The sequence below is a fragment of the Pseudofrankia inefficax genome, assembly GCF_000166135.1.
In the GTDB taxonomy this organism is placed as follows: Bacteria; Actinomycetota; Actinomycetes; order Frankiales; family Frankiaceae; genus Pseudofrankia; species Pseudofrankia inefficax.
Genome location: NC_014666.1, coordinates 8,256,213 through 8,717,585 on the forward strand (window position 1 = coordinate 8,256,213; position 461,373 = coordinate 8,717,585).

381 protein-coding genes, 6 tRNA genes, 1 other RNA gene, 4 pseudogenes and 1 riboswitch (1 of these 393 cut by a window edge) are annotated in these 461,373 nt (G+C 72.3%); of the genes and pseudogenes, 204 read left to right on the top strand and 188 right to left on the bottom strand.

Annotated elements, in window-relative coordinates; all coding sequences use genetic code 11:
- The 6 genes from FRAEUI1C_RS41435 to FRAEUI1C_RS33540 form a co-directional block, all read left to right on the top strand.
- Window positions 1-139, top strand: partial view of an OmpA family protein gene (locus FRAEUI1C_RS41435; RefSeq protein WP_232425215.1) — the end only. 371 nt of this gene lie to the left of the window's left edge; 139 of the gene's 510 nt are visible here — the last part of the coding sequence; its start codon lies off the left edge, out of view; it ends in the stop codon at window positions 137-139.
- Window positions 136-939, top strand: coding sequence for a hypothetical protein (locus FRAEUI1C_RS33520; RefSeq protein ID WP_013427830.1), 804 nt, complete (start codon window positions 136-138; stop codon window positions 937-939). Before FRAEUI1C_RS41435 ends, FRAEUI1C_RS33520 begins: the two co-directional genes overlap by 4 nt.
- A gap of 198 nt (window positions 940-1,137) precedes the next feature.
- Window positions 1,138-1,728 (top strand): hypothetical protein, encoded by a 591-nt coding sequence (locus FRAEUI1C_RS33525; RefSeq protein WP_013427831.1) that lies wholly within the window; start codon window positions 1,138-1,140, stop codon window positions 1,726-1,728.
- Window positions 1,729-1,857: 129 nt separating this feature from the next.
- Window positions 1,858-2,937 carry a hypothetical protein gene (locus FRAEUI1C_RS33530; protein WP_013427832.1) on the top strand — a complete coding sequence of 360 codons (1,080 nt, stop codon included), beginning with the start codon at window positions 1,858-1,860 and terminating at the stop codon, window positions 2,935-2,937.
- Window positions 2,938-3,079: 142 nt separating this feature from the next.
- A complete protein-coding gene (locus tag FRAEUI1C_RS33535) occupies window positions 3,080-5,182 on the top strand; it encodes a sensor histidine kinase (RefSeq protein WP_013427833.1) in 2,103 nt (700 codons plus the stop codon).
- Between the two features lie 5 nt (window positions 5,183-5,187).
- Window positions 5,188-5,832 (top strand): response regulator, encoded by a 645-nt coding sequence (locus FRAEUI1C_RS33540; protein ID WP_013427834.1) that lies wholly within the window; start codon window positions 5,188-5,190, stop codon window positions 5,830-5,832.
- Between the two features lie 18 nt (window positions 5,833-5,850).
- Here FRAEUI1C_RS33540 and FRAEUI1C_RS33545 read toward each other — a convergent pair whose 3' ends face one another.
- Window positions 5,851-6,258, bottom strand: coding sequence for a hypothetical protein (locus FRAEUI1C_RS33545; protein WP_013427835.1), 408 nt, complete (start codon window positions 6,256-6,258; stop codon window positions 5,851-5,853).
- A gap of 226 nt (window positions 6,259-6,484) precedes the next feature.
- Between FRAEUI1C_RS33545 and FRAEUI1C_RS33550 the strand changes: the two genes are divergently transcribed.
- The 4 genes from FRAEUI1C_RS33550 (at window position 6,485) to FRAEUI1C_RS33565 (ending at window position 10,453) form a co-directional block, all read left to right on the top strand.
- Complete coding sequence (locus tag FRAEUI1C_RS33550) at window positions 6,485-7,174, top strand: hypothetical protein (RefSeq protein ID WP_013427836.1); 690 nt, start codon at window positions 6,485-6,487, stop codon at window positions 7,172-7,174.
- 91 nt (window positions 7,175-7,265) lie between these two features.
- Entirely contained in the window at window positions 7,266-7,829 is a 564-nt protein-coding gene (locus tag FRAEUI1C_RS33555) for a tetratricopeptide repeat protein (RefSeq protein WP_013427837.1), read from the top strand.
- Window positions 7,830-8,100: 271 nt separating this feature from the next.
- The gene (locus FRAEUI1C_RS33560) at window positions 8,101-9,273 is read left to right on the top strand and encodes an alpha/beta hydrolase (RefSeq protein ID WP_013427838.1); all 1,173 of its coding nucleotides are present in this window, start codon (window positions 8,101-8,103) and stop codon (window positions 9,271-9,273) included.
- A gap of 79 nt (window positions 9,274-9,352) precedes the next feature.
- Window positions 9,353-10,453 carry an LLM class flavin-dependent oxidoreductase gene (locus FRAEUI1C_RS33565; RefSeq protein WP_232425216.1) on the top strand — a complete coding sequence of 367 codons (1,101 nt, stop codon included), beginning with the start codon at window positions 9,353-9,355 and terminating at the stop codon, window positions 10,451-10,453.
- A 96-nt stretch (window positions 10,454-10,549) separates the two neighbouring features.
- Here FRAEUI1C_RS33565 and FRAEUI1C_RS33570 read toward each other — a convergent pair whose 3' ends face one another.
- From FRAEUI1C_RS33570 to FRAEUI1C_RS33580, 3 genes are all read right to left on the bottom strand, one after another.
- Complete coding sequence (locus tag FRAEUI1C_RS33570; RefSeq protein WP_157735148.1) at window positions 10,550-11,401, bottom strand: SDR family NAD(P)-dependent oxidoreductase; 852 nt, start codon at window positions 11,399-11,401, stop codon at window positions 10,550-10,552.
- Between the two features lie 300 nt (window positions 11,402-11,701).
- Entirely contained in the window at window positions 11,702-13,300 is a 1,599-nt protein-coding gene (locus tag FRAEUI1C_RS33575; RefSeq protein WP_013427841.1) for a class I adenylate-forming enzyme family protein, read from the bottom strand.
- A gap of 153 nt (window positions 13,301-13,453) precedes the next feature.
- Window positions 13,454-14,797 (bottom strand): amino acid deaminase/aldolase, encoded by a 1,344-nt coding sequence (locus FRAEUI1C_RS33580; protein ID WP_232425217.1) that lies wholly within the window; start codon window positions 14,795-14,797, stop codon window positions 13,454-13,456.
- Between the two features lie 227 nt (window positions 14,798-15,024).
- Between FRAEUI1C_RS33580 and FRAEUI1C_RS33585 the strand changes: the two genes are divergently transcribed.
- Window positions 15,025-16,395, top strand: coding sequence for a D-arabinono-1,4-lactone oxidase (locus FRAEUI1C_RS33585; RefSeq protein ID WP_013427843.1), 1,371 nt, complete (start codon window positions 15,025-15,027; stop codon window positions 16,393-16,395).
- 26 nt (window positions 16,396-16,421) lie between these two features.
- On the opposite strand, the gene FRAEUI1C_RS39955 is transcribed toward FRAEUI1C_RS33585, so the two are convergent.
- The 3 genes from FRAEUI1C_RS39955 to FRAEUI1C_RS33595 form a co-directional block, all read right to left on the bottom strand.
- Window positions 16,422-16,586 (bottom strand): hypothetical protein, encoded by a 165-nt coding sequence (locus FRAEUI1C_RS39955; protein ID WP_013427844.1) that lies wholly within the window; start codon window positions 16,584-16,586, stop codon window positions 16,422-16,424.
- A 276-nt stretch (window positions 16,587-16,862) separates the two neighbouring features.
- Window positions 16,863-17,333, bottom strand: coding sequence for a YbaK/EbsC family protein (locus FRAEUI1C_RS33590; RefSeq protein WP_013427845.1), 471 nt, complete (start codon window positions 17,331-17,333; stop codon window positions 16,863-16,865).
- A 326-nt stretch (window positions 17,334-17,659) separates the two neighbouring features.
- The gene (locus tag FRAEUI1C_RS33595) at window positions 17,660-18,646 is read right to left on the bottom strand and encodes a LysR family transcriptional regulator (RefSeq protein WP_013427846.1); all 987 of its coding nucleotides are present in this window, start codon (window positions 18,644-18,646) and stop codon (window positions 17,660-17,662) included.
- Window positions 18,647-18,719: 73 nt separating this feature from the next.
- Here FRAEUI1C_RS33595 and FRAEUI1C_RS33600 point away from each other — a divergent pair, with 73 nt between their 5' ends.
- On the top strand, window positions 18,720-18,947 hold the full coding sequence (locus FRAEUI1C_RS33600) for a hypothetical protein (RefSeq protein WP_013427847.1): 228 nt from the start codon (window positions 18,720-18,722) through the stop codon (window positions 18,945-18,947).
- Between the two features lie 111 nt (window positions 18,948-19,058).
- On the opposite strand, the gene FRAEUI1C_RS33605 is transcribed toward FRAEUI1C_RS33600, so the two are convergent.
- From FRAEUI1C_RS33605 to FRAEUI1C_RS33635, 7 genes are all read right to left on the bottom strand, one after another.
- Window positions 19,059-19,802, bottom strand: a complete 744-nt coding sequence (locus tag FRAEUI1C_RS33605) for an ABC transporter ATP-binding protein (protein ID WP_013427848.1) — start codon at window positions 19,800-19,802, stop codon at window positions 19,059-19,061.
- Window positions 19,802-20,716: an ABC transporter ATP-binding protein gene (locus FRAEUI1C_RS33610; protein ID WP_013427849.1), complete on the bottom strand. Its 915-nt coding sequence runs from the start codon at window positions 20,714-20,716 to the stop codon at window positions 19,802-19,804. Before FRAEUI1C_RS33610 ends, FRAEUI1C_RS33605 begins: the two co-directional genes overlap by 1 nt.
- The gene (locus tag FRAEUI1C_RS33615; RefSeq protein WP_013427850.1) at window positions 20,713-22,119 is read right to left on the bottom strand and encodes a branched-chain amino acid ABC transporter permease; all 1,407 of its coding nucleotides are present in this window, start codon (window positions 22,117-22,119) and stop codon (window positions 20,713-20,715) included. The genes FRAEUI1C_RS33610 and FRAEUI1C_RS33615 overlap by 4 nt, the downstream gene beginning before the upstream one ends.
- On the bottom strand, window positions 22,116-23,048 hold the full coding sequence (locus tag FRAEUI1C_RS33620; RefSeq protein WP_013427851.1) for a branched-chain amino acid ABC transporter permease: 933 nt from the start codon (window positions 23,046-23,048) through the stop codon (window positions 22,116-22,118). The genes FRAEUI1C_RS33615 and FRAEUI1C_RS33620 overlap by 4 nt, the downstream gene beginning before the upstream one ends.
- A 216-nt stretch (window positions 23,049-23,264) precedes the next feature.
- Complete coding sequence (locus tag FRAEUI1C_RS33625; RefSeq protein ID WP_013427852.1) at window positions 23,265-24,440, bottom strand: branched-chain amino acid ABC transporter substrate-binding protein; 1,176 nt, start codon at window positions 24,438-24,440, stop codon at window positions 23,265-23,267.
- A gap of 540 nt (window positions 24,441-24,980) precedes the next feature.
- Window positions 24,981-25,214, bottom strand: a complete 234-nt coding sequence (locus FRAEUI1C_RS33630) for an FmdB family zinc ribbon protein (RefSeq protein ID WP_013427853.1) — start codon at window positions 25,212-25,214, stop codon at window positions 24,981-24,983.
- Window positions 25,215-25,263: 49 nt separating this feature from the next.
- Window positions 25,264-25,770, bottom strand: coding sequence for a J domain-containing protein (locus FRAEUI1C_RS33635; protein WP_013427854.1), 507 nt, complete (start codon window positions 25,768-25,770; stop codon window positions 25,264-25,266).
- 597 nt (window positions 25,771-26,367) lie between these two features.
- On the opposite strand from FRAEUI1C_RS33635, the gene FRAEUI1C_RS33640 reads away from it, so the two are divergent.
- Window positions 26,368-27,768 (top strand): CoA transferase, encoded by a 1,401-nt coding sequence (locus tag FRAEUI1C_RS33640; protein ID WP_368411146.1) that lies wholly within the window; start codon window positions 26,368-26,370, stop codon window positions 27,766-27,768.
- A gap of 562 nt (window positions 27,769-28,330) precedes the next feature.
- On the opposite strand, the gene FRAEUI1C_RS36945 is transcribed toward FRAEUI1C_RS33640, so the two are convergent.
- Entirely contained in the window at window positions 28,331-29,008 is a 678-nt protein-coding gene (locus tag FRAEUI1C_RS36945; protein ID WP_049807062.1) for a hypothetical protein, read from the bottom strand.
- A gap of 309 nt (window positions 29,009-29,317) precedes the next feature.
- On the bottom strand, window positions 29,318-29,734 hold the full coding sequence (locus tag FRAEUI1C_RS33650) for a DUF2795 domain-containing protein (RefSeq protein ID WP_013427857.1): 417 nt from the start codon (window positions 29,732-29,734) through the stop codon (window positions 29,318-29,320).
- A gap of 781 nt (window positions 29,735-30,515) precedes the next feature.
- Here FRAEUI1C_RS33650 and FRAEUI1C_RS33655 point away from each other — a divergent pair.
- Entirely contained in the window at window positions 30,516-31,004 is a 489-nt protein-coding gene (locus FRAEUI1C_RS33655) for a MarR family winged helix-turn-helix transcriptional regulator (protein WP_013427858.1), read from the top strand.
- Window positions 31,005-31,139: 135 nt separating this feature from the next.
- Here the strand turns inward: FRAEUI1C_RS33655 and FRAEUI1C_RS33660 are convergent, their stop codons facing one another.
- The 5 genes from FRAEUI1C_RS33660 to FRAEUI1C_RS41440 form a co-directional block, all read right to left on the bottom strand.
- Window positions 31,140-31,691 (bottom strand): DoxX family protein, encoded by a 552-nt coding sequence (locus FRAEUI1C_RS33660; RefSeq protein WP_013427859.1) that lies wholly within the window; start codon window positions 31,689-31,691, stop codon window positions 31,140-31,142.
- 270 nt (window positions 31,692-31,961) lie between these two features.
- Window positions 31,962-32,660 carry a phosphoribosyltransferase gene (locus tag FRAEUI1C_RS33665; RefSeq protein ID WP_198318674.1) on the bottom strand — a complete coding sequence of 233 codons (699 nt, stop codon included), beginning with the start codon at window positions 32,658-32,660 and terminating at the stop codon, window positions 31,962-31,964.
- A gap of 83 nt (window positions 32,661-32,743) precedes the next feature.
- Entirely contained in the window at window positions 32,744-33,943 is a 1,200-nt protein-coding gene (locus FRAEUI1C_RS33670) for a DUF3089 domain-containing protein (protein ID WP_232425218.1), read from the bottom strand.
- Window positions 33,944-34,484: 541 nt separating this feature from the next.
- On the bottom strand, window positions 34,485-38,045 hold the full coding sequence (locus FRAEUI1C_RS42095; RefSeq protein WP_049807063.1) for a glycosyltransferase family 39 protein: 3,561 nt from the start codon (window positions 38,043-38,045) through the stop codon (window positions 34,485-34,487).
- 466 nt (window positions 38,046-38,511) lie between these two features.
- Window positions 38,512-39,804, bottom strand: coding sequence for an XdhC family protein (locus FRAEUI1C_RS41440; RefSeq protein ID WP_013427863.1), 1,293 nt, complete (start codon window positions 39,802-39,804; stop codon window positions 38,512-38,514).
- A 203-nt stretch (window positions 39,805-40,007) separates the two neighbouring features.
- Between FRAEUI1C_RS41440 and FRAEUI1C_RS33690 the strand changes: the two genes are divergently transcribed.
- Entirely contained in the window at window positions 40,008-40,673 is a 666-nt protein-coding gene (locus tag FRAEUI1C_RS33690; RefSeq protein ID WP_013427864.1) for a nucleotidyltransferase family protein, read from the top strand.
- 81 nt (window positions 40,674-40,754) lie between these two features.
- On the opposite strand, the gene FRAEUI1C_RS33695 is transcribed toward FRAEUI1C_RS33690, so the two are convergent.
- Together FRAEUI1C_RS33695 and FRAEUI1C_RS37875 are read right to left on the bottom strand one after the other, a co-directional pair.
- A complete protein-coding gene (locus FRAEUI1C_RS33695; protein WP_013427865.1) occupies window positions 40,755-41,003 on the bottom strand; it encodes a DUF6158 family protein in 249 nt (82 codons plus the stop codon).
- 97 nt (window positions 41,004-41,100) lie between these two features.
- Window positions 41,101-41,358 carry a hypothetical protein gene (locus FRAEUI1C_RS37875; protein WP_013427866.1) on the bottom strand — a complete coding sequence of 86 codons (258 nt, stop codon included), beginning with the start codon at window positions 41,356-41,358 and terminating at the stop codon, window positions 41,101-41,103.
- Between the two features lie 488 nt (window positions 41,359-41,846).
- On the opposite strand from FRAEUI1C_RS37875, the gene FRAEUI1C_RS33700 reads away from it, so the two are divergent.
- Both FRAEUI1C_RS33700 and FRAEUI1C_RS33705 read left to right on the top strand, forming a co-directional pair.
- A complete protein-coding gene (locus FRAEUI1C_RS33700) occupies window positions 41,847-44,210 on the top strand; it encodes an Hsp70 family protein (protein WP_013427867.1) in 2,364 nt (787 codons plus the stop codon).
- A gap of 218 nt (window positions 44,211-44,428) precedes the next feature.
- The gene (locus FRAEUI1C_RS33705) at window positions 44,429-47,809 is read left to right on the top strand and encodes a pyruvate carboxylase (protein ID WP_013427868.1); all 3,381 of its coding nucleotides are present in this window, start codon (window positions 44,429-44,431) and stop codon (window positions 47,807-47,809) included.
- Between the two features lie 122 nt (window positions 47,810-47,931).
- Here FRAEUI1C_RS33705 and FRAEUI1C_RS33710 read toward each other — a convergent pair whose 3' ends face one another.
- The 14 genes from FRAEUI1C_RS33710 to FRAEUI1C_RS33775 all read right to left on the bottom strand — a co-directional run bounded on the left by FRAEUI1C_RS33710 (window position 47,932) and on the right by FRAEUI1C_RS33775 (window position 70,198).
- Window positions 47,932-48,363 carry a hypothetical protein gene (locus FRAEUI1C_RS33710; RefSeq protein WP_157735150.1) on the bottom strand — a complete coding sequence of 144 codons (432 nt, stop codon included), beginning with the start codon at window positions 48,361-48,363 and terminating at the stop codon, window positions 47,932-47,934.
- Window positions 48,364-48,545: 182 nt separating this feature from the next.
- Window positions 48,546-50,972, bottom strand: coding sequence for a PKD domain-containing protein (locus FRAEUI1C_RS33715; protein ID WP_013427870.1), 2,427 nt, complete (start codon window positions 50,970-50,972; stop codon window positions 48,546-48,548).
- A 38-nt stretch (window positions 50,973-51,010) separates the two neighbouring features.
- Entirely contained in the window at window positions 51,011-53,755 is a 2,745-nt protein-coding gene (locus tag FRAEUI1C_RS33720; protein ID WP_013427871.1) for a transglutaminase domain-containing protein, read from the bottom strand.
- Window positions 53,752-54,897 carry a DUF58 domain-containing protein gene (locus FRAEUI1C_RS33725; protein WP_013427872.1) on the bottom strand — a complete coding sequence of 382 codons (1,146 nt, stop codon included), beginning with the start codon at window positions 54,895-54,897 and terminating at the stop codon, window positions 53,752-53,754. Before FRAEUI1C_RS33725 ends, FRAEUI1C_RS33720 begins: the two co-directional genes overlap by 4 nt.
- 61 nt (window positions 54,898-54,958) lie before the next feature.
- Window positions 54,959-55,948: an AAA family ATPase gene (locus FRAEUI1C_RS33730; protein WP_013427873.1), complete on the bottom strand. Its 990-nt coding sequence runs from the start codon at window positions 55,946-55,948 to the stop codon at window positions 54,959-54,961.
- 162 nt (window positions 55,949-56,110) lie between these two features.
- Window positions 56,111-57,463 (bottom strand): serine/threonine-protein kinase, encoded by a 1,353-nt coding sequence (locus FRAEUI1C_RS36950; protein ID WP_013427874.1) that lies wholly within the window; start codon window positions 57,461-57,463, stop codon window positions 56,111-56,113.
- A 174-nt stretch (window positions 57,464-57,637) separates the two neighbouring features.
- Window positions 57,638-59,050 carry a serine/threonine-protein kinase gene (locus tag FRAEUI1C_RS36955; RefSeq protein WP_157735152.1) on the bottom strand — a complete coding sequence of 471 codons (1,413 nt, stop codon included), beginning with the start codon at window positions 59,048-59,050 and terminating at the stop codon, window positions 57,638-57,640.
- 117 nt (window positions 59,051-59,167) lie between these two features.
- Window positions 59,168-61,804: a transglutaminase TgpA family protein gene (locus tag FRAEUI1C_RS33745; protein WP_013427876.1), complete on the bottom strand. Its 2,637-nt coding sequence runs from the start codon at window positions 61,802-61,804 to the stop codon at window positions 59,168-59,170.
- Window positions 61,805-61,880: 76 nt separating this feature from the next.
- The gene (locus tag FRAEUI1C_RS33750; protein WP_013427877.1) at window positions 61,881-63,026 is read right to left on the bottom strand and encodes a DUF58 domain-containing protein; all 1,146 of its coding nucleotides are present in this window, start codon (window positions 63,024-63,026) and stop codon (window positions 61,881-61,883) included.
- Window positions 63,023-64,006, bottom strand: a complete 984-nt coding sequence (locus tag FRAEUI1C_RS33755; protein ID WP_041259815.1) for an AAA family ATPase — start codon at window positions 64,004-64,006, stop codon at window positions 63,023-63,025. Before FRAEUI1C_RS33755 ends, FRAEUI1C_RS33750 begins: the two co-directional genes overlap by 4 nt.
- Before the next feature lie 116 nt (window positions 64,007-64,122).
- Complete coding sequence (locus FRAEUI1C_RS36960) at window positions 64,123-66,072, bottom strand: serine/threonine-protein kinase (RefSeq protein ID WP_013427879.1); 1,950 nt, start codon at window positions 66,070-66,072, stop codon at window positions 64,123-64,125.
- 278 nt (window positions 66,073-66,350) lie between these two features.
- Entirely contained in the window at window positions 66,351-68,900 is a 2,550-nt protein-coding gene (locus tag FRAEUI1C_RS33765) for a glycosyltransferase family 39 protein (protein WP_013427880.1), read from the bottom strand.
- An 85-nt stretch (window positions 68,901-68,985) separates the two neighbouring features.
- Window positions 68,986-69,375 carry a response regulator transcription factor gene (locus tag FRAEUI1C_RS33770; RefSeq protein ID WP_041262117.1) on the bottom strand — a complete coding sequence of 130 codons (390 nt, stop codon included), beginning with the start codon at window positions 69,373-69,375 and terminating at the stop codon, window positions 68,986-68,988.
- A 106-nt stretch (window positions 69,376-69,481) separates the two neighbouring features.
- Complete coding sequence (locus FRAEUI1C_RS33775; RefSeq protein WP_049807065.1) at window positions 69,482-70,198, bottom strand: response regulator transcription factor; 717 nt, start codon at window positions 70,196-70,198, stop codon at window positions 69,482-69,484.
- 306 nt (window positions 70,199-70,504) lie between these two features.
- On the opposite strand from FRAEUI1C_RS33775, the gene FRAEUI1C_RS33780 reads away from it, so the two are divergent.
- On the top strand, window positions 70,505-71,077 hold the full coding sequence (locus FRAEUI1C_RS33780) for a DinB family protein (protein WP_013427883.1): 573 nt from the start codon (window positions 70,505-70,507) through the stop codon (window positions 71,075-71,077).
- A gap of 33 nt (window positions 71,078-71,110) precedes the next feature.
- On the opposite strand, the gene FRAEUI1C_RS33785 is transcribed toward FRAEUI1C_RS33780, so the two are convergent.
- The 4 genes from FRAEUI1C_RS33785 to FRAEUI1C_RS41445 all read right to left on the bottom strand — a co-directional run bounded on the left by FRAEUI1C_RS33785 (window position 71,111) and on the right by FRAEUI1C_RS41445 (window position 76,878).
- A complete protein-coding gene (locus FRAEUI1C_RS33785; protein ID WP_013427884.1) occupies window positions 71,111-73,795 on the bottom strand; it encodes an FtsX-like permease family protein in 2,685 nt (894 codons plus the stop codon).
- A 3-nt stretch (window positions 73,796-73,798) separates the two neighbouring features.
- Window positions 73,799-75,460, bottom strand: coding sequence for a GAF domain-containing sensor histidine kinase (locus FRAEUI1C_RS33790; RefSeq protein ID WP_013427885.1), 1,662 nt, complete (start codon window positions 75,458-75,460; stop codon window positions 73,799-73,801).
- A complete protein-coding gene (locus tag FRAEUI1C_RS33795) occupies window positions 75,457-76,176 on the bottom strand; it encodes an ABC transporter ATP-binding protein (RefSeq protein WP_013427886.1) in 720 nt (239 codons plus the stop codon). Before FRAEUI1C_RS33795 ends, FRAEUI1C_RS33790 begins: the two co-directional genes overlap by 4 nt.
- Window positions 76,177-76,536: 360 nt before the next feature.
- The gene (locus FRAEUI1C_RS41445; RefSeq protein ID WP_232425219.1) at window positions 76,537-76,878 is read right to left on the bottom strand and encodes a hypothetical protein; all 342 of its coding nucleotides are present in this window, start codon (window positions 76,876-76,878) and stop codon (window positions 76,537-76,539) included.
- On the opposite strand from FRAEUI1C_RS41445, the gene FRAEUI1C_RS41450 reads away from it, so the two are divergent.
- Complete coding sequence (locus FRAEUI1C_RS41450) at window positions 76,871-77,203, top strand: hypothetical protein (protein ID WP_232425220.1); 333 nt, start codon at window positions 76,871-76,873, stop codon at window positions 77,201-77,203. The two genes, FRAEUI1C_RS41445 and FRAEUI1C_RS41450, sit on opposite strands and share 8 nt — an antisense overlap.
- A gap of 81 nt (window positions 77,204-77,284) precedes the next feature.
- Window positions 77,285-77,974, top strand: a complete 690-nt coding sequence (locus FRAEUI1C_RS33805) for a TetR/AcrR family transcriptional regulator (protein ID WP_013427888.1) — start codon at window positions 77,285-77,287, stop codon at window positions 77,972-77,974.
- Here FRAEUI1C_RS33805 and FRAEUI1C_RS33810 read toward each other — a convergent pair.
- Entirely contained in the window at window positions 77,971-79,584 is a 1,614-nt protein-coding gene (locus FRAEUI1C_RS33810; RefSeq protein ID WP_013427889.1) for an amidohydrolase family protein, read from the bottom strand. The two genes, FRAEUI1C_RS33805 and FRAEUI1C_RS33810, sit on opposite strands and share 4 nt — an antisense overlap.
- 530 nt (window positions 79,585-80,114) lie before the next feature.
- Between FRAEUI1C_RS33810 and FRAEUI1C_RS33815 the strand changes: the two genes are divergently transcribed.
- Complete coding sequence (locus FRAEUI1C_RS33815; RefSeq protein WP_013427891.1) at window positions 80,115-81,038, top strand: acyl-ACP desaturase; 924 nt, start codon at window positions 80,115-80,117, stop codon at window positions 81,036-81,038.
- 192 nt (window positions 81,039-81,230) lie between these two features.
- Entirely contained in the window at window positions 81,231-81,641 is a 411-nt protein-coding gene (locus FRAEUI1C_RS33820; protein ID WP_041259817.1) for a hypothetical protein, read from the top strand.
- A gap of 27 nt (window positions 81,642-81,668) precedes the next feature.
- On the opposite strand, the gene FRAEUI1C_RS33825 is transcribed toward FRAEUI1C_RS33820, so the two are convergent.
- Window positions 81,669-83,153 carry a glutamine synthetase family protein gene (locus FRAEUI1C_RS33825; RefSeq protein WP_013427893.1) on the bottom strand — a complete coding sequence of 495 codons (1,485 nt, stop codon included), beginning with the start codon at window positions 83,151-83,153 and terminating at the stop codon, window positions 81,669-81,671.
- Window positions 83,154-83,170: 17 nt separating this feature from the next.
- A complete protein-coding gene (locus FRAEUI1C_RS33830; protein WP_013427894.1) occupies window positions 83,171-83,842 on the bottom strand; it encodes a dTMP kinase in 672 nt (223 codons plus the stop codon).
- A 177-nt stretch (window positions 83,843-84,019) separates the two neighbouring features.
- Between FRAEUI1C_RS33830 and FRAEUI1C_RS42260 the strand changes: the two genes are divergently transcribed.
- The gene (locus FRAEUI1C_RS42260; protein ID WP_013427895.1) at window positions 84,020-85,459 is read left to right on the top strand and encodes a sensor histidine kinase; all 1,440 of its coding nucleotides are present in this window, start codon (window positions 84,020-84,022) and stop codon (window positions 85,457-85,459) included.
- Complete coding sequence (locus FRAEUI1C_RS33840; protein WP_013427896.1) at window positions 85,456-86,100, top strand: response regulator; 645 nt, start codon at window positions 85,456-85,458, stop codon at window positions 86,098-86,100. Before FRAEUI1C_RS42260 ends, FRAEUI1C_RS33840 begins: the two co-directional genes overlap by 4 nt.
- Window positions 86,101-86,165: 65 nt before the next feature.
- Here the strand turns inward: FRAEUI1C_RS33840 and FRAEUI1C_RS39960 are convergent, their stop codons facing one another.
- Window positions 86,166-86,312, bottom strand: a complete 147-nt coding sequence (locus FRAEUI1C_RS39960) for a hypothetical protein (protein WP_157735154.1) — start codon at window positions 86,310-86,312, stop codon at window positions 86,166-86,168.
- Here FRAEUI1C_RS39960 and FRAEUI1C_RS33845 point away from each other — a divergent pair.
- From FRAEUI1C_RS33845 to FRAEUI1C_RS33865, 5 genes are all read left to right on the top strand, one after another.
- The gene (locus FRAEUI1C_RS33845) at window positions 86,311-86,730 is read left to right on the top strand and encodes a nitroreductase/quinone reductase family protein (protein ID WP_013427897.1); all 420 of its coding nucleotides are present in this window, start codon (window positions 86,311-86,313) and stop codon (window positions 86,728-86,730) included. The two genes, FRAEUI1C_RS39960 and FRAEUI1C_RS33845, sit on opposite strands and share 2 nt — an antisense overlap.
- On the top strand, window positions 86,727-88,001 hold the full coding sequence (locus tag FRAEUI1C_RS38780; RefSeq protein ID WP_013427898.1) for an ABC transporter ATP-binding protein: 1,275 nt from the start codon (window positions 86,727-86,729) through the stop codon (window positions 87,999-88,001). Before FRAEUI1C_RS33845 ends, FRAEUI1C_RS38780 begins: the two co-directional genes overlap by 4 nt.
- Before the next feature lie 113 nt (window positions 88,002-88,114).
- Window positions 88,115-88,918, top strand: a complete 804-nt coding sequence (locus FRAEUI1C_RS33855; RefSeq protein WP_232425221.1) for a DUF2705 family protein — start codon at window positions 88,115-88,117, stop codon at window positions 88,916-88,918.
- Between the two features lie 728 nt (window positions 88,919-89,646).
- Entirely contained in the window at window positions 89,647-90,363 is a 717-nt protein-coding gene (locus tag FRAEUI1C_RS33860) for a molybdopterin-dependent oxidoreductase (protein ID WP_013427900.1), read from the top strand.
- Window positions 90,364-90,365: 2 nt separating this feature from the next.
- On the top strand, window positions 90,366-91,172 hold the full coding sequence (locus FRAEUI1C_RS33865) for a cytochrome b/b6 domain-containing protein (protein ID WP_013427901.1): 807 nt from the start codon (window positions 90,366-90,368) through the stop codon (window positions 91,170-91,172).
- Here the strand turns inward: FRAEUI1C_RS33865 and FRAEUI1C_RS33870 are convergent.
- The gene (locus tag FRAEUI1C_RS33870; protein ID WP_013427902.1) at window positions 91,169-91,693 is read right to left on the bottom strand and encodes a GNAT family N-acetyltransferase; all 525 of its coding nucleotides are present in this window, start codon (window positions 91,691-91,693) and stop codon (window positions 91,169-91,171) included. The two genes, FRAEUI1C_RS33865 and FRAEUI1C_RS33870, sit on opposite strands and share 4 nt — an antisense overlap.
- A gap of 423 nt (window positions 91,694-92,116) precedes the next feature.
- Here FRAEUI1C_RS33870 and FRAEUI1C_RS36965 point away from each other — a divergent pair, with 423 nt between their 5' ends.
- From FRAEUI1C_RS36965 to FRAEUI1C_RS33885, 3 genes are read left to right on the top strand one after another with little or no spacing between them, the layout of a single operon-like run.
- Entirely contained in the window at window positions 92,117-92,731 is a 615-nt protein-coding gene (locus FRAEUI1C_RS36965; RefSeq protein ID WP_013427903.1) for a PadR family transcriptional regulator, read from the top strand.
- A gap of 3 nt (window positions 92,732-92,734) precedes the next feature.
- Complete coding sequence (locus tag FRAEUI1C_RS33880; RefSeq protein ID WP_013427904.1) at window positions 92,735-93,628, top strand: ABC transporter ATP-binding protein; 894 nt, start codon at window positions 92,735-92,737, stop codon at window positions 93,626-93,628.
- Window positions 93,628-95,970 (top strand): ABC transporter permease, encoded by a 2,343-nt coding sequence (locus FRAEUI1C_RS33885; protein WP_013427905.1) that lies wholly within the window; start codon window positions 93,628-93,630, stop codon window positions 95,968-95,970. Before FRAEUI1C_RS33880 ends, FRAEUI1C_RS33885 begins: the two co-directional genes overlap by 1 nt.
- A gap of 84 nt (window positions 95,971-96,054) precedes the next feature.
- Here the strand turns inward: FRAEUI1C_RS33885 and FRAEUI1C_RS33890 are convergent, their stop codons facing one another.
- Together FRAEUI1C_RS33890 and FRAEUI1C_RS33895 are read right to left on the bottom strand one after the other, a co-directional pair.
- Window positions 96,055-96,516, bottom strand: a complete 462-nt coding sequence (locus FRAEUI1C_RS33890; RefSeq protein WP_013427906.1) for a CD225/dispanin family protein — start codon at window positions 96,514-96,516, stop codon at window positions 96,055-96,057.
- A 239-nt stretch (window positions 96,517-96,755) separates the two neighbouring features.
- Window positions 96,756-97,244: a CD225/dispanin family protein gene (locus FRAEUI1C_RS33895; protein ID WP_013427907.1), complete on the bottom strand. Its 489-nt coding sequence runs from the start codon at window positions 97,242-97,244 to the stop codon at window positions 96,756-96,758.
- 563 nt (window positions 97,245-97,807) lie between these two features.
- On the opposite strand from FRAEUI1C_RS33895, the gene FRAEUI1C_RS33900 reads away from it, so the two are divergent.
- Window positions 97,808-98,491: a TIGR03085 family metal-binding protein gene (locus FRAEUI1C_RS33900; RefSeq protein WP_041259818.1), complete on the top strand. Its 684-nt coding sequence runs from the start codon at window positions 97,808-97,810 to the stop codon at window positions 98,489-98,491.
- Window positions 98,492-98,508: 17 nt separating this feature from the next.
- The gene (locus tag FRAEUI1C_RS33905) at window positions 98,509-99,102 is read left to right on the top strand and encodes an NUDIX hydrolase (protein WP_013427909.1); all 594 of its coding nucleotides are present in this window, start codon (window positions 98,509-98,511) and stop codon (window positions 99,100-99,102) included.
- A 53-nt stretch (window positions 99,103-99,155) separates the two neighbouring features.
- Here FRAEUI1C_RS33905 and FRAEUI1C_RS33910 read toward each other — a convergent pair whose 3' ends face one another.
- The gene (locus FRAEUI1C_RS33910) at window positions 99,156-100,085 is read right to left on the bottom strand and encodes a hemerythrin domain-containing protein (protein ID WP_013427910.1); all 930 of its coding nucleotides are present in this window, start codon (window positions 100,083-100,085) and stop codon (window positions 99,156-99,158) included.
- 317 nt (window positions 100,086-100,402) lie between these two features.
- Between FRAEUI1C_RS33910 and FRAEUI1C_RS40575 the strand changes: the two genes are divergently transcribed.
- The 3 genes from FRAEUI1C_RS40575 to FRAEUI1C_RS33925 all read left to right on the top strand — a co-directional run bounded on the left by FRAEUI1C_RS40575 (window position 100,403) and on the right by FRAEUI1C_RS33925 (window position 104,034).
- Entirely contained in the window at window positions 100,403-101,131 is a 729-nt protein-coding gene (locus tag FRAEUI1C_RS40575; protein ID WP_013427911.1) for a hypothetical protein, read from the top strand.
- Between the two features lie 54 nt (window positions 101,132-101,185).
- Window positions 101,186-102,256: a hypothetical protein gene (locus FRAEUI1C_RS42105; RefSeq protein ID WP_013427912.1), complete on the top strand. Its 1,071-nt coding sequence runs from the start codon at window positions 101,186-101,188 to the stop codon at window positions 102,254-102,256.
- Window positions 102,257-102,787: 531 nt separating this feature from the next.
- Window positions 102,788-102,962, top strand: a riboswitch (cyclic di-AMP (ydaO/yuaA leader).
- A gap of 79 nt (window positions 102,963-103,041) precedes the next feature.
- Window positions 103,042-104,034, top strand: coding sequence for a C40 family peptidase (locus FRAEUI1C_RS33925; protein WP_232425222.1), 993 nt, complete (start codon window positions 103,042-103,044; stop codon window positions 104,032-104,034).
- Window positions 104,035-104,697: 663 nt separating this feature from the next.
- On the opposite strand, the gene FRAEUI1C_RS33930 is transcribed toward FRAEUI1C_RS33925, so the two are convergent.
- The 3 genes from FRAEUI1C_RS33930 to FRAEUI1C_RS33940 all read right to left on the bottom strand — a co-directional run bounded on the left by FRAEUI1C_RS33930 (window position 104,698) and on the right by FRAEUI1C_RS33940 (window position 108,163).
- On the bottom strand, window positions 104,698-105,336 hold the full coding sequence (locus FRAEUI1C_RS33930) for a PHB depolymerase family esterase (RefSeq protein ID WP_013427914.1): 639 nt from the start codon (window positions 105,334-105,336) through the stop codon (window positions 104,698-104,700).
- A gap of 122 nt (window positions 105,337-105,458) precedes the next feature.
- Window positions 105,459-106,226 (bottom strand): type 1 glutamine amidotransferase, encoded by a 768-nt coding sequence (locus FRAEUI1C_RS39965; protein WP_041262131.1) that lies wholly within the window; start codon window positions 106,224-106,226, stop codon window positions 105,459-105,461.
- A gap of 635 nt (window positions 106,227-106,861) precedes the next feature.
- Window positions 106,862-108,163, bottom strand: a complete 1,302-nt coding sequence (locus tag FRAEUI1C_RS33940; protein WP_013427916.1) for a MurT ligase domain-containing protein — start codon at window positions 108,161-108,163, stop codon at window positions 106,862-106,864.
- A gap of 528 nt (window positions 108,164-108,691) precedes the next feature.
- Between FRAEUI1C_RS33940 and FRAEUI1C_RS33945 the strand changes: the two genes are divergently transcribed.
- Both FRAEUI1C_RS33945 and tadA read left to right on the top strand, forming a co-directional pair.
- Complete coding sequence (locus tag FRAEUI1C_RS33945) at window positions 108,692-109,189, top strand: tRNA adenosine deaminase-associated protein (protein WP_013427917.1); 498 nt, start codon at window positions 108,692-108,694, stop codon at window positions 109,187-109,189.
- A 108-nt stretch (window positions 109,190-109,297) separates the two neighbouring features.
- On the top strand, window positions 109,298-109,894 hold the full coding sequence (gene tadA / locus FRAEUI1C_RS33950) for a tRNA adenosine(34) deaminase TadA (protein ID WP_013427918.1): 597 nt from the start codon (window positions 109,298-109,300) through the stop codon (window positions 109,892-109,894).
- A 500-nt stretch (window positions 109,895-110,394) separates the two neighbouring features.
- On the opposite strand, the gene FRAEUI1C_RS33955 is transcribed toward tadA, so the two are convergent.
- The 4 genes from FRAEUI1C_RS33955 to FRAEUI1C_RS33970 all read right to left on the bottom strand — a co-directional run bounded on the left by FRAEUI1C_RS33955 (window position 110,395) and on the right by FRAEUI1C_RS33970 (window position 113,497).
- Window positions 110,395-110,481, bottom strand: a tRNA-Ser gene (locus FRAEUI1C_RS33955).
- Window positions 110,482-110,590: 109 nt separating this feature from the next.
- Complete coding sequence (locus FRAEUI1C_RS33960) at window positions 110,591-111,946, bottom strand: NAD(P)/FAD-dependent oxidoreductase (protein ID WP_013427919.1); 1,356 nt, start codon at window positions 111,944-111,946, stop codon at window positions 110,591-110,593.
- The gene (locus FRAEUI1C_RS40580; RefSeq protein WP_071587974.1) at window positions 111,943-112,572 is read right to left on the bottom strand and encodes a ferredoxin; all 630 of its coding nucleotides are present in this window, start codon (window positions 112,570-112,572) and stop codon (window positions 111,943-111,945) included. Before FRAEUI1C_RS40580 ends, FRAEUI1C_RS33960 begins: the two co-directional genes overlap by 4 nt.
- Window positions 112,573-112,843: 271 nt before the next feature.
- Window positions 112,844-113,497, bottom strand: coding sequence for a ferric reductase-like transmembrane domain-containing protein (locus FRAEUI1C_RS33970; RefSeq protein WP_013427921.1), 654 nt, complete (start codon window positions 113,495-113,497; stop codon window positions 112,844-112,846).
- A 780-nt stretch (window positions 113,498-114,277) separates the two neighbouring features.
- Between FRAEUI1C_RS33970 and FRAEUI1C_RS33975 the strand changes: the two genes are divergently transcribed.
- A complete protein-coding gene (locus FRAEUI1C_RS33975; protein WP_013427922.1) occupies window positions 114,278-114,919 on the top strand; it encodes an NAD(P)-dependent oxidoreductase in 642 nt (213 codons plus the stop codon).
- Between the two features lie 373 nt (window positions 114,920-115,292).
- Here FRAEUI1C_RS33975 and FRAEUI1C_RS33980 read toward each other — a convergent pair whose 3' ends face one another.
- Complete coding sequence (locus FRAEUI1C_RS33980) at window positions 115,293-116,717, bottom strand: pyridoxal phosphate-dependent decarboxylase family protein (protein ID WP_049807066.1); 1,425 nt, start codon at window positions 116,715-116,717, stop codon at window positions 115,293-115,295.
- 1,110 nt (window positions 116,718-117,827) lie between these two features.
- On the opposite strand from FRAEUI1C_RS33980, the gene FRAEUI1C_RS41765 reads away from it, so the two are divergent.
- From FRAEUI1C_RS41765 to FRAEUI1C_RS33995, 5 genes and pseudogenes are all read left to right on the top strand, one after another.
- Window positions 117,828-118,364 carry a hypothetical protein gene (locus tag FRAEUI1C_RS41765; protein WP_013427925.1) on the top strand — a complete coding sequence of 179 codons (537 nt, stop codon included), beginning with the start codon at window positions 117,828-117,830 and terminating at the stop codon, window positions 118,362-118,364.
- 458 nt (window positions 118,365-118,822) lie between these two features.
- A pseudogene (locus tag FRAEUI1C_RS41465) lies at window positions 118,823-119,314 on the top strand (DNA cytosine methyltransferase); the annotation flags it as partial.
- Complete coding sequence (locus FRAEUI1C_RS41470) at window positions 119,220-119,810, top strand: hypothetical protein (RefSeq protein WP_232425592.1); 591 nt, start codon at window positions 119,220-119,222, stop codon at window positions 119,808-119,810. The pseudogene FRAEUI1C_RS41465 and the gene FRAEUI1C_RS41470, both read left to right, overlap by 95 nt.
- Window positions 119,792-119,998, top strand: coding sequence for a hypothetical protein (locus tag FRAEUI1C_RS41475; protein WP_049807069.1), 207 nt, complete (start codon window positions 119,792-119,794; stop codon window positions 119,996-119,998). The genes FRAEUI1C_RS41470 and FRAEUI1C_RS41475 overlap by 19 nt, the downstream gene beginning before the upstream one ends.
- 63 nt (window positions 119,999-120,061) lie before the next feature.
- On the top strand, window positions 120,062-120,256 hold the full coding sequence (locus tag FRAEUI1C_RS33995) for a hypothetical protein (RefSeq protein ID WP_041259819.1): 195 nt from the start codon (window positions 120,062-120,064) through the stop codon (window positions 120,254-120,256).
- 782 nt (window positions 120,257-121,038) lie between these two features.
- On the opposite strand, the gene cutA is transcribed toward FRAEUI1C_RS33995, so the two are convergent.
- Window positions 121,039-121,521 (bottom strand): divalent-cation tolerance protein CutA, encoded by a 483-nt coding sequence (gene cutA / locus FRAEUI1C_RS42110; RefSeq protein WP_157735157.1) that lies wholly within the window; start codon window positions 121,519-121,521, stop codon window positions 121,039-121,041.
- A complete protein-coding gene (locus tag FRAEUI1C_RS34000) occupies window positions 121,404-122,012 on the bottom strand; it encodes a helix-turn-helix transcriptional regulator (RefSeq protein WP_013427930.1) in 609 nt (202 codons plus the stop codon). The genes cutA and FRAEUI1C_RS34000 overlap by 118 nt, the downstream gene beginning before the upstream one ends.
- Here FRAEUI1C_RS34000 and FRAEUI1C_RS39225 point away from each other — a divergent pair.
- The 13 genes and pseudogenes from FRAEUI1C_RS39225 (at window position 122,011) to FRAEUI1C_RS34055 (ending at window position 132,353) form a co-directional block, all read left to right on the top strand.
- The gene (locus FRAEUI1C_RS39225) at window positions 122,011-122,799 is read left to right on the top strand and encodes a WhiB family transcriptional regulator (RefSeq protein WP_157735159.1); all 789 of its coding nucleotides are present in this window, start codon (window positions 122,011-122,013) and stop codon (window positions 122,797-122,799) included. The genes FRAEUI1C_RS34000 and FRAEUI1C_RS39225 overlap by 2 nt on opposite strands.
- Window positions 122,796-123,308 carry a hypothetical protein gene (locus tag FRAEUI1C_RS39230; protein WP_013427932.1) on the top strand — a complete coding sequence of 171 codons (513 nt, stop codon included), beginning with the start codon at window positions 122,796-122,798 and terminating at the stop codon, window positions 123,306-123,308. Before FRAEUI1C_RS39225 ends, FRAEUI1C_RS39230 begins: the two co-directional genes overlap by 4 nt.
- Window positions 123,305-124,468, top strand: a complete 1,164-nt coding sequence (locus FRAEUI1C_RS34015) for a hypothetical protein (RefSeq protein WP_013427933.1) — start codon at window positions 123,305-123,307, stop codon at window positions 124,466-124,468. The genes FRAEUI1C_RS39230 and FRAEUI1C_RS34015 overlap by 4 nt, the downstream gene beginning before the upstream one ends.
- On the top strand, window positions 124,465-126,777 hold the full coding sequence (locus FRAEUI1C_RS34020; protein WP_013427934.1) for a zonular occludens toxin domain-containing protein: 2,313 nt from the start codon (window positions 124,465-124,467) through the stop codon (window positions 126,775-126,777). Before FRAEUI1C_RS34015 ends, FRAEUI1C_RS34020 begins: the two co-directional genes overlap by 4 nt.
- Before the next feature lie 277 nt (window positions 126,778-127,054).
- Window positions 127,055-127,237, top strand: coding sequence for a hypothetical protein (locus FRAEUI1C_RS34025; RefSeq protein ID WP_013427935.1), 183 nt, complete (start codon window positions 127,055-127,057; stop codon window positions 127,235-127,237).
- Window positions 127,238-127,282: 45 nt separating this feature from the next.
- A complete protein-coding gene (locus FRAEUI1C_RS39975; protein WP_013427936.1) occupies window positions 127,283-127,453 on the top strand; it encodes a hypothetical protein in 171 nt (56 codons plus the stop codon).
- Window positions 127,450-127,881, top strand: a complete 432-nt coding sequence (locus tag FRAEUI1C_RS34030) for a hypothetical protein (protein ID WP_013427937.1) — start codon at window positions 127,450-127,452, stop codon at window positions 127,879-127,881. Before FRAEUI1C_RS39975 ends, FRAEUI1C_RS34030 begins: the two co-directional genes overlap by 4 nt.
- Window positions 127,882-127,920: 39 nt before the next feature.
- Window positions 127,921-128,079: a hypothetical protein gene (locus FRAEUI1C_RS39980; RefSeq protein WP_013427938.1), complete on the top strand. Its 159-nt coding sequence runs from the start codon at window positions 127,921-127,923 to the stop codon at window positions 128,077-128,079.
- Window positions 128,080-128,473: 394 nt separating this feature from the next.
- A pseudogene (locus tag FRAEUI1C_RS34035) lies at window positions 128,474-128,845 on the top strand (single-stranded DNA-binding protein); the annotation flags it as partial.
- Between the two features lie 89 nt (window positions 128,846-128,934).
- Window positions 128,935-129,204 (top strand): hypothetical protein, encoded by a 270-nt coding sequence (locus tag FRAEUI1C_RS34040; RefSeq protein ID WP_198318677.1) that lies wholly within the window; start codon window positions 128,935-128,937, stop codon window positions 129,202-129,204.
- Window positions 129,201-130,733 (top strand): replication initiator, encoded by a 1,533-nt coding sequence (locus FRAEUI1C_RS34045; protein ID WP_013427941.1) that lies wholly within the window; start codon window positions 129,201-129,203, stop codon window positions 130,731-130,733. The genes FRAEUI1C_RS34040 and FRAEUI1C_RS34045 overlap by 4 nt, the downstream gene beginning before the upstream one ends.
- A gap of 44 nt (window positions 130,734-130,777) precedes the next feature.
- Window positions 130,778-131,122, top strand: coding sequence for a helix-turn-helix domain-containing protein (locus FRAEUI1C_RS38805; protein WP_013427942.1), 345 nt, complete (start codon window positions 130,778-130,780; stop codon window positions 131,120-131,122).
- Entirely contained in the window at window positions 131,112-132,353 is a 1,242-nt protein-coding gene (locus FRAEUI1C_RS34055; protein WP_013427943.1) for a tyrosine-type recombinase/integrase, read from the top strand. Before FRAEUI1C_RS38805 ends, FRAEUI1C_RS34055 begins: the two co-directional genes overlap by 11 nt.
- Window positions 132,354-132,433: 80 nt before the next feature.
- Here FRAEUI1C_RS34055 and FRAEUI1C_RS34060 read toward each other — a convergent pair.
- Window positions 132,434-132,518: transfer RNA gene (locus FRAEUI1C_RS34060), tRNA-Ser, on the bottom strand.
- Window positions 132,519-133,050: 532 nt separating this feature from the next.
- Here FRAEUI1C_RS34060 and ffs point away from each other — a divergent pair.
- From ffs to recR, 5 genes are all read left to right on the top strand, one after another.
- An RNA gene (gene ffs, locus FRAEUI1C_RS37065) (signal recognition particle sRNA small type) lies at window positions 133,051-133,147 on the top strand.
- Window positions 133,148-133,204: 57 nt separating this feature from the next.
- Window positions 133,205-133,753: a hypothetical protein gene (locus tag FRAEUI1C_RS34065; protein ID WP_157735164.1), complete on the top strand. Its 549-nt coding sequence runs from the start codon at window positions 133,205-133,207 to the stop codon at window positions 133,751-133,753.
- A gap of 161 nt (window positions 133,754-133,914) precedes the next feature.
- Window positions 133,915-136,416: a DNA polymerase III subunit gamma and tau gene (locus FRAEUI1C_RS34070; RefSeq protein WP_013427945.1), complete on the top strand. Its 2,502-nt coding sequence runs from the start codon at window positions 133,915-133,917 to the stop codon at window positions 136,414-136,416.
- Between the two features lie 26 nt (window positions 136,417-136,442).
- Window positions 136,443-136,898, top strand: coding sequence for a YbaB/EbfC family nucleoid-associated protein (locus FRAEUI1C_RS34075; protein WP_013427946.1), 456 nt, complete (start codon window positions 136,443-136,445; stop codon window positions 136,896-136,898).
- Window positions 136,899-136,953: 55 nt separating this feature from the next.
- Window positions 136,954-137,553 (top strand): recombination mediator RecR, encoded by a 600-nt coding sequence (gene recR, locus FRAEUI1C_RS34080; RefSeq protein WP_013427947.1) that lies wholly within the window; start codon window positions 136,954-136,956, stop codon window positions 137,551-137,553.
- A gap of 153 nt (window positions 137,554-137,706) precedes the next feature.
- Here the strand turns inward: recR and FRAEUI1C_RS34085 are convergent, their stop codons facing one another.
- Entirely contained in the window at window positions 137,707-138,459 is a 753-nt protein-coding gene (locus tag FRAEUI1C_RS34085) for a hypothetical protein (protein ID WP_232425223.1), read from the bottom strand.
- Between the two features lie 321 nt (window positions 138,460-138,780).
- On the opposite strand from FRAEUI1C_RS34085, the gene FRAEUI1C_RS34090 reads away from it, so the two are divergent.
- On the top strand, window positions 138,781-139,281 hold the full coding sequence (locus tag FRAEUI1C_RS34090; protein ID WP_013427949.1) for a hypothetical protein: 501 nt from the start codon (window positions 138,781-138,783) through the stop codon (window positions 139,279-139,281).
- 7 nt (window positions 139,282-139,288) lie between these two features.
- Here the strand turns inward: FRAEUI1C_RS34090 and FRAEUI1C_RS34095 are convergent, their stop codons facing one another.
- Together FRAEUI1C_RS34095 and FRAEUI1C_RS34100 are read right to left on the bottom strand one after the other, a co-directional pair.
- Window positions 139,289-140,317 (bottom strand): zinc-dependent alcohol dehydrogenase family protein, encoded by a 1,029-nt coding sequence (locus tag FRAEUI1C_RS34095; RefSeq protein WP_041259820.1) that lies wholly within the window; start codon window positions 140,315-140,317, stop codon window positions 139,289-139,291.
- Window positions 140,318-140,412: 95 nt separating this feature from the next.
- Window positions 140,413-140,997 (bottom strand): TerD family protein, encoded by a 585-nt coding sequence (locus FRAEUI1C_RS34100; protein ID WP_013427951.1) that lies wholly within the window; start codon window positions 140,995-140,997, stop codon window positions 140,413-140,415.
- Window positions 140,998-141,395: 398 nt separating this feature from the next.
- On the opposite strand from FRAEUI1C_RS34100, the gene FRAEUI1C_RS34105 reads away from it, so the two are divergent.
- The 6 genes from FRAEUI1C_RS34105 to FRAEUI1C_RS34130 all read left to right on the top strand — a co-directional run bounded on the left by FRAEUI1C_RS34105 (window position 141,396) and on the right by FRAEUI1C_RS34130 (window position 147,895).
- Window positions 141,396-142,433, top strand: a complete 1,038-nt coding sequence (locus tag FRAEUI1C_RS34105) for an ABC transporter ATP-binding protein (protein ID WP_013427952.1) — start codon at window positions 141,396-141,398, stop codon at window positions 142,431-142,433.
- Window positions 142,430-143,176, top strand: a complete 747-nt coding sequence (locus FRAEUI1C_RS34110) for an ABC transporter permease (RefSeq protein WP_013427953.1) — start codon at window positions 142,430-142,432, stop codon at window positions 143,174-143,176. The genes FRAEUI1C_RS34105 and FRAEUI1C_RS34110 overlap by 4 nt, the downstream gene beginning before the upstream one ends.
- 26 nt (window positions 143,177-143,202) lie before the next feature.
- A complete protein-coding gene (locus FRAEUI1C_RS34115) occupies window positions 143,203-144,519 on the top strand; it encodes a sensor histidine kinase (RefSeq protein ID WP_013427954.1) in 1,317 nt (438 codons plus the stop codon).
- A gap of 31 nt (window positions 144,520-144,550) precedes the next feature.
- Complete coding sequence (locus tag FRAEUI1C_RS34120; protein WP_013427955.1) at window positions 144,551-145,162, top strand: response regulator transcription factor; 612 nt, start codon at window positions 144,551-144,553, stop codon at window positions 145,160-145,162.
- Between the two features lie 256 nt (window positions 145,163-145,418).
- Entirely contained in the window at window positions 145,419-146,687 is a 1,269-nt protein-coding gene (locus FRAEUI1C_RS34125) for an aspartate kinase (RefSeq protein ID WP_013427956.1), read from the top strand.
- A gap of 170 nt (window positions 146,688-146,857) precedes the next feature.
- Window positions 146,858-147,895: an aspartate-semialdehyde dehydrogenase gene (locus FRAEUI1C_RS34130; RefSeq protein ID WP_041262149.1), complete on the top strand. Its 1,038-nt coding sequence runs from the start codon at window positions 146,858-146,860 to the stop codon at window positions 147,893-147,895.
- 375 nt (window positions 147,896-148,270) lie between these two features.
- Here FRAEUI1C_RS34130 and FRAEUI1C_RS34135 read toward each other — a convergent pair whose 3' ends face one another.
- The 3 genes from FRAEUI1C_RS34135 to FRAEUI1C_RS38810 form a co-directional block, all read right to left on the bottom strand.
- A complete protein-coding gene (locus FRAEUI1C_RS34135; RefSeq protein WP_013427958.1) occupies window positions 148,271-148,474 on the bottom strand; it encodes a cold-shock protein in 204 nt (67 codons plus the stop codon).
- A 524-nt stretch (window positions 148,475-148,998) separates the two neighbouring features.
- Window positions 148,999-151,005: a CYTH and CHAD domain-containing protein gene (locus FRAEUI1C_RS41480; RefSeq protein WP_232425224.1), complete on the bottom strand. Its 2,007-nt coding sequence runs from the start codon at window positions 151,003-151,005 to the stop codon at window positions 148,999-149,001.
- 182 nt (window positions 151,006-151,187) lie between these two features.
- Window positions 151,188-152,144, bottom strand: coding sequence for a CPBP family intramembrane glutamic endopeptidase (locus FRAEUI1C_RS38810; protein ID WP_232425225.1), 957 nt, complete (start codon window positions 152,142-152,144; stop codon window positions 151,188-151,190).
- A gap of 351 nt (window positions 152,145-152,495) precedes the next feature.
- On the opposite strand from FRAEUI1C_RS38810, the gene FRAEUI1C_RS34150 reads away from it, so the two are divergent.
- The 3 genes from FRAEUI1C_RS34150 to FRAEUI1C_RS34160 all read left to right on the top strand — a co-directional run bounded on the left by FRAEUI1C_RS34150 (window position 152,496) and on the right by FRAEUI1C_RS34160 (window position 155,248).
- Window positions 152,496-152,963 carry a BlaI/MecI/CopY family transcriptional regulator gene (locus FRAEUI1C_RS34150; RefSeq protein ID WP_049807314.1) on the top strand — a complete coding sequence of 156 codons (468 nt, stop codon included), beginning with the start codon at window positions 152,496-152,498 and terminating at the stop codon, window positions 152,961-152,963.
- Between the two features lie 72 nt (window positions 152,964-153,035).
- Window positions 153,036-154,157 carry a M56 family metallopeptidase gene (locus tag FRAEUI1C_RS34155; RefSeq protein ID WP_013427962.1) on the top strand — a complete coding sequence of 374 codons (1,122 nt, stop codon included), beginning with the start codon at window positions 153,036-153,038 and terminating at the stop codon, window positions 154,155-154,157.
- Window positions 154,158-154,423: 266 nt separating this feature from the next.
- On the top strand, window positions 154,424-155,248 hold the full coding sequence (locus tag FRAEUI1C_RS34160) for a type 1 glutamine amidotransferase (RefSeq protein ID WP_013427963.1): 825 nt from the start codon (window positions 154,424-154,426) through the stop codon (window positions 155,246-155,248).
- Window positions 155,249-155,329: 81 nt separating this feature from the next.
- On the opposite strand, the gene FRAEUI1C_RS34165 is transcribed toward FRAEUI1C_RS34160, so the two are convergent.
- The 4 genes from FRAEUI1C_RS34165 to FRAEUI1C_RS34180 all read right to left on the bottom strand — a co-directional run bounded on the left by FRAEUI1C_RS34165 (window position 155,330) and on the right by FRAEUI1C_RS34180 (window position 159,542).
- Window positions 155,330-155,791 carry a MarR family winged helix-turn-helix transcriptional regulator gene (locus tag FRAEUI1C_RS34165; protein WP_232425226.1) on the bottom strand — a complete coding sequence of 154 codons (462 nt, stop codon included), beginning with the start codon at window positions 155,789-155,791 and terminating at the stop codon, window positions 155,330-155,332.
- An 86-nt stretch (window positions 155,792-155,877) separates the two neighbouring features.
- Window positions 155,878-157,320, bottom strand: a complete 1,443-nt coding sequence (locus tag FRAEUI1C_RS34170; protein WP_013427965.1) for a DHA2 family efflux MFS transporter permease subunit — start codon at window positions 157,318-157,320, stop codon at window positions 155,878-155,880.
- A gap of 643 nt (window positions 157,321-157,963) precedes the next feature.
- Complete coding sequence (locus tag FRAEUI1C_RS34175) at window positions 157,964-158,563, bottom strand: methylated-DNA--[protein]-cysteine S-methyltransferase (RefSeq protein WP_041259823.1); 600 nt, start codon at window positions 158,561-158,563, stop codon at window positions 157,964-157,966.
- 331 nt (window positions 158,564-158,894) lie between these two features.
- Window positions 158,895-159,542 (bottom strand): DUF2599 domain-containing protein, encoded by a 648-nt coding sequence (locus tag FRAEUI1C_RS34180; RefSeq protein WP_013427967.1) that lies wholly within the window; start codon window positions 159,540-159,542, stop codon window positions 158,895-158,897.
- A 124-nt stretch (window positions 159,543-159,666) separates the two neighbouring features.
- Here FRAEUI1C_RS34180 and FRAEUI1C_RS40600 point away from each other — a divergent pair, with 124 nt between their 5' ends.
- On the top strand, window positions 159,667-159,813 hold the full coding sequence (locus FRAEUI1C_RS40600; RefSeq protein ID WP_013427968.1) for a hypothetical protein: 147 nt from the start codon (window positions 159,667-159,669) through the stop codon (window positions 159,811-159,813).
- Between the two features lie 474 nt (window positions 159,814-160,287).
- Here the strand turns inward: FRAEUI1C_RS40600 and FRAEUI1C_RS34185 are convergent, their stop codons facing one another.
- Window positions 160,288-160,851: an HhH-GPD-type base excision DNA repair protein gene (locus FRAEUI1C_RS34185; RefSeq protein WP_013427969.1), complete on the bottom strand. Its 564-nt coding sequence runs from the start codon at window positions 160,849-160,851 to the stop codon at window positions 160,288-160,290.
- Between the two features lie 586 nt (window positions 160,852-161,437).
- On the opposite strand from FRAEUI1C_RS34185, the gene FRAEUI1C_RS34190 reads away from it, so the two are divergent.
- From FRAEUI1C_RS34190 to FRAEUI1C_RS34205, 4 genes are all read left to right on the top strand, one after another.
- Window positions 161,438-162,100 carry a carbon-nitrogen hydrolase family protein gene (locus FRAEUI1C_RS34190; RefSeq protein ID WP_198318678.1) on the top strand — a complete coding sequence of 221 codons (663 nt, stop codon included), beginning with the start codon at window positions 161,438-161,440 and terminating at the stop codon, window positions 162,098-162,100.
- A gap of 523 nt (window positions 162,101-162,623) precedes the next feature.
- Entirely contained in the window at window positions 162,624-163,634 is a 1,011-nt protein-coding gene (locus FRAEUI1C_RS34195; RefSeq protein WP_013427970.1) for a nuclease-related domain-containing protein, read from the top strand.
- Between the two features lie 294 nt (window positions 163,635-163,928).
- Window positions 163,929-164,867, top strand: a complete 939-nt coding sequence (locus FRAEUI1C_RS34200; RefSeq protein WP_013427971.1) for a LysR family transcriptional regulator — start codon at window positions 163,929-163,931, stop codon at window positions 164,865-164,867.
- Between the two features lie 195 nt (window positions 164,868-165,062).
- On the top strand, window positions 165,063-165,575 hold the full coding sequence (locus tag FRAEUI1C_RS34205) for a GNAT family N-acetyltransferase (protein WP_013427972.1): 513 nt from the start codon (window positions 165,063-165,065) through the stop codon (window positions 165,573-165,575).
- Window positions 165,576-165,630: 55 nt separating this feature from the next.
- Here the strand turns inward: FRAEUI1C_RS34205 and FRAEUI1C_RS34210 are convergent, their stop codons facing one another.
- From FRAEUI1C_RS34210 to FRAEUI1C_RS41485, 3 genes are all read right to left on the bottom strand, one after another.
- Complete coding sequence (locus tag FRAEUI1C_RS34210; protein WP_013427973.1) at window positions 165,631-166,101, bottom strand: hypothetical protein; 471 nt, start codon at window positions 166,099-166,101, stop codon at window positions 165,631-165,633.
- 319 nt (window positions 166,102-166,420) lie between these two features.
- On the bottom strand, window positions 166,421-166,696 hold the full coding sequence (locus FRAEUI1C_RS34215; protein ID WP_013427974.1) for a hypothetical protein: 276 nt from the start codon (window positions 166,694-166,696) through the stop codon (window positions 166,421-166,423).
- Window positions 166,697-166,907: 211 nt separating this feature from the next.
- Complete coding sequence (locus FRAEUI1C_RS41485) at window positions 166,908-167,213, bottom strand: hypothetical protein (RefSeq protein ID WP_013427975.1); 306 nt, start codon at window positions 167,211-167,213, stop codon at window positions 166,908-166,910.
- A gap of 917 nt (window positions 167,214-168,130) precedes the next feature.
- Here FRAEUI1C_RS41485 and FRAEUI1C_RS34225 point away from each other — a divergent pair.
- The 3 genes from FRAEUI1C_RS34225 to FRAEUI1C_RS40605 all read left to right on the top strand — a co-directional run bounded on the left by FRAEUI1C_RS34225 (window position 168,131) and on the right by FRAEUI1C_RS40605 (window position 170,455).
- Window positions 168,131-168,991: a helix-turn-helix domain-containing protein gene (locus FRAEUI1C_RS34225; protein WP_013427976.1), complete on the top strand. Its 861-nt coding sequence runs from the start codon at window positions 168,131-168,133 to the stop codon at window positions 168,989-168,991.
- On the top strand, window positions 168,988-169,233 hold the full coding sequence (locus FRAEUI1C_RS34230) for a DUF397 domain-containing protein (RefSeq protein WP_013427977.1): 246 nt from the start codon (window positions 168,988-168,990) through the stop codon (window positions 169,231-169,233). The genes FRAEUI1C_RS34225 and FRAEUI1C_RS34230 overlap by 4 nt, the downstream gene beginning before the upstream one ends.
- A gap of 1,063 nt (window positions 169,234-170,296) precedes the next feature.
- Entirely contained in the window at window positions 170,297-170,455 is a 159-nt protein-coding gene (locus tag FRAEUI1C_RS40605; protein ID WP_013427978.1) for a hypothetical protein, read from the top strand.
- A 21-nt stretch (window positions 170,456-170,476) separates the two neighbouring features.
- Here the strand turns inward: FRAEUI1C_RS40605 and FRAEUI1C_RS34235 are convergent, their stop codons facing one another.
- Window positions 170,477-171,424: a hypothetical protein gene (locus FRAEUI1C_RS34235; protein ID WP_013427979.1), complete on the bottom strand. Its 948-nt coding sequence runs from the start codon at window positions 171,422-171,424 to the stop codon at window positions 170,477-170,479.
- On the bottom strand, window positions 171,421-172,473 hold the full coding sequence (locus tag FRAEUI1C_RS34240; RefSeq protein ID WP_013427980.1) for an SPFH domain-containing protein: 1,053 nt from the start codon (window positions 172,471-172,473) through the stop codon (window positions 171,421-171,423). Before FRAEUI1C_RS34240 ends, FRAEUI1C_RS34235 begins: the two co-directional genes overlap by 4 nt.
- A gap of 86 nt (window positions 172,474-172,559) precedes the next feature.
- Between FRAEUI1C_RS34240 and FRAEUI1C_RS34245 the strand changes: the two genes are divergently transcribed.
- Complete coding sequence (locus tag FRAEUI1C_RS34245; RefSeq protein ID WP_013427981.1) at window positions 172,560-173,294, top strand: NUDIX hydrolase; 735 nt, start codon at window positions 172,560-172,562, stop codon at window positions 173,292-173,294.
- Between the two features lie 116 nt (window positions 173,295-173,410).
- Here the strand turns inward: FRAEUI1C_RS34245 and FRAEUI1C_RS34250 are convergent, their stop codons facing one another.
- From FRAEUI1C_RS34250 to FRAEUI1C_RS34265, 4 genes are all read right to left on the bottom strand, one after another.
- Window positions 173,411-174,391: a DMT family transporter gene (locus tag FRAEUI1C_RS34250; protein ID WP_013427982.1), complete on the bottom strand. Its 981-nt coding sequence runs from the start codon at window positions 174,389-174,391 to the stop codon at window positions 173,411-173,413.
- Between the two features lie 34 nt (window positions 174,392-174,425).
- Complete coding sequence (locus FRAEUI1C_RS34255) at window positions 174,426-175,727, bottom strand: MGDG synthase family glycosyltransferase (protein ID WP_013427983.1); 1,302 nt, start codon at window positions 175,725-175,727, stop codon at window positions 174,426-174,428.
- Window positions 175,727-176,860 (bottom strand): NAD-dependent epimerase/dehydratase family protein, encoded by a 1,134-nt coding sequence (locus FRAEUI1C_RS34260; protein ID WP_013427984.1) that lies wholly within the window; start codon window positions 176,858-176,860, stop codon window positions 175,727-175,729. Before FRAEUI1C_RS34260 ends, FRAEUI1C_RS34255 begins: the two co-directional genes overlap by 1 nt.
- A gap of 166 nt (window positions 176,861-177,026) precedes the next feature.
- Window positions 177,027-178,157 carry a DegT/DnrJ/EryC1/StrS family aminotransferase gene (locus FRAEUI1C_RS34265; protein WP_013427985.1) on the bottom strand — a complete coding sequence of 377 codons (1,131 nt, stop codon included), beginning with the start codon at window positions 178,155-178,157 and terminating at the stop codon, window positions 177,027-177,029.
- 765 nt (window positions 178,158-178,922) lie between these two features.
- On the opposite strand from FRAEUI1C_RS34265, the gene FRAEUI1C_RS34270 reads away from it, so the two are divergent.
- The 8 genes from FRAEUI1C_RS34270 (at window position 178,923) to FRAEUI1C_RS34305 (ending at window position 188,112) form a co-directional block, all read left to right on the top strand.
- Complete coding sequence (locus tag FRAEUI1C_RS34270) at window positions 178,923-179,762, top strand: amidohydrolase family protein (protein ID WP_013427986.1); 840 nt, start codon at window positions 178,923-178,925, stop codon at window positions 179,760-179,762.
- A 171-nt stretch (window positions 179,763-179,933) separates the two neighbouring features.
- The gene (locus FRAEUI1C_RS34275) at window positions 179,934-180,443 is read left to right on the top strand and encodes an MSMEG_0572/Sll0783 family nitrogen starvation response protein (RefSeq protein WP_013427987.1); all 510 of its coding nucleotides are present in this window, start codon (window positions 179,934-179,936) and stop codon (window positions 180,441-180,443) included.
- The gene (locus tag FRAEUI1C_RS34280) at window positions 180,443-181,711 is read left to right on the top strand and encodes an MSMEG_0568 family radical SAM protein (protein ID WP_013427988.1); all 1,269 of its coding nucleotides are present in this window, start codon (window positions 180,443-180,445) and stop codon (window positions 181,709-181,711) included. Before FRAEUI1C_RS34275 ends, FRAEUI1C_RS34280 begins: the two co-directional genes overlap by 1 nt.
- 6 nt (window positions 181,712-181,717) lie before the next feature.
- A complete protein-coding gene (locus FRAEUI1C_RS34285) occupies window positions 181,718-183,217 on the top strand; it encodes an MSMEG_0567/sll0787 family protein (protein ID WP_013427989.1) in 1,500 nt (499 codons plus the stop codon).
- A gap of 105 nt (window positions 183,218-183,322) precedes the next feature.
- Window positions 183,323-184,228 carry a carbon-nitrogen hydrolase family protein gene (locus tag FRAEUI1C_RS34290; RefSeq protein WP_013427990.1) on the top strand — a complete coding sequence of 302 codons (906 nt, stop codon included), beginning with the start codon at window positions 183,323-183,325 and terminating at the stop codon, window positions 184,226-184,228.
- A 62-nt stretch (window positions 184,229-184,290) separates the two neighbouring features.
- The gene (locus FRAEUI1C_RS34295) at window positions 184,291-185,895 is read left to right on the top strand and encodes an FAD-dependent oxidoreductase (RefSeq protein ID WP_041259825.1); all 1,605 of its coding nucleotides are present in this window, start codon (window positions 184,291-184,293) and stop codon (window positions 185,893-185,895) included.
- Window positions 185,892-187,085, top strand: coding sequence for an MSMEG_0565 family glycosyltransferase (locus FRAEUI1C_RS34300; protein ID WP_013427992.1), 1,194 nt, complete (start codon window positions 185,892-185,894; stop codon window positions 187,083-187,085). The genes FRAEUI1C_RS34295 and FRAEUI1C_RS34300 overlap by 4 nt, the downstream gene beginning before the upstream one ends.
- A 139-nt stretch (window positions 187,086-187,224) precedes the next feature.
- The gene (locus FRAEUI1C_RS34305; RefSeq protein ID WP_013427993.1) at window positions 187,225-188,112 is read left to right on the top strand and encodes an alpha/beta fold hydrolase; all 888 of its coding nucleotides are present in this window, start codon (window positions 187,225-187,227) and stop codon (window positions 188,110-188,112) included.
- Between the two features lie 10 nt (window positions 188,113-188,122).
- Here FRAEUI1C_RS34305 and FRAEUI1C_RS34310 read toward each other — a convergent pair whose 3' ends face one another.
- From FRAEUI1C_RS34310 to FRAEUI1C_RS34340, 7 genes are all read right to left on the bottom strand, one after another.
- A complete protein-coding gene (locus tag FRAEUI1C_RS34310) occupies window positions 188,123-188,992 on the bottom strand; it encodes an alpha/beta fold hydrolase (protein ID WP_013427994.1) in 870 nt (289 codons plus the stop codon).
- On the bottom strand, window positions 188,992-190,323 hold the full coding sequence (locus FRAEUI1C_RS34315) for a DUF427 domain-containing protein (protein ID WP_232425227.1): 1,332 nt from the start codon (window positions 190,321-190,323) through the stop codon (window positions 188,992-188,994). Before FRAEUI1C_RS34315 ends, FRAEUI1C_RS34310 begins: the two co-directional genes overlap by 1 nt.
- Window positions 190,324-190,491: 168 nt before the next feature.
- Window positions 190,492-191,571 (bottom strand): LacI family DNA-binding transcriptional regulator, encoded by a 1,080-nt coding sequence (locus tag FRAEUI1C_RS34320; RefSeq protein WP_013427996.1) that lies wholly within the window; start codon window positions 191,569-191,571, stop codon window positions 190,492-190,494.
- 190 nt (window positions 191,572-191,761) lie between these two features.
- Window positions 191,762-193,204 (bottom strand): GH1 family beta-glucosidase, encoded by a 1,443-nt coding sequence (locus FRAEUI1C_RS34325; RefSeq protein WP_013427997.1) that lies wholly within the window; start codon window positions 193,202-193,204, stop codon window positions 191,762-191,764.
- On the bottom strand, window positions 193,201-194,121 hold the full coding sequence (locus FRAEUI1C_RS34330; protein WP_013427998.1) for a carbohydrate ABC transporter permease: 921 nt from the start codon (window positions 194,119-194,121) through the stop codon (window positions 193,201-193,203). The genes FRAEUI1C_RS34325 and FRAEUI1C_RS34330 overlap by 4 nt, the downstream gene beginning before the upstream one ends.
- On the bottom strand, window positions 194,118-195,164 hold the full coding sequence (locus FRAEUI1C_RS34335) for a carbohydrate ABC transporter permease (protein WP_013427999.1): 1,047 nt from the start codon (window positions 195,162-195,164) through the stop codon (window positions 194,118-194,120). The genes FRAEUI1C_RS34330 and FRAEUI1C_RS34335 overlap by 4 nt, the downstream gene beginning before the upstream one ends.
- 169 nt (window positions 195,165-195,333) lie before the next feature.
- Window positions 195,334-196,596, bottom strand: a complete 1,263-nt coding sequence (locus FRAEUI1C_RS34340) for an ABC transporter substrate-binding protein (protein ID WP_041259826.1) — start codon at window positions 196,594-196,596, stop codon at window positions 195,334-195,336.
- Between the two features lie 393 nt (window positions 196,597-196,989).
- Between FRAEUI1C_RS34340 and FRAEUI1C_RS34345 the strand changes: the two genes are divergently transcribed.
- A complete protein-coding gene (locus FRAEUI1C_RS34345) occupies window positions 196,990-198,189 on the top strand; it encodes an ABC transporter ATP-binding protein (RefSeq protein ID WP_013428001.1) in 1,200 nt (399 codons plus the stop codon).
- Window positions 198,190-198,301: 112 nt separating this feature from the next.
- Here the strand turns inward: FRAEUI1C_RS34345 and FRAEUI1C_RS34350 are convergent, their stop codons facing one another.
- From FRAEUI1C_RS34350 to FRAEUI1C_RS34360, 3 genes are all read right to left on the bottom strand, one after another.
- A complete protein-coding gene (locus tag FRAEUI1C_RS34350) occupies window positions 198,302-199,303 on the bottom strand; it encodes a DUF3618 domain-containing protein (protein ID WP_013428002.1) in 1,002 nt (333 codons plus the stop codon).
- A complete protein-coding gene (locus tag FRAEUI1C_RS42120) occupies window positions 199,279-200,328 on the bottom strand; it encodes a phage holin family protein (protein WP_013428003.1) in 1,050 nt (349 codons plus the stop codon). The genes FRAEUI1C_RS34350 and FRAEUI1C_RS42120 overlap by 25 nt, the downstream gene beginning before the upstream one ends.
- Before the next feature lie 65 nt (window positions 200,329-200,393).
- Entirely contained in the window at window positions 200,394-201,935 is a 1,542-nt protein-coding gene (locus FRAEUI1C_RS34360) for a DUF4407 domain-containing protein (protein ID WP_013428004.1), read from the bottom strand.
- Between the two features lie 168 nt (window positions 201,936-202,103).
- Here FRAEUI1C_RS34360 and FRAEUI1C_RS34365 point away from each other — a divergent pair, with 168 nt between their 5' ends.
- Window positions 202,104-202,538, top strand: a complete 435-nt coding sequence (locus FRAEUI1C_RS34365; protein ID WP_013428005.1) for an SRPBCC family protein — start codon at window positions 202,104-202,106, stop codon at window positions 202,536-202,538.
- Window positions 202,539-202,559: 21 nt separating this feature from the next.
- On the opposite strand, the gene FRAEUI1C_RS34370 is transcribed toward FRAEUI1C_RS34365, so the two are convergent.
- Together FRAEUI1C_RS34370 and FRAEUI1C_RS36995 are read right to left on the bottom strand one after the other, a co-directional pair.
- Window positions 202,560-203,330, bottom strand: a complete 771-nt coding sequence (locus FRAEUI1C_RS34370; RefSeq protein ID WP_041262164.1) for a peptidoglycan-binding protein — start codon at window positions 203,328-203,330, stop codon at window positions 202,560-202,562.
- Window positions 203,331-203,511: 181 nt separating this feature from the next.
- Window positions 203,512-204,522 carry an acyltransferase family protein gene (locus tag FRAEUI1C_RS36995; protein ID WP_157735177.1) on the bottom strand — a complete coding sequence of 337 codons (1,011 nt, stop codon included), beginning with the start codon at window positions 204,520-204,522 and terminating at the stop codon, window positions 203,512-203,514.
- Between the two features lie 219 nt (window positions 204,523-204,741).
- Here FRAEUI1C_RS36995 and FRAEUI1C_RS34380 point away from each other — a divergent pair.
- Together FRAEUI1C_RS34380 and FRAEUI1C_RS34385 are read left to right on the top strand one after the other, a co-directional pair.
- Window positions 204,742-204,814, top strand: a tRNA-Lys gene (locus FRAEUI1C_RS34380).
- An 806-nt stretch (window positions 204,815-205,620) separates the two neighbouring features.
- Window positions 205,621-205,857: a hypothetical protein gene (locus FRAEUI1C_RS34385; RefSeq protein ID WP_013428008.1), complete on the top strand. Its 237-nt coding sequence runs from the start codon at window positions 205,621-205,623 to the stop codon at window positions 205,855-205,857.
- A 103-nt stretch (window positions 205,858-205,960) separates the two neighbouring features.
- On the opposite strand, the gene FRAEUI1C_RS34390 is transcribed toward FRAEUI1C_RS34385, so the two are convergent.
- From FRAEUI1C_RS34390 to FRAEUI1C_RS34415, 6 genes are all read right to left on the bottom strand, one after another.
- Window positions 205,961-207,463, bottom strand: a complete 1,503-nt coding sequence (locus tag FRAEUI1C_RS34390) for a site-specific integrase (protein ID WP_013428009.1) — start codon at window positions 207,461-207,463, stop codon at window positions 205,961-205,963.
- Window positions 207,464-207,537: 74 nt separating this feature from the next.
- Window positions 207,538-208,533 (bottom strand): DUF2637 domain-containing protein, encoded by a 996-nt coding sequence (locus tag FRAEUI1C_RS37000; protein WP_013428010.1) that lies wholly within the window; start codon window positions 208,531-208,533, stop codon window positions 207,538-207,540.
- Window positions 208,534-208,934: 401 nt separating this feature from the next.
- Window positions 208,935-209,837 (bottom strand): hypothetical protein, encoded by a 903-nt coding sequence (locus FRAEUI1C_RS34400; RefSeq protein ID WP_013428011.1) that lies wholly within the window; start codon window positions 209,835-209,837, stop codon window positions 208,935-208,937.
- A 247-nt stretch (window positions 209,838-210,084) separates the two neighbouring features.
- Window positions 210,085-210,843, bottom strand: coding sequence for a GntR family transcriptional regulator (locus FRAEUI1C_RS34405; protein ID WP_013428012.1), 759 nt, complete (start codon window positions 210,841-210,843; stop codon window positions 210,085-210,087).
- An 828-nt stretch (window positions 210,844-211,671) separates the two neighbouring features.
- Window positions 211,672-214,239: a S8 family peptidase gene (locus FRAEUI1C_RS34410; protein ID WP_013428013.1), complete on the bottom strand. Its 2,568-nt coding sequence runs from the start codon at window positions 214,237-214,239 to the stop codon at window positions 211,672-211,674.
- Complete coding sequence (locus FRAEUI1C_RS34415; protein WP_013428014.1) at window positions 214,232-215,200, bottom strand: AAA family ATPase; 969 nt, start codon at window positions 215,198-215,200, stop codon at window positions 214,232-214,234. The genes FRAEUI1C_RS34410 and FRAEUI1C_RS34415 overlap by 8 nt, the downstream gene beginning before the upstream one ends.
- A gap of 1,284 nt (window positions 215,201-216,484) precedes the next feature.
- On the opposite strand from FRAEUI1C_RS34415, the gene ybiA reads away from it, so the two are divergent.
- The 4 genes from ybiA (at window position 216,485) to FRAEUI1C_RS37895 (ending at window position 225,880) form a co-directional block, all read left to right on the top strand.
- The gene (ybiA, locus tag FRAEUI1C_RS34425; protein ID WP_013428015.1) at window positions 216,485-217,078 is read left to right on the top strand and encodes a riboflavin biosynthesis intermediates N-glycosidase; all 594 of its coding nucleotides are present in this window, start codon (window positions 216,485-216,487) and stop codon (window positions 217,076-217,078) included.
- 473 nt (window positions 217,079-217,551) lie between these two features.
- Window positions 217,552-222,291: a MobF family relaxase gene (mobF, locus tag FRAEUI1C_RS41770; protein WP_013428016.1), complete on the top strand. Its 4,740-nt coding sequence runs from the start codon at window positions 217,552-217,554 to the stop codon at window positions 222,289-222,291.
- Between the two features lie 1,030 nt (window positions 222,292-223,321).
- A complete protein-coding gene (locus FRAEUI1C_RS40000) occupies window positions 223,322-224,572 on the top strand; it encodes a phosphoribosyltransferase-like protein (protein WP_157735183.1) in 1,251 nt (416 codons plus the stop codon).
- 186 nt (window positions 224,573-224,758) lie between these two features.
- Entirely contained in the window at window positions 224,759-225,880 is a 1,122-nt protein-coding gene (locus FRAEUI1C_RS37895) for a reverse transcriptase family protein (protein WP_083819688.1), read from the top strand.
- Between the two features lie 451 nt (window positions 225,881-226,331).
- Here FRAEUI1C_RS37895 and FRAEUI1C_RS34435 read toward each other — a convergent pair whose 3' ends face one another.
- The 8 genes from FRAEUI1C_RS34435 to FRAEUI1C_RS34475 form a co-directional block, all read right to left on the bottom strand.
- Entirely contained in the window at window positions 226,332-227,417 is a 1,086-nt protein-coding gene (locus FRAEUI1C_RS34435) for a coiled-coil domain-containing protein (protein WP_013428021.1), read from the bottom strand.
- Between the two features lie 347 nt (window positions 227,418-227,764).
- Entirely contained in the window at window positions 227,765-229,810 is a 2,046-nt protein-coding gene (locus FRAEUI1C_RS34445) for an ABC transporter ATP-binding protein (protein WP_013428022.1), read from the bottom strand.
- 342 nt (window positions 229,811-230,152) lie between these two features.
- Window positions 230,153-231,130 (bottom strand): thiopeptide-type bacteriocin biosynthesis protein, encoded by a 978-nt coding sequence (locus tag FRAEUI1C_RS34450; RefSeq protein ID WP_013428023.1) that lies wholly within the window; start codon window positions 231,128-231,130, stop codon window positions 230,153-230,155.
- Window positions 231,112-232,368, bottom strand: a complete 1,257-nt coding sequence (locus FRAEUI1C_RS34455) for a lanthionine synthetase C family protein (protein ID WP_013428024.1) — start codon at window positions 232,366-232,368, stop codon at window positions 231,112-231,114. Before FRAEUI1C_RS34455 ends, FRAEUI1C_RS34450 begins: the two co-directional genes overlap by 19 nt.
- Window positions 232,355-235,417: a lantibiotic dehydratase gene (locus FRAEUI1C_RS34460; RefSeq protein ID WP_013428025.1), complete on the bottom strand. Its 3,063-nt coding sequence runs from the start codon at window positions 235,415-235,417 to the stop codon at window positions 232,355-232,357. Before FRAEUI1C_RS34460 ends, FRAEUI1C_RS34455 begins: the two co-directional genes overlap by 14 nt.
- A 59-nt stretch (window positions 235,418-235,476) precedes the next feature.
- Entirely contained in the window at window positions 235,477-235,674 is a 198-nt protein-coding gene (locus tag FRAEUI1C_RS34465) for an FxLD family lanthipeptide (RefSeq protein WP_013428026.1), read from the bottom strand.
- Window positions 235,675-235,687: 13 nt separating this feature from the next.
- Window positions 235,688-236,959: a methyltransferase, FxLD system gene (fxlM, locus tag FRAEUI1C_RS34470; RefSeq protein WP_013428027.1), complete on the bottom strand. Its 1,272-nt coding sequence runs from the start codon at window positions 236,957-236,959 to the stop codon at window positions 235,688-235,690.
- The gene (locus FRAEUI1C_RS34475) at window positions 236,956-237,270 is read right to left on the bottom strand and encodes a DUF397 domain-containing protein (protein WP_368411149.1); all 315 of its coding nucleotides are present in this window, start codon (window positions 237,268-237,270) and stop codon (window positions 236,956-236,958) included. The genes fxlM and FRAEUI1C_RS34475 overlap by 4 nt, the downstream gene beginning before the upstream one ends.
- Before the next feature lie 186 nt (window positions 237,271-237,456).
- Between FRAEUI1C_RS34475 and FRAEUI1C_RS34480 the strand changes: the two genes are divergently transcribed.
- Window positions 237,457-238,644: a helix-turn-helix domain-containing protein gene (locus FRAEUI1C_RS34480; protein WP_198318679.1), complete on the top strand. Its 1,188-nt coding sequence runs from the start codon at window positions 237,457-237,459 to the stop codon at window positions 238,642-238,644.
- Window positions 238,641-239,192 carry a flavoprotein gene (locus FRAEUI1C_RS34485; protein WP_013428030.1) on the top strand — a complete coding sequence of 184 codons (552 nt, stop codon included), beginning with the start codon at window positions 238,641-238,643 and terminating at the stop codon, window positions 239,190-239,192. Before FRAEUI1C_RS34480 ends, FRAEUI1C_RS34485 begins: the two co-directional genes overlap by 4 nt.
- A gap of 258 nt (window positions 239,193-239,450) precedes the next feature.
- Here FRAEUI1C_RS34485 and FRAEUI1C_RS34490 read toward each other — a convergent pair whose 3' ends face one another.
- On the bottom strand, window positions 239,451-239,891 hold the full coding sequence (locus tag FRAEUI1C_RS34490; protein WP_013428031.1) for a very short patch repair endonuclease: 441 nt from the start codon (window positions 239,889-239,891) through the stop codon (window positions 239,451-239,453).
- A gap of 143 nt (window positions 239,892-240,034) precedes the next feature.
- Window positions 240,035-241,357 (bottom strand): DNA cytosine methyltransferase, encoded by a 1,323-nt coding sequence (locus FRAEUI1C_RS34495; protein WP_157735188.1) that lies wholly within the window; start codon window positions 241,355-241,357, stop codon window positions 240,035-240,037.
- 325 nt (window positions 241,358-241,682) lie between these two features.
- Between FRAEUI1C_RS34495 and FRAEUI1C_RS38815 the strand changes: the two genes are divergently transcribed.
- From FRAEUI1C_RS38815 to FRAEUI1C_RS34525, 6 genes are read left to right on the top strand one after another with little or no spacing between them, the layout of a single operon-like run.
- Window positions 241,683-242,603, top strand: coding sequence for a hypothetical protein (locus tag FRAEUI1C_RS38815; RefSeq protein ID WP_157735192.1), 921 nt, complete (start codon window positions 241,683-241,685; stop codon window positions 242,601-242,603).
- Window positions 242,600-244,123, top strand: coding sequence for a hypothetical protein (locus FRAEUI1C_RS34505; RefSeq protein ID WP_013428034.1), 1,524 nt, complete (start codon window positions 242,600-242,602; stop codon window positions 244,121-244,123). The genes FRAEUI1C_RS38815 and FRAEUI1C_RS34505 overlap by 4 nt, the downstream gene beginning before the upstream one ends.
- The gene (locus FRAEUI1C_RS34510) at window positions 244,123-245,820 is read left to right on the top strand and encodes a nuclease-related domain-containing DEAD/DEAH box helicase (RefSeq protein WP_232425578.1); all 1,698 of its coding nucleotides are present in this window, start codon (window positions 244,123-244,125) and stop codon (window positions 245,818-245,820) included. Before FRAEUI1C_RS34505 ends, FRAEUI1C_RS34510 begins: the two co-directional genes overlap by 1 nt.
- Window positions 245,817-249,308 carry a helicase-related protein gene (locus tag FRAEUI1C_RS34515; protein WP_013428036.1) on the top strand — a complete coding sequence of 1,164 codons (3,492 nt, stop codon included), beginning with the start codon at window positions 245,817-245,819 and terminating at the stop codon, window positions 249,306-249,308. The genes FRAEUI1C_RS34510 and FRAEUI1C_RS34515 overlap by 4 nt, the downstream gene beginning before the upstream one ends.
- A complete protein-coding gene (drmB, locus tag FRAEUI1C_RS34520) occupies window positions 249,305-251,281 on the top strand; it encodes a DUF1998 domain-containing protein (RefSeq protein WP_013428037.1) in 1,977 nt (658 codons plus the stop codon). The genes FRAEUI1C_RS34515 and drmB overlap by 4 nt, the downstream gene beginning before the upstream one ends.
- A 25-nt stretch (window positions 251,282-251,306) precedes the next feature.
- Window positions 251,307-251,996 (top strand): hypothetical protein, encoded by a 690-nt coding sequence (locus FRAEUI1C_RS34525; RefSeq protein ID WP_013428038.1) that lies wholly within the window; start codon window positions 251,307-251,309, stop codon window positions 251,994-251,996.
- A gap of 248 nt (window positions 251,997-252,244) precedes the next feature.
- Here the strand turns inward: FRAEUI1C_RS34525 and FRAEUI1C_RS34530 are convergent, their stop codons facing one another.
- The 7 genes from FRAEUI1C_RS34530 to FRAEUI1C_RS34560 all read right to left on the bottom strand — a co-directional run bounded on the left by FRAEUI1C_RS34530 (window position 252,245) and on the right by FRAEUI1C_RS34560 (window position 257,046).
- Entirely contained in the window at window positions 252,245-252,535 is a 291-nt protein-coding gene (locus FRAEUI1C_RS34530; protein ID WP_041259834.1) for a hypothetical protein, read from the bottom strand.
- A gap of 630 nt (window positions 252,536-253,165) precedes the next feature.
- Entirely contained in the window at window positions 253,166-253,387 is a 222-nt protein-coding gene (locus FRAEUI1C_RS34535; protein ID WP_013428040.1) for a helix-turn-helix domain-containing protein, read from the bottom strand.
- Window positions 253,387-253,878: a DUF2975 domain-containing protein gene (locus FRAEUI1C_RS34540; RefSeq protein WP_013428041.1), complete on the bottom strand. Its 492-nt coding sequence runs from the start codon at window positions 253,876-253,878 to the stop codon at window positions 253,387-253,389. Before FRAEUI1C_RS34540 ends, FRAEUI1C_RS34535 begins: the two co-directional genes overlap by 1 nt.
- Before the next feature lie 756 nt (window positions 253,879-254,634).
- Window positions 254,635-255,303: a hypothetical protein gene (locus FRAEUI1C_RS34545; RefSeq protein ID WP_157735201.1), complete on the bottom strand. Its 669-nt coding sequence runs from the start codon at window positions 255,301-255,303 to the stop codon at window positions 254,635-254,637.
- A 127-nt stretch (window positions 255,304-255,430) separates the two neighbouring features.
- Complete coding sequence (locus FRAEUI1C_RS40005; RefSeq protein WP_157735206.1) at window positions 255,431-255,973, bottom strand: hypothetical protein; 543 nt, start codon at window positions 255,971-255,973, stop codon at window positions 255,431-255,433.
- A gap of 3 nt (window positions 255,974-255,976) precedes the next feature.
- The gene (locus tag FRAEUI1C_RS34555; RefSeq protein ID WP_013428044.1) at window positions 255,977-256,498 is read right to left on the bottom strand and encodes a hypothetical protein; all 522 of its coding nucleotides are present in this window, start codon (window positions 256,496-256,498) and stop codon (window positions 255,977-255,979) included.
- A 191-nt stretch (window positions 256,499-256,689) separates the two neighbouring features.
- A complete protein-coding gene (locus FRAEUI1C_RS34560; protein ID WP_013428045.1) occupies window positions 256,690-257,046 on the bottom strand; it encodes a hypothetical protein in 357 nt (118 codons plus the stop codon).
- A 208-nt stretch (window positions 257,047-257,254) separates the two neighbouring features.
- On the opposite strand from FRAEUI1C_RS34560, the gene FRAEUI1C_RS34565 reads away from it, so the two are divergent.
- From FRAEUI1C_RS34565 to FRAEUI1C_RS34590, 6 genes are all read left to right on the top strand, one after another.
- A complete protein-coding gene (locus FRAEUI1C_RS34565; RefSeq protein WP_013428046.1) occupies window positions 257,255-257,797 on the top strand; it encodes an RNA polymerase sigma factor in 543 nt (180 codons plus the stop codon).
- Window positions 257,794-258,648, top strand: coding sequence for a hypothetical protein (locus FRAEUI1C_RS37010; RefSeq protein WP_013428047.1), 855 nt, complete (start codon window positions 257,794-257,796; stop codon window positions 258,646-258,648). Before FRAEUI1C_RS34565 ends, FRAEUI1C_RS37010 begins: the two co-directional genes overlap by 4 nt.
- On the top strand, window positions 258,645-259,511 hold the full coding sequence (locus FRAEUI1C_RS34575; RefSeq protein WP_013428048.1) for an ATP-binding cassette domain-containing protein: 867 nt from the start codon (window positions 258,645-258,647) through the stop codon (window positions 259,509-259,511). Before FRAEUI1C_RS37010 ends, FRAEUI1C_RS34575 begins: the two co-directional genes overlap by 4 nt.
- Window positions 259,508-260,467 (top strand): hypothetical protein, encoded by a 960-nt coding sequence (locus tag FRAEUI1C_RS34580; protein WP_013428049.1) that lies wholly within the window; start codon window positions 259,508-259,510, stop codon window positions 260,465-260,467. Before FRAEUI1C_RS34575 ends, FRAEUI1C_RS34580 begins: the two co-directional genes overlap by 4 nt.
- Window positions 260,464-261,147: a hypothetical protein gene (locus tag FRAEUI1C_RS34585; RefSeq protein ID WP_013428050.1), complete on the top strand. Its 684-nt coding sequence runs from the start codon at window positions 260,464-260,466 to the stop codon at window positions 261,145-261,147. The genes FRAEUI1C_RS34580 and FRAEUI1C_RS34585 overlap by 4 nt, the downstream gene beginning before the upstream one ends.
- 148 nt (window positions 261,148-261,295) lie before the next feature.
- A complete protein-coding gene (locus FRAEUI1C_RS34590; RefSeq protein WP_013428051.1) occupies window positions 261,296-261,727 on the top strand; it encodes a PPOX class F420-dependent oxidoreductase in 432 nt (143 codons plus the stop codon).
- A 52-nt stretch (window positions 261,728-261,779) separates the two neighbouring features.
- Here FRAEUI1C_RS34590 and FRAEUI1C_RS34595 read toward each other — a convergent pair whose 3' ends face one another.
- From FRAEUI1C_RS34595 to FRAEUI1C_RS37015, 4 genes are all read right to left on the bottom strand, one after another.
- Window positions 261,780-262,892: an epoxide hydrolase family protein gene (locus FRAEUI1C_RS34595; protein ID WP_041262174.1), complete on the bottom strand. Its 1,113-nt coding sequence runs from the start codon at window positions 262,890-262,892 to the stop codon at window positions 261,780-261,782.
- A gap of 431 nt (window positions 262,893-263,323) precedes the next feature.
- A complete protein-coding gene (locus tag FRAEUI1C_RS40610) occupies window positions 263,324-265,570 on the bottom strand; it encodes a DUF11 domain-containing protein (protein ID WP_013428053.1) in 2,247 nt (748 codons plus the stop codon).
- A 207-nt stretch (window positions 265,571-265,777) separates the two neighbouring features.
- Window positions 265,778-267,049: an ABC transporter substrate-binding protein gene (locus tag FRAEUI1C_RS34615; RefSeq protein WP_013428054.1), complete on the bottom strand. Its 1,272-nt coding sequence runs from the start codon at window positions 267,047-267,049 to the stop codon at window positions 265,778-265,780.
- Window positions 267,050-267,357: 308 nt separating this feature from the next.
- Window positions 267,358-267,987 (bottom strand): TetR/AcrR family transcriptional regulator, encoded by a 630-nt coding sequence (locus FRAEUI1C_RS37015; protein WP_013428055.1) that lies wholly within the window; start codon window positions 267,985-267,987, stop codon window positions 267,358-267,360.
- 104 nt (window positions 267,988-268,091) lie between these two features.
- Here FRAEUI1C_RS37015 and FRAEUI1C_RS34625 point away from each other — a divergent pair, with 104 nt between their 5' ends.
- The 3 genes from FRAEUI1C_RS34625 (at window position 268,092) to FRAEUI1C_RS34635 (ending at window position 271,769) form a co-directional block, all read left to right on the top strand.
- A complete protein-coding gene (locus FRAEUI1C_RS34625; protein ID WP_013428056.1) occupies window positions 268,092-269,279 on the top strand; it encodes an amidohydrolase family protein in 1,188 nt (395 codons plus the stop codon).
- A 67-nt stretch (window positions 269,280-269,346) separates the two neighbouring features.
- Entirely contained in the window at window positions 269,347-270,504 is a 1,158-nt protein-coding gene (locus tag FRAEUI1C_RS34630; RefSeq protein WP_013428057.1) for an acyl-CoA dehydrogenase family protein, read from the top strand.
- On the top strand, window positions 270,501-271,769 hold the full coding sequence (locus FRAEUI1C_RS34635; RefSeq protein WP_013428058.1) for an acyl-CoA dehydrogenase family protein: 1,269 nt from the start codon (window positions 270,501-270,503) through the stop codon (window positions 271,767-271,769). The genes FRAEUI1C_RS34630 and FRAEUI1C_RS34635 overlap by 4 nt, the downstream gene beginning before the upstream one ends.
- Before the next feature lie 57 nt (window positions 271,770-271,826).
- On the opposite strand, the gene FRAEUI1C_RS41775 is transcribed toward FRAEUI1C_RS34635, so the two are convergent.
- The 5 genes from FRAEUI1C_RS41775 to FRAEUI1C_RS34660 form a co-directional block, all read right to left on the bottom strand.
- Window positions 271,827-275,534, bottom strand: coding sequence for a peptidoglycan-binding protein (locus tag FRAEUI1C_RS41775; protein ID WP_041259837.1), 3,708 nt, complete (start codon window positions 275,532-275,534; stop codon window positions 271,827-271,829).
- A 110-nt stretch (window positions 275,535-275,644) separates the two neighbouring features.
- Window positions 275,645-276,259 carry a class I SAM-dependent methyltransferase gene (locus FRAEUI1C_RS34645; RefSeq protein ID WP_013428060.1) on the bottom strand — a complete coding sequence of 205 codons (615 nt, stop codon included), beginning with the start codon at window positions 276,257-276,259 and terminating at the stop codon, window positions 275,645-275,647.
- Window positions 276,259-277,311, bottom strand: a complete 1,053-nt coding sequence (locus tag FRAEUI1C_RS34650; protein WP_013428061.1) for an LLM class flavin-dependent oxidoreductase — start codon at window positions 277,309-277,311, stop codon at window positions 276,259-276,261. The genes FRAEUI1C_RS34645 and FRAEUI1C_RS34650 overlap by 1 nt, the downstream gene beginning before the upstream one ends.
- A 182-nt stretch (window positions 277,312-277,493) precedes the next feature.
- Window positions 277,494-278,453 (bottom strand): alpha/beta fold hydrolase, encoded by a 960-nt coding sequence (locus tag FRAEUI1C_RS34655; protein WP_269724380.1) that lies wholly within the window; start codon window positions 278,451-278,453, stop codon window positions 277,494-277,496.
- A gap of 323 nt (window positions 278,454-278,776) precedes the next feature.
- Window positions 278,777-279,415 (bottom strand): TetR/AcrR family transcriptional regulator, encoded by a 639-nt coding sequence (locus tag FRAEUI1C_RS34660; protein ID WP_013428063.1) that lies wholly within the window; start codon window positions 279,413-279,415, stop codon window positions 278,777-278,779.
- A gap of 198 nt (window positions 279,416-279,613) precedes the next feature.
- Between FRAEUI1C_RS34660 and FRAEUI1C_RS34665 the strand changes: the two genes are divergently transcribed.
- Genes FRAEUI1C_RS34665 through FRAEUI1C_RS34675 form a run of 3 tightly spaced genes read left to right on the top strand, consistent with a single transcriptional unit; the run spans window position 279,614 to window position 283,273 of the window.
- Complete coding sequence (locus tag FRAEUI1C_RS34665) at window positions 279,614-280,480, top strand: LLM class flavin-dependent oxidoreductase (RefSeq protein ID WP_013428064.1); 867 nt, start codon at window positions 279,614-279,616, stop codon at window positions 280,478-280,480.
- A complete protein-coding gene (locus FRAEUI1C_RS34670) occupies window positions 280,477-282,048 on the top strand; it encodes a class I adenylate-forming enzyme family protein (protein ID WP_013428065.1) in 1,572 nt (523 codons plus the stop codon). The genes FRAEUI1C_RS34665 and FRAEUI1C_RS34670 overlap by 4 nt, the downstream gene beginning before the upstream one ends.
- A 31-nt stretch (window positions 282,049-282,079) precedes the next feature.
- Window positions 282,080-283,273 (top strand): amidohydrolase family protein, encoded by a 1,194-nt coding sequence (locus tag FRAEUI1C_RS34675; protein WP_013428066.1) that lies wholly within the window; start codon window positions 282,080-282,082, stop codon window positions 283,271-283,273.
- Between the two features lie 103 nt (window positions 283,274-283,376).
- Here the strand turns inward: FRAEUI1C_RS34675 and FRAEUI1C_RS34680 are convergent, their stop codons facing one another.
- Entirely contained in the window at window positions 283,377-283,745 is a 369-nt protein-coding gene (locus tag FRAEUI1C_RS34680; RefSeq protein WP_041259838.1) for a VOC family protein, read from the bottom strand.
- Window positions 283,746-283,837: 92 nt separating this feature from the next.
- Here FRAEUI1C_RS34680 and FRAEUI1C_RS34685 point away from each other — a divergent pair, with 92 nt between their 5' ends.
- The 5 genes from FRAEUI1C_RS34685 to FRAEUI1C_RS34705 all read left to right on the top strand — a co-directional run bounded on the left by FRAEUI1C_RS34685 (window position 283,838) and on the right by FRAEUI1C_RS34705 (window position 288,803).
- Window positions 283,838-284,665, top strand: a complete 828-nt coding sequence (locus tag FRAEUI1C_RS34685) for an alpha/beta fold hydrolase (protein WP_013428068.1) — start codon at window positions 283,838-283,840, stop codon at window positions 284,663-284,665.
- Window positions 284,666-284,758: 93 nt separating this feature from the next.
- Window positions 284,759-285,262: a toxin-antitoxin system HicB family antitoxin gene (locus FRAEUI1C_RS34690; protein ID WP_013428069.1), complete on the top strand. Its 504-nt coding sequence runs from the start codon at window positions 284,759-284,761 to the stop codon at window positions 285,260-285,262.
- 72 nt (window positions 285,263-285,334) lie between these two features.
- A complete protein-coding gene (locus FRAEUI1C_RS34695; protein WP_013428070.1) occupies window positions 285,335-286,183 on the top strand; it encodes a DUF4097 family beta strand repeat-containing protein in 849 nt (282 codons plus the stop codon).
- 197 nt (window positions 286,184-286,380) lie between these two features.
- Window positions 286,381-286,827, top strand: a complete 447-nt coding sequence (locus FRAEUI1C_RS34700) for an NUDIX hydrolase (protein ID WP_013428071.1) — start codon at window positions 286,381-286,383, stop codon at window positions 286,825-286,827.
- Between the two features lie 179 nt (window positions 286,828-287,006).
- Window positions 287,007-288,803: a hypothetical protein gene (locus FRAEUI1C_RS34705; RefSeq protein ID WP_232425230.1), complete on the top strand. Its 1,797-nt coding sequence runs from the start codon at window positions 287,007-287,009 to the stop codon at window positions 288,801-288,803.
- Between the two features lie 424 nt (window positions 288,804-289,227).
- Here the strand turns inward: FRAEUI1C_RS34705 and FRAEUI1C_RS34710 are convergent, their stop codons facing one another.
- Window positions 289,228-290,292: an HNH endonuclease signature motif containing protein gene (locus FRAEUI1C_RS34710; protein WP_438270006.1), complete on the bottom strand. Its 1,065-nt coding sequence runs from the start codon at window positions 290,290-290,292 to the stop codon at window positions 289,228-289,230.
- 563 nt (window positions 290,293-290,855) lie between these two features.
- A complete protein-coding gene (locus FRAEUI1C_RS40010) occupies window positions 290,856-291,131 on the bottom strand; it encodes a hypothetical protein (protein WP_157735208.1) in 276 nt (91 codons plus the stop codon).
- Window positions 291,132-292,066: 935 nt separating this feature from the next.
- Here FRAEUI1C_RS40010 and FRAEUI1C_RS34720 point away from each other — a divergent pair.
- Window positions 292,067-292,984 carry a helix-turn-helix domain-containing protein gene (locus FRAEUI1C_RS34720; protein ID WP_232425580.1) on the top strand — a complete coding sequence of 306 codons (918 nt, stop codon included), beginning with the start codon at window positions 292,067-292,069 and terminating at the stop codon, window positions 292,982-292,984.
- Window positions 292,985-293,352: 368 nt separating this feature from the next.
- Here the strand turns inward: FRAEUI1C_RS34720 and FRAEUI1C_RS34725 are convergent, their stop codons facing one another.
- Window positions 293,353-294,012: a peroxiredoxin gene (locus FRAEUI1C_RS34725; RefSeq protein ID WP_013428076.1), complete on the bottom strand. Its 660-nt coding sequence runs from the start codon at window positions 294,010-294,012 to the stop codon at window positions 293,353-293,355.
- A gap of 410 nt (window positions 294,013-294,422) precedes the next feature.
- Between FRAEUI1C_RS34725 and FRAEUI1C_RS34730 the strand changes: the two genes are divergently transcribed.
- Window positions 294,423-296,582 (top strand): DUF7846 domain-containing protein, encoded by a 2,160-nt coding sequence (locus FRAEUI1C_RS34730; protein ID WP_013428077.1) that lies wholly within the window; start codon window positions 294,423-294,425, stop codon window positions 296,580-296,582.
- A gap of 95 nt (window positions 296,583-296,677) precedes the next feature.
- Complete coding sequence (locus tag FRAEUI1C_RS34735; protein ID WP_013428078.1) at window positions 296,678-297,763, top strand: protein kinase family protein; 1,086 nt, start codon at window positions 296,678-296,680, stop codon at window positions 297,761-297,763.
- Window positions 297,764-297,811: 48 nt separating this feature from the next.
- Here FRAEUI1C_RS34735 and FRAEUI1C_RS34740 read toward each other — a convergent pair whose 3' ends face one another.
- Both FRAEUI1C_RS34740 and FRAEUI1C_RS34745 read right to left on the bottom strand, forming a co-directional pair.
- Window positions 297,812-298,489 (bottom strand): response regulator, encoded by a 678-nt coding sequence (locus tag FRAEUI1C_RS34740; protein ID WP_013428079.1) that lies wholly within the window; start codon window positions 298,487-298,489, stop codon window positions 297,812-297,814.
- Complete coding sequence (locus tag FRAEUI1C_RS34745; RefSeq protein ID WP_013428080.1) at window positions 298,486-299,742, bottom strand: sensor histidine kinase; 1,257 nt, start codon at window positions 299,740-299,742, stop codon at window positions 298,486-298,488. Before FRAEUI1C_RS34745 ends, FRAEUI1C_RS34740 begins: the two co-directional genes overlap by 4 nt.
- 400 nt (window positions 299,743-300,142) lie before the next feature.
- On the opposite strand from FRAEUI1C_RS34745, the gene FRAEUI1C_RS34750 reads away from it, so the two are divergent.
- The 5 genes from FRAEUI1C_RS34750 (at window position 300,143) to FRAEUI1C_RS34770 (ending at window position 304,728) form a co-directional block, all read left to right on the top strand.
- Window positions 300,143-300,736: a DUF6529 family protein gene (locus FRAEUI1C_RS34750; protein WP_013428081.1), complete on the top strand. Its 594-nt coding sequence runs from the start codon at window positions 300,143-300,145 to the stop codon at window positions 300,734-300,736.
- 24 nt (window positions 300,737-300,760) lie between these two features.
- Entirely contained in the window at window positions 300,761-301,228 is a 468-nt protein-coding gene (locus tag FRAEUI1C_RS34755) for a Rieske (2Fe-2S) protein (RefSeq protein ID WP_013428082.1), read from the top strand.
- A gap of 14 nt (window positions 301,229-301,242) precedes the next feature.
- On the top strand, window positions 301,243-301,788 hold the full coding sequence (locus tag FRAEUI1C_RS34760; protein ID WP_013428083.1) for an FHA domain-containing protein: 546 nt from the start codon (window positions 301,243-301,245) through the stop codon (window positions 301,786-301,788).
- Between the two features lie 222 nt (window positions 301,789-302,010).
- Window positions 302,011-302,553, top strand: a complete 543-nt coding sequence (locus FRAEUI1C_RS34765; protein WP_013428084.1) for a Rieske (2Fe-2S) protein — start codon at window positions 302,011-302,013, stop codon at window positions 302,551-302,553.
- Between the two features lie 522 nt (window positions 302,554-303,075).
- Window positions 303,076-304,728, top strand: coding sequence for a glycosyltransferase family 2 protein (locus FRAEUI1C_RS34770; protein ID WP_013428085.1), 1,653 nt, complete (start codon window positions 303,076-303,078; stop codon window positions 304,726-304,728).
- Here the strand turns inward: FRAEUI1C_RS34770 and FRAEUI1C_RS34775 are convergent.
- From FRAEUI1C_RS34775 to FRAEUI1C_RS37020, 7 genes are all read right to left on the bottom strand, one after another.
- Window positions 304,695-306,266 carry a DHA2 family efflux MFS transporter permease subunit gene (locus FRAEUI1C_RS34775; RefSeq protein ID WP_013428086.1) on the bottom strand — a complete coding sequence of 524 codons (1,572 nt, stop codon included), beginning with the start codon at window positions 306,264-306,266 and terminating at the stop codon, window positions 304,695-304,697. The genes FRAEUI1C_RS34770 and FRAEUI1C_RS34775 overlap by 34 nt on opposite strands.
- A gap of 10 nt (window positions 306,267-306,276) precedes the next feature.
- Window positions 306,277-306,438 (bottom strand): hypothetical protein, encoded by a 162-nt coding sequence (locus FRAEUI1C_RS40615; RefSeq protein WP_013428087.1) that lies wholly within the window; start codon window positions 306,436-306,438, stop codon window positions 306,277-306,279.
- Between the two features lie 89 nt (window positions 306,439-306,527).
- Window positions 306,528-307,964 (bottom strand): adenylosuccinate synthetase, encoded by a 1,437-nt coding sequence (locus FRAEUI1C_RS34780; protein ID WP_013428088.1) that lies wholly within the window; start codon window positions 307,962-307,964, stop codon window positions 306,528-306,530.
- Between the two features lie 66 nt (window positions 307,965-308,030).
- Entirely contained in the window at window positions 308,031-309,029 is a 999-nt protein-coding gene (locus FRAEUI1C_RS34785; RefSeq protein WP_013428089.1) for a hypothetical protein, read from the bottom strand.
- 67 nt (window positions 309,030-309,096) lie between these two features.
- On the bottom strand, window positions 309,097-310,350 hold the full coding sequence (locus FRAEUI1C_RS34790) for a protein kinase family protein (protein ID WP_013428090.1): 1,254 nt from the start codon (window positions 310,348-310,350) through the stop codon (window positions 309,097-309,099).
- Window positions 310,347-311,207, bottom strand: a complete 861-nt coding sequence (locus tag FRAEUI1C_RS34795; protein WP_013428091.1) for an NUDIX hydrolase — start codon at window positions 311,205-311,207, stop codon at window positions 310,347-310,349. The genes FRAEUI1C_RS34790 and FRAEUI1C_RS34795 overlap by 4 nt, the downstream gene beginning before the upstream one ends.
- 274 nt (window positions 311,208-311,481) lie before the next feature.
- Window positions 311,482-312,327 carry a hypothetical protein gene (locus tag FRAEUI1C_RS37020; RefSeq protein ID WP_013428092.1) on the bottom strand — a complete coding sequence of 282 codons (846 nt, stop codon included), beginning with the start codon at window positions 312,325-312,327 and terminating at the stop codon, window positions 311,482-311,484.
- Window positions 312,328-312,731: 404 nt separating this feature from the next.
- Between FRAEUI1C_RS37020 and FRAEUI1C_RS34805 the strand changes: the two genes are divergently transcribed.
- From FRAEUI1C_RS34805 to FRAEUI1C_RS42270, 9 genes and pseudogenes are all read left to right on the top strand, one after another.
- Window positions 312,732-314,156: an amidase gene (locus FRAEUI1C_RS34805; RefSeq protein WP_013428093.1), complete on the top strand. Its 1,425-nt coding sequence runs from the start codon at window positions 312,732-312,734 to the stop codon at window positions 314,154-314,156.
- Window positions 314,157-314,275: 119 nt separating this feature from the next.
- On the top strand, window positions 314,276-315,634 hold the full coding sequence (locus FRAEUI1C_RS34810) for a PP2C family protein-serine/threonine phosphatase (protein ID WP_013428094.1): 1,359 nt from the start codon (window positions 314,276-314,278) through the stop codon (window positions 315,632-315,634).
- 221 nt (window positions 315,635-315,855) lie between these two features.
- The gene (locus tag FRAEUI1C_RS34815) at window positions 315,856-317,493 is read left to right on the top strand and encodes a carboxylesterase/lipase family protein (RefSeq protein WP_013428095.1); all 1,638 of its coding nucleotides are present in this window, start codon (window positions 315,856-315,858) and stop codon (window positions 317,491-317,493) included.
- Between the two features lie 2 nt (window positions 317,494-317,495).
- Window positions 317,496-318,272 (top strand): hypothetical protein, encoded by a 777-nt coding sequence (locus tag FRAEUI1C_RS34820; protein ID WP_013428096.1) that lies wholly within the window; start codon window positions 317,496-317,498, stop codon window positions 318,270-318,272.
- Window positions 318,273-318,385: 113 nt separating this feature from the next.
- Window positions 318,386-318,802, top strand: a complete 417-nt coding sequence (locus FRAEUI1C_RS34825; RefSeq protein ID WP_013428097.1) for a TOBE domain-containing protein — start codon at window positions 318,386-318,388, stop codon at window positions 318,800-318,802.
- Window positions 318,803-318,911: 109 nt separating this feature from the next.
- A complete protein-coding gene (gene modA / locus FRAEUI1C_RS34830; RefSeq protein WP_013428098.1) occupies window positions 318,912-319,718 on the top strand; it encodes a molybdate ABC transporter substrate-binding protein in 807 nt (268 codons plus the stop codon).
- On the top strand, window positions 319,715-320,599 hold the full coding sequence (locus tag FRAEUI1C_RS34835; RefSeq protein ID WP_013428099.1) for an ABC transporter permease: 885 nt from the start codon (window positions 319,715-319,717) through the stop codon (window positions 320,597-320,599). The genes modA and FRAEUI1C_RS34835 overlap by 4 nt, the downstream gene beginning before the upstream one ends.
- 113 nt (window positions 320,600-320,712) lie before the next feature.
- Window positions 320,713-321,144 (top strand): annotated as a pseudogene (locus tag FRAEUI1C_RS42265) (ATP-binding cassette domain-containing protein); the annotation flags it as partial.
- Window positions 321,145-321,261: 117 nt separating this feature from the next.
- Window positions 321,262-321,744, top strand: a complete 483-nt coding sequence (locus tag FRAEUI1C_RS42270) for a TOBE domain-containing protein (RefSeq protein WP_438270036.1) — start codon at window positions 321,262-321,264, stop codon at window positions 321,742-321,744.
- Window positions 321,745-321,778: 34 nt separating this feature from the next.
- Here the strand turns inward: FRAEUI1C_RS42270 and FRAEUI1C_RS34845 are convergent, their stop codons facing one another.
- The 3 genes from FRAEUI1C_RS34845 to FRAEUI1C_RS34855 all read right to left on the bottom strand — a co-directional run bounded on the left by FRAEUI1C_RS34845 (window position 321,779) and on the right by FRAEUI1C_RS34855 (window position 324,661).
- A complete protein-coding gene (locus tag FRAEUI1C_RS34845; protein WP_013428101.1) occupies window positions 321,779-322,360 on the bottom strand; it encodes a TetR/AcrR family transcriptional regulator in 582 nt (193 codons plus the stop codon).
- Window positions 322,361-322,637: 277 nt separating this feature from the next.
- Complete coding sequence (locus FRAEUI1C_RS34850) at window positions 322,638-323,378, bottom strand: SDR family NAD(P)-dependent oxidoreductase (RefSeq protein ID WP_013428102.1); 741 nt, start codon at window positions 323,376-323,378, stop codon at window positions 322,638-322,640.
- The gene (locus FRAEUI1C_RS34855; protein WP_013428103.1) at window positions 323,375-324,661 is read right to left on the bottom strand and encodes a cytochrome P450; all 1,287 of its coding nucleotides are present in this window, start codon (window positions 324,659-324,661) and stop codon (window positions 323,375-323,377) included. Before FRAEUI1C_RS34855 ends, FRAEUI1C_RS34850 begins: the two co-directional genes overlap by 4 nt.
- 350 nt (window positions 324,662-325,011) lie before the next feature.
- Between FRAEUI1C_RS34855 and FRAEUI1C_RS34860 the strand changes: the two genes are divergently transcribed.
- Window positions 325,012-326,481 carry a tetratricopeptide repeat protein gene (locus tag FRAEUI1C_RS34860; protein WP_013428104.1) on the top strand — a complete coding sequence of 490 codons (1,470 nt, stop codon included), beginning with the start codon at window positions 325,012-325,014 and terminating at the stop codon, window positions 326,479-326,481.
- A 50-nt stretch (window positions 326,482-326,531) separates the two neighbouring features.
- Here the strand turns inward: FRAEUI1C_RS34860 and FRAEUI1C_RS34865 are convergent, their stop codons facing one another.
- The 3 genes from FRAEUI1C_RS34865 to FRAEUI1C_RS34875 all read right to left on the bottom strand — a co-directional run bounded on the left by FRAEUI1C_RS34865 (window position 326,532) and on the right by FRAEUI1C_RS34875 (window position 331,168).
- Window positions 326,532-328,139 carry a toll/interleukin-1 receptor domain-containing protein gene (locus FRAEUI1C_RS34865; RefSeq protein ID WP_013428105.1) on the bottom strand — a complete coding sequence of 536 codons (1,608 nt, stop codon included), beginning with the start codon at window positions 328,137-328,139 and terminating at the stop codon, window positions 326,532-326,534.
- A gap of 123 nt (window positions 328,140-328,262) precedes the next feature.
- Entirely contained in the window at window positions 328,263-330,290 is a 2,028-nt protein-coding gene (locus tag FRAEUI1C_RS34870) for an nSTAND1 domain-containing NTPase (protein WP_013428106.1), read from the bottom strand.
- Window positions 330,287-331,168, bottom strand: a complete 882-nt coding sequence (locus FRAEUI1C_RS34875; protein ID WP_013428107.1) for an SIR2 family NAD-dependent protein deacylase — start codon at window positions 331,166-331,168, stop codon at window positions 330,287-330,289. Before FRAEUI1C_RS34875 ends, FRAEUI1C_RS34870 begins: the two co-directional genes overlap by 4 nt.
- A gap of 946 nt (window positions 331,169-332,114) precedes the next feature.
- On the opposite strand from FRAEUI1C_RS34875, the gene fxsT reads away from it, so the two are divergent.
- The gene (gene fxsT / locus FRAEUI1C_RS34880; protein ID WP_232425581.1) at window positions 332,115-334,613 is read left to right on the top strand and encodes an FxSxx-COOH system tetratricopeptide repeat protein; all 2,499 of its coding nucleotides are present in this window, start codon (window positions 332,115-332,117) and stop codon (window positions 334,611-334,613) included.
- Window positions 334,614-334,636: 23 nt separating this feature from the next.
- Here fxsT and FRAEUI1C_RS34885 read toward each other — a convergent pair whose 3' ends face one another.
- The 10 genes from FRAEUI1C_RS34885 to xylA form a co-directional block, all read right to left on the bottom strand.
- Complete coding sequence (locus FRAEUI1C_RS34885) at window positions 334,637-336,514, bottom strand: HEXXH motif domain-containing protein (RefSeq protein ID WP_013428109.1); 1,878 nt, start codon at window positions 336,512-336,514, stop codon at window positions 334,637-334,639.
- Between the two features lie 8 nt (window positions 336,515-336,522).
- Entirely contained in the window at window positions 336,523-337,755 is a 1,233-nt protein-coding gene (locus FRAEUI1C_RS34890) for an FxsB family cyclophane-forming radical SAM/SPASM peptide maturase (protein ID WP_013428110.1), read from the bottom strand.
- A gap of 42 nt (window positions 337,756-337,797) precedes the next feature.
- Entirely contained in the window at window positions 337,798-338,052 is a 255-nt protein-coding gene (locus FRAEUI1C_RS40015; protein ID WP_013428111.1) for a hypothetical protein, read from the bottom strand.
- Window positions 338,053-338,883: 831 nt separating this feature from the next.
- A complete protein-coding gene (locus FRAEUI1C_RS34895) occupies window positions 338,884-339,897 on the bottom strand; it encodes a ketopantoate reductase family protein (protein WP_013428112.1) in 1,014 nt (337 codons plus the stop codon).
- Window positions 339,898-340,515: 618 nt separating this feature from the next.
- Complete coding sequence (locus FRAEUI1C_RS34900; RefSeq protein WP_232425231.1) at window positions 340,516-340,752, bottom strand: hypothetical protein; 237 nt, start codon at window positions 340,750-340,752, stop codon at window positions 340,516-340,518.
- Window positions 340,753-340,813: 61 nt separating this feature from the next.
- Window positions 340,814-341,170 (bottom strand): site-specific integrase, encoded by a 357-nt coding sequence (locus FRAEUI1C_RS40020; protein WP_198318910.1) that lies wholly within the window; start codon window positions 341,168-341,170, stop codon window positions 340,814-340,816.
- Window positions 341,171-341,401: 231 nt separating this feature from the next.
- A complete protein-coding gene (locus tag FRAEUI1C_RS41780; RefSeq protein WP_269724381.1) occupies window positions 341,402-341,524 on the bottom strand; it encodes a hypothetical protein in 123 nt (40 codons plus the stop codon).
- Between the two features lie 138 nt (window positions 341,525-341,662).
- Window positions 341,663-341,736 (bottom strand) — tRNA-Phe (locus FRAEUI1C_RS34910).
- A gap of 50 nt (window positions 341,737-341,786) precedes the next feature.
- A tRNA-Asp gene (locus tag FRAEUI1C_RS34915) sits at window positions 341,787-341,861 on the bottom strand.
- A gap of 439 nt (window positions 341,862-342,300) precedes the next feature.
- Window positions 342,301-343,536: a xylose isomerase gene (gene xylA / locus FRAEUI1C_RS34920; RefSeq protein WP_013428114.1), complete on the bottom strand. Its 1,236-nt coding sequence runs from the start codon at window positions 343,534-343,536 to the stop codon at window positions 342,301-342,303.
- A 367-nt stretch (window positions 343,537-343,903) separates the two neighbouring features.
- On the opposite strand from xylA, the gene xylB reads away from it, so the two are divergent.
- Window positions 343,904-345,346 (top strand): xylulokinase, encoded by a 1,443-nt coding sequence (gene xylB / locus FRAEUI1C_RS34925; protein WP_013428115.1) that lies wholly within the window; start codon window positions 343,904-343,906, stop codon window positions 345,344-345,346.
- Window positions 345,347-345,408: 62 nt separating this feature from the next.
- On the opposite strand, the gene FRAEUI1C_RS34930 is transcribed toward xylB, so the two are convergent.
- Window positions 345,409-346,680, bottom strand: coding sequence for an ROK family protein (locus tag FRAEUI1C_RS34930; RefSeq protein WP_013428116.1), 1,272 nt, complete (start codon window positions 346,678-346,680; stop codon window positions 345,409-345,411).
- Between the two features lie 181 nt (window positions 346,681-346,861).
- Here FRAEUI1C_RS34930 and FRAEUI1C_RS34935 point away from each other — a divergent pair, with 181 nt between their 5' ends.
- The 22 genes from FRAEUI1C_RS34935 (at window position 346,862) to FRAEUI1C_RS35040 (ending at window position 369,357) form a co-directional block, all read left to right on the top strand.
- A complete protein-coding gene (locus FRAEUI1C_RS34935) occupies window positions 346,862-347,965 on the top strand; it encodes a sugar ABC transporter substrate-binding protein (RefSeq protein ID WP_013428117.1) in 1,104 nt (367 codons plus the stop codon).
- Between the two features lie 247 nt (window positions 347,966-348,212).
- Window positions 348,213-349,055, top strand: coding sequence for an ATP-binding cassette domain-containing protein (locus FRAEUI1C_RS34940; RefSeq protein ID WP_013428118.1), 843 nt, complete (start codon window positions 348,213-348,215; stop codon window positions 349,053-349,055).
- The gene (locus tag FRAEUI1C_RS34945) at window positions 349,052-350,344 is read left to right on the top strand and encodes a sugar ABC transporter permease (RefSeq protein ID WP_013428119.1); all 1,293 of its coding nucleotides are present in this window, start codon (window positions 349,052-349,054) and stop codon (window positions 350,342-350,344) included. Before FRAEUI1C_RS34940 ends, FRAEUI1C_RS34945 begins: the two co-directional genes overlap by 4 nt.
- A 188-nt stretch (window positions 350,345-350,532) precedes the next feature.
- Window positions 350,533-350,605 (top strand) — tRNA-Glu (locus FRAEUI1C_RS34950).
- A gap of 722 nt (window positions 350,606-351,327) precedes the next feature.
- Window positions 351,328-352,002, top strand: coding sequence for a Pvc16 family protein (locus tag FRAEUI1C_RS34960; protein WP_013428121.1), 675 nt, complete (start codon window positions 351,328-351,330; stop codon window positions 352,000-352,002).
- Window positions 352,003-352,035: 33 nt separating this feature from the next.
- A complete protein-coding gene (locus FRAEUI1C_RS34965; protein ID WP_013428122.1) occupies window positions 352,036-353,457 on the top strand; it encodes a phage tail sheath family protein in 1,422 nt (473 codons plus the stop codon).
- An 8-nt stretch (window positions 353,458-353,465) separates the two neighbouring features.
- Complete coding sequence (locus FRAEUI1C_RS34970) at window positions 353,466-354,656, top strand: phage tail sheath family protein (RefSeq protein ID WP_157735214.1); 1,191 nt, start codon at window positions 353,466-353,468, stop codon at window positions 354,654-354,656.
- Window positions 354,657-354,680: 24 nt separating this feature from the next.
- Window positions 354,681-355,121 (top strand): phage tail protein, encoded by a 441-nt coding sequence (locus FRAEUI1C_RS34975; RefSeq protein WP_013428124.1) that lies wholly within the window; start codon window positions 354,681-354,683, stop codon window positions 355,119-355,121.
- Window positions 355,112-355,579 (top strand): hypothetical protein, encoded by a 468-nt coding sequence (locus FRAEUI1C_RS34980; RefSeq protein WP_013428125.1) that lies wholly within the window; start codon window positions 355,112-355,114, stop codon window positions 355,577-355,579. Before FRAEUI1C_RS34975 ends, FRAEUI1C_RS34980 begins: the two co-directional genes overlap by 10 nt.
- Entirely contained in the window at window positions 355,576-355,743 is a 168-nt protein-coding gene (locus FRAEUI1C_RS41785; RefSeq protein WP_013428126.1) for a DUF6760 family protein, read from the top strand. The genes FRAEUI1C_RS34980 and FRAEUI1C_RS41785 overlap by 4 nt, the downstream gene beginning before the upstream one ends.
- 230 nt (window positions 355,744-355,973) lie before the next feature.
- Window positions 355,974-356,507, top strand: coding sequence for a phage tail protein (locus tag FRAEUI1C_RS34985; RefSeq protein ID WP_013428127.1), 534 nt, complete (start codon window positions 355,974-355,976; stop codon window positions 356,505-356,507).
- Window positions 356,504-357,799: a hypothetical protein gene (locus tag FRAEUI1C_RS34990; RefSeq protein ID WP_013428128.1), complete on the top strand. Its 1,296-nt coding sequence runs from the start codon at window positions 356,504-356,506 to the stop codon at window positions 357,797-357,799. Before FRAEUI1C_RS34985 ends, FRAEUI1C_RS34990 begins: the two co-directional genes overlap by 4 nt.
- Entirely contained in the window at window positions 357,796-358,560 is a 765-nt protein-coding gene (locus FRAEUI1C_RS34995) for a CIS tube protein (RefSeq protein ID WP_013428129.1), read from the top strand. The genes FRAEUI1C_RS34990 and FRAEUI1C_RS34995 overlap by 4 nt, the downstream gene beginning before the upstream one ends.
- A gap of 9 nt (window positions 358,561-358,569) precedes the next feature.
- On the top strand, window positions 358,570-359,637 hold the full coding sequence (locus tag FRAEUI1C_RS35000; RefSeq protein ID WP_013428130.1) for a phage late control D family protein: 1,068 nt from the start codon (window positions 358,570-358,572) through the stop codon (window positions 359,635-359,637).
- Window positions 359,634-360,278: a phage baseplate assembly protein V gene (locus FRAEUI1C_RS35005; RefSeq protein WP_013428131.1), complete on the top strand. Its 645-nt coding sequence runs from the start codon at window positions 359,634-359,636 to the stop codon at window positions 360,276-360,278. Before FRAEUI1C_RS35000 ends, FRAEUI1C_RS35005 begins: the two co-directional genes overlap by 4 nt.
- A gap of 30 nt (window positions 360,279-360,308) precedes the next feature.
- Window positions 360,309-360,695, top strand: coding sequence for a PAAR domain-containing protein (locus FRAEUI1C_RS35010; protein WP_013428132.1), 387 nt, complete (start codon window positions 360,309-360,311; stop codon window positions 360,693-360,695).
- Window positions 360,696-360,709: 14 nt separating this feature from the next.
- Window positions 360,710-361,117 (top strand): GPW/gp25 family protein, encoded by a 408-nt coding sequence (locus tag FRAEUI1C_RS35015; protein WP_041259842.1) that lies wholly within the window; start codon window positions 360,710-360,712, stop codon window positions 361,115-361,117.
- Window positions 361,118-361,194: 77 nt separating this feature from the next.
- Window positions 361,195-364,878 carry a putative baseplate assembly protein gene (locus FRAEUI1C_RS35020; RefSeq protein WP_013428134.1) on the top strand — a complete coding sequence of 1,228 codons (3,684 nt, stop codon included), beginning with the start codon at window positions 361,195-361,197 and terminating at the stop codon, window positions 364,876-364,878.
- Window positions 364,879-364,887: 9 nt separating this feature from the next.
- Window positions 364,888-366,003, top strand: a complete 1,116-nt coding sequence (locus tag FRAEUI1C_RS35025; RefSeq protein ID WP_013428135.1) for a baseplate J/gp47 family protein — start codon at window positions 364,888-364,890, stop codon at window positions 366,001-366,003.
- The gene (locus FRAEUI1C_RS35030; protein WP_013428136.1) at window positions 366,000-366,626 is read left to right on the top strand and encodes a phage tail protein; all 627 of its coding nucleotides are present in this window, start codon (window positions 366,000-366,002) and stop codon (window positions 366,624-366,626) included. Before FRAEUI1C_RS35025 ends, FRAEUI1C_RS35030 begins: the two co-directional genes overlap by 4 nt.
- 18 nt (window positions 366,627-366,644) lie before the next feature.
- Window positions 366,645-369,116, top strand: coding sequence for a tail fiber domain-containing protein (locus tag FRAEUI1C_RS35035; protein ID WP_013428137.1), 2,472 nt, complete (start codon window positions 366,645-366,647; stop codon window positions 369,114-369,116).
- Window positions 369,109-369,357 carry a hypothetical protein gene (locus FRAEUI1C_RS35040; protein WP_013428138.1) on the top strand — a complete coding sequence of 83 codons (249 nt, stop codon included), beginning with the start codon at window positions 369,109-369,111 and terminating at the stop codon, window positions 369,355-369,357. The genes FRAEUI1C_RS35035 and FRAEUI1C_RS35040 overlap by 8 nt, the downstream gene beginning before the upstream one ends.
- Window positions 369,358-369,368: 11 nt before the next feature.
- On the opposite strand, the gene FRAEUI1C_RS35045 is transcribed toward FRAEUI1C_RS35040, so the two are convergent.
- Window positions 369,369-370,016 (bottom strand): response regulator, encoded by a 648-nt coding sequence (locus FRAEUI1C_RS35045; RefSeq protein ID WP_013428139.1) that lies wholly within the window; start codon window positions 370,014-370,016, stop codon window positions 369,369-369,371.
- A gap of 254 nt (window positions 370,017-370,270) precedes the next feature.
- Between FRAEUI1C_RS35045 and FRAEUI1C_RS37025 the strand changes: the two genes are divergently transcribed.
- The 3 genes from FRAEUI1C_RS37025 to FRAEUI1C_RS35060 are packed head-to-tail and all read left to right on the top strand — an operon-like array spanning window position 370,271 to window position 375,895.
- Window positions 370,271-371,227: an AfsR/SARP family transcriptional regulator gene (locus tag FRAEUI1C_RS37025; protein WP_198318682.1), complete on the top strand. Its 957-nt coding sequence runs from the start codon at window positions 370,271-370,273 to the stop codon at window positions 371,225-371,227.
- Complete coding sequence (locus FRAEUI1C_RS35055) at window positions 371,224-373,374, top strand: ATP-binding protein (RefSeq protein ID WP_013428141.1); 2,151 nt, start codon at window positions 371,224-371,226, stop codon at window positions 373,372-373,374. Before FRAEUI1C_RS37025 ends, FRAEUI1C_RS35055 begins: the two co-directional genes overlap by 4 nt.
- On the top strand, window positions 373,355-375,895 hold the full coding sequence (locus tag FRAEUI1C_RS35060; RefSeq protein ID WP_157735216.1) for an eCIS core domain-containing protein: 2,541 nt from the start codon (window positions 373,355-373,357) through the stop codon (window positions 375,893-375,895). Before FRAEUI1C_RS35055 ends, FRAEUI1C_RS35060 begins: the two co-directional genes overlap by 20 nt.
- A gap of 32 nt (window positions 375,896-375,927) precedes the next feature.
- On the opposite strand, the gene FRAEUI1C_RS35065 is transcribed toward FRAEUI1C_RS35060, so the two are convergent.
- The 4 genes from FRAEUI1C_RS35065 to FRAEUI1C_RS35080 all read right to left on the bottom strand — a co-directional run bounded on the left by FRAEUI1C_RS35065 (window position 375,928) and on the right by FRAEUI1C_RS35080 (window position 379,285).
- Window positions 375,928-376,398, bottom strand: coding sequence for a hypothetical protein (locus FRAEUI1C_RS35065; RefSeq protein ID WP_013428143.1), 471 nt, complete (start codon window positions 376,396-376,398; stop codon window positions 375,928-375,930).
- A gap of 133 nt (window positions 376,399-376,531) precedes the next feature.
- Window positions 376,532-377,347: an SDR family NAD(P)-dependent oxidoreductase gene (locus FRAEUI1C_RS35070; RefSeq protein ID WP_013428144.1), complete on the bottom strand. Its 816-nt coding sequence runs from the start codon at window positions 377,345-377,347 to the stop codon at window positions 376,532-376,534.
- Window positions 377,348-377,360: 13 nt separating this feature from the next.
- Complete coding sequence (locus tag FRAEUI1C_RS35075) at window positions 377,361-378,413, bottom strand: zinc-binding dehydrogenase (protein ID WP_013428145.1); 1,053 nt, start codon at window positions 378,411-378,413, stop codon at window positions 377,361-377,363.
- Between the two features lie 32 nt (window positions 378,414-378,445).
- On the bottom strand, window positions 378,446-379,285 hold the full coding sequence (locus FRAEUI1C_RS35080) for a sugar phosphate isomerase/epimerase family protein (RefSeq protein ID WP_013428146.1): 840 nt from the start codon (window positions 379,283-379,285) through the stop codon (window positions 378,446-378,448).
- Between the two features lie 243 nt (window positions 379,286-379,528).
- Here FRAEUI1C_RS35080 and FRAEUI1C_RS35085 point away from each other — a divergent pair, with 243 nt between their 5' ends.
- Window positions 379,529-380,431 carry a DNA adenine methylase gene (locus FRAEUI1C_RS35085; RefSeq protein ID WP_013428147.1) on the top strand — a complete coding sequence of 301 codons (903 nt, stop codon included), beginning with the start codon at window positions 379,529-379,531 and terminating at the stop codon, window positions 380,429-380,431.
- Window positions 380,428-380,883, top strand: a complete 456-nt coding sequence (locus FRAEUI1C_RS35090) for a GNAT family N-acetyltransferase (RefSeq protein ID WP_013428148.1) — start codon at window positions 380,428-380,430, stop codon at window positions 380,881-380,883. The genes FRAEUI1C_RS35085 and FRAEUI1C_RS35090 overlap by 4 nt, the downstream gene beginning before the upstream one ends.
- Here the strand turns inward: FRAEUI1C_RS35090 and FRAEUI1C_RS35095 are convergent.
- The 4 genes from FRAEUI1C_RS35095 to FRAEUI1C_RS37030 form a co-directional block, all read right to left on the bottom strand.
- Entirely contained in the window at window positions 380,864-382,243 is a 1,380-nt protein-coding gene (locus FRAEUI1C_RS35095) for an FtsX-like permease family protein (protein ID WP_013428149.1), read from the bottom strand. The two genes, FRAEUI1C_RS35090 and FRAEUI1C_RS35095, sit on opposite strands and share 20 nt — an antisense overlap.
- Window positions 382,240-382,992 carry an ABC transporter ATP-binding protein gene (locus FRAEUI1C_RS35100; protein WP_013428150.1) on the bottom strand — a complete coding sequence of 251 codons (753 nt, stop codon included), beginning with the start codon at window positions 382,990-382,992 and terminating at the stop codon, window positions 382,240-382,242. The genes FRAEUI1C_RS35095 and FRAEUI1C_RS35100 overlap by 4 nt, the downstream gene beginning before the upstream one ends.
- Window positions 382,993-383,121: 129 nt before the next feature.
- On the bottom strand, window positions 383,122-383,736 hold the full coding sequence (locus tag FRAEUI1C_RS35105; RefSeq protein WP_013428151.1) for a class I SAM-dependent methyltransferase: 615 nt from the start codon (window positions 383,734-383,736) through the stop codon (window positions 383,122-383,124).
- 138 nt (window positions 383,737-383,874) lie between these two features.
- On the bottom strand, window positions 383,875-387,969 hold the full coding sequence (locus FRAEUI1C_RS37030; protein WP_013428152.1) for a protein kinase domain-containing protein: 4,095 nt from the start codon (window positions 387,967-387,969) through the stop codon (window positions 383,875-383,877).
- 549 nt (window positions 387,970-388,518) lie between these two features.
- Between FRAEUI1C_RS37030 and FRAEUI1C_RS35115 the strand changes: the two genes are divergently transcribed.
- Complete coding sequence (locus tag FRAEUI1C_RS35115) at window positions 388,519-389,091, top strand: hypothetical protein (RefSeq protein ID WP_232425232.1); 573 nt, start codon at window positions 388,519-388,521, stop codon at window positions 389,089-389,091.
- A 21-nt stretch (window positions 389,092-389,112) separates the two neighbouring features.
- Here FRAEUI1C_RS35115 and FRAEUI1C_RS35120 read toward each other — a convergent pair whose 3' ends face one another.
- The 3 genes from FRAEUI1C_RS35120 to FRAEUI1C_RS35130 all read right to left on the bottom strand — a co-directional run bounded on the left by FRAEUI1C_RS35120 (window position 389,113) and on the right by FRAEUI1C_RS35130 (window position 392,221).
- Window positions 389,113-390,513 (bottom strand): sensor domain-containing phosphodiesterase, encoded by a 1,401-nt coding sequence (locus FRAEUI1C_RS35120; RefSeq protein WP_013428154.1) that lies wholly within the window; start codon window positions 390,511-390,513, stop codon window positions 389,113-389,115.
- A gap of 518 nt (window positions 390,514-391,031) precedes the next feature.
- Window positions 391,032-391,238, bottom strand: a complete 207-nt coding sequence (gene bldC, locus FRAEUI1C_RS35125) for a developmental transcriptional regulator BldC (protein ID WP_013428155.1) — start codon at window positions 391,236-391,238, stop codon at window positions 391,032-391,034.
- A 152-nt stretch (window positions 391,239-391,390) separates the two neighbouring features.
- Window positions 391,391-392,221 (bottom strand): DUF8083 family protein, encoded by an 831-nt coding sequence (locus FRAEUI1C_RS35130; RefSeq protein ID WP_013428156.1) that lies wholly within the window; start codon window positions 392,219-392,221, stop codon window positions 391,391-391,393.
- Window positions 392,222-392,432: 211 nt separating this feature from the next.
- Between FRAEUI1C_RS35130 and FRAEUI1C_RS35135 the strand changes: the two genes are divergently transcribed.
- Window positions 392,433-393,542 (top strand): Glu/Leu/Phe/Val family dehydrogenase, encoded by a 1,110-nt coding sequence (locus FRAEUI1C_RS35135; protein ID WP_013428157.1) that lies wholly within the window; start codon window positions 392,433-392,435, stop codon window positions 393,540-393,542.
- A gap of 216 nt (window positions 393,543-393,758) precedes the next feature.
- Window positions 393,759-393,971 (top strand): DUF3073 domain-containing protein, encoded by a 213-nt coding sequence (locus FRAEUI1C_RS35140; protein WP_013428158.1) that lies wholly within the window; start codon window positions 393,759-393,761, stop codon window positions 393,969-393,971.
- A gap of 223 nt (window positions 393,972-394,194) precedes the next feature.
- Here the strand turns inward: FRAEUI1C_RS35140 and purM are convergent, their stop codons facing one another.
- The 3 genes from purM to FRAEUI1C_RS35155 form a co-directional block, all read right to left on the bottom strand.
- Window positions 394,195-395,313 (bottom strand): phosphoribosylformylglycinamidine cyclo-ligase, encoded by a 1,119-nt coding sequence (purM, locus tag FRAEUI1C_RS35145; protein WP_013428159.1) that lies wholly within the window; start codon window positions 395,311-395,313, stop codon window positions 394,195-394,197.
- Window positions 395,310-397,091 carry an amidophosphoribosyltransferase gene (gene purF, locus FRAEUI1C_RS35150; RefSeq protein ID WP_013428160.1) on the bottom strand — a complete coding sequence of 594 codons (1,782 nt, stop codon included), beginning with the start codon at window positions 397,089-397,091 and terminating at the stop codon, window positions 395,310-395,312. Before purF ends, purM begins: the two co-directional genes overlap by 4 nt.
- A 399-nt stretch (window positions 397,092-397,490) precedes the next feature.
- A complete protein-coding gene (locus FRAEUI1C_RS35155) occupies window positions 397,491-398,318 on the bottom strand; it encodes a sterol carrier family protein (protein WP_013428161.1) in 828 nt (275 codons plus the stop codon).
- Between the two features lie 167 nt (window positions 398,319-398,485).
- On the opposite strand from FRAEUI1C_RS35155, the gene FRAEUI1C_RS35160 reads away from it, so the two are divergent.
- Both FRAEUI1C_RS35160 and FRAEUI1C_RS38825 read left to right on the top strand, forming a co-directional pair.
- Window positions 398,486-402,337, top strand: a complete 3,852-nt coding sequence (locus FRAEUI1C_RS35160; RefSeq protein ID WP_013428162.1) for a sacsin N-terminal ATP-binding-like domain-containing protein — start codon at window positions 398,486-398,488, stop codon at window positions 402,335-402,337.
- Window positions 402,338-402,353: 16 nt separating this feature from the next.
- Window positions 402,354-402,719, top strand: a complete 366-nt coding sequence (locus FRAEUI1C_RS38825) for a DUF2530 domain-containing protein (RefSeq protein ID WP_013428163.1) — start codon at window positions 402,354-402,356, stop codon at window positions 402,717-402,719.
- A gap of 21 nt (window positions 402,720-402,740) precedes the next feature.
- On the opposite strand, the gene FRAEUI1C_RS35170 is transcribed toward FRAEUI1C_RS38825, so the two are convergent.
- From FRAEUI1C_RS35170 to thpR, 4 genes are all read right to left on the bottom strand, one after another.
- On the bottom strand, window positions 402,741-403,313 hold the full coding sequence (locus FRAEUI1C_RS35170; protein ID WP_013428164.1) for a flavin reductase family protein: 573 nt from the start codon (window positions 403,311-403,313) through the stop codon (window positions 402,741-402,743).
- A gap of 119 nt (window positions 403,314-403,432) precedes the next feature.
- The gene (locus FRAEUI1C_RS37040) at window positions 403,433-404,023 is read right to left on the bottom strand and encodes a winged helix-turn-helix domain-containing protein (protein ID WP_013428165.1); all 591 of its coding nucleotides are present in this window, start codon (window positions 404,021-404,023) and stop codon (window positions 403,433-403,435) included.
- A gap of 331 nt (window positions 404,024-404,354) precedes the next feature.
- A complete protein-coding gene (locus FRAEUI1C_RS42125; protein ID WP_368411151.1) occupies window positions 404,355-404,453 on the bottom strand; it encodes a putative leader peptide in 99 nt (32 codons plus the stop codon).
- Window positions 404,454-404,536: 83 nt separating this feature from the next.
- Entirely contained in the window at window positions 404,537-405,082 is a 546-nt protein-coding gene (gene thpR, locus FRAEUI1C_RS35180; protein ID WP_013428166.1) for an RNA 2',3'-cyclic phosphodiesterase, read from the bottom strand.
- Window positions 405,083-405,203: 121 nt separating this feature from the next.
- Here thpR and FRAEUI1C_RS35185 point away from each other — a divergent pair, with 121 nt between their 5' ends.
- The 3 genes from FRAEUI1C_RS35185 (at window position 405,204) to FRAEUI1C_RS35195 (ending at window position 408,563) form a co-directional block, all read left to right on the top strand.
- Entirely contained in the window at window positions 405,204-406,217 is a 1,014-nt protein-coding gene (locus tag FRAEUI1C_RS35185; protein WP_013428167.1) for a Gfo/Idh/MocA family oxidoreductase, read from the top strand.
- Window positions 406,218-406,314: 97 nt separating this feature from the next.
- The gene (locus tag FRAEUI1C_RS35190; protein ID WP_013428168.1) at window positions 406,315-406,743 is read left to right on the top strand and encodes a MarR family transcriptional regulator; all 429 of its coding nucleotides are present in this window, start codon (window positions 406,315-406,317) and stop codon (window positions 406,741-406,743) included.
- A gap of 452 nt (window positions 406,744-407,195) precedes the next feature.
- Window positions 407,196-408,563 carry a citrate synthase gene (locus FRAEUI1C_RS35195; protein WP_013428169.1) on the top strand — a complete coding sequence of 456 codons (1,368 nt, stop codon included), beginning with the start codon at window positions 407,196-407,198 and terminating at the stop codon, window positions 408,561-408,563.
- A 213-nt stretch (window positions 408,564-408,776) separates the two neighbouring features.
- Here the strand turns inward: FRAEUI1C_RS35195 and pdxH are convergent, their stop codons facing one another.
- Complete coding sequence (pdxH, locus tag FRAEUI1C_RS35200) at window positions 408,777-409,538, bottom strand: pyridoxamine 5'-phosphate oxidase (protein ID WP_013428170.1); 762 nt, start codon at window positions 409,536-409,538, stop codon at window positions 408,777-408,779.
- Between the two features lie 374 nt (window positions 409,539-409,912).
- Between pdxH and FRAEUI1C_RS35205 the strand changes: the two genes are divergently transcribed.
- The 4 genes from FRAEUI1C_RS35205 (at window position 409,913) to FRAEUI1C_RS35220 (ending at window position 414,031) form a co-directional block, all read left to right on the top strand.
- The gene (locus FRAEUI1C_RS35205; RefSeq protein ID WP_013428171.1) at window positions 409,913-411,010 is read left to right on the top strand and encodes a citrate synthase 2; all 1,098 of its coding nucleotides are present in this window, start codon (window positions 409,913-409,915) and stop codon (window positions 411,008-411,010) included.
- Window positions 410,994-412,139 carry a phosphoserine transaminase gene (gene serC, locus FRAEUI1C_RS35210; protein ID WP_013428172.1) on the top strand — a complete coding sequence of 382 codons (1,146 nt, stop codon included), beginning with the start codon at window positions 410,994-410,996 and terminating at the stop codon, window positions 412,137-412,139. Before FRAEUI1C_RS35205 ends, serC begins: the two co-directional genes overlap by 17 nt.
- A 312-nt stretch (window positions 412,140-412,451) precedes the next feature.
- A complete protein-coding gene (locus FRAEUI1C_RS35215; RefSeq protein ID WP_013428173.1) occupies window positions 412,452-413,264 on the top strand; it encodes a hypothetical protein in 813 nt (270 codons plus the stop codon).
- A 2-nt stretch (window positions 413,265-413,266) separates the two neighbouring features.
- On the top strand, window positions 413,267-414,031 hold the full coding sequence (locus FRAEUI1C_RS35220; protein WP_013428174.1) for a L,D-transpeptidase: 765 nt from the start codon (window positions 413,267-413,269) through the stop codon (window positions 414,029-414,031).
- Between the two features lie 415 nt (window positions 414,032-414,446).
- On the opposite strand, the gene FRAEUI1C_RS35225 is transcribed toward FRAEUI1C_RS35220, so the two are convergent.
- On the bottom strand, window positions 414,447-414,692 hold the full coding sequence (locus tag FRAEUI1C_RS35225) for a hypothetical protein (RefSeq protein ID WP_232425234.1): 246 nt from the start codon (window positions 414,690-414,692) through the stop codon (window positions 414,447-414,449).
- A 483-nt stretch (window positions 414,693-415,175) separates the two neighbouring features.
- Here FRAEUI1C_RS35225 and FRAEUI1C_RS35230 point away from each other — a divergent pair, with 483 nt between their 5' ends.
- Window positions 415,176-416,324, top strand: a complete 1,149-nt coding sequence (locus tag FRAEUI1C_RS35230) for an alpha/beta hydrolase-fold protein (protein WP_013428176.1) — start codon at window positions 415,176-415,178, stop codon at window positions 416,322-416,324.
- Between the two features lie 15 nt (window positions 416,325-416,339).
- Here FRAEUI1C_RS35230 and FRAEUI1C_RS35235 read toward each other — a convergent pair whose 3' ends face one another.
- The gene (locus tag FRAEUI1C_RS35235) at window positions 416,340-417,308 is read right to left on the bottom strand and encodes a hypothetical protein (protein ID WP_157735220.1); all 969 of its coding nucleotides are present in this window, start codon (window positions 417,306-417,308) and stop codon (window positions 416,340-416,342) included.
- A 1,533-nt stretch (window positions 417,309-418,841) separates the two neighbouring features.
- Between FRAEUI1C_RS35235 and mscL the strand changes: the two genes are divergently transcribed.
- From mscL to FRAEUI1C_RS41510, 3 genes are all read left to right on the top strand, one after another.
- Window positions 418,842-419,276 (top strand): large conductance mechanosensitive channel protein MscL, encoded by a 435-nt coding sequence (gene mscL, locus FRAEUI1C_RS35240; RefSeq protein ID WP_013428178.1) that lies wholly within the window; start codon window positions 418,842-418,844, stop codon window positions 419,274-419,276.
- Window positions 419,277-419,469: 193 nt separating this feature from the next.
- Window positions 419,470-421,083 (top strand): S1C family serine protease, encoded by a 1,614-nt coding sequence (locus FRAEUI1C_RS35245; RefSeq protein ID WP_013428179.1) that lies wholly within the window; start codon window positions 419,470-419,472, stop codon window positions 421,081-421,083.
- 718 nt (window positions 421,084-421,801) lie between these two features.
- The gene (locus tag FRAEUI1C_RS41510; protein WP_049807076.1) at window positions 421,802-423,526 is read left to right on the top strand and encodes a hypothetical protein; all 1,725 of its coding nucleotides are present in this window, start codon (window positions 421,802-421,804) and stop codon (window positions 423,524-423,526) included.
- Window positions 423,527-423,550: 24 nt separating this feature from the next.
- On the opposite strand, the gene FRAEUI1C_RS35255 is transcribed toward FRAEUI1C_RS41510, so the two are convergent.
- Together FRAEUI1C_RS35255 and FRAEUI1C_RS35260 are read right to left on the bottom strand one after the other, a co-directional pair.
- Window positions 423,551-424,198, bottom strand: coding sequence for a response regulator transcription factor (locus tag FRAEUI1C_RS35255; RefSeq protein WP_013428181.1), 648 nt, complete (start codon window positions 424,196-424,198; stop codon window positions 423,551-423,553).
- Between the two features lie 46 nt (window positions 424,199-424,244).
- A complete protein-coding gene (locus FRAEUI1C_RS35260) occupies window positions 424,245-425,060 on the bottom strand; it encodes an MOSC domain-containing protein (protein ID WP_013428182.1) in 816 nt (271 codons plus the stop codon).
- Window positions 425,061-425,349: 289 nt separating this feature from the next.
- Here FRAEUI1C_RS35260 and FRAEUI1C_RS40025 point away from each other — a divergent pair, with 289 nt between their 5' ends.
- From FRAEUI1C_RS40025 to FRAEUI1C_RS35275, 3 genes are all read left to right on the top strand, one after another.
- A complete protein-coding gene (locus FRAEUI1C_RS40025; protein WP_013428183.1) occupies window positions 425,350-426,042 on the top strand; it encodes a hypothetical protein in 693 nt (230 codons plus the stop codon).
- A 255-nt stretch (window positions 426,043-426,297) separates the two neighbouring features.
- The gene (locus FRAEUI1C_RS35270; RefSeq protein ID WP_013428184.1) at window positions 426,298-427,041 is read left to right on the top strand and encodes a YcnI family copper-binding membrane protein; all 744 of its coding nucleotides are present in this window, start codon (window positions 426,298-426,300) and stop codon (window positions 427,039-427,041) included.
- 104 nt (window positions 427,042-427,145) lie between these two features.
- Window positions 427,146-429,137: a copper resistance CopC/CopD family protein gene (locus FRAEUI1C_RS35275; RefSeq protein ID WP_013428185.1), complete on the top strand. Its 1,992-nt coding sequence runs from the start codon at window positions 427,146-427,148 to the stop codon at window positions 429,135-429,137.
- Between the two features lie 33 nt (window positions 429,138-429,170).
- Here FRAEUI1C_RS35275 and FRAEUI1C_RS35280 read toward each other — a convergent pair whose 3' ends face one another.
- On the bottom strand, window positions 429,171-430,058 hold the full coding sequence (locus FRAEUI1C_RS35280) for a DUF2470 domain-containing protein (protein ID WP_013428186.1): 888 nt from the start codon (window positions 430,056-430,058) through the stop codon (window positions 429,171-429,173).
- A 417-nt stretch (window positions 430,059-430,475) separates the two neighbouring features.
- Here FRAEUI1C_RS35280 and FRAEUI1C_RS35285 point away from each other — a divergent pair, with 417 nt between their 5' ends.
- Window positions 430,476-430,826 carry a type II toxin-antitoxin system VapB family antitoxin gene (locus tag FRAEUI1C_RS35285; RefSeq protein WP_013428187.1) on the top strand — a complete coding sequence of 117 codons (351 nt, stop codon included), beginning with the start codon at window positions 430,476-430,478 and terminating at the stop codon, window positions 430,824-430,826.
- A gap of 7 nt (window positions 430,827-430,833) precedes the next feature.
- Here FRAEUI1C_RS35285 and FRAEUI1C_RS35290 read toward each other — a convergent pair whose 3' ends face one another.
- A complete protein-coding gene (locus FRAEUI1C_RS35290) occupies window positions 430,834-431,193 on the bottom strand; it encodes a hypothetical protein (RefSeq protein ID WP_013428188.1) in 360 nt (119 codons plus the stop codon).
- Window positions 431,194-431,477: 284 nt separating this feature from the next.
- On the opposite strand from FRAEUI1C_RS35290, the gene FRAEUI1C_RS35295 reads away from it, so the two are divergent.
- The 4 genes from FRAEUI1C_RS35295 (at window position 431,478) to FRAEUI1C_RS35310 (ending at window position 435,242) form a co-directional block, all read left to right on the top strand.
- Complete coding sequence (locus FRAEUI1C_RS35295) at window positions 431,478-432,386, top strand: metal ABC transporter substrate-binding protein (protein WP_013428189.1); 909 nt, start codon at window positions 431,478-431,480, stop codon at window positions 432,384-432,386.
- Between the two features lie 92 nt (window positions 432,387-432,478).
- On the top strand, window positions 432,479-433,306 hold the full coding sequence (locus tag FRAEUI1C_RS35300; RefSeq protein ID WP_013428190.1) for a metal ABC transporter ATP-binding protein: 828 nt from the start codon (window positions 432,479-432,481) through the stop codon (window positions 433,304-433,306).
- Window positions 433,303-434,334, top strand: coding sequence for a metal ABC transporter permease (locus tag FRAEUI1C_RS35305; protein WP_013428191.1), 1,032 nt, complete (start codon window positions 433,303-433,305; stop codon window positions 434,332-434,334). Before FRAEUI1C_RS35300 ends, FRAEUI1C_RS35305 begins: the two co-directional genes overlap by 4 nt.
- Window positions 434,334-435,242 (top strand): metal ABC transporter permease, encoded by a 909-nt coding sequence (locus FRAEUI1C_RS35310; protein ID WP_013428192.1) that lies wholly within the window; start codon window positions 434,334-434,336, stop codon window positions 435,240-435,242. The genes FRAEUI1C_RS35305 and FRAEUI1C_RS35310 overlap by 1 nt, the downstream gene beginning before the upstream one ends.
- Here the strand turns inward: FRAEUI1C_RS35310 and FRAEUI1C_RS35315 are convergent.
- Window positions 435,203-435,679, bottom strand: a complete 477-nt coding sequence (locus tag FRAEUI1C_RS35315) for a Fur family transcriptional regulator (RefSeq protein WP_232425235.1) — start codon at window positions 435,677-435,679, stop codon at window positions 435,203-435,205. The two genes, FRAEUI1C_RS35310 and FRAEUI1C_RS35315, sit on opposite strands and share 40 nt — an antisense overlap.
- Before the next feature lie 232 nt (window positions 435,680-435,911).
- Between FRAEUI1C_RS35315 and FRAEUI1C_RS39240 the strand changes: the two genes are divergently transcribed.
- The 3 genes from FRAEUI1C_RS39240 (at window position 435,912) to FRAEUI1C_RS35330 (ending at window position 440,291) form a co-directional block, all read left to right on the top strand.
- Window positions 435,912-436,718, top strand: a complete 807-nt coding sequence (locus FRAEUI1C_RS39240) for a hypothetical protein (RefSeq protein ID WP_013428194.1) — start codon at window positions 435,912-435,914, stop codon at window positions 436,716-436,718.
- Between the two features lie 275 nt (window positions 436,719-436,993).
- Window positions 436,994-438,208, top strand: coding sequence for a pyridoxal phosphate-dependent aminotransferase (locus FRAEUI1C_RS35325; RefSeq protein WP_013428195.1), 1,215 nt, complete (start codon window positions 436,994-436,996; stop codon window positions 438,206-438,208).
- A gap of 271 nt (window positions 438,209-438,479) precedes the next feature.
- Window positions 438,480-440,291: a hypothetical protein gene (locus FRAEUI1C_RS35330; RefSeq protein WP_013428196.1), complete on the top strand. Its 1,812-nt coding sequence runs from the start codon at window positions 438,480-438,482 to the stop codon at window positions 440,289-440,291.
- A gap of 58 nt (window positions 440,292-440,349) precedes the next feature.
- Here FRAEUI1C_RS35330 and FRAEUI1C_RS35335 read toward each other — a convergent pair whose 3' ends face one another.
- Together FRAEUI1C_RS35335 and FRAEUI1C_RS35340 are read right to left on the bottom strand one after the other, a co-directional pair.
- A complete protein-coding gene (locus FRAEUI1C_RS35335) occupies window positions 440,350-441,549 on the bottom strand; it encodes a CapA family protein (RefSeq protein ID WP_232425236.1) in 1,200 nt (399 codons plus the stop codon).
- Window positions 441,550-441,776: 227 nt separating this feature from the next.
- Window positions 441,777-442,733: an LLM class F420-dependent oxidoreductase gene (locus tag FRAEUI1C_RS35340; protein WP_438270007.1), complete on the bottom strand. Its 957-nt coding sequence runs from the start codon at window positions 442,731-442,733 to the stop codon at window positions 441,777-441,779.
- Between the two features lie 178 nt (window positions 442,734-442,911).
- Between FRAEUI1C_RS35340 and pdhA the strand changes: the two genes are divergently transcribed.
- From pdhA to FRAEUI1C_RS35360, 4 genes are all read left to right on the top strand, one after another.
- On the top strand, window positions 442,912-444,339 hold the full coding sequence (gene pdhA, locus FRAEUI1C_RS35345) for a pyruvate dehydrogenase (acetyl-transferring) E1 component subunit alpha (protein ID WP_083819693.1): 1,428 nt from the start codon (window positions 442,912-442,914) through the stop codon (window positions 444,337-444,339).
- Window positions 444,327-445,370, top strand: coding sequence for an alpha-ketoacid dehydrogenase subunit beta (locus tag FRAEUI1C_RS35350; RefSeq protein WP_013428200.1), 1,044 nt, complete (start codon window positions 444,327-444,329; stop codon window positions 445,368-445,370). The genes pdhA and FRAEUI1C_RS35350 overlap by 13 nt, the downstream gene beginning before the upstream one ends.
- A gap of 82 nt (window positions 445,371-445,452) precedes the next feature.
- On the top strand, window positions 445,453-447,240 hold the full coding sequence (locus FRAEUI1C_RS35355) for a dihydrolipoamide acetyltransferase family protein (protein ID WP_013428201.1): 1,788 nt from the start codon (window positions 445,453-445,455) through the stop codon (window positions 447,238-447,240).
- A 1,011-nt stretch (window positions 447,241-448,251) separates the two neighbouring features.
- Window positions 448,252-448,500 carry a hypothetical protein gene (locus FRAEUI1C_RS35360; RefSeq protein ID WP_013428202.1) on the top strand — a complete coding sequence of 83 codons (249 nt, stop codon included), beginning with the start codon at window positions 448,252-448,254 and terminating at the stop codon, window positions 448,498-448,500.
- Between the two features lie 208 nt (window positions 448,501-448,708).
- Here the strand turns inward: FRAEUI1C_RS35360 and FRAEUI1C_RS35365 are convergent, their stop codons facing one another.
- Together FRAEUI1C_RS35365 and FRAEUI1C_RS35370 are read right to left on the bottom strand one after the other, a co-directional pair.
- Window positions 448,709-449,005 carry a hypothetical protein gene (locus FRAEUI1C_RS35365; RefSeq protein WP_157735226.1) on the bottom strand — a complete coding sequence of 99 codons (297 nt, stop codon included), beginning with the start codon at window positions 449,003-449,005 and terminating at the stop codon, window positions 448,709-448,711.
- 156 nt (window positions 449,006-449,161) lie between these two features.
- A complete protein-coding gene (locus tag FRAEUI1C_RS35370) occupies window positions 449,162-451,030 on the bottom strand; it encodes an acyl-CoA dehydrogenase (protein ID WP_013428204.1) in 1,869 nt (622 codons plus the stop codon).
- A gap of 494 nt (window positions 451,031-451,524) precedes the next feature.
- On the opposite strand from FRAEUI1C_RS35370, the gene FRAEUI1C_RS35375 reads away from it, so the two are divergent.
- Complete coding sequence (locus tag FRAEUI1C_RS35375) at window positions 451,525-452,154, top strand: hypothetical protein (RefSeq protein WP_013428205.1); 630 nt, start codon at window positions 451,525-451,527, stop codon at window positions 452,152-452,154.
- A gap of 259 nt (window positions 452,155-452,413) precedes the next feature.
- The gene (locus tag FRAEUI1C_RS35380) at window positions 452,414-455,644 is read left to right on the top strand and encodes an ATP-binding protein (RefSeq protein WP_041259847.1); all 3,231 of its coding nucleotides are present in this window, start codon (window positions 452,414-452,416) and stop codon (window positions 455,642-455,644) included.
- Between the two features lie 349 nt (window positions 455,645-455,993).
- On the opposite strand, the gene FRAEUI1C_RS41515 is transcribed toward FRAEUI1C_RS35380, so the two are convergent.
- Window positions 455,994-457,586: a hypothetical protein gene (locus FRAEUI1C_RS41515; RefSeq protein WP_013428207.1), complete on the bottom strand. Its 1,593-nt coding sequence runs from the start codon at window positions 457,584-457,586 to the stop codon at window positions 455,994-455,996.
- A 649-nt stretch (window positions 457,587-458,235) separates the two neighbouring features.
- On the opposite strand from FRAEUI1C_RS41515, the gene FRAEUI1C_RS35390 reads away from it, so the two are divergent.
- On the top strand, window positions 458,236-458,586 hold the full coding sequence (locus FRAEUI1C_RS35390; protein ID WP_013428208.1) for a hypothetical protein: 351 nt from the start codon (window positions 458,236-458,238) through the stop codon (window positions 458,584-458,586).
- A 183-nt stretch (window positions 458,587-458,769) separates the two neighbouring features.
- On the opposite strand, the pseudogene FRAEUI1C_RS39245 reads toward FRAEUI1C_RS35390, so the two are convergent.
- Together FRAEUI1C_RS39245 and pgi are read right to left on the bottom strand one after the other, a co-directional pair.
- Window positions 458,770-459,105 (bottom strand): annotated as a pseudogene (locus FRAEUI1C_RS39245) (STAS domain-containing protein); the annotation flags it as partial.
- A 169-nt stretch (window positions 459,106-459,274) separates the two neighbouring features.
- Window positions 459,275-460,987 carry a glucose-6-phosphate isomerase gene (gene pgi, locus FRAEUI1C_RS35400; protein WP_013428210.1) on the bottom strand — a complete coding sequence of 571 codons (1,713 nt, stop codon included), beginning with the start codon at window positions 460,985-460,987 and terminating at the stop codon, window positions 459,275-459,277.
- Between the last annotated feature and the right edge of the window lie 386 nt (window positions 460,988-461,373).

Here is a 461,373-nt window from a genome sequence, read left to right on the forward strand (position 1 = left end):
CGCGGACGCGGTGAAGGCCATCCTCGTGGGGGCCGGCGTCAAGGCGTCGCTCCTGCAGGCCATCGGGAAGGGCTCGGACGGCGCGCCCGCTGGCGTGCCCGACTCGACCCGTCGCAAGGTGGAGATCGTCCTCAAGTGAGCACTCTGACCGCCGCGCGCCCGATCCGCCGCCTCGCGCTCGCCCTGGCCGGCGTGCTGATTCTCGTCCCCGTGCTGGCCGGCTGCGACCTGAACAGCGTCCTGGGCAAGAAGGCCGACTGTTCGCTCTACCAGGCCAAGTCGAAGAGCAAGAACGCCACTCCGCTGCTGCTCGTGCTCCTCGACCTGTCGAACAACTCGGCCGACACGGGGCAGCAGGTCGCGTCCGCGCTGAAGCCCTACCTGGACAACGCCCTGTCCGACGGCGCCTACGTCAAGCTCATCGCCAGCGGCGGGACGACGGCGGGGCTCAAGACCTTCTCCTGCTTCTCCGCGTCGACGCCCTACCTCGTCAAGCGGAACAACACCAACCGCCAGAACAAGGACAGGGCCGCCGGCTCCGTGGAGCTCCAGACCCAGATCACGAACGACGTCCAGGAGACGCCGATCAGCCAGACCGGCAGCGTCACCAGCCTGCTCGGCGGCGTCCCGGACGACATCCAGGCGGTCAAGGCGGTCCCCGGAGTGAAGATCGGCTCCGTCACGGTGCTGGTGTGGAGTGACCTGCTCGGCAACGGCGGCGACCAGGACTGCATGAACGTCGAGAGCAAGCAGGCCTCCGTACAGGTGGCCGAGGCCGTGGTGTCCCGCTGCTTCGCCGCCCAGCAGCTCAGCCCCGTGAAGGACGCGAAGATCCGCTTCATCGACGTCAGCCAGGGGAACCTGACACCTCCCCAGCAGAACCTCTCCCGGTATCTGCGCGGCGAGCTATGCCGGCGGCTGAGCAGTGACTGCAGCTAGCCGCGCCGCGGCCACCGTGCGCCGCGTGGAGTCGCCCACCCGGGTGACACCACGCGGCCTTGCCGTCAACGGGATCAACCCGGTCACCACCGGAAGCGCACCAATCAGGGCCACCCAGCCAGAAGTCGGCGCGACGCCACGCCACCTTCGCGCCACCGGCGGCCTCATCACCGAGGGTCATCGACCGGAGGCAGCGGCATGAGCATCTACGATCAGAACGCCCGACCTACGGAAGTGGCGACCGCTCCACAGGAGTCCTTCGTCGCGTCCACGCAGACGATGGCGCGAGCGAAGAAGCGCCCCGGCGGCTCCTTCAGCGAGCACCGGGACCAGCACTACGCCCCGGCGCTGATGCGCTCCGGAGCCGTGATCTCCGTCTGCGTCCTCGCGATGCTGGTCGTCGTCGGCTTCCTGTGGCTCACGCTGCCACCCAAGTCGTCCGTGCGGGTCTCCGTGAGCGGCTCGATCTTCGTCACGGCGATCGGCTTCTTCCTGTCCGGCAACACGTTCCGGCTGCGCGACGTGCGGCGCCGGGTCGGGAACCGGGCGAGGGCCGGGCTGATCGCGCCGATCGACGCCCTGTCCGAGCTGCCGCCGCGGGACACCATCCACCGCCGGTTCATCATCGGCGCGGTGTCTGCGGGCGTCGGCCTGACCGCGCTCGTCATCGTCGCGGTGCTCGCCCGCGGCGAGGACGACAACAACGCGACGATCATCGCGCCGATCATCGGCGCGATCTTCGCGATGCTCTGCTTCCTCGCCGGCAGCTACTCCCGCCCGATCGACTGACGGCGACCGCTCTGATGGCTCCACCCAGGCCGATGCCCCCCGCCGGCCCAGCACACCGGCCACGAACAATCGCCGTGGCCCTGTACACCACCGAAACAGGAACGAAGAGATACGGAAAGCGAGACCCAGGTGCTGCGCAGGGGTAACCAGCCAGGGAAACTGGCCAAGCAGCTGATCCGCCGGGTCGGGGACGCCGACGTGGCCCTGGCGGGCGCCGAGACGCGCCCCAAGGTGCTGAAAACACTCGAGGACGCCGAGGTGCAGGAGATCCGGGCTGCCACCCGGGCCGATGCGCGCTCCCTCGAAGAAGAGATCGCCGAGCTTCGCACCGAGATCGACGCCCGGGCGGAGCGGCGCGAGCGGCAGACCGAGCTGATGCGGCACAAGGTCGAGCAGGCCCGGCTGTGGCGCAGCGTCGGCGTGCAGGAGCGCATTCCCCAACTGCACCTGGGGAAGGCCGCCCGAAGCGCCGTGCTCATCGTCCTGGCCGCGTTGGACTTCTACGTCTTCGCGAGCGCGTACGCGAGCGTGGACGACGTCGGCCAGTTCACCGTGAGCTGGTGGCTGGGCGGTCTGCTGGGTATCGCCGTCTTCTTCGCGGGCTTCGCGCTGTCGCACGCCATCAAGGGCTCGATCCTCGCCCGGGCCCAGCGGCAGTTCCTGCACGCGGCCGACAACGGCCGGCTCAACATCGACCAGGACGTCCGCCCGCAGCTGGTCGACTCGAAGTCCTCGCCGCTCGCGCTGTGGCTGACCGCGATCATCTTCTTCATCCTGATGATCGCCGGCGTCCTGGTCCGGGTCCAGGGCAGCGCGGCCAACGCGTCCCTGGCCCTGATCCTCTTCCAGGGCCTGATCCCGCTGGTCGCCGTCGTCGTCGAGCTCTACCTGCACGACCCGATGGAGCGCGACGACCCCCTGCCGACGTGGCGGGACCGGCGCCTGGAGCGCAAGCTGGCCCGGGCCGAGCGGCGGCTGCGGGTCGTGGCGGCCCAGGTCGAGGCCCGCGTCGCCAAGATCGAGAAGCTGTACCGGGTCGAGGAGGCCATCCTCGACGTCGAGCAGAAGGACATGGGCCTGCGGCACACCACGGACCTCGTCCTCAACGGCGGCCACATCCCGACGGTCTCGTCCAACGGGCGAGTGGCCGAGGTCGACCGGGACCAGCTCGAGAAGACCATCAAGATGGCCCGCAGCAGTCGTTCGTAGCGTCACCGGATCCCAGCGAGGGCTGGGGTGGCAGGCCCGGTTCCCGGGCTCGCCGCCCCGGCCCTCGTCGTTTCCGCCCCGGCGGAGGATCGGGACATGTCGTCCCGTGACAAGGCGCGGGCGGCTCGGCCACGATCGTCGCGTGACGAGCGGTTTGGCGGTCGGCCGGCGGGCGGCCCTCGCATGTGCCCTGGCCGGCACCGGACTGACCGTGGCGCTCGTCGGGGCCGGTGTGGCGCTGACCCTCACCACGGGCCGAACCACGGCGGCGGACGAGGTCATGGCCTGGTGGCTGTCCAGCGCGGTCGCCGCGCTGGGCTACGGCCTGCTCGGTGGCTGGCTGGCGGCGCGGCGGCCGAGGCTGTCCATCGGCTGGCTGCTGCTGGCGATCGGGCTGGGCCACGGGCTCGCCCTCGCCGGGCCCGGCTGGCTGGTCCACGAGCTCGCGGCATCGCCCGCCCGGCCCCGCCCGCTCGCCACGGCCGCGATGTGGGTCGGCAACGCCACCTGGATGGCCGCCGTGACCGGGACTGCCACGGTTCTGCCGCTGCTGCTGCCGGACGGCCGTCCGGCGTCCCGGCGCTGGCGCCCGGTGCTCCTGGTGGCCGTCGCGGTGGTCGTCTGCTCGACCGCGCAGGCCGCCACCGTCCCCTACGGCTCGTTCGCCCCGGCGCTGGAGCGACGCGGGATCCACAATCCGGCCGGCGTCAGCTGGGCGTCGTCGGCCGCGGTGACCGCGCCACTGGCGCTGCTCACCGCCGTGACCGCGCTGGTCGCGCTGTGGTCGCTGTGGCGCCGGGCCCGCGCCCGCCCGGCGGCCGACGAGCGGGAGCGCCGGCAGGTGCGGTGGATTCTGCTGGGGCTCGGGGTGTCCGTGGTCCTCTTCGCGGCCGGGTTCTGGCTCGGGCCGGTCCTCACCGCGCTCGCGATGCTGCCCCTGCCGGCCGCCTGCGTCGTGGCGGCGCATCGCTACCAGCTGTGGGACGTCGACCTGGTGGTGAGCCGCGCCCTCGCCTACGGCGCACTCACCGTCGTCATCGGTGTCTGCTACGCCGCCTGCGTCGGGCTCGTCGGCGGCCTACTGGGCCGGACCACCGGAGCACCGCTGTTGGCCACCGCGCTGGTCGCCGTGTTCGTCGAACCGCTGGCCAGGCGGCTGCGGGCCCAGGCGAACCGGCTGGTGTTCGGCGCCGCGCAGGACCCGCACACCGTGTTGAGCCTGGTCGGCGCCCGGCTGCGGGCCACCGAGGACGCCCACACCGTCAGCCACCGCGTGCTGCCCGAGCTGGCTGCCGCCGTCGCCGGGGCGCTGCGGCTGCGGTACACGGCGATCGAGGTCGCCGGCGGCGAGACCATCGAGTACGGCCCGCCCTCGGCCGCCGCGCCGGGTCGCTCGACGCCGGCCGGCCCGGCCCCACGACCGGAGCTCGAACGGATTCCCCTGGAGTACGCCGGCCTGCCGGTCGGCACACTGCTGCTCGCGCCACGGCCGGGCGGGCTGCGCCGGACCGAGCGCCGGCTGCTCGGCGACGTCGCGCGCAACGCCGGCGTCGCGCTGCACACCGTCATCCTCGCCCGCGACGTGCGCCGCTCCCGCGAGCAGCTCGTCAACGCCCGGGAGGAGGAGCGCCGCCGGCTCCATCGCGAGCTGCACGACGGGTTCGGCCCGGTGCTCGCCGCCGCCGCGCTGCAGGCCGAGACCGCGCGGGACCTGCTTCCCGGCGACCCGGCGGCGGCGGGCAAGATCCTCGACCGGGTCGTCCCCAGGCTGCGCGGGACCGTCGACGACGTGCGGGCGCTCGTCCACGGGCTGCGCCCGCCCGCGCTCGACGATCTGGGCCTGGGCCCGGCCGTGCGCGAGCTCGCCAGCCGTTTCGCCGCGCCTGGCCTGCGGGTCCGGGTGGCCACGGCCGACGACCTGGGCGCGCTGCCCGCCGCGGCGGAGGTGGCCGTCTACCGCATCGTCGCGGAGGCGCTGACCAACGCGGCCAAACACGCCGCCGCCGCCGAGATCACCGTCACCCTCGCCCGCTCGGCGGCCGGCCTGGCCGTCGAGATCGACGACGACGGTCGAGGCCTGCCGGCCGCCGCGCGGCCCGACGGCTCGGCCCCCAGGGCCGGGCTCGGACTGGCGTCCATGCGGGAGCGGGTCGACGAGCTGCGCGGGACGTTCACGATCGGCCCTGGCCGCGACGGCCGCGGTACCCGGGTCAGCGCCCTGCTTCCGACACCGGCCGAGGGGTGAGCTACGTGCGCGTGCTCGTGGTCGACGACCATCCGCTGTTCCGGGAAGGGCTGACCATCGCGATCGAGACGATGCCGGACGTCGAGGTGGTCGGGGAGGCCGGCGACGGCGAAGCGGCCGTCGAGGCGGCCGGCCGCCTCGCGCCGGACATCGTCGTGATGGATCTGCACATGCCCGGCACCAATGGCATCGACGCGACCAGACGGATCGTGGCCGAGCATCCCGGCATCGCCGTGCTCGTCCTGACCATGCTGGACGGCGACGACTCGGTGTTCGCCGCGATGCGCGCCGGAGCGCGTGGCTACCTCCTCAAGGGCGCCGAGCGCCAGGAGATCGCCCGTTCCCTGCGGGCCGTCGCCGCCGGCGAGGTGGTCTTCAGCGCGGCGATCGCCAGCCGGGTGCTGGCCTGGTTCGCCACCGGCGGCCGGTCCGCGCTGGCGCCGTTCCCGGAGCTGACCGACCGGGAGCGCGAGATCCTCGACCTGGTGGCCCGCGGCCTGACGAACCCGGCGATCGCCCGCCGGCTGTTCCTGTCCGACAAGACGGTGCGCAACCACGTGTCGAACGTGTTCGCCAAGCTCCAGGTGGCCGACCGGGCCGAGGCCGTCGCCCGCGCCCGCGACGCCGGCCTCGGCACCGGCCCGCTCTAGGGCCGGTCGCGTTCGGGCCTACCGGTCGAAGTGGCGGCGGCTGGCCGGCGACGCGAGCAGCGCGGCGCAGGCGGCGGTGAACGCGAAGAAGACGAACGAGGCCGACTCGTGGAAGACGGCCAGCTTCACCGCACTGAAGCCGACCTCGGCGACGAGCAGCCCGAGCACGGCGCGCAGCCTCCGACGCCCACCGCGGCCCAGCCGCAGCCCGGCCGCGAAGCAGGCGGACGACATCGCGTAGACCCAGCCGGCGACGGCGTACTCCCCGACGCCATGCAGGCCGAGGCTGATCGAGAAGGTGATCGACGCGACAAGCTGGAACGCGCCGAGCGGGACCAGCAGCAGCCCCTGCGCGGCGCGGACCGTGCGCGGGACGGGCGGGCGGACGATCGCGGCCGGCGCGCCGGCGTCGATGGTGATGGTCATCGAGGACTCCAGGGTTGCGGGGGATGCTCTCCCACTGCGTGATGGGCCGAAGGGTGCGGCCGGCGGCGTCCTGCCGGCACGGGTCACCGGTCCGCGGCCGATGGCGGACCGTAGGCCCCGGCGCCCGGGACCTCAGGTCCCGAGCCGTGTCGTGACGGCGGGACCGGGCGCCCGGGACGGGTACCGGCGCACCGTCGACGCCAACACCCGATCCTCAGGAGGCGTCATGTCCACCCTCACCGGTCCGGCCACCGAGACCGCCCACGCCCACCCCCGCGGTTTGACCGCGAGCCCGGCGGGCCTCCGGGAGCCACGGCGGGCCGCGCTCCCGGCCGAGGCCACCGTCCGGCGCACCGCCCTGCTCGGCGCGGCGGCCGGGTTCGTGTGCGCGGTCGGCTTCGGCTACCTCTCGATCGACTCGCTCCTGCATCCCGGAGCGAGGTACTACCGCGACGTCGTGTTCCTGTGGCCCTGGTTGTCCGGGGCGGCGGCGCTGGTGGCCGTGCACCTGGTCCAGCGCGGGCCCGGCCGGCGCGCCGAGCGCGTCGGTGCCTGGCTGACCTTCGGCGGCATGGCGCTCTCGGTGCTCGGCATGGCGCCCCGGATGGCCGGCGGCGACGAGCCCTGGACGGCATTGCTCGGGCCGGCCATGGGTGCCTGGGTCCTCGGCATGGTGGTCCTGGGCGTCGGCACCTGGCGGGCCGGCGTCGTCCCCGCCTGGGCCGGCGTCGCCATCGCGCTGGCCGAGCCGGCGACGGTGGGCCTCGCCGGCGTGCTGCGGCCGATCTCACCGCTGACCGACGTCGGCAGCTACAGCGGCGCGCTCGGCAACGCCGTCGCCTGGCTCCTCGTCGCCTGCGCCCTGCTGACGACCGCCAGCCTCCACCGCGAGCCGGCTACCAGCCACGCCGCGTGAAGACGGTGCCCGCCGCGGCTGGCCACCCGTTGGTCAGCCGCCCGTGGGGAGCCGGTTACGGCGGGCACCGAAGCGGTCGCAAGAATGGGGCATGCTCACCGAGGACGACGTGGACGACATCGTGATCAGGGCGGCCGGGGACGGGCGGCACGATGCCGCGGCGGCCCGGTTCGAAGCGCTTGCCGGACAGCCGGAGCTGCACGGCCAGGAGATCAACCGGGCGTCGCTGCTGGTCGACGCGGGTGGGCAGCATGGCCTCGCCGGCGACTGGGACGCGGCGATCCGCTGCTACCGGGAGGCCGTCGCCGACGGCGGAGCCCAGACGATCGACCCCCGGGTCTGGCTGCACGACGCGCTGCTGCGCCGTGGCCAGTTGGAGGAGGCGGCGGCCCTGCTCAAGGAGCTGAGGGCCGCCCGCAGCCAGGACCCGGACTTCTACGCCGCGGTCGCCGAGTCGCTGGAGGCGCAGGGCCTGCTGGCCGACGCGCACACCTGGTTCACCATGGGCTACCACCGCTGCGAGAACGCGGACGTGCCGGAGTTCCTGCTGGACCTGCTGCTGGTCGGCCGTCGCCGGGTCCGCGCCAGCCTCGGCTACCCCGTCGACGACCTCGACGAGCTCGCCGAGGACTACCTGGCCGCCGCCGGCGACTAGCGCCGCGCCAGTGCGGGGCCGGCGCGTCCCGCCCGCCGACAGGCCCGCCGGCAAGATTGCCGTTTCAGCCCTCGAATGGTCGCAAAACCGTCGCAGTTACAACCACGCGAGGGCCCAAACAGTGATCTTGCCGGTCTCGAGACGAGGCCAGCCTTCTCAGATGCGGCATCTGTGCCGATTTACGCGTTCCCAGCCTCGATAGACCGCTGTGACCTCGCGGACTCGCCGAGAAGCCACGTTTGCGGCCTGGCCGGAATGGGAGCATGCGGGCATGAGGTCGGGGGAAGCGCCGGAGCGGGGGGCCGCGCCGCGCGCCGCCGACGGCGACGCGGCCAGAGCTGACGCGGCCCGAGGCGGCGCGGCGCGGAACAACGCGGCCGGCGACGATGGGGGCAGGTACGACGAGATCAGTGACCGCGAGGGCGGCGCCCGCGTCAGGGCCCCGTTTCCCGAGCGGCTGCCGAGCCTGGAGGAGCGGCGGCGCGCGGCGGGTGGCGGGCCAAGCAGGCGGCGGGTGCTCGTCGCCGGCGCCGGGGTGGTGGTCGGCGCAGGCCTCGTGGCGGCCGCCGGAGGCGCGGTGTACGAGGGCTGGCTCCCGGGCCGGCCCCGGCTGATCAGGGCGGTCGAGGGCTGCGGAACCCCCGGCACTCCGCCGGCCGGCGTCATCGCCGGCCCGGTCACCACCACGACCTTCCGCAGCGCCGCCCGCCGCCGCGACGTGAGCCTGGTCGTCGCCTACCCACCGGGCTACGCCCCGCGGCCGGCCTCCGGCGGCGGCACCAGCGGGTCCTCCACCAGCCGCACCACGACCGGCACCGGGCAGCTGCCCGCGCTGCCGCTGTGCCTGGTGCTGCACGGCCGGGGCGACGACGCCCGCTCGCTCGTCTCCGGGCTGGCGGGGCCTTCCTACCTGGCAGCGGCGACGGCCTCCGGAGTGGCACCGTTCGCGCTGGCCGCGGTCGACGGCGGCGAGACGTACTGGCATCGGCGGGCGAACGGCGACGACCCCGAGAAGATGCTGCTCGACGAGGTCCTGCCCCGGCTCGCCGCGCAGGGGATCGGGGTCGACCGGTTCGGGGTGCTCGGCTGGTCGATGGGCGGCTACGGCGGGCTGCTGCTGGCCCGGCGTCAGCCGGCCCGGGTTGTCGCCGTCGCCGCGAGCAGCCCAGCGGTCTGGGGCAGCTATCCGGACGCGGCGCCCGGCGCGTTCGACTCGGCCGCCGACTTCGCGGCCAACCGGGTCCTCGGCGCCGGCCCCGCCGGTGAGGTCAGCTATCGGATCGACTGCGGCAACGCGGATCCGTTCAGCCGGCAGGCCCACAGGCTCGCCACCGAGCTGGGCGCGGCCGAGCGCGGGTTCACGGTGGGCTGCCACGACTTCGGCTTCTGGCGCCGTCAGCTTCCCGCCCAGCTGGCCTTCCTCGGCGGTGCCCTCTCCGGCTGACGGCGAGCTGGCCGGCTGATGGCGAGACAAGGACCCGGGCCGGGAAGACGGCGGGGGCGGTCCGGAGTTGTGCCAGGACGTGACGTCGCAGCCTGGCGGGCTCGCGCCCGTGCCGTTTCCCTTGCCGTTGTCGGTGCTCGACCTCGTGCCGGTCGGGACGGGGGTGACGCCGGGGGACGCCATCCGCAACTCGCTCGACCTGGCTCGACGGACCGAACAGCTCGGCTTCACCCGCTACTGGCTGGCCGAGCACCACGGCATGCCGGGCATCGCGAGCGCGGCGACGGCCCTGCTGATCGGCCAGGTCGCGGCGGCGACCGAGACGATCCGCGTCGGTTCCGGCGGCGTCATGCTGCCCAACCACGCGCCGCTGGTGGTGGCCGAGCAGTTCGGCACGCTCGGCGCGATGTTCCCCGGCCGGATCGACCTCGGCCTCGGCCGCGCGCCCGGCACCGACCAGGCGACGGCCCGGGCGCTGCGCCGCATCACGGGCCGAGTGCTCACCGAGGACGAGTTCCCCGACCAGCTCGCCGAGCTGACGACCTTCCTGGCCGGCGCCGAGTTCCCCCGGGGCCACCGGCTGCACGGCGTGACGGCCTTCCCGCGGGCCGAGATGCCGCCGATCTGGCTGCTCGGGTCCAGCGGCTACAGCGCCCAGGTCGCCGGCATCCTGTCGCTGCCGTTCGCGTTCGCCCACCACTTCAGCGCGCAGAACACGCTGCCCGCCCTGGAGCTGTACCGCTCCTCGTTCCGGCCGTCGGCCGGCCGCGAGCGGCCGTACGCGATGGTCGCCGCCGCCGTGCTGGTGGCCGACACCGACGAGCACGCGCAGTGGCTCGCCGGCCCGATCCGGCTGACCATGATGCGCCTGCGCACCGGCCGGCCGGGAACGTACCCGACGCCGGAGGAAGCCGAGGCCTACCCCTGGACCGACCAGGAACGCGAGGTCGCGCGCCAGGCGACCGCCTCGCACGTCGTCGGCTCACCGGAGACGGTCCGCCGCGGGCTGCGCGACCTGCTCGACGCGACCGGCGCCGACGAGCTGATGGTCACCACGAACGTTCACGGCCACGCCGACCGCGTCCACTCCTACGAACTGCTGGCCGATCTCGGCAAGGACCTCGGGTCGACCCGGACGCCGGCCGGCGCCGTCAGCGAAGCCGCGCGCCCGACCAGCTGACCGCCAGCGCGGACGTCGGCGGCCACGGTCCGTCAGGCGCCAGCCGGGCCCGGCCTCGGGCGTCGGACAGCCAGCGCAGCCGGGCGGGCGGCGCTGTCAGGCGGCCGGGCGGGCGGCGTCGGCCGCGGTGGCGAGGTCGCGGGCGGGCTTCGCGGGCCGCGTCATCTTCGACGGGTGCAGCACCTTCTCGGTGATGCGGGCGACCAGGCCCCGGGGCAGGAAGCGCGGCGCGTTCGCCGTCAGGCGGTACTGCCAGCCGTCGATGGCGTACGGCGCGCCGCGCCTGAGGCCGCGGAAGGCGGTGGCGACGACCTCGTCCGGGGTCCGCAGCCGGCCTCCGGTCGCGACCTCATAGCCGAGGCCCTCGAAGAAGTCGGTGTCGGTCTGGGCCGGACAGAGCGCCATGATCTGCACACCGCGGCCGCGGTACTCGGCCCACAGCGCGGTGGTGAACGACAGGACGAACGCCTTCGCCGCGCCGTAGACGGCCATGTGCGGCACGGCCTGGAACGCCTGCACCGAGCTGAGGTTGATCAGCGTGCCCTGGTCGCGTTCAAGCATGCCGGGCAGGAACAACCGGGTCATCCGCTCGACGGCGGCGCACAGCAGCATCACCTCGCGGTGGTGCAGGTCCTGGTCGAGATCGTGGTAATAGCCGTGCTGGCCGAAACCGGCGTTGTTGACCAGGATGTCGATCGTGAGCCCCAGCTCGGCCACCCGCGCGGCGAGCCGGTCCGGGCCGTCCTCGAGGGCGAGGTCGACGCCGATCTCGTGCACCGTCACGGGATGGCGCCGGCGCAGCCAGGCCGCCGCCGCCGGGAGCTTCTCGTTCGGCAGCGCGGCGATCACCACGTCCGCGCCGCGGCTCGCGAACCCGTCCGCCAGAGCCAGACCGATGCCTGACGAGGCGCCTGTGACCAGGGCGGTCTGCCCGCTGTAGTCGCTCACCTTGATCACGCTCTCCCCGCCGCGGACACATGCCGCCGCTCGCCGGCAACCCGGTACATCTTCCGGATTGTGGCGAAGCGGCCAGAGCCATCTTCGGCCATGCGCAGGGGTAGATCTTCACGTGGTGGTTACATCCGTACCCTTACGGGAGTGTCGAGTACCCGTCTGAACACGTTTGGGGCGCTACTAGTCGTCGACAGTGACCGCCCGCCGCACCCGACGAAACGACAAATAACCGAACGTTTTAGATTGACGACGGACCGGAGCCAGGAAGTCAGAAAGGCGACATGACTCGCGACGTCAGCGGTCCAGCATCGCGCGCAGCGCCTTGCGGTCGGTCTTCAGCACACTGGTGATCGGGATCGTGTCGACGACCAGTACCTCGCGCGGGTACTTCACCGCCGAGATCCGCTCCCGGGAGAAGGCGATGAGCTCCGCCGGCGTCACCGTCGCCCCCGGCGCGAGCTGGACGAAGGCGACGATCTCCTCGCCGCGCGTCGCGTCCGGCCGGCCGACCACCCCGCAGGCGACCACGTCGGGGTGCGTGAGCAGCACGTCCTCGACATCGCGCGGGTAGACGTTGAAGCCGTTGCGGATGATGACGTCCTTGATCCGGTCGACGACGTAGAGGTAGCCGTCCTCGTCGCACTTCCCGACGTCGCCGGTGTGCAGCCAGCCGCCGCGCAGCACCTTGGCGGTCTCCTCGGGCGCGTTCCAGTAGCCGCTCATCAGGGACGGCCCGCGCAGGCAGATCTCGCCGTCCTCGCCGACGACCGCCTCGGTACCGTCGCGCCGCTCGATCCGCACCTCCACGCCCCCGACGGGCTTCCCGACGCTGCCGATGCGGATGGCGCGGCGCGGCGCGGACGAGACGATCGCGGCCGCCTCCGTGCAGCCGTAGCCCTCCGCCAGGGCGATGTGCGGCAGCCGGCGCTGCCATTCCAGTGCGGTCTCCCGCGGCAGCGCGGCGCTGCCGCTGACCACCCTGCGCAGGCTGGACGTGTCGTGACTCTCGACCGGCGTGTCCAGCAGCATCCGGATCATCATCGGGACGAGGGCGCTGATCCGCACCCGGTGGCGGGCGACCAGCGTCAGGAACTCGCCCGGGTCGAACCAGCGCATCAGCACGGAGGTGCCGGGACGCGTCGAGTGCAGGCCCATCACGTTGATGGCGAGCCCGTAGACGTGGGACAGCGGCAGCGGGGACAGGCCGGCCAGCCGGCTGCCGTCCTCGGGCGTCTCCTCCTCGTGCGAGACGTTGGCCGCCCACGCGGCGGACGACAGCGCGTCATGGGTGAGCACGACGCCCTTGGAGCGGCCGGTCGTGCCGCCGGTGTAGAGCAGCGCGGCCATCTCGGTGGACGAGGTGTCGACCAGCCCGGCCGCCTCGACGGCCTCCAGCTCGGCGAAGTCGACCACCGGTGGGACCGCGCCGCGCCCGGCGCCCGCGAGGTCGGTACCGCCGGAAACGCCGGGGGCATCGCCGGCGACCACGACGGCGGCCACCGTCGGCACGCCGATCGCGGCGCCCAGCACCTTGGGCAGGAAGTCCGGCGTGGTGACGACGAACCGGGCGCCGCTGTCGGTGAGCACGTGCCGCAGCTCCGGCTCGCTGAGCAGGAACAGCACCGGTGTGACGACCGCGCCGGCTCGCCAGACCGCCGTGTAGGTGATCCCGACCTCGGGGCAGTTGGCCATGCAGACGACGACCCGGTCACCCGGCAGCAGCCCGGCGGCCCGCAGCCCGCCGGACAGCCGGGCGCCTCGTTCGATCAGCTGGGTGCCGGTCCAACGCTGGTCCTCGAAGTAGAGCAGCGTCTCGTCGCCCACCCGTTCCTTCGCCAGCTCGGCCAGCAGGCCGAGGCTGCTGCCGGTTGCCATCGTCCCGGTCACCGTCATCGCGTCACGTTCCCTTCGCGCCCGGACGGCCAGCAGTCGGTCCGGCGGGCCAGGTCGGATACTCGTGAGGTACGACACACGTCCGCGATTGGCATGCTGCACCCATCGCGGCGTCGACACCAGAGATCCATTCCGGCGCGCCGGACCGGCTGGTCAGAAGGCCTGGCCCTCGCCTCGGTAGGTCGGGACCGGGCGGACCGAGCCGTCGGCGTCGACGAGGTGCAGCAGGTTGACGTGCTCGCACAGCTCCCCCGCCTTGGCGTGCCGGAACCAGACCCGGTCGCCGATCCGCAGCCGGTCCGCCGCCGGGCCCCGCAGCGGGGTCTGCACCTCACCGGCCCCCTCGGTGCCGACGAACCGGAGGCCGGCGGGGTGCACGGGCCGGGGCACCCGGTCCGGGCCGGGCGGCCCGGAGGCGATCCAGCCGCCACCGGCCACCGTCACGATCCCGGGCGCCGGGCGGCGCACGACCGACAGCGCGAACAGCGCGGCCGGCGCGGGCGTGAAGGCCTGGTACCGGTCGAACAGCGTCGGGGCGTAGAGCCCGGAGCCGGCGGCGATCTCGGTGACGGCCGGCTCCACCGTGGTCCAGTGCACGCTGCCGGTGCCGCCGCCGTTGACGAACTCCAGCCCGCCTCCCGCCGCGGCGGCGACCTCGCCCACGGCGGCCACCACGGCGGCCCGCCGCTCGGCGAGCTCTGCCATCGAACGGGCCTGCATCCGGCGCACGACCTCGGCCCGCGCCCGGGCGCCGGCCCGCGCGGTCCTGCCGAGCGGGCTGGCGCCGTCGCCCAGGTCCGCGGGGACGTCACCGAGGCCGGCGACCTGGGCCTCGTACGCCATCACACCGACGAGCGTGAACCCCGGCCGCTCGACGACCGCCCTGGCGAGCTCGCCGGCCTGGGTGACCGAGTGCACCGGCGAGCGCCGCACGCCGACGTGTACCCGGCCCCCGGCCAGCCGCAGGGAGGCGTCCAGGTCGAGACAGACCCGCAGCGCCGGGCGGTCCGGGCCGACGACCTCGTCGATCAGGTCGAGGTGGCCGACCGAGTCCACCATGAGCGTCACCCGGGCCGCGGCCACCGGGCTGCCGGCCAGGGCACGCAGCGCCGCCTGGTCCGTCGTGGGGTAGCCGACGACGACGTCCGGGAACTCCTCGGCGAGCCAGACCGCCTCGGCGAGGGTGTAGGCGAGGATCCCGGCGAACCCGTCGGTCGCGAGCACCTCCCGCAGCAAGGCCCGGCAGCGCACCGACTTGCTCGCCACCCGGATCGGCTTCCCGGCCGCCCGGCGGACCAGGTCGGCGGCGTTGGCCCAGAACGCCGGCAGGTCGACCACCGCGAACGGCGAGCTCAGCGCCGAGGTGGCGGCCTCCAGGCGGTCCCAGTCCGGCTCGGGCGCGACCGGCGCCCCGCCAGACCCCGCGGACCCGCCGGGGGCCGTCGAGCTGGAGGCCGTCGGCCCCGTTGGCATCTCCGCGCGCATCTTGGCCACCACCCGCCCATCGTGTCGGTTGCGGTCACGCCTGGCCAGCGTTCTTTGATCGATTCCAGGCTCGACCACCGGCTCCGGTCCGCCCCGATCGTTCCCGCGAGACCGCCGCAAGATCACAGCCGGGTCCGGCCCGCGTAGGGCAAGATGAGACGGCGAACGCCAGTCACCTCACCGGTGCCCCGGACCTGGGCTGCGCGGGGACGCTGGGCGCGGACGCTCGGAGGTAATCAGTGGGCTCTTCCGCCGGCTGGCGGCAAAGGCGGTCGGAGACCCCGACGGCGTGGACGAACTGGGCGGGCAACCAGACGGCGACGCCGGCCGAGGTCGCGCACCCGGCCGGCCCCGACGAGGTCGCGACCCTGGTGCGCAAGGCCGTCGACGGCGGTTCGCGGCTGCGCCCGATCGGGACCGGCCACTCGTTCACCGCGATCGGGCGGCCCGACGGCCCGGACACGACCCAGCTGGTGCTGGACCGATGCGCCGACCTGCTCGCGTTGGACGCCGCCAGCGGGCTGGTGACCGTGGGCGCCGGGATGACGCTGAGCCGGCTCAACCGGCTCCTCGCCGAGGCGGGGCTGGCGTTGACCAACCTCGGCGACATCGAGCGACAGACGATCGCCGGGGCGTTGGCGACCGGCACCCACGGCACCGGCGCCCGGTTCGGCGGGCTCGCGACCCAGGTACGGGCCTTCGAGCTCGTCCGGGGCGACGGGGAGATCGTGCTGTGCTCCGCGCACGACCACGCCGACCTGTTCGCCGCCGCCCGGGTGGGGCTGGGCGCCGTCGGGGTCGTCACGTCGGTGACGCTTCAGGCGGTCCCGCTGTTCGCGCTGCGGGCCGAGGAGGGCTCGGCCCGGCTGCCGGAGCTGCTGGACGGTTTCGACGAGTTCGCCGACGGTGTCGACCACGCCGAGTTCTACTGGTTCCCACACACCGACCGCACACTGACGAAGCGCAACACCCGGATTTCCCTGTCCGCCGGGCAGAGCGAGCTCGACCCGCTGGGCCGGCTGCGGGGATGGTTCTCCGACGAATTCCTGTCGAACCGGGTCTTCGGCCTGGTCGTCGCCACCGGCCGGCACGCTCCGCGCACCATTTCGCCGGCGGCCAGGGTCAGCTCCCGGGCACTCGGCGCCCGCACCTTCACCGACCTTTCCTACAAGGTGTTCACCTCGGAGCGCCGGGTGCGTTTCAAGGAGATGGAGTACGCGCTCCCGAGGGCCGAGCTGGTCGGCGCGATCCGCGAGCTGACGGCCGCGGTGGAACGCTCCGACCTGCGGATCTCCTTCCCGGTCGAGGTCCGGGTCTCGGCGCCCGACGAGATCTGGCTGTCGACGGCGCACGGCCGGGAGACCGGCTACGTCGCGGTGCACGTCGACCACGGCACCCCGCACGAGGAGTACTTCGGGATGGTCGAGGCCATCATGACCGCGGCCGGCGGTCGGCCACACTGGGGAAAGCTGCACACCCAGACCGCGGAGACCCTCCGGCCGCGTTACCCGAAGTTCGACGACTTCCGAGCCGTCCGTGCCCAGAGCGACCCAGCCGGAGTCTTCACCAACGACTATCTCGACCAGGTCCTCGGGCCCGTCGCCAGATAGCGACTATGGCATTCTCGACCAGCGGGCTACTCGGGTAGCGCGGTGTCGGCGAGGTCCCAGGAGTCGGCGGCCCAGTCGTCCAGCTGCCAGGGCGCGGACGGGTCGGTACGTTCCAGCTCGACGCGCAGGGTGTAGCTGGACTCGCTCAGCCAGCCGCGGGGGTAGCCGATTCGATCCTGCACATAAGCCACGCCGTCGCCTCCTTCACGCGCGCCGCCGTCGTGCCCGGTCTTTCGACCGGCCCGCCACGGCTACCGGAACGGGCGGAAGCGTACCGTCGCCGACTGGTTGCGTAGGCCCGCTGTCGAGTGCGAGACAAACGGCTGGTAGGCCGAGCGCGTCCGCCCATCGCCTTGATCGCTGTTTTCGCCCTCCGGTGGCTACGAAACAGCGCCGGATACGACCACTGGAGGGCCGAAACGACGATCATGGGAGCCGGAACGGGCTGAACCTCGCCGGAGGTGGGTCTAGAACTCGTGGCGGACGTCGGCCCATTCGCCGTGGGTGATGGCGTGAAGCTCGTCGGGATTGGTCGGGAAGACCGCGTTGGGAGTTCCGGCGGCGGCCCACAGTTCGGCGTGGGCGAGCAGGTCGCGGTCGAGAAGAATGCGCATCTCGGTGGCGTGCGCGACCGGTGGAACGCCCCCGATGGCGTAGCCGGTCGCCTCGCGGACGGTCTTCGCGCCGGCGCGGCCCACCGGGCTGCCGAGCAGCGCCGAGACCTTGTCGGTGTCGACCTGGTTCAGGCCCGACGCGAGCACCATGACGGGCTGGTCACCGGCCAGGAAGACGAGGCTCTTCACGATCTGCCCGACCGAGGTGCCGAGCGCCTCGGCGGCCTCGTTCGCGGTGTGTGAGCTGTTCGGCAGCTCGCGGGCTTCGCCAGTGGCGCCCAGCTCACGCAGGCGCTCCTGAAAACGCTCCACCGTCGGATGCATGACGTTCCCTGCTTCTTGATCGAATGTTCAGTACATGTGCTGTGCTGGTCTATCAGGACCCGGCTGCCCGCGCACACGCATCGGCGCCGGACACTCCGTTCGCTGAGCGTCCGTCAGCCATCCGTTGGCCCACAACGTCGTACGGCGGGAGACGCGCCCCGTGCGCTAACCCGCTGGTCCGCGATGGCGGACGCGCGGTAACCACCCCGATTCCGGCCCCGTATTCAAGCCCCGCGAGGATGGCACGCTCGCCGGGGAGGACAAAGATTAGCCGGCCGCTCCCGGCACCCGGACGCCGGCCGTCACCAGCCCGAACACGGCACCGGTCAGGCCAGCACGCCCGGCTGGGCGCCGACCGGCTGGACCGCGACAGGCCGGACGGCGACCGGCGGGCAGATACCCGGCAGCAGCGGGGCCGCGGTTTCGGCAAGCCGCGCCGCGTCCACGAGCGCCCGCACCACGGCGGCCAGGTGCGGCGCGCCGCCGGAGCCCCGCCGCAGCGCCACCGCGAGCCGGCGCACCGGCGGGTCGACGAGCGGGCGCAGCACCACCCGGTCGGTCGAGCAAAGCCCGGCCAGGCGCGGGATGAGCGCGATCCCGCAGCCGGCGGCGATCAGGCTGAGCACGGCTGGGAAGTCGTCGCTGCGGTGGCGAATCCGCGGCGCGAACCCGGCCACCGCGCAGCCTGCCAGCATGATCTGCAGGCAGGCCGTCCCGGCCCGGCTCGCGATGTAGTCCTCGTCGGCGAGCTGCGCGAGCGAGACCCGGTCGAGGCCGGCCAGCGGGTGGTCGCGCGGCAGCGCCACATCGAACACGTCGTCCAGCAGCCCGATCGTCTCGAACCGGCCGTCGTCGGGGTGGGTCGAGACGAAGTCACACGCGAGGTCGAGCTCGCCGCCGATCAGCATGTCGTAGCAGTCGGGCGGCATCACGTCGACGATCGTGATGTCGATGCCGGGGTGGGTCTCGCGCAGCCGCTCTATCGCGGGGGCGACAATTCCGACGATCGCCGTCGGGAAGGCGGAGATCGTCACCGGGCCGATCCGGCCCGCGTCGAACGCCGCGAGGTCGGCCTCGGCCCGCTCCAGCTGGGCGAAGATCTCGTCAGCGTGCCGCAGCAGCACCCGGGCCGCCGGCGTCAGCCGGACGTTGCGTCCGACCTGGTCAAGCAGGGGGACGCCGGACTCGCGGGCGAGCGCCGCGAGCTGCTGGCTGACGGCGGACGGGGTGAGATGCAGCGCGGCGGCCGTCGCGGCCACGGTGCCCCGGCAGTCCAGCTCACGCAGCAGCCGGAGGCGTCGAACGTCGATCACGTAGAAGAGCTTAACGGTGTCGGCAAGAAAAATTAGATGGACCGGAGGATCGACCGCGCGTCACTCTCAACGCATGGTCATCGTTGCTCTCATCACCCTGGCGGTCCTGCTGATCGTGGCGGGCGTCCGGCGCTTCGGCGCCGACTCCCGTGACGGCCGGGACTGGCGCCGGCCCCCGCCCTCCACTCTCGACGACAGCCATCCCTGGACCGCCGGCTACCGCGACGGTCCCCGACTCCATGACGTCCAGGCCCGCCAGGAGACGCTGGCCGGCTCGCGCCAGCGCGGCCTGTTCGGATGACCCCGGCAGCCACCAACCTGGCAACCGGCGACCCGGCAACCAGCGCATGGCGCCGCGGGTGATCCGAAAACGGCGGCACCCGTCACCCGCGGGTGCCGCCGTCCAGGTCGGTCAGGAGCTGGCGGCTGCCTCGGCGCCGGTCGGCGTCCCGACATCCTCGCCGAGGTAGGCCTGCCGGACGCGGTCGTCGGCGAGCAGTACGTCGGCCGGGCCGTCGAGCACGACCCGACCGGTCTCCAGCACGTAGCCCCGGTTGGCGATCCGCAGGGCCTGGGCGGCGTTCTGCTCGACGAGCAGCACGGCGACGCCGGTGGCGTTGATCTGCGCGATGACCTCGAAGATGGTCTGGACGATCAGCGGCGCCAGCCCCATCGACGGCTCGTCGAGCAGCAGCAGCCGCGGCCTGCTCATCAGGGCACGACCGATCGCCAGCATCTGCTGCTCACCGCCGGACAGCGTGCCGCCGGCCTGGCCGATCCGCTCCTTGAGCCGCGGGAACATCCCGAAGACCATCTCCAGGTCGGTCGAGACGTGCTTGCGGTCGTGGAACGCGCCCATCAGCAGGTTCTCGCGGACCGACATCGACGGGAAGATCCGCCGGCCCTCCGGTGAGTGCGCGACCCCGCGCCGGATCAGCTGATGCGCCGGAATCCGCGACAGCGGCTCGCCGTCGAGGAGCACCTGCCCGGCCCGTGGCCGCAGCAGTCCCGAGACGGTGCGCAGCGTCGTCGTCTTGCCCGCGCCGTTCGCGCCGAGCAGCGTGACGATCTCCCCGGCGTCGACCGTGAGCCGCACCCCGCGCAGCGCGGTGACGGCGCCGTACGCGACCTCGACGTCGACGAGCTCCAGCAGCATCAGGACCGGTCCTTCCCCGTGGTGTTCCCGGAGGCGGGCTCGTCGCTCTGGGCTCCCAGATACGCCTCGATGACCGCCGGGTCGCGCTGCACCTCGGCTGGGGTGCCATGCGCGATGACCTGTCCGAAGTTCAGCACGACGACGCTCGCCGCGACCGACATGACCAGCCGCATGTCGTGCTCGATGAGCAGAACCGAGACACCGGTGTCGGCGATGGCGCGGATCAGGTTGGCCAGTTCCAGCTTCTCGGACGGGTTCGTGCCGGCCGCCGGTTCGTCGAGCAACAGCAGCTTCGGCTCGGTCGCCAGCGCCCGGGCGATCTCCAGCCGGCGCTGCTCGCCGTACGGCAGCGACGACGAAAGCTCGTGCAGCCGGTGCTCCAGGCCGACCAGCCGCATCAGCTCGACCGACCGCGCCACCCCGTCGCGGTCCTCCCGCCGGGCCCGCGGCGTTCCGAAGATCGCGCCGAGCGCGCCGTGGCGCTGACGCATCTCGGCGCCGATCTGCACGTTCTCCAGGGCGGTCAGCGCGGGGAACAGCCGGATGTTCTGGAACGTGCGGGCGACGCCGAGCTTGGTGATGGAGTGCGGCGTCCGGCCGACGATCGAGTAAGCCTTCTGGGACGTCGGCGCGAAGCGCACCGAGCCTTCCTGCGGCTTGTACGCCCCGGTCAGGCAGTTGAACAGCGACGTCTTGCCGGCGCCGTTCGGGCCGATGACGGCGAGGATCTCGCCACGCCGGTGCCGCAGCGAGACGCCGTTGAGGCTGGTCACGCCGCCGAACCGCAGGGTGAGCGCCTGCGCGTCGACGACCACGTCGCCGGTCGGGTCGCCTGCGCTCGGGCTACCGGTCGTGGCGGTCGACGTCGCCACGGCCGCGGCCCCGGCGGGGCCGGATGCGCGGTGCTTGCTCATGAGGCCAGGTCCTCCGAGATCGGCGCGGAACCGAGCGAGTCCGCGTGGCCGACGCCCTGCTCGGCCAGCTTGATCTCCCGCCCGCGCCGCCGCGACGGGACGACACCCTGCGGCCGGAAGATCATCATCACGATGACCACCGCGCCGAACCAGATATAGCGGTCCGTCGCCGGCACCTTGTCCCGCAGATAGAACGCCAGGCCCTGCAGGACCACCGATCCGACGACGACGCCCAGCCGGTTGCCCATGCCGCCGAAGATGACGATCGTCACCACCAGGAACGACGCCTGCAGGCTGAAGACGCCGGGGTTGAAGAACTGCTTGCTGGCGAACAGCACCCCGGCGAAGCCGGAGACCGAGGCGCCGATCGCGAAGGCCAGCAGCTTCATCCGCAGCGTCGGCACACCGGTCGCCTCGGCCGCGATCTCGTCCTCCCGGATCGCCGCCCAGGCCCGGCCGATTCTCGACCGTTCCAGCCGGCCGAGCGCGAGCATGACGATGACGATGATGACGAGCAGCAGGTAGTAGTACGGCCTCGGATCCAGCTTCCAGGCGTAGTTGAAGCCGCCGATGTGAACCGAGAGGTGCGGTACGCCGAACGCGCCCCGCGGCCCGTTCGTCCACGACGAGTTGTTCGCGATCAGCTGGATGATCTCGCCGAACCCGAGCGTCACGATCGCCAGGTAGTCACCGCGCAGCCGCAGCGTCGGCGCACCCAGGATGATGCCGGCCAGCGCCGCGAGCACAAACGCGATCGGGAACACGAAGAACGGGTTCAGGCTGAACGGCGCGTGCACCGGCAGCGGCGGCGAGGTGTGCTTGTAGGAGAAGTACGCCGTCGCGTAGGCGCCGATCGCGAAGAAGGCGATGTAGCCGAGGTCGAGCATGCCGGCGTAGCCGATGACGACGTTGAGGCCGAGCGCGAGCAGCGCGTAGATACCGATGTCGTTGACCATCGACTGCTGCGCGGCCGTCGAGAAGAACATCGGCGCGAGGATCGCGAGGACCAGGAGCACCAGGTTCGCCCCGATCGGGGCGAACCTGTTCTGCGTCACGACGGTGGCCGGACCGCGCGCCTGGTCGACCGCCCCCTGCAGCAGCGACCGCAGCAGCGGCCAGAGCGCGACCACCACCCACATCACCACCGCGATGATCAGGAAGGTGAGGATCCGCGGGTGGAGGAGGTCCTGCGCCACGGCGTGAAACGGCTTGTCCGGCGAGCCGTCCTTGCCGGTCATCAACGCGAGCACGAGGCTCAGCAGCACCCAGGTGCCGAGCAGTCGCAACCCCTTGGCGCCGAAGAGCGCCGTGGTGACCAGGGAACCCACCCCGGACCCGCTGACCGGTTCCGGCGGCGACGCGGGAGCCGGCGTCGGGTCCGACACGGTCGGAGCGGCGCTCATGCGGCCCTCCCCAGTCGCTCGCCGAGCAGGCCGGTCGGCCTGACCATCAGGATCAGCACCAGCACCAGGAACGCGATGACGTCCTTGTAGGACGCCTGGAAGATGAAGCCGCCGTAGCTCTCGATCAGGCCGAGAGTCAGGCCGCCGAGCACCGCGCCACGCACGTTGCCGATACCGCCGAGCACGGCGGCGGTGAACGCCTTGACGCCGGGCAGGAAGCCCATGTTGTTCGCGGCGCTGAACGTCATCGCCTGCAGGAAGCCGCCGGCGCCCGCCAGCGCTCCGCCGATGACGAAGGTCAGCACGATGACCCGCTCGACGTTGACGCCCATCATGATCGCGGTGTCGGCGTCCTGCGCGACCGCGCGGATGCTCTGACCGAGCCGGGTGCGGGCGACCAGCGTGTCGAGAACGATGAGCATGAACGCGGCGACCGCGATGATGACCAGCGTCTGGGTGTTCACCTTGCCGGTGAAGATGTGGAACACGACGCCGTTGGTGAACGCCGGCGGCAGCGGCACGTTCTGGTGCCCCCACAGCTTGCCGGCCATGTTGACGGCGAACCCGGACGCCCCGATGGCGCTGATCAGATACGCCAGCCGGGGCGCGTTCCGCTTCCGCAGCGGGCGGTAGGCCACCCGTTCAAGCACGAAGGCGGCGAGCGCGCCGGACGCCGCGCCGGCAATGAGGCCGACCATCACGATCCCGACCGAGGCCATCCCCGACGGGGTGTGGTCGAACATGTGGATGATCGGCCGGGCCGCGAACAGGCCGCCGAACGCGCCCAGCATGAAGACCTCGCTGTGCGCAAAGTTGATCAGCTGCAGGACGCCATACACCAGGGTGTAGCCGAGCGCGATGACGGCATACAACGAGCCCGACATCAGCCCGTCGATGGTTAGCTGCCAGAACTGGTGGACGAAGCCCATGCATCCGCCTTGTCGAAGGTCTTCCACTGCCGCGGGCGCGACGGAACAGGGTCGCCAGCTCCCGCAGCCCCCGGAGAATCGGAACGGGCGGCGGACAAAGCGCGCCCGCCGCCCGATCGATGAAGTTGCGTGCCGAGCCGCGATGCGCAGGCACCACGGCCCGGCTCCCGTCGCGTACGGCGCGGTGGCCGCACGCGACGGGTCCGGGCGGCTAGGTCAGCCGCCGATCAGCTTCGACGTCTGGCCGAGGACGGTCAGCTGGCCGCCCTTCACCTGGTAGATGTAGAACGACGCGTCGGTGACCTCACCGGTGGGCGTGAACTTGATCTGCTTGGTCAGGCCCTTGATGTCGAGCTTGCCGAACGCGGCGGACACGGACTCCCGGGTCGCCCCGGTGCCCAGCTGCTTGAGCACCGCGATGATGCCGTTGGTCGCGTCGTACGCCTCGGCCGAGTAGGTGCCCGGCTCGGCGCCAGCGTTGGTGCCCTTGTACGACGTCACGAACGCGGAGGCGTTCGGGTCAGCGCCGGCCAGGAGGCACGGGCAGCTGATCAGGGCGCCCTCGGCGTTGGCCGCGCCAGCCTGCTTGATGTACTCGGGGTCGAGCGAGCCGTCACCGGACATGATCTTGCCGGTGAAGCCGGCGCTCTTGAGCGCCTTGCTCAGCAGCGCGAACTCGGCGTAGTAGCCCGAGTAGTACAGGACGTCCGGCTTCGCCGCGATGATCTTCGTCGCCTGAGCCGTGTAGTCCTTGGTCGGGTTGATGCTGTCGTGGGTGAACTTCGTCCCGTTCGTCGTCAGCGTCGACTCGATGACCTTGGAAAGGCCGGTGCCGTACTCGGAGGCGTCGTCCAGCGAGTACACGCTGGCCGGCTTGAGGACCTTGGAGATGTAGTCGGCTGCGGCCTTGCCCTGGCCGGCGTCGGTCGCGATGACCCGGTAGAAGGTCTTGAAGCCCAGGGTGGTCAGGGTCGGGTTGGTGGCCGACGGGCTGACCGACAGCAGGTTCGCGTCCGTGAAGAGCTGCTCGCTGGCCTTGGTCGCGCCGGAGAACATCGGGCCGACCAGCGCGATGACGTCCGAGTTGTCGACCAGCTTCTGGGCGGCGGTCGGCGCGACGGCCGGGTCACCCTGGTCGTCGGACTGGACGAGCTTCAAGGTGAAGGGCAGCGACGAGTCCGCGTTCGCCTCGGCGATCGCGGTCTTCACGCCGTCCAGGCCGTTGATGCCCAGCTGCTGGTTGTCACCGGACAGCGGGCCCTGGAAGCCGATCGTGAAGGTCTTCTTGCCACTGCCGGACGAGCCGCCGCTGCCGCTGCTGCCACAGGCGGCAGCGGTCAGCGCGACCGCCGACGCGAGCGCCAGCGCCCCAACGAGCCTGCGCCTTTCCATCAACTTCCTCCTACGTGTGCCGGGCATGACCCCCAGCCCGAACGCCGCCGTTCTCGCGTCCTACGCCCGGCCGTCAGGCCAGCCACCCCAAGGACGCGAGGAGGCGCGCGCCCGGCCGTGGTGGTCGGAACCGGTGCGGTCTCCCCTGCTCCCAACGCCCGTGACCAGCGGTACCGGAAGATCTCCGACTCCGTGGTGCAGTCCGCGCCGAGTTGGCGGAAACCTAGCCAACCCGAGCGCGGGCGGGTAGGGCAGTTGAGCTCTTGTTACACGTAGGACACATTCCAGGCGCTTTCGCTACGCATCCGTTCACATTGCGCTGCCTGCGGCCCCCGGCCGGCAACACCAGGCGAACGGCCCGCGGGGGCCAGGCCACTTCCTCAGGAGCACAGGCGGACCAAGCGATCGCCTAGAGCGATGGGCGCGCGGCGGCGAGGCTCGCCGCGCGGCGGCGGCCAGGCAGGGGACGCACGACGGCGCGTCCCGGCGGGCGCGACCGAGAGATGAGTGACAGCTGGATGACGCGACGCTGTCGGCGGATCAGCCGCAGCCGCAGGCGCCACCGCAGCAGCCGCCACCGCCGCCGCCAGCCATGGGAGCCGCGGCGCCCATGGACACCGACGCACCGCGGCTGACCGCCACCGCCGAGAAGACCCGCGAGGTCTCGACATGACCGGCGGGGCAGGGCACCGCAGCGGCGGCGTCCTCGGTGATGCCGCGGCGCACCTCGAACGAGGAGTCGCAGACCCGGCAGCGGTAGTCGTAACGAGCCATGAGTCTGAGGATAGGGAACGCGGGCTCCCGGTGTCCGCCGGTCGTCGCGTCAGGACGACCGGCGCCCGGCCGACCGGTGTCTGCGCCGCGTGCCATGGGTGGGCGGCGGGCGGTTTGCCATGATCGCGGCAACCGGCGGGATCACCATCGCCACCACGGCCATCGCGATCGCGGCCGGCACGGACACCGGCCGGACGACCGTCCCGGCCAGGATGAACAGCCCCAGCGCGACGGTCATCATCACGAGGTAGCCCCGCTTCACCTCGCGGCTGACCCCGGGGAAGGCGGCGGGAGCCGGTGGGCCGCCGGGCACCCCGTCTTCGGCGTCCGTCGCCGGAGGGGCGCCGCTGGTGGCGAGGTACTCGTCGTAGCCGGCGCGACCGGCTGGGTCGCCAAGGATGTGGTACGCGGTCGTGAGCCGTTGGAAGGCGGCGGCATTGCCACCGGCGTCCGGGTGCAGTGCCCGAGCGGCGTGACGGTAGGCGGCCCTGATCTCCTCCGCCGTGGCGGACGGCGGGACGCCCAGGAGGTCGTACAGCGTCGTCCGCCTGGCCATGGCGGCCTCCTCTCCCGACCTCGGCCTCCCGTTGATCGAGGATCACAGAACGGGACGCGGGATGTGGCCGAATCACGGCGACAAAGAAGGCCGTCTCCGCCCAGGAGAGGGCGAAAGTGGCCGGCTTGTCGCACTTTGTTGGCACGAGTCGCCGACGGCATGCAGCTCGTCGCCTTCTGCGATGAGACACCAGGTTGGGCCGTTGTGTCGGACGCCAATGCGCAAATGCGATGCTGAGAGTTGCCGAATGCCCACGGTATGCATCAGCAGTGACCGTGGGCAGTGAGCCGGACAGGCCTCAAAGCGGACGGAGCCATGGCGGATCAGCTGCATGACCTACCGCGACCGGGCCAACGCCCCACGGCGTCGGACCCACCCGACCCACCCGCGCCCTCGACGCCACCGGTGCCCTCGACGCCGGAAGAAACACCAGAGCCGACAGAAACACCCGTCTCCGCGGAAACTCCTGTAACGCCACCAACACCGGAATCCGGAGGTAGCGGCGAGCCCTCCGAGGACGAGGCACGGGAGCTCGCGGGGGTCGTCACTGAGTTCGCCCGGCTGATCGGGGACGCGCGCGCCGCGGCCAGGCTCACGGTGACCGGGCCCGCCGACGTGCTGCCAAGCCTGTACCGGGTCACCCTCGCGGCCACCGTCGCCATCGCGGCCGCCGCGCACGGCGCCGCCGAGCTGTGGGCCGCGCGGTCGGGGGACGACTGCCCGCCGGTCTCCGTCGACACCCGGCACGCGGCGGCGGCGTTCCGCGGCGAGCGGCTGCTGCGGATCGGCGGGCGGGCGGCACCGAACCCGTCGGACCCGCTGACCGGCTACTACGCGACCCGGGACGGCCGGTGGCTGCACGTGCACTGCAACCTGCCGCACCACCGGGTCGGCGTGCTGGAGCTGCTCGGCGCCCGGGCCGAGCCGGCCGCCGTCGCCCAGGCCGTCGCCCGCCACGACGCGGCCAGCCTGGAGGCCGAGCTCCAGTCGATGGGGATGTGCGCCACGATGGCCCGCGCCGAACGGGAGTGGTGGGCCCATCCGGCCGGGCGCGCCGTCGCCGGGCTGCCGCTGATCGAGATCGAACGGCTCGACGAGGCCGCGCCGCTGGCCGGCCCGGCCGCGATGGCCCGGTTCCGCGGGACCACGATGCCGCCGGCACCGGCGCAGGCACTGTCGACCCAGGCCCAGGCGGTCGCGTCCCCCGGCCGCCCGGCCGCAGGGCTGCGGGTGCTCGACATGACCCGCGCCATCGCCGGCCCGGTCTGCGGCCGGGCGCTCGCCTCGTTCGGCGCGGACGTGCTGCGGGTGGGCGCGGCCCACCTGCCCGACAGCCGGACGCTCCTGATCGACACCGGCTTCGGCAAGCGCGGCACCTTTCTCAACCTGCGGGTCGCCACGGACGCCCGCCGGCTGCGCGAACTCGTCGCGGCCGCGGACGTCGTCATCCAGGCGTACCGACCGAAGGCGCTGGACCGGCTCGGGTTCGGGCCGGAGGACCTGGCCAGGATCCGGCCGGGCATCGTCTGCGCGACGATCAGCGCCTACGGCCGGCTCGGGCCGTGGAGCGGACTGCGCGGCTTCGACGGGCTGGTACAGACGGCATCCGGGGCCGCGGTCGAGGCCGCGCGCGCGACCGGCTCGCACCAGCCGGAGCCGCTGCCCGCCGCCGCGTTGAGCCACGCCACCGGGCACCTCGCCGCCTACGGCGTGCTGGCCGCGCTCGCCCGGCGGGAAGGCGTCGGCGGCAGCTGGCACGTCCGGCTCTCGCTCGCCCAGACGGGCCGCTGGCTGATGGGCCTGGGCCAGCGGGACACGCTGGCTGTGCCGGGCCTGAGTGACGCCGACGTCGAGCCGTTCCGGCGCACGATGCGCAGCGAGTTCGGCGAGCTTTCCTACATCGCCGCGCCCGGGGCCGTCGGCGGCGCCACGCGCGGCTACGACCGGCCACCAAGTTCGCTCGGCGCGCACTCCCCGGGCTGGGCGCCCATCCGCTGAGCGCGATCGCCGGACCGCGCGGCGTGTCCGGACGGAACCAAATCGTTCCCGCGACTGGCCGGCGCCGGATCGCGACATTCGCGCCTTACGCCGTATCCGCCGGGCGCCTCAGCCGCCTTACTTCTTGTCTGCCGTCGCCGGATTCCGCACGCCCGATTGGGTCGGAATTCCCCAGCTGAAAGCGGCTTCCCCATGCACCGGTTCCGGCTGGTCCCGGCCCGGAGTTAAGTGCGAGAACCGTGCTCGGGGCGGCCGGCCCGGCTGCGCTCGGGAGCCGAACCAGCATCATTGCGGGACGAGACCGAGTCGTCCGAGTTGCCACGGCGACGGCGCGCGCGTGTGCGGGTACCGACGTCAACCTGCCGCTCACGCTGTCCGGCCGCCGCCGCGGCGCGGTCGGCGAAAAGACGCTGCCTGATCAGGTTCAGGGTCTGCTCGCGTTCTGTCTGATCCAGTCCGGCCGCGAGGGTGTGAAACAAACCACCAGAAGCGGGTCGCCGGCCGTTTTCACTCGTCGCACCCATGCCTGGATGCGTACCCGGTCATTCGACGGCTATTCCTGTTACCTTCCGTGCCCGCCCTGGTCGGGCCCGCTTCCGCCCGTTGGCCCGACGACAGGCCCGTCGTGCGATTCGGTCCCGGCCGAGCGGGCCATGGCCGCCGCCGCGGCCGCGCTCCGGCCGGACGGCACCGCCGGCTCGGGCCGCCCCACGGCCGGCTCAGCCGAGCGGGGCCACCAACCCCGCGGCCGGCGCTGCCCCGCGGGCGATCGACGCGCCTCGGGCCCGTCCAGCCCCGCCGCGACGACCTGGTCGAACGTCGGCACCGTCCAGTCGGTGCCCGGCCGGCCCAGGATCACCCGGGCGGCCACGCACAGCGCCCAGACGGCGAGCACCGCGCCGACCGCCATCACGTCCAGGCCACCGACCAGCCATGACAGCCCGAGGATCACCGTCGCCAGCACGAGGCACAGCGTGATGAGGCCGAGCAGGTTGCTGACCTGCGGCAGTCGTCCCGCGTCGGTCGAGTTCGCGCGGCCCGCCGGGCGACCCGGCCGGCCGGCGGGGCGGCCCGAGCGCGGCGGCACGGGTCCGGGCTGGACACCGGTCGCGGCGCCCGCGCGGCGGGAGCCGGAGCGGCGATCGTCGGAGCGGCGATCGTCAGGGCGCTGTCGCCGAGGCTGGCTCGACGGCGCGGGGCCGTTGGTCGCGGGGCCGTCGGTCACAGGGCCGTCGGTCACAGGGCCGTCGGTCGCTGAGCCACTGGTTGTGGGGCCACTGGTTACGGAGCCATTGGTTGCGGGGGCTTCGGGAGAGCTCGGCTGGCGGGTCGGAAGCAGTCCGCGGACCAGCCGTCGGTCGCCCGCACCCGAGTCGCGGCGTTCCATGCCGCGCTCCTGCCCACCGCCGCCGCCGTAAGACGGGGCAGGGACCTTCAGCCCGGCCAACCTGGCCTGGTCGTGCCAGGGGCGCGGAGCCCGGCGCTCGATCCGCGCCGGTCTCCGCGCCCCAGGGCACGATCATGATTTCGACGGCACCGGTACGACCGCTCAGTACCGGGTCTTCTCCACGTGTGCGCCGCTGTGGACGGCGCGCCAGAGCTCGCCGACGGAACCGAACTGGCCGTGCTTCGGCGCCTGTCGGATCTCCTCGACCACGTGATCGGGTGCGTTGTGATCGCGCAGGTGGCCCATGACCTCGTCACGGTCGGCCGGGAACACGGCCCGGCTGAGCCAGCGGGCCAGCTCGGAGCGTTCCTCGACGTCGCTGAGGCTCATCCCGCGCGGGGCGCTACCCCGGCCTATCCCGTCCGGGCGGTCCAACGCCACTGGAACCTCGTCGGTCGACGGCTCGGGCGACCTCCACTCGGCGGCGTGGGTCTGCCTGCGGGCTCGGACGTAGTCGCGCACCTCGTCGGCCATCGCCTCATCGAGCTGCGGGCCGTGCTTGGCGCTGCCTCGGTCCATCGGCTGCTCCCGTCACGTGATGCCTGGCCTTATGCCTCGGCGTCGAGGGTGCCTGGGGCTACGTGGCCGCTGGGCCGTCCTGGACTCCTCTCGGGAATCGGCCCCGAGCCCGGACCGGGACCTACCCGGACGGGTGTCGGCAAAGCACGGGCCGCCGGGGCTCGGATCCACCGAGCCGACTAGCCAAGGACGGCGATCCGGACGCGGCGCTCTGAGCACCGAGACCGATCGAGCAGTGGCCCATCAGACCGGTTCGACCCCGTCCGGCAAGGACAGTCGGGCATCAACGACCGTGTCGGCCAGAAGACAGTTCGTTCGGGTTCTTCCGACGCAAGGAAGACGGCACTCGGTGTCAAATTAGCCGCACGCATGTCAGCTCGGGGGTGAAAGCGGAATTGTCGGTACTTTTTCGGCCCGCTGACCCCGTTCTCGACGGACTTGGCACCGCTTCTCCGGCGATTCCGCCACAGCATGGCCTGATGCGGATGATTATGATCTCATCCCATCAAGACCGCGGGCTGGCAGCCACCGACCTAGACCACGGACCGACGACCACGGACGACCGAGCCGCACCGGCGCCACCGCCAGCCTTCGGATCCTCGAATCCATCCGAGCGGCTCCGATCCCCTGTTGCCTTCGACATCCCCGGCCCCTTCGCGGTCCTGGTCCTTCGATGTCCTCGGCTCGAGACGCGCCATCCGGTGCCCGACGTGAACGGACACAGACCCTGAACACGCACACACTTCCCGACCATTCGGCAGGGAATGGTGGACGGACCACCGTGTCGGTACCGTCCGGAACTGCCGTCGACGGCGCCGCGGACCTGTCGGCCAACCCAGGCCACCTGGCCCGCCGGCTGCAGCAGGTCATTCACCAGCTGTGGACGGCCTCGGTCTCCACCGACACCACGCCGCCCCAGTTCGTCGTCCTGAACAGCCTGCGGGCGGCACCCGACATCGACCAGCGCACCCTCGGCGAGCGTGCCTGCCTGGACCGCTCGACCGTCGCGGACGTGGTCGCGCGCCTCGTCCAGCGCGGCCTGATCCGGCGGGTCCGCGACCCACACGACGGCCGGCGCAACGTGCTGCGGCTGACCACGCGTGGGGAGGGCACCCACACCGAGGTGGCGCACCGCGCGCAGACGATGAACGAGCAGCTGCTCGCGCCGCTGTCCGGGGACGAGCAGCTCACGCTCGTCGCCCTGCTCAACCGGGTCGTCGACGCGCACCCGGCCGGCCGTTCCGGCGGCGCCGAGGCCGACCCGGACTGACCGGCCGCGGGGCGGGCTGCGTCGGGCTGACCTGTCAGCCCGACGGCGGCGGCTCGCCCACGGCGCCCTGGCGCCCGCCAGACCCGGGGGACGCGGGACGCGGCCGGGTTCGACCGCGTCCCAGAGCCCTGGCGCCTAGGCGTCCTGCGTCGTGGCTTCCTGCGTGGCCGGGGTGGCCGGCTTCGGCGGCTCCGGGCGCCACGAGCTGCCCAGCAGAGCGGCCGAGCCGAGCACGCCCATGGCGACGGCGATCAGCCCGCCGAGCCAGCCGTCCAGGTTGTCGTCAATCGTGGCCAGGTGGTCGATCGAGGCGTACCCGGGGCCGAAGGTCGCGATCGCCGCGCAGACAACCGCGATCATGAGCACGTACTCGTAGCCCTGGCCGGGCTTGAAGATGAAGAAGCCGTTCTTGCGGTGCGCCGTCATGCCAGCGACGATCATGATGCCGACGATCGCGCCCGCGCTGAACGGCGTCAGGAAGCCGGCGGCCAGGCCTGCGCCAGCGGCGAGCTCCATCAGACCGCTCGCCCAGGCGTGCACGATGCCCGGCTTGAGACCCATGCTCGCGAACCACCCCGCGGTACCGTTGATCCCACCCGGACCGAAGATGTGGTTGTAGCCGTGCGCGACGATCGTCAGACCCACGACGATCCGAAGCACCAGGTCCGCGGTGTCCGCTGCGGTCACGAGAACTCCCCTCTACTGCCATCCGCGCGTGAACGCGACACACGAGCCCATCTGCGGGGAATCTATAGTTTGTGGGCACTCACTCGCTCGCGGTACCGCTCGGGGTAACACCGCCGCGACAATTCGAGGCGCCCTGGTCACCGGCCGGTTCCGGCCCGTGAGCTGACGCCGCTCAGCACACCCCCGACTCAGCGCAACGCGTGAGCAGACCCGGGCTCGGCGCACCCTCAGAGCACACCCGGCTCGGTGCATCCCTCGAGCACACCCGGCTCAGCGCACCGGTGGAGCCACTCGAAGCAAAGCATGAACCTCGTCGTCGGTGGGCGGGGCGAAGTCACGGTAATAGTTGCCGACAGCCATGAAGTCCGGCGGCATCAGGGGGCACACCAGCTCGTCCACCTCGGCACGCACCGCCAGCGCTCCGTCAGGAGACGCCACCGGCAGCGCCGCGATCACCCGCCGTGGGCCGGCTCGGCGCACGGCCCGGGCGGCGACGACCATGGTCGCCCCCGTGGCGAGGCCGTCATCGACGAGCACGACCGTCCGGCCGGCGAGCGGCGGCGGCGCGCGGCCCTCCCGGTAGACGCGCTCGCGGCGCGCCAGCTCCGTCGCCTCCCGGGCGGCGACCGCCTCGATCGCCTCGGCGGCCAGGCCGAGCCGCTCGACGGCTCGGGTGTTCAGCACCCGGACGCCACCCGTCGCGATTGCGCCGAGGGCGAACTCGGGCTGCCCCGGCGCGCCCAGCTTGCGGACCCCGATGGCATCGAGCGTCGCGCCAAGCCGACGCGCGACCTCGGCCGCGACCGGCACTCCACCCCTGGGCAGGCCCAGCACCGTCACCGGCCCCTCGTCGCCGACGGCGTGTCGAGGCCGGGCGCCCCGGCGGGAGCCGGGCGCCCCGGCGATCACCTCGGCTACCAGGTCACCGAGGATCCGCCCCGCTTCCCGCCGATCCGTGTAGCCGGCCATGCGCACGGCGTACCCGGGGCTGGTCCGAGCACGCCCGCCAACCGGGCCGCGCACCGGTTCGATCTCCGCCGCGGCGCCGGCCATCAGCTTGGGCCGGCGGAAGCGCCGTGCGCGGCGAGGTAGGCCACCGACTGACGGCTGACGAGCTGGACCAGGTCACCGAGGGTGAGGTCGAACTCGTCGAAGTGCAGGCCCCAGGTCGGCAGGGTGTCGAGCGTGGGAAGGGCGCGCTGGTCGACGAACGCGGGCCGGACGGAGATGTCGAGCCAGGCCCTGTTCCCGGACTGTTGACAGTTCGCGGACAGGAAGTCCGGATAGGTCACGAATCCGGTCGACGCGACCGGCAGGTCGGTCGACGACAGCCCCGGAAGCAGGTCACCGCCATCCGGCGCCCCGTCCGGCAGCAGCCCGGCCGTCGGCAGGTAGGGCGCCAGGGTGGCCGCACCGCCGCCGAGGGCCGCCGGGTTGGTACAGAGCGTCTGCAGGTTCAGCGTGCCGGCCGGAGCGGCGACCCCACGCGACGGCGCGTTGGGCTGGCCGAACCAGGCGTCCGCGGGGGGCGCTCCCTCGTACGCCGAGTACGCCACGACGCAGCCGAACTCGTCGTGACGCTGGCAGGCCGGGATCTGGGCGAGGTCACCGCCGACGAGCGAGCCGTGGCGGACCCGCACGTCGGCGCCGACCAGCAGCGCGGAGACGAGCAGCGCCCGCTGGCCCTCGTTCGGCTCGATCTCGTCGTGCAGCAGGCGCAGCAGCATCTCGGCGCCCTGATCGTCGCCGATCAGCACCACCGGCCGGCCATGGTTGTCATTCACCAGGTAGTCGTTCCACGCGGACTGGACGTCCCCGAAGGCGAGCTGGCGCGCGCTGTCGGACGGGCCGCCATGCTGCAGCCGGGACACGACCGAGTACTGCTCGTAGACCGGGGCGAACACCCGGCAGTCGGCGCCGAATCGGGCTGCCTGCGCCCGGACGACCGCGATCTCGGTGTCGGTCGCCTTCAGAGGGGCGTTGGCCAGCGCGACCTGCGAGACGGTCGGATAGACGTAGAAGCAGTCAACCGGTGGGTTCGCGGCGGCCTGGAAGGTGTCCGTTCCGGTCGGTCCAGCGGGACCGACGACGGTCGCGTCCAGGTTGGTCGCACAGTTGTCGTCGATCGTCCCGGGTCGGCAGACCCAGACCGTGGGATGGGCGACGACGAGGTTCGATCCCGTGGTCAGCGCGCCCGGTGCCGTCGCCGGCCCGTGCGGCTGCGCGCACGCGGAACCCAGCAGTACGGTCACGACCGCGAGCAGGCCGAAGCCCTCCCGCCGCCTTGATCGAGGACCGCGTGTCCTCGACGCCGTCAGGCCAACGGGAAAGGGCTCATCAGCCGGGCAGCGGCGCATTGAGACCTCAGATCATCCGAGCATGCCGACGCGGACCCCCAACACGCCCACGAGCCGTTTGTCCGACCGTGGCCGCCCGTCGATCACCGCGTTGCGGCACAGTATGCACCGTTACGTCCCGAGGCGCATTCGTGGGTATTGCCACAATCAGGCCAGTACGTCCGCCGGGCCACCGGATTGATGCCTTTGCGCCGCTAGACCCCACCAAACGCCACCAAAACGCCCCGGGCGGTTCCTGTCGATCTCCCCCGGGCCAGCCGGCGCTCTGGACGATCCCACCGGACGGACCGCGGCCCCGAAGCCGCCATCCACCGCGTCATGATCGCCGTCTTAGCCCTCGGGTGGTCGTGGTCGGGGGTGATCCACGACCACCCGAGGGCGGAAGCAGCGATCATTGGGGGCCCGGGCCCGGGTCGGGGTCGGGGTCGGGGTCGGCCTAGGCGGCGGCTCCGGGCTTCGTGGGCTTGGTCAGGTCGTAGAGGGTCTGGCCGCCGATGGTGACGGAGGTGAAGTTCTTCTGCACCCAGGACGAGATCTCGCTGTCGGAGCCGCCGCCACCACGCAGGCCGCCACCGAAGCCGCCCCCGCCCAGGAAGTAGTGGATCTTCCTGGTGGCGACGTCCCGTTGGAACTCGGCGAGGGTGATCGCCGGATCCCCGCCGGAGAAGCCGCCGATGGCCATGACCGGCTTGCCACCGGTCGAGAGTTCCAGGGTCGCCGCGGACTGGGAGTTGGCCACCGCGGCGACCCAGCGGTACCCCGCGGCGCCTTCGGTGAGCAGGGTCGTGACCGCCGCGTTCGACGAACCGCCGTCCGGCCCGCCGAATCCGCCGCCGAACGGCCCACCGTTCTGACGGGTGCCGCCACCGAGACGGTCGCCGCCCGGATTCGAGCCGTCGGCTGAGCCACCGCCCGGGATCAAGCCGCGGCCCTGATTGGTGCCGCCACCCTGATTCGCCCCCCCGCCGGGGAGCGCACCGCCGCCGGGAGCCTGCCCGCCGAAGCCACCGGGGAGGCCGCCCTGACCGAAGCCCTGACCGCCGAAGCCCTGACCGCCGAAGCGGTTCTCGTCGCGGCCGGTGCCGCCGGCCGCCCCGCCCGCCCGCGCGCCGATCGCGAACGGCGCCCCACCACCGCGGTTGCCGGGCCCGGCCAGCGGAGTCGCGCCCGTGTGCGCCGTCCCGGCGGTGTCGAGGGCATACGCGGTCGGCCCGGCGAGCAGGCCGACCCCCGCCAGCGCCGCGATCCCGACGGTCGCGGCCGAGGTCCGCCCGCGCGTGGCGAACCTGTCCAGCACCGGCAGGGAGCCACGGCGCGCGGGCGGGCTGGCCGACCCGTGCAGCACCGGCGACGAGCCGTCAGCCGGGTCCGGCACCTCGACGGTCGCGGCGGCCGGGCGCCCAGCCGCGACCAGCGTCAGCAACGCCGCCAGCACCCCCGCGACCAGCACCGGCACGCGCAGCCAGCTCTCCCAGTCGATCCGGCCGAGCAGGCGGTAGGCCCACCAGCCGCTCACCCCGAAGCTGGCCGCCAGGAAGAGCCGGGAGATCAGATCTTCCCGGTCCCGCCACAGGACGAGGGCCCCGATCGCGACCGTCGCTCCGACCGACGGCGCGAGCGCGATCGAGTAGTACTCGTGGATCGTCCCCTTCATGTAGCTGAACACCAGTCCGGAGCCGACCAGCCAGCCGCCCCACAGCACCAGCCCGGCCCGGGCCAGGTCGGTGCGGGCCGCCCGGCGGGTCGCCCACAGGCCGCCGACCAGCAGGATCAGCGCGGCGGGCAGCAACCAGGAGATCTGGGCGCCGAAGTTCTGGGAGAACAGCCGGCCGATGCCGGCCGAGCCACCAAATCCGCCGAACCCGCCACCACCGCGACCTGGGGCCCCGTTCCCGCCGGGAAATCCGGGGAGGTCGCCCGTCGCGGCGCGGCGGGTCAACGCGTCACGCAACGCACTGGTCGCGGCGCCGCCGCGCGGCGCGCCGCCGCGGTTCCCGTCGCCGCCGAAGATCCGTCCGAAGCCGTTGTAGCCGAAGGCCAGGCCGAGCTCGCTGTCGTTCTGCGAGCCGCCGACGAACGGCCGGGACCCCGAAGGCCACAGCTCGACGGTGGCCACCCACCAGCCGGCGCCGACCACGACGCCAACCCCGCCCAGCAGCACGTGCCCGACCCGGCGCAGGAACGCCGGCGGCGCCGCGATCAGGTAGACGAGCGCGAACGCCGGGAGCACGAGAAAGGCCTGCAGCATCTTGGTCAGGAACCCGAACCCGACGGCGACCCCGGCCAGCAGGATCCACCGCCATGAACCACGCTCGACGGCCCTGGTCACGCAGTAGCCGCCGACCACCATGGTCAGGACGAGCAGCGCGTCCGGGTTGTTGAACCGGAACATCAGTGCCGCGACCGGGGTCAGCGCGCAGAGCAGCCCGGCGAGCAGGCCGGCGCGCGGGCCGGCCACCCGGCGCACCGCCGCGAACAGCACCCCGACGCTCGCGACCCCGCACAGCGCGTCCGGCACGAGCATGCTCCAGCTGGAGAAGCCGAAGATCCGCCCGGACAGTGCCATCAGCCACAGCGAGGCCGGTGGCTTGTCGACGGTGATGTAGTTCGACGAGTCCAGCGAGCCGAAGAACATGGCCTTCCAGCTCAGCGTTCCGGCCTGGACAGCCGCGGCATAGAAGGTGTTGCCGTAGCCGGACGCACCGAGGTCCCACAGGTAGAGGGCAGCCGTCGCGGCGAGCAGCACGAGCAGCGCCGGCTGGACCCAGCTCGGATCGCCCGGCCGCCCGCGCACGAGCCGCCCGGGCCAGCTCCGCCAGCCGGCGGGCCCCGGACCGGGCGGCGGCGGGGTCGTCGTGGCACCGGCTGCGAGCACCGGCTCCCCGGGCGCGAGCACACCGGAGGCTGTGGGCGCGGGCATCTCGACGGCCGGCTCCGCCGCGGCCCGGCCGTCGCCGTGTGGCTGTGACGGGATCGCCGGGACGGCCGGGACGGCCTGGACGGCCGCGGCCGCCGGGTCGGCGTCCGCCGGGTCGGGGCGGTCGCCACTGTCGGCGGCGGGGACGGTGGTCATGGGCCGATCTCCAGTGATCGAGGGCGAAGGGACGAGAACGGCGCCGTCGTCGGCGCCGCGCGGCCGGCCTGGCAGCGGCGGTCGCGCGAGCTCGGCGCGCAGCACCCGCACCGGCAGCCGGCGGGTCAGCAGGCCCCGGGCCACCCGGGCGATCCCGCGCAGGTCGGCGAGGGCGGTGGGGACGATGGCCACCCGGCTGTCCGGGTCGTCCACCCAGTCGACCGGAACCTCGTGAATCCGCAGCCCGGACCGTTCGGCCAGCACGAGCAGTTCGGTGTCAAAGAACCAGGCGGTGTCCTCGACGTACGGGAGCAGCCGGTGCGCCACGTCGGCGCGAACCGCCTTGAACCCACACTGGGCGTCCGAGAAGCGGGTCCGCAGCGTGGCGCGGAGCAGCAGGTTGTAGCACCGGGAGATCAGCTCACGCTTGGGCCCGCGCACCACCCGGGCTCCCGGCGCGAGCCGCGAGCCGATGGCGACGTCCGAATGCCCGGAGATCAGCGGCGCGACCAGCGGCAGCAGCGCGCCCAGGTCGGTGGACAGGTCGACGTCCATGTACGCGACGACGGTCGCGCGGCTGGTGGACCAGGCCGCCCGCAGCGCCCGGCCACGGCCCTTCGCCGGCAGCCGGGTGGCGCCGACGCCGGGCAGCCGTGTGGCGAGCTCCTCGGCGAGCGCCCAGGTCCGGTCGGTGCTGGCGTTGTCGACGATCGTGATCTGAAAGCTGAAGGGGAAGCCGTCGAGCAGGAACGCGTGCAGCCGTCGCACGCTCGGGCCGACGTCTGCTTCCTCGTTGTGGACCGGGATCACGATCTCGACCGCCGGGCGGTCACTCAGCCGCGCGGTCACCAGCTGGGGTTCGACCGGCCGGGGCTCGGCCGGGTCGGGCTCGACCGGTGTGAGCCGGGTCGGCTGGGCCGGCACGGGCTCCGGCGGGCCGGGCGTCCGTGCCGGTGCCGACGATGCCGCCGAGGGGAGAGCGGCGGACGTCGGCACCGGCGTCCCGGGGACGACCGACAGGGACCAGGCCGGCACTGGGATGGGAACGACGCCCGGGGTGCCTGACATGCGTGGCGCCACCCCCGGCCGCCGTTCCCATCCCATGCTCGACAGCTTGGCCGCGCCGGTTAGGACGAGCCTTGCCGCAGGCTTGGAATCTCCTGAACTCCAGCTATCACAGAGCGTCCATCAATGGCATAGCCGGGCTTTTCCGACTGCGACACCGGTGTAAAAGAAATTCATCGGACAACACCGGCGACCACCCGGCAGAGCCGAACAGCCCGAGCGGATCTGGGCCGGACGCCCGGACCGGCCGAAGCCGCTCCAGCCCTGGTGACGCCGCCTGCCCGCACGCCTCGGCCGAAATCAGCCGGGCACGTCCGAGCGGACGTCAGAATAGGGCCCCGGTCGGCACGCCGGATGGCTCGTGAATGCGACCGGCTGTGGCCGTCAGTGGCGCCCCGGTGCCACCCCACCTCGCCTGGACGATCTCGGCGGCGATCGCGACCGCCGTCTCCTCCGGGGTGCGGCCGCCGAGGTCGAGCCCGATCGGCGAACGCAGCCGGGCCAGCTCGGCCTCGGTGAGGCCATCCGCGCGCAGTCGCTCCAGCCGGTCGGCGTGGGTGCGCCGCGAGCCCATCGCGCCGACGTAGGCAGCGGGCGACCGCAGCGCCACCCGCAGCAGCGGAAGGTCGAACTTCGGGTCGTGGGTCAGTACGCAGATCACCGTGCGCGCATCGATCGCGACCCGCTCCAGGTAGCGGGACGGCCATTCGCAGACCACCTCATCGGCGTCCGGGAACCGCCTGGCGGTCGCGAAGACCGGCCTCGCGTCGCAGACCGTCACCCGGTAGCCCAGGAACCGGCCGATCGAGACGACGGCCGCCGCGTAGTCGATGGCGCCGAAAACGAGCATCCGAGGTGGCGGAGCGAAGGCCTGCACGAAGACCGTCACGGCGTCGGCGGGCAGCCCGGCCGCGTCCGCCAGGCTGTCGGCCGCCCGGCCCGACCACGCCTGAGCCGGCTGGGGATCCGGGGCGCGGCTGCCGGAGGGGCCATCCCCGGGTGCGTCTCGGTTGGCCGCGTCGACCGGGGAGCGCTCGCCACAGGGGCCGTAGTGGCGGACGCCCGTGCGGCCGGCCGCGAGCATGCCCCTGGCGTCGTCGATGACGGCATGGTCGAGGCCGGGCGACCCCAGCGTGCCGACCACCCGGTCGGCCCAGACGGCGAGCTGTCGGCCGAGACCGCCGGGCCCGCCGGCCGGGCCGCCCTCGCCTCGGCCGGGACCGGCATCCGGGGCAGGGCCGGCCAGGATCGTGACGAGGGCGACCGGGACGTCGGCCGCGAGGGAATCCAACGTCTCGAACATCGGCTCACTGGTCGGCGCGACGAGGATGTCGATGATCCCGCCGCAGGTCAGGCCGACGGCGAACGCGTCATCGTCCGAGATCCCATAGGTCGTCAGGACCGGCGCACCGGTCGCGAGCACCTCGGTCGCGACGTCGTAGACGGCACCCTCGACGCATCCACCGGACACGCTGCCCAGCGCTTCGCCGGTCGCGTCGACGGCCATCACCGCGCCCGGCTGCCGCGGCGCGCTCCCGCGCACCCCGACCACGGTCGCGACGGCGAACGGGGTCCCGGAGCGCCGCCATCCGCGCAGTTGCTCGGTCAGCTCACGCATCGCGCGCCACCCCCTGTCGTTCGCCCACCCGACCCCGCAAGCCGGGCGCCCGGCCCAGATCACTTGGCCCGTATGTCCAGATTCGCGCGCCGAGCCGCCAGGTGCACTGACTTGGCGATCGCCGCCACGGGAGCTGGGCTCAGGCCGGCGCCCCGGACGACCGCGGCGGCGCGGTGAAACCCGTTCCAGGATAGAAACGATGCGTGGAGGTCGCTGGGCTGCTGCTGGCGGCGGGCGCCGGGCGACGCCTCGGCAGGCCCAAGGCGCTGGTCGGCTGGGACGGCGCTCCGCTCGTCGTGCGCGGGCTGCGGCTGCTCGACGCGGCCGGGTGCTCCCCGCTGCTGGTCACCGTCGGCGCCGCCGCCGACCAGGTCGTCGACGTCGTCCGCTCGGCCGAACCCATGGGTGGCGTCGAGATCGTCCGGGTGGACGACTGGCCCGAGGGGATGGGCGCCTCGCTGCGCGCGGGCCTCGCGGCCCTCGCGGCAACCACCGCCGAGGCGGTCGTGATCGCCCTCGTCGACCAGCCGTTCGTCGAGCCGGACCTGGTCAGACGGTTGATCGCCACCGCCGCGGGCAGCCCTGAGCCGGTGCCGGGCACGGCGACGGCACCGGCGGCCGTCGTCGCCGGCTTCGGCGGCCGGCCACGCAACCCGGTGCTGCTACACAGAGCCATCTGGCCGGACGTCGCCCGGCTGGCCCAGGGCGACGTCGGCGCCCGGGCGTGGCTGCGCTCTCACCCCGACGACGTCATCGTCGTACCGTGCGACGACCTGGGCACGCCCGAGGACATCGACACCCAGGCCGACCTCGCCCGCCTCGCCAGACCGCCGGAGACGGGCTCTCAGCGTTCGGTGGCCCCTGAGTAACGCGCGTCGCCGCCGGACCCGGCGCGGGCCGCTGCCAGGACGGCGCAAGGCCTGGCAGGCGCGCCGCTGGGCCGCCTTGGGTCAGCCAGTGAGGCCGGCGGCTCGTCGCCGGCCCGCGCGGGTGCGCTGGGGGTCGGGGCTCACGGCGTCCGGGAACCGACGCAGGTATTCGCGTTCCAGCTCCAGCATTCGGCGGGTGTGCGTCTCGAAGGCGTCTTCGCTGCCCTCAAGGAAGGTCGCGTGCCGGGTCCGGTGCAGTTGACGCACCTCTCGAACGAGAGCGGCGTCGGACAGGTCACGGCCGGGGATGCCGTCGGGACGGTGGCTCATGACGACGCTCTACCCAGCCCCCTCAGCCACGAACCGGACCTGGTGCTCACGCACAGGACAATTTTCTACACTCTAAGTGACGAGGCACGGGCGGTCGTCAGAGCGGCTCCGGGGCGGGGATCGGTGGCATCGGAATGTCGGGGCCGGGCACGGGAGCGGGGTACGGGTCGGGCACCGGGCTCGGCGGGACCGGGTCCGGTACCGGGGCTGGGGGGGTGGGATCAGGGTCCGGCGCCGGCGGCACCGGGTCCGGCGGTCGCAGCGGGTCTCCCGGGCGCGGGCCGGGGCCGGGCGGCGGCAACACAGCGCGGTTCCCCGGGTACGCCTGGCGCTGGGCGAGCATGGTGGAGCTCATAGCGGCCTCCTTCATCGCACCTTCCCAGCGTGCACCGCTCCCGCCGGTCCCCAAACCTCCGCGACGGAAACGAGCGAATTCCCGGAAACCGGCGAACCGCCCGAAACCCGGAGCGATCGCCGCGCCACCGGCGGCCCGACCTCCGGGCCGCCACGACGGCACCACGCGACGTTGGCGGACGACCGGCACCCGTGGCGGCCACGTAGGGCCTCCGTACCCGCGCGAAGAGGGCAACGATGTGCTCGGCTAGGATCGGTCGGACAAGTCGACCTCCAGGCGACGATGCCGGCCGACGACAGGCAATCCAGTACAGCCAACCCAGTGCGGATGTTGGGCCGAGCTTGGGCCAACCGGCAGGGTTGGAGGGCAGACAGCAGCCCGACGCGGCTGACCGGCCGATAGCGGACGGCGGTCACGACGGACTGACAGAGGTTCGTTCACCGGCGGCTCGTACGCGAGGCCCGGCGACACAGACGACGGAGGGCGCGGTGGCTGAGCCGATCCTCGCGATCGACTACGGCACCTTCCGGGCGTCCGCGGCGTACGTGGCCGACGGCCAGGTGGAGCTCGTCCGCGAGACCGCCAGTGGCGCGGTGTCCTGGCCGTCGTCGGTGTTCGCGGACGGGGACACGCTGATCGTCGGAACGCTCGCGGAACGCCGCAAGCGGATCTGGCCGGCCGCCTACCGCGGCGAGGTCAAGCGCGACCTGCGCCGCGAGTCGCCGGTCACGCTCGACGGGCGGACCTATCCGCCGGCCCGGCTGGTCACGGCCACGATGGCCGCCCTCAAGGCCGAGGCCGAGGCGCAGTTCGGCGACTCCCTGCCGCGCGCCGTCGTCACCATCCCCGCGGTCTACGACCCGTCCGGCCCACTGCGCCGGCTCATGCTCACCGCGGCCGAGGCGGCCGGGTTCGTCGACGTCGACCTGCTCGCCGAGCCGGTCGCGGCGGCCTGGGCGCCGCTGGGCGCGCACCGCCCCCGCCCCGGTGACCTCGTACTCGTCTACGACCTCGGCGGCGGCACCTTCGACGCGGCCCTGATCGCCGTCGGCTCCGGGGGCCGGCACGAGGTGATCGGCCACTCGTCACTGCACGACTGCGGCGGCCGCGACCTCGACCAACTGCTGTTCGACGAGATCCTCAGCCAGCACGGCCGCAGCCTGGAGCCGCTGCTCAACCCGACCGGCAGCGGCGAGGTCTTCCAGACCGCGGCCCGCCGGACCCGGCTCGAGCTGGCCGACTTCGCCCGGACGCTCAAGCACCAGCTCACCGACGTCCCACTGGTCGAGGACGTGTTCGGCCCGGCCGGGCTGCTCGTCGGCATCGACCGGGAGCGGTTCGTCCAGCTCGCCTCGCCGACGCTGGCCCGCACGATGGCCTGCTGCCAGCACCTGCTCGACGCCGCCGACATCCCGGCGGACAAGCTCGGCGGGGTGCTGCTCGTCGGCGGCGGCTCGCGGATGCCGGTAGTCCAGGACATCCTCACCGGCAAGCTGGGCGTGGCGACCGACTGGCCCGGCCAGCAGCTGTTCGTTCCGCCGGAGCCGGAGCTCGCCGTCGTCCGCGGCGCCGCCGCCTGGGCCGCCTCGGTCTCCACCCGGCGCACCGTCGCCGCCCGGCCGAGCCCGGTCGTGCAGCCGGCGCGCTGGGAGATCCCCGGCGGCACGGCGACCATGGTCCGGTGGCTCACCGAACCAGGCGCCAGGTTCGAGGCCGGCTCGGTGCTCGCCCGGGTCCGGCTGTCCGACGGCTCGCTGTTCGACCTGGCCGCCGAGGCCTCCGGCAGCCTGCTGCACACGCACGCCAAGCCGGGCACGTCGATCACGGAGCACGACTGGATCGCCACCACGCTGCCGGCGTCGCCGGCGCCGCTCGGCCAGCGGGCCGGCAACGGCTCGGCCGGGGGCAACGCGGACCTGCGTGGCGGCAGTATGGAGCGGTCGGCCCGGCCGGCCCACCACGTCGACGTCTCACTGCGCGCGACGCTGACCGGCCACGACCGCGACGTGACCAGCTGTGCCTTCTCCCCCGACGGCCGGCTGCTGGCCACCACGAGCAAGGACGGCATCCAGCTCTGGGACGTCGCCACGGGCAGGGTCGAGGGCGAGCTGTCCGGCCCCGGACGCAAGGGCTCGGTGCCGAACAGCTGCGCCTTCTCGCCGGACGGCAAGCTGCTCGCCATCACCGGCAGCGACAAGTCGACCCGGCTGTTCGACATGGCGACCCGGGCGGAGACGACGGTCTTCTCCGGGCACAAGGGCCCCGTCTACGGCGTCGCGTTCTCGCCAGACGGGACGCTGATCGCGACCACCAGCACTGACCGGACGGTCAAGCTGTGGGGCGTCTCGACGGGCAAGCAGATCGCCACCCTCTCCGGTGAGCACCGGGGCTCGGTCTACGGCTGTGCCTTCTCCCCGGACGGGCGGCTGCTGGTCTCGGCCGGCGCCGACTCGATCCTGCTGTGGGACGTGGCGATCGGCGAAAGCATCATGAAGGTCCCCGGGCACACGAACTTCGCCAACGGCTGTGCGTTCTCGCCCGACGGGCTGGTCCTGGCGACGACCGCCAACGACGGCACCCGGGTCACCGACGTCCCGACCGGCACGACCACGATGACCCTCGGCGGGTCGGCGCAGAGCTGCGCGTTCTCTCCCGACGGCCAGCTGCTGGCGACGGCGAGCACCGACGACGTGGCCCGGCTCTGGGACGTCTCCACCGGCGTCGAGGTCGCCACCCTCTCCGGCCACAGCAGCACCGTCATGAGCTGCGCGTTCGCGCCCTACGGCCTGCTGCTGGCCACCACCAGTACCGACACGACCGCCCGCCTGTGGGAGATCATCTACACCCGTTGACCCTAGCGGTTGACCGGTACGGGCGGATGTCTGATCGTTGACGGGGCGATGCCCCTGTTCTGGCGAGTGGATGGCCGGGGCGTGGCCGTTTGGCGGTCCCCGGGGCGTAGGCCGGGTGGTGAGCCGTCGCACGTTGGCCTGGTCTCTCCTGTTGCCGGCGGTCAGAATGGGCGGGCCCGGCCTGCTCGACCGTTCCAGCCACCTGGTGAGGAGCACGCGTGCACAAGGTCCTGGTCGCCAACCGGAGTGAGATCGCGGTCCGGGTGTTCCGTGCCGCCCACGAGCTCGGGCTGCGCACCGTCGCGGTCTACACCCCCGAGGACGTCTCCTCGCTGCACCGGACCAAGGGCAGCGAGGCCTACGAGCTCGGCGGCCCGGGGCATCCGGTGCGCGGCTACCTGGACATCGACGAGCTGCTGCGGGTCGCGAAGCACGCCGAGGTGGACGCGCTGCACCCCGGGTACGGCTTCCTGTCCGAGTCCGCGGCGCTGGCCGAGGCGTGCGGCGCCGCCGGGATCACCTTCGTCGGCCCACCGCCCGCGGTGCTGCGGCTGACCGGCGACAAGGTCGCCGCCCGCGACGCGGCGATCGCGGCCGGTCTGCCGGTGCTGCGGGCGTCGGCGCCGCTGCCGAACGGCGACGGCGCGGTCGCGGCGGCCGAGGAGGTCGGTTTCCCGCTGTTCGTGAAGGCGTCGGCCGGCGGTGGCGGGCGCGGGCTGCGCCGAGTGGCGCGTGCCGCGGACCTGCCGGACGCGGTCGGGTCGGCGGTCCGCGAGGCGGCGGCCGCGTTCGGCGACGGGACGGTGTTCCTGGAGCAGGCGGTCGACCGGCCGCGCCACATCGAGGTCCAGGTGCTCGGCGACAGCACGGGCGCGGTGGTCCACCTGTTCGAGCGGGACTGCTCGGTGCAGCGGCGCCACCAGAAGGTCGTCGAGATCGCGCCGGCACCGGCGTTGGACCCGGAGGTCCGGGACGGGCTGTGCGACGCGGCGGTCCGGTTCGCGAAGCACGTCGGCTACGTCAACGCGGGCACGGTGGAGTTCCTGGTCGGCGCGGACGGCCGGTACACGTTCATGGAGATGAACCCGCGTATCCAGGTGGAGCACACGGTGACCGAGGAGGTCACCGGCGTCGACCTCGTCGGCGCCCAGCTGCGGATCGCGGCCGGCGAGACCCTCGCCGACCTCAATCTGAGCCAGGACACGATCAGCCTGCGCGGGATGGCGATCCAGTGCCGGGTGACCACCGAGGACCCGGCCCAGGACTTCCGCCCCGACACGGGGACGATCTCGTACTACCAGTCGCCCGGCGGTCCTGGGGTCCGCCTCGACGGCGCGACCTACGCCGGCGCCGAGATCAGCCCGTACTTCGACTCGCTGCTGGTCAAGCTCACCTGCCGGGGCGTGTCGCTGGAGAAGGCCTCCCGGCGGGCCCGGCGGGCGCTGCGGGAGTTCCGGATCCGCGGCGTGCGGACCAACATCGAGTTCCTGGCCCGGCTGCTGGCCGACGAGTCGTTCCTCGCCGGGGGCGTGACCACGTCGTTCATCGACGAGCGGCCGTGGCTGCTGGCCGGCGACGGCGGCGCCGACAAGACCAGCCGGATGCTGGCCCGCCTGGCGCACGCGACCGTCAACGGCTACAAGCGGCCGGCGACAGCGGCGTTCACCGACCCGCGCAAGCTGCTGCCCGCGCTCCCGACGGCGGACGCGCCGGCCGCCGGCTCACGTCAGCTGCTCGTCGAGGTCGGCCCGACGGAGTGGGCCCGGCGACTGCGCGCCCAGGAGCGGCTCGCCGTCACCGACACCACGCTGCGCGACGCGCACCAGTCGCTGCTGGCGACCCGGCTGCGCAGCTTCGACATCCTCGCCGCGGCACCCTCGTTCGCCCGGCTGACGCCGAACCTGCTCAGCCTGGAGTGCTGGGGCGGGGCCACCTACGACGTGGCGCTGCGGTTCCTGTCCGAGGACCCGTGGGAGCGGCTCGCCGCGCTGCGGGAGGCCGCGCCGAACATCTGCCTGCAGATGCTGCTGCGGGGCAAGAACGCCGTCGGCTACACGCCGTACCCGGACGAGGTCGTGCGGGCCTTCGTCTCCGAGGCGGCCGCGACCGGCATCGACCTGTTCCGGATCTTCGACGCGCTCAACGACATGGAGCAGATGCGCCCGGCGATCGAGGCCGTCGTCAACACGACGGGCGCGCTCGCCGAGGGAACCCTCTGCTACACCGGCGACCTCACCGACCCCGCCGAGCAGATCTACACCCTGGACTACTACCTGCGGCTGGCCGACCAGCTCGTCGAGGCCGGCTCCCACCTGCTCGCGATCAAGGACATGGCCGGGCTGCTGCGCCCCGCGGCCGCGACGAAGCTGGTGACGGCGCTGCGCGAACGGTTCGACGTCCCCGTCCACCTGCACACCCACGACACCGCCGGCGGCCAGCTCGCGACCCTGCTCGCGGCGGTGAACGCCGGCGTCGACGCGGTCGACACGGCGGCGGCGGCCATGTCGGGCGGGACCAGCCAGCCGAACATGTCCGCGCTCGTCGCGGCCACCGACCACACCGACCGCGCCACCGGCATCTCGCTGGCCGCGCTGTCGTCGCTGGAGGCGTACTGGGAGGCCGTCCGCGACCTCTACGCCCCGTTCGAGGCCGGGCTACGGGCGCCGACGGGCGCCGTCTACCGGCACGAGATCCCCGGCGGCCAGCTGACCAACCTGCGCCAGCAGGCGATCTCGCTCGGCCTCGGCGACCGCTGGGCGGACGTCACCGAGTGCTACGCGATCGCCAACGAGCTGCTCGGCAAGCCCATCAAGGTCACCCCGACCAGCAAGGTCGTCGGCGACCTGGCCCTCTTCATCGCGTCGGGCAACATCGACCCGGCGGTGCTGCGGGCCGAGCCGGAGAAGTTCGACCTGCCGGCGAGCGTCCTCGGCTACCTGGCCGGCGAGCTCGGCACCCCGCCGGCCGGGTTCGCCGAACCGTTCCGCGAGCGCGCGCTGGCCGGCCGGCGCCCGGCCCCGCCGAAGGCCGAGCTGGAGGCCGACGACCGAGCGGCGCTGGCCGGCGACGGCCGCCGGGCCGCCCTGTCCCGGCTGCTGTTCCCCGGGCCCTGGCGCGACTACGAGAAGGCCGTCGAGCTGTACGGCGACAGCTCGGTCATCCCGACGGAGGCGTTCCTCTACGGCCTGCGCCCCGGCGAGCAGGTCAGCGTCTTCCTGGAGCCCGGCGTCGAGATCATCGTCGAGCTGGAGACGATCGGCGACGCCGACCGCTCCGGGGTCCGCACCCTGTACCTGCGGGTGAACGGCCAGCCCCGGCCGATCCGCGTCCGGGACGAGTCGATCACCTCGGTCTCGGCGGCGGCGCGGCGGGCCGACCCGAACGACCCCACCCAGATCGGCGCCTCGCTGCCGGGCATCGTCACCTTCTCCATCAAGGTCGGCGACACCATCGACAAGGGCACCAAGCTCGCCGTCGTCGAGGCCATGAAGATGGAGGCTGCCGTCACCAGCCCGGTCGCCGGCACCGTCGCCGAACTCGCCCACGAGTCCGGCGACTCGGTCGAGGTAGGCGACCTCCTAGCCATCATCAAGCCCTGACCGGCACGCCGTACCGCTCCCGCTGCCGCCAGCGTCGACCCTGGCCCGCATGATCGTCGTTTCGGCCCTCAGGTGGTCGTAGTCCGAGCTCGATCGCAACCACCAGAGGGCCAAAACAGCGATCACGCACGAGGGAGGGCGGGGGGCGGGCAGGGCTTCGCGGTGCTTAGGGGGATCGTGACGGTCTTTGGTTCCTTGGTGTCGGCGTTGATGGTCAGGCAGCGGCGGCCCCGGGGGGACGTCGCGATCTTGAAGCCATAGCTGACGCCCGGGTTCCAGTACTCGTTCTGGGTGACCGACTCGCCTGGCGCCAGCGGGATCCAGGCGCTGCGGGTGTTGATCTGGGTGCAGGGAGCGTCCAGGCACAGGTAGACGATGACCCGGGTCTTCGCGTCGTTGACGAGGGCGTACGTGTTGAAGTTGCCGTCGTCGCTCGGGTCGGTCGCGTGCGCACCCGAGGTCGAGCCGCCCGTCAGCCCGAGCCCCAGCGCCATCACCCCGGCGAGCACGACCGCGCCGAGCACCAGCAGCAGCCGATTTCCCTTCCGACCCATGACCGCCATCATGCTCCGCCGACCGCCGTGGCCGCCGCGAGCGTGATGCTCCCGACCCGCCGGCCCGGATTGGCCCGCCGAAGCCGTCGCACCCGAGACGCCGTCGCACCCGAGGGCCTGGGAACAGCCCGGCTCGCCGGATCGGAGCCCGACGACGCCTCAGCGGCGGGTCGGGCACCGGGTCAGCAGCCGGGGACGGCCGCGTCGACGAAGACGGCGTTGTCGGGGCCCGAGGTCGCGCCGTTGTTGTAGAAGTTGTCGGCCGGGGCGTAGTAGTTGCCGTTCCAGGGCGAGGACGCGATCTTGTACCACCAGGTGTCCCCGCTCTCCACCTTGAAGCCCTGCACCCGGCACGAGACCTCGACGGCCTGGTGGACGGCGATCCGGGGGCCGTCCCCGCTCGCGTTGGAGTAGTTCGTGAAGGTTCCGCTCCCGGTGTTGGTGGCGACCTCGGTGTGGGTCGAAGGCGGTGGGGGCGGCGACGTGGCCGGCGGGGTCGTGGCTGGTGGGGTCGTCGCGGGCGGGGTCGTGGCCGGGGGTGTCGTCGGCGGCGCGGTCGTCGCGGGGGGCGTGGTGGCCGGCGGGGTCGTGGCCGGCGGTGGGGTCGTCGGAGCCGGGGAGGGCGTCTCGCGCTCGGTCCCGCTGTAGATCGTCACCCCGTCGCCCGGTCCGTCGTCGTGGATCTGGACCGAGTTCGTCGGGTCCGGGGTGTGGCCGATCTCGAACAGGCAGCTCGAACCGGGCGCCAGGGTGCGGCCGGTGCACTGGTCGGTCGCGAGGTTCACGTTGCCGGTCACCGTGATGCCGCTGATCTTCAGCGCGGCCGTGCCGGTGCTGGAGACCTGGTAGACGGTGCAGTGCGCGCTGGTGCAGCCGAGCCCGTTGACGATCGCGACCGACCGGTTGGGCTGGCCGACCGGCTCCGTCGCCGGCGCGGTGGTCGGCGGGGGTGTGGACGGGGCGCTGGTCGGGGGCTGCTGGGTCGCCGTGCTGGGGGGCGACGGCGGTGGGGTGGGCGCGGACTGGGCCGGCCGGACGGTGACGTTGGTCCGGGTCTGGGCGTAGCCGCCGCCGGCGAGCACAGCGGTCACGCCGACGGTGTAGCTGCCGGGCGCGGCCCAGACGTGGCCGACGTCGACGCCGCCGCCGGTCGCGCCGTCGCCGAAGTCCCACTGGGCGCCGGTCACCTTGACGTTCGAGCCCGGTGCCGGCTCCACCCGTAGCCGCAGCGCGCTGCCGACGTACGCCACGTTGCTGGAGACCGCGATCTGGACGGTCGAGAGCTGCTCGGCCGTCGCGGACGGCTGCGGGCGCGGCGAGGGCGTCCGGCCCGGCGCCGACGACCGTGCCGTCGCGGGCGGGCTCACCGGCTGGTTCGCGGGCGGGTTTCCCGGCGGGTTCGCGGGCGGTGACCCCGGTCCGACCTGGCCGGAGGAGACCTGGCCACCAGGCTGGGTTCGGCTGTCCTTGTGCACCGTCCGGGTCACCCCGTCGGGGCCGATGACGCCGGCGATGTCGCTGCCCGGGTCGTTGTAGAACATCAGCGAGCCGGCCGCGACGAGCTCCAGCAGGCCGCTCGGGTTGTCGAGCACCTTGGCCTGGCTGACGACCCGCCGGCCGGCGACGTCGACGACGATCACCTCGCCGGTCGACCGGTCGGGGATGAAGACCCGGCCGCCGGCCGCCCGCGGCGGGCCGAGGTCGTCTCCGGGCCTCGTCACCGCGACCGCGTCCGTGCACGTCCCGGCGTTGAGATCGCTGATCAGCAGCAGGCCGGTGCGGGCGTCGACGACGTACACCTGCCGGCTGTCCGGCGCGCCGACGACGTGGACGGCGCTGACGTCGGCCTGGCGCTGGACGCACTGGCCCCGACCGCCGAGGCCGTCGGGGCCGATCGGCCGGATCTCGCCGGCGGCCAGGTCGACGGCGACGGGCTGCCCGCCGGCGTCGACGAGCCGGGTCCGTCCCGGGTCGGCGAACGCGCGCGGCCAGGTCCTGGCTCCGTCGGCGTCGATCCGGACGAGCCCGCCGGTGCCGTCGACGGCCCACATCCGGGCGAGCCCGTCGGCGGCCGCGCCCTCGTCGACGACGGCGCCCGCGTCGGGCATCGTCGCGGGGGCCGCGAGCGGGACCGCGCGGTCGGGGCGCAGGGTGCTCGGGTCCGCGCCGCTGTCGAGCCCGGTCGCCCGGTTCAGGACGAAGACCCGGCTCGGCGTCGGATAGATCTCCAGTCGTTCGTCGCCCCCCGCTGCCCGGCCGGCGGGGACGAAGGGCACCCGCGGGCCGGTCTCGAACGTGGCGCCGTCGACCCGTTGCACGAGCCCGCCGGCCAGGGTGGCGTAGGCGTCGGCGCCCGACTGGACGACGGCCGTGAGCCCCGTGAGGTCGACCCGGTGGATCACGGCGACGGAGGCGCCGTCGACCAGGTCGGCCTGCTGGTGGCGCAGGTCCAGCAGCCAGGCCGAGCCGTCCTGGAGGTCCTCGGCGCGGCCGGACAGCGTCGCGTCCGACCGCCAGACGGCGACCGTGACGGCGGTCCCGGCGAGCAGCAGGGCCAGCAGCGCGCCGGACAGCAGCCGGCGCCGGGCCGTCGTCGGGTGGGCGGCCATCGCGCTCCTCGGTCCCCGCGAGCGTCGGTCGGTCGACATCATCGGCCGCCCGACGGCGTGGTGGTCAGGCCCGCGTCCGGGTCCGGCATGCGGGTGGTGCCCGGCCAGGGCGGCTGGCCGGTTCGCGGCCTCGGTGGCTGGCCCGTGGCGGGCCGGGCGGTCAGGCCCGCGTCCGGCCTGGTCGGCGCCGGGGCGGGCGCACGGTCCCGCCCGCGCGGTGGGGGCAGCAGCGGGCGCGGGTCGAGCCGGGCCCGGGCCGACCGCGCCCAGCCGTTGCGGCGGCGCAGCTCACGGCTGATCTCGTCGGCCAGCAGCCAGGCCTGAGCCGCGTCGGCGGCGACCTCGCCGGCCGGACCGCCGTAGCGGGCGCGGTCGGCGAGCACGGCGAGCCGGCGCAGCGGCCCGCTCGGGGCCGCGGTCGAGGCGGTGGCCGGAAGTTCCAGCGCGAGCCAGACGATCTCCCGGTGGGTCAGCGCGGCCGAGCGCGGCACGCCGAGCTCGGCGAGCCGGTCGCGTGCCTCCCGCCAGGCCCCGCGGACCCGGGCCGCCGGCGCGCCACGGCGGCGGGTGAGCCGCCGCCGCGCCTTCTCCGCGACGATCGCCAGCAGCGCGAGCAGGAGCAGCACGACCGGCGCCAGCGCCAGGGCGAGCACCGGGACCAGCACGGAATGGTGGCCGCCGCCGGTGCTCAGGTGGCCCGTGTCGTCGAGGCCCGGGTCGACCCGGGGCAGCTCGGGCAGCTTCGTATCGGGCAGCGGGCCGGTGCTCCCGCCGCCGACCGGGGTGGTCTCCGGCTCGGGCGCGAGGCGGCGCAGGTCGTGGACGTCGGTGGGCTCGAACGCCACCCAGCCGAGGCCGGCGAGCAGCACCTCGGGCCAGGCATGCGCCTGCCAGCTGGTCACCGTGAACGTGCCGTCCGCCGCCTCGGTCCGGGCGTCGAGCAGGTAGCCGACGGCCACCCGGGTCGGGAAGCCCAGCTCGCGGGCGAGCACCGCGAACGCGGCGGCGTGCTGCTCGGCGTAGCCGTGGCCGTCGCCGGGCTGCTGACGGCTCAGGAATAGGTCGAGGACGCCGTAGGAGTGGCCGGGGCTCGCCGACAGGTCGTAGGGGTAGTCGTCACGCAGGGCCGTCGCGAGGGCGGTGAGCCGGGCGTAGGGCGTCCCGGCGGTGCCAGCGAGCCTCCTGGCCTCGGCGTCGAGCCAGGACGGCTTGCCCGGCAACTGGCGGTACCGGTCGGCGAGCGGCCCGGTCCCGGGCGCGGCGGTCCGCAGCTGGGCGGCCGTCGGCGCTGGCACCTGGGTGGTCAGCTGGACCCGGTCGCCGGTGGCAGAGCCGCTGAGGCCGGCCAGGGCGCCGGAGCCCGGCTGGTACACGAGGCCGCCCGCGCCGCCGGCGAGGGCGGCCCGGTAGCCGACGGAGGTCGGCTGGCCGAAGGTCGGCAGCAGTCCTCCGTCGAGCGCGGTGACGGTGATGTCGGCGCGGACGCTCGCCCGCGGGACCGCGTCCGCCAACGGCTCGTCGGCGGCCGGGAGCGCGCGGTCGACGCGGACGTACCGGTCGTCGTCGCGCCAGGTCGCGCCGTCGAAGTCGCCGAGCGCCGCGATCCGGACCCGGTCGACGGGGGCGGCCGGCTTGCCGGTCGCCGGGTCCGCGCGCGGGGTGGCCCCGGCGTTCGTCATGCGGACGGTGAACAGATCGCGCGGCTCGGTCTCGGTCAGCTGCGCGCGGACGCGGACCAGCGGGTTGAGGCTCGTCGCGGACTGGGGCGCCGGATACCAGTGGTCTCGCGGGTCGAACCGGGAGGCCACCGGGACGAAACGACCGATCACCGTCGCGAGCAGCGCGACGGCCACGACGATGACGAGCCCGACCGAGACCGGCCCGGTGCGGACGCGGCGCGGCCGGCCCGCGCCGGCGGGCGGGCGCTGGGCCGTCCCGGCCGTGTCGCCGGCCGGGCTCGCGAGGCCGGCGGAGGCCTCGGCGACCGCCATCGAACGGCGAGCCGCTCGGGGCGCCGCCGCAGCCATCCCGAGCGCGACGAACGCGCCCGTGAGCAGCACCGGCGACGGCCGCCAGCCGACGGCGGGGGCATCCCGGCCGGCGGAGCCGACCAGGACCAGCACCCCGACGAGGCCCAGCAGCGGTCCGAGCAGCGGCAGGAGCGGATTGTCGCCGCGCACCACCAGGACGACGGCCAGGAACGCGGACACCCAGAGCAGGGCACCGAGCGGCACCAGCAGCAGCGCCCGAGGCTGGGCCGGGACCGCGACGGCGAGCAGCCCCGGCCAGCCGTCCCGCAGCCCGTGGACGATCGGTCCGACGTGGCCCCCGGTCGTCGCCAGGCCGTAGGCGAGGCCACCGACCAGCCCGGCGACGCCGACCAGCTCGGCATTCGCCAACCGGCGACCGGCGGTCGCGCCGACCAGCGCGGCGAGGGCTACGGCCCCGAGCAGGGGCGGCAGGTAGCCGGCCGCGTCGAACAGCCGGCCCGCGACCAGCACGGCGGGCAGGCAGGCGAGCGAGATCAGGACCGTCTGGCCGATCCGGCGGGGCCGCCGCGTCGCCCGCCGACGCGCCGCGTGGCCACCGACTCCCCGCGGGCCGAGACCACTGGGCCGGCCTGGGCCGGCATCGGGCACCAAACGCGCCGGACGGGTCGGCAGCGCGCGGCGGGGGCGCGGGGCGCGCGGCCGCCACCGTCGGGGCGCCGGCCGGTCACCCGGGGCGTCATACGGCCGGTTCAGGGCCGGCTCGGACCGGTAGCTCTGGGCGCGGCCGCTCATCGGGCCGCCCTCGCGGTCCAGGCAGCGGCGAAGTCGTCGCTGGTACGGACGTTGACCACGAGCGCGCCGTTGATCCGCGGCCCCCGGCCGCCCAGCGGGTCACCCACCATGATCAGCGTGGCCATCGTGAACCGGGCGCGCGCCGCGGTGACCGCGGCCAGCTGGCTGCCCACGGGCTGGCCGGTGACGGCGCCGAGGGCGACGCCGGTCTGGTCCGGGGCCATCCCGAGCAGCGCCGGCAGCCCGGGGTCGGTGCTGCTCGGGGTGACGCCGGCGAGCAGGTCGAGTGCCTGGTCGACCGAGTCGGTGCCCTGGCCGGCCGCGACCCGGTCCCCGCCGGTGGTCCGCAGCTGGACCGGGAAGCGGTGGGTGTGGCTCGCGACCACGAGCGAGGCGGCGACCCGCACGGCATCCTCGAACGAGTCGTCGGCGTAGGGCCCGGCGCTGGTGTCCAGCACGACGAGCATGGTCGGCTCGTTCGGCACCACGTTGTGCCGGACCATCCGCGTGCGGGTGCGCGCGGTCGACGGCCAGTGGATGAGCCTCGGGTCGTCGCCCCGGACGTACTCGCGCAGGGAGTGGAACGCGACGCCGCCGCGCGGGGCCGTGTCCGAGGTCGCGCCCTCCAGGTCCGGCGAGCCACCGGTTGGCAGCGGGGGCACCGGGTGCACCCGCGGCCGGACCCGCAACGTGGACCGTTCGGGCAGCGCCCGGCCCGTGTACACCAGCCGCAGCGGGTCGCTGTGCGCGATCACCAGCGGGCCGATCTCGTAGACGCCACGGCGTGGCGTCGGGATCGGGTAGGTCCGCTGGGTCGTCCCGCCGGCGGCGAGCGCCGGCAGCGCGACGCCGACCTCGGTGCCGGCCACCCGCTCGGCAGCCTGGATCGGCGGGCAGCGGCGCCCGGAGACGTTCGTGACGGTCAGCAGCGCGTAGGCCTCCTCACCCTCGACGACCCGCTCGGGGTGGATCTCCCGCGAGATCGCCACGTCCGGGGCGGCCAGCAGCCACGCGCCGGCGACCAGCAGGGCGAGCGCCGCGGCGGCGGCCACGACGACGAGCTCCGGGTAGCCCAGCAGGATCCCGGCGATGCCGAAGACCACCGCGATCGCCGCGACCGCCACCCCGGATCTGGTGATCACGTTTCCTCGCCGCCGACGACGGGCCGGGCACCGGACGACCTCTCGGCCGCCCGTGGCTCGGTCAAGGCACCCGCGCCGAGGCGAGGATCCGGCCGAGGATCGACTCCGCCGTCGCGCCGTTCAGCTCGGCCTCGGGCCGCAGCAGCAGCCGGTGGCCGAGCACGTACGGGGCGAGCGCCTTGACGTCGTCCGGGGTGACGAACGTCCGGCCGTCGGTCGCGGCGTAGGCCTGCGCGGCGCTCGCGAGTGCCAGGCAGCCGCGGGGGCTCACCCCCAGCCGGAGCTCCGGGCTCACCCCCAGCCTCGACTCGGACCGCGGCCGGGTGGCGCGGGCGATCTCGATGATGTACTCGACGACCGGGCGCTCCAGGTGCACCCGACGGGCGATGGTGATCATCCGCCAGACGTCGGCGGCGGTGATCACGGGCCGCAGGTCCTGGACGGAGTGGCCGGACGCCCGGCTCAGCACCATGTCCACCTCGGCGTCCCGGTCCGGGAAGCCCATCTCCAGCCGGGCCATGAACCGGTCGATCTGCGCCTCGGGCAGGTCGTAGGTGCCGCCGTGCTCGACCGGGTTCTGGGTGGCGATCACCAGGAACGGCCTCGGCACCGGATGGGTCTGCCCGTCGATGGTGACCTGGCGTTCCTCCATGACCTCCAGCAGCGCGGACTGGGTCTTCGGCGACGCGCGGTTCACCTCGTCGGCGAGCAGCACGTTCGCGAACGCCGGGCCCGGCCGGAACTCGAACAGGTTCGTCTGCTCGTTCCAGATCGAGACCCCGGTGATGTCGGTCGGCAGCAGGTCCGGGGTGCACTGGATGCGGCGCATCGCGCCGCCGTGGATCGAGCCGGCGATCGCCTTGGCCAGCGAGGTCTTGCCCACGCCGGGGACGTCGTTGATGAGCAGGTGGCCCTCGGCGGCCAGGCAGGTCACCGCCAGCTGGACGACGCCGCGCTTGCCTCGGATGAGCCGCTCGACGTTGCGGACGATCGACTCGGTCTGCGCGGCGAACCACGCCACGTCCTCGTAGCTCGCGGGAAGCTCGGGCACGTCTCCTACTTCTGGTCCATGGGGGAAGGGGGATGGATCCGGCGACCGGCTCGGGATCGCCTCGCGTCACGAGGCCTTTCGATCGCCGATCCGGTCGGGCCTCGGGCCGTGTGGGGGCACCGTCCGAGGACCGGGCGCGACGTGGCCGCGCCGGGCAGCCGGCTAGTGGACCATGACCACCGCCAGCACCACGACGGCGACGATCAGCGCGACGGCGGCGAACACCCGCAGGGCCCCACGGCGCGCGGCCAGCCGGAAGCCGGGATCCTCGCCCGTCCGCGCCCGCACCGCGCCGGTGTCGGCCGACGGCGCGGGCCGCGGTCCGGTGGACGAGGCGCGCTGCGGCGGGAGCCACGCTGGTCCCGGCCCGACGGCCGGCAGCGGTGGGCGAACCTGAAGCCTCCGGCCGGCCGCGGCGGCCACACCGGCGACGTCTGCGGTCGGCTCGGCCGGGCGCCCGGGCGCGTCCCGCGGCACCGCGTCCCGCGGGCCCGCGACGGACGGCACCGCGACGGGCGGCACCGCCACGGACGGCACCGCCACGGACGGCAAGGTGACGGGCTGGGTCGCGGGCGCGCCCGCGGCACCGCCAGCGCCGGCCCGCGGAGCCGGCGGACTGGCCGGCGCCTGGCCGGGCGGCCGCAGCGCGGCGGCGAGGTCATCGGCGAGCTCAAGCCGGACGTCGGCGCGGGCCAGCCAGTCCGGGCCGAGCGCGGCAGCCGCGGCGGCTGCCAGCTCGAAGAAGAAGGCCCGCGCGTCCTGCGGCCGGTCGGCCGGATCCTTGCGCAGGGCACGCAGCACCACCCGCGCGATCGGGTTCGCGACACCGATCAGCGCAGGTGGCTGCACGTTCTCATGGCACTGCCGGTGCGACTCCCAGGTGGCGTCGGCCCAGTGAAAGGGCGGCCGACCGGTGAGCAGCTCATACGCGACCAGGCCGAGCGCATAGATATCCGTGGTGTTCCGCAATGCGTCGGCCCGGAACTGTTCGGGCGCCATGTAGCGCCAGGTGCCGACCGGCCAGGTGGAGTTCACCACCGAGCCCTCGAAGGCACGCGCAATCCCGAAATCCGCGAGTTTTGGCTGGTCATCGGCGGTGAACAGGATGTTCTCCGGCTTGACGTCTCGATGCAGAAGCACGTGGTGGGCCGAGTCGAGTGCGGCGGCCACCGCAAGCACGACCGCGCAGGCCCACTCGGGCGTCACCCTCCCCTGGCGCAGCCGCGTCCGCAGGCTTCCGCCGGGCAGCAGCTCCATCACGATCGCCGCGATCTCATTGGTGGCGCTGCCGTAGAGAACCTTGACTATGTGCGGATGATCGAGCTTCGTCGCGAGGATGCTCGCCTCGTGCCTGGCGTCCCCGACCGCCTCGGGCGGCAGTACCTTGACCGCGACCGCGCCGTACACCCAGTCCTCACCGCGTAACACCACACTGGAGGCGCCGCGGCCCAGCGGCTCGTCAAGCAGCCGCACGCTGGGCAACGCCGTGCGGACCGCGGCCCAATCAAAAAGCATCACGCACCCGTCTCGCGCACGGATGCCCCCTGACTCTGACAAAGGCAAAACCACAGCCTGGCGCACCCGCTCCACGCCCGCGGGCGTGGTTCACGCGACGATTATGGCGCGCATCCCAGCGCACGGGCCCACCGACCTACAGAATCACGCTCGCCCGAAGAACACGCCTCGTGATTAGCCGAGGATCTCCAGGGCGAGGACCGCGGCCAACGCCACCAACAGCACGAACGCCAGCACGCTGACGAGGACGAGGTTGCGCCGGTCGTTGTTCGTCGCCGGCAGGGCGGTGCCGCCGACGTGGCCGGCCTGGTCAGGCAGGCGGCCGGCCGCCGGCCCACCATAGCCGGCCGGCGGCTGCCGCGGTGGCTGGTAGCCGGCCGGCGCCCAGTCCGGCTCAGGGGCGCGCGTCGGCGCCCAGTCCGGCTCAGGGCCGCGCGGCGCCGCCCAGTCCGACTCAGGGGCGCGCGTCGGCGCCCAGTCAGGTCCCGCCAGGGCGCGCTCCGGTGCGGCCGGCAGACCCGCGCGCACGGTCTCGTCGTCGGGATGCCAGACGTGGCGCGGCACCGGAGCCGGTGCCGGATTCGGATGGGGGCCCAGGTCCGGCGGCGCCGTCGCTCCGGCATCTGGCGGGGCCGTGGCCGCCACGACCGGCTCGCTGACAGGACTCTCGGGCGGCCTGCGGCTGGAGCGGGCGGCGACGCTCACCTCGTCGTCCAGGTCCACCCGGGTACCGGCGCGGGCGAGCCAGTCACGACCGAAGACGGTCCGCGCGGCACGGGCCAGGTCGAGCGCGAAGGCCTTGGCCGACTGCGGCCGGTCCGCCGGGTCGCGGGCGAGCGCCGTCAGCAGCACCCGGCCGATCGGCTCCGGGATCCGAGGCGGGATCACCGGCACCAGGTATTCGTGCGCCTCCCGCATGGAGGCGTAGTTCAGGCCGGGAAGCACGCCGAAGGGGGTCCGGCCGCCGAGCAGCTCGTAGCCGAGGACCCCGAGCGCGTAGACGTCGACCGTCGGGCGTGGCTTGCCGCCGACGAGCTGCTCGGGCGGCATGTAGTGCGGCGTTCCGACGATCGTGCTGCTGGTCGGCGACGCGCCCGCCACGATCTTCGCCACCCCGAAGTCGGTCAGCTTCGCCCGGCCGTCGGCGGCGAACAGCACGTTCTCCGGCTTCACGTCGCGGTGCAGCAGGCCCCGTTCGTGCGCCACCTGGAGGGCCGCGGCGACCGCCAGCACCACCGCGCACGACCATTCCGGCGCGAGGACCTCCTGCGCGATCCGCGAGCGCAGGTCCCCGCCGGACAGCAGCTCCATGACGATCAGGTCGATGCCGCCGGCCCGGACGAAGTCGACGACGCGCACCACGTGCGGATGCTGCAGCTCGGCGAGGATCCTCGCCTCACTGCTCAGACCGGCCGGGCCCAGGCTGGGCAGCACCTTGATGGCGAACTGGCGGCCGACCGCGTTCTCCCCGGCCAGCACCATGCCGTAACCACCGCGCCCAAGCTGCCGCCCCAGCCGGTAGCCAGGCAGTGCGGCCTCGATCGCCGCCCGGTCGACGATCACGCCTGCCCCACCCCCACGAGCCACCCTGCCCACCCTGCCGGCGGGCGCCTCCGCTCATGCTCTCGCGGAGATCCTTCACCTGCTACACCGAGGTCGCCAACGCCCCGGGGGCGGCCGCCGGTTGGTGGCCGCCCCCGGGCGTCATCGCGTCGGCCGGTCAGGGTCGCGCCGGTCCGGGGGCGGCGGCCACCCGGTCACGTCCGGCCCCGGCTGGCGTCGCACGACCGTCTGTTCGTCGGCCCGGTCCGCGGGCCCACGTTCCGGGGAGCCACCCGGTCCAGATGTCGGGCCCTGCTGCCCGGCCACGGCGGCTGGCCTGCGCAGCCCACCCGACACCCCGACAGGGACCGGCTGCTCCGTCGCGTCCCCACCGGTCCGCCCCGGCCACTCGGACCGGGGCCGGGGCGCGGCGAACGACATCGGGCCGCGCATCCCGCGCGCCGCCAGCGGGACCGCCGGAACCGGCCCACCCGGGCCCCACCCGACCGGGAGCAGCGGGCGGGGGTCGAGCAGCGCGCCGAGCCGACCGCGCGGTGGCACACCGTCCCGCAGCGCCGCTCGCAGCTCGTCGACACACAGCCAGGCGGCCACCGCGTCGTCCTCGGCGGCACCCAACGGCGAGTACAACGCCGCGTCGGCGAGCACCACGAACCGCTCCAGCGGACGGACGGCCGCGGCGAGGGCGGGCCGCTCGGCGAGCGCCCAGACCACCTCCCGCCGGGTCCAGGCCCTGGCCCTCGGCACGCCGTGCTCGCTGAGCCGGTCACGTACCTCCCGCCAGGCGCCCTCGACCCGTTCACCCGCATCGCCGCCGGACCGCCGGCGCCACCGGCGGCGCGCCTTCTCCACGGCGATCAGCAGCGGCACTCCGAGGATCACCGCGAGGGCCAGGACGGCGGCCAGGATCGGCCAGGCGAGCGCCAGACCGCCGCGCCCGCCGGAACCACCCTGGTCGGAGCCGTCGTCGATCGCCGGCGCGACCAGCGGCGGGGTGAGCGCGGAGCCGGCGGCCGGGGCGTTCTGCGTCCCGCCCGACGGGTTCGCCGGCGGCGGGGGCAGCACCCTGCTCAGCTGGGTGGTGTCGGTCGGCTCGAACGGGACCCAGCCGATCCCGGCCAGCAGTACCTCCGGCCAGGCGTGGGCCTGCCCGGTCGTCACCTCGAAGGCGCCGTCCTTCGTCACCCGCTTGCTGTCGAGCAGGTAGCCGACGGCGACCCGGGTCGGGAGGCCCAGCGAACGGGCGAGCACGGCGAACGCGGTGGCGTGCTGCTCGGAGTAGCCGCGGCTGTCCCCCGGGTCCGTGCCGGCCAGCAGCCGGTCCAGCACGCCGTAGGAGTGGCCGGGGCTCGCGGACAGGTCGTAGGGGAAGCTCGCCTCGTCCCGCAGGAAGGCCTGCAGCGCGAGCAGCTTGTCGTACGGCCTGGCCGCGGTGGCGGTCGACCGGGCGGCGGTGTCCGGCAGGCTGCCGGGCAGGCCGGCCGGCAGCGTGAGGTAGCGGGCGGCCAGCGGCCCCGTGGCGGGCAGCGCCTTCTCGAGCTGGTCCCGGGTCGGGGCTGGGACCTGCGCGGTCAGCGCGTAACGGTCGCCGGCCCGGGGCCTCGTGAGCGCGACGAGCGCCCCGGACACCGGGTCGTACGCCGTCCCGGCCCAGCCGGCACCGGTCACGCTGGCCGGCGCGCCGAGCGTCGGCAACAGGTCACCATCGAGGCTGCCGAGCGTCACGTCGGCGCGGACGTCGACCTGCCCGACCGTCGAGACGACAGCGTTGCCGGCCGTCGGCGTCGGCAGCGTGCGGTCGACGAGAACGAAACGGCCGTCGTCGCCCCACGTCGCCCCGTCGAAGTCCCCCAGCTCGGCGACCCGCAGCCGGTCGGCCGGCGGCTTGCCGGACGCGGTCACGAGCCGGACCGTGAAGACGGCCCGCGCCGGGTTCTCCTCCAGCTGGTTGCGCACCCGTCCAAGCGGGTTGAGCAGGGCGACGTCCTGGACCGGCGGGTGGTAGTGATCGCGCGGGTCGAAACGGCCCCCGCCCGACGGGACGAGCGCGCCGGCGACCGTGGCGACGGCGGCGACGACGAGGACCGCGAGCAGGCCGAACGCCGTTCCACCGGTGAGCCGGCGCGCCCCGGTCGAGCCAGCCCCGTCGGAGCCGGCCGGTGGCAGGACCGCGTCGGTCGCGCCGGGCAGGACGGGCCGCGCGGCCCGCAGCGCGGCCGCGGCCAGCACCAGCAGCGCGGCCGCGCCGGTGAGCAGGACCCGCGGGCCGCGAGCGCCGCCGCCGGCCTGCCCGACCAGGACGGTCAGACCGGCGAGCCCGAGCAGCGGCGCCAGGCCCGGCGCGAGTGGTTGCTCCGTGCGGACGGCCAGCGCCACGGCCGCGTAGGTCGTCACCCAGATGACCGCGGCCAGCGGGACCAGCAGGAGCGTGCTCGGCCGCGCCGGCAGCGCGACGCTCAGCAGCCGCGGCCAGCCCTCCCGCAACGCCCGCGTCGCCAGCCACGGCGAGTCGCCGGCAACGAGCGCGGCGACCGTCCCGAAGGCGAGCCCGGCGACGACTCCGACGACGCAGATCAGTGACCCGCTCGCGACCCGGCGCGCGACGAACCACCCGGCGACCGCCGCGACGACGAGCGTGCCAGCCAGCGGCCCGAGGTACCCGGACCCGTCGAACAGCGGCTTCGCCACGAACAGACTCGGCAGCCCGGCCAGGCTGACCAGCGCCGCCTGAGCCGCCTGCGCCCTCGGTGCCGGCGCGGGCCGGGCGGACGGACTCGTCATCGCGTGGACCTCCGGAGGAAGCCGACGGGCCCGGCGCCGCTCGCCCGCCGATGCCGGGCCGGCGACCGGGGCGCGTTCACCGGTGCGCCCTCGCGGCCCAGACGGCGGCGAACTCGTCGCTGGTACGCACGTTCACGACCATCGCCCCGCCCACCGGGCGGCCCGGCCGGCCGTAGATCTCGCCGACCTGTACGACGCTGACCATGGAGAACCGCTGCCGGACCGTCGACACCGCGGCCAGCTTCTCGGCCGGCGGCTGGCCGGTCACCACCCCGAGCACGCTGCCCGGCTGTCGCGGCGCCAGCCCCGGCAGGGCGGCCAGGCCCGGGTCGTCCGGGCTCGGCGCCACACCGGCGAGCAGGTCGAGCGCCGCGTCGACGGACTCGGCGCCCCGGCCGGCGGCGACCCGCTGGCCGCTGGAGGTGACCAGCTCGACCGGGAAGCCGTGGGTGCGACCGGACACGGCGAGCGAGGCGGCCACCCGGACCGCGTCCTCGAAGAAGTCCTCGGTGTAGGGCGCCGCCGAGGTGTCCAGCAGCACCATCATGGTCGGCTCGTTCGGCACCACGTTGTGCCGGACCATCAACGTTCTGGTCTTCGCGGTCGACGGCCAGTGCACCAGCCGCAGGTCGTCGCCGCGGGCGTACTCGCGCAGCGAGTGGAACGCGATGCCGCCCTGCGGGGCCGCGTTGGAGGTCGGCCCGTCCAGGTCGGGCGATCCGCCGGTCGGCAGCGGCGGGACGACGTGGACCCGCGGGCGCACCCGCAGGACCGAACGCTCCGGCCGGGTCTGGCCGACGTAGACCAGCCGCAGCGGGTCGCTGTGGCCGACGGTCAGCGGGCCCACCTCGAAGATCCCGCGTCGCCCGGTCGGGATCGGGTAGCCGCGCTCGGCCTGGCCGCCCGGCGCGAGGCTCGGGATCGCGACGCTCAGGGACTGCCCGGCGACCCGCTCGTCCGCGAGGATCGGCGGGCAGCGCCGCCGGGACACGTTGGTCACCGTGACGTAGCCGAACGCCGGCTCACCCTGGACGACCCGGGCCGGGCGCACCTCGCGGGCGATGGTGACGTCCGGGCTGAACAGCAGCCAGCCGCCGGCGACCAGCAGCGCGCAGAACGCCGCCGCCGCGATGACGATCAGCTCCGGGTAGTGCAGCGTCAGCCCGGCCGCCACGAAGGCGACCCCGACCACCGCGACGGCGATCCCGGACCTTGTGATCATCGATAGGCTCGCTCACGGCCCGGCACGGGAACCGACGCGAGAATGCTGTCCAGGAGGCCGGCCGCGGTCACCCCGTTCAGCTCGGCCTCCGGACGCAGCAGCAGCCGGTGAGCCAGGACGAACGGGGCGAGCGCCTTCACGTCGTCCGGTGTGACGAAGGTGCGGCCGTCCGCGGCGGCGTGCGCCTGCGCGGCGGCGGCCAGCGCGATCCCGGCGCGCGGGCTCGCGCCCAGCCGCAGCTCGGCCAGCCGACGGGTGGCCGCGGTGATCGTCACGATGTAGTCGACGACGGCCGGCGTCAGGTGCACCCGACGGACCAGCGAGGTCATCCGCAGCACGTCCGCGCTGGACACCACCGGCTGTAGGTCGAGCACCGACTGGCCGGCGGACCGGTTGGCGACGATCTCGACCTCGGCGGCGTGGTCCGGGTAGCCGACCGACATCTTCATCATGAATCGGTCGATCTGCGCCTCGGGCAGGTCGTAGGTGCCGCCGTGCTCGACCGGGTTCTGGGTGGCGATCACCAGGAACGGCCTCGGCACCGCGAACGTCGTCCCCTCGACCGTGACCTGCCGCTCCTCCATGACCTCCAGCAGCGCCGACTGGGTCTTCGGCGAGGCCCGGTTCACCTCGTCGGCGAGCACGACGTTGCCGAAGATGGCACCCGGCTGGAACTCGAAGTTCCGGGTGTCCTGGTTCCAGATCTGCACGCCGGTGATGTCGGTGGGCAGCAGGTCCGGGGTGCACTGGATGCGGCGCATGCTGCCCTCGATCGAGCTGGCCAGCGCCTTGGCGATCGATGTCTTGCCGACGCCGGGCACGTCGTCGACGAGGACGTGCCCCTCCGCCGCCAGGCAGAGCACCGCGAGCCGCACTACATCCGTCTTGCCTCGGATGAGCCGCTCGATGTTGCGCACGATCCGGTCGCACTGCTCGGCGAACCAGCTGACGTCCTGCGCGGACGCGGATTCCTCCACCATGCCCCCTGTTTGATGCCATGAGGTGAATCGCAAATTGCAGTGTTACCTATGGACATCCGGTTCTGTCCACCGGATGGCTTGATTCGGCGCGCCGCCGGGCCGCCGGGCGCGGGCCGTCATCCGAGCAGGACCGCCGCCGCGATGGCCAGCAGAACCAGCACCGACACCCCGACCAGCACGGTCGTCGCGCGGCGCCGGCTGGCCCGGCGGTAGTCCTCGTCCTGGCTCGGGTTGAGGAAGAGCACCTCGCTGCCCGCCGTGGCCGGCCCTGGCGCCGGCGGCCTGGCGTGCACCGGGCCCGTGCCGCTCGGGCGGTCGCCGTCGCTCGGCCCGGCGGGCGGCGGCGTGGCTGGACCGCCCGCCGCGTAGCCAGGACTCGCCGCCTGGCGTGGCGGCTCCGTGCGATCGGTCGCGGCGCCGGGCGGCTGGGTGGGCAGGCCGGACTGGGTCCCGAGGTCCGGCGGCGGCGGCGCGGCCGCGGACGGGTCCGTGGCCAGCGTCGGCAGCCCCGCCATCGGAGGCGCCGCTCGCGACCAGTCGACGGCCGGCCGAGCGGACGGGACCAGCGGCGGCTGGGCCGGTACCCCGGCCGGAGGCACCACGGTCGAGGGTGCTGGCGGCACCGGGCCGGCGCCCCCGGCCGGCCGCCTGCGCTCCACCGGCACGGGCGCCATCCGACCGACGGCGGCACCGGGCACGGGCGGGGCGGGCATCGGTCGCAGGCCACCCGGGGGTGCCACCACCGGCGCGGGCTCGCGGGCCCGTGCCGGCGGCGCGAGGGGCACCTGCCGTCCGGCCGGAGTCGCCGGGCGGCGTGCCGCGTCCACCGGCGGGTCCTGGGCGGGCGGCACCCGAGCCCGGTCCGGGATCGGCCCGGCTTCCGCCGGAACCCGGCCGGCGACCGGCCCCGCTTCGGCCGCGGCCTCGTCGGCGACCGGCCCGGCTTCGGCGGGAGCCCAGCCGGAGATCGGCGCGGCTTCGGCCGGGGGCACGGCGGTATCCGGTGCCGCGCGGGGTGGCTCGGGCGAGCCCGGCGGCGGCAGTGGGACCAGGCGCGCCGAGGCGGGCACGGCCACGGGCACGGGCGAGGAGGAGCCGGCCGGGGGCACCGGAATGGACGCGGCCGGCCTGACGGGGACCCGGGAGGACGCGGGCCGGATCGGGACGGCCGCGCCGAGCTTGGGCCGCGCGGCGGCGTCCCGGACCTCGAGGTCGAGTGCGACCTCGATCCCCGCCCGGCCGAGCCAGCCGGGCCCGAGCGCGCTCGCGGCCGCGCTGGCGAGCTCCAGGGCGAACTGGCGGGCCGTCTGCTGGCGGCGTGCCGGCTCCTTCGCCAGCGCCCTGAGCACGACCTGGCCGACCTGCGGCGCGACTCCGTCCAACGGCCGAGGCGGGGTGTAAAGGTGGAACTCGCGCAGCGTCTCGTAGGTGTTGGAACGGCCGCCCGACGGAGCCTTCCCGGTCAGGACCTCGTAGGTGACGATGCCGAGCGCGTACACGTCGACCGTCCGGCGCAGCTCACCGGCGAGAAACTGCTCCGGGGCCATATAGCGCGGCGTGCCGGTGACCGTGCTCGTGAAGGCGGCGGTGTCCTGGAACGCCTTCGCGATTCCGAAGTCGGTGAGCTTCAATCGGCCGTCGGCGGCGAACAGCACGTTCTCCGGCTTCACGTCCCGGTGCAGCAGGCCACAGCCATGGGCGAACTCCAGGGCGCTGGCCACCGCCAAAGCGACAGCGCAGGCCCACTCCGGCCCCGCCCCTCCGGCATCGATCCGGGACCGCAGGCTGCCACCCGAGAGGAGCTCCATCACGATGAGCGCCATCTCGCCGGCAGGCACGAAATCGTGCACCTTCACGACGTGCGGATGGTCCAGCTCGGCGAGCATGAGCGCCTCGTTCTCGGCGTGCGCCCCACGCACCGAGACACCTGGCATCACCTTGACGGCGACGTCCCGTCGCAGCCGGTTCTTCGCGGCCAGGACCATGCCGAACGCGCCCTGGCCGACCTGGGCGCCCAGCTCGTAGCCAGGAAGCGCGGCGGCTACCAGAGCCCGATCGACGATCACGCCGATTACCGCTTCCTACGTCCTGCGCGGTCACGACCGCGACAACGCCCCCGTGCGTCGCGGTGGTTATTGTCGCAGACCCGCGGCCCCCGGCCGAGCCGGACGCACCGGGTTCATACCACCAGCGGGCAATCCATGGGCTTCACGTCAGAAAACGAGCCCGAAACCAACGCCCCACCTGTCCGCCCCGGAGCCCTCCCTGTACTGGCCCGGCGAACGCGCGGCCCGGCGGTCGCCTCGCTGGGGCGAGGAACATCGCCGGGCCGCGCGAACCCAGGTCAGGTGGCTCTGGCCGTGGTCGTAGTCGCGGAGGTCGTGGCCGTCGCCGTGGCGGTGAGGTCGTAGACGGTGACGCCGTCGACCGTGGTCGCGGTGAAGTTCTGCTGCACCCAGGCGGCGATCGCCGCAGCCGATTGGCTCCCACCGTTTCCGGACCCGGAAAGTCCTCCGCCGATGAAGTAGTGGATCTTTCCGGCGGCGACGTACTGCTGGAACTGGGCCAGCGTCGGCGACGGGTCGGTGCCGTTGAAGCCACCGATCGCCATGACCGGCTCGCGGGTGGCCAGCTGGTAGCCCGCCGCGTTCTCCGACCCGACCGTCGCGGCCGCCCAGCGGTAGGCGGAGGCGTTCTTCTTGAGCGTCGCCGTCAGATCCGCGCCCGGCGTGGTGCCGCCGAGCAGACCACCCATGCCGCCTCCCATGCCGCCCGCGAGTCCGCCGAAACGGCCGCCGCCCTGACCGGTACCGCCCTGGCCGCCAGTGCCGCCTTGGCCCGTACCGCCGCCGGGAAGCGTCGGCGCGCCACCCGGCGCGCCGAAGCCGGGGAAGCCGTTCGTGCCGCCCTGGCCGAAGCCGCGCCCCTGGCCCAGCCCGCGTCCCTGCCCGAAGCCGCCGAAGCCGCCCGGTCCGCCGCCGGGCCGGGTCGCCGCGGCCGTCGGGCCGGCGCTCGGGATGGCGCCCGTGTGCGGGGAGTCGGCCGTCGCGAGCGCGTAGCTGGTCGGGCCGGCCAGTCCCACGACGAGCGCGAGGCCGGCCACGGCGAGCCCGGCCCGGGCGGTCAGCCGGGGCAGCCCGATGAGCAGCACCGCCGCCGCGAACCCGACGACGAGCACCGTCGGCCGCAGCCAGGTGTGCCAGCCGGACGTACGGCCGAGCAGGCGGGCGCACCACCACGTCGTCCCCGCCGTCACCGCCGCCAGCGTCAGTGACGCGGCCGGGTGCGACCGGTGCTCCCACAACATCACGGCCCCCATCCCGACCAGCGCGCCGATCGCCGGGGCGAGCGCGACGGTGTAGTACGGGTGGAAGATCCCCTGCATCTGGCTGAAGACAGCGCCGGTCACCACGAGCCAGCCGCCCCAGACCAGGAAAGCGGCCCTGGCCCGGTCGGTTCGCCCACGGCGGGCCGTCACGACCAGGCCCGCGATCAGCAGCGCGAGCGCCGCCGGCAGCAGCCAGGCGACCTGGCCGCCGATCTCGGAGTTGAACATCCGGCCCCAGCCGGTCTGGCCCCAGCCGCCGCCCTGCGACGGCGGCCCGAAGGTCCGACCACCCGCCGCCGCGCCAGCGCGGGCCCCGCCGCCGCCGACGCTGCCGGTCTCGTTGCCGGTCAGCCGGCCGAGGCCGTTGTAGCCGAAGGTCAGCTCCCACAGGCTGTTGTGCTGCGAGCCGCCGATGTACGGGCGGTCGGACGCCGGCACCAGCGCGACGACCGCGACGAACCAGCCGCCGGACACCACCAGCGCGAGACCCGACGCGAGGACGTGACGAACCCGCCGCCACCAGGTGGTCGGCGCCGCGACCAGATACACCAGCGCGAGCACCGGCACGATCAGGAAGGCCTGCAGCATCTTGGTCAGGAACCCGAAGCCGACCAGCACCCCGGCCAGCACCAGCCACCGGGCACTGGCCCGTTCGACGGCGCGCAGGGTCGCGTAGGCGGCGCCGACGAGCAGCAGCACGAGCAGCGCGTCCGGGTTGTTGAAGCGGAACATCAGGACCGCGACCGGTGTCGTCGCGAGCACCGCTCCGGCGATCAGCCCCGCCGCCGGGTTGAACGCCCGCCGCACCGTCGCGTAAAGCAGCCCGACGGAGGCCACCCCGCACAGCGCCTCCGGCACCAGGATCGACCACGAGCTCAGCCCGAAGATCCGGACCGAGAGGCTCATCAGCCACATGGCCACCGGGGGCTTGTCGACGGTGATCGCGTTGCCGGCGTCCGAGGAGCCGTAGAACATCGCCTTCCAGCTCGCGGACCCGGCCTGCGCCGCCGCCGAGTAGAAGTCGTTCGCCCAGCCCGAGCGGCCCAGCCCCCACAGGTACAGCAGCGCCGTGGCCGCGAGCAGCAGCCAGAGCCCGGGCCGGGCCCAGCGGGGATCGTCCTGGTGGCCCCAGGCCAGCCGGGCCAGGAACCCACGCCGTCCCGGGCCACCGCCGTCGGCCCCGCCCGCCGCGTCGTCGGTGCCGGCCGGGTCGGGCCAGCGGCCGGCGTCGTCCTGGCGCTGGCCGTCCGCCGGCTCCAGCGGCCCATCGGGCGCGAGCACGACGACGCCCTGACCCGCTACGGCGCCGGTCGCCAGACCATCCACCGCGGCCCAGCTCCCGCCTACGCCGTCGCGGCCGGCCGGGGCCGCCCAGGCCGACGTGTCCGCGTGGGGCGCCTGGCTCCCGACCACGTCGAGGCCGGTGGCAGCCGAGGCCCCGGCACTGGGCGTTTCCGCGGTGGCGGCCAGGTCACCGGTGGCGGTCGGCGTCGCCTCGTCCGGGTCGGTGCGCTGGTCCGGCACGCTCCCGTCGACGGCCTGTGACGCCGGCTCGTGCGTAGTCATGTCATCAAGGTTCACGTAGCCGGCTGTGGTTTTCCTGAACGGCTCCCTAAACCGACGCGGGGCACGGCAACGGCCCGCCGTCCCGTCAGACCGGAGCCTCGGGACCGCGTCGGTGCCACAGCTCGCGCAGGACGTCGGGAGCGAGGTCGGCCTTGTGCAGGTAGTCCATGCCGCTCTCGGCGACGGTCGCGGGCAGGTCCGTCTGGCCGTAGGTCGAGCAGAGGACGACGACGGTGCTCGGCGCCGCGGCGCGGATCTGGCTGCCGGCGGCGACGCCGTCGATGCCGGGAAGGTTGATGTCCATCAGGACGAGATCGGGGCGCAGTGTCTCGGCTGCCTCGACGCCGGCCTCGCCCGATTCCGCCTCGCCGGCCAGGACGAATCCTGGTGCGCGTCGGACCACCGCGCGGACCGCGGCCCGGAAGGGTCGCTGGTCATCGACGACGAGCACCGAGACGGAGGCGGAGGAGGTCATGCGGTCCAGTCTGGCCGCCAGCGGCGCCAGAACCCAGGATGCGACCATCCAGGTCAGGGGGTGTGGCTACCCTCCCTGTCGCGTGAGCGCGGCTTGCCGGGAGCGCTCAGCGGCTGGGGCGCTGCTGGCGGGCGGGGGCAGGGGTTGGGACGCCTGGCTCGGGGCCGGAGTGCAGGTAGAGCAGGACGGCCTTGACGCGGCGGTTCAGGTCCGGCTCGTCGGTCAGGCCGAGCTTGGCGAAGATCGAGTTGCTGTGCTTCTCCACCGCTCGCTCGGACAGCACCAGGCTGGCCGCGATCGCCGCGTTGCTCCAGCCCTGCGCCATGTGGCTGAGCACCTCCCGCTCCCGCGGGGTCAGCCGGTCGAGCTCGGAGTGGCTGCGCCGGGAGTTGGCGGCCACCAGCCCCTCGACGACGGCGGGGTCGATCACCGACTCCCCGGCCGCCACGGCCCGGATCGCGCGCAACAGTTCCTCCAGGCCGGCGACCCGCTCCTTGAGCAGGTAGGCCCGCCCAGACGAGCCGCCCTCCAGCAGCGCCAGCGCGTAGGTGGCCTCGGCGAACTGGCTGAGCACGACGACGCCGACCCGCGGGTGGTCCCGGCGCAGCCACGCCGCGACCTGGATGCCCTCGTCGGTCCGGGTCGGCGGCATCCGGATGTCGGTGACGACCACGTCCGGGGACAGGTCACGAACGGCCTGCTCCAGCAACGGACGGTCGGTGACGGCGCCGACAAGCTCGACCCCGTCCGCCCGTTCGATCAGCGTCGCGAGGCCGTGGCGCAGCAACGCATCGTCCTCAGCGAGGAGCACCCGGATAACCACCTTTCAACCCTAAAGGTTGATCGGTCAGAACGGGCGCGGAGCGCCCGCTGACCGATCAACCGGGCTCGGGCGCTGAGCGCCCTCCCCAACGTGATTCGGGGGTGGGGTACGAGTGCGGAGGCGGGCGCTTGTCCAGGGTCGGGATCTGGGGTGCGTTTCGCTTTGGGTTGCTCGCCTTCGGCTTCGGCAGGGTCCTCGCCTTCGGCTTCGGAGAGCTTGCAATTGAGGACAGGATCTGGCCGTTATCGCTTCTAGCGTGGGTGTCGTTGGTCGGCGTGAGGACGAAGGGCAGGAGCTATGACGACGATGAGCGACACCGGTGCCGTGAGGACCGTCGAGACGGCCGAGGCGGGCGACGCGGCGGCGGTCGAGAGGTCGGATGTGGCCGTGCTGGGTGGGGAGCATGGTGATCTGCTGGCCACGTTGAGCCAGACGCGGTTCTTTCTGCGGTTCACGACGCGGGAGCTGAGTGACGAGCAGGCGGCCGGGCGTCCGACCGTGAGCGCGCTGTGTCTGGGTGGGCTGATCAAGCACGTCGCGAGGGTCGAGGAGCAGTGGCTGGAGTTCGTGCGCTCCGGGCCCGAGGCGCTCTCGCAGGACCCGGAGCAGCGGGACGCCGACTTCCGGCTCGGCCCCGACGAGACGCTCGACGACGCCCTGGCGCGTTACGACCAGGTCGCCCAGCGCACCGACGACTTCCTGCGCGGCCGCCCGGATCTCGACGCCGACCAGCCGCTGCCGGTGGCTCCGTGGTTCCCACCCGGCGAGCGCTGGTCGGCCCGCAAGGTGATGCTGCACGTGATCGCCGAGACCGCCCACCACGCCGGCCACGCCGACGTGATCCGCGAGTCGATCGACGGCGCGAAGACCATGGGATAGCCGCGCCGAGCCGGCGCCGGCACCCCAGCCGGCTCAGCCGACCCGGTTGCGCGGGTTGGGGAGCCGCCAGCGCCGACGGACGGTGGGGACCCCCGCGACGAGCACGGCCAGGGCCACGGCCGTCACGGGCAGGGCGAGCAGCAGCCCGGTCGGGAAGGCCACGTCGGTGCCGACTCCGACCGCGTTCGCGATCTCCCACCAGATCAGCCGGCCGACGCCCAGGCCCACCGGTACGCCGATCAGCACAGCGACCAGCGCGGCGACGGCGGCGGCGGTCACCGCGATGGCCCCGATGCTCGGCGGGGTCGCGCCGAGGACGCGCAGCACCGCGACGTCCGCGGCCCGCCGCCGCCAGTCGCGCAGCACGGTGTGGGCGACCGCGCCGGCCGCGAGCAGCCCGAGCACCACCTGGAGCAGCCCGGGCAGCCCACCGATCCCGCCGAGGTTGGTGACCTCCTCGGGCGGCTCGCGGCCGCCGACCTCGTAGTGCGCGCCGAGGTCGGCGACCAGCCGGCTGACGGGGACGCCGTCGGCCGCCCGGACGAACGCCTCGTGCAGCGGCGCGGTCTGCTGGACGCTGGTGAGGGCATTCGGGTCGAGCAGCAGGTTGGCGCCGAGCCGCTCGCCGCTGATCGCCGGGCCGAGCCCGACGCCGACGACCTTCAGCCGCAGCGGCTGGCCAGCACCGGACGGTCCGGCCGCGAGGTCGACGGTGTCGCCGACGCCGACGCGCAGCGTGCTCGCGGCCCTGGTCCCGACGACCACCTCGCCCGGCCCGGCGACCAGCCGCCCGGCCAGCATCGTCCAGCCGACGTGGCCGCTGGCCGCCGTGAACGCGTACGCCGGGAACTGGTCGCACCCGGCCGGCCCGGCCGGCCTGGAACCCGCCGCGGCCGAGCTGGCCGCCTGGAGGGAAGGGTCAGCCGACGCGCGCCGTCGCGGCACCGCCGGCGCCGCGGTGGGAGCCATCGGAGTGCCGCCACCGGTCAGGTCCGGCGGCGCGGTCTGCGGCACCGGCCCGGTCGGCACGACCGCCTCGGGGGAGCTTTCCTGCGCGGAGCCCACCGTGCTCACCGAGCAGCCCGCGCCGACCTGCACGGTCGAGACGGCGGCCTCGCTGACGGCCGAGATCCACGGGTCGGCCCGCAGCGCGGTGACGATCTCCGGCCGGACGTCGTTCACGTACAGGTCGAACGACCACCCGTACCGGTCGGGCTCGTGGACGAGCCGGGTGACGCCCTGCCCGACGGTCGCGGCGGCGACCAGAGTGGCGACCGCGGCGGCGGCGGTGAACAGCGCCGGGCGCCGGACCAGCGGCGAGACCCGCGAGCCGACGGCGAACCGGACCCCGACCCACAACCAGGCAGGCCCGGGCCAGGCCGGACCGGGACCGCCCCACGCCGCCCGGCGCGCGTCGCCCAGCACCCAGCCGTCGGCGACCGCCGAGCCGCCCGACGACCCGGCCCGACGCTCGCGGCCACCCCGCGGTGCGGCACCGCGCGTGGCCACGCCGACCCGCCCGGCACGCGCCGCGGACCAACCGGCGAGCAGCACCACCATGGCGCCCGTCACCAGTCCGGTGACCACCGACGCCGCGACGTCCGGCGCGTAGCCAGGATGCGGCTCGTACGCCGCCAGCGGGCCGATCGGACCGAGCCCACCGGTGACCAGCGGCCCGGCCGTCGCGACCAGACCGGCCAACAGCGCGGCCGGGAGCGCCGCGAGGACCCGGGCGGCGACCCTGGCGGCCGGTGGCATCCCGAGCACCGCCTCGATCCGCTGCTCGGCCCAGCGCAGGTCGTGATGGCGGGCGAACGCGGCGGCACCCGTCGCGAGCCCGGTTATCGCGACGGCCACGACGAACACGACCAGACCGGTGACCAGGACCCGGCGGGTCGCCGCGACCCTCGGGTCCGAGTCGGTCGCCGGGTGGGTCACGTCGAGGACCGGGAACTCGGCGGCGTCAGGATCGCGCCGGTCCCGCCCCGCGACGGCCGCGGCCCGCGCCACCGCCGCGTCGGCGCGGCTCACCGCGTGCGGTGCGGGCACCAGGCGGATCGCGACGAGCATGCCGACCGATGGCAGGGCCGCCGCCGCGGCCGGTGCGAGCAGCAGCGGCGTCTGGTTCAGGGCGAGGCCGGCCATCCGGACCAGCCCCGTGATCCGGATCGAGACCGCCGGTCCGCCCGGCGCGTCGAAACCGGTGTCGAAGTGCTGGTAGTCGCTCTGGGTCAGCATCCGCAGCGGCATCAGGTCGCCGACGTGGACGCCGTAGCGGCTCGCGGCGCGCTCGTCGAGGACGGCCTCCAACGCGGCCGGGTCATAGAACCGGCCGGCGACGAGCACCGGCGTGTAGGCACCCGGATCCGAGCCGACCGGATGGCCCTCGAGGGCCCCGATGTACCGGACGTCCGGCCGGTTCTCCACCCGCGCGACCAGCGCCCTCGTCACCCAGACACCGCTGACCCCCGGCACGACGGCCGCCGCCCGGAAGGCCAGGTCCGGGTTGGAGGTCATCGTGATCTGCAGGTCCGGCACCAGGGTGGCCCTCTCCAGCCGGTCGTAGGAGGTCGCCGTGCGCCGGATCAGCGCGGCGCCACTGCCCACGGCCGCCCCGGCCAGCCCGATGAGCAGGCCGGTCGCGACGAGCACGACCCACCGGCGCCGCAGCTGCCCGCGGGCCACCATGCCGACGGCGCCGAGCAGTGGCCTGGCCATCGGTCAGCCTCCGGCCGGCGCGCTGGGCACGGACGCGTGGATGCGCACGCCGGCGCCCGGCGCGGACTCGACGGTGATCGTGCCGCCGATGGCGCCGATGCGGTCGCGCATGTTCGTCTGCCCGGCGCCGGCGGCGACCAGCCTCGGATCGAAGCCCGGCCCGTTGTCGGTGACGCTGAGGACCAGCGTGTTCTCGCGCTCGGCCAGGACGATCTCGACCTCGCTGCCGGCGGCGTGCTTGGCCGCGTTCTGCAGCGCCTCCAGGCAGCAGAAGTACACGGCGGACTCGACGTCCGCGGCGTGCCGGCCGACGCCGTCCGTCCGCAGCCGCACCCCCAGCGGGGAGCGGGTGGCCGCGGCGCGCAGGGCCTCGGTGAGCCCGGTCGAGCGCAGCAGCGGCGGGTAGATGCCCTGCGCCAGGCTGCGCACCTCGGAGATCGCGGCCTGCACCTGCTCGGCCATCTCGTCGACCAGCTCCTCGGCCGCCGCGGTGTCCTCGGTGACCAGGTCGCGCACCAGCCGCAGACCGATCGCCAGCGACACGAGCTGCTGCTGGGCGCCATCGTGCAGGTCGCGCTCGATCCGGCGGCGTTCCGCGTCGGCCGCCGCGACGAGCCTGGCCCGGGAGACCCGCAGCTCGTCGTTGACCCGGCGCAGGTCGACCAGCGCCTCCCGCAGGTTCGCGTCGAGCTGCCGGTTGTGCAGGACGGTGCCGAGCCGGGTTCCGAGCTCGGCGAGCAGCCGGTCCTCGGCCTCGCTGAACCGTGGGTCCTCCGTCGACCGCTCGACGACCAGCAGCCCGAGCAGCGCTCCGCTGGCCCGGGCCGGCACGACGCGCAGCTGGGCCCCCGGCCGTCCCCAGACCAGCAACGGCACCCACAGCGCCAGCCAGCCCGGCCCGGCGACCCGGGCCCGGGCGAGCGCCACCAGGTCCGCGGCGGTCAAGGTCAGTGAGCTGCCCTGGCGCGCCTGGCTGGGGCCGTCCGCCACGTCGAGACCGGGCACCCCGGCCAGTCCGCTCGGGCCGGACCGGGACGGCGGGGAGTCCGGCAGGACGACGGCGGCGGTGAGCCGGCCGCCGGCACCGGTCCAGATCTCGACGCGGCGCAGCGCCAGGCTGCGTCGCAGCGCGTCGGCGAGCTGGTCGAGCGTCGTCTCCAGCGGCACGTCCCGGCTGGTCTGCTCGCCGAAGGTCGCGAGGATGTCGTCCGGCCGGAACCGGGCCCCGCGCACGGCCCGGCGGGCCGCCCGGCGGGCGGGGACCCGCAGCGCGACGCTGAGCGCCGCGGCGGTCCCGGCGCTGGCCAGCGCCGGCCACAGGAAGCCGGCCCCGCCGTCGGCGGGCAGCCGCCCCAGGGTGAGGACCGCGGCCATCAGCGCGCCGACGCCGACCAGCGCGAAGGCGGCCACGTCGGCGGCGAGCAGCAGCGCCTGTTCGGCCTTGCGGCGCAGCACGCCGACCTGGCCGGCCACGACGCCCGCGAGCAGCAGCGCCGCGGTCGCGGCAATCAGCACGGCCCAGGGCGGGTAGGCCGCGCCGAGCGCCCGGGGCAGCGCGCACACCGCCGCCACCCCGGCGGCGGCCAACGCGCCGGCGGCGACGAGAAGGCCACCGGGGCGCGGGCCCACCTCCCGCGCCCGTGGCGCGCCGTCCGGCAGGCTCACCCGGTCTCCTCTGCCGGCACCGGCTGCTCGATCTGCCCGTCGCGCATGGCGACGATGCGCTGCGCGCCGGCGGCGACGGCGGCGTCGTGGGTGACCACGACGATGGTCTGGCCGCGGGCGTGCAGCCGGGTGAACAGGTCGAGCACCTCGGCCGCGCCGGCCGAGTCGAGCGCGCCGGTCGGTTCGTCGGCGAGCAACAGGGTCGGGCCGCCCGCGAGCGCCCGGGCGATCGCGAGCCGTTGCCGCTGGCCGCCGGACAGCGTGGCCGGCAACGCCTCGGCCCGCTCCAGCAGGCCCAGCACGTCGAGCAGCTCGCGCGCGCGGTCCACGGCGGCCCGCCGGCCCAGGCCCGCGAGCCGGGCGGCCAGCACCACGTTGTCGGCCGCCGTCATGCTCTCCAGCAGGTGGAAGAACTGGAAGACCATGCCGACGTGGCGGCGGCGCAGCCGGGCGAGCCGGGTCTCGGACAGCTCGGCGAGTGACTGCCCGGCGACCACGACGGAGCCGCCGTCGGCCCGCTCCAGGCCCGCGATGATGTTGAGGAGAGTCGACTTCCCGCTGCCCGAGGGCCCGGTGACGGCGACGAACTCGCCCGGCCAGACCGTCAGCGAGGCGCCACGCAGCGCGCGGACCGGCGCGGCCTCGGCGTTGAAGGTCCGGTACGCGCCCACCACGGCCACGACCGGCTCGGCGGCCCGCTCCTGCGCCGGTTCCATGCCCTCCCCCGTTCGGCTCCCCCCAGCATTGCACCGAGTGCTGACAACTGGGAGAAGCCGGCTAGCCAGCCCGGTCTCGGTGGTGCTGCCATCCCCGTCCGTGCGGCAGGCGATCGATCAGGCCGCGGCAACCGGCGCAATGGCACATCCGGGCCAGGAAATCCGCCCTCGTCGTGCTGGTGGTGGGAACGCCACGGTGGGACACCGCTGGACTATTGCCCGGCGCAATCGCCGTGCACGACGCTTCTTGTACAGAGATACGGCAAATACGCACCGTGACCTGTCCGCAGCCTGACTCGCTTCTCGCAGAGTTTGTTGGAATGAGCCGAGCACACTTGGGGATGTGCAAACCATGGCCCGTCACCGCGTCGCCCCCCGGTCCGTCCCGCGAGCTGTTCCCGCCGGCACCGGGGCATCCACGCGCGCACAGGGCCGGCACGCGCTCTCAGCGCCGACGAGCACCCGGGCGTTGTCCCGCCGGGTGGTCACCCGGCGGATCGTGCTGCCGGCGGCGTCCGTCGCTGTCGCCAGCGTCGTGACGGTCGGCGGAGCGGTCGCCTTCGCCAGCGACGGATCCGCTTCGGCGGTCCCCATCCAGCGGACGGCGAGCACCGCGCCGGCCACCCACCCGTCGGCGAGCACCGACTCGACCGGCGGCGTCACGGCGTCCACCGGGGCGGCGACCGCCACGCCGGTGGGCACGGCCGCGACCGGCTCCGTCGCCGCGTCGCCGACCGACGCCGCGGCGATCGCCGCGGCCATCCGGCACAGCGATCTGACCAGCCAGGTCCCGCCGGCCGCCTACCAGGTCGTCGGCGCGAAGCTCTCCCGGAGCGACCCGAACTGGGCCTGGGCACAGCTGCTGCCGGTCACCGACACGATCGACCGGGCCCAGGGCGTGCTGCATCGCACCGCGTCCGGCTGGAGCCTCGTCCAGCTCGGCAGCTTCGAGGTCGGCTGCTCCGCCGCGCCGCCCCAGGTCCGGGCCGATCTGGCCCTCGACTGCCCGCCCGGCGGCGCCGGCTGAGGCAGCCAGGCCTGCCAGATCCTTACTCATGCCGGGCTCGGGCACGGCCAAAATCGGCTCGGCTCCAGGCAGACTGGTGCGATGGCCCTGCGCAGCCCGGCGAGCGGAAGAACCCCCGGGGGGCGTCGTCGCCAGCCGGAGGCGACTCGTGAGCGCCTGCTCGCCGCCGCCGTCGACCTCTTCGCCGAACGCGGTTACGACCGTGTCCGGGTTCGCGACATCGCCGACCGGGCCGGCGTGACGACCGGCGCGATCTACGCGCACTACCCGGACATGGCCTCGTTGCTCGCCGACGCGGCCGGCCGGGCCGTCGACCACGCGGTCGAGGCGGTCGCGCACGTCGGCCACGGCGAGGTCGGGGCCGCCCTGCTGGCGACGATGACCACCACGGCGGCCGGCGGGCGGCGGCTGTCCCGCGAGCAGGCGCTGCTGCTGGAGGCGATGGTCGCGGCCAGGCGGGAGCCGACGCTGCGCCAGGCACTCGGTGAGGTGCTGCGTGACCGGCTCGAAGTGCTGCGCGGCGCCGTCGTACAGGCGCGCGAGGACGGCGAGCTACGCCCCGACCTCGCCCCGGACGCGGTCGCCTGGTTCCTCTACCTGGCCCCCATCGGGTTTCTCACCGGCCGAGCCGCCGGGATACCCGGCCCGGATCTGCATGAGCTGCGCACGGTTCTCGAAGCCGCCGTCGCGGGTCTGACCCCAACCGGGACCGACACGGGCGCCGGCACCGAGGCCTGTCACGAGACGCTCGCCGAGTCTGACGGGACCTAGCCCGTGTCGCCGGTCTTGGGGTGAGACGCGGTCCCGTGCGTCCTGGACCGGGGCGGCTTGGGCGAGCCGTGGTGCTCCTTGCCGCGCGGCTCCTTGATCAGCGAGATCGGCCCCGGCACCCGCTTGCGTGACCGCGCCGCGCCGCGCTTGGTCGCCGCGGGCTTGGTGGCGGCCGACGGCGCTTCCTGCGCGGGCGCCGACGGCTGCCGCGCCGTGGCCTTCGCCGGCTTCGACGCCGCCTTCGACGCGGTCGTCTTCGACGCGGTCGCCTTCGCGGTGGTCGCCTTCGCGGTCGTCGCCTTCGGGGTCGTGGCCTTCGGGGCGGCCCGCGGCTTGGCGGCCCGAGGCTTGCCCGCGGGCGACGGAGTCGGTGGCGCCTCGGCGGCGGCGGCCGGCTCGGCGAGGCCGTAGACCCGACGGGCGTTGCCGGCGCCGATCATCACGGCGATCCGCGCCGCGTCCTGGGCCGTCCAGTCGTCGGCCTCGACGCCCGCGGCGAGGAAGGCGCCGAGCCCCCGGCGGAACAGCTCCGCCCCCAGCAGGTACAGCTCGGCGAGCGCGAAGGCGTCGGTGGAGAACAGCATCTTGCCGAACGGCGCGAGCTCCAGCGTCTCGGCCAGCACCGTGGCGCTCCCCCGGCCGAGGTTGTGGGTGGCCAGACCGACATCCACGTAGACGTGCGGGAACACCTGCGCCAGGTAGCCCGCCTCCCGGTGGTACGGGTAGCAGTGCAGCAGCAGCACCGGCGCGCCCGTGGGGACCAGCTCGCGCAGCAGGTCGGTCAGCAGCAGCGGGTTGGCCCGGGCCAGGTGCAGGTCGGTGTCGCCGAAGCCGGTGTGGATCTGGACCGGCAGGCCGAGGTCCGCGCCGGTCCAGATCAGGAAGCTGTGCAGCACGGGGTCGGCCAGCCGGATCGGCGCGCCGGCCCGCAGCTGGCTGACCCAGCCACGCACCGAGGCGATCACCGCCCGGTCGGTGGGCCGCTCGGACGGCAGGTCAAGCCCGACCCGGTAGGCGGCCACCGACTTGACGCCGACGACGTCGACGCCGCCCGGGCCGGCGGCCTTCCTGGCCTGGTCGGCCGGCCGCTTGGCGCGACCGGCGGTCGGCTCGTCGCGGCCGGTACGGGCGGCAAGCCGGGAGCGGACCAGGTCGGGAAAGTGGGCCACGCCGACCTGACCGGTCACGATGTCGAGCGCCACCTGCTCCGCGAGCGGCTCAAGCCGGACGACGTCATGGGCGCGGGCGCCCGCCGCCCCGGCCAGGTCCGCGGCGCCGGTCAGCCGCTCCGGGGCGAAGCCGGTGTCGACGCAGAGCTCCTCGATACCCGCCGCGCGCAGCATCCGGGTGGCCACCTCGTCCGGGCCGAGCTCTGCCCGGCGGGCCAGATAGTCGTCCGGCTGGGCGTGCGGGGCGAGGTCGAGCACCGGTGCGCACCAGCGCCGCAACGCGAGCCCGAGCTGGCTGTCGAAGAAGGACGTGCCCACCGGAGCGGGGTGGTCCGCCTCCGTCATGGCTCGCTCGAAGTCGGCCCGGTCTAGCTCGCGGCGCACCAGCCCGTGGCAGTGGTGGTCGACGAGCGGGAGCGTCTCGATCCTGGGCAGCCGCACTCGGAGTGCTTCCCCCGGATCCCCCGTCAACATGCGTGGGGCGCCAGCGGGGTGGTGCCGGCCAGCCGGCCTTCCGGGGCGTCGACGGGCCCCGGGAGGCCGGTGGACGGACGGTAAACGGCTCCCAAAGTCTGGCCCGCGGCCCCGACGGCATCATCGGTTATCCACAGGTATCCACAGGCTCTGTGCAGCCGATGGGCGCTGAAACCGCTGCACAGCCGGCACATAGTCCGGATGCCTAGCAGTCAACCTGTCCATCGGCCCGGCTATACACAGCCCACCCCGGGTTCTCCACAAGTTATCCACAGGCAATGCGGTGCTGTGTGGAGCAGCCAGGCCGGTAGCGTGGCCCGGGCACCGGGGCCCCGCGGCACCGCCCGGTCCGGCCGTCGCGCCCGGGTTCGGCGGCGACCCGCCACCGCGGGCGCACCCACCGCCACGCTCGGCTGTTCCGGGGGAACAGTTCGCCCACGGAAAGTCCACTCCGCCGGGACATGGTCCGGCTCGGGTTCTGCTGCGAGGGTCAGTCCATGACCTCGTACACGGATTCCGACCTGCTGCGCGAGCTGGAGCCCGTCGCCGCGGCGAACCTCGACCGGCACCTGGGCCTGGCCGCCGAGTGGATGCCGCACGAGTACGTCCCGTGGAGCCTCGGGCGCGACTTCGACTCCCTGCCGTGGGAGCCGGGGCAGTCCACGCTGTCGGACATCGCGCAGCTGGCGTTCGAGGTCAACCTGCTCACCGAGGACAACCTGCCGAGCTACCACCGGGAGATCGCGGTCGGCTTCGGCCTCGACAGCGCCTGGGGCGCCTGGGTCGGCCGGTGGACGGCCGAGGAGGGCCGGCACGCGATCGCCATGCGCGACTACCTGCTGGTCACCCGGGGCGTCGACCCGGTCGCCCTGGAGCGCGGCCGGATGCACCAGATGCAGGTCGGCTACAGCAGTGGCGGCAAGACCCCGCTGCGCGTCATCGCGTACGTGACGTTCCAGGAGCTGGCCACCCGGATCGCGCACCGCAACACCGGCCGGTACGCCGAGGACCCGGTGGCCGAGAAGCTGATGGCGCGGATCGCCGCCGACGAGAACCTGCACATGATCTTCTATCGGAACCTGATGGCAGCCGCGCTGGACTTCGACCCGAATGGGACCGTTCAGGCGATCCGCGACGAGGTTCTCGGCTTCGAGATGCCCGGCACCGGCATCCTGGACTTCGCCGAGAAGGCCCGCCGCATCGCCGAGGCCGGCATCTACGACCTGCGCATCCACCACGACGAGGTGCTGACGCCGGTCCTGCGGCAGGTGAAGTTCTTCCAGCTCGAGGGCCTCGACGCCGCGGCCTCGCAGGCGAGGGACGAGGTGGCTGCCTTCCTGGAGGGCCTCGACTCCTTCGCCACCCGTCAGGCCGAGAAGAAGGCGAACCGCGACGCCCGCAAGGCCGCCGCCCAGGCCTGACCCCGATCGAGGCCCGGCTGTCCCGGCAGCCGCCGTCACCTTCGCGCGTTGATCGCCGTCTCAGCCCCGCCCTCAAGTGGTTGCGGAAATCGCCCGACCACGACCCCGCGAGGGCCAAAAGGCGATCAACGGCCGGCGGACGAGGCCACCCATTGCTGACACCCTGGGCGTTATGCCCCATAGTGTTCCCCCGTGGGCGTCCATCGTCGCCGATCGTGGCATGTCACGACGTTCCCGGTCATCGTGGCCGGGTTCGGCCTGCTGGCCCTCGCCATCGGCCTGATGTTCGGCGGGATGCACTCCGGTGACCCGAAGCCGGCCGACGCCCAGGTCGGGCAGCCGGCGGCAACGTCCGCACTCCCCAGCGCCACGACCGTCGACGACTCACTGACGGCAGCGGATCTCCCGTCGTCGGCCGACGCGTCCCATGGCACGGCGACGACGACACGAGCCCCCACCGCGTCCGCCCGGTCCACGCCCCATCCGACCGCCGGCGCGACTCCGAGGCGCAGCCCCACCCCGACACCCTCCGACGACGGCTCGGGCGACGGATCCGGCGGCGGCATCCAGCTGCCCAAGGTGAGGCTGCCGACGTTCGGCTAGCCCGCGCTCGATCGTGGAGCTGGCGGCTCAGTGCCGCCAGAGGGACTGGGCGACGACCTCGTCGGCGTCGGCGGTCGCGAAGAGCTCGATCTCGGCCCGCCGGACCGTGACGATCGTGTCGTGCAGCTCGGCCCCGAAGGCGGCACGCAGGACGGGATCGGCCTCGAACGCGGCGACCGCGTCGCCGAGCCGGCCGGGCAGGGCCTCGAGGCCGCGCCGGGCCCGCTCAGCGGCCGGCAGTGCCGCCGGGTCGACGTCGACCGGTTCCGGCAGCCGGGCACCGTCCTCGATCCCCGACCGGCCGCAGGCGAGCACGCTGGCGAGCATCAGGTACGGGTTGGCCGTCAGGTCGAAGCACTTGATCTCAAGGTGGGGCGACGCGTGGAGCCACTGCTCGGCGCTTGCCTTCAGGGCGGAGTCCGGAGCCTGCGCCGCCTGGCCGCCGACCGCCAGGCCGGTCACCAGCCGCAGCGCGGCCTCCCGGTTTTCCACGCCCCAGCAGGCGAACGCCCCGGCCCAGCGGGATGGCTTGAGCCGCAGGTAGGAGGCGACGCTGGGGGCGCCGACGGCGAGAAGCGCCGGCAGGTGAGCCAGGATGCCGGCGGCGAAGTGCTCTCCGAGGGCGCTCAGCCCGGCCGGCCCGGTCCCGTCGATGAGCACCTCGCGGCCGCCGCCCTGACCCGCGCCCGCGGCGCCACCCTGGCCCGCGCGCACGGCGCCGCCCCGATCTGCGACCGCGCCGCGACGCAGGCTCACGTGGGCGTGCCCGCCGTTGCCGACGCCGGCCGCGACGACCGCCGGCGAGAACGAGGTACGCAGCCCGTGCCGGGCGCCGACGGCCCGGATCGTCTGGCGGACCAGCACGCTGCTGTCGGCCGCGCCGAGCGGATCCTCGGGAGCGGTCGAGACCTCGAACTGGCCGGGCGCGTACTCGGGATGGATCTGCTCGACGGTGAGCCCCTGCTCGGTGAGCGCGCGGACGATGTCCCGCAGGTAGTCCGCCTGCTCGATCACCCGCTCCAGGCCGTAGGCCGGCCCGGCCGCCGCCGGCCGGGGCACGGCATCACCCGGCCGGTCCGGGTAGATCGTCCACTCGATCTCGATCCCGGCCAACGCGGGCAGGTGACGCTCGGCGAACCCCTCGGCCTCGCGGCGCAGGATCGCGCGGGTGTCCTGCGGATGCGGGCGGCCAAGCTGGTCGAACCGGTCGGCCGGCGCCCAGGCCCAGCCCGGCTGCGCCGCCAGCGGGACGACCCGGTCGAGGTCCGGGCGCAGCCGCAGGTCGCCGACCGGGCCACCCGCGTAGCGTCCGGCGGCGAGGTCGTCGTTCAGCAGGAACGCGTCGAAGGACGGCGAAGCGCCGACCCCCACGACCGCCGCCCGTTCCAGCCCGCCGACCGGCACGCATTTCGCGCGGGTGATCCCACTGTTGTCGACGAAGGTCAGCGCGACCGCGTCCACACCCCGCGCTCGGAGCTCCGCGGTGACCGACGACGCCCTCTCCCCGTCCATGCTCCCAGCGTCCCGGCTCAGCGCAGGTCGCGCAGGACTTCCTCGACAGCCGCGCTGACGGACCCGGCCCTCGCGTCGTCACCGGCCGCGGCGGCGCGGTCGACCGTGAGCCAGCGACCGATCCAGCCGGAGCGGGCCAGCTCGTCGTACTCGGTGGCGACCCTGGCCTGCAACGCGTCGTCAGCCTCATAACGATCAGGGGCGCGGCTCGCGTCCAGCGCCGCGCGGGCGCGGGCCCGCGCCCGGGCCACCTCGACCGGGACCCGCAGCAGGATCTGCAGGTCGGGCCTGGGCAGCGCCAGGTCGGTCAGCTCGATCGAGGCCACCCAGTCGCGGAAACCGGGCCTCTCCGGCGCGGACAGCCGAGCCGCGCCGTAGGCCGCGTTCGAGGCCACGTACCGGTCGACCAGCACGACGGCGTCGCCAGCCGCGGCGGCCGCCAGCTCCGGGCCGGCGTTCGCCCGGTCCAGCGCGAACAGGAGCGCACTCGCCCGGACCGACGCGGCGACCGGCGCGAGCGCCTGATCGCCGGTGAGCATCGCGCGCACCGCCGGCCCGAGCGGCTCGACGTCGTACCGGGGGAACGCCAGCCGGCTCACGGGCCGCCCGGTCGCCGTGAGGGCCGCCACCAGCGCCTGGGTCAGTGTGTTCTTGCCCGCCCCGTCGATCCCCTCGATCGCGACGATCACCGCGCGCAGGCCCCCTCGTCCGCTCCGGAATGGCCGCCCACGCTACCGGCAGCTCACCACGGCACCGGCGTGTGGCCTCGTCCGAGGGTCCGGCGGCCCTGGGTACGGTCGGCTGCGTACCTGGGGATACGCGTCGAAGGGGATGCCACCGGTACTGGACGGCGCTACCGTCGGCTGGTGGACGGACCGTGGTTTCGACGGAACCTTCGGTATCTGCTGATCGATCTGCTGACAGCCGCCGCGTTCACCACCGTGTTCCTGGTCAGCGCGACCAAATGGGGCGGAACACAGCCCGCGCCGCACCAGCCCGTCGACGCTTTCGCGTACGGACTGCTGATCGGGATCGCGGCAATCCTGCTGATCCGCCGCTGGGCCCCGCGTCCGGCCCTGGTCGTCGAGGCCGCGCTCGTCGGGATCTTCCTCGGGGTCGGGTATCCGGAAGGGCCGTACTTCATCGCGATGGCGATCGTCGGCCTCACCGTCGGGCGGACCAGCGGGCGCCGCGAGGCCGCCTGGGCCGCCATCTGCGCCACCTGCCTCGTCGCCGCGGGCAACGTGGCGAGCTTCGATCGCGGGCATGCCGGCGGAGGCTGGGACCTGTTCGCCGGGTTCGCCGCGTCGCTGCTGGTCGGGGCCGCCCCCGTCGTCGTGGGGGCACTCATCCAGGAGCACCGGAGCTGGCGGGTGACTGCCGAGGGCGAGGCGCACGCCCGCCTGATCGACGCCGAGCGGCTCCGGATGGCCCGGGAGGTGCACGACGTCGTCGGACACAGTCTTTCGATCATCTCGCTGCAGGCCGGCGTCGCGTTGCACGTCCTGGACCGGCGGCCCGAGCAGGCGCAGCTCTCGCTGGAGGCGATCCGCCGGACCTCCATCGAGGCGCTCGACGAGCTGCGCGCCACCCTCGCCCTGACCCGCGCCGGCCAGTCCGAGGCGGTCCCGCCGGTCGGCGAGTCGAGCACCGACGCGCCGGTGGCCGGCGAACTGGTGGCTCGGGAGCCGGTCGCCGGTGCTGCCGGTACTGCCGGTGACGCGGCGACGGCGGCCGGCAAGGCTGGCTGGCACCTCGACCGTGTGGCGCCGCCCGACTCCCGGCCGCCGGTCGTAGCGACAGGGGCACCATCGGCAGAGCGGACCCCGTTGACGGGGCTCGGCCGGCTGCCAGGGCTGCTCTCGGAGGTGCGGCTGTGCGGTGTGCTCGTCGACGCCGCGACCAGCGGGCCGCTGGACCGGCTCCCGGCCGACGTCGACCTCGCCGCGTACAGGATCGTGCAGGAGTCGCTGACCAACGTGCTGCGGCACGCGCGCGGAGCCCGGGTCGCGGTCCGGGTGTGCGCCGAGGACGCCCGAGTGACGATCGACGTCACCAACCTCCCGGAACGGCCGCTGGCGGACACCGCGCCGGTCAGCCCGACCCCCTACGGCCACGGGCTGACCGGGCTGCGGGAGCGGGCCATGGAGCTGGGCGGCGAGCTGGCCGCCGGTCCGCACGGCGCGGGCGGCTGGCAGGTGAGCGCCCGGCTGCCTCTGCCACGCGGCGGGCCCGGCGGCAGAACGGGCACCATGAGCCAGGCAGGCAACTACGGCCGAAACGCGGCCAGCGGAGGGTCTCGTTGATCAGAGTCGTGGTGGCCGACGACCAGCCGTTGATCAGGCTGGGGCTGCGCGTGCTGGTCGAGACGGAGGAGGACCTGGAGCTCGTCGGCGAGGCGGAGGACGGCCGGACCGCCGTCGAGCTGGTCCGCCGGACCCGGCCCGACGTCGTCCTGCTCGACATCCGGATGCCCGTGCTGGATGGTCTCGCCGCCCTGCGGGAGATCACCGCAGACCCGGCGCTGCACGGCACCCGGGTAGTCATGGTCACCACGTTCGAGCTGGACGAGTACGTTTTCGAAGCACTACGCGGCGGTGCCTCCGGGTTCGTGCTCAAGGACAGCGAGCCGGCCGACCTGCTGCGCGCGATCCGGGTCGTCGCGGCCGGCGAGTCGCTGCTGTCGCCAGCCGTCACCCGGCGGGTCATCGAGGCGTTCGCCCGCCGCCCGGTCGGGCCTGGCGCGCCGGACCTCGACGGCCTCACCGACCGCGAACGCGAGGTGATGGGCCTCGTCGGTCACGGCCTGTCCAACGACGAGATCGCCGCCCGCCTCGTGATCAGCCCGGCGACCGCCCGCACCCACGTCAGCCGCGTCATGGTCAAGCTCGGCGCCCGCGACCGCGCCCAACTGGCCGTGCTGGCCAACCAGGCCGGGCTCGTTTAGGGCGGGAACGGCCGGCCCCCGATCTCCCAGACCGGCTTCGCCGCTCCGGCAGGGACCCTGGGCCGCTACCGCAGGGCCGGGCCGGGGCCCGGGGCGTAGGGGGCTACGGCGGGCGGCGTACCGAAGGTGCCGTCGGTGGGGGGACGACGCGACGGGTCGGCGGCCAGCAGGCTGATCGTCATGAGGTCACCGAGGAACGGAGACGGACTCATGACGTCGTCGACGAGGCCCTACGTACGCCGGCCCTGGATCGCGCGGGCGGTCGGCGACCGGCTGGCGCCGCGGTTCCGCCCGGCGCTGGTGCGCCGGCTGTCGGTACCTGGCCGGGTCACCGGGAGGTGGCGCACGACCCCGGTCGCGGTGCTCGACCACGGGGGCGCGTCCTACCTGGTGGCGGCGTTCGGCGTGACGGACTGGGCCCTGGACCTGCGCGCCTCCGGCCGGGGCCGGCTGACCCGTGCGGACGGTCGCGCCAGCTTCGAGATCATCGCCACTGAGGTGCCCGTGACGGAACGCGGCCCGGTGCTGGCGGCCTACCGGACGTCCTTCGGCTCGGCGCCCGGCGTCGCCGGCGCCTTCCGCGCGCTGCCCGACCCGGCCGACCACCCGACCTTCCGGATCACTCCGTGACGGCGGTCCGCGGCGCGAGGCCTGTGCTGGAGCAGTTCGCCGACCGTGACGAGCAACCGCGTGACGAGCAAGCGCCTGACGGGCCGGTGGCCGTCGACGTGCGGGGACTGTCGAAGAGGTACGGGCGCCGGACCGTCGTCCGCGATCTCGATCTTCGGATTCCGGCCGGAGCGGTCGCCGGGTTCATCGGCCCGAACGGCGCAGGCAAGACGACGACGCTGCGGATGCTGCTCGGCCTGGTACGGCCGACCGCCGGGGCCGGTACGGTGCTCGGCCAGCCCCTCGGCGAGCCGGCGCGTTACCTGCCCCGGATCGGCGCGCTGATCGAGAGCCCGGCGCTGTACCCACGGCTGTCGGCCCGCCGCAATCTGGAGGCGATGGCGATCCTGGCGGGGCTCGACCGGGCCCAGGTGGAGCCGGTGCTGGCCGAGGTGGGCCTCGCCGAGCGGGCCGGCGACGAGGTGCGGGCCTACTCGCTGGGCATGAAACAGCGGCTGGCGATCGCTGCCGCGCTGCTCGGCGACCCGGAGCTGCTGGTGCTCGACGAGCCGACGAACGGCCTGGACCCGATGGGCATCCGGCTGATGCGCGACCTGATCCGAGGGCTCGCGGTCCGCGGCGGCGAGGGCAGGGCCGGAGAGGCCGGAGCCGGAGCCCGGGGCGAAGCCGGTGCTGGAGCAGGGGTCGGGGCCGGAGCTGGGATCGGAGCCGGGGTCGAGGTCGCGACCGGAGCCGGGACCGCGGCCGGGAGCGGCGGCGGGGTCGGCGCCGCGACCCGAGCCGCGGCGACGGGCGCCGACCGCGTGCCCGCGCGGCGGCGGACGATCGTCGTCTCCTCGCACCTGCTCGCCGAGGTGGAGCAGATCTGCGACTGGATCATCGTCGTCGACCGGGGCGCACTGGCCTACCAGGGGCCGCCCGACGGGTTGTTGGCCACCGGTCGGCAGCGGGTGGCGCTGCGACCCGAGCGGCCGGCGGACGTCGGCATGCTCGCGGACCTCGCCGCCGGGCTCGGCTTCGCCGTCGAGCGGGACGGAGATCGCGTGCTCGCCACCCTGGTCGCGCGGCCGGTCGGGGGAGGCGCGGGCGGCGCCGCCGATCGCGCGGAGCCGTCACGGGCACCGCTCGCCGAGCTGAACCGCGCCGCGCACGCACGGGGCATCGCCCTTGTGGAGATCGCGCCGGCCCGAGTGACGTTGGAAGAGCGCTACACGGGCCTGGTCGCGGCCGGCGCCTCCGCTAGCCAGGCCATTACGGGAGATCGAGCATGAAGTCTCAGGAAGACGCCCTACCCATCGGGGAACGAGACGCGCTCGGGACCAGGCGGCCAGCCCGGGACGGGCGGCCAGCCCGAGACAGAGAGCCGGCCCGGGACGGGCGGCTGGTGGCCATTGGGCGTAGCTATCGGTCCGAGGCCCGCAAGCTGCGGCGGCCGGGGACCTTTCTGGCCATGGGCGGCCTCGCGGCGCTGGCGGTGCTGTCCAGCGTGCTCAGCTTCGCGCTCGCCAAGAACGGCGGGTTGGGAGCCGCGCGGATGCCCGAGGTCAGCGTGCCGACGTTGCAGGCACTCGCGACTCCCGGCGGGATACTGCTTGGGTTCCGGGTCGGTTCGACGTTCACCGGCCTGTTGCTGATGGTGCTGTGCGCGGCGACCATGGCGACCGAGTACGGCCAGGGCACGATCAGGATGATCTTCATGCGCGAGCCACGCCGGCTGTCCTGGCTCGCGGGCCGGATGGGCGCGGTGCTGTCGCTGCTCGCCGTGGCGCTTGTTGGGGCCTTCGTCCTCAGCGCGGCCACGGCCGTCCTGATGGCGCAGATCCGGGGCGTGCCGACCGGCCAGTGGTGGACGGCCGTGGCACTGCGCGAGGCCGGCAAGAACTACCTGAACGTCCTCGTCGCCACCACATTCTTCGCCATCACGGGGACAGCGCTCGGCCTGTTGATCCGATCGACGACCGCGGCCGTGCTGATCGGCGTCGCCTGGATGTTCCCGTTGGAGCACATCATCCAGCAGGCCTGGCTGAACGGCGTCAAATGGCTACCGGGCCTGGTGTTCAGCGACATCGGCACGGGAGGCAACCTCATCTCCGGCTACCGGGGACCGCTGCTGCTCGGCGCCGCCTACGCCGTGGCATTCGCCGCCATCGCCGCCATCAGCCTCGCCCGACGCGACGTCACAGCCTGAGCGGCGCGACGCCATGGTCTGAGGCTCGACGCCACGGCTAAACGACGCGGCGCGACGGCCTGAACGACGCGACGCCACAGCCTGAGCGGCTCGGCGCGACGGCCTGAGCGGCTCGACGGGACGCCGCTGCCGCCTGGTGGACCACGTTGACCACGCTGCGACTCGACCCCGGCGCGGTCCCTCCTGATCCGAGGCGCCGACTTGCCTGCGCAGACGCCGATCATTCGGCCAGCCGGCCAAGCCGCCGCAGCTTGATCGAAAACCGCGAAGGAATAAAGAGGACAAATTCGGGCGCCGAACGCCGCTTTGCCTGCGCCACGAGTGATCAAGGCGTCCCCCTACCCCGCGAGACGTCCTTGATCATTGGATGCGCAGGGGGAACTGGCGTGCCGGCCACCAGGTGGTTATCAGGTCGCCGTCGATCCCCGCGCCGTCCCGGGCGATGCCACGGGCCAAGCAACCCTACGGACCGGGCGGCGCCATGAGCCGGGCGGCGCTACGGACCGCGCGACCGTAGGGACCGGGCGACGCCACGGGCCCGGCGGCGCTGCGTCGCGGGCTGAACACGCGACGCCAGGGGCGCTGAGGCCCGAGGCGGCCGAGTCCAGCGCGACGCCGCCCGGGCAGCGTCGGACAGCAGGGAAGCGTGAGACAGCGCTGGCCAGCGCCGTCAGATCTTAAGAAGCGGAGAAAACCCTGCCGCGCCGGTTCGCCGGCGTGGAAGGCGGGTGTTCACTGAGAACGTGGTCGAAGGCTCGCCGGTGGGGCGCCGGGTGGTGCTCGCGGTGGCCGCACTCGGCGCGGCCGGGGTCGCCGTCGGCTCCGTCGTCCAGCGGGCACTGGACAACGCCGTCGCGCCGCTGCGGGCCCGCGACACGACCGGCCTCACCAACCTGATCCCCGGCGACGGATTCCAGATCTACACGGTGACCTCGTCGGTGCCGCATCTGTCCGCGGCCACCTACCAGCTCAAGGTCCACGGCCTGGTGAACGAGCCGGCCACGCTGACGCTCGCGGACCTGGAGGCGATGAAGCAGACGGAGCTCACCCGTGACTTCCAGTGCGTGACCGGCTGGCGGGTCGGTGGCGTGCACTGGTCCGGCGTGAAGCTCGCCGATCTGCTCGAACGGGTCGGCGTGCATTCGACGGCCCGAGCGGTGACGTTCCGCTCGTTCGACGGGTTCTACGACGAGAGCCTGACGCTGGAGGAGGCCCGCCGGCCGGACGTCCTGGTTGCCCTGCGCATGCTGAACGGCCCGGTCAGCTACGACCATGGTGGTCCGGTCCGGCTGTATGTGGCGCCGATGTACGGCTACAAGTCGATCAAATGGCTGGGCGAGATCGAGGTCGTCGACCAGGTCGCTCCCGGCTGGTGGGAGCGGCGCGGCTACGACGTCGAGGCCTGGATCGGCCAGTCCAACGGCCGCAGCGACAGGCCGGTCTGACCGTGTCCATCGGCGAGTACCTGCGAAACCCCCCGGCAAGCCGCGGCGGCGACATTCGGCGCTTCGGGCCCGCGACCCGCTGGGTGCACCGGACGACCGGGTTGTTGTTCGGTGTCTGCCTGGCCACGGCCGCGATCCTCTATCTGCCGGCGTTGGCGCTCCTCTTCGGCCGTCGCCCGCTGATCATGTCGATTCACCTGTACTGCGGCCTGGCGCTGCCGGTTCCGGCGCTGCTCGGCTGGCTCACCCGGGGCTTCCGCCGCGACACCACCGAGCTCAACCGCTTCACCGCCCCCGATGGCGCGTGGCTGCGGGCCCGGCTGCTGCCCTTCAGCGAGGAGCGCCGGGCGCGCCAGGCGGGGCCGGCTTGGGCCAGGTCGGGCACTCCATCGTCAACCGCTCGGCGAGGCGCGGGTGGTCACGACCAGGGCCCGCTCACGGTCGGCGGGAAGTTCAACGCGGGCCAGAAGCTGTACGCGGCCGTCGTCGCCGGATCGATCCTGGTGTTTCTCGGGACCGGCCTGGTGATGTACCTCGGCCAGGATCTCCACATCCCGGACCGGTACCGCACCGGGGCCTCCTTCGTGCACGACCTTCTCGCCTTCGGCATCTTCTTCACCGTCTGCGGCCACCTCTGGATGGCTTCCCGCGACCCGGTCGCCCGCGCCGGCATGCGCACCGGCTACGTCCCCCGCTGGTGGGCCAGGACCGAACACCCGCACTGGGCCGCCCTCGCGCCCGAGGACCTGGATGACGACGTCCCACTGGCCTCGAACGGCGCCGATCAGGATTCGACCGCGCTGCCCTAGTCCCGGCGGGGCCGGTACGTCTTGTACGGGAGGAAACGGTGCATGACGTACAGGTCGACGTCGCCGTTCCAGGGGTGGCGGAAGGCTGACGGCAGCGTGCCGATCACCCGGAAGGCGAGCACCCGCCAGATCGCGACCATCCGGGTGTTGCCGGCGACCACCGCGGTGGACTGCATCGCCCGGTAGCCGAGCTCTGTCGCGTACTCGATCGCGGCCTCGGCCATCGCCCGGTCGGCTCCTTCGGCGGTCCGGTCCGGGTGGGCCATGAAGATCAGCTGCGCGACGTGGTCACCGAGCCCGGCGAGCGCCGGGGTGATCTGCGCGGTCGCGACGATCCGCCCGTCACCCGCGTCGTCCTCCATCACCAGGACGACGGCGGGCTTCGGCAGCATCCACAGTTCCCGGGCGTCCGACTCCTGGGTGTCCGGGTGCCAGGTGTACAGCTCCCCGGCCGCGACCTGTGCGTGCCAGATAGGCCAGATTCCAGGCCAGTCATCGTCAGATGCCAGCCGTGTCTGCACCCACCCGATCCTGCCCGTCCGTCAACCCCCCGGGGGAAAAATCCGGGCACGGGTACTCCTGCACCCCACCAATCTCGCCCGTCAAGGCCCACCAACCACACCAGGCGACGGCTGCGCCACCTACCGTAGTCAACGGGCGGACGAAATCCGCGCCGCGGCCGATCGGCCCGACCCCTCCGTGCGGCCATCCTCTTGATCGCCGCTTCGGCCCTTCAGTGGTCGCGTTCCGCGCGCCATCACGACCACACGAGGGTCAAACCCGGCGATCAAGGCGGCACTGCGGCGCAGGCGGTGATGCGGTCCGCGATGGGGTGTTGACGGGACTAGCTAACGGATGTACATAACCGTTATGCAGATCTACCTAACCGTTATGCAGGCGGCCCGCCCCGCCGTCCCGAACCACAAGGCGCCGTGAGGTACCTGATGCTCGCCCTGTTGGACCGGGGACCGGCCCATGGCTACGAGCTCAAGCGCGCACACGACGACCTGTTCGGCGACGTCGCTCCGCCGATCAACGTCGGGCAGATCTACGTGACCCTCACCCGGCTGGAGCGGGACGGCGCCGTCACGCACCACGTCGCGGAGGGCAGCGGGGGCCCGGACCGCAAGGTCTACGAGCTGACCGACACCGGCCGCAAGTCGCTGCGCGGCTGGCTGGAGGAGCCCAGCGATCTTCCGGTCGGCAAGAGCGACGTCGTGCAGCGGCTGGTCGCCGGGCTGATCTACGACGCCCACGCCGCCCGCGACGGTGAGCCGGCGAAGGCCGGGCCGGGCAGCGCCGCCCGCACGCTCGCCGCGCACCGGTCCCGCTGCCTGCGGGCGCTGCGGGCCCTCGCCGAGGCGGCACCCGTCCGGGACTCGCCCGCCGAGGACGACCTGATTCCCCAGCCGGCCGACCCCGCGGCCCCGGCTGCCGCTCATTTCAGCGTCGCCGGCATTGGCGACCTGCTTCGCGACGCCTCCGTGCTGCACCTGGAGGCCGAGCTGCGCTGGCTCGACATCGTCGAGGCCCGCCTCGCCCAGTACGGGAGGACCTGATCCATGACTACGACGGACCCGAAGACCACAATCGAACCGATTCTCGTCATCACCGCGCTGAAAAGGTCCTTTGGCCGCGGCGAGCGAGCCAGGCCGGCGCTGTGCGGGGTATCCCTGAGCGTCACGCCGGGCGAGTGGGTCGCCGTCGTCGGCCCGAGTGGCTGTGGCAAGTCGACGCTGCTGCACCTGGTCGGCGGCCTGGACACCCCGGACGCCGGCTCGATCCGGATCGGCGGCGACGAGGTGACCACCCTCTCGGCGGCCCGGCGGGCCCTGCTGCGCCGGCGCAGGGTCGGCTTCGTCTTCCAGGCCTACAACCTGGTGCCGCACCTGAACGCGGCCGCGAACGTCGAGCTCGGCCTGCGGGTGGCCGGCGTCGGCCGGCGGGCCGCGAAGGCCCGCGCCGCCGAGGTGCTCGACGCCGTCGGTCTGGGCGACCTCCTGCACGCGCTGCCCGCGACGCTGTCCGGCGGCCAGCAGCAGCGGGTGGCGATCGCCCGCGCGATCGCCACCAGACCCGACCTGGTGCTGGCCGACGAGCCCACCGGCGCGCTGGACACGGCCGCCTCCCGCCGCGTCGTCGAGCTGCTTCGTGAGGAGCACCGGCGTGGCCAGACCCTGATCATGGTGACCCACGACTACGCCGTCGCCGCCGCCGCCGACCGGGTCATCTTCCTGCGCGACGGCCAGATCATCGACGAGCGCCGGCCCGCCGGCCGCCGCACCAGCGACGCTTCTCCCACCGGCCCGAGCGGCGCGCTCGACGAGGCCGACGCCGACGAGACCGCGCTCCACGAGACGGCCGACGAGCTCGCCGACGAGGACGGCGGCCACGGGACGCGACGGGCGCCAGGCGGCAGCGACCTCAACGACCTGCTCGGGCTGGGGAGCTGGTGATGCGCACCGTCCTGCTGCTCGCACTCGCCGGCCTGCGCGGCCGCAGCCGCGCCGGCATCGCGGTCACCGTGCTGGTCCTCGCCTTCTCGGCGCTGGGATTGTCCATCGGCCTCGTGGTCAGCGGCCAGGGCACCAAGGCGATCGACCGTCTCGCGGAGCGCACCAACGTCGCCGACGTCGTCGTCTGGGCGCATGACTCGACCATCGACAAGCCCGGCCCGGCCGCTACCGGGAACGCGACGCCGTCGCCAAGCGCCGTGGCCGCCGAGCTGCGCCAGATACCGGGGGTCCGCACGGTCGTCGGGCCGCTGCGCTTCCTGGACACCACGCTCGTGGTCCCGGCCTCGCCGGCTGGCACCGCGGGCACGAGCGGCGAGTACCACAGCGAGGTCACCTCGCTGGCCGACCCGGCGGTCGCCGTGAACCATCCGGCCCTGGTGGCCGGGCACTGGCTGCGCGGGGCGAACGAGATCGTGCTGGAGCGCAGCGCTGCCGCGGATCTGGGCCTGCGTCCCGGTGACCGGATCGCGCTACGCGGGCCGAGCGGCGACGTTCCCTTCACCCTCGCCGGCACCGCGAACGAGTTGACCGACTGCGGCTTCCCGCAGTGTGGCCAGGCCCGGCTGTGGATCTCGGACGCCGGCCTGTCGCGGGTCGGGCCCGCGGACGGCGTCACCTACTGGGTCGAGGACGCCCCGGGTGTCTCGGCCGAGGCCGTCTCCAGCACGGTCATCGCCCGGTTGGGCCCCGCGGTCATCGGGACGAACACCTGGCCGAGCACCCGGGGCGACCTGGTCCGGATGGAACAGATCTTCGGAAAGATCGTTTCGGCGTTCGGCCTCTTCCTGCTCGTGGCGGTGGGCGTGATCGTCGCCGGCTCGATGACCAGCCGGATGGTGACGAGGCGTCGCGAGATGGCCCTGTTCGCCGCCGTGGGAGTCCGACCGGCCCAGCTCATCGCGGCGTTGCTGGTCGAGCATCTGGTGCTCGGAGCGGTGGCCGCGGTGCTCGGCTGGGTCGCCGCGGCGGAACTGGCGCCGAACGTCGACATCGGCGCGACCGTGACCGGCCGGCCGGCGCCGCACTGGGCGGTGAGTGACCTGCTGGTCAGCGGCGGAGCGCTGCTCCTGCTGCTCACGCTCGCCACGGTGGTGGGCGCGGTGCGCGCCGGCCGGGCGTCGATCGTCGACGCCCTGCGGGACGCGCCGGCGGCCGGCCGGCGCGGCGGCCCACTCGCTCGGCTGACCGCGCTGGTCCCCGGCCGGCTGGCCTTCCTCGGCGTGGGTCGCCTCGCCGCCCGGCCGGTCCGCGGCGCACTCACCGCGCTGACGCTGCTGGTCGCGGTGACCGGGGCCGTCGTCAGCGGCGGGTGGCATCTCACCGTGTCGCACGCGCTCACCAACCCGGCCGCCACCGGTGACCCCTGGCAGGTCATGGTCAGCCGCGGCGACGTCGCGCCCGGCACGGTCGAGGCGGCGCTGAACCAGACGCCCGGGATCTCCGGCTGGTGGTCGGAGACCGAGCGACGTGGCAGCGACCAGGACCTCACCTTCCGGGTCCGCGCGTTCGGCGGGCCACGCGCGCCGGGCTACCGGGTCGGGGCCGGCCGGCTACCGGCAGCCGCGGGCGAGGCCGCCGTCGGCTACGGGCTGCTCGACGAGCTGGGGCTGCGGGTCGGCGAGACGACGACCGTCAACATCGGCGGCGTGGACCACCCCGTCCACATCGTCGGCTGGTACCGGACCACCGAGGACAGCGGGCAGATCCTGGTCATGCCGGTGGCGGGTCTCGGGCCGCTGGCGGCGCCAAGCCAGTACCGGATGACGCTGACGCCGGGCACATCCCCCGCGACCGTGCAGGCCGCCCTGGCGAAGCGACTCGGCGACGGGGTCGAGATCTCCACCCAGAGCTCCAGCATCACCGGCCGGACGGTCATCGAGTCGGTGACGACGACGATCATTCTGATGCTCGCGCTGGTCGCGCTGACCAACATGCTGTACTCGCTGATCGCGTCGAACCGGGAGAACGCCCGGGATATCGCGGTCACCGGCGCGCTCGGGCTCACGCCACGACAGATCGTCGGCCAGGGCGCGGTCGCGGCCCTGGGGCTCGCGGCGCTCGCGTTGGTCGTCGGCATCCCGGTGGGGTTGCTGGTCTTCAGGCTCCAGGTCGACGCCGTGTCCGACAGCATCGGCCTTGGCCCCGGAATAGGGCAGCTGCCGTCCGCGTGGTTCCTGGTCGGCATCTGCCTGGCGACGCTGGCCCTCGCCTGCGCCACCGGCGCCGCCGCCGCGCGCGGCCTGGTCCGCCGTCCGGTCAGCGACCTGCTCCGCTGGGAGTAGCCGGTCAACAGGCGCGTCCGATGGTCCCCGGTCAATGGGGAGCCATCGGACGCGCCTGCCAGGCCCGGGTGCCGCGGTGAATCGCTAGCTGCTACTGCTGCTGATCGAGCCAATGATGATGACGAAAACAACGATGTAAAGAATCCAGAACGCGACTGCGGAAACGGCCGACACGATGCACCAGGTCCGCGCCCGCTTGGAGCAGTCAAGCGCACCCTGGATGTCGCCCAGCTGCTGCTTGGGCTGCACGCGGGTGGCGTTCACGATCGCCACGATGCCGGCCGGAAGGCAACAGAGCAGGGTGACGACGATCGACTGCCACAGGTAGTTCGGGATCGGCGCGCCACCAGGCGGCGGCGTCCCGAAGCCTCCAGGGGCCGGGTAGCCCGGCGGAGGCGTGCCATAGGCCGGCTGGCCATAGCCGGGCTGCTGGCCGTAACCAGGCTGCTGGCCATAGGGCTGCTGACCATAACCCGGCTGCTGGCCGTAACCGGGCTGCTGGCCATAAGGGTCGCCTGGGTTGCCGTAGGGCGGAGGAGTCGTCACGGTCGCGGGCCGCGCCTTTCGGTGAATTCCTGATCGCTCCCGTTACGGGAGCGCCGTCGGTTTCGGTACCGATCGAGATCGTGAAGCAGTCGGAGGGTCGGCGCCGAGGCGCGTCCGACAGGTCAGCCGAAGTTACGAGATACCGGGCTAGGCGCGCACACCGGGTGCCCAAGCCCGCGCGTCCACCGCACCGGACGACCAGCCAGCGACAGCCGCCTCGACAACCCGGGCCGCACGGGTCAGGCGTTGTAGGAGCTGTGGGTGGAGAAACTGGTGCTCATCGCACCGGTGGCGACGAGGATGATGTCGAGAACGATCAGCACCAGCCCGACGACCAGCGAGACGATGCACCAGGTCCGCGCCCGCCGGGACGCGTCCAGCGCCCCCTGGATGTCGCCCAGCTGCTGGCGGCTCTGGACGCGGGAGGCGTTCACGATCGCCACGACTCCGGCCGGCAGGCAGCAGAGGATCGTGACGACGATCGACTGCCACAGGTAGTTCGGGATCGGCGTGCCGCCGTACGGCTGCTGGGGCGGCCCACCGGCCGGGTAGCCGGGCAGTCCGCCGCTGTACACCGGCGGCTGCTGGCCATAGCCGTAACCCGGCTCCTGGGGCGCTCCGTAGCCACCCGGCGGGGGCCCCGGTTGCTGACCGTACGGGTTCGGGGAGCCGTACGGGTTCGGGGAGCCGTAGGGGTTCGGGGAGCCGTAGGGAGGTGGTGTCGTCACGGTCGGGACCGCGCCTTTCGATTCGTCGCGCTAGCCGCGCCCGGTTCTTTTGGACATCCGTGTCGACTGGTACCGGCTCGCCCCGCGACTCGGTGCGGGATGTCCGAAAGTCGACATCGCGCCCGGCCGACCCGCCGGCGGTTCCGGCCCAACCGGGTCGACGTCACGTTCTCCTCCTGCTCACCGCCAGACCACCACCCGAGCAGGTCCGTCCGCCCAGGCAGCGCGGCACATTGTGGCACAACCGGCCCACGCCACACGGGCCCCGCGCAGCCACAATGCCCAATGGCCGCACATATTCGCCCATGTCGGCCGGCCCACCCGGCCCGCGCGCCCAGACCGCCCGGCGACGTACCGGCGCGGCCCCGTGACCGGGGCCACCAGGCCCGTGGCCGGCCCTGGAACAGCCCACCGACGCGGCCGCACAGGCCGGGGCGATACAGCCGGCGACCGTCCCGCGAAAAATACGGGCGGAATACGACCGGACCCGGCTCTGGTAAAGCCCCGGCAAAGGGAATCCGTAGGCGATGCACGTCACGGCGCGGCGGACCTACAGTGCCCGCATGGGAAGCGCGCGCGACGAACGGGCACTGCTCGCGGACGTCATCGAAGCCGCCGGGCCGGATCACCCGACGCTGTGCGAGGGATGGGACACCTACGACCTCGTGGCACACCTGGTAACCCGGGAGCGGGTACCCAAGGCCAGCCCGGGACTGATCATTCCGAGGCTGCACGGGATCACGGAGCGCGCCGAGAAGGCGACCCGGACGGCCCGGCCGTTCCCCGAGCTGCTGACGGTCTTCCGGTCCGGGCCGCCGGCCTGGCAGCCGTCCCGGATCCGCGCGTTCGACGACGCCACGAACCTGGTCGAGTTCTTCGTGCACGGGGAGGACGTCCGCCGCGGCGGTGCTCCCGGCGCGGTGCCGGCCCGGGAGCTCAGCCCCGAGCTGCGCGAGAAGCTGTGGGCGTCGGTCCGCCGAATGGCGCGCCTGTCCTACCGCAGGGTGCCCTTCGGCCTGGTTCTCGAGCGGACCGACAGCCTCGAGCGGACCGACGGCACCGCGTCTTCTGTGTCCTCCGGCCCGAGCCGCGTCGTCGCCCGCAAGGGCGAGCCGGCCGTGACGCTGCGGGGCCCGGCCGCGGAGCTGCTGCTCTACGGGTTCGGCCGGCGGGCCGCCGCCCAGATCGAGGTCACGGGTGACCCAGGCCTCATCGCGACCCTGGAGAAGACGCCGCTCGGCCTGTAGCTGGCAGGCTGGGTGCCGTGGACGCGCCGCGCGAGGACCTGCCGACGACGCCGGAACCGCCGCCGGCCGCCCCCGCGGCGCTCGACCTGGCCACGGCTTCTCCCCCGGCCGAGGATCCGAACGGACCGGCGGACGCGACCGCGCGGGTGGCCGGCCGGGTGGTGCTGCTCGACCCGTCCGACGCGTTCCTGCTGATCCGGGCGCACGACCCGTTCCTGGCCGACTCGCCGACCTGGTGGCACGTGCCCGGCGGCGGTCTCGACCCAGGCGAGAGCCCCCAGCAGGGCGCGATCCGGGAGATCTCCGAAGAGGTCGGCATCCGGCTCACCGACGTCGGCCCCGTCGCCGCCACCCGGGTCTCCCGCTTCCAGTTCGCCGGCCGGCACTACGTCCAGCAGGAGTCCTTCTTCGTGGTGCGGCTGCCCGAGCGGGTCGACGTCGACGCCGCGGCGTGGACCGACCTGGAGCGCAAATCGACCCTCGACTGGCGCTGGTGGACCGTCGACGAGGTGCGCGCCACGGCCGAGACCGTCTACCCCCGCCGGCTCGCGTCCCTGGTCAGCGGCTGGCTCGCGCATGGCACCGACGAAGGGCCCGTGGACCTGAGCTGAGCGGCCGGCTGTGGTCCGCCGGTGGCGCCCGCCTCCAGACGGCCCGAGCGCGCTCAGCCGGGCCGCTTGCCCTCCCGCTCTCGGCCCGCCGGCGCCGCGACGGAGTCGGCCTCGGCCTTGCCCTTGCTGGGAAGGCCGCCCGTGCGCGGCGGCTGGCCCAGCAGCCAGGCTCCCCACGGGCCGACCCGGCCCGGCTCCCGCACCGGCGCCCAGGGCAGCTCGCGGGCGTCCATGGTGTCCAGCAGGACGTCGAACCGGCCCAGCACGCCGAATCTCAGCGTGCTGGCGAACGGCCCGCGGGCGAACAGGTACGGGTGCGGGCGGCTGGGCGCGCGCGGCAGCAGCCGCTCGTACTCGGCGACCAGCCGGTCCCGGCGCCAGGCGGGCGCCGCCTCGTCGTACTCGCGCAGCAGTTCCTCTTCGATCACGCCGTGGTCGGCGATCGCGGCCAGGAAGCCGCGGCGGAGCTCGGCGGTCGCCGCCCCCCGGCCGTGCGTGTCGCCCTGCGCGACCTGCTGGAGGCCGCGCATCGTCAGCACCATCTCGTGCGCGTCCGCGCGCAGCCGGGCGATCGTGCCCTCGGTATGCGGCAGCACCTGAGCCACGTCGGGATAGACCAGCCGGTCCATGGTCGCGAGGTGCTGGCACATCGCCGCGACGGCCGCGTCGCCGGCATGGTGAATCTGGCGAGGATCTGCGTCGCTCGGCGCCCCGTCGGCGACCCAGGCGGCGAGCCGGGTCGCGTCCCGGTGGACCGGGCCGACCATGCTGGCCAGTCCGCCCTGAGCCAGCGGCCGGCCCGCGGCCCGCGGCCCCGGCGCCGCGGCGCCGTCGTCCGCCCAGGCCCCACTGCCGATCCCGCCGGCCGCGGCCGGATCCAGCCGCGGCGGGGTGGCCTGAGACCGACGGTTCGCCCGCTTCGCCAGCCTGCTCGTCAGCCGCTTCGTGGCCGTCGCCGGCTTCGTCAGCGTCCTGTAGCGCATGTGCACCTCCTGGGCGCGGCGCCCGCTCCACCTGGGGCGGGAGCGCGGCCATGACAGCCTGGACGGGCACGCCCTGGCTCGGTCGGCCGCGAACCGACCAACCACCGAACACGGGATTCCTGCCCGCTCACGGCGTCGGTATGGCCGCCCGGGCCACGTCGACGCGATGAGACGGAAAGTAACCATCAGCGGCACCTTCTCGGTTACCGCCGCTAGCCGATCCACGTCCCGTTGTAGGTGGTGTTCAGCGAGCGCCATGGGCGTCAGAGCGGCAGCCCATTTTCTACGCTGCGGAAGATATCGACTACCCTTACGACATGGTTGGCACCGCTGCCCCGGGGTCCCCGCCGGCCTCCAGGAGCCGATCCGATCGGTTCGCGCTGCCGGACGGCGCGACCGTCATGGTGCGGCCGACCAGCCGGTCCGCCGACGCGCCGGCCAGCACCGGGGACGCGCCCGGCGCCCGATCCGCCGACCCCGACAGCACGACCGCGGCCGCGGTGGTGCGCGCCCGTGGGCAACTGGGGCAACTGCGTCTGCGGTTCCTCCAGGGGGAACTGCCGCCGCTCGGGCACGTCATCGTCCGGCACCGGCTGGCGATCCCGGGTGGGTCGGAGGCGCCCTGGGTGCTCGCCCGGTCCTGGCGGACCAGGGCCCGGCTGGAGGGCCGCTGCCTCAACGACGCGGTCCACCCGTCGCTCGCCCACATCCGGATGGGCCGGGCGGTCGTCGTCGACGTCGACCAGGTCGTCGACTGGGCGATCGTCGACGCGTGCGGCTCGGTCATCGACGGCGGCTGGAGCCGGGACCTGCGCTGGGCGCCACCGGCTCCCGAGCAGCCACCGCCGGCACCCAGGCCACCGCTGCCCACCGGCGCACCGCCGCGCACCCGGCTGACCACCGGCGCACCGGCGCCGAACCCCCCGGGCCGCCAAGCCGTCACCCGCCGAACCGCGGGCCACGGACCCGTCGCCGCACCGACGCTGAGCGAGCCCCAACCAGTGATGAGGCCATCGCTTTCCGTCGTGGATACGTCTACGGACTAGCGAGACGGGGTATCTTGCCGCGCTTCCTCGCGGTCTGGGCTACCGTTACGAACCGTGTCGGATGTGACCGGCCCGCACAGCCTCACTGGACCGGAACGGGCGATCGACAGCGCCTACATTCACGTCACCGTGCCCGACGGCACCGTCGACGGGCCGTCCGGCTCCGGCCCGGACGTCCTCCCCGCCGACGGCCTGGCTCCAGGTGGCGTGGACCCGTCGGCCGGGCCTCGCCACGCGACGACCGGAAACGGCCTCGGCGCCGGCGAAGCCGTGCCGCCCGCCGGGTTCGCGGTCCACGATGGGGCCGGGTTCGCGGCCCAGGATGGGGTCGGGCTCGCGGCGTCTGACGGGGCGGGGTTCGCGGTCGGACCAGGGCTCGCCGCCGGACCCGCGTTCGCGGTCGAGCGCGGGTTCACGGTCGGGGATGGCTTCGCGGTCGAGCACGGCCTCGGTTCCAGGGCCGCGTACGCGGGGCCGGACGGCTTGGAGCCCGAAGGCACGGCAGCCCCCGCCGGGTACGACACCGGCGGCCCACCGGCGGCCGCCGACCCGACGCCGCCGTCCTTCGCGGACTACTTCGGCGCCCTGGTTCCGACCAGACCACAGCCGCTCGCTTCAGCCCCGGCGACGCCGCCCCCTGGGACCGAGCCGCCCTCCCCGCCTGGCCCGTACATCCCGGCGGTGCTGCAGTCCTCCACGGGGCCGCAGGACCAGCTGGACCAGCAGACCCCGCCAGGCGGATGGGAGGACCAGCGGTTCCCCGGGATCGGCCGCGGCGACATGCTGGAGCTCGCCGGCCGCCTCGAACAGCTCGACCAGCTGCTGGACCGGCTGGAGGAGGCCAAGCGGCAGGCCGCCGACGCGAGCGAGCACCTGGTGCTCACCCGGCGCTGGCAAGAGGAGACGGTGCGCACCATTCAGGAGGAACGCGCCCGGATGCGCCAGCGCCAGCACGCGCTCGACGAGCTCGCCGAGCGAGCCAGGGCCGCGGTCGAGGCGATGCAGGCGATGCACCGGACCGTCCCGCGCGAGGTGCTGGAGCTGGCGATCGAGCTGCAGGTGCTCGACCGGGCCGGCTTCATCACTCGGCGCGCCCCGCGCCAGCAGCCGGGCGAACTGCCCTAACGGCAGGGGAAGCGGCCGCGACGGGGCCCGCACTCGGGCAGTCGACTCTCGGTCACCGGCTCGGTTGCCACGGGCGACCGAGCCCGGCTCCCCGTAGCGATTTGGGACCTTGGTCCTTACCTTTGAGTCCTATTACCTTGTACGGCAACCACATTTAGGGTGATGCGCGTCTAGCCCGATAGGCCCACTCGGCATAGGGGGTGTGCCCGTTACCACACCCCCGGGGCCCGCCACGGAAAGTGTTCGCTCCGTGGTCTTCCGGGGCGATCATGACATCTTCGCGTAGTGTCAAGATTACCGGTAGTACCGACCGGGGCGGTCGCAACCCCCGCCACCCCAGACAGACGGCACCACCGATAGCCGTCCGCGACCGGGGCCGTGACAGAGCGACACACCGTCTGTGAACCGACGTTTCGTGAAAGACCAGACGTTTCGGCGGTACCTGCGTTTACCGTCATCATCCACGTGGACTAGTCTTCTCCACGACGTCAGCCCAACCACCGGACCGAACGCCGAATCCTGCCCGCGGTCCCGGTGTCCCCTCCGAGTCGTCACCACGGGCAGGAGCGGGGGAACCACCCGTGCAAGACCGGCCGGCGCGAAAGCGCTGGCCTTGGGGTGAAGCCCCTCGCGCGCCAGTCGCGCGGGGGCCGGGCAGCCCAGCCCGAACCCGACAGCTCACCTCGTAGGCGTACGGGAAGGACCAGCGAGACTTGTCTGCGCCCTCCGTTTGGGATACCGACGCCCGGCTCAGTACCAGCCGGGGCCGTCACCGCGGCCTTTCCGTGGTCGCCAAGGCGAAAGGCCGGACCGCGGTCGCCGCGGCCACGACCGGCGCCATCGCCGTATCCGGTATCGCTCTTGCCGGCTGTTCCCCAGCCGCGGACCACACAAACGACGCCTTCACCGGTGACGGCACCACCACGACCGGTCTGAACCTCGCGAGCGCCCTCGGCGCCGGGGGGAGCAGCGGCAGCACCATGGTCCACCCGGTGAGCCTCGCCTCGACCCTCGCGTCCGCGGACAGCGGCACGGCGTCCGACCTGGCCGCCCCGGCGCTCGCCTCGAAGGCCGACGTCGACCTGCACATCACGAACCCGAATGTGAACGTCTACGCCGACCAGGCGGTCGAGGTCGGCTTCCAGCTGACCAACAAGGACACCAACCAGCCGCTGGCCAACCAGCTGGTCAAGGTCCAGGTGAAGCTGCCGACCGGGTTCGCCACCTTCCTGCACCTGACGACGAACGGCAGCGGATACACGTCGTACACCGCGCGGGTGCTCACCACCACCCAGATCACCGCGGTATTCGACGGCACCGACGCGCTGCAGTCCGCGGTCTCGGACAACGTGGGCACGCTGAACGTCCTGGCCAAGCCGGCCGTGTCGGCCTCCCGGGGCATCACGATCAACGCCCCGACGAACGGCGACCTCGGTTCGAAGGCCGTCTACCTGGCCTCGCTGCAGGCCGGCAAGCCCTACGTCTACGGGGCCAACGGACCGGACTCGTTCGACTGCTCCAGCCTCGTCCAGTACGTCTACAAGCAGCTGGGCCGCAACCTGCCCCGGACGGCGGAAGCCCAGTACGAGGCGACCCTCCACGTCGACTCGGCGCACAAGCAGGTCGGTGACCTGATCTTCTTCGGCTCGCCGGGCAGCATCTACCACGTCGGCATCTACGCCGGCGACGGGCAGATGTGGGCCGCGCCGCACAGCGGCGACGTGGTCAAGCTCGAGTCCATCTACAGCACGACCTACTACGTCGGGCGCGTCCTGTAAGGACCTGGCCGCCTCCGGGCGGCCGGCCGGTCCCTCGGACCGGCGGCGCGGAAACCGGCGAGGTAGCCCGGCCCGATCGGCGACGGCCGATCGGGCTTGGCGAACCGGCTGACGAAACACCCGTCGTGGTGGCCGGCCAAGCGGAAATCCGCGCGGCCGCCCCGGCGGGCGGCTGGCGGTCCTTCACCGAGCCCGTCCCGGCGAACTCACCCTCGGACCAGCGCGACGCGGCCTGACTCCGCGCGAAGCGCTCCCTGACGGATCTCCCGCTGTCGCGGGCCGGATCGGTCATGGGCCCTGTCCTGGCGCCCCGTCCGACCTCGGCGACGCCGCGATCCTCCGTGCTGGCCGCGTGACCACCGGCTCGCCGGTGCCATCGTGGCCGGTTCCCGCACACCTCCAACCGGCGCGGCCCCTGGTCGCGCCCCCACGCTCGTCCGTCGGCGCCGCCTAGGGCTTCCCCCTCCCGCCCTCGAACTGACGCCTCCGGACGAACCGCCGGCCGATCCCCCTCGGCCCGGCGGCGGCCCGACCGGTCCCCCCCGGATCCGGGCCGGCCAGGCGGCGCCGCTCTTGCCGGGTCTTCCCCCCACCCGGCGAGGGCGGCGCCAGCCGACCCCAGACCTGCCGTCCCGTCGCCTTGAGGGCGGCGCTAGCTCGGTTTCAGGTCTTCTTGTTGGAGGAGAAGGTCCACAGCCGGGCCGCCGCGTTCTTGTCCAGGGTGGCGACGCGTTCCCGGTCGGTCGGGACCTCGGTGTCGCAGTTCGGGCCCGGGTCGGGGTCGAACTGGCCAACGACGCCGATCGCCGCGAACTGGGACGGGTTGGCACAGGCGAGGGCGAGAGCCAACCGGGCTCCCTCGCCGAGGCCCCAGATGTAGACGCGGCTCCCGTCGACCGATGTCCAGTCCTTGGACATGTAGGTGACGACGTCCTTCAGGTACTGGGCGTCGGCGCCGTTGGGGTCGACCTGCCACTGGCTCGCGACCGGCTCCGGATAGACGAGCGCGAAGTGCTTGCGGTCCGCCAGGGTCGAGGCACCGCTGTCCGTCTCGAAAATCTTGGTCTTGGTGTTGTCATCCGACAGCACGAGGACCAGTGGGACCTTGCTCTTCGACTTCTCCTTGGCGTGGATCAGCACCAGGCGCCCCTTGGACGCGTACTGGTCCGGGAGCGCCTTCTCCTTCGTCTTCGCCGATCCGTTGCCGTGGGCGACGGTCCAGAGCACAGCGATCACGACGACAGCGATGACGGCTGTCTTGCTGTTCTTCTTCCACCACGCGGAGATCGGGTTCGCGGCCACGCCACCAAAGGAATCACACTAGGCACCGCCGTGGCGCCGGTTTGCGCCACCAACGTGGCCTCAGCCGTGCCTCCGTGGCATGACGGCGCCCACATCGCCCCTGGCCGAGCCAAGGTCCTTGCTCAGGCGATCTCCAGGGCCCGTAGCCGCGCCGCGCGCAGGGCATCGACCTCGGGCGGTCCAGGCAGCGGCGGCAGTTCACCGTGTACCCAGGACAGCAGCAGATCGGCGACGGCGGGATTCTGCGCCAGCAGCGGGCCGTGCAGATAGGTCCCGAGCACCGTGCCGTGGACCATCCCGTCGGTGCCGTCCTGAATGCCGTTACCCAGGCCGAGCCGAACCTTGCCGAACGGAACCCCACGCGCCTCCGGCAACGGCCTGGTTCGGCCACCGTGGTTCTCGTAGCCGAGCACGGTCGGCAGCCGCAGCGACGGGTCCGGGTCCAGCACGATGTCGCCGACGACCCGGGGCGGCAGCGGCGCCTCCGGCGGGTCGAACGAGCGGCGGGTCTCGACGCCGATCAGCCCGAGACCGTCGTAGATCTTTCCCCCGGCCGGGAAGGTCGCACCGATCACCTGGTAGCCGGCACAGACCGCGAGCACCGCCGCGCCGCTGTCGACGGCGCGGGTGATCGCGTTGTTGCGCAGCAGGCCCTCGGCGGCGAGGGTCTGCGGTTCGTCCTCGCCGCCGCCGAGCAGGTAGATGTCGCAGCTCGCCGGCACCGGCTCTCCCGCCGGCACGCTGACGACCTCGGCCGCCATCCCGCGCCAGCGCAGCCGCTGGGCCAGCACGATCGCGTTGCCGCCGTCGCCGTACGTCCCGAGCAGCTCCGGGTAGATGAGCGCGATCCGGGTGGTCGACTCGCGGCTGCGCCGCGCCCTGGCCGGCACGGAGAACTGCCGGGACGACCCGTCGGCGAACGCGTCGTCGCGCCGAGCCGGCAGCCGCGAATCATCCGGCCGTGGCCGGGCCGGCGCGGGTTCGAACAGGTGCGCGGCCGGGACCTGAGGCGCCGCGTAACGACGTGGCGGCAGCGCCGGCGGGCCGCCGTGATCCGCCGGGTGGGTCGCGGCCGGGTTCGCCTGAGCCTGGTAGGGCGGCTGGGGCGGGTACGCCTGGCCGGGTGGATCCGCCCGGGACGGTAGCTGCCCGGCCGCGGGCGGAAGCTCGGGCCGCCCGGGCGGAAGCTCGGGCCGCGCCGGGCCGCGCCGCACCGGCAGACCCCGCGCGGGGTACGGCCCCGGCGGCAGTTCGTCCGGGTGCTGGTAGATCGGACGAGTGTGCTCGTACGGGTCGGCGGCCGGCGGAGCCTGGCGCTGACCAGCTGGAGCGCCGCCGTACGGGCCGCCACCGTACGGCGCCCCGCCGTACGGGCCGCCGCCGGCCGGATCTCCCCCGGGCGGTCCGAATCCCGGCTCGGGCTCGAAGCCAGGCTGCTCACGCGGGGGCCACTCGCGGCCGGGCTCGCGGGGGTCGTCGTCCTGGCGGCGGTTGCGGGAGCCGCGCGGCTCCGGCTGGAAGAGGCTCACCAGGCACCGCCGGGGGCGGGCGCCAGCGGCGCGGCGGGCGGGCGCGGCGCGGGCGTGGTCCGCACGAGCAGGTCACGGAACGCGGTGTAGTTCGCGACGACGTCCAACCTGCTGTCACCGGCCGCGTCGGCCGCCTCCTCCGCGCTCGGGTGCACGGTGTGCCGAACGCCGGCGTAGGCCAGCCGCACGCTCATGTCTTCCTTCCGATCCCCGGTGACGAGAACCGGACGGCCCGCCAGCCGCTCGAACGGCACGTCCCAGATCCAGGACGGATCACGCCCGTCCGCGGTCTGCGAGTTGAAGTCGACGATCAGGCTGCGCGGCGGCGTGGAGTTGATCAGTTCCATCATCTCGACCCAGCCCGCTGGGTTCTTCGCCAGCAGCATCCGGGCCCGCGTTCCGGACGACCCAAGCAGCACGTCCTGGTAGCGGCCCTGGACATCCCCGAGGTCGGTCATCGCGGCCAGCGCGTCCTCGACGGGTACCCCGAACTCGCGGGCCGCCGCGGCCGCCATCGCCGCGTTGCCGAGGTTGACCCGGCCGGGCAGGCCGATCGACGCCCTGATCGTGTGACCGAACCACATGATCTCGTTGGGCCCGGTCACCGCGACGATCGGCTCCGGGCGCGCCAGCCCGCACTCCGACCACCAGCCGGACTCGTTGCGGTGCAGCAGCCGCGCGCACTGCGGGCAGACCATCGCGTCCGCGGTCCAGTTCTGCCCGACCGAGACCCAGACCTGCTTCGACCAGGTCATCGCCGCCCAGGTGACGAGCGGGTCGTCGACGTTGGCGACGACCGTGCAGTCCCCCAGCTCGGTGCCGAGCTCACGCCAGATGGCGGCGATCCGGCGGGTCTCGTTGGAGCGGTCGAGCTGGTCGCGGCTGATGTTGAGCAGCGCCACCACCCGTGGCCGGACCTGGCGCGCCACCTTGGGCAGCCAGATCTCGTCCACCTCGAGGGCGGCCGCCGCGTCATAGGGCGGCCGGGCCAGCGCCGCGAGCACGCCGGGAGCCATGTTCGCCCCGCCGCTGTTCGACTTCACCGGGCCAAGCGTGCCCAGAGCCCTGGCCAGCAGCCGGGTGGTGGTCGTCTTACCGTTGGTGGCGGAGACGCAGGCGATCGGCCTGCCGCTGCCGACCTCTTCGAGGGCGTGCGGCGAGACCCTGAGGGCGAGCTTGCCGCCGATCATCTCGCCGGAACCCTTGCCCAGCCGGCGAGACGCCTCGGACGCCAGTCGCTCGACGGCAAGCGCCGTCTTCGTCCTCGTGGAGAGGCGGCGCGGCAACGGAGTCATCATGGCGATTTCTACAGTGCCACGCCGCCGTGGCGCTGTGGCGGCGACCCCGCGACCTGTCCCCGCTTGCCCCGCTCGTCCCCGCCCACCGCGGGCGACCGGGCCAGCGATCACCCCCGGGGCAAGGTCGCCTCCCCGGCCGACTCCCGTCCGCGGGCCTCCTCTCGACCCACCCAGGCCACCGCAAATATGACCGAATGGGATAAATGCGAGCCGACAGGGCTTCGGCGAGCATTCAGACGCCTCGGTCCCCGGGGGATTGCCACCATCGCCCTCCGCGGAGTATTCGGATGGTGTCGAACCAGGCCCTCGACCACCGTCAGCACCGGTCCGCGCAGTCCTCTCCGGCCGCAAGGCCCGGGGTGGGCGGGGCGGGCGGCCCCCGCGAGGGTGGCCTGGAGCGACGCGGTGCGCCGGGCGAACGGGACGGCGCGAGAATCACGGTACGGAGGCATCGACCCCTCCGAACCGAACGGCGTTGCGAGCAAAAGACTGACGATCCACCAGCTTTGACGATGTGAGGACACCACGGTGAGCACCAAGGCCGTCGCGATCGCGCGAGAGGACGACCGGTGGAGGGCATACGACCTCGACCCCGCCGAGCTCGAGGACCTCGACGCGTTGATCGACGCGATGCGTGATCTCGGCGACGGCCTCGTCGTCGCCTTCGTCGAGGAGGACGACGAGTACCTGGCGATCATCAGGATCGACGAGGACACGTCCGACCCCCGGGTCTTCCTCTCCGACCGGCGCGTCCTCGGGACCTCCGGCCTGGCCGAGGCCCTGCTGGCCGACGCGCTGCCGCTGCCGGCGCCGCGTGGCGGGGACGACGATGACGAGGACGAGGACCAGGCCGTCATGCTGCACGCCCAGCCGATCGGGGATCTCGATCTGCTCGACGACCTCGGTACGACGGCAGAGGCACTCGTCGCGTTGATCGCCGAGGAGGGCATGCTGCCCGGCGACGTCGTCGCCGCGATCAGCGAACGGGCGGGCGCCGGCGAGATCCTCGACGAGGTCCGCGGCTGACCGGGAGCGCGGCGAGCCGGCGGCCGTCGGGGCCTCGCGTCGTGACCGGCGCCGGCCTGCGTGACCGCGGGCTCGCAGCCTCGCGACGTCTGACCGGGTTCAGCCGCCATGTCTGACCCGGCCCCCGGGCACCCCGCCGAGCCGGTGTCGCCGGTCCGGCTCACTGAACAGGCAGAGCCGACCCAGCCTGCTGGGCCGATTCGGCTCGCCGAGCCGGCAGGGCCCGGCCGTGACCTCGCGGCGATGCGGCTTGCACTCGCCGAGGCGGCGCTCGCCGCCGCCGGCGGGGATGTGCCCATCGGTGCCGTCGTGATCGGCGCCGATGGCACCGTCCTCGGCCGCGGTCACAACATCAGGGAAGTCGCCGCCGACCCGACCGGGCACGCCGAGATCGTGGCCCTCAGGGCCGCGGCGACCGCTGTCGGCGAGTGGCGCCTCACCGGGGCGACCCTGGTCGTCACCCTCGAACCGTGCACCATGTGTGCCGGCGCCCTCGTGCTCGCCCGGGTCGACCGCCTCGTCTACGGCGCCATCGACGAAAAGGCCGGCGCGGTCGGCTCGCTGTGGGACGTCGTCCGCGACCGCCGCCTCAACCACCGCCCAGAGGTCATCACCGGCGTAGCCGCGCCCGACTGCACGGCACTCCTGGACACGTTCTTCGCCAGTCGGCGAACCCCCCGAAGGCCCCACTCCGACGACCGCTAGGCACTCGCCTCAAAGCCTTCACGCCAGCCGCGAAGATCGGGATCAACGCCGTCTCCGGCAGGGTTCGCCGGGTTTCGAATCTCCACGATTCGCCGTCTTGGCCGTCCGGTGATCGGGAAGCCGACGCACGGAGTCCAGTCCCCACAACGCGGCAACCGCACCCACCATGATCGCCATTCGAGCCCTGGAATGGCCGTAGAAACGCCCTCGCCACGACCACCCCAGGGCCAAGACACCGATCAAGCCAACGGGCCTGCCTTAGCTGGCCGCGGCGCTGGCCCCGGCATCCGGAAAGATCTCAGATCCGCAGCCGTCACCATTCCAAGGCCGCAGACCACCCCAGCTAGCCACGACCGAGACCGGATGATCAGGGAGGGGAACCCGACCCGTCGGAGGCGAAGCCTCCGACCCGGGGGTTCCAGGGGGTCGCCCCCCTGGGCAGACATTGCGAGCCCCCGGTGAAGCTGCCCCGAAGGGCAGCGAACAGGGCAGGCCGCCGGCGGTGGAGGTGGGATTTGAACCCACGGAGGGGTTGCCCCCTCACACGCTTTCGAGGCGTGCGCCCTCGGCCACTAGGCGACTCCACCGCAGGTGAGCTTACTAGACGGAGATGGTCAGATGGCGCGGGGCCAGCGCCGATCTAGCCCGGCCCGCGAATCAGGCAGTGGATCAGCCAGTGGATCAGTCCGTGGCGGATCAGACCGTGGTCAGCCGGTCTCCGATCGCTGGGGTGGCGGCAGGGAAGGGCGCGTCGAGGGGCCAACCGATGAGGTCGGTGTACTCCAGCAGGCGGGCGCCCGCGTTGGCGCTGACCGCGCCGACCACGATGCCCTTGCGGGTGTAGACGGCCACGAACTCGAGGGCCTTCGGCGAGCCCTCGGCCAGCCGGCAGGTGTCGGCGAGGCCGGGGCGCCCGACGCCCTGCAGCCGGACGCCGAACTGCTCGGTCCAGAAACGTGGCACCGGGGTGAACGGCGGCGCCACCTCGGGGCCGAGCAGGAGTGCGTCGGCGGCCGCCTGGCCGTGTTCGGAGGCGGTGATCCAGTGCTCGACCCGTCGGGGGATCCGGTCGAAGAGCAGGTTGGGCCAGCGGGCGACGTCTCCGGCGGCCACGATCGAGGGGACGACCGCGGGGCTACCGCCGTCCATGTGGACCGCGTGGGTGGTTGGCCCGGTCAGCACTCCGTCGCTGATGTCCAGGCCGGAACCCTGCAGCCACCGCACCGCGGGCAGGGCACCGACGGCGACCACCGCGACGTCCGCGTCGACGCGGCAGCCGTCGTCGAGCCAGATGCTGACGCCCACGCCGGGCCGGGACCGGTCGGTCTTCGAGTCTGCGGTCGCCCAGCGGACGGGGTTGGCGCCGAGCAGCAGGCCGACGCGGTTGCGCCGGTGCAGCCGGGTCATCAGGCCGCCGACCCTGGCCCCCACCGCGCCCGACATCAGCGCGTTGCCGCGGCCGATCAGGGTCACGTCCAGGCCGCGGCCGCGCAGGCTGGACGCGATCTCGCAGCCGATGAAGCCGGTGCCGATCACCGCGATGTGCCGCGTCCCGTCGGCCAGCCGGCGGCCCAGGCCACGGCCGTCGGCCATGTCGCGCAGCGACCAGACGTAGTCGGACCACAGCGGGGCGCCGGGCAGGTGGCGGGACTCGACGCCCGTCGCGATCACCAGGCCGTCGTACTCGACCTCCTCGCCGCGCGCGAGCAGCAGCCGGCTGCGTTGGACGTCCAGGCCGAGGGCTCGGGTACCCAGTCGCCAGGTCGCGTCGAGCTCGCGGTAGACGGGCAGCTTCAGGTCGCCGAGGCGGCCCGTCCTGGCCAGCAGCTGCTTGGACAGCGGGGTGCGGTTGTACGGCTTGTGCGGTTCCTCCCCGACGAACACGATCGATCCGTCGAAGCCACGCTCCCTCAGACGCTCGGCCGCGCGCAGCCCGGCGATGCCGGCGCCCGCGACCACGACGGTGCGCGGCCGCGGCCGGTGCTCGAGGCGAGCCCGGCCGACCTTCGCCAGCGCGTGCGCGATGTCCGGACTGGGACGGTGCCTGATCATCTCGAGTCGTTCCCCAACGTGATCGCCTGCATGGGGCACAGGCGGGCCGCCTGCCGAACGCTTGCCATCAGGTGCTCCGGCGGCGCCGCGTCGTAGTAGAGCCGGCCGTCCCGGGAGACCAGGAAGCTCGCGGGAGCCTCCTGCTGGCAGATCGCGTAGAGGTGGCAGCGGTTGTTGTCGACGCTCACCACGGCCGGCTCGGAGCGCCGGCGCACGCCGCCGCCCGACCTGCGCCGGGCGTTCGGCCGGAAGGCGGGCGGCGCGGCGCGGCGGCCCACGGCCGAGCCGCCGAGGTGGGTGAGCGGCACGACGTCCAGCGGGCCGGTCTCGACGATGCCCGGCAGCGGGCCGGTCGACGCCGGCAACGGGAGCGGGACGCTCGGCTCGATCACCTGCGGTCCCGTGTCCGGCACCGCGGGCAGCCGATCGCTGGTCTGGTCCGGCCGAGGCGACAGGTCGACGCGCGGAGCGTGGCCGTAGGGGGGCGTGTGCCGGCCCGCGAACTGCCTGGGCACCGGAACCGCCGCGGCCTCATACGGCGGATCGGTGAAGGGGGCCGAGGCGGCCCCGTTGGACGGCCAGAACGGATGCGCCCACTCGCCCGGGGGCGGCGGAGGCGGCAGCACGCGCGACGCCCCCGGCGGCGGGGTGCAGGGAGCCTGTGGCGCCGGCGGCCACGGAGCGGACGGCGGTGGTACCGGCGGCCACGGCCGCAAGGACGACGGCCGAGGTTCCGGCGGAGGCTGCCGCGGCGGCTGCCAGGGCCAACCATCCGGCGGCGGGCTGGCCCAGCCCGTCATCCCGGCCTCCGGCCCGGCGGGCGGCGGCCCCTGCATCCAGCGTGACTCCCAGCCGGCCTCGTGGACGGAATCGACGTGGATACCCGGCTCGCCCTCGTCACCGACGGTAGATGCCATCTTCGAATGCCTCCACTACGTCGAACCAGGTGTCGTTCTCGTCCTGGCGCCCAGCGGGTGAGAGCACGCGCAGCACAAGCAGTGCCGTCGGGACGAACAGGGCGGCCGTCATCGCGGCCCAGATGATGCCGAAATGGTGCTCCCGGGACGCCCAGGCGCTGTGCACCGCGATCAGGATGAATCCGGGGTATGCGAGCCAGTGGAAACGGTGCCATCGGCGATAACCGGCGCGGTGCTGGAACCAGATCGACAGCGCGACCAGCACCACGATCTCGAGGCCGAGGATTCCTGGTATCACGTCGGCCTTGGCGCCGCCCCACGGCAGCCAGATCCGGCTCTCCGTGTAGTACGCGTCGTGCCGGAAGAAGTGCACCTGTGCGTGCACGACCGACGCGGCCAGCGCGAGGATCGCCAACGTCATGTGGGCGCCGTACAACGTCTGTCGACGGATATGCCGCTCCGGCAGCCTGGTAATGAGCAGCAGGCCCCAGATGACGGTTGCCGCCATCAAAAAGAACGCGGTGTAGCCGAGTATCCCGGCGATATGACCCAGCGTAGCGTCGGTGGTGACGCCGGGTCGAACCGCTGGTCCCGCAGCGGTTCGTATGATCGTTCCGGACGCGGTGTGCGCCATCGTCGCATCGCGCGGAACGGTCGTATGTGCCAAAGCTGGTTGCGCCAAAGCTAGTTGTGCCAAGGTATCCTCCGGGCTTTCCCCCCCGGTAGTACCTCGGCACGAACCGTAGCAGAGTCGTCCGATCCGAGCCAGACCGGACACTCGGCGGCCACGGGGGCGAAAGGCACGGGCGCCGGATCCGGCCGACCGGGGAGTGCCTCGCCTGGGCATGCCCCAGGCCTCTTCGTCCGGCCTCGCACCGGCCCGCGCCCTTGATCGCGGCGACGGCCCAACGCCGGTGCCGGGCGGCGAGAGCTCCCGACCGGCCGGTACCGAGGCCCGGCGGGTCGCCACCGCCGCGACACGAACCGGCGCCGCGTCATCTCCGGCTCGTCCGGCACGTCCGACGCGTCAGTTCCCGCGATATTTTCCGGTCGCGGAAGCCTGCGCCCACATCCTTTCCAGGCCACTCCAACCGGGCGTCACAGGAGGATAGAATTCGCCGGATTTTCCGCAGAAAGACCGGCCAGCCTGCTCGATGTTCTGGCGGCGTTGCCGGTGGCGGGCAGAATCTGGGTGCGTGCGGGCGCAAGGGCGGGTATATCCACGGGTCGGGTTGCGGCGGCCGGCCGGCATGCAATAGTCATGGCGAAGGAAAAAGAATGCGGATCATGACTCCACTGGAAGGTCGCCGCGCGGCCCGGAGAATGATTTTCCAAATGTGATGGGCAGCGCTTGTCTATAGATTCTTTGGTGGAGCGTGACGCGCAACCTATCCCCGCCAGGAGGTAACGAAGAATGGCAAGGGTTGTGGTGTTCGGCGCGTGCGGCAAGGTTGGCCAGTCCGTCGTCAACGAGGCGATCCGGCGCGGCCACAAGGTCACCGCGGTCGCTCGCGACGAGGCGAAGCTCAGCAAGCTGTCCAGGAAGGCCAATGCCGCTGTCGGTGACGCCACTTCGCGCGACTCGGTGCACAGCCTCGCGGACGGTGCCGACGCGGTCGTCGTGGCCGTCGCCGGCAACGACAAGAAGATCTGGGCGAACGCCGCCCGGACGATGATCGACGCGCTGAACAAGCAGGGCGACAGCGCGCCGCGCCTCATCCACGTCGGCCACGGCGGCACCCTCGAGGACGGGCAGGGTGCCCGCATCCTCGACGACCCCGAGTTCGCGAACAACATGCGCAAGGACGCGCTCGGCCAGGCGGAGGCCCTCGACGTGCTGCGCGCCTCCAAGGGCGTGCGGTGGACCGTGATCTGCCCGCCGCCGGTGCAGCTGGTGCAGGGCAAGCGCCGGGACACCTACCGCACCGGCACCGACCAGCCGGTCCAGGACGGCCGCGGCAACATGGCGATGTCGACCGACGACCTCGCGGTGGCCATCATCGACGAGATCGACAAGGCCAAGCACGTCAACCAGCGCTTCACCATCGGCTACTGACCCACCAGATCGGCCATTGACCCACCAAGCCGGCGGATGAACGGCGGCCAGCGGGGACGGGGTTTCGCGGAGTTTCTCCGTCCACCGCCGGCCGTCGACCTCCCCGAAGGTCCGCGCGGCGCGCGCCGTTGACACGCGCGCCGCGCGGATACCTTTTCTCGTCGTTCCTCGGCGTCATCCCGAATCACGGACAGCGACGTCCGTAAATCCAGCGATGACCCGAAATTCCCACGCGGCGTCCGGACGCCGCCGCGGCTCGGTACGCGCACACGCCAGCGCCGACGTCAGTGTCGACCACGGACGCGGACGTGCGCCCGCCACCGCCGCCGCCCCCGGAAGTCCGCTCAATGCCGAGCGGCTTCCGGGGGCTTCCTCACGTCACCGGTCCGGGATCGGCGAGCATTGTGTCGAGGATCAGCTCGGTGTCCTTCGGAGTCGTGCGCGGCGACACTATGGCGAACCGTGCGAGCGTCTCCCCGTCATGCACGGTGGGCGTGACGAAGGCCAGCCCGTCGCGCAGCAGCCGGTCGGACCAGGCGTGATACTGCGCCGGCGTCCAGCCGAGCCGCCGGAAGACCACGACGGAGAGTTCCGGCGCACCGACAAGCTCCAGACAGGGCCTGGCTCTGATCTGGTCGACGCACGCGGCCGTGGTACGCAGCGCGCTCTCGACCGCCTCGGCATAGGCACGCGTGCCGTGCACCGCGAGCGAGAACCAGAAGGGCAGCCCACGGGCCCGCCGGGACAGCCCGACCGCGAAATCCGACGGGTTCCAGTCGCCCGACCCCAGAACGTCCAGGTAGCCGGCCTGCTGCGTGTGCGCGGCCCGGGCCAGTACGGGGTCGCGGTAGATCAGCGCGCAGGCGTCGAACGGAGCGAACAGCCACTTGTGCGGGTCGACGATCAACGAGTCGGCCAGCTCGAGGCCGTCGAACCGGGCCCTCGCCGACGGCGCCGCGATCGCCGCCAACCCGTACGCGCCATCGACGTGCAGCCAGAGCCCGCGCTCGCCGGCGGCCTCGGCCAGCCCGCGCAGATCGTCGACCAGGCCGAACTGGGTGCTTCCGGCCGTCGCGACGACGGCGAAGACGCCGGCCCGCTGGTCGCCCGTCAGACCGTCGAAGGCCGCGGCGAGTGCCGCGCCGGTGAACCGCCCGCTGGTGCCGGAGGGAGCGACGACGACGTCGACGTCCATCACCCGGGCCGCCTCGGCCAGCGAGGAGTGCGCCTCCTCGCCACAGACGAAGCTCCAGCGAGCGGGCGGGACCGACGTGCTGTCCGCCGCCTCGGCTGCCCGCGCCGAGCGGCGGGCGCGCGCAGTGTGCCGGGCCGCGACCAGCGCGGAGAGGTTCCCGACGGTGCCGCCCGGGACGAAGACACCGCCGGCCGACCGCGGCAGACCGGCGAGGTCCGCGAGCCAGCGCAGCGCCTGGTTCTCCGCGTAGACCGCTCCGGCGCCTTCCAGCCAGCTGCCGCCGTAGATGGACGAGGCGCCGACGACCAGGTCGAACAGCACCGCGGCCCTGGTCGGCGCCGCCGGGATGAACGACAGGTAGCGCGGATGATCGGTGGAGATGCAGGCACGAGCCAGCACCTCGTCGAACAGCCGCAGCGCCTCGGCGCCACCGAGGCCATCAGGGGTGACCGTCTCGCCCGCGCGGGCGGCGAGCTCCGCCGGTGACAGCGGCGCGTCCAGCGGTGCCGGATCGAGCCGCAGGCGTTCCTGCGCGTAGGCGATGACCGCGCTGGCCAGCTCGGCCGTCTGGTCGTCGTACCGGTGCACGGTGCGCCTTTTCATCCAACCGACGTCGGGCAGGCACGCGAGGTTCCGGCGGACGCTGAAAGGTCCGTCGTCTCGCGCCTTCTCCCGAGCGCTGGCCGACCGTCAGCTGGCCAAACGGCCCCGATCGGTCATCCACTCACCCAGTTGAGTTCTGCTCCAGCGAAACCGTCCGGGAAACCGATCCCGGACGGTTCTCGCTCAGGCCTCCTGCTTGCCCTTGCGCTGACGAAGGAAGAACCCGCCGGTGGCGAGGGCGACCAGCAGCACGACGATGCCGACACGCTTCATGACAACCTCCGAAGAAGTACCTGTCGAAGACTCAGAACGGCGACAGTGAGCCGCCGTCGGCCGAACCGGGCGACGTCGTGACAGTTGTCGGTGGGAGGAACGTTCGACCGCGCGCCTCGCGGCACGTGGCCGGCGTCCTCGGCAGGGCTCCGACTGATTGTCACGGCGAGGTTTCCAACCGGCTGGGCCAGAGCATGCCACGCGTCGCCCGGCGACGGTGCGGCGGCACCGGCACGTGCCCGGCTTGCCCCAAACATCCGGCGAGCCGCCACGCCCACGACCAGCGCCGATTCGCGCCACCCGGGCGACGGTACGACCCGATGTCACCACCATCACACCGCTACGGGACCTGGTTGGGCCGCCCGTTGCCTGGTTGTTCGACGCCCTTCGCCGGTTTGGGACCTGGCGGGCGCAGGCTCCGCGGCCGTCGCCTCGAAGCGAGTCCAACCGCCCCCTCAGACGCGTTTCTCGGTCAGATTCGCCCGAACAGCGGGGCCGGTCGGCGACCCACGCCAGGCTTCCACGATCGAAGATCGCGACCCGCGGCTCAGTCCAACTCACAGCGGCGGCTATTTCCCGCCGATCTGCGCATTCACGCGTCGCGATCGTCGTATTCGCGCTGGCCACGTTCGATGTCGCCCGAGAGCTCCGGTCCGGGTCCGTCTCACGGTCCGGGTGCGCCTCACGGTCCGGGTGCGTCTCACGGTCCGCGTGCGCCTGCCGTCCCACGGTCATATCTGGATCCCAGCCACGCCACAGCCTCAGCACAGCCAGCCTCGCCATGGTGGCCGCCACGGATGGATCTCGACCATCCGACGACGCCCGCCTAGGAGGATCATGGACGGCCGCAGGATTGCCAGCCTGACGCGACGATGGCGCGCCCCTCGCGCGAAGGGCGGCCGCTGGCTGGCCGTCCCGGCCCTGGTGCTGGCTCTCGGTGCGTGCGGCACCAGCGGAACCAGCGCCGCGCAGTCAGGCAACGCGACCACCGCCGGCTCTGGCGCCTCCGCCGGTACCGCCAGCAGCGCCATGAGCGCCTACACCTCCTGCCTGGCCCAGAACGGCGTGACCCTGCCGACCCCGTCCGCCGGGCCGGGTGGCGGGGCCGGACAGGGTGGCACACCACCATCGGCGCAGGGCGGCACACGACCGCAGGGCGCTCGCCCATCGGGGTCGCCGCCCTCGGGGATGCCGAACGGCGGCCAGGACGCGGGCGCGCCGGGCGGAGGCGCGCCGGGCGGTGCCCTGTCGACCGCGGCGCCGGCCGGAGTCGACGCACAGACCTGGGCGAAGGCCCGCACCGCCTGCGCCTCACTCGCTCCGACACCACCAGCGGGCCAGACCGCGGCACCCAGCGCGCAGCCGACATCCTGATCGGTGTGCCCACGGCCTGGACCCACCCGCGGGACAGTCCTGGACATGCCACGGGCCGCGCCTGGCGGTGACAGCCAGGTCAGCGGCCCGTTAGAGATCTTCCATCGCGGATGATCAGAGCGGAGGACGGGGGATTCGAACCCCCGAGGGTGTGAACCCAACACGCTTTCCAAGTCGGCGCGCAGTGGTCCGGCGTGGTCCCACCCCGCTCGGATCGTGGTACCCGTGTGGTCTCGTCAGGCCGTCGGACGGGGCTTGATCGCGAGGAATGAGACCGGATCTGAGACCGGTCCACTGGGTGCGGCGTTCCGACGGGCGCGGGCGGGTGGCGGTCCGACGCGCCCGCCGAGCACGGCGCGCCAGCGCCGCGCGCAGGCGGCAGCGCGGCGGGCCGCCGGGTCCTGGCCGCGCACGGCGCGTGCGGCGCACCCTGCCCCCGACTCGGCCGGCGGTGCGGCATGAGGGTGCTGTCGCTGTGCTCGGGTATCGGCGCGCTCGACCTCGGGTTGGAGCGCGCCGGCCTGACGACGGTTGGTCAGGTCGAACGTGATCCCTTCTGCCAGCGGGTGCTGGCCCGACACTGGCCGGAGGTCCCGCGCCATGACGACGTCCTCACCACCACCGAATGGTGGACCGCCCAGCCTGACCGGCCCACGGTCGACGTCGTCGCGGGAGGCTTCCCCTGCCAGCCCGCCAGCGTCGCCGGCGCCCGACGCGGGTCCGCTGACGAACGCTGGCTGTGGCCCGGCGTCCACCACGTCATCGACACCCTCCGCCCCCGGTTCGTCGTCCTGGAGAACGTCCCCGGGCTGCTGTCCCTGCGTCCCGGTCGCCCGGCTGGAGGCGGGGAGCTGGGTGACGCCCCAGGCGTCCCTGTGGGGCTCGGAGCCGTTCTCGGCGACCTGGCCGCGAGCGGGTATGACGCTCGCTGGGACTGCATACCGGCTGCGGCCGTCGGCGCCCCTCACCGCCGAGACCGCTTCTGGCTCATCGCCGTCCTGGCCGATCCCAACGGCCAGCGCCGGGGAACGCGGTGGGCGGGGCGACCTGCACGCCCAGGCGACCACCGGGAAGACGTCGCGCCGGCGGGACTGGCCGACCCCGACCGCGAGCGACGCCACGTCCGGCCCGGGACACGCGGCCACCTCGCAGGGCAGCCCGAACCTGCGGACCGCCGTGACCCATTGGCCGACCCCGACGGCGAGTCTCGGGGACGCCCGCCGTGGGATGCCCTCGCCGGACGTGGCCCGGCGTCGGCTGGAGTCGGGCCGGCGCAACCTGGACGACGCGGTGATGTGGCCGACCCCGACGGCGCGGGACTCGACCCGCGGGGCTGGCTGGGACGGGCCTGGCCGACCCCTGTCCGAGACGGCTGGTGGACGCCTGAACCCCGAATGGGTGGAACTGATGATGGGCCTGCCCCCGGGGTGGACCCAGGTCGACTGACCCCGGAGCCGTGGGAGCGCGGAACGCCCCGGCTCGCGACCGGCATCCCCCACCAGACCGAACGCCTGCGCGGCCTCGGGAACGCGGTCGTCCCGCAGGTCGCCGAGCACGTCGGCCGCATCCTGCTCGACCTCGCCACCCGGGTCGACGTGCCGGGTGGTCCAGTGATGGCGGCAGCGACCACATGACCGTCACCGACGCGCCGAGCGTCCTGCCCGGCAGGCCCACGCGCAGGCGCGAGAATGCTCGCCATGCCCCTGCTGCCCGGCCCGCGCCTTCGAGGCGCGGTCCTCGCCGCATTGGCGACCACGGCCGGAGCATGCGCCGGATACGACTCGACGCCGACGCGGTTCGAGCTGGTCATGCTGTCGATCTGCATCGCGCTGACAGCGATCATCGCCTTCGACGCGGCAACACCCAAAAAAATCATGAACCTCACGTACTAAGTCCCTCGCCCTCATGGCTGGGGCAGAGCGTGATCCCTCCGGAGAGCTGGCGGGCTTGCCCCTACCGCCGGGTTCTCGACCGTGCAAGATCCGCCAACGCTCCCCTCACCCGAACCTCAACCGTGCGGATCTTGCGCGGTCGGGGTTCCGGTGGTAGCCCTCGGGCGCCAGATCTGCGGAGTGATCACGCGGACATGTACCCGTTCTTCCCTCCCCCTCTGGATCTGGCCGGGGGGTTCGGGGGGCAGCGCCCCCTGAGGTCTTCACCAGACGACAACCGCCCCGTGCCGATCATCCGGCCCGGGGCGGTTCTGCTTGTCCGGCCGAAGGCCGGTCTTGAACAAGCAAGGAAAGTTGGCACACGCCACCTGATAGACGGACAGGGCCGCACTAGTCCGACGGAGGGGGCATGTCCCGCACTTCTTGAACTCGCCGCTGGCGCTGCAGCTCGGCCTCTAGCGCGCCCCCGCCCTGCCTGGCTGCCGCGGCGAGATTCTCTTCGTCCCGCTTCCTCTCCACGAACTCTGTGGTGTGCCGAGCCATTTCCCGCTCGAAATCCTCGCCCATAATTCCTCCCGTTGCAGCGGTTCACGATTGATGCACCCGAGGTCCACGAGAATAGGGTAGGTGCATGCGTGGGTAGCTGCGGAGCAGGAGCCGGAAATATACAGGAAGGTGGACACGGTTCTTTTCTGTTACGAATTGCATGGAAAGTCCGGGTGCATCCCGCTCCGCTCCGATATGGGTCACAGCCCGGACCTCAGACACGCGCGTGGTCGTCGCTAGCTAGGTTGCGGACCTGCGAAATCGGCGCCCACGACGGGCGAGCGGGTCGCACGGTAGATCCATTCCAGGTAGTCGGGAGGCCCATCCATGATTGGGAGGACGATCACGCCCGGCACCTCGAATGGGTGGCTCTCCCGGACGCGGTCGAGAATAGTGGACACTAGAGACCTGCGAGTGTGGAACGCTGCACGAGTTTCCTGTTCCTCGTGAACAACGTCGTCCCACCTGTAGATCGACGTGACAGGCACAAACAGATGTGCCGCAGCGACAAGACGCTCTGCGACTAGGTGCCGGGCGAATTCACGCATCCATTCGATGCTGGGTGCAGTGATGACGACTTCGCAGACATCTGGGGCGCCATTCACACTGGCGTCCCGCGCTGCTTCAAGGACTCGATTAGGGCGCGGGCCTCGGACTCGGTTTTCGCCGTTGCTGCCCAGCCGGTGACGATCGGTCCGTCGTAGCTGAGGCCTACCCATCTGCCTTGCAGGTTGATGCCGTGGGGGTGGAGGGCGAAGTACATGGTGCCCTTCGAGGTGACCGAGCCGTCATCGGCCGCGTACCAGCCCATGAGGATGTGGTTGTCCCAGATCCGCAGTTCGCCGCGCCACAGGTAGCCGCCCTCTTCGAGGGTGACGTTCCCTCGACTCAGGGCGTCCATGGTCATGTGATCGCCCAGGCGCTCGCCGATGCGGACCTCTTGGGACGTGATGACCTCCGCGCCGTCCTTGAAGGTCTGCCAGGCGGACCACCAGATCCCGGCCAGCCCGACGCTGGGAGACGGCCGCCCCGCCAGCTCGGCGGCCGACACACCGAGCGCCTCCGCGAGGGCCAGGCCGACGGACAGCAGCGGCTGTTGCTCATCGGCTTCGTACCGGCGGATCTGCCGGCGGTCGACACCGACCCGCTCCGCCAACTGCTGCTGAGACAGGCCCAGCTCTGCGCGTCGGCGCTTCATGACCTCGGACATGCCCACCCGCCAATCCTTGGGGACGAGGACGCCCCTTGACAACGGACGTCTTAGTCCTCACCGTAGGGGACGAACTAGTCCTCTCCGGTGTCACGGCACCGCGGGTGACGGAAGACGGAAGCGGCCCCCGGCCGGTGCGTCAACACCGGACCGAGGGCCTGGGCACCAGACCGTTGGGGGTCAAGCGCCTGTGTTGGATTCTCTCTCGTCTGTTGGCTGGCGTGGGCGTGCTGCCTGCGTGGATGCCGATCCTGAGCTGTGGTTCCCGGTGGACGGTGCGCCGGCTGCCGTCGCGGTGCGGATCTGTCGTACCTGCCCGGTGCGCCGTGAGTGCATCGCCGACGATCTGGCGTTCCCGTTCCCGGCCGGGGTCCGTGCCGGTCTGGACGCGGACGTCCGGGAGCCGCTGAACGCCGCCTACGTCGACTACCGGACTGTCGTCGCGACCCGGTACGAGGTGCTGCGCCGCGCCGCGACTCGTGCCAACGGTCTCGCGGTGCGGGTCCTCGCGGACGCGCTGGCGGCTGAGGCCGACGCGGTGGCCGGGTACGCCGTGGCGCTTGCGCTCACGGTTCCGCCCGCCGAGTGGACCGCAGCCCGTGACGCCTACACCGCGGCGATCGCCGCCCGCCGGTCCGCCGAGGCGGCTGCTGGTAGGTCGGCGGGTACGGCGCGGATCGACCGGGCGTGGGTGCGGCTGCTCGCCGCCGCGCACCGCCTGGCCCTCATCACCACCGCGGCCCCGGCCGCGCTCGCTGTCCCGTCGTCGCTGGCAGGTGCGGCGTGATCCACGACCTGACGGCGGACGAGCTGGACGCGGCCCGCGTCGAACTGTTCCGCGTTGCCGGCGAGACCCCGGGCGGCGCCGACGATTTCCGCTGGGCCCGCCGCTACCGCGCGGCCCTGTCGAGGCTCGCCCACGCAGTGAACCTGCAACGGTCCTTCCCGGGCGACGACTGGCCCGAAGACCGGGTCCGTGAGGGCCTGGCCATGCACGCCGCGATCGACGCCGACGAACCCGGCCGGGTGTCACTGGCGATCTGGAGCTTCACCACCGAGCACACCGGCTACGGCACCCCGGCCCAACGCCGCGCCCGCCTCGCCGAGCTGCGCGCCGCGAAGGCCGCCGACCTCGCCCGCGCCGAACACCACACCACCACCGCCCCCGACGACGACGTCGCCAGCTTCTGGGCCGCCCGAGTCACGACCCTGGCCGGCGAGCTGGCCCGCATCGACACCACCCTGGCCACCGTCCCCAACTCGTCTGTCCCGTCGTTGCTGGAAGGTGCGGCATGAGCTGGACCGAGGACCGCCGCGCCGACCGCAACGCGGCCCGCGAGCAGGACCGCGCCGACCGCCGGGCGCACGATGAGCAGGCCCTCGCGCTGCGCCGGCTCGCCGGTGAGCAGGCCCTCGCCGCCGCCCGCCAGGCCGGCGACCTCGCCGCCCACAAGCAGGCCACCCGCGCGGCCGGTCGTCAGGCTCGCCGCGCCGAGGCCCGCAAGACCCGAGCCGCGGCCGCCGGCTGGCTCGCCGGTCATCTCGCCGAGCTGCTCGTCTACCCGCTCGCGCTGGTGTCCGCCGTGCTGGCGGTCCCGGCGATGGCCGCCTACGGCCGGACCCTTTACGGGCCGACCGGGTTCGCGCTCTCGATCCTCTCGGAGCTGGGCGGGTGGGCGTTCGCGTTCGCGGTCCAGGCGTCGCGGCATCGTCACCCCGACCGGCCGACCGGCATGCTGACCGCCGGTATCGGGGTCTTCGCGCTGGTGGGTGCGGCGCTGAACTTCGCCCACGGCTCGACCGTCCCGGGCGGGTCGCCCGTGCATGGCGTGGTGATGGCGGTCGTCTCGGTCGCCGGGATCGTGGCTCACCAGCTTGTCGTCGCCGCGCCGCCGCGGTCGCGCGCCGAGCGGGCCGCCGCCCGCCGGACCCGCCGTGAGGCCGATCGGATCGAGCGGGCGCAGCGCCTCGCGGCCCGCGCGTCGGTCATCGAGATCGACCCCGACGGCACCGCCCGGCTCGTCTACCCGGCCGGCGCCTACACCCTGCGCCGCCGGCTCACCCCCATCAGCACCCCGACCGCCCCGGCCGACCGGTCCCGGCGCCGTGGCTCCCGTACCAACCCGCCGGCCGCCGAGACCGTGGCTCCGGAGCCAGTCGCGGACGTGGCTCCGGTGCCGGCGGTCCCGTCCGCGCGCCGCCCGGCCGGGGCCACCCGGCCGGGCGGCTCCGGAGCCACCCGCCCCGACCGTGGCGCCGGTCGCCGTGAGATCGCCCGTCTCTACGCCGCCGTGCCCGCCGACGACACCCGCTCGGGCCGTCAGCTCGCCGCCGACCTCGCCGCCCAGGCGGGCCTGTCGACCGCGACCGCGCGCCGCTACATCGCCGACCTCCACAAGCCCACCCCCACCCCCGCCGAATCGTCTGTTCCCGCGACCGTGGGAGGTGCCTCATGACCGACCCCAACCAGACCCGCCACACCGACCCCACGACCCCGCCGACCGGCGTCGTCCTGCCCGGCCCCTGGACCCCCGAAGTCCCGACCGGCACCGACCCGACCACCCGTGACCGTGACACCGCCGCCCCGCCGGCCGCCGAGCTTGACGACGACGCGGCACCGGGCGAGGTGCTGGAAGGCGACGTCCTCGGTTCGGCGGGGATGGAGGTCTACCGCCCCCGCGCGGTGGCGGTGTCCCGAGACGTGGCGTCGCGGACGTGGATCGTGGTGACCGGGGTGCGTACGGTCGCCACGCACCCGCAGACCAGGACCGGCGCGAAGCTGGTCGCCCGCAATCTGTGGTACCCGGTCGCCGGGGCCGGTGTGGCCTACGGCAGGTGGCGCGACACGCACGGGGCGTCGCGGTATGAGCGGCAGATGCGCCGCGCGGAGATCGCGGGCGATCAGGAGAGCCTGCGCGAGTGGGAGGCCCGCGACGTCGCCGAGAAGCAGCGCCGCCACGACCGGGTGATGGACTGGGTCCGTTCGCCCGTCGACCTGCTGCGGGCCGCCGCGGCGGGCCTGGCCGGGTTCGCCGCGCTGTTGCTCGTGCTCGGTGTGGTTCTCGCGCTGGGCCACCACGATCCCGGCTACGTGCTGGCCCCGATCGTCGGGGTGATCGCCCTGGTGACGTTCGTGTGCTGGTTCCTCGCCGCCTACGGCGCGCTCCTGCTGCTCGCCGCGACCGGCGGTGTCGGCGCGTGGCTGTGGCATCTGGGCCGTTCCCGTTCCGAGCTGCCCGCCTGGGTGTCGGCCACCACGCCCGACGGCGGTGGCGGCCGGGACGTGATCCCGGACGAGCGGGCGATCACGAACGCGCTGCGCAACCTCAACCTGCCGGCGCTGAACAAGAAGTTCCGCGAGGGCTGGACCCCGCGGTGGCTCGACGCGCCGGCCCACGACGGGAAGGGCTGGCACTCCCGGCTCCTGCTGCCCGAGGGCGTCACCGTGGAGATGATCGTCAACAGCAAGCGGGTGCTCGCGCACAACCTGCTGCGCCTGCCGGTGGAGGTGTGGCCGACCGAGCCCCGCGACAAGCCCGGCGTCCTGGACCTGTGGGTCGCCGACCAAGGCAGCCTGACCAAGCCCGTCGCGCCCTGGCCGCTGCTCACCACCGGCACCGCGGACTACTTCAAGGGCGTGCCGGTCGGGGTCGACCCGCGCGGGAACGTCGTGCTCGGCCGGCTGTTCCAGGCCAACTGGGGCGTCGCCGGGATGATGGGCTCCGGCAAATCCACCCTGATCATCACCGCCCTGTTGGGGGCGATCCTCGACCCGCTCGTCGAGATCGACGTCTACTGCATGGCCGTCAACGCCGACTACGACCCGCTGCGACCCCGGCTACGGACCCTGTTCGTCTCGGACGACCCGGACGAGATCCCGACCGTCCTCGCCGCTTTGAAGCAGCTCATGTCCGAGCTGTCCGACCGCGGCCGCAAGCTCTCCGCGGCCGGGGAGCCGAAGCTCACCCGGCGTCTGGCCGAGGCCGATCCGAGCATGCGGCCCCGGGTCGTGGTGATCGACGAGTGCCAGGAACTGTTCGTCTCCGACGTCGGCGAGGAAGCCGCCGAACTCGTCGAGAAGATCGTCGCCAAGGCCCGCAAGTACGGCGTCACCCTGATCTTCGCCACACCCGTCCCGTCGGCGGACTCGCTGCCCCGCAAGGTCGCCAAGGTGCTGTCCAACCGGGCGTGCTTCGCGATCGGTGACCACCAGGGCAACGACGCGATCCTGGGCACCGGCAAGCACCGCGCCGGGATCTCCGCGACGACGCTGCGCCCGATGACCGTCGAGGCTGACGGCACCGTCGACCTCGGTGACCTCGGCACCGCGATGACCTCCGGGTTCACCCCCGCCGACGGCCTGTTGCGCTGCTTCTACGTCCGCCGCGGCGACGGCATCGACGACGTCACCCCCGTCGTGGAGCGGGCCCTGGCCATGGTCGACAACCCACCAGCCCCCGCCGACGACGGGCCGGAGCAGGTCGAGCACGTCGACCCGCTCGCCGACATCGTCGCCGTGATCCGCGCCGCCGGACCGGACCCGATCATGCCCACCCTGGAAGTCCTCGCCGGCCTGGCCGCGCTGCGCCCGCAGCTCTACCGAGGGTGGACGTTCGAACGGCTCCGCGAGGAACTCCCCGACTCCGCCCGGCCCTACAAGACCCGCGGCCGGATGTCCGTCAACGCCGAGCGGGTCGCCGCCGCCATGGCCGACCGCGACACCGACCCCGCCGACGAAACAGCCGACGAGTTCGACACAGCGTGACCAGCGGCGTGAGGGAACCCGCGAGGGAGGACCGAGGGACCGAGGGAGTTCTCCCTCGCCGAGTCCCTCGCCGCCTCCCCCGGCCTGGCACCGCCGTCTAGCAGCGCGAACAGCCCCAGGCCACACCCCCAGGGGAGCCAAGGGACCCGAGGGACCCGACCCCACAACCGGCCCACTCACACCCCGAAACCGGGATCGAGACGCCCTCCCGCGCCTCCCTCCCCTCCCCACCCACACCCACCCACCATCACACAGCGTGACAGAACGGAGAACCTCCATGCGCCACCAGACCCGACTACGGCCCCGCGCCCGCTGGCCCTGGGCCCTCGCCGCCGCGGTCGGCCTGTTCCTCTGGGCCGCCGCGACCGCCCCGACGACGACAGCCGCCGACCTCGCCGTCGCCGGCCACGTCCTGACCCAGATCACCGCCGGCCTCGGCGAGTTCATCGCCGCCCTCTGAGCGCCGCCGACAGGACCCGACCGCAACCCCCGAAAGGTCAAGACCATGCAGTGCATCAACTGCGGCGCCGACGTCGTGGCCGGCACGTGCACCAACACGGCGTGTCCGCTGTCCCGGACCAACCCGAGGAACCGTCCGCAGAGCGCCTTCCAGGCAACGGCGCGGAGCGTGCTCGGCTTCGTCCTCGCGGGCAACGCCTGGCACGGCCATCGGTGAGCGCCGACCCGGCCACCTTCGCCACGCTCGCGGCGACCGCCTACGCCGCGCACACCCTGGCCGATCACGTCCTCGGTCAGACCGACCGGCAGGCCGCGCTCAAAGCCACCGCCGGCCCCGCCGGCTGGGCCGCGCTCGCCCGCCACATCGGCGGCTACCACCTGATCCTGACCGCCATGTCCGCCGCCGCCGTCGCCGCGTTCGGCCTGCCGATCAGCCCGACCGGCGCCGCTGCCGGCCTCGCGCTCTCCGCCGCGACACACGCGCTGTGGGACCGGCGGACCCCGGTCCGCTGGGTCCTGGAACACACCGGCGCCCGCCAGTTCGCCCAGCTCGCCGACCACGGACTCAACGGCCTCTACCTGTCAGACCAGGCGCTGCACACCGCCTGCCTGTGGGCCGCGGCCCTCGCCACCGTCGCCCTCTGACCCCCGCGCCCCGCCCAACCCACCTCGAAGGGAAGCCACATGCCCCCGCCGACGACCGACACCCCGGCCTACGCCTGCGTGCCCTGCCGCACCTCGTTCACCACCCCAGCCCAGCTCGTGGCGCACGTGAAGGCCGTCCACGCCGCCACGCTCCAGCGTCCCCGGCCGACAACCCGCCGACCCGCCCGCCACCGCTAGATCCGCCCGGGGCGCGACGCCACTCCGCCAAGAACGTCGCCGCGCCCCGGCCCCCACCACCCACACAAGGACAGCAAGGGAGTCCCCATCATGGCGCACTACACGTGCCCCGACTGCCGCGTCACCTCCCAGAACGTCGCCACCCAGGCCGAGGCTGACCAGCTCCTCGCGACCCACCAGACCCACTTCTGCCGTCCCGCCCGCAAGACCACTGCCCGCCGAGACGGTCACCCGGCCGTGCCGGGCCTGCCGCGGCCCCGTCCCCATTCCGGCCGCCGACGCCGGCCTGGTCGCCGCGGACGGCGGGCCGCTGTGCGAGTCCTGCACCCACCAGACCTCCCTGTTCGACGACATCCCACCCGCCGCCACCCACACCCCAAGGAGCTGACCTGCCATGGCCGGTGAAACCACGATCACCGTCGTCGGGAACCTGACCGCCGACCCCGACTTCCGAGTGACCCCCAGCGGCGCCGCCGTCACCTCGTTCACCGTCGCGTCCACCCCCCGCACGCTCGACCGGGCGACGAACGAGTGGAAGGACGGGGAGCCGCTGTTCCTGCGCTGCTCGATCTGGCGCCAGCCCGCCGAGCACGTCGCCGACTCCCTGGCCAAGGGCATGCGCGTCATCGTCACCGGCCGGCTGCGCCAGCGCTCCTACGAGAAGGACGGCGTGAAGCGCACCGCCTTCGAGCTTGACGTCGACGAGATCGGCCCGTCGCTGCGCTACGCCACCACGAAGGTCACCCGCGCCGCCCGGGGCACCGGCCGCCCCACCACCGCCGAGGACGTGTTCGACATCGACCCGGCCGCCGCCGCGTGAGCGCCCGGCCCTGTCAGATCTGCCGCGTCCCCGCCGTGGTCGTGCTCGCCGACTCGACCGGAGACCAGCTCGACGTGTGCGCCACCCACCACCAGGACGCGCTACGCGCCTCCGACGGCGCGGTCCGCGGGATCGGCCTGACCACCACCATCCCCGCCCGCCTGCCTGCCTGCCACCGAGGCTGCCGCCCGCTGGCGCCGCACCTTCCGCACCGCCCGCTAACCGACCGCCCGCCCGCCGGCCCTGCCCCGCCGGCCCCACGCAACCACCGACCCGACGTGCAGGAGGTGACCGCCGCCCTATGACCACCGCCACGGCACCGCCTCCCGCCCTCACGCCCGAAACCGCCGCACGTCGCGCCGACGGCACCCTGGAAGCGTTCCGCGCCCAGCTCGACCGGGTCGCCGGCTGCACGCGACCCATCCGCCTGTCCGGCTGGAGCGGCCAGGCCGACACCCGCACCGGCGAGATCCGCCGCACCTTCGACTCGGCCACCCAACCCGACGGGACGATCCTGATCCCGTGCGGCAACCGCCGCGCGTCGGTCTGTCCGTCGTGCTCCTACACCTACGCGGGCGACGCCTGGCAGATCGTCCACAGCGGTCTGACCGGCGGCCGGGGCGTCCCCGCTGAGGTCGCCGAGCATCCGGGGCTGTTCGTCACGGTCACCGCGCCGAGCTTCGGCATGGTCCACACCCGCAACGCGGGCAAGGGCCGTCCCGCGCGGACCTGCCACCGCCTGAGCGGGACCTGCCCGCACGGCCAACCGGTCGGCTGCTGGCGCACCCACGACGACCCCGCCGACCCGCTACTGGGCCAGGCGCTGTGTCTGGCCTGCTACGACCTGACCGGCGCCGTGCTGTGGAACGCGACCGCGGCCCGGCTGTGGAAGCGGACCGTGGATCTCGCCTACCGGCGGATGGCCGCCCAGGTCGGCATGCCTGCGCTCGGCTACACCCGCCGCGACGGCACCCGCCGTGTCGGCCTGCGCGACCTGATCCGGATCTCGTATGTGAAGGTCGCCGAGGGCCAGCAACGCGCGCTGATCCATTACCACGCCGTCATGCGCCTCGACGGCTTCGACCGCGACAACCCCGACGCCTGGCCCCCACCGCCCGCTTGGGCGACCGGGAAACTCCTCGCCGCCTGCTGGCGATGGGCCGTCGAGCGCGCCCGCGAGCCGTGCCCGTCGCCGACCGGGGCCGGTGCGCATGACGCCCGGTGGGGCGAACAGCACGATGAGCAGCACATCGCCGTGGACGGCGGCGCCGAACTCGACGGCGACACCACGATGACGGGCCGCCGCCTGAGCCCGCAGGCCGTGGGGAACTACCTCGCGAAGTACACGACCAAGAGCGTCGCGGACGGCGGGGCCCTCGACCGGCCCATCCGCAAGACCGCCGACCTGTTCGCGGTCCTGCCGTTCCTCAACCCTCACCAGGCCGCGATGGTCAAGACCGCCTGGACGCTCGGCGGCCGGCGCCACCTCGAAGCGCTGCGGCTGCGCGCGAACGCCCACCAGTACGGCTACCGCGGGCACTGGCTGACGAAGTCGCGCCGCTACTCGACCACGTTCGGCGCGTGCCGGCAGGAACGCCGCGACTGGAACCGCACCCACGACAGCGCCGGCAACCCGCGCACGCCGCTCGACGCCTGGAACCGCCCACTCGAGAACGACACCGGCGACGAAGTCATCGCACTCGGCTCCTGGCGCTTCGAGGGCGCCGGCTACCGGCTCGCTGGTGACGCCCAGTTGGCCGCGATGGCGGCCGACCTCGCCCGGTCGCGGCGGGAGGCAGCCCGCGACGCCCGCGACACCGCCCGCCCTTCCTAGCCGCCGGGGCCACACCCCCCACCCGCCAAGCCGAAGGAGACCCCATGACCGTGGTGGCGTTCAGTCCGGACCGGCCGCCGGTATCCGTGTCCGAGTCCGAGTTCGACGCGATACGCGCGGCCCTGCACGCCGCGCTGGCCCGCCTGGACGACCTCGCCGCGAACGCGCGGCCAGTCCCGCCGCCGAGCCCGGCCGGCGCGCCGGTCCTGCTGACCGTGGAGGAAGCCGCGCGCCTGCTGCGGATCAGCCGGACCGTGCTCTACGACCTGATCGGCGACGGCGAGATCCCCGCCGTCCGGATCGGTCGGCTGCGCCGGCTGCGCCTGGCCGACGTCGAGACGTTCGCCGAGCGCCGCGTCGAACCGGGTGGAGGCAACCGTGCCGCGTAGGCGCCCTGAGGGCACCCGCGCGCCCAACGGCGCGTCCACGATCTACCTCGGCGCCGACGGGTCCTGGCACGGCCGGGTCACCGTCGGCGTCAAGGACAACGGCAAGCCCGACCGCCGCCACGTCCGCGGCAAGACCGAGACTGAGGCAATCGCGAAGGTCCGCAAGCTGGAGCGGGAGCGCGACAACGGCACCGTCCGCAAGCCCGGTCGACCCTGGACGGTCGCGCGCTGGCTGGAGCACTGGGTCGAGAACATCGCCGCCCCGTCGGTCAGCGAGAACACCATCGACGGCTACCGGGTCGCGGTCCGTGTCCACCTGGTGCCCGGCCTCGGCGCGCACCGGCTGGAGCGGCTGGAGCCTGAGCACGTCGAGTCGCTGATGGCCCGGATGCAGACCTCGGGCAGCGCGCCGGCCACCGCACACCAGGCGCTGCGGACGCTGCGGACGGCGCTCGGCGAGGCGGTCCGCCGGGGCCACGTCGGGCGCAACGTGGCCTCGCTGGCCAAGCCACCGCGGCTGACCGAGGCGGAGGTCGAGCCGTACTCGGTCGCGGAGGTGCAGCAGCTGCTGATGGAGGCCGCGAAGCGGCGCAACAGCGCGCGGTGGGTGCTCGCGCTCGCGCTCGGTCTGCGCCAGGGCGAGGCGCTCGGCCTGCGCTGGGCGGACGTCGATCTCGACGCCGGGGTCATCCGGGTGCGGCGCGGCCGGCTGCGCCCGAAGTACCGCCACGGCTGCGCGACCCCGTGCGGGCGCAAGGCCGGGTACTGCCGGGACCGCGTGCAGATCCGGAAGGACACCAAGGACACGAAGTCGCGCGCCGGTACCCGCTCGATCGGGCTACCCGACGAGCTGATCGAGATCCTGCGGCGACACAAGGACCGGCAGGACAAGGAGCGCGCCGAGGCCGGGAACCTGTGGCAGGACGGCGGGTGGCTGTTCGCGTCCGAGACGGGCCGGTTGCTCAACCCGAACACGGACTACCACGAGTGGAAGGCGCTGATCGCCGTCGCCGGCCTGCGCGACGCCCGGCTGCACGACGCGCGGCACACCGCGGCGACGGTGCTCCTACTGCTGGGCGTGCCCGACCGGACCGTGATGGGGATCATGGGCTGGTCGACGGACATGCGCCGCCGCTATCAGCACCTGACCGACCCCGTGCTGAAGGACGCGGCGGGGCGGCTCAACCGACTGCTGTGGGAAGGCCCGACGTCCGAGGAAACGGCCCAATGAGACCGGAACTGAGACCAGATGATCCACGGGCAGGTTCCGTGCTGCGGGCCTGCCCGTGGGATCAGCCTGGTACGCAAGGGCGGAGGACGGGGGATTCGAACCCCCGAGGGTGTGAACCCAACACGCTTTCCAAGCGTGCGCCCTAGGCCACTAGGCGAGTCCTCCGCCGACGAGACTACCGGATCGCGGGAGTAACGGGGCCAGCGGGCGACCACAGTCCAGCGGGGCCTCTCCCGGCAGATCTCGCGCGAGCCAAGCGAGGTCCGAGCGCCACCGACGGCGGGCTGGCGAGATCAGCGCCAGGCCGTGCGCGACGCGCGGCGCCCGCTCCCCGTCTCGCTGGCCACCGCACCGACCATGATCGCGGTTCGAGCCCTGGGACGGTCGCGGAAACGCCCTCGTCACGACCATCCCAGGGCCAGAACCGCGATCATGACCACACGAGAGCGCCGACCCACGGGCGAGCACAGGTCTAGGCCAGCCAGGCCCGCCGAATAGGCCAGCAGGGTCCGCTGGAGGGCGAAAAGGACGATCTAGGGACGACTGGCCCACCGGAGGGCGGGGCGTTCGCCGGGCTACGGCCGGCCGGAGGGCCCTGGAGCCCAGACGCCGAGATCAGCGCTGGCGGATCTCCCGCGTACCAGCCGAGGGCCTGGGCCCCGGCGTCAAGATCGGCGCTGGCGGGCTATGCTGCGTGGCAGACCCCTCGTGCGGCGTCATCCTCGTGAACCTCCCCAGGGCCGGAAGGCAGCAAGGATAAGCGGGCTCTGGCGGGTGTGCGGGGGGTCCTCTCGTTGACCGGCCGCCGGCCGGAAGGCCGGGCGAGTCCAGGCCTGCCTAGACTCGGCGCGGTGTTCGATTCGCCCGCTTCGTCCACCACGGCTGCTGGTGGCATCCAGTTGATGTTCCTGCTCAGCCCCGACGAGCTCGCGACGGCCGCCGCCTCGCGGATCCGGTCCCAGGTGCGGCGGATTCGCATCATCGCGGCAGTGGTCGTGCCCGTGGTTGTGCTGCTGGTCGGGGTATCGACGTCGCTTCCGGCCGCGATCGCCGTCGCCTTCGTGGGGGCGTTCTACTACTGCCTGATCTTCTGGCGGTTGTCGCCGCGGCGGGCCGGGCGGGCGGCGGTGCGCCGCCAGCTGGCCGACAACCCTTTCCTCACCGGCTCGTTCACGGTCGACGTCGAGCCTGCCGGAGTGCGGGTGCAGACCGCGACAAGCTCCGCGGCGTTCGCGTGGGCGCACTTCCCCTATCGGGCTCAGGCTGATGGCCTCATCCTGCTGCTGACCGGCCCCGGCCGGGGCGCCACGGGCCAGCCACTGCCGCTGCGGGCGGTCGCGGAGGCCCACCGGCCGCACCTGCTCGGCCTCCTGGCCGGACATACCCAGCTGATCAGCTGACCGGGGCCGCGGGGGACCCAGGGTCGGACGCCGGGAGACCTCGGCGGCAGGGCTCGTAGTGGCCCGGACGGACGCCCGCGGCAGGAGGGGACAATGGGCACCGCTCGCGACGTAGGCGAGCTGGTTGGGCCAGCCGGGGAGACGGGCGGGGAGACGGGCCAGTGAGCACAGCGCTGTACAACCGGTACCGGCCCGCGACATTCAGCCAGGTCGTGGGCCAGGAGCACGTGACCTCCGCCCTCATGCAGGCGCTGCGGACCGGGCGGCTACACCACGCCTACCTGTTCAGCGGCCCGCGTGGCTGTGGGAAGACGTCGTCGGCCCGGATCCTCGCCGCGTCGCTGAACTGCGAGAAGGGGCCGACCCCGGATCCGTGCGGGGTCTGCGACCAGTGCGTGTCGATCCGCACCGGCTCGTCGATGGACGTCACCGAGATCGACGCCGCCTCGCACGGTCTCGTCGACGACGCCCGTGACCTGCGCGAGAGGGCCTTCTTCGCGCCCGCGTCGGCCCGTTTCAAGATCTTCGTGGTGGACGAGGCGCACATGGTCACGGCAGCCGCGTTCAACGCGCTGCTCAAGGTCGTCGAGGAGCCGCCGTCCTACCTGAAGTTCGTCTTCGCCACCACCGAGCCAGACAAGGTGATCGCCACCATCCGGTCCCGCACGCACCACTACGCGTTCCGGCTGGTGCCGCCGGGGGTGCTACGCGACCACCTGGCCTCGGTGGCCGCGCAGGAGGGCGTCGACGTCGACCCGGCGGTGCTGCCGCTGGTGGTCCGGGCCGGCGCCGGCTCGGTGCGCGACTCGCTGTCGGTGCTCGATCAGCTGCTCGCCGGCGCCGGCTCGGACGGGCTGCGTTACGACCGCGCGGTGGCCCTGCTCGGCATGACCGACGGCGTGCTGTTGGACGAGACCGTCGACGCGCTGGCGGCTCGGGACGGCGCGACCCTGTTCACCGTCGTCGACAAGGTCGTCGGCTCGGGGCACGACCCGCGTCGGTTCACCGCCGACCTGCTCGACCGGATGCGCGACCTGATCATGATCAAGGCGGTGCCGGACGCGGTCGAGCGGGGGCTGCTGGATGCATTCTCCGCCGACCAGATCGAGCGGATGAAGGCGCAGGCCGGCCGGGTCGGCCCGGCCGAGCTGTCCCGGACCGCGGACGTGCTGCACGCCGGCCTCGCGGAGATGCGAGGGACGGCCAGCCCGCGGCTGTTGCTCGAGCTGGTCGTGGCGCGGGCCCTCCTTCCCGCCGCCGCGGCAGGAGATCCGGCCGCCCTGCTGACCCGGCTGGAACGGCTGGAGCGCGGCCTCGCCGCCGGCCCGCCGCCGGCAGCCGCCGCGGCGCGGGCCGGGGGCCCGCTCACCCCCGCCGGGCCAGGTGCCCCGGACGTGCCGCCCGCCCCCGCGAGACCGCCCGCCCCCGCCGCCGAGCCTGCCGGGTCGCCCCGGCAGGACACGTCATGGGCGCAGCCCCCGGCGGCCCCGGCCGGACCGATGCCCGCGCCCGCGGCCCAGCCGTCCGCCGCCCAGCAGGCCGGCGGCTGGAGCGGCGGCCCGAGCACGTCACCCGGCCGGCCAGGTGGCCCGCCTCCCCCAGCCCCACAGACACCACCAGCCCCACAGGCGCCAGCCCCTCAGGCGCCAGCCGCCCAGCCGGCGGTCGCCCAGCCGGCCCCTGCCGCGGCCGGTGGCGAGGGCGCCGAGGCGGCCACCGTGCGGGCCGTGTGGGACCAGGTGCTCGCGGCGACCCGGCGGCGTAAGCAGACGACGTTCGCCCTGCTCACCGAGTACGCCAGCGTCCTTGACGCCCGCGGCGGCGAGCTGTTCCTCGCCTTCTCGGCGCCGCGGATCGCGCAGATGTTCGGCCAGGGCAGCCATATCGACGTGCTCTGCGAGGCGCTCGCCGAGCAGCTCGGCGGTGGCTGGCGCGTGACGATCGGGGAGCCCGGCGGCGGCCGCCCGGCCGGCGGCTCCCGTGGCGGGCCGAACCGACCGCCGGTCGCACCATCCGGCGGTGGCTTCCCGTCGGCGTCCGGGGGCCGGCCCAACCCGACCCCGCCGCCGAACTCCACCCCCCGACCGCCGGCCGGATTCACTCCAGCCACGCCCGGCGGCGGTCTTGCCTCCCAGACCTCAGGCGGCTTCGACACGGCCGCCTCGCTGGGCGGCGGTGCGCCGTCGGGGCTGGGCACCGGTGGGGCGGCGGCGCTGGGCGGGTACGGCAGCGGCGGGGGCCCGGGCGGCGGTCCGGTCTCGTCGGCTTCCGGCCCCGCCGTCGCCACCGCTGTCCGGGGGCCGCTCGGTCCAGGCCTGGACGCGTCCGCCGGCAGCCCGCACCAGGCCCAGGTCGCGCCTGGTGCTGGCCACCCGGGGATCGGGACGTCCGCCTATGCCCACCAGGCCGGCGCCAGCCTGGCGGGCGCGCCCTCCGGCGGCGGCATCGTCCCGCTCGGCGGCCACCTGGGCGGCGCAGCACCGGCCGCCGCCGACCTGGCCACCGCGGGGGTCGCCGCGCCGAGCACAGCCGACGAGCCCTCCCTGGACGACGACGACGCTCCCGCCCACGCGGGCTCGACGCTCTCGGGTGAGGCCGCCGCCATGGAGCTCCTGCGGGTCGGGCTAGGCGCCACCGTCATGGAGCAGCGCGGCGCCAGCTGAACGTGTCGTACCCGGGACGTAGGCTCATGGTCATGTCGAGCCCAGGCGAGCCGTTCGGAAACACGTGGCCTGCTGGAAATTCGGGCCCTGCTGGAAATCCAGGGCCGGCCGGCGGGCTGGGCGACGGGATCGGCGGCTTCGGTGCGATCTTCGAGCAGGCGCAGAAGATGCAGGCCGCGATGGTCGCCGCGCAGCGCGAGCTGGCCGAGGCCCGGGTCGACGGCAGCGCCGGCGGCGGCCTCGTGACGGCGACGGTCAACGGCGGCGGCGAGCTGGTCGCGTTGACGATCAGTCCGAAGGCGGTAGACCCCGAGGACACCGAGACGCTGGCCGACCTGGTGCTGGCCGCCGTCCGGGACGCGACGACGAACGCCCACAAGCTGGCCGAGGAGAAGATGGCCGGCGTGACCGGCGGCCTCGGCGGCATGCTCGGCGGGGGGCTGCCGGGCCTGCCCGGTGGGATCCCCGGGCTCGGCGGCTGAGTGACGACCAGGCGTTGGACGACGGCGCCGACGGCGCGGGAACGGTAAGGCACACGTGTACGAAGGCGTCGTCCAGGACCTGATCGACGAGCTCGGGGCGCTGCCCGGGATCGGCCCGAAGAGCGCGCAGCGCATCGCGTTCCACATCCTCGCGGCGGATCCGGCCGACGTCCGGCGGCTGGCCAAGGCGCTGCTCGAGGTGAAGGAGAAGGTCCAGTTCTGCCGGATCTGCTTCAACGTGGCCCAGGCCGAGCTGTGCCGGATCTGCGCTGACCCGCGTCGCGACACCACGGTGATCTGCGTCGTCGAGGAGTCGAAGGACGTCGTCGCGGTCGAGCGCACCCGGGAGTTCCGCGGCAGGTATCACGTGCTCGGTGGGGCGATCAACCCGATCGGCGGGGTCGGCCCGGACGACCTGCACATCCGTGAACTGATCGCGCGGCTGGCGGATGGCACCGTCACGGAGCTGATCCTCGCGACCGACCCGAACACCGAGGGCGAGGTCACCGCGAGCTACCTGGCTCGTCAGATCGGCCCGATGGGCCTGACAGTGAGCCGGCTGGCCAGCGGTCTGCCGATGGGCGGCGACCTGGAGTGGGCCGACGAGGTCACCCTTGGCCGCGCCTTCGAGGGCCGCCGCGTCGTCGCCGGCTAGCCAGCCCGCCTCCGCCGCCAGTCCTGATCGCCGTTTCGGCCCTCGGGTGGTCATGACCGGGCCCGTTCTGCAGCCATCAGAGGGCGAAAACGGCGATCTTGGCGACGGGCCGATCTTGCGGCCGGCCGTACTGGAGAATCCGGCGCGGCCGGGTCAGAAGCCGAGGATGGGCGCGTACGTCGAGCTGGGCAGGGACGCCAGGGTCGCGAGGACGACGCTGACGTCGAGCTCGTCGGCGCCAGGCTCGAAGTGGCCGAGCATGCCACGGGTCAGGTAGACCGGGCGGTCGCCGCGGCTGACCCGGACGCCGAAGACGCCGGTCGCCCGCAGCCACCAGACCCGGTCGCCGGCGCGGATGCGGACCTGCCGGTTACCCCGGCGCAGGCCGGTCGTCGCCCTGGTCAGCCGGCCCGCGTCGGCCGGCGGGCGGGCCGGCTGGTCGAGACTTCCGACGATGTCCCGGTCCGGGGCGCGTACGACCAGCCGGGCCGGGGTGTCCGCCAGCTCGATCAGTGGGCTCTCCCGAGAGACCTCCGAGCCGGCCGGCCACACCGTCGCCGGCCACACCCCCTCGCCGGCCAGCACGCGGGCACCGAGCCGGCCGGCCGCCGGGTGGCCCGGCGGCAGGAGCGCCCCGACCACGGCGCCGACCCCGTCGAGCTGCCAGGCGACCGAGACGACCGCGCCGGCGGGCAGGCCCGTCGGCCCGTGCTCGCCGCGGGCCAGACCGTCGGCGCAGCGCAGGGGCAACATCCGCACCAGCCGGGCCGGGGACGCCTCGTCGCCGGACAGCGCGGGAGCGAGGCACGCACCGCGCGGGCCCGGCGCGCCGGCGAGCCGCCGTAACCCGGCGGAGAACTGGCCCAGCGTCAGGGGGCGGGGTTCCCCGCCGGTCAGACTGACCATGTCGCTGGCGCCTCCTTCGGCCGTCACCGGCGCGGGCATGGGGGCCCTCCCCCCAGTGGTCCGGCCGAACGGTCCTAGCCGACGCACGCTCCGTCGGACCGGGTCGACAGTCTGCCATCCGCCCCTTACAGAATGCAATACCTCCTATGTCGGCGGCAGGTTCTGGCCGGAGACGGACATCGGAGCTCCTCGATCCGCGAACTCGGAATGACGATCTCGGCCCGCGGGGGCCAGCCCCACCCCGGTGGTCGTCCGCGAAGGGACGAGTGGCAGCGTGGAGTGCGCGGCCACGCGGAGCCGTCACGTCAGGAGCTGGACCAGATGATCATCAGTTCGCACGTCGGGGCGGGCGCCTTCGTCGGCATGGCCGTCCGCCGGCCGGGAGCGGCGCTCGCCGCCGGCTTCCTGTCGCACCTCGTGATGGACGCGCTGCCGCACTGGGGCCTCGGGCCGAACACCGAGGACGAGTGGATGCCGATCGCGAAGGTGGACGGCATCGCGGGGCTGTCCGCGATGGCGCTGCTCACGGCGTCGGCGCCGGCCGAGGTCCGGCTGGCCGTGCTGGCCGGGATGACCGGCGCCTGCCTGCCGGACACGGACAAGGTCGGCCGGTTCTTCTTCGGCCAGAGCCCGTGGCCGGCCAAGTTCGACCGGTTCCACGAGCTGATCCAGAACGAGGCCCGTCACCGTCTGCCCCGCGAGGTCGTCACCGCCGCGGCGCTGACCGCCCTCGGCACGGCGGCCCTGCGGGCCTGGAAGGCGCGTGCCGCGCGGCTGGCGCCCAGCGAGCTGGAGCCCACCGAGGCGCTGGCCACGGCCTGACCGCCGGTCAGCTGGCCGGATCGGGGAAGAGAACGGCGGCGCCGGTGACCCGGTCGGCCGCGAGGTCGGTCAGCGCCTGGTCGGCGGCCGCCAGCGGGTAGGCCGCGACCGTGACCGCCAGTCGGTGCCGGGCCGCGATCTCGAGGAACTCCCGGCCGTCGGCCCTGGTGTTGGCCGTCGTGCTGCGCACCGAGCGCTCCTGGAACAGCTGCCGCTGATAGTTGAGCGTCGGGACGTCCGAGAGGTGGATCCCGGCGATGGAGAGCGTTCCGCCCCGGTCGAGCGCCTCCAGCGCGACCGGCACCAGCTCCCCCACCGGGGCGAACAGCACGGCCGCGTCCAGTGGCTCCGGCGGGGCGTCGTAGGCGCCGGTCACCGACGCGGCGCCCAGCTCGGTCGCGAGCCGCTGGGCGTCCGCGGACCGGGTCATCACATGCACGGTCGCGCCCTCGGCGAGCGCCACCTGCGCGGCGAGGTGAGCGGACGCGCCGAAGCCGTAGATCCCCAGCCTGCCGCCCGGCGGCAACTGGGCCCGGCGAAGCGCGCGGTAGCCGACGATCCCGGCGCACAGCAGCGGGGCCAACTCGCCGTCGCCGTAGCCGCTGGGCAACCGGTAGGCGTAGCCGGCGCTCACGACGGCGTACTCGGCGTAACCACCATCGACGTCCCACCCGGTGTAGGTGGACGCCGGGCAGAGATTCTCGTGGCCCCGACGGCAGTACCGGCAGCTCCCATCGGTCCCGGCCAGCCAGGCGATGCCGAGCCGGCCGTCCGGGCCGAGGCCGGGCCACAGCGCTGCCGCGTCCACCCCCGGCCCGACGGCGTCGAGCCGGCCGACGACCTCGTGCCCCGGGATCGTGAACGGCCGGTGCGGCGCCAGATCCCCCTCGGCCAGATGCAGGTCGGTCCGGCACACCCCGCAGGCCAACACCCGCACCCGCACCTGGCCCGGCCCCGGCTCGGGCACAGGCACCTCAACCCGCCGCAGCGGCCCGCCCGCCGCCGGCCCCGGAGCCGCCACCTGCCACCCGCTCATCACGGGCCCCGCCGTCATGCCTTCAGGCTCCCACCACAAGCAAAGGGGTGCCCGCCATCAGGCAGACACCCCCGCTCAGAAAGACCTTCGTGGTGCTAGACGTTCACGCCGTAGTCGCGGGCGAGGCCGGCGAGGTCGTTGTGGCCCTGGCCGACGGCCCGGAACTTCCACTCGGCGCCGTTGCGGTAGACCTCGCCGAAGATGACGACGGTCTCGGTCGAGTAGTCCTCGGACAGGTCGTAACGGACCAGCTCGGTGCCGGTCTGGTCGGCGACCCGGATGTAGGCGTTGCGGACCTGGCCGAAGTTCTGGGCCCGGTTCACGGCGTCGTAGATGGACACCGGAATCACAATCTTGGTGATGTCCGCCGGAACGCTGCCCAGGGTGATGACGATCGACTCGTCGTCGCCCTCGCCCTCGCCGGTCCGGTTGTCGCCGGACAGCACGATCGCGTCCTCCGGCGACTTCAGGTTGTTGAAGAAGATGAAGTGCCCGTCGGAGAACACCTTGTCGCTCGCGTTGACGCCGATCGCCGAGGCGTCGAGGTCGAACTCGGTTCCGGTGGTCGTGCGGGCATCCCAGCCCAGACCGACGGTCAGCGAGGTGAGTGCCCCGGTGCCGGCCTCCGCCGCGGTCTTCGTCAGGCTGACGTTGCCGCCCTTGGCGAGACTGATGGCCATGTTGACGTCCTTCCTGGCCGATCCCCACAAACGTCGCCGGCCATGACGAGAAGCAGCTACTGGGCAGTAGATGAGTACTAGGCAGTGGCGAACACTCTGGCACAGGCGGTCGGGCGACCCGTGTGCTCGTCGCCCGCCAGACACGCGCCGCCAGGCCGCCTGGGCCGTCTCAACCCAGAACCGCGAGATATCACGAAAGCAGCCAAACGCAACCGTACCGAAAGAGCAACGAAACATCTCCCATGGCCCACCGACACGCCGCATCCCGTTCCGACTCCGCGCCCAGGGCGGTCGGCCACCGGCCCGAGCGGATCAGTCGGCACCAATGACGGATGTCATCCCGAGGTCGTGACGGTCATGACTGACCTTGGTACGGGTCGAAACGGCACTCTGCTGACATGCCCAGCGACCACCTGTCACCACAGCCCGACCGCCGCCGGCGGGCCCCGTCCGCCACGACCTTGACCGCCGCGCCCGCACCGATCGCCCTGAGCGGCGTGCGGCGCAGCTACGGCGCCACGAAGGCGGTGGACGGCGTCAGCCTGACGGTCCCGGCCGGCCAGGTCATCGCCCTCCTCGGGCCGAACGGCGCCGGCAAGTCCACCACGATCGACATGCTGCTCGGCCTGACCCGCCCGGACGCCGGCACGGTCAGCCTCTTCGGGCGCTCGCCCCGGCAGGCCTGCGCGGACGGCCTCGTCGCGGCGATGCTGCAGAACGGCGGCCTGCTGCCGTTCGTCACCGTCCGGACGATGCTCGACGCGCTGCGCGGGCTGTACCCCCGCCCGCTGACCGTCGCCGAGGCACTGCGCCGGGCCGGCGCGACCGAGCTCGCCGAGTCGCGTACCGAGAAACTGTCCGGCGGCCAGCGCCAGCGGGTGCGGTTCGCCGTCGCGCTGCTGCCCGACCCGGCCCTCCTGGTGCTCGACGAGCCGACCGCCGCGATGGACGTCTCGGCTCGCCAGGCGTTCTGGGCCTCGACACGGGCCTGGGCCGCCGAGGGGCGCACGGTGCTGTTCGCGACGCACTACCTGGCCGAGGCGGATGACTTCGCCGACCGGATCGTGCTGCTGCGCTCCGGCCGGGTCGTCGCCGACGGGCCGACGACCGAGGTCAAGGCGCTGGTCGGCGGCCGGACGATCCGGGCCACCCTGCCAGGCGTCGACGACGGCGGGATCGCCACGCTCGGCGGCCTGCCGGGCGTCACCCGGGCCGCCCGCCGCGGCGACACGATCGAGCTGCGCTGTTCCGACAGTGACGTGGCCCTGCGGGCGCTGCTCGACGCGGCCCCCACGGTCCGCGACCTGGAGATCTCCGGCGCCGGCCTGGAGGACGCGTTCCTCGCCCTGACCTCTGACCAGCCGACGGCGCTGCCCACCCCCGCTTCACCGACCGGCGCGGACACCGACGCCGCCGCGAAGGAGACCGCCCGATGAACGGCGCGCTGCTGATCGCCCGCTACACCCGGTTCGAGATGGGCCGCATCCTGCGCAACCCCCGGTTCCTCATCTTCAGCATGGCCCTACCGGTGATCATGTTCGCCGCGTTCACGGCGACGGACCCGACCGACACGCTCGGCCCGATCACCGTCGGGCCCTACATCATGATCAGCATGGCCAGCTTCGGCGCCATGATGGCCGTCGTCGCCATCGGCACCCGGATCGCGCTGGAGCGGGCCGGCGGCTGGAGCCGCCAGCTGCGGCTGACCGCGCTCACCGGCCCGCAGTACCTGGTCTGCAAGGTGCTCGGCGGCTTCACCCTCGCGCTGCCCGCGCTGATCGCGGTGTTCATCGAGGCGGTCGTCCTCGGCCGGGCGCACCTCTCGGTCGGCACGTACGTCGAGGCCGGGATCTGGGTGATGATCGGCATGGTGCCGCTCGCGGCACTCGGCATCCTGCTCGGCTACCTGGTCCGGGCCGACAACGCGGGCCAGCTCATCGGCGGCATGACCTCGCTGATGGCGTTGGCCGGCGGCATCTGGGTGCCGGTGGAGCAGTTCCCGCGCTGGCTCGCCGACGTCGTCAAGATGCTGCCGATCTACTGGTCGGCGGACGCCGGCCGGGCCGTCATCGCCGGCTCCTGGATCGGCTGGCACGGGCTGCTGGTGCTGGCTCTCTGGACCGCGCTGCTGAGCCGGCTGGCGGTCCGCTTCTACTCCCGCGACCAGCTGCGCGCCTAGTCTGGAACCCGATGGTGGCGACGACGATGACAACGAACGAGAGCACGCAGGACGAGAGCACACAGAACGAGAGCACGCAGGACAGCCCCGACGGGCTGGCCCGGTTCCGCAAGTACATGTTCGAGCCGATCCGGGGCGAGAACGCGCTCGGCCGCCAGGCCGGCATCACCCGCTGGCGGCGCACCGCCGGGATCTGGCTGGTCTACCTCTGGTACGCGGCGGCCGACCTGGTCGGCGACAGTCCGCGGCGCATCGTGCTCGGGACCCTGCTGCTCGCCGCGTTCTGCTGGCTGTACATCGTCCCGTTGCCTCGCGGCATGTTCTCGGGGCCGCTCAAGGACCGGGTGACGGTGCTGGTCGGCGGCCCACTCATCGCCGTGCTGTACCTGACCCTCGTCGGGCGCGGCGGGCTGGTCTTCCCGACCTTCCTTTCGGTCGCCTTCGCGCTGCTGCTCGTCCCCGCGGTGAGCCTGCCGATCATCGCGACGATGGCCGCCACGGTGATCTGGCTGCCGCAGTTCATCCCGTCCTGGCACGTGCACGGACCGCAGTGGTCGACGGCCGCCCCCATCGCCCTCGTGGTCTTCGCGCTCTACGCCATGCGGGCCGGCGCCCGCAACCAGATCGAGCTGCACCGGGCCCGTCAGGAGATCGAGCGGCTGGCCCAGGAGCAGGAGCGGCTGCGGATCAGCCGTGACCTGCACGACCTGCTCGGCCACGCGCTGACGACGATCACCGTCAAGGCCGAGCTCGCGTCCCGGCTCGCGACCCGCGACCCGGAGCGGGCGGCGGCTGAGATGGCCGAGGTCGCGGCGCTCGGCCGAGAGGGACTGGCGGACGTGCGCGCGACGGTCGCCGGCTACCGAAGCGTCAGCCTGGTCACGGAGCTCGCGACCGCCCGCGAGGTGCTGTCCGCCGCGGGCATCCGGGCCGAGCTGCCGGCCGCCGTCGAGGACGTCCCGGTCGAGCTGCGCGAGCTGTTCGGCTGGGTGCTGCGCGAGGCGGTGACGAACGTGGTCCGGCACAGCGGGGCGTCGTCCGTCCGGGTACTCGTCACGAAACGGTCGATCGAGATCGTCGACGACGGGACCGGCGGCCCGGCCGGCGACGGCGAGCCGGCGCACTCCCGCTGGCGACCGGGAGCGACGACGCGGCCCGGTGCCGGCGGTGGCAACGGGCTCGTGGGCCTCGCCGAACGGGTCGCGGCTGCCGGCGGCCGGTTGGAGGCCGGCCCGGCCCACTCGCCTCGAACCGGCGACGAAGCCCTCGCGCCGTCGCGCAGGCCGGGCCCGGCGCCTGCCTCGGGTCTCGGCTTCCGGTTGCGGGCGGCCGTCCCGGCCTAGCCACGCACCGGGCCGGTGGGATCATGGCCGGGTGCCGTCGATCCGTGTGCTGCTCGCCGACGATCAGCATCTCGTGCGTGGGGCGCTTGCCGCGTTGCTGTCCCTGGAGGACGACATCGAGGTCGTCGGCCAGGTCAGCCGGGGCGACGAGGTGGTCGCGGCGGTCGTGACGGCCACGCCCGACGTGGTGCTGATGGACGTCGAGATGCCCGGGATCGACGGGCTGGCCGCGGCGGCGGCGGTCCAGGCCACCCGTCCGGCGACGAAGGTGCTCATCCTCACCACCTTCGGCCGCGCCGGCTACCTGCGCCGGGCGATGGAGGCGGGAGCGCTCGGCTTCGTCGTCAAGGACGCCCCGGCCGACGCGCTCGCGGACGCCGTCCGTCGGGTCTCCCGCGGCGAGCGCGTCGTCGACCCGACCCTGGCCGCGAGCACCCTGGCCAGCGGGCCGAGCCCACTCACCGGCCGGGAGCGCGACGTCCTGGTCGCCGCCCGGGACGGCGCCACCGTCGCCGACATCGCCGGGCGCCTGTTCCTGTCCGAGGGCACCGTGCGCAACTACCTCTCCGCCGCCATCGCCAAGACCGGCGCCCGCAACCGCCTGGAAGCCCTGCGCACAGCGGAGGAGTCCGGCTGGCTGTAAGGCGATCGGCCGGAACCGGGCGCGGAGCGCCCTTCGCGGACCTCCCAGATCGACTTCGTCGATCCGGCAGGAACCCCGGCTCCGCCTGTCGGGTGCTGAGCGCCCTCCCGGCCCCTGATGTCTCGAGGCGTGGATGTCGAGGGCTGCGCCATCAGTGGTCGGAATCTTGGCTAGGTTGCGCTGTGACGTGGACGCCGCCCGCGTGCGGGCCCAATAACGAATCGGCTCCTGGGCCCTGGCTCGGTAGCCTGTGAGCATGGCGTTGGTCGTGGCGAAGTTCGGCGGCTCCTCCGTAGCGGACGCGGACAAGATCAAAAGGGTTGCCGAGCGGATCGTCGAGACGCGCCGCGCCGGCAACGAGGTGTGCGTGGTCGTCAGCGCGATGGGTGACACGACCGACGAGCTGCTCGAACTCGCCGAGCAGGTGTCCCCGCTGCCGCCGGCCCGCGAGCTGGACATGCTGCTCACCTCGGGCGAGCGCATCTCGATGGCGCTGCTGGCGATGGCGATCTCGAACCTCGGCGCGGAGGCACGTTCGTTCACCGGCTCGCAGGCTGGCGTCATCACGGACTCCACCCACGGCAAGGCGCGGATCATCGACGTGACGCCGGGCCGCATCCGTACGGCGCTCGACGAGGGCGCGATCGCGATCGTCGCCGGCTTCCAGGGCGTCAGCCAGGACACGAAGGACATCACGACGCTCGGCCGGGGCGGCTCCGACACGACGGCGGTCGCGCTGGCGGCGGCGCTGCACGCCGACGTCTGCGAGATCTACACCGACGTGGACGGCGTGTTCAGCGCCGACCCGCGGATCGTCCCGAGCGCGCGGAAGATCGACACGATCTCCTACGAGGAGATGATGGAGCTCGCCGCCAGCGGCGCCAAGGTGCTCATGCTGCGCTGTGTCGAGTACGCCCGCAACTACAGCGTGCCCGTGCACGTCCGCTCGTCGTTCTCGACGAAGCCGGGCACCTGGGTCACCGACATTCCGGAGGCTGAACTCGTGGAACAGGCCATCATCCGCGGCGTCGCGCACGACAGCAGCGAGGCGAAGGTGACGGTCGTGGGCTGCCCGGACAAGCCCGGCGTCGCCGCGGCGGTGTTCCGCGCGGTCGCCGACGCGGACGTCAACCTCGACATGATCGTCCAGGTGGGCTCGGTGGCGGGCACCGGCCGGACCGACATCTCGTTCACGCTGCCCAAGACCGACGGCCGCACGGCGCTGGCCGCGCTGGAGAAGGTGCGCGGCGAGATCGGCTTCGAGAAGACCCTCTACGACGACCACATCGGCAAGGTGTCCCTCGTCGGCGCCGGGATGAAGTCGCACCCGGGCGTCTCGGCCCGGTTCTTCGGCGCGCTCGCGGACGCCGGGGTCAACGTGGAGATCATTTCCACTTCGGAGATCCGGATCTCGGTGGTCGTCCGCGACACGGACCTGTCCGGCGCCGTCAAGGCCGTCCACGACGCCTTCGAGCTGGGCGACGAGGGCAACCAGGCCATCGTCTACGCCGGCACCGGCCGCTAGCCCGCCGCTCGACCCGCACGACACCGTCCCCGAGGCGGTGGTTATGGAGAGGAACTTCGGCCGTGGCCGACCATCCGCATGTCCCCAATGACCCGTCGCGGCCGGCCGGTGGCCAGGCCGCCGCTGCCCAGTCCGCCGCCGCTTCCGCGCCGGGCCGACCCACCCTCGCCATCGTCGGCGCGACCGGCGCCGTCGGCACGGTCATGCTGTCGTTGCTCGACGAGCGCCCGGACGTCTGGGGCGAGATCCGGCTGATCGCGTCGGCCCGCTCGGCCGGCCGGACACTGCGCGTACGTGGCGAGGACGTCGTCGTCCAGGCGCTCGCGCCGGAGGTGTTCGACGGCGTCGACATCGCCATGTTCGACGTGCCGGACGAGATCTCCGCGATCTGGGCACCGGTCGCCGCCGAGCACGGCGCGATCGCCGTGGACAACTCGGGCGCGTTCCGGCTGGACCCGGACGTCCCGCTGGTCGTCCCCGAGGTGAACCCGGACGCGCTGGCCGACATCCCGCGCGGCATCATCGCGAACCCCAACTGCACGACGCTGTCGATGATCGTCGCGGTCGGCGCGCTGCACCGCGAGTTCGGCCTCGAGTCGTTGTTCGCCACGTCCTACCAGGCGGCGAGCGGCGCCGGGCAGGTCGGCATCGACACCCTGTACGACCAGTTGGCCGCGGTCGGCGGACGCCGCGACCTCGGACAGACCGCGGGCGACGTGCGCAAGACGATCGGCGACGACGGCTTCGGGCCGTTCCCAGCGCCGCTCGCGCTCAACGTGGTGCCCTGGGCCGGCTCGCTGAAGGACGGCGGCTGGTCGAGCGAGGAACTAAAGATCCGCAACGAGTCCCGCAAGATCCTTGGGCTGCCGTCGCTGCGGATCTCGGCGACCTGCGTGCGGGTCCCGGTCATCACGACGCACGCCGTCGCGGTGCACGCACGGTTCGGCCGGCCCGTGACCGGGGCCGAGGCCCGCGCGGTGCTGACCAACGCGCCGGGGGTGGCGGTCCTGGACGACCCGGCGAACGGCGAGTTCCCGACGCCGGCTGACGTCGTCGGCACCGACCCGACCTGGGTCGGGCGGATCCGCCAGTCCCCGGACGACCCGCACGAGGTGGCACTTTTTGTTTGCGGCGACAACCTTCGCAAGGGCGCCGCACTGAACACGTTGCAGATCGCCGAGACACTCGTCGCGCGCGGTCTGCGCTAGTCGATCTAAAAGAGTTCACCGAACAGTAGGCACAATACAAATACCGGCCGCGATCGCGGGAGCCTCGAACAAGCCAGGGATCGAACCCGGTTGCTCAATCGGCGATCAGTGAAACAGACGGCGGACGTCGGGCCCACGGCTGACTGCGTTAGCGGCAGCCGGGCGCTCGACATTCCGCGCGCCCGGCGATAGTCCGGTCCCGGCCCTGCCAGGGCGGCAGCACCGACAGAACAACGATCAACACCGCGTCGCCACGGCGGGCGTCGGGTCGTCGGGGAGCCAGCCTCGTCGAGGACGGAGAGAACGCAGGACGGGCCACTCGGGAGCCGCTCGAAGAGCGGCCGGCCCGAGTGGCCCGTGAGGTCTGCTGGTGGCTCAGATGGCGCGGACGCCGTCGGCCTGCGGCCCCTTCTGACCCTGGGTCACCTGGAACTCGACCCGCTGGCCCTCCTCGAGGGACTTGTAGCCGTCCATATCGATAGCGCTGTAGTGGACGAAGACGTCGGAGCCGCCGCCATCCACGGAGATGAAGCCGAAGCCCTTCTCCGAGTTGAACCACTTGACCGTGCCCTGAGCCACGTGCCGTTCTCCCTGCTGGTGCAGTCAGGGCCCGCACCGCGCGGACCCCGGGCCTAATGCCGGTGCCGCATTTCCATCACCGGCTCAGTTCCACAGCGTCCCGGTTGAGACACGGATCGAACTGCAGCCAGGCACGACGGTACACGGCGAGGGGCGCAGACGGGAGTCCTCGCGGTAACGAAGTCCACTTCATCCGGCGTTAACAGCGGGAGACGCGCCCACGCATCGGTTGCCTATATCTCATCCGACCCAATCGGTCGAGACCGTCCCGCGGACATGCCGAAACGACACCGCTCGCCGCAAACCAGCCACACTCCGAAAGGTGAGACAAGTCACGGACGATAGCCATCCATCACCCAATGCGCGCGAGAACTCGCGGCCCGTCGCGAGCCCTCGACGGCCAGGGCCAGCTCGGGCCGGGCCGGTCGGCCGGCTCCGGCGCCGCGGCCGGATGGCGCAACAGGCATCGGCCAGCCGGCCCGACGGTGCCAGCCGGGGCCAGGACCAACGCTGGCCAACCAGCGCTAGACCTTGAGCCAGCGGCGGTGCTCGGGGGCGGACAGGGCCGGCCAGGCGTCGAAGAAGTCCCGCTCGGCGGTGCGCGCCCGCAGCTCCTCCAGACCCAGCAACAGACCGTAGGTGAACGCCGTCGCGTCCCCCGCCTGCTGCGCCGCCACCCCCCACGACCTCAGCAGCCCCGCCGCCACCGTCGCGTCCTGGTGAGTGCCGAGCAGCTCCTGCGCCTCACCCGACAGTTTGGCGAGCGTGCGGGCGTCCGCCCCGAAGATCGGTGTCAGCGCCTCGCCGGCGTACCGCAGCCGCTTCGCCTGCTTGCGCGCCGAATGCAGCAGCTCGTCGCGGTCATGGCCGGCCGGTGTCGCCGCCGCGGTCGCCACCTTGCGGGCGAATCGGCGGTCGGCCTCCCGCACCAGCCGGGGCAGCTCGGTCGCCGCGGGACGCCGCGCCCGCGCGGACAGCGGGGCCCGGGACAGCTCGGCGAGGTCCACCACCAGGACGAGGTAACGCTCACCCCGCAGCGCCGCGAGGGCCGTGTCCCGGCCCGCCGCCATGCCTGCGCTCAGATGGCCGCTGAGGCTCTCCTCGATCGGTCCGCGGACCAGGTCCGACGGCAGCGCCGCGAGCCGGCTGTCGAAGTAGGCCAGCTGCACCTCGCTGTCCCTGGCGCCGGACAGCGCGCCCGCGAGGTCGCCGAGCTCCACGTCCAGGTGGGCGACGAGATCGGCCGGGAAGAGCGCGGCGAACGTGCGCAGCGTGCTGCGCATCCGCCGGGTCGCCACCCGCATCTTGTGCACGGCGTCCGGCTCGTCCATCCGCACCCGCGGGTCGACGGCGAGCAGCGCCGCCACCTGCTCGGCCAGGTAGGCGCGCAGCACCTCGCCGGCCGTGTCCCCACGGCCGGGACGCCGCGGCCGCTCGGCCGGCTCGGCGGCCGGCTCCGGCGGCGCGGTGTGCGCCAGGCTGAGCAGGTGCGCGAGCTTGGAGCCGTGCGGGGCGTCCGACGCCCCGGCCGCTCGCAGGACCGCCTCCACGGCGTCCAGCAGCCGGGTGCCAACCGGACCCGCCTGGGCACCGTCAGGACCCGCGTCCGCGCCCTTGGCGGCTCGCCGCTCGGTCGCCTTGGCATCGGTCGCCTTGCCGCCGGACGTCTTGCCCGCGGAGGCCTTGCCGGCGTCCGCCGCCGTCTTTCCAGGGGCCGCCGCCTTGCCGAGGGTCGAGCCCTTGCCGCCGGCGGCCTTGCCGCTCGCGGTTGCCTTGCCGCCCGCGGCGGCCGCCGTCTTGTCGGTGGCCCCACTCTTGGCACCCGCGGTCGCCTTGCCGTCGCCAGCCGCCTTACCCCCCGCCGCGGCCTTGCCATCGGCCACCGCTTTGCCGGTGCCCACCACCTTGCCGTTGGCCGCCGCCTTGCCGTTGGCCGCCGCCTTGCCGCTTACCGCCTCGCCGCCGGCCTTGGCCGCGGTCCCGGCCGGTCCGGCGACGGCCGCGTCGAGCAGCTCGACCTCCACCTCGCGCCACTGGGTCAGGACGGTCTGCTCACCCAGCGTCTGCGCGTGCACGTGGTCGTCGACGATCTCCACGAGGCCCGCACCCGCCGCGTCCAGCAGCCGGGTGGCCGTCCGAGTGGTGACCAGCCGAGCGACCGGGCTGACCCGGGCGCCGCGCAGCACCAGGAAGACGATGTCCAGCAGGTCAGCGGGCGGCGCGCAGTTGGCCACGCCGCGCTCGTCGGGCTCGCCGGCGTCCAGCGCACGGTGGATCTCCTCGCGGGCGCCCGTGCCGGCCGGCAGCTTCAGGTGCCAGCCGTCGTCGGTCCCACCGGTCCGGCGGCGCAGTGTGATCTTGGCGCGAGCCAGCCGCAGGTCCTCGGAGTCGTAGTACACGGCCTCCTGGGTGAACGTCTCCGGCGTGCCGACCGCGGCGACACCCACGTCCCGGCCGGCGTCAACCAGGCTGGGCAGCGCGAACCCCGGCTCAACCGCGAACTTGCGCTCGATCTCCACCCGGCCGCCCACTACGTCCCCTTTCGGAGCTTCCGCTCCAGGTCGCCGCCTCCGACCCCCACCGCACGCGGCCGAGGGGCCCGAGGGCCGACCGACGCGCGACGCTCGACCCCACCGGGGGCCGACGGGGAACCGCCCATACCGGGCCAACCCTCCGGGACGACACCCCCGGTTCGCCTTCTGTTCCCCTATTGTTATCCGGAAGTTGGCAGCCAGGAAACCGATCCAGCCAACGCCACATAACCGACGAACGCAACCGAGTCGATCAGGGTGTGCGCCACGATCATCGGCACTACCCGGCCGCGCCGCTGGAAGAGCCAGCCGAACAGCACGCCCATCGCCAGGTTCCCGAAAAAGCCGCCCAGACCCTGGTAGAGGTGGTAGGAGCCACGAAGCACGGCGCTCGCGGCGAGCGCCCGCCGGTCTCCCCAGCCGAGCTCGCGCAGCCGGGCCAGCAGGTAGCCCCCGACAATGACCTCCTCGGTCACCGCGTTCTGCAGCGCCGAGAGCAGGAGCACCGGGATTCGCCACCACACGGCCGGCAGTCCGGATGGCGCCACGGTCAGGCTCGCGCCGCTGTGCCAGGCCAGCAGGTACAGGCCAAGACCGATACCGCCGACGCCGGCCGCGATCGCGGCACCCATCCCCAGGTCAGCCCCGAGGGCGCGGCCATCGAACCCGATCATCGCGCGGCCACGCCGCAGCCCGTAAGAGATCTCGGGGACCTCCTCGGGACGACGCCCGAAGGCCCCGGAACCGGGCCACCTCGCCCAGCGCAGGACGGACCGCGAACTCGCGGCGGTGGATTGCCCCAGGACCGGCGACCGAAGGCGGGCCGGCCGCGAAGCCAGGAAAGGCGCGCAGTGCCGGGCCAGCAGGTGAATCGCCAGGAAGGCGGGCGCCACGTCTGCCAAAAGCCCGGCGAGCTGCAACGAAAGATCCAGCCACGGGCGTCCCGGCGCGGCCGAGCCGTTGAGCAGGGCCACCTGGCCGCGCAGCGGGCCGCGGGTGACGGCTCCGATATAGCGGATAAGCGCGAACAGCCCGGACATGCCCAGCGATACCGCGAGCAGCAGCCAGATCTCGGTGGTCAGATCCCGCCGCCCGAGCGCCTCGCCCGCCGCCGGCACGGGGCCGCGTGCCGGCGTCACCACGCGTACCGCCGGCCCGGCCAAATCGGCACCCGACGGCTGTGCGAGCACTGGCCCGACCACGTCACCACCAGCTGTCCCCGTGCTACCGGACGTTCCCGCGCTGTCGGTCGTCGCGCTGTCCGTCATCGCGGCGACGTCCCTCGCTCCGGGGCTGTCGACCGTTCCGGCGCCGTCGATCGTCCGAGGACGCGTGCCTGCCGCATGCCCGGACGGTAGCCCAGACTCCTGAGCCGGGAGTTAACGATCCTCGCGCCCGCCAGGCCGGCGCGCAGGACGGTGGCCGGCTCAGCCCGGTCAAGTAATTGGTTCGCCAGCGCACGATCTTCTACGCGGCGTAAAATTATGATCATGGCGCGGCTGGGAGACCTTGAACGCTCGGTTATGGACGTGTTGTGGGACTCCGTCGGCTGGCTGACCGCGCGCGAGGTCGCCGCCCGGCTTCACCATGAGCGCGACCTCGCCTACACGACCGTGCTAACCGTGCTCGAACGGCTGGAGCGCAAGGGCTTCGTGCAGCGCCAGCGGGCAGCCCGGGCGCACCGGTACAAGGCGGCCGACGCCCGTGAGGCGGTCGTCGCCGACGCGATGCTGGAGGCGCTGGGCACCGCCGACGACCGTGGTTCCGCCCTGGTCCGCTTCGTCGGCGCCGTTTCGGCCGAGGAGGCCGAGATCCTGCGCCGGGCGCTCGCGTTGCCCTCCGGGGTCGAGCCCACAGAGCCTGGCGCGGCCGAGGTCATCGCGACCGCTGGCCTGGCCGACGCCGCCGACGACGCAGCCCCGTCGGCGGCCACCACTGACAGTGACGACCTGGGCTGACGCCGTGCGACCTCACCGACGCGATTCCGCATCGTCGCCCGATAAGGCTGATGGCGGTAGCGTTGCGTCGACATGACGACGGCGGCCGCTCTCACGCTGTTCGCCGCGGTGCTGGCGTGGCCGGTGCCGCGGCTACTGGCCGGTGCTCGCTGGACGCATGGCTGTCCCCGCGCGGCGATCGTGCTGTGGCAGGCGATCGGGCTCGCCGGAGGGGTCTGCGCGCTGCTGGCAGCGGTGGCGTTCACGGTCGCCCCGCTGTCCGGCTCGACGCCGCGGGGAATCACCCACCACGTTCATAACCTCGCCAAGGGCCAGCCGCTCTCGGGGCTGGACTGGCTGAGCGTCGTCGGCCTCGGTCTGGTCGCGGCCCTGGCCAGCCGGCTGTTCGGCGTGCTCGCCTCGTCGACCTTCGCCACGCTGCGCCGCCGCAGCCACCACCGCAATCTCGTCGACCTGACCGGCGACGACCACACGGACGACTGCCGAGCAGCCGCCGATCTTCCTGCCAGCGCACCCCGGCCCCGCCATCACCGCATCCAGGACTGGACACCGCTCGCCTCGATCCGGCACGGCTACCACGCCCGCGGCGCGGACGGCTGCGAGCTGTGCGGGCACGTCGGGCTGCGGATCCTCGACCATCCGGTGGCCGTCGCCTACTGCGTCCCCGGAGTCCGGCACGCCCGGGTGGTCGTGTCCCGCGGCCTGCTGACCACGCTCGGGCCGCGTGAGCTGCGGGCTGTCCTCGCGCACGAGGACGCGCACGTCACCGGCCGCCACGACCTGGTGATCCAGCCGTTCATCGCCTGGCAGCAGACCTTCCCGTTCCTGCGGCCGGCCTGGGAGGCGACCGCGGCGGTGTCGCTGCTGGTGGAGATGCTCGCCGACGACGCGGCGGCCCGCCGGACCAGCGGCAGCACGCTCGCACGGGCCCTCGCCCAGCTGGGCGTCACCCGCTCCCTCATCCCCGCGGGCACGCTCGGCGTCACCGGGAGCCCAGACGCCCCCGGAGCGGGCTCGCCGACGACGGGCGCCTGCGCCGAGCCGGGAGGCGCCGAGCCGCCGTCCCGCTCCCCGGTGATCGCCCGTATCGTCCGGCTGCTCGACCCGCCCGCCGTCCCGTGGTGGCAGCCCGCCGCCGCCTACGCCGCCGCGGCCGTCATCCTCGCCGCGCCGTTCCTGCTGCTCGCCGTATAGCGCCACGGTCGCGGCGAGGCAACGGTCTTCGGCGAGGCTCACGTCCGCGCCGACGTCACCGGGCGGTACCAGGGTCTTCAGACGTTCGAGGCGTCACGTTTCCTGGTCGGGACACCGAACCGGGAGGACGATCCGGGCAGACGGACCGCCGAGCACGTCGCGTGTACGTCTGAACCGATGAGCCCATCTCCGCCCCTGGGTCCGTGCCGGACGCCCGGCCCGCGGCGACGATGGCAAGGCAGGCTCACGGCCGTGGACGGAGGACGATGACAACGGCGATCGGCCCGGACACGGCCGAGCACGGCGACTACGACGACCATCGCCGCGGACGGCCGGGTGACGGCCAGGACGACGAAGCCCCCGGCCACCACCGCCGCCGGGACGGTGCCGAGGCGATCATCGTCGTCCACGACGTGAGCGGCGTCGCGGCGGCGGGCGAACTCGGCACGATCGCGGACCGCATGACCCAGCACGGCATCCGCTTCGACCTGGTGACCGCGGGCGAGCGGCCGTTCCCGGATCCGGCCCCGCTCGACCTCATCGTGATCATGGGTTCGGAACGGTCGGCGTTCGACGACACGATCCCGTGGCTGGCCGGTGAGCTGGCGTTCCTGCGGGAGGCGGTCCGCGTCGGCACGCCCGTGCTGGGGATCTGCTTCGGCGGCCAGTTGCTGGCCCGGGCGCTGGGCGGCTCGGTGCGCCGGGCCGAGCGACCCGAGCTGGGCTGGTACTCGGCGACGACCACCGACCAGGCGGAGCTGCCGACCGGCCCGTGGATGGAGGCCCACTGGGACACGTTCACGGTGCCGCCGGGGGCCCAGCGGCTTGCCTGGACGCCGGACGCCGAGCAGGCGTTTCGTTTCGGCCCGCATCTCGGGGTCCAGTTCCACCCCGAGATCACCCCGACCGTGTTCGAGACCTGGGCCGGTGTCTGGCAGGCGACCGGATTCGACCGCGAGCTGGCCCGCAGCGGTGTGCGGCTGTCCACGTTGCGCGAGGAGATCGTCCGGCACTCCGACACGTCGCGGGCGGCGTCCTACACCCTGTTCGACGCCTTCTGGGCCCGCGCCCGCGCCGTCACACGGGCCTGAGCTCCGCTACCCGAGCCGGGCAACTCGGAGCCAGGCCAGCGCTCCCCGTCCTCTCGCTGGCCGGGACCGCGCCAACCGCCATCACCAGGACTCCAGCGCCGCCGTCAGGCGATCGAGCGTCGCGAGGTCGGCGGGAGGCAGCGCGGCCAGGGCCGGCGGCGGGTCGCTGAGAATCCGGTCCGCCTCGCGGGCCGCGTCCTCACCGGCGGCCGTGAGCGAGACCTGCCGGCAGCGGCGGTCGTTCGGGTGGACGGTACGAGCGACCAGCCCGCGCCGTTCCAGCTCGTCGATGACGACGGTGGCGTACGGACGGTCGATCGCGAGCTCGGTGGCCAGGTCACGCATGGTGCGCGGCCCCGGGCGCAGCTTGAGCAGCGCCTTCACCCGGATGAAGCTGAGGTCCAGCGCCTCGCAGACCTCGCGCCGGCGCTCGTTGCGACCCAGCACCAGCTCCCGCATCCGCCGCCAGACCCGCGCCGCGGCGTCGTCGGCGGCAGGACGCGGTTCGGCGCCTGGCACCTCGGGGCCCGCGGTACCCAACACCTCCGCGGCCTGCGGCGCAGGTGGCCCAGCGGCCGGCGTGGTAGTCCCCATGACCGTCGCGGCCTGAGACGCGGGCGTTCCGGCGGTCATGACGCCCGTCGGTCCGCGACGGCGAGCGCCGCGCTCGGCTCGGTCCGCGCCGGTTGGGCGCTGAACAGCGCCGCGGTCCGCTCGGCGGTCCCGCGAGCCCACGCGCCGGTCGTCAGGACGCCCAGCACCCCGATGGCCGCGCCGCAGCCAACCATGATCCACCAGGCGGGGGCGCTGGTGGGGTCGATGGCGGCCCGGCCGACCTGGCCGGCCGCACTGTGCGCGGCCACCGAGCCGAGGATGGCCACGCCGAGCGCGGACCCGATCTGCCGGCTGGTCGAGGCCACCGCCGCCGCCACTCCGGCCTGGGTCACCGGCATCCCGGAGACCGCCGTGTTGGTGATCGGCGCGTTGACCATCCCGAACCCGATGCCGAACAGCACGTAGGCAGAGATCAGCAGGACCAGACTGGTGTGCGGCCCGAGGAACGTCAGCAGCAGCCCGCTGGCGGGCAGCGCGATCCCGGCGACGATCAGCGACGGCCGCGGCCCACGGCTACCGACGAGCCGGCCGGAGATCGGCGGCATGATCGCGGCGAACGCCGCCATCGGGAGCGTCAGGAGGCCGGCGTGCAGCGCCGAGTAGCCCCGCACGTTCTGCAGGTACAGCGTGTTCAGGAACAGGAAGCCGCCCAGGGCCGCGAACGCGCAGACAGCGATCCCGGTCGCGCCCGAGAACGGCACACTGCGGAAGAACCGCATGTCCAGCAAGGCTTCCTCGCGACGTGTCTCGACGATGACGAGGCCGACGAGCGCGACGGCGGCGATCACGAACATCACGATCGTCTGAGTGGACGCCCAGCCGGCCGACGGCGCCTCGATGATCCCATAGGTGAGCGTGCCGAGCGTCGCGGCGACCAGCAACTGGCCCGCGGGGTCGAAGCGGCGCGCCCGTGGCGCCTTCGACTCCGGCACGAACAGCCCGGTCAGCACCATCGCGGCCAGCCCGATCGGAACGTTGATCCAGAAGATGGACCGCCAGCCGATGCCATCCACCAGCACGCCGCCGAGTACCGGGCCAAGCGCCATGCTCAGACCGATCACCGCGCCCCAGACACCGATGGCGCGGGCCCGCTCACGTCGCTCGGTGAAGGTGTTCGTGATGATGGCCATGGCGACCGGGTTGAGCATCGAGCCGCCGACCGCCTGGATCATCCGGAACGCGATCAACCAGCCGAGGCCCGGCGCGAGGCTGCACAGCAGGGAGCCCGCGGAGAACAGGATCAGCCCGGTCCGGAACACCCGCTTGCGCCCGAAGCGGTCCCCCATCGAGCCGGAGAAGAGGAGCAGGCTCGCGATCACCAGCCCGTAGGCGTCGATCGTCCACTGCAGGCCGGAGTCGGGCGCGTGCAGGTCATGCTTCAGTGACGGCAGACCGACGTTGAGGATCGTCGTGTCCAGCCCGACGATGAACAGGCTCGAGCAGCAGATCGCCAGCACCAGATAACGCCGGCCCCTGCTCAGCGACTCACCCGCCGGCCCCCCTCCCGGCCGCGATCCCGCCTGCCCCGGCCGCCCAACCGCCGAGGCGCCGGCATCCGCTGCCTGGTCCGCGCTCCCGCCTGGCGGATCCGCGCTCGCTGACGAACCAGTGCCCGCCTCGGGACCGGTGAGTGAGGAACTTGTGGTCACAGGGCCCCCGAGATCGTTATAGATCATTAATAGTTACCAGACTACAACTAATTCGAGCCCCAGCGATTCCCCCGCCTTGATGTGACGACCGCCGCGCACCGACCCCGAGGGCCGCAGAGCCGACGGCGGATGGCGGATGGCGGATGGCGGATGGCGGATGGCGGACGGCTACGGCGGTGACGGGCGGATCGCAAGTGGCGGACGGCGGGCGGCGGAAGCACCCGGCAGCCGCGGCTCGAGCCCTCTACTGGCGACAGAAAGGCCGCCGGGACGTCCGCACGCCGGCCAAGGAAGTGCCGCCTCCGACAACGGCTGCCCGCTCCGAACCCCAAACATGATCGCCGTCTTGGCCCTCGGCTGGTTGCGAGACGACCCGATTCACGACCACTTGAGGGCGAAAGCGGCGATCACTCCGCCAGGCCTGCCGTCGCGGCGACGGCGCCAGGCCGTTTCAGCTGTCGGCGAACAGGTCGTCGAAGAGAGTTGGGGCCGGCGCGGGCAGCGCGCCTTCGATGCGAAGGATCCGCTGTTTCGTCGCGGCACCGCCGGGGGCGGAGAACCCGCCGAGCGCGCCACCGGCGGCCAGCACCCGATGGCACGGAACGATGATCGGCACCGGGTTGCGGCCCAGCGCCTGGCCGACCGCCTGCGCCGCGCCCGGCATGCCGAGCCGGGCCGCGACCTCGCCGTAGGTCAGGGTCGACCCGGGCGGAATCGCCCGCGTCACCTCGTACACCCGCCGGTGGAAGTCAGGCATACCGTCAAGATCGACGCGGATGTCGGCCAGGTCGATCGGCTCACCGGCGAGGAGCGCGATCATGCCGTCGATCGCCGCCGCCACCGCGGGCGGGGGTTCACCTTCCACGAAGTCCGGATGCTCGGCCGCCAGCGAGGCCCGGGTGGCCGCGTGACCCGCGATCTCGTCGGCTCCGTCGGGCCGGGCCGGCAACGCCACGCCGACGATTACCTCGTCACGCCAGGCGACGCCGCAGCAGCCGACCGCCGTGCCGAACAGTGCGAACCCGACTCCCGCGAACCCGGTCCCAACCATGAGACCCATCGTGCCCGCCGGCACCGACAAATTCGGCACTGGCCACGGTCGCCCCGGGGCGCCACCCGTAGGCGTGGACCCGGCCGACTGTCGCAGGCGCGGGCCCGGCCACCCATTCGAAGAGGCGATCGACGGGCCGGCGAGACCGGTGGGCAGCAGGCGCAATGCCGCGGGCTGGCCGGCAAGGAGGGGGCCGTCGGTGGCGGCGTGCCAGCCGGGTGGCGGCGTCGAACGCGGCCGCGGGGTCGAGGCGGGCAGTGTGGGTGTGGTGGGTGTGGTGGCCGGTGTGGCGCCGATCGCCGGCGGCCCCTGGGGTCCGGACCGGGTCCGGCTACTCGTGCTCGCCGCCGGCCGTGTACTGGGGTTTGACGCCGTCCGGGCGGTAGGTCTTGACGGGCGCCCCGGACGGGTCGGTGCCGAGCGTGTTGCCGCATTTCGTCGAGAACCAGTGCGTCGGGCCGGCGGTCGGCCGCCAGCTCTCGATATCGAAGGTGTCGCCGGTGGCGTAGCCCTTGCCGCCGCCGAGCGCTGGAACGAGCGCGAGCGACTCGTGGCAGCGCAACTGGTCCTGCAGGCTGGCCCCGACGGCGCCGTCCAAACCGGTGAAGCCGGCGGACGGAGTCAGGCAGCGCCGGATCGCCTGCCACATCACGTTGGTGGCCGCATCCCTGTCGCTCGCGTGCCGGCCGTCCGAGGTGGGCCGCAACGAGACCCGGAAGTCCCCGTTCGACCACTTCTCAACGGTGATCTCCGCGACGTACTGGCTCGCACCGCAGTAAGGCGCGCCATCGGCACGCGCGGCGGAGCCCGGACTGGCCAGGGGTGCCGCCGAGGGCGTCGGCGACGGGGTGTGCGAGCGGTCGGCGGCGGTGGACTCGGTCGAGGTGGCCGGCCCACAGGCCGTGGCGACCGCGGCGGTCAGCGCCAGCAATGCAACCGTCCGGATGCTGACCAGTCTGCCCGTCGACAAGCACCGCACGGCCCCGAGCCTATGGCGAGGCCACCGGTTGCGCCGCCAGGTGCCACGCGTGACCTGCGCCCGCCTCGACCCGATCCACCGGAGTCGCCGGATTTGTCGGACGATCAGCGGGTAGGGCGGGATCATGCTTGCACTCGCCGCCGCCCTTTGTTTCCTACTCGCCGCCTTCGGGGTCGACTCCTCCGATGTCAACCTCGTCTGGCTCGGACTCGCCTTCCTCGCCGCCGACTTCGCGTTCCCGTATCGCTTCAGCCAGTTCAGACGCCGGTAGTCAGGACGGTCCCAACTCCCTGCCTCATGAGGCCGCCGTGCGACCTGGCCTTACCGGCGGGTCGCACGGCGCCTCAGCGCCAGGCTTTCTGGCTCCCTCGGCCCAGCGGACCAATCGCCTTTTGCCCTCCAATGCCGCCTCCGACAAGCCTCGCCCGTTCCGGGCATCCCCTTCATCGCCGTTTCGGCCCTCCGGCGGCCGCTACCGGGTCTGTCTCATGGCCACCAGCGGGCGAAAACCACGATCAAGGCGACGTGCGGACCGTGCCGGTCACAGCGCTAATGGTCGCGAATCGAGCCTGATCGCGGCCATTGGAGGGTCAGATTCGCGGTCATGATCTGGCCACCGAGGCAGGGCTTGGCGATGGGATCGAAACCCGACCAAACGCCGAGCCGTGGCTGCGCATGCCGAGTCGGGGTCGAGGCCCCGACCCGGAACCCCCTACCGCGATCCGCGGGAGGCGTCAGCCGTTCCTTACTTGGCGGCGGCCTTCATGGCCTTTTTGAAGTCTCGGACCTGGCTGCGGGTCTCGGGGCTGGTGATGTCGGCGACCGAGCGGAGGCTGCCTACCTCGCCAAAGGGAGCGCTTGCCTCGCGCCAGCCGGCCGGCGTGACCCCAAGCTGCTTACCGAGCAGAGCAACGAAAATCTTGGCCTTCTGCTCGCCGAAGCCGGGCAGCTTGCCGATCCGGCGCAGCAGGTCCTTTCCATCGGCAGCCGTCGTCCACACCGAAGCTGCGTCACCGCCGTACTGGTCGACGAGGAGTTGGCACAGCGCCTGGACCCGCTTGGCCATCGAACCGGGGAACCGGTGCAACGCCGGCACCTGCGCGAAGACCGCGCCCAGCTCGTCCGGATCGAACGAGGCCAGCTCCGCGACGTCCAGCGACCGGCCAAGCCGCTTGGTCAGCTCCAGCGGGGCCGCGAATGCTCGCTCCAGCGGGATCTGCTGGTCGAGCACCATCCCGATCAGCAGCGCCAACGGGTCGTTCGTCAGCAGTTCGTCAGCTTCGTCTATCTGGCTCAGGTGCAGTCCCACATCGTTACGGTAGCCGACCGTCTCGCGACCACCGCTCGACCTTCGATCAGGTCACCGTGTCGTCGGTGTACTCCCGACGGGAGCCGAGGCCGGATCCCTGGGCTACCCTGACGGTAGGGCGTGATCCACGCCTAACCTCGGAGGGTCGTCCCAGCGCGACCACGGTGAGAGGCAAAGGGGCTCCGGCCTCGGATCGTCGTCATAGGTCCGCTCGTCTCGAACGTCGACGGCCGCTGGGTGCTCGACGTCGGGACGCGGGAGAGCCGATGACGGCGAACAAGGCGTTCAAGCAGCGCGTGCGCGAACGAGCGCGCAGGACGGGCGAGTCCTACACCGCCGCGCTTCGGCACTTCCGGCAGCCCTCCGAAGGAATCGCCGTGCCGAACACCAATCCCTTCCGGATTTCGGTCGCCCAGCTCGACGCACCCACGGATCCTCGTGATGCCGCCGCGTTTCACCGGGTGGGCCACGATGTGCGCCGCCTGATGACCGAGGCCCGCGATCAAGGCGCTCGCCTCATTCATTTCTGCGAGGGGGCACTCTTTGCTCGCCGAACAAGCGGATCCTGTCCAGCGATCCGACCACCATGGCGGACGCCGACTGGAGCCGCTTCGACTGGGCGGCTCAGCGCGACCAGCTTGCGGCGATCAGGAAACACGCCGCGGCATTGCGTCTGTGGACAGTCGTGGGAGCAGTTCACCAACTCACCGAGCCGCATCGTCCGCACAACAGCCTTTACGTGATCGACGACCACGGCCGTATCATCACCCGCTACGACGAACGGATGCTGTCCAACACCAAGGTTAGCTATTTGTACACTCCCGGCACCACGCCGGTCACCTTCGACGTCGACGAGGTGCGGTTCGGGTGCGCGCTCGGGATGGAAAGCCAGTATCCGGAGCTGTTCGCCGAGTACGAGCGAGCTGACGTTCACTGCGTGCTGCTCTCCACCATGGACAATGGCACCGTCTTCGGCCTGCAGACACAGGCGCACGCCAGCACCAACAGCTACTGGGTCAGCTATGCCACGGTCGCCGCCGACGCTGCCGCCGCGCCATCCGGAGTCGCCGGGCCTGACGGCCGCTGGGCGACCCGATGCGGACCGGACGCCACCACGGCCCTCGCCACCGTCGACATGGACCGCGAACATGAAGGCCTCGCGCGTCCCTGGCGGCGGACGGCCCGCGCCGGCAGGTACGCCAGCGCGGTCGTCGACGACGATCCTCGAGCACAACGAAGCTCGCTCTGACGCCAAGGACGCTACGGGCGCCCGGAGCGTTCGCCCATCCCGGGTAGACGCTCCGGAGCATCCACCCGCGCTACCGGTTAGATCAGCAGGTAGTCAGTGTCGTCGCGGTAGGCCTCGTAGGCGTCGCCATCCAGGTAGTGGCACCACGGAAGCTGCGAATCAGAGAAGCCCGCCGATAACTAGTGCCGCCTCGGACAACGTCTACTCGCTCCGATCCCCAAACATGATCGCCGCTTCAGCCCTAAGACGGTTGTGACCAGGGCCGATACACGACCACCTGAGAGCGAAAACGGCGATCGCTCCGCCAGGCCGGCCTTCGCCGTCACGGCACTGGACGCCTTACCGGCGGCGGGCCTCTCGACCTTCGCGAGATCGCTGAAAGTTCCCACCCCTTGGGGATACAGTAGCGTCGTCGCACCGGATACCGGCCGTCTGTCCAGGACGGGCGGTCGACTCGGCGCGCGACAAAGGCGATTGATCGGCCGTGATCCGTCATCTTCGTCGGCAGGAACAGGCAACAGACGTGGGCGAGTTACTGGTGACGCCGTGGCGCCGGTTTGGGCACGACCGGCTTTACGTGAATCTTCCGGACGGACAGAGTGCCGCGTGGTTCGACCTGCGCACCGGTCAGACCACCATCCTGCTGGACGCATATCGGGACGCGGCGCACGACGCGCTTGCCTCCTACCTGGAAAAATCTTCGGAGCCCGCGGGCTACCCACTGCCGCCGCCACCCACGCGGTCGTCACCACCACCCGTGTCTCCGCCGGCACCGCTAACGGGATGGACACCGGAGGTACCGGAGCCAACAGGCTCCTGGCCCGTGCCGGAGCAGCCTGCGTCGCAGCCCGGTTCGCCGCCCGCGCGGCCCCCAGCCGCCCGCAGCCCGGTCCGTGCGGCAGGCGGTCCCACGGACGACCTCGCCGCCAATCTGCCCGGCGCCGCGCTCCGCGCGAAGATCGAGGAGTTGACGCCGGGTTTCTGGCGGGCCCTGCTCAACCGTTTACTCCACCGGCCGGCGGAGACCGACGGATGGAGCAAGGGGCTGATCGGAGAGGAGATGGCGGGTGCCGAACTGGCCCGGCTCACCACATGGGGCTGGCTGGTGCTGCATTCGATACCGCTGCCCCGGGACGTGGACATCGATCACCTGCTGATCGGCCCCGGCGGTGTGTTCACCATCAACACGAAGCACCACGTCGGCGCCAGAGTCTGGGTGGGTGACCACGCGGTGAAAGTCGGTGGCCAGTCGCATCAATACCCGCGCAAGGCCCGCGCCGAGGCCAGTCGAGCGTCAGCCGCGCTGAGCCGGGCCTGCGGATTTGATGTGCCGGTGGAGGCAGTGCTGGCGTTCGTCGCACCGGAGAAGCTGACTTCATCTCCTCCGCGCGCGGAGGGTGATCTCATCCGTCTACATGCCATCCGTCACAGCCAGTTCATCACCTTCAAGGATTTCCCCACGGTATGGGACCGGCACCAGGTCGAACAGATCCACGCCGCGGCGCGCGACCGTCAGAACTGGCTGGACGCCTGAGCTGGACCTGCCGGTCACCCAGTTCCCGACGGCGACCGGCAGGACGGGGCCCAGGCTCACCCGGATGCCTTCCGCTGACGCGACACATCGGCCGGGCATCCAGCCATCCGGGCGGTGGCGCTCACCCGAGGCACGCCGCGAACACGCGAATCTCCCGGGCGACGGCGACCGGACGCTCCTGATGCACCATGTGGCCGGCCTTCTCGATGATCACGGGCCCGGCGGGTATAGGGCCGGCGGGCGCCAGGGCAGCGAGCGTCTCGGCGACGTGGACTGGTACAACGGAGGAATCGCGTGGAGCTGCGCCAGCTGCGGTACTTCGTCGCGGTCGCCGAGCATCGTCATTTCGGGCGGGCGGCGCAGCAACTGCACATCGTGCAACCGGCGGTAAGCCAGCAGGTCCAGCGGCTGGAACGCGAGCTGGGCCTGCCGCTGCTGGACCGGACGACCCGCCGCGTCGCGCTGACCAGCGCGGGTGAACGCTTCCTGGACCACGCCCGCGAGGTGATCGATGCCGCCGACCGGGCCCAGGCGGCGATGCGGCTGCTGCGCGCCGAGGCGCCGGCGGAGCTGCGCCTTGGCACCACGACCGGCCTCGGCGGACACCTCGCCCGCGCCCTCGACGAGTTCGCGCGACGCCGGCCCGGCGTCCGGGTGGAGCTGTCGCGGCTGCCCGAGGAGGAACGTCTGGCCCGGGTGTCCGACGGAGACCTGCATGCCGCGTTCGTCCGGCGGCGAGCCGACGCGGCGGTCCCTCGCGGGCTCGTGATGGCCGATGTGCTGACAGACCCGCTGGTGGCCGCTCTCCCGCAGGACGCCACGACTCCCCGTCGCCGGACGGTCCGGCTCGCGGAGCTCGCGCCGTTGTCGATCCGGCTGCCCGAGCGGCAGGCGAACCCCCTGCTCGTCGACGCCGTCACGCAGGCGTGCCGGCAGGCCGGCTTCGAGCCGAGGTTCGCCCCGGCCGGTGACGATCAGGACACGCTGGCGCTGATCGCGGCGGGCCGGTCGAGCTGGACGGTGTTCTTCTCCCCCAAGGCCGAGCTGCTGGAGCGCCAGGGCCTGCCCGGTGTCGCGTTCCGACGGATCGCCGCGCCGCGCATCACGATCGTCACCGCCCTCGTCTATCGCCGCGCGGGCGGGCATCCCGCGGTCGGCGACCTCGCCGACGCCGTGCGCGCCACCTGCCCGCCGCTCACGTCCTCGGACCTGGCCCGCCCCGCGTTGAGCTAGGGCCGGGCCCGCGAAGGTCGGCCCGCGCCGCACCTCGGACCATGATCGCGAGTTTGGCCCCGAAATGGTTGCGACCAGTGCCGATTCACGACCACCAGAGGGCCAAAACGGCGATCAAGTCCGCTGTTCCAGGTCGAGCTGGCGGTCCGTATTCCCGTCTATGTTCCCCCGGCCGGTGCTGCGACGATCAGGCGCATGACGAGCCTGGATCTGGTCACCGCCCGTCTGATCCTGCGTCCGGTCACGGCCGCCGACGTGGCGGATGTGGTCGCCACCTCCTGGGCGGCCGGCCGGCCGGACCACTGGGCCGACGACTACCCGGAAGACGGCGACCAGGGCATCGCCGAGCTGCTCAACCAGCGGCCGGAACTGCTCGGCCCCCGTGGCCACCGCCAGATCATCGAACAAGGCCGCGGCCTTGTCGTCGGAGGCATCGGGCTGTTCTGGCCGCCGGTCGACGGGCGGATCGAGATCGGCTACGGCGTGGTGCCATCCCGGCGAGGCCTCGGCTACGCCACCGAAGCCACCCTCGCGCTGGTCGAGTTCGCGTTCACGCTCCCGGGCGTGCGCACGATCTACGCCGACGTCGACCGGCTGAACCGACCGTCGATCCGGGTCCTGGTCAAGGCCGACTTCCTGCACGGCGAGACCAACGGCGACATGGCCCGCTTCCACCGCGACGCCCCGGCCGCCGAAACCACCGGCTGACCGGGACGCGCGGCAGGACCGGCCGCGGTGGAACGGGCCGCGCGGCGGGACGGGCTTAGGCCGCGGTCACCTCCCAACGGGCGGCGAGCTCGTCGAACAGCGCGTCGTCCTCGTCGGGCGCCGCCGAACCGAGCCCCAGGCACAGAACTGCCTCGCCGGTGTGCACGAGGTACTCACGGACGGCCCAGACCCGGCCCGCGTCCCGACGGACGCAGTCAATCCGCGCGCCGGGCCGGCTGGCCACGGTCGTCTCGGTGAGCTCGAACTCGGCGAAGCCGGCGCTGGTCAGCGACTCACGGATCGACTCCGCATGCTCCAGCGGCGTCTGGCTCCGAAACACAGGGTTGCGGAAGACGATGACGCTGTGACGCCGATCGTCTGGCTCGGCGAACCGGGCCGTCTCCCACGGGCTGTTCTTCAGATTCGGCGGCCGCTCGGCCCAGTGCGAGGGAACCCAGACGGAGTACCCGTACTCAGGCTTCTCGACCTGCCGCCACGGGGTCTCGGGGACGTTCGGATCTGTCATCGCATGCTCCTCGGCGGGGCTGCGTCGCAGCTGCCGGAGGGCGGCGGTATAGGACTCGCCGGTACGCGACATCCGTGCTCGAACGAGTCGCTTGAGATTCTTGTTCGCCGTCATCCGACCTCTGCCACCGCGGGCACCGCCCCCCAGCGACACCGCCCACGGCGGGCGGATGGACAGCGATCCGAGGACAGAGTCCCCTTTGCCTCCGCCGAGTGGCGCTGCTGGGGCGAGCCAAGGGAGGTTGGGCGGTAGATCAACGCCGAGACCTATTTTCCCCAGGCCCGCGAGTGGCCGTCAAGCGGCCTGGGCCCCGCCGCGGTCAGGAGGCCCAGGCGTGGGTGCGCAGCGCCACGATGCGGGGGTGGCGTTCCTCGACGCAGTAGCCGTACTCGACGCGGCGGCGCCAGACCGTGAGCCGGCAGGAGCCGCCCTCGACCGTCCAGGTGCGCCGGCCGACGCGGTCCTCGATCTGCACCGGCTGCGGAGTGAGCGGCTCGGCGGAGCGCCGGTGCGCCCAGGTGTGCGCGGCCTCCCATTCCGGGAAGCTGCCAACCAGTTCGCCGTCGCCGTCGAACACGAGGTAGGGGCGGGTCATCGTCGTCACGCCTTTCCAGGAGGCGGCGCGGGTTTCCCGATCGTCCTGGCGCTGGCGCCGTGTTCGGATCCCGGTCGCACGAGGCGGTCGGGGCTTTCCGGCCACGGACGTCCCGCCGACCGCCACGCTGCGGTCGGCACCCGGACGACGAAAGCGGCGCCGAAACGGACGCGGCCGGCGGCACTGACCGGTCGCGCGTCGAAGGTGGCCGTCAGGCCCGCGGCAACCCGGTGGGCGCCAGGAATGACAGTGGCGCGATCAGGTAGTCCACGAACGCGTTGTCGGCCGCGTAGGCCGCGGCCTCCAGCGGGGTGTCGAACGCCAGCACGACGCGGCGGGCCCGCCACGGGCCGCCCTCGAAGACGATCACGCCGAACTTCTCGGTCGCGTCGTCCGGCATCGGGCGCCGGGGCGGCGCAGGATCGGCGGGCGCGACGGCGGCCGGGCGATCGGCCGGCCGGATGCGCGCCCGCGGGGCGAAACCACCGCAGGTGCGCGTACGTAGCTGGGAAGCCATGGGTACTCCAGGAGACGTCGTGCGCCGGAACGGCGGCCACCGCGGGTGTCCGCGTTTCCGTCAGCCCAATGCACCGGCCGGCTCGGCACGCGGGCCGCGGCCGCGTCGACGAGCGGGGCCGGGCCGGATCGGCGAGCGGGGAGGCCGGCGTTCCGGGAGACCAGCGGCCTGGGAAGCCGGCAGCGAGGCCTGCTGGGATGTCGCAGCTCGCGCTCATCGCCCGCACTCCCCCCTGCATCGCTGCGGCCAACCTCTCACGCTGAGATGCGGACCTGCCACTCAAGGTGAGGACAGACCGGAAGCATGGCGCCCGCCGGACGCATATGCAAGAGCTTCTGTAAGGGTTTTGCTACGGGATGCTTCGACGCATGCGAGGACGGTGGCGGACCGGTGGCGAGATGGAACTACGAGTCGGACTCGACCGACTCAGTACGGACGAACCCGCGACCTGCGCGGCGACGCGTTCCGGCGCGTCCGGACCCGAGTCAGCGGGACTTGGGCGACGGCTCGGCCGGCCCCGCCGCCCGTATTTCGGAGACCACCCATGGACCCACCACCACCGGCGAGCCAGCACGGTGTCTCTGCGTAGCCGCGGTCACGATGCCACCCAAGGCCGGAGGTCGCGTGACATTTGCGCCACCGGAATCGGGCTGGCCGGCCGAGACCAACCACTCTTGGCCCCTTACGTCGATGGCACGATCAGCGGCACCATTGACCGCGAAAACATCGACAACGGCGGCTAACGCGCCAAAGCGGGTGGCGAGCCGACGGGGGTGGCGGCCGTGACGGCACCGAAGGCTCGCCCGTCGGCGGCCGGCCGCCGGGCGGAACCGGGCCGGCCCGAAGGTGGGTCCGCGACCGCGCCGGGCGGTGGGCCCGAGCGCCAGCCCGGCGCGCCCGACGGAGGGGAGACGATCATGGCGACCAGCGGCGGTCCGACGGTGCGCAGGCGCCGCCTCGGCTCCGAGCTGCGCCGGCTGCGGGAGGCCGCGGGCGTCTCCGTCGACCAGGTGTGTGACCTGCTGCGCTGCTCGGTCTCGAAGGTGAGCCGGCTGGAGAACGGCCGGGTCCCGGTGCGGACCCGGGACGTGCAGGACCTGCTGAGCCTGTACGGCGTGCACGACGACGAACGCCGGGAGGCCCTGCTGGCGCTGGCCCGCGAGTCCCGCCGGCACGGGTGGTGGCACGACTACCACGACGTCGTCCCGGCCTGGTTCGAGATCTACATCGGGCTGGAGGAGGACGCCGCCTCGATCAGCGTCTACGAGTCCCAGCTGGTGCACGGACTGCTGCAGACGGCCGACTACGCCCGGCACGTGATCCGCGCCGAGGCGCCGGAGAGCCCGGACGACGAGGTGGAGCGAAAGGTCGCGCTGCGGCTGGACCGCCAGGGCCGGCTGACCGGGGAGAACCCCCCGCGGCTGTGGGTGATCCTCGACGAGGCGGTGCTGCGCCGCCCGGTCGGCGGCCCCGTCGTCATGCGTGGTCAACTGGAATGGCTACGCAAACAGGCGGAGCTCCCCAACGTGACGATCCAGGCCCTCCCGTTCGCGGTCGGCGCACACGCCGGACTAGGTAGCACATTCTCCATTTTGGGCTTTCCGGACTCCGGCGACCACGACGTGGTCTATATCGAAGAGGCGGCCGGAAGCCTCTACCTGGAACGCGCTTCGGAAATCCGACGCTATAGAGTGAAGCTCGACTACCTGATGGCCTCTGCGCTGAGTCCGGAGGAGTCGATTCAGATGATTTCATCCATAGCGGAGGAAATGAAGTGAACAAATACGAGAAGCCGTCTCTCGCCGGTGTGGAGACCGCCCGGCTGGGCTGGCGGACCAGCAGCTACAGCAATGGTGCCGGCGGCATGTGCGTCGAGGTGGCACCGCTCGGCCACGGCATGGTGGTGCGGGACTCGAAGAACCCAGCGGGCGCGGTCCTGGCGTTCTCGGCCGCCGAGTGGGACGCGTTCCTCGCCGGCGCTCGCGACGGCGAGTTCGACCTGCGTTCGGTGACCGCCTGACGCGACGCCTCCCCGCACGCGGGTGTGGCCCGCGCAGAGGAAGCCCCGTACCAGGAAGGCCGACGACGCTCCCGGTGAGAACACCGCCGTGGCCGCCGTCTCCTTCCCGCCCGCACGAGTGATCCAGCCGGCATGGACCCGCCAGCGCGGCCGGCTGAAGAGGCGCCCGGCCTGGCCGGCCAGCCGTTCCCGGCTGCCGGCCAGGGCACGGCCGCCGACCACCGCGACCCGCCGCGGCACCGAACGCGCGGTCCGGCCCCGGACGAGTTGGCCGTGAGACGCCTGAACGTACGCCCGCGGCCCCACCCAGAAGCCGGTCAACCCGCCCGCGCCGCGCAATTCCACGCAGCGGAGCAGCAGGGCGTCGAGAAGGCGCAAAGCGCCTGACGGCCGGCCGCCAGCGTTCGCCGCATCCGTCCTTCCTCGACCGACTGGTCCCGATCCCGTCGGCCCCGATGTCCCTGCGTGACGGGGTGTTGTCGGAACGGCGTGGTAGGGCGGGGAACGAAGCCGCCGTGTCGAACGTCCCAACACGGCCGTTTTGGCTCTTGCATGACCGGCAAACGTCACGCACTCTTGTAGAGGTTCGGTCGGGCTGCGTTGATCTGACGTTCACCCGGTTGCGCCAGTCGGTGTGTCTGTGTCAGTCGGCGTGTCACGGAGCGGTCAGCCGCCCCCGTCGGCGGCGGCACACCGCCCTGGCGGCCCACCGGACCGGCACGGGCGTGAGAAGGCGGGACCCCCGCCGGCAGATGACAGGAGCAGGCAGCCGTGATCGCCATCCGGACCCACCCGGCCGCGGGGCCGCGGCTGGCTCCGGCGCGCGGTCGGGTAGCCGCGGCGTTGGGCCAGGCTCGGTCCGCCGCACCGATCATCGGTCCGCAGGCCGCGCCCCCCTCATAGCGGCGCCCCGGACCTCCTCGCACCCGCACCCCCGCGGCGGCCCCGGTGCCGCCACCCCGCTCGCAGCGTCGCGACGGCCCCCGTCCACCTTTGCCAGCTCCGCGACCTGTCAGCTCTCCTGAAGTTCCCCACTTGTCCCCGGTACCGGGAGGTGATCGCCGTGGCCACTGCCACGACAAACCTGCTCAACACCCCGCTCGAGGACCCGCGCGCCGAGCGCGTCCGACGGGCCGCGCTGTCCGCGTACGTGGATGGAAAGATCACCTACGCCCAGGCGAACTCCCGCGTCCGCAAGGCCATCGAGCGGTTCCACGCCTGATCGGGCGGCGCCGGCCCGGCGCTAGAGCAGCAGCAGGCCGCGGCCGGCGACGCCGACCGACAGACGCTGACCCCAGGACAGCCGGATCGCGTCACTTTCGATCCCGTCGCCGAACACGACCATGCGCTCGGACTCGACGGTGAGCTCCAGCCGGGCCGCGCCGGCCAGGAAGCCGTCCGTATAGGCGGTGCCCGTCATCGGTGACGGCCACGCCTCGCGGACGAACCAGAGCAGCTGCCCGGACGCGGGTCCCGGAGGCGGAGGCGGGTCACGCCGCTCCCGTCGAAGGGATCCGCACCAGCCGGTGGCGCCGGTCCCGGTGCCGACCAGCACCCCGGACGACGCCTGCCGCTCGGCCGTCGGCGCCCGGCCGCGATCCGGCGGGACGGTCTGGCTCTCGGCCGGAACCGTCAGCACATACCGGGCCGTCTGGTGGCTGACGTCGCCGACGAAGACCTCGTTGAGCGCGACGAGCCGCTGCCCGTCGTCCGCCACGGCCTCGACCATGGTCAACGGCGCCGGCCCGGCCCGCCCGGCGCCGGGCGGGAGCAGCCGGGCCGCGTCCGCGAGCAGACCCGCTGCCTGCCCCGGTTCGTGGCGGACCAGCACCCCCGGGTTGCGGCCCGGCTCCGGGTTGATCCCGACGACCGGCTGATGCTCGACGTACTTCGCGACGTTGGCGACCAGGCCGTCCTGGCCGACGCAGACGACGATGTCCTCCGGGCCGAACAGGAAACGGTCCAGGTCGACCCGTTCGACCTCGCCGCGCCGCCAGGCCGGCGGGACCGCCGCCGCGACGGCCCGCCGGGCGGCGAGCTGCGCCTCGTGCCTGCTCACGACGTCGGCGAGGTCCCGGCCGCGGCCGGCGAGGAAGAACGCTGCCTGGCCCGCGGTGCCGTGCCGGTCGAGCAGCTCGTCGTACTCGGACCGGCGGTGGACGACCACCACCCGCGGCGGCAGCGTGCTCACGCGGCGCCGCCGCCCGGCCCGGCGGCGCCGGCGAGCTTGCCGATCGCCTGGGTCAGCAGGTCCGGGGTGATGGTCAGCGCGCCGATCTCGGGAAGGTTCGCGGCGAGCTCCCGGACCGCCAGCACGACCAGCGTCGCCTGGTCCAGGCCACGCAGCGCCTCGACCCGGGCGGCCTCGGCCGCGCCCTCGGCGGCACCGACGACGCGCAGAGCGTCCGCGCGCGCTGCGGCATCGGTGCGCACCCGTTCCGCGTCGAGGGTCGCCGTGAGCCGCTTGCGCTCACCCTCCGCGTCGGCGCTGATCCGCGCGACGGCGGCCTCCTCGGTCATCCGCCGCTGGTCGTTCGCGCCGCGCTGGATGACGAGCTGCTCCTCGCGCTTGGCCAGCTCGATCTGGTTCTGCAGCTCGTTCTCGGCGATCCGGCGTTCCTGTTCGACGGCCAGGGCGCGGCGGCTGTAGGTCGCGCGGTCGGCGTCGGTCTGGACCTGCTCCCGGGTCGGGGTGCGCAGCGCCTTCTCCAGCTCCGGCTCGGGCCGGATCGCGACCACCCGCACGCCGACGACGGCGAGCCCGGTCTGGGCCAGCCGCGGGTCCCCGACGAGCCCGGCGCCGACCCGCTCGCGGACCGCGCCGACACCGTCGACCAGCGCCCAGGTCAGCGGCTCGCGGGCGAGCAGCTCGGCGGCATACTGCTGGGCGGTCTCGGTGATCATGCCGGCTACCTGCTCCAGCACACCGGTACGCCAGCCGCCGCGGTCGGGGTCGATGTCGAACGGCAGCCGGGTGGCGGCCAGGCCTGGGTCGGCGACCCGGTAGGTGATCGTCGCCTGGACGGCGACGTCCTGGAAGTCGGCGGTGCGGGCGTGGAACAGCAGCGGCAGCTCCCGGTCGTCGACCGGCACCTCCGACAGGACAGCGGTGCGCGGCCGGTACCAGAACGACTGCCCGACGCCCTCCCGACGCACGGAGCCGCCGCGCACGAAGCGCACATAGGTGGTCGGCGTGCCCCGCAGGTGGTTCAGAAACGGTCGCCGGCTGATGTCGGCCATCTGGTCACCCCTTTTCGTCATGACGACGATAACCAGGTTTGTCCGTTATCGTCAAGGTGACGAGATGAGGCGGTAGGGTCGGTTCCATGACAGTGCAGCCTCCGGCACCGGTGGTGTTGGCGGTCGACCTCGTCGTGCTGACCCTGCGGGACGACGAGCTGTGCACCCTGCTCGTCCGGCGCGCGTACCCGCCCTTCGCGGGTCGGCTGGCCCTGCCCGGCGGGTTCGTCGGCCCGGACGAGCAGCTGCGCGAGGCCGCGACCCGGGAGCTCGCCGAGGAGACCGGGGTCCGTCAGCAGCCCGGCCATCTGGAGCAGCTCGCGACCTACGCCGACCCGGGCCGCGACCCGCGCGGCCGGGTGGTGTCGGTGGCGTTCCTGGCGCTCGCGCCCGACCTGCCCGACCCGGTGGCCGGCACGGACGCGGCCGCGAGCCACTGGGCCCCGGTCCGCCCGCTGCTCGCGGGCGGCCCGCTCGCCGGCGACCAGCCCGACGCGCTGGCGTTCGACCATCTGGAGATCCTGCGGGACGGGGTGGAGCGAGCCCGCGCCAAGATCGAGTACAGCCCGGTGGCCACCGCGTTCTGCCCGCCGGAGTTCACCGTCGCCCAGCTGCGCCGGGTCTACGAGCTGGTCTGGGACACCCGCCTGGACCCACGCAACTTCCACCGCAAGGTGACGTCGTCGGCCGGGTTTCTCGTCCCCACCGGCCAGACCAGCCGGGTGGACGGCGGCCGGCCAGCCGAGCTGTTCCGCCCCGGCGCCGCGCCGCTGCTACATCCGGCGATGCTGCGCCCGGCACCGCACCGGCAGCGGGGGTAAGAGACGGTGGGGTAACAGACGGCGGGGCAGCAGCTGGACGGCCGGGCGCCCGGGCGATCGGGGGGTGAACCCGGGCGGCCGGCCTGAACCATTGATAACAGTAAGCACACGGGCGGTCACGCTTTGGTGGCCGGCGTGCCATCTGCGCGACGGGTGCCCCCAGGGCGCGGCATACCGGCCGATTGTCCGTCACCCTCGGCCACGGCGGCCACCCTGTCCCGCGCGAGGCCCGCGATCCCGGCGGCGATGAGCACCAGCGCGGCGACGAAGGCGACGAGGTGCGGGCCGGTCGGGACCGGCTCGTCGAACAGCGTCAGGCCCAGCACCACCGGCAGGAAGGCGGAGATGCCGCTGGTCACCGGGAAGGCGATCACCGCGGCCTGCCCCTGCAGGCCGCGCTGCTCCAGGCCGATCGCCAGCACGGAGAACACGATCAGCAGGTAGAAGGCCGGCCCGCTCAGCAGATCGAACACGTAGGAGGCGATGGGATCCCCGCTGGAACGACGCTCGTCGAGGGCCAGTCCGAACTGGCGGGTCGCGAGCGTCGCGATCGCGTAGGCGACCCCGGCCGCGACGCCGAACAGGAACGCGGCGGTCGCCACCCGTCCCCCGAGGGCGGCGCGGTTCGCGCCGAGCGCGGCCAGCAGCGCGAAGACCAGCCCGGTGGACAGGAACAGCAACAGGACCTTCGTGCTGGCCATCGACCCGACCCCGCCGTGGCGCGCGAACGCGTAGGCGAGGAGCGCGACCCCCGCGACCATCAGGCAGATCGCCGCCGCCCCTGCGTGGCTGAGGTGCTCGCGCAGCGCGTGACCGGCCAGCAGGGTGAAGACGATCATGTCGAGCGCCATCACCGGGCCGACGAGCGCCACCGGCGCGACCGACAGTGCGTACACCTCCAGCAGGAAGGCCGCCGTCTCCACCGCGAGGCCGGCCAGCCACAGCGGCCGACGGACGAGCCGGGCCAGCAGGCCGAGCCCGAGGCCGCGGCCGGCGTCCTCGCGGCGAGCCGCCTTCGCCTGCACCAACGGCGCGACCCCGTACAACGCCGCCGAACCGATCGTCGCCGGCAGCCCGTACCCGATTGCCGCGCTCACCGACCTCCCCCGCCGAGCCTTCGAGAAGCGTCGGTCACCGACCAGGGGTCAGGCCGACGAGGGCCAACGCCTTGCCAAAGGCGTCTTCCCACTCCCGGGGACCGCGGGTGACCCGAGTGGTCGGCGGCCGCACCCCGTCGAGCGCGGCCAGCACCGAGCGGGTGAGCGCGCGCGGGTCGCGGCCGGCGATCTCGGCACCGCCCTTCTCCAGCTCCCCCTGCAGGTTGTCCCGGCCGTGGCCCGGCACGACGTCCAGCAGCAGCAGGTCGCGACCGACGACCCGCGCCTCGCTGCACGTGTCGCCGGACGAGGTCACGACCAGGTCGGCGGCGGCCATGAGCTGGGGAATCCGGTCGGTGAAGCCAAACGGGATCACCCGGTGCTCGCGCTCGGCCAGCGCCGCGAGCCGGCGGGCCAGCTTGGCGTTGTGCCCGGCGACGGCGAAGACCCACACGCCTGCCGCCGCCATCGCCTCGGCCGCCGCGACCAGCGGGCCGAGGCCCCAGGCACCGGACATCAACAGCACGCAGCGCGCCTCCAGCGGGATGCCGAAGGCGAGCCGGGCGTCCCGCTGCGTCGGCGCCTCGTAGAACGGGGCCCGCACCGGCGTCGGGACGACAGCGATCTCGGCACGCGGGTGGAACCGGCGGACGTAGCGCATCGCGGTCGGCGAGGTGACCAGGTAGAGGTCGGTGTTCTGATGCACCCACAGCCGGTGCGGGCAGACGTCCGTGCAGAACACCACCGTGACCAGGCCGGGGAAGTCGGCCTTGACCCGGCTGGCGGCGGCCGCGCCGGTGGCGAAGACGGAGATGACCACGCTCACCGGTTCCCGGGTCAGCTCGTCGCGCATCCGCGGCACCAGGAAGCGGCTGGACAGGGCGTCGATCGCGGTCGCGATCCGGCCGCCGGTCCGCAGCTGGTTGAAGTGGAACGCGTCGTAGAGGCCGGGGACCTCCAGCATCCCGCGGAACACCGCCTCGCCGAGGCGCCCACCGGGCCCGCCGAGCATCCGCAGGCTGTCCAGCGTGCGGACCCGCATCTGCCGGGCCTCCAGCGAGGAGGCACAGGCCTGGGCCATCACGTGGTGCCCCATGCCGAGCGAGCCGGTCAGCAGCAGGGCACCCCCGCTCGGGCGCGGGCGCGCGAACGGGACGTCGAACCCGCGCATCCCTGGGTACGGGCCGCCGGCCGACCGGGCCTGTCTCGCCTGCCCGGGTGAGGTTCCCGAGTCGGGCAGGGTCGGCACGTCCTCGGGCCGGAACGGGACCGTCGGGACCTGAGCCGGATCCCCGATCCGGGCGCCACGGGCGGGCCAGGCGGACTCGGCCGCCATCACCGCTCCACCGGGCTCGCCGCCAGGCCGGCGCGGCGCGCCGACGGCGTGGCCGGCGCGCCGTCCTGCCGGCTGGGCTCGCGGGCGGTCGCGTCGTCGGCCGGCGCTGCCGGGACAGCCGGCCTGCGCGGCCGCCCGGCCGGCGACCCGTCGACGCCCGCCTGATCCGCCCGCTTGCCACTCTTCCCGTCGGCCCTGTTGGCGCGGTACCACTCGACGTACTGGCGCACCCCGTCGTGGAACGTCGTCGTCGGCCGCCAGTCGAGCAGCCGGGCGGCCCGCTCGGCGGACACCTCACGGCCGCGGTAGTCGCCGGGCCGGGCCGGCACGTGCTCGATCTCCACGCCAGGGAAGTGGGCCCGCACGGCCTCGGCCATGTCGAGGACGCTGATGCGCTCGGCGCCCTCCAGCGCGATCGTCTCGTTCTCGGCGGCGGGCGCGGTCAACGCGCGGACATGCGCGTCGGCCAGGTCACGGACGTACACGTACCGGCGGAACTGGCGACCGTCACCGGCGACCGTGAGCGGCTCGCCGGCGACCGCGCGGGCGACGAAGCGGGCCAGCACCAGCTCGTCGCGCATCCCGGGACCGTACGGGATCCCGTAGCGCAGGATCGTGAACGGCAGGCCGTAGGTCTCCCGGTAGCTGTGCAGCAGCAGCTCGGCCGCCAGCTTGGTGGACGTGTAGATATGACCGGCCCGGCCGAGCTCGATGACGGAGTCCTCCGTCAGGCTCTCGCCGCCCGCCGCCCCGACCTCGGGCCTCCCGTCGGCGTCGGGCACGGCGCCATAGACCCAGACGGTGCTGGCGAACAGCACCCGGCGCACGCCGGTCCGGCGGGCGGCCTCGCAGACGTTGCCGGTGCCCTCGACGTTGAGCCGCACGGTGCCGACCGGGTCGGCGAAGGCCAGGTCGACGTTCGACATGCCGGCGATGTGGAAGACCGCGTCGCAGCCGTCGAACGCGCCGGCCACGGCCTCGAGGTCGAGGACGTCGACCACCCGGTGATCGGCCCGCGTGTCGGCGCCGTTCACGGCCAGGTCCAGCGCGCGGACCTCGTGGCCCGCGTCGAGCAGCCGGTCGACCACGTGCGCGCCGATGAAGCCGGAACCGCCAGTAACAGCAACTCGCATGTCAGTGCTCCAAACGGGGGAACCTCCGCCGGGACGGCCGGACGAGAACGACCGCGACGGCGACGGCTCGCGGATCTGCGCGGGAGACGGGAGAAGTCCGGCTCGCGACGGCCGAGGACGTGCGTCACGCGTCGAGCCGCCGGTCGGCAGTCTGCCCGGACTTTCCTCAGCCGGTCAGCAACTGCGCTCTCAGCGCCCCGGAGAGGCCGGTCAGAACGTGGTCGGCCTCGGCGTCCGTCATATCCGAATGGATGGGCAGGCAGATATGCCGGGCGCAGACGTCCTCGGCGACGGGAAGCGTCCCCGCGGCGAGGCTCTCGAAGACCGGCTGCTGGTGCAGCGGGGCCTCGTAGACCTCGCCGGCAAGACCCACCCCATGCTTTTCCTTGAGCTCCTTGCGCAGAGATGTCCGGTCGACACCGGAACTCGGCAGCACTATGTACTTGTAGTAGTTGTTCACGTCGGCGGGCGGCGTCCGCGGCCGTTCCAGACCGGGGTTGGCGTCGATCGCCGCGTCGTAGCGCGCGGCGATCCGAGCCCGGACCGCGAGAAACTCCGGCAATCGGCGCAGATGTACGAGCCCGGTGACGGCATGGATCTCACTCATCCGCCACGCGTAACCCTGCCGAATGTGGACGTTGCCCAGGAAACCTGCTTTCCCCTGGTCCCGGTAAAGAAGCGCCTCATCCCGGATCCGGTCGTCGGAGGTGACGATCATGCCGCCCTCGCCGCTGGTGATGACCTTCGTCGGGTAGAAGGAGAAGGCCGCGGCGACGCCGAACTGGCCGGCGTACCGGCCGGCGCGCTGGGAGCCGTGCGCGTGCGCTGCGTCCTCGACGAGGGCCAGTCCACGCTTGTCACACAGCGCCCGCAGCGCGCTGACGCCGGCCGGGATGAGCCCGCCGACATGGACGACGACGACGGCCTTCGTCCGCTCGGTCAGCACCTCGGCCACCGTCTCGGCCGACAGCGCGAAGGTGTTCGGGTCTACGTCCGCGAACACCGGTCGCCCACCGGCCCGCTGCACGGCGAAGGCGGTCGCCGCGAAGGTGTTCGTCGGCAGCACGACGTCGGCCCCCGCCACGTCCACGGCCCGCAGGATGATCTCCAACGCGGCCGTCCCGCTGTTCACCGCGATCGCGAACGGAGCGGCGTGCGCCCGCGCGAAGGCGTTCTCGAACTCACGGGTGTACGGGCCGAGGGTGAGCTGACCGGTGGCCAGGATTTCGGCCGTCGCCGCCGCGATCTCGGCACGGTCCGCCTCGGAGAAGACGATTCTCGCCGCTGGCACCTGCACCGGTTCCCCCAGTCTTCCCGATCGCTGTCTCCCCGATCGCGCCTCGCACCGATTTCGGGTGCTCGCGGCCGGCCAGGTTCCTAAGCTCCCGGACCGCCGACCGCCCGGATCGCCGACGGCGCGGCACCGCTCGGAGGATCCTCGATCCGCCCCCGTTCGACACCGGCGCCGTCAGCAGACGTTAACCGCTCTCGGCCACTGCGGCCCGTCGTATCCGTCGCGCGAGATCCGGAAGCCCCGACTTTGCCGGACCGTTTGGCTTGCTCCGGCCCTTTCCCGGCACCTCGGCCGAAAAAGGGCTGACGAGAACAAAAAGAACCGCCGTCAGGAAAGACGAGAGCGAGACGCGGCCCGGCCGGTCCAACTTAGCCCGGCGGCAATAGCGCGCAGAAGTTCGAGAACACGCGGAAGCGAACAAAAGGTCCGCAAACATATGGACGCCCCGACAGTCCATTGACTCCTGACGTACGGGGGGAACGCAGGAGATCCGGTCCATCGGGGCGTGGGTTCACACTACGTCCCCCGAACGTCCAGGTGGATGGGACCAAAGTCTCTACTTTTACCTCTAGGCGGACAGACCACTTCTACGCTCCGAATTGGTTTGACAACTTTCCGCAACGCAAGTTCCATCCTCACCAACCGCATCTGGAATTCCAGCAGGTAGACGCGCCCGATCAGATCGGCGATGGCACCTTTGGGTCACCATCTGGTAACTGTGTTCGCTCAGCTGCCTCACGGAAACGATTGTCTGCTTCACTGTCAGGTGTGCCGCTGCGAGAGGTGCGCGACGCGCACCGACATCTCGGAGTACTCCCCGCCTTCGGCTTCTACGGCGGGCCGCCGGTGACGCCGGATGTCTCGGCGCGTGGCACCCTCGCCGAGCTGCGCGCCGACCTGGACCGCGAAGGCACCGCCAGGGCACTGGTCATCCCGAACTACGGGGTCCCGGACGTGGCGGTCACCTTCGGCTTCAACGAGCTGTGCGTCGAGGCCGCGCAGGCCGACGACCGGATCCGGGCCGGCCTGTGGGTGTCGCCGCGACCGGCGGACGCGGCGCTGACCGAGCAGGCGCTCCAGCTCGCCGGTGAACGGGGCGTCGCGGCGCTGAAACTGAGCTTCCTGCTCGGCGGCCGCGCCGACGCCCCGGACTGCGCACCCCAGCTGGACGCGATCTTCGCCACGGCGGCGGCGCGCGACCTGGTGGTGCACGTCCACACCTCACCAGGAGCCGCCTCCGACATCGACGTCGTCGGGCATCTCGTCGACCGGTACGCCGACGACGTGCGCATTCACCTCGTGCACCTCGGTGGCGGCGTGAGCGGGCACATCAAGCTGATCGGCGGCCGGTTCTTCGACTGGGTCGCCGCCGGCAAGCGGGTCTACACCGATACCAGCTGGGCGGTCGGCTTCGCGCCCCGCTGGCTGGCCACCGAGATCGAACGGCGCGGCCTCGGCCACGACCGGCTGCTGTTCGCCAGCGACGAGCCCTGGGGCGACCACCCGGGCGAACTCGCCCGGCTGGCGGCGGCCGTCGGCGACGGGGAGCTGGCCCGGCACGTCTTCACCGACAACTTCGACACCCTCTACGGCTGCCACTCGCCCTGACCGGCCCGTCACCGAGGCTCGCCACCGGCGATCGCCGACCGAGGGCCGGCCGGCCCGCCCTCAGGCCCACAGCGGGATCACAGACCGGTGGGCGATCTCCACTTCACAGTTGAACCGTGCCAGAAGGATCAGAACTACCCAGGCCGCTGAGTAGAAGGGAAGTCGCCCCCGATGGAGCTGACCGAGCTGGAGCAGCAGAGCATCGCCGAGGTCCCGCACCCGTCACTGCCGCCCGGCAGCAACCTTTACGGCTCAACCAAGATCTTTCCTGACTACCAGGCCGAGAACGGCGAGAGCTACCTGACCCTCATCCACGGCATCGCGCACGAGTCGTCCGTGAGCTTCGTGGCGATCCTGCAGGCGACCCGGGCCCTGCGGAAGGGCTTCGAGTCGGTCATCTACTTCTACGGGCCGGGCGCGATGAACGCGATGGCGACCCGGGGCTTCCCACACACCGGCGACTCCGCGTTCGCCGGCGAGCACAACATCAACAATCAGCTGGAGACCTTCATCAAGGAGGGCGGGAAGGTCTACGTCTGCCGGTTCGGCCTGTCCCTGCACGGGCTGCGCGAGGAAGACCTGATCGAGGGCGTCATCCCGGCGCATCCGCTGGACATCCAGGACTGCGTGATCCATTACGCCCGCAAGGGCGCCGTCATCAACTCGACCTACATGTTCTGATGACGCTGCCGCCCACCCCCTCCGCGGCGAGCGTCAACGCAGACGGCGGCCCCGCGGCCGCGACCACCCGCCCCGCGACGGCCGGCCAGGCCCGTCCCCCCGACCTCACGACCGACCACCTCACGACCGACCACCTCATGACGGACAAGGCCAGCGCGGCCCTCACCGCGTCGGCCGACCTCGACACCGGCTCGCGGCTCGCGGCTGCCCGACCGGCGAGCCTGGAGACCCGGGTCGGCCTCGCGGTCCACGGCGTGCGGCTCACCGCCCCGGTGAGCCGGCGGGCCGGAGCCGGCCCGAGCGACGACGGGCACGTCGTGCTCGGCGGCCGCGGCGTCGCGCTGCCGATCGTGGCGACGAGCCGGTACGAGGTCAGCGGCGACCGGCTGCTGTTCGAGGGCACCGACCTCGGCATCCCCGTCGAGCCGGTCCGCCGGCCCCGGTTCTACGACCTCACGACGGCCGACGGCATCCGCTACGAACAGCTGGCCCGGCTGCACGGCGCCGACGTGCTGGCGACCACCGTGCTGCAGACCTGCGTCCGCTACCAGGAGGCGGACCGCTGCCGCTTCTGCGCGATCGAGGAGTCGCTGCGCGCCGGGGCCACCACCGCGCGCAAGACCCCGGCCCAGCTGGCCGAGGTCGCCGAGGCCGCGGTACGCCTCGACGGCGTGCGGCAGCTGGTGATGACGACCGGCAGCACCGCCGCGCCCGACCGCGGCGCCCGGCTGCTGGCCGAGGCGGTCCGAGCCGTGCTCGCGGCGGTTCCGGGCCTGCCGATCCAGGTCCAGTGCGAGCCCCCGGCGGATCTCGGGGCGATCCGGGAGCTGCGCGAGGCAGGCGCGAGCGCGATCGGGATCCACGTCGAGTCCCTGGACGACGCCGTCCGCGCCCGCTGGATGCCAGGAAAGGCGACCGTCCCGTTGGCCGCCTACGAGGCCGCGTGGACGGAGGCGGTCCGCGTCTTCGGCCGCAACCGGGTCTCCACCTACCTGCTCATCGGCCTCGGTGAGGACCCGGATGAGCTCGTCGCCGGCGCCGAGCGGCTCATCGGCCTGGGCGTCTACCCGTTCGTCGTCCCGTTCCGGCCGATCGCCGGCACCCTCGCCGCCCGCGACGGCGCCAGAGCGCCGGACCAGGCGGTCGTGGCGGACGTGACCCGCCGGGTCGCGGCCGCCCTGCGGGCCGCCGGGATGCGCGGGGCCGACCAGACCGCGGGCTGCGCCGCCTGCGGTGCGTGCTCGGCGCTGCCCGAGGCGGGGGGCTGAGGACCGATGGTGGGCGCACTGCTCGCCGGTGACCCGGTCGCGGCCGGCCCGGTCGCCCCGGCCGGCCTGTCCGGGCGACCGGGACCGGTGGACACGCTCGCCGTCTGGGGTGATCCCGGGACGCTGCGCCGCCGCCCGCCCTACCGGATCGAGCGGGCGCACGACGCCGCCACCATCGCCGCCTACCACCGCCTGCGCCGGGCGGTGTTCGTTGACGAGCAGGGCCTGTTCGCCGACGGGCCGGCCGGTGACCTGGACGAGACCGACGAGGATCCGCGCACGACCGTGCTGGTCGCCCGGGCAGTCGGCGGGCCCCAGGAGGGCCAGGTGATCGGCGGCGTCCGGCTCGGCCCGACGGCGGCCTGGCCGGGACCGGACATCGGCTGGTGGCAGGGCGGCCGGCTCGCCGTCCGGGCAGCCGCCCGCCAGCGCTACGCCGGCGTCGGCGGCGCGCTGGTCAGGGCCGCGTGCGCGCACGCGGAGGCGGCCGGCGCACTGCGGTTCGACGCGACCGTCCAGCAGAGCCGGGAACGGTTCTTCGGCCGGCTCGGCTGGATGACGGTCGGGCCGACGACGGTCAACGGCGCCCCGCACGCGCTGATGCGCTGGCCGATCCACCGGGTCGCCATGCTCGCCGCGATCACCAAGGCGCCGCTGGGGGCGCTGCTCGGCGGGCTGCGCCCGGGCGGCACCGGCTTCGTCGGCGACGACGGCGCCCCGGTGCCGGGAACCGACATGGTGGCCGCCTGCGACGCCATCCTGCCGGCGATGGTCGACCGGGACCCGTTCTGGGCCGGCTGGTGCGGGGTGCTGGTCAACCTGAACGACCTGGCCGCGATGGGCGCCCAGCCGCTCGGGCTGCTCGACGCGGTCGCGGGGCCGACGGAGTCCCGGGTCAGCCGGGTGCTGGCCGGGCTGCGGGCGGCTTCCGACGCGTTCGCGGTGCCGATCCTCGGCGGGCACAGCCAGCTCGGCGTGGCGTCGTCACTCGCCGTCACCGCCGTGGGACGGGCCGAGGAACCGATCCGGGCCGGTGCCGGCCTGCCGGGGCACGTCATCACCGTCACCGCCGACCTGGCCGGCGGCTGGCGCCCCGGCTACACCGGCCGACAGTGGGACTCGACCTCGACCCGGCGGACCGCGGAGCTGCGCGGCATGCTCTCGCTCACCGTCCGCCACCGGCCGGTCGCGGCCAAGGACGTCAGCATGGCCGGGATCGTCGGCACCCTCGGCATGCTCGCCGAGTCCAGTGGCTGCTCGGCCGAGATCGACGTGGCGCGGGTGCCACGGCCGGCCGGAGTACCGGCCGGCGACTGGCTGACCTGCTTTCCCGGCTTCGCCATGGTCACGGCGGACGTCCCGGAGCGGCCGATGCCCGCGATGTCGCAGGCCGTCTCGGCCTGCTGCGGGCGGCTGGTGCCCGGCTCCGGCGTCTCGCTGCTGTGGCCGGACGGCCTGCGGACCCCCGTTCTCGGCGGCCACGTCACCGGGATGGGGCCCGCATGATCCAAAGCCAGAGCCCGGACGGTACCCGGGTTCGGGAACGAGACGGCCGACCTTCGACGGCTTGTGGTCGGCTGAGGACAGCGGTGGGGGGCAGGGGACCTGCGGATGAGCGTCATGACCATCGGGGTGGTGTCCGATTCGTTCGGGCGGGACCTGGCCACGTGCTTCGAACAGGTGGCCCGTTACATCGAGAAGGCGAGGGCGCAGGGCGTCCAGCTGCTCGCCCTGCCGGAGGCGGCGCTCGGCGGCTACCTGCCGGAGCTCGGCTCGACCGACGACCCAGGGGTCGGCGAGCCCGCACCGTTGCTCGCGGCCGACGGGCCGCAGATCGCCCGCCTGGTCGAGCTGGCCGGCGACATGATCGTCTGCATCGGCTACTCGGAACGGGCCGGAGCGCGCCGCTACAACAGCGCCGTCTGCGTCGGCGGCGGCGAAGTGCTCGGGCGTTACCGCAAGGTGCACCTGCCCCTGTCCGAGGGTGCTTCGTACGACGCGGGCACCGGATTCCACGCGTTCGACACGCCGCTCGGGCGGATCGGCATGATGATCTGCTACGACAAGGTCTTCCCCGAGGCGGCCCGTGGCCTGGCGCTCGACGGGGCGGAGATCATCGTCTGCCTGTCAGCCTGGCCGATGGCGCGCACCAAGCCGGCCGACACGCCGGCCGGCGATCGCTGGCGCTTCCGATTCGACACCTTCGATGTGGCCCGCGCGTTGGAGAACCAGGTGGTCTTCGTGTCGGCGAACCAGGTCGGCCGGTTCGGGACGCTGACGTTCGTCGGCAACTCGAAGATCCTGCACGCGGACGGCACGGAGCTCGCCGCGACCGGCGAGGAGCCAGGGATGGCCGTCGCCCGCCTGGACGTCGACGAGGCGCTGTTCGTCGCCCGGCGCGGCCTGAACCACCTGCGCGCCCGGCGCCCGGACGCCTACGACACCCAGTGCCTGCTGGCCGGCGAGCCGCTGCTGCGCCAGCCACCCCGGCTCATCCCGCCGGCACGCACCGGCTGACCCGTTCGCCGGCTGACCCACGTGCCGGCTGACCCACTGTCTGCAGGGAGACGATGCCCGCCATGACCCTCGCGGCCACCGAACGTGTCGTGATCGTCGGCGCCGGCGCCGCTGGTCTGCTGGCCGCGGTGTTCCTCGCCCGTGCCGGCCGCCAGGTGCTGGTCGTCGACCGGGACGCCGCCACGCCGCCCGGGGCGGGCGAGCCCCGGCCGGGGGTGCCACAGGCGCGCCATTCGCACGCCTACCTGGCCCGGTTCCGGGCGCTGCTCACGCAGCGGGCGCCGGACCTGCTGGCCCGGCTGCTGGCCGCGGGGGCGCGCGAGATCTCGCTCGCGCGGACCGCTCCCGCCGAGATCCGCCGGTCCCTGGCGGCCGCCCCGGCCGGGCCGGGTGCCGGCGTCCCGGGGCTGCCCGCCGATGCGGGCGAGCTGGTGGTGCTCGGCGCCCGGCGCTCCCTGCTCGACGACGTGCTGCGCACCGCGGCGCTGGCCGAGCCTGGGGTCACGATCCGGGACGGCTGCCGGGTCACCGGCCTGGTGACCGCCCCGGCCTCCGCTGGCGGGGTGCCCTGGGTACGCGGCGTGCGCCTCGCCGACGGGACCAGCATCGCGGCCGACCTGGTCGTCGACGCGGGCGGGCGGCGCTCGCCACTGCGGGACCTGCTCGCGGCGACCGGCGCGCCGCTGCCGGCCGGGCTGGAGGCGCCGTGCGGCATCACCTACTACTCGCGGTTCTACGCCCGGGGTGGCGACCGCTCGCTCGCCACCGAGCTCAACCGCGGCCACACCGCGGGCGCGTCCTTCGACCGCTACTCCTGCCTGGTCTTTCCGGCCGACAACGACGTCTTCTCGGTGACCTTCGGCGTGCTGCCAGAGGACGCGGAGCTGCGGGTGCTGCGCCACGGCGCCGCGTTCGACGCGGCGGTCCGGGCGATCGGCCCGGTCGCGCCCTGGCTGGACGTGAAGCCGGCCCTCGCTCCCAGGGAACTCGACCCCACGGAACTCGACCCCGCGGAACCGGCCGCCGAACCGCTGGGCCCGGTCGCCGCGATGGCCGGGCTGCACAACCGGTTCCACCCCTGGGTCGCCGACGGCCAGCCGGCGGTGCTGGGCCTGCTGCCCATCGGCGACGCCGCGATGATCACCAATCCGGCCCACACCCGGGGCACCACGCTCGCCGCGCTCACCGCCGCGTGGCTGACGGACGTCGTCACCGGCACGCCCGACCCGGCCGAGCGCGCGCTTCGCCTCGACGCCACCATGCGGGCCGAGGCACTGCCCTGGTACCACGACTCCCTCGCCCAGGACGCCGCGCGCCTCTCCCGCTGGCGCCCGTCGACCGCCGTCGCCCCTGCTCCCCGCAGCCCGGACGAGGCCGGTACCTACGAGGCCGGCGCGGGCCCGCAGGCGGTGACGAACGGGGAGGCCTTCCTCGCCTCCGCCCGCGACCCGGTCGTCTGGCACGCGTTCACCCGGCTGCAGAACCTGCTGGCCCTGCCCTCGGACGTGCTCGCCGACCCGGGGATCGTCGCCAGGGTCCGCGCGGTCCAGGCGTCCGGCTGGCGCCCCGTGCCGGCACCCGGGCCCAGCCATGCCGACCTCGTCGCGACGGCGGGGGCCGCGCTCGCCCGCGCGGGCGGCAGCCAGGCCCCGGACGGGTCACCGTGAGCTGGACCCCCGGCGACGGCCCGCTGCGGATCGCGTTGCTGACCTACTCGACGAAGGCGCGCGGCGGGGTCGTCGCCACTCTCTGCCTGGCCGAGGCACTGGCCCGCGCCGGCCACCGTGTCGACGTGTGGACCCTCGCCCGCGGCGGTGATGGCGCCTTCTTCCGGCCGGTCGACGCCGGGGTGACGGTCCGCGCGGTGCCGTTCCCTGACCGGGCGGGCGAGTCCGTCGGAGACCGGGTGCTGCGCTCGATCGAGGTCCTCGGCGCCGCTTTCGGAGATCATCACTCGGCGGCCGGCGGTGACGACGCGACCGGCGGGTATGACGTCATCCACGCGCAGGACTGCATCAGCGCGAACGCGGTGCCGGACTGCGTACGGACCGTCCACCACCTCGACGCGTTCACCACGCCGGAGCTGGTCACCTGCCACGAACGGGCGCTGCGCCGGCCGTTCGCGCATGTCTGCGTGTCGGCGGCGGTCGCGGTGGAACTCGCGGCCGGCTGGGGCATCGAGGCACACGTGATCCCCAACGGAGTCGAGTCGGCCCGGTTCGCCGCCGCGGCCGGCCCGGCGGCGGCCGGGGCCCGGGCCAGGTGGCGCGGGCGGCTCGGCCGGTACGTGCTGGCGGTCGGTGGAATCGAGCCGCGCAAGGGCACCGTGGACCTCGTCGAGGCGATGTCCCTGCTGCGTGACCGCCTCCCGGCCGGTGAGCCGGCGCCAGCGCTGGTCGTCGCGGGCGGCGAGACGCTGTTCGACTACCGGGACTACCGCGCCCGGGTGCTGGCCCGGGCCGCCGAGCTGGGCGTCGAACCCGTGCTGCTCGGCCCGGTGGACCACGCGGAACTCCCGTCGCTGGTCGCGGCGGCCGCCGTGTTCGCGTTCCCGTCCGTCAAGGAGGGCTTCGGCCTGGCCGCGCTGGAGGCGCTGGCGGCCGGCGTGCCGGTGGTGGCCAGCGACCTGCCAGTGCTGCGGGAGGTCTTCGCCGGTGCCGTCAGCTTCGCCGACGGGCCGGCGGAGCTCGCCGCGGCGCTCGCCGCGTCCCTCACGGCCCCGGACCCGGGGCGTCGCGCGGCCGGCGACTCGCTCGCCGCCCGGCACAGCTGGGACGCGGCCGCGGCCGCCCATGCCGAGCTGTACCGCGGTCTCCTCGCGCAGCGGCGGCCGGCCGTCTCTCCCACAGGTCCCTGAGGCGACTGTCCACGAAGGTGTTGACCATGCCTTGGCGGCGTTAGGCTCACCAGGCAGGATGGTTCGGTCCGACCCGGACCTTCCAGCAGACCTAGCAGCGCGCGGGCAGTCGACAAGCCGAAGAGGCGGATAGCGGGAGATGAACGAGGAAGCGCCGCCCTGGTACGACCACGCGTTGGACGACCGGCCCGAGCACTTCGAGGTCGAGGTCCAGGGCGCGCGGATCACCTACCGATGCTGGGGCGGGCCACCCGAGCTGCCGGCCATCGTGCTCGTGCACGGTGGTGCCGCGCACGCCGGCTGGTGGGACCACATCGCCCCGCTGATCCCGGACGAGTACCGGGTCGTCGCGCTGGACCTCTCCGGGCACGGTGACAGCGACCGGCGCGACGACTACACGCTGTCCATGTGGGCGGCCGAGGTCATCGGCGTGATCGACGACGCGGGCATCAGCTCACCGCCGATCGTCATCGGGCACAGCATGGGCGGCTGGGTCACGATCACCACCGCGGCGGAGCACCCGGACCGGGTCGCCGGCATCGTGCTCATCGACTCGCCGGTCACCGAGTTCACGCCGGAGGAAGCCGCGGCGCGCGACCGGACGGCGTTCGGGCCGCTGCGGGTGTACACGACCGCCGCCGACGCGCTCGCCCGGTTCCGCACGGTCCCGCAGCAGACGCACACCCTGCCCTACGTGATCGAGCACATCGCGCGCGGCTCGATCGGCTCGGTCGAGGGCGGCTGGACCTGGAAGTTCGACCCGAACGTGTTCGGCAACCGGACCCCGGCGCCCGAGGCGCTGCACAAGGTCCACTGCCGCGTGGCGCTGTTCCGGGCCGAGAACGGGCTGGTCACCTCGGACATCGGCGACCAGATGTACAACCTGCTCGGCCGGGTCGCCCCGGTGATCGAGATCCCGCTCGCCGGCCACCACGTCATGCTCGACCAGCCGCTCCTGCTGGTCACCGGCATCCGTACGATCCTGGCCGACTGGGAGCACTCCTCCCCCCAGGAACGCACCGACTGAGCCTCGGCGCTTAGGCGAGTGCTTCCTGGGCCCACTTGCGCAGGGTTGGGGCCAGGAGGGGCCAGCGGGTGAAGGCGCTGCCGGCGGTCGCGGCCTCGGCCTGGCGTTCCAGGTACTCGCGGTCGCCCCACGGCGGCTCGACCAGCCGGGCGTTCGGGAGCAGGTCGGCGACGGCCTCGGAGGTCGCCCTCGGGTGGAACGGGTCGCTGGCCCCACCGCGAAAGATCAGCGCGGGCGCGGTCACCGCGCGGGCCTCGGCGTCGGTGAGGCCGGGCACCCGCTCGTCGGACCTGGGGGCGTAGGCCGTGATCCAGCGCTGCAGGGTCTCCAGGAACTCGGCCCGGTCCGTGTCGAGGATCCGCTGGCGGTTGCCGGGGTTGGCCGCGATCGTCCCGGCCCACTCGGGCAGGTCGGCGACGGCGGCCAGGTCCCGCGTCCAGGCCGTGGTGATGCTCGCGGTGTAGTAGGCGTTTCCCAGCAGCATGAGGCCCATCGGCCCGCCGCTGATCCACCAGAGCGCCAGGCCCGCGGCCACCTCGGGGTGCCGGGCCGCGGTCAGCAGCGAGACGCGGGTGCCGACGGTCGCGCCGGCCAGCACCGCGGGCCCGAGGTCGAGGTGGGTGAGCAGCCCGGCGAGTGTGTCGGCGTGCAGCTCGGGCTCACTCGCCCCGGCGAAGCACACGTCGGACGCACCCGAGTTGGGCTTGTCCCAGACGAGAGCCCGGTCGCCGTCCGCGACCAGCGCCGCGGCCAGCTCGGCCACCCCAGGGGTCTCCCTGGTGAACCGCCCGCCCGTCGTGATCACCCACAACGGCCCGTCGTTCTCGGCGCCGACCAGCTCGTAGGCGACCCGCAGCCCGTCGACCGTCGCGAACGCCATCAGATGGCGGTCTTGTCACTGTGGTGGAACCTGGCCTCCAGGCCACGCAGGGTCGCGTCGACGGTGAACGACGCGACCAGCGCACCCGCCTCGGTGTAGACCCGGCATTCCGCGTGCGCCATCCCGTCGCCGACGAACGTCGAGTGGTGGTGGTAGCGCATCCACTGGTCGGCCCGGATGTCGGCGTGCAGCGAGATCCCGATCGCGCTGATGCCCATCGACAGGGTGCGGTGGGCCTGGTCCTGGCCGAAGCCGGCGTGCGGGCGCATCGCGGCGGCGAGCGACATGTGCCCGGTGAACTGGGCGAGCAGGCCGGCGTGCAGGGCCGGGTCGGCCGGTACCTCGCGGAACCTCACCCAGGCGTCGAGGGTCGGCGGGCCGACCGGCGCGTTCGAGTCGTTGTTGTACGCCGCGTCCACGACCCGCAGATCACGACCGGTGACCGACATGTCGTAGGGAACCGCGTCGTACGGTCCGGCGACCGGCGGCGTCGCGTCCTCGTGCCGGAAGACGTCGGCCGCGGTGACGTCGAGCAGCATGTTGACGCTGGCCCGGCGCCTGCCGTCCTGGCTGACATGGACCAGCACCGCGCTGAACGTCCGGCCGGAGCTGAGGTCCTCAAGGTCGAACTCAAGGGGAAGCCTGGTGTCGGCGACGCGGTACATCGTCAGCTGCGCCGACACGACGCGACGGCCGCCGGTGTGCCGCATCGCGGCGACGATCGCCTGGCCGAGGATCTGGCTCGCCTCGACGACCGACCGGGCCGCGAACGGCCGGATGGCGCTCACCTGGCGGCGCTCGCCGACGGCCCGCAGGTCCATCATGTCGATGAGGTCGGCGGCGTCCCCCCAGTTCGGGAACTGCTTCACGGACGCCTCGCGGGGGTCCTCGCCCGCGACGAGGTCGACGATCTCGACGCGCACCCGGTCGTGGTCGAAGGCGACCAGCTCCGCGAGCCAGTCCAGGCCGGGCGCCGGTTCGGTGAAGCTCCACACCGCGTCCTGGCCGTCGACCAGGCCGTCGCCGCCGGCGTGCTCCGGGTCCTCCCACTCGGGCCGCGGCGCCGGCGACTTCCCGTCGAGCGTCCAGAGCCGGGCGGTGCCCTTGACCGGGCAGACGGCCTGGCCACCCGCCGCGCCGACCAGCTCGAACCGGACATCCGCGGTCGGGAAGTACAGCTCGGGCGACCGTCCGGGCTCGGTCACCCGGACGGCGGCCGTCGACTCGGCGACCAGCCGTCCATCCCACCAGGCCCGAGCCCGATATCGACACGGAACGTGGTCAATCGCCTGCGCCGAGTCCGGTCCCGCGTCGTTCGTCACTGGCAGCACGTCCCGAAAGGCTAGTACCCACCACCCCCACACGCCCGTTCTGCGCCGCCCTCTACCGCGGCCACCCGAAACCACGCAAGGTAACCAATCACGTACGGCTGTACGGCCCGTAGAACCCCGAACGCGCCCCTCCCGGTAGCCGGGGAACCCCGTTCGGGACGACCCGCCTCAAGCGGAAGCGCGGATGACCAGCTCGGTGGGCAGGATCAGCTCTCGGGGTTCGCCGTCCGGATCCGCGATGCGGGCCAGCAGCAGCTGGACCATCTCCTGGCCCATCAGCTCGACCTGCTGGCGGACGGTGGTCAGCGGCGGGTCGGCGTAGGCGGCCAGCGCCGCGTCGTCGAAGCCGACTACGGCCACGTCGTCCGGCACCCGCCGCCCGGCCGCCCGCAGTGCGCGCAGCGCGCCCAGCGCCATCAGGTCCGACGCCGCGAACACGGCGTCCAGGTCCGGGTGCTCGGCCAGCAGCCGCTCGGTCGCGGCCTGCCCGCTGGCCTCGGTGAAGTCGCCGACGACCACCCACCCCGCCGCCGCGTCGCCGCCGGCGGCGCGCACCGCCTCGGTGTAGCCGCGCAGCCGGTCGACGCCGACGCTCATGTCCGGTGGGCCGGCGACGGTCGCGATCCGGCGGCGGCCGGTGGCGAGCAGATGGCCGACGGCGTCGCGGGCGCCCCCGACGTTGTCCGCGTCGACGTAGTCGACCATCCGGCCGGTCAGCAGCCGCCCGGCCATCACGAGCGGCACACCGGCCGCGGCGATCGCGTTGGGCATGATGTCGTCGCCGTGCAGCGAGATGAGCAGCACGCCGTCGACGTGGCCGTTGCCGACGTAGCGCAGCGCCCGGTCCCGCTGGGCCTCCCCCTGGGCCTGCAGCAGGACGAGCTGCAGATCGGTGGGGCTCAGCGCCCGGTTGACGCCGCGCAGCACGCTCGCGAAGAACGGGTCGGAGAACACGGTGTCCGGTCGTTCGTGGACGATCAGCACGAGGGTGTCGGTCCGGCGGGTGACCAGGCTGCGAGCGGCCCGGTTCGGCACGTAGCCGAGCTGCGCGATCGCCGCGGTGACCGAGGCCAGGGCCTCCGGAGACACCCGAGACGACCCGTTGACCACCCGCGAGACGGTCGCCCGCGAGACCCCGGCGAGCTCCGCGACCTCCTCCAGCGTCGGCGCCCGGCGCGGAGCCGGGCCGGGGCCGCGCGACTCGCCGGAGGTCCCGCTCGGATCGGCCAGGCCGACCGCCCCGCTCATCGCTCCCCCCTTCGTCGCGGCCGCCCCGACCTCAGCCAAGCCCCCGCCCGCTCGCTTGCTCCTGCGCTCACGGCGTCCCGGGTTCGCTCCGTCGCCGCACTCCCTACGGCCTCGTCCTCGTCCCTCGGACGAGACCTCCGCTCGCTTGCTCCTGCGCTCACGGCATCCCGGGTTCGCTCCGTCGCCGCACTCACGCTGTCCCGTTTGCGGCGCGGTGGTCGCGGATCAGCCGGGAGTACCACAGCGCGCTCGACTTCGGAGTGCGGACCAGGGTCTCGAAGTCGACGTGGATCACGCCGAACCGCATTTTGTATCCCTCAGACCACTCGTAGTTGTCCAGCAGCGACCACACGAAGTATCCCCGGACATCCACCCCGTCTCCGACGACTTCCCGCACGACGTCCAGGTGCTGGGCGACGTAGCGCAGCCGCCCCGGGTCGGGCACATCACCGTCGGCCGCCGGCTCGTCGAGGAAGGCGGCGCCGTTCTCGTGTATGTACCAGGAGGTGCCCGGATAGTCGGCGTCGAGCCGCCGCAGCAGCGCGGCGTAGCTTCGTGGCCGGATCGGCCAGCCCAGCGCGGTCACGTCGTCGGTCGACTTCACCCGGGTCAGGTCGGCGCCGCCGACGAACGGCATCGGTGCCGGGTCGGGATCCGGGCCGGGGACGACGATGTGCGGGGCGTAGTAGTTGACCCCGATCCAGTCGAGCGGCGCGCCGATGCGCAGCAGGTCGCCGGGCTCGACCGGCAGTTCGGCGCCCACCTTGGCGAAGTCCGCGACGACGTCCTCGGGGTAGCTGCCGCGCAGCAGCGGGTCGAGCCAGAGCCTGATCGTCTGGCCGTCGACCAGCCGGACCAGGTCCCGCGCCGCCGGCGAGTCCTCGGGCGACTCCGCCGGGATGAGGTTCAGGGTGATGCCGACGTCGCCGACCCCGCGGGCACGCAGCGCCTCGACGCCGAGGGCGTGGCCGAGCAGCAGATGGTGTACCGACCGGACGGCCGCATGTGTGCTCTGGACGCCGGGCGCGTGCCGGCCGGTCAGATGCCCCTCGAATGCGGAGCACCACGGCTCGTTGAGGGTGGACCAGTGCTTCACCCGGTCGCCCAGCGCGGTCGCCACCTGGTCGGTGTAGTCGGCGAACCGGTGGGCCGTCTCCCGGCTGGCCCAGCCGCCCAGATCCTGCAACGACTGCGGCAGGTCCCAGTGGTAGAGGGTCAGCCAGGGATCGAGGCCGGCGGCGAGCAGTTCGTCAACCAGCCGGTCGTAGAAGCCGAGCCCAGCCCGGTTGACAGCCCCGGACCCGGTCGGCATGACCCGCGGCCAGGCCACCGAGAACCGGTAGGCCTCGAGGCCGAGGCCGGCCATCAGCGCGATGTCCTCGCGATACCGGTGGTAGTGGTCAACCGCGACCGCGCCGCTCTCCCCGTTGCGGGTCTTGCCCGGGGTCCGGGCGAAGGTGTCCCAGATGCTCGGGCCGCGCCCGTCCTCCGTGGTGGCGCCCTCGATCTGGTAGGCCGAGGTGGCCGCGCCCCAGACGAAGCCCCCGGGCAGGCCGGTCGCGATCCGGGCGGCAAGCTCGTCGGTCTCGGGCGTACCCGCCGCCCCGATCGCCGAGGCAGTACTGATCGTCATCCCTTGACCGCGCCTTCCATGATTCCACTGATGATCTGACGGCCGAACACGATGAAGACGACGATCACGGGAAGAGTCCCGATCGCGGTGCCCGCGAGGACGAGCGTGTTGTCGCGGTAGTAGCCAGCGGACAGGCTGCTGAGCGCGACCTGGACCGTGGGGTTCTGCGGGCTCAGCGCGATCAGCGGCCACATGAAGTCGTTCCACGCCTGCATGAAGGTGAGCAGGCCGAGCACGGCCATCGCCGGGCGCAGTCCCGGCAGGACGACGTGCCAGTAGAGGCCGAGCGTCGAGCAGCCATCCATCCGGCCGGCCTCGAGCAGCTCGTCCGGAATCGCCTGCTCGGTGTACTGACGCATGAAGACCACGCCGAACGCGGTCACCGCGGTCGGGACGATCACGGAGATCAGGTGATTGGTCCAGCCGAACTTGTGCATCTCGATGTAGAGCGGGATGACCCCGAGCTGAACCGGCACCATCATCGTTCCGATCACGATGAGCAGCAGCGCGTTACGGCCGCGGAACCGCAGCTTCGCGAAGGCGAACCCGGCCAGCGAGCAGAACAGCAGCGTGCACAGCGTGATGGACGACGCGACCAGGAGCGAGTTGGTCAGGGCCTTCCCGAACCCGACCGTGTCGAAGACCCGGCGCAGGTTCTCGAAGAAGTGCGGGCCCGGGGTCAACGGCGGGGGGACCTTCGCGACGTCCGCGTTCGTCCGGGACGGGACCAGGAACGTCCAGTAGACCGGGAAGATCGAGATCAGCAGGATGACGATCAGGAACGGGTAGCGCAGCAGGCCAGGGCGCCGCGCGCTCGGGTCGATGTCGCGGCGGCGGCGCGCGCCGCGGGCGGCAGGCCCCGGCGGGCCGGTCGGGGGTACCGAGGCCCCGACGGGCTCCTGGGTCGCGACGCTCATCGGGTCCCTCCCGGGGTGTCGTCCGCCCGTAGGCGCCGGACGCGGCGGGCGCGGCCGGCCTGCCGGGCGCCGCCGACCAGCGCTCCGCCACGGGTGATCAGGTACGCGCCGCCGGCGAGCAGCACCGTCAGCAGGAACATCAGCCACGCGACCGCCGAGGCGTAGCCGAAGTGGTAGAGGTGGAAACCCTCCTCGTACATGAAGAGCGCCAGTGTCTGGAACTGCCGGCTGGTGCCGCCGGTGACGCTGCCGGGCGTCGTCTCGAACAGCAGCGGCTCGGTGAACAGTTGGATCTGGCCGATGATCGAGACCAGGCCGGTGAAGGCGATCGTCGGGCGCAGCGCCGGCAGCGTGACGTGCCACAGCTGGCGCCAGGTACCGGCGCCGTCGATCGCGGCCGCCTCGAACTGCTCCTTCGGGATCGCCTGCATCGCCGCCAGGTAGATCAGCGCGTTGTAGCCGGTCCAGCGCCAGATCACCATCGAGGAGATCGCGATCTTCGAGCTCCAGGTGCCGGCCTCCCAGTTGATCCGCGGCAGGCCGACCGTGTGCAGCGCCCAGTTGAAAAGGCCGTAATGGAAGCTGAAGAGCTGCCCGAACACGAGCGTGACCGCGACGATCGAGGTGACGTTCGGCAGCAGGACACCCATCCGGAACAGCGTCCGGCCCCGGATCCGGGAGTTCAGCGTGTGCGCCAGGACCAGCGCGAGCACCAGCTGGGGAATCGTGCACATGAACATCAGCAGGAACGTGTTGCGGACCGCGTGCCAGAAGTACGGGTCGGCCATCAGTTCGCTGTAGTTGCGCAGCCCGATCATCTTTCCGCTGTGCGAGCTGAGCATGCTGCGGTCGTGCAGCGAGACCCAGAACGTGTAGAGCATCGGGAAGAGGCCGAACACCGCGAAGAGCAGGAAGAAGGGGGCGACGAATCCGTACGGGGCCGTCACGCCGGTCACTCGCCGGATTCCGGAGCGGACCGCGCTCGGGCGGCGCCGGGGTGGCGCGGCGTCCGCGGTGGACGCCGGGGTTACGAGGGTGGTCACCGGGATTCCTCCGGTCCGGGGGCTCCGCGCGGCGGGCTTTCCCGCGATGTGTCGACAGTGCGGAAATCGGGTCGGGCTGGCGCCCCGCGCCGGGGGCCGCGCGCACCAGGGGCGGGGTGCGCGCGGCCGGCCGGCGGGGATCGACGGCCCGGGTCAGGCGGTCAGCGGGTCAGCGTGCGGCCCGTTCGGCGTCCGAGACGGCGGCTGTCCAGGCGGCCGCCGGATCGGTGTGCTTCTGCTCCATGTTCTGGATCTGCGCCTCGATCGCCGCCCGGATGGCGCCGTGCTTGGGTCCCTGGTACTGCGGGGTCAGGGAGAGCGCGGACTCGCCGAAGATCTTGCCGGTCGGCGCGTTGAGGAAGTACGGGTTGGTGAAGCTCTGAACGGTCGGGTCGTTGACGCCCCCGACGGTCGACGGCACGTTGCCGACCGACTTGAAGACCTTGACCTGGTTCTCCGGCTCGGTCAGGAAGTCGACCAGCTCGGCGGCGAGCTTCTTGTTCTTGCTCTGCGCCGGGACCGTCAGCCACGAGCCGCCCCAGTTACCGCCCTTGCCCGGGACCGCTGCGACGTTCCAGATGCCCTCGCCGGGCTTGGCCTGCTGGATGTTCGCCATCATCCAGGCGGGGCAGGTCAGGGTGGCGAACGCGCCGTTCGCGATCGCCTTGGTCCAGTCGTCCGAGAAGGAGACCAGGCCGCCGGACAGGCCGCCCTGGATCGCCGCCGCGGTCGAGTCGAACGCGGCCTTCACGCCCGGGTTGGTGCCGACCTCGACGTCGTCGGTTCCCGGCTTGTAGTAGCTCTCCTTGAGCTGGAAGACCTGGGCGTTGTAGACGTTGGTCCCGGTGTCGAACCAGGTCGCGCCGGTGTTGGCGGCCTTGAACTTCTGGCCGGTCTGGAAGTATGCGTCCCAGGTCGGCCACAGCGCGGCGACCGCGGCCGGGTCGGTGGGCAGGCCGGCCTTCTGGAAGAGCTGGGTGTTGTAGCACATGGCCAGGCCGCCGACATCGGTGCCGAGGCCGAACAGCGACTTGCCGTCGGTCGACTCGCCCATGGTCCACTTGTAGCTGCCGTAGTCGGCCTTGCGGCTGGCGAGGCCGTAGTCGTTCAGGTTCGCGAACAGGTCCGGGGTCGCCTTGAACTGGGCCATGAAGCCCTCGTCCACGGCCTCGACGTCGCCCGCGCCCGACCCGGCGGCGAGGTGCTTGACCAGGTTGTTGTGGTGGGTGTTGTACTCGCTGATGTTTTCGACGATCTTGACGCCCGGATGGCTGGCCTCGAACGCCGCGTACAGGCCGGCGTCCTTGTAGCCGAACGTGCTGAAGTCGTTGACGACGAGCGTCGTGCTCTTGTTGCCGCCTCCTGCTCCGTTGTCGCTGCTGCCGCCACAGGCCGTCGCCACCAGCGCCGTGACCAGGAATGCCCCGGTCATGGCCGCTAAGCGACCGCGTTGTGCCCTCATGAAGCCCTCCCTCTGGCTTCACGCCCACCGCACTGATCGCGTGTGAGCGCTCTCATGGCTTCGGAACTGTGATGCGTGGTTGCGCTGGTGTCAAGGGCCAGTTGCCCAGAGATGTCTCGCGCACTTTCAGGCGTCGATCGACTACCCAAAGCACATCCGGCCATCGTCTGGACGCGGCCGGACCCGCCGTGTCACCCTTTGCGGCACGCCGTCAGACCGGGACGACTGGGGACTCCCTCCCTCACCGTCCAGCCATCGGTCTGACCAGCGCGGCCCGCTGACGGGCCGCGCTGGACACCGGCGCACCGTTCGCATGCGCGCCCGGCGCCGAGCCCGCCGGGGGTGGAAGGGAAGAGGGAGCCCATGTCCACGATCGAGCTTCGCGATGTCTCGCTGACCTACGGCGTCGGCCCGGTCCTCGACAACATCAGCCTGTCCGTCGAGGACGGCGAGTTTCTGGTGCTCGTCGGGCCTTCCGGCAGCGGCAAGACCACCGCGCTGCGGATCGTCGCCGGCCTGCTGAGCCCGACCTCCGGCCAGGTTTTCGTCGGCGGCGAGGACGTCACCAGGGTGCCGCCGGCGGAGCGTGACCTGGCGATGGTCTTCCAGAGCTACGCGCTGTACCCGCACATGACCGTGCGCAACAACATGGCGTTCGGGCTACGGCTGGCCGGCGTCTCCCGCAAGGAGCGTGACGAGCGGGTCGAGCGCGCCGCGAAGATTCTCGGCCTCACCGAGCTGCTCGACCGCCGGCCGAAGGCGCTGTCCGGCGGGCAGCGTCAGCGCGTCGCGATGGGGCGGGCGATCGTGCGGGAACCCCGGGCCTTCCTGATGGACGAACCCCTGTCGAACCTGGACGCCAAGCTGCGCACCCAGGTCCGCGCGCAGATCGGCCGTATCCAACGCAACCTCGGGATTACGACGCTCTACGTCACCCACGACCAGATCGAGGCCATGACGATGGCCGATCGGATCGCGGTGCTGCACGAGGGCCGGCTCCAGCAGCTCGGCACACCCGACGAGCTGTTCTCCCAGCCGGCGAACGTCTTCGTCGCCGCGTTCATCGGCAGCCCGGCCACCAACCTGATCCCCGGCACGCTGACCACGGCGGACGGGCAGACGGCGCTGCGGGTCGGCGGCCAGACGCTGGTGCTGCCGGCCGAGCTCGCGGCCGCGGTCACCGCCGCCAGTACGCCGGAGGTGCTGGTCGGCGTCCGGCCCCACGACGTGGAGACCCGGCCACCGGACGCCGCGGCGCTCACCCTGGAGGTCGACGTCGACCTGGTCGAACGGCTCGGGACCGAGACGCTCGTGCATGGGGAGATGGTCACCGGCTCGGTGAGCGGGGCCGCCGCCCAGGCCGCGCACGCGCTGACCGCGGCGGATGACGGACTGCCCACGGACCCGGACCGGCACCGGTTCACGGCGGCGCTCGACGCACGAACCGAGGTCAGCGCCGGCAGTCGGCTGCCGTTCTACGTCGCCGCCGCCCGCCTGCACCTTTTCGACGCCGAAACCGGCGTGACGCTGCGGGCTGACCGCAAATCCCTGGCGGCGGTCTGACGGCGCTTCGCCCGGCAGAGACGAACTCGCCGCCGGTTCCGTTTCGCGGAGCCGGCGGCGAGTGGGTCGCCTGGTCGAATCGTGGCCGTCCGCCTGAGGACGTGATCTCGTCTCAGGACGCTGTCTCGGAATGCTCCTTCTTCGCGGCCGTCGCCTTCTTCGAGGCCGGCTTCCTCTTCAGGGCCGCCCGCGCCGCCGCCGACGTCAGCCCGGACATCGCGCCGGCCCGCGAGCCGCCGTCCGCCTCACTGTCGGCCGGACCGGACGACGCGTACGGCCGCTTCCGGTTCGCCGCCTCCAGCAGGTCCTTCTCGCGGCGGCCCGGGTGACGCACCGTCCGGGCGCCGAGCGCACCGATCACGATCGAGGCTCCCGCGAGGCCGAGGTCACGCTTGCGCCCGCGTCCGCTTCGGTCGCCGGGCCGCGGCCCGCCGGCCTGCTGTGACCCGCCGGCCGCGACGCTCGACCGCTGCTGGTCAGTTCGCTGCTCGTCCGATCGCTGCTCGTCGGCCTGCCGGTGGCCATGGCCGTGATGTCCGCGGGGGAACGATGACAGGTGCTTGCGCACCCGGGCGTACGTCACGTGGTCGTCGGCCCGGTAGGTGGATGGATCATGCGACGGGACCCCGGCCTCGGCCTGGCGTCTCGGTGGCCGGAAGTCGGCCGAGCCGGGTCCCGAAGCGGGGTCGTACGAGGAGTCGACTCGCCGCACGTCGGCCGGATAGGGGGCGGGCGGCTGGTCCTCATGCTGCCGGTGTCGGCGCAACCGGCCGCCGCGCTCCCGGCGCTGCGCCTCGCCACGCCGCTCGGCCGCGGCCTGGCTTACGCCGACGTCGAGTGCTTGGCCGGTACCGGTCTGCCCCTCGCCGAGATGGCCGCAGGTGCTGGAATGCTCGTGATGGCTGCTGGAGCGCAGGGCCAGACGCTGCTTCATGCCCGCCGCGCCGGAGCCGACCTTCGCCCGCATCGAGGTCGCCGCGTCCCGCGCACCATTCGCCTTTCGACTGGCGACCCGGCCCGGGCTGTACCGCGCGGTCAGCTCGTCGATCTCGGCAGTGATCCGGTCGCGGGTCTCCTCGATTTCTGACCTTATTTCCTCAGGCCGTGCGCCCACTGCATGTCCTCCTTCAGCGTCTCGACGGTCTGTTCCGGCTTGGCATGCGCCTTTTTCACGTTCGCCCGGCCCATAAGCGCGAAGACCGCGGCCGCCGCGATGAGGAGCGCAGCGACGATCAGTGCGGCCCAACCGAGCGCCATTACCTCCGCAAGGCCGAACATAGCCGCGAGCAGCAGGAAGAGAACCGCGAAAATGCCCGCACCGGCGGCGCCACCGAACATTCCGGCGCCCTTGCCGGCCCGGACCGCCGACTGGCGGACCTCCGCCTTGGCGAGGTCGATCTCCTGGCGCACCAGCATCGACATGTCACTCGCGACCTCGGACACCAGCGCCCCGGCGCCTCGGCGGCCCTTCCGGCCGCCAGCCCCCTGCCGGTCGAGGGTGCCTGGACCAGCGGTGGCCGTCCGGTCGGCGGTCATCGTGCCCGAGGCGGCTGTCGGCGCGGTGGAGCGAGCGTGGGCCGGCGGCGCCGCGGCCGCGCGGACGCTGGCGGGGGTCTCACCGGCCCGCGTGATGATCGGTTCGTCGGACCAGTTGCCACCGGTGGAGCCCGTCGCCACGGACGGCCGGACCGAGCGCGAGGTTTCCGGGAAGGTCTCGACGGAGCCGACACCACGGGAATCCCGGCCGCCGGGTGCCTCGTGGCGGTCGTCCCGGAAGGTGTCATGCCCGGACCTCGTCGAGCGGGAAGAGCCTTCCGGATAGACGTCCAGGCCGTCGTCGAACTGGCCGTCCGGGTGCGCCGCTGTCGCGACGGTCCGCTTGCCGACGGACGACGGCTCGTCGTCATGAAGTCCATGGCGGTTCGTGGCTCCCGCGAAATGGCGCCGTTTCGCGGCGCCCATCGCGGCGACGTCCGACCGGTTCTCCCCGGCATTTCCGACATCGCCGGAGGCGGGACGCGCCGACGTCTTGTCGGTTACCGCCGTCGTCGTGCCGTCGAGACGATCGTCCGGGAACGTGCGCTCCGCGCCGTCTGGAGGCATTCTGCCGGTCGTCGTCGACCGTTGCGACCTCGTCATGTTGCCTCCCTGTCTGGTGTGGCCTCAGGAGACGACCGCGAGGTCGATGCCCGGCATGCCGGTGATTAACCCGGGGTATGCGAGCCAGTACCATCTGTGGCCGCACCGCGGGGCGGTGGCGTGGCCAGCGGCGCGGGCAGCCGGTAGGCCCGGCGCAGGTCGGCGGCCTGCCGGTCGTTGCCGAGCCGGCGCTCGTCGCGCCGCAGCGCGGCGGCCCCCTCGTCCTCGTCCAGCGAGGCGGCCAGCCTCAGCTCCTCGCGGGCGACGGCGTACTCCTCGTACCGCGCGGCCATGCGCTCGGCGACCTCACCGGCCTTGCCTCGCCGGGCCCGCGCATTGCGGTCGAGCTGGAAGGCGTCGACCTCCTCGTTGGTCTCACCCTCCCAGAGCGCGCCGCGCTCCAGCCGGGCATACGCGGTGCGGTCGAGGTTGCGCTTGAACAGCAGCGGCGCCAGATCGATACCGAGAATCAGCAGGCTGATCAGTATTCGCCACACCTTGACGGAGTTGTCCGCCGCGGTGAGCCGCCAGAATCCCTTCTCGCGCATCAGGAGGTCGTTGGCGTTCCCGATCGAGCGCCATTCCGTGTCGGCGTACTGCGCGCGGCGCTGGTCCCTGGTAACCCGGAACGAGTCCAGCCGGTTCTGCGCGGCGTCACGCGCGGCGCGCAGGCCCGGGATCTGCGCGGCCGCGGCCCGCAGTTCGCCGAGCTTGACCTGGTAGATCGGCCCGCGGCCGCCCAGGCAGCCGTCGCCGCCGGTCAGCTGGCAGTCGACCTCGCCGGTCTTCGCGGTCACCAGGTTCTCGGCGGAGGCCAGCTGGGCCCGCTGGTCGTCGAGGGCGGCGACCAGCCCCGCCTCGGTGGTTCGCTGGCCGGCGTCCCAGGACGACATCACGCCCGCGAGTTCCTGCTGGCGCAGCTCGGCGACCCGCGGCTCGATCGAGGCGTCGAAGAAGCGCAGCAGCAGCGACTCACCGACCAGGATCGCGCCGACGATCGCGATCAGGATCCGGATGACGCCGGTCGGCAGCAGCCGGCGCGGTCGAATGCGCTCCTTGTCGCCCTTCCCAGCGAGCCGCAGCGGCCGGATCGTCAGCAGCACCGATCGATCGATGAAGAAGATGAAGGCCGCGTAGAACAACCCATACGGCAGTGCGGCCAGCGTCGAGGTGCCGAAGCCGAACGCCGCGACCGACGCCCCCGCGTAGGCGGCGAGGCTCGCGGTCAACAGCATCAGCGCGCCCGCGCTGGCGTATCTCGACCGGTCCCGTTCGGTGACCGCCCGATGGTCGGCCCCGGTGCAGCCGATCAGCAGGTTCACCGCGGTCCGGCGGGCGCCGACCCCCGACCGCCGAGGGCGCCGGCGTGGCACCCGGCGCCGGGTCCTGCCCGGTTCGGCCGTGTCGACGCCGCGGTCATACCCGGCGGGGGTGTCTTCGTAATCGGCGGTGTCGTCGCAGTCGGCGGTGTAGTCGTAGTCGGCCTGGTCGTGACCGGCGTCGGCGTACTCGGCCTGGGCGTAGTCGGCCTGGTCGGGTGGTTCGGGGCCGTAGCCTGGATCTTCCTCGGCGTCGCTGTCGATCAGCCGCTCGCCGCCGGAGTCCATGCCGGCACCATAGCCGTCTCAATCACTATCCGCATTCGCTCAATCACGTTGCGGCGGCGGGGCGAGCCGTCGACCACCGCCGTCCGCGCGCTCTGCGTGGCCGCTGACTAACGTCTGCCAAGAGCCGGAGGAACCGATCAAAGGCCCGACGAACAGAGGACGGGACCAATGGGGCAGATCAACGTAGTGACCCAGCGATCGCTGCCAGCGCCACCCGACCGGGTGCTCGACCTGGCCGCCGACTACGCCGGAACCCGGGCGCAGCTGTGGCCGGAGAACATCACCGACTACCAGGTGCTCGCCGGCGGCAAGGGTCCCGGCACCCGGATCAGCTACCGGCTGCACGCGACGAAGAAGCGCATCCGCGACGTCGCGGCGGAGGTGTCGGCGCCCGACGCCCAGTCCCTCGTCGAGGCCGACCAGAACTCGACGCTGCGGACGGTCTGGCGGGTGCGGCCCGAAGGCGACGGCAGCCACGTCACGGTGATGACGACCTGGACCGGCGCGGGCGGCGTCGGCGGCTTCTTCGAGCGCATCTTCGCCCCGATTGGCGTCCGCAAGCTCTGGACCGCCGTGCTCGACAACCTCAGCGCCCGCCTCTGACGCCAGCCGCGGTCGCCCGCTCTACCAGGTGCGGGCTAGCACGTTGGTGACGTAGCCGGTCATACGGTCGAGCTTGGGCTGGTCGTCGGCGCTGCCGGGGACGAGCTTGCCCTGTGCCCACTGCAGCGCCCACGTCGGCACGTTGTGCGCGGCGATCACGTAGATCCAGTTCTTGCCCCAGTCGGTCGCGTCGATCCGAGTGCGCATCATGTGCGCGGTCGAGTCGAGCGCCCAGAAGGGGTCGAGGGCGTTGTCCTTGGTGATGTCGGGCAACGTGGTGTTCCACTGGCATAGCCCGAAGTCGGAGTTCGTGTAGTACCCGATCGCGCCCGGGTCCCAGTTGCTCTCGATCGTCGTGATGCCGCGCAGGAGGCCACGTGGAACGGTGTACTTGAGAGCGTAACGGTCGGCGATCGGCATGAACAGCGCGTAGGACGTCTCCTTGTGCACCAGCCCGAGCGGGCTGCGCTCGTTCGCCGGGATGTACATGTCCCGGTTGATGGTGGGCTGTTTCTGCTGCTGGAAGGCGATCAGCGCGCTGCGGGTCGTCTGGGAGAAGACGCCGTCGGTCGGGATGGGCTTGCTCGTGGCCTGGTGCCAGTTCAACGCCCGTTGGATCGCCTTGACGCCGCCCTTCACCGCCGCGATGTCATCGGCCGCACTGCCGTCCGGAGCCCGCTGCCCCGCGCCAACGCCGTAGTAAGGGCCGAATCCGGTGCCGTCTGCGCTGATCGTGCCGCCGCGACCGTCCGAGGGCCAGCCGCCCCGCCCTTCCCGCACGGGTGTGGTCACGTCGCCCCATTTCGCCCCGGCCACCCCCGCCGGCGACCACTTGGGCAACGTTAAGGGCGTCCTCGGACCTCCGCGTCCAAATCAGCCAAATCGGCCTGCCGCTGACCAGGGATGGCGGCGGCCAGGGGACGAACCCCTGGCCGCCGCCGACGATGCGGTTCCGCGGCTCAACCGGCTGAAGCTACCGGCGGTCCTGCTTGTTGCCACCAATGCCGTGCTTGGCCAGCGTGCGGCCGATCGCGTTCTCGAAGTGCCCGATCTTCTCGCTGAACCCCTCATGCCCGGCCTCATGCCGACCGCGCTGGGTCTCCGTCGTGCTCGACCGCACGCTCTCGGTCTCGCTCGGGTAGACGGTGGTCGTCGTCTCCCCACGCCGGGCGGCACTCTCGTCCCGAACGCCCTGCTCCGACGCCTGGACGTCCCGCCGGCTCCGGCTGTCGACCGGCAGCGCGGTCGGGCCGCCTGCACGGTCCGCGTGGGCGGTATCGGTCGGGTATGGCGCATGGTCCCGGGAGTCGCGGTCCTGGAGGTCGCGGTCCCGGGAGTCGCGCTCGGCGCGGTCCATGCGGTCATCCCGGCCGGAGTTGTGCCGCGCCGGCTCCCGTTCCCGGTCGCCACGACCGCGGCCATGTCCGACGCCGCCGAACAGCCCACCGCCGTGGCGCGCCAGCTGCTTGCTGCGCGCATGCATCGTGGCGTGCTCGACGTCCCGCAGGCTTCGCACACTGAGCCGGCCGTGCGCTATCGAGGCTACGGAGAGGATCACCGCCCCGAGCCCGTAGAAGAACAGCAGCCAGGTCCAGGTGACCCGGGCGGTCCCACCCATCGGGATACCCAGGTCTCCCAGGTGCAGCGGCCCGGCCACGGTCGGGCCGATGATGAACCAGGCCCCCGCCGCCATGGCCAGCCATGCGCCGAGCATCGTCGCGCCACGGTTGGCACTGAACGTCAGCATGAGCCCACCGACGAAGCAGGCGATGCCAGGCAGTACCTCGAGCCAGAACCGGGCGGCCGTCCACGACCACGTCTGGCTACCGCCGAACCCGAAGTGGAACGCGGGTCCGATGAACGGGATGAGCGCACCCCAGGCGCCCAGCACCATCAACAGCAGGCCGGCCATCGCGCCGCGGCTGCGAGGTATCCGCCAGGTCCCTCTGGCTAGGTTGTATCCGGTATCTCCGGTCGCGGTCATGGGTCGCTCCCTCCGCATCAGTTCACCCCCGTCGGTGCCCCCGACGCCGTGTACTAACCGGATCCGCCCCACGCGGGTGACCCACCGGGCACAGATCGTGGTGTCAACCCCGCCCCGGCCGGGCACGACCCGGCTCCCGGTCTTGATCGGCATCGCGCCAAGTCCAGGCACACGGTGAAGCCACCGGCAGGCCGGCGTGCCCGGGTACGATCAGCCAGCGGGCCGTTAGCTCAATTGGCAGAGCAGCCGGCTTTTAACCGGCGAGTTCAGGGTTCGAGTCCCTGACGGCCCACCCGCCTTCTGGTCCGTGACCTGCGTGTTCCTTCATCATCTTCTCGTGTTGGGGCTCTAAAATAGACCTCAAGATCGTTGTGGTCGGTATGTGGTCGGTGGAGCGCCCACGTGGTGGGCCGCCGCGCCGCCCTCTCGCCTGCCCCGGCCTGCCCGCCGCGACGTAGCAGGCGGGGAGCGCAGGGCGGCGACGATATACGGAGAGCGACGACCCGACCGTCCGAACGACGTGGCTGGCACTTTGATCACCGCGCCCGGGGCGGCGCTATTCCCGGGTGTGGAACCACAGGCCGGAACCATCGTCGACCACTCGATGCCCCCGGTCACGTACGCAGCGAGAGCGGCAGCCGCTGAGCGGATAGCCCGTTGGTGTGGGCGTCCCCACGTCATCCAATGCGAGTCGATACGAGTTGGTACGAGCTTGTACGAGTACGGATGACCTCACATGACCTCAGATGTCAGGTGCGCCGCCTGCACATCCCTGCGATTCCCTGGACAACCATGCACAACGATGCACAAGAAATCGGTCTAGGTAGACCTAGATAAGTCCAGGTAGGCCGCCTGCCACCCGCTCTGACCTGCTGTTTTGAGCGCGGCGGCTTCGGCAGGCTTTGCCTCGCTAGATAGATACTTGTGCGTACTAGAACGCATGGATTAGCACGGCTAGCACCCGTGTTGCCGGAGTTGCCGGGATCGTGTAGACCGGACTCCGTGCGGGAGATCTCCCGGACGCAACGTGAATGGCCGCTGGCGGACGCTTTGGTAGAGGGACCGCCAGCGGCACCCGTCCCTATGGAGGACATCTAGGTGTCTACCTCACCTGACGTGCCTGGACCACCCCCGAACAGGCTCATGCTCGGGGTCGTCGGCCTCGCGATCCTCGTCGGTGTCGCGGTGTGCGTCCGCGCGGGCTGGCTCCGGGAACTGATCCCGCCGCTGATCGTCGCCGCGATCATCTGGCTTGTGGCGGTAGTCGTCCGGCGCCTCGACTTTGGCGATCGGCGCGGCAAAGAGGACGACACCGAGCCGGACGCCACGCACTAACGGCGAGCCGCCGACAGCGGGCCGCCGCGCGCCTGGACGGGCGCGACGGCCCGCCCGATGAGCACAGGGCGGGCGCACAGTGCGTAGGCAACCACCGAGACGATCACCGGTTTCTATCGTCGGAGGAGCGCCTCACGTTGCGCGGCACCGCGGCGGCCACCTTCTCGGCCGCGGCCTGCCCGGCCGGTCGCAGCAGGTGGGCGTACAGGGTGCCGGTGATAGACGGAGAGCTATGACCGAGCCGCTTGGACACGAGCGTCAGGTCGACCCCTTCGGCGAGCTGGATGCTCGCGCTCGAATGGCGCAGATCGTGTAGCCGTCGGCGGGACAGCAGATCGCGGCCGAGCTCGTCGCCCGTCTGCAGGGGGAACGACAGCGGGCGGTCGAGGGTGAGCACTGCCCCGGCGCCGCGACGGCGGGCGCAGGCGGTGACGGTCACCTTGCCGACGGGTTCGCGACCCCGGTAGATCGTCCACGTTCCTTCTGGCGCGATGTACCGCTTGCCGACGATCACGACGGTGTCACCCGGTTCGGCGGCGCGCGTCAGCCGGCAGAGCAGTCCCACTCGCTTTGCGATGTGCCACATGTGCGAGGTGATGTACTCGGGGTGCAGGTAGCGGCCGTCCGTCCGGGTGAAGATCAGCCCGTCGAGCTTCACTGACCGTCCATGCTGATCGGGCAGGGTGCCGTTGTCCCATGCCGTTCCGAGCGACTCCCGCTCCGCGTCCTGGGCCAGCCGATGCGCCGCCAACGACCCGAGCGTGTAGACGTCCAGGTCGACTTTTCGCCTGCCGGACCTCGTCTTCGGCGGCCACACACCGATCTTGCCGCCGGAGTCGGTGATCTGCTGCCGGATGGTGAGCACCCCGGTCTCGCCGTCCAGGCCGTCCCAGGTCCCGCCGCAGGCCTCGCCCCGACGCAGCCCGTGCAGGGCGATCAGTTCAAACAGCGCGGACAAACGGTCACCCGCGGCCTCGTCGAGGAACCGTCCGATCTCCTTGGCTTCCCACGGCTCAACCTCGGCCCGGTCGTTCTCCGGTAGCTCGACGCCGTTGCAGGGGTTGAAGGAGATCAGCCGGTTGTCGACCGCGTCGTTCAGCGCGGCCCGCAGGGTGCCGAAGATCTCCGCGATCGTCTTGGGCCCGATCTTCCGGCGCCGAGTCGCGTTGCTGTCCTCGAGCCGCCTGATCAGAGCGTCAATGTGGGCCTTGCGCAGGCCGGACAGGGGCACGGTCCCGATCAGCGGCTTGAGGTGCAAGCGGATGTTGGTCTCGTAGCCGCGCCGCGTGGTTGGTCGCAGCCGCCGCTTGCCCGCGAGCCATTCGTCCAGGTACTGGCTGACGGTGAGCGTTCCGACGTGCTGCTGGCCGGCCCGCACGATCGCCAGTTTGTCTTCGGCGTCCTTCTCGGCCGAGTCCTTGGTCGCGAAGCCGGAGCCGCGGAGACCGGTCCTGCCGACCAGCAGTACCAGCTCGTCGGGCACATCGATGCGCCACGACCATTTTCCGTGCGGCTTCTTCCCCTTCAGCTTCGGGCAGCGCCTGCTCAGCTGCTTGCCCGTCTGTGGGTCCCGGCAGCCGCATCGCCTTTCCGTCCGAATTTCCACGTGAACACTCCCGCCAGCTCCAAGCGAGGGGACAAGTCACCGTCAGAGACGGGGTGAAGGGGTGCGCCGACCGCTCAGGCGGCGGTGGGTTGGGTGGTGACTTGGCGACGCCATTCGGCCAGGTAGCGGCGGGCGGTGCCGGTGTGGAGGTTGAGGGTGGGTGCGAGGTCGCGGGCGAGGGCGTAGTCGGTGCGAGGGTCGTCCTGGGCGATGTCGCGCAGCAGGACGGCGGCGAGTTGGGCTCGTTTGCTCCCTCGGCGCGAGGTGCGCAGGACTCGGGCGAGGACGGCTCGCGGGATCGGCTCCGGCGCCTCGCCCCATCCGCTCTCGTCGTCCGGCCAGGGCGTCTCGCACTCAGGCCGCCAGTGGGCGCTTTTGGAGGCGGGCGAGGCAGACGTCGAGCGGGGTTGGCCCGGGACGGTCGGATCACCGGTGGCTTCGGCCGCTGCGGTTGGCCGCGCTTCCCAGCGCCCGGGAAGATCGTTCTGGCCGTCGGAGCCGTGCGTTCCGGTGTTTCTGGAGTGCCTGGCGCGAGTGGGGCCGGTCAACTGGACGCGTGCAGGCGCGGGGTATCGGGTGTCGTCCGGGCCGGGGCTGCGGGGGCTGCCGGCGATTTCTGGTCGCGGGCGGCCTTTGCGGATCTGACTCATGAGCAGTTCGTAAGACCCGATCAACGCAGCTGAAGGCCAAGCGGCAATCACCCTGGCCGCGAGATCAGGCTGGGCGTGCATGACGTTCGCGGCGATGCTCGCGGCGGAGGCGAGGGTGAGTAGGGCATAGGGCAGTGGGGAACGGCGGCGGCCGGCGCGGCTGTCGGCGAGCAGGGTGAGGCTGGCCGCGACGATCAGTCCGTCGACGGAGATCGGCACGATGGCCGCGGTGGTGTGGTCTTCGCCGTGTTCACGGGCGACCCCGGCCATGTGGCGGTAGGACACGATGCCGGCGATGATCGCGACGATGACGACGGCGGCAACGGTCGCCAGGCGGATCCACAGCTCCCCGCTCCCCCAGCGCGACCCGCGCCGCCGGCCTACGGCCGGAGCGACGACTTCATCGCGCGGGCACGCCATGGGCGCAGCGCGGCCACCGGACGTCGCGGCCGGTTCTGCCTTGCCTGCCAGACGGGCCGCAAGGCCAGCGGCGGCGCGCGCGTCATCTCCGGGCCGGCCGGCGTGGTGCCGGACGACGTTCGGCGTACCTGGGTCGGCGGGTTCGGCGGTGTGCGTGGGAGAGGTCACGGCGGCCTACCAACCTTGTAGGGGTTCTACTTCCGCAGTGCGAATCTGGGTGCCGGTTCCGGAAGCCAGCGGCGGAACCTGGGCCGAACGTCCCGACAGGTCACCGCGGATGTCACCGTCGATGTCACCGCCGACGACATCGCGCCGGGTCGGGGCTGTCCTTGCCGGGATCACCTGCAAGGACATCGCGCGTCCAGGCAGATCGTCCGCGGCCGGTGGGGCTGGTGGCCGGATCAGGCCGCGCGGACGCGCCGTAGAAGACTGCTGACGGCGTGGGCGCATTCAGTCGTCTGGGTCGACAACCAGGCGAGGACCCGCTCGTCCTCCGGGCCGAGCGGCACGCCGGCCAACACGGTGTGAAGCTCTGCGACGAGGTCCTCAGCGGTGAAGCCGACGAACTCCCGGCCAAGCGTCCCGGTCGCCTTCACTTGACCGAACCGCTCCTGGCCCGTCGGAAGCCCCGCGATATGGATCGGTACGAAGACCAGCGTCGTTTCGACGTCTCCGTAGGACTCAAGGAACCGCGCCTCGGCCGGCAGCTGACGCAGCACGGCGATCACACCGGCGACGTCATCGTCGGGCTGAACCCACACCTCGAACTGACCCCGCGCCGTCAGCTTCGCCCGCCCCACCTCGACCGGCCGGGCCTCGCCGCCACGCCGCCGAAGCGTGGTATCTGGCCGGGGGCAGGAGGCCCGTCCGGGGACGGCGACCGCGTCGAGGGTGTGGATCTCGGTCACCACGCTGGTGAATCGCTCCTCCCACGCCGCCCAGCCCTCTCGACTCGTCGGCAAGTGCGACAGGTCCGGCACAAGCAGCACCGCGTCCGGCTGTCGGCCGATCTCCTCGACGGCGAGAACCAGCCCCGGCCTGAACGGCTCGTCGTCTAGGGTCTGCCGGTCAACGAACACCTCGACAAGATCCAGACCCGCATACCGGGCCTCGACATCCAGACGATGGTGCAGGCCGTTGATCTGGTCCTCATCGCCCGCGACGCAGACGTACCCAACTGCCGGCCGGGGCCTGGACTGCGGGTCGGCTGGCAGGTCGGGTGCCGTCCCAGACTCGACCCGGTCGCTGGGATAGTCCGCCGGGTCGTGCATACCGGAGTCTCGGCCTGGCGGGCGCTCGGTCATCGCGTCACCTAGACCGGAGACGGGATCACGAGGCAAAGGGTTCTCAGCGGCAGTACCGATCCCGTCGACCAATCCCCGACGAGGTTCACGGGCAGCTGATCATGCGTAACAACATCCGCGTAGATCATCATGGCCGTCACAAGACCTCCCATCGCGCCGACGGGCGGGCTCCCGTTCCGCGCACGGGAGCAAGATTAAGAGCTAGCCGGCTAGCCGTCAATTTCGGCTAGCCGATCCACTCTGGAGATCAGAACCGCCACGCCTGCCGTAGCCGGGCGCCGTCTGAGACCATCCGCTCCACAAGGACGACCGTCGCCGCCTCGTCCCGCGCGACCCGAAACGCCTCTGTGACCGGCGCGCCGACATCAGTGCCAAGTGCGGCGGCCTCGTCTTCGGTTGCGGCACGAGCGAACACCGTGTCGAGCCCGCCGCGGGCGATGACAAAGCCGGCCCGCGCCATCAGTTCCATGGCGCTCGACGGCAGCCGTTCTGCCACCAAGAGTTCCGGCACTGCGGCCACCACGGCATCCGGGTAGTACGACGTGCAGACCTGCGCGACCTCGTCGTCAACCAGCAAGAGCCGCTGCCGCCACGCCACCAGAGCGTCAGCGTCAAGCCCGAAAGCATCCGCGACGTCCACTGGTGCAGCGGCATGTCCGGCGCCAGTCACCCGCTGCGTCCCAACCCTCCCGGACTCTTCGACGATCTCCCGCCAGGTCCGGCGGCTACCGTCCTGCCCAGGAAGGGTCATCTCGGTCATGAGATGGACGACCGGGCGCACCTCGCGCACGAACGTTCCCAAGTCTGGCCGACCCTCGACCAGACCCCACGACTTCAACAGCCGTACCGCCGCCTGCGCCGTCGGGTTGGAGATCCCCCGGTCCCGCCGCAACGCCGGCAGGCTCGGGATCGGGTCGCCAGCGCGCAGAACACCCTGCGCGATCTGCTCTCGGATCTCCCACGCGATCGCCTGATACGTATGCCGACCACCACCACGATCAGTCATGCTGCCCTCCACCGATCGGCTAGCCGCTTAGCCAGCTAGCCTAGCGTTCCCGGCGAAGGACGCGCCCAACCCGACCAAGCGTCAGCATGCGGTCCACTCGACCAGGGCGGTCGGAAGCAGTCCGATCAACTGACCGCCTGCTGGCCCCGTCCCGCCCTCGCAGCTGCCGGACGCACCGGCCATCTCAGCGGCAGCCTCGCTCGCTGGCAGCCGCCAGACCAGTCCGGAGGCGGAGGTGGAACGCCCGCCAGGACGGCCGCGGAGTGCCGCTGTGTACTTCGCCCTTCGTCGACAACTGCGCCATGATCGCGACCGCGTCGGTCCCGAAACCTCCAGAGTCCGGGACAGGGCATCGCGTCGACCATCGCCGGGGACATCGCAATGGCGAGATCGCGGGCGGTGACGAGGTCGCCGCGCTGGGCATCCTCCGGCGCGAATCTTGCGCTCGTGGCCGGTAGCGCCTTGACGCGTCTACATAGCGGTTTTCAAGTCGGAAAACCGCTGATCAGCGGGGGTGTCATGCTATGCCGAGGGGTGCCGCTGGGTGCCACGAAGTCCATACGCTCCAGCATGATCGCATTCGGGGCCAACCGTCGAGTGGCGGCCAGTCCCGCGTCGTACCGGCGCTTCCACACCCACCTCACGCCCACAATGATCTCGCGCAGGGGGCGCAAAACTCGCTGTCGAGGCGTCTGCGACGGCAGCCTTAGAGGCGGACGCCTCGACGAAGGCCGGAGCCACCGGGCCTCTACTCGTCGCTCGGTTCGCCCACCCGAGTTCACAGAACCTTCAGATCCGTAGCCTGATCATGGCAATGGCGGCCGGAGGCTATGCCGAATGGACGGGGGTCGGCACCTGGAGTTCGGTGGCAATAGGAGTGTAGAGATCGACACCCTGTTCTTGGGTCTTGAGTGAGACGATGAGCGAATAGCGGATGGGTAGATCGAGACGATCTTTGCGACGATTCCGCTTCCACCAGCCGCCCACCGGATAGACGCCGACTACGCCGCAGGCCGCGAGGTCTTGTCCCGAACCCTCCCATATGTCTTGGTGGAGCGAACCAAGGTTGCGCTGGTTGGGACCGATCATCCAGCGATGGTCCCACCCTGAGAATCGTGAGGTGCGAGACGAGTCTTCGTCGTTCTCAGCCTCACGGTTGAGGCGTGCAATGAACTCGCCTTCCGTGAGGTCCGTCGGGGCCTTCAGGTCGAACCGGAGCAGGTGGGACGGGTACGCGTAGCGCTGGCGCCATCCACGTCGTGACGCGGAAGGTTCGACAAAGTAGGAGAGAGTGACTTTCAAAGTGACATCGCCTGCGCCGATAGCCTCCAGCACTTCTGTCGGCCATGGGAGCGTGTGGAGTCTGAACCTGCGCATTTTATAGTCGGGTCCCTCGAAGGGAACGAAGGTGTCCTGGGTGATGAGTGTGACCGATTGGCGCGAGGAACGCAGGACCGCATCCTCGGTGGGCACGCCCCATCCGTACCGTCGGAGCAGATCGAGTTTGGGTTCCTTCTTTGGGCCGGTGGCGTCGAAATCGGCACGCATCGCCGGCGTCCATTCGGCTGCGTGTACGAGAAGCCCGCGAACCGTCTCGGGCCAATATTCTGGGTAGTGCGCGATTGTGAGCGCGGCGATTCTCGAGGCTTGCGCCGTGGCTGCGCTGGTAGCGTTGGCGGACGTCAACGCGAGATCGTTGTGGAGCCCCGTGGAGCGCAGCGACAGCAGCGGGTGACGGTCATGAAAACCAGTCGCCCCGTCAGTGAGGACGTTGCCCCCCTCAAAACAGATATCCGGCTTGATGGGCCACTTGCGCTTGCCAAACAGCAGAGAGGTCCGACTGTGGGGCGAGAGTTCGCCCTTGCCCGCCAGGGGCGTCCAGCCGGCAAGGTCGGGATCGGTCGGCGTGTCTACGAGGTCGGTGTGAGCGCCAACGGTCAGAACGTTCCATGCCTGGGCGGGGTCTTCTACGGCGGATGTCTCGGACTCGGTGCGGTGATCGGCGGTGTAGGTGTCGACGTTCCCGGCGGCAACGATGATGAGTCGGCTCGCCTCCGGATCGGGTGTTGTCAGGAGTTGCAGTTCATCGCCGTCGCGGACGATGTCGGTTCCGACAGCGAGTGCGTCGACTGTCGATGACCACAAGGTCGGTGCACCGGGTCGGTCCGGGTCTGCTGAGATCGGCATGCAGAACACGCGCCGGCGCTGTGTCGCGGTCTCTATCTGAGCGACGGCATCGACGGTGACCGTGCCGTAGTCGCGGGGATCAGTGTCGGGTTCACCGGGATCGGGGAGTACACGCACGGACTCAAGCCGATGATGTAGTTGCACGGCGCCTGTCCCGCTAAGCAGGTCGTCGAGCGGTCCGTACAGCGCCAGACCGGCCATCGCCGTACCGTGTCCTCGGGTGTCGAAGCCCGAGGTCCCGATGACCGTGTGCAGGTCGGTGGGGTCGAGGGAGGCAGCCAGGAGTCTGTGGGAGCGCGCCACGCCGGTATCGAGATGACACACCGCCGGAGCTTCCGCAGGGGCGGCGCTGACACGATCGGCCAGGTCGTCGACGTACTCGTCCTGTTCATCTGGGAGGAGGTCTTCGATCGTGTCGATGAACTCGGGCTTGCGGATCTCCGCGATCGGGACACTGGTGAAAGGCAGCACCTCCAACTGCTGCCACGTCGCATTAATCCAGAAGACCACGCGATCGTTGAGGGCCAGCGAACGATCCAAGAGGCGCAAGTTTAGCGCGGTCGCGAACCCGCGAAGGCTGTCGGTGCTCTGCCGCGCGGCATCCAGCCACAGCTCCCACCAGTGTGTTCCGTTCTTAGGTGGCTCGCCTTCGGACTGCCAGAGGTCATCAAGAATGGCCTGACGGATGCGGGAGATGTTGGCCACGAGGGCACGATTCTTTGGATTCCCCTCCGGGGTCTCCCACTGGTACTCAGCCGCTCTGGTGATCTTCTTGTTCAGGTAGTCCTCGAAAATCTTCAAGAACTGTGCTCGGTACGCATCGGCGACCCACACCACGGCCCGTTCGGGCAGACTACTGGTGGCCGGCTGCACCGACAGCAGCAGCCACTGGGGCAACCTCGGCTTCGTCGCGCTTCCCCGGGCGAATTTCTCCAGCGACTCAATCTTAAGCGGGTAGGCAGCATCGTCTCCCTCCAGGGTGATGACGCTCCCCAGGGATCGCAGCTCGTCAGCGCTCAGACTGACACCCGCGCGCGCCGTTTCGGCCTCAGAGAACGCGTCCTGCAGTTGGCCCCTCAGCGCGAGCCCATGGGCGCGATACTCGACAGGTCTAACCTTTGGGTTGCCGTTACCGCCGCGGGAGAAGTCCTCACTATGGACGCGATCGAGGACCTGCAGATGGGTGAGGTGGCGAAGCTCGTCAGCCACCGCTCGCCGTTCGACGAGAATCCAACGCGGACACGAGATCCTCGCCGCCGATCGTGGTGTCGCCGCGCATCAAAACAGCCTTGGCGGCCGCCTCTGCTGCTTTAACCAAGTCGGCATGACTAAGACCTTCGGTTCGTGCATCGACAATGTCCCAGCGCATGCCCTTCATCAACGGGCCGAGCCGCCCTTTGATGACCGCACGCGCCTGCGTCGTGTCGGGTAGATCGTAGGTGAGAACCATGTCAAAACGACGGAACAAGGCCTTGTCGAGAATTGCCCGATGATTGGTGGCAGCGATCACGATACTCTCGGGGCTGGCTTGTTCCAGAAACACCAGGAAAGAGTTCAGAATGCGTCGCGCTTCTCCGACATCATTTCCGGATCGGTCGGCTCCGAGGGCGTCAAACTCGTCGAATAGATAGATGCCGCGCCGTTGCGCCACGGCATCGAACACCAAACGCAACTTTCCCGCCGTCTCACCCATGTACTTGCTCAGCAAGCTGTCGAGTCGCACGGTAAACATCGGCAACGACAACTCGCGTGCCAATACCGCCGCCGTCATGGTTTTGCCGGTACCCGGAGGTCCTTCCAGGAGAAGACGATGGGTCGGATCGAATCCGTGGTCAAGAAGCCTCTTGCGCTGGCGCTGCTCAGCGATAACTTGTATGAGCCGCTCCATCAACTCGCTCGGCCCCACCAAATTCCGCAAGGTGACCTCGGGATGACTGACCTCGACAAGGTTTGCCAGGTCACCGCGCGGCTGGGCGAGCTTGGTGACGTTGCTACGCGGCGTCGCGCTTCGGGACGCATCGACCGCCTTCTTGATGTCGTCAGCCAACACATGGTGGCCTTGACGTGCCTCCCGAGCGGCGATCTGCAAAGCCACCGAGTAGAATGCTGAGTCGTCGCCGGAGGCATGGCTGCGAACCATGGCGGTGATGTGTTCACCGAGCCCAGCCATCATCCCTCCTCACAGCATCGCCCCCAGATCAAGGTAGAACCGCTCGCATCACCTTACGGGCGGCCCCCGCTCCGACCCTGATCGACCCGACCCCTGCGAAGCAGCGAGTCCCCCGACCATTGGACCTCGCGACCGACCAGAGTGTCTCAGGATCGTCCAGCGCCACGCCACTCACACGAACGCGCAGCGGCTGGCGATCAGCCGGCGCGGACCCTCTTGGGCGAGGCGCCGATGTTCGTGGCGTGTACGAGCCGAAAGTGGCAGGCCCTGATCCCGTGCCGTCAGACGCTCCTCGCGCAACGCGCGACGCACGGCGAGCTTCTCCTAGGCACTGACGATCGGCAGCTTGATGTGGCGAACAGGCTGTGGCCGGCGAGCTTGCGCGCCCAACACCAGCACACGGCCATCCCGCGGCACCGCCAGCGGGAACCGCCGGTCTGCCCCATGCCCGCGCAGACGACCCCGACGGCGACGTGACGACGCCGAGCAAGGCCAGCGAGACGCCCCAGCGAGATCCGGCGCAAGCGGACGCGGCGGACGAGGACGTTGCTCGGCAGTGACCGCTGGCAACCACACTGGACGGCCTCCAGGCTTCCGTCGGTCGAAGTCATAGTCATCGCGCGGTGTGATCGCGTTGATGCGGTACCTGGGAGGTGCCAACTGGGGGTGTCGCGGCGGCCATCGACCGAAAACATATGGACCCACGCAGGACGGCAGTGCGCTAAATGCCCGACCCTGGCTTGATCCACGCACGCGACGCACGACGAGCACGGCCCGGCAGGGCCGCGCTCAGCCGTCGCGCGCGCAGCCCCGTCTGCGCAGTCTTGATCTCGTATCGAAGAATTCGGTAGACCACGGGCATTGCGGCGGCCCTCGCGCCGGACACGGCACCGTTCATTCGTACCGTTTCGGCCTGGGCCAGCAAGGTCTGTCGAGCTGAACAGTTCGGGCCTGGGCGCTTGTGGCGGAGCCACAAGCGCCATCTGTGCCGGAGCAGATGGGCTTGGCTCGTGATCTTGGATGCGAAAGTTTGGTTCCGGGATGACGTCCTGTCGCCACGTGACGCGAGGCCGTCGTCGAGCCGTGGGGACCTCGGTCGTGCCGAACTGGAGATGACGGTCTCGCAACATCTCAAGATCTTCAACATGGCGGTCGATCGTCTTCTGCTCTGGTGACGCTGGGCTCGGGTTGGCGGCCGCCGATAGGGACCGCCGGCACGGAGGCTCTGCGGTGGTCGTGAAAAGCGGGTGAGGCCGGGCGTGGTGTCGTGGAAGGATCGCGCTCGTGATCGGTGAGCCGCGCGAGCCGGCACTGGTGAGATCGCTCGGGCACCCGCGGTCCGTGGAGGATCTGGTCCAGGCGGAACTGGCCGGCGAGGCCCTGTCGTTCCGGTTCTTCTGGGGCCATCGACCGCCGGCCGGTGGCGGGGTCGGGGCGAGCTGTCTGAGCCAGTGGTACCCCTCGCCGTTCACCGCCGAGGGGCAGCGATACGCCACCGCGGAGCACTTCATGATGGCGGGCAAGGCCCGACTGTTCGGCGACGACAAGACCGTGGATGCCATTCTCGGCGCCCCGGACCCGGGCCGCGTGAAGGCGCTCGGGCGCCGCGTGGCTGGTTTCGACGAGGCGACCTGGGAACGGCACCGCTACGACATCGTCGTGGCAGGCAACCTCGCGAAGTTCGGACAGCACGACCGGCTCCGCGGCTTCCTGCTCGCGACCGGCGACGACGTACTCGTCGAGGCCAGCCCACTGGACACGGTCTGGGGCATCGGCATCGCAGCTGGCGATCCACGGGCCGAGCATCCGATCGACTGGCCAGGGCTGAATCTTCTCGGCTTCGCGCTCATGGATGTCCGCGCGGCACTGCGGTCCTAACGGCACACGACCGAAGCCAGACGGCACGCCAACGTCACGCCGGCGTCACAGGTCGATCGACCAGACGGTGGCGGCGCGCCGGGCCGGTCGTGATCTTGCCGTCGGGAGATGACCGTCACGCTCGGCGGGCGGACTGCGGTCCGTCGGGGGCGTCCAGCTGGTCTGAGTTTCCCTGCCGGTCGACCGGCAGGGTCCCTGCTGTTAGCTGCGCGGATGTCGTTCGCGATGACAGTCACTGTGACCTCGTGGTGACGGTCGTGGTGACCGGGTTCGGCGCGGTGACCTTGCGGTGATGTGCGTGGTGTCGTTCGCGGTGAGGTCGGTCTTCAGGGTCAGTGGTGGTCCGCGGTCTCCGGTGGTGCCGGGGCCGTCGTCGCCACTGATCGGAGCGTCCTCATGTCGTCGTGTCGCGCTCACTGCTCTTCCGGTCGTCGTCCGTCTCGTCGTCAGCCCGCCCAGACCGGTGGTGCTGGGTGATCGCGACTGCGCGGATCTTGCGGCTACGGCCCGCGTCGCCCGGGGATCTTCGGCGGGCGGTGCGGGCGGTCGTCGCCTACGTCGAGGGCGGCCAGCCTGGGACGGCGGCTGGGCTGGCGGGCTACTACGACCGGGCGTCCGGCCGGGCCCGGGGTCAGCTCGCGGAGCTGGTCGGGCTGCGCGGGGAGGTCTCGTCCGAGGCGCTGAGCCGGCTATTGGAGGGCCGGCACGCGGTGTCAGGGCGGCCCTTGCTAGCCGCGGCCGGCTCGGCGGCGCGGGCGCACTCCGCCCGGGACGCGTGCGCGACCAGGGCGACGAGCGGCGCTGGGCCGTATGAGGCGGGCGAGCTGTTGACGTTGACGCAGGCGTCGGCGCTGGCCGGGGTGAGCGCGACCTACCTGCGTTCCCTCGTCGCGAAGACGGCGCGCGCCCACGCCGGGCAGGCCGCGGACGACGTCTCGGACTCGCCCGCACGCGCCGAGGATGGCAATCCGACCAGGGAACCGCCAGCAGGCCAGAACGGTCACGCCGCTGTCGGTGGGCTGGTGGGGGTCAAGGGCGTGGATGGGCGTTGGCGAGTTCGCCGGGACGAGGTGGAGCGGTGGGTCGCGGCGCGGGTGGCGTCGGCGGCGGTGCTGGGTTTCGACGTGGTCTGCGCGGCGCCGAAGTCGGTCAGTCTGCTGTGGGCGTTCGGGGACGAGGTGCTGCGGGCGGATGTGGCGGCCGCGCTGGACGCGGCGGTCGACGCGACGATCGGCTACCTGGAGCGGCATGCCGCGTTCGGGAAGATCGGCGGGCACAACCGGCCGTCGCGGGGCCTGGCGGTGGCGTCGTATCTGCACGACGTCTCGCGCAGCGTCGAGGCACACCTGCACGTCCACAACATCGTGATCAACGCCGTGGTCGTGGCCGCCGGCGACGACGAGCCAGGCGCGTCGGGCTGGGAGTGGCGGGCGGTGGACGGTGAGGTGTTGCTGTCCCATGTTCGGACGGCGGGTTTCGTCGGCGCGGCGGTGCTGCGCCGCGAGCTCGCCGTGCGCCGCGGCCTGGAGTGGGGGCCGGTCCGTAACGGAGTGGCGGAGCTGGCGGCTTTCCCCGCCGATCTTTTGGCGGCGTTCTCGACCCGCCACAGGGAGGTGGCGGAGGAGTTCGCGCAGATCGTCGCTGCTGGCCTCGAGCCGTCGGGGGCGACGATGACCGCCGCGCAGCGCGGCTCTCGGGCGCCGAAGACCGTGCTGGCCGACGAGACGGTCCGCCGGCTGCAGGTCGAGCGGCTGGAAGAAGCCGGCTGGACCGTCGGCCAGGTCCGCCAGCTTGCCGCCGGCGGCGAGCACCGGCCGCCAGCGATCGGCGACGACGACGTCGCCGAGCTGTTCACGCTACTGGCGGGGCCGAAGGGGTTGACGGAGAAGGCGACGACGTTCGGCCGCCGCGAGATCGTCCGCCAGATCGCCGCGTGGGGCGGGGATCGACTCGATGCTGAGGCGATCGACCGGCTCGCCGACCGGTTCCCCGCCGACTCCCGCGTCGTGCACCTGCAGGCTGCGGCCCCCGGTCAGCGGCGCCGCGCCCAACCGGAGCCGCTCTACACCGTCGAAGACATGCTCGACACCGAGCAGCGGCTCCGCGCGGTGGTCCGCGAAGGTCGGGTCGTCGCCGGCGCGGCGCCCCGCGTCCTGGCAAGCCCTCGGGTGGTTGACGCGTTCTTGGCCGCCGCCGACGGCTTTGCCGGCTCGACCCGGCCGGCGGCGGCGGGCCGGCGCGGCGCGTTCGGCGCGCACACCATCGGCGCGAACGGCGCGGGGAGCGCCGACGTGGTGCTGTCCGCGGAGCAGGCGGAGCTGGTGCGCCGGCTGCTCGCCGACCAGGACCTGGTCCGCGTCGCCGTCGGCGCCGCCGGAACCGGCAAAACCGAAGCGATGCGCGTCCTGACCGCGATCGTCCGCGCCGAAGGCCACCCGGTGTTCGCGACCGCACACGGTGGCCGCCAAGCCGAACAGCTGGCTGACCGGATCGGTGTTCCGGCGCGGGTAGTCGCGAGCTGGCTGACCCTCCTGGACGCCATCGATGCCGACCCCGCCCGTCAGCTCGCCGATGTCTGGCCGGCGGGTTCGGTGCTGATCGTGGATGAGGCGACCCAGGTAGGGACCCGCGACGCCGAGCGCCTCCTCGACTACGCGGCCCGGACCGGGACGGTGGTGATCCTGCTCGGTGACCCGGCGCAGCTTGGGTCGGTCGCGGCCGGCGGCTGGTTCCTCCACCTCATCGAGACGACCCCCGACGTCCCGACCCTGACGACGGTGCACCGCCAGGCCGGCGCAGACATGGCGCCGATCCGCGCCGCGCTCGACGCGCTGCGCGCCGAAACCGGCACCCCGATCGCCGCCCTCGACCGGCTCGCCACCGCCGGGAAGATCCACCTCGTCGACGACCCCGACACGCTGTTCACCCAGGCCGTCACCGACTGGTACGCCGAACGCCGCCGCCACCTCGGCACCACCGCACCACAGACCCAGACTGCCGATGGCAGCTCAGGCCCGGACGGCGCCCGTCCACCGCCAGCCCGGCCACCGAAGCCGATCAAGACGCACCTGATGGCCGAACGCCACCGCGATGTCGAAGCACTCAACCGCGCCGCCCGCACACTGCTGACCGCCGACGGCACCCTCACCGGCCCGGCCCTCACGGTCGCAGGCCGAGACTTCCAGGTCGGCGACGAGGTCGTGACCCTCACCCAGGCCGGCCACACCCTCATCCCCGCCGGCCGGCCCGGCTCGGCATACATCCGTACCGGCACCATCGGCGTCATCACCGACCTCCACCTCGACGCCGACAACCCTCCGGCCCAGACAGTGACGGTCTACTTCCCGTCCAAAGGCACCGTCGTCGTGCCGTGGACCTACCTGACCCACCAGTTCGACGACGGCCGCGACGGCGGCCTCGCCCACGCCTACGCCCTCACCGCGGCCAAAGCGCAGGGCTCGATGATGGACACCGCCCGCGCGCTCGTCACCGACGACACCTCACGGGCCGGCCTCTACGTCATGCTGTCGCGGGCCCGCACAGACCTAGCCGCCTACCTCATCCGCCGTGACGATCTCGCCGCCCGTGACGACGACGAGAACTGGCTTCCAGCGACCGCGGGGCCGCTTGACGCGATCAGCCGGCTCGCCGGCCACCTCGAACGCTCCGAACCCGAACACACCGCCGCCGCCCGCGACCCGATCGCCACCGCCGCCCACCAACTCCGTGCCACCCACACCCTCGCCGAACTCACCGCCCTACGCCTCTCCCGCCGAATCCCGCAGCCGCGCCCCGGCCCGCGCCGGCCGGCGGCGCCCGCGCCGACGACAGCGCGCCGTGCCGGGTCCGGTTCGGCGCGCACTCCTGGCTCGTCGCGCCAGACCGCGCCGAACGCGCCGTTCGAGCCGAGCCACACCGCGCCGTCCGCGCCGTTCGAGCCGAGCCGGGCCACGCCGGTCGAGCCGCAGCCGCGAGCCACCCCGAGCCGCTCGGCGCGCTCCGCGCCGAACAAGCCAGCCGACACCGAGACCGGCACGGCCGGGCCAAAGGCGGGACCGGCCGCGACCGCCGGCCACCCATACCGCGGCGGCTCGGCGCGCAGCCGGCCGCCGTGGCAGGTGGTGCTCCGCCGCGCCGAACTCGCCGCCGAAGCCGCCATCCGCACCGCCGCCCTCGCCGACCCGCCGGACGGACTCGTCGACCGGATCGGCACCCGGCCTGCAGCCGGGCCGCAGCGCGCTATCTGGGACGCCGCAGTCGGCGGACTCGCCGTCTACCACGCTCGCCACACCCCCGCCGCCCCCACCTGGACAGCCGGCCCACCACCCGGCGCCACCCCCCACGACCGGGCACACGACCCCTGGCTCCAGCTCCACGACCAAGCCGTCCACCTCGCGGAAGCCTGGGCCGCAGCCTTTTCCGACCCCGTCCGGGCAGGGTTCATCGGCCCCGGCCAGACCGTGCCCCGCCAGCGGGCCATCGCCGGTCTACACGCCCTCCTCGACACCGGCCACCCACCGTCTGAACTCGCCGCCGCCCTCCGCCAAGGGCCGATCCACGACGTCCAGACCGCGGCAGCGCTCCTCGACCACCGCGTCGCCGACCTGTGCCACCAGAGCGGGACCGACCCGACGCTCTACGACCTACCGGCCCCCACCACCGCACAGCACGAATGGAACAGCACCTTCGACCTGCTCACCCGCGCCGAAACCACCCACCTCGCCACCCGCCCCACCCACGAACTCGCCACCCAACACCGCACCCTCACCAAAGCACTCACCCGCACCACCGACCAGGCCGTCGCCGGCTTGGCTATGGCGGCCGATAGCAGCACGGCCCAACGATTGCGCCAAGGGGAAAAGACGGAGTTGGAAAACAGGCTGCGCCGCGTCGAGGCCGCGCTTGACCGCCAAGTCACCGACGCCCTCCTCCACGCGCAGTCCGAACCCGCCGGCTACCTGACGGCGCTACTCGGCCCCCGGCCGCACGACAGCGGCGCCGACGCGATGGGCTGGGATCAGGCGGCCGGACGCGTCGAGCACTACCGCCACCACGCCCTCGGCCTGCCCTACGGCACCCCCGCCCAGCCGGACACGGCCGACCCCACCCGCCACGCACTGGACGACCGCCCTACCAACCCCGCCGACGCAGCCCACTACGACCAGGCCCACGACATCGCGGACCTCCACGGCGGGCAACTGACCCTGGATTAGCGCCAAGGCACCCCCTCCCGGAATCCCGGTGATCAGACTGCGGGGTGGTCGCACCATCCCCGCCAGGGGGCGCGGGAACAACACATCGATGCTGTGCGCCTCCGCGCCGACGGTGGCGCCGCGCTCTCCGTCCCGCCCGTCGGCGACGGCCGACTACGTGCTGGCAGGCGCCAGCGACTTGGCTCAACCGTGTTTGCCCGGTCCGGCCAGTAGAAGCGCGTCCCGAACGGCGTCGCCGGACAGCGCATCCTCGCCGTCGTGTTCACTGCGTATCGTCCAGCGCGGTGGAGGCGAGCACGCCTTGGATGATGATCGGGATCGGCCAGCCAGACGGATCTCCGAGCACCACAGCATTCGGCCGGGTCCCGGACTACACCGTCTGCCTGTCGTCGCGGGCAGACTGGCGGACACCGCCGTGGGTGTCGCTCGACGTGTGTAGCGATCGGCGGCCGGCTGGGCCACCTCGGCCCCGCCTGCCTCCGGACTGAGCCGGCTGGGACGGGTGGTCCGCTTAGCCGCGGGCTGGTCACCGGGGGCCGGCTGGCCAATGGGGCCTCCCGTGTGCCTGGTCTTCGACGGGCGCGCCCTGGAGTGACGCCGCAGCGCGGCGAGAATGCCGCCGGTGTGCACGCGGTAGGCCCCGCTGCGGCGGTGGTCGGTCACCGGGAACTGTCCGGTGCCGGCACGGCGGCAGACGCGGGTCCGGCCGAGGTCAAACGCGCGGCCACACGTGACCTGATCAACCACCGCTGGCAGCGCCTCGATCTTCGCAAGTACTCTGGCGAAGCCGCCGGACCCCCGTGACCATCTGCATGATGTTGGAGTTGATGATGGTTCGACCGAAGGAGCGCAGGGGACTGGTCGGCAGCGCGGCCGAGCTCGTTGTAGACGGGCAGCACGGCTACCGGAGCCGGCGGGGTGCAAATGTCATGATGCTAGACCGCCCACTAAGGTACGTAGTCGGAAGCTGCGATGCAGCAGCGAGCCCTCCGGTACGAAGCCCTTACCATGCACCATGGCTACTCGCGTGATGGCCACGCAGGCGCAATCGTTTCGCAAGCCGAGCGAGACGGCGCGCGGAAAAGCCTGGATCGAAAACTTCGCGATGGAAGACCGCCCAACCGCCCAGATTCTAATCGATGCGCTTCGTATCGCGTCGGAAACCGAGGTCAGGGCTGGGACTCTCGCCCTGCTCGACGGCGTATTGCCGGAACTGCCGAAGCCAGCGCTAGTCCTTCCCGTTCGGAGCCTAGATGACTTTGGTGATGCGAGAGAACATAAGCCGATGGTCTACCGAGATTTTACTCCGTATGGAGATTACAACGCCGAGCCGGGTAGCGAGGTGCTCGCGGCCAGCCTGATACGTGAAATAATCAGAGACAACGGCCTGCACCAAGGTATTCTTCCGCCGGCTTCAAATCTTGAAGATCTCCGGTCGAACAAGTGTAGGTCACTGGTCTTGGTCGATGACTATTCGGGCAGCGGCAGTCAAGTAATATCGTATGTAAAAAGTTGGCTTCGACATCCCTCCATCAGAAGTTGGAGGTCATACGGTCTCCTGCAAGTGTACGTTATCCTCTACGCAGCGTCCCCTCTCGCCATCAAGGCACTCGGAAGAAGCGGGCTGATTAAAGACGTTTACATCTACGAGATGGCAGCAAGTTTCGCAGAGGCACAATGGGAGAAAGGCGAGCTAGAGCGTGTTACCAAACTGTGCATACAGTACGCAAGCAAGAGACGCAAACGGGACGCCCTAGGGTACAAAGGAAGCGCGGGGCTCTTCTTAATTCAGCACACCGTGCCTAATAATCTCCCTGCAGTGATGCTGCAAGAACGACGCGTGCCCAGCCAGCCCTGGAGTCCGCTCTTTCCGAGACGCCAGTTTCCTCGCGACTTCCCGATGGAGCTGATTGGCTACCGCCAAGGCGCAGAATTTGAAATAGCACCCGGGAAAATCTCGGATCGGCGCCTTGAAAATGGTCTGCGGCGCGCCGACAAATCGACCGTCAAACGATACTTGAATTTGCTCGGTCTGATGGCTGGTGGACATACGTCCAACGAAGAGCTTGCCGCTTTCCTGTCTACGTCAATCATCGAAATTACACAGGCGATCACCACCATCGAAAGTTGGGGTTTGATCGATGGCCGTAGGCACCTGACCGACGAGGGTAGGGCCGAGCTGGCTCGGGTACGGATGAAACCGCGTCGCGTAACGTTCGCCTTGCAAGGTAGTATGGATCCGTACTACCCTCAACAGTTGAGGGGAGTTGGTGGCATCTAGTTGCTCCGAGGTACGTTCTCGGGCCGATCGGTTCCGTAGAGCTACGCTCTACGAGTTCCAAGGCGGATGGCGTCGCCATCCGTTTCGATCAAGCTCTCGCCTACGCCTCCTACTGCTGAACGAGCGCTATCCTACGACGTCTGGGCACTCGTTCAGCACCAGCCCGGCGGGATTCACCAAAGGTAGATGGTCATCGACTCCCCTCACGCCTACCGGCTACGCGGGCTCCAGCAGGGACATGATCCGGAACTCCTCCGGCGGGCCGTCGCCGAGGCGGATCGAGTCGAAGGCCGGGGCTTGACATCCGTATTGACGCTCAAGCATCTCGCCCACCAGACTGGCGCGACGTATATTTATCTACGCGAGATAGTTCAAAGGAAGCGCGATCCCTATACGGAAATCTTGCGGTCACGCGCCAACGGACGCCCGATGCGCCTGATATCGGCTCCAGATCCGGTCCTGATGTCTGTTCAGCGTTGGATTTTGGAAAATATCGTCGGTCGTCTGACTGTTCACCCGGCCAGCGCGGCATACGGCAAAGGGAATTCAGTCGCCGCCTGCGCGCGACGGCATGTCGGCGCTTCGTGGCTTGTTAAAATGGACGTCCACAATTTTTTCCATTCTATCGATGAACGCGCGATCTATAAGATCTTCCAGAATGTAGGTTACAGCAGCCTCGTTGCGTTCGAACTGTCGAGGATATGTACTCGACCGGTCCCGGGATCTCCTCATATTCATCCGGTCCGACGCGATCGCGTCATAGAGTCCTACAGTACGGCAAATCTAGGAATTCTTCCTCAAGGTGCGCCAACAAGCGGCGTACTCGCAAACATCTCCTTCTTTGCCTGCGATGAAATTCTGTCGTCCTTGGCTGAGAGCTGTGGTCTGGTATACACGCGCTACGCCGATGACATCGTCTTTTCGGCTGGAGAAAGTTTCACCAGACGGGACGCAGACGCTCTCATAGAGATTGCGAGGGACGCTCTATTGGCCCACGGATTGACGCCGCATCGTGGCAAGACACAAGTCGTCCCACCCGGAGGGCGACATATCGTTCTCGGCCTTCTGGTTGACGGTGACAGGGTACGTCTAACGCGCGAGTTTCGGCAACGTGTCCAAACGCACATACGCGGCGTCGAGAATTTCGGGCTCGCGACGCATCGGAGGCATCGCAAGTTTGCGTCGACGGCGGGCCTTATTAACCATGTGAATGGCCTTCTCGCGTTTGCATTCGATGTGGATCCAGCTTGGGCGGGGGAGATTCGAGCGCATTGGGCCTCGATCCTCGCCGCTCAAATGAACCGCTAATGCCTGCCGCGAAAATCGCGCGCCCGATGCTAGAATTCGCATACTTACCCGGATTTCGCGCATTATATTGACGACCGAGGGAATATGCCCACCTATCATTTTGGCGATGCCTTTAGACCCCAGCCGATAAATATCTTCGATTCCCCGCACGAGCCAGATGGGTGGTCGTCGCCTAGCGCGAGCGCGCGCTGTGCGAGCTGCCGTGGGTCGTCGGTGACGGCCAGCCCGTAAGTGTAGCCGGCAGCTAAAAGGTCCGTACTGTATAGGCAGCCAGATCGGCATCCGCCGGATAGATGAGCCGGACCTACTTCGCCGACGAATCCCCTGCCGAGACCGTCACCATCGTCATGGCCGGCCACTGCGACCTCCTCGCCTACCGCCTCGCCGTGAACTAAAAGGAGACGCGGTTAGGAACTCGGCACGCCTGGCGGCTCATCGACGCCCTCCGGATTCACCTGCTGGTTGATCGTGGCGAGTTGGTCGAGGGCGTCGTCCCGTGCCTGTTCGGCGGTCTGGCGGGCGGCGTCGGCACGAGCGGCGCGGCGGCGCGGTCGATGGCGTCGCGGACTTCGGTGCGGGCGGCTTCCAGGTGGGTGACGGCTTGGTCTGCGCGGGCCTGCTGGGCGGCGGCGGTTTCGCGGGCGGCGGCCAGGAGCTGCTCGGTCGTGGTGGCGCGTAGCTGGGCGATCTCGGCGGTCTGGCGGGCGGCGGACTCGTCCGCGCGGGCGGAGAGGAGTTGTCGGTCGGCGTCCGTGCGTGCCTGGTAGGCCTTGTCGCGGCCGGTCTCGGCGGCGGTGACGCGTTGCATGGCGCGGTCGAGGCTGGTCCGTAGGTGCGCGGCCTCGGTCTCGGCGATCTCGGCGCGGTGGATGGCCGCCTCGGCCGCGCGTTGCGCCTGGTCACGTCCGGCCTCGGCGGCCGTGCGGGCGGCGTCCGCGACCTGCGCCCGTCGGACGGCGTCGGCGGCGCGTTCGGCGGCTTCCTGCGCCCGCCGTGCCTGTTCCGCCGCGTGGGTCGCGGCCCCGGCCGCTTCCTGGCGAGCCTGGGTGGCGTCAGCGCGGGCGCGTTCCAGCTCGGTCTGCATTTCGGTCGCGGCGTCCTCGGCGGTCAGCCGGGCCTGCTGCTCGCCAGCGAGGCTGACCTCCGCGTCCGCAACCGTCTTCAGCGCCTCGGCCCGCACCGCGGTGAGTTCGGCGGCGACGGCTTCCGGGTCGGTCGCGGTCCCCAGCAGCTCCCGTGCCATACCGGCGGTGGCTTCGAACTCTCCGAGCAGTTCGGCGAGCCGGTCGACCGTGGCCCGCAGGGACGCACCCGCGAGACTCGCCGGCCGGTGACCGGTCTCGGCCGACTCGGGCTGCGCGCCGACGGGCGCCTTGCGGGCCCGGCGGGCGCGGAACGCCGTCTGCGCGGTGTGGTCCGGTCGGGCGCAGTACCGCGGCGCCGGTCCGCCGGTCGCGGGCGGCGGCGCGGCCGGCTCGTCGCAGCCGGGGTAGGCGCAGACCGTCCGTCGATCCACCACATCCGTTCGTTCGTTCATTACATCAGGATATGTACGAATGCGGCCGGCCGCGCCCGGTTGTTCACAGGCGTTGCAACCCGCGCACCTGTCGTCAAGGGACCGTTCTCGCGCGACGTGGCACAGCCACCACGGCAAGCGGTACGACGGCGACCCAAGCGAGGCCGGGATAGCCGGCCAATCACCCGCCGCCTGTCGGCAGGGTTCGGTTGAGCAGCTGCGCTGCGGCACGGGTGGCCTCGTGCAGCCTGCCGCCGAGATCTTCGGGAATCGCTCCGGCGCGCAGTCCCCGCGGGTGACGAGGAGGTGAAGCGCGGCGGCTTGAGCTGGCAGAAGAAGTGCGGCACACCTTGAGTGGTCGGCCGCGATCAGTCGACCGGGATGGTGTCGACGAACTGGCGGGCCTGCAGGGTGAACAGGTCCGGATAGATGCCGGGTCGGTTCATCAGCTCGGCGTGGGTGCCCTCGTCGGCGACCAGCCCGTCGTCGAGAACGTAGATGCGGTCGGCGGTGCGGACGCTGGCGAGGCGGTGCGTGATCAGCAGGACGATACGATCCTTACCGAGGCTTTGGATCAGGTCGAACAATGCCTGCTCGGCCCGGGCGTCGAGGGCCGCCGACGGTTCGTCGGCGATGAGAATGGGTGCGTCCCGGTAGACAGCCCGCGCGCAGGCGATGCGCTGCCACTGGCCGCCGGAGAGGTCATGGCCCGAGTTGTACTGGCGGGCCAGCGAGGTGTCGTAGCCGTGCGGCAGCTTGTCGATGACCTCGTCGGCCCCGGTGGCGGCGGCCGCCGCGATGACACTGTCCGGGCCGTCGGTCGCCAGCCGGGCCACCCGGCCGACGGCGATGTTCAACCGGGCCGACATCGGCCACCGGGTGTAGGCCTGCGGAATGAGGCCGACTCGGTCGCGGACGCTGTCCGGGTCGACGCCGGCGAGATCGACGCCGTCCCAGCGCACAGTGCCACTGTCGGGCACGTAGAGGCCGGCGAGAACCTTGGCCAGGGTGGATTTCCCGCTGCCGTTGGCGCCGACGAAAGCGACGACCTGGCCCCGGCGCAGCTCGACGGAGACACCCCGCAACGCGGTCGTCTCCGTGTGCGGATAGGTGTAGGTGACGCCGTCGACGCGAATGACGTCCGGGCTGACCGGGGCAGCCAGCGACCGCGGCGGCGGAATCCGGCGGGTCGCCTCCAGAATCCATGCCTGGTACTCGTCGAAGTAAAGGAAGTTCTCGTACGCGTCGTTCAGGCTGGTCAGCGCCGTCGACAGGGCGCCGCGTCCGTTGCGAATCGCGAGCACTGCCGCGCCGGCGGCGGCGAGTGGCATCACCCCGGTATCGAGCAGCACGACCAGCGTGCCGTAGACGGCGCCTAACGCGAGCCCGGCGACGCTCTCGCCGACTAGCCGGTAGCGTGCCTGGCCACGCCCGACCCGCAGCGCCTCGGCCTCGTTTCCGCGGGCGATCACGGAATACTCGTCGAGCAGGAAGCGACCGAGCCCGAACGAGCGAATCTCGGCCGCCGAGTCCCGGTCGATCATGTAGTAGCGCAACATGAACTGGCGGCGCACGAGGCGGATACGGCCCAGCCAGGACGCGTAGGCCAGCCGGGCCGAGCGGGCAGTCGCCCAACCGTCCGGGAGAATCGAGAGGATCAACAGCGGCACCAGCAGCGGGTGCAGGACGCCGAGGACGCCCGCCGCGGCCACGAGCCGGACCACCGAGGTGAAGACGGTGGTGGCATTGTCGACGAGCTGGCGGCCGCTGACGGCGCCCCGCTCGGCGGCTTCCAGGTCGTCCACGAAGCGGGGATCGTCGAATGCCATGACCGACGTCGTGGTGGCAAGGTCGAGCAACCGGACCACGCACACCCGGTCGATCCGGGGCCCGAACCTGGCGCGCAGCAGGTTCTCCACCAACGACAGCGCGGTCCGGACGAGCCCTGCGGCGAGGATCAGGGCGAGCGCTGGCAGTGCGTGGCGGACCCGGTCCGGCGTCGGGCCGGCGGTGAGCAGCCCGCCAAGCGCGCCGGCCACCGCGAGCAGGCCGGCGGCCTCGACGAGTCCCGCGACAACGCGGACCGTCACCAACGCGATCAGACCGTTCCGATCAGCCTCCCAGGCGAGCGACCAGGCCAGCCGGAGCAGGCCCGGGAGCCGTTTGACCATGGTGCGTACCCCGGTACGTTCCATCGTTTTCTCGTGCTTGCGCCAGGCACTGCTGGTGTCGTCGTCCTCCTTCCCGTAGGTAAGGACAGGATCATGCGGGATCGTCGCTCGGACCTCCGGGTCCGGTGCGCTGCCGCTGGGCTGGTCTTCCAGGCTCTCGGCTGGGGTGGTGGCCGGGGTGGGATCGCGCTGCGCCGGTACCTGGTTCGTGTCTGAGGTGTCGGGTACGTCAGATGTCGCCACCTACCCAGGGTGGGCGACCCGGCATTGGCGATCCCTCCAATCCGGCGCTCAGGCCGGATTCCGCGTACGGATACCCAGATTTAGCCTGTTTCCTCAAAGGGAAATTCGACGCGCGAGGGCGCGGCGCCCGATCCGAGACCAAGCCACCTGACCAGTCAGAAGGCGCTGGTGGCGGTGGGCTAGTCGTACAGCGTGGACAGGAGCATGTCTTCCCTGCTTTCGAGGCGAGAGACGGCGGCCTGGCGACTCCGAGCTTCTTGGCGACCTCGGACTAGGTCATCTCCGCCGCTTTGCGGATCATCGCAAGGTCAATGGCGTAGATCCAGTCCGGTCCATCTCCAGTCACATGCCCCTCGGGCCGAGGATGGCTTGGCGGGCGGCGTGCGCCAGGAGCGCCTGGGTTCGGGTAGGTAGGCCGAGTCGGTTCCAGTGGAAGATGGCGTGGTAGCTGAGGACGTCGCGCAGTCCGCGGTGTAGGAGTCCGCTCCGGTTAGCGTCCGCGAGTGCCCGGCCGGCCGTAGCGCATGCCTCGGCCCAGCGGGCTTGGGAGGCGACAGGCCCGCCGGGGCCGAACAGTGGCCCGTCGGGTCTGGTGTCGGCGCGCAGCAGGGTGGCCAGGGTTTCGCTGAGATCGGCGATCTTCTCAGCGGGCACCTCGCGAGGTAGGGCTCGTTCGGTGCAGACGCGGTCGAACAGGTCTCCGCGCTCATACCACTCCAGGCCGGCGCCGCGCAGTAGCGCGCTGAGGAGCAGGAGCGACAACTCGCGTCGCCCGACGCCAGGGCCGTCCGTGATGGCTAGATCGAGCGCGCCCCGGCTGTCGGCGGCGAAGAGGGCATGCGCGATGTCCATGGCTATGCCGCCACCGAACGCGGCGGTTTCCGGTTCGTAGACCCCAGGCCGCCAGGCGTCCAAATGTCCGTCCGCGACGAGTTGGTCGAGGGCCGCCTCGATCGTGGCGGGCGGGCCCGGCCGGGTCGGGTGGAGCCGTAGGCGCCAGCAGGGGTGTTTCCGCATGAACCACCAGGTGCTGATCTGGCCGTGCCGTTCGGCGTCGTCCAGGATCCGGACCAGGTGGGCTGCCGCGACCTGGTCGGCGTGCTGCCAGTCAGAGAACCGCAGGTAGATCTGGCGCCAGGCGGTGTCGCGGTGCGCGGCGAGGGCCCGGCGGCCGGCTGTGCGGTAGATCTCGGTCGCGGCGGCCAGGTCGTCGGGGTCTAGGCCCGACCTGGTGGCTGTGGCCAGGATTGCGTCGCCGCTGAGGACCCGGAGGATCGCGTGCTCGGTGGTGGCCGGATGGGCTAGTTGATCAGAAGGCATGTGTCCCATCCCGACAGCGGGGCTGTGTTCGTGGCTGCGGTGTGCAGCGCCAGCGCGATGCCGGCGCCGCCGGTCAGGAACCCCGGGTCGGTCTGGTCCGCGGTTCGAGCGGTTCGCAGGAGACGGGCGGCGTGTGCCGGTAGTCGGGCGCGCAAATCGCCGGTCGTGGCATCGGTGGCGGCTCGCCAGACGGTTTGGAAGAGGCCGGCCTGGCCGTGGCAGAGGCCGGGGTCTACGAGGCGGGCCTGTTGGGTGGGGTCGTCGAGGCAGGCGAGCAGGGCCTGTTCGTAGGCCGCTTGGCGGTGGCGGTCGCCAAGGGCGAGGGCGGCGAGCTGGCCGGCGCGGGTGATGCCGGGCGTGCCGTAGCACCAGCTGGGGCGGGCCGGGCGAGGTTGGGCGCAGCGCCCGGTGCGGAGCTCGTCGAGGGCGAGATGTTCGGGCCACCATGGACCGGCGGAGTCGTCTTGCTGCCAGCCGTCGAGCCAATCGCAGACGGTGGCGATCGCGTCGAGCTGTCCGTCGACGACGGTGCCGTTGCGGGCGGCGAGGCTGAGCAGGGCAAGCGGACCGGTGATCCCGTGGGCGGCGCCGAGGTTGCCGTGGCCGCCGCGGAACGCTGGGGTGTGTCGGCGGTGGGGGTCGTGGTCGACCCACCAGCCGGGCAGCGTTTCGCCGTCTACGGTCAGCGGTCTGGTCAGTGCGACGAGGGCGGTCAGGGCCTGTTCGGTCGCGCTGTGGGTTGGGGCTCGGCGTAGGAGAAGGGCACCGAGCCCGGTCAGACCGCCGAAGACGTCGTACTCGGCGAACGACGCGAGCCGGCCGGACTGGATGCGGGCGAGGGCTTGGGCGGCACGGCGGTGCGCGAGCCGGGTGACGGCGGCGTCGAGGTCTGCGAGCCCTGCCTGGTAGCGGTCGGTAGGACCGGCTGCGGCATTGAGGATGAACGTCAGGGCCGGCGCTCCGAAGTAGAGCCCGGCGGTGTCGTGGTCGCTGGCGGGCTCGGCGGCAACGGCACAAATCCACTGGTGGGCTCGGTGCCAGCTTTCGAGGCCGGCGCGGGCGCGTTCGATGTGTGCCAGCGCGATGCCGGCGGTGCCGTTAGCCAACGCCGCTCCGGTGGCCAGGGCGTCCGCGGTTCGCGGCGGCACGGCGCCGATCTCGTGGAGGTGACGTTCAGCCTCGGACGCGAGGTCGGCCGGGGACGGGAGCCCAGAGGCCGTGGTGTCAGCCGTTCGCATGGATGGCCTGGGCGTGCAGTGCCAGCGCTCGGGCGAGGCGGCCCGTGACGCGCTCGGCGTCGGGGTCGGCGCCGACCGTCCGCAGGTGGTGCAGGTGCAGCAGCGGCCCGAGCACGCCAGCGGGCTCACGCTGGGACACCAGCTCTCTGGCGTAGGTGGTAAGCGCGGCGGCGCGGTCCTGCCAGGCGGCGGTCACCGCACGGCCCGCGGGCATCTCAGCGAGTGGTCCGGGTCCCTCGGCGAGCGCGATGACCTGGCAGCGAAGAGCTCGATCGAGAGGGCCGTGGCTCTGGGGCACCGTGTCCAACAGCCACTCCCGCCCGGTGGCCGCGTCGCCGGCGAACGCCGAGGCGAGGTCGAGGAAGCTCAGCGCCGTCAGCGCCTGGGGATCTGTCCCGGTGCGGGCGGCGCGGATCTGGGCGAGCGCGGCGGCCGAGTCGGCCCTGAATGCGCCCAGGGCGGCATCGAGCGCGGCGCCGTGACCGTAACGGCCAGTGGGTGGCTGCCAGCTGGCGAAGGTCAGCTGCGCGGCCAGCCTCTCACGGTCCAGTTCTTCGGCCCAGTCCGCGAGCTGGCCTGCGGCTGCCGCATAGGCGCCTGGTTCACCGACGTCCACGAACAGCGCCAGGTACTGGTCACCCTGATGGTCTTGCAGGTTGCGATACCGATGGAACCACCACGCCGGGTCGCCAGAGAGCCGGCGAAGCAGGCGGGGGAGATGATCGGCGAGTATGTCGTCGAACCGTTCCGGATGGGCGTACAGCCGGGCCGCGACGACCGATGAGGCCGCCGGAAGGCGAAGGGCGGCAGCCAGTACGGGCCGCGACGATGGACGCTTGCGCGAGACTGGAACGACGTCCCGTTCGACGCGGGTCAGGGGTAAGAGGAGTTCGTGGGCGCGCCCGATCCAGCCGAGTTGCTCGGGCGGCGCGGTCTCGCGCAGTTCCAGCCGTCGAGCGCTTTGGAGACGACTGCGCAATAGGTGCCGGTGGGCCGGGTGTCGCAAGTCGACGGGCTGGCGCCGATCGTGCTCGACAAGTGCGACGTGGTCCGGGACCTGCCAGTGCGCGCGCCAGCCGGCCAGGGCCTGCTCCCACTCGGCGGGAGCGGCGCGGCGCCCGGGGAGCTGGGCGGCGTCGAGCAGCCAGCGGGCCGGGGACAGGATCGTGCGCCGGTAGCGGACCCGCGGCAGGTACGGCAGGCGGGACGCGGCTCCGAAGGAGAACGACCCGTACATCGCACACGTAGCGATCGACACCTCGGCGAGGAACCGGGCTAGAGGCGGCGTATGGACGCTGGCCTCCAGCGCGTTCGGCACCAGGGGCGCGACCCGATCGCCGGTCGAGAGCTGGATCAGGTCGAAGCCCTGGTCATCGGCTGTGACTGCCAGGTCCGACAGGTCGATCACATCTGCGCCAGGCCGCCGATGCTCAGCGAGGGAAATCAGTTTCGGGCTCCACCGACCATTGCGGGTGACGTTCTCGCTGCGCTGGCGACGCGGTGCGAACGACAACTGCGCCGCCACCAGCCCCGGCTCGCCCGGCTCGAACGTCCGACGAACCGCCGCGAACTCTTCCGGTGGCAGCAGGTAAGCGTGTCGTGCGGCCATGCTGCTCGCCGGGCGGGGGGTGCCAGTGACCTCCAGCGTGAACCGGCCGGCCTGGAGCTGCGCGACGGTCCACGCGTGGATCTCGAAGGCCACCTCAGTACGCGGCGGCAGCACCGGACCAGCACCACTGTCCGCGCACAGCCCGGCAATCACCGCGTCGGTCACGAGCAGTTCACCGCCGCTGGCCATCGCCTCCTGGACGAGCGCCATCACCTTTTCGTCACGTTCACTCAGCTGGCGTGGCGGCGTCTCACGCGCCGAGCCGAGGAACCCGGCCGGCAACCCCAAGCCGCTGTCCGCGACCAGGTCGAGGACCGGGACCAGGGCGCCCGTGCCGTAGCGGGCGCGGAACGCGTTGTGGTACTCCCGCCAGGCCGGATGCCCGAACGGGTGGGGCGAAAGGCGATAGAGCACGGTCACGGCGTCCCGGATCTCGCGAGCGACCGCGGGCGGGATCTCGGCCTCACAGTCGGCGACCGTGTCGATCAGCAGCGGTGACCGCGCCGCCGGGGCCTGGGCGATCATTCGTGCACTGACCCCGGCCGGGACGGTGTCGACCGGGTCCGCGGGCAAGGCGTCGCGGATCGCGTACAGCTCGCCGACCAGGTCCGCGACCTCGGCGATGGCCGCCGCATCAACGTCCTGGAGGACCTGGCAGACGGCGCGCAGCGCGTCCGGTTCGCTAATCGGAACCCGCAGCGCGCTGATCAGAAACCGGTTGCCGACCAGGCCGCGAAGGACCCCATCTAGCTGGTCAGCGCTGGCGGCCGGGAACCGGGACGCGAGCAGCTCGCGAAGCTCGTCGAGCGGAACCGGGGCGGTCGCCGCGTCAAGAGCGAAGACCACGGGGCCGGTCGCCCGGACAGAAACCTCCAGCGCCGCCTCCCCGGGCGGGCCTGCGTCCGGCGCGGTTCCGGGAGCGACCAGGCGGCCACCTCGCCGGACGATGGCATTGCAGGCCACGACCGGTATCCGGGCAGCCAGCTCGGGGCACGGCCCGAGCCGAGCGGTCACCTCACCGAGCCAGCCAGCATCCGCCCGGACCGCGTACCGGTGGCCAGTGCCGCAGCGAACCTTCGCCGCCGCGCTCTCGAACCGCGCGGGGCCGACCCCGGCGAACAGGCCGAACGGCGTCTGCCGACGCTGCCAGCGAAGCAGGTACGACGCCAGCGACGCCGCCACCCGCCGGACGCGGGCGGGAGCCGCTCCGCTGTCGGCGAGGACCGTCTCGATCTGCGCGCACAGCGCGGGACTCGCGGAGACCAAAGCCTCACGGATCTCCGCGCGCTTCCAGGTCGTCGTCAGCCACACGAGAAGCGGGCCGACGGGAGCAGTGGGGGACAGATCCAGGGATTCCGGGAGATCAAGCCCTCCTGGTTCGGTCGTGATCCGCAACAGCCCGACCGGGCTCCAGGACAGCTCTGCCGCCCCCGTCGCCATCACTTCGCCTTTCGCCGAGGCCCGGCCGCCGGCGTGCCAGCGGCCGGGAACCTCACCGGTCAGAACACGTTGTTGGCCACCGACTGACAGGCGCTCGCGCCGTCCTTGCAGGTCTCACCGCAACCGTCATTGGTCGGGCAGTCGCCGCTCAGCGGCGACCGGGCGGAGAGGATGACCCGGACGTCGAGGGTGAACTCGTCCTCGTCCACGGGCCGGTCGAGCAGCGCGGTGGCGCCGCCGGAGGGCTGGAAGGTCATGAAGATCAGCTCCTTACAGTGGGAGGGGTTGGTGAGCGGTGTCCTGGCCCGTAAGGGAGTCCGCCGGACGGGGCCAGGACAGGACGATCCGGCTGTGGATCTTGTCGATGACGCGGTCCCCCGCCGGAAGCTCGGCGTCCGGGGTCGCGGCCGAAACGACGAGGTAGCGCGGTCCCGGGCCGCCACGATGGTCCCGGTCCCAGATACGCACCTGCTCGGCGACGGTCACGGCGAGACCCGCGGCGTTCGGCCCGTGGGCGTAGACATCGAGGGTGAAGTCGCCGCCGTCGAGCCGGCGGGTCACGACGTAGGCGGCGCTGCCGGCTTGGACGACCGCGAACCCAATGGCCCGGCTGGGCAAAGGCCGCGTCGCGGCCTCGTTCCGCTCGCCGTCAACGCTCAGCCGGCAGAAGCCCGGCAGCGCTGTGGCCAGCCACATCTGCATCGTCGCCCACGGCTCGCCCATCCGAAGGCCCGCGCCGCTGTCGACCACCAGCGGCTCCGAATCGAGCACGCAGGCCAGCGCCGCCGGATCCGCCGGCGCGCCTTCGTCGAAGATCAGCGTCACCGCTCCCCCGGCCAAGGGCAGCTCGAAGCTGTGATGCGCGCCAGCTCCCTGCATCGGGACGAACCCGAACTGCTTCGCCGAGTCGGAGACCAGCAGGTCGCTGGCCTTCTCGAACGCCACGGTGCGCATGAGACCCATGACCTGCAACGGCACGACCAGCCGCCCGCCCTCGACCAGCTGATCCCGCCAGGCCGGCGGGATATCCCACGCCCCGACCGTGACCAGCACCCGGTCAAAGGGGGCGAACTCCGCCACACCGGCCTCGGCGTCGGCAAGCACCACGTGCACGTCCGGGTAGCCGGCCTGAGCGAGGAACCGCGCGGCCCGACCGGTGACGAACTCGTCGATATCGACGGTCACGACCCGGCCAGACGGCCCGACCAGCTCGGCCAGGTAGGCGGCGTTCATCCCACCGGAGCCAACTTCCAGGACGTTCATCCCCGGCTCGATCCGGGCCTGCTCCAACATGTGCGCCTGCGCCTGCGGCGCCGACAGCGAACTCAACGACCGGCCACCCACGTCCCGCTTCGTCACCAGCCCGTTCCACGGGTGATAGACCGCGCTCAGCTCAGCCCCCGGCGCGAACAGCTCCCGGGGTACCCGTCGCATCGCTGCCTCGACAGCCGGCGAGGCGATCGTCCCGTCGGCCACGAGATCATCGACGACCTTGTTGCGAAGACGAGCAGCCTGCTCGTCTGTCGCCCCGGCATCAGTCACGAGCCATCCCCTTCTACGTGATCGTTGGCTGGCTGCGTTTGCCGTCCCTCGGCGGATGGCAGCTGGTCGTACTCACCGCGCTTGACCGCCGCGAGAAACGACCGCCACGCACCGGAGGAAATGACGGTCGCCCCGCTGAGCGAACCCCTGAGCACGACCGCGACGTCTGGCAGCTCCCAGGCCGCCTCGACGCAGTCCACCACCTTCGGATCCCCCAAAGACGGACGCCGCCACCCCGGCGAGCCGGTACGGCCGTCGGCGAGCCTGGACGTAGGCGCAGCGGTCACGGCACCTCCCACTTCTCCATGCACGACAGGCCTGGGACCAGCGACAACGGGCCCGCTCCCGTGCGCAGCGGCGGATCAGATGCGAGATCCACCCTCGCCTCCATCGCCCGGCTGCATCACGGTAAGCGCAAGACCGGAGACGGTAGGTAGACACTTTGGGTACCTTGCTGACGAAAGCTCGACCGGGGAAAGCGAGCCACGTCCATGGACATGGGCACGATCGCGGCGCAGGTCCGGACCTGGCGCGTCCGCCGAGGCCTCACCCAACAGCAGTTCGCCGACGCCCTCGGACGCCACGTCACCTGGGTGAAGAAGTTCGAGGCCGGCGACCGACAAGCCGACCCACGCCTGAGCCTCCTGGTCCAGATAGCCCAGGTACTCGACGTCACCCTCGACGTCCTGCTCGGACAGTCCGACACTGCAGCCGGCTCGCGGGCCTCGGCCATGTCGTCCGGCGACCTCCGGGCCGCACTGCTCAGCCCGGTCGCGCATGACCGTCCGCAGAACAACCAGGCCCTGAATCGACGGGTTGCCCACGGCTACCTCGCCTATCAGGCGTCCAACTACCAAGACCTTCAGCGCCTCCTGCCCGGCCTGCTCGCGGACGCACGCTCGACCGCGGCCACCAACCCCGGCGAACCTTCGACGACGCACGTCCTGGCCGAGACCTACCACCTCATCTCGATCACGCTGATGAAGCTCGGGGACCCCGACGCGGCCTGGCACGCGGCCGACCAGGCCCTGGCCACCGCCGAGACCCTGGACGACCCGGTCACCGCAGCCCTCTGCGGGCAGGCACTCACCTGGGCAGCAACCGGAATCGGCCACGGCGCCACCGGCGCGGCCATCGCCCAGGCCGTTCTCGACCGCCACGCCGCCACCCTCGCCACCCGCGATGAGGAAGGCTGGACGGCCATAGGAATGACCCAGCTCAAGGCCGCCGTCGCCGCGGCCGACACCGGCAACCTCACGCTGACCCGCCACATGCTCGCCGAAGCCCGCGTGTCAGCCGACCACGTCCGTCCCGACGCGAACATCCGCCTCACCGGATTCAACGCGACCAACGTGCTGCTCTACGAAGCCTCCGTACTCGCGCAACTCGGCGAACACCTCGCCGCGCTGAACGCGGCCGAGCGCATCCACCCCGCAGCGCTCACAGCGCTCCCCAGAGAACGACGCACCCACCACCTCGTCGACACCGCCGGCTCAGCCCAGGCAGCCGGACGCACCGACCAGGCCCTGCGCATGCTCCTGGACGCCGAACAGATCAGCCCACAGGAGGTACACACGCTCCCCGCCGCCCGCACCGTCATCAAGGCTCTCGTCCACGCTCGACGCGGGCCATCCGGCGGAAGCGGGTTGCGTGAACTCGCGCGACGCGCTGGAGTTCCCGCGTGACCACGACCCCCACCAGCCCCGGCAGCGTCCTCTACGCAGTCGTCTGCGCCGCGCCGCCAGCACTCCATATCCGCACCCTGATCAGCCAAGCCCAGGAACGCGGCTGGGACACCTGCCTCATCCTGACCCCCACCGCCGCCCGCTGGCTCGACGACGACCTCCCCGCCCTGGAGAAAATCACCGGCCACCCGACCCGCTCCACCTACAAACTGCCCGGCGAACCCGACGTCCTACCCCCACCCGACGCCATCCTCGTCGCCCCCGCCACCAACAACACCATCAACAAATGGGCCCTCGGCATCAGCGACACCCTCGCCCTCGGCCTCATCACCGAAGCCATCGGGAAGCGGCTACCCATCGCCGCATTGCCCTTCTTGAACAAGGCGCAGGCCGCCCATCCCGCGTTCCCACGCAGCGTCGACGTCCTGAACGAGGCCGGAGTGCGTGTCCTACTCGGCGCCAGCGGATACGCACCCCACGGCCCTGGTGAATCACGACCAGACCAATTCCCATGGCATCACGGTCTGGACGCATTGGTGATCTATTGATCACCCATCGGGCAGGTTTCTTTGAAACTCGATGCTGCTAGCACTTTGGCACCAGTCGGTCGGCTGCGTCTCCTCGGAAGCCGCGACGGCAGTTCATTTCTGGTGATCAGTCGTCCTGGGTGTCACCCCGATTCGGCGTCGCGCGTCAGCCGGCAGACCAGTCCCGCCCGCTTGGCGATGTGCCACACGTGCGACATCTGGCCGAGTGCGGCAGGCACGCTGGCCGAAAGCAGGAGAGGCTCGTTGCCAGGTTTGTCCTTACGTGCGATCCGCTTCCGAGGTCGAGGGCGCCGCGGCCGGCAAGCGCTGGCCCCGGCGCAGGGTCCTCCGGGAGGCAACGAGTTCTGCGACCTGGCCGGCGACGGTTTTCGGGTCGTCATGTTCCCACACGCGGACCACTGCCCAGCCTGCTTCCTGGAGCCTGCGGTCGGTGTCGGTGTCGCGAGCTTTGTTGCCGGCAATCTTGTCGGGCCAGTACCAGGTGTTCGCGGCAGGGCGGGGGTTTCCGTGGACTGGGCAGCCGTGCCAGAAGCAACCGTCGACGAAGACGGCGACCTTCGACGGACCGAAGACCAGATCGGCGCGGCGGCGCAGATCGCGGAGAGGCTGGACGTCGACGCGGTAGCGCAGGCCCATCCCGTGGAGGCGGCGGCGGAGGGCGAGTTCGGGCGCGGTGTCGCGGGTTCGCTGGAGTTGCATCCGCCTGCGCACGCCCCCCGACGACGCGTAGGACGCGGCGAGCGACGTGTCCCGGGCAGTGCGGCGCCGGGTAGGTGCTCGGCCGGTGGCGGTCGCCGGCCGACCTTGCGTCCGACCGTCGTCGGCCGCTGGCGAGGTGTCAATCACGGGGTACGCAGTACTCCCAGCTCCGCGAAGACGTTGTGGTCAATCAGCGCCTTGGCTGCGGCTTGGGCGAGGAGCGGCGGCACCGCGTTCCCGACCTGCCGATAGCGCGAATGCGTCGCGCCGCCTGGCAGGCGACCCGGCAGACCGTCCCCCCGCCGCTTGTCGGTAGTGAACTCGAAGTAGTCGGGGAAGCTCTGGAGGCGGGCGAACTCCCGCACGCTGAGGCTCCGGGACTCGCGGTAGTGGTATGCACAGTCAGCCTTAGTATTGATCGTCCAGGCCCACAAGTCGGGGTGAAGGCGGCGGTAGGCGCTGTAGTGCCGCCGTTCGAGCCGGCCGGTGCCGCTGTGCTGGCCCCACTTGGCGTCGGTCAGGTAACGCGCTCGGAACTCGTCCGGGAGGTCGCGGTGGTTCCCGCCGGCGGGAATCTCGTTGAGGCGGAGGACTGTGTCCTCCCTGATCCGCGGCACGCTCACATTCGTCAGCGACGGAGCTACGAGCCCGCGCCGCATGAGTCTTTGGTAGGCGCTGCCGGGCGAGCCCAACTCCGTGCGCTCTATGGCGTCGTCGCGCCGTCCCGAAGCCAGCCCCTCAAGATCACTGATCGCCTGTGCGACCGTTACTGCCTGCAGGCTTGACCAGTCCGCGAGCTGAGCTGCGAGCTCGTCGGCCTCGGCTCCGCCAGCAACGCCGACCTTGTAGGCAAGCGCCCTCTCCTCCTTCGCTCGCTCAAGGCGAACGAGGCCCGTGGCACCCGATCCGTCGAGCACGGGTACAGATATCCCCCGCCGGCGGCGGACGCCCAGGAAGAGAAGCCGCTCGCGGGTCTGGGGGACGCCGAAGTTGGCTGCGTCAACGAGCTGGGCCGTCACGTCGTATTCGCCGTCGAGGGAAAGGTCTGCCACAACCTGATCCTGCACGCCCATCTGCGCAAGGCCCGGGACGTTCTCCATGAGGAATGCAACGGGCCTGACCTCGCGGACTGTTCGCACGAACTCGCGGTACAGCGAGTTTCGCGGGTCGTCGATCAGGCGGGCGTGGTTCCGCACCTGTGAGTACGCCTGACACGGCGGTCCGCCGACGATCATGTCCGCGCCGGCCGCCAAGTCCACCAGCCGCTCGCGCAGGGCCGGCAGCCTGAGGTCCCCACAGAGAACCTCCGCCCTCGCGAAGTTACGCTCATAGGTCGCGCAGGCATCAGGATCGTGGTCGGCGGCAGCGACAACCTCAAAGCCGACCCGGCGAAATCCCTCCGACAGCCCACCGGCGCCACAAAAAAGATCAACAAGCTTCGGTTTCCGGGGACCTGCCGATCCCATCCGTGGCAGGGGCGGCTGCGGAGCGGCGAGCCATTGCTTCTGGCGGGGAAGCGAGCTCGCCGTCGCCGTCACCGCAGCCGTCGCCTCCCCCTCGCCGTGACCTGCGCATACGCGGCCCCGGGAGGGCGCTACTGGACAGTACCGGCCGGGCCAATCAAGGTCAACAGGGGTATCGGGCAGCGACCCCCGGGCACCAGGGCGCCACTATCGCGGCAGAAAGCTGTTTGCGTGCGCAAGTTGCTGGCCGCCATCCCGTTCTGTCGCACACCCTCGTTAGCATTGACTCGGCGGGCAGGTGCGCGTGAGGTGTATCCGGGGGGATGCCGTGCCCACGGGAGAACGGGCAACACTATCGCTGGCCGAAGACACCTTCGGGCCAGCGGTTCCCGCGCTATGGATCAGCTGGCTTGTCGCGCTCGGCACGACCGCGGCTCGCTGGTCCCAGCGGCACCCCGAGCGGCGGCTCGTCGTCGCCGTGTCGGTGCCAGCGCGTGATTTCGCCGCAGTGTTGATCGGGTGTGGGTGGATGCGCGGAGCCCCGGAAAACCGGCTGCCCGAGGTCAGGCAGACGGTCGCGTCACTGGCGCGCGACACCGACGTTCGCATGATCACCCCGGATAAGATCGTGACCAGGACCTTCCTGGGATTCGACGCGAAGCTGGACAGGCTCATGCTGAAGGGCACCCAGTGGATGCTGCCGTGGGTGCAGGCCATCGCGCCGATCGAGGCGGTGAATGAACAGTGCGAGCAGCCGATACCAAAACCGGGAGTCTTCAGCCGGACGTCACGCTTCGGGGCGCGCTGGATTGACCACCTGTGCAGGCCGCCCAGCGACCTCGCTCTCGTCGGAACCCTCGCCTGGCTCCGGGCGGACCTGGACGCCTATATCTGCTGGGACGGTGAGCGTGAGCAGGTGTCAAACATCCTCCTGCCGGAGCGGCCGAAGGCCGCGACCTGGTCGACTCGGCTGGTAGCCACGGCACGGGTCGGCGACGAGCTGCAGCTGCCGCCCGGAATACGGGCCGCCGTTCTCGACGGTGCCGCAGCCACAAGGTGGATAGGCGCGATCGAGGCCCCGGTGGTCGTCGCGGTCCTCGACCGCAGCGTCATCGACGAGTCGGCGGACGAGGTGGCCATGGAATACCGCGCCAATCGTGGCAAGAAGACGCTGGACCTCCATCGTGACTTCGGCCTACTCAGCCCGCCCGCCGGCATTGAGGCGCTGGCGTTCACGGTGACGCCATGAGCCGGGTCGCCGCCGTGAACGGCCGTTATCAGCGCGCGGCGGCCTTGGCCAAGGGGTCGGCGGAGTTGATTGCCATCGTGGACCCAGCCGGCGCGCGCGTCGATGCCGCCGTGCGGTCCGTTACTCTGCTCAGCCACGAGGACCGTTCTGGCCTGTGGGATGACCTGGTGGGCCCCGCCCGAGCATTGCGCTGGCGCGCCCTGACTCAGCCGCAGCCGATTGCGCTGAACTCCGCCGTGCGGGACGCGGCCGAAGCCGTCATCGGCGAGGCGGGCAAGCTGACCTTCGCCGTAGGAGGTAATGATCAGCGGCTGCTCGGCCTGCTGACGCAGGCCGCTCGCGATCTCGCGGGTCAGGACCCAGCCGTCGGTGAGGTGCTGCTCGCCTCGATCGCGGAGGTCGGTGCGGACGCCTGCGTGGTGATCGCGGCGAGCAACGGGGCGGCGTCAGGCCTCGGACGCTGGCTCGGCCCGTTCGGGATCGCGGTGCATACGGTCAGCGAGATGATCCGCGGTGGAAGCTCGTTTGAGCAGGCATACGCCATCGGACCGCCGCGGTTCATCCCTCGCCCACTCCTCACGGCGCCGATGACCGACGAGGTCGCCTTCCTGATTCCCGACTGGTTTAAGGACCAGTCAGTCCCGCTCTCCCCGCTGGCGGAGCACGCCGCGGGCGCTCTCAACATCAAAATTCGGCGGCGCCTTGTGGGCGTCAACCCCACGGATCCAGACCCACCGGCCGCGCCGGAAGTCGCCGAGGAACTGCTCCTGCCTCAGCCTGTCTGGTCGCGTACCACCGGCCCTCGACGGCAGCCCGGTCTCGACGAGGTTGAGGCTCGGAAGGTGCTGCTCAGCGGCGGATATTCGATCATGTTAGACGACGGCGACCGGATCCGGGCCGTCGACCCGGAGAAGCCCGGCGGCGAGCGGGTCGTCATGGTGGACGTCAACGCCGTCAAGGAGGGCACCTACCTCCTGCTCCGGGCCGGTCTCACCGAGCGCCAGACTCTGTACGACGCGGCCCTCGGGCTCATGGGCAGCCGGGCTTCCTCGGCGCGTACCTCCCAGGCGAGGTGGAAGGGTGCGCTGCAGGCGAGGCTCGACCAGCACGGCGTGGCGGCCGTCGAGCGTGACCTCGCGGCCATCGGCGTCAGCGCGCGGTCGCGGGTACGAGCCTGGCCCGACCCGCTGCTCATCCGGCCCATGTATGACCACGATTTCGAGCTGCTCCTGCAATGGCTCCGCCTGCCCGTGCACCCGACATTCGACCTCGCGACGGACCTGAGCCGGCGGCGCGCACAGGCTAGCGCCGACGTTGGAAGCGAGCTGGAGGCAGCCGTTGGAAGAGCCGACATGGCCGTACTCCACCGCGAGGGCCACCTCCGGCTCGACGCCGCCGCACACGGCTTCCGCGGCGTCGTCGCGACCCGGGTCCTGGCCGCCTCTCCCGAAGTGGAGATTGTGCACCGAAATAATGCCCGGCTGCTGACTAGGGACCGGGGGGTCCAGTGGCTCGAATGATGCCGCCGTACTGTCCAGGTGAGGCACCTCCGGGCGAGCGCGAGCTCTTCATCGCGCTGGCAAGCGCCCCCGGAACCGACGGCTGGACTGCGCTCCACTCCCTAGCGATCGCCGCTCACGTGCGCCAGGTCGAGGGCGAGGCGGACTTCGTCGTGATCGTGCCGAACCACGGTGTTCTCGTGATCGAGGTGAAGTCGCACACCACAGTCAGCCGCCTGCCGGACGGCCGCTGGAAGCTCGGGAGCCAGCCGCCGACGGGGCGCAGCCCGTTCACGCAGGCCAGCGAGGCGAAGTACAGCATCCGCGACTACCTCATCCGACAGCGGATCGACCTGCGGCCCGTCCCGCTCATCCACGCGGTCTGGTTCACCCACGCCCGCGCCCGGAGTGCCCTCCCGCCGAGCCCGGAATGGCATGATTGGCAGCTGCTCGACTCCGAGGACCTAACCGCGGATGCCGCGAAAGCCGTTCTCCGTACCCTCCAAGCGGGCAGCAATCATCTCCGCACCAAGATCAAGGGATTCGCGCCGGGCCTCGTCGGGCCAAACGACGCGACCAGCGCGGCGATCGCGTCGTCATTGCGCAGAAAGTTCGAGCTGGCGATCGTCCCTGGGAACCTCCGCCGTGCCCGACAAACACAGCTGACAGCGTTCATCGACGAGCAGTACGACGCCCTCGACAACATGCAGCAGAACCGCGCCGTTCTGTTCACCGGGCCGGCCGGTACCGGCAAGACCTGGCTTGCGATGGAAGCCGCGCGCCGGGAGGCCGCGCTCGGCCGCACCGGCAGACTCCTCTGTTTCAACCGGCTCCTCGGCCGCCGGCTGAGCCTGGACATGGCTGGCGTCAGCGGGCTGCGGACCTCAACCTTCCACCAGGAGATACTGCGCCTCACCGGCAAGCAGGCGCCCCGTGATGCCAGCGCGGGGTTCTGGGACCGAGAGCTGCCCGACCACGCGGTTGACATGCTTCTTGAGCGGGGCGAGACCGAGGCCGCCGATTTCCTGATCGTCGACGAGGTGCAGGACCTAGCGCGGGAGCCGTTCCTTGACATCCTGGACCTGCTGGTCAAGGGCGGCTTGCGCGACGGGCGCGTCCTTCTGTTCGGCGACTTCGAGCGGCAGGCCATTTATGACGGCGCCGACGGGCAGGAGCGCCTGCGCCGCCAGATACCGCACCTCGCGACCTACGATCTGACCTTCAACTGCCGAAACCTGCGACGCATAGGCACCGTGGTGAAGCTGCTCAGTCACCTGACGCCGGGCTACCGCCACTACCGCCGCCCTGACGACGGCGTCGATCCCAGCTTCCTCAAATACCTGCGCGGCTCCGACCAGTCCGCAGCGCTCGCCGACGCGATCCGAGTCCTGCGGGACGACGACTGCGACCTCGACGAAATCGTCGTCCTGAGCCCCCTGCGAGGCAGGTCCACAGCCGAGACGACCACCGACCCCTGGCTGCGGCAGATCCTCCGCCCCGCCGACGGCGTCACCGCGCCCCGCGGCCGGGTGCGGTACAGCACCATCCACGCCTTCAAGGGACTCGACGCGCCCGCAGTGATCCTGACCGACCTCGACCGGGCAGAGGCGCCAAACTTCGAGGCGCTCCTGTACGTGGGCCTGACCCGCGCTACCGACCGCCTGGCGGTCCTCATGGAGGAGCAGACCCTGCTCGCCGCATTCGGAGGGAACGCATGAGTGGGTCCACCGCCCGCGCCACCATGGAGGCGGCTGTACGGCGCGAGCTGTTCGGACCAGCAGCAGGCGAGGAACCGCGCGGCAAGCCGCTCGGCTGCTCGTCGGGCAGGGTCTCCTTCGAGTCGCCCGAGGCCAGCCGGGGGGTTTGGCACGACGAAGAAACCCGCCAGGAGATCCTCACGACCCTGGACCCGCTGAGGCGCTACGGCGTCGGCGTCCTGTACAGCGGCCCGGCCGCACACGGAACGGACATCAGCGAACAGCCTGGTCACGATGGCGCACCGGCGGACGGCGAAGACGAACTGCCGCTGCCCCAGGGACTCAGCATCAATGAGGGCGACGTCGACGCACCGCCGCTCGTCCACGAGCTGGACTTCACCGACACGACCGCCCCGATTGGCGATGAAGGCGACGACCTAGACCTCACGACGGCCAACGCCTACAAGCCGTCGGCGATGGCCATCTCTTTCCAGTGTGATGCGGCCCGCACCGGCAGCCTGGCGCTCACGGTGACCGGCGCCTACTACGACCAACTCGCCGCCGAGTGGCCCGGCCGCAAACCGCAGACCTGGTGGGTGCGCCGGCCATTCGAGCTGGCCGGGACCATCCCAGCCGACGACCTGCTCCACAGCACGAACAAACTGGTCAAGCCCAAGATGACCCCGGGCGACAGCGTCCCGGAAGGTGGCTACCGCGTCACGCCGACCGTGCAGATCTTTAGCCGCCGTCTGCCCGGCGAAGCCGCTGCCTCCACCCTGCGGCTGGTCACGATCGCCGCGAGCAATGGCACGGCAGGGACGGGACCTTCGGCGGCGCTTTTCCAAATGGGACTGCGGGCGACGGCTCAGGGCGCGCTGCGGATCACCCCGTATCCGGACATCACGCAGAACAGATCGGACCCCGAGGAGCAGTCGATAGCGCTCCTCTACCGCAAGCACCTGACTTACGCGATCGGTCACGGTTGTGCTGCCGGCTGGCGGATCACGGGCGAGCCGGGCGACGCCGTCTGGGCAGAGCCCATGCCTGCGCACGAAGTGGTCAGCCTGACCCCGGACGTCTACACCACGGCTCCCGACGGAAGTCTCCGACGCGTGACAGTGAGCATGATGGAACTTGCGAACGGCACCGACGCCGGCCGCGACCAGGTCGAGACGGTCCTCCGGCTCTATGCGGAGTGGATCGGGGAGCGCGAGGCCGAGGCCGCCACGCTGCCGCAGTTCGCGGAGGCGGCAGCCCGGCACCTGACGCTTTGCCGAGAAGCGCTCAAGCGGATGCGAGCAGGCTGGCGCCTGGTAGGCACCGACCCGGTCGCAACTCGTGCCTTCCAGCTCGCCAACCTGGCGATGTACATCCAGCAGCTGCGCACTGGCTTCCCGACGCGCAAGGTCACCCGGACGAGGGACGGGATGCTGCGGGTCGAGGGAACGCACCCGGTCCCGAAGCCGGACGGGCGCAAAGGCAACTGGCGCCCGTTCCAGATCGCGTTCTTGCTCGCGGCGCTGCCTGAACTCGTCGACCGTGCCGCGCCTAGCCGCTCGATCGTAGATCTGATCTTCTTCCCGACCGGCGGAGGGAAGACGGAGGCCTACCTCGGTGCCTCGGCGGTCAGCCTGCTCGCCCGGCGAAAGCGCGACCCCCTGGATACAGGCACCGACACGGTGATGCGCTACACGCTCCGCCTGCTCACCACCCAGCAGTTCCTCCGCGCGGCGGCACTGATGTGCGTTCTGGATGATATCCGCTCCAAGAACGAGACCGAGTTCGGCGCGGCGAAGTTCGGGATCGGTATCTGGCTCGGGGGTGACTCGACCCCCAACACCTGGCGGCAGGCCGTCGACGCCCTCCGCGACCTCGCGCGGAACGTCCACACGCAGAACAAGTTCCTGCTGCTGCGCTGCCCCTGGTGCGGCACCGAAATGGGGCCGAAGCCCAAGCCGAGATCGGGCCAGGACCTGCTGGGCTACCAGCAGCTCGGTCCCAGGAAGGTCATCTTCCGCTGCGTGGACGACCAATGCAGGTTCGGCGGCCAGGACGGCCTGCCGATCCACGTGATTGACGAGGACATCTACACGGCCCGGCCGTCACTCGTCATCGGCACCGTCGACAAGTTCGCGATGATGGCCTGGCGGCCGGAGGCCCGCGCACTGTTCGGCATCGGTGAACACGGCGAGCGGGAGGTGTCCCCCCCTGGCCTGATCATCCAGGACGAGCTCCACCTCATCTCCGGGCCGCTCGGCTCGATGGTCGGCCTGTACGAACCGGTCGTCGAGGACCTCTGCACCGACAAGCGCGGCCCGAGTCCTGTCCCACCCAAGATCATCGCTTCGACGGCGACCATCCGCCGTTACGAAGACCAAATCAAGGCACTCTACGGCCGCCCGCAGGTCGCGCTGTTCCCCCCGCACGGCTTGGAGGAGGGACGGTCGTTCTTCGCCGAACGGGCGGAAGGCGAGCCAGGACGCCGCTATCTCGGCGTCATGAGTGCCTCGCTCGGGTCCACCCAGACCGTCCAGGTCCGGGTAGCCTCAGCCACCCTGCTGGCCGCTGCGAGCCTGCCCGAGGACGACCGGGACGGCTACTGGACCAACCTGAACTTCTTCAACAGCCTCCGCGAGCTCGGCAACACCGTCTCCCTGATCCAGTCCGACATCCCCGACTTCATCACCGGGCTCAGGCGGCGAGACAACCTGGAGTCGCCCCGATGGCCTCGCATCCCAATGGAACTCACCAGCCGCCGCCGCAGCGACGACATCCCCAAAGCGATCGTGCAGCTCCAGACCAAGTACGGCGAGGCCGAGTGCGTCGACATCTGTCTGGCGTCGAACATCATCGAGGTAGGCGTCGACATCGACCGGCTAGGGCTCATGACGATCGTGGGCCAGCCCAAGACCACGTCCCAGTACATCCAGGTCTCCGGCCGCGTCGGCCGCGACCCGGAGAAGCCCGGCCTGGTGATCACGATCTACGGCGCCGCCAAGCCTCGCGACCGCAGCCACTACGAGCGGTTCCGGACCTACCACGAGCGGCTCTACGCCCAAGTCGAGCCGACGTCGCTGACCCCCTTCGCCGCACCGGTACTGCGCCGGGCCCTTCATGGCGCCGCTGTCTCACACATGCGCCAGACGTGGGATGCCAGCCTTCAGCCGCACCCGTTCCCGCAAGAAGGGTACGAGCAGGCAATCGGGCTGCTCCGGGCCCGGGCCTTGATCGCGGACGCCGACGAGATCGGAGAACTTGAGCGCATGCAGCGCGACCGTGCACATGAGTGGCTCGGCTGGGCACGCACAGAGTGGAGCGCCAATGCGATCGGCGGCGACCCGAAGCAGGGCCTGATGCGCTTCGCAGGCACGCTCCCCGAGCTGAGCGCCCAGGCTCTCATGTGGGACGTCCCGAGCAGCATGCGCAACGTGGACGCCGAGTGCCGCCTGAAAATCTCGCACTTCTACACGCGCGAGGACGTCGCCCAGAGCCGGGAGGCGGCGCAGTGAGTTCCGGGAACATCCGCCGGGCCCAGCTGGTCTCACCGTTCGGTGTCGGCGCCCTCAGCATCCTCGTGGATGGCACGTCCGTTATCACCGCGGGCCTGGACGCCTGGTACGACGTCGAGACGAAGAATCAGTTGCGGCTCAGCGAGTACCAGGCCCAGGATTGGCGCCTGCAGGCCCGTCTCAAGGTCGGCGAGTTCCGCCTCCCGCCGGACTACCGGCCGGGCAACGAGGCGAACGCCAGGCTGACAGTCCCTGTCCTTCGGTTCCCAGGCTGGTCGTTCTGTATCTACTGCAAGCGCCTTGAGCACCACCCGCTCACGTTCGCGCAGCCGGTCTACTGTGACGATCCCAAGCACAAGCAGGACATCGGCAGGAAGAAGAAACGCGGACCCCGGATGTCACAGGTCCCATTCGTCGCGATCTGTACCCTCGGCCACCTCGACGACTTTCCCTTCCGGCAGTGGGTCCACAGGCGCCACCAGCCAAGCTGCAACGGCGTGCTCCGGCTGCAGTCCCGCGGCGGCGGTGGCCTCGACGGCCAAGTCGTCATATGCGACGAACAGGGGTTGCCGAAGGGCTGCGGGGCCGAGCGCTCCCTCGCAGGCATTCTCATCGGCGCCACAGGCAGAACCGGCGAGGAGCGGACCAACCTCACGGATCAGCTCGCTGGGAAGGACGACCCGTTCTACTGCACCGGCGCGCGGCCCTGGCTGGGCGAGGACGGGGGTTCTTGCGACCGGCCAGTGAGAGGCGCTCTGCGTGCGGCCGGCAACATCTATTTCCCGAAAGTCGAGTCGTCGCTCTACCTCCCGCAAAAGATCGGAGCAGTCAGCGCCACTCTGCATGAACTGCTCATCCACCCGGACGTCAGCCCAGCGCTGCGGGCTCTCCACCAGGCGCTCGGCGCCAGGTTGACGGTCGAAATACTCCGCGGCGCGCTGCCCGTAGAACTGTTCAAGCCGATCACCGACGAAGAATTGATGGCCGGCTACAGGGACCACTTCGGCATCGCCGACCCGGGAGATGCTCCCGACGGTCCTCCTCCCGGCAGCGGCACTGGCGAAGATGGCGACGACGACAGTCTGACTAGAACCGACGAATGGCGGCACGACGAGTACCGCCTGCTCCGCGAGACGCCCGACGATCCCTACCTGACGGCCAAGGACCCCGGCGTCGCTCCCGAACTCGAAGGAATCCTCAATCGGGTGCGGCGCGTCGATGTCCTCCGAGAGACCCGTGCCATGCGTGGTTTCACCCGGGTGCGTGACAGCGGCCTGAAACTGACCGCGGGCAAGCGCATGCTCCGCCGAGGGTTCCTTGAACCCAGTCATGACTGGCTCCCAGCCTACGTGGTGAAAGGCGAAGGGATCTATCTTGAGCTCGATCGTCAGCGACTCAAAGACTGGGAGCAGCGAGAGGCCGTTCTCGCCCGCGCCGGGCAGATCACCCAGCGGTTCGGAGATGTGGCTCGGCTCCGCGGACTCCGAGAGCGCACCATAAGCCCGCGCTTCGTCCTGCTTCACACCCTTGGCCACCTGCTCATCAACGAACTGATCTACGCCTGCGGCTACAGCTCCGCCTCGCTACGGGAACGCCTGTACGTGTCTGAGTCACCCGAGCGGAGCATGGCAGGCATCCTCATCTACACCGCCGCCGGCGACTCCGAGGGCACCATGGGCGGACTTGTCCGGATGGCCAAGCCTGGCCAGCTCTGGCCGGTCATGGCCAACGCACTAAGCGACGCCCGCTGGTGCTCCACCGATCCGGTCTGTATGGAAGCCGGCGAGGCCGGCCAGGGCCCGGACTCCTGCAACCTCGCCGCCTGCCACGGCTGCGCGCTGCTCCCCGAGACCAGTTGCGAGGAGTTCAACCGCTTCCTCGACCGCGGCCTCGTCGTCGGCACCTTCACCAACCCCGATCTGGGCTACTTCTCCGACCTCGCGTCGAACACCTTGCAGATCGCTACCGTCTGACCCAAGAACGAAAGCCGTCACAGACATGCCGACGCCCCCAGAAAATCCCGACGGAGTGGTACCGCGCGCCGAGATCCACCTCGACATCAATCCGCCCGACGACTTCACCTACCAGGTTCCCATCCCGGATGACCTCGACACGGACGAATGGGACGAGGGCGGCACTGGCTATTTTCACCACACCTGGAGAATATCCGGGGTAACCCGCGAGCAGGCCGCTCAGGTCATTCGCGCAGAGTCGGCGCTCGTGCGCCTCCTGGCCACCACAGCGACCAGTCCCGCAGAATTCGACGACCTCGCGCGCGAACTCGAGGAAAGCACGGCGGACGATTCCACCTGGCTAGACGAGGAAAGCAATCCCGACGCCGCCAACGTGGACATCACGGAACTCGCGGGCTTGGAGATCGGCGTGAGTGGCCTGGTTCACGTGATCGCGGCCATCGGAGGATGGCCCGCTGCGAGCTGCCGAGGACACATCAACGAACCGATATGGGCAGACTGGCCGGTCGTCTACTTCGCGGCAACCGAAGATCTGGTCCGGGAGATGGGGCCCAGCGTCGCCGAGTCCGGATGCGGATTCTCAAACGACCCGGACAGGCCCGAGCTTCTAATCCTTGAGGGACCATCGATACTTGAGATCATGATGCTGGCCGAACGCCTGCTCGAAGCGGAGCGGTCGTCAGGCCTCGCGCAAGGTCGACCCGGCGACCGATGAGCTGATCTCGCAGGCCGCACTTTCTGGGCGTGTCGAAGAAGGACTTCGTGGCCGATGCCGTCCGGGTCTACCTTGACCAGCGCCGCGATGAGATCCGCCGAGGCAAGCCGCCTCGATGAAGGTCCTCAACGACCCCGCGACCCGGCTCGCTGACACACAGCTGCGGCACCTCATCGGAGGTCAGATCGAAGAATCCGAGATAGCGGAGCCGACCCCACTGCAGGTACAGGTCGAGGAGTTATTCGCCGCTACGCCGCGGACCAGTGCCCGCTGGCCAACTCGGGGAACCGCGCCTCCCAGCGGCTCCGCACCTGGGGCGGCAGCACCAGCTCACGCCACAGTCGCACCAGCGTGCGCCCATCCAGCCACCACGACAGGTCCGCCTTCTTCGACGCCTCACGCAAAACGGTCTCGTACATCCGGGCCAGCCGACCCTGGCTGGCCAGGTCATAACGGCCCGAACCTGACCAGTCCAGCCACCGGTCCAGGACGACCACTCCAGCGGTCGGGCCATGAAGATCGTCGAGGGAGTCAGCCACGGCGTATGGACGCACGTCGGCGTACCGCGACCCAGGCGGCGGGCCTCCGGACGACGAGCCACTCATCTCCGACACCGCCTTCCCTGCCTAATTCCTGACGCACAGTGCACCATCCCGTCCTTACGGTAGACCAGGCCTCGCCGGCCCCCAAGTGCGGAAGGCGACTTGGTCATCGCGCGCTGAACGGCAGATCCACCGCAGGGGGTCAGGAGCGACCTGAGCCGATCTCGCGGCTGCGGTGACGACGATCTTGCCATCCTTCCGGTCGAACTCGATCCAGGTCGCACAGACAACGGCGCGGCTCAGAGCAGCCCCCGCCGAGCAGCAAGATCATTGTGGGCGTGGTGTGGGCGTGGACACTCCGGCATCGCTCGGCACGGCCCGGCACCTGACGACGCGACGCGCTCCCAAAACCGCTGGAAACACAGGAAAACTCGACACCTACCGACACCGTTTGAGACAGCACGACACCTATTTAGGTTCGCTTTTAACCGGCGAGTTCAGGGTTCGAGTCCCTGACGGCCCACCCGTTCACAGGTCCGCCGGCTGGACCGTACCGCCCCGCCGGCACCTGATGATCTAGACAATCGAAGGCCAGCATCGTCGATGGGCACAGGATGGGCAGGCAGGTCATCCGCCCGCGTCGTCCTCGGCCTCCCAGCGCAGCAGGTCGCCCGGCTGGCACTTGAGTACCTCGCAGAGCGCGGCGAGCGTCGCGAAGCGCACCGCCTTGGCGCGGCCGTTCTTGAGCACCGCCAGGTTGGCGGGCGTGATCCCTACGCGGTCCGCGAGCTCCCCCACGGACATCTTCCGCCTGGCCAGCATCACGTCGATGTCGACGGCGATCGGCATCAGATCACCTCGTCCAGCTCGGCCTGCAGCTCCGCCGCTTCGGCGTCGCGCGCGACGGCCTGGGCGAGCAGCGTCCGCAGCACGAGCACGAGGAGCGCGACCCCCAGAATGGCCACGCCGACCCCGCCCATGATGAGGGTGACACCCGGGTCTGCCCGCTGGCCCGGCGCGTTGATGACCGTGACCGCGAACCACACGAGGGCGGCCGCCACGATCGCGCCGATCACGACGTCCACGTACCGGAAGGCGTCGTGGGAGAACACGGTTCCGCGCCGCACCATCGTCACCAGGCGCCATACGCAGACCAGGGCAACCTGAACCGACACCATGCCCAGGATCGTGATCACACGCAGCGGGGTCAGCGGGAGCGATCCGTCCTCCGGGTCGCTCCCGCTGACCAACGCCCAGACCATCCCTGTCTGGACGAACACGGTCCCGGCGAGGACCACCACGAGCACGGTGCGCAGCGCGCGTACGGTCAGCTGTCCCACGGCCCATCCTCCCATCGATTCGCGATGGGAATCTATCGAGATTCGATAGGTGAGGCAAGAGTCGGACCTGCCATTCCCACCGACGCACCCTCACCTCGGGCAGGTCGACCACCGACTTCAACGAAAGCCACGAACAGTTCGCTGGCCTGGACACCCCACGCGAGCCGATCCGCGCCGTCCCGTCGCGACATCAAGCACGACAGACGCACCGGACCCGAGCCCACCGCCGACGGCTGCCACGCCCACGCGAGTCCCGGACGCACCGCGGACAGCGACGCAGAACCCCGGGACACCGACGCCGTCTCCCACTCAGACGCCGTTCGTTGATCCCACCGCCGGGGCGCCCTGTGACCCTTGGGCCGGTGAGGGAACGCTTTACACCGGCTCAGACGGACGCACCGCCGTCAATTGGCGGCTCGTCTGCCACAACGGCGTCTGGGACGACGTACCGCCCACTCCCACCCCGAGCGCCACCTCGATCCTGGGGCCGGAATGCGACGGAGGAGTCAAGCTCGTCTCCTTCGCGGGCGACCAATGGGTCGAACGTTGCGACGACGGCAGGTGGACGCTCGACCACCGGTACAGGCCCTGATCTTGACGGTGTGGTCGAAGACGCCCATCCACGTCGTGCTCTCGCCCCAGACGGCTGTCCCACGAGATTCCCTTGACCCCCGCGCCACCCGTGATCAGACAGGCTCAGACCCCGAACATTCAAGATCTGTAGCTGCCGTAACCGATAGACCCGCAGGTCCACCCTTACTGGAGGGCCACGAGCACAGGGATCAGGCCCCGGCCCGCCTGAAGCGCACCGAGCGCCTTGCCGATCACCGACCCGAAGGAAAGCTCACGGTCGGTGGCTCGCATCGCGTGTCCGGGCGTCGACGACGTGGTCAGCAGGTCGCCCACGTCCAGCGCTCCGCAATCGGCATCGACCTTGCACCAGACCTTGCCGCTGAGCGCGAGCGGACGGCGGTCAGAACCAGACTTCCTGTCGAGGATCAAGGCCGGTCTCAGGTCTCCGGCGCCGGAGACCACACCAGCCACGCGCCGGTCATAGGGCCGATCGCTGACCTGGACCGTGTCACCGCCGGCCAGCACCACGACGGTTCCCGGGTCGGCATCGATGCCGCCTACGACGTCGAACTCCTCGGCCAGGTCAGCACCACCGACCAGCTTGATGTCGCCCAGGACGTTGATGTCGAAGTTGACGTTGAGGTCTCCGTTCACGCCGACCTTGCCCTGAAAGAATCCGGCGAATCCCGGGCCGGAGTTCGTGGCCCGCAGCGCGGTGGTCTCCGGGGGCGGGAGCCCCTTGAGCGGAATTCCAACAACGTCGAGCGTGGCATCGGGTTTCGATGTGTTTATGCCGACCCGCCCGAAGGGCGCGATCCGCATGGCCTCATGGCCGCGCGTCCCGATGATCAACGGCTGATTGTCGGTCGTACCCAGGAACGTGCTGGACGGGTCCGTACCACCGTTCCCGTTGAGTTCCCATGACATCTTGTTCGCTTTCCTTTCTCGATCCGAGCCGTGGTGCGTGATGCCAGCGGGCTCAGAGATGGAATATGACTTCTCCGGCCGCCGCGCCGGCCAGCACCGCCCCGAACAGAGATGACACGACCTCGAACGCACCCGTACTCGCGCCGAAGTCGGTCCTGGCGTGTTCTGTCGCGGCTCGGAACGACCACCAGTCACTGGCCGCCTCGGACGAGAATCCTTGTAAATCCCAGTCATCGCGACGCTTGTCGAGTCCGACCGTGCCGCCTGCGCTGGACTGATGTGCGATCAGCACGGGCACGGTCAAAGTCGGTATACTGGTGATGACCATGTAACGGGCATCCAGCACGCCGCCATTATGTACGTGGCCGCTGTAGCTGACCCTGCCGTCATGAGATATGACTATGCTGCAGGAACCTTCACAGCTGGCATCATGGAAAGAAGACTGTAAGTTGATCGGTTCCAGCCCCGCTACGACGTCCTGAATCCTTATCGGCCGCGGAATACGAAAGGCCTCGAGGACGACGTTCACAGATAGGTTCGCCGACGGTTCTGACTTCACCGCCGTGGCCAGTGTCTCTCGAAGGCGAATGTCCACGACTCACCCGGTTATCGTCGACGACCCGGGATCGCCTTCCGAGACATGTCGAAACTGCAGGCATTGACCGTGATCGCCTGGAAGCTGGTTCGCACAGGGGCCTACCACCGTTTTCCCATCCGACGAAACAAACTTGCCGGCGGCGATTACGGACCCAATCGCCAAGATCCCGACAAAGATCCCGACGACGAGAGTCATGATGTCGGGAGAGACGAACAGCTTTGCCGTCAGCGGGGTGTCACGGATGGCCGGCCAATGCTCACGGATGAATGGGTCCAGGCCATCGTCGTTCATCCGGAGGGTATCGCCGGCGCCCAGCGCCGAAGTCCCGTGGTCGAGCCGGATTCCCCGACCACCGGCCACCGGGAACTCCAGCACGAAGGCATCGCCGAGGATGCCACCATTGTCATGGAAGTCCGCGGTGACGAACCACCTGCCCGAGTTGTAGAGCGTCACCATGTAGGAGCAGTCCACATCCCCGGACGAGATCTGGCCGTCGAATTCCCGACTCTCGGCGCTGGCCATTTCTCGAACGCTCACAGGGAATGGGCGATGTTCCAGACGAGCCACCGCGACCAGACTGAACGGTGACGCTCCCGTGAATCGACGGGACGCCCTGACCGAGATCACCACAACGTCACCTTTCTATGGGTCGAATGGCGCGGACAATAGTCCTCGGGGGCACGAGCGGGTCGCCGGGCGGAGGCGGGATGGGGCTAGGCCGCAGCGGGCTTCGTCCGGCGCAAACCTGGGGTCGTCAGCCAGATACCGGCGATCGTCAGCGCGAACATGGCCGCGACGACGGTCAAGTACCAGGCCGGGGTGTCCACGAACCAGCACGGGATGCCGAGCGCGGTATCGATGACGCGGACGGCAACCGCGACCTGTAGGCCCGTCCGACTGCCGCGGGACGCGGCCGCGGCGGCGACAACCGTCGCCAGGCCGAGGCCGGCGGTAAGGAAGATGATGCCGACCGGACCCCCAGTGGCGAGGCCGATGAGCGCGGAAAGGTCCAGCACCCCGGCCGAGCCGAGGGCCGCGAGGCCGAGCGTTCGGCGTCGAGAAGTCGTCATCGCAGTTCCTCTCCCGCAGGGGTTACCGGTAGGCCCCGGTGGGGGCTTGGGCGCACGCGGCGCGGGGTCGTTTGTCGGGTCACTGTTCGCTCCTAATCACTCGGGCGGGTGACTTGCGCCGGCTACAGTCCCCTTGTCGCATGGGCATGGCGGAAAGGATTCAGCGGCGGGTGAGTCTTTTTCAGGCCGTCGGCGCGACAGTCAGGTCATGACGGACGTCGGGAGCGATGCGGCCCTGCTGGCCGCGGTCGGCGCCGGCGATCTGGACGCGCTCCGGGAGCTGTACGACCGGCACGCGCCGTGGTTGTCGGTGCGGCTGGCCCGGCGCTGCAACGACGGTGAGGTCGTCGCCGACGCGCTACAGGACACGTTCGTCGCGATCTGGCGCAAGCCCGCCGGGTTCCACGGTGACGGGGAGGTCGCCGCCTGGATCTGGGGCATCGCGGTCCGACGGCTGGTCAGCCGGCTGCGCAGCCGGCGGGACGTGATCGTCGTCCCGGAGCCGCCGGAGCCGGGCTCGGTGCCCGCCGCCGAGGAGCAGGTTCTGGTCGCGGTCGAGTACGGCGACGTGGGGCAGGCGATGGCCCGGCTCTCGCCGCAGATGCGGGCGGTGATCCAGGCGGTCGTGCTCGACGGGTTGACCGCGAAGGAGGCCGCCCGGCTGCTGCGCGTCCCGGAGAGCACGGTCAAGACCCGCCTGTCGCGGGCCAAAGCCCAGCTGCGGGCGACGCTGGCGGAAGGAGTCGCATGAGCGCCTGGCACGTGGACGATGACGCGCTGGCGCGGTGGGTGGATGGAACTGAGACCTTCGCCCAGGCCGCGTCGAGCGAAGCGCATCTGCTGGTCTGCGCGCCCTGCCGGGCCCGGGTCGCAGGGGCGGTGCGGGCCCGGCCCAGCCTGGCTGAGCGGGCCGAACTGCCCGAGCTGGACGCGGTGTGGATGAACGTCCGCGACGTGATCGAGCTGCCCGAAGTCCCGGCCTTCGAGCGGCTGCTGCGACGGGTCGGCCTGCCGCCGGCGGACGCCCGGCTGGTAACCCTGGCCCCGGCGTTCCGAGTCCCGTGGCTGGCCGGGATCCTGCTGGTGCTGGCGTTCGCCCTGATAGCGACCCAGTTCGCCCACGGCCGCGGCCAGGTGGTCTTCCTGATGGTCGCGCCGCTCCTGCCCTGCGTCGCCGTGGCGCTCAGCTACGACCCAAGCATCGAGCCGGCGGTCGAGACCGAGCTGGCAACGCCGTACCCGGCCCTGCGCCTGGTGCTGCTGCGCTGCCTCGCCGTGCTGGGCGTCGGGCTCCCGGCCGCCGTCGTGGTCAGCGCGTTCCTGCCCGGCAACATCTCCTACCTGTGGCTGCTGCCGTCGCTCGGTTTCGTCGGCTGCGTCCTGGCCGCCTCGACCTGGACGACCCCGCTGAGCGCGGCCGCCGGGATCAGCGTGGTCTGGTTCCTGATCACGCTGGGGACGGCGCTCGCCGGCTCGGCCCGCGCCGTGCTGCGGCCGGCGTACCTGGGTGGCTATCTCGCGCTGGCAGTCGTGTCGGTCGTGGTTCTGCTGGCTCGACACCGGCACTTGCGTCAGCCACGAGCGGGAGGGGGTTGGGTATGACCGCGACAGTCGAGCTCGACGAGGTCGGTCGCAGATACGGCGCTACCTGGGCGGTGGACGCGGTGTCGCTCACGCTGGAGCCAGGAGTCGTCGGCCTGCTGGGCCCCAACGGCGCGGGCAAGACGACCCTGCTGCGGATGATCGCGACCGCGCTGGCGCCGAGCCGGGGCCGGCTGTCGGTGTTCGGCCTCGACCCGGCGCTCCCGCGGCAGCGGACCGAGATCCGGCGGCGGCTCGGCTACCTCCCCCAGGAGGTCGGATTCCCCCGCGGCTTCACGGCGTTCGCGTTCGTGGACTATGTGGCGGTCCTGAAGGAGTGGACGGCTCCCGGGCCCCGGCACGCCGAGGTGCGTCGGGTGCTCGAGGCGGTGAACCTCGGCGGGCTCGGTGGGAAGCGCGTCCGGGCCCTGTCCGGTGGTCAGCGCCGGCGGCTGGGGCTGGCTCAGGCGCTGCTCGGCTCGCCGGGTCTGCTGGTCCTGGACGAGCCGACCGCCGGGCTCGACCCGGAGCAGCGGGCGGCGCTGCGGACGGTGTTGGCCGAGCTGGGCCGGACCGCCCTCGTCGTCCTGTCGACCCATCAGACCGACGACGTCGCCGCCCTGTGCGAGCGGGTCGTCGTCCTCGACGGCGGCCGGATCCGGTACGACGGCGGCGTGACCCAGCTTGTCGAGCGGGCCGCCGGCCGGGTGTGGCTGGCCGACCAGCCCGATCCGGACGCGCCCGTCTCGTGGCGGACCGGCACCGGCCGGTACCGCAACCTCGCCGAGCACGCCCCGGCCGGCGCCGAGCTGGTCGAGCCGTCGCTGGAGGACGCCTACCTCCTTCTGCGCGGTCAGAGCGCGGCACCGGCGAGGATGTCATGACCGCGCCCGCGGCTGACACTGTCGACCGAGGCGGCACCGGCGGCGAGTGGGCCGGCAGGCGCGAAGGCACCCCGTACGGGGCCTCCCGCCGCTCGACGTCCGTTCGCGTACTCGCGGCGTTGGCCTGGCTGGAGGCCCGGCGTTACGTGTCGAACCCGCTGTTCGTCGTTGGCCTGGCCCTGACCGGGCTGATGATGTACTCGACGCTGCGCCACCCGATAAGCGACCTGAACGGCCTTCACAGCGCTCCGGCGATGTTCCTCGGGGTTTTCGGCATCGCGATTGGCTTCCGGCTGAGCCAGGCACTCGACAGGACAGCCGAGACGCTGGCGGTGACGCCGACGCCGGCCCCCGTGCGGACGGCCGCGATGAGCCTGGCCGCGCTCGTGCCGTTCGTCTTCGGCGTTGGAAGCCTGCTGGCCCTCGTCGTCATGGAGCGACTGCGCGGCCCGGCCTTCGGCGTGTTCGGCCCGGCGGACCAGGTCACCATCCTGGCCGGGCAGGTCGCGGTCTCGGCTTTGGGCGGCCCGCTGCTGGGCATCGCGGTCGCGCGCTGGGCCCGCACCCTGTGGGTTCTGCCCGTGGTGGTCGTCGCGATCGGCGTCTGGATCTTTGTGGTCACCGGGCTCGCCTACGCCTACCCGGGCTCGCTCCTGGTCGCCGCGCTGCGCCTGTTCGCGCCGTACGCCTACTTCTTCGACTCCCCCGGCGGCGAGGGGCAGGTCACGACCTGGCGGGGCTCGCCCGAGTACTTCCTCGGCTGGCAGCTCGCCCTGTGCGGCCTGACGTTTCTGACCGGGCTCGTGCGCGGCGCGACCGGCCCGGCCCGCCGCCGGCTGCTGGGCGCGCTGGGCGTCCTGCTCCTGACCGCGGCCGCGCTGTTCATCCTGGCCTTCACCGGCGGGCTGGGCCACGCGCTGGTCACGTACCCGGACGGGCACACCCGACCGTGGTGACGACCGATGACCCGCCCGACGACCGGCTTGCCGGCAGGCGCCGCGGGCGGTCCGGCGCCGGTCGGCTCCCGCAGCGCCCGGCGCTGGTCCTCCTGCGCGCCGTGCCGTGGCCGGCGATCGGGGCCGTCACCATCCTGGCGCTGACGCTCGGGATGGCCGGGGTCGCGCTGGCCCACGCGCCGTCCGGCCCCGCCCTTCTCGCCGCCGCCAGCGCGCTGTTCGCCGCCGCGGCCGCCTTCGCGCTGGACGAACCGGCCAGCGCCGTCGTGGACGTGACCCCGACCCGGCCGGCCCGCCTGGCCGGAGTCCGCGCCGCGGCCCTCATCCCATCGGCGACGGCCGCCTTTCTGCTGATCACCGCAATGGCCCTGCGGCATCCTGGCCTGTCCACACCGGCGATGGGCCTGGCCATGCTGGGAAATCTGGTGCTGGGCTTCGCCGTCGCCGTCACTGCCCGCCGGCGCACCGGTGAGCCCGGCCCCGTGGCGGCGACGGCGCTGGCCCTGGCCCTGGTCGCGCTGCCGCGGGTGGGCCCGATCGGCCGACATGTGGAGACGTTCCCGGCAACCATCACCGAGCCGGGTGCCGTCTCGTCGAACGTCTGGTGGGCGACGGTCGGTGTGACCAGCCTGATGGCCATCGCGACGTCGCTGCGCGGGCTGGCGCGGTGGGCGGGATGAAGACGTCGCAGGACACGGCCGTGTCCACGACCATCCGGCACTGACGCTGGGTTAGCACCGCAACGGCACGTGCGTGGCCACGTTCTTTGCTGTGAGCCGTGGCCTGCGCCGCCGGAATGCGTGGCGGGGCGGAGCTCTTGCTACGGACATGACTGGCACGCCATTCGACCCGCACGAACTGCTCGCCGAAAGCCGGCTCGGTGTCCTCGCGACGATCAGGTCGGACGGCCGCCCGCAGCTTTCTCCCGTCCTGCCCTTCTACGACCGGGGGTCCGGCGTCCTCTATGTCTCGATGACCGAGGGACGTGCCAAGACGGCGAACCTGCGGCGGGACCCGCGAGCCGCGCTGGAGGTCACCCGTCCCGACGGCCGGGCCTGGGCCACCGCGGAAGGCGCGGTGACGCTCGTCGGGCCGGGTGCCGACCCGCACGGTTCCGAGGTCCAGGCGCTCGTCGACTACTACCGCGCCGCGGCGGGCGAGCACCCGGACTGGGACGAGTACCGGTCCGTGATGGTCGCCGACCGCAGGGTCCTCATGCGCATGACGGTCGACCACGTGTACGGCGCCAACCTCGGCTGAGAAGGCTCCGCCCCGCTGGACCAGTGGTCACTGGTCGGCTCGCGGAAGCGGGTCACCGCAGCGGCCGGAAGAATGCCCGAACGTCCTCCACGAAGAGGTCCGGCACTTCCATCGCGGGGAAGTGCCCCCCGCGGGAGAGTTCGGACCAGTGCACGATGTTGAAGAACCGCTCGGCGTGCGGCCGGAGTGACCGGACCAGTTCTCCCGGGTAGTTGGCCACTCCGGTCGGCACCAGGACCCGTCGCCGCGGCACCATCGTCTCCGGGGCCTGACGTCGTTCCCAGTACAGACGGGCCGAAGACGCTCCGGTGCGTGTCACCCAGTAGACCATCACGTTGGTCAGCATCTGGTCCTCCGTGAGGACGAGGCTGCCGCCGGACCGGTCGGTCCATTCGTAGAACTTCTCGATGATCCAGGCCGCCAGCCCGGCCGGCGAGTCGTCGAGCAGGTAGCCGATCGTCTGTGGCCTGGTCCCCTGAATCAGGTCGTAGCCACCGCCAGCGCGTCCCATCCGCCGCGCCCACGCGGTGGGGGGAGCGGCTGCCTCGCCGCTGGGCGGCGGCACGTTCATCAGGTTGACATGCAAGCCGAGGACGCGTTCTGGCCGGAGCTCGGCCATGTTGTAGGAGACGATCGCGCCCCAGTCCCCACCCTGGACGCCATAGCGCTGGTAGCCGAGCCGGTCGGCGATCTCACCGAAGGCCGCGGCGATCCGCCTGGGGTTCCAGCCGGCCTGCGTGGTCGGACCGGAGAACCCGTATCCGGGCAGCGAAGGCACCACCAGGTGGAACGCGTCGGCAGGGTCGGCCGGATCGGAGAGCGCGTCGAGCACGTCGAGAAACTCGACTACGGAGCCAGGCCAGCCGTGGGTCAGGAACAACGGGACAGCCGACGCGTGGCGCGACCGAATGTGCAGAAAGTGGAAACGCTGTCCCTCGACCGTCGTGGTGAACTGCTCGTAGCGGTTCAGCCGGGCTTCGTGGACCCGCCAGTCATAGGAGTCCAGCCAGTAGCGAATGATCTCCTGGAGCACCTCCGCGGGGAGCCCCTGCTCCCAGCCGATGCCCGGTATCGCATTCGGCAGCCGGGCCCGCCGCAGGCGCTCGGCCAGGTCGGTGAGGACATCGTCCGGCACGTCGACCCGGAATGGATCTAGCGCTGTCACGCGCGCGATGCTACCGAAGACCACTGAGCTCAGGTCACGCCGACGATCTGGCCACAGATGGCTACCGCCGCCCCGGCCGGGCACGCGCCACCACCTCGATGCCGGTGATCGCCGTTTGCGCCCTCCAGTGGTTGCGGAAACGCCCTGATCACGACCACCCGAGGGCGAAAACCGCGATCAAGGGCCACCCGCCAGGGGCGAGGCCGGCCGCCAGAGCCGTGGGGATCTCGGCGCCTCGGCTCCAGTCCGGGTCCGTGCGGTGCCGGTTCTCCTCGAACCGGCACCGCCAACGCTCGAATGCATGAGTCGTCGAGGTGTCGAGCACGAGCCAAGGCTGCATGGCGACGCGCCGCGCACACCCGGCCTGTCGGATTGACGACCCGGAACGCAAACGGGGTTCGGGCGCCGTGGCGCCCGAACCCCGCCGCGAATCAGCCGCCGCTGTTGGTCGTCGTGAAGGTCACCGACGAGCTCACGGACTGCTGAACGTAGTTGCTATCTCCGTTCGAGACGAATGTCGCGGTAATGGTGTAGACGTCGATCTGGAGATCGCTGATTTTCAACGTCAGCACCGTCAGGTTCGCCGTCGGGTCGAACGCCGGGACGAACGGGCAGGGGTTACCACTCTGCGTCTGACAGGCCCAGACGACCACGCCGGTAGGCGCTGGGGCCGACGCGTTGTCGGCGTTGGCGAAGAACGCAGTCCAGCTCAGGTTGCCCGGGTCGCCGAGGTCGACGTTGTCGGACGGGGGGTTGTTGGGGTCAGGGCTGATCACGACCGTGACCGGCGCCGGCTGCGAGGTCTCGACCGCCTGTGCCGCGTAGGAGGCGGAGGACGCGTTCGTGGCGGTCGCCGCGACGTTGACCGTCTGCGCACCAGCGGAGACATTCCCGGCCAGGGCACTGACCGTGAGCGTCGCGCTGGCGCCAGGTGCCAGGTCACCGATCGTCCAGGTGCTCGTCCCCTGGTCGAAAGCCGTCGAGCTTGACGGCGTCACCGTCGGCGACACCAGGCCGGTCGGAACGTCGACGCTGGCGGAAACGCCCGTCGCGGTGATGGCGCTGGTGTTCTTCACCGTCGCCGTGAACGTGACGTCGGTGTAGTAGGCCGGCGAGCTGTTGCTGACCGACACCGCGACCGCGAGGTCGGACTTCGTCGGCGGCGGAGGCGTGTACGTGGGCGTGAAGGTGCTGACCGCGCTCGCCACGTCCTGGACGTAGTTGCCGTTCGCGGGGTCGGGGGTGAAGAACGCGTACAGAGTGGTCTCGCTGATCGGCAGCCCAGTGGTCGAGAGTGACAGCGTCGGGCCGTCGAACGAGGCGATTCCGCAGGGCTCGCCGTTGGCGCCGATGCAGCTCCAGCGGAACGTCCCGGCCGGTGCCGGCGCCGCGGGGTTGGCGGCGTTGGCGGCCGAAGCGCTCCAGCTGACCGTGCCGGGAACGCCGACGTCGATCGGGTCGGGGTTGGCCGGGTTCGGGGTGATGGTGACCGCGATCGCTGCCGGCTTGGGGATCTCGGTCGCCGACGCCGTGTTGTTCGCCGGGTTCGGGTCGGTCGTCGTCGAGGTGACGGTGGCGTTGACGGTCTGAGCGCCGAGGGCGACGTCACCCGCGAGGCCGCTGATCGTCAGGGTGGCGCTGGCACCGGCGGCCAGGCTCCCGACCGTCCAGGTACCGGACGCCTGGTTGTAGGTGGTGGAACCGGACGGGGTCCCGACGGGTGACCCGACCCCGGCGGGGACCGCGACGTGCACGGCGACGCCGGTCGCCGCGGCCGTGGCGCTGGTGTTCGTCACCGTGGTCGTGAAGGACACGCTCGTGTAGTAGGTCGGCGTGGCGGTGGAGACGATCTCCGTGACGGCCAGGTCGGCGCTGGTCTGCGTCGTCCCGCCGACGGTCAGTGTCGCCGTCGCCTTGATCTTGCCGCTGGTCGCCGTGACGGTGTGGGCGCCGGCCTTGCTCGCGGTGCAGACCGCGCCGGTGCACTTGCCATCCGGGGTGATCCCGAAGGTGACCTTGCCCAGGGCGGCGGAGCTGAGCGCGTTGCCGGCCGCGTCATACCCCGCGACGGTGTACGCCTGGCTCCCACCAGCGGCGATCGTCGCCGTCGCCGGGCTGATCTTCAGGGTGGCCAGCGGGCCAGGCTTGATCTGGACCGTGTCGGCCCCGGTGAAGGCGACCGGAGACGAGCCCGTCGGCGTGAAGGTGGCCGGGAACTCGTACACGCCCACCGGGCCAGGCACGGTGACGTTGGTCATGAGAATGGCCCCGACCTTGCCCGCCGCGCAGTTCGTGGCGATGGACAGGATGGTCGAGCCGTTGGCCTGGGACGCCGTACCGGAAACGCTGAAACGTGCGCAGGTCGAGGCCGTGAGCACATTCCCCGGCGCCGTCAGCGCGCCGGTCCGCGGCGCGGAGAAGCCCTTCGGGACGACGATCTTGATCGTGCCGGTCACGGAGGCCTTCGCGGGCGCCGCGTAGGACCAGCCCAGCGCGACGCCGTGGGCGCCGCTGTCGGCCTGCCCGGTCACGAGCTTCAGAGTCCCGGGACTGGCCGGCGCGGCGACCGCGGCACCTCCGACCAGGGCGGTGATCCCGACCGCGGCACCCGCGACCACGGCCCCCCGTTTGAGCCAGCCGACCCCCCGCGGCCGGCCACGCGCGAAACTAATGCCCATTTGCTTTCCCCCAGCCATATGTGACACCGACCGCCAACCGTATCGGAACGGCGACAAGCCAGAGTGCTATCCGGATGGCCAGCACGGGAAGCTCTGGGCGGCGCCCAAACCCCAGACAACGCCTGACCCCCAGTTGGGGGTCAGGGAAATGGGAGCAGCCGCACGACTTCTCTCCGGATCACTCCGTGCACGCCGCGCCGGGCCCGGCTATTGAGTTGGGACGACCTGGCCGCACCAGAATCCGTCGTGTTCGAGGGCGGCCGGCGGGGGGACCGCGGTAAAGCTGCGGCCGGTGGGGTCGGCCTTGACGAAGTTCTCGCAGAGCTGGGGCTCTTTGGGCTTGGAAAGGTCCACGGGTGGCATCAGGCCGCTGCCGGTGAAGTCCGTGACCTGGCGCAGCCTGTCGATGAAGGTGGCGCGGGTCGGGCAGGGGCCAGCCAGCTGGAGGCCCTTGATCATCTCGTCGGCCGCCACGTAGGAGGCGATCGCGATCTCGTCGCTCGGGTCTCTCAGCTCGGGCGAGTAGGTGGCCATCGCGTTGCTGTACGTCTTCATCGCGGGGGACGTCGGGGCCGCGAAGGTCGAGATGGTCGACAGCCCAGCCATCTTGGAGCCGAAGGTCGTGAGGAGGGAGGCGCTGAAACCGCCCGCGTTGAGAGCGACCTTGATCGGGATCCCGAGGCTCATCGCCTGGGAGTAGATGTCGACGAAGTCGGCGCCCTGCGCGGTGCCGACCAGCGCGTCGGCTCCCGACTGCTGTAGTTCGGCGGCGATGTTCGAGGCGCTGCTCATCCCGTGGGTGAACTTGACCTGGTCGACCACCTGGACGCCGCGGCTCTGCAGACTGGCGGCAAGCGCCGCGATCAGGTTCGGTGACGTGGCCGCGCTCGGGTCGATGACGATGACGGCTTTTGTGCCGCCCTCGGCTTTCACATAGTCGCCGTACGTCGAGACGGTCCCTTTGTTGAACAGGTTGCCGAAGTGGAAGACGTTGGGGAAGTCGCTCCAGTCCGCGCTGGAGGCGAACCCGGTGACCGGGACGTTCTTCGACTGCAGCCAGGTCGCCGCACCGTCGAGGACCACCGTCAGCGCGACCAGGCCGAAGACCTGTTGGGTGTCGACGAGGTCGTGCGCCGCCAGCGAGAATCCCGACGGGGTGGTCTGGTCGTCACCCCAGACGAGGTCGATCCTGCGGCCGTTGACACCGCCGTGGGCGTTCTGCAGGTCGACACGGGCCTGGACCGCGCTGCGCGACCCGCCGAACATGTCCGCGATCTCGGCGGGGCCGGTGTCGGGCTGGATCAGGCCGATCTTGATAGCGTTCGCCGTCACGCCCGGTGCCTGGGTGGTGCAGTGGTTCACGCTCTGGTTGGCCGCGACGGGCGACCCACCGCACCCGGCGAGCGCGGTGGACACGATCGCGATCACTGCGGCAAGAGCGACGGCGACCCTACGGCCGTGTAATCGAGGCAGGTCCATGAAGTGGTGCCTCCCATCGTTACGCGAATGATCTCTTCGCGCTCTCGGTTCAGGCTGGATCCGGTGTGGCCGAGCCGCGAGCCGGGCGGCATGCAGCGGCGTGGCCCCGGGCGACCCAACGGGCCGGCGACGTCGTGACATCGCCGACTCAGCGGCGCGGGTTGCGCGGCACGACGACCCGGACCGCCCCACACGCCGTGTCCCCTACGTCGTGTCGTTTGGCAGTCGCCTAAGTGATGCTGGACGCAATGTGTAACACGCGGCCGGGCGGGCCGGCAAGGCCCGGCGCCGAGGCGGGCCGGCGGCGGTTATTTCGCGCGCGGGGAGGACTTCTTTCGCCCGGCTCGGTCGCCGGCCTCGGCCCGCGCGGAGTCCGTCAGGGCGAGCAGCATGCGCTCGGCGGCCTCCAGCGCCTCGCTCGGATCGGCCTCGTCCGGCCGGACCTCGCTCAGGGCGGTGAGCACCCCGTCCATCGCGCCGCCGACCAGCGCGACCACGACGTCGTCGGGCGAGCGACCGAGATCCCGGGCGAGTGAGAGGACGGTGGCCCGCCGCCCCTCCAGGCTCTCGGCGCTCTGGGCACCGCGCAGCGTCGGATTGGCCCGAACCATGGCGTGGTGCAGGCTGCGCACCTCGCCATGGGTACCGATCTCGTCCTCCAGCCAGCGGCGGAAGACGTCCAGCGTCGTGTCGCCGTCCTGGCGCTCGGCCAGGGTGTCGTTGAACCGCTTGGCGGCGTCGGCCTGGTAGGCGAGCGCGAGGTCACGCTTGGAGGCGAAGTACAGCGACACGGTGCGGGGGGAGACCTCCGCGTCGTCGGCGATCTGGGCGATGGGCGTGGACTCGTAGCCCTGCTCCGCGAAGAGCCGCAGGGCGCTGAGCACGACCGCCGCGCGCCGCTTCGCGCGGGTCCGGTCCCGCAAAGTCAGCTCGCTCATGCTGCAAACCTACCGTCCCAAGCATGACTGCAGTCCACGGTAACTTTACCGAGGACAGTGGTTACAGTTGACGGTAAGGTTACCGTTGGCCGTATCATCGGCCCATGGCTGAGTACTCCGTCTTCGACTGCGACAACCACTTCTACGAGACCGCCGACGCGCTCACGAAGTTCCTGCCGGAGCGCTACAAGAGCGTCATCACGTTCGTCGAGGTGAACGGTCGCACCAAGATCGCGGTCAAGGGCCAGATCAGCGACTACATCCCGAACCCGACCTTCGCGGTGGTCGCCAGGCCCGGAGCCCAGGAGGACTACTACCGGAAGGGCAACCCCGAGGGCCGGAGCTACCGCGAGATCGTCGGCAAGCCGATGCGCTCCCTCCCGGCCTTCCAGGAGCCGGCCGCCCGGATCGAGCTCATGGACGAGCAGGGGCTGGACCGCGCGCTGATGTTCCCGACGCTGGCCAGCCTCGTCGAGGAGCGGCTGCGCGACGACGTCGGGGCGATGCACGCGGTCATCCACGCGCTCAACGAGTGGATGTACGAGACGTGGCAGTTCAACTACAACGGCCTGGACCGGATCTTCAGCACTCCGGTGATCACGCTTCCCAACGTCGAGAAGGCGATCGCGGAGCTGGACTGGGTCGTCGAGCGCGGCGCGAAGGTCGTCCTGATCCGGCCGGCGCCGGTGCCGGACATCCGTGGCTCGCGGTCGTTCGGCCTGCCGGAGTTCGATCCCTTCTGGGAGCGAGTCGTCCAGCACGACGTCCTGGTCGCGATGCACTCCTCCGACAGCGGCTACCAGCGCTACGTCGACGACTGGATCGGCATCAACAACGAGTACACGCCGTTCGCGAACCAGAGCGCGTTCGGGCTGATCGGGCTGTGGCGCCCGATCGAGGACTCGGTGGCGTCGCTGATCTGCCACGGTGCGCTGTCGCGCTTCCCAGCGCTCAAGATCGCCGTCATCGAGAACGGCAGCAGCTGGGTCGAACCGCTGCTGAAGTCGCTGAAGAACGCCTACAAGAAGATGCCGCAGACGTTCCTGGAGAACCCCATCGAGGTCTTCAAGCGCAACGTCCACGTCAGCCCGTTCTGGGAGGACGACCTGCCGGCGCTCGCCGAGATGATCGGTGAGGACAACGTGCTCTTCGGGTCGGACTACCCCCACCCCGAGGGCCTGGCCAGCCCGGTCAGCTACGTCAAGGAGCTCGAAGGGGCGCCCGAGGAGACCATCCGCAAGATCATGGGTGGGAACCTCGCCCGGCTCATGGGTGTCAGCGTCTCCGTCTGAGGCGCCCGCCGGCCCGCGTGGCCCATCCTGGCGGAACTGGATGCCTGATGGACGTGGAGGGAAAGACGTGAAGTCAGGCCTGACGGCTGACGAGGAGCTTTTCGTCGGGACAACCCGGAGGTTCCTGCAGGACGCGGTACCGACCAGCGTGTTGCGCGAGCTTCGGGACGCGCCGGAGGGCTACGAGCCGGGTTACTGGAAGACCGGTGCCGAGCTGGGCTGGACGTCGATGCTGGTGACCGAGGAGCACGGCGGCGGAAGCATCAGCGGCAACGGGCTGGGCGATCTGGCGCTGGTGGCCCACGAGTTCGGCCGGGCGGCGGCCCCTGGCCCGCTGCTGTCGACGAACGTCGTCGCCTCCGCGTTGTCGCGCGTCGGCGGGGAGTCTGCGACCGAGGCGCTGGGCGCGTTGTGCGCCGGCGAGGCGGTCGCCTCGTGGTGCTGGAGCGAGCCGCGTCCGCACTCCGGGCTGGGCGACATCGCCGCCGTCGCCGAGCGGTCGGGCACCGGCTGGGTGCTCTCCGGGGTCAAGTCCCCCGTGGAGCACGGCGCGCAGGCCGGCCTGTTCCTGGTGACCGCACGCGCCGAGGGCGGCCTGGTGCAGCTGCTCGTGCCCGCCACGCAGGAGGGGGTGACGGTCACCCAGCTGCGGTCGATCGACGTGACCCGCCGTTTCGCCCGGGTCGCCTTCGACGGGGTTCAGGTGCCGGCGACGGCGGTCCTCGGCGAGCCCGGTCACGCGGCCGCCGAGGCGGAGCGGCAGCTGTGCGAGGCGCTGGTCATCCAGGTGGCCGAGATGGCCGGGGCAATGGACCGGGCCTTCGAGCTGACCGTCGCCTGGGCGGCGGACCGGTACTCCTTCGGCCGGCCGCTGGCCTCGTACCAGGCGCTCAAGCACCGGTTCGCCGACATGAAGCTGTGGCTGGAGACCAGTCACGCGCTCGTCGACGCCGCGACCGAGGCAGCCGCGGGCGACGACGCCGACCGGGCCACCGAGCTCGCCAGCGTCGCGAAGTCCTACATCGGTGACCACGGCCCGGAGCTGTGCCAGGACTGCGTCCAGATGCACGGCGGCATCGGCCTCACGTTCGAGCACGACCTGCACTTCTCCCTGCGCCGGGTCGCGCTGGGACACGCGCTGATCGGGACGCCCCGCGAGCATCGGCTGCGGTTGACGAACCTCCTCGAACGGCGCAACCACGAGCGGAAGGCGACGGACCTGTGAGCACCGGCGAGCTCGAACCGATCGAGGACTTCCGGCTGCGGGCCCGCGATTGGCTGCGCGAGAACATGCCCACCGTCCCGGCGGGCGGGGCGCGGCAGATGGCGACCCGTTCCGACGAGGAGGAGCTGGCCGAGGTCGCCGAGGAGCGGCGGCTGCAGCGGCTGCTGTTCGACGGCGGCTTCGCCGGGATCTGCTTCCCCAAGCAGTACGGGGGCCTCGGCCTCACTCCCGCCCACGCCGCCGTGTTCAACGAGGAGATGGCGGGTTACCGCTATCCCTGGCGGTTCCAGGTGCCCACGATGACCCCCTGCGCCGCCGTCATCCTGGAGTTCGGCACGCACGAGCAGAAGCTGGCCCACATTCCCGCGATCCTGCGCGGCGACGAGCTGTGGATGCAGTTCCTCTCGGAACCCGGCTCGGGGTCGGACCTGGCCGGCGTGCGCACGAGCGCGGTGCGCCAGGGCGACGACTGGGTGCTCAACGGATCGAAGATCTGGACGACGGGCGCCTGGTGGTCCGACTGGGGCCTCTGCCTGGCCCGGACCAACTGGGACGTGCCCAAGCACCGCGGCCTCAGCGTCTTCATGCTGCCAATCCACCAGGCGGGCATCGAGGTCTCCCGCATCGAAATGATCAACGGCAACCGGGAGTTCTGCCAGGAGTACCTCACCGACGTCGTGGTCCCGGACAGCGCCCGCGTCGGCGGCGTCGACGACGGCTGGACCGTGGCCACCCGGTGGCTGTTCTACGAGCGCACCTTCCACTCGTCGCCGCTCACCCTGCACCCCACCGCGACCGCTGGCGGCCAGGCCGCCGACGGGCCGGCCGCCGGGCTGATGCACCTGGCCGAGGCCGCCGGCAGGCTGGACGACCCGGCCGCCCGGGATCTCATCGGGGAGGCTCACGCGCTGAGCGTCGCGATGCGCGAGCTGGATCACCGGGTCCACACGACGATCGCCACCGGCGGGGCCTCCGACCAGCTCGCCTCCCTCAGCCGGCTGATGCACGGCGTGGCCGCGGGGCGGTTCTCGGCGATCGGCTTCGAGCTCGCCGGCCCCGACGCCGTCGCCGCCTCCCTGGACGATGAGACCGGGCAGCTGCTGGGCGACCAGGGCACGAGCTACCTGGTCCGCCAGCTGATGAGCATCGCGGGCGGCACCACCGAGATGGCCCGCAACGCCATCGCCGAACGCGTCCTCGGCATGCCCCGCGAGACCTCCCTCGACCGCGGGGTCCCGTTCCGCGACGTGCGCCACGGCTCGTAGGCCGGGTCAGGCGTCGGGCGAGCGTCTCGGCGGTTGATCGGTTCTCAGGCCACCGCCCTACCGGTCGCGCGGGGCCGGCGTCCCTGGAGGGGAATCCGGAACGATCTGGAGGGGAGGCCGGGAGGCCGCGGCCAGCGCCGGTCGGGGCGGGCCGCCTGTCGGTGGAACGGCGTGGTGGATGAAGGCGAAACGGCCCACCCGCGGTGCCCAGCGCTGGTAGGGGTCGACATGGGTGACACTCACCCGCCGCCGGTCCCGCAAGGGCGCGAGCACCCGCGCCACGTCCTCGTAGGCGGCCAGGATGTCCCAGATCTCGTCGTCGGGCGCCGCGGTCCGCACGCTCTCGAAGACCGCGGCGGCCTCGGACGGCCGTCCGACCAGGATCCCGAGGAGCACGATCACGGCCTGGTACTCGTTGCCGCGGCCAGGCGTGAAACCGTCCCGTTCGTCGGGACGAACGGATACCCGCAGCATGCGGTAGATGTTGATCAGGCGTTTCGCGGATCGGGGGGTCGCCACGGCCTCGCTCAGCTCGCCGAGCAACGACGCCTCGGCGGCGGAGATGAGCAGCGCCTCCGGGGGCGGAGGCGGCAGACCGGCCGGACGCGCATCCAGCTCGGGGTCGTCAGGTGGGGGCGTCGATGGCGGCGGTGTCGCACGGTCCCCAGGCGGCGACTCGTCGACAGGAGGCTCCGGGCCGGTCTGTCCGCGGCGATCCGACTCGTCGTCCGAAGACCTGGCGGTGGCCACGGACCAGGCGGGGGATCTCTGCGCGACGAGATCGGCGATCAGGCTTCGGTAGTGGTCTGTCTCCATCGGGGGCAGCGCGAACGGGACCTGGAAGATCTTCTCCAGATAGTCGGAGGGCTCCTCGAGCAGTTCCGCGTAGTGAACGCGCAGGGAATGGGTGAGCCAGCGGCTGTCCACGCCGACCACGACGACGAACAGCTTGAACGCGAGCAGGAGGTGCACGGCCTGAAGCACCTCGACGACCGTGCCGTGCGAGCAGCGGTCGAGGTCGTCGATGTAGAGGAAGATCCGTCGTACCTGCCAGTCCGCCAGGTCCTCGACGGCGGCCTCGACCTCCCGCTGCTTCGCCCGCGCCGCCGCCTCCGTCGCCGGATCGGTCACGCGGACTGTGTCCACCGGGTCCGCGCCGGTCGGATCCCGGTCCGCTGGGCTCGTCACGACCGCGGGCCCGCCGACGGGTTGGACGTGGGGGCCGATCTCGATGAGCTCTGCCAGCTGCTCCAGGTCGCGGCGGAGCTTGGAAACGACCCCGAGCTGGTCGCGGTAGTCCGAGCTGGCCGCCCGGGCGCGGACGAACTGCCGTAGCCGCGCCCCCTTGTTCCGCTGCTCGGCCAGGCGGCGGTCGAGCAGCGCGACCCAGGCCTCGGCTTCCTCCTCCTCGACGCGAGCCCGCGCGGCCGCGTCCCGGGCCTGAAAGACTCTGAGCTCCCGTTGCTCTCTCGCCTCCCGAACGAGGCGCAGCAGGCGCGTCGCGGCCGTCACGCCGACGGCGGCCGGCGCGAGGAACGGGACGGCGAACGCCGCGACCTTCGCGCCGGGCGGCCAGCCGGTGAGCGCCGCCACGGCGCCCGCCGCGCCCAGGAGGACGAGCAGGCTGGCCAGCGTCAGCCACCGCCGCCGTGGCTGGCCCACCAGCTCCTCGGTGGCGAGCAGGCGGACAGCTCTGATCTTCCCGACGAGGTCCTCGACCCCGCCGAGCGCGGCGATCGTCCGCTCGGCAGCCGCGTCCGTCTCGGTGTCCGCCCGGGGCACGCCGGCCTCGTCGCCGGTCGCCGCCCGGCCGAGCGCGCGCACCTGCTGCCACAGCTCGGGACGGTCCCGGAACTCACGGATGGCGATCCGCAGCGGCTCGGTCAGGACGGCTGTCACCCGTCCGGCCGCCCGCTCCGCCGCTCGCGCCTGCCAGTCCTTCTTCTCCCGCTCGGCCCGCTTCGCGGCGACGGTGTTCCGGGCCTTCTCGAGCTCGCCGGCGACCGCGGCGTCCTGCGCGGTGGCGTCTGCCCTGGTGGGCCGGACGAGGCCGTCGAACAGCGCCGTCGCCAAGCTGGCCCACAGGTTCGCGTCGGCGTAGTGCCACGCGTTGAACCTGATCTGGCGGATTCTGCCGTGGAACGGCGTCTCCTCGTCCGCTTTCGCCGCCAACAGGGCGCCGGCCGCCAGCTCGTCGATCCGCTCCTGCAGCTGGGCCATGAAGAAGCTCTTGCCGCTGCCCCACGAGCCGAACAGCCCGACGGCCAGCGGTGGCGGCGTGTCCTTCGCTACCAGGACCGAGGCGAGCATCTCGACGTAGTCCGCCGCCCCCAGCCGGTCCGCGTCCCGCAACCGCCCTTCCCCCGGCTCGGGCACGGTGTCGGCGCGGGCCCCGGCGAGCAGCATCGGTTGGTCGGCCGCGGCAGGCACGGGCTCGTCCCAGCCGTCGATCCCGTCGGCGCGCACGCCCCGCCCGGCCAGCGCGTGGACGAGCGTGCACCCGTCGACGGACAGCAGGCCGTGCAGCAGGTACCGGCTCCGGACGACCTCCGAACCGATCGCGTCGGCGACCCGGAAGGCGTGCTCCCACGCCTCGGCGGCGTGGCTGGACAGGGGTGGCACCTCGTCAAGCCGCCGGGGCGACGACGTCTCGGGCAGCCGATGCCCGCTCGTCTCGCCGAGCAGCGCGGTGAGGTCGTCCGCTTCCAGGTGGGCTCGGCTCAGCAGCCGCAGGGCCGAGCCGGTGCCCGCCCGTTGCAGACCGGCCATCAGGTGATCGGTGTGCACGTGTTGCGCGCCCGCGTCGAGTCGAAGCGCCTCCGCGTGGCCGAACGCGCGGCGCGCGGCCGGAGTGAGTTGGGCGAGCGACCGTGCCGGCGAGCCGTTCAACCGGTCGGCTGCCCGTCGGCCGCGGGCGGTCAGCGAAGCCTGGAACTCGCCGCCAGGCTGGCCGTCGTAGTGAAGCTCACCGATCAGCTCGTCGAAGAAAACCCGGCCCAGCCGGCCGGCCAGGCTCGGGTCGAGAAGGCAGAGCCCGACGACGACAAACCGGCCGCGCAGAAGACGCACCAGGCCGGGCCTGAACAGGGCCCGGACATGCCCGAGCCAGCGAACCGCGCGAAAGCGCACCTCGGCTGGTTCGGTGGCAAACGTGACCTCGCTGGCACGACCACCGGCGTAATGGGGATGGTCCCGCAGAATCGTCCGGGCCAGGCCAGAAGGGCTGACCGGCTCGTCCCCGACAGCCTGCAGGACCGAGGCCACCGAAGGGGTCAGACCGAGCCGCCGCTCCGTCAACGCCGCCAGGGTGCGCGGCCCGACGATGCCATCGGCGCCGAGGCCGTGAACGAGCTGAAATCGACGTACGGCGCGGGCCGTCATCGGCCCGTAAACAGCATCGATTGGTCCCGGGTCGAAACCCGCGGAGCTCAGCCCCTCCTGAACTCGCCGGACGTCGTCTCCCGCGACCGCCCCGGCGATGGTCACCCGCAGCGGCCGGCCGGCGAGCGGCGAATTCGGCTCGGCCGCCAGAGCTTCCCAGGTCGCCGGCCCGACAATGCCGTCCTGGGCGATACCGCGGACCCCTTGGTAGCGGCGAACCGCGGAAGCGGTCAAGGGTCCGTAGATACCGTCCAGCCGGCCCGGGTCATAGCCGACCGCCGCCAGAGCGTCCTGGAGCAGCTCGACGTCGGGCCCCCCGACGGCGCCGTGCAGCAGCCGTATCGATCGAGCCGGTCGCTCCGTCGCGCTCTGACTCGCAGCCATCACGCAGTGATTGTCCGCTGGCCGATCAGCCGAATCCAGCCCGGGTCACGGGGCCGCAGGCCAGCGCATCTGGCGACCGGTCACCCAGCCCCGCGGCAGTGCCCGATCGGTCAGCCCGGTTTCGAGGCGATGCCCTCGTAGGCGAAGCCGAGCAGCGCCGTCCCGCCCATCGGATACGTCTGGACCGACTTCAGGGTCAGTCCGGATTGCTCCACCAGCTCGTCGATCTGACGGTTGAGGTGGCAGCCTCCGGCGAACCGGCCCCAGGCCGGATTGAGCCGGTTCTGCCAGCGGGCGGCTCTCGGACTGGGCGAGCGGCCATGCTCGGTGAAGTGCATCGTGCCGCCAGGTCGCAGCACTCGGTAGATCTCGCGCAGTGCCTGTTCGGCGTCGGGGATGGTGCACAGCGTCCAGGTCGAGAGCACGTGGTCGACCGACGCGTCCGCCACGGGCAGCGCCTGGCCGTCGTCGCCGATGAACTCGACCGGGAAGGACACCGCGGCGATGCGCGGCGCCGCGAGAGCGCGTCCGACGGCGGCGGGCTCGACCACGAGCAGGCGCGTCACGGCCGCCGGAAGATGGGGAAGATTGCGTCCCGAGCCAAAACCGATCTCCAGGACCTCGCCGGCCAGCCCGGCCGTCACGCGGGCGCGGATTTCCTCCATCGGCCGGCCGAGGGCTACATCGGTAAGGCGGGGCACCACCTGGTCGTCGTAGAAGCCCATCACGTCTCCTCAGCGAGAACCCGCGCGGAACGAGGGTCAGGCCGGGCGGTGTCCGGGCCGGTCGGCGGGGCCGCGGCTACGAGGGTGGCCTCGATGGTGGGCCACGGCAGGCCGGGTGGCAGCAGGATGGTGACGCTGTCGGCCGCCTGGTCCCACGCCTTGAGCTGCTCGCCGACCTCGTCGCCAGTCCCGTACGCGGCGAGCTGGTCGAGCACCGGCCACGCGGCGGGCGGGATCGTGGCTCGGCGCGGGCTCGGCCGTGGGTTGGCCGCCACGATCGCGTCAACCTGGGTGGCGAAGCCCTGGTTGGACACCGACCGGGCGTAGACACCGCCCATCGCGGTCAGGTACCAGGCAGTACAGGCGGCGGCGATGGCCCGCGCGGTCTCGGGGTTCTCGTCGGCGACGGTGATCGGTCCGGCGGCCACCGTGAGAGCCGGCCGCTGGGGAGCGACGGCCGCGCGTAGCCGGTGGAGCCGGTCCGCCGACGCGGCGAGGTGATCCCGGGCCATCAGCGCGGGGATCCAGCCGTCGCCGACCTGAGCGGCCACCTCGGTGGTACGCGGGCCGAGCGCCGCCACCCAGATGGGCACCTCGGCGGCGGGCCGCTGGCCCAGTCGCAGCGGGTGCGCGCCCGGGAGGCGGCGCAGCTGGGCCGGCTCACCGGCCAGCAGCGCGCGGACCTGGGTGACCACGTCGCACAGCTTGGCAGCCGGATGCTCGAACGGGGTGTCGTGAAACCCTTCGACCAGCGCCTTCGTGCTGGCGCCGAGGCCCAGCACATACCGGCCCGCGCAGATCTCCTGCAGGGTGGCGGCGGTCATCGCCAGCGTCGCCGGGCTGCGCCCCCACACCGACAGGACGGCTGACGCGAGCCGGATCCGGCTGGTGCGCAGCGCGATCTCGGTCAGGATCGGGGTGGAGTCCAGCCCCCATCCCTCGGGTACCGCGAAGGCCTCGTAGCCCAGCTCCTCGGCCAGCACCGCTGCTTTGACGATGACATCTCGCCGGGTCTCCATCGGCGTGAGTCCCACGCCGCGCCGGATGGTCATGAGGCCTCCGGAGTGGCCAGGTACGGGAGGTGGGCGCCGCAGTGCGCCGATGCGTGGGACATGGGTTTGACGCTAGGACCGCGGCACCGGGCCAACCATCGGGTGAACTACCGGCCCAGAACCACACCGTTCCCGGCCTGAGCCGGCCCACGGGCCCTGGCATCGGGCGTTCGACCGATCCGTCAGAAGCTCTGGCGCAGCCGTTGTTCGGTGGTCCAGGCCGCGATCTGGGCCCGGGAACTGACCTGCAGCTTGCGACGGATGTTCTCCACGTGCGTCTCGACCGTTCGCGGCGCCAGCGACAGGCGCCCGGCGATCGCATGGTTGGTGAGACCCTCGGTGACCAGCTCGGCCACCTCGAGCTCGCGGGCGGTCAGCCGTTGCCCACCGCGCGAAGGCTGCTTCAGAAACGCGAGCACCGCGTCCAGGACCGCCTGCCAGTCACCGTGGTAGTAGAGGTGGCTTGAGCCCAGCAGCGGGACCAGGACCGCCCCGGGAACACGGGCGGCGACCTCGCGGCCCAGCTCGAACCCGGTCCCTCGGTCGTCTTCGCGGTGCAGGACCGCGGTCGGCGTCCGCACCTCCGCGAGCAGCGCTCGGATGTCCGTGTCGTAGTAGACCTCCAGCAGCCGGGCCGCCGCCGTGGCGGAGGCACTCGCCCGCTGGAACCGGGCGAAAGCCGCCACATCCTCAGCGGTGGGGTCGGCCACGAACGCACGGGCCAGCGCTTGGAGCCCCATCCCCCAGTGCGCCCGTACCAGCGCGACGACCGAGGTCCTGACGTCGGCCGGGGCCAGATCCCGACCGCTGGCGCACATTCCGTAGACCACCAGTGCCTCGACGCGTTCCGGGTGCCTCGCCGCGATCGCGGCGGCGAGCTGGCCCCCCTGCGAGGCACCGAACAACCGGAAGCGGCGTGCGCCGGCCGCGTCGGCGACCGCCAGCGCCGCGGCGACCTGCCCGTCGAACGAAAGATCGACACCGTCCCGGTCCGAAAGGCCGCATCCGGGCTTGTCGAAACGAATCACCGAGAAATGCTGGGCCAGACCTTCCACAAACGCACCGAAAGAAAACAGGTCCAGCTGACCGCGAAGATGGGTGATCCAGCCCGAGTCGCACAACAAGGCCGGACCCGAACCCATCGTCGAATAGGCGACGCGGCCGGCCGGCGTCGCACAGTATCTGATCAGCGCCCGCACGCCTCCAAGCTGACAGGTCCAGCCGGCCCGGTAAAGCTGCCCGTCCGGGACACGACTCCCTCTCCAAGCGGGGCGATCATGGCCGGCCGCAGGGCCGGTCGGTCGTCCGCCCGATCGCGCGACCTCCTGACAAGGCCCGCCCGCTCCGCGCCGTGATCATGATCGCGAGTTTGGCCCTCAAGCGGTTGCGACCAGGCCCGATTCACGACCATTCGAGGGCGAAAACGGCGATCACTCCGCCGGGCCGACCTTCGCGATCCCGCGGCCTAGCCGGTCGTCGGCGTCGACAGGCAGAACCGCAGGAGGCGGTCCTTCTCCTCGGGAGTGGCCCGTGTGTGCGCTCGCAGATGGCCGGCCACCCGTCCCAGGACGGCATGGGTGACGAGCTCGGCGTCGAGGGCCGGGGTGGTGCTGCCGAGCAGCGCGAACGGCTCGTGCAGCAGCTCGGCGAACGGGACCGTCGCGGCTTGGTCGCCGGTGGGGATCGACGAGTTGAGGGTGCTGCTGTTCCACAGGACCGCGGTGGTCCTCGCCGCCGGAGACTCGTCGGCCAGGGCGAGCGTCCCGTCGACCCAGACACGGATCTTGCCCTCGATCGAGGGCTCCCGCGCCATCCGCCGGTCGAGGGTCACGGCGACGCGCTCGGCGCCGTCCTCGATGAGCGCCGCCACCAGCGCGTCCTTCGACGCGAAGTGCCGGTAGAACGCGTCGTTCGACAACCCGGCCAGCGCGACGATGTCGGCCACGCGGGCCTTGGCCGTGGTCCCGGTCGCCTCGATGACCTTCCGGGCCGCCTCGATCAGCGCGGACACCTCGCCCGCGTAGTCCGGCCGGCGACGTTCGGCGGCGGTCTGAGCCGCGATGCGGGCCGCGACCCGGCTCGGCCGACCGATTGCGTTCTCCATGACAGAATTCTAAGGTGATATCCAGAATGATCTAGAAAGTCCGGAACGGCAAGGCGCAACATCAGTGCAGGACGGCGCGGCGAGCCTGCGCGATGTGGATGTAGGAGTCTGGGTGAAGATCGATCGCAGTCCGCGGCACGACGCGGCAGAGGCGCACGGCCGCGGAGCAGCGAAGATGCACGGCCGCGGGGTGCCGGCGTGAGCGGCACCCCGCCGACCGGCGTCGGCCTGTGGGCCGGCTTCCTCGACCGGATGGCTCCCGCCGAGGCGATCAGCGCCGTCCGCGACATCGAGGCGGCCGGCCTTACGACGATCTGGCTGCAGGAGTACAGCGGCGTCGACCCGTTCATCCGCGCCGCGCTGTACCTGCAGGCCACCGACCGGCTCACCGTCGCGCTCGGGGTCGCCACGATCCACGCCCGCGACCCCGAGGCGATGGTCGCGGCCGCGTCCACGCTGCACCAGGCCTTCCCCGGACGGTTCGCCCTCGGGCTCGGCGCCAGCCACCGCCATCTCGCCGAGAGCCGCGGCGGCACCTACGCCAAACCGCTGACCGCGATGCGCGACTACCTCGGTGCCATGGACGCCGTCGTCGGGCCCAGGGTTCTGCCGCCGCGGTTCCTCGGCGCGCTCGGCCCGAAGATGGTCGAGCTCGCCGGCGAGGCCACCGACGGCCTGCACACCTACTTCTGCCCGGTCGCGCACACGGCCGCCGCCCGCGAGGCCGTCGGCGCTGGCCCGTGGATCGCCCCGTCCCAGATGGTCGCGGTCGGGAACACCGGCACCGGGTGGAGCGACGACCTGCGCCGCTACCTCGGGCTCTGCCTGGGGATGCCGAACTACCGGCAGAACCTGCACCGGTGGGGGTTCTCCGCGGCCGACCTCGCGCAGACGAGCGACGCCCTCGTCGACGCGCTCGTCGTCCCGGACGAGCCGACCGCGCTGCGCGCCCGCCTCGACGCACAGCGAGCGGCCGGCGCCGATCACCTCGCGCTGCAACTCGTCCCGCCGCCCTCGTCGGCGCGGGTACTCGATCGGGTCGCCGCCGGCCTGGAGGTGCTGTGAGCGCAGGTGCCAGGGTCGCCGCCCGGGCCGGAGAACCGCTGCTCGACCGCACGATCGGTGACCAGCTGCGCGCTCAGGCGGCGGCCCGTCCCGACCGTCCGGCGTTGCGCTGGGCGGTGGACGACGATCCCGCCGCCCTCCAGACGCTCACCTACCGCGAGCTGTTACTCGCCGCCGAGGCGGCCGCGGCCGACATCGCCAGCCGCGCCCGGCCGGGGCAGCGCGTCGCCGTGTGGGCCGCGAACGGGCCGGAATGGGTGATCGTCGAGTACGCCAGCGCGCTCGCCGGAACCATCCTCACTCCGTTCAACACCGCGTGGACCGACGACGAGGTCGCCCACGCGCTCGCGCTCGTCTCGCCCAGGCTGCTGTTCGCGGGCTCCGACAGCCGCGGGGTCGACCTGCGGGCCCGCGCGGCCGGCCTCGTCAGCCGCACCCCGCGGTGCGACCCGGTCGACCTCGACACCGTCGCCACTCGGCCGCGGCCGGTCGTGTGGGAGCCCCCGGACGTCCGGCCCTACGACCCGTTCCTGATCCAGTTCACCTCGGGCACCACCGGCCGGCCCAAGGGCGCGACCCTCAGCCATCGAGCCGCGCTCAACGCCGGGCAGGTCCGCGCCCTGACCTTCCACGCCGACGAGCACGACGTCTGGCTCAACCCCGTGCCGTTGCACCACGTCGGCGGGTCGGTGGTCGTCGTGCTGGCCGCCCTCGCCTCCGGCGCCAGCTACGTGACGATGTCCCGCTTCCACCCGGCCGACCAGGTCGCCCTCATGCGCGCGACCGGCGCGACCCGCACCGGCGGCGTGCCGACGATGTTCCGCGCGCTGCTGGACATCCCGGGCTTCGACGAGGCGCTGGCCAGCGTCAGGTCGGTCGGGCTCGGCGGGACCAGCGTGCCTCCCTCGCTCGTCGAACGGCTCCAGGCCCACGGGGCGACGGTCTCCGTCGCCTACGCCCAGTCGGAATGTCCGATGATCACCCAGTCCGACCCGGCGGGCGACGCCGTCCACGTCGCGACCACCGTCGGCCGCGCGGCCCCGTTCACCGAGCTGCGCGTCGTCGGCGCGGCCGGCGACACCGCCGCTCGCGGCGAGGTCGGCGAGGTACTGGTCCGCTCGCCACTGACGATGATCGGCTACTGGGACATGCCGGCCGCCACCGACGAGGTCCTGGACGCCGAGGGGTTCCTGCACACCGGCGATCTCGGCTCCCTTGACGAGCACGGCGTGGTCCGCATCCACGGCCGCGCCCGCGAGGTCGTCATCCGCGGCGGCGAGAACGTCTACCCCATCGAGGTCGAGGACGTCCTCCTACGACATCCGGCGGTCGCCGCCGTCGCCGTCCTCGCCGCGCCCAGCGACCACTGGGGTGAGGAGGTCGCCGCGGTCGTGCGCCTCGCCACGCCGACGTCGGCGACCGCCGACGACCTGGCCGGGTTCGCGGCGAAGAGCCTGGCGCATTTCAAGATCCCCAGCCAGTGGCGATTCGTCGAGGACTTCCCCATGACCGCCGCCGGGAAGATCCGAAAGGCCGAGCTCCTCGCGCTGTTCTCGCCCGACAGCTGACTGTCCGTCGCTCACACGAAAGGCCCCTGCCATGCCGTCCCGCTCGCTCAGCTATCCCGTGTTCGACGCCGACAACCACCTGTACGAGACGACCGACTCGTTCACCCGCCATCTGCCCCGCGAGTACGACGGTCTGATCAAGTACGTCGAGGTCGCCGGCCGCACCAAGATCGCCATCCGCAACGTCATCTCCGACTACATCCCGAACCCGACCTTCGAGGTCGTCGCGGCGCCGGGAGCGCAGGAGGAGTACTTCCGCAGCGGGAACCAGGACGGCAAGTCCTACCGGGAGATCCTCGGCAAGCCGATCAGGGCCCTGGCGGGCTTCCGGGACCCGGCCGAGCGCATCAAGATCATGGACGACCTGGGGCTGGACGGGGCGCTCATGTGGCCCACGCTCGCGAGCCTGCTGGAGGAGCGGCTCAGCGACGACCCGGTGGCGACGCACGCCGTCATCCACGCGCTGAACCAGTGGATGCACGACGACTGGACCTTCAACTACCAGAACCGCATCTTCCCGACCCCGGTCATCAACCTCGGCATCGTCGAGGAAGGAATCAAGGAACTGGAGTGGGTGCTGGAGCGCGGCGCGCGCGTCGTCCTCATCCGCCCGGCGCCCGTGCCCGGCCTGCACGGCAAGCGGTCGTTCGCGCTGCCGGAGTTCGACCCGTTCTGGGCCAAGGTCGCGGAGGCTGACATCCTCGTCGGCCTGCACGCCTCCGACAGCGGTTACCAGCGTTACGTGAACGAATGGGAGGGCATCGGCGACGGCGAGATGCTGCCCTTCAAGGGCGCCACGGCCTTCTCCCAGATCATGCGCCACTTCTCCCGCCCGATCGTGGACACCATGACCTCCGTGATCGCCCACGGACTGTGCACGCGATTCCCCACCCTGAAGTTCGCGCCGATCGAGAACGGCAGCAACTGGGTCCGCCCCGTCCTCGAGGCACTCGAGTTCGCCTATTCCTTCTCGCCCCGCGCGTTCGACGAGGACCCGGTAGAGGTGTTCAAGCGGAACATCTACGTGCACCCGTTCCACGAGGAGAACCCGGTCGGGCTGTGCGAGCTCATCGGCTCCGACCGCGTCCTGTTCGGCTCGGACTGGCCGCACCCCGAAGGCCTCGCCGACCCGATCACCTTCGTCGACGACCTCAAGGGCCTGCCGGACGACGACGTCCGCAAGGTGATGGGCGGAAACCTCGCCGGCCTGCTCCACGTCGCCTGAGACCCTGTCGTCTGGCGCTCTGTCGCCTGAGACCCTGTCGTCTGGCACCTTGTCCGTCCGGGTGCGGCCGGCCGCACCCGGACGGACGGCGGCGACGGGTTCGTTACTGGCCGGGCGGGGGTTCCCACAGCTCGAATCGGGTTCCCTCCGGATCCACGGCCCAGCCGAACCGTCCGTACTCGGATTCGGCGACGTCGTCGATCACCTCGACGCCCTCGGCCCGTAGCTGGGCGAGCATCCCGTCCAGACTGGTCACCCGGAAGTTGACCATGAACGCCTGGTCGGGCCGGCCGAAGTAGTCGGTGTCCGCGTCGAAGATCGCCCAGGTGGTCGAGCCACCCGGTCCCCAGGCAAACTGGGTGCCGCCGAATTCAGCCAGGTCGACGCCGAGGTGCTTCGCGTACCAGTCCCGAAGACTCGCGGTTCCGCCTGCTCGCTGGAAAACTCCGCCGATGCCCGTCACCCGTTCCATCCGCCAACACTAACCCGGGGCTTTCCCCGCGGAGATTGCCTGGTCGCCGTGTCGGAGCGGCTGCTAGGAATAGCGGCTGCTAGGAATACGGTGTGATCAGGCTGACCGACGGTACGCAACTGTGGACCACGGCCAGCGGGGCCGGTCCGCCCATCGTGCTGTGTCATGGCGGCCCGGGGTTGTGGGACTACCTCGGGCCGCTGGCCGCGCTGCTGGATGACGCGTTCACGGTGATCCGGTTCGATCAGCGCGGGTGCGGACGTTCCACCGACCGCGGCGGTGGGCGGTTCACGATCGCGCAGGCCGTGGACGACCTCGATCAGGTCCGGGCCGCCTACGGAGTGGACCGCTGGGGCGTGGTCGGGCATTCCTGGGGCGCAGAGCTGGCCCTGCGTTACGCCGTGCGTTCGCCAGACCGGGTGACAGGCGTCGCCTATGTCGCCGGCGTCGGCGCGGGCGACGGATTCCGCGACCGGTACATCGCCGAGCGGCAGCGCCGCCTGGGCGCGGACCTGTCCCGGTGGACGGAGCTCGCCGATCGCCGCCGCGGTCCGGCCGAGGAACGGGAGTGGTGCCTGCTGCAGTGGCGGCCCGACTTCTCCCCTGGTCCGGCCGCGGCCGGGCACGCGGCCGCGCTGTGGGCCACCCGTCCGCCGGACGCCGAGGTGAACGTCGCGGCCAGCCAACAGCTCTGGGCGGAACGCAGGTCGGAGGACCTGCTCACCCTCGCCGCCGGGCTGTTCCTGCCGGTCACCATGCTCCTCGGCGCCGACGATCCGCGCCCCTGGCAGGCGACAGATTCGCTGCTCGCCGCGTTGCCGCAGGGAGATCGGATCGTGTTCGACGCGGCTGGGCACGCTCCGTGGGTCGAACAGCCAGCGGCGGTCCGCGACGCGATCCTGACGGCCCTCGCGCCGTAGCGGCAGACCAGCTCAACCGGGTTGGCACCATTCTGCTGCCATGGCGATGCCAAGACCCTTGCATCGGTGCCAAACTGGTGCCATGATGGTGCCATGGAGCTCAGCAAGTATGTGGACAGGCTCGGACAGGAGCTCGTCACGTTGTTGGAGACCGGCGGCGACGACGTGCGCGAGCTGGTCGAGCGGCTGACGGGCGGGCTGGAGTCAGCGATCCGGCTGACGCTGCTGGAGACGTTGTCCGCGGCGGCGGACGAGATCACCCGGGACCTCGCGCCCGGGTCGGTGGAACTGCGGCTACGCGGGCGGGAGCCCGAGTTCGTCGTCGCGACGCCCCCGACGGACCAGCCGGTCGAGGAGCAGCCACCCGCGGCCAGGCCGGACCCCGTGTCGGAGGAAGGCGCGACGGCGCGGATCAACGTACGACTGCCCGAACAGCTCAAGACCGCCGTCGAGGAGGCGGCCGCCAAGGAAGGCCGCTCGGTCAACGCCTGGCTCGTCCGCGCCGCCGCCGCCGCGCTGCGGCCGCCGCAGGAAACCACGGCGCGGCAGGCCACCGGGAAACGCGGTGCGCAACACGTCACCGGCTGGGTCCGCTAACACCCACCTCTGGTCCGCCGGAACCCATTCCGAGCACCCAAACAAACCATCGGCACATTTGTGAGGACAGCCATGCCTATTTTCGACACGCCCGCCCCGATTCTGGCCACCCTGGAACTTTTCTGCGGCAGCGCGAGAATCATCGCGACCGACCGCGTGGACACCGTCGTCGAGGTCCGCCCGACCGACCCGGACGACGACTCCGACGTCGAGGCCGCCAAGCAGACCCGCGTCGAATACGCGGACGGCGCACTGCTGGTGCGGGCGCCCCGGGCCCGGACCCTTGCCTTCTCTCGCCGCACCAGGTCGGTCGACGTGACCATCGAGCTCCCGGCCACCTCGCAGGTGGACTTCGAGGCGTCCGTCGCCGACGTGACCAGCTCCGGCGAGCTGGGCGAATGCCGGGTCAAGACGACCATGGGCACCATCCGGTTGGAGCATTGCGGATCCGTCCGGCTGAGCAGCGGGGCCGGGCCCATCACCGTCGACCGCGTGGCCGGCGACGCGGACGTCAAGACCGGGACCGGCGCGGTGCGGATCGGCGCGGTTGACGGAGACGCGGAGGTCCGTAACTCCAACGGAGCCACCCGGGTCGGAGCGGTGACCGGGGAGGTCCGGGTCCGCAACTCCAACGGAGAGATCGTCATCGACCGCGCGGTCGCCGGCGTCGACGCACGGACGGCGAACGGCGCCATCCAGGTGGGCGGGGTCGTCAGCGGCGCCGTCTCGCTGCGGACGGCCGCGGGCAACCTCGAGGTGGGCATCGCCGCGGGGACCGCGGCGTGGCTGGACGTCCACACCGCCCACGGCCTCGTGCGCAACGAACTCGACAATGTGACCGAGGAGCCCGGCGAGGCCGAGCACAAGGTCGAGGTCCGCGCGCAGACCTCCTTCGGCGACATCCGGGTGCACCGTGCCTGACCACGGCTGAGGGCCGCTGACGAGGACGATCGATGAGCGGAAACCAGCCCGCTGGCGGCTCACGCCGATCCCCGACCCACTCCGGCGGAAGCCGGGCCGGGTCGGGGATCGGATAGTCCAACGGTGATGGCTGGGCCGGCAACAGCGCGAACGAGCGAAGCGTGGAACGAGCGAAGCGTGGATCAGGGGGAGCGTCCGTGGCCGGACAACAAGCCAGTGATGCGGTCCGCCTCGCCGCGCGGGTGGTACTTCTGCACACCAGCGGCGCGGTACTCCTCCAGCTTCACGGCGGGCCGCATGAGCCACACTGGGCCTGCCCCGGCGGCGGGATCGAGCCCGGCGAGGATCCCCGCGCCGCGGCCCGCCGAGAACTCCTGGAGGAAACCGGGCGCGACGACGAACCCGGCGACCAGCTCTGGGAATGGCGCCACAGTTTCCCCTTCGCCGGCGAACCCGTCACCCAGCGCGAGACGTATTTCCTGGCCCGCACCGGAAGCCGGCACATCCCCCGACATCTTCCGGACCCTGAGGACGGGATCATCCTGCGGGCGTGGCAGACAACAAACGAAATCCGCCGCCTCACCGAACCGGTCTGGCCCCCGAACCTCGCCGACCTCGTCGACCTCATCGACCGACTCGGCTGAGCCAAAGGCGAATGTCGCACCCCGTGAGCCCGACGTCGATGCCCGGCCGGGTCGCGGAGGCGACAGCGCCATCGGATTGTCTCGCCTGGGCGAGCATGCGACATTTCGGGCGTGATTTCGGATCTTGAGGACGCGCTCAAGAGGGATTCCCGGCCAGGACCCCCCGCCGGGGCGGAACCGTGCCGACCTTTCGAGGTGCCGACGCGATGATCGTGCTGGGCATCGAGGCAGGGTCGGTGGACGTCGCCACGGCGGCGGCGCTCCTCGCCTGGGCAGCGGTGACCGCCGTGGTGGCGCTGACGCGGTTCGGGATCAGGCGGGAGCTGCGGCACGAGGGACGGCCGGTCGCGGCGGGGCCGGAACCGGCGTTGGCCGCCGCCCTGGTCGCCGAACCCGCGGCCGTGCCGTCGACGGCGGTGGCGACCATCGTTCTCGACCTCGCCCGGCGCGGGCTCGTCGACATCTGGCGCGATGACCGGTTCGGCGTGCTGGTCCAGGCCCGGCCGGAGCGAGCACGGTCCGCGGGCCTCGGACCGACGCCTGCCTGGTCGAACCGGGTCGAGCAGGCCGGCGACGGGCCCGCGGACGGCGCCGGCGATCCACCGCTCGCCGTGCACGAGATCGCGGTATTACGCCTCGTGACAGTCCGCACGACGCCGGGACCGCTGCCAGCCGGAGCGCTGTTCCAGGAGGCGGCACCGTCGCCGGCGCTCTGGCGGGACGAGTTGGTGGCGGAGGCTGAACGCGCCGCCACCCGGTTCCAGACCCCACGGCGGCGCCGAGTGCGCCACCTCACCACGGCCAGTGTCTTCCTGATCCTGGCCGCCTCGATGCTCGCTGGGTTCACGGCCTCGCGCCGCTTTGTGAAGCCAGAGATCGAGACCGAAGGCAGCATCAACAGCCCCGCCGAGCAGTGGTTCTTCGTCTTCTTCCTCGTCCTGCTGGCCACCGTCACGATCTCGATGATCGTGACCGGTGGCGCGCGCAAGGAGGATGACGGGCGCCGGCGTGGACGCTGGCGACGAGCCAGCTCGGGCCTGGCCGCGGATCCCGACCTCGCGGCGGCCGGACCTGAGGCGATCAGCGTCCTAGGTCATCGGCTCGTGTATGCGGCGGCGCTGGGGCACGCCCCCGCGGCGGTCGAGCCGTTCACCCCGGACGAGTCACCAGCGGCGACGGCCTGGACCGCCCGAAGCGGGACGCCACGACCGATCGTCATTCGGCTCGACCCGGCGATCGACACCGACACTCACGGCGGGCCGCGAGGTGCCGGCAGCGACGGCGTCGTCCATGGCCGCCGCGGGTACGACGGCGGTTTCGGCGATCCGCCCGGCGAGCGGCTCGCCGTCGGGGAGGTGGTGCGCGCCCGCCGCACACCGGCCGGCGCCTGGTGGATCGCCGTCCACGACGGCGCCTCCAACTACGCGGTCGCGCGCCGGATCGAGCTGAATGACGCGGATCGCGCCCCCGGCGTCGGGGCGATCGTGCGGCTCGCCCGGGACGCCGACGCGCGTACCTGGTCGGTTGACGTCCTGGAACCGGCAGCGGCGCAGGCCGTCGTCGCGGCCCGGCCGGATCCGACGGCCCTCCTCGACATCGCGGACCTGCGGCAGGTGTTTCCAGGAAGCCAGATCGAGGCCCTGCCGCCGACACTCAGGCAGATCAGAATCTTTCGCGTCCGTCGAGCGGGCAGCCCCAAGCTGACCATCCAGTGCCTGGTGTTCACCGCCGGCCCGCTGAGGACGTTGCTGATGGCCAGGTCGCGCCGACGGCGGCTACCCGTGCCCGGCGAGGTCTACCTACGCGGCCGCGTCCGAGCGGTGATCCTCGTCGGCGATCTCGCCGTCGCCGTTGACATCACCGGGCGCCACGTCGAAAACCGGCGCGATCTGCTCACCGCGCTGGCCCGCGTCGTGGTGGCCCGTCTCGGCGTCCCCGTCGGCAATCCCGCGCCGCGGCCCCCAGCCCGCCTGTAGACGGGGCATCCGAAGCCGGGCGGGCCGGGAGGCGCCTGGCCGCCTCCGGGTCGGTGCCATCCCACCGGACCCCAGGCCCTGCGCGTCAGGCCGAAAAATCGATCTTTAAACGGTCTCGCATCGATACACGGCAAGATGACCAGTGCGGCTACGGGTGCCCGGGTGCGATCCAGTGCGATCGGCTAGGCGAATTTCGCTCCCCGCCAGCACGCTGGCGGTCTTCCTTGTTGTCTGTGGTCCCAGAAAGGAAAGTGGTCCCTGTACCACGGCAGAATGCTCGTCGTCGGCCATGGCCACATCTCTGCCTCCCCGGTTGGCCGTGCGCCACGAGTAGCGCAAGGCGAGAGGCTAGGCTCGCTCCTTGGGTTCGCGCGTCCGTCCGCAGCTCGGGAATGTGTTGGCCGCGGCCAGGCCCGCATCGAGTTTAGAAACGGCATGGCTCATCACTGGGAGTCCTCTGATGGGGCAGGGGGTGGCGGGTGATACTCGTCCTTTCCGGATTGAGTGTCGTGGTTGGCCCGGTGCGATAGCCCTCGCCAGGGATAGGTCCCTCCTCGTCATTCTTGTGGGTGTCGGTGGTGTAGGTCCGGCCGGTCGGGGCGGTCCAGGTGAACACGCCGGGCCGTGGTTGGTGCAGCTTCCAACCGCCGCGATGTTTTGCGGTGTGATGCCGTCTGCAGAGGAGCCCGAGATTGTCCAGCGCGGTGCGGCCGCCGTGGGAGTGGGCGGTGGTGTGGTCGAGGTCGGTGTGGGTGGCGGGCATGCCGCAGCCGGGGAACACGCAGCGGGTTTGTTGGTGGCGGACGAGGCGGGCGAGGGCTGGGGTGGGTGTTCGGCGGTGGCCGAGGTCGAGGACGGTGCCGGTCGCGGGGTCGGTCAGGACGCGTCGCCAGCGGGCGTCGGCGGCCAGTGCCCGGCCGACCTCGGCGGGGATCGGGCCGTAGCCGACGAGTTCGGCGGGGTTGTCGTCCAGGCCGGCCAGTGTGCCGACGGGGGCGATGACCTGAAGCTCGACGCTGACGTGCTCACGGCGGTTGCCCAGGAGCAGGGCGGTCAGGACGTCGGCGCGGCGGGCGTCGATCGGCCGGACGTCTCCGTCGGTGTGAAGGTCGGTGTGGGCGTCGGTCCTGGCGATGTGGTTGATCCGGTCGTAGATCGCCTGGGCGTCCTCGGCGGCGAGGATCGCGGTCAGGCAGGCCGTGCCGTCCTGCAGGGACTGGATGGCGATGCCGCGTTGGGTGTGGGCGTGGCGGCGGCGTTTCGCCGCGGCGTCCGGGTCGAGCCGGGCGACGAGGCGGTGGATCTTGCGACGCCACCGGGGTGGGGACGCCAACCGGCTACCAGCGAGCATCGCCGCCTCAACGACCGCGCGCTGCCCGTCGGTGTGGCAGGTCGTGAGCTGGTGCAGCGCGGCCAGCCGGGTGTGATCAAGCATCCCCGCGGTCAGGTCGGCGAGCGCCTGGCAGGTGGTCGGGCCGGATGCCAACATCGCGCGCCGTGGCACCAGGATCCGATCGGCGAACCGACCGTGTCCGCGCCTCGCCGAGTTCGAAGGAACGGGCCACCCGAACCATGCCCCGATCGCTGGCCGAGGTCCGTTCCGCGGAACGCGGAGATCGCGGGTCCGCCCCGTGCTTCCTGCCTCGCCGGCGTTGCCGCGAAAGGACCAGGCCAGCCAAACCGGGCGCGGATTGAAGCCGTTCCGCGGAACGCGGAGATCCGGTCCACCCCGCGCCTTCCGACTCACCGGCGAGGCCGCAAAGGACCAGGCCAGCCGCCCAGCCGCGCCGAGCGTCGACGGGTCCGTTCCGCGGAACGCGAAGATCGCGGGTCCACCCCATGCCTCCCGCCTCGCCGGCGCCCCCGCACGCCAGCCGACTCCCAGCCACACCGGGCGCCGCGCGAAGCCGCGTTCCGCGGAACGCGAAGATCCGGTTGTTCTGGACTTGCCGCCTTGCGGGCATCGCCAGGCGAACGCCCCAGGTCGTCGTCACCATCACCCGCTCCGGAGAGGGACGCCACTTTGGGGTGAGAGTCGTCTGGCCGGACGGATCAGACCGGTTCCCAGCGCCAGCCGTCGTTGTTCGCGCAGACGATCGCCTTGCCGTCGCCCGAAACGCCGTGCGCGCCATGGTCGGACTTGCGGCAGTACTCGCCCGGCTCGTAGCAATGGCCCTTGTCCGTCGTCGGCGTGCAGCCGCCGGCCGGGGATGTCGTGGCCGGTGTGGGCGGGGGCTCCGACGACGCCGGTGGCCAGGTCGTTGCCGGCGGCTGGGTCTCGGACGGGGGCGACGCATGGGCGGCCGGCGACGCAGGCGCCTTGTCCACAGCCGGCCGATTCGCCGCTGGCGCCGGCTCCTGGATCGCGGGCGGCTGGATCGCTGGCGGCTGCGACGTGGACGGCGCCGGTGGCCGAGACAACCGGGCCGACGACGCCACGGTCCCGGACAGTAGCGCCGGCGACTCCATCGGCCGGGACGACCGGGGCGGCGACGTCGCGGGGGTAGGCACCGCCCCGAACTCCGCCGCGGTGGCATCAACGGCGGCCGACGGCGATGGTGGCGCCACCGCCGGAGCCGAGGTCTCCGATGGTGCCGCTGCCGGCGAGCCTCCCGCCTGGACCACGGAGAGCGTGGGTGCCCCCGGTTTCGGGGCCGGAGCGAGGACCCCGACCAGGATGAAGAGGAATACCAGCACGCCGATACCCGCGCCGATGATCCACGGCCATCGTTCGCTCTTGCGCGGGCCGGCCGGAGCCCAGATCGGTCGAGACCGACCCACCACGAGGGCTCGTCGACGCCAGCGGGCCCGTGCCCGGCCCATCGCCCTCGCGGCGTCGCCCTTCCGGTAACCCATACTTCCCCTGACTTGACCTGCAATGATTACCTAGAGTGATTGATGGTGGTCACCCTAAAGCGGTCGGATGCCCGTAGCGGGACGACACGCTGGGCATCGGCGGTCACGGTGCAAGTGCCGGCACCAGGCAAGGTTGCCGCTTCACCACGGGCCTGATCGCGGTTTCGACCCTCGGCTGGTTGTCGCCGGACCCCATTCGCGACCGCCATAGAGCGCAAAAGGCCGATTTTCCCGACCGACCAGTCTTGGGGAAGATCAGCGCGCAGGGCTCAGGCCCCGGGATGGTTGGGATCTCCCTGCACCGCGCAAGATCGGTCGGGCGCGGGTGCGTGGGGCCTCGACACACTGAAGGGGTGTCAGAACCCAGGACGCGGGCAGGCCGCGATCGGCTCCGGGAGTTGCTTGATGTGGTGCTCGCGGGCGCCGACGACGGGGAGCCGCGGTCACTGACCGAGATGGCCGGAGCGGCGTATTCGTCGCCGTTCCACTTCAGCCGGCTGTTGTCCCGGGGTACGGGCGAGCCACCGGTCGCCATGCGCCGCCGGGTCTTGCTGGAACGGGCGTCCTGGCAGCTGCGGCAGGGCTCATCTGTAACGGACGCGGCCTGGGCCGCGGGTTACGAGTCGGTCGAGGGGTTCGCTCGCGCCTTCACCCGTGCCTTCGGTCATCCACCGAGCACGCCCACCAGCGGGCACTGGCTGCCCGCACCGAACGGCATCCATTACCACCCGCCCATGTCACTGTGGGTGCACTCGACGGAGCCTGCGATGAACCCGCTCACCGAGCAGTTGGTCAGCCATGACCTGGACGACACCCGCGACCTGCTGGAACTGGCGAAAGGTCTGACCGACGCCGCGTTCCGGGCCATCCGCCGGCCTGGCGCGACGGTGACGTCCTGGGAGGGCCTTGAGGAGTCGATCGCCGCGGTCCTGGAGCATCACATCTGGACCAAGGAGGTCTGGCTCGCGGCAATCGAGGGTCTCGACCTGCCGGACCGCAATGAGGACGATGACGCGGCCGGCCTGCTGGCCCGTCATGACGCGACCGCTCCACGGTGGCTCGCGGCCGTGCGGGACATCGACCGCCGCGGGGCCTGGGACGACCGCCTGATCGACGCGCTCTGCGACCCGCCGGAGAGCTTCGTGCTCAGCTCCGTGGTCGCGCACGTACTCACCTTCGCCGCACACCGCCGCCAGCTGACCCGGGAACTGCTGCGAGCCGCCGGCCAGCAGGTCGACGACGGCGACCCGATCATCTGGCTACGCACCGCCCGCGGCGAACCGACCGACGAGCCGACGAACGCTCCCGACGCCGGGGACGCCTGAGCCTCGCACCCGCACAACGTCAGCCGGCACGGGCGCCGGCCTCTTGATCCATACATCTCCGTGGCCTTTTCGGGCCATCGCCAGCCACCGCGTATGACTCACACGGTGGCTCGGCCCAGAAACTCCCTGGCGGGCAGCATCAAGAGGATGCCGCCCGCCGGAGCGAGGCGCTGGACCGCGACGCCCGGCCGGCGGCCGTGACGGCGTCGGCGGCCGGCCCGACCGCGGGCCCGGACGCCCGGTCCGCCCGAGGCCCAAGGCCCGAGGCCCAGGGCCCAGGGCCCAGGGCCCAGGGCCAAGCTGAGCCCGAGGCCCGGCTGAGCCCGAGGCCAAGGCCCGAACTCGAGGTCCGAGCTCGCTGACGCCGGTCAGGCGCCAGGCTGCGGGACGATGCGCAGGTAGGGCTTCGGGGCCTGCCAGGTGCCGAAGAGCTCCTTGGCCTGCTCGTTGTTGACCGAGCCGGCGATGACGACGTCTTCGCCCTGCTTCCAGTTCACCGGGGTGGCGACCTTGTGCTTGGCGGTGAGCTGCAGGGAGTCGATGACCCGCAGGACCTCGTCGAAGTTGCGGCCGGTCGTCATCGGGTAGACGAGGATCAGCTTGATCTTCTTGTCGGGGCCGATCACGAACACGTTGCGCACGGTCTGGTTGTCCGCCGCGGTGCGGTCCGACGGGTCACCGGAGACGTCGGCGCCGAGCATGCCGTACGCCTTGGAGATCGTGAAGTCCGAGTCGCCGATCAGTGGGTAGTTCGGCGCGGTGCCCTGGGTCTCCGCGATGTCCTTGGCCCAGCCCTCGTGCAGCTCGACCGGGTCCACGGACAAGCCGATGATCTTCACGCCGCGGCGGTCGAACTCGGGCTTGATCGAGGCGACGTAGCCGAGCTCGGTGGTGCAGATCGGCGTGAAGTTCTTGGGGTGCGAGAAGAGCACCGCCCACGAGTCACCAATCCACTCGTGAAAGTTGATCGTGCCCTCGGTGGTCGCGGCCACGAAGTCAGGGGCGGTGTCGCCGATCGTCAGAGTCATCGCTGTCTCCGTCAACAAGAGGTCCGGCGCGGGATCCGCCGGGTTCTGCGGTGGTCATCGAGGACTCTACGGATCCGCCGGGCGCTTGGCGGCTCTCAGCCACACGACCGTAACGACCCGGCCATCGCCGCCGGAGTCCTGCCGACCCGCCACGCGCGGACCAGGGACATCACCGAGACGACCAGAGCCGGCACCGAGCCGGTCACGGGCCGACCGGGGACGGCCGTCAGTGATCGCTTATGGGTCGTTTATCGTTCCAATGGCGCGAAACCAGGGCTTACGGCTGCTCCATGCCGATAAGCGCGAATAGCGACAGCGATGCGACGGATGGTGCACACGCGTGATCGGAGCCGAGCGGCAGCGCGCCGTGACGCAGTCATGATGGCCGACGTCGCACACTGCGAGCCCCGATGACCGTCGATGTGTCATCGCCCGAGACGACGGTTCCACTCCGGCTCGGCCGGCGGCGACCAACCGGCCCCGGCTGGCGGCCGCACGCACCGACGACCGATTTCGGGGACTACGGCTGGCGTCTCTGGTTGGCCCGGATCGACGCGCCGACCCGGGCCGTCCTGCTGATCGCGGTCTGCTCGTTCGTCGGGAGCCTCCTGCTGCAGACCGGCTTCTACCGGGAGGGCTCCGGCGACGCCGACGAGGCCGCCTACGTCCTGCAGGCACGGATGCTGCTGGACGGACGGCTCACCCTCGATTCCAGAGTCGTGGAGCCGTTCTTCCAGCCATGGCTGACCGGCATGCACGGCACCGAGGTGTTCACCAAGTACCTGCCGGGCTGGCCCGCGCTGCTCGCGGCCTCACAGGCTGTCTTCGGCACGATGGCCGTCGCTCCCGCGGCGATCGCGGCCTGCTGGGTCATCGGGACCTACCTGCTCACCCGCGAGCTGTTCGAGGACGGCTGGACGGCCGCCATCGCGGCCGGCCTCGTCGCGCTCTCCCCGCTTGTGCTGCTACACACCGCGCTTCCGCTGGCGTACGCCCCCTGCGCGGCCGTGCTCACGTTGGCCAGCGCCCTGCTGCTACGCGGGGTCCGGACCGGGACACGAGGCCCGCTGATTGGCGGTGGCGCGCTGGTCGGGTTCGCCCTGCTGATCCGGCCGTTCGACGCGGTTCTCGTCGTCGGGCCGCTCGTCCTGTTCGCGGCCACGCGGATGTGGCGAACGCCGACGATCCTGCTGGCCCGCGCGGGCTGGGGCGTTCTCGGCGCGGCTCCGTTCGTCGGCCTGCTGCTGGCCTACTGCTCGCACGTGACGGGATCGCCGCTGCGGCTCCCGCAGACGGCGTCGGACCCGCTGGACACGTTCGGCTTCGGCCCGCGGCGCATCCTGCCGTCCGAGCCGACCTTCACCTTTACTCATCACCTGGCCGTGCAAGCTCTGCAGGAGACGTTGAAGGCGGCGCCAAGCTGGTATTTCGGCGGCTTCGGCCTGATCGCGCTCGCCGTCGTCGGCCTGCTGGCTCCGCGGCGCCGCGCGGAACGCCTGCTGCTGGCCAGCACGACCGCGGCGATACTGATCGGCTACTTCTTCTGGTGGGGATCGGCCTTCGCCATGCCCGGGCTGCGCAACGGCCTCGGCCCGCACTACCACCTGGCGGGTTTCACTCCGATCGTGATCCTCGGGGCCGCCGGTGCCCGCTGGCTGTGGTCGCTGATTCCAGCGGAACAGCGCGGCAGGCGCCGGGCGCGTCAGGCGCGTCCGAAGCCGCTGGTCCGGGCCACCGCCCTGGTGCTCTCCTTCGCCGGGTTGACCGCCCTCACCGTGCCGACCCTTCAGGGCAGGATCGATGTCCAGCGCGGCGTGAACTCCGGCAACGCCTTCCTGGACGCGCTGATCCCCGATCACCTCCCGGGCCCGGCGCTGGTGGTCGTCACGCCGGCGATCCCGACCCACTACACCCAGCTTCCGTACCACACGCTGCGTAACTCGGCAGACCTGGACGGGCCGATCGTCTACGCGGCCGACATCGGCCCCGGCATCGCCGCGCTGCCCGACCGGATGCCCGATCGGACGATCTACCGCCTGCGGCCCAACGAGCTGGTCGACGCGGACGTCCCCGGCAGCTACCGGGGCTCGTTCGTCCAGCTGCACCAGGTCCAGGGCACCAGCATCCAGATCCGGGTGACCGTCCGGCCGCCGGCCGCCGGGACCGCGGGCATCCCCGCCGGCGGCCTGGGGGCGGGCGCCCGGCTGTATGTACGGCTGGGCGATCAGACCCAGTCCCAGCGGCTACCGGCCGGCGGTGCCAGCACGTTTGTCCTGAATGGTGCCGGGTCCGCCGGGTCGGGCGAGCTCAGCGCCGCGACGCTCTCGGCACCGGCCGAGCTCGTCGTGGGCTTCACGACCGGCGACGGGGCCGGCGCCGCGAGCTGGGAGGAACGGTTCCCACTGATGCGGCACGCGACCGGTGACCTCACGCTGCTGGCACCCGGCCTCGGGTGGCGCCGGCTGACCGGCACCCTGGCCAGCACCGTGGCCAACAACGAGTCGCAGTGGCTCGCCGCCCGCGTCGAACCCACCCTCGACGTCGCCCTCACCGGATCGGATGCCCGCTGACGGACCCGCGACGGGCAGCCCCGGCCGGGCGGCCGGGAAGCTCGCCGGCCGAGCGCAAGTTGACACACGAAAGTGAGCGATCACATACTTAGTCGATGACTGAGTCGACGCCCGACCGTTTACAGGTGCCCGCGGACTGGGCGGACGTGACCCCGGAGTGGATGACCGCCGCTCTCGCGGAACAGCACCCCGACGCGGTGGTCGGCGCGGTCACCCTGGTGGTCCGGGACGATGGCACCAACCGGCGGGCGCGGTTCGATCTCGACTATGCGTCCGGTTCGGGGCCCGGCCGGGTCTTCCTGAAGGCCGAGGGCGTGCACCGGGAGGTACACGCCAGGAACGGCAACCTGTTCAACGAGCCGGACCTGTTCGCCTCGGGGGTGCCGCTGCCCGTCGACCACCCGCACTCCTACCGGGTCGTCATCGACCGCCCGGGCCTCGACTACGTGATCGTCATGGAGGACGTCACCCTCCGGGGGGCCGATCCGCGGGACTCGACCCGTCCGATGACCGTCGACCAGGTCGCGAGTGGGCTGCGCGGGCTGGCCCGGCTGCACAGCCTGTACTGGGGGTTCACCGCCGCGACCCACCCCCGGCTCGGCTGGGTCCAGCCGTGGGCGCCGACCGAGGGCTTCCAGGCCGGCCTGCGCCGGTTCACCCCGATCGGCCTGGAACGCGGGGCCGACCACCTTCCCTCCGAGGTGACGAAGTACGACGGCGACCAGATCGTGGACCTGTGGGTGCGCGACGTCGCGACCCTCGGCCGCGAGCCCGGGACGCTGCTGCACGCCGACGCCCACATCGGCAACACCTACGTCCTGCCCGGCGACGAGGTCGGCTTCCTCGACTGGCAGGTCGTGCGCCGCGGCCGGTGGGTTCAGGACGTCGGCTACTTCCTGGTCGGCTCGCTCACCATCGCCGACCGCCAGCGCGCCGAGGCCGACCTGCTGAAGGAGTACCTGGCCGCGCTCGACGTCCCGGCCGAGACGCGGCCGTCCTTCGAGGACGCCTGGACGCACTACCGGGCCTCGGCCGCCTACGGGCTGGCGATCTGGCTGTCGACGCTGGGCACCGACGGCTACCAGCGGCGGGAGATCTCGCTCGCCCTCGCCGAACGGTACGGCGCCGCCTACGTCGACCTCGACTGCGAACTCGCCCTCGCGGACCTCGAACGGGCCTGACCACCGAGCGGGCCTGCGCACCCGCCGTCGTCCAGACGTGGCCAGGGGTCACCCGGGCCGGACCCGCCGGGTCTCGTAGGCCCAGATGGCGATCTCGACGCGGTTCCTGGCGGCGAGTTTCGCCATCAGGCTGGCGACGTGCGTCTTGACCGTGCTCAGCGTGATGTAGAGCTCGGCGGCGATCTCGTTGTTGGTCCGGCCGCGGGCCACCGCCGCGAGCACCTGCTCCTCGCGGCCCGTCAGGGGCTCGACGGGCTGACGCGGCGGGCGGCCCGGGCCGGCGTCGGCGAAGGCGGCCAAAAGCCGGGCCGTGACGGCCGGGGCGATCAGCGCGTCACCGGACGCCGCGGCCTGGACGGCCTGGGCGAGCAGGTCCGGGCCGGCGTCCTTCAGCAGGAAGCCCCTGGCGCCGGCCCGCAGCGCGGCGTAGACGTACTCGTCGAGGTCGAACGTCGTGATCACGACGACGGCGACCGGGTCGGCCACGCCCGGGCCGGCGAGCCGGGCCGTCGCCTCGATGCCGTCCAGGCCCGGCATCCGGATGTCGAACAGGCACACGTCGGGGCGCAACCGGCGGGCGAGCTCGACGGCGGCCAGCCCGTCGGCGGCCTCCCCGACGACCTCGATGCCCGGCTGGGCGTCGAGGATCATGCGCAGGCCGGTCCGGACGATCTCCTGGTCGTCGGCGACCAGCACCCGGACCGTCCGGCCCGCGGGGGCGGTCATGCCGGCTGCCCGGCGCCGGGCAGGACGGCGCGGACCGTCCAGCCGCCACCGGCACCGGGCCGCTGATCCGGCCCGGCCTCGAAGGTCCCACCGAGCAGGTGCACGCGCTCGCGCATGCCGAGCAGCCCGTACCCGGGCGTCGGGTTCGGCGAGGCCCCACTGGTGTCGCCGTCGTCGCGCACCCGCAGCCGGACCGCGCCGTCCTCGGCCGTCACCTCCACCTCGATGCCGGTCGCGCCGCGGGCGTGCCGTCGGGCGTTGGTCACCGCCTCCTGGGCGAGCCGGTAGACGGCGGTGGCCACCGGCGCCGCGACGTCGTCCACCGCGCCGGCGACGCGGACCGCGACGGGCAGCCCGGCCCGGTCGTCCGCCAGCCGGCTCAGGTCCGCGAGGCCCGGCGTCGGCGCGAGGTCCTCCGGCCGCGGCTCCAGTCCGGACAGCGGCTCCGGCCCGGACTGCGGTGGCGCCGAGGGCAGCGGTGGCGCCGAGGGCAGCGACGAGCCGGGGCCGGTCAGTGGCTGGTCGCGGCGCAGGACGCGGACCATCGCCCGCATCTCGGCCAGCGTGCGTCTCGCCTCGGTCTCGATCAGGCGCAGCGCGTCGGTGGCCGCCTCCGCGCTGGTCGGCGCCGTCGCGAGGCCCGCCTGCGCGCGGATCGCGATGGCCGAGACGTGGTGGGCGACGGTGTCATGCAGGTCACGGGCAAGCCGCTCCCGCTCGACGAGCTTCACCTGCTCGAACTCACGCCACCGGGCCCAGGCTCGATAGCGCAGCGCGGCACCGAGCGCGGCGGACGTGGTCAGCACCGCGAGCCCACCCGCCGCGCTGCCCAGCGACACCGGGTCGGCGACGAACGACACGACGTCGGCGGCGACCGCGATCGAGAGCCCGGCCGGCACCGCCCAGCCCTCGCCCCAGCGAGCCAGCGCGTACGGGAACAGCAGCAGATAGAACATCGAGTTCAGCTCGGGCGGCGGCCCGCTGGTCGCGAGCGAGACGACGATGCCGACGCCGAACGCGATCGCCACCATCAGGAACGGCCTCGTCCGCCGCCACAGCAGCGTCGGCACCAGCCCGACGCCGATGACGAGCGCCACCGGCCGCAGGGGCAGATCCGGCCGCAGCAGCCCTTCGAGGAGGGCCATGGGCCCGAACACACCGACCAGAAGCCAGTCCCGCCAGACCCGGGCCGGCGGCTTCGGCCGGTCCGGATGGCCGCCGGCACGCCCGCGCCGACCGAGACCCGCCTCCATGAATCCTCACGGTACGGGAGCAGGCCCCACCCCGTGATCAGCCCTAAGTACGACCCGGCAATCCGCCTTCCGGCCGCCGGACCGGCCACCGAGCGGTTCCCCGCGGCCACAACGGCGGAGCGACCAGTGGCTGGTGCATCCCGGTCGCGGACCGGCCCCTATGCTGGGCGGTCGTCGGAATTCGACGGAAGGCCCCGGCCGAAATCCAGACCGCGCCATACCGCCCAAAGGCGCGCGCCGTTTGTATCGGTGACGCAGGCCTGTCGTCAGAAAGCCGTCAGCCAGCTCTCCTTGACACGGCAGCCCACTTACGAGACAAATCATCAGGCATTCCGGCGGCGGGTCAGCCGACCGCGCGGAAACTGCCTGAGCCCGGCCGGGGGGCCGGAACGGAGGCGATATGTCGATACCCGAGCCGACCGCGGGCACCGCCGCGCCACCGCGCCGGTCGATCCTCAGCGGGTCCACTGGGCTCGCCGGCGCCGTGCTCGTGGGCGCCGTCATCGCGGTCGCCCTCGGCGTGTACGGCCGGGAGCACGCGCCCGCCCGCCGACCGCTGTACACCCTCGGTTTCTCCAGCCCACTGCCGATGAAGGCGTGGCTGACGACAATCGTCCTCATCCTCGTCCTCGTGCAGCTCCTGACGGCGCTGTGGATGTGGGGGCGCCTGCCGGGCGTCAAATCCGCTGGACCGGTGGTTTCGATCGTGCACCGCTGGAGTGGGACGGCGGCTTTCGTCGTCTCCCTTCCGGTCGCATTCCACTGCCTGTGGGCCCTCGGATTCTCGACGGCGGATACAAGAGTCCTCGTGCACAGTGTCGCGGGGTGCACGTTCTATGGCGCCTACGCGGCGAAGATGCTCGGCCTGCGGGTGAAATCCCTGCCCGGTTGGGCGCTGCCGGTACTCGGCGGGCTCGTCTTCTCGCTGCTCGTCCTGTTGTGGCTCACCGCCGCATTGTGGTTCTTCACCCGCTCCGGCATCCCCCATGTCTGATCCCCGCCCGAGGAAGGCGCTCAGATGACGCAGGACGTCTCCACCCCGGACGGGGCGGGGTCACTCACCCGGCGGGCCATTCCCGCGGCGGTCGTGGTCGTCGGCGCGGCGGCCGGCGTCGGTGTCGCGTGGAACCACCGCGACGGTGCCGGACCCGGCGCCAACGCGGCCGGCAGCGGCTATGCCGGCGGGTCGGCGGCGGCCAGCACACCGCTGGCGACGCTCGACCAGATCCCAGCCGGCGGCGGCCTGATCCTCGACAAGGCCGCGGTCGTGCTGACCAAGGACCAGGCCGGCGACGTGAAGGCCTTCTCCGCGGTCTGCACGCACCAGGGCTGCACCGTGAGTGAGGTCTCCGGCGGCACGATCAACTGCCCGTGCCACGGCAGCAAGTTCGACGTGACGAGCGGCGCCCCGGTGGCCGGCCCGGCGTCGACCCCGCTGCCCCCGGTCCAGGTCAGCGTCCACGACAACGCCGTCTTCCCGGCCTGAGAGAGAGGATCAGCGTGCCTCTCGTCGCGCTGCGCGTGCAGACCTCGACCACGCAGCTCACGCTGCCCGGCGACCGCAAGGTCGTGGTCGGCCGGGCGTCGGACTCGGACATCGTCGTCAGCCACCCCAAGGTGTCCCGGCGGCACGTCGCGCTCGAGCCGTCCCCGGACGGCTGGACCGCCAGTGACCTCAGCGCCAACGGGATGTGGCACGACGGCCAGCGGGTCACCTCGGTCGCGGTCGGCGCCCAGCCGACCCTGCTGCGGCTCGGCGCCCTGGACGGCCCGGAGCTGACGCTGACGGCCATCGTCCCGGTCGACGTGCCCCCGGCGGCCCCGGCCGAGCCGGACGTCGACGAGGCCGAGACGCGGCTCGCCCCCGCCAGCGGCCCGCTGGCCCGCCCCGGCCACGCGGCGGCGCCGGCCGCGCAGCCGGCGCCCATCGCCAGCACTCCTGTCGTGACCCGGCGGCGCCCGCCGCGGTGGCTGAGCACGGTGCCCACGCTGATCTGGCTTTTCGCCGCCGCGTTCGCGCTGGGCGCGCTGGTCACGCTGTCCTGACCAACCGGCACTGACAACCGCTGACAACCCCTGGCGGCGACGGACGGTAATTACGCCCGTCGAGCCGCCATTTCGCCGACTTCGTGCCGGCCGATATCCGGGGCCACGCCGCGGGCTCTCACCAGATCTTTAGAAGTTCGCGGCATGCCGCGACTCGGAAGGCCCTTCCGCACACCTACCGTCGGACGTGTGAGGCGATACCCACTTCCAGGAGGGAATGCCATGACGCTGGACGCCACGACCCAGGCGGAGCCGACGGAATCGCCGACGCCGTACCCCGGGCTGACCCGGCGAGTGACGGTTCCCCTCTTCGCCCTGGCCGCCGGCGCGGGCGGCTTCCTGGTGGCGGCGTGCGGCAGCTCGTCCGGCTCCGACACCACGAACGCCGCGACGGGCGCGCCCGCCTCGACCGACAGTGACCACGGCGCCGACGAGACCCCCAGCGGCGCCGCGCCGACGAGCGCCTCGGCCGACGACGCCAAGGAGCTCACCAGCCTCAGCAAGGTGCCGGTCGGCGGTGGCCTGGTCCTCGCCGACAAGAAGATCGTCGTCACCCGCGACTCCGGCGGCACCGTCCACGCCTTCTCCGCGATCTGCACCCACATGGGCTGCACGGTGGGCTCGGTCTCCAACGGCACGATCAACTGCCCGTGCCACGGCAGCAAGTTCGACGCCACGACCGGCAAGAACGTCGCCGGCCCGGCCCCTCGCCCGCTGTCCCCGGTCAACGTCACCGTCAAGGGCGACGACATCTACCAGGCCTGACGCCAAAGATCAGAGTCACGCCGGTCCGAACGGGGTCGGCCCCACCGCGGTGGGGCCGGCCCCGTTCGCCGTTCCAGCACGGTCGCCGCGCCGGGCCCCAAAAGAGCGTCACGTCGAGTAGCGGTCCGGGTACGCATCTTTATCTGGACGGCCGCCCGCGGCCCGCCCGTCATGTTTCCGAAACAGCACGCAGGATTCAGCCGCACGAAACATGTTCGTCATCTCTCAACGCGTCCGAAATACATCGCCGCTCGGCGCGCATCCCGCCACGACGCACGCCGGCCGGACTCCGCACGGAAGCCCAACCGGGCATAATGTGACACAGGTCACACTTCGGTCGAGGTTTCGGATCCCTTGAGAATCCGCCTGCTGACGTGCGAACATTTCGGTCAACCCCCCGTTCTCAGGTGCCCGCGCCGACGCGGCGTACCGACGTCCGGTTACGGGTCAACCCAATTTTTCACGCGCCGACAGGCGTGTGTTCAACGCTGTATTCGTCATGGGCGGATGTCGACGGGTGGCATGAACAAGGTAGAGGCTGTCGTCATTAACTGGAAACGTCCAGGCAATGTCGAGCGGATCGTGGACGCGCTGCAGGCGCAATCCGTGCCCTGCACGGTCACGGTATGTGACACCCATATCGACGACCAATACACGCTGTCCCAGGCGACGCTGTCCAGCGCCGACCGGGTCTACCGCTGGGGCCACAACACCGGGCCGTACTCCAGGTTCGTGCCGCTGGCCGCCTACGACCACGAGTACACGTTCTTCGTCGACGACGACATGCTGCCCGGGACCCGCTGCGTCGAGCACTTCGTGAACACCGCCGAGTCGCTCCCCGGCTTCGGCTCGATCGGCCAGATGGGCCGGATCGTCCCGCCGGACGGGGTCTACACCGCCCGCAACGTCGGCCGGCTGCCGAAGGCGCGGGAGATCGACATCCTGGTCCGCGGCTTCTTCGTCCGGACCCGCAACCTGCACCACATCGCCCAGCTCCGCTGGCTGATGAACTACATGGCGGAGCAGGTCCCCGAGGACGACATGCTGCTCTGCGTCGCGATGCGGCTGTGCGCCGGGCTGCGCAACTACCTGACGCCGAACGACCCCGACCCCGAGACGCTGATGAACCGCAGCGAACTGCCGGATCCGCACGCCCTGCATCGTCGGCCGGACCACATCCAGCGCCGGATCGACTTCATGCTCGCCGCCAGGGCCATCGGCTGGCTCTCGGTCAGCCCCCCGCCCGCCATCCCCAAGCAGCTCACCGCGGCCGACCTGAACGGAGCCAACGGCACCGGCAAGCGCGACGAGACGTCGGTCAAGCAACTGTCGGCGCCACCCCTCGACGTCTCCCTGAACGGCCATGGGCCGACGGCGCAGAACGGACTGGCGGCACAGAACGGCAGACCGGCCAGGCAGGGGGCGCGGCCCAGCAAGCCGGGCGCCAATCGCGGCGTCGTCTACCTCGCCCTGGGCGAGAGCTACGCCAACCTGGTCACGGACAGCGCGCGCACGCTGCGCCTGCACGGCTATGACGGCCCGGTGCGGGTCATCACCGACGCGCCCAGCCACGAGCTGGTCGACCTGGAATGCGAGACCCTCGTCGTCGGCAGCCTTCCCGGCGGCTTCGCGTCCCGTTTCCACAAGACGCAGCTGAACCGCTGGTCGTTCGAGCGGACCCTGTTCCTGGACGCCGACACGATCGTCATCTCCTCGATCGACGAGGTCTGGGAGCTGCTCGCCGGCCGCGACATGGCGATGGCGCCGGACATGCACTCGTCGGTCGCCGACGTCATCGCGCGCAGCGTCAACGACCCGAGCCGGCGCGCACCCGAATACCAGCTCATGCAGGAGCTCGGCCTGAGCGACCGGCGCTACTACAACAGCGGCGTCATGCTCTGGGACCAGAACGGCCGGGTGTCCAGGATGTTCAACCGCTGGCACCAGGAGTGGAACCGGTTCGGTGGGGAGGACCAGCTCGCGCTCGTCCGCGCGATCGCCGCCACCGGGACGAAGGTCTCCACCCTGGACTCGGCCTGGAACCGCAGGCCGAAGGCGTTCTCCTCCATCGACGAGGCCCGCGGTGCCGGCGTCCGCATCCTGCACTTCCTGTCCCGCCAGCGCTCGCTGCTCAACGACGCCTACCTCGGTGTCGTGGCGGAGTACCTGGGCTGACGGCCCGCGGCGCCCAGCGGGCAGTTGTCCGCGGTGGTCGCGACTGGCGTCGCGTCCAGGGCGCAGTGGGTGAAGTGCGCGGGGCGCAGGTGCCTGCGACGGGCCGCGCGCTGGTCCGGCCGGTTGCGGATGCTGGCGGCCGCGGTGAGACCGCCGACGGCGGCGATCGCGGCGGCCAACAGCATCGCGATCCGGAAGCCGTGGTCGAACGCGCCGGCCTGCAGGTAGGAGGCTCCGGAGAGACCGGCCACGGCGGGCAGGACGGCGACCGCGAGCAGCTGCGCGGTGCGGGCGACGTCGTTGTTCACCGCGGAGGCGACGCCGGCCTTCTCGACCGGCGCCGCGGCGAGCGCGGTGGACGTCAACGGCGCGACGGTCGTCGCCAGCCCCAGGCCCAGCACGATCACCGCGGGCAGGACGTCACGCCAGTAGCCGTCGCCGTGGCCGGCGCGGGACAGCAGCGCGAGCCCGCCGCCGGCCACCAGCGGGCCGACGCTCATCTGCAGCCGGGGACCGATCCGCGCGGCCAGCGCCCCGGACCGCGCCGACAGCGTCAACATGATGATCGTGATGGGCAGCAACGCGGTGCCCGCCTCGACCGGCGAGTAGCCGCCAACCTCCTGCAGCTCGATCGGGAGCAGGAACAACGCCCCACCGAGCCCGGCATAGACCACGAAGGTGACCAGGTTGGCGGCCGCGAACTGGCGGGACGCGAACAGGCTCGGCGGCAGCATCGGCTCGTGGGTGCGCCGTTCGGCGGTCACGAAGGCCACCAGCAGCGCGGCTCCCGCCACGAGCGGCACGATCACCGGACCCGACGTCCAGCCGCGTGACGGGCCCTCGATCAGCCCGTAGCAGAGCCCGACCAGGCCGAGCGTCCCGAGGGCCGCGCCGCGCAGGTCGATCCGCCGCGGCGCCGCCGGGTCCGTCGACTCGGGGACGTGCCGGGCCGCGATGAGGATGACGGCGACGGCCAGCGGCAGGTTCAGGAAGAAGATCAGCCGCCACGACACGGCCGCCACCAGCCAGCCGCCGAGGAACGGCCCCACCGCGGTCGCGACCCCGGACAGCCCGGACCACGCGCCGATCGCCCGGGACCGGTCCTGCGCGCCGAAGGAGGACTGGAGGATCGCGAGGCTGCCCGGGGTGAGCAGCGCGGCGCCGACCCCCTGCAGCGCCCGGGCGCCGATCAGCATGGACGCGTTCGGCGCGAGCCCGCACAGCAGCGAGGCGGTCGCGAACCAGACGACGCCGATCACGAAGACCTTGCGGCGGCCGTACCGATCGCCGAGCGAGCCGCCGACCAGCAGCAGTCCCGCGAGGGTGAGCGTGTAGGCGGTCACGACCCACTGCAGCGACGCGAGCCCGGTGCCGAAGTCGCGCCCGATCGAGGGCAGCGCGACCCCGACGGCGGTCGCGTCGATCGCGGCGAGTCCCGAGCCGAGCACGGTCGCGATCAGCACCCACCGACCCGGCGCGGACGAGAACACCAGCGCGGGCGCCAAGTCCGGCCCGGCCGGGACTGGTTGGGTCGACATGGCCCGAACGCTACGCGTGCCGGTCCTCCTGCAGGGCTCGGATCGAGGCGGCCAGCCGGGTGTCAGCGAGGTCTCGCCGCTCCTCGAGCACCCGGAGCAGGACCAGCAGGAAGACGGTCCCCGACGCGAAGACCAGCGCCAGGATCAGTGTGAAGACGTAGAACTCCAGCACGGCGAACCTCCATGGGTTCGGTTCTTGCGCTGTCCACGCTGGCTGACCACCCGGGTCAGGGGCGACCAGTGGCCGTGGACCTGTTCCGTTCAGTGCTTGTCACCGCTCCTGGGTCCGTGGGAGCGGATGGTGACCGGCGCGCCGCACACGTCGGCGACGACGTCCGGCCAGTCCGCCGGGCCGGGCGGGCACGGGTCGAGGACGGGCCGGGCCCGCGACAGCAGCCCGGTCAGCTCCGCCGCTCGCGCCAGGTCACCGGAGGGCCCGGGCACCAGGCGGTCGACCCGCCGCGAGCCGGCCGGCTCGGCATCCGCCGGTCCGGCCGGGTCACGCACGGCGCTCGCGTCCATGTGGTCAGCGTCGCGCGCGACCGCCGGCCCAATGTCGTCACAGTCCGGGATGCCGGAGCGGCCGGGAGTCGGCTGCACGACTGTGCCGGCCGGGCTGACCTCGTACGAACGGCAGATTCCCAGCCGTTGGCGGCTGGGCGCGTCGAGGTGGGTGAGCGCCACCGCGTCGACCCCACCGGCGACGTCGACGGCGTACCGGTGCGCGACCGCGTCGAAATGGCCGACGCGAAACGCGCCCTGCCAGCGGCCGGTGCCGTTGTGCCGGTCCGGCAGCGCGGCGGCCAGCACGGCGTCCTCGGTCACCAGCGGGCCGGCGCCATGCCGGGTGGTGTAGGTCCGCACCACCCCCAGCCGACGGGCGTCGCCGGCGGGCACGCCCGCGTCGCACAGCAGCTTCTCCGCGTTCGCGAACGTCGTCGTCGACCAGGTCGTGTACGGGTGGAAGCCGTGCCACTCGTCGAGCAGCACGCCCTGCGCCCCCTCGAAGACCACCGGTCCGACCCGGGCCAGCTCGGTGAGGTGCCGGTCGTCGACGAGCTGGACGGCCCGCGCGAACTGCCCGAACACCTCGACGCAGGCGTCCACCGGCGGCAGCTCGCCACCGGCCCGAGCGGGTCCCGCCAGCGGGCCGAGCTCCGCCTCCAGGCGGTCCCGCAGCTCGGTCAGCAGCCGGCGCAGCCGGGCCGGCCTGGCGCAGTCGCGGGCCCGGGGCGCGTCGTCGGGGTGGGAGAGCGCGTAGGCGGCGGTCTCACCGATGCCCATCCCGCACGAGCCGTGCCGGCCGGCGCCGCGCGCCAGCTCCCTGGTCCGGTTCGCGGCGACGTGGTACGGGGTCGTGAGCAGGGCGTCCCCGTGCACCGTCAGCCGGGCGAACGGGTCGGGCACGCCGAGAGCCGCCAGGTGCGCCGCCTCGGCAGCGAGCGCCAGCGGGTCCACGAGGACGTACCGCGACAGGTGCGTCGGCACGCCGGTGAGCGTGCCCGAGCCGAACTGGGCGAACGTGTGGTGCCGGCCGTCGTCGGTGACGACGTTGTGCGCCGCCTGCGCGCCGCCGTTGAACCGGACCACGGCCGCCACCGGCCGCCCGTCCGCCGCCGCGACCCGGCAGAGGTGGTCGACGACCGTTCCCTTGCCGGCGTCGCCGAACCCGAGGTCGACGACGATCGTGTGCCGCATGAGAACTCCTCCTGGTCGACTGGCGTCGGGTCCGGGGGCGGCCCCGCTGGGCCCCGGACGGATGGGTCAGAGCCGGGCGATGCCGGTTCCGCCGCGCTGCGCGGGCGGCTGGCCGCTCGGGCCGGGGGTGATCTCGCGGCGGTCTGGGCCGCCGGGGCGCATCCGGGCGAGCGCCTTGCCGACCGGGGCGACGGCGGCACCGGCGCCGACGTCGCGCAGGTCGTCGAGGCCCTCGTCGAGGTCGATCGAGTCCTCCAGGATGCCGATCGTCAGCGCGATCGTCTCGCAGGCGAGCCCCAGGTCGTCGAGCTCGATCACCCGCTCGCCCAGCAGCTCCCGCCAGGTCGCGAGCACCTCGTGGTCCTGCGCGTGCGCGGTCCCGGCCGGGATGATGAAGAAGACGTTGTACGTCCGCTCCAGCTCCTCGATGATCTCCCTGGTCGGGATGGCGGCCCGCAGCTGGTCGCCGAGCAGGTCACGGACCTGGCCGGCGTCCACCTTCCGGTACGGCTTCTCGTCGCCGATGACGAACAGGTAGCCCTTCTTGCCGCGCTTCTCGACACAGTCGAGCGCGGTGTGCCGGGCCATGAAGTACATCGCCAGCTCGTAGGACTCCATGACCTGGCCGCCGCCACCACCCTCCAGGATGATGTTGCCAAGCTGCTCGTCCATCCGGTTGTCCGACTCGAACTGGCCGACCTGCAGCGGCACCCGGTCGCACGTCGCGTCCCCGATGGCGCCGAACATGATCTGCGGGTGCTCGACGTAGCCCTTGCGCAGCAGCAGCCCGAACAGCGACGGCAGCTTGGCCTGCAGTTCCTTCGGCACCGAGCCCATCGAGCCGGTGACGTCGAAGAGCACCGAGATCGCCAGCGAGGTGGGGTGCTCGGCCGAGTCACGGCTCTCCCGCTTGCCCACGCCGAACGGGTCCAGCTCCGGGTGCGCCTTCATCGCGCGACCGGCACCGCGCATCCGGTCGCTGTAGTCGAACGCGCTCGCGCCCGTGCTCGCGCGGTAGTTCGCGGCCGCGTCATAGACGTCCGTCGACCAGGCTCCGCCACCCATGATGACCTCCAGAAAACGAGAACGAACAGCCGAAAGAGAGAAGGGACGGTGACCTGCGCCTACGGGGTCAGGTCACGGGTGCCGGCATGGCGAACGGGCGGAAGCGCCGCGGGCCGTAGATCCGCCCGAGCAGGTCGTCGAGCTCGCCGAGCAGCCGCCAGGCGTCGTCCGGCCGCATCGCCGGCGCCGCCGGCAGGCAGCCGGTGAGGAACCGCCGGATCGGCGCCGGTACCGCCGCCGGCAGCCGGGCCGGGTCCTCGTCGCCGAGCAGGTAGGAGACGCACCGGCTGGCGAGCGCGATGTCGGTCGCCGCGGCCGGCGGCTCGCGGCGGGCCACCTCGGCCGGGTACCAGTCGGCGTAGGCGGCGACCAGCGCCGGAATCCGCCGGCTCGGGTCGTCCGGTCCGGCGGCGGGCCGGTAGGGGCCGACGACCGCGCCGTCCGCCGGCTCGGGAATCGCGCTGTAGCACCAGTCGACGAGGACCAGGCCGTGCTGGGCCGGATGGATGAGCACGTGTGGCGGCAGCACCGCGCCGTGCGCGACACCGGCGCGGTGCGCGTACCCGATCGCGACCAGCAGCCGTCGCCACATCCAGGCCGCGTCCCGCGGGTCGAGCCCGTCCGGGTAGGCGGCTCGCACCTCGGCCAGCGTGACGAAGCCGTCGAGCCGAGCCAGCACGTTCACCCGCCGGGCCGGGGCGGGCCCGCCGTCCGCCAGCCGGGCCGTGTCGACCAGCGTGGGCACGTAGGCGGCGTGCCTGCGGTCGCCGAGCCGGGCGATCCGTCGCAGGGCCGTCGCCTCCCGGGCGACCAGGTCGTCGTCGTCGGCCGACCGGGCGATCTTGCACAGCAGGGTGTCCGGCGCGGGGCGGCCGTCCGCCGGCTCGACGCGGTCGACCCGGTACAGGACGGCCAGGTCGCCCTTGGCGTACGGGTGGCCGACCGTGTAGGCGTGCCGGGCGCGGCCGGTGACGACCGCGCCCGTCGACCCATCCGCACCCGGGCTCGTCGGCGCCTCGGCCGTGCCGCCCTGGTAGGCGAACCACAGCTCGGTGAGCCGCGCGAAGGCGGCCGCGGCATCCGCGCGCCGGCCGGCGGGGGCGACGTCCGGGTGGACCTGGCGCGCCATGGTCCGGTAGGCGCGGCGCGCCGTGCGTGAGGCCTCCCGCGCCGGGGTGCCGGCCGGGTCGAGCGGGCCGAACAGCGCCGACGCGGGCAGGCCCCGCCGCAGCACCTGGTCCACGATCTCGTCGAACGTGTGCGGCGGTGGTGCCGTCGAGCCGGTCCCGGCGGCGCCGGGCGAGACGGCCTCTGTGATCATCGGGGGTCCTCCTTTCCGGGACGCAGCAGTGCGGGGTGCAGCAGCCGAGCGGGACCGGCCCGGTAGAGCCGGGCCCGGCGGCCGCCCCGGGCGCCGCCGCTGGCGGTGGTGGCGCCGGTGTCCTCGACGAACCCCGGCGCGGAGAGCACCTTGCGGTGGAAGTTGGGCGCGTGCAGCGGCTGGCCCCAGACCGTCTCGTAGACGGCCCGCAGCTCGGTGACGGTGAACTCGGCGGCCACGAACGCGGTGGCCAGCGGCGTGTACTCGAGCTTGGAGCTGGCTCGTTCCAGGCCGTCCGCCAGGATTCGCGCGTGGTCGAACGCCATCCCGTCCCGGTCGACCGACGTGACCGGAAGCCAGGCGGCCGAGGCCGCGTCGCCACCAGCGGTGGGATCAGGCAGGTCAGGCGCGAAGGCGAGGTAGGCGACCGAGATGACCCGCATTCTCGGGTCGCGCCCCGGAGTGCCGTAGGTCCCGAGCTGCTCCAGGTGGATCCGGTCGAGCCGGCGGTCGGCCGCTCGCCGGTCCGGTGACGCGGCCAGCCCGGTCTCCTCCGCGAGCTCCCGGACGGCGGCCGCGCCGAGGTCCTCCTCGACGCGCGCGCCGTCGGGCCCGACCGTCGTCCGGATGAAGCCCCCCGGCAGGGCCCACCGGCCCGCGAAGGGCGCCTGCCCGCGCCGCACCAGCAGCACGTGCAGGGTGGGCACGGCCTCCCCCGCCGGGTTCTCCACCAGCCGGATGGTGAGCGCGACGACGTCGACGGTGACCGCGACCGGTTCGTAGTCGCGCGGGTCGTAGGACGCGAGGAACGCGGCCTCCTCCGCCGCGCCGCCACCGGCCTGGGTCCCGTCCGCCATCGAGCTCTCCGTTCCGTCGTGAGCTGTCCTCGCCGAGCCGCTCATTCTTCTCGACATGAGAAATTCTTAGATTGAGAAGAACGTAGGTGACGGATCGTCCGATGGCAAGAGGTGTCAGCGAACAGACATCGCCCGGCACCTTCCGGTGGAAGCACGAGGTTCCCGCCCCGGCCCGCGTCCCGACGGCCAGGAGCGGCCGGGGGACGGCGGGACGCGGACCGGTGGGAGCCCCGTCAGGACCTGGCAGGTCCCGGGTCCCGCCAGCGCGGGATTCTCAGGCGTCCGACCCTCGGCGGGACCGCAGCCGCAGCCACAGGGCCCCGACTGCCGCGGCGAACGCCGCGCCAGCACCTCCGGCGACGGCGGGGTGCCGCCGGACCTCCTGGCCGAGCTCGCGCGCGGTCTTCCCGCTGGACGCGACCGCCGCGGCACGTTCCGCCGCCGTGGCCACCCACGGGTGTTCGCCCGCCTGGGAGCGGACCTTGCCGGCCGCGGTCTTCGTGCGCTCCGTCGCGGCGGCCACCTGCGGCGTCACCTTCTCGCGCGCGCTGGCGACGGCGGGGCCGACCTTGTCCTTCGCCGTGGAGACGGCTGGAGCGACCTTGTCCTTCGCCGTCGAGACCGCCGGGGCGACCAGGTCCTTCGCCGTCGAGACGGCCGGGCCGATCCTGGAGACGGCGGGCGCGACCTTCTCGCGGGCGGTCGCGACGGTGGGGCCGACCTTCGCGACCGCGGGACCGACCTTGTCCCGCACGGTGGCCACCGCCGGGCCGACCCGCTGGCGCGCGCCCGCGATCACCCCGGGACCGGCCTCGTCGTCGGCCGGCTCCACCGGCGCGTCCTCGCCCAGCTGTCCGGCCGACACCGGCTGTCCGGCCGCTGCCGGCTCTCCGGCCGGCACCGATTCGGCCGCCGGCTCGGCGCCGTCCACCGGGTGGTGCCCGTTCAGGCCGGACGCGCCGTTCAGGCCGGCGGTCAGGCTGCCGGGCGGCTCCTGGCTGGGGGTGGGGTAGTCGTTGACAGGTGCGATATCGGACAACGCGGAGTAGGGGGCCGGGGGCTCGGTGGCGCCCTCCGGCGCGGTCCCGGCGGACTCCGACGAGTTGTCTGGCTCGGTCACCTCGATCCCTTCTTGGTGCTCCGGTCGGTGATGAATGATCGCCAGCGGGTGCGGGCCTGCCGCGGAGTGCTGCCGCGAACGACCGCCCCACATCTCCGGCCACACCCCGCAAGACGAGCCATGGTCGGCAAAATGCGCATTACTTGAGCTACCCGTGATGCTAAGGAGATAGTCCGTCGTTCTTCACCGCAAGGACACCCCAACAGGGGCGGCGTGACCGAAAGACCGCGCGGACCACGGCGAGGCATCCCACCCGCCCCAGCCCGACGTGGCCCGGCCGCCGGACCCCGAGCCGGCCGCCGCGCGGTGGAATCCGGCTGACCAGCGGGTTTCGGGCGAAGGGAGGGGCCGGGCGGCCCCCGTCGGCTACGGTTTTCCTGGGCAGCGGACTCGGGGAGGTCGGGGTGCGGGACGACCTGTTGGGCCTACGGGACCAGGCCACGGCGCTCGCCGGTGGTGCCGTCTCGTCGCGCGAGCTCGTCGGCGCCGCGCTCGATCGCATCCAGGCGACCCAGTCGACGCTCAACGCGTTCCGGCGGCTACGGCCGGAGGCCGCGCTCGCCGAGGCCGACGCGGCCGACCGGCGGATCGGTGCGGGGGAACGGCTACCCCTGCTGGGCGTGCCGATCGCGATCAAGGACGACACCGACCTGGCCGGCGAGCCGACGGCCTTCGGCGCGCGCGGCGAGTTCCCGCCGCAGCCGGCCGACAGCGAGATGGTGCGCAAGCTCAAGGCGGCCGGCGCGGTGATCGTCGGCAAGACGAACACCCCCGAGTTCGGCCAGTGGCCGTTCACCGAGGGACCGGCGTTCGGGGTCACCCGCAACCCCTGGGACCTCGACCACACCCCCGGCGGCTCCTCGGGCGGGGCCGCGGCCGCGGTGGCCGCCGGTCTGGTCGCGGCGGCGGTCGGCTCGGACGGCGCCGGCTCGGTGCGGATCCCGGCGGCCTGGACGAACCTCGTCGGCATCAAGCCACAGCGCGGCCGGATCTCCAGCGCGCCGGTCTCCGAGCAGTTCAACGGCCTGACGACGTTCGGCCCGCTGGCGTTGACCGTCGGCGACGCGGCCCTGCTGCTGGACGTGCTGTCCGGCAGCGCGCCCGTCGACCGGGACCGCCCGCCGGCCCCGGAGGAACCGTTCGAGGCCGCGGCCGCCCGCGAGCCGCGCCGGCTGCGGATCGGGCTGTCCCTGAAGGTGCCCTACAGCGGCATGTCGGCCACTCTCGACCCGGCGGTGCGCGAAGCGGTCGAGAAGGTCGGCGCGGCGCTCGGGGAGCTCGGGCACGACGTCGTCCCGGCGGACCCGGCCTACGGCCTGCTGGGCGTGATCTTCCTGCCGCGCTCGTTGGAGGCGATCGACGACTGGGCCCACCGGGTGCCCGATCCGGAGCTGCTGGACGGCCGCACCGTCGCCAACGCCCGCACCGGCCGGATGCTGCGCCCGCTGCTGCTCGCCGCGCGGGCCGCGGAGCCGATGTCCCGGTGGCGGATCGGGCGGGTGTTCCGGTCGGTCGACGTGCTGCTCGCGCCGACCACCGCCGTGCCGCCGCCACGGGTCGGCGAGCTCAACCGCCCGACGAACTGGGAGACCGACCACGCGATCGTCGCGGCCTGCCCGTTCACCTGGCCGTGGAACGTGCTCGGCTGGCCCGCGGTCAACGTGCCCGCGGGGCTGACGGCCACCGGCCTGCCGCTCGGTGCGCAGCTCATGGGCCCGGCGAACAGTGAGAGCCTGCTGATCTCGCTCGCCGCCCAGTTGGAGCGGTCGCAGCGCTGGTACGAAAGGCGTCCGGGCCAGCGAGCGGGCGCGGCCCCGTCGGCGGCCTGACCGGTCCAAGCCCGGTTCTGGGTGCGAATTTCCGGCCGAAGAGGCCACACGGCGTATATCGCCCCGATGAATCCGGCGGTACCTGCCCAGTGCCGGCAGGTGGACAGCGACAATGCCTCATGCCCTGGAAGCTGGACCGGGCGCTGGCGCTCGGGCTGGCCGTGCTGTGCTGCGCGGTCGGCATCAGTCTGCTCACCAACGTGGCCATGGCCGGGTACTTCGGACTGGCCGCACTGCTCGTCTCGGGTGCCCGCGGCCCGCGCCGCACCGCGGCGATGGGCTCGCTGGCGGTCGTCGTCGCCGTGCTGTCCGGGCTGTGGGACCACCGGTTCCTGAACTCCCAGCATCTGGCGGCGATTGGGCTGGTCGCGGCGCAGTCGGCGGTGGCGGTCTGGATCGCGATCCACCGGTCCCGCCGCGAGTCGGAGCTGCGCCACCGGGAGACCGAGCTCGTCCGGGTGCGCGCGGTCGCCGACGTCGCCCAGCGGGCGCTGCTGCCGGAGGTGCCGACGACGATCGACGGTGCCTGCTTCGCCGCCCGCTACCTGTCGGCCGCCGAGGAGGCCACGGTCGGCGGGGACCTCTACGAGGTCGTCGCCACCCGGCACACGATCCGGGTCATCATCGGCGACGTTCGCGGCAAGGGCCTGCCCGCCGTCAGGCTCGCCTCCGTCGTCCTCGGCGCGTTCCGCGAGGCCGCGGTGACCTGGCTGGAGCCGGAGCAGGTGGCGGCGGCCTGCGCCGGGGCCGTGAACCGGGAGGCGGGCCCGGAGGACTTCGTCACCGCGCTGCTGGTGGACATCCACCCCGACGGCCGGCTCAGCCTCTGCTCGGCCGGTCATCACCCGCCCATGCTGCTGGTCCGGCCGTCCACGAAACCCGCGGACCCGGCCGACGACGACGCCGGCTCCGCCGTCGAACCGGCCGCCGGTCCCGGTCAGGTGCTGCTGAAGTCGCCGAGCCCGCCGCTGGGGCTCGCCGAGCGGTTCACCCCGTCGTCGGCCCGCTGGAGCATCGGCGACCGCCTGCTGCTGTTCACCGACGGGCTGATCGAGGCGCGGTCGCCGGACGGGGTGTTCTTCCCGCTGGAGGACCATCTCGACCTGCTGCTCGAGGGCACTCCCGAGCAGGCGCTCGACCGGCTGACCGAACGGGTCACCGAGCACGCCGGCGGGCACCTGCGTGACGACCTCGCCATGCTGCTCATCGAGCGCCGGCCGCTCGACACCGAGCCCGAGCCGACGGTCCCGCGCCAGCCGTCCGCGAGCCACGACGCCCAGCCGCGGCCGGTCCGCGTCGAGGAGCCGGCGCCCGACGCCGACCCCTACGACCTCGAGCCGGACGACGAGCCGGACGACGCCGAGCCGGAGCTGGATCAGCCCGTGGCCGGGCCCGGCGAGGTACCCGCGGTCCGGGTGGCCGGGGCGGCGGGCTCCGGCTGGCGCCGGCTACGGGTCGGCCGGGCTCACCGGGACTGACCACGGCGAGCGCCACGACCGCCAGGCCGCACATCGCACGAGCACGAAACTCCCCGATCCCTCACCGGGGTACGAACCAGGCCACACCGGCGCGGTGGGCCGGCACCGGTCCGACTACGCTCGACGGCTAAAGATCCGTCGTCGCACCGGGCCGCGCCGGTCGACCGTCAGCCAGGCGACCGCGCCCAGCACGTGGGTCCGCCTGACCGGGAGGGCCGAAGATGCGCAGGCACGCTCGGCTGACGGCCCTGCTGACGGGCCTGCTGGTCGCCACCGCGGGGCTCGCCGGCTGCACGTCCGGGGCGGACAGGTCTCCGCGCGGCCAGCCCGCGGCCGTGACCTCACCGGCCGGCTACACCGCGAACCCGGATGCGCCGCCGCCGGTGGTCGCCACGGCCGACGGCCGCATCAGCGGGCAGCGCACCGGAAAGATGGACCGCTATCACGGCATCCCGTTCGCCGCGCCGCCGGTCGGGACGCTGCGCTGGACCGCGCCGCGACAGCCGACGCCGTGGTCGGGCGTCCGGAACGGCGCCGTCGGCGGACCACCGTGCAAGCAGGACGGCGCCTTCGCCGCGATCTCCAGCGAGGACTGTCTCTACCTCTCGGTGGGCCGGCCGGCGGGGGCGCCGCTGACCGGTCGGCTGCCGGTGATCCTCTGGATCCACGGCGGCGCGTTCGTCGGCGGCACCGGGGAGACCTTCGATCCGTCGGCGCTGGTGACCGGCGGCCCGGCGATCGTCGTGACGACGAACTACCGGCTCGGGCCGCTTGGGTACCTGGTCCTGCCGTCGTTGGGCGCGGGCGACGCCGGGAACTTCGCCACCGAGGACCTCATCGCGGCGCTGCGCTGGGTGCGCACCAACGCGGCCGCGTTCGGCGGCGACCCGACCAATGTCACGATCATGGGCGAGTCGGCCGGCTCGGTGAATGTCTGCGCGCTGCTGGCGGCGCCCGCGGCGACCGGGCTGTTCCAACGGGCGATCATGGAAAGCGGCCCGTGCAGCTGGGAGCTGCCGACCATGGCCCAGGCCGCCCAGACCGGGCTCGCCCTCGCGGCCAAGCTCGGCTGCCCGGACCCGGTGACCGCGGCGGCCTGCATGCGGACCCGCTCGGCGGACCAGTTGGTGACCGCCGCGGCCGACGACACCGAGATCTTCAGCGCGTTCGCGTTCGCGCCGACGACGGGCGGGGCGACGCTGCCGCTGACCCCGTCCCAGGCGCTCTGGGACGGCCGGCTGGCGCGGGTACCGCTGCTGATGGGCACCATCACCGACGAGGGCCGGCCGTTCACGAACCACTGGGCCGCCGAGGGCCCGATCACCGACTGGGGCGTGGACACCCTGATCCGCACCCATTTCCCGGACCGGGCCGACCGGGTGCTGGCCGCCTATCCCGCCGGCCAGGCCCCGCCGCGGGAACGTCTGGCGCGGATCATCACCGACGACATGTTCACCTGTCAGACGACCACGTTCGCGCAGCTGGCCACCGGAATCGCCCAGCAGCCGGTCTATCTCTACGAGTTCGACGTTCCCGACGCGCCGGCCAGCTCGCCCGAGTTCGGCACCGGCGCCACCCATGGCTGGGATCTCGACTATCTGTTCCCCTCGGCGGTGTCGTCCCAGCTGACCACCGCCGGACGGATCGCGCTGTCCAAGGCGATGGTGGGTTACTGGACCCGGTTCGCAGCCACCGGCGATCCGGGCGGCGGCGCGGCGGCCGCCGGATCGCCGCCGGCCTGGCCCCGGTTCGACGTCCGCACCGTCCGCGGCGGCGTAGACCGGATGCTGCTGACCCCGGCCAAGGTCGCGGCGGTGGCCGGCACCTGGTCGGCCCACCACTGCGATGTCTGGAGCTAGGCATGGTCGGCGGCACGGCGGTGGGGGCGAGCGGGTTCCGGCCCAGCACCTCGGCCTTCCAGTTCACGAACGACTTCCCGCACCAGCCGGTCCTCACGGTGCGGATACCGGGCCTCGGCAAGGGCATCCCGATCGGCGACGCGAGCCGCGGGCTGTGCGGGGGCATGATCTTCGCGGTTCGTGACCTGTTCGAGGCGCGCCGCGAGCCCCCGCCCGACACCGTGCCGCCCGGACCGGGCTCTCCCCTCTACCGATACATCGTCCGGCGGCTGTTCGACAGCTGGGACCTGCCGCGCGGCGCGCTGCGCTACTACCGGCTCCAGGCGACCAGGGACGCAGACGTGACCTGGGCGCTCGGCCGCCGCTCCGGGCTCGGCCGGATCACGGTCGTCGACGAGTGGCCGCGGGTCCGCACCGATCTCGACTCCGGCCGGCTGCCGGCCCTCGGCATCATCACGGTGCACTCCGCCGACCCGCTGAAGCTCGGCCTGAACCACCAGGTCCTCGCCTACGGCTACGACCTGGTCGGCACGACAGTCACGCTGCGTGTCTACGACCCGAACACCCCGCTCGACGGCGCCGACTACGTCTTCCTCTCCTTCGACGTCGCGAACCCGGCCGGACCGGTGCCCATCACCCACAATCTCCGCGTGGGGGGCCGGCCGGTCCGCGGCTTCTTCCACTCCACGTACCGCTGGGCCGACCCGGCGTCGATACCGGCAGCCCCGGATGCCCCAGACACACCGCCGGATGACCCGGCGACGCCAGCCAACCCCTGACCCACCGGACGGGCGCCGGCTTCCGCATTCCCGTTGTTTTTGCGTTCCGATGTCCGTAATCTCGGGACGGTTCTGGCGATGTTTCCGTAAGTGCGGGGGGGTACTGTTCCGCCATGCCGAGTTTCCGGATCAGCGAGGCAGCGGGACTGCTCGGGGTCAGCGACGACACCGTCCGCCGTTGGGCGGACATCGGCAGGCTGCCAACGGTCCGTGATGAGTCGGGCCGTCAGGCGATCGAGGGGTCCGTACTGGCACAGTTCGCCACCGAGCTCGCCGAGGGCGCCGAATCCCCAGCCGGCCGAGCGGTCATCGTCGGCGAGTCGGCCCGCAACCGCTTCCCCGGGATCGTGACGCGGGTCCAGCGAGACGGCGTGATGGCGCAGGTGGAGATCCAGGCCGGGCCGCACCGGATCGTCTCGCTGATGAGCCGGGAGGCCGCCGACGAGCTCGGCCTGGAGCCAGGGGTACTGGCGGTCGGCGCGGTCAAGGCGACGAACGTCGTGGTCGAGGTCCCCCAGCAGCATCGCTGAACGCCCTGCCGCCTCAACCCAACCGTCGCATCGACCCACGCTGTCGCATCGACCCACGCCGTCCCACCCGCTGTTTCGAGTCGTCCCACCTCGCTGCTGGAGGATCCTCATGCGCATACCCCGCCCCGCGGCGGCAGCCGTCGCCGGTGTGGTCACCGTCGTCGTGCTCGCCGGCTGTGGTTCCAGCTCCGGCGGTTCCACCGGTGCCGCCGGCACCCCGAGTGCGTCGAGCACCCCGGCGCTGTCCGGGACGATCACGGTGCTCGCGGCGTCCTCGCTGACCGGGACCTTCACCGATCTGGGCAAGAGCTTCGAGGCCGCGCACCCCGGCGTGACCGTGAAGTTCAGCTTCGGCGCCAGCTCCACCCTCGCCACGCAGATCAACTCGGGCGCCCCCGCGGACGTGTTCGCCTCCGCGAGCACCAAGAACATGACCCAGGTGACCGACCAGCACAACGCCGCCAACCCGACCACGTTCGCGACGAACGAGGCGGAGATCGCGGTCCCGCCGTCGAACCCGCAGCACATCACCACCATCGAGGACCTGGCGAAGCCGGGCGTCAAGGTCGCGCTCTGCCAGGCCGCGGTGCCCTGCGGCGTCGTCGCCCACAGTGCTTTCGACAAGGCCAAGATCACGGTTAAGCCGGTCACCGAGGGTCCGGACGTGAAGAGCGTGCTCACCACGGTCGAGCTCGGTGAGGTCGATGCCGGCGTGGTGTACAAGACCGATGTGCTGGCCGCCGGCAGCAAGGTCCTTGGCGTCGAGATCCCAGAGAACGAGAACGCCTCCACCGCCTACCCGATCGCCACCCTCACCGCGTCGAAGAACAAGGCCGTGGCCGACGCCTTCGTCGCCTACGTGCTGTCCTCGACCGGCCGCACGGTCCTGACCAAGGCTGGCTTCGCCCAGCCATGACCGCCCCGCCCGTGACCGACCCCGCCCAGCCCCTCGCCTCCAGCGGCGGGCACGGGCGCGGTCGGCCACGGCGCGCCGGCCAGGGACGCGCACCCTGGCCGCTGGCCCTGCCGGCCGGCCTGGCCGTCGCCTTCCTGGTCCTCCCGCTCGTCGGGCTGCTGGTCCGCGCGCCGTGGCGGCGGCTGCCGAGCCTGCTCGGGCAGGCGGAGGTCCGCCAGGCCCTGGTCCTGTCGTTGGAGACCGCGACCCTGGCGACCGGCATCTCGATCCTGGTCGGGGTGCCGCTGGCCTGGGTGCTGGCGCGGACCAGGCTGCCGGGCCGGTCCCTGCTCCAGGCGCTGGTCACGCTGCCGCTGGTGCTGCCCCCGGTCGTCGGCGGCGTCGCGTTGCTGCTCGCCTTCGGCCGCAACGGCGTCCTCGGCCGTTACCTCGACAGCGTCTTCGGGATCACCCTGCCGTTCACGACCACCGGCGTGGTGGTCGCCGAAACGTTCGTCGCCATGCCGTTCCTGGTCGTGTCCGTCGAGGGCGCGCTGGCCGCGGCCGACCGACGCTTCGAGGACGCCGCCGCCACCCTCGGCGCCAACCGCTGGCTGACCTTCCGGCGGGTCACCCTCCCGATGATCGCCCCATCGGTCGGCGCGGGCGCCGTCCTGTGCTGGGCCCGCGCGCTCGGCGAGTTCGGCGCCACCATCACCTTCGCCGGCAACTTCCCGGGCACCACCCAGACGATGCCGCTGGCCGTCTACCTGGCGCTGGAGAACGACCCGGACGCCGCGATCGCGCTGTCCCTGCTGCTGCTCGTGGTCTGTGTGACCGTGCTGGTCATCCTGCGGCGCCGTTGGCTGTCCGGCGCCCGGGGCGTGGTCGCCGCCGCATGACCACCCCGGACCAGACCGCCGTGGTCGCCGAGCCCACGCCCGCGACCGGCCCTGTCCCACCGGCCGGGCTGGTCGCGGACATCGTCGTCGACGTCGGCGCCTTCACGGTCCAGGTGTCACTCACGGTGACCCCCGGCGAGGTCACCTGCGTGCTCGGGCCGAACGGCGCAGGCAAGACCACCCTGCTGCGTGCCCTGGCCGGGCTCGCCCCGATCACCTCCGGGCGCATCGTCCTGGACGGCGACGTCCTCGACGACCCGGCCGCGGGCGTGTTCAGGCCCGCGCACCACCGGCCGGTCGGCGTCGTCTTTCAGGACTACCTGCTGTTTCCCCACCTGTCCGCCCGCGACAACGTCGCCTTCGGCCTACGGGCCCGCGAGCGCACCGGCCGGCGGCGGGCCCGCCAGCTCGCGGACGGCTGGCTGGACCGGTTCGGCCTCGCCGACCATGCCGACCGGCGGCCCGGCCAGCTGTCCGGCGGCCAGGCGCAACGCGTCGCCCTCGCCCGCGCGCTGGCGCCAGCGCCCCGGCTCCTGCTGCTCGACGAGCCGCTGGCCGCCCTCGACGTCGCCACCCGCTCCGACGTCCGGGCCCACCTCGCCCGCACGCTCGCCGCCTCGCCGACGCCGGTGCTGCTCGTCACCCATGACCCACTCGACGCGATGATCCTCGCCGACCGGATCGTCATCCTCGAGGCCGGCCGCATCGTCCAGGAGGGCCCGGCCGCCGAGGTCGCCCGCCGCCCACGCACGCGCTATGTGGCCCGCCTCGTCGGCCTCAACCTCTACGCGGGGACCGCGAACGGCGACCTGGTCACCCTCGACGGCGGCGGCCAGCTCCACATTCCCGCCGACAGCCCGCCGCCGGGGCCGGGCACCGCCGTTCTCGTCGCGATCCGCCCGACCGCGGTCGCCCTCTACCCGGACCAGCCGCCGCAGGGCAGCCCGCGCAACGTGCTGGCCGGCCCGGTCGAGACCCTCGAGCCGTTCGGTGACCGGGTTCGCGTCAGCATCGCCTCCGAACCACCGATCCATGCCGACATCACGGCCGCCGCGCTCGCCGATCTCCGGCTCGCCCCGGGCACGCCGGTCTGGGCCACGATCAAAGCGACCGACCTCACCGTCTATCCGGCCCAGGACGCCTGACGAGGCAGCGGCCCGGGCGGCCGATTCCGGGACGTCACCCCTGGTCGATCTCTTCGATCAGACGGGTGATGTAGGCATTCACGGACTCAAAGTCGTAGGCGACACCGAGGTCGGCGTCGATCGTCATGATCTGGGTTATCCCGATCATTGCGAGCTGGGCGAACAACGGCGGGCACCGTTCCGGCGGGACGCCGCGGTCGGTGAGGGCCACCGTGAAGGCGTCGAGCTGGAGCTGGCGATAGCGCTGGTAGTACTCGACGAGCGCGGACCGGATCACCTTGCGGTGGTTGGCCAGCGCCATGAACTCGAGGCTGAACCTCGTGGTCGTGAGACCGGTCTCGCGCAGATCCCACAGCTGCCGCAATGTCGGGCGGGAACTCATGACCTCACGGAGCACCGCCAGGCCGAGGTCGGCCCGCCGCTGGAATACCTGTAGGAAAAGGTCGTCCATGGTGTGGAAGTAGTAATGCACCAGCTGGGGTGTCAGGCCGGCTCGGGCGCCTACCCGGCGTGAGGTGACGGCGGCGTAGCCTTCCTCCAGCAGCAGCCACTCGGCGGCGTCGAGCAGTTGCTCGCGCCTCCCCGGCTCCGCCGCCGTCCGATGTTGGCTGACCATCTGTCCTTCATATCGCAGCGCGGCTGTTCGCACACCGGACCTGCGAGCGGCGTCCCACCCGCGGCCGTCCCACGCCCACTTCGCGGCCGGAAAACGACGCGGAGCACGCGGAGGCCCGCCGTCGAGAGGCCTCACTGTCACGGCACGTGATTGGTGCGGCGCGAGGGCCGCCGGAGAGCGGGCGGCCGGGCCGGCACGCGGCGGGCGACCCGCCACGGCCCGTCCGGCCGCCCGAGGCGGCCCTGGTTCTCGCCGCCGACACCGCCCGGTGGGCTGGTCAGATATACATGCCGCCGTTGACGCCGATGACCTGACCCGTGACGTAGCTCCCGCCATCGGAGCACAGGTAGGAACAGGCGGCGGCAATGTCGGCGGCCGTGCCGGCCCGGCCGAGTGGCACCATGGAAGCGATCAGGTCGACCCCCGGAATGTCCCCGTTGGCCTCGCCCTGACGCGCCATCGGTGTGTCGACCAGGGTCGGCGGAATGGTGTTGACGGTGATGCCGTGCGGGGCGAGCTCCCGTGCCAGCGACTTGGTCAGCGCGATGACGCCGCCTTTCGAGGCCGTGTAGTGCGCCATGTTTCCCGCGCCGGACTGCGCGCTGGACGAGGAAATCGTGACGATGCGGCCCCAGTGACCGGCAATCATGTCCGCCGCGGCGGCCTGGACGCAGGTGAACGTCCCGGTGAGATTGACGGCGAGCACCCTTTCCCAGGTCTCCGGGGTGATGTCGAGCAACGGGGTGAACATCTCGATGCCCGCGCTCGTCACCAGAATGCCGACCGGCCCGAGCTCGGCCCGCACGCGGTCGAACGCGGCCTGGACGGCGGCCCGGTCGGCGACGTCGGTCTCGATGGCCAGGACCTTGCCGGCGGTCGCGAGGTCGGCGGCGGCGGCCTGCGCCGCGGCGCCGTCCCGGTCGAGAATGGCGACCTGGTGGCCGTCGGCGAGAAACTGCCGGGCCACACCGAGACCAATCCCCGAGGCACCACCCGTCACCACGGCGACCCTGCTCATCGGGCCACTCCTTCGACGGCGGTGAACTCCAGGTGAAGCTCGGTCAGGCCACGGAGCACCCAGGTCGGCTCGTAGCGGAAGCGGCGGTCACCGTCCGGTCCGTGGTGTTCCTCGGAGAGCCGGATGTCGCGGGTGCGGGCGAGGATGCGCTCCAGGCTGATCCGCCCTTCGACGCGGGCGAGCGGACCGCCCGGGCAGGAGTGGACGCCGCGGCCGAAGGCAATGTGCTGGCGGACGTTCTTGCGGTCGATGTCGACCTTGGCCGGGCACTCGAAATGCCGGGGGTCGCGGTTGGCCGCGCCGTTGAGCAGCATGACCGGGGTACCCGCCGCGATCTCGACGCCGCCGATGCTCGTGGCCCGCCTGGCGAGCCGGAAGTCGGTCTTCACCGGGCTCTCGACGCGCAGCGTCTCCTCGATGAGGTCCGGGATGCGGTCCGGGTGTGCCCGCAGGTCGTCCTGGACGTCCGGATTCTGGGCGAGGTACTTCAGCAGCTCACCGAGCAGCCGGGCGGTGGTTTCCTGCCCGGCGGCGAACAGGAACGTGGCCGCGCGGACGACCGAGACCACCTCCGGAACGCTTCCGTCCGGGTAGGTCGCGGCCGCCATCTGCGTCAGGACGTCGTTGCGGGGGGCCTTCCGGCGGTCCTCGATATAGCGGATGAACCAGTCGTCGAGCCACCCGAGGGCGTTCAGCTCACCGTCACGCTCGCCGCCGGCGCCGACCTCGCCGGGGGTCGCGGTCAGCCCGAAACCGCTACGGAACCGCTCGTGATCAGACTCGGGCACCCCGAGGACGTCCGCCACGGTCAGCATCGCGAAGGGCTGCGCGAACGCGCGGATGAACTCGCACCGCCCGTCCTTGAGAAACTCGTCGAGTTGCTGGTCGGCCAGCCGCCAGATGAACGCCTCGTTCTCCTGGAGCCGCTTCGGCGTGAGCATCCGCATGACGAGGGCGCGCTCGCGGGTGTGCATCGGCGGGTCCATCGTGACCATGTGCTCGTTCATCGGGATCTGGTCCCGGTAACGATCGATGATCGCGCCGACGTCGCCCTCGAGCGGCACCGGGAACGTCGCGAACGGGCCGATCACCGAGTTGCACGACGAGAAGGTGTCCACGTCCCGGTACACCTCGTGCGCCTCGTCGTAGCCCGTCACCGCGACCACCCCGAGATGCGGCAACGGCAGCACCGGGCACTGGGCACGCAGGTCGTCGAAGTAGGGGTAGGGATCCTCGACGAGCGACGTGTCGTTGAAGAAGTCGATGGTGGTCCAGTCGGTCACCCTGCCGCCTTCCAGGCCTCGGACAGGCCGCGTCCCGGACGACGTTGTCGCGGAGACGCGGTGCCCACGAATATTTGGCGATCGCCAAATTACGTTAGCGACTGTCTAACATGCGCCCGCGCGCACTCGCAAGAAACGAGGCCCGGGCCCTTCCGACCGCCCGCCGTCCAGCCCTGGCAGGAACTTCCGCTGTCGGCTGGACGACCGCGAACGATTGGCGCAAAACCGGCCCGGACCGGCGCGCCGCACCCCTACCATGCAGCGGACCCGCCGGGCCGGCCCCGGCTTGGCTGAGGGGATTGCGGGATGCCAGCCCACGCTGAGCGCGGCGGCCGTGCGGCAGCAGCCTCGTGACCGCGCCGGAAGGTACCCCGTCGCCCGGCCCCGAAGGCACCATCAATCCGGCAGGATCCGTCAACGGCGAACCGGTGGCCGTCGCGCTCGGAAACGCCTCGTTGTTCGGCGTCGGCTACCTGATGCTGGGCCGCCGCGGACTCGCGGCGCTGACCGGGCTGGTCACGCTGGTCCTGCTCATCATCCTTGGCACCGCCGCGCGGACCCTCTGGTTCGAGATCGTCGTCCTGCTGTGGTGGCTCACCCTCGTCGCGCACGGCTGGTACCTGGCCGGCGGCTGGCCACCGCGGCGCCGGCGGGCCGGGAGCAGAAGTCGCCTCGTCCTCGGCGTGGCCGTCTTCCTGCCGGTTCTGGTCGCCTTCGCACTGCTGCGCCTCCACGTCGCCTCGATCAACGACCGGGTCGCCGCCGCGGTCCGGTCCGGCGACTGCCGACGCGCCACCGCCGCCCTGGCCGGCCGCTGGGCGGGCGACTATCTGGCGGACGCCCCCGGCGCCGTCCGCGGCGCGGGCACCGGGCGGGTCTGCGGCAGCCTCGGGGACACCGCGGGCCGCCTCGACGCGGTCGTCACGAACAGCGACCTGAGCTCGCTACCACCGGCGCTGACGAACCTTTCGGCCGTTCTCGCCGCGTGGCCCGACCACGCCCCGATGGTCCTGCGGACCCTCGACGACTTCCTCGGCCGGTTGCCGCTGTCGAACCCCTGCGACACCGTCAAGGTCCTCGACACCCTCGGCGCCTACAGCCCGCGGGACGCCGTCCGAGACCAGGCGGGGGCCGCAGTCCCCCGTCTCACTCCGCCGGCGCTCCTCGGCTGCGGCGACCGCGAGTTCGGTTCGAAGGACTGGAACGGCGCGAAGGCCTCCTACCAGCGGCTGCTCGACGACTACCCGAAGAGCCCGCTGGTCCCCAAGGCCTTCGGCGGACTCGTCGCGGCCAACCGGGCGATCGAGCTGGATCACGTACGCGCCGCCCTGGGCGCCGGTCCGGACACGTCCTACTGCTCGAACCCGGTCACCTGGAGCGGCGCGACCCCGTATCGCGGCGCCTCGCCGAACCGGGCTGTGCTCCACGGCCAGAACACCTACACGAACCAGCTGCCGGGCGACTGGCTGGTCGACGACGTCGCCAAGGCTCCGCTCGTGATCTGCGTCAGCCCGAAGGAGTACGGGGACCTCGTCGAGAGCTGCGACTACGACTCCGACGCGGTGACGAGCGTCTTCGGAACCAGAACCGTCTCGTTCCACAAGGTCGCCGTTCCGATCCGCGTGGTCGAGGTCCTGACCGGCCACGTCGTGGCCGACCTGCGCGTCCAGGTCACCGGCGCCAGCTGCCCGAGCGTCATCGACTACACGACGTTCGGCTACTTCGACACCGGCCCGTCCCCGGACATGTACGTGGACGTGCCGGACTCCGACGTCAGCGCCGCCGTCCGTGACGCCCTGGCCCCGATCATCAACCCCTGACAGCCAACACAGCATCCAGCTCCCGGCCGGCCCGTACCAGGTCACGGAGATCAGAGTCGCCACAGTCGCACTGTGTGGTCATTGCCCGCACTGGCCAGGAACTCCCCGTTCGGGGAGAAGGCGACCGCCCGCACCGCGGCCCCGTGGTCGGCCAGCGGGGGACCGACCGGCAACGGACTGGCGGGCTCCGTAACGTCCCACAGCCACACCGTCCCATCGGCGCCGCCACTGGCGAGAAGCCGCCCGTCCGGCGCGAAGGCCGCCGCCAGCACCGCGCCGGCGTGGCCCTGGATAGGTGGCCCTGCCGGCCGCGGCCGGGCCGGCGCGCTCACGTCCCACAACCGCACCGCCCCGTCACCGCCGCCGCTGGCGAGAAGTTGCTCCCTGGGCGAGAACACCACCGCCTGCACCGACGTCCCGTGGTCCGCGAGCGGCTGGCCAGCCGCTCGCGCCCGGCTCGGCTCGGCCACGTCCCACAGCCGCACGGTCCCGTCGCGGCTGCCGCTGGCGAGGACGTCACCCCGCCCGGAGAAGGCCACCGACCGCACCCAGCCGGCGTGCCCGACGAGAGGAGCACCGCACGGCTTGGGGCTTCGTGGCTCAGCCACGTCCCACAGCCGCACGGTCCCGTCGTGGCCGGCGCTGGCCAGAATTCGGCCGTCACCGCTGAACGCGACCGACAGCACCCAGTCCTGGTGACCGTCGAGCGGCGCACCGCACGGCCGCGGCGGCCCGGGCTCCGCCATGTCCCACAGCCGCACCGTTCCATCAGCTCCGGCGCTGGCCAGCAGCTGACCGCCCAGGGCGGCCGTCACCGCGAGCACCCAGTCGGTGTGGCCCACCAGGGACTTTTTCCACGGCCCTGGCCGGGGCGGTTCCGTCACGTCCCACAGCCGGATCGTTCCACCGTTCTCAGGCCCGGCCCCGCCGCGGCTCGCACCCGCGAGCAGGCGGCCGCCCGCGGCGAAGGCCACCGCGTAGACCAGGTCGTCCGGGCCGGCGAGTCGCTGCCCGGGGTGTCGCGGGCCGGTCAGCGGCGTCTGACCGGGTCGCGACCGGCCGACAGCGGGCTGGTCGGTCAGCCCCTGCGGCGGGTCGCCGCCAGCGGAAATCGGGGCCGAGGCCACGCTTCGTGGTGCCGCGTCATTGGCCGTGACCGGGAAGGCCGGTGCGACCGCCCGCGACGACGCTGGGAAGAGCGGAGGCGTCGCTGGTTTGTCCCGGCCGGCGATCGCCCCGCGAATCGCGCCGAGCAGCCGCGTACGCGCGGCGTCCGGTCCTAGGCCGAAGAGGTCGATCGACACGATCGTTCGTAGCAGCCCGGGTCGCGGGCAGTTCTCGACCCGGACGGGCACCAGCCTCCGGTCGAATCCGGTCGGGTCCGCGGCCCGCGCCGCGTGCCATTCGCCGACACCGAAGACCGAGCCGAGGTAGGCCTCGGAAAGGATCGCGATCGTGCGGTGCGCCGTCCGGATGCCCTCGTCCATCCGGACCGACCAGTTGGAACCGGCGACCGAGTCCCACGCCTGGAGCAGGACCCGGTAGTCCGCCGCCTCGAGCTGCCAGGCAACCCATTCGGCCCAGGCCTGGTCACTGGGACCGTACGAGATGAAGAAGTCCGCCGCCTCCGGGCCGGTTCTGTCCCCCGCGACCGCCACAACCCGGATCTTCGCACCTTCTCGCCCGGCCGGCGGCGTACTCGGTTCCGGTGCGCCTGCGGCGTCGCCAAGCTGACGTCCGAGGTCGCCGGCGCAGCGCCGAGCACAGCGCCCGGCCTGTGATCAGCCGTCAGGATCGATACTGGTCAGATCCTCCAGCAACCGGCGGGCCTCCGTACGCCGATGCGGCATGAGGGGCGGGTCCGCGCCGCGTAGCGCGCTCGTGAGCAGCGCGACGGCGCGCGTCCTGTCTCCGGTCAGCGCGGCGACGATCCCGGCCCGCCACTGGACCACCGGGTCGGCGGGCGCCGCCTCGAACGCCGCGTCGGCCTCCGCCTGAGCGTCCGCGAGGCGATCGAGCCCGGCGAGCGCCCGGGCGCGGGCCGCACGCAGCACCGGCTGGCCCGCGGCCGCCGGCTTCAGCCGGGCAAGGATGTCCAGGTCCTCCAGCGCGGCGGCGAACTCACCGAGCTCGACGCGCACCTCCCCCCGGCCCGCCAGGGCCTCCACGGCATCGGGGGCGTAGCTCAGCACGCTGGCGTAGACCCCCTCGGCGCTGCGCAGCTGCCCCGCCTGCCACAACGCGTCCGCCAGCTCCGTTCGCAACGTCCGATCGCCCTGCAGGCGCGCCACGGCACCCTCCAGGTCGACGACGGCCTCGTCGTGGCGGCCTTCCCGCAGCAGCACCTGGCCGACGGCGGCGAGCAGCATGCCCACAGCGGTGGAATCCTGCATCAGCTCGTAGAGTTCGGCGCCGCGCCGGTAGCGCCGCGCGGCCTCCTCGTACTTCTCGGTCTGGAAGGCCAGGTCACCGAGGAACGACTCCCCCTCCGCCTGGGCTCGCAGGTCGCCCTCGGCGAGGCGGACCGCCTCCAGCGCGTGCTTGCGCGCGAGGTCCAACTCGCCATCGGCGAGCGCGGCCTCCGCGGCGCGCAGATAGTCGACCGACCGGCCGTCGGGCAGCTCCGTCTCCGAACGCCGCCAGCCGCCCCGCACCGGTTCGATCAGCCGGTCGTGGGCCAGCTCGAACCACCGGGAGCCCGAGCGCCACTCGGCCTTCAGGATGTGCCGGTCGACGAACGCATGGGCGACGGCGTTGGGCATGCCGGCGGTGCGGCTCGCACCCTCGTAGACCGTGTTGCGGGTCCCCAGCTCGGTGATGAACGTGCGCCCGAGCCAGTCGCGCAGAGCCGACTCGGGGAGCCCGTGGTCCCGTGCGACATACGCGACGGCACGACCGCAGAACTCCGCGAGAATGCGGTTCAGGTCGCCATAGCTCTGCAGGTGCTCGCCCGTGATCACCATCGTGTCCGGCGGCAGGGCGTCCCACAGCGCCGAGCACACCACCTGCAGCTGAACCGCCTCGACGCGGTCGGCGCGTACCACCGTCGTCTCCCCGGTCCGGTCCGTGAAGGCGGTGGTCCGCACATCGTCGACCAGCCGTTCGGCTACGCCGGCGCCGAACGAACGCCCCGTACCTCGCAACGGCCCGGTCGCCGCCTCGATCGCCTCCGGTACCTGGAGAGGACGCAGTTCGAACCGCGTCCGCGAGTCCCGCGAGAGCCTGGACTCATAGGGCAGCAGGCTGGCCAGGCTGTCCTCACGGACCGAGATCAGCAGCCGCAGCAGTGGCACCGCCGAAATCGCCTCCGCCAGATCGTCGATGAACTGCTCGCGATACTGCTGACGATGCGGGAAGTCGCGGAAGAGTTCCTCGAACCGGTCGATGACGGCGAGGATGGGCAGCGGGTCGCCATAGGGGTCCGTCCGGTCTGACCGTTGGCTGAAGAACTCCGCGATAGACAGGCCGGACAGATGATGGGGAGGGTCGGTCGGCGACCAGGAGGAAAGCAGCGCGAACGTGTATGGATTGTGCCGGGGCAGTGCCGCGGTCGGCACCTGTGAGGCCTGGAAGGCCCGCCCCACTGGCAGCATCTCCGCGGCCTCGTCGGGGAACTGCGCGCGCATCCCGGCCGCGACCAGCGACGTCTTGCCCACACCCGAGGCTCCGTAGAGCACCACCAGCCGGTGGCTCGACCACAGGGCCGCGAGCCGGTACGAGTCGTCGCGCCGGCCGAAGAAGAGGTCGGCGTCGTCTGCCTGGTACGAGCGCAGACCGACGTACGGCGCGCGGCGGACGGGCCCGCTCATGTCAGAGCCAGCAAGGACATGAGGCGAATGCAGAACTCCGACGTGGACCCCCAGAAGACCGTGACGTGCTTCTCGTCGAAGTACCGCTCGAAGTAGGCCTTGACCTGCGTCTCCAGGCTTCCGTCCCCGTTCGGGCTAGGGGTGAGCTGCACGCTGACGTGCCGGCGCAGGTGGACGGGAGCCAGGGTACGGAGTACACCGTGCAGCAGCATCCGGAATGTCCAGTCCTCGAAGCTGTAGCCGACGAAGAGCAGCGGACGGTTCTTCAGGGCGGCGATCACCGACGTCGGAATCATCCGGCTGACGGTCGTTCGGTTCTCGGCGAGGGTGGCCATGAAGTCGAGGTGGTCGTCCTCGGTGAGCACCATCGACCGGGCCTCGGCGAGGCTTCCCTGCAGATGGAAGACCACAGGCCGGTCGGGGTCGGCCGGGCCGAGCTCGGTGTCGGGCGCGTCCGCGTCTGGCCGCTGGCCGTCCCAGGGGCACACGAGGGCCCGGGGCTGTCTGCCCTCCTGCCGCAGGGCGGTCACCATGAAGTCGTCGTAGCTGGTCGTGACGTAGACCGCCAGGGGCAGCCGAGCCAGCAGACCGTGCGCCTGTGTCGCGTCGCCGAGGTTCGGGTAGCCCCTGGCCAGGAGCGCCTCCCTGACCTGCCCCTTGACAAAGATCGGGTCCCGCTCGACGGTCGCCGCGTACTGCATGACGCGAGGAAGATCCCGGGCCGACTCCGGAAATGGGTAACCATAACGGTCCGCCCATTCGGCCGACAGATCGCCGTCGGCCGGCAGCGCCGGGTAGCAGGCACCGGTGCCGAGGAATGGGGTGCAGTCACCGTTACGAAGCTGGGTCACGAGCTTGTCCCATGCTCGGTCGTCCACGCCTGACTCCCGCCGGTCGACCCGCGCGCCGCGCGGCGCCCCATAGTCGACGAACTGTAGTAGCGAACGCCGGGCAGCAGACCAGCGGTAGGCGGCTGGGTGTCTGTCATTCTGCCACGTCGCGCTCGCCACGGCGTGGCGTTCGCGCCATTCCGGCGGTGGTATGGCCGTACTTGTCGCGACGACGGCTCCGGTCTCACGGCGCGCGCCGTCCCACGCGGACGGCGCCGCGGCGGCCTCACTGTTGGGGCGCAATCGCGGGTGCTCACGCGCATTTTGGGCCTACCGTGCCCTGCACCGGCGAGAAACGTCATCCGCGACGATCCGTCTCGCAAATCCAATTCAATCGGGATTGTTGCGCGCTCGTTGATGGGGGACCTGGCCGATTCCCCTACGGATTCGCCTCTCAAGGACGCCACCCGCGCAACGTCGTCAATCCCGCGATGCGGGCCGCGCGAGGCCGGGCACCGCGCGGGTCGAAACCGCCTGCCGCGTCGGGATTCTCCATCACGTCGGCTCAGGCGTGCCGCCCGCGCCCTCGTGCCACCGTCCGCACGCGTCGACGCCTCGCGACAGCCGGCCGGCGGGGCGGCGCCGGACGTTTCGACACGCAGGCACGGCCCCTGACCCTACTAGCACTCGGCGGGCACCGCCGTGCCGCAAGACCTGGACGCCGCCGATTCACCCGCTCCGACCTCTTGACCCGCCGCGACCTCTTGACCCGCTGTGACCTGCGCATGCCGGCCAGAACTGCCGGTGCGGTCTGGCCGGCTTGCCGGGCGGGTCGGACACGGAATCCTGGACGCGGTTAGATGACCGAGCGAAGGTGTACCGGCCGGCAACCGCGACGGCATAACATCGTAGTGTCTTGAACGACGGGGTGAGAGGCGTGGCCGTGAGCGTCGAATCGGTGGACCGTCCGGGCGCGCCTGGCCGGGTGCCCGCCGTGTGGGGCCATGTCCCGCAGCGGAACAAAAACTTCACTGGTCGGACGAACCAGCTCTCGGAGCTGCGCGAACGATTGATGGCGCGACGGCCGGGGGGAAGCGCCACGGCGGTCGTCCCGCAGGCGGTATATGGCCTTGGCGGTGTCGGTAAGACCCAGCTCGCCATGGAGTACGCGTATCAGTACGCGCACGAGTACGACGTCGTCTGGTGGGTCTCAGCGGACCAGCCGGGCCTGATCCGGGCCGGCCTGGCGGCCCTGGCCCCGCGGCTGGGGCTGACCGTCGCGCTGGACCGCACCGAGGACGCGGTCGCCGCGGTCCTCGACGCGCTGCGCCAGGGCACGCCGTTCAAAAACTGGTTGATCGTGTTCGACAACGCGGAGCAGCCCGAGTCGCTGACCGGGCTGCAGCCGCAGGGCCCTGGCCATCTGCTCATCACGTCACGCAGCCACCGCTGGCAGAGCCGGGTGGACACGCTGGAGATCGCGGTGTTCACCCGCGCGGAGAGCGTGGAGTTCCTCGATCGCCGGGTGCCGGGCATCCAGCGCGAGGGTGCCGACCGCCTGGCCGAGGCGCTCGGCGACCTGCCACTCGCGCTGGAACAGGCCGGCGCGCTGCAGGCCGAGAGCGGCATCGGGGTCGACGACTATCTGGAGCTGTTCGAGGAGAACGCCAGGCAGGTGCTCAGCGAGAACCTGGTGGCCGACTACCCGCACAGCGTCGTCACCACGTGGAACCTGGCCCGGGACGCGGTCGGGCGCCAGAACCCCAACGCGCTCGAGCTGTTGCGGCGGTGCGCGTTCTTCGGGGCGGAGCCGATCGCCCGGGACCTGTTCAGCAACGGCAAGTTCGCGCTCGACGGCGATATCAGGGACTTCCTCTCGAACAAGTACGAGCTCGCCCGGGCCACCCGGGAGCTCGGCCGTTACGCACTCGCGCGCATCGACAACAGCGCCAACACGCTGCAGGTCCACCGGCTGATGCAGCGGCTCATCCGGGACGACCTCAGCGAGGCGGAGGCCGAGAGGATGGAGCACGACGTGCACCTCATCCTCACCGTCGCCGACCCGAACGATCCCGAGAACGTCGACACCTGGCCCGCCTACGCGGATCTCTACGGCCACGTCGTCGCCTCGGGCGTGGTTCACTGCCAGAACCCCGAGTCCCGAGAGCTTTTCATCAACGTCGTGCGGTACCTCTACCGCTCCGGCGCCTTCTCGGCCGGCCTGGCCGAAGCGGACCATGCGATCGAGCACTGGACCCAGGATGCCGGTGCGGACGATCCGAACGTGCTCGTCATGTGCGGCATCAAGGCGGACCTGCTGTGGATGACCGGGCGATACGCGGAGGCGTATGAGCTGCGCCGGCCCACCCTGGAGAGCATGCGCAGGACGCTGGGGCCCGAGCACGAGGCGACGCTGATCGTCCTCAACGGCCGTGGGGCCGACCTACGAATCAGAGGAGAGTTCCGCGCGGCCCTCGAGCTGGATGAGGAGTCGGTGCCCCTGCATCAGGCGGTGTTCGCCGAGCATCCGTTCACCTTCTACGCGCTGAACAACCTGGCGATCGACTACGGCCTGAACAGCCGGTATGAGCGCGCGCTGGAACAGCGCCTCCAGAACTACGAGGCTCTGCGCATCTTCTACGGCGGGGACGACCACGTGCTGGTCGTGACCGCAAAGAGCCAGCTGGCCCAGGACCAGCGCCAGGCCGGTCTGTACCTGCAGGGCCGCGAGACGGCGGAGCAGGCTTACAGGCTGTGCAACGAACTGGTCGCGCGCGGAAGACTTTTCGAGTTGCACCCCTTGACGCTCGCGATCGCGCGCTGCCTGGCGGTGAACCGTCGCAAGGCCGGCGACTTCCCGGGCGGCTTGGTGCTGGCTCGTGAGGTCTACGACAAGTACACGAGAATTTTCGCGCCGGACCACCCCGATCGGCTGGCCGCCGCCATCATCCTCGGCAACGCGCTGCGCGCCGAGAATGAGACCGACGACGCGGTCGACCGCATCGAACGCACTGTCAGCCGATACGGCGAGGCACTCGGCGCGGACCATCCTTATACGCATGGCAACCTGTTGAACCTCGCGCTCGTCCGCCGGCAGGAGAACAATCTCGCCGAGGCGCGCGAGCTCCTCGAGAAGGCCCTGGCCGGCCTCACCCGGAGCCTTGGCCCCGAGCACCACTACACGTTGACCTGCGTCACGAACCTCGCGACGGCTGTGTCCGAGAGCGGCGACGTCGAGGCCGCCCAGCGAATGGGCGAGAGCACGCTAACTCATTTCCGTAGCCTGCTCGGCCCGAACCATCCGCACACTCTCGTGTGCGCCACGAATTATTCCCTCGACCTACGCCAGCTGGGCCGAGCCGCTGAGGCGGACGATCTGTACGCCGAGACGATCGACCGGTACCAGAAGGTTCTGGGGAAAGAGCATCCGGACGTCCTCGCGGCGATGAATGGCGCGCGCCTCGACTTCGACTTCGAGCCGCCGGCTCTATAGAACGCCTGGCTGGCCGCTTCTGTTCAGCCCGAGACCAGCCAGGCAGCCACCGCCTCAGGATCGGCTTTCTCCCCGCCGAGCGCGCCGATCCGCTGGCAGACCGCCCTAATGACCTCCGGACGTGAGACCAGGGTTCGCTGATCAGCGGTGCCGAGACGCGCGTGGCTGATCGCGAGGCCGGTCCATGCGTCAGGCCGCTCGCGGCCGGCCGCGATTTCGGCGTGGTAGGCCCGCGCGGCCTCGGCGTAGTCGCCCGACATCAGTAACAGGTCGGCGAGCGCCGCGTTCGGGACCGTAGCGCCGAGACGGTTCGGCTCTTCGCGCAGCCGTGCGAACCGCCCGGGGTCTACGAGTCGAAGCCGGGCGAGCTCAAGGTGCGGTTCCGGCAGCTGACCGCGCGGTGAAGCCACGATGGCCGCCGAGATCGTGCGTGCATCCGCGTTGGGCTGCCCCGCTAGCCACGACCGCGCCGCCGCCGTGACAGAGGTCGGGTCGGGTCGCAGGTTTCGCAGGCGCCAGGCCGTCGCGTGCGCGGCACCGATATCCAGCGCCAGCTCACGCACGACCGCTGGTACAGGATCCTCGGACCAAGCACCGGCGCTCGAGGCCATTCCCGCGAGGAACGCCGTTCCGAGCTCCGTCAGCATTCCGGACGAGCCCAGCACGCCAAGCGTCTGGGACACCGCCTCACGCCAGCGGGCGAACTCGAAATCGGCCACCTGACGGCTCGTGCCCCGAGCGACCAGCCGATGGTCTCGCCAGAAGGACGTCACTCCCAGATAGGCGTACGCGCCCTGCAGGAGCCCGCCGATCGGCCGTGGGTCCGCACGCCAGGGAGCGTAGTAAAGCGTCTCGCCTTCCCGGCACAGATCGACCATGTCGAGGAGCGCGAGGAGCTTGGCGTGCTGGGACTCGTGCACCAACGTCGCAGCGAATACGAGCCCGTTTCCCGGGGGCGTGAGGCCGACGGCACCCACCGCATCGCCGGACGACGCGCTGACCGCCCACTGTCCACGGCCTGGGTCGAGGGGCACCAGGCAGCGCAGGCCGGACGCGATCGCCGCGGCACGATTCTCACCTGGTCTGACGAGTATTTTCCAGGCCTCGTCGAGGCAGCGTTGCCACGCCGCCACGTCCGCCGCCGAAAGCCGGTCCGCCGCGTCCAGACCTTCGAGGTGCCGAAACGGGTCGAGATCATCGACGGCGAGCTCGATCGCGTGGTCGTCCGCGACGCTGCGCAGGCGCCGCAGCGCGAGCCACGATGCGTCAGCCCGCGGTTCGGCCGACGCCTTCCACCAGACAGACGCCCCGCCACCCGAGTCCTTTCCATGACCCAAGTCGAGGACAGGAATCACGACGCTTCCCGCGTCCTCCCTCACCACGACGATCTCCACCCGGCCGGTGCCAGCAGGTCCTCGCAGACGCGCCCAGCCGTCGGGAGCGGCAACGCGAACGAGACCGGCCGTCGGAAGCATCACCGCCCTGTCGCGCACCCTGACCGACGTCTCGAACGACTGGCCGGCCCGCAGCGCGGCGACAGCGGCGATGGCCCCAAGATGCCCAAGGTCCGCCTCGCTCCGCGTCGCATCCGGCTCGGGTCCGACCAACTGCCGGAGAGTCCGCACCGCCCAGGCCCCGACGTGCGGATAGAGCAGTACCTCGGCGACCGCGTCCGGACTGGCTCTACGGGCCGCGGCAAGGGTCTCAAGGGCCTCGTCCAGTCCGGCCGCGACATAGGCGTGAGGGGCTTGCGCTCTCGCCACCTCAGCCACCGAATACACCATCAGAATGCGCTTGCTCAGCTGCGTGGAACGCAGTACCGCGACGACTTCAACGCTCCCGGCACCGGCCGCCAGCTCGTCGAAATGTGCTTTGGCGAGTCGATGCGTGATCGGTTGCACCGGCTCGTTCAGCGCCGCCGCCGCGGTAGGAGAGCGACCTCGCCGGCAATACTGTCGCGAATATGGCGGATGAGTGTGAGCAGATCAAGGCAGTAGACGGAGGGGTTGTCAAAGCCCGTGTCGGCCCGATAGCGATGCGGGTAGAAGCCCCCACCGCAGACGTCGCGTACCTCGCAGGCGCGGCATTCGGCTGCTATACCCTCGATGCCGGCCTGGCGAGCCAGGATTGCCGGATGTCGCAAGGCCAGATCCAACGGCCCGGTCATCACCGACAGGCCCGTCACCGCCGCGCCGTCGTAGGCGACTTTCAGAGCATCAGCTTGCTCCAATGTCCCGTCGCTCTCCACCACGAGCACACTCACCGGCGTCAGCCCTACCGCTTCCGTCGCGCTGTGGCCACCGAACAGCAGATGAATGATCTCCGAGAACAGCCGGACGTTCGGACGACGGGCCGCTCGGTACCAACGGTCGAAGACGGCGATCAGCCAATCCGCGTAGGGGGTGGCCGGATCGTCCGGCAGCCGGCCGGGTGGCGGGGCAGCCCAGGTGCCGTGGGGAAGCAGAAAGTCAATCTGGGGCGGCGAGTACCTGAGCAGTTCCTCGTAGACGGAGACCGGCTCGTTGACCAGGTCGACGACACACAGCAGGCCGGCGAAGAGCTCGCGGTGAGGCGGCGCGGTCAGCCGTTCGAGAGCGGCCGCCACGCGAGCATGACTCGCGCGGCCGGCGCCGGTGACGCGATGCCGGTCGTGAGCGGCGGCGGGGCCGTCGAGGCTGACCCCCACCTGGACGCGGTGCTCCCGCAGCACCGTCAGCATCCGCTCATCCAGGAGCAGGCCGTTGGTCTGTACGACGAACTGCGGCGTGACCCCAGCGGGGATCTCGGCACGCAACGTCGTCAGCGCCTCGCCCAGCCAGGCTGCCCCAGCCAACAATGGCTCGCCGCCATGAAGGATCACCCGGACCGACGACAGCTGATGGGTTCGGGCGTGCTCGCCGATGCGACGCGCGGTCTGCGCGAGGATGTCGACCGGCATCACGGCGGGCTGGCGCCGCCAGCTTTGGTCGGCCATCTCGTAGACATAGCAGTAGTCGCAGGCAAGGTTGCAGCGACTCGCCACTTTGAGCACGAACTGGCTGAACGGTACGGGGGCAACGCGGCCAGCTTTACCCGGGGGCAGGCCACCTGACGGATCTCGGCGTTCAGCGGGCCGGGCCGCCCCGCCGTTGAAAAGTGTCACTGGCGCCACCTCGGCCAACGCCCGGCTGAACTCGCGGCCACATCAGATGGACGACTGGAAGCCGGCGACCGGATCGCGCAGCTCGCGCGCTTCCTGAACGTACCGGTTCAGAAAAGGGCGCAGGGGCGCATTCGATGGGACTTCTTTTCGGTTCAGCCGGCTCCAAAAACGCCGGAAGAAGGATTTCCACCCCGGTTTTTCATTCGGCGCGGCCCGGAGCAGCGACGGCACTCGCGCCCAGTCGACATTTGAAAGATCGAAGACGAAGGTCTCGATATCGGACGGAGACTCGCTCACCGGCAATCCTTCCATCGCCTGCCGGCTGGGGCCGGCCAGCCCGCCAGCGCGAGGCCTCCGGCCAGGCTGTGGATCGTCACAACGAGCGCTCCATCCCACTCTACTTCGCTGGGATTTGCAGTGTCAGATCTTTCCGGCCACGGCGCAACCATCGCGAGCGCCAGGCGCCAAACGGGCCGGTCACGGTCGCGGCCGCCGTCGAGCCTGCCCCGCCCTGCCGGATCGGCACACATCCCCGACCGTGGCGGCCAGCGGGGCGGGGCGGGCCGGGCGCTGGCACTCGGACGCGGCACGGGAACTCCGGTCCCGACCGCGCTTGGTGCCGCAGCTAGGCTTTACACGCGCCGTGTTGCTGCTCAACGCCGCATTGGCCCACACATCCTCCGCGAGATCGCGGCCTATTCAGCGATCGACGTTTCGATGGAGCGCCACGCGCCGCCCCGCCGAAGGACGAGCAGCCGGCATCACGGCCTGTGGGGAGACGACACGAAGGGCCGTTGAAGATGTAGATCTAGCGTGTGGGCAGGGGCGGAGTCGAACCGCCGAACTTCTGCTTTTCAGGGAAATCTTCTCGAAGCTGGTCGAGTCCGCTTCGGGCCCGGCGCCGGGGTGTCCTGGTCCGCAATCGCCGGGGCCCCCACGCTGACATCCTCGCGTTCTCCGAGGCTGAGTGGATCGCGTTCCTCGACGACGCCGAGTCGTTCCGGGGTGAACACCTCTGATCGGCACCTGACGCCGAGACCCGTCCCGCCCAGCGCCGATACTCCGATTCGGCCGCACCCCGGCGCGGTAACTGGGGCGGGTGAGGTAAAGGCCGCGACACGCCACCCGTTACCCGCAGCACTCCACCGCGGCGGCGACCGGGGGTGTGGCGGCCGGCGGGAGCCGTGCCAGGAACTCCTCGGTGGTCAGTTGTCCCGGCGGGAGGCCGTCCCGCGCGATCTCATCGGTGATCAGCTGTAGTAGCTCGTTGACCGGCGTCGGAACACCGTGCAGCCGCCCGAGAAGGACGATCTCTCCGTTGAGGTAGGCGGTTTCGACGCTGCCGGTTCTCCGGGTCAGGCTCTGCCAGGTGGACGCCCCCGGCCGCGGGACCGACCCGATGGGACGTGGCTTGATCAGCGCCAGCCGGGGCGAAGCGGGATCCTCCAGCCGATAGTCGATACCGGCCGCGGCCAGCACGTCGCGGGCCTCCTGACGTGCGAGGCCGTCGATCGGCCCGTGCCGGGCCGGAGGCCCGCACACGGCCTCGATCGCGTTGCTCAGATTTGACAGCAGCTTGCCGTGCTTCCAGCGGCTGATGTCCGGCCGCACCTCGGAAGCGAACCCGGCGGCCCGGAAGGCGGCCGCGATCGTCTCCGCGCGCGGGTCGGGCGACGACTCGGCAGGATACCGGCCGATGTCCAGCAACCCGGGGACCGGCGCCGAGTAGGCACAGACGACGCCCGGTTCCAGGAAGGCGGTCGGGCAGGCTACCGAAACGCCGTAGACCTGCGGAAACAGGCGTAGCGCCTGCCGTTCGTTGTCGACCCCGTTCTGCAGGCAACAGACTGGCACGTCCCGCGGGAACGCGGCGGCCAGGTCGCGGAGCGCGGCGCACGTGTCCTGGCTCTTCATCGTCAGCAGGACGACGTCGTCAGCGTCGGGGATCACCTCGCCGGGATGGCCGACGACCGGGATATCCACCGTGCTGGGGCCGTCCGGGCTCTCCACCCGCAGGCCGGCGGCCCTGATCCGCTCCCGATGGGAGCCCCGGGCCACGAGCACCACCGAACAGCCCGCCTGGGCCAGCCTCGCGCCCACCACCGCTCCGATGGCCCCGGCGCCATACACGATGAACCGCATCGGTCAGACCTCCATGGCCTGTGCCAGCTACATGGTTCGGCCGCTGCCTGCGGACAGAGTCCAGCATTCAACGAAGATTCACCAGCATTCAGGGCCTTTAGGCCGTCGTCTGTCCTGAGCCGTGCTGCCCGGGCTCGTCGTGCTGCCCGGCCGTCCAACGAACCGACCTGACCTGACCTGGGGGAACGCGGACCCGTGACGGGTAACACCCCGCCGCGTCGCAGCCCAGATCCAGCGGCCACGTGCGGAGCCAGACGGGCCGTTACCCATTACTCGCCCGGCGCCGCACGGCCCGGACCGACCGTAACGTGACAATCGACCGGCCAGCACCCGGCGCTCGGCACCGACGACGCGCCGGCCGGTCACTCGATAGTCACGGCCCCGCGCCAGCGCCCGGCCGCCGAGTCGAGAGAGCGCCAGAGCCTCACCACGTGTCAGGCGAAGTTTTGAACTGGCCTGCTGGTGCGCCATGAGCCGGGCGGCCATCCTTTTGCCGAAACCGTGCCGGGCGGCCGTCATTGGATCTGGCCTGGAGCGTCGCTGGCTGGAGCGGCGGCGGGCCGCACACGCCCATGCCGCCTTGGCGGCGCCGGCCGGGCAGGTTCAGCGGTCTGCAGGTTAGGCCGAGCCGACTACGAAGGTGCCGATGACGGTCACGCCGTCCAGCTCGTAGACCGGGACCAGGGTTCGCTCTCCGGCCGCCGCCCGCGCCGCGGCTTTCTTCCTCCATTCGGCGAACTCAGCGGGCGGCAGACCGGTGCCCTGCGCAGCGTCAAGTTCGGTCCGCCTGACGTAGCCGCGCTGCCCGTCCCTGAGCCCAGCCGAGATCAGGTCCGGCCATTCGCTTCGAGGCACGGCGTGCAATCCCCCTCCGTAGGTCTCTCCGGCAGAGTTCGTCGGCCAGACTGGTCCTGACTCACCATCGGACATAGCGCCATTGTCTACACCCCATCCCGCTGTGCACGGTCTCCTCGCCGACGCGGTGCGCCGCCCCAGCGCCAGGCACCGGGTCGCCGTGATCAGTTGGATCGGGCACCTGACGGCGGATGCAGCGGTCGATTGCGCGCTCGGCCGGGCGGCCGAACCGAACGATCCGCTGTTTGCGGCCCTTGCCTGTCACGAGCAGTTCCCGCGAGACCAGATCCATGTCGGTGTTCGCGGGGTCCTCTTCGTTGTAGCGGATGCCCGCCATCTCCGACGCCGGATACCGGTGGCCTTGAAGAGTTCGATAATCGCCGCGTCGCGGCGATCTACGAATGTCGTCCCCTTGCACGTCTTCGCCAGCATCGTCAATTCTTCGGCGGTGACGACCAGGACGGCCTTCTCCCCAACCTTCGGCAGAGACATCCGCGCCATCGGGCTCGTGACTTCTTCGTCGTCCGCGAGCCACTTGAAGAACTGCTGGAGCGCGCGGTACTGGTTGTTGGCGTAGCTGTCGCTGTAGTGGTCGAGCAGCCAGGCCATCCAGGTGCGGACGTCGTCAGCCGAGACGTCCAACCAGTCGTCACGGCTCTGTATTCGCCAGCAGGTGGCCACCCGCGAACCACGGGGCCGCTTCGACGTAGGTCCGCACGGTCTTCGGGGAGTTGCCCTCGGCAGCCAGGTGCAGCCAAACGGAAGTGGTCATGGACTGGAACGGGCCAGCGATCAAGATTTTGGCTGCCGTGGCCGAGGCACAACCATGAGAGTTCACCTCTGCGCGGACGTCGTGCTACGGGTCCGGCATACCGGCCTAAGCACGTATCCGTAGGTCAGAGGTTATGAGTGGGCAGGGGCGGGGTCGAACCGCCGACCTTCCGCTTTTCAGGCGGACGCTCGTACCGACTGAGCTACCTGCCCCAGACGACACATCCGGGCGGCCAGCGAGCTGGCCGCCCGGATGATGTGCGCGGTCCCGACGGGATTCGAACCCGCGACCTCCGCCTTGACAGGGCGGCGTGAACTCCAGGCTTCACCACGGGACCATGTGTGTTCAGTTTGCGGTCTTACTGTACTACTTGTCGGTCTACCTGCGGCTGGGACCGCTCGGAGCTCCGACTGGAGCCCTCGACCGACGAGCAGAAGCATACAGGACCCGGGGAGGGTCTAGGAGACCGCGGTTGCCCACCCTTCGAACCACACCTGGCCGACGTTCGCCGGACGCGTCCCGTTCGCTCAGATCTGACGCTCCGGCCATCCGGTCGAGACACCGCGGCGACCCGGGGTCGTCGGTCGAGCAGCCCGGTCTGCGAGCACGCCCGGCCTGACGCAGACCTGCCACCAGAGACCTCTCGTCCCAAGACCTGCAAGATCGCTGTTTTCGCCCTCGCGTGGCTGTAACTGCGGCGGTTTTGCGACCATGCGAGGGCTAGAACGGCGATCAAGGCGGCGGGCCGACGCGCCGGACCCCCCTTGACCCCGGCCTCAGGCGACGCCGAGGAGGTGCTCCAGGGCCAGCTGGTCGAGGGCCTCGATGTTGACTGCGCGGGTACCCGCGGCGTCGGCGTCGAAGTTCTCGTAAGCGGCAGGGTCGGCCAGCAGGTCGGCGAGGGTCTCGCCGGGGGCCAGGGTCGGGGTCGAGAGCTCGCCGACGCCGGCCGCTGCCTGGGCCGCGACGACGCGCGGGTCCGAGCGGAAGGCGGCGGCCTTCTCCTTGAGGATCAGGTAGGTCCGCATGCAGGCTGCCGCCGACACCCAGACGCCGTCGATGTTCTCCGCTCGCGGGGGCTTGAAGTCGAAGTGGCGGGGACCGTCGTAGCCGGCGCTCTCCAGCAGGTCGACGAGGAAGAACGCGCTCTTGACGTCGGCCGTGCCGAAGCGCAGGTCCTGGTCGTACTTGAGCCCGTGCTGGCCGTTGAGGTCGATGTGGAAGAGCTTGTCGGCCCACAACGCCTGGGCGTAGCCGTGGACCACGTTCAGCCCGGCCATCGTCTCGTGGCCGACCTCCGGGTTCAGTCCGACCATCTCGGGATACTCGAGCTGGTTGATGAACGCCAGGGCGTGGCCGATCGTGGGCAGCAGGATGTCGCCGCGTGGTTCGTTGGGCTTCGGCTCGAGCGCGAACCTGATGTCGTAGCCCCGGTCGCGGACGTACTGGCAGAGCGTGTCGACGGCCTCCTTCAGGCGGTCGAGGGCCGCGCGCGGATCCTTGGCCGCATCGCTCTCCGCGCCCTCACGGCCACCCCACGCGACGTAGAGCTTCGCGCCGAACTCGGCGGCGAGGTCGATGTTGCGCATCGTCTTGCGCAGCGCGAACCGGCGGACGCCGCGATCGTTCGCGGTGAAGGCGCCTTCCTTGAACACCGGGTGGGTGAACAGGTTCGTGGTCATCATCGGGACGACCAGGCCGGTCTCGTCCAGAGCTGACCGGAACCGCTTGATGCAGCGCTCCCGTTCGGCGTTGTCCGCCGCGAACGGGATCAGGTCGTCGTCGTGGAAGGTCACGCCGTAGGCGCCGAGCTCGGCGAGCCGGTGCACGCTCTCGACCGGGTCGAGCGGCGGCCGGGTCGCGTCGCCGAAGGGATCGCGTCCCTGCCAGCCGACGGTCCACAGGCCGAAGCTGAACCGGTCCGCCCGCGTGGGCACCAGATCACCGGACTTCGGCGCACTGGCTGCCAGATCGCTGGCTGTCAGCGCACCGGTCGTCAGATCACTGGTCATGGCGTCACCTCGCGGCTAGTTTGGTCTCGCGGCTATTTTGGTGGTGTCTACAACAAATAAGCCGGACGGGAGCCACCACGCAACCCCCTGACCGGAGTCGCGGAACCCTCGACGAGAGGGCTATTTGTCGTTCGCCAGGTATAATGCCGACACTCTGCGGAACCGCGCCTCGATCGCCCAGGCAGCGTCGCGTAGACATCCCACCGCGCGACCAACGGGCACAGCGCCATCCGCGCGGCCTACCGTCACCGGTGGTCACGAGAGCCGCCGCGTACGAGGACCACCGTCCGCCAGCGGGTCGTCAGGAGTCGGCGTTCCATACCTCGCCGGCGCGCCTGCCGCGTCGGTCACGCATCGGGAGCAGGCCATGACGCTGGTCGCGGGTATCGACTCATCGACGCAGTCAACGAAGATCGTGATCTGTGATGTGGCCGACGGCTCCATCGTCCGAACCGCCGCCGCGTCCCATCCGGACGGCACCGCCGTCGACCCGGAGGCCTGGTGGGGCGCGCTGTGCACGGCCGCCGGCGACGGGCTGCTCGACGGCGTCACGGCGATCTCGGTCGCCGGCCAGCAGCACGGCATGGTCGCGCTCGACGACGCGGGCCGGCCGGTCCGCCCGGCGCTGCTCTGGAACGACGTGCGCTCGGCCGACGACGCCGATGATCTGGTCGCCGAGCTCGGGCCGAACGCGTGGGCAGCGGCCACCGGCAGCGTGCCGACGGCGAGCTTCACCGTCACCAAGCTGCGCTGGCTCGCCCGCCACGAGCCGGCGAACGCCGCGCGGACGAGGTCCGTGCTGCTCCCGCACGACTGGCTGACCTGGCGGCTGGCCGGCGGCGGACCCGCGCCGGACGGCCGTCCCGACCTCGCGGCCACGACGGACCGCGGCGATGCCTCCGGCACCGGGTACTGGTCACCGGCGGCTGGCGGGTACCGGCCCGACCTCGTCGAGCGCGCACTCGGGCATCCGCTGGAGCTCCCCCGCGTCGCCGCCCCCAGCGAGGTCGTCGGGGAGGCGGCCCGGCTGGCCCCGCCAGGGGCGTTGCTGGCCCCAGGCACGGGCGACAACATGGCCGCCGCGCTCGGCCTCGCGCCGGAGCCCGGCGACGTGGTCGTCTCGCTGGGCACCAGCGGGACGATCTTCGCGACCTCCGAGGCGGCGACGCACGACGAGGCCGGGCTGGTCGCCGGCTTCGCCGACGCGACCGGACGGTTCCTCCCGCTGGTCTGCACGCTGAACGCGGCCCGGGTCCTCGCGACCGTCGCCGACCTGCTCGGGGTCAGCCCGGACGGTTTCGACGCGCTCGCGCTGGCCGCGCGCCCCGGCGCCGGCGGGCTCACGCTGCTGCCGTTCCTCGACGGGGAACGCACGCCGAACCTTCCCCGGTCGCGCGGGCTGCTGGCGGGGCTCTCGCGGGGCAACTTCTCCCGGGAGAACCTGGCCAGGGCCGCCGTGGAGGGGGTGCTGTGCGGGCTGGCCGTCGGGGTCGACGCGCTGCGCGAGCACGGCGTCGAGGCCCGCCGTGCGCTGCTGGTGGGCGGGGGCGCCCGCTCGCGGGCGGTCCGCGAGATCGCCCCAGCGGTGCTCGGGCTACCGGTCGCGCTGCCGGACCCTGGCCGCGAGTGGGTCGCGATCGGCGCGGCCCGGCAGGCCGCGTGGGCGCTGTCCGGCGCCGCGGCACCGCCGGACTGGCCGGTCGCCGCCGGCCTGGTGGCCGCCGAGCCGGACCCGGCGACCCGGGCCGCGTTCGCCGACGTCCTGGCCGGCGTCCTGCCGCTGCTGCGGCGCGAGCACGCGGTGGGCTAGGCCGTTCCGTCGTCGTTCGGGCCGGTGCTCGCGGCCACCCGCTGGGCGGCCGCGAGGGGGGCTCAGACCTCGACCGTGGTCGCGAGCGTCGCCGCGACCCCGAGTGGGTCGTCCAGCAGGTGGGCGAAGGCCAGCTCGGCGGCGCCGAACAGGCTGGAGTCGCCGCCGAGCGCGCTCGGGACCAGCGCGACGTGCTCGCGCGAGACGGTCAGCCCGCCCGCGCCCATCCGGCCGACGACGTCGTGCTCGACCACCTCGAGCAGGTCGCGCAGCTCCCCGCCGAAGATCACCAGCTCGGGGTTGAACAGGTTGACGAGGTTGCCGACGCCGACGGCGAGCCAGCGGCTGACCTCGTAGAGGGCCAGGCGGGCCCGGGCATCGCCGGCTGACGCCTCGGCGACGACCGCTCGCACGGAACCGCCGTCGCCCGGCTCGTGCCCGGCCGCGCGCAGGATGGCGTCGGTGCCGATCTCCGTCTCCCAGCAGCCGCGCGCGCCGCAGCGGCAGCGCTGGCCGGTCGGGTTGACGATCATGTGGCCGGCCTCGCCCGCGTAGCCGCCGTGGCCACGCAGCGGGCGCCCGTTGCAGATGATCCCGGCGCCGAGTCCGACCTGGCCGGACAGGTAGACGATGTCGTCGTGGCCGCGGGCCACGCCGCGCGCGTGTTCGGCGAGCGCGCCGAGGTCCGCGTCGTTGGCGACCTGCACGGCTGGGCTGCCGACCGGGCCGCCGATCGCCCGGTCGGGCAGCGCGTCGACGAGGGCGGCGCGCAGCGCGGCGCCGAGCGGCTGCTGCTCCCAGCCGAGGTTGGGCGCGAACCGGACGAAGCCGTCGGCGCTGCGGACCACCGCGGGGACGGCGACCCCAATTCCGGCACAGTGCGTGAGCGGACCTAGCGCCTCCGCGAGTCTGCGGGCCGTCGCCGCCGTGAGGTCTACCACCGCTGTGAAGCCGCGCTCACCCGGTGGCAGCGGAACGACCTCCCGTGAAAGCAGTGCGCCACCCAGACCGACCCTCGCGGCGATGATCCGATCGACGCCCAGGTCGAAGGCGAGAACCTGGTAGCGCTCGGTCTCCGGGACGACCACCAGCGACGGCCTGCCGGCGCCGGAATGGGTGTCCGGCGACTCCTCCCGGACCAGACCGGCCGTACTCGCGAGGTCTGCGGCCAGAGCACCGATAGTGCTGCGGTTCAAGCCAGTCTGCGCGGTCAACGTAGCTCGCTGTGTCGGTCCGGCGAGGTGCACGTAACGCAGCAGCAGGCTCAGGTTGTGCCGACGTAGCTCCTCCTGCTTGATCCCGGCCGGCGATGGGTGCGGTCGGGGAAGACGCATCACGTGTCCAGTCTCCCGGAGCCGACCGCCGCCGGTAAGTCGCGGGCTATGTGCATAGAGTCACCAATTCCTCTTGCCTTCGGCAATCCCCTTGCGTGACACTGATCACATGAATATGTTCTGGCAAACAACTTAGCATCCGCATCCTGGGCTACACCGCCCAAGGGAAGGGGCCACGCAGATGCGCGGGAAGGTTTTACGGTTCGCGACGGCGGGAGCATGTGTCGCGCTGACAGTTGCGGCCTGTGGCAGCAGCAGCGGCGGCGGAGGCAGCAGCAACGCCTCCGGCGGCTCGTCGGTGAAGGGCAAGATCGGCGTCATCCTGCCGGACACCAAGTCCTCGGCTCGGTGGGCGACGGCGGACCAGCCGCTGCTGGAGAAGGCATTCAAGGCCGCGGGCGTTCAGTACGACATCCAGAACGCCCAGGGTGACGCCACCCAGATGCAGACGATCGCCGACCAGATGATCACGAACGGTGTCACCGTCCTGATGATCACCAACCTGGACTCCGGTTCCGGTAAGGCGATCGAGGACAAGGCCAAGGCGCAGGGCGTCGCGACGATCGACTACGACCGGCTGACGCTGGGCGGTTCCGCTCAGTACTACGTCAGCTTCGACAACGTCGCGGTCGGCAAGCTGCAGGGCCAGGGCCTGGTTGACTGCCTCAAGGCCTCGGGCGCGCAGAAGCCGATCGTCGCCGAGCTGAACGGCTCGCCGACCGACAACAACGCCACGCTGTTCAAGCAGGGCTACGACTCGGTGCTCGACCCGCTGTACAAGGACGGCACCCTGGTCAAGGGTCCGGATCAGTCCGTGCCTGACTGGGACAACCAGCAGGGCGGCACGATCTTCGAGCAGATGCTCACCCAGCAGCCGAAGATCGGCGGCGTGCTGACCGCCAACGACGGTCTCGGTGGCGCGGCGCTCGCGATCCTGGCGAAGAACGGGCTCAACGGGAAGGTCCCGGTCACCGGCCAGGACGCCACCACCCCGGCCCTGCAGAACATCCTCGATGGCGACCAGTGCATGACCGTGTACAAGGCCGTCAAGAAGGAGGCCGACGCCGCGTCGGCGCTCGCGATCAGCCTGGTCAAGGGCCAGAAGGGCGACGCCCCTCAGACGATCCACGACCCGACCGGTAACCGGGACGTGCCGTCGGTGCTGCTGCAGCCGGTCGCCATCACCAAGTCGAACGTGAAGTTCGTGGTCGACGACGGCTACGTGACCAAGGCTGAGCTCTGCACCGGCAAGTTCGCGGCGCTCTGCACCACCGCCGGCATCTAGCTCCGGGCGATCACGGACACCATTCGTGATCGCATGGGAACCGTCCGTGGGTGGTAGTTTCGACGCCACCCGCGGGCGGATTCCCACGTCCGGACGGATACGCCAGCCCCTGTTCAGGGGCCGCCGGTACGCCCATACTGCTGGCGCTACCTGTTGCCTGGATCACATCTATCTATTCGCCTGAGGCGCCATCCATCGCTGACGCGCGCCGACGACCGGCCGTGCCTTCGTCCGGGCGAGGAGTGACATGACTGACAATCCACCGCCGGCGGGGACGCCCGTCCTCGAGCTACGCGGCGTGAACAAGAGTTTCGGCCCCGTGCACGTCCTGAACGACGTCGACTTCGCGGCCAACGCCGGCGAGGTCACCGCGCTCGTCGGCGACAACGGTGCCGGCAAGTCGACGCTGGTCAAATGCATCGGCGGTATCCACCCGATCGACTCCGGCACCTATTCCTTCCTTGGGAAGCAGGTCTCGGTCAACCAGCCGAAGGACGCCGGGGCGCTTGGTGTCGAGATCGTCTACCAGGACCTGGCCCTGTGCGACAACCTCGACATCGTCCAGAACATGTTCCTCGGCCGGGAGCGGCGCGGCCGCTTCCTCGGTCTCGACGAGGCCGCGATGGAGAAGCAGGCCGGCGAGACACTCGCCGGGCTGTCGGTCCGGACGGTCACGTCGCTGCGCCAGCGCGTCTCCAGCCTCTCCGGTGGCCAGCGCCAGACGGTCGCGATCGCCAAGGCCGTGCTGTGGAACAGCTCCGTGGTCATCCTCGACGAGCCGACCGCCGCCCTGGGCGTCGCGCAGACCGAGCAGGTGCTGCAACTGGTCCGCCGGCTCGCCGACAAGGGCCTGGCCGTCGTCCTGATCTCGCACAACATGCGGGACGTGATGGACGTGTCGGACCGGATCTGCGCGCTCTACCTGGGCCGGGTCGCGGCCGACGTCCGGTCGAAGGACGTCACCGTGGCGGACGTCGTACAGACGATCACGACGGGCAACGCGCCGGGTGCCTCCGCCGCGAAGACCCTTTCCACGAACGAGGCCCTGGCGGACGCCTCGGCCGGCGCCACCGCGGGAGGAGCGGCATGAGCACCACCGAGGTCGCTACCCCCGTCAACCCGGAGCCCGCCGCCCCGCTGGCCAAGGGGACCGCCCCCGTACCGGCCACGGACCCCGGCCTGCTCGACTACGGGCGCAACTACGTCAGCCGGGTTCGCGGCGGCGACATGGGCGCGCTGCCGGCCATCCTCGGGCTCCTGGTGCTGTGCGTCGCGTTCGCGATCCTGCGCTCGCGCTTCGTGTCGGCCATCAACTTCGCCAACCTCTTCACCCAGGGCGCGGCGGTCACCGTGATCGCGATAGGCCTGATCTTCGTCCTGCTCCTGGGCGAGATCGACCTGTCGGCCGGCTTCGCGTCGGGCGTCTGCGCCGCGGTGATGGCGACCCTGACCGCCCAGCACGGCCAGTCGTGGATCGTGTCGATCCTCGCCGGGATCGGCACCGGGGTCGTGATCGGTCTCGTGCTCGGGTTCCTGGTCGCAAGGGTCGGTATCCCCTCCTTCGTGGTGACCCTGGCCGCGTTCCTCGCCTTCCAGGGCACGGTCCTGCTGATCATCGGGAACGGCGGGAACATCTCGATCAGGGACAAGACCCTGGTCGCGATCGCGAACAAGAACCTTCCCGTCTACGGCGGCTGGATCCTGTTCGCGGTGGTCGTGCTCGGCTTCGGCGCCACCCAGCTGCTCCGGGCCCTCGGGCGGCGGCGCGGCGGCCTGTCGGCCGACCCGATCTCGGTGATCGCGCTGCGCACGGGTTCGCTGGCCGTGCTCTTCGGAGTCGCGGTCTACGTGCTCAACCGGGAGCGCTCGCGCACGGCGATCGTCTCGCTCAAGGGCGTCCCCATCGTGGTCCCGGTGATCCTGGTGCTGGTGGTCGTGGGCACGTACGTGCTCAACCGCACCTCCTACGGCCGGCACATCTACGCGGTCGGCGGCAACGCCGAGGCCGCGCGGCGCGCCGGCATCAACGTGGTCGCGATACGGATCTCCTGCTTCGTCATCTGCTCGTCGATGGCCGCGGTCGGCGGCATCATCGCCGCGTCCCGGGCCACCTCGGTCGACCCGAACGCCGGCGGCAGCAACACCCTGCTGTACGCGGTCGGCGCGGCCGTCATCGGTGGCACCAGCCTCTTCGGCGGCAAGGGCCGGATCATCGACGCCGTCCTCGGTGGCGCGGTGGTCGCGGTGATCGACAACGGCATGGGCCTGATGGGGTACAGCGCCGGTGTCAAGTTCGTCGTCACCGGCTGCGTCCTCGCCGTCGCCGCCAGCGTCGACGCGCTGAGCCGCAAACGGGCCGCGTCCACCGGTCGCCTCTGACCCGTCGCTTCACCCTCCGAGACCCCGGCGCCAGCAGTCACGGCGCCGGGGTCTCGGCGTCGGGCCCGCGGACGATCCGGACGAGCCCGGCGGCCGGGACACGTTTGGCGAGGGGCCTCACCGTCCCCTATGCTTGCCCCGGCCTCACGGCTGGTTTGGCAACCTGCCGTGACGGTTCGGAACTCCCGGCCCCCATCGTCTAGTGGCCCAGGACGCCGCCCTTTCAAGGCGGTAGCACGGGTTCGAATCCCGTTGGGGGTACACGCAAAGCAGTTGCATCACCACTAATTGCTATAAGTTAGTGGTCGGATGCCGGCGCCAATCTCCCGGCACACCAATCCGACTACCTACGGCTCCCGGCTCCACGGACGGTGACCCAGGCCCCGCGCCTTGCACTGGTTCGTCGGCCGGCAGGGGAACGTCCGCGTCGAACAGCCCAGGCTGATCGGGCCGCCTCGGGTCCACCTTGCCCCGGGCCACCGGCACCGCTGTGCCCCGCATTGGTCGGCGGCTCGCTCAGGCGGGCCGTGGGCTCGTCCCCGAGCCGCGTCATGGGCTTCTCCTCATCTCGTCAGCTGGTGGCGACCAGCGGGGTGGACGGCCGTGTGGCCCGCAGGACCGGGGCGATGGGCACCAGGGCGCCGAGCCGCCTCATCCAGCGCTCGTCCTCCGCGGTGAGCGCGCTGGCCTGATCGGGCCGGGTGGCGATCGCGATTGTGTGCCGAGCGAGCAGGCGTATCGCTTCGTGGCTCAGGTAGCGGTGGGACGTCGGCAGGTGCCGCGGCGACCGCCTTTGACGTGGAACCGCGCGCAATCCGGTCCTGACCGTCGCCCCTGTCGCGACCAACGCGCCGCCGACGGATTCCGGCGCCGTCCGTGCCCGGGAGACGGCCGGTGAGACGCCGGCGAGACGTTCGGAGGGCGGACGGCCGATAGACATCCGCTGTGCGGGCGCCAGCCGGCCCGGGCGGAGGGGGGAGCGGGTGTTTCACGACCTGGACACGAGTCTCGCCGCACTCGTGCGGGCGGAACTGGCGCTACCCGGCGTGGACATCAGTTTCGACGGGCCGGACGACCAGTTCCCGCCCTCCCAGGTCCACCTGCCCGCGCTGTCGTTCTTCCTGTACGACATCCGCGAGGACGTCGAACTGCGGCCGTCGGACTGGGACGTCGACCAGGACGCGACTGGCGCCTACATCCGGCGCCGGCCGCCGAAACGGGTCGCCTGCTCGTATCTCATCACGGCCTGGCCGAGCGACCACACGCCGCATCCCTCCCAGGACGAGCACCAGATGCTCGGCGAGGTGCTCAAGGTGCTGTTGCGCCACCCCACCATCCCCGCTGAATACCTGGCGAACGAACTCGCCGGCCAGCAGCCACCCGTCCCGACCCGGATCATCGCCGAGAACCGGCTGCAGAGCCTGGGCGAGTTCTGGCAGGCGATGGGCGGCAAGCCGAAGGCCGCGCTGCATTTCGGCGTCACCCTGAGTTTCGACGTATTCGCCCCGAGCGAGCCGACACCCGAGGTCAAGCGCCTTGACGTCGTGGTCGGAAACCAGGTGCCGCCGCCAAAGACACCAACAGCGCCACCGGCAACACCGCCAACAGAAACGCCGACGGAAACACCGGCCGAAACCGCGACACCGCCAGCGACCTGACGCAGGCTTCCCGAAAGAGGGGGACGACGAGGAATGCCCGAGTACCTCACGCCCGGCGTGTACGTCGAGGAGGTGCCGGCGGCGATCAAACCGATCGCCGCGGTCGGCACCAGCACCGCCGGCTTCATCGGTCTCGTCGCCGACGACGTCGAGACACCCCTGCGTCCCGGCCACATCGGCTTCAAAACGGTCGTCGGCGCTGACAACAAGCCGAAGCAGGAGCGCGTCGACACCGACTTCTATCCCGTCGCCGACGCCGGCACGACTGTGCTCGTCGACAGCTGGGACAGCTTCCGCACCCACTTCGGGGACGTCCAGCCCGGCAACACCGTGCTGGCCAACGCGGTCTACGGCTTCTTCAACAACGGTGGCTCCCGCGCCTGGGTCATCCGTGTCGCCGGGCCGGCCACCGATGCCGGCACCGGTACGCCGGCGGCGCCGGCCACCGAAACGGACGGGAGCACGAAAACGGACGGGAGCACGGACACCACCGTCGGTGACCCGCCCGCCGAGGGCACGGACACCACGGCCACCGACACCACGGCCACCGACGGAACGGGCACCGAGGCCGGCGAGGACGTCGAGCCCGTCGGCGTCGACACGGACCCCGCGGTCCAGGCCGCGCTGATCAGCGCGCTGGACGCCTTCCTCGACGTTGACGAGATCTCCATCGTCGCGATTCCCGGGGCGATCAGCGACGACGTCCAGAAGGCGATCGTCGACCACTGCGAGAACGAGAACACCCAGGACCGTTTCGCCGTCCTCGACGGGCGGCGGGGGGTCACGGAACTGACCAAGACCGACATCGCCGGCAACGTGCGGGACAGCAGCTACGCCGCCGTCTACTTCCCGTGGATCGCGATCGGCACCGACGCGGTTGGCAAGCCGATCTACCAGCCGCCGAGCGGCCACGTGGCCGGCGTCTACGCCCGCGTCGACACCAGCCGCGGCGTCCACAAGGCGCCAGCGAACGAGGTCATTCGCGGCGCGAACGGGGTCGAGACGACGGTCGGCAAGGCCGCGCAGGCCGGGCTGAACCCGGACGGCGTCAACGTGATCCGCATGTTCGGCCCGAACGTCACGATCTGGGGCGCCCGCACGACCGCCGCCGTCAGCCAGCCGGAGTGGAAGTACGTCAGCTCCCGGCGGCTGTACATCTTCGTCCGCGAGTCCATCCAGGACGGCCTGCGCTGGGCCGTCTTCGAGCCGAACGGCCCGGACCTGTGGTCCCGGGTGCGCCGCAACGTCACCGCGTTCCTCACCACCGTGTGGGCCGACGGCGCGCTGCTCGGCACGACCGCTGAGCAGGCTTTCTACGTGCGGTGCGACGAGGACACGAACCGCGTCGACGTGCGGAACGCCGGGCAGCTCGCTACCGAGGTCGGCATCGCCCTGCTGAACCCGGCAGAGTTCGTCGTCTTCCGGATCAGCCAGTGGGCCGGCCCCGCGGCATGATTCCGGGGTTGCGGCGGGAGGACGTGCGCCCGTCGGAGCCCCGGAGCTTCGTCACCGGCGTCCCGCTGTTCCTCGGCTTCGACGCCGCCGCCGGGCCGCCCGGCACGGTCGTCGGGCCCGAGCGGCTCGGCACGGTGGGTGACCTGACCGCGGCCAGCCTGGCCGGGGTGGCCAACCCGGCCAGGCCAGGCGCCGCGGGAGTCGCGGCCAGCCTGGCCGCCGCCGCGGCGCGGGCCGAGGGCGCGCTCGGCGACGCCGTCCGCGGCTTCTTCGCGAACGGCGGCCGGGCCTGCCACGTCGCCTGGACCGCGCCGGGCCCTGACGCGGCAGCCGCGGTGCGCCTGGCCCTGACCACGCTGGACGACCGGGCCGAGCTGACCGACGTCGATCTGGTCTGCCTGCCCGACCTGGGCGCGTGGCCGCGGCCGGCGGAGATCGCCGCCGCCCAGCGGGCCGTGCTGGAGCACTGCGCGGCCCGCGGCGACCGCTTCGCCGTACTGGACGCGGTGCCGGGAGCGGACCTCGACGCCGCGGTGAAGCAGGCCCAGAACCTGGCCGGGCCGGCCGCCGCGTTCGGCGCGCTGTACTTCCCGTGGGCGCGGGTGCCGGCGGACGGCGCCGCCCGGTACGTGCCGCCGTGCGGGCACATCGCCGGCACCTACGCGGCGCTCGACCGGGCGGGCGGCGTCCACCGGGCGCCGGCGAACCGCGAGATCGCCGGCGTGCTGGACGTGTTCGTCGACCTCACCGAGGCGGACATGGCCCGGCTGTGCGAGGCCGGGGTGAACCCGATCCGCGCGCTGCCCGGCCGGGGCATCCGGGCCTGGGGCGCCTGGACGCTGAGCGACGACGAACGCTGGGCGAGCATTCCCGTCCGCCGGCTGGTGTCGACGATCGGGCGCTGGGCGCGGCGGTTCCTGGAGACGGCGGCGTTCGAGCCGAACGACGTGCGGCTGTGGACACGCGTCATGCGCGAGCTCACCGCGGCGCTGGACGTGCTGCACGCGGCCGGGGCCTTCGCCGGACGGGTCGCCGAGGAGTCCTTCTACGTCAAGTGTGACCACGAGACGAACCCGCCGGAGTCGGTCGCGGCCGGCCTGGTCGTCACCGAGATCGGGGTGGCGCCCGCCGTCCCCGCGCAGTTCATCGTCGTCCGCCTGATCTCCAGCGCGTACGACGCCACGGTCGACGCGGCCTGACCCGGTCGCGAGAGGAGTGTCACGATGGCGACCCGTATCGACCCGTACAACGGGTTCACGTTCTCGGTCGAGCTCGACGGGATCACCCGGGCCGGGTTCCGGGAGTGCTCTGGCCTGCAGAACAGCCAGAACGTCAGCACCTACCGGGAGGGCACCGACCGGTACCTGAGCCCCCGGAAGATCCCAGGCATGGTCACCTACGGTGACATCACCCTGAGCCGCGGCATCACCAGCGACACGAAGCTGTGGGAGTGGCGGCTCAAGACGGTGCGCGGCGACGTGCAGCGGCACAACATCTCCGTCAGCGTGCTCGACGACGCAGGCACGGCCAAGATCACCTGGAACCTGTTCGACGCGTGGCCGACGAGCTGGACCGGGCCGTCGTTCAACGCGACGTCGGACGAGTTCGCGATCGAGCAGATCACCATCGCCTACGAGCGCCTCGAGGTCGGCCAGTGGTCCTGACGGGCGCCGCCGCGGCGGGCCTCTTCGCCGGCCCGGACAGCCCCGACGGCGGCTCGGGCGCGGCGGCGGGCCTCGGCCCGGACGGCGGCCCGGGTGAGTTCCCGACCGAGTTCCCGTTCGAGCTGCCGCGCGGCCTGCTCGGGCCGGACGGCGCCGTCCACCGGACCGGGACGATGCGGCTGGCCACGGCGTACGACGAGATCGAGCCGCTCAAGGACCCGCGGGTGCGAGCCAACCCCGGCTACCTCGTCGTCATCCTGCTGGCCCGGGTGATCATCCGGCTGGGGACACTCGAGCACGTCAACACGGCCGCGATCGAGCATCTGTACGCCGCCGACCTGGCCTATCTCCAGGACCTGTACCAGCGGATCAACCTGACCGGCAGCACCCGCCTGGCGGTCGCCTGCCCCCACTGCGCCGGCGATTTCGAAGTGGAGACGTCCGGCCTGGGGGGATGACCCGCTACCCCTTGGACCGGCTGCACGAGGAGGTGGCGTACGTGGCATTCCACTTTCACTGGCGACGCGAGGACATCCTGCGGCTCGAGCACCGCGAGCGGCAGCGCTGGGTGAGCGAGATCGCCCGGCTCAACGAACGACTCCAAGCGGGCGGGCGAGGTTGACATCCTCCCCGCGTGAATGCGGGGGTACTCCAACTTCGGCAACCCGACGCCTCCCCACACAAACCGCGCATGCTCACAATGCGCCTACATTCCCGCCACCTGTTCGGGTATTGGGTAGAGCCGGTAACGAAACTTGACCCTATTTTGGTAGAGAAAGGCGACAGAATGCCTTACCGCGGGCACCGTTTCCTTCCCGGCCTGAAGGCCGGAGCATCCACGGCGCCGCTCCGGTGACGATCGGACTGCGCTGGCAGCCGGCCGCGATCGGCAACTGGCCGGCGGCGGCGCGCCCGCTCGAGCCGTTCACCGGCTTCAACTTCGCGGTCGAGATCGAGGGCCTGATCGTCGGCGGCTTCACCAGCGTCGAGGGCCTGGAGAGCGACCTGCGGACGATCGAGTTCCGGGAGGGCGGCGTCAACGGCTACGTGCACCGGCTGCCCGACGGGGCGAACGCGTCCACGATCGTCCTGCGGCACGGCCTGACAGCCAACATCTCGCTGTGGACCTGGTACGACAACACCGTCCGGGGCGTCGTCCAGCGGCGGAACGGGACGATCGCGCTGCTCGACCGCCAGGGCGTCCCGCTGGTGTGGTGGAACTTCCGGCGCGCCCTGCCGGTGCGCTGGAGCGGTCCGGCGCTGGCGGCGGACAGCGACGCGATCGCGGTCGAGTCGATCGAGCTCGCGCACGAGGGCCTGAGCATGCCGCTGGCCGGGCAGGCGCTCGCCGCCGCCCAGGCGATCACGGGGATGGGGCGGTCATGACGGCGCCGCTGACCGGGGGAAGCGGCGGGCGCGCGGGCGGCCCCGAGTCCGGGCCGACGGCACCGGGGCTGGCCGTCGACGCGCGGTTTCTCGCACGCCTGCGCGGCCGGAGCCGGCAGGCCGGCCTTCTCGACCTGACGCCCGGCCGTGCGCTGGCCACGCGACACGAACGGATGATCGGCGGCGCTCCGCTCGCCGCGGCCGTTCTGGCTCGTTCCGACGCGCGGCCCCGGTCGGAGGAGGCCCGTGAGCTGCCGGTCGTGGCGGCGCGCGCGCCGGAACCGCTGTCGGTGGACGTCGCCGGGGCCGGCCGGGCCACGCGCCCGTCGGCCCGGCCGGGGACACCGGTGGTGAGCGCGGCGCCGCCGCCGCGCGAGTCATCCCCGTCCGAGCCGCCGAGCGCGGTCCGGCCGCCCCTCGCGGTCCGGCCGGCGAGCACCGTCCAGCCTGTGAGCACCGTCCAGCCTGTGAGCACGGTCCAGCCGGTGCCCGCGGTCCAGCCGGCCCCCGCGGCGACGCCGGTGGCTCGGGTCACCCCGCCGACCAGCGCGCCGCCGAGGGCCGCGGGGGCGCCGGTCATCCGCCGGCTCGTGCGCGGCGGCCAGCGGGGCGCCTCCCCCTCGTCACCGGTCCCGCCGTCAGCACCGTTACCGGCCTCGCCGCCGGACCCCGATCAGGCAGCCGCTTCGGCGCCCCCACGCTCGCGCCTCGCGGGGCCGGCCCTGCCGCCGGATCGTCCTTTCGTCGTCGCCGCGCCCGCGCCGGAGCGGCCGGTGGCCCCGCTCCTCCAGCTCGCCCCCGCGGCGGCCGGGTCTCCGGTGGTCGTGCCCGCTGGCGTCGAGGCGCCGGCGATGCCGGTGGTGCTCCCGGCGCGGGACGAGCGCCCGCTGCCCGTCGTCCGCCCGGCTCCCGCCCGAACGACGGCGCCACTCGGCGCGACCCCCCTGTTCGGGCCAGCCCTGTTCGCGCCAACACCGTCGGGACTCGCGCCGTCCGGGGCCGCGCCGTTCGGACCGGCGGTGCCCGGGCTCGCCGCGCTGCCGCTGGCCACGCCGCCCACCGCGGCTTTCGCCCACGCCGCGGCCCCCCAGCCGACGGCGGCCGCTCCGGCCGGTTGGCCCGCACCGGTTCGGGACGCGCGCGCGAGCCAGCGGCCGGAGCCGGCCCGCCCGGCACCAGCAATGCCGGCCCCGGCGGCGCCGCTGGACCTCGACCGGCTCGCGGACGCGGTCGGGCGCCGGATCGTGCGCCGCTTCGGCGTCGAGGCGGAACGGCGAGGGATGCCGCGATGACCCTCATCAACCCGCCCGCGGGCGGCCCGCGTGGCGACAGCCTGGAGAAGCTGACGATCTTCTACCGGAAGGACGGCGTGGAACCGACCTTCGTCGAGGCGCTGTTCAACCCGGCCGAGATCAGCCGGTCCCGGACGATCGAGTGGGAGAAGCCGGTCGCCGGCCTGATCGCCAAGGTCCCGTACCAGCCGCGGCGCGATTTCGTCGCCGTGCGGCCGGAGACGCTCTCGGTGTCGCTGTTCTTCGACACCTGCGAGTCGCGGGCCGACGCCGACAGCCGCGTCGCCGGCCTGCTGACGAACCTGGCCGCCCCCGGCAGCCCGTTCGACAGCGGCACGGCCAGCGACGTCACGCGCCTGACCCGCCGGGTGGTGGAGCTCGCCCAGGTCGACCGCGAGACGCACGAGCCCCCGGTGTGCCAGCTCAGCTGGGGCCGCTACGCGCACATCTTCACCGGGGTGCTCACCCAGCTCGACCAGCGCTTCACGATGTTCCTGCCGGACGGGACGCCGGTGCGGGCGACGCTGGACTGCACGTTCGCCGAGTCCCCCACCCTGGCGGCGGCGCGGGCCGGCGAGCTGCACTCGGCCGACGTCGTCAAGTCACGGGTGGTGCGCCGCGGCGACACGCTGCACAGCATCGCCGCGCGCGAGTACGGCGACCCCGCGCTCTGGAAGGAGATCGCGCGGGCCAACGGCATCACCAACCCGCTGCGGGTCTCCCCCGGCACGGTGCTCACCATCCCCCGGCTGGACGGGTAGGGCCGGTCGATGCCCAGCGCAACGAGCGGGATCCCGGCGCTCCCGACGCCGACCGTGCGCCTCGACGGCGCCCAGCTGCCGCCGGAGGTCCAGCGCGACCTCATCGCGATCCGGATCGAGCAGGACCTCGGCGCCATCGGCATGCTCACCCTCGAACTGCGCAACTGGGACGCCGCCACGCAGCGCCACACCTGGTCGGACTCGTCGCTGCTGGCCGTCGGCACCGGCATCGAGGTCTGGCTGGGCGGCCCGGGCGCCCCGTCGGCCTTCCTGGGCGAGGTCACCGGCATCGAGCCCGTCTGGGCGCCGGATCGCTCACCGACCGTGACGGTGCGGGCCTACGACTACCTGCACCGGCTGACCCGCGGGAGCGTGACCCGCACCTTCGTCGACGCCAGCGACAGCGACATCGCCAGCCGGCTCGCCCGCGAGGCGGGCCTGCGCGCGCGGGTGACGGCGACCGGCACCCGTCACCGGCACGTGCTCCAGTCCAACCAGACCGATCTGGAGTTCCTCCGCTCCCGCGCCCGCCGCCACGGCTTCGAGGTGTTCGTGCGCGACCGGGAGCTCCACTTCCGGGAGCCGGCGCTCGGGGCGCCCGTGACCAGTGTGCTGCGGGTCGGGGACGAGATCGAGCATTTCGTGGCCTGGCTGAGCGCGGCCGGCCGGGCCGGGCGGGAGACCGTGCGGGCCTGGGACCCGCGGGCGAAGGAGGCCGTCGTCGGGTCCGGGGAGAGCCAGGTCCTGCCCGCCATGGGCGGCGCGGGCGTGGGGCAGCGCCAAACCGACACGATCTTCGGCCGGGCCACCGTCACCACCGCGGACGTTCCCGTGCGGACCCGGCGGGAGGCCGAGGAGCTCGCCCTGGGCCGGCTGCGGACGTCCGCCCTGACCTACGTCGAGGCCGAGGCGGAGGGCGGCGACGCGCTCGCGCCCGTGCGCGCGGGCACGACGGTCGGCGTCCAGGGCGCGGGGACCCGGTTCAGCGGCACCTACTACGTGGCCCAGGTCGTGCACACCTTCGCCTACGACAACCGCTTTCGCTCCTCGTGCCAGCTGCGCCGGACGTCGGCATGAGCGGCGGGATCTACGAGCGGCTGCTCGGCGCCGGCACCGGCGACGTCTTCGCCGGGGTGGCCGTGGGCATCGTCACCAACGTCAAGGACCCCGACAGCCTCGGCCGGGTCCGGCTGCGGCTGCCCTGGCTCGCGGACGACGTCGAGAGCGACTGGGCGCGGGTGGCGACGCCGATGGCCGGCAACGGGACGGGTGCGCAGTTCCAGCCCCGGGTCGACGACGAGGCGCTGGTCGCCTTCGAGCACGGCGACCCGGGCACGCCCTACGTCATCGGCTGGCTGTGGAACGGCCGCGACGCCCCGCCGCAGCCGGACACCAGCGGCCGGGGCGACGTCCAGGTGCTGCGCTCGCGGTCCGGCCACGTCGTCCGCCTGGACGACACGAAGGACGGCGAGCGGGTCGAGATCATCGCGAAGGGCGCCCGGAGCAGCATCGTGATCGACGTCGTCGGGCGGACCGTGACAGTCACCGGGGAGTCCGACGTCGTGATCGAGGCCGCCGCCGGGCGGCTCACGCTTCACGGCAAGGCCGGGGTCGAGATCACCTCGGACAGCACGGTGAAGGTCGACGGGAAGGCCGGCACGGAGGTCACGGGCGGGCCGCGGCTGACCCTCAAGGGCGCCGTCGTCAACATCAACTAGCGCGATCGCCTGTCGAGGAGGGGGACGGACGTGGGACTACCCGCGGCCAAGGAGGGGGACCGGGTCATGGCGACCGACATGCACGTCGTCGTGCCGCCCGCGCCCGCGACGCCGGTGCTGACGCCGTTGCCGTTCGTCGGCGCGCTCACCGGCGGCCTCAGCCCGAACGTCAACATCATGGGACGGCCGGCGGCGACGGTCGGGAGCACCGCCGACAACGTCCCGGGGCACGTGCCACCGGGCGGGGTGTTTCAGCGCCCGCCGTCGAACCGGGGGACGGTCCTTCTCGGCAGCGCGACCGTGATGATCAATGGTCGGCGGGCGGCCCGGTCCGGCGACCCGGTCGAGACCTGCAACGACCCGACCGACCTGCCGGCGGGCACCATCGTCGCCGCCGGCTCCGTGCTGATCGGCTGAGGCGCGCCGTGGACATGAGCGTGGGCGGCGGCGTGAGCTCCGGGTTCGGTGGATCCGGCTGGGCCTTCCCCGTCACCGTCACGGCCGACGGGACGATCCGGTCGGTCGCGGACGAGGACGAGATCATCCGGGCCGCGATCTGGATGATCCTCAGCACCTCGCCCGGCGAGCGGGTGATGCGGCCGGACTACGGCTGCGGCCTGTCCGAGCACGTCTTCGGCGTCCTCGGCCCGGCGACGACGGCCGGGATCGAGCGGGACGTCACCGACGCGCTGCGCCGCTGCGAGCCACGCATCGACGTGCTCGAGGTCCAGGCTCGCCCGGACGCCGACGACCACGACGTCCTGCTGGTCGAGATCACCTACCGGGTGCGAGCCACCAACAGCCGGCTCAATCTCGTCTACCCCTTCTACCTGGACTGACGGATTACCTTGACTGACGGAGCGGACGTGTTGAGGAAACCGGAAAGCGCCCAGGCCGGGGCCACCGGGAGGCGGCCGTGACGCCTCAACCGCCGTCGCAGCCGCCGCCGTTCGAGCCGCGCGATCGCGGCGAACTGGCCGCGTGGACGACAGAGCTGGCCCAGCGCTACAGCACGTGGCGGCCGGCCGCCGACGGCTCGCCCGACCTCGGCTCGGCGCTCATCGCGATCGCCGCGCACTTCGCCGGGCACGTCGGCGAGCGGCTCAACCGGGCCGGCGACCTGGCCTACCTGGCGTTTCTCGACCTGGTCGGCGAGCACCCGGCGCCGGCCCGGCCCGCCCGGGTGCCGCTGACCTTCACCGCCGCGCCGGGTGTCCCGGCCGGCGTGACGGTGCCGGCCGGGACGCCCGTGGCCGCCCCGCCGGACGCGGGCGACCCGGGTTCGGGTGACCCGAGCGCGGGTGACCCGGCCGAGACCGTGACGTACGAGACCGACGAACCGCTGGTCATCTCGCCGGCCCGGCTGCGGCATCTCGTCGTCACCGACCCCGCGCACGACACGTGGACCCGCGTCGAGGTGCCGGCCGACGGCGGGCTCACCGACGGACTGAACGCGTTCACCGGCACCGAGCCGGTCGGGCACGAGCTGTTCGTCGCGCACCCGCTGCTGGCGTCGGACGCGCCGCGGGCACTGACGGTCAGCACGACCTCGCCCGGCCTGGAACCGTGGAGCGCCACGCCGGCCACCTGGTCGCGCTGGGACGGCTCGGCCTGGACGGACCTGGTCGCCGAGTCCGGGACGGCCACCATGTCGCTCGGCGGACCGATGACGATCAACATGCGGTACGCGCCCGCGCTCGGCTCCCAGCCGCGCGAGGTTGCCGGCGTGACGGGCCACTGGCTGCGGGGCGAACTCACCGTTCCGCTGGTCACCGGCGCGGCCGCGCTGCCGCCGACCGCGGTCGCCGTCGGCCGCCGCCCACCTGAGGCCCCCGCGCCCGGGCTGGCGCCGTTCGGCGTCGAGGGCCAGGTCAGATGGTTCTACCTGAGCGTGCCGCCGCCCCCGGCCGGCGCGGCCGGCACCAGCATCCGGATCAGCGTCACCGCCGCCCGCTGGGGCCAGGCGAGCGCGGCCCGGCCGGTCGTCCTGGACTGGACCTACCGGGTCGGCGACAGCTGGAAGCCGCTGGGTCGGGCCCGCAGCGACGGCGCCGCCGAACCGTCCGGCTCAGTGCCGCCCGGCTCAGTGCCGCCCCGGCGTTTCATCGACGCGACCCGAGCGTTCACCGGGCCCGCCGGCGACGAGGGCGACGGCGGGGACGACGGGGACGGGGACTGGGTCGCCGTCGGCCTGCCGGACGACCTCGCCCCATCCGTGCTGAACGGGGTGGAGGGACGCTGGCTGCGCGTCGAGCTGGTGCAGACGGAAGGCGCCTACGACGTACCGCCGATCGTCGACGCGATCGAGGTCGCCTACGAACGGCCGACGGCCCGGCTGCTCGACCTCACCCTCACCCGGGACGCGGCCGAGACGGCGCCGGTGCCGGTGCCGGCGGCGTTCGCCGACGGCGTCGAGCTCGACCTCAGCCGGTCCGTCCGGCCGTTCGGCGCGCAGCCGGCCTACGACGACACGCTCTACCTGGAGTGCCCCGAGGCGCTGGCCGCCGCGGCGACGCTCACCCTCGTCGTCACCGTCACGAACGCGACGGGGAAGGCCGCGGCGGCGCCACCGCTGCCGACCGTGACGCTCACGCCGCCGATCGGGTGGGAGACCTACGACGGCGCCCGTTGGCTCCCGGTCCGCTCGGTGAGCCGGGCCGACGCCTTCACCGTCGGAGGGGACGTCACCCTGGCGCCGGCCGCCCCGTCCCAGCCGACCGAGGTCGGCGGCCGTGCCGCGCACTGGGTGCGGGCCCGGCTGCTCGGCGACTACGGCGCGCCGGCCGGCTACCGGTCGGTCCAGGACAGCAAAGGCGCCTGGACGGTCGAGTACTCGCCCGCCACCCTGGCCCCGCCGGTCCTGGCTGACCTCGGCTGGCGGCCGCTGACAGTCACCAGCGGGCTGCCGGAGGTCCTGGTCACCCGCAACGCCGGGTTGGAGACCGTCCACCGGCTCGCGCCGGGCCAGTGGCTGACGACGATCCGGAGCGAGGGCGGCGACGGTCTGGTCCCGTTCGTCGGCTCCGACGAGTCCGACCCGGCGCTGCACCTGGGCTTCGAGGGCGACTTCGGCCAGGAGCCGGTCACGCTGTTCTTCCCGGTCAGCCCGCCGCGGCCCCAGGACGTCGCCGGCGACGGCGGCGCGGCCGGCCCGGAGGGCGGGACGGGTGTCTCCGCCCTGTCGCTGGTCTGGGAGTACTCGGGCCCGCGGGGCTGGCAGCCGCTGGCCGTCGTCGACGCCACCGGCGGGCTCGCCGACCCGGGCACCGTACGGTTCGTCGGCCCGCCCGACCAGGCGCCGCGCACGGTCGCGGGCCGCGACGGCTACTGGGTGCGGGTCCGGGCGGCCGGCGGCGAGCCGCCGTTCGCGCCGATGCTGCGGGGCGTGCTGCCGGACACGGTCTGGGCGACCGAGGGGTCGACAGTCGGCGAGGAGATCCTCGGCAACGGCACCGGGACGCCCGGTCTGACAGTGAGCACGGCGCACACCCCGGTGCTGCCCGGCGAGCGCCTGGTCGTGCGCGAGGCCACCGATCCCACCACTGGCGAGGACGTCTGGGTGAGCTGGACGGCGGTCGGCGATCTGCGCGCGTCCGGCCCGGCCGACCGGCACTTCGCGCTCGACCGGTTCACCGGCGTGATCCGTTTCGGGGACGGGCTGGCCGGGCGGATGCCGCCGCCGGGCGAGGGCAACATCAGGATCGGCTACCGGTACGGCGGCACCGAGGCCGGCAACCGGCCCGCGGGCACGATCACCCAGCTCGCCGTCGCGGTCCCGGGCCTCGACGCCGTGGTCAACCACCTGCCGGCCGAGGGCGGGGCCGACCGTGAGTCGCTGGCCGACATCCGCGACCGCGGCGCGCGCACGCTGCGGCACCGGGACCGCGCGGTCGCCCCCAGCGACCTGGAGGATCTGGCCCTGGCGGCGACGGGCGAGGTGACCCGGGCCCTGGCGGTGGCGCCGAGCGGCTACGACCCGTTCGACCTGTGGTTCGGCGCGGACGAACCGACGCCGGCCGACGCCTGGGCGGCGGCCGGCCCCGGCCAGGCCGGGGTGGTGATCGTCCCGCGCGCCGGGGGCGACCGGCCGGCGCCGAGCCCGGGGCTGATCGGCGAGGTCCGCGCGTACCTGCTGGAGCGGGCGCCCGCGACGGCGCGGGTGTGGGTGGTCGGCCCGGAGTGGATCGAGGTCACCGTCGTCGCGACCGTCGTGCCGGAGCCGGACGCCGAGCCGGGCGCGCTGCGGCAGGCGATCCGCGACCGGCTGCGGGCCTTCCTGCACCCGCTCACCGGCGGGGACGGCGCGGTCGGGAACAGCGGGGGCAGCGGCCCCGGCTGGGACTTCGGTCACGAGCCGCGCCGCTCGGACCTGTTCGCGTTGCTGCACCGGGTGCCCGGCGTCAGCCACGTGCGCCAGCTCGACGTCCGCTCGACGCCGGCGGTGGACTCGGAGGCCTTCGCGGACCGGATCACCGCTGTCCTGGACCGACCGCTCGACGCCGGAGTGGACGCGGCGACCGACGCCGAGGCGCGGCGCTGGCTGGAGCGGGCGCTCGTCTTCTCCGGCGACCACCAGATCACCCTGACCGAGACAGGCTGAGGAGCGGCCATGCTGACCAGCGCGACCGGGCTCGACCGGTCCCCCGATGCCGCCCTCGCCCTCGGCGGGATCGCGGGAGACGTGCTCGCGGGCGGCACCGTCACCTACGACGCGCTCGTCGCCGAGGCGCGGACCCTCATTCCGGCGCTGCACCCGGGCTGGACCGATCACAACCCGAGCGATCCCGGCATCGCGCTCGTCGAGCTGTTCGCCTGGCTCACCGACATCCTCGCCTTCCAGGTCGAGCAGATACCCGACTGCCACACGTGGTCCTACCTCACGCTGCTGAACGGCCCCGACTGGCAGCGGCCGGCGGACGAGGCGAGCGCGGACGTCGGCGCGGCGGTCGCCGCCGCGCTGAGGGAGCTGGAACGGCGCCACCGGGCGGTCACCGTCGCCGACTACACCGACCTGCTGCGCACCGAGTGGCCGGCCAGCCCGGAGGCGACCGCGCTGGCCACGGCCGGCCACGACATCCGGCTGGCCCGGGTGCACGGCGCGGCCCGGCGCGATCTGGCCCGGCCGGCCGAGACGGTGGACGACGAGGCGCCGGCCTACGTCAGCATCGTCGTCGTCCCGCCCCCGCCCCCGCCGGCCGGCGACCCGGGCGGCAGCGAACCGCGGCCGACGCCGTCGGACGAACTGCTCGCCGCGGTGGCCGCCTTCCTGGAGCCGCTCCGGCTCGTCACCACCCGGCTGCGGGTGGTCGGGCCCGCGTACGCCGACGTCGGGATCGCCGCCAGCCTCGGGCTGCGCGCGGACGCGCCGCCGGAGCGGGCGCTGGCCGACGCCGTCGCCGCGCTGCGGGCCGCCTGTGACCCGTTCACCGGCGGTCCGGGCGGCACCGGCCGGGCCTTCGGCGCGCCGGTCTACCTCTCGGAGGTGTACGCCGTGCTCGACGACCTCCCGCTGGTCGACTTCGCCACCGACGTGACGCTGACCGGGGCCCGGCCGGTGACGGCCGAGGACGACTCCGTCACCGCGATCGACGTCGGGCCGCACGAGCTCGCCGTCGTCAGCCGGGTCGACCTCGTCGCCTACGACCGGTACGGACGCCCGTACTCGCTGACCTGGCCGCCGCCGGGCCCGGCAGTGTCCGGGTCGGACAGTGGAGCATTGGGATGAGCAGTACGTATCTCGACCATCTGCCGGCGGCGTTCCGGGCTGATCCGTTCGCCGGCGACTTCCTGTGCGCCTTCGAGGCGCTGTTCACCGGCCGGGTCGACGCCGGCGGGCCCGGCCTCCAGCAGCGGATCGACGACATCCCGCTCCATCTCGACCCCCTCACCGCGCCGGCCGACTTCCTGCCCTGGCTAGCCGGCTGGGTGGCCCTGGCCATCCCGGCGGACTGGGACACCGACACCATCCGCGGCTTCGTCCGCGAGATCGTCCCGCTGTACGCGCGGCGGGGCACGATCGGGGCGCTGACCCGGCTCCTGCAGATCTTCCTGCGGCCGCTGGGCGGGGGCGTCGACTGGAACGACGTCACCGTGGCCGACGCCTTCGACGACCTGCCGCACTACTTCCAGGTCCGGCTGCGGCTGCCGGACAACGACCCGAACCGGATCCGGGCGGCCCGCGAGACGGCCCGGGCGATCATCGACCGCGAGAAGCCCGCGCACACCGTCTACGGACTGAAGATCGTCTTCCCGACGATGCGGATCGTCTCCGAGGACCTCATCCGGGCCGAGGGACGCGGGGAAATGCTCACAGTCGGCGGCAACACCTGGCTCGGCACGGCCGAGTAGAGAGGGCGAGAGAAGGCAATGGCGGACTACACCCAGCCGGCCGACGTGCTCAAACGGGTCCGGTTCTTCGACGGCCAGTACCTGATCGACCAGGACTTCATCGACGAGCAGCGCTACCACCTCGACCGCGAGCACCGCGCCGCCCGGTCGATCGGGCTGGTCGGCGTGGTCGACGGCCTGGCCGTCACAGTGGACGCCGCCCACCCCTACCAGGTGACCGTTTCGCCTGGCGCCGCCGTCGACGAGGTGGGCCGGCATCTGCTGCTGACCACTCCGGTCACCCTGGCGCTGCCCACCGACCGGTTCTCCGGCGCCGCCGCCGAGCTGCGGCTGTTCTACCGGGAGAACCCGACCGACGTGGCGCCGACCGGCGGCGCCAGCCAGCGCCGCTTCGACGAGACGCCGGTCGTCGCGGCGATCGCGGGTGGCGCCGTCGCCGTCGCCCCGCCCGACGCGCCGCCCCACTGGGACTCCGACGGGGTGCTGCTCGGGCGGATCTCGGTGAGCGCGCGGGGCGACGTCGTCATCGACCCCGCCGCGCCCGCGCCTCGCGCAGGCCTCGACCCGCCTGGCCCGTTCCGCGGCTCGGTCGGCGTGCTGGGCGACCTCACGGTCGGGACGCCCGCGCCCGCCGACGCCGCCGACACCGCGGACGCCGCCGCCGGGTGGGAACGCACGATCACCGCCCGGGGCGAGCACAGCGCCCGGCTGCGGGTGCGCGGCGGCCTGGTCAGCGGCTTCGCGGGCGCGTATCCCGGCTACGCCGGCGCGCTGGAGGGACTCGTGGTCGGGACGGGCAGCGACCACGCGCTTACCCTGGTCACGGGCGGCCAGCCGCGCCTGACCGTCACCGGCGACCCCGGCAAGTCCCCGGACAACAAGGTGGGCCGGGTCGGCATCGGCACGCCGGCGCCGACAGCACCGCTGCACGTCGTGGGAGGTGGCACCGGCCCCGACCTGATCGTCGGCGGCCAGCTGAAGGCCCAGGCCACCGACGGTGCGCTGCTGATCGGGGACGACCGCGCGATCGGCGGCCTGGACACCGACAAGCTGGGGCTGCGGACCGGCGGGAACTGGCGGCTGACGGTCACCGCGGCCGGCGACGTCGGCATCGGCACCGTCACGCCGACGGTGAACCAGTACTGGTCCCGGGCCCTCGACGTCACCGGCGCGAACGCCGCCCGGCTCGTCGTCAACGGCGGGAAGATCCTCGGGGTCGTCGGCTCCCACCCGAACGGCTACGGCGCCAAGGCGGGCCTCGTCGTCGGCACCGAGAGCGCGCACGCCGCGTCGATCCTGACGACCGGCGCGGTCCGGCTCACCGTCACCTCCGACGGCGACGTCGGCATCGGCACCACCGCGCCCACGGTGAACCAGTCCTGGTCCCGGGCGCTCGACGTCACCGGCTCGAGCGGGTCCCGGCTCGTCCTGAACACCACGGAGAACGGGCGGAACGTCCTCGGGGTCGCCGGCGTGCACCCGGGCGGCTACGGCGCCAAGGCCGGGGTCGTCGTCGGCACCGAGACACCGCACGCCGCGTCGATCGTGACGAACAACGCGGTGCGGCTCACCGTCGCCCCCGACGGCAGCGTCGGCATCGGCACCACCGAACCGCTGCTGGGCGGATGGGACCGGGTCGTCGACGTCTTCGGGAAGTGGAACGCGCGGCTCATCCTGCGCGCGAACTCCGCCGACGATCCCGTCAAGGAGGTCCGGTCCATCGTCGCCACACACCCGGCCACGCCGTATGCGACGCCGACCACGACGGCCGGCATGCGCAGTCCGGCCGGCATGGTGGTGGGAACCGAGACCGCACACGATGTCAGCCTGATGACGGGCGGCGCGCTGCGCCTGACCGTCGACCGGGGCGGCGACACCTTCTGCCACGGCCGGATGTGGATCAAGCCGGAGTCATTCTCGGGGTGGGGCTTCGACGGCAAGTTCGGGCCCGACAACCGGCGCTTCTGGTTCCAGGTCGGCCTGTTCGGCTGGAACGTCAACGACCCGCAGGGCGGCCAGCAGGGCGGCCAGGCCTACATCAAGGGCGGGGAGGTCTACACGGTGTCCGACCTCCGGCTCAAGGAGGACCTGCGCGAGCTGGACGACGCGGGCGCCATCGTGCGCGCGCTGCGCGGCGTCACGTACCGCTGGAACGAGGCCGGCCTGCGGTTCCAGACCCGGCCGTTGGAGGAGCGGGTCGGCGCGGGGCCGACCGCGAGCGAGGACGAGCACGCCGCCGTCCGGGCCGAGGTGCGCGAGTCCCTGCTCTCGGGCCTGCGCGGGCGCCGGGAGGTGGGCCTCATCGCGCAGGAGGTCGAGGCGGTCATGCCCGAGCTCGTCGGCGTCGGCGCGGACGGTGTGCGCGGCATCGACTACGGCAAGCTGACCGCCGTCCTGGTCCAGGCGATCAAGGAACAGCAGTCGACGATCACAGCCCTCTCGGGCCGCGTGCGCGCGCTGGAGAACCGAGGAGAGGACGACCATGCGTGAGCAGAACCTGCGTGAGCAGATGGACGGGCGCCGTGAGGGACTCGCCGACGAGCTGCGGCGGGGCCAGGAGATGCTCGCCAGCCTGGATGCCCAGCGCACCGAGCTCCAGCAGACACTGCTACGGATCAGCGGCGCGCTCCAGGTGCTGGAGGAGCTGCTCGCGCCCGACGGTCCCGCGACCGGGGCCGTTCCCGGGGCCGGGCCCGGCCGTCCGGTCGCCGTCGCCGAAGCCGCTTCCTGAGGCGCGGCGTGCTAGCCCGCCAGGAAGCGGACGGCGGCCAGGACCCGGCGGTGGTGGTCCGGGTCCGGCGGGAGGCCGAGCGCGTCGTAGATCCGCGACACGTGCTGCACCACCGCCTTCGCCGACACGCCGAGCTTGGCGGCGATGGCGCCGTTGCTGCGGCCCTGCGCGATGAGCGCGAGCACCTCCCGCTGCCGGGCGGTCAGCGCGCCCAGCGGGGAGCGCGGCGCCTCGGCCCGCCCCACCATGAGCTCCACGACCTCCGGGTCGAGGGCTATGCCGCCGTCGGCCACCCGCCGCACGTCGGCGCAGAGCCGGTCGACGTCGGTGATCTGCTGCTTGAGCAGGTAGCCGACGCCGGCCGGCCGGTCGCCGACGAGCGCCGTCGCGTAGCGGGGCAGCAGCTGGCGCGAGAGGACGACGACGCCCACGGCGGGGTGGCGGGCGCGGATCGCCAGCGCGGCCCGCAGGCCGTCGTCGGTGTGCCCGGGTGGCATCGGGATGTCGGTGACGACGACGTCCGGGAGCGCCTCGGCGACCACCTCGAGCAGGCGGGACGCGTCGGCGGCGGTGCCGACCACCTCGAGACCGGACGCGGTGAACAGCCGAGCGAGAAGTTCGCGCAGCAGCGCCTCACCCTCGGCGATCACCACCCGCATGGAGGGCCCGCCGCCTGGTTCCCCAGACGGGGTCCGACTGGGTTTAGGTCCACACGAGACCTGGGCCGGGGTCCATTGTGCGTCGTACCAGGCGATCCTAGGTTTGACTGCGCGTCGGGCACGGGCTGCCATCTCGGTGGCGGGGACACGAGCAACATCGTCGCCGGACACGCGTCACCCCGTGAACGGTTCTCAGGTTTTGTTGCGTTGGGATCGCACGACGGGAGCGTTGTCACGGAATGTCCGGTCTGGACGTGAGTCTTCTTGGCGAAGTCACTATCCGTCACAACGATGTCGCCCTACCGTGCCCGTCCACGAAGGCGCTCGAGCTGCTCGGCTTCCTGATCACCCGCCGCGACCACCCGCTGGCCCGGGACTCGGTGGCGGACGCGCTGTGGCCGGACGAGCGGCCCGAGGCCACCCGGCGCCAGCTGCGCCAGGCGCTGTGGCGCCTGCGCGGCGCGCTGGCCGGAGCGCCGTTCCTGCGCACCGCGCGCGGCGGGCGTCTCGAGGTGGACGTCACCGCGTTCGCGTCGGTCGACCTCGTCCTGCTCGAGGAGGCCCACGCCGAGACGGCGGACGTGGCGGGCACCCAGCTGAGCGACCGGCAGGCCGAGCGGCTGGAGATCGCGGTCGCGGGCTACGGCGGCGACTTCCTCGCCGGCTGCCACCAGGACTGGTGCATGCCGGAGCGGACCCGCGCCCGGGAGATCCACATGTCCCTGCGCGACCAGCTGATCGGGTACTGCGAGCCGCGCCGGCTGGTCGCGCGGGCGCTCGCGCACGGGCGCGCGGTGCTCGAGCGCGAGCCCGCGCGGGAGACCACGCACCGGCTGCTCATGCGGCTGCACCACCGGAGCGGGGACCGCGCGGCGGCGCTACGCCAGTACGGGCAGTGCGTGGAGGCGCTCGCGGCCGAGTACGACGTCGGCCCGTCGGCGCTCACCACCCAGCTGCACCGGCGGATCCGGGAGGACGACGGAGCGCGCGACGGCGCGGAGCGCCCGAGCGCGGGCGACGACCGCGAGGATTGCGACGAGCGCGGGGACGGCGGCGGCCGCGGGAGCCGTCCGGAGATCGCGGCGCTGCACGAGCGGCTGGGCGAGATCCAGGCGAGCCTCGACATCCTGCTGCTCGCCATCGGGCACGGGGCCGGCGCTGGGGCAGGGGCCGGGCGCGGCGCGGGCTCGCCGGTCGGGCGGCCCGAATGACCGGCGGCCCGGCGGCGGCGCCTCCGTTGGCCCGGGTGGACGGCCGGCTGCGCGAACAGCTCGCGCGGGTGCGGGCACCGGCCGCCGCCACTTCCGCCTCCGCCGACGGGCCCGACCCGCTCGCCGGCTACTACATCAGCGAGGCCGAGATCGAACAGATCCTGGCCGGCCCCGGGTTCGACCTTCCCGAGCTCGACCGGGGCCGGCTGTCCCGGCTCGCGGACGCGTTCGAGCTCACCCCGTTCGACACCGACGTCGTCCTGACCTGCCTCGCGCCGGAGATCGACCGGCGGTTCGGGCGGCTCTACGCCTACCTGCACGACGACGTCACGCGCCGCGCGCCCAGCGTCGACCTCGTTCTCACGCTGTGGTGCACGGACGGCGCCGCCCGCCTGGCGGCGCGGGCCCGCCTCGCGCCGGGCGCGCCGCTGCGGCGGCACGGTCTGGTCAGGCTGGACGAGACCGGCGAGCCGCGCCCGGCGTCCATGCTGGAGTGCGCGCTGCGGCTGGATCCCCGGCTGGCCCGCCATCTGCTCGGCGACGACGACCCGGACGACCGCCTCGCCGCCGTCCTCGTCCGGGCCGAACCGGACGCGCCGGTCGACACGCCGCCGCCGGTGGACGCGACGGGCGGGCTCCCGCCCGACCACGTCGAGGAGCTGCTGGCCCTGTTCCACCGGGCCGGGCCGGAGATCGTGGTGTACCTCGACGGGCCGGCCGGCTCGGGGCGGGCCGCGCTGGCCCGCGCGTTCGCCCGCGCGCTCGCCCGGCCGCTGCTCGTCGCGCGCTGCGACGGGCTGGCCGGCGAGCCTCCCGCGCGGGTCGCTGAGCTGGTCCGGCTGGTCGGACGTGAGGCGCGGCTGCGCGGCGCCGTGACCTGCTGGCGCGACGCGGATCGGCTCGGCGCCGACGACCGCCGGGCGGCGTTCGCCGAGGCGCTCGCGGACGGGCCCGGCCCGGTGCTCGTGGGCGGCCTGGAGCCGTGGGACGGCCCGGAGCCGGCCCGGCGCCCGTTTGCGCGGCTGCGCTTCGACCGTCCCGACGCCGAGGCCCGGCACCGCCTGTGGTCCGCCGCGCTCGACGGGGCGGCGCTCGACAAGGCGACGCTCGACGAGACGGACCCGCCGGACGCCGCGGCGCTCGCGGCGGCGTTCCGGTTCACCGCCGGCCAGATCCGCGAGGCCGTCGCGGCCGGGGTCATGCTCGCGCTCACGCGTGACCCCGCCGCGCCCCGCCTCCGGCAGGCTGACCTGGCGACCGCGTGCCGGACGCGCTCCGGCCGCGAGCTCGCGCACCTGGCCCGGCACGTGGTCACGTCCTACGGCTGGGATGATCTCGTCCTGCCGCCCGAGCGGATGGCCCAGCTGCGCGAGCTCGCCGACCAGGTCCGCCACCGCGGCCTCGTGCACGACACGTGGGCCTTCGGCCGCGCGGTGGCGCCCGCCGGCGGGATCATCGCGCTGTTCGCCGGCCCTCCGGGCACCGGCAAGACGATGGCGGCGTCGGTGCTGGCGAACGCGCTCGGCGTCGACCTCTACGCGATCGACCTCGCCACCACGGTGAGCAAGTACATCGGCGAGACGGAGAAGAACCTGGGCCGGGTGTTCGAGGCGGCCGCCGACAGCAACGCGGTCCTGTTCTTCGACGAGGCCGACGCCCTGTTCGGCCGGCGCACGCAGGTGCGTGACGCGCACGACCGCTACGCCAACATCGAGACCAGCTATCTGCTCCAGCGCATCGAGACGCACCCCGGCGTCGTCATCCTGGCGACGAACCTGCGCAAGAACATGGACGAGGCGTTCGTGCGCCGCTTCCGCGCCACCCTGGAGTTCCCGCCGCCCGGCGAGGCGGAACGGCTGCGCATCTGGGAGCGGATCTGGCCGTCGGCCGCCCCCCGCGCCGCCGACGTCGACCTGGGCGCGCTGGCCCGCGCGATCGACCTGCCGGGCGGCCACATCCGCAACATCGTGCTCGGCGGCGCGTTCCTCGCGGCGGCGGACGGCGGGATCATCACGATGGCGCACCTGCTGCGAGCCACCCGCGGCGAGTACGAGAAGCTCGGAAAGATCATTTCGCCCGGCGAGCTCACGGGCGTGGCGCCTCGGCACGACGAGGGACGGGGTGCACGTGCGCACATCAGCAACTGACCCGAAGCAGGCCGCCACCAGTGCGCCCGGCCGGACCGCCCACGGCGTCGAGCACGAGGCCGCCCACGGGAGCGCGCCCCCGGCGCGCGCCGGGGCCACGCCGGCGCTGCTGCGCATGCAGCGCTCGCACGGCAACCGGCACGTCCAGCGGGTGGTCGCCTCCGCGCGCGCGTCCGGCGCGTCCTCCGCGCGCGCGTCCGCCGCCCCGGGCCCGGTCCCCACGTCCGCTGGCGCGGGCCTGCTGGTCGGCCCGTCCCACGGCCCGGCCGAGTGGGCGGCCGACGACGTCGCCCAGGCCGTCGCCGGCGTCGCGGTCCCCGCCGGCGGCCCGGCGCCCGCGCCGCTCGCCGCGCCCGAGGTCGGCGACGCCGGCGGCGCGCTGTCGCCCTCGACGTCGGCCGCGGTCCTCGCGGCCCGCTCGGGCGGCCACCGCGTCCCGTCGTCGCTGCTCGCCCGGACCGAGGCCGCGGTGGGCGCCGACCTGGGTGGCGTGCGCCTGCATGTGGGCCGGGATGTCGACGCACTGAGCGACGCGATGTCCGCCCGCGCCTTCACCATCGGTCAGGACGTGTTCGTCCACCGGGCCGACTACCGCCCGGGCACCCCGGGCGGCGACGCGCTGATCGCGCACGAGCTCGCCCACGCGGCGAGCCCGGGGCCGGGGCCGGCCCGGGTGCGGCGCAAGGGCCGCAAGCTCGGGGCGGCGAAGGCGGCGCTGAACAACATCGGCATCAGCTTCGCCAAGACCGCCGGCGGCCCGCTCTACGACCTCTTCCACTGGCTCTGGTATTTCAAGCGGTCGAAGAAGTCGGGCGTCAGCTACGAGAACCGGGTCGACCTGCATCCCTTCAAGGACCTGCTCAAGTACGCCGGCAATCCGAAGAAGGAGGGCGGGAAGGCAAAGCTGGCCGCCGAGGACTCCGTCAAGCGGTACGGCCTGCCTGGCATCGGGCATGTCCTGCATTTCCTGCGAATGATGGGCAGCAGCCTGCTGAAGCGGGTCGCGTCCTACACGAGCTGGCTCGCACTTCTGTGCACCCTCATCGGCTTCGCTCCGGGCGCGCAGGTCGCGCTCCCCGTCGCGGCCGCGCTCGGGACCGTCGCCCTCGTGCTCAACGCGGTCAAGACCGGCATCGACTTCGTCACGAACTCCTGGACGCTCGTCCTGGCCTGGATTCGCTACATCTGCCTGGACGACCCCACCTACGTGGACTCTCCTGACGTCGCCCTGTATATCGAGTCGTACAAGGAGTACCGCAAGACTCGCGGTGAGCTGTTCGACGACGCTCTCAAGCTGGGCCTGGGCGGCCTTCTGTCCGGCGTCGGTTCGGCAGCCCAGTCGGCCACCCCGAACGAGGCGTTCGTCTCCGGCGCGGACAAGTACTTCACACAGTTCGCGAGCCCGAGCGCCTCGGTCGGGACGGCGATCAAGAACGAGGCGACCTTCGACGCGCACAACGCGGGCGAGAAGTTCGCGGCGGAGAAGATCCCTGGCGCGTTCACCGGAGAGGCCACCGGTAACTACACGAGCTGGATGACCAAAGGCCGCCTGGAGGAGAACCGGAACGCCAAGCTCCAGACGGTGGGGACGGACACGCTGCGGGACAGCCCGAACGTCCAGATGCTGCTCAGCGCCAACACGATCGGGAAGGTCAACGAGCAGGCGACCACCCGCGAGGCGGGCGTTGACACAAAGAAACCCATTGCCCGGTCGAAGCTGCCCGGGCCGCCAGGTACGACCCTCAAGGGCATGGCCGGGCTGCTCGTGAACCCGCTGGGCGCGATCGCCACCATCCTCATGATGGCCGCGGACATGTGCGTGTTGTTCAGCGGCAAGAGGGGGTCGCAGGCCGCGCCCACCCACGATCCCGGTCCCCCCGCGCCCACCTACGATCCCGGTCCTCCCGCGCCCATCCCGATTCCCGACCCGCCGTCCGCCGCCGCCCTCGCGCAACAGGCCGGGCCGCCGAAGAAGCCGAAGAAGGGCAAGAACCGTCGCGGGAGACGCAAGAAGGGCGCCAAGACGATCGTCGTCCGATCGAGCGAGCCGACCGTCAAGTCAGGCGAAGACGAGAGCGTGGGCGGAGTTCACGTCACTCCGTCGGCCCAGGTCCGGGTGCAGGACCCGGCGGACGGGGTGCCGAGCCTCGACCCGGACGCTCACGCGGCGCGGTCCGGCGAGACGGAGTCCGACGACAATCTGATCCGCGTGCCGGCAGACCTCGCCGTCCAGTCGCCAACGTTTCCCGATACGGCGGCTCGGGTCGCCGAGGAGCAGATGACGTACGGGTCGGTCCAGGGCGCGCTGCCGTCGCTGTCGGAGCGGCCGAGAGCCAACCCGGCTGAGATATCGCGGGTGGGCGTGGAGAACTTCGTCGTACGGGAGCTCAACCGGATCCGCCAGACAATCGCCGACGAAGGCGTCCGCACCCGCGAGATGGCCGGGATGTTCAGCGCCAGCCGGGACGCGGTGGAATCGCTCGGCGAGAGCTCGCGGGAACTTTCGAAGAACTCGAACTAACCGGCGGCGGCGGTAGGGCGGCGGATCCCGCCCTACCGCCGCCGGGCCAGCACCGCGGCGACGCCGGCTCCGGTGAAAAGGACGACGGCGATGACGGGCAGCGACCAGCCCCAGCCGATCTCGGCGCGCAGCGCGTGGCTGTAATCGATCGCGGGCAGCCGGCGGAGCGCCGGCCCGAGGAACGACGACACGGCGACGCACAGCACGACCGCGACGGGCGCCCCCACCGCCGCCGTGACCAGCGCGGCCGCGGCCTCCCGCCCCGGGCTCGGGCCAATGCCCGCCTCCCGCTGCTCCCGCTCGGAGTCCGTGTCGACGAGCAGCAGCAGCACCGCCGCCGGCAGGAGCACGAACAGCAGGCGGAAGGCGACGCCCACGAACGAGGCGAGCCCGGGCACGTCATGGCGGAACACCGCCCCGAGCAGCGTCCCCGCCGCGCCGACCATCACACCGATCACCGCGAGCGCGCTGGCCCCGCGCAGACCCGCGCGCACGACGTCCACGCGAGAACCCTATGGTCAACCGCCGCCTCCGTCCGCCAGACCGAAGACCCGACCCGACCCGACGCGACGACGGTGAACGGGCTCGCGACCTCCGGGTCGGCCCAGCCGGGACAGCCACCGGGTTCGGGCGCGGTCAGGCGAGCTGAGTTCCGCCGTCTACGGAGAGAATCTGGCCGGTGATGAACGCGGCGGCGTCGCAGGCGAGGTAGACGGCGGCGGCGCCGATCTCGGCGGGATAGGCGGTCTGGCGCTGGAGCAGGGTGCGACGGCCGATCGAGTGGAGCTGTTCGGCCCGGGTGGCGGCGAGCCGCGCGAAGACCCCGTTGGGGTGCCACCGACTTCCTGAGCTGGCGGCCTGTTCGGCGTCCTGCGGGAGGGTGCCGTAGGGCGCGATGGCGTTCACGGTGATGCCGTGCTGACCGACCTCCTTGGCCAGGACCTTGGTGAACGCGTGCACCGCGCCCTTCATCGCCGAGTACACCGCGAGCAACGGGTCGCCGACGATTCCCGAGGTCGACCCGATGTTGATGATCCGCCCGCTCCCGCGCCCGATCATCCCGGGGAGCACCGCGTGGGTGCAGTTCAACGTGCTCAGGAAGTTCAGCGCGATGTCTCGTTCCCAGGTCGCGGGATCCGAGTCGACGAACGCGTCCATGTCGACATTGCCACCGACGTTGTTGACCAGCACGTCGATCCCGCCGAACCGTTCACCGACTGCGGCGACGACGGCCGCCACCTGGGCGCGGTCGGTGACGTCGGCGGCCTGCCACAGCACGTCCTTGGCGCCCTGTTCCAGCAACTGCTCGCAGACCCGCCGGCCCTGCGCCTCGTCGCGGCCGACGATGACGACGCCGGCAGCCTCCTCGGCGAACGCGAGCGCGATCGCCCGGCCGATATTGGCATTGCCGCCGGTGACCACCACCGTGCGGCCGGCTAACCCGGTCTTCACCATGCTCTCCTTCTCAGCCGGTCGGGAGGTCTACGAGGATCTTCAGGCGACGGCCGGCCCGCAGGTCGTCGAAGACCTCGCGCAGCTCGTCGAGACCGACCTGCTCGACCCAGCCCTTTGTCGGAAAGGCACCGCCGGCCATGAGGTCGATCACCCGGGCGAAGACACCGGGGGCATATCCCAGTGAACCGGTGAGCTCGATCTCCGAACGGGTCAGCACCCACGGGGTGAAGGAGACCGCCTGTCCGGAAAAGGCGATGCCGACATACCGCCCGCGGGCCCGGAGAACGGCAGGAGCCGCCGCGAAGGTGGCCGCGGCGCCGGCACAGTCCACCGCGACGTCGACGCCCCGACCCGCCGTGCGGCGGCGCACCTCGTCCGCCACGTCCGTGGCTTCCGGATCGAGGACGTCCGCGACACCGAGCGCGGCGACCGCCGCTCGCCGAGCGGGCGCGGGCTCGACCAGAAGAATGTCCTCGACCCCGACGGCCCGCAGGCCGAACATGACGCCGATCCCGATCGGCCCGGCGCCGAACACCACCGCGGACTGGCCCGGTTCGACGCCGGAACGAAGAACCCCGTTGAACGCCACCGACATGGGCTCCACGAGGGCGCCTTCGGCCAGCGACATCGACGCCGGAAGTCGATGCACCATCGTCGCCGGCACCACCGTGAATCCGGCCAGCCCACCGCCGTGCGAGCAGATCCCGTGCGTCATCACTTGCCGGCACAGCTGCGGCAGCCCGGCGTGGCAGCGGTCGCAATCACCACAGGAGTAAAGGGGCTCGACGCAGACCTGGTCTCCGACCGCGACGTCGGCGACGCCCGCGCCGACCGCGGCCACGACGCCGGCGAACTCGTGACCCATGACCTGAGGAAGGACGCCGCCGGTCAGCGGGTGTGGCACGGTCGTGCAGGCCCGCGGACCCGCGAAGAACTCGGCCAGGTCGGTACCGCACAGGCCGTTGTGCGCCACGGCCAGCTTCACCTCGCCCGCTCCCGGTTCCGGTTCGGGTATGTCCTCGATCCGGATGTCCTGCGGGCCGTGCAACCTTGCCGCGATCATGTCCACCGCCTCACGGATGGTTCGTCGGGTGCCTACGAACGGGCATTACGGACCAGTTCCCGGACCCGGTCCCGGGCGAGCAGGGCCGCTTCTGCCGGCGGCATCGCCGCGGTGACCGGCGAAATGACCTCCGGCCCTATCGACCGAAGGGCGCCCAGCCGGTCGAGCGTGCCCAGCAGCCGGCCGAGGTCGAAACAGCCGTCGCCCGGCAGCAGCCGCTGGAACGTGTCCTGGGCGAGGCTGCCCTGGATGTCTGCGGCCCCGTCGGCGACCTGCACCGTGAATATCCGGTCGCCGGGAAGCGCCTCCAGCGCGCCGAAGTCGGGGTTTCCCCGAAAGAAGTGCCAGGTGTCGAGAACCAGGCCACCATTGGCCCGGTCGGCCGCCTGAACGATGGCCGCGGCGCTCGGCAGGTCGCCGATGGCCATCATCGGCATGAACTCCAGCTGCACCCGGACGCCGAACTCGGCCGCCCGGTCGCACAGAGTCCCGAAAGACGCCGCGACCTCCTCGACGGGCAGGTCACAGGTCGGCTGGGAGAAGACCGTCAGCGACACCGGCCGCAGGGCCTCGCACAGTTCCAGCACCTCGCCCGCCGTGAACGCGACGGAGCGCGCCACGGTGAAAGGCTCGCCGTCGTACCAGTTCGCCAGTCCGTCCAGCACGATCTCGAGCCCCGCGTCGCGCAGCCGGCGGCCCAGCTCGACCGGCGAGATGCCCGCCTCCTGGGCCAGGACCACGTCGAGCGGGCTCAGCGACAGCTGACCGAAGCCACCGGCCGTCGCAGCGTCGATTCGGCCCTCAAGCGGGCTCTGCAGGCCGACGGTCCCGGACCACAGGACCCAGTCGATGTCACCCAGCGCCTCGGCCATCAGCCTCCCCTTCCGGGTTCGACGGTGCTGCTGACGGCGCGAACCAGGAAGGCCCACCGAACGCTCTCCTAGTGCGACCGCCGGTCGCGTCTTCTGCCGGAACCCTACGCCGAATACCGTTCTCAGTGTCACTCTTGACACCGAGGATCAGGCTATGGTCGAAGGCAGCAAGCGGCGGCGCGGCAGGGCCGGCGACGACCGGAGGCGCCGGGACCGGGGGGCTGGGCCGGTAGGCTGCCGCGTGTGCGGCCGGCGGGAGTACAGGTTGCGGGTCGCGCGCCCGGCGAGCGGTCATTCCTGAAGTGGGCCGGCGGGAAGACCCGCTATGCCGGCACCCTGGTGACGCTGGCGCCGGAGTTCTCCGGGACGTACCGGGAACCCTTTCTTGGCAGCGGGGCGGTGTTCTTCGAGCTCCGGCCGGCCAGGGCGGTACTCAGCGACGCGAACGGCGAGCTCGTCGTCTGCTTTCAACAGGTTCGCCAGCAGCCGCGCGAGTTGATGGCGCTGCTCGACACGATGCCGAACACCGCCGAGCACTTCGAGCGGACGCGGCGGCGCGACCCGGCCGAGCTGTCGGAGCTGGAGCGGGCCGCCCGGGTGATCTACCTGAACAAGACCAGCTTCCGCGGGCTCTGGCGGGTCAACCGGAAGGGTGAGTTCAACACCCCGTATGGCGCCTACGACCGCCCGTACTACAACCGCGAGACGCTGTCCCGTGCCGCCGAGGCGCTGAGCGGCGCCGCCGTCGTGGAGACGGATTTCGAGACGGCCGTCGACGCCGCCGAGGCGGGTGACTGGGTTTTCCTGGACCCGCCGTACGTCCCGCTCGGCGGCTGGTCGGACTTCAAGCGGTACACGGCCGGCCAGTTCGGCGCGCAGGACCATGTCCGGCTGTGCGCGGCGATGCGGCGCGCCGACCGGCGTGGCGTGCATCTGATGCTGACGAACAGCGACACCGCTTTCGTACGCGAGCTGTTCGGCCCGCACTTCCATGAGCGACGGCTCCCGACGCGCCGCGACATCAACCTGGTCGGGCGCAATCGCGGCAGCTGGGACCTGGTGTTCACGAACTACGAGCCGGCCGCCGCGGCGCCCCGCCCGCCGGACCCACGGCCGGGCTCGGGAATGGCGAGGATCGGGCCGTGAATACCGACCAGCCGGCGGACGTCCGCCTCGAACGGGTGAGCGTCGAGGCCACGCTGGAGCTGCGGCAGCGGGTGCTGCGCCCGCATCTGACGCCCGGCGAGCTGGTCTTCCCGCATGACCGGGAGCCCGACACAGCGCACGTGGTCGCGCTGCTTGCCGACGGGACGGTCGTCGGGACCGCGTCGGTGCTGCACGAGGGGTCGCCCTGGGGTGCTCCCGGCTGGCGGCTGCGCGGCATGGCGACGGACGAGCGGGTCCGTGACCAGGGAATCGGCTCCCGGCTGCTGTCCGCGACGATCGACCACGTCCGCGGCCAGGGCGGTGGACTGCTGTGGTGCAACGCCCGCGTCCGGGCGGTTCCGTTCTACCGGCGCGCCGGCCTCGAGACCCGCGGCGAGCCCTGGGAGGAGCCGTTGATCGGCTCGCACATCGTCATGTGGCGCCTTGTCTGAGAGCGCCCGTGGACTCGCCGCTTCCCAGCCGGACAGTGGCCCGGGCGGCGATCAGGGTCAGTGCGGCGATCCCGGCCGCGGCCACCGGCGGGACCCACAACTGGGCGTTCGGCACGAAGCCCTCGTGGCGCGCGTAGGCGAAGGGCCCGATCGTGGCGAGCGAAGCGACCGCGCCGGTCAGGATGCCGACCGCGGCGATGATGGCCGCTTCCGCGACGACACAGCGATGGATCTGGCGTCGAGTGGCGCCCAACAGCCAGAGACGGCGCAGCTCGTCACGGCGGTCGACCAGCAGCGCGGCCGTCGAGTTGATCACCATCAACGCCGCGAAAAGACTGATCATGCCGATCACGACGTTGTTGAGCAGGTTGATCGTGTCGGACGTCTGCTTGCTGCCTGCCGGCAGAGTGCGGCCGTCAATGCTGATCAGCATGAGTCCGCCGATCGCCGTCGCCGTCAGCACGATCACCGGCGCGAGCACGCTGGACAGCCGATGCGCACGCCGCGACGTGTTGTACGCCGCGAGGTAGCCACCCGCCGCCCCGCCGCGAGCTAGTAGCCAGGCGAACGGTAGCGACAGCCACCGCAGCAGCACCGGCGCGAGCAGCGCGAACCCGATCCCCACCAGGATGGCGCTGCTGCCACTCGTCGACATCGCGGCATACGGGTCGCTGGACCGCGCGGTCACGGTGATCGTCACGATGGAGGTGGCGACGCCGTAGCCGATGGCCAGAAACGCGCCGACCACGCGGTACCAGCGCATCCGGCTCGTCTCCGCGTCGCTGTCCCGCAACGTCGCCCCGGCCGGCGCCCGCGTCGCCCGGCGGGCCGCGACCATCGCCGCGACCGCGGCCGCGAGCAGCACGAGGGCCGCCGCGGCGCCCAGGGACACCGGCCCGGCCTGGAAGGTCACGGTGGCGGCGACGATCCGGCCGCGCAGCAGGGCGAGCAGTGCCCTCCCGGTGCCAGCCGCGAGCACGGCCCCGACCAACGCCCCGGCGAGCGCGACGGCGAGCGCCTCCCGGACGATCAGGCGGCGGGCCTGGCGGGGCGTGGCGCCGATGGTGCGCAGCAGCCCGATCTCCCCCGCCCGCCGCGTCGCGGTGAGCCCCACCGTCGAGGCGACCGAGAACAGGACGATCAGCGTCCCCCAGCCGCCGACGACCGCGCCCATGATCAGCAGGGTCTCCCGATCGTCGCCCCGGGCCGCGCCACCGCCGTGACCGGCGAGCGCGGTCTCCACCAACGTCGCGAACGAGCCGATGAGCGCTGTTCCCAGCAGCACCGCCAGGAAGGTCGCCGTCGACGCCGTCAGCCGATGCCGCAGCGAACGCAGCGCGAGCCCGGTCAGACCGCTCATGACCGCACCGCCAGGCCGTCAAGGTGGGTCTGCTGGGCGGACACGGACTCGACGGTTGGCGAGTCGATGCGGCCCGCGACCCGGCCATCGACAAGAAAGACCACGGAGTCGGCGTGGGCGGCGGCGATCGGGTCATGGGTGACCATGACGAGGGTCTGGCCCAGGTCGTCGACGCAGGAGCGCAGCAGGGTGAGGACCTCGCGGGCCGTCGTCGAGTCGAGCGCGCCGGTCGGCTCGTCGGCCAGGACGATCGCCGGGTCGTTGACCAGGGCACGCGCGATCGCGACCCGCTGCCGCTGGCCGCCGGACAGCCGCGCCGGCAACTGGCCCGCCCGATCGGCGAGGCCGACCTGGTCGAGCAGGCCACGCACCAGGGCCCGGTCGGGGCGGCGCCCGGCCAGGCGGCGGGGCAGGCCGACGTTCTGCTCGGCCGTCAGGTACGGCATGAGGTGGAAGTCCTGGAAGACGAACCCGATCCGGTCGCGGCGCAGCCGGGTCCGCCGGTCCTCGTCCCAGTCGGTGACGTCGGCGCCGGCGACCAGCACCCGGCCGCCGGTCGGCCGTTCGACCCCGCCGACGCAGGCGAGGAAGGTGGACTTTCCCGAACCGGAAGGACCCATCAACGCGGTGAATGTCCCCCGCGGGACCGTCAGGTCGACGCCCGCGAGCGCGGGCACCGCTTCGGCGCCTTGACCGAATATTCGGGTGAGGTCCCTGGTCTCCAAGGCCGCGATCGCCGGGGCGGGCATGGTCGCTCCAGGTGGGTGTCGATGTTCCGTAACGGGACGCCACCCACGTTAGGAATGCGAGGCCTGCTCTTCGATGGGCCTGGGCCGCCGACCTGGGTAGGGCTAAGCCCACCACCCGCGACCGGCGGCTCAGCCGGACTTGGCCGCGACCCCCTCGTAAAGAAAGGACGCCACGGCGGGCCGCCCCAGACCGCGACGGTCCATGGTCTGCACCGTCAAACCGGCCTTCTCGATGAGAGCGTCGATCGGACGGTTGAGATGACAACCTCCGAAAAAACGCCGCCAGAGCGGGGTGAACTGGTCCTGCCGGCGGGCGACGTTGGGCTCCGGCGACCGTCCATGTTCGAGGAAGTGCAACGTGCCGCCGGGCCGCAGCACCCGATGTACCTCGGTCAACGCCCGGCCGGCGTCGGGGATCGTGCAGAGGCTGAACGTCACCAGCGCGTGGTCGACCGATTCGGCGGCGAGGGCCAGTTCCTCTCCGTTGTCCCCGACGAACTCCACCGGGAAGCGCGCCGCCGCGATGCGCCCGGCGGCGAGCCTGACGGCCACCTGCGCCGGCTCGACGGCCAGCAGGCGAGTGACGCCGGCCGGCAGATGCGGAAGATTGCGCCCAGAACCGAACCCGAGTTCCAGCACCTCGCCGGACAGGCCTTCGACAACGCGCGCCCGGATCGGCTCCATAGGCCGGCCAAGCGTGAGATTCGTGAGTCGCGGCAGCACCTGGTCGTCGTAAAAGCCCATTGCCGCTCCTAGTGGTCGCAGACCGCCAGTTTCCAGGAACGGATGGCGACCGGCCACGAAAGCGGGCTGTGCTGGGCAACGCCCACCGGGCTCACGCCGACGAGACCGACGCCGGCCGCACCCGGCGCGGTCTCGCGGCTACTGCCCCCAGGCGACGACGGACTCGCCGACGCCAGCGGCGTTCTTCGCGGCCACGGTGACCCGGAAATACGGGTCAGCCGCGGTCGGAGCGGTACGCGTGTAGCTGTGGCCCGAGATCGTGTAGCTGTCCGAGGTGACACCGGACGGGCTGGTCCGGAAAACGGTCACGACATACGTCAGGTTGACCGCGTTACCGCCGACGTTCGCCGGGACATCCCAGTTGACGATCAGATGGCCGTGGCCGTCCGGGATCGCCAGGATGCCGGTCGGCGGGCCAGGCGGGACACAGCCAAGGGCCTGCGCCGCCGCTGACGGTTCCGACAGGCCGCCGGGCCCGCTGGCCCGGACACTGGCGGTCATCTGGCCGCAGCCGTCCACCGGGACCTGGAAGATGCCTGGCTTCGAAAGCGTGCGCGTCCCGCCAGGAGTCGAGGTCACCTGGTACGACGTCACGGGGCCGCCGTTGAACGGAGCGATGATCGTCACCGTCACGCCGCCCGGCACCGACTGCAGGAACAGGCCCGGCACGCCCGGCTGGTTCCCGGGGGGAACCGGCGGGGTGGTGGCCGCCTCGGTCGGGCTGGCCGACGCGGCGGGGCCAACGGTCGTCGCGGCCGCCGGCAGGCTCGCGGTCGGCGTCGGCGCGGGAACGCTTACCGACGGCGTCAGGCCGATGGCGGTCACCGTCGCCGCGCCGCCGGACGAGCTCAGCAGGATCGGCACCAGCGTGGCCACCAGCGCGACGACGAGAGCAACCAAGATTGTCACGTTGCGCCGCCGCCGGGCGCCGCGGCGGATCGCGGCCGCCCTGGCCCGGGCGCCGGGCTGGCCCGGAAGCGACAGCTGCATCGTCGGGGCGCTGTCTACCGACACCCCGGGGTGATCACCTGCCGGGGCCAGCTCGACCGGCTCCGTCGGCGGCGCGTCCGCGGGGGTGGCCGGGGCGATCGCGGGGGCGGCCAGGTCGGGGAGCAGTGGGCCCACCGGCTGGAACGGCTCCAGCTCGGTGGACGGGCGAGCCGACATCATCGGCTGGTCCGGCCCGAACAGGGCAACCTCGGTGCCGGTCGTGCGCGCGGCCGGTGTGCTCGCCGGAGGGTCGAGATCGACCTCGCCGTCCCACAGCGCGTGCAGCTCGGCGAACCGGATGGGCGGCAGGGCCGGCTCGGACCGGCCACCCGTCTCCTGAATCCAGTCCGGGCCCACGTCGATGACGCCGTCGATGTCGATCTCGTTGTCGGCGGCGCGGGCGGCGAGAACCCCGGGCGGAAGCAGCTCGGCCAGCGCGGCGGCCGGGTCCGGCCAGGGCGCGAGGACCAGCTCGGTGCCCGGGCTGGGCGAGGCCACCTCGTCCGGCGGTGTCGCCGCGGCCGCGGGCGAGCTGGCCGGGGTGGCGTCGCCCTGGGTCACGTCCGACGGATCCGGGTCGTCGTCTCCCGGGTCGTCGGCGCTCGGGTAGCCGATGCTCAGGTGGATGTCACTCGGGCGATCCTCACCCGACTGGTCGGCCGACTTCGGCTCGGCCGGGACGGTGATGGCGCGGATCGAAATCGGGCCAGCGGGAGCCGGGGCCTCGGTCTGGTCCGCCGGCACGTCGCTCTCGGCCGGTACACCCGTCGGGCGGGGGCCGGTGGACAGCACGAGCTCCGACCCCACCGCGGCGGCGACCGGCGCCTCGGCCGCGGGCGGGGCGACGTCCAGCTTCGCGACCGTGACCTCCGCGGCCGCGACCTCGACGACGGTGATCTCCGCGACGTCCGCGCCGGTCTGGTCGTCATCGAGAAGGTCCTCGAAGGCGATGTCGACGTCGCGCAGCGGCGTCACGGCAGAAGCCTCGGCACCCGGCCCGGCCTCAACTCCGGGGAGGGACTCGACGCTCGGTCCGGGGGCGGGGTCGTCGTCCGGATCGCTGATCGAGCCGACTCCCGCGGCGACGGCCGGGAAGGCCCCGACGACGTGGGCGAACACCGAGCCGGCGCCGTCGTCGGCCGGGTCCAGGTCGGTCAGCGGGGCGAACAGCGGATCGACGACCTGGGCCTCGGGGGCCGGGCCAGCCGGCTCCCGATCAAGTGGCCCGAGATCCGTCGGCTGGGCCGCGGCCGGCTCGGTGCCCGAGCCGCCGAGGTCTGACGGCTCCACCGGGGGCAGGGTTCCCAGCGCCTCGCCGATCGAGCCGAGAACGGGCACCCAGTCGTCCCACGAGTCGACGCCCGAGGCTTGCCGGGGCTCGGCGAACGGCTCGCCCGCCGTCGGCACGTCGACCACGACGGGGTCCGAAGCGGCGTTCACACCTTCCACCGCCCCTTCGGGGCCGAGGTTGGGGAGCGCCATGGGGGCCGGGCCGGCCGGTTCGGTCCCGACCACCGCCGGGTCCACGGTCTCCCGCGAGGCGACCGGCAGCATCAGCGGGAACGGGACGTCGGGCGTGGCGACGGCCTCGTCGGAGGAGGACGCGGCCGGGCCCGGAACACTCCGAGCCGGCGCCTCAGGCACCACCTCGACCGTGAAGTCCGGCCCGGCCCCGACTGTCGGCACGCCGGCGAACGCCGACGCGGCTTCACCCACGGGCTCGGGTGCCACCGACGACTCGTACTCATCCGACGGTCCGACCTCAACCAGCGGCCCGGTCTCAACCAGCGGCCCGGTCTCAGCGCCCGGAACGCCGTCGAACGCCGGCACGACCTCAACAGGCGGGACGTCGGCGAACGCCGGCACGGCCTCAGGCTCCGGCCCGAGGACGGACGCCGGCACAGCCTCAACCGGCGGCACGTCGACAGACGGCGGAACAGTCCCTGCCTCGACCGGCGGCACGTCGGCGGATGGCGACACAGTCACGGTCGGCGGCACGTCGACGGCCGGCGACACGGTCTCGACCGGAGGCGCGTCCTCAACCGGAGGCGCGTCGGCGGGCGCCGGCACAGCGGTCTCGACCAGCGCCGCCGCCAGTGGTGTCGCAACCGCCGCGATCGGAACCGGCGGAATCGGCGCCGGTCGCGGCGCCGGCGGCGCGATGGCGGCCGGCGGCGCCCAGGAGAGCCGCGCGGGCGGCGTGCTCGGCTCGGCGGCGGCCGGTGGCTCAGTGGCCGGGCGGGCCGGCCCCGCCGGCAGCGCGAGGCGAGGCTCGGGCGCACGGGAGCTGTGCCGGCCGGCGGACTTCTCGCCCATCAGCGTGAGCAGCAGGTCGCCCGCGGACGGCCGCTCGCCGGGTTCCTTGCTGAAGGCCGCGCGGACCAGCGGGGCCAGGTCGGGCGGCAGCGCGCCGAGGTCGGGCATGTCGTGCGTGACCCGGTGCAGCAGCTGCTCGGGGGTGCCGTCGCCGAACGGCGGCGCCCCGCTCGCGGCGAACGTCATGACCGCCGCCCAGGCGAAGACGTCGGCGGCCGGGCCGACCTCCTCGCCACGAGCCTGTTCGGGCGCCATGTAGCCGGGGGTGCCGATCTGGCTGGCCTCCGGCGCCGCGTGGCCACGCCGGCCGCGGCCGCGGCCCCTGCCGCCCCGCCCGTGCTGCTGGCCGGAGGCCTGGCCGCCAAAGCCGTTGGCGATCCCGAAGTCGATCACCCGCGGCCCGGACGGGCCGAGCAGCACGTTGCCGGGCTTGAGGTCATGGTGAGCGATGCCGGCGCCGTGGATCGCGGTCAGCGCGGCGGCCATGCCGACCGCGAGCCGGGCCAGGTCGCCGGTGCCGAGCGGCCCGCCGGCGTTCACGGCGGCGCGCAGCGTGGGCCCGGGCACGAACTCGGTGACCAGGTAGGGCAGCGCCGCGTCCGGGTCGGCGTCGAGCACCGCGGCGGTGTAGGCCTCCTCGACCTGGCGGGCGTGCGCGGTCTCCGCCCGGAACCGCTCGCGGAACTCGGGGTCCCTCGCGTACTCGGACTGGATGACCTTGACGGCGACCCGCCGGCCGTCGACCGACTCGCCTAGGTAGACGATGCCCATCCCGCCCTCGCCGAGCAGGCGCAGGACGCGGTAGTCACCGACGAACGCGGGATCCTTCGGGCGGCGAGGAAGACCGGGCTCGGGCTCGGGGAGCGCGAGCGGCACGCCCTCGTCGAGCTCCCGGGCGCGGGGGGCGCGGCGCGTCAGCAGCCCCACGGAACCACCCGACGGCACGGAACCGCCCGACTGCACGGAACCACCCAGTGACACGGAGCCACCCGACGACCGGTCAAGGGCATCCAGCGGGCGGCACGGTCGGCGAGATCACAATCCCGACGTCGCAAGGTTCCTCCCCACCCGGAGCGTGAACCGGCGGAGCGCACCGATCCACGTGTGGTCATCGGGGCAAAATGCTGCGCGGGCCGCAGCGTTCATCGCACGCCTCGAATGACCAGATTTTGCACAGACCGGCGCAGACCCGGTCGGCCCGCCCGGCCATCCTGCCGGCAGGTCCGCCCGTCACCAGGACTGTTGCGCCGCCGGTGTTGGCCAGATTCGGTAACGGCGTCCGAATCGTGGGTGATGGATGAGATAGAGCCCATGGGTGGACACCCGAAAGGGTAGCAATAGGGCCAATGGAGCGTCCTCCGCCACCTTCCGATCGGCCGCCTACATCGGGACGCAACGGGCTTCGAGGGACGGATTGGCCTGAATCTCTGCGGGGTCGGCCCGCAGCGTCGGGCGACCAGGCTGCACACTGTGGCGGTGCCGGGACTGCTGCCACCCCCCTCCGCCGGTTTCCCCGTCTACGGTCTGCGTCGCGGACTGCTGGAGCCGCGATGGCTCGAGCTGTGGGATACCTGGCGCCCGCGGTCGGAGCAGGTGTGGCGAGTCAGCCTCGGGCACGGCGACGCGGCGCATGCGGGACCGCGGGTCATCGTGACGACGGTGCCACGGCTGCCGGCGGTGCAGATCGGCGAGGTGGGCTACGGACCGACCGTCGCCGACGACGCGATCGGCTGGGCGCAGCAGAGCATGCTGCACGCCGTCGCTCCGCCGTTCCCGATGGACTCGGCAGATCGGCAGGAATGGTGGCGCTACCAGCTGGAGCTGGCCGGCTGGCTGTCCACGAACCTCGACGCCGAGGACTGGTCGACGATGTACATCCCGGTCGACGGTCAGCCCCTGCCGTTCCTGCTTCGCCAGCACGGCCCGGCCTGGGCGGCGTTCACGGAGGTCGAGACCGGATGGATCGCGATCGACGGTATTCACCGCAGCGCCGTCGGTCTCGCTCTGGAGACCGTCCCGGTGGCCGCCTACGTTCCGATGGCGGTCTGACCGACGTGTCCCACTTGCCGGCTACGGACCGTTATCGCTGGAGTTCGGCGGACTAGCGTCACTTTCGGGCCACCGGGCCGCCTGTCTGGGCCCTCGTCGCCCCGGCTTGGGCGCCGACGACAGCCGGTCCGGTGGCGCGATGTAGTTGCCCTGGCCGAGCCGCACCCGCGCCGCCCGCACGGTGGCCAGTTCCTCCGGGGTCTCGATGCCCTCGGCCAGCATGGTCGCCCCGATCTCGTCGGCGACCTGGATGAGCGCACGGGCGATCACCTGCCGGGCCGGGTCGCTGTCGATCCCGTGCGTGAGAAACCGGTCCATCTTGACGAGATCAGGACGCAGCACCAGGAACTGCGCGAGACCCGCGTAGCCCGAGCCGACATCGTCCGCGCCGATCCGCACACCGCGCGCCCGTACCTCCCCGATCACCCGGAGCGCCTCGGACTCGGCCTCAAGCTGGTTGTGTTCGGTGATTTCCAGAAGCAACCGGCTCGGCTCGACCTCCCCGATCAGGTCCACCAGCCCCGGGCGCACGCTGTTGGGCGAGACGTTGACCGAGAGAAATACCCCCGGGGGCAAACGCCCCAGCTCCGCCAGCGCGGCCCGTACGGCCGCGAACTCCAGCTCGACGCCCAGGCCCACCGCCGCCGCGCAGGCGAACCACCGTTCCGTCTCCGTCTGGGTCCCGTTTCCAGAACCGCAGGAGCCTCCAGACCCGGTGCGGTCCCCGCCGGCCTGGGCCGGCGAGGCGAACCCGGCCGGGCGCTCCCCGGGGCCGGCCCCGGCCAGCTCCGCATACGGTGGGAACCGGGCCAGCGCCTCGACACCGACGACCCTGCCACCGGGCCTCAGGTCGGCGATCGGCTGGTAGACCATGTCAGGGCCACCAGCGTCGATGACGGCATTGATCCGGTCCCAGTACGCCCGTCGCCGCTCCCACATCCGGGGCAGGTCCGAGACCGAGTCGGCGATCATCTCGGCGGCCAGCCGCAGGAAACGGACATCGCGTTCCTGCAGGTCAGGGCACGGATCGTGAGCCACCGCCGTGAGTACGCCGTAGAACGCGCCGTCGCGTTCGAACACCGTCGCCGAGACGTACGCACCGGATCGCAGTGCCTTGACCGCGGGCAGGCGCCGCACCGCGTCGTGACCGCGGACGTCCCGGACGAGCGCGGGAAGCTCGCCGCTGATGACCCGGGGATAGGCGGTGGCCGCGTGGTGCATGCGCGCGCCGACGCTGACGCCGAACGACTCGCCGTCACCGTCCAGGGCCTCGACGACCATGAGGTCGCCCTCGGCTCGGGCCAGCCAGACGACGTCCATCCCCAACCGGTGCCGGACGGCCTCCAGCAGGTCGGCGACGGCGCGGTCCTGCTCCGGAACGGGCAGCTCAGGCCCGAATGTCGCCTTCCGGTTCCTCGCCACGGCCTTCCCCCCACCGGTCTGCCGGCACGGGCGAAGCGCCCCCGGCCGAGTGCCTACCTGCAGCATTCCCCGCCCGATCCGGTTCGCTCACCTGCGCAGACAGGCCCCGGCAGCGAAGAGACAGGCCCGGACAGCACGAGGACGGACGGCGTATGCCGTCCGTCCTCGTGTTGGTGCCGGCGAACTGTTGGTGCGTCTGAACCGGGCGGCCCTGGGACGGGCCGACCGGTTCGTCGCCGCAGGGATCCCCGCCGAGCTACGCGACAGCGCAGTCTCGGCGGGCAAGCCCCTTTTCCCGATCCGGCAGATCGGTGGGACGGGCACGTGAAGGAACTGAGCCGGCACGCCAGAACGACCGATGACCAGGGCCCGGAGGCCACCAGCTCATCGGCGCTGGCAGGTTGGCGTGCCTGCCCAGAAACCCACCCCGTCGGTACGCGCCGCGCCGACCCCCGGCCGCCGTCCCCGTGAGCGGCCAGACAGTTGGGTTGGCGTGCAACCGACTTGGATCAATCCACCTAGAGGTCGCCCCCCATGCTGGGGACACCCTTCAACAGGGCACGGACCTCCGCCTCCCGGTAGCGCCGATGGCCACCGAGCGTGCGGATCGACGTCAGCTTCCCGGCCTTGGCCCACCGGGTGACGGTTTTCGGATCAACCCGAAACATCGTCGCCACCTCGGCCGGCGTCAGCAGGGGCTCGGCGTCCGGCGTTCTCGTCGTCATTGCGTTGGCCTCCCGTCACAGAGCGTCGCTCCGTCCCATACAGATCGTGCATCCTTCGGGGGCATTTCGGACATGGCACGTCGGGACCATCTGCTGACTAGTCACAGCTCGTCCGAAGCGGGTGGCGACTCTCTGTTAACTAACGCCGGAGCTCAGCTCGCGGATTCCCGTGCCTGCATGGGTCGCCAGCGGACGAGGACGCGCTCGTAGGCCTCCGTCGCCCGGTCTGTTCGCCCTTGGCGTAACGCTCTGACCGCCTCGGCGAGGTCCTCCACGGAGCTGTCCTGGCGCAGCACGTCGTCCTCGAGCAGGTCGACCAGCCCGTCGTAGTCCAGCTCGACCCTGCTGCGCGGGTGGAAGGAGTCCAACCAGCGGGCCAGGTCGGTCACGCCCTCCGCCGCGGCGCCGTCCGGCATCGAGGCGCGCATCGCGGCCAACGTGTCGGTCGCCTCGGCGACCCGCCGCCGGGCCAGGCCGATCTCGGTCCGGTAGACCATCGACCGCTCGGCCGTGTCGCCCGTGACGAGCATCCGCTCGGCCGGGTCGAACAGCAGGAACCACGGCGCAGGGACCGTCCAGGTCGACGTCTGGATGTGCACCTTCAGCTCGGGCCGCCGGGCCCGCCAGCGGTCCAGCTCGGTCTCGGCCGAGTCGATGACGCGCCGCGGCAGGAACACGTCCGCGATCCGCTCGGGCATCCCGACCCGGAAATCGACGGCCGCCTGCCAGACCCGCAGCTGGGTCGACCAGGGGCAGACGAACATCAGGCCGTCGACCATCTGCACGAACGCGGACTCGCCCGCGACGTCGAGCGACGGGCGCACGGTGGCGACGAGCGCGACCACCCGCTCCCGGCGGGTGCCGGCCCGGCGGGATGGCGGAGCCGTCGCCGCGAAGCGCTGCCAACGCAGCCGCTCGGCCGGTGAGAAAGCGGCCAACGGCTCGTAGACCCGCAGATACGCCGCCGGAGAGACGACAGGCACCCTTGGACCCCCTCCCCAGCCTGATCCGCCGAGCCGAGGCTATCTCGCCGAGGACCGGGCGGTGGGTTCGCGGCCGGGACAGCAGACGGCCGGGGGTCGATGGACGGCGTGGGGCGTGGACGAGAACGGCGGTTCAACGCGAGACCAAGCGCGACAGGGGCGCCTAGCGCCCGAGCGCGGCGGGCCGGGTACCCGCCGTAGGGTTCCAGGCATGACAACGGCGTCCGCCTATCCCGGCGAGCCGCGGGTCCCGTCGTCGGTGTTCGACGCCGGCGCCGAGCACGAGCAGGTCGTCTTCTGCTCCGACCCCGCGTCCGGCCTTCGCGCGATCATCGCCATCTTCTCCACCGCACTGGGCCCGGCTCTGGGCGGCACGCGGTTCCATCCCTACCCGGACGAGTCCGCGGCGCTCGCCGACGCGCTGGCGCTCTCCCGGGCGATGGCCTACAAGGCCGCCTGCGCCGGCCTGGATCTCGGCGGCGGCAAGGCCGTCATCATCGGCGACCCGACGAAGGACTCCTCCGAGGCGCTGCTGCGGGCCTACGGCCGGTTCGTGGCCTCCCTGCATGGGCGCTACATCACGGCCTGCGACGTCGGCACCTACGTCGAGGACATGGACATCGTGGCCCGGGAGGCGCGCTGGGTGGTCGGCCGCTCGCCGGCCCACGGCGGGTCGGGCGACTCCGGCGTCCTGACCGCGTACGGCGTGTTCGAGGGGATGCGGGCCAGCGCCGCCCGGGTCTGGGGCAGCCCGACCCTGGCGGGGCGCACCGTGGCCGTCAGCGGCGTCGGCAAGGTGGGCGCCCGGCTCGTCGGGCACCTGATCGAGGACGGCGCGTCGGTGCTGGCGACGGACGTCAACCCCGCCGCGCTGGCCCGGCTGCGCACCCTCCACCCGCAGGTCGAGATCGTCGACGACCCGGACGAGCTGGTCGGCGCGGCCGCGGACGTCTACTCGCCGTGCGCGCTCGGCGGCGCGCTCACGGAGGACACCGTCGGCAGGCTGCGGGCGAAGGTGGTGTGTGGCGGAGCCAACAACCAGCTCGCCCATGCCGGCGTCGACAAGCTGCTCGCCGAGGCGGGAATCCTGTACGCGCCGGACTTCGTCGTCAACGCCGGCGGGCTGATCCAGGTCGCCGACGAGATCGAGGGCTACCGGGAGGATCGGGCCAAGGCGTCCGCCGCACGGATCTTCCGGACGACTCGGAGCGTCTTCGAACTGGCCGAGGCCGAGGGGCAGACGCCTGGTGCCGCCGCGGTGACGCTCGCGGAACGCCGCATGACCGGAATCGGCCGCCTTCGCCGCATCCTGTTGCCCTAGGACCGCTCTTCGGCCCGTTGCGCGCACCGATCTCCTTCGCTTCCGGCGGGGCAACGGGAGGGCGCGAAGTACCCGAAGGCGGACGCTCTGCGGCCCGCCGCCGGCAACTGCGGGGTTGGCGTGCCGACCGGCCCGCGATCCCTGTAGTCTCGGTAAGCACGAGACAGTTAGAGCACCGGGGCGGGTCCCCGTCGTCACGTTCGAGGGGGTCGAGCCATGGGGCGCGGCCGAGCGAAGGCCAAGCAGACGAAAGTCGCCCGCGAGCTCAAGTACAACTCGCCCAATATGGATCTCGACCGGTTGAAGGCGGATCTGGGCGTTAACGGGACGACCACTCGGAGCAGTACGGCCGAGGGTGATGATCCCAACGCGGACGATGAATACGACGACGACGAGTACAGCGCGTATCTCGCCGACGACGATGATTAGCCCGGCCCATCCGGCTCGCTGACTTCCAGTCAGCTCGCCTGAGTCCGCGCCAACGCTCCCGAGGCTCAGCCCGGGAGCTTGGCGGGCCAGGGCCGAACCAGGTCCGGCAGTCGCCGGTAGCACACCGCCGGATCGCGTGCCGTGACATGCCTTGGGCCGGTCATCCCCACACCGAACGGCTGCCCGGCCGGCGGCGCCGGGCAGGCCATCCGGTCATGGTCAGTCAGGGATGGGTGCCGGTCAGGCGGGCCGTCAGGCCGTTCTCGGCGCCGGCCGCGGAGACGTGGCCGGCGAGCCAGGCCGGGACGTCACGGTCGGCCAGCACGGCCAGCGTCCCGTCGACCGCCGTGGGAGCCACGACGGCGATCATTCCGATGCCCTGGTTGAACGTCTGCTCCATCTCCGCGAGCGGAATGTCGCCACGTTCGGCCAGCAGGGTGAAGATCGACGGCGGGGTCCAGGTGGACCGGTCGAGCGTCGCCAGCAGCCCGGTGGGGATCACCCGGGCCAGGTTCGCGGCCAGCCCACCGCCGGTGATGTGCGCGAACGCCCGCACCTCGGCCGCCGCGGCGAGCGCCAGGCAGTCCTTCGCGTAGATCCGGGTCGGGGTCAGCAGCGCCTCGCCCAGCGTCGTGCCGAGCGTCGGCTCGACCGCCCGCAGCGCGGCCTGGCCAGCGGTGCCGATACCACCGGGGGCCGCCGGGTCGACGGCCCCGAACAGCACATGACGCACCAGCGAGAAGCCGTTCGAATGCACCCCGGACGACGCCATCGCGATCAGCGCGTCGCCCGCACGGACCCGCTCCGGGCCCAGCACGTCGTCGGCCTCCACGACACCGATGCCGGTCGCGGCCAGGTCGTAGTCGTCCGCGCCCATCAGGCCCGGATGCTCGGCGGTCTCGCCGCCGACGAGGGCGCAGCCGGCCTGCTCGCAGCCGGTCGCGATCCCGGCGACGATCGACGCGACCCGGCTCGGGTCGAGCGAGCCGCAGGCGATGTAGTCCAGCAGGAACAGCGGCTCGGCGCCGCAGACGACCAGATCGTCGACGACCATCGCGACCAGGTCGATGCCGACCGTGTCGTGGACGTCCAGTGCCCGGGCCAGGGCGAGCTTCGTGCCGACGCCGTCGGTCGACGAGGCCAGCAACGGCTTGCGGTAACGGCTGGTGTCCAGGGCGAACAGGCCGGCGAAGCCACCCAGGGACCCCACCACCTCCGGCCGGGTCGCTCGGGCGACGTGCCCGCGCATCGCCTCGACGGCGCGTTCGCCGGCCGCCACGTCCACGCCCGCGGCGCGGTACGACGCACCGGTCGACGCGCGATCGCCGTCCGTGCCGGTCATGAGCGCCTGCTTCCCGCCGGGGCCGCGTCCGCGGCCGGGCCGTCGATCACGGCCATGTCCTCGAGCGTGTCGAGACCCGCGAGGCCGGCCAGTTCGTCCAGCGCGTCGGGCGACGGGTCGGCGCCGTTCATCCCGATCACGACCCGGCGGCGGAACGCCTCCGCGAGCGCGGCCCCGGTCGCGGCACCGCTGCCCATCGCCTCCAGCTGGTGCTTGCCGCCCAGCCGGTCGGAATCCGTGAGCGGCACCGGGTAGACGCCGTCGAAGCAGGCCCGGCACAGCTCGTTCGCCGGCTGCCTGGACGCCTCGACCAGGCCGTCGAGCGACACGTAGGCCAGCGAGTCGGCGCCGAGCGACGCGCGGATCTCCTCGACCCCGAGGCCGCTGGCGATCAGCTCGGCCCTGGTCGCGAAGTCGATGCCGTAGAAGCAGGGCCAACGCACCGGCGGCGACGAGATCCGCACGTGGACCTCGGCGGCGCCGGCCTCGCGCAGCATCCGCACCAGCGCCCGCTGGGTGTTGCCCCGCACGATCGAGTCGTCGACGACGACCAGCCGGCGGCCCTCGATCACCTCGCGCAACGGGTTGAGCTTCAGCCGGATGCCCCGTTGGCGGATCTTCTGCGACGGCTGGATGAACGTCCGGCCGACGTAGGAGTTCTTCACCAGCCCCTCACCGAACGGGATGCCGGAGGCCTCGGCGTAGCCGACGGCGGCCGGCACGCCCGACTGCGGGACCGGGATCACCAGGTCCGCCTCGACCGGCGCCTCGCGGGCCAGCGTCCGGCCGGTCTCGACCCGGGTGGCGTGCACCGACCGGCCGGCGATCGTCGTGTCCGGGCGGGCCAGGTAGACGAACTCGAACAGGCAGCCGTGCCGGTCGGCCGGGGCGAAGCGCAACGACCGCGGCCCCGCCTCGTCGATGACCAGCAGCTCGCCGGGCTCGACCTCACGGACGAACGTCGCGCCGACGATGTCCAGCGCGCAGGTCTCGCTGGCGACCACCCAGGAGCCGGACGGATGCTCCGTGCCGCCCTCGGTCCGGCCGTCGAGGCGCCCGAGGACCAGCGGATGGATGCCGTGGGTGTCGCGGGCCGCGTAGACGGTCGCGGCGTCGGAGAAGACCAGCGAGAACGCGCCCCGCAGCCGGGGCAGCACGTCCAGCGCGGCCTCGACCAGGGTCGGGCCGGGGTGCTCGGCCAGCAGCGCGGTGATCAGGTCGGAGTCGGTGGTGGCGTTCATCCCGGCGTCCCGGCTCTCGCCGAGGCCCTCGGCCAGCTCCAGGATGTTGGTCAGGTTGCCGTTGTGGGCCAGGGCCACGCCGCCGCCCAGCCGGGCGGTCCGGTACGAGGGCTGGGCGTTCTCCCAGGTCGAGGAACCGGTCGTCGAGTAGCGCGTGTGCCCGACGGCAAGGTGGCCGGACAGGCTGGAGAGGGTCCGCTCGTCGAACACCTGGGCGACCAGCCCCAGCTCCTTGAAGACCACGATCGTGCGGCCGTCGGCGACCGCCATGCCGGCGGCCTCCTGGCCGCGGTGCTGGAGCGCGTACAGGCCGTAGTAGGTGAGGTTCGCGATGTCCTCGCCCGGCGCCCAGATGCCGAAGACCCCGCAGGCGTCCTGGGGCCCCGCCTCGTCGCGCAGCTCACGCTCCCAGGCCCGGTCATCCGTGCCGACGGTGTCCCGGCCGCCCGTGCCGCCGGTGGTACAGCCAGGTTCGGTGGGCGGCGTCGGGCTACCGGAGCCTCCCGCGTCTGGGGTAGCAGCCGTCCCCTTGGTCACTGGCACCAGTCTCCTCGCCGTCAGGCCGTTTGAGGGGTGCCGGGGATCTGTCCCCCGGGCAGGCAACACGGGACGTGGACGGTCTTGTACGCGAAGGTGGACGCACCGTCGACAGCCACCGGCTTTCACGCTAACAGGGGCCGGGTGAGCGAGCATTTCCCTTCGGACATACCCGTGACCAGTGCCACGGCGATCGGCCGGAACGGGCGCGGAGCGCCGCCGCCCGCTCCGCCTGGTCCGGGCGCTGAGCGCCCTCCCCGAGGTGGTACGAAGCCGGCGAAAAGGTCCGGCGAACGGCGTTGGTCAAGGGCCGGCATGTCGGCTGGTTTTGCCGGTGAGGTCGGAACTATGCAACCGATCTGGCAATGACCTTGGAAACTCGCCCTGGCCTGAAGGTGGCTACAGCAGCGGGAGCCACGGGCGCAGGTCGGCGCGATCGCCACTGGCGGTGATCCGGCCGTCGGCCAGGGCGGTGGCCCAGTCGAGCCGGCCGGCCGCCACCTCCACGAACGCGACCGGATCGGCCTCGACCACGTTCGGCGGGGTCCCGCGGGTGTGCCGGGGGCCCTCGACCACCTGGACCGCGGCGAACGGCGGCACCCGGACCTCCACCGACCGGCCGGGCGCCCGCGCCGCCAGCAGGTCGACGAGCGCCCGGGTGACGATCCGCACCGCGTCCCGGGCCGGGGTGAACCCGAGATCCAGCCCGTGCACGACCCCCTCGACACACCGGGTCACGACGAAGTCCCCGAGCCGGATCGGCCCGCCCGGCGAGTCGATCACCCTGTCCCAGCCCGCGGGCGTCCCGGCGCCGAGGGCGGCGGTGAGAGCCTCGGCCGACGCGGCCACCGCGGTCCGGAGCCGGGCCCGCAGCTCGCCCGCGCCCAGACCCGCGGCGTCGGACCGGGCCGTGTCCGCGACCGCCTCCGCCCGCGCGCCGACCCCGCCCAGGTACTCGACGACGTCCGCTCCGCTGGCGGCCGCTCCATTCGCGATACCGCCAGCGGTACCGGCAGGATCGGCCGAGAGTGCCACGGCCAGCGCTCCGCCGGAACGGGCGCAGTGCGCGACCAGGTCACCGACGGTCCAGCCCGGCAGCGGGCTGGCCGTGTCGAAGGCGGCGTCCGGCAGGGCGTCGACCCCGGCACTGACGAGCCGCCACTGCTCACCGAACGCCTCGGCGAGCCGCGCGTCGTCCGGCCGTCTGGTCCTGGCTTGTCGTGCCATCGGCCCATACTGCCGTGATCCTGCCGATCGCCGCATCCGGCGCGCGGGTCCCGGCGGCCGGGTGGTGGCCGCCCGAGTGCCGCACCCAGTGGCCGCGGGGCGGGACGACTCGGTCCCAGATGGACGGCCACCCGCCAACCGGGCGCGCGGGTCGCGAAGATAGAGCGGTGGAAGCGACGCATCTCGACGCGATCGACGGCGCGGGGCCGGCAGGCCCCGACCTCCCCGCCGGCCAAGCAGACCCGCTCGACCCGTTCGGCACGGCGGCGATCCGATCCCGGGTGCTCGACGCGTGGGCCGCGTCGCCGGCCCGGTTCCGGGAGGACGCCAACGCCGAGGAGGACGCGGCCCTGGGCGCCTACCGCGACCGGCTCGTCGCCGAACTGCTGCAGAACGGGGTCGACGCGGCCGCCGCGGCCGGCGTACCCGGCCGGGTCCTGATCCGGCTGGCCGGGGACCTGCTGGAGGTCGCGAACACCGGGGCGCCGCTGACCGCCGAGGGCGTCGAGGCGCTCAGCACGCTACGCGCGTCGGCGAAACGGGACGTGGCCGCCGTCGGCCGGTTCGGCGCCGGCTTCGCGGCCGTGCTGGCCGTCAGCGACGACCCGTCCGTCGTCTCGCGCGACCCCAGGAACCCGGAGACCGCACGCGGGGTCCGCTGGTCGAAGGACTGGACCGCAGCCGCGGTGCACGAGATCGGCGCCGCCGGGCTGCGCGCCGAGCTGGGCCGTAGGGAAGGAGCCGCGCCGGTGCTGCGGCTGCCGTTCGCCGCGTCGGCGCCGCCCCGGCCGCCCGTCGGGTACGACACGGTCGTGCGCCTGCCGCTGCGCGACGCCGACGCCGTCGCGACGGCGCACGACCTGCTCGCCGCCTTCGACCCGACCCTGTTGCTCGTGCTGCCGGGCCTGAGCGAGGTCGTGCTGGACATCGACGGCCAGCTGAGCAGGCACAGCTGCGACTGGGAGTACGTCGGTGCCGGCGAGCCAGGAGCCGAGCTGGCGGCCGCCACCGCCGAGGCCCGGGGCGTCGAGCCGGGCGGTTCCCCCTTCGCGCCGGCGTCTGGCGCCGACGTGGCCTCGGGACCCGTGGAGACGCCGTTGGACGCGCGGCTGGAGATCGCGCTGCTGAACGGGGAGCGCTGGCGCGGCTGCGTGCGGCGCGGCACGATCCCGGGCGCGCTGCTCGCCGACCGTCCGGTCGAGGAGCGGACCAGGACCGGCTACGTGGCTCGGGTGATGGTGCGCGACGGCGGCTGGCCGACCGGCGTACCGAAGGTGGTCCGGGCACCACAGCCGACCGACGAGGCGCTGTCGCTGCCGGTGCTGGCCAGCGTCGAACTGCCGTTGGAGCCGTCCCGCCGGCACACCGTCGCCGGTCCGCTGCGCGACTGGCTCACCGACCGGCTCGCCGAGGCGGTCGCCGCGCTCGCCATCCACCTCGGCACCGCCGGTTCCACCGACGACCCGGCGGGTTTCGCCGGCCCCGATGGCGATGGCGCCGACGGCGCGGATGACGACCTGTTCGCCGCCTTTGCCGCGACGTCGGGCGCGACGCGGGCGGAGGCCATCGCGGTACCCGGGGCGGATCCGCTGGTACCGCCGGACCCGCTGGCCGCGCTCGAGCTGGTTCCGGCCGGGCTGCCCGCCGGCGCCGTCGACGGCCGGCTGCGGGACGCCGTCGCAGCGATGCTGCCCGAGGCCGCGATGCTGCCGGGCGGCCGGCTCGGTCGCGAATGTGTCGTCTGCGACCTCGGCCCGGCCACCGACGCCGTGACCGCCCTGCTCGCCGGCCCGCACCCGCTCGTCCGCGTCGACGCGGACCATCACACCGACCACGGGGTCGCCTCCAGCCCCGATCTGGTCGACGCCGAGTTCGACAGCGGCTTCGGGGTCGCCGTCGAGCTGGGCGGGAAGACCGACGACCCGGCGGCGGCCGTCGCCGGCCTGCTGCCCGCGCGGTACGCCGCCCGGCACTGGCGGCGGGCACTGGACGCCCTCGGCGTGCGCCGGCTGGACAGCGCGGGCCTGGTGGAGGTGCTGGCCGGGCTGCGCCGGCCTCCGGCCTGGTGGTCGGCGTTGTACTCGGCTCTGATCACCGCGCCGGACCGGGACGCCCTTGGCGCGCTGCCGGTCCCGATCGCGACGGTGGCCGACGAGGACACCCGGACGTTCCGCGGCTCCGGCGGCGCGGCCAGCCAGAACCCGCCAGCCGACGGCGGCGCGGCGATCGGGGCGTCTCTGCGGGTGCGGATGGTCACCGGGCCGCGCGGGGTGCTGCTGCCCACCGACGGGCTGGATGTGGTCGCGTTGGCGGCCTCCGGGTTGCCACTGCGGGTGGTGCACCCGGAGGCCTGTCTCGGCGGCGCCCGCGACGCCCTGCGCACGCTCGGCGCCGTCGAGGGCACCCCGGCGGGCGTGCTGCGCGACCCGGCGGTGCACGAGGCCGTCGTCGACGCCGACCCCGACGACGATCCGGAGGAGCTGCGGGCGCTCGCCGCCGCGGTGCTCGCGCTGGTCCGCGACGCCGGGCTCACCACCGAGCAGCTGGCGGGCGGGTTGGACTGGCTGGGCGAGCTGCTGCTGCCGGACGTCGAGGGCGAGTTCGTCCCGGCCTCCGAGCTGCTCATCGCCGACGGCCCGCTGGACCGGCTGGTCGCCGCCGACGCCCCGTTCGCCGTCCTCGCGCCCGAGCTCACCGACGCCTGGTCGCCGGAGGTCCTGGAGGCCGTCGGGGTGCTGCGGACGTTCGGCGTGCTCTACGCGAACGACGTGACCCTCGACCCGGACGAGCCGGTCCTGCTCGACCTGGACGACAGCGACACCTGGGTCGAGGAGGCGGCCGAGTCCCCGGCCCTGGCCACCGCCCGGGCCGCCGCGGCGCGGGCCGGCTCGGGCCGGGGCTCCTACGGCGACTTCGCCGGGAGCGCCCCGATCGTGCTCGGGAGCTTCGCCGCCGTGCGCGACCTGGAGCTGGTCGACTCGGCCGCCTGGCCGCGGGCGCTCGCCGAGCTGGCCCGGCCGCCGCTGCGGGACGTCGTCCTCGGGGACGAGCCGTCCTACACCCGCTGGTGGCTGTCCCGCCATGCCCTGCTGCCGGTCGCGAGCCGGGCCGTCACCGGCTCGGGCGCCTCGGACGATGGCGTCGAGGCCGGCTTCGACGAGGATCTCGACGAGCTGGGGCCGCGGGCCGCCAGGGTGGTCCGGCTGCCCCCGCCGGAGCTGCGGCTGCCGGAGGCGGACCCGCTGCTCGACGGCCTGTTCGCCCCCGCGGCCCCGCTGCCGGGCGTCGACCCGGAGCTGCTGCGCGCGCTCGGCTGCCGGTTCACGCTGGACGACGTCCTCGGCGACCTGGCCGGCGTGCTCGACCTGCTCGACCGGCTCGGCGACGCCGACCGGGACATCCCCTGGCCCAGCGCCCGGGCCCTCTACGTGGCCGCGGTGACCGCCGCGACGCTGCTCGCGACCGGCCCGGACGGCCGGCCCGGCGGCGGCCTCGCCGACGGCAGGCTGGACCCGCCGCTGACCGTCCGCACCCCGCTCGGCGTCGTCCCCACCGGCGACGCGGTGATCCTGGACGCGCCCGACCTGCTCACGCTGGTCGGGGACGCGGCGCCGCTGCGGCTCCCGCTGGACCGCGCGGCCGAGGTCGGCCACGTCCTGGGCGTACCGCTGGCCACCGCGCTGGCCGACTGCCCGATCCTCGCCGACCCCGAGGATGCCGCGATCGGTCAGCACGCTCCGGACGGGACGCCGTACGTCCAGCACACCCGGCTCACGGTCGCGGACCTTTCCGGCCGGCCGACCCGGACCGGTTGGCGGGTCGTCGGCGGTATCGGCGGCGAGATCCACGTCGACGCCTCCGCCGGCACCGACGCGCTGGCCCGGGCGCTGGCCTGGCACGCCGGCACCTGGCACCGCCGCCACGCCCTGGCGGCCGCGCTGCGCGACCCGGGCGGCACCGCCTTCCGCGACGCCGAGGACGACCTCGACGACTCCGGCGTCCCCCTGTGGGGAAGCTGAGCGTAACGTCGCCGGGGTGGAGGCGAAGACGCCGTTGGACCAGGACACGGGCACGGCGGGACGGCCGCCGTCCGGCCGAACGCCGACCGCGCTCGAGGCCGCCGAGGCCGGTACGGACGGGGTCGCCGACGGTGGCGGGCCGGGCGGCGGCGGGTTGGCGCCGCTGCCCTACGACGGCGTCGGCTCGGTCGCCGTGGGCACCGTCGTGTGGCTGATCGCGTTGATCGTCATGATCGCGATGGCCGGCACGCTGCGTCACGACGGCCACCTGTGGTGGCTGGCGACGGCCGCGTGCGGCTTCGGCCTCGGCCTGGTCGGCCTGTTCATCGTCATCCGCCGCCGCAACCGGATCCGGCGCGGCGAGCGATCCAGCGCGAACTGAGCGGACCGGCCGGACCCGGGCTCAGCCCTCCGGCTCCTGAGCCAGTCCGTCGGGCGCGGGCACGTCGGTCAGCGTGGCGTAGCGGCCGTCGTGGTAGACGAGCGGCTCGTCGGCCCGGTCCACCTGGCAGCCGATCACCTCGGCGACGACCAGGTAGCTCTCCCCGGCCGAGATCCGGTGTTCGATCCTGGCCCGCAGCCAGACGGCGACGTCCGACAGCAGCGGCTCCCCCGTCGGCAGCGTCTCCCACCGGGTCGGCGCGGCGAACCGGTCGATACCGCGGGTGGCGAACCGCCGGGCGATCTCCTCGTGCCCGGACGACAGCAGGTGGATGATCAGGGTCTCGGCCTCGAGCACCGCGGGCGCGCTGGACGACGTCACCGCCAGCGAGAGCGACAGCAGCGGTGGGGCGGCCGACAGCGACGCGACCGAGGTGGCGGTGAACCCGACCGGGCCGGCCGCGCCGACGCACGTGACCACCGTGACCCCGGCGGCGTGCCTGCGGAACGCCTGCCGAAGAGCGTCCGCCTCGATCGCCGGGCCCGCGGCGGCTGCCCGCCGCGTGTCCCTGGCAACCTCCGGCACGCTGGTCATGACCACCCTTCGAGTCAGAAAACGACTAGCCGAATGTCCTAGTCGAAGTCTCACACGGCTTGCCCGGCCGGTCCCCCGGGACGCGACGTGACGAAGGCAGCGTTACCGGGACGGGCCGCTCAGGCGACGGTGTCGACGGCGGCCGGCCGGTAGCGGTACCCGACGCGGCGCACGGTCTCGATCCTGGACCGGTTGTCCGGGCCGAGCTTGCGGCGCAGCCGGGTGACCAGCACGTCGACGGTCCGGCCGGCCTGGCCGGGGTCGTCGTCGACCCGGTGTCCCCAGACGTGGCGCAGCAGGGCGGCCCGTGAGTACACCCGGCCAGGGTGGCGGACCAGGAAGTCCAGCACCTCGAACTCCAGATAGGTCAGGTTCAGCAGCTCGCCGTCGAGCCACGCGGCCCAGGCCGACCGGTCGACGGCCAGGCCCGCGCGGCTGCTCGTGATAGGCGCCGCGTAGGCACTGGTCGCCGTGGCGCCACCGGGCGCACCGGCGACGAGCGGTGCACGGTTGAACTGGCGGAGGTCGAACCGCTCGCCCGGGCGGGCGACGCCGACCGGCCGGCTCAGCGGGCCGCGGGCCGGCTGCGCCACCTGGGTCGCCGGGCTGGCCGGCCCAGACAGGCGGCGGACGGGGGCGACGGGCGCGAGCGAGCGCGTTGCGGCCAGCTGCTCCGAGGCGGCGCGGACCGTGGCGGGCTGGGGCGACATGGCGTTCTCCTTGGGCGTGGCGGCTGAGCGAGAGAGGCTTCGGGTGGTGGCGCGCGAGGCGGGTTCCGCCCGCGGTAGCCGCCCGCCGGGCGGTCTCCCAGGGCTCATGCCCAGGGCTTCGCGGGGTGGAAGGCCGCCGGTGGCTGCGCCCCGGCAGGGTCCCGGCGACGCGATGGCGCGCCGGCCAGGAAGTGGGCTGGGATGAGCGGCGGGCGAGGCCCGGCGCGGCTGGCCCCCGGAGGCAATCCCGGGAGGCGATGTGGGCCGCGTTGCTGACCGAGTCAGTGAGCGGTGCGGCCTGGAGTGGCTGGCGGCAGGATCGGCGGGGTCCTCAGCGGACCGGACAGGCCGCGGAAGCGACCCGGAGCAGGTCGATGTGGCCCCGGGTGACCAGGTAAGCCGGCTTCAGCACAAGCCAACAGAAACACACCTGTAGCCGGCCCGCCAACGTTTCGGCAGTGTGGCGTGATTCACTTTTCCACTTCTTGACTTAACAAACTGGACTTAAGTGCGTCAGGACCCGGTCAACGACCAGCTCGACTCGACCGCGTAGACCGGCTGGGGGCCCAGCACACTGCTCACCAGGTCGAACCGATCGACCGTCCAGGCAAGGGGCGGCAGTTCGCCCAGGGCGGCCATCACCGCGCGCAGGTCCACGGGCTCGGTCGAGGGCCGGGCGTAGGCAAGGGTGAGGTGGGCCCGCAGCGGGCGGGGGTCCAGGTCGGCCACGCCCGACCGCTGCGCCGCGCGCCGGATCCCCGCGGCCAGCGGGGCCAGGTCGCCGTCGACCCCGGCCCACAGGACCCGGTCGCCGAACCGCCCGACGCCGGCCAGGACCGCGTCCACCGGTGGATGGCGTCGCGCGACCCGGCCGAGCCGCTCGGTCAGCTCGGCGCGCAGGGCGTCCTCGACCGAGCCGAGGAACGCGAGCGTCAGATGGCTGCGGGCCAGGTCCACCCAGCGCAGCGCCGGCGCGGTCGGTCTCGCTAGGGCCACCGCCACGCCGATCGCCTCGATGACCTCGGCCGGCGGCGTCGCGGCGACGAACAGCCTCGCCATGCCCCGATCATCGCCCATCCTGGGCAGACCGGCCCGACCGCCAAAGATCGAGAAGATTGCCGGCGGCGGCTCGGCCCAACCGGTCGTCGCGTGCGCGCGGTCGGAGGCACTATCTGGTGCCATGACCACCGTTCCCGAGCTCGTCGGTCCGCGCGACCCGATCGCGGCGCAGACCTGGCGAGAGCAGCGGCGGGCGGCCCGGCGACGCGACCCACAGCTTCCGGTCGCCGCGGCGCTGGTCACCGACGGATCCGAGCGGCTGACCGCGCGGCTGCTGCGCGAGGCCGGCATGGACGTGGTCGGGCTGCTCGCGCCGGAGCCGCTGGAGTCGCTGGCCTGGGCCGCCGACGTGGGGGCGCCGCGCGCCTACGGCGACCTCGCCGCGCTGCTGTCGGACGACGTCGAGGCGGTGTGTATCGAGCTGGCGCCGCCGGGGTCCGACCTGATCGCCCAGCGGGCCGCCGAGGCCGGGCTCCACGTGCTGCTGGTCCGGGCGCTGACCGCCGACCCGGAGGCGCTGCGCGCCGTCGCCGACGTCGCGGAGGACGCCGATCTCGCGCACGTCGTGGCGTTCGACGACCGGGCCTGGCCGGCGGCCTGGCACGTGCAGGCGTCGGTGCCCGGGCTTGGCCGGCTCACCCAGATGACCGTCGTCGGCGCTCCGTCGGGGCCGCTCGGCCGGGCGGAGATCCTCGACCTGACCGTCCGTTGGTGTGGCGAGGTGCTGGCGGTCTGCGCCGACCCGGCCGGCATGCCCGCCCCCCTGCTGACCAGCACCGCTCCGGTGACCCTCGCGCTGCTGACCGCGAGCGGCGCGACGGTCCTCGTCCACGAGCAGATGGGCGCCAGGCTCACCGACGCGACGTTCACGCTGTGCGGCGAGGCCGGCCGGATCGTGGTCGAGGGTCGCCGGGTCCGCCGGTCCGACCACGAAGGAGTGCGCACCGTGTGGATGCCGCCGCCGGTCTCGGATCGGCCGGGCCTGGTCGAGGCGACCTACGACCTGCTGCGCGCGGTCGAGCAGGACGACCCGGCGATGGTCCGCGGCGCCACCGTCCACGACCTGCTCACCGTGACCCGGCTCCAGGACGCGGCACGGCGCTCCCGCGACGCCGGCGGCTGGGTGGAGCTTTAGCCCCAGCGGCGGTCGGGTATCCGTCGTCTCCCCCGGTCAAAGCCGCCTTTAGCCGAGCGGCGGCTAGATCCCGAACTGGGGTCATGAGTACCGTCAGATGATGGACAGCGCCGCGAAGACCGAGCTTGCGTCGGCATTGCGCCTTTCGGTGATGCGGCTGTCGCGTCGGATGCGCCAGGAGCGGTCGAGCAGCCTCACGCCGACGCAGATCGCGGTACTCGCCACGCTGGAGCGGCACGGCCCGATGACGTTGGGCGAGATCGCGACGCATGAGCGGGTCCAGCCGCCGTCGATGACCCGGGTCATCAGCAATCTCGCGGATTCCGGCCTGGTGGCGAGGTCCGCGCATCCCACTGACGGCCGGCAGGTCATCGCGGAGGTCACCGAGGCCGGCCGCGCGCTGCTGGAGGCGGACCGGCGCCGTCGCGACGAATGGCTGGCCGAACGGCTGGCGGAGCTCTCCGACCTCGAGATCGCCGCGCTTCGCCGAGCGGCCCCGATCCTGGAGCGGCTCGCCGGCTCCTGAACCGACCGCGCCGGCGCGGCGCGAGGCCCGCGGACCCCCGTCCGTCCGGCGATCTGCCACCGAGTGTGACGACTTGCACCCGAAACAGCCGCTGGTCGCGGCGCGCCCGCCAGCCGCCGCGGCGATGCTCAACACATCCCCATCCCCGCGGGGTATCACCCCTCCTGAGCAACACCCGCCGGCCGGACCAATACGCCAGGTGGCCAGGTCACGGCGCTGCGCGGTGGGCTCACAACAGCACGGACCAACGCGACCACGGGGGACAGACCGGGTGGCGCAGCCCACGTCGGATGTTCCGCACCGATCACGCGCATGTGGCGCCTCCAGCGACGAGACTTGGGAGCAACGAACTGCCAGCAAACCGGCGTGAGGGCTCCGCAACCCCGGACTCGGGCGCCGGCGTCGTGCCAGCCCGTCGACCGACTGCGCTGCCACAGCGAGAGGAGCCCGGCGTGTCCGAGCAGGTCAGCACCCTGACCGTGACCGACAACCGCACCGGTCGTAGCTACGAAGTACCGATCAAAGACGGCGCCGTGCGCGCCGCGGACTTCCGCAAAATCAAGGTCGACGACGATGACTTCGGGTTGATGACCTACGACCCGGCGTTCACGAACACGGCGAGTTGCCGGAGCGAGATCACCTACATCGACGGTGACGCCGGCATCCTGCGGTACCGCGGCTACCCGATCCAGGACCTGGCCGAGAAGAGCAGCTTCCTGGAGGTCGCCTACCTCCTGCTGGCGGGCGAGCTGCCGTCGAAGGACGAGCTGGCCACCTGGGAAGACGAGATCACCCACCACACGCTGGTGCATGAGTCGATCAAGAAGTTCATCGACGGCTTCCACCACGACGCGCACCCGATGGGCATGCTCGTCTCGTCCGTCGGTGCACTGTCGACGTTCTACCCGGACGCCAAGAAGATCAAGGACCCGGGACTGCGCCGCCTGCAGATCGTTCGCCTGATCGCGAAGATCACCACGCTGGCCGGCTACTCCTACCGGCACTCGGTCGGCTTCCCGTACGCCTACCCGGACAACGACCTGTCGTACGCCGGGAACTTCCTCAACATGATGTGGAAGGCGACGGAGCTCAAGTACGAGCCGGACCCCAACCTCGAGCACGCGCTCGACGTGCTGTTCATCCTGCACGCCGACCACGAGCAGAACTGCTCCGCGAACGCCATGCGCGCGGTCGGCAGCTCCGAGGCCGACCCGTTCTCGGCCGCCGCCGCGGCCATCGCCGCGCTCTACGGCCCGCTGCACGGCGGCGCCAACGAGCAGGTCCTGCGGATGCTGCGCGACATCGGTTCGGTGGAGAACATCCCGACCTTCATCGCCCAGGTGAAGGACGGCAAGAAGAAGCTCATGGGCTTCGGGCACCGGGTCTACAAGAACTACGACCCGCGGGCCCGGGTGATCCGCTCGATCGCCGACGAGGTCTTCAAGGTGACGGGCACCAACCCGCTGCTGGACCTGGCGATGGAGCTGGAGCGGATCGCCCTTTCGGACGAGTACTTCATCTCCCGCAAGCTGTACCCGAACGTCGACTTCTACACGGGCATCATCTACCAGGCCATGGGTTTCCCGGTGGAGATGTTCCCGGTGCTGTTCGCGATCGGCCGCATGCCCGGCTGGCTCGCGCAGTGGGAGGAGGGCCTGCTCGACCCCGAGCAGAAGATCGCCCGCCCGCGCCAGCTCTACGTCGGCTACGACGAGCGCCCGTACGTCCCGATGTCGGCCCGCACCGCCGACATCGACGCCGACGTGGACGCCATCGCCGCCCAGGCGGCCCAGGCGGCCCCGGAGCGCCCGCTGCGCTGACCCCCCGGTCCAGCAGCCGCACGGTACGACCAAAAGGCCGGCCCGCCCCCTGATCCACGGGGTCGGGCCGGCCTTTCGTCGTCCGCCGGCATATTGATCGCCGTTTTGGCCCTCGGATGGTTGTATCCGTGGCACGAACGCGACCACGCGAGGGCCTAAACGGCGATCAATGGGGCCGTCGCTGGCCACGGCCGGCGCGGGAAGGCGCGGAAGTTAGGGGGACAGGCGTTCGATGACCCAGTTCTCTGGGCCATCGGGGTTTTCCGGGCCATCGGGGCCGGGAGCGGTGACCCGGCGGTAGCGAAGGCGGTCGTGGAGACGGTCGGGGCGGCCCTGCCAGAACTCGACCGTTTCGGGCACGACCAGCAGGCCGCCCCAGAAGGCCGGGACAGGGATCTCGGTGCCCTCGGGCCAGCGTTCGGCAAAATGCGCGTCGCGCCGTTCCAGCTCCGCGCGCGAGGCCAGCACGGCGGACTGCCGGCTGGCCCAGGCGCCGAGCTGGCTGCCGCGCGGCCGAGAACGGAAGTACTCGTCCGAATGGGTTCGGGAGATCCGTTCGACGGCGCCGATGACAATCACCTGGCGTTCCAGCGAGTACCAGGGGAAGACGAGGCTGCCGTGCGGGTTGGCGGCACTCTCCTGGCCCTTGCGCGAGGAGTAGTTCGTGAACAGCAGGAAGCCCTCGGCGCTGAAGCCCTTCAGTAGCACAGTGCGGGCGCTCGGCCGGCCGTCAGCGTCGGCCGTGCCGAAGACCATGGCGTTCGGCTCGAGCACCCCGGAGCCGGGGGCCTCGGCATCGGCGAACCAGCGGGCGAACTGCTCCACCCAGGTGGACGCCAAGGAGTCCTCGTCGAGCCAGCCGGAGTCGTAGACGCGCCGCAGCCCACCAAGGTTCGCGGTCGCGTCCGCGCCGTCGCTGGCCGGTTCGCCGGCCGGCCGGCGGGGCCTGGCGGGTGCGGCGTCGCGGGCGGCCATACGCCCGATCCTGGCACCGTCGCCACGCCCGCGATCCCGCGGCGCCCCGCCGGACCAGCGGGAGACCGGCGGCGACGCGCCGCCGATGACCGTTACACGCCGGTTTCAGCCTCCGGCCGGCTTCGGCCCAATGTGAGGTACGACACCTCGTCGTCATGGGGGTTTCTCCGCGGCACTACTGAGGCGAAGGTCCGTCGAGAAGAGTTGGATGGAGGGATGGCCGGAGGGCGCCCAACCTGGCGGGCTCCGTCAGCCACGCACAGCCGCGGCGGCAGGACGCTCGCCACCCGGGCGACACGGGATCCGACCCGAACCAGGCACCACCGAACGACAACAGGAATCAGTCGCGTACTCAGAGCGGAGATCCGGACTCGATGGCCGAGAAGACAAGCGATTTCAAGCCCGGGCTGGAAGGCGTCATCGCCTTTGAGACCGAGATCGCCGAGCCGGACAAGGAAGGCAGCGCGCTGCGCTATCGCGGCGTCGACATCGAGGACCTGGTCGGCAAGGTCGACTACGGCCACGTCTGGGGCCTGCTCGTCGATGGCTCCTTCGAGCCAGGCCTCCCGCCGGCCGAGCCATTCCCGGTGCCGGTGCACTCCGGTGACATAAGAGTCGACGTGCAGAGCGCGCTGGCCATGCTGGCCCCGTACTGGGGCTTCGGTCAGCTGATCGACATCCCGGACGAGCAGGCCCGGATGGATCTGGCCCGGTCATCCGTGATGGCGCTGTCCTTCGTCGCGCAGTCGGCCCGTGGCCTGGGGCTCCCGGCCGTGCCGCAGACCGAGGTCGACAAGGCTCGGACGATCACCGAGCGGTTCATGATCCGCTGGCGCGGCGAGCCGGACCCCAAGCACGTGCAGGCCGTCGACGCCTACTGGGTGTCCGCCGCCGAGCACGGCATGAACGCTTCGACGTTCACCGCCCGGGTCATCGCCTCCACCGGTGCCGACTGCGCCGCGGCGCTGTCGGGCGCGGTCGGCGCCCTCTCCGGCCCGCTGCACGGCGGGGCGCCGTCCCGGGTGCTCGCCATGCTGGACGAGGTCGAGCGGACCGGCGACCCGGTCGGCTACGTGAAGCAGGCGCTGGACAACCACGAGCGGCTGATGGGCTTCGGCCACCGGGTCTACCGGGCCGAGGACCCGCGCGCCCGGGTGCTGCGGCGCACGGCCCGCGACCTCGGCTCGCACCGCTACGAGGTGGCCGAGGCCCTGGAGGCCGCGGCCATCGAGGAGCTGACGAACCGGTACCCGGACCGCCCGCTGCGGACCAACGTCGAGTTCTGGTCGGCCGTGGTGCTGGACTTCGCCGAGGTGCCGGCACATATGTTCACGTCCATGTTCACCTGCGCGCGGACCGCCGGGTGGAGCGCGCACGTCCTGGAGCAGAAGCGCACCGGACGGCTGATCCGGCCGTCCGCACGCTACGTCGGTCCGGCGCCTAGGCCCCTGGGGGATGTGGCAAGTGCCTGATACGCAGCAGACGTCAACGTCGATCGTTCTGCCTGACCACCTTCGCCCGGTCGACGGCCGGTTCGGCTGCGGGCCGTCGAAGATCCGGCCGGAGGCGGTCGCGGCCCTCGCGGCGACCGGCACCAGCCTGCTCGGCACGTCCCACCGGCAGAAGCCGGTCAAGAACCTGGTGGGCCGGGTCCGGTCTGGCCTCGGCCAGCTGTTCTCGCTGCCCGACGGCTACGAGGTCGTCCTCGGTGTCGGCGGGTCCACCGCCTTCTGGGACTCGGCCGCGTTCAACCTGGTCCGGGAGCGCTCGCAGCACCTCGTCTTCGGGGAGTTCGGCGGGAAGTTCGCCGAGACCACCGCGGGTGCGCCGTTCCTGGCCGACCCGTCGGTGATCAGGTCCGAGCCCGGCTCGCACCCGGACTGGTCGCCGCTGGCCGGCGTCGACGTCTACGCGACCCCGCACAACGAGACGTCGACCGGCGTCGCGAAGCCGGTCCGCCGCCCGGTGGGCGCCGACGCCGGCGCGCTGCACCTGGTCGACGCGACCTCCGGCGCCGGCGGCCTGCCGGTCGACGTCTCCGAGGCCGACGTCTACTACTTCGCGCCGCAGAAGTGCTTCGCCTCCGACGGCGGTCTGTTCGTGGCCCTGATGTCGCCGGCGGCGCTCGCCCGGCTGGGCGAGATCAAGGCGACGGACCGGTGGATTCCGCCGTTCCTGGACCTGACGACCGCGCTCGACAACTCCACCAAGGACCAGACGTACAACACCCCCTCGGTGGCGACGCTGTTCCTGTTCGCAGAGCAGCTGGACTGGATGAACGGCCAGGGCGGTCTGGACTGGTGCGTCGCCCGGACCGCCGAGTCGAGCTCGATCCTCTACAACTGGGCCGAGAAGACGTCCTATGTCACGCCCTTCGTCGCCGACCCGGCGCAGCGGTCGCAGGTCGTCGTGACGATCGACTTCGACGGGGTGGACGCGGCGGCGGTCGCCAAGGTGCTGCGGGCGAACGGCGTCGTCGACGTCGAGCCGTACCGCAAGCTCGGGCGCAACCAGCTGCGGATCGCGTGCTTCCCCGCGATCGAGCCGAGCGACGTCCAGGCGCTCACCGGCGCGATCGAGTACACGGTCGAGCGCCTCTGACGGCGCTGCGCCCGGCCACCACGACGGCCGCGAGAACGGCCAGCCGGTTCCCCTCGGGGAGCTGGCCGGCCGTTCTCGCGTGCGCGGGCCGCTACCCGGACACCGGATCAGCGCCAGTGGCTCAAAAAGAAACCCGCACCCAACGTGCGCGCTAGTCCGGGACCCGGATCGGGTATCCACTTTGCGATATTGGTACCGTTCCTGCCGGCGACGGGCCTCTTGAGAAGGATGCCCCGTCGAGTCTGGCTAGCCGGGGCCGCGCGGGAATCATGACCGCCGTGGACCCGTCGTCCTGCAAGGGAGAACGGATCCATGCGTAACTCCAGAATGCGGGCCGCTACGGCCGGCCTGCTCGGCGCGGCGCTGGTCGCGATCGCGAGCCCCGCCTGGGCCGCGGACACGCCGACCCCGACAGCGACCTCGTGCACCACCGCGACACCGACCGCGGCCACCACCTCGGCGGCGGCCGCGACGCCGACGACCGAGGCGACGGCGAGCGCGGGTGCGACCGCTTCCGCGTCCGCGGCCACCCCCACGGCGGCCGAGACGACGACGGCCGCCGCCTGCCTCGTCGGCGGGGCGGGCACCACGACCACGACGCCTGAGGTGAGCACCCCCGCGGCGCCGGCCACGACGACGAGCCCGAGCCCGGGCGTCATCGTCATTCCGGGTATCGGCCCGATCAACCTGGACATCAAGAAGGACTGCGACGCCTTCAACTCGTTCTCGCCGGTCAAGCTGCCCTGTGACAAGCAGATCACGGGCATCCAGGACTTCGTGCCGAACCCGCTGATCATCACGGCCAAGTGCGGCCCGGACGGCCCGATCTGGACCGTCACGAACACCGGCACGGCCGCGCTCGGCTACGGCTGGTTCGACATCAACCTCGGTGGCGGCGTCTCGATGATCGCCCCCGGTGAGACCCAGACGCTGAACAGCCACTCGATCGCCGTGATCGCCTCGCCCTGGGACGCCAAGACCAGCACCCTGCTGGTGGCGATCCCGGCCGTCGGCTACTCGACCTGCCCCGGCGGCACCTCGGTGAAGATCCCGCCGATCGCGCTGCCGGTCGCCCCGCCCGCCACGGGCGTGGCCGTCCCGGGCACCCCGCACTTCACGGGCTGACCGTGCGCCTCTCACCCTCGCTCGCCCGCGTCGCGGCGACGGCGGCCATCGTCGCCGTGGCCGGTTGCGGCGGTGGCAAGGGCTCCTCGTCCGCCACCTCGACCCAGATCCCCGACACCGTGAAGAGCGAGCTCTCCGCCGTGGCCGGGGTCGGCGTAGACAGCACGATCCTCACCGCGAACAGCAGTTCGGTAGCCGTCTACGCGGCGCCCAGCACGTCCGGCTCGGCCGGGACCGTGAAGCTCCACCTCGCCAACCCGAACCAGGACGGCGCCAAGCTGGTCTTCCTGGTGACCGCGAAGCTGCCCGGCTGGTGGCAGGTCCTCCTGCCGGTCCAGCCCAACGGCAGCACCGGCTGGGTCAAGACCGACCAGGTGACGGCGAGCACCACGCCGTACCGGATCGTGGTCTCGCGAGGCCAGCACACGCTGACCCTCTACAAGTCGGGTGGCGTGATCGCCGTTGAGAAGGTCGCGATCGGCACCTCGGACACCCCGACGCCGGGCGGACGGTTCTACCTCGCCGAGCTGCTCAAGCCGCCGAACCCTGGTGGCCCGTACGGCCCCTACGCGTTCGGGCTGAGTGGCTTCTCGACCACGTTGGCGTCGTTCGACGGGACGAAGCCGGTCATCGGCCTGCACGGCACCAACGAGCCACAGCTGCTGGGCCATGACGTCTCGCACGGATGCATCCGGCTCAGCAACGACGCGATCACCCGGCTCGCCGGAACGGTCCCGACCGGCACTCCGGTCGACATCATCGCCTGAGTCCCCAGGACGGTCATGACCGCGGTTTCAGCCCTCGGATGGCTGGAACCGCGGTCTTTTCTCGACTGCCGAAGCCGCGACGAGCGATCAGGCTGACGGCTGGGCCCTGACGGCCGCGAGACGCCGTCCCGGGCCCGGTCCGGACGCGGCGGCCAGTCAACTTCGCAGGTAGGAGGGTTAGCCCGGCTCAGCCGGGTAGATGCCCAGAGCCGGTCGCGGGCCCTGAGCCACGCAACCAAGGCCAGGCGGAGGTTGTGGGGACTCCTCCGCCACCGGGGAACCGCGAACGTGCGTGAGTTGGAGGGCTCCGCGCGTCATCGTCGGTCCCACCCGGCCGCGGTCGCGCCGACCCTACGCTCGGAGGGGGGCGTACGGAGGCGCGACCGCGGCCGCGAGCTGACTGACCGCTACCTGACTAGGGGCGCTCGCCGCGGACGACGTTGAGGCGGGGGCGCTCCTGCTGCGCGCCGGCCGTCTTCTCCGCGGCCGTGCGGTAGCGGTCGAAGGCCGCCTGAGCACGGCTCTCCAGATCGTCCACCAGGGCCAGCTGGGCCCGGACCCGCCGCTCGCCCGCCGGTCCGGCGGCCAGCAGGTCCGACAGGCAGTGATCCACTGCGCGCCGCGCCGCCAGCCACCCAAGGAGCAGGCGGGAACGATCCATGTCCGATAGCTCGTCCACCGAGAGTTGTCCCTCCGGATTGCCGATTGCTCGCTCCGGTCGCGTCTCCTGACTACCTACCCTGGGGGCAGTCGCGCTTCGCAGTGCGACGTGTCCGCGCCGGTCCGCCGCCGGCTGGCTCGGCGCCCGCGCTGATTTCCACTCCCAGAGTGCCGCACAAGGGCCGGCCACGCCCGACAGTTCGCCGAACCCCTCCCCACCGTGTCATCCTCTCGCGCCCGCCCGGACGCCAGACGCCGCCCGCCACCGAGTGACGCGCGCAACCCCGCCACCAGCGCGCCTCTACCGCCAGCGAACGGCCTCGGCCGTGCCTGACCACCGACCGGCGCCGCGACCGCGTGTGGCGGACACGACCTGGAATGTCACCGGGTCAGGCCCGCCGGAAGGCGGTCGAGACGTGGCAAAGCGACCACTGACGGCCATGATGGACAACCGGACGTCGGGTCCGCCCAAGGAAACGGCAAAATGGGCGATGTGTCGGCCGTCCGTCGCCGCCGGGCCGCCACGGTCTGGCTCCTCAGCCTCCTGTTCGCCGCCCTGGCCGCCGCCGGTTGCGGCTTCCCGGCCGGCGACCCGTCCGCTGGCGGCGCCGCGGCCGGCGCGACCCCGGCCGCCGTGGCCGCCGCCGCCACCCCCACCCATACGACCGGCCCTGACGCCTACGAGCGCTCCGGCCGCACGTCCCAGCTGCACCTCGTGCTGCCCGGTCCGGACACGGCCGGCCCGTACCCGCTGGTGGTCGCGCTGCACAGCCTGTTCCACTCGGCGGCCGAGACCGAGGGCTGGGGGCTGAGCCAGCTCGCCCAGACCGCCGGCTTCGCGATGGTCAGCCCGGACGGCATCGACGGGTCGTGGGACGCGGGCAGCTGCTGCGGCGACGCCGCCAGCAAGGACGTCGACGACGTCGCCTACCTGCACGCGCTGATCCAGCACCTGGAGACGAACTACCCGATCGACCCGACGCGGGTCCTGATCGTCGGCCTGTCCAACGGCGGCATGATGGCCTACCGCTACGCCTGCGAGCACCCCGAGGACATCGCCGGGATCGCCGTGGTCGCCGGCAGCCTGGAACAGCCCGGATGCAAGCCGAAGACGCCGCTGACCGTCGTCTCCGTCCACGGCGGCAAGGACCAGCACGTGCCGGGGGCCGGAACCACCTGGCAGCGCGATCTCGCAGCGCCGATCACCTCGACGGCGGACAGCCTGGCCCCGTTCCGGGCCGAGGACCGCTGCGAGCCGGCCACGAGCCCTGGCGACGTGACGGCGACCGGCCCGGACGGCGCGCCCCGCCTGAGCGAGACGCTCAGCGCAGGCAGCCCGGCGGTGACCCCGGCACAGATCCGCGCCACGCTGGCCGGGGCTCGCCCCACCGGCGACCCGGCCTCGGCCGATGCCGCGCCGATCACGCCGGTGCCGGTTGACGCGGCGACGAACCCGACCGACGCCGTGCGGACCGAGTCCACCTGCGCCGCGAGCGCCCGGGTCGTCGAGTACTTCCTGCCGAACGTCGACCACGGCTGGCCCGCGTCGACCGGCCCGGCCGCCTTCGACACCGCGACGGTCGTCTGGCGCATCCTGAGCGGCGCCCGCGCCAACCCGGTCCCGAACCGGTAGGCCCGCCGGCCGGCGTCAGGACGCGGGCTGGAAGGACGCCCGCAGCGACCGCATCAGGCCGTCCAGCTCGGACGAGGAGTCCGCCGGCACCCGGACGATGAGGACGTACTCGGCGCCTGGACCGTCCACGGAGTGCATCATGTACGCGACCTTCTGGCCCTGACGCGTGTACGTGCCGGTCAGCTCCCACACCGTGGCGCCGCTGATCGGGTCCTTCACGTTGCCGGAGCCGGTGACCGCGTGGCCGGCCAGGGTGTTGAACTCCAGCGCGTCCACCTTCGAGACGGCGGCCGCGCCGTCGGTCAGGCCGACCCGGCGCGCGACGCCGACCATCCGGGGACCACTCGGCTCGACGAAGAAGACGGCCGTGCTGTCCGGGTGGATCGTCCAGGCGCCAGGGTGCGAGAAGGTCGACTTCGCGTTGCTCGTGGTGGCCGTGTAGGCGGCCCAGTCCGCCGGGACGGCCGGGGCCGGCGTGGCGCTGCTGGTCGGCGACGGGGCGGCGGCGGGCGCGCTGGCCGTCGGCGTGAGGCTCGCCGTGGCGGCCGTCGTCGCGTCGGCGCTTGGGCGGATCTTCTCCCAGATGACGCCGGCACCGACCCCGAGGCCCAGCGCGAACCCGAGCCAGACCAGCGCGATCACCAGTCGGCGCCAGAACAGCGCCATGCCGAGGTCGGGCCGTTCGGAGTCTGCCGCGTCGTCGTCCAGCTCGTCGTCGTCGGCCTCGGCGAAGGCCGCCAGCCGGCCCGAGCCGCCCTCCGTCCCAAAGCGTCCGGACGGGCCGCTGGCTGCCCGACGCGGGCCGGTACCACCCCGGAGGGCATCCCGCCCGCCAGCGGGGCCCTCGCGGTCCGCGCGGGGGCCGCGCTCGCCATCCCAGTCCCGGGCGCGGCCCAGGTCGGCTACCGGGTCGCCGACGCTGTCGAGGAGGTCGTCGTCGCGGTCGTCGGGCCAGGGGCCGCCCCGGCGCGGACGGCTGATCATCGTCCGTTCGCTGGGCGACTCCGCCGGAGGGTTTTCGAACCGCCCGCGGGGGCCGGTCCCACCGGTGCTGTTCCTGGGAGCGGTGCCGTTCCTCGGGGCGGCGCCGTTCCCAGGAGCGCCGCCGTTCCCGGGGGCGCTGGTACGGGCGTTCCGGCCGCCGGTATCGCGGCCGGTTCCGCCCGGTGAGCGCGGGCTGAGCATCGTCTGCTCGACGCGGGACTCGGGGAGTGGTGCGCCGAAGCGGTCGCGCGCGGACGGCTCCTGACGGGCCTCGGCCGGGCGAGGCCCGGTGCCGCCGGTCCGCCGGCGTCCCCCGGTCGCCTGGTCGGCCGGGCGGCGACCAGCCACGGGGGCGCGATCGCCAGCCGGGCCCGCGCCCTCGGCCGGGGGGCGGCCGGCTACCGGGCCCCGGCCGCCGGTCGCGCCGCCAGCCGGTGGCACCAGCACCTTGCGGCCCGTGAAGCCCGGCCTGGAGTCGTCGCCGTCGCGACCGTTCGCGGCACGGCCATCCGGGCCGGCCGCCGGCCGGCCGCGCCGCTCGCCGCCCTGGCCCGTTCGGTCCGGGCCTCCCGGTGGGTACGCACCGGTGTTCCGCGCGCGGCCGGCCGGCCGGTACGGGTCGTCGTCACCGTCCCAGGCCCCGCCGGCGGGGCCTGGGTCACGCCGGTAGGGGTCGTCCGGGCGGCGCGGTGGGGGTCCGCCGCGGTTCGAGTCCCAGTTCGCCGCGCGGCCGGGCTGGCCGCCGGCCGGGCCGGGCTGGCGCCCGCCCTGGACGTTGCGCGGGTTCTGGTCGTCCGGACGACGGCCGACGGCGTTCCGGGGGTCGGCCGCCGGCCCGCCACGGCGGGGATCCGGGCGATCGCCGCGGTGGTCGTCCCCGCGGTAGCCACCTGGCTCATCGGCGCGCCGACCACTCGCCGGAGATCGGCGTGGGTCAGCCGGGCCCGGTCGGCGTGGACTGTCCGTCACCAGGCAGCCTCCCTCCGGGTGTCATCCGGCAAGCCCCCCGTCCGGCGCGCTGCCTCAGACCGGTGTACCACGCCGTTGGTCGCCCATTGCGGGAGACCCCGCGCCAGAAGCCGTCATTCCGCGCCAATACCGTCGAATTCACCGGGATCGGCACGCAACGCGACCGGGCGCACTCGTCCGGGTGACCGCTTCGGCACGCCTCGACGCGACCGGTCACCGAAGAACGCGGCGAACGCCAGGCCGGCCCGGCCGGCGGTTGGTGGACCGTTGACGCGACACGCCCGATTTGGCGTCGATGAGACTTTTGCCGTTCGATAGCGGCGCCAATTCCCATTCATTCCGTTCGGACCACTCAAACGCTGGTTCGGGCCTTTCGTCTACGGTGGCCCGACGGACGGCACCCGCTCGCCCGGCGCCTCGGCCTCGGCGCGGTCGGCCGCCGGCCGGGTGGGCGGCCTCCACCGGGGCGCGGCGACGCGGCCAATCCAGCACGACGAGAAACCAGCCAGCTTCGCGACCGGTCGCAGACGCCACGGGCCAAGGGACCGACCCAGAGGGGAACCTATGCGCAACACCCTGCAAGGCTTCAAGAACTTCCTGATGCGCGGCAACATCATCGATCTGGCGGTCGCTGTCGTCGTCGGCACCGCGTTCACCGCGCTGGTGAAATCGCTGGTGGACAACATCCTCACCCCGCTGATCGCGGCCATCGCCGGCAAGCCGAGCTTCCAGGGGCTGACCTTCCGGATCCACCACAGCACCTTCACCTATGGACTGTTCATCAACGACGCGATCTCGTTCCTGATCGTCGCCGCCGTGATCTACTTCCTCGTGGTGATGCCGCTGGCCAAGATCAGCGAGCGGCGCCGCAGTGGCGAGACGCCGACTCAGGACGACCCGGTGCTCTCCGACGAGGCCCTGCTGCTGGTCGAGATCCGCGACCTGCTCGCCGCCCGCGGCACCGCCGGTCAGGCCAGCGAGCCGCCCAAGGGACTCTGAGTCGGCCCGCCGGGGCCTCCGCGCCGGCCCCGGACGGCGGACCAGCCCGGCGGCTGTCCGCAGAGCGACCACGACCGACGAGCGAAGCTGCCCAGATGGCTGTCGGGCAGCCGATAGGCTGACCGGGACCGCTTAGCGGAAACGTTGGTCGGGCTTCAGCAAGCGCTCAGGGTCCGCCGGGAAAGTGCCTCTCATGACAACGCGTCCCACCTTCAACACCACCGCGGTCGACGGCAACGACCCGGGCGGTCGGCCGTTCGACGCCCGGGAGGGGTCGGAGACAGCGTTCGACCCTGCTCGTCATCTCTCGGACGACTCCGAGTACCGCTCGCCCTGGGCCCGGCCCGACGGCTCCGCGCTGTCGTCGCCGGAGAACCCGGGATTCAACGCGGCCCCCGCTGGCCCGCCGGCCACCGGCGGCTTTCCCATTGACCCGCCGACCAACGGGGTACCCATGGCGTTCCGGGCGCAGGACGCGCCGAACCCGCCGACCAACCCCGGCCAGGGCGGCCCCTGGGGCCCGCCGCCGGGATCTCCGTGGGCGGGCCGGCCCGGCGAGAGCTGGTCCGCGCCCCAGTACCCGCCGCCGGGCGGGATGTACTCCGGTGGCCCGGGTGGCCCCGGCGGCCCTGGCGGCCCCGTCACCGGATCCGCGCGTTCCGGGCCGATGGGCGGCCGGCGCAAGCTGATCGCCGCGGCCGTCGCGCTCGCACTCGTCAGCGGCGGTGTAGGCGGCGGAATCGGCGCCCTGGTCGCCGACAGCGATCATTCGACGACGCAGGTCGTCACCGGCTCCGGGCTGACCCGCTCCACCGACTCGAACCCGGTGGCGCCGGCGGCCGACAACACCGTCAGCAAGGCCGCGCAGGTCATCCTGCCGAGCGTCGTGACGATCTCCGAGGTCGGCAACAACGAGGCCGGCACCGGCTCGGGCATCATCATCCGCGCCGACGGCTACATCCTGACCAACAACCACGTGGTGTCCGGCGCCTCGGGAGCCTCCGGCTCGCTGACGGTCACCCTGCAGTCCGGAGACACCGTCGACGCGACCGTGGTCGGCACCGACCCGAGCTCGGACCTCGCCGTTGTCAAGATCAATAAGTCGGGCCTGACCGCGGCGACGTTCGGCGACTCGGACGCGCTGCAGATCGGCGAGCTGGTCGTCGCCGTCGGCAGCCCGCTCGGCCTGGCCGGCACGGTCACGTCCGGCATCGTCAGCGCCGTGCATCGCCCGGTGCGGACCGGCGACAGCCAGGTCCAGGACGCCAACGCGGTCCTCGACGCGATCCAGACGGACGCCCCGATCAACCCGGGCAACTCCGGCGGTCCGCTGGTCAACAGCAAGGGCCAGATCGTCGGCATCAACAGCGCGATCGCCACCGTCGACAGCGGCAGCAGCAGCCCGTTCGGGGGCCAGCAGCAGCAGTCCGGCAACATCGGCGTCGGCTTCGCCATCGCCAGCAACTACGCACAGAAGATCGCCCAGCAGCTGATCACCTCCGGCAAGGCGGTCCACCCGTACCTCGGGATCAACGCGCAGGACGCCGGCAACGACCCGACGGGCACCGGCATCGGCGGCAAGGGTGCGCAGATCCAGAACCTCGTCAACGGCGGCCCCGCGCAGCAGGCCGGCCTGCAGTCGGGCGACATCATCACCAAGATCGGCGACCGGACCGTGTCCGACGTCGACGCGCTGATCGCGGCGGTCCGCGCCCACGAGATCGGCGAATCGGTGACGGTGACCTACACCCGCAACGGCCAGAGCCAGACCGCCAAGGTCACCCTGGCGCAGCAGCCGTCCTCCTAGCCCGACGAGTCGTGACGTGCCGAGGCCCGGCCGGTGAGGTTCACCGGCCGGGCCTCGGCACGTCAGGGCCGCCCGCCGCGGGTCCGGCACGGCGGGCGCCCTAGCGGCCAGGTCCCGCACCACAACGGGCGCGGACGGCCGGGCCGGTGATTTCGCTGAAAACGGCCGTCGGCGATTTCAGATTCACCCACCAGTACCACACCGTATACACAGGTAATGCCGGCCCGGAACGCCGCGAGAACATTCCGGTAACGATTCGGCGCAACCGACGTATAGCGGGACACGGAAGTGGTCCGCCGTGAGCGGGGTACCTCGATGATCGAGTCGTCGGGACGCAAAATCCGGTCCAAGCGGACGGATGTGCGAGCCAGGTCCGGTATCCGGACAGTCCACCGGAACCTGGGCACCGGTGGCCCGGGCGCAGCCGCGCCCGCCGCCCCGCGATCGCCCAGGCCCAGGGGCCCGGATTCTGGCCGGACCCGCTGTACGAACGCTGCCACCACGTGAAATCATCGAGGTCAGCGGGGGGCCGCGTAGTTGGATCCCGATGGATCAAGTGCTGCCATCGCCGTCAAGTCGGATGAGCTGTCGAACGCGCGACACGGCGATCTTCGCAAGCTTCACCCTCACCGAACGGCAGGCTCCTAATATTGGTGCGTCCGAGTAAGCGACGGGAGCGGCGGGCGATATGGGCGGCGACGCGGATCTGGTGGCGCGAGTGCGTCGCGGTGACCGTCAGGCGTTCGACGATCTTTACGATCGGTATGCAGACGACGTCTTCTCGATGTGCCTCGTCGTTCTCGGTGATCCGACCGTGGCGCGGGCCGCCGCCGGCACCGCTTTCGCGCTGGTCGCTCGTACCCGGATGAACCCGCTTTCCGAGCCGTCCAGGCTGCGGTCCTGGTTGCTCGAGCTCGCTCGCGGCAGTGCGCTGGCCTGGTCGGGCTCGCCGCAGGCGCGCAGTGTGCCCGTCCCGCACGGCGTCAGCGCCGAGGAGATGATCGAGGGCGCGGTCGTGCCCGCGCCCGCCAGCCTGCACGCCGGCCTCGCCCGTACCTTCGACCGAGCCGCGAGCACCGCCGCGCACGAGCGCGCCGCGACCGAGCACCTCGCCGCCCGCAACCTCCCCCGCCCGAGGACCACCGAGGCCGCCGCCGCGCTGACCGGCGCGGCCGCCCTGGCGGCGCAGGGCGGCGGCGACGTCCCGGCGACCGGGGCCGGGCTCCGGGACGCGGCGAGCGAGCCCGAGCTCGTGGGTGCCGCTGCGGGCTCGGCCGACGTCGAGGACGCGACCGTCGGCGCCGCATCGCACGAGGCCGCCGCGCAGCACGAGGCCAGCGAGGCCCCCACGCACGCCGTCAAGGCGGGCCAGGCCGACTCGGCCCAGGGCCACGAGCTGGAGACCCTGGCCGAGGTCACCCTCGACGCGGCGGCGAACGTCGCCCGGGCCGCCAAGACCGCCGGCCGCTTCAGCAGGAAATCGGCCGGGCACGGCACGAAGGCCGCCAGGCCTGCCGCCGGCGACCTCGCCGCCCACGCCACGGCAGACCATGGCACCGTCGCCGGCGGGGCCAGCCTCGGCGGCCACGCCGGCGGTGCCGACCAGCCCGTGGCCCTGGTCAAGCGGTCGCTCGGCGTCGCCGCGGAGAGTGCCGACGACCTCGACGTCGACCCGCCGACGCTCGACACCGAGCTCCCGGCCAACGTCCTGCCGTTCGCCCCGGCGAACCCGTTCTACAGCGACGACCAGTTCTACGCGGACGGCCAGGGCGCACCGCTCGTCCCGATCGACGACCTGGAGATCCGCCACGGTCGAGGCCTCAGCTCCGACTGGCGCACCCGGCCGGCGATAGCGATCGCCGCCTCGTTGGTGGTCGCGGTCGCCGGTATCACCGCCGCGCTCAACTGGCCGACGCCGTCGGCGAACCTGTCGGCCGAGAACTTCCCGGACGCGGCGATCGTCGCGCCCTCGCTGGTGGTCAGCTCGGCGGCGACCAACGGCGGCCCGACCACGCCGCCCGGGTTCACCCCGCCGGCGGCGCCTCCGGCGCCTGTGGTGATCATCACCCACAGCCAGCCGCGACCCGTCGTCGACCATCACCTGATCGTCGCGACGACACCGCCACCGCCGTCGGACGCCGGCGCGCCCACCCAGCCGTCGGTCACCCCGTCGCCGACAGCCACGGTCGTCTCGCCGCCCGCGACGACGCACGGGCCCACGTCGACCGCGAGCCCGACTGCGACACCGACCCGGCCGTCGCACACTCCGTCGCCGACCGGCGGGGCGCCGACCAGCCCGGTCCCGACCCAGCCCGCGCAGACGACCCCACCGCCGGCCGGCGGGACGACCCAGCCGATGACCTCGGCCTCGCCACCGCTCCACCTGCCCCACCCGCCGGCCGTCCTCGGCACGATCGACTCGGGCAGCACGGCCAACATGTAGCCGGGCGGCCGGCCGATCGGCCGGTCAGGACTCGCGCAGATAGGTGAGGACCGCCAGCACGCGGCGATGGTCGCTGCCGGAGGCCTCCAGGCCCAGCTTGGCGAAGACGTTGGAGATGTGCTTCTCGACGGCGCCGGCGCTCACCACCAGGTGCGTGGCGATCGCGGCGTTCGAACGCCCCTCCGCCATCAGCTGGAGGACCTCCCGCTCGCGCGGGGTCAGCATGGCCATCGGGTCGTCCCGGCGGCTGCGGACCAGCAGCTGCGCGACCACCTCCGGGTCCATCACCGTGCCACCGCCGGCCACCCGCCGGACCGCGTCGACGAACTCGCGGACGTCGGCCACCCGGTCCTTGAGCAGGTAGCCGATCGAGCCGGCGCCGTCGGCCAGCAACTCGGCGGCGTACTGCTTCTCGACGTACTGGCTCAGCACCAGCACGGGCGAGCCGGGCACCTCGGCGCGGGCCGAGATCGCCGCCCGCAGGCCCTCGTCCCGGTGGGACGGCGGCATCCGCACGTCCACGACCGAGACGTCCGGACGGTGTGTGGTGATCGCGCCCACCAGGGCCGGCCCGTCGCCGACGGCGGCCACGATCTCGCAGCCCGCGTCGGTCAGCAGCCTGGACAGCCCTTCCCGCAGCAGCACCGAGTCCTCGGCGATGACGACACGCACGGCCCCTCCCACTCCTCGTCGGCAGCGAGCCCCGGCCGGTCGGCGCTCAGCCCCCGGTGCCGGGCAGGGCGACCGGGTCGCCGGGCCGGACCGTGCCGGCCGTCAGCACCGTGGCATAGCTGCCGCAGTCGGTGTGACCGTAATGGGTCTGGAGTTCCTTGAGCACTTTGAGGTCCCGTTCGGCGGTCCGCGGGTTGACGGTCGTCGCGGCGCAGCGCCGGATGTCCTTCAGCACCCGCAGCCGGACCCGCCCGATGATGATCTCCTGACCGGCCCAGTCCCGCTCGGCCCAGGCCGGGATGCCGTCGAGGTGAAGGTTCGCCCGGAACCGCAGCGGGTCGACCGGCTGGCCGACCCGCTCGGCGAAGTCGCGCACGCTGGCGAGGTTGAGCACCGAGACGGCGCGCATCACCTCCTGGCCGTCCGGCCCCCCGTCCGTGAACCGGTGGCCGCCACGCGCGGTGACCAGGCGCGGGAGCGCGTCGTCGCCGGACGTCCTGGCCGTGTCGGCGGCGAGCGCGCCGAAGTACTGCTCGACAGCCCTCCGGCCGGATGCCGTGGCGAGGTCGGCCGACCAGCGGCGAGTGCCTTCGTCGACGGTGAGCAGCCCGGTCCGGGGGTCGTAGGCGGTACGGACCCTGGCGAGCGTCTCGTCGCGCATCAGCATGAGGAAGTGCCGCTTGCCCAGCGCCACCGGACGGTCCTCGTCGAAGGCGGTGCTCGGTAGCGCGAGCGCGAACATCCGGTCCCCCGGGACGCCGTCGCCGGCGGCCAGGGCCACCTCGTCGAGCGGTTCGCCGGTCAGGCCCTTGACGGGGTAGCGGTAGAGCTCGGCGAGGCGGGGACCGGTCGACACACCCATCAGCCCCGCTCCCTCGCGCACAGTTCTGTCGGTGCGTCGACGCTACCCGCCACGCCGACGGCTTCCGGCGAGCCCGGATCGCGGGCCGGGCGCTTCCCCGGTCCGTGCTGGTCAGCGGTCGCCCGCCTGGCCCGGAATCAAATCGGTCGTGCTGCCGACGCGGGTTCGTGCCACCTGGTCAAGGTGTGGCAGAGTCGCGGACGTGACGTCCGGTCGGGCCCTCGCGCCGCGGCCGCCTGGCTTGCGCGGAGCCCGAACGGCCCGACCTGACCTCCCGGCGGTCCGAGGCGTGCTGCCGATCGCCAGCCGAGGGCCCGCCGCCGGGCCGACGCGCGTGGTCCGGGCCGTCGTGGCCGGCGGGGCGTCGGTGAGCCTCGCGGTCGCGGCGCACACCGCGGCCGGCGCGGCCCCGCCACCGGCCTGGCTGGTGCTCGCGGCGGGAGTGCTGTTCGTCCGGCTGGCGTACGGGCTCGCCGGACGACGCCGGGGCCTGGCGGCCGTGCTCGGCTGGCTCACCTGCTCGCAGCTCCTGGCGCACGCGGCCTTCGTGCTCGCCAACCATCCGACGAGCGCGGCTCCCGGGCACCACCACCACGTGCTGCGGCCCAGCGAGCTACTCGTCGAGCTGGACGGGTCGACCTGGGCGCGCGCCGCGGCCATGGTCCTCGCCCACCTGGCCGCCGTCATCGCCACCGGTCTGCTGCTGCACCGGGCCGACAGGCTGCTGTGGGCCGCCGCCACGCTGCGCACCACGCTGCCCAGGGCCGCCGCCCGGATCGTCGGTCCGCTGGCCGCGGCCGCCGCCCGGCTCCGCCGGCTGCTGGTGCTGGCGGCCACCGCCGACGAGGCGAGCGGTAGCCGCCCGGACGACCGGAACCTGACCAGCGCGCCCCCGGTCCGGCCGCGCGCCCAGCCCGTCGGCCGGTCAGCCCGGCGGCGCGGGCCGCCGGCCGGTCGGGTCGTCACCCGTCCCGCGGTCTGACCAGTCGTTCGCGCGCCCGGATCCTGGGCGGCTGATCCGGCTGATCCGGCCACTGCCCCGCCTTCTGGTCGCCTGGCCCACGCCCGTCCGCCGCAGGCCGCACACCGCTGCCTGCGCGAACCCCGGTGGCGTGCCGCGGGCGACCCATCGCCGCTCCCGCTTCGCCGTGCGCGCGACACCGTGTCGCTCCAGGTCCGGCCGAGCGGGGAGGGCTCCCATTCCTTGTCGCGTGTCCACCTGTGTGGAAGGTCCCCGATGTCCCGAAAGATGCCCCGGTTCGCCCGAGTTGCCGGCGTGACCGCGATCGGCGCCGTAGCCGTCGTCGCGATGGCGCTGCCGGCCTCGGCGCATGTCACGGTGTCGCCCCAGAGCGCGCCGGCCGGCGGATACGTCCAGCTCTCGTTCAACGTCCCGTCCGAGAGCGACACCGCGTCGACGACCAAGCTCGACGTGCAGTTCCCGACCGCCGACCCCATCGCCTCGGTCGAGGTCCAGCCGAAGGCCGGCTGGACGTACGAGGTCAAGTCCGGCGCCCCGAGCAGGCCGGTCACCGACGACGACGGAAACAAGATCGTCCAGGTCGTCAACGAGATCACCTGGACGGCCACCGGGCCGGGCATCAAGCCCGGTGAGTTCGACACGTTCGTCGTCTCGGCCGGCCCGCTGCCCACCGACGCGAAGTCCGTCAGCTTCAAGGCGCTGCAGACGTACTCGGACGGCTCGGTCGTTCGTTGGATCGACGAGAGCCAGGCCGGCCAGCCCGAGCCGGAGCACCCGGCTCCCACCGTGACCCTGACCGCGGCGGCCGAGGGCACGGCCAGCACCACCGGCGCCACGACCGCACCGGCAGCGGCCCCGGCCACGGCCACGGCCACGGCCAAGGCGGACGACACCGCCCGCGGCCTGGGCATCGCCGGCCTCGTGGTCGGCGTGCTCGGCCTCGTCGCCGCGGGCCTCGCGCTCGCGTCGACCCGCCGCCGCTCCCACACGGGCGGCTGACCTGGGAACCGTCGGCGGCGGCCCAGGCCGCCGCCGACGGGCCCTCTCCACCCGGGCGCCGGCCGGTCTTCCCGCCGGGCGCCTGACAGAAAGAGACTGGACGCATGAGCGGCAATTCCGGCACGGCGCACGTACGGCGGCGGCGGGCGGGCGCGCTGGCGGCGCTGACCGTGACGGCCGTGCTGGCTCTCGTCGGCCTAGGGGCGTCGCCCGCGTGGGCACACGCCATCCTGGAGCGGGCGACGCCGGCCGGCGGGACGGCGGCCGCGACGTCGCCGGCGACCGTGACCCTCGGGTTCAGCGAGTCGGTCCGGTCGGACTCGACGTCGATCCGGGTGATCGACGCGCGCGGCACCCGGGTGGACACCGGGGGCGCGCACGGCGGCCCGACGGCCTCCCAGGTCACGATCGCGCTCAAGCCCAACCTGCCGAAGGGCACCTACCTGGTCAGCTGGCACGTCATCTCGGAGGACAGCCACCCCGTCGCGGGCGGGTACGCGTTCGGGATCGGCCGGGCGCCCACGGCGAGTGAGGCCGCCGCGGCGAACACTGCGCAGGCCGGCTCACCGGTGACCGGGTTCGTGTTCGGGGTGGCCCGGCTGGTCGCCTTCGGCGGGATGGCGGTGCTGCTGGGCGCGGGCTTCTTCCTGCTCGTGCTGTGGCCGGCCGGGCTGCGGCGGCTCGCGGCGCGCCGGCTGCTGGTCGCGGGGTGGATGGCCGCGTTCGTGGGGGCCGCCGCCTGCCTGTTCCTGCAGGGCCCCTACGGGGACGACCTCGGGCTGTCGGCCCTGTTCCGCTGGGCTCCGCTCGGTTCCACGCTGGCCGACCGGTACGGCAAGCTCACCCTGATCCGGCTGCTGGCCCTGCTGCTCGCCGTCCCGTTGCTGCGGGCGGTGCTCGCGGCCACCGCCGCACGGCCCGAAGGGCAGCCAGCGCGGACCGGTGAGCCCGGGTGGCGGCCGTCGGCCTGGACCAGGGCCGAGCTCGGCGGGCTCGCGGTCGCGGTGGCGGCGACGACGGCACTCACCGGTCACGGCGGCGTCGGCTCGTGGGCGTGGCTGGCGACCGCCAGCATTACCGCGCACCTGCTGGCGATGTCCGTCTGGCTCGGCGGCCTGGCGGTGCTCGCCACGGGCCTGCTCGACCGCCGCCGCCCGGCACCCTCCGACGGCGAGGACCACGCCGACTGGGCCGAGGCGATCGTCCGCCAGTCCGGCCCACACGACGGCGACGCGGACGGCGAGCTGGACGACGAGGCCGCGCTCGCCGCCGCCCGTGCCTACCTCGACGAGCACGACGCGGACGTCGCCCCGGTCGAGGCCGACCGGGCGGCGGAGCTGGCCGAGGTGCTCCCGCGCTGGTCACGCGTCGCCATGACGGCGGTCGGGCTGATCGTGCTGTCCGGCGTCTACCAGAGCTGGCGTGAGCTCGGCGCGGTGGGCGCGCTGTTCGACACCGCCTACGGCCGGCTGCTGCTCTACAAGCTGTGGTTCGTGCTGGCGATGCTCGGCGTCGGCTTCCTGTCGAACCGGTGGGTGATCCGGCACTTCCGCCCGGTCGCGCTGGCGATGACCGCGGAGACCGACGCGGCCCGCGCCGAGGCCGACGACGGCGCCGAGGACGAGCTCGACCAGGAGGGCCGCCGCAGGGTGACCCAGGGCGCGCTGGGTGTGCTGCGACGCGGGGTGATGGCCGAGGCCGTGATCGGGGTGGCGGTGCTGGCGGTCACCGCGGCGCTCGTGAACCGCGCTCCCGGCCGCACGACGTACGCGCCACCGTTCCACACGACGACGACCGCCGGACCGCTCACGGTCGACGTGCGCGTCTCGCCGACCCGGACCGGTCTGGAGACCGTCGCCGTCCGGGTGCGCGACCCGCAGGGCCAGCCGCAGCGGCTCGTGGAGGCGTCCGTGACGCTGTCGCTGCCGGCGGCCCAGGTCGGGCCCATCGACGTCCCGATGGTCGCGGCCGGCACCGGTGAGCTGCTCGCCCAGGACGCCCAGGTGCCGCTCGCCGGCTCGTGGCGGATGGGCATCACCGTGCGCATCAACGACTTCGACGAGTACTCCACCGCCGTCACCTACACCGTCCGGTGACCGGCGGCCCAGGCCAAGGACGGCCCCGGACGTCTACCGGGACGGCTCCGTGAGCAGGCGGCGCAGCTCCAGGCCCAGCGAACGCGGCTCCGTCAGCGGGTTGTGGAAGGTGACCCGCAGCTCATGAGCGCCCGCCTCGTCGACCTGCCACAGGGTCAGACCGTCACGGTCGAGCGTCCCGACGGCGATGCCGGCCACGCTGGCCAGGTCCGCCGGGCGCATCGGCACCGCCGGCCCGGCCCCGCCGGGCACCTCGGCGGCGACCGCGCGGCCGTGGGCGGCGGCGATGAGCCGCAGCTGGCCCGCGTGCGCGGTGTTCAGGTGCTCGATGAGGTCGGGCGCGTAGGCGGCGATGAGGTCCGGCTCAGCCAGCGCGTACGCGTCCAGCTCGATCCGGCGGCCGGACGCGGTCGACGGCCACCGCGGCTCGGCGCCGCGGCCCAGCTCGCGCCGCCCGGCGAGCGCGTTGACCCGGCGCCCGGCCCGGCTGCCACGCCGGCGCGCGCCCGGCTCGGTCGGGGTGGGCAGGCAGAGCAGCACCTCGTCCACCGACAGCGCGAGCGCGACGAGCCCATCGTCGTCATAGTCCGGCATGGTCGGGCGCAGCCCAGGGCCGGCGATCCGCCGGGCGATCTGCTCGGCGCTGCCCGGCATCGTGCGCAGCTGGCCGCCGAGCACGAGCCGCTCGCCGGTGAACCCTGGCACGTCGAGCCGGCAGCGGCGGGAACCCGCCGTCAGGGTCGGCGGGCTCCCGGCGCCGACCAGCAGGACGGGCTCGCCGCCGTCGTCGATCAGGCCGGTCCAGCCACAGACCCGCGCGCCCGGCAGGGTGAGCAGCGCGTGCCGGGCGCCGGCCAGCACGGTCCGCGCGTGGATCGCGAGCCGGGGCATCGTGTCGTCGTCCGGTTCCTCCGCGGCCATCAGGCCCCTCCCACCCACAGCAAGTCATGAAGTTAGGCTTACTTAAGTGGGCCGCGCGACGTAGGTCAAGCGCTTTCGCGGGCTGATCCGCGGCCACGAGCCGTTTCGGCGGGTGCGCGAGGACGGCGGCCGGCACCGAGCGGACGGCGTCGCGGCCCGCGACACGCCTTGGCGCCGAGGACGCGTGACTGCTGACGGCTACGCGACGCCAACGCTGTCCGCGTGTCTCAAGGCCTGGGCAACCGCGGGCCGGAGAGTGGTAGTGCGCGAGGGTGCGGGCGCGGGATTCTAGGCTGTGGTGGTGGCGTCGCCGAGGAAGGTGCGCCGCCACCCGCGCCGGCTCCGGCCGGTTGGGACGGTTGTCGACGCGCGGCCACCCGGTGTGCGTGGGTAGACGAGACGGCGAAGGAGGTACAGGTGATCTTCAAGCTGGTCGGGGACGGTCGCCCGTATCCCGACCACGGCCTCGGCCAGCGCGACTGGGCGAAGATCCCGCCACGCCAGGTCCGGCTTGACCAGCTGGTCACGACGAAGCGGGTCCTCGCCCTCGATCTGCTGCTCGACGAGGACTCGACCTTCTACGGCGACCTGTTCCCCCACGTCGTCGAATGGGATGGCGCGCTCTACCTGGAGGACGGGCTACACCGTGCCGTCCGGGCCGCCCTGCAGCAGCGGACGTCCATCCATGCCCGGGTGTACGTGCTCGCCGCCGGCCAGCCCGGTGGGCCGCCTGCCGACGAGGCCACGATCCCGCGCCCGGCGCGGTGACGGGCCGTCAGCCGGTCGGGAAGGTGTAGACGACGAACCGGTCCGAGCCGACCTTCGCGAAGACGTAGCGCGGGCAGGCCTTCGCCGGCTTGTAGGCGGCGATGGGGCGCAGCACCGGCGAGCGCATGACCTGCTTCACCCGGCCGCCCGCGAGCGACTCCATGTCGGACGTGGACACGTCCGGCGGGTTGTCACGGCGCTCGTAGTACGAACGGCAGTACCGGATCTCGTTCGGCCGCGACGTCCACGCGGGGGTGTGGAAGTACCACAGCAGGTAGAGCTCGCGGAAGACAATCGTGATCAGTCCGATGACGATGAGAGCGCGGACGAAGTTCCCGGCTCGGGACGAGGCGAGGACTGGGCTCACAACACCGTGACCCTATTCCCAACTCCGCCGGTTCCCGGACATGTCCCCTGTATCCGACGCATGTGTCGTGCACGGCCGACCAGCGGACACTCGGATCGCTCGCCGACGCCCGACTCGGACACGCCCGGCCCGAAGCGGCCGAGTTGACACCGTTATCCGAAACCGTTTTCATTACGAACGTGCGAAACCATGGCGGGGTGTGCTCCTCCCCCGATCGAGCGGAACGTCGTGCCGGCCGCCGAGCAGGGCGGCGCCCCGCTCGGATCGCGGCGGGGGTGCTCGGTGTGCTGGGCCTGGCCGCGTCGGTCGCGCTGGCCGGTTGCGGCTCGAGCCAGAGCGGCGGGTCCGGTGCCGCGTCCACCGGGAAGCTGCGCGTCGTCGCGACGACGACCCAGGCCGGCGACTTCAGCCGGTCGATCGGCGGCGGCCTGGTCACCGTCACCCAGCTGATCAAGCCGAATGTCGACCCGCACGACTTCGAGCCGTCGCCCGCCGACCTCGACGCGCTCGCGAAGGCCGACGTGCTGGTCACCAACGGCGCCGGGCTGGAGTCGTGGCTGGACGACGCCGTGTCCGCGTCCGGGTTCGAGGGCACCCGGGTGGTGATGGCCGACGGCGTACCACTGCGAGCCGGGTCCGGCGCCGAGGCGGGCCAGCACGACCCGCACATCTGGCACGACCCGCGCAACGCGAAGATCATGGTGACGGACATCGAGAAGGGCTTCGCGCGCGCCGACCCGGCCCACGCGCCGGCCTTCGAGAAGAGCCTGGCGACGTATCTGGTGGCCCTCGACGCGCTCGACCGCCACGACGCCGCCGAGATCGCCACGATCCCGGCCAGCCAGCGGCTCCTGGTCACCAACCACGACGCGTTCGGCTACTACACAGCCCGGTATGGGATCACCTACGTCGGCTCGATCATTCCGAGCTTCGACACGTCGGCCGAGCTGTCCGGGAAGACGATCCAGGACATCGTCGCCAAGATCCGGAAGACCGGGGTCAAGGCCGTCTTCTCCGAGTCGTCGCTGCCGCCGAAGACCGCCGAGTCGATCGGGCGCGAGGCCGGAGTGACCGTCATCGCGGGCGAGGACTCGCTGTACGCCGACTCGCTCGGGCCGGCCGGGTCCGCGGGTGACACCTACCTGAAGGCCGAGCAGCACAACACCGACGTGATCGTGAAGGCCCTCCGGTGAGCGCGGCGGTCCCTGGTCCGGTGGCCACCGCTCACCACCACCGGGCAGGCCGGCCGGCAGCGGTCGGTCGCCGACCGCATACCGTGGCCGACATGAGTTCCGACGGCCGCCTGGTCGGCGACGCGCCCGCGACGCCGACCCGCCTCGCCGAGCCGGACGAGGGCGGCGGACCGGACGCGCTGGTACTGGCCGAGGCGACCGTCGCCTACGGCCGCGTCCCCGCGCTGGAGCGGGTCAGGGGCCGGGTACCGGCCGGGCGGACCGTAGCGCTGATCGGCCCGAACGGCGCAGGCAAGTCCACCCTGATCCGAGCGATCCTCGGGCTGGTCCCGGTGGTCTCGGGTTCGATCACCGTGCTTGGTGAGACACCAGCCAGAGCGCGCCGCGAGGTGGGCTACGTGCCTCAGGCCGACACCCTGGACGCCGACTTCCCGGTGTCGGTCGGCCAGGTGGTCCTGATGGGCCGCTACCGGCGGATCGGCTGGGTGCGCCGGCCGGGCGCGGAGGACCGGGCCGCCGCCGCGGCCGCGCTGGACGCGGTCGGTCTCGCCCACCGGGAGAAGGACCGCTTCGGCACGCTGTCCGGCGGGCAGCGCCAGCGGGTGCTGCTGGCCAGGGCGATCGCGGCCGCGCCGCGGCTGCTGCTGCTGGACGAGCCGTTCAACGGCGTGGACGCCGTCTCCCAGGACGCGCTGCTCGCGGCGCTCGCGAAGCTGACCGCCACGGGCACCGCCGTCGTCATCTCGACGCACGACCTCGCGCTCGCGCACCTCGCCTGCGACGACGTCTGCCTGCTCAACCGCCACCAGTTCGCCTTCGGCCCGCCGGCGGCGACCCTGACCCCGGAGCTGCTGCGCGCCACCTACGGCGGCGCCGCCGTCGAGCTCGGCGCGCACGGTGTCATCGTGGCCCGCCCGTGACGCTGATCGACCTGCTCACCGCGCCGTTCGAGCGGCCGTACCTGACCAGGGCGCTGATCGAGCTGCTGCTGCTCGGTGGCGTCGCGGCCGTGGTCGGCGTGTTCGTGCTGCTGCGCCGGCTGGCGTTTCTCACCGACGCGCTTACCCACACCGTGTTCCCCGGGGTCGTCATCGGCTTCCTGCTGAGCGGGCAGCCCGGGATCTTCCCCGGCGCGCTCGTGGTGGGCTGCCTGTCCGCCGCGCTGTTCACGGTGCTCGCGGCGACCAGGCGGGTCGAGGAGGACGCGACGCTCGCGATCCTGCTGACCGGGTTCTTCGCGATCGGCGTCGTGCTGGTCTCGCGCAGGTCGTCCTACACCTCGGATCTGACGGCGTTCCTGTTCGGCCGGGTGCTGACCGTGCGGTCGCAGGACATCGAGACGACGGCCGTCGTCGCCGCCGTGGTCCTGCTGCTGCTGGTCGCGCTGCGCAAGGAGCTGCTGCTGGTCGCGTTCGACGCGCAGGCGGCGCAGGCGGCCGGGTACCGGGTCGTCGTGCTGGATCTGGCGCTCAACCTCTCGATCGCGCTCGTCGTCGTCGCCGCGGTCCGGGCGGTCGGGACGGTGCTGGTGATCGCGCTGATCGTGGTGCCGGCCGCCGCCGCCCGGCTGCTGTCCGACCGGATCCTGGCGATCACCGCGATCGCGGCGGCGTTCGGGATGGCCGGCGGCTGGGCCGGTCTGCTGATCAGCTACAAGATCTCCGTCGACCACGGTGTGCGGCTGGCGACCGGCGCGACCGTCGTGCTGGTCCTCGTCGCCGGCTACCTGCTCGCGCTGGTCGTCGCGTCGATCCGTGCCCGCGCGAGAATCGGGAGGCCGCGCGCGAGCGCGGACGTCCCGGCCGGTACGGTCCGCGCCCGGCCGGGCCGGCTCTCGCCCGCCGATCCGGCCCACCTGCCGATCGAGGACTGGCGCCATCCCGCGACGGACCAGGCGGCGCGGGCCGCGGCGCTGACGGTCGATCCCGAGGCGGGGCGAGCACCGTGATGCTCTGGCAGACCCTCGGCGACGGGTACACCCGCCGGGCCCTGGCCGAGGCCGTGCTCGTCGGCCTGCTCTGCGGCGCGGTCGGCGTGCACATCGTGCTGCGCCGGCTGAGCTTCCTCACCGTGGCCCTCACCCACGCGACGTTCCCGGGTGTCGTGGTCGCCGCGCTGCTCGGGGTACCGCTGGTCCTCGGCGCCGGTGTCTTCGGGCTCGTCATCGTCGGCGTGGTCGCGCTCGTCGCGGGTGCGCGCGGCGGATCGGCGGGCGCGCTGCCGTCGGCCGCGCCGACCGGCCGCGGTGGCCGGGACGTCTCCAGCGTGACCGGGGTCGTGCTCTCCGGTGGGTTCGCTCTCGGCGTCGCGTTGATGTCGGCCCAGGACGGGTTCACCAAGGACCTCACGGCGTTCCTGGTCGGCTCGATCCTCACCGTCGACGAGTCGGACCTGGTCGTCAGCGCGGTGACGGCGGTCCTCGTGCTGGCCGTGCTCGCCGCGCTGCGCAAGGAGCTGCTGCTCGGCGCCTTCGACCCGACGGCGCTGGCCGCCGGCGGCTACCCGGCCCGGCGGCTGGATCTGGTCGTGCTCGTCGCGCTCGAGCTGGCGGTGGTCACGACCGTCCCGGCGGTCGGCACGATCATGGCGATCGCGCTGGTCGTCGGCCCGGCCGCGACCGCGCGGCTGTGGTGCGTGCGGACCGGCCCGATGACGGCGCTCTCGATGGTGCTGGGAGTGTTCGCCGGTGTCGTCGGCCTGGCGGTGAGCGCCCAGTGGAACATCGCGGCCGGCGGCGCGATCGTGCTGACGGTCACCGCCCTGTTCGCCGGCTCGCTGCTGCTCGCTCCGTGGCTGCGGGCCGAGGCCAGGACCGCTCAGGCGCCGGCGGCGGCGCAGCTGGCGCAGCGTCCGTAGATCTCGACGGTGTGGGCGACGTCCGTGAAGCCCTCGGCCGCGGCGACCTGCTCGGTCCAGTGCTCGATCTCGCGCCCGGCGACCTCGACGGTGTGCCCGCAGATCCGGCACACCAGGTGGTGGTGGTGGGTGTCGGTGGCGCACCGGCGGTAGACGGTCTCGCCGTCGTCGAGGCGCAGCACGTCGACCTCGCCACGATCGGCGAGCACCTGCAGATGCCGGTAGACGGTGGTCAGCCCGACCGGCTGGCCGTCGGCGCGCAGCCGGGCGTGCAGCTCCTGCGCGCTGGTGAACGCGTTGGTCGCGGCGAGCGCCGCGGAGACGGCGTCGCCCTGCCGGGTCGACCGCGTCGCGGCGCCTCGGCCGGCCGTGGCCCTGCCGACGGCAGCCGCCGGACCAGGCCCGGTCGCTTCGTCGCTCGCTTGGCTGCGATTCACGGTCGACACACCATCCACTTTCTCACCTCGGCCGCTACGGGGTCCCAGGACGACCGGCACCTGTATACCCGGCGATCGGCCTCCGAGGGCCAAGGCAGTCACGCCCCTCGGCCCGGAAGCTAACGAGGTGCGCCAATCGACCCTCCCCGTCGGACACTGACGTAACCGGCGATATCGTGCCGACTCGTACGCGCTACTGGCTGACGCCGGTGACTCAAAGGAGAACAGTCCGATGGCCGTCCCTCGGCTGAGCCTGCGTGCGAAGGCCGACGGGGAACCCAGCGAGCTGTGGAAGCCGTTCGCCCTCGCCGGCGCCATCCTGATCGCGGTGGCGGGCGTGCTGACGACCTGCGCAGGCCCCAAGCCCGCGGACTCCACGGCGAACAGCGGTGGCAGCTCGTTCGCGGCGTCAACCGTCAGCAGCGACGCCCTGACCCGTTGGTACGTCGGCACGCAGGCGATCCGACAGCTCATCGCGCTTGACGTCGCAGCCGTGCGCACCGACCTGGCCGGCCAGAACGGATCGGCCCTGCAGCCGGTCTGCAGTTCGCTCGCCGACGCCGTCACCGAGGCCCGCGCGCTCACCCCCGGCCCGGACAGCGCGGCCCAGGACCTGTTCGACGGCGGCCTCGACGGCTACGGCAACGGCGTCGCCGCCTGCGGGAACCTGTTCGACGGCACCGCGGCACCCAAGTCCACCATCGAGCAGCGCATCCGGGACGGGCTGACCAAGGGCGACGCCCAGTGGTCCGCGCTCGCCACCCGGGTCGGGCAGCCCATGGCCACCTTCTCGCCGCCGGCCCCCTCGGCCGGCGCCACGCCGGCTCCGCCGCCCGCGACACCCTCCGCCACGCCGCGGCCGACGGCCTCCGCCACGACGGTCCGCCGCACCGCCGCGCCCACCACCCCGGCCGGGGCCACCACCCCACCGCCGCCGCCCGCGAGCAGCCCGCCGCCGTCCGTCACCGCGGTCCCGTCCACCGAGGCGCCGCCCACCCCGACCCCGAGCGCGACCAAGACAGGGATCCTCGGCGCCTGACCCGGAGCGCGACCCGCTGACCGGCGACCGGGCTGCCCGCGCGCCTGGAACCCGGCGGCCCGCTGACCTGGAGCTCGGCCGATCGCCGGAGGGTGACCGTCATCTCCGCACGAAGCGTGGTGCCTCTGAACGCAGGACCGCTCACAGCGGGTGAATATCGGCGCCCAGAATGCGGTGGTACGGGCCCCCAGAACCCCCCTCATCGCGGGTGGTGCCGCCCTACGCAGCCACTGGGCGTGCATAAACCCGTGGACGGCCCGCCTACCCTGGATGGCATGGAGTTCACCCAGTCCGACAAGCTCGCCGGCGTCTGTTACGACGTCCGAGGTCCGATCCTCGACGAGGCGACCCGGATGGAGACTGCAGGCCAGCGGATCCTGAAGCTGAACATTGGGAACCCCGCTCCGTTCGGCTTCTCCACGCCGCCCGAGGTACTCGCCTCCGTGATGGAGAACCTCGCGAGCGCACAGGGCTACAGCGACTCCAAGGGACTTCCCGCCGCCCGCGCCGCGGTCGTCGACTACCACCGCCGCAAGGGCATCGCCGGCATCGGACCGGACGACGTCTACCTCGGCAACGGCGTCTCCGAGCTGATCATGATGTCGCTCCAGGCGCTGCTCAACAACGGCGACGAGGTGCTGCTGCCCGCCCCGGACTACCCGCTGTGGACGGCCGTCGTCAGCCTCTGCGGCGGCCGGCCGGTGCACTACCTGTGCGACGAGTCCGCGGACTGGGCCCCCGACATCGCGGACGTCGCCGCCAAGATCACCCCGCGTACCCGGGCGCTCGTGCTGATCAACCCGAACAACCCGACCGGAGCGGTCTACGACCGGGCCACGGTCGAGGCGCTGGTCGAGCTGGCCCGCCAGCACAACCTGATGCTCTTCTCGGACGAGATCTACGACCGGGTGCTCTTCGACGACGCCGAGCACGTCTCCACCGCCGCGCTCGCGCCGGACGTGGTGTGCGTGACCTTCAACGGGCTGTCGAAGTCCTACCTGCTCGCCGGCTTCCGGGCCGGCTGGATGGTCGTGTCCGGCCCGCGCCAGCACGCCAGCAGCTACATCGAGGGCCTCAACATCCTGGCCAACATGCGGCTGTGCGCGAACGTCCCGGGCCAGTACGCGGTGGTCGCGGCGCTGGCGAACGACGAGGGCGCCGGCAGCCTGGTGCTCCCGGGCGGCCGGCTGCGCGAGCAGCGCGACACCGTCGTGAAGCTGCTGGCCGACATCCCCGGGGTCTCCTGCGTCCCGCCGCGCGGCGCGCTGTACGCGTTCCCGCGGCTGGACCCGGAGGTCTATCCGATCAAGGATGACGAGCGGTTCGTCCTCGACCTGCTGCGGGCGGAGAAGATTCTTCTGGTGCAGGGCACCGGGTTCAACTGGCCGAGGCCCGACCACGTCCGGATCGTCACCCTCCCCACCGTCGACGACCTCACCGCCGCGATCGGCCGGATCGACCACTTCCTGTCGACGTACACGCAGCGCTAGCGAGTCAGGTCCGAGCGGGGCCCCGGACGACCCGTCATCCACACTCTGAGGGAGGATTTCCACAGCCGTATGCACTCTGTGGACAAGGTCTGTGGATAAGCCTCTCTCAACTGTGGATGCCAGCGTCGAGTCGACCAAGGAGCGGCTACCGGGCGTAGCTGGCCCGGTAGCCCCGGATGGGTCGGCAAACAGCCCTGAGGCCGGGGCCGACCCGCCACCGGCTGACCGCCCGCGGCGCCGGCCGCGTCCCCAGCGCCCTGTGGATATCGCCGTGCCCGCCGCGTTGGCCGGCGCGGTCGTCGCCGTTCTGGCGGTGCTGCACACCGTGCTGGCCCGGCCGCTCTGGTACGACGAGATCTGGCGGCCGCACTTCCTGTCCGCGCCGCCGTCGACGTACTGGGCACAGCTCGCGCACGCGAACACCCCGTCGGCGCTCGGCTGGGCGGTGCTCGTCCGCCTCGTCGGGGACGTCGCCGGGTGGCACGCCTGGGCCCTGCGGGTTCCCGAACTCGTGGCGCTGGTGGCGCTGCCGGTCGTCACGTACGCGTTCATCCGCCGCTTCGCCGGGCCGGTCGCGGCCGGCCTCGCGGGGGCGAGCCTCGGGCTGTCCGGGGTGGTCGTCGACCTCGGTACCCAGCTCAAGCCGTACAGCGTCGAGGCGCTGGCCTCCGTCGTCATCGTCTGGCTGTGGCTGAAGGCGCCGAGCACCGCCACGTGGGGCCCACGGCTCGGCTGGCGCACCGCCGCCGGACTGGTCGCGTTGTTCTCTGTGCCGGCGGCGCTCCTGATCATCCCGCTGGCCGCCGTCGACGTGGGGACCGCGGGCTACGGCTATCGCTACGGCAGCTGGCGGGTCGGCTGGCGCCACCGGCTTTGGGCCGGCGCCACCGCTGCGCCGGCGGTCGTGATCTGCGGGCTGCACACGTGGCTGTTCATCGGCCACCAGTCGAGCCAGCGGGCCAGCCAGTTCTGGAACACCCAGTTCCTTGCCGGCCGCGGCCCGCTGGGCGGCCTGCGGTTCGTCGGCGGGGAGCTGGTCCGGATCTTCGGGGGCGCTCCGACCGGCGTCGACCGCTACGACCCGAACCTCGTGCACCCGGCCACCGACGCGACCTTCGCCGCGGCCTGGCTGCTCGCCCCCGCCGCCGCCGTGGCCTTCCTCGTCGGCGCGGCAGCGCTGGTCCGCGGCAGCACGATCAGCCGGACGGTCCTCGGCATCGGCGGCGCGCACCGCCCGTCCGATCGGCCGGCGACGGCGGACGACGGTGGCTACGTGGTCGCGGCCGTGCTCGGCGCGCTCGCGCTCGCCCTGGTCGCCAGCGCCGGGCGCTACTGGCCGTTCGGCGCCAACCGCACGAACCTGTTCCTCGTTCCGCTGCTGGTCACGGTCGTCGCCACCGGTGCCGACCGCCTTGGCCGACGCGCGTTGGCCGACCACCCGCTGGCCCGGCTGGCCCACGTCCGGCGACGGGCCTCGACGGCTGGCCGGCTCGGCCTGGGCTGGCTCGTCCGGGGCTGCCGGCTGGCCGCGGCCGGCTGGTCTCGGCTCGGACGGCCCGGCCGCGAGATCGCCCGGGTCGCGCTGGTCGCCGTCCTGGTCGTGCTCGCGGCAGCGCCGGTCGCTTCGGCGAGCGCGCTGGCGCCACTGTGGCGGGACCGCGCCGAGATCCGCCCGGTGGCGCTCATGGTCGACGCGACGACGCAGGCCCGTCGGCTCTACCGCCCTGGCGACGTCGTCGTGGTCGGCGGCCGGCTCGCCCGGTCCGGCTGGCTGTACGCCATGGACGTCAGCGCGGACCGGCCCTTCCTGGCGTCGCCGGCGGAGCCGCCTGGGCGGGTCGGGCCACGAGTGCCCACCGGTGCCACGGTGTTCCTCACCGCCGTCGGCAGGGGCGAGGCCCTGGCCGCGCTGGCTGGACGGTCTGGGCCAAGGCCGGTCCGGCTGCTGCTGTTCGTCCTCGTCTACGACCGCGCGGGCACGGCCGGCGAGCTCGCAAGCCTGCGCACCGCCGGCTGGTGCGCCACCCAGACCTTCGACTACCCCGGCACCGGCTCCCTGCGCGTCCTCACCCGCTGCGCGTAGTCGTCGCCCACCTCGCCCGCCGGATCGAGGCCGCCGCGCAAGCGAGGCGTCGACCGGGTCAGCCGTGGGTCGGGGCCGCCGCGGGCGGGCTGGTCGGGGCGGCCGCCGGCTGGGCGGTCGAGCCGGACGACGCGGGGATGGCGCCCCAGGTGGGCGGGTTGGCGTTGAGGCCGGCGCACTGCTGGAGGGAACCGACGGTGCCCACGATCTGCTGCGCGTCCACCCCGGTCGCGGGCCGAGGCAGGCCGCCGGAGATCCGGGCCGGTAGCCACTGGGCCTGCGTCACGGCCCGGCCCTGGACGGTGAGGCGCAGGATGCCGCTCTGCGTGTTGGCGGCCATCCCGGAGGAGTAGAAGACGAAGTTGCCCAGGCCGTAGTCGACGAACGCGCCCGACGGGTGCCAGCCGCCGCCCTCGAGCACGTGCGCGTGCGAGCCGACGACGATGTCCGCCCCGGCGGCGACCAGCTCCGGCACGATCCCGGTCTGGTCGGTGCCCGGGCAGCTGTGCGTCTCGACGCCCCAGTGCAGGTCCACCACGACGGTGTCCGCGTCCGCCCGCACCGCCCGGACCGCCGCGAGGAGCTCGGTCATGTCCTTGGCCGACGCGAGGCCCGGCTTGCCCGGCCCGGACGTCCACGCGGCGGCCAGGTTGTCGTCCAGCACCCGGGTCGCCCCGATGATCGCTATCCGCTGACCCTTGATCGTCACCTTGTAGGGCCGGAACGCGGCGGTGTCGTCCGCGCCGATGCCGACGACCGGGAAGTTGGCCGCCTGGGCGGCGCTGAGGGTGTCGCGCAGGCCGGTCGTGCCGTAGTCCATCGCGTGGTTGTTGGCCATGGTGACGACGTCGACCCCGGAGCCGCGCAGCGCGGTGAACGCCCGGGCCGGGGCCCGGAAGGTGAACTCCTTGTCGGCCGGGTCACCGCCGTCGGTGATCGCGGTCTCCAGGTTGACCATGGTGAGGTCGGCGGCCGACAGTTCCGGCACGATCGGGCCGAAGCCGTTCAGCGCGGCGGCCGCCGAGCCGGCGAAGTGCACGTCGCCGGCGAACTGCAGCGTCACCGGCTGCCCGGTCGGCGCCCGCCGCGTCCCGCCCGGTGGCACGTTCGCCGCCGTCGTCGCGGACGCCTGGTCCGCCACGCCCGTCGAGGCCACGGCGTCGGCGCCGCCGGCCGTGCCGTCGGACGACGAACCCCCGAGCAGCCCACAGCCCGCCAGGGCCAACCCGACGGCTGTCAACGCTGCCCCGGCTCGCACCGGTCCGCCGCGCCAGCCATTCCGGTGCTCCGGGGCGCGAACGCCCGTGCCGGAGGCGTCCGGCCTGCCCTGATCCCCGCGCGACGGCACCGCAGCTCCACCCTGCCCGTTCCGGCTCCCCAGCCAGAGGACACGGTACGCAGACACCGGCAGACCACTTGCCATCGACCCGCCGGCCGGCTCGCGCCGGCCGGTCTACGCGGCGGTCGGTCTACGCGGCGGTCGGTCTACAGGGCGAGCAGGGCCGGGGCGAGCTCGCGCCACTGGCGGCGCGGCAGGCCGCGTCGGTCGTAGTCGAGGACCTGGATCGCGACCTGGTCGGCGCCCGCGTCGAGATGCTCAGCGATCCGCGCGGCAAGCACCTCGGGGCCGCCATGCGGGACGATCATGTCGACCAGCCGGTCGGAGCCCGCGTTGGCGAAGTCGTCGTCGGTGTAGCCGTAGCGGCGCAGGTTGTTGGTGTAGTTCGGCAGCCGCAGGTAGGAGCCGGTGTGCCGCCGGGCCAGCTCCCGGGCCCGCTCGGTGTCGGTGTCGAGGACGAACGCCTGCTCGGGGACGAGCAGCTTGCCGGAACCGAGCGTCTTGCGGGCCGCCGCCGTGTGCTCGGGCGGCACGAAGTAGGTGTGCGCCCCGTCGGCGCGGTCGCGGGCGAGCTCGAGCATCTTCGGCCCGAGCGCGGCCAGCACCCGCGGCGGCTCGACGAGTGGCGGTACTGCTCTGTACTGCTCGGTGGCCATCCGGTCCATCTCGGCGAGGTAGGCCGACATCTGGCCGAGCGGCTTCGTGTACGGCACGCCACGGATCTGCATCAGCTCGGCGTGCGAGACCCCGAGACCGAGCACGAACCGCCCCGGGAACGCCTCGGCCAGGGCGAGCTGACCGGCCGCCATCGTGAGCGGGTTGCGGGCCAGGATCTGCGCGATGCCGGTGGCGACGGTGATCCGGGCCGTGGCGGCGAGCATCATCCCGGCCGTCACCAGCACCTCACGGCCCTTGACCTCGCCGGTCCAGACCGTCGGGTAGCCCAGCTCGTCGAGCTCCGCGACGGCCTCCCGCACGACGCCGGCCGGCGAGAAGTCGAACTGCCCGCTCCACACGCCGACCTGGCCGAGCGCCGCGCCGTCGACCAGCGGCCGGGCGGCCGGGCGCGCGGTGGGCTGGGCTGGTTCCTCGGATCCGCTCACGCCGTCACCGTACCGACCCGGCCGGGCCCGCACCGGACGGCGCCCTGTCACCGGCGCGGATCGCGCGCGAGACCCACACCCACGCCCGCGTGGATCTCCCGGGCCGTCCCCACCCTTCGATGATCAGTAGTGAGATTCTGGCTTGCCGTTACAGGAGACCGTCCTATCGTTAGCGACCGTGACGGAGCTGATGCAGCTGCTCACACCCAGCGGGCAGCGGGTGGCGACGGCGTCCGGGCGTGAGATCGAGGCACACGTCGCGGACGTGGGCGTCGCGGACCTGTTGGACCTGTACGCCGACATGGTGGTCGTCCGCCGACTGGACGAGGAGGCCACGGCGCTGCAGCGCCAGGGTGAGCTCGGGCTCTGGGCCCCGCTGCGCGGCCAGGAGGCGGCCCAGGTCGGCTCAGCCCGGGCCCTCGCGCCGGACGACATGGCCTTCCCGTCGTACCGCGAGCACGGCGTCGCCTACTGCCGGGGCGTCGACCCGGTCGCGGTACTCGGGCTCTTCCGCGGCGTCTCGCACGGTGGCTGGGACCCCGCCGAGCACGGCTTCGCGCTCTACGCGATCGTCGTCGGCGCCCAGACGCTGCACGCGACCGGCTACGCGATGGGCGTCACCCGGGACGGCGGCCAGTGCGCGACGATCACGTACTTCGGCGACGGCGCCTCCAGCCAGGGCGACGTCAACGAGGCGTTCGGCTGGGCGGCGGTGTTCAGCGCACCCGTCGTCTTCTTCTGCCAGAACAACCAGTACGCGATCTCGGAACCGACCGCCTACCAGTCCCGTGTGCCAATCTCCCAGCGAGCCGTCGGCTACGGCTTCCCTGGCGTGCGCGTCGACGGCAACGACGTCCTCGCCACGCTGGCGGTGACCCGCTGGGCGCTGGAACGGGCCAGAGCGGGTGACGGGCCGACACTCGTCGAGGCGGTCACCTACCGGATGGGCGCGCACACCACCGCGGACGACCCGACCCGCTACCGAGACGCCGCCGAGGTCGCGGCCTGGGCCCAGCGCGACCCGATCGCCCGAGTACGTGCCCACCTCGTCGGCGAGGACGCGCTGGACCCGACGGGTGAGGCCGCGATCGCCGCCCGGGCCGACGAGATCGCCGCCGACCTGCGCCGCCGGTGTCTCGCACTGCCGGACCCGGCGCCGCTCACGCTGTTCGACCACGTGACGGTGGAGGAGAGCCGGCAGCTGGCGGCCGAACGCGCCGACCTCGCCGGCCTGCTCGCCGCCGGCCCGGACGACGGCGGCTCCGGGGACGGCGGCTCTGAGGACGGCGGCCTCTACCTGGGGGACCCGTACCCGGACGATCCACGCCGTGGCGACGAGTACCAGCACGCTCCCTACCCGGACGACCCACGCCAGGGCGGTGCCACGAACCCCCGTCCGACCGGTTCGGCCTCGCCCCGGCCGCCCGCGGCCTCGTCCCGGGTGGAGGGCGCCCCGGCGGCGGCCGCCGGGGTCGAGGCCGACACCGCCGCCGCGCCCCAGCCGGCCGCACAGGCGCCGGCGGCGAACGCGGCGACCCGACTGAACGGCGGGCGGCCAGTCGCTCCGCCGCAGTTCCCAGGCCCGGAGGCATCGTGCCCACACTGACGCTCGCCGGCGCGCTCAACAACGGGCTGCGCGCCGCGATGGAGACCGACCCCAAGGTCGTCGTGATGGGTGAGGACGTCGGCCGGCTCGGCGGCGTCTTCCGGGTGACGGACGGGCTGCGCGCCCGGTTCGGCGAGGACCGCGTCATCGACACCCCGCTCGCCGAGTCCGCGATCATCGGGACCGCGATCGGCCTGGCGATGCGCGGCTTCCGACCGGTCTGCGAGATCCAGTTCGACGGCTTCGTCTACCCGGCGTTCGACCAGATCGTCAGCAACCTCGCCAAGCTGCACTACCGCTCGGCCGGGCGGACCCGGATGCCCGTGACGATCCGGATTCCGGTCGGCGGCGGCATCGGCGCGGTCGAGCACCACAGCGAGTCCCCGGAGGCGTACTTCTGCCACACCGCCGGGCTCAAGGTGGTGACCTGCTCCAACCCGGCCGACGCCCAGGTGATGATCCAGCAGGCGGTCGCGGCGGACGACCCGGTGGTCTTCCTGGAACCGAAACGGCGCTACTGGGAGAAGGACGAGGTCGACCCCGTCATCCTCGGAGCGCTCGGGATCGCCGACGACGGCGCGCCGGCCGGGTCGGTCATGGTCCCGGCGGCCCGCGTGCCGGCGCCGCTGTTCAGCAGCCGGGTGGTACGGCCGGGCTCGGACGCGACCCTCGTCGGCTACGGGCCGATGGTGCGCACCTGCCTGGACGCGGCGCTCATCACCGAGGCCGAGGACGGGCGCTCGTTGGAGGTCATCGACCTGCGCACACTCTCGCCACTCGACCTCGACCCCGTGATCGAGTCGGTCCGGCGGACCGGGCGGCTGGTCGTCGTGCACGAGGCGCCGTCGAACGTCTCGCTCTCCGCCGAGGTGGCGGCCAGGGTCACCGAACAGGCCTTCTACTCGCTGGAGGCGCCGGTCCTGCGCGTCACCGGCTTCGACACCCCGTACCCGCCGTCTCGGCTGGAGGAGAGCTACCTGCCCGACGTCGACCGCATTCTCGACGCCGTGGACCGGACCTTCACCTACTGAGCCCCTGACCGGCGAACTCCTGACCGACCTGAGCCCCTGACCCGCGAAGCCCCTGACCTGCGAAGCCCTGGATGGAGGCACGGTGGCGCGACGAGAGTTCCGGCTCCCCGACCTGGGCGAGGGTCTCGCGGAGGCGGAGATCGTCCAGTGGCTGGTCACGGCCGGCGACCGGGTGACGGTCAACCAGCCGCTGGTCGAGGTGGAGACGGCGAAGGCCGTGGTCGAGCTGCCGAGCCCGTTCGCCGGCCTGCTGGTCGCGACCCACGGCGCCGCGGGCGACACGATCTCCGTCGGCACCGTCCTGGTCACCGTCGAGGACGACGAGACCGCCGAGCCGGCCGCGGCCGCGGGCGCGCCCCCGGCCGCGGGTGCCCGGACCGGCGGCGCACCCGAGCCGTCGCCGGGAGCGGCGGCGGCCGTTCCCGCGCCCGCCGGCGCCGCTGGCGGCGGCGGTCGGGAGCCGATGCTGGTCGGCTACGGCCCGCGCGCGGCGGCGGTCGGCGGGCCGGCCGGCCTCAGTCGAACTCGCCGCCGTCACCATCGCGTCGCGGCGGCCAACGGCGCCCAGGCCGCGATCACGGCGCCAGCCGGGAGCCGGGCCGCCGCCACGCCGCCGGGCGACCCACACGAAGGCGGGCCCACGCTGGCCAAGCCACCGGTACGCCGGCTGGCCCGCGACCTGGGCGTCGACCTCGGCGGGCTCGTCGGCACCGGTCCTGCGGGCACGATCAGCCGGCATGACGTCGAGGCGGCCGCGGGCGTCCTCGGTCATCCGGGACCTCCCGCCGATGCCCGGTTCACCCCGTCGGCGCCGGCCAGGCCCGCGGGACCGTCCGCCGCCCCGGCGGTGCCGCCTGCCGGCGCGCCTGGCTGGGGGCCGCGGACCGTGCCACCCGCCGGCACCCCACGACCCGACAGCGCCGCCCGGCCCGACGTCAACGCCCGGCCCACCGGCGTCACACGGCCCGGCGGCGTCACACGGCCCGATGGCGCCGCTCGGCCGGACGGCCTCGGCTGGCCCGACGGCACGGCCCAGGCAGGGGCCGGCGCACGGCTCGACGGCACCGCGTTGGCCGCGGGTCCGGCCGCGCCGCAGCCCGGCGGCCAGCCGGCCGAACCCGTCGGCTGGGTTCCGGCCGGGGCGACCTTCGACGAGGTCAGCCGGACCTGGCGGATCCGGGTGTCCGGCGTACGCCGGGCGACCGCGCGGGCGATGGTGAGCAGCGCCTTCACGGCGCCGCACGTCACCGAGTTCGTCTCCGTCGACCTCACGGAGACGTTGGCGGTCCGCGACCGGATCGCGACACTGCCCGAGTTCGCCGGCCTGAAGGTGACGCCACTGCTGTTCGTCGCCCGCGCCCTGGTGGCCGCCGTCCGGCGTCACCCGATGATCAACGCCGGCTGGGTCGAGAGCGGCGTCGGGGACCCGGAGATCGTCGTCTCCAGCGCGGTCAACCTGGGCATCGCGGTCGCCTCGCCGCGGGGCCTGCTCGTGCCGAACGTCCCGGACGCCGACCGGCTCGACCTGGCCGGCCTCGCCCAGGCCCTGCACGACCTGACCACCCGGACCAGATCCGGCCGGGCGAGGCCCGCCGACCTGAGTGGCGGAACGATCACCATCACCAACATCGGGGTCTTCGGCGTCGACATCGGCACGCCGATCCTCAACCCCGGCGAGGCCGCGATCCTCGCCATCGGCGCGATCCGCCCGGCCCCCTGGGTGCACGAGGGTCAGCTAGCGGTCCGCACCGTCGGCCAGCTCGCGCTCTCCTTCGACCACCGTCTGGTCGACGGCGAGCTCGGTTCCGCCGTCCTCGCCGACATCGCCGCCATGCTCACCGACCCCACCCTCCTACTCGCCTGGAGCTGACCGGGCCAGGCACCGCACACGTCGCGGCGTCGGCATTCCACGAAGCGCGAGATCCACCGCAACCCCCGGTCCCGCGGGTATTAAAGATCACCAGTGTCCCCGTTCCGCGGAACGCGAAGATCCACCGCAGACCGGTCCCGCAGAACATCAAGATCGATCGGGTACGCCCACGTTCGGCGGAACGCGAAGATCGACAAGGGCCCCACCCCCCGCCACGTCGATTTCCATACCAAGCCAGCGATCAAGGTCGTCAATCAGCCCGGCCAGGACTCATGATCGCCAGCCTGGTATGCGAATGGGCGTTCCCCAACCCATTTGCGGCATTTATCCATACGTGCTTCGCGATCAAGGAACGCCAGTCGCCCGACAGGCCACGAAGATCAGTGTCCGGGTATGGAAACCGGCGCGGCGAGGCCCGCGCGCGGCTCCGCGGAACCCGGAGACCACCACAACACGGCCACACAGGCAGGACCGGCGCCGCCTGCATCACGGAACACGAAGATCCCCCCGCCGCTCCACGCGAACGCGGAGATCACCGGCCCAGCCCTCCGCACGTTCCAGGCGATCCGGCGATCACCCGTGACGCCTACGCCCACGTTCCGCGGAACGCGGAGATCAACCGTGACACCGGCCCCACGGAGGGTGGAGCTCATTCGCGCGAGCCAGGACCCGCTCGTTGATCGCCGTCTTGGCCCTCTGGTGGTCGTGGGCGGCGCGACACTACGACCGCCCGAGGGCCGAGACGGCGATCATGCCCATGGAGCCGGTCCACGACGAGCGGCCATGAGGGAGCAGGGCTGGGTCATGGGGAGCAGGGGCCGTAGGGGTGCTTCGCCAGCCAACGGGCGGCAATCGCCCAACAGATGAGGCGATGTCGGTCAAGGCTCGCGGAGCGGGCGCAAAGGGGACAGGTGGGGCGAACAACAGTGGCAGGATGCTGCCTGGTAACGTGCGGAACGCAGCCAGGTATCAGCACGGCTCCGGCTTCACGGGACAAATGAGGTGACCCACATGACGCGCGTGGAAGCTCTGATGGCCGCGGACGAGTTTGTCGCCAAGGTCCTCAACTCCGCGTCGTCCGCGGGTCAGACCAGCGGTCGGTTCACCGGCGCCCTCAACCTGGCCGAGCGGGTCGACCTGACGCTGCGCGTCGCCCGGTTCCTCCTCGAGGGCCAGCCGTCCTCGGAAGCCGACGACATCCTCAAGCGCGACATGCGCAACGAGCTGGACCAGGCCTTCCCGCCCCTTCGGACCTCCTGACCAGGTCCCCCCCAATGCAGGGGTCCCCGCGCGGCGCCGAAGGCGACGTGTGGGGCAAGCACAGGCCTTCCCGCCCCTCCGGACCTCCTGACCAGGTCCCCCCCAATGCAGGTCCTAGTCTCGCGAGGCACTCCACCCGCGAGAGCATCCAGCTGCTCGGACCCCTCATCGATCCCGCGTCCACCCAGATCAGCCTGCGACGGGCAGGCTAGAGGGGCTCGGTCAGGTTCGGGTAATCGTGGACCGGGGCCACGATCGGGGCCGTCGGCTCGACCACGATGTCGTCGTCGAGGGACAGCGGCGGCGTCGCCCCCTGCTCGATGGACTCCTCGAAGATGCGGCGCCGCCAGAGGTCGCGATAGAACGACGCCGCGAAGCCGGCGACGCTGACCAGCATGATGATCACGCCTACCGCGACGAGGCTGATGCCGGAGGGCTCGGCTCGGATGGCGAAGGTAAAGATCGCACCGACCGCGAAGAACACCAGACTCACCATGATTCCCATGGCCCGGCGTGTACCCAAGATCTGCCGCGAGAACCGCCGCGGCTATCGGCAATCCGGCCTGTTACCCATCGGACACCCGCCGATACGCCACCGGCCGCCGGTGCGGGAGCACCAGGCGGCCGGTGGGTACCGGTCGGGCGGGACCGGTGGGGCGGGCTAGAACGCTTCCTCGGGCAGTGTCATGAGGTCGAGGTCGGCCGCCTCCAGCATGGTGCGGCGGGTGTGCAGCTCCGGCAGGACGTTCGCGGCGAACCACTTGGCCGCGGCGATCTTCCCCTGGTAGAACGCCGCGTCTCGGGCGGACGGGCCTGCCTCGACCGCCGTGATCGCGACCTCGGCGCCCCGCAGCAGCAACCAGCCGATCACCAGGTCACCCAGGCTCATCAGCAGCCGGGTCGTGTTGAGGCCCACCTTGTAGACCTCGTCGCGGTTCTCGGCGGCCGAGGTGAGGAAGCCGACCAGGGCCCCGACCATCGACTGGACGTCCTCCAGCGCGGCGGCGAGCTGGTCGCGCTCCTTGGCGAGGGTGCCGTTGCCGGCGTCGCCCTTGGCGAAAGCCTGGATGTCGATGAGCAGCGCGGTCAGCGCCTGGCCCTGATCCCGCACGATCTTGCGGAAGAACAGGTCCTGGCCCTGGATCGACGTCGTCCCCTCGTAGAGAGTGTCAATCTTGGCGTCCCGGATGTACTGCTCGACCGGGTAGTCCTGCAGGTAGCCGGAGCCGCCGAAGATCTGCAGCGAGCTGGCGAGCAGCTCGTAGGACCGTTCCGAGCCGACGCCCTTGACGATCGGCAGCAGCAGGTCGTTCATCCGGGCGGCCCGCTCGGCGGCGGAGCCGTCCGCGCCGGACAACGCGGCCCGCGACCCGGGGACGCCACCCTCGGACTCGGCGGCGGCGACGGTGTCCTGGAAGGACGCGGTGTAGAGCACCAGCGCCCGCATGCCCTCGGCGTAGGCCTTCTGCGCCATGAGCATCCTGCGGACATCCGGGTGGTGGATGATCGTGACACGCGGCGCGCCCTTGTCGGTGGCGGCGAGGTCGGCGCCCTGGACCCGGGTACGGGCGAACTCCAGCGCGTTGAGGTAGCCGGTGGACAGCGTGGCGATGGCCTTCGTGCCGACCATCATCCGGGCGTGCTCGATCACCTGGAACATCTGGGCGATGCCGTCGTGGACGTCGCCGACCAGCCAACCGACGGCGGGCGTCTTCTCGCCGAAGCGCAGCTCGGTGGTCGCCGAGACCTTCAGGCCCATCTTGTGCTCGACGTTGGTGACGTAGACGCCGTTGCGAGCGCCAGGCGCACCCGTCTCCGGGTCCGGCATGAACTTCGGCACGATGAACATCGACAGGCCCTTGGTGCCCGGGCCGTGCCCCTCCGGCCGGGCAAGCACCATGTGGAAGATGTTCTCGGGGATGTCCCAGTCACCACTGGTGATGAACCGCTTGACGCCCTCGATGTGCCACGTGCCGTCGGGCTGCTGGACGGCCCGCGTGCGGCCGGCACCCACGTCGGAGCCGGCGTCCGGCTCGGTGAGCACCATCGTCGCGCCCCACTGCCGCTCGACCGCCTGAGCGGCGAACTTCTTCTGCGACTCGGTGCCTAGCTGGTCGAGGATGCCGGCGAAGGTCGGCCCGGCCATGTACATGAAGACGGCCGGGTTCGAGCCCAGGATCAGCTCGGAGGCGGCCCAGGCGACGGTCGGCGGGGCGCCGAGGCCGCCGAGGTGCGCGGGCACGAACAGCCGCCACCACTCGCCCTCCTCCAGGGAGCGGTAGGACTTCTTGAACGACTCGGGCAGCCGGACGGTCCCGGTGGCCGCGTCGAACTGAGGGGGATTGCGGTCCGCGTCCGCGAACGACTCGCCCAGCGGCCCGGTCGCCAGCCGCTCAAGCTCGACGAGGACCTCGTGCGCTGTCTCCCGGTCCATCTCCGCGAACGGGCCGGTGCCCAGGATCTGGTCGACCTTGAACACCTCGAAGAGGTTGAACTCGATGTCTCGAAGGTTGCTCCGGTAGTGCCCCATGGCCGCCCCCATGTCGTATGCGAGCCGAGGGTTTCGCCAGCCGCTTGGCCGTCAGCCGCGCCGCCGCGTCCGCCCCAGGTCCTTGCCGACGTCGAGCACACGGCCCGCCGGCGTTGTTACTGGTGAGTACGTCGTACCCATGCTACTAGCGAGTAACCCAGGCGCAAACCCGTCTTCCCGCCCTCCGTCGCCCGTGATCGACATACGAACCAGGCACGGAGACAAGGGACAACAGGCCAGCCGGGCACCCGGCGACCGTTCCCTGTGACGCAACACACAGCCACCACGGAGGGGGTGAGCCTCGCGAGACGAAAGACGAAGCAGCAACCAACGATCAATAGCGTGCCTAAGCTGAATACTGAAACCCCGACGGAGGCGGCCGGGCAGGCCAACGCCCCGCTACGCAACGCGATAGCTTGTAAGCGCCTCGCCACCGGGTGACGTCCGTCCTGACGGCGTGCCAACCCGGTCCGCCGGGTGGGAGGAGGTGCGCCGTGGCCGGGTGGGCGCGGGTTCGCCAGGCGGTGGTGGCGAGCGTGATGCCGGCGATGGTTGCCGCGGCGCTGTTCGGCACCCTCGTCGGCTGTGGGCACGACAGAAGCCAGAGCACCGCGACGTCCGCCGTGAACACCGCGCCGGGCGGGCCCGACGCGAGCGCGGGCTCCGTTGGGCCGAACTCGGCCACCCCCGCCCCGGCGCCGAGCACCGAGGCCGAGCCGTCACCTGGCACGACAGGCGCGAGCCCGGGCGAGACAGGCGCCGCCGCGGACGGGACGGCCAGCGGCGGCCCGGCCGGCGCGGATTCCTCCGAGCAGGCCGCCAGTCCCGACGTGGCCGCCTCACCGGTCTTCGTCGGCGAGCCATGCGTTCCCAGCCAGGACTCGGCGCCGGGGGCGGCGATCAACGGGCTCACGCTGTTCTGCGTGCCGGTGGCCGGCCCCACGGGCTCGGCCGGCCTGGGCGCCTGGTCGGACTCCCCGCCCAAACCGCAGCCGAGCGGGCCGGCGTCCGGCACGGCCTGCAGCAGCTCCGACGTGGGGCAGGTTCAGCGAGATCCGTCGGGCCGTCCGATCGCCTGCCTGCGTGAATCGAACGGCGACCTGCGCTGGGCCGACATCTCCTGACGAGGGCTGGCAGCAGGACGCTGACTATGGTGGTACCGACCGAATGCCGCACCCGCGGGAGGCACGGCTTGGCTTGGGCATGGGCCGCGCCGCGCCGGGACTCGCGCGGATGAACGACCAACCGGGCGATCCGGGCAACCCCCACCCCCGGGCCAGGGAAAAGCCGCTCGACGGGCCGATGTGGGACGGATCACCGCGCAGTCGACCGATGCCGAAATCCCCCGCCGTCGGGCGGCCCGTTCGGCCTACCATCCGGCACATGGTGCGGTGCCCGGTATGTGCGCGGCAGAACCAGGACGATTCCCGGTTCTGCTCCGCCTGCGGGAACGCTCTCCCTACCGCCGTCAGCGGGACCCGTAAGACCGTCACGGTGCTCTTCGTCGACATCACCGACTCGACCCGCCTGGCCGAGAACATCGACTCCGAGCCGCTCCAGCAGGTGATGGCCCGGTTCTTCGACCTGGCCAGGGAGGCCATCTACGCGCACGGTGGCACCGTCGAGAAATTCATCGGCGACGCGGTCTTCGCGGTCTTCGGCATCCCGGTGCTGCACGAGGACGACTCGCTGCGCGCGGTGCGCACCGCCCTGGAGATCCGGGCCCGGCTGCGGGAGCTCAACCTCGACCTGCACCGCGGCTGGGGCATCGGCCTGCGGGTCCGGATCGGGATCAACACCGGCGAGGTCACCGTCGCCGGCGGTGGGGTCACCGGCGACGCGGTCAACGTCGCCTCCCGGCTGGAGGTCGCCGCCGCACCCGACGAGATCCTGATCGGCGACGTCACCTACCGCCTGATCCGGCACAGCGTCACCGTCGACAGCGTGCCGCCCATGGTGGTGCAGGGGAAGCGCGACCCCGTGCGGGCGCACCGGCTGCTCGGCCTGGTCGACCCCACCGCGGGCCCCGGCAGCCGGACGCCGTCGCTGAGCCTCGCCGCGCCGGTGATCGGGCGCAACCGGGAACGCCGGCGCATCCAGGACGCCTTCGAGGCCGTCGTCGAGGAACGGATCTGCCATCTGTTCACCGTGCTCGGCCCCGCCGGCATCGGGAAGTCGCGGATGGTCAAGGAGTTCTGCGACGGCGTCGCGAGCCGGGCGACCGTGCTGTCCGGCCGTTGCCTTTCCTACGGCGAGGGCATCGCCTACTGGCCGCTGATGGAGATGGTCCGCCAGGCCACCGGGATGTCGGCGGACTCGCCGGCACCGGAGGGCAAGCGCCGGCTGCGCGAGCTGCTCGACGAGCTGGGCGTCGCCGGCGCGCCCGAGGTCGTCGCCGCGCTCGCTCCGCTGGTCGGCCTCGGCGGCGCCGAGGTCGGTACCCAGGAGAGCTTCTGGGCGGTGCGCACCTTCTTCCACGCGCTGGCCGAACGCCGCCCGCTGGTGCTCTGCTTCGACGACGTGCACTGGGCCGAGCCGACGCTGCTCGACCTGATCGAGCACATCACCGACTGGTCCCGCGATGCGCCGATCCTGCTGCTGAGCCTGACCAGGCCCGAGCTGCTGGAGGAGCGCCGGCAGTGGGGCGGCGGCAAGCTGAACGCCACCTCGATGCTGCTGCAGCCGCTCACCGAGGCTCGCTGCCAACGCCTGATCCGCAGCCTGATGGGCTCCGACGACCTCGAACCGGGGCTGGTCGCGAGGATCACCTCGTCGGCGGCCGGCAATCCGCTGTTCGTCGAGCAGATGGTGGCCGCGCTGGTCGACGACGGCCTGCTGCGCCGGGACGGCGACCGCTGGACGGCCACCGGCAGCCTGCGCAACGTCAAGGTCCCGCCGACGATCTCCGCACTGCTCGCGGCCCGGCTCGATCGGCTGGACACCGCCGAACGGCAGGTGCTGGAGCGGGCGGCCGTCGTCGGGGCCCGGTTCTACCTGGACGCGGTCGTCGACCTGTCCGAGCCGGAGGAGCGCCCGCAGGTCGCGGCGCACTGCCTGGCCCTGGTGCGCAAGGAGCTGGTGCACCCGGACCGTTCCGACCTGCCCGGTGTCGAGGCGTTCCGCTTCCTGCACGTGCTGCTGCGCGACTGCGCCTACCAGGCGACGTCGAAGCGGCAGCGGGCCGACCTGCACGAGCGGTTCGCCCGCTGGCTGCAGGCCAGGATGGTCGGCGGCCCTGGCGAGCACGACGAGCTCGTCGGCTACCACCTGGAGCAGGCCTACCGCTACCGGGTCGAGCTCGGCCAGCGGGACGCGGCGACCGTCGAGCTCGGCCGGCAGGCCGCCAGCTGCCTGATCGAGGCGGCCGACCGGGTCCGCCAGGGCGACGAGATGGGCGCCGCCCAGTTGCTCAAGCGGGCGATCGTGCTGCTGCCGGAGCTGGAGCCGTTGCGGCTGCGGGCCGAGATCGACCTGGGCTGGGCGCTGTACTCGTTCGGCCGGCTCTCCGACGCCGACCGGATCCTCCGCCAGGTGACCGAGCGGTCGCGCCGCGCCGGCGAGGACGGGCTACGGGCGCATGCCCGGCTCGCCCATCTGCGGGTGCTGTTCTCCACCGAGCCCGACGGCCTCGTCGCGACGACCCTCGACGAGGCGGGTGAGGCGCTCAGCGACTTCGTCCGCGACGGCGACGAGGTCGGGGCCGCGCTGGCGTGCCGCAGCCAGGCCGCCGCGTACACGGCCGCCGGCCAGTTCGGCGCGGCCGAGAAGGCGATGGAGATGGCGGTCGGGCACGCCGAGGACTCGGGCGTGCCCCGGGCCGCGCAGTCGCTGCGCCGCGAGCTGATCGGGCTGCTGAGCTGGACGCCGCGGTCGGTCGGCGAGGCGATCGGGCTCGCGACGTCCGCGCTGGACGCCGCCGGCGACGACCGTGGTCAGCGCCGAGCGCTGCTCGCCCAGCTCGCGGTGCTCACCGCGATGTCCGGTGACCTGGAGGCGGCTCGGACGCACCTCAAGGACGCCGAGGAGATCGTCTGGGAGGTACGCGGCCCGCGCTTCGACCCGTTGCACAGCGGGTTCGTCGTCGCCAGGGTCGCGGTGCTCGCCGACGACCTGGTCACCGCCGAGCGCGAGCTGCGCCGCAGCTGCCGGCACCTGTCCCGGATGGGCGAGCGGGCGTATCTGGCGACCAGGGCTGCCGCGCTGGCGGACGTCATGCTGGCGCTGGGCCGCCTCGACGACGCCGGCAAGTACGTCACCCGCTGCCGGGACGCGGCCGCCTCCGACCAGCTGCCCGCGCAGGCCGGCTGGTGCGGGGTGCACGCGCGGCTGCTGGCGATCCGGGGCCGGGACGACGAGGCGCTGCGGTTCGCCGAGACCGCTGTCGACCTGTCCGGCCAGACCGACGACCTGGATGGCCAGGCCGTCGCACTGCTGGCCCGCGCCGAGGTGCTACACCGGGCCGACCGCAAGGACGAGGCGGCCGTGAGCCTGGCGAGCGCGATCGAGCGCTACCACCGCAGGGGAAACGTCACCGCCGCCGCGCTGGCCAACCGGGCCTTCGAGAGCCTGGAAGGCCCGGACACCACGGTCGTCATGCTGAGCCCGCCGCGCTGAGCGCCCGCCTCACCGCCGCCATGGCCGGCAGCTTCGGCCGTACCGCCTTCGCCGTCACCGGGGTGACGCGACGAAGCTCCGCCCGGGCGACGCGGCCGTAACGCGCGCAGTCGCAGCGGCAGCAGTCAGATCCCGGCCGGTCGTGTCGATGCTCGACCCGCTGATGTCCACAGGCGCAGTCTGACAGCCTTGGATCCGCCGGCACTTCCATGATTGATCACAGCCTCCCCCGAGCACCTGGGTGAAATTTACCCTTGGCCGGTCGGAGGAGCCCCTGAAGTCGGGAGTTCGACTGCTGGCGAGGGCGGCAGCGGGGCACCAAAGAGGCTTGCCGGCCGACCCGACGGATCTAGGCGAAGCCGCGGTTCTGCTCCTGAAGCCAGTAGAGCTCCTGGGCCCAGACCCGGAGCCGCTCGACGCCGGCCAGCTCGCAGAACAGCGCGTGGGCCACCGCGGGGCGGCGCATCAGGTCCACCTCGGTGTCCCGGAACGGCCAGCCGGGCCGGCCGGTGTCCTCGCAGGCCCGGCGGAACGCGGCCTTCGCCAGCGCGATCTCCGCCAGCGCGTAGTCGACCTGCTCACGTACCACCGCGTGCCTCGCCGCGAGGTCCTCCGGGCTGATCCGGCGGTGGCCGCGGTACGGCTCCAGCGGCACCGGCCCGGTGGCCGCCCCGACCGTCGGCCCGTCACCCGTGCCGGCGGCCACAGCCTGGACCGCCGCGGCGGCCGCGGCGGCGAGGTCGGCCAGCGCGGGCGGCAACGCCACGGCCGCCGGCCCGACGGCCACCGGCGGGTCGGCAGCCGAGGATCCGCCCACCATCAGGCCGTCCCCGACGACGTCCCAGTCGGAGGCCGGTGCTGGGTCCTGGACCGAGCGCGGTGAGGTCCCGTAGTCCAACCGCTGGGGCGCCGAGGGTTCCTCGAGCCGCGGCCGGCCCGGCTGGTCCGGCCCGTACTGCCGGTCGGCTCCGTAGGACCGGTCCAGCGCGTAGGACGGCTCCGGCTGGTACGACCGGTCCGGCCCGTACGACGTGGCCGGCCCGTACGACGTGGCCGGCCCGTAGGACGTGGCCGGCCCGTAGGACGTGGCCGGCCCGTAGGACTGGTCCGGCCCGTAGGACTGGTCCGGCCCGTAGGACTGGTCCGGCCCGTAGGACTGGTCCGGCCGGTAGGGCTGGTCCGGGACGAAGGGCTGGCCGGGCACGAGCGGCTGGTCCGGCCCGTACTGCCAGTCCACCTGGCGGTCCGCCTGGCGGGGTGGGTACGGCGGCGGGAAGTCGACGCCGATCGCCCCGTCGTCGAGCGCGGTCAGTCCCGGCCCGATGTCCGCCGCCGGGACGGGCACCGACGCCGGGACGAAGGCGCCCGACGGCAGCGACACCCCCGGCAGTGATCCGTACGGCGACGCGGCCAGCTCCGTCACCGAGCCCGACGGCACCGAAGGACCGGTCGACGGGCCGTCACCAGGCGGCCGCGGCCGGTCGGAACCCAGCCCGGCGGTCGCCGTGACCTCGAACGGCGCTCGCTCGGTGGCCGGCATCGACGCGGGCGGCGGCTGGTGGGACAAGGCGTCCTGGTAGGTGGGCGAACCCGCCGACGACCAGGACGTCGGTACCGGGAACAGGCCCGCGGGCGAGAAGGGTGCCGTCGGGAGAAGCGTCGTCGGCGGCTGCGGGCCGTCTGGGGCCGGCCGCGACGCGTAGCCCGGCGGAGGAGGGATCGGGCGGCCAAGCTCGTCGACGGCCATGCGCCAGTCGGTCACGTGGCTGACGGCCAGACCGCCCGGAATCCCGCCCTGACCGGCGGGACTCGGCCCGGCCTCCGCCGCCCAGGGCGCCGCGGGCGCTGGCACCGCGGCCGGGTCGACCGGCGGATAGCCGGAATCGTGCCCGTACTCGTTGGGGGCGTGGCCCTCATACGAGCCGAACGACGACACAGACATGGTGAGGGCAGGGTACGACGGGCGCCTCGGGCCCGTCGTACGACGCTTCGCGCCCGGCCACCGCGTGGGCCGGTTGGTCCGCATTGCGGCGGTCGGTGTGATCCCGTGCCAGCTTCTCCACGCCGGTCCGGCCCCGGCCGGACCGGCAGGTTCTAGCCGCCGTTCGGTGGGCAGGCAGAGCGGTATGACCAGGTGGCAGCCATCGCTCGGCCGCGCCCTGTCCGGGCTCGGGCCGGCCTGGCGCCATCCCCGGCCGGGGGCAGGGGCAGGCGCGAGACCGGCTCCAGTCCGGCTCATCCCGGCGCTCAGGGCGTTTCCCGACGAGCCCGCCTTCTGGGCTGCCGGGATGGCGGGCCGGTGAGAGCGTGAAACCGGCTCCCCCACCAATGCCGCCGAAGCCTGATCCACCGGGCTCGGTCCGTTGGCCGGGGCCGGTGATGGACCAGCGGGCACTCCGGCATCCGCGGGACCCGCGACAGGACAACTCTCGACGGGCCCACCCTGCATGGGTGAGAACGACCGCGCCTGGTGACATAGTAACCACTGCGGGTAACCAAACGAATGAGGTACCTGGTCGCGGTCCGGGCCCGCCGCGCCGATCGCGCGACTTTCTCGGACTTGTTGGACCTTTGGCTCAGGGGGTGTTCAGGTGGAACTAACCGCGCCTACCGCCGCGCTGGTGATCGCATTTCCGCTGGTCATGATGCTGGTCATGCTGTTGATGAACTCGGTGGAGAGGTGGTTGACCAGTCCGGGACGAGCACCGCTGCGCCTCGTGCCCAGCGGCGCCGCCGGCACCCCACCAGATGACGGCCGCGGCGACGGCGAGGCCGCCGAGGCCACGGCGATCACCCTGGAGCCGGCGGCCGCGGCCGAGGTTCCGCTGATCGCCGCGATGGGGACGAGCGACGGCGGAAGCCGCGCGGCCGAACTCCACCCCGCCCTCGCGCTGGTCAACGCCACCCGGTCGGCCGGTCGGGTTTCAGCCGCCGACGCCTGACGCCGAGCCTGGGTCAGGCCCGCCCACCGCCGCCCCGACCCCTTCCGGCCGCGCGACCTGGGCCCCAGGCGCCAGGGCCGCACCCGCGTCTGCCGCCAGCGACAGAGCCGCACCTGCTGGCAGGGTCGCTTCCTCTCTGGCTGACCGCGCCGCCGTCGCGGCCGGCGGCCTGGGGCTGGGCGGAGCCGGGACGAGGCGGAGCCGGCCGGTCAGGCCAGTGGCCGTGACCAGCTCCAGGAACGCCGGCGTCGCCGACCGGATCTCCAGCGAGCCGCGTACCCGCCGCAGCAACAGGTCCGCCCGCAGGAGCGCGGCGAGCCCCGGTATGTCGACCCGGCGCAGCCCACCGACGTCGACGGTCACGGTGGCGCCACCGCGTCCGAGCAGCTCGGCGATCTGGTCGCGCAGACAGCGCCGTCCTGGCGCGTCCAGCTCGCCGGCGAGCTCGATGAGCACGTCCTCCCCGCCCCGCGCGTCGCGGTGCACGGACATCCGCAGCGCCCCGGCGTCGACCCGCATCTCATCCCCGATCCCCTGTCCACAGAATGGTTACGGAGAGTAACAGCGGCCCCGTCGATTCCGTCGGACGCGGGCAGGGGAACGGGACCGGGCCGATGCCGGGGCCGCTGTGGACGCAGGGGATGCCGCGGACTCAGGGGATGCGGTGGGCTCAGGGGACGCAGGGAGCTCAGGCGCCAGCGGGTGCCGGGAGCGTCTCGGCGAAGCCGGCGCGGAAGCGGTGGATGAGGGCGTTGGTGGAGCCGTCGTGGGCGAGCGCCGGCTCCTCCTCCCCGGCCAGCTCGGGGATGATCCGACCGGCGAGCACCTTGCCGAGCTCGACGCCCCACTGGTCGAAGCTGTTGATCCCCCAGATCGTGCCCTGGGTGAACACCTTGTGCTCGTACAACGCGATCAGCTGGCCGAGCGTGAACGGGGTGAGCTTCGGGGCCAGCAGGGTGTTGGTCGGCCGGTCTCCGGTGAAGACCTTGTGCGGGACGAGCTCCGGCGCGACCCCCTCGGCCGCGACCTCGGCGGCCGTCTTCCCGAAGGCCAGCGCCTCGGTCTGGGCGAAGAAGTTCGCCATCAGCAGCAGATGCTGATCCGCGGCGCCGCTGCCGCCGACCTGCGCGTGCGGCGGGGCGACGAACCCGATGAAGTCCGCCGGGATGACCGTCGTGCCCTGGTGGAGCAGCTGGTAATAGGCGTGCTGGCCGTTCGTGCCCGGGGTGCCCCAGACGACCGGGCCGGTGGCGGCGGTGACCGGGTGGCCGGCCCGGTCGACCGACTTGCCGTTGCTCTCCATGTCGAGCTGCTGCAGATAGGCCGCGAACCGGCTGAGGTAGTGGCTGTACGGCAGCACCGCGTGCGTCTGCAGGCCGAAGAAGTCCCGGTACCACAAACCGATCAGCCCCAGGAGGACCGGCAGGTTACGGTCGAGAGGCGCGGTGCGGAAATGTACGTCCATCGCGTGGAAACCGGACAGCAGCTCGGCGAAGTTCTCGGGCCCGATGGCCACCGCGAGTGACAGCCCGATGGCCGAGTCCATCGAGTACCGGCCGCCGACCCAGTCCCAGAACTCGAACATGTTCGCGGTGTCGATGCCGAACTCGGCGACCTTCTCGGCATTCGTCGAGACCGCGACGAAGTGGTGCGGCACGGCGTCCACGCCGAGCTCGGCGACCAGCCAGGCCCGCGCGGTCTTCGCGTTGGCGATGGTCTCGAGGGTGGTGAACGTCTTGGACGAGATCACGAACAGCGTCTCGGCCGGGTCCAGGTCGTGCGTCGCCTCCCAGATGTCCGAGCCGTCGACGTTGGAGACGAAACGGGTCTGGATAGACCGGTCGGCGAAGGTCCGCAGCGCCTCGGCGGCCATTGCCGGGCCGAGGTCGGAGCCGCCGATGCCGATGTTCACGACGGTCCGGATGTGCTTGCCGGTGGCGCCCGTCCAGACCCCGGAGCGGACCCGGTCCGCGAACGCGTACATCTTGGCGAGCACGGCGTGCACCTGCGGCACGACGTTCTCGCCGTCGACCAGGACGGTCTCACCCTCGGGGGCACGCAGGGCGGTGTGCAGCACGGCCCTGCGCTCGGTGGTGTTGATTTTCTCACCGGCGAACATCGCCTCGACCCGGCCCGCGAGCCCGGCCCGTTCGGCGAGGGCCACCAGAAGCCGCATTGTCTCGGCCGTGACCAGGTTCTTTGAATAGTCCAGGAACAGGCCATCTGTTTGCGCGGACAACTTCTCGGCCCGGCCGGGCTCGGCCGCGAACAGCGCCCGCAGGCCGGTTCCGGCGAGCTCGGCGTGATGCGCACGCAGCGCGGCCCACTCCGCTGTCTGTGTGATCACCACCGGCTCGCCACCCAGCGGGGACGACTCAGAGTTCGGCACCGAACTCGACATCACGCGACCGCCCTTCGACCTCTTGTCTGAGATCTGCCTGCCTGAGATCTGCCACCGTCAGTGTCCACGGCCGGCCTGGCCGTAGAACTGACGGCGCCCCGACCGTCGACGTCCGGTCGCAATCCGCCAGCGCGACCGGCCGACCGCCACCGCTCAGCCAACCAGGAAGCCACGACGTCCGGGCGACGGTGGGCTGACGTGATGTCGGACATCCGACGGACACCAACTACGCCCTACCAGGGGGGAACTCGGGGGTACCAGGCCGTAGTATCGCCGGGTACACGACGAAGGGCGCGTTTGCGGCCCGGGCGCGGCCTTCGCGTTTTAGATTCCCCGCGTTCAACTCCGGGGCCGGCGGCGAACGGGACCAGACCTTGCTAATCGAT

Coding starts and splice junctions, on each gene's coding strand:
- FRAEUI1C_RS34690 (WP_013428069.1), top strand. CDS start 284,759: ATGGAGCTCAGCAAGTATGTGGACAGGCTCGGACAGGAGCTCGTCACG.
- FRAEUI1C_RS33970 (WP_013427921.1), bottom strand. CDS start 113,497: ATGGCGCACACCGCGTCCGGAACGATCATACGAACCGCTGCGGGACCA.
- FRAEUI1C_RS34945 (WP_013428119.1), top strand. CDS start 349,052: ATGAGCACCACCGAGGTCGCTACCCCCGTCAACCCGGAGCCCGCCGCC.
- FRAEUI1C_RS35245 (WP_013428179.1), top strand. CDS start 419,470: ATGACAACGCGTCCCACCTTCAACACCACCGCGGTCGACGGCAACGAC.
- FRAEUI1C_RS34535 (WP_013428040.1), bottom strand. CDS start 253,387: ATGCCGATCGCCGTCGACATCGACGTGATGCTGGCCAGGCGGAAGATG.
- FRAEUI1C_RS34745 (WP_013428080.1), bottom strand. CDS start 299,742: ATGGAGGCGGGTCTCGGTCGGCGCGGGCGTGCCGGCGGCCATCCGGAC.
- thpR (WP_013428166.1), bottom strand. CDS start 405,082: ATGGCGAGGCTGTTCGTCGCCGCGACGCCGCCGGCCGAGGTCATCGAG.
- FRAEUI1C_RS34345 (WP_013428001.1), top strand. CDS start 196,990: ATGTCCACGATCGAGCTTCGCGATGTCTCGCTGACCTACGGCGTCGGC.
- FRAEUI1C_RS35105 (WP_013428151.1), bottom strand. CDS start 383,736: ATGGGCTTTTACGACGACCAGGTGCTGCCGCGACTCACGAATCTCACG.
- FRAEUI1C_RS33710 (WP_157735150.1), bottom strand. CDS start 48,363: ATGGGTCGGAAGGGAAATCGGCTGCTGCTGGTGCTCGGCGCGGTCGTG.
- FRAEUI1C_RS34590 (WP_013428051.1), top strand. CDS start 261,296: ATGACTGGCACGCCATTCGACCCGCACGAACTGCTCGCCGAAAGCCGG.
- pdxH (WP_013428170.1), bottom strand. CDS start 409,538: ATGGCCGCCCGCGACGCCGCACCCGCCAGGCCCCGCCGGCCGGCCGGC.
- FRAEUI1C_RS33635 (WP_013427854.1), bottom strand. CDS start 25,770: ATGGCCAGGCGGACGACGCTGTACGACCTCCTGGGCGTCCCGCCGTCC.
- FRAEUI1C_RS34560 (WP_013428045.1), bottom strand. CDS start 257,046: ATGACGACTTCTCGACGCCGAACGCTCGGCCTCGCGGCCCTCGGCTCG.
- FRAEUI1C_RS34820 (WP_013428096.1), top strand. CDS start 317,496: ATGGTCGGCGGCACGGCGGTGGGGGCGAGCGGGTTCCGGCCCAGCACC.
- FRAEUI1C_RS33590 (WP_013427845.1), bottom strand. CDS start 17,333: ATGCATCCGACGGTGGAGCGTTTTCAGGAGCGCCTGCGTGAGCTGGGC.
- FRAEUI1C_RS34515 (WP_013428036.1), top strand. CDS start 245,817: ATGAGTGGGTCCACCGCCCGCGCCACCATGGAGGCGGCTGTACGGCGC.
- FRAEUI1C_RS33960 (WP_013427919.1), bottom strand. CDS start 111,946: ATGATCAGGCACCGTCCCAGTCCGGACATCGCGCACGCGCTGGCGAAG.
- FRAEUI1C_RS34825 (WP_013428097.1), top strand. CDS start 318,386: ATGCCGAGTTTCCGGATCAGCGAGGCAGCGGGACTGCTCGGGGTCAGC.
- FRAEUI1C_RS34650 (WP_013428061.1), bottom strand. CDS start 277,311: ATGACCATCCGGCGCGGCGTGGGACTCACGCCGATGGAGACCCGGCGA.
- FRAEUI1C_RS35225 (WP_232425234.1), bottom strand. CDS start 414,692: ATGGATCGTTCCCGCCTGCTCCTTGGGTGGCTGGCGGCGCGGCGCGCA.
- FRAEUI1C_RS33755 (WP_041259815.1), bottom strand. CDS start 64,006: ATGGTGGAGGAATCCGCGTCCGCGCAGGACGTCAGCTGGTTCGCCGAG.
- xylA (WP_013428114.1), bottom strand. CDS start 343,536: ATGACCAGTGATCTGACGACCGGTGCGCTGACAGCCAGCGATCTGGCA.
- FRAEUI1C_RS34675 (WP_013428066.1), top strand. CDS start 282,080: ATGCCGTCCCGCTCGCTCAGCTATCCCGTGTTCGACGCCGACAACCAC.
- FRAEUI1C_RS35325 (WP_013428195.1), top strand. CDS start 436,994: ATGGAGTTCACCCAGTCCGACAAGCTCGCCGGCGTCTGTTACGACGTC.
- FRAEUI1C_RS34645 (WP_013428060.1), bottom strand. CDS start 276,259: ATGGGCTTCTACGACGACCAGGTGGTGCCCCGCCTTACCGATGTAGCC.
- FRAEUI1C_RS33770 (WP_041262117.1), bottom strand. CDS start 69,375: ATGACCTCCTCCGCCTCCGTCTCGGTGCTCGTCGTCGATGACCAGCGA.
- FRAEUI1C_RS37000 (WP_013428010.1), bottom strand. CDS start 208,533: ATGGCGTGCCCGCGCGATGAAGTCGTCGCTCCGGCCGTAGGCCGGCGG.
- cutA (WP_157735157.1), bottom strand. CDS start 121,521: ATGGGTAGGCCTCAGCTACGACGGACCGATCGTCACCGGCTGGGCAGC.
- FRAEUI1C_RS34245 (WP_013427981.1), top strand. CDS start 172,560: ATGACAGTGCAGCCTCCGGCACCGGTGGTGTTGGCGGTCGACCTCGTC.
- FRAEUI1C_RS34995 (WP_013428129.1), top strand. CDS start 357,796: ATGACCCTCATCAACCCGCCCGCGGGCGGCCCGCGTGGCGACAGCCTG.
- FRAEUI1C_RS33610 (WP_013427849.1), bottom strand. CDS start 20,716: ATGAGCAAGCACCGCGCATCCGGCCCCGCCGGGGCCGCGGCCGTGGCG.
- FRAEUI1C_RS35260 (WP_013428182.1), bottom strand. CDS start 425,060: ATGGGTGTGTCGACCGGTCCCCGCCTCGCCGAGCTCTACCGCTACCCC.
- FRAEUI1C_RS35095 (WP_013428149.1), bottom strand. CDS start 382,243: ATGAGCGGTCTGACCGGGCTCGCGCTGCGTTCGCTGCGGCATCGGCTG.
- modA (WP_013428098.1), top strand. CDS start 318,912: ATGCGCATACCCCGCCCCGCGGCGGCAGCCGTCGCCGGTGTGGTCACC.
- FRAEUI1C_RS33785 (WP_013427884.1), bottom strand. CDS start 73,795: ATGGCCAGGCCACTGCTCGGCGCCGTCGGCATGGTGGCCCGCGGGCAG.
- FRAEUI1C_RS33545 (WP_013427835.1), bottom strand. CDS start 6,258: ATGACCATCACCATCGACGCCGGCGCGCCGGCCGCGATCGTCCGCCCG.
- FRAEUI1C_RS33845 (WP_013427897.1), top strand. CDS start 86,311: ATGACGTCGTCGACGAGGCCCTACGTACGCCGGCCCTGGATCGCGCGG.
- FRAEUI1C_RS33940 (WP_013427916.1), bottom strand. CDS start 108,163: ATGATGACTCCGTTGCCGCGCCGCCTCTCCACGAGGACGAAGACGGCG.
- FRAEUI1C_RS34115 (WP_013427954.1), top strand. CDS start 143,203: ATGACAACGAACGAGAGCACGCAGGACGAGAGCACACAGAACGAGAGC.
- FRAEUI1C_RS34150 (WP_049807314.1), top strand. CDS start 152,496: ATGGCGCGGCTGGGAGACCTTGAACGCTCGGTTATGGACGTGTTGTGG.
- mscL (WP_013428178.1), top strand. CDS start 418,842: ATGCGCAACACCCTGCAAGGCTTCAAGAACTTCCTGATGCGCGGCAAC.
- FRAEUI1C_RS34495 (WP_157735188.1), bottom strand. CDS start 241,357: ATGGGATCGGCAGGTCCCCGGAAACCGAAGCTTGTTGATCTTTTTTGT.
- FRAEUI1C_RS34285 (WP_013427989.1), top strand. CDS start 181,718: ATGGTGGGCGCACTGCTCGCCGGTGACCCGGTCGCGGCCGGCCCGGTC.
- FRAEUI1C_RS34490 (WP_013428031.1), bottom strand. CDS start 239,891: ATGCAACTCCAGCGAACCCGCGACACCGCGCCCGAACTCGCCCTCCGC.
- FRAEUI1C_RS35300 (WP_013428190.1), top strand. CDS start 432,479: ATGAGTTCCGACGGCCGCCTGGTCGGCGACGCGCCCGCGACGCCGACC.
- FRAEUI1C_RS34450 (WP_013428023.1), bottom strand. CDS start 231,130: ATGCCTTCTGATCAACTAGCCCATCCGGCCACCACCGAGCACGCGATC.
- FRAEUI1C_RS41765 (WP_013427925.1), top strand. CDS start 117,828: ATGGACGGCCGCAGGATTGCCAGCCTGACGCGACGATGGCGCGCCCCT.
- FRAEUI1C_RS34505 (WP_013428034.1), top strand. CDS start 242,600: ATGAGCCGGGTCGCCGCCGTGAACGGCCGTTATCAGCGCGCGGCGGCC.
- FRAEUI1C_RS37875 (WP_013427866.1), bottom strand. CDS start 41,358: ATGAGCTCCACCATGCTCGCCCAGCGCCAGGCGTACCCGGGGAACCGC.
- FRAEUI1C_RS35280 (WP_013428186.1), bottom strand. CDS start 430,058: ATGGCCGCGGAGGAACCGGACGACGACACGATGCCCCGGCTCGCGATC.
- FRAEUI1C_RS34215 (WP_013427974.1), bottom strand. CDS start 166,696: ATGACCCGCCCCTACCTCGTGTTCGACGGCGACGGCGAACTGGTTGGC.
- FRAEUI1C_RS34525 (WP_013428038.1), top strand. CDS start 251,307: ATGCCGACGCCCCCAGAAAATCCCGACGGAGTGGTACCGCGCGCCGAG.
- FRAEUI1C_RS34280 (WP_013427988.1), top strand. CDS start 180,443: ATGACGCTGCCGCCCACCCCCTCCGCGGCGAGCGTCAACGCAGACGGC.
- FRAEUI1C_RS39975 (WP_013427936.1), top strand. CDS start 127,283: ATGCAGTGCATCAACTGCGGCGCCGACGTCGTGGCCGGCACGTGCACC.
- FRAEUI1C_RS34325 (WP_013427997.1), bottom strand. CDS start 193,204: ATGACGATCAGTACTGCCTCGGCGATCGGGGCGGCGGGTACGCCCGAG.
- FRAEUI1C_RS35270 (WP_013428184.1), top strand. CDS start 426,298: ATGTCCCGAAAGATGCCCCGGTTCGCCCGAGTTGCCGGCGTGACCGCG.
- FRAEUI1C_RS33715 (WP_013427870.1), bottom strand. CDS start 50,972: ATGGCCGCCCACCCGACGACGGCCCGGCGCCGGCTGCTGTCCGGCGCG.
- FRAEUI1C_RS41440 (WP_013427863.1), bottom strand. CDS start 39,804: ATGCGTGAGCTGACCGAGCAACTGCGCGGATGGCGGCGCTCCGGGACC.
- FRAEUI1C_RS33550 (WP_013427836.1), top strand. CDS start 6,485: ATGTCCACCCTCACCGGTCCGGCCACCGAGACCGCCCACGCCCACCCC.
- tadA (WP_013427918.1), top strand. CDS start 109,298: ATGTCTGACCCGGCCCCCGGGCACCCCGCCGAGCCGGTGTCGCCGGTC.
- FRAEUI1C_RS37015 (WP_013428055.1), bottom strand. CDS start 267,987: ATGAGCGAGCTGACTTTGCGGGACCGGACCCGCGCGAAGCGGCGCGCG.
- FRAEUI1C_RS34095 (WP_041259820.1), bottom strand. CDS start 140,317: ATGAGCGGGTGGCAGGTGGCGGCTCCGGGGCCGGCGGCGGGCGGGCCG.
- FRAEUI1C_RS39980 (WP_013427938.1), top strand. CDS start 127,921: ATGCCCCCGCCGACGACCGACACCCCGGCCTACGCCTGCGTGCCCTGC.
- FRAEUI1C_RS33825 (WP_013427893.1), bottom strand. CDS start 83,153: ATGGACGGGGAGAGGGCGTCGTCGGTCACCGCGGAGCTCCGAGCGCGG.
- FRAEUI1C_RS34190 (WP_198318678.1), top strand. CDS start 161,438: ATGGCGGACGCCGACTGGAGCCGCTTCGACTGGGCGGCTCAGCGCGAC.
- FRAEUI1C_RS36965 (WP_013427903.1), top strand. CDS start 92,117: ATGCTCGCCCTGTTGGACCGGGGACCGGCCCATGGCTACGAGCTCAAG.
- FRAEUI1C_RS35135 (WP_013428157.1), top strand. CDS start 392,433: ATGACAACGGCGTCCGCCTATCCCGGCGAGCCGCGGGTCCCGTCGTCG.
- FRAEUI1C_RS35025 (WP_013428135.1), top strand. CDS start 364,888: ATGCTGACCAGCGCGACCGGGCTCGACCGGTCCCCCGATGCCGCCCTC.
- FRAEUI1C_RS34790 (WP_013428090.1), bottom strand. CDS start 310,350: ATGATCACAGAGGCCGTCTCGCCCGGCGCCGCCGGGACCGGCTCGACG.
- FRAEUI1C_RS35190 (WP_013428168.1), top strand. CDS start 406,315: ATGATGGACAGCGCCGCGAAGACCGAGCTTGCGTCGGCATTGCGCCTT.
- FRAEUI1C_RS34965 (WP_013428122.1), top strand. CDS start 352,036: ATGCCCGAGTACCTCACGCCCGGCGTGTACGTCGAGGAGGTGCCGGCG.
- FRAEUI1C_RS37895 (WP_083819688.1), top strand. CDS start 224,759: ATGGTCATCGACTCCCCTCACGCCTACCGGCTACGCGGGCTCCAGCAG.
- FRAEUI1C_RS34770 (WP_013428085.1), top strand. CDS start 303,076: ATGAACAAGGTAGAGGCTGTCGTCATTAACTGGAAACGTCCAGGCAAT.
- FRAEUI1C_RS34465 (WP_013428026.1), bottom strand. CDS start 235,674: ATGACCTTCCAGCCCTCCGGCGGCGCCACCGCGCTGCTCGACCGGCCC.
- FRAEUI1C_RS34290 (WP_013427990.1), top strand. CDS start 183,323: ATGAGCGTCATGACCATCGGGGTGGTGTCCGATTCGTTCGGGCGGGAC.
- FRAEUI1C_RS39240 (WP_013428194.1), top strand. CDS start 435,912: ATGGCCGTCCCTCGGCTGAGCCTGCGTGCGAAGGCCGACGGGGAACCC.
- FRAEUI1C_RS34565 (WP_013428046.1), top strand. CDS start 257,255: ATGACGGACGTCGGGAGCGATGCGGCCCTGCTGGCCGCGGTCGGCGCC.
- FRAEUI1C_RS39960 (WP_157735154.1), bottom strand. CDS start 86,312: ATGAGTCCGTCTCCGTTCCTCGGTGACCTCATGACGATCAGCCTGCTG.
- FRAEUI1C_RS35100 (WP_013428150.1), bottom strand. CDS start 382,992: ATGCCCGCCCCGGCGATCGCGGCCTTGGAGACCAGGGACCTCACCCGA.
- FRAEUI1C_RS33780 (WP_013427883.1), top strand. CDS start 70,505: ATGAGCGACACCGGTGCCGTGAGGACCGTCGAGACGGCCGAGGCGGGC.
- FRAEUI1C_RS35040 (WP_013428138.1), top strand. CDS start 369,109: ATGCGTGAGCAGAACCTGCGTGAGCAGATGGACGGGCGCCGTGAGGGA.
- FRAEUI1C_RS34580 (WP_013428049.1), top strand. CDS start 259,508: ATGACCGCGCCCGCGGCTGACACTGTCGACCGAGGCGGCACCGGCGGC.
- FRAEUI1C_RS41485 (WP_013427975.1), bottom strand. CDS start 167,213: ATGGCTTCCCAGCTACGTACGCGCACCTGCGGTGGTTTCGCCCCGCGG.
- FRAEUI1C_RS34100 (WP_013427951.1), bottom strand. CDS start 140,997: ATGGCCATCAGTCTCGCCAAGGGCGGCAACGTCAGCCTGACGAAGACC.
- FRAEUI1C_RS34310 (WP_013427994.1), bottom strand. CDS start 188,992: ATGGCGTTCGCGACGGTCGACGGGCTGCGGGTCGCCTACGAGCTGGTC.
- FRAEUI1C_RS34155 (WP_013427962.1), top strand. CDS start 153,036: ATGACGACGGCGGCCGCTCTCACGCTGTTCGCCGCGGTGCTGGCGTGG.
- FRAEUI1C_RS34360 (WP_013428004.1), bottom strand. CDS start 201,935: ATGGACTCCGGCGGCGAGCGGCTGATCGACAGCGACGCCGAGGAAGAT.
- FRAEUI1C_RS33900 (WP_041259818.1), top strand. CDS start 97,808: ATGGGAAGCGCGCGCGACGAACGGGCACTGCTCGCGGACGTCATCGAA.
- FRAEUI1C_RS34780 (WP_013428088.1), bottom strand. CDS start 307,964: ATGCGGCACACGATCGTCGTCGACCTCGGGTTCGGCGACGCCGGCAAG.
- pgi (WP_013428210.1), bottom strand. CDS start 460,987: ATGTCGAGTTCGGTGCCGAACTCTGAGTCGTCCCCGCTGGGTGGCGAG.
- FRAEUI1C_RS40000 (WP_157735183.1), top strand. CDS start 223,322: ATGGCCACGCAGGCGCAATCGTTTCGCAAGCCGAGCGAGACGGCGCGC.
- FRAEUI1C_RS33650 (WP_013427857.1), bottom strand. CDS start 29,734: ATGGACCGAGGCAGCGCCAAGCACGGCCCGCAGCTCGATGAGGCGATG.
- FRAEUI1C_RS37040 (WP_013428165.1), bottom strand. CDS start 404,023: ATGTCGCCCCAGCCCGCCACGGTCCGCGCCGCCTCGGAGCAGCTGGCC.
- FRAEUI1C_RS33745 (WP_013427876.1), bottom strand. CDS start 61,804: ATGACGAGTCCGTCCGCCCGGCCCGCGCCGGCACCGAGGGCGCAGGCG.
- FRAEUI1C_RS33750 (WP_013427877.1), bottom strand. CDS start 63,026: ATGATCACAAGGTCCGGGATCGCCGTCGCGGTGGTCGGGGTCGCCTTC.
- FRAEUI1C_RS34415 (WP_013428014.1), bottom strand. CDS start 215,200: ATGGCTGGGCTCGGTGAACACATCACCGCCATGGTTCGCAGCCATGCC.
- FRAEUI1C_RS34340 (WP_041259826.1), bottom strand. CDS start 196,596: ATGACCGGGGCATTCCTGGTCACGGCGCTGGTGGCGACGGCCTGTGGC.
- FRAEUI1C_RS35155 (WP_013428161.1), bottom strand. CDS start 398,318: ATGGCACGACAAGCCAGGACCAGACGGCCGGACGACGCGCGGCTCGCC.
- FRAEUI1C_RS33625 (WP_013427852.1), bottom strand. CDS start 24,440: ATGGAAAGGCGCAGGCTCGTTGGGGCGCTGGCGCTCGCGTCGGCGGTC.
- FRAEUI1C_RS34020 (WP_013427934.1), top strand. CDS start 124,465: ATGACCGACCCCAACCAGACCCGCCACACCGACCCCACGACCCCGCCG.
- FRAEUI1C_RS33575 (WP_013427841.1), bottom strand. CDS start 13,300: ATGACGGTGACCGGGACGATGGCAACCGGCAGCAGCCTCGGCCTGCTG.
- FRAEUI1C_RS35015 (WP_041259842.1), top strand. CDS start 360,710: ATGAGCGTGGGCGGCGGCGTGAGCTCCGGGTTCGGTGGATCCGGCTGG.
- FRAEUI1C_RS34105 (WP_013427952.1), top strand. CDS start 141,396: ATGCCCAGCGACCACCTGTCACCACAGCCCGACCGCCGCCGGCGGGCC.
- FRAEUI1C_RS34400 (WP_013428011.1), bottom strand. CDS start 209,837: ATGACCGAGCGCCCGCCAGGCCGAGACTCCGGTATGCACGACCCGGCG.
- FRAEUI1C_RS34255 (WP_013427983.1), bottom strand. CDS start 175,727: ATGGCGGCCGAGTCCGCCTGGCCCGCCCGTGGCGCCCGGATCGGGGAT.
- FRAEUI1C_RS34000 (WP_013427930.1), bottom strand. CDS start 122,012: ATGTCCGAGGTCATGAAGCGCCGACGCGCAGAGCTGGGCCTGTCTCAG.
- FRAEUI1C_RS34275 (WP_013427987.1), top strand. CDS start 179,934: ATGGAGCTGACCGAGCTGGAGCAGCAGAGCATCGCCGAGGTCCCGCAC.
- FRAEUI1C_RS33720 (WP_013427871.1), bottom strand. CDS start 53,755: ATGAGCGGCCGCGCCCAGAGCTACCGGTCCGAGCCGGCCCTGAACCGG.
- FRAEUI1C_RS37010 (WP_013428047.1), top strand. CDS start 257,794: ATGAGCGCCTGGCACGTGGACGATGACGCGCTGGCGCGGTGGGTGGAT.
- FRAEUI1C_RS35080 (WP_013428146.1), bottom strand. CDS start 379,285: ATGGCCGAGGCGCTGGGTGACATCGACTGGGTCCTGTGGTCCGGGACC.
- FRAEUI1C_RS35370 (WP_013428204.1), bottom strand. CDS start 451,030: ATGGGGCACTACCGGAGCAACCTTCGAGACATCGAGTTCAACCTCTTC.
- FRAEUI1C_RS34460 (WP_013428025.1), bottom strand. CDS start 235,417: ATGGCGACGGGGGCGGCAGAGCTGTCCTGGAGCCCGGTCGGGCTGTTG.
- FRAEUI1C_RS35230 (WP_013428176.1), top strand. CDS start 415,176: ATGGGCGATGTGTCGGCCGTCCGTCGCCGCCGGGCCGCCACGGTCTGG.
- FRAEUI1C_RS34850 (WP_013428102.1), bottom strand. CDS start 323,378: ATGAGCAGGGTCGCCGTGGTGACGGGTGGTGCCTCGGGGATTGGTCTC.
- FRAEUI1C_RS33600 (WP_013427847.1), top strand. CDS start 18,720: ATGGTCATCGTTGCTCTCATCACCCTGGCGGTCCTGCTGATCGTGGCG.
- FRAEUI1C_RS35215 (WP_013428173.1), top strand. CDS start 412,452: ATGCGTAACTCCAGAATGCGGGCCGCTACGGCCGGCCTGCTCGGCGCG.
- FRAEUI1C_RS33630 (WP_013427853.1), bottom strand. CDS start 25,214: ATGGCTCGTTACGACTACCGCTGCCGGGTCTGCGACTCCTCGTTCGAG.
- purM (WP_013428159.1), bottom strand. CDS start 395,313: ATGACCGGCACGGACGGCGATCGCGCGTCGACCGGTGCGTCGTACCGC.
- FRAEUI1C_RS34730 (WP_013428077.1), top strand. CDS start 294,423: ATGACCGTCGATGTGTCATCGCCCGAGACGACGGTTCCACTCCGGCTC.
- FRAEUI1C_RS34775 (WP_013428086.1), bottom strand. CDS start 306,266: ATGTCGACCCAACCAGTCCCGGCCGGGCCGGACTTGGCGCCCGCGCTG.
- FRAEUI1C_RS34975 (WP_013428124.1), top strand. CDS start 354,681: ATGGCGACCCGTATCGACCCGTACAACGGGTTCACGTTCTCGGTCGAG.
- FRAEUI1C_RS34755 (WP_013428082.1), top strand. CDS start 300,761: ATGACGCAGGACGTCTCCACCCCGGACGGGGCGGGGTCACTCACCCGG.
- FRAEUI1C_RS34940 (WP_013428118.1), top strand. CDS start 348,213: ATGACTGACAATCCACCGCCGGCGGGGACGCCCGTCCTCGAGCTACGC.
- FRAEUI1C_RS34480 (WP_198318679.1), top strand. CDS start 237,457: ATGGGCACGATCGCGGCGCAGGTCCGGACCTGGCGCGTCCGCCGAGGC.
- FRAEUI1C_RS34695 (WP_013428070.1), top strand. CDS start 285,335: ATGCCTATTTTCGACACGCCCGCCCCGATTCTGGCCACCCTGGAACTT.
- FRAEUI1C_RS35170 (WP_013428164.1), bottom strand. CDS start 403,313: ATGACCAGCGTGCCGGAGGTTGCCAGGGACACGCGGCGGGCAGCCGCC.
- FRAEUI1C_RS33620 (WP_013427851.1), bottom strand. CDS start 23,048: ATGGGCTTCGTCCACCAGTTCTGGCAGCTAACCATCGACGGGCTGATG.
- FRAEUI1C_RS33695 (WP_013427865.1), bottom strand. CDS start 41,003: ATGAGCCACCGTCCCGACGGCATCCCCGGCCGTGACCTGTCCGACGCC.
- FRAEUI1C_RS33665 (WP_198318674.1), bottom strand. CDS start 32,660: ATGGCCGGCTACACGGATCGGCGGGAAGCGGGGCGGATCCTCGGTGAC.
- FRAEUI1C_RS34435 (WP_013428021.1), bottom strand. CDS start 227,417: ATGAACGAACGAACGGATGTGGTGGATCGACGGACGGTCTGCGCCTAC.
- FRAEUI1C_RS33605 (WP_013427848.1), bottom strand. CDS start 19,802: ATGCTGCTGGAGCTCGTCGACGTCGAGGTCGCGTACGGCGCCGTCACC.
- FRAEUI1C_RS34330 (WP_013427998.1), bottom strand. CDS start 194,121: ATGAGCGTCGCGACCCAGGAGCCCGTCGGGGCCTCGGTACCCCCGACC.
- FRAEUI1C_RS33885 (WP_013427905.1), top strand. CDS start 93,628: ATGCGCACCGTCCTGCTGCTCGCACTCGCCGGCCTGCGCGGCCGCAGC.
- FRAEUI1C_RS34710 (WP_438270006.1), bottom strand. CDS start 290,292: ATGTTGGCATCCGGCCCGACCACCTGCCAGGCGCTCGCCGACCTGACC.
- xylB (WP_013428115.1), top strand. CDS start 343,904: ATGACGCTGGTCGCGGGTATCGACTCATCGACGCAGTCAACGAAGATC.
- FRAEUI1C_RS33980 (WP_049807066.1), bottom strand. CDS start 116,717: ATGAAAAGGCGCACCGTGCACCGGTACGACGACCAGACGGCCGAGCTG.
- FRAEUI1C_RS35365 (WP_157735226.1), bottom strand. CDS start 449,005: ATGGGAATCATGGTGAGTCTGGTGTTCTTCGCGGTCGGTGCGATCTTT.
- FRAEUI1C_RS33615 (WP_013427850.1), bottom strand. CDS start 22,119: ATGAGCGCCGCTCCGACCGTGTCGGACCCGACGCCGGCTCCCGCGTCG.
- FRAEUI1C_RS34740 (WP_013428079.1), bottom strand. CDS start 298,489: ATGACCGCCCCCGCGGGCCGGACGGTCCGGGTGCTGGTCGCCGACGAC.
- FRAEUI1C_RS34090 (WP_013427949.1), top strand. CDS start 138,781: ATGATCATCAGTTCGCACGTCGGGGCGGGCGCCTTCGTCGGCATGGCC.
- FRAEUI1C_RS34895 (WP_013428112.1), bottom strand. CDS start 339,897: ATGCGGTTCATCGTGTATGGCGCCGGGGCCATCGGAGCGGTGGTGGGC.
- FRAEUI1C_RS42270 (WP_438270036.1), top strand. CDS start 321,262: ATGATCCTCGCCGACCGGATCGTCATCCTCGAGGCCGGCCGCATCGTC.
- FRAEUI1C_RS33795 (WP_013427886.1), bottom strand. CDS start 76,176: ATGGAACCGGCGCAGGAGCGGGCCGCCGAGCCGGTCGTGGCCGTGGTG.
- FRAEUI1C_RS35380 (WP_041259847.1), top strand. CDS start 452,414: ATGGTGCGGTGCCCGGTATGTGCGCGGCAGAACCAGGACGATTCCCGG.
- FRAEUI1C_RS34085 (WP_232425223.1), bottom strand. CDS start 138,459: ATGGTCAGTCTGACCGGCGGGGAACCCCGCCCCCTGACGCTGGGCCAG.
- FRAEUI1C_RS35030 (WP_013428136.1), top strand. CDS start 366,000: ATGAGCAGTACGTATCTCGACCATCTGCCGGCGGCGTTCCGGGCTGAT.
- FRAEUI1C_RS33815 (WP_013427891.1), top strand. CDS start 80,115: ATGACCTCGTACACGGATTCCGACCTGCTGCGCGAGCTGGAGCCCGTC.
- FRAEUI1C_RS34075 (WP_013427946.1), top strand. CDS start 136,443: ATGGTCATGTCGAGCCCAGGCGAGCCGTTCGGAAACACGTGGCCTGCT.
- FRAEUI1C_RS34655 (WP_269724380.1), bottom strand. CDS start 278,453: ATGGGTTCGGGTCCGGCCTTGTTGTGCGACTCGGGCTGGATCACCCAT.
- FRAEUI1C_RS35075 (WP_013428145.1), bottom strand. CDS start 378,413: ATGATCGCGGCAAGGTTGCACGGCCCGCAGGACATCCGGATCGAGGAC.
- FRAEUI1C_RS33910 (WP_013427910.1), bottom strand. CDS start 100,085: ATGCGCTACAGGACGCTGACGAAGCCGGCGACGGCCACGAAGCGGCTG.
- FRAEUI1C_RS34510 (WP_232425578.1), top strand. CDS start 244,123: ATGCCGCCGTACTGTCCAGGTGAGGCACCTCCGGGCGAGCGCGAGCTC.
- FRAEUI1C_RS34930 (WP_013428116.1), bottom strand. CDS start 346,680: ATGCGTCTTCCCCGACCGCACCCATCGCCGGCCGGGATCAAGCAGGAG.
- FRAEUI1C_RS34045 (WP_013427941.1), top strand. CDS start 129,201: ATGACCACCGCCACGGCACCGCCTCCCGCCCTCACGCCCGAAACCGCC.
- FRAEUI1C_RS34405 (WP_013428012.1), bottom strand. CDS start 210,843: ATGACTGATCGTGGTGGTGGTCGGCATACGTATCAGGCGATCGCGTGG.
- FRAEUI1C_RS34365 (WP_013428005.1), top strand. CDS start 202,104: ATGGGGCAGATCAACGTAGTGACCCAGCGATCGCTGCCAGCGCCACCC.
- FRAEUI1C_RS35310 (WP_013428192.1), top strand. CDS start 434,334: ATGCTCTGGCAGACCCTCGGCGACGGGTACACCCGCCGGGCCCTGGCC.
- FRAEUI1C_RS35000 (WP_013428130.1), top strand. CDS start 358,570: ATGCCCAGCGCAACGAGCGGGATCCCGGCGCTCCCGACGCCGACCGTG.
- FRAEUI1C_RS34870 (WP_013428106.1), bottom strand. CDS start 330,290: ATGAGCGGGCCCGTCCGCCGCGCGCCGTACGTCGGTCTGCGCTCGTAC.
- FRAEUI1C_RS34795 (WP_013428091.1), bottom strand. CDS start 311,207: ATGGCGGACGGGACCCAGGCCGGTGGCGGCGCGGCGGAGGAGGCCGCG.
- FRAEUI1C_RS34750 (WP_013428081.1), top strand. CDS start 300,143: ATGTCGATACCCGAGCCGACCGCGGGCACCGCCGCGCCACCGCGCCGG.
- FRAEUI1C_RS34160 (WP_013427963.1), top strand. CDS start 154,424: ATGACAACGGCGATCGGCCCGGACACGGCCGAGCACGGCGACTACGAC.
- FRAEUI1C_RS34765 (WP_013428084.1), top strand. CDS start 302,011: ATGACGCTGGACGCCACGACCCAGGCGGAGCCGACGGAATCGCCGACG.
- FRAEUI1C_RS34125 (WP_013427956.1), top strand. CDS start 145,419: ATGGCGTTGGTCGTGGCGAAGTTCGGCGGCTCCTCCGTAGCGGACGCG.
- FRAEUI1C_RS39225 (WP_157735159.1), top strand. CDS start 122,011: ATGCCCACCCGCCAATCCTTGGGGACGAGGACGCCCCTTGACAACGGA.
- FRAEUI1C_RS34205 (WP_013427972.1), top strand. CDS start 165,063: ATGACGAGCCTGGATCTGGTCACCGCCCGTCTGATCCTGCGTCCGGTC.
- FRAEUI1C_RS34835 (WP_013428099.1), top strand. CDS start 319,715: ATGACCGCCCCGCCCGTGACCGACCCCGCCCAGCCCCTCGCCTCCAGC.
- FRAEUI1C_RS34455 (WP_013428024.1), bottom strand. CDS start 232,368: ATGCGAACGGCTGACACCACGGCCTCTGGGCTCCCGTCCCCGGCCGAC.
- FRAEUI1C_RS34785 (WP_013428089.1), bottom strand. CDS start 309,029: ATGGGTGGCGGAGCCTGGTCGACGGACGTCTATGACGCGGCCGCGAAC.
- FRAEUI1C_RS41780 (WP_269724381.1), bottom strand. CDS start 341,524: ATGACCACTTCCGTTTGGCTGCACCTGGCTGCCGAGGGCAACTCCCCG.
- FRAEUI1C_RS34320 (WP_013427996.1), bottom strand. CDS start 191,571: ATGAGCGGGGCGGTCGGCCTGGCCGATCCGAGCGGGACCTCCGGCGAG.
- FRAEUI1C_RS34735 (WP_013428078.1), top strand. CDS start 296,678: ATGACTGAGTCGACGCCCGACCGTTTACAGGTGCCCGCGGACTGGGCG.
- FRAEUI1C_RS34575 (WP_013428048.1), top strand. CDS start 258,645: ATGACCGCGACAGTCGAGCTCGACGAGGTCGGTCGCAGATACGGCGCT.
- FRAEUI1C_RS33880 (WP_013427904.1), top strand. CDS start 92,735: ATGACTACGACGGACCCGAAGACCACAATCGAACCGATTCTCGTCATC.
- FRAEUI1C_RS42120 (WP_013428003.1), bottom strand. CDS start 200,328: ATGACGAGGTCGCAACGGTCGACGACGACCGGCAGAATGCCTCCAGAC.
- FRAEUI1C_RS35275 (WP_013428185.1), top strand. CDS start 427,146: ATGAGCGGCAATTCCGGCACGGCGCACGTACGGCGGCGGCGGGCGGGC.
- FRAEUI1C_RS34660 (WP_013428063.1), bottom strand. CDS start 279,415: ATGGAGAACGCAATCGGTCGGCCGAGCCGGGTCGCGGCCCGCATCGCG.
- FRAEUI1C_RS35140 (WP_013428158.1), top strand. CDS start 393,759: ATGGGGCGCGGCCGAGCGAAGGCCAAGCAGACGAAAGTCGCCCGCGAG.
- FRAEUI1C_RS34625 (WP_013428056.1), top strand. CDS start 268,092: ATGGCTGAGTACTCCGTCTTCGACTGCGACAACCACTTCTACGAGACC.
- FRAEUI1C_RS34305 (WP_013427993.1), top strand. CDS start 187,225: ATGAACGAGGAAGCGCCGCCCTGGTACGACCACGCGTTGGACGACCGG.
- FRAEUI1C_RS35035 (WP_013428137.1), top strand. CDS start 366,645: ATGGCGGACTACACCCAGCCGGCCGACGTGCTCAAACGGGTCCGGTTC.
- bldC (WP_013428155.1), bottom strand. CDS start 391,238: ATGACGACGAGAACGCCGGACGCCGAGCCCCTGCTGACGCCGGCCGAG.
- FRAEUI1C_RS33560 (WP_013427838.1), top strand. CDS start 8,101: ATGAGGTCGGGGGAAGCGCCGGAGCGGGGGGCCGCGCCGCGCGCCGCC.
- FRAEUI1C_RS36950 (WP_013427874.1), bottom strand. CDS start 57,463: ATGCTTTTTGATTGGGCCGCGGTCCGCACGGCGTTGCCCAGCGTGCGG.
- serC (WP_013428172.1), top strand. CDS start 410,994: ATGTGGCAAGTGCCTGATACGCAGCAGACGTCAACGTCGATCGTTCTG.
- FRAEUI1C_RS35005 (WP_013428131.1), top strand. CDS start 359,634: ATGAGCGGCGGGATCTACGAGCGGCTGCTCGGCGCCGGCACCGGCGAC.
- FRAEUI1C_RS40610 (WP_013428053.1), bottom strand. CDS start 265,570: ATGGGCATTAGTTTCGCGCGTGGCCGGCCGCGGGGGGTCGGCTGGCTC.
- FRAEUI1C_RS34615 (WP_013428054.1), bottom strand. CDS start 267,049: ATGGACCTGCCTCGATTACACGGCCGTAGGGTCGCCGTCGCTCTTGCC.
- FRAEUI1C_RS34935 (WP_013428117.1), top strand. CDS start 346,862: ATGCGCGGGAAGGTTTTACGGTTCGCGACGGCGGGAGCATGTGTCGCG.
- FRAEUI1C_RS33805 (WP_013427888.1), top strand. CDS start 77,285: ATGGCCCTGCGCAGCCCGGCGAGCGGAAGAACCCCCGGGGGGCGTCGT.
- FRAEUI1C_RS34990 (WP_013428128.1), top strand. CDS start 356,504: ATGACGGCGCCGCTGACCGGGGGAAGCGGCGGGCGCGCGGGCGGCCCC.
- FRAEUI1C_RS34815 (WP_013428095.1), top strand. CDS start 315,856: ATGCGCAGGCACGCTCGGCTGACGGCCCTGCTGACGGGCCTGCTGGTC.
- FRAEUI1C_RS35045 (WP_013428139.1), bottom strand. CDS start 370,016: ATGCGGGTGGTGATCGCCGAGGGTGAGGCGCTGCTGCGCGAACTTCTC.
- FRAEUI1C_RS34225 (WP_013427976.1), top strand. CDS start 168,131: ATGGCGACCAGCGGCGGTCCGACGGTGCGCAGGCGCCGCCTCGGCTCC.
- FRAEUI1C_RS35235 (WP_157735220.1), bottom strand. CDS start 417,308: ATGATCAGCCGTCCGCGCCGGGGCGGCCCCTGGCCCGACGACCGCGAC.
- FRAEUI1C_RS33995 (WP_041259819.1), top strand. CDS start 120,062: ATGCCCCTGCTGCCCGGCCCGCGCCTTCGAGGCGCGGTCCTCGCCGCA.
- FRAEUI1C_RS34725 (WP_013428076.1), bottom strand. CDS start 294,012: ATGACTCTGACGATCGGCGACACCGCCCCTGACTTCGTGGCCGCGACC.
- FRAEUI1C_RS36995 (WP_157735177.1), bottom strand. CDS start 204,522: ATGACCGCGACCGGAGATACCGGATACAACCTAGCCAGAGGGACCTGG.
- FRAEUI1C_RS35055 (WP_013428141.1), top strand. CDS start 371,224: ATGACCGGCGGCCCGGCGGCGGCGCCTCCGTTGGCCCGGGTGGACGGC.
- FRAEUI1C_RS34680 (WP_041259838.1), bottom strand. CDS start 283,745: ATGGAACGGGTGACGGGCATCGGCGGAGTTTTCCAGCGAGCAGGCGGA.
- FRAEUI1C_RS34555 (WP_013428044.1), bottom strand. CDS start 256,498: ATGGCCAGCGCCGAGAGTCGGGAATTCGACGGCCAGATCTCGTCCGGG.
- FRAEUI1C_RS35205 (WP_013428171.1), top strand. CDS start 409,913: ATGGCCGAGAAGACAAGCGATTTCAAGCCCGGGCTGGAAGGCGTCATC.
- FRAEUI1C_RS34015 (WP_013427933.1), top strand. CDS start 123,305: ATGAGCTGGACCGAGGACCGCCGCGCCGACCGCAACGCGGCCCGCGAG.
- FRAEUI1C_RS41515 (WP_013428207.1), bottom strand. CDS start 457,586: ATGTCTGTGTCGTCGTTCGGCTCGTATGAGGGCCACGCCCCCAACGAG.
- FRAEUI1C_RS34110 (WP_013427953.1), top strand. CDS start 142,430: ATGAACGGCGCGCTGCTGATCGCCCGCTACACCCGGTTCGAGATGGGC.
- FRAEUI1C_RS41775 (WP_041259837.1), bottom strand. CDS start 275,534: ATGGCTGCGAGTCAGAGCGCGACGGAGCGACCGGCTCGATCGATACGG.
- FRAEUI1C_RS35185 (WP_013428167.1), top strand. CDS start 405,204: ATGACCACCGTTCCCGAGCTCGTCGGTCCGCGCGACCCGATCGCGGCG.
- FRAEUI1C_RS35360 (WP_013428202.1), top strand. CDS start 448,252: ATGACGCGCGTGGAAGCTCTGATGGCCGCGGACGAGTTTGTCGCCAAG.
- FRAEUI1C_RS40600 (WP_013427968.1), top strand. CDS start 159,667: ATGCTTGCACTCGCCGCCGCCCTTTGTTTCCTACTCGCCGCCTTCGGG.
- FRAEUI1C_RS34210 (WP_013427973.1), bottom strand. CDS start 166,101: ATGACAGATCCGAACGTCCCCGAGACCCCGTGGCGGCAGGTCGAGAAG.
- FRAEUI1C_RS34240 (WP_013427980.1), bottom strand. CDS start 172,473: ATGGCCGACATCAGCCGGCGACCGTTTCTGAACCACCTGCGGGGCACG.
- FRAEUI1C_RS33555 (WP_013427837.1), top strand. CDS start 7,266: ATGCTCACCGAGGACGACGTGGACGACATCGTGATCAGGGCGGCCGGG.
- FRAEUI1C_RS34025 (WP_013427935.1), top strand. CDS start 127,055: ATGCGCCACCAGACCCGACTACGGCCCCGCGCCCGCTGGCCCTGGGCC.
- FRAEUI1C_RS34175 (WP_041259823.1), bottom strand. CDS start 158,563: ATGGTTGGGACCGGGTTCGCGGGAGTCGGGTTCGCACTGTTCGGCACG.
- FRAEUI1C_RS34810 (WP_013428094.1), top strand. CDS start 314,276: ATGCCCTGGAAGCTGGACCGGGCGCTGGCGCTCGGGCTGGCCGTGCTG.
- FRAEUI1C_RS40575 (WP_013427911.1), top strand. CDS start 100,403: ATGGTTGGCACCGCTGCCCCGGGGTCCCCGCCGGCCTCCAGGAGCCGA.
- FRAEUI1C_RS41785 (WP_013428126.1), top strand. CDS start 355,576: ATGACCCGCTACCCCTTGGACCGGCTGCACGAGGAGGTGGCGTACGTG.
- FRAEUI1C_RS33525 (WP_013427831.1), top strand. CDS start 1,138: ATGAGCATCTACGATCAGAACGCCCGACCTACGGAAGTGGCGACCGCT.
- FRAEUI1C_RS33975 (WP_013427922.1), top strand. CDS start 114,278: ATGGCAAGGGTTGTGGTGTTCGGCGCGTGCGGCAAGGTTGGCCAGTCC.
- FRAEUI1C_RS34295 (WP_041259825.1), top strand. CDS start 184,291: ATGACCCTCGCGGCCACCGAACGTGTCGTGATCGTCGGCGCCGGCGCC.
- FRAEUI1C_RS33765 (WP_013427880.1), bottom strand. CDS start 68,900: ATGACTACGCACGAGCCGGCGTCACAGGCCGTCGACGGGAGCGTGCCG.
- FRAEUI1C_RS38805 (WP_013427942.1), top strand. CDS start 130,778: ATGACCGTGGTGGCGTTCAGTCCGGACCGGCCGCCGGTATCCGTGTCC.
- FRAEUI1C_RS34260 (WP_013427984.1), bottom strand. CDS start 176,860: ATGCGAGTTGCTGTTACTGGCGGTTCCGGCTTCATCGGCGCGCACGTG.
- FRAEUI1C_RS34845 (WP_013428101.1), bottom strand. CDS start 322,360: ATGGTCAGCCAACATCGGACGGCGGCGGAGCCGGGGAGGCGCGAGCAA.